The 455,359-nt window shown below is 68.5% G+C and carries 449 protein-coding genes, 11 tRNA genes, 1 other RNA gene, 4 pseudogenes and 3 riboswitches (2 of these 468 cut by a window edge); of the genes and pseudogenes, 202 read left to right on the top strand and 263 right to left on the bottom strand.

Annotation, left to right across the window (positions count from 1 at the left end):
- Positions 1-706, top strand: partial view of a polyprenol monophosphomannose synthase gene (locus ABC337_RS16945; RefSeq protein ID WP_412882975.1) — the 3' portion only. It extends 32 nt beyond the left edge of the window; 706 of the gene's 738 nt are visible here — the last part of the coding sequence; the start codon falls outside the window, past its left edge; it ends in the stop codon at positions 704-706.
- 100 nt (positions 707-806) lie between these two features.
- Here ABC337_RS16945 and ABC337_RS16940 read toward each other — a convergent pair whose 3' ends face one another.
- From ABC337_RS16940 to ABC337_RS16925, 4 genes are all read right to left on the bottom strand, one after another.
- Positions 807-1,154 (bottom strand): RNA polymerase-binding protein RbpA, encoded by a 348-nt coding sequence (locus tag ABC337_RS16940; protein ID WP_290257831.1) that lies wholly within the window; start codon positions 1,152-1,154, stop codon positions 807-809.
- Between the two features lie 348 nt (positions 1,155-1,502).
- A complete protein-coding gene (locus ABC337_RS16935; RefSeq protein ID WP_290257830.1) occupies positions 1,503-2,483 on the bottom strand; it encodes an SPFH domain-containing protein in 981 nt (326 codons plus the stop codon).
- Positions 2,484-2,561: 78 nt separating this feature from the next.
- Positions 2,562-3,062, bottom strand: a complete 501-nt coding sequence (locus tag ABC337_RS16930; RefSeq protein WP_412882976.1) for an NfeD family protein — start codon at positions 3,060-3,062, stop codon at positions 2,562-2,564.
- Between the two features lie 128 nt (positions 3,063-3,190).
- Entirely contained in the window at positions 3,191-4,126 is a 936-nt protein-coding gene (locus ABC337_RS16925) for a methyltransferase domain-containing protein (RefSeq protein ID WP_412882977.1), read from the bottom strand.
- Positions 4,127-4,279: 153 nt separating this feature from the next.
- Here ABC337_RS16925 and ABC337_RS16920 point away from each other — a divergent pair, with 153 nt between their 5' ends.
- Entirely contained in the window at positions 4,280-6,331 is a 2,052-nt protein-coding gene (locus ABC337_RS16920) for a S9 family peptidase (RefSeq protein WP_412882978.1), read from the top strand.
- A 23-nt stretch (positions 6,332-6,354) separates the two neighbouring features.
- Here ABC337_RS16920 and ABC337_RS16915 read toward each other — a convergent pair whose 3' ends face one another.
- On the bottom strand, positions 6,355-7,068 hold the full coding sequence (locus ABC337_RS16915; protein ID WP_412882979.1) for a peptide deformylase: 714 nt from the start codon (positions 7,066-7,068) through the stop codon (positions 6,355-6,357).
- Positions 7,069-7,077: 9 nt separating this feature from the next.
- Positions 7,078-8,142 carry a hypothetical protein gene (locus tag ABC337_RS16910; protein ID WP_412882980.1) on the bottom strand — a complete coding sequence of 355 codons (1,065 nt, stop codon included), beginning with the start codon at positions 8,140-8,142 and terminating at the stop codon, positions 7,078-7,080.
- 95 nt (positions 8,143-8,237) lie between these two features.
- On the opposite strand from ABC337_RS16910, the gene ABC337_RS16905 reads away from it, so the two are divergent.
- Positions 8,238-8,642: a nuclear transport factor 2 family protein gene (locus tag ABC337_RS16905; protein WP_412882981.1), complete on the top strand. Its 405-nt coding sequence runs from the start codon at positions 8,238-8,240 to the stop codon at positions 8,640-8,642.
- Between the two features lie 34 nt (positions 8,643-8,676).
- On the opposite strand, the gene ABC337_RS16900 is transcribed toward ABC337_RS16905, so the two are convergent.
- From ABC337_RS16900 to ABC337_RS16890, 3 genes are read right to left on the bottom strand one after another with little or no spacing between them, the layout of a single operon-like run.
- Complete coding sequence (locus ABC337_RS16900) at positions 8,677-9,840, bottom strand: FAD-dependent oxidoreductase (protein WP_412882982.1); 1,164 nt, start codon at positions 9,838-9,840, stop codon at positions 8,677-8,679.
- Positions 9,837-10,604, bottom strand: coding sequence for a methyltransferase domain-containing protein (locus ABC337_RS16895; RefSeq protein ID WP_412883265.1), 768 nt, complete (start codon positions 10,602-10,604; stop codon positions 9,837-9,839). The genes ABC337_RS16900 and ABC337_RS16895 overlap by 4 nt, the downstream gene beginning before the upstream one ends.
- An 11-nt stretch (positions 10,605-10,615) precedes the next feature.
- Positions 10,616-11,830, bottom strand: a complete 1,215-nt coding sequence (locus ABC337_RS16890; protein WP_412882983.1) for a type III polyketide synthase — start codon at positions 11,828-11,830, stop codon at positions 10,616-10,618.
- Between the two features lie 140 nt (positions 11,831-11,970).
- Between ABC337_RS16890 and ABC337_RS16885 the strand changes: the two genes are divergently transcribed.
- The 4 genes and pseudogenes from ABC337_RS16885 to ABC337_RS16870 all read left to right on the top strand — a co-directional run bounded on the left by ABC337_RS16885 (position 11,971) and on the right by ABC337_RS16870 (position 15,841).
- The gene (locus ABC337_RS16885) at positions 11,971-14,358 is read left to right on the top strand and encodes an ATP-binding cassette domain-containing protein (protein WP_412882984.1); all 2,388 of its coding nucleotides are present in this window, start codon (positions 11,971-11,973) and stop codon (positions 14,356-14,358) included.
- A gap of 53 nt (positions 14,359-14,411) precedes the next feature.
- A complete protein-coding gene (locus ABC337_RS16880; RefSeq protein ID WP_412882985.1) occupies positions 14,412-14,564 on the top strand; it encodes a RidA family protein in 153 nt (50 codons plus the stop codon).
- Positions 14,565-14,576: 12 nt separating this feature from the next.
- A pseudogene (locus ABC337_RS16875) lies at positions 14,577-14,801 on the top strand (RidA family protein); the annotation flags it as partial.
- A gap of 140 nt (positions 14,802-14,941) precedes the next feature.
- Positions 14,942-15,841 carry a class I SAM-dependent methyltransferase gene (locus ABC337_RS16870; protein ID WP_412893294.1) on the top strand — a complete coding sequence of 300 codons (900 nt, stop codon included), beginning with the start codon at positions 14,942-14,944 and terminating at the stop codon, positions 15,839-15,841.
- Here the strand turns inward: ABC337_RS16870 and arr are convergent.
- On the bottom strand, positions 15,809-16,234 hold the full coding sequence (arr, locus tag ABC337_RS16865; RefSeq protein ID WP_377970489.1) for an NAD(+)--rifampin ADP-ribosyltransferase: 426 nt from the start codon (positions 16,232-16,234) through the stop codon (positions 15,809-15,811). The two genes, ABC337_RS16870 and arr, sit on opposite strands and share 33 nt — an antisense overlap.
- A gap of 160 nt (positions 16,235-16,394) precedes the next feature.
- Here arr and ABC337_RS16860 point away from each other — a divergent pair, with 160 nt between their 5' ends.
- From ABC337_RS16860 to ABC337_RS16850, 3 genes are all read left to right on the top strand, one after another.
- Positions 16,395-16,733: a sigma-70 family RNA polymerase sigma factor gene (locus tag ABC337_RS16860; RefSeq protein ID WP_412882987.1), complete on the top strand. Its 339-nt coding sequence runs from the start codon at positions 16,395-16,397 to the stop codon at positions 16,731-16,733.
- Between the two features lie 20 nt (positions 16,734-16,753).
- Positions 16,754-17,263: a DUF427 domain-containing protein gene (locus ABC337_RS16855; protein WP_412882988.1), complete on the top strand. Its 510-nt coding sequence runs from the start codon at positions 16,754-16,756 to the stop codon at positions 17,261-17,263.
- A 204-nt stretch (positions 17,264-17,467) separates the two neighbouring features.
- Entirely contained in the window at positions 17,468-18,091 is a 624-nt protein-coding gene (locus ABC337_RS16850; protein ID WP_412882989.1) for a hypothetical protein, read from the top strand.
- A 54-nt stretch (positions 18,092-18,145) separates the two neighbouring features.
- Here ABC337_RS16850 and ABC337_RS16845 read toward each other — a convergent pair whose 3' ends face one another.
- Complete coding sequence (locus ABC337_RS16845; protein ID WP_412882990.1) at positions 18,146-18,436, bottom strand: hypothetical protein; 291 nt, start codon at positions 18,434-18,436, stop codon at positions 18,146-18,148.
- Between the two features lie 150 nt (positions 18,437-18,586).
- On the opposite strand from ABC337_RS16845, the gene ABC337_RS16840 reads away from it, so the two are divergent.
- From ABC337_RS16840 to ABC337_RS16820, 5 genes and pseudogenes are all read left to right on the top strand, one after another.
- Positions 18,587-19,009, top strand: coding sequence for an ASCH domain-containing protein (locus tag ABC337_RS16840; RefSeq protein ID WP_412882991.1), 423 nt, complete (start codon positions 18,587-18,589; stop codon positions 19,007-19,009).
- Between the two features lie 25 nt (positions 19,010-19,034).
- The gene (locus tag ABC337_RS16835) at positions 19,035-19,571 is read left to right on the top strand and encodes an SRPBCC domain-containing protein (RefSeq protein ID WP_412882992.1); all 537 of its coding nucleotides are present in this window, start codon (positions 19,035-19,037) and stop codon (positions 19,569-19,571) included.
- 154 nt (positions 19,572-19,725) lie between these two features.
- A pseudogene (locus tag ABC337_RS16830) lies at positions 19,726-20,862 on the top strand (glycogen debranching protein); the annotation flags it as partial.
- A gap of 148 nt (positions 20,863-21,010) precedes the next feature.
- Positions 21,011-21,454, top strand: a complete 444-nt coding sequence (locus ABC337_RS16825) for a DUF3054 domain-containing protein (RefSeq protein ID WP_412882993.1) — start codon at positions 21,011-21,013, stop codon at positions 21,452-21,454.
- Positions 21,455-21,552: 98 nt separating this feature from the next.
- The gene (locus tag ABC337_RS16820) at positions 21,553-21,834 is read left to right on the top strand and encodes an Lrp/AsnC family transcriptional regulator (protein ID WP_290257806.1); all 282 of its coding nucleotides are present in this window, start codon (positions 21,553-21,555) and stop codon (positions 21,832-21,834) included.
- Positions 21,835-21,919: 85 nt separating this feature from the next.
- Here ABC337_RS16820 and trpD read toward each other — a convergent pair whose 3' ends face one another.
- Positions 21,920-22,978 carry an anthranilate phosphoribosyltransferase gene (trpD, locus tag ABC337_RS16815; RefSeq protein WP_412882994.1) on the bottom strand — a complete coding sequence of 353 codons (1,059 nt, stop codon included), beginning with the start codon at positions 22,976-22,978 and terminating at the stop codon, positions 21,920-21,922.
- 147 nt (positions 22,979-23,125) lie between these two features.
- On the opposite strand from trpD, the gene ctaE reads away from it, so the two are divergent.
- The 4 genes from ctaE to qcrB all read left to right on the top strand — a co-directional run bounded on the left by ctaE (position 23,126) and on the right by qcrB (position 27,464).
- On the top strand, positions 23,126-23,764 hold the full coding sequence (ctaE, locus tag ABC337_RS16810; RefSeq protein ID WP_459562707.1) for an aa3-type cytochrome oxidase subunit III: 639 nt from the start codon (positions 23,126-23,128) through the stop codon (positions 23,762-23,764).
- An 87-nt stretch (positions 23,765-23,851) separates the two neighbouring features.
- Positions 23,852-24,640, top strand: a complete 789-nt coding sequence (qcrC, locus tag ABC337_RS16805; RefSeq protein WP_290257803.1) for a cytochrome bc1 complex diheme cytochrome c subunit — start codon at positions 23,852-23,854, stop codon at positions 24,638-24,640.
- Between the two features lie 96 nt (positions 24,641-24,736).
- Entirely contained in the window at positions 24,737-25,807 is a 1,071-nt protein-coding gene (qcrA, locus tag ABC337_RS16800) for a cytochrome bc1 complex Rieske iron-sulfur subunit (protein ID WP_290257802.1), read from the top strand.
- Positions 25,785-27,464, top strand: a complete 1,680-nt coding sequence (gene qcrB / locus ABC337_RS16795) for a cytochrome bc1 complex cytochrome b subunit (protein ID WP_290257801.1) — start codon at positions 25,785-25,787, stop codon at positions 27,462-27,464. The genes qcrA and qcrB overlap by 23 nt, the downstream gene beginning before the upstream one ends.
- A gap of 101 nt (positions 27,465-27,565) precedes the next feature.
- On the opposite strand, the gene ABC337_RS16790 is transcribed toward qcrB, so the two are convergent.
- Positions 27,566-28,333 carry a GntR family transcriptional regulator gene (locus ABC337_RS16790; RefSeq protein WP_412883266.1) on the bottom strand — a complete coding sequence of 256 codons (768 nt, stop codon included), beginning with the start codon at positions 28,331-28,333 and terminating at the stop codon, positions 27,566-27,568.
- A gap of 170 nt (positions 28,334-28,503) precedes the next feature.
- Here ABC337_RS16790 and ABC337_RS16785 point away from each other — a divergent pair, with 170 nt between their 5' ends.
- Positions 28,504-28,788 carry an HPr family phosphocarrier protein gene (locus ABC337_RS16785; protein ID WP_412882995.1) on the top strand — a complete coding sequence of 95 codons (285 nt, stop codon included), beginning with the start codon at positions 28,504-28,506 and terminating at the stop codon, positions 28,786-28,788.
- Positions 28,789-28,999: 211 nt separating this feature from the next.
- Here the strand turns inward: ABC337_RS16785 and ABC337_RS16780 are convergent, their stop codons facing one another.
- From ABC337_RS16780 to ABC337_RS16760, 5 genes are all read right to left on the bottom strand, one after another.
- A complete protein-coding gene (locus tag ABC337_RS16780; protein WP_290257799.1) occupies positions 29,000-29,401 on the bottom strand; it encodes a cytochrome c oxidase subunit 4 in 402 nt (133 codons plus the stop codon).
- A 2-nt stretch (positions 29,402-29,403) separates the two neighbouring features.
- Positions 29,404-31,122 (bottom strand): aa3-type cytochrome oxidase subunit I, encoded by a 1,719-nt coding sequence (gene ctaD / locus ABC337_RS16775; RefSeq protein ID WP_412882996.1) that lies wholly within the window; start codon positions 31,120-31,122, stop codon positions 29,404-29,406.
- Between the two features lie 12 nt (positions 31,123-31,134).
- Complete coding sequence (gene ctaC, locus ABC337_RS16770) at positions 31,135-32,007, bottom strand: aa3-type cytochrome oxidase subunit II (protein ID WP_377970454.1); 873 nt, start codon at positions 32,005-32,007, stop codon at positions 31,135-31,137.
- Positions 32,008-32,212: 205 nt separating this feature from the next.
- Positions 32,213-32,602 carry a HesB/IscA family protein gene (locus ABC337_RS16765; RefSeq protein ID WP_290257796.1) on the bottom strand — a complete coding sequence of 130 codons (390 nt, stop codon included), beginning with the start codon at positions 32,600-32,602 and terminating at the stop codon, positions 32,213-32,215.
- A gap of 159 nt (positions 32,603-32,761) precedes the next feature.
- The gene (locus tag ABC337_RS16760) at positions 32,762-34,195 is read right to left on the bottom strand and encodes a dipeptidase (RefSeq protein ID WP_412882998.1); all 1,434 of its coding nucleotides are present in this window, start codon (positions 34,193-34,195) and stop codon (positions 32,762-32,764) included.
- Between the two features lie 153 nt (positions 34,196-34,348).
- Here ABC337_RS16760 and ABC337_RS16755 point away from each other — a divergent pair, with 153 nt between their 5' ends.
- A complete protein-coding gene (locus tag ABC337_RS16755) occupies positions 34,349-34,942 on the top strand; it encodes a DUF3043 domain-containing protein (RefSeq protein WP_412882999.1) in 594 nt (197 codons plus the stop codon).
- 132 nt (positions 34,943-35,074) lie between these two features.
- On the opposite strand, the gene ABC337_RS16750 is transcribed toward ABC337_RS16755, so the two are convergent.
- Entirely contained in the window at positions 35,075-36,145 is a 1,071-nt protein-coding gene (locus tag ABC337_RS16750; RefSeq protein WP_412883000.1) for a quinone-dependent dihydroorotate dehydrogenase, read from the bottom strand.
- A gap of 79 nt (positions 36,146-36,224) precedes the next feature.
- On the opposite strand from ABC337_RS16750, the gene ABC337_RS16745 reads away from it, so the two are divergent.
- Positions 36,225-37,931: an FAD-binding dehydrogenase gene (locus ABC337_RS16745; protein WP_412883001.1), complete on the top strand. Its 1,707-nt coding sequence runs from the start codon at positions 36,225-36,227 to the stop codon at positions 37,929-37,931.
- A 40-nt stretch (positions 37,932-37,971) separates the two neighbouring features.
- Positions 37,972-38,952 carry an alpha/beta hydrolase gene (locus tag ABC337_RS16740; protein ID WP_412883267.1) on the top strand — a complete coding sequence of 327 codons (981 nt, stop codon included), beginning with the start codon at positions 37,972-37,974 and terminating at the stop codon, positions 38,950-38,952.
- On the opposite strand, the gene ABC337_RS16735 is transcribed toward ABC337_RS16740, so the two are convergent.
- From ABC337_RS16735 to leuA, 3 genes are all read right to left on the bottom strand, one after another.
- On the bottom strand, positions 38,922-39,764 hold the full coding sequence (locus ABC337_RS16735; RefSeq protein ID WP_412883002.1) for an isoprenyl transferase: 843 nt from the start codon (positions 39,762-39,764) through the stop codon (positions 38,922-38,924). The genes ABC337_RS16740 and ABC337_RS16735 overlap by 31 nt on opposite strands.
- A 2-nt stretch (positions 39,765-39,766) precedes the next feature.
- Complete coding sequence (gene recO / locus ABC337_RS16730) at positions 39,767-40,522, bottom strand: DNA repair protein RecO (RefSeq protein WP_412883003.1); 756 nt, start codon at positions 40,520-40,522, stop codon at positions 39,767-39,769.
- A gap of 120 nt (positions 40,523-40,642) precedes the next feature.
- Complete coding sequence (leuA, locus tag ABC337_RS16725; RefSeq protein WP_412883004.1) at positions 40,643-42,382, bottom strand: 2-isopropylmalate synthase; 1,740 nt, start codon at positions 42,380-42,382, stop codon at positions 40,643-40,645.
- 254 nt (positions 42,383-42,636) lie between these two features.
- Here leuA and ABC337_RS16720 point away from each other — a divergent pair, with 254 nt between their 5' ends.
- Entirely contained in the window at positions 42,637-44,589 is a 1,953-nt protein-coding gene (locus ABC337_RS16720; RefSeq protein ID WP_412883005.1) for a M13 family metallopeptidase, read from the top strand.
- A 78-nt stretch (positions 44,590-44,667) separates the two neighbouring features.
- Here ABC337_RS16720 and ABC337_RS16715 read toward each other — a convergent pair whose 3' ends face one another.
- The 5 genes from ABC337_RS16715 to ABC337_RS16695 all read right to left on the bottom strand — a co-directional run bounded on the left by ABC337_RS16715 (position 44,668) and on the right by ABC337_RS16695 (position 50,190).
- Positions 44,668-46,254, bottom strand: a complete 1,587-nt coding sequence (locus ABC337_RS16715; RefSeq protein ID WP_412883006.1) for an LCP family protein — start codon at positions 46,252-46,254, stop codon at positions 44,668-44,670.
- A 106-nt stretch (positions 46,255-46,360) separates the two neighbouring features.
- Complete coding sequence (gene era / locus ABC337_RS16710) at positions 46,361-47,320, bottom strand: GTPase Era (RefSeq protein ID WP_377970444.1); 960 nt, start codon at positions 47,318-47,320, stop codon at positions 46,361-46,363.
- The gene (locus ABC337_RS16705) at positions 47,304-48,635 is read right to left on the bottom strand and encodes a hemolysin family protein (protein ID WP_412883007.1); all 1,332 of its coding nucleotides are present in this window, start codon (positions 48,633-48,635) and stop codon (positions 47,304-47,306) included. The genes era and ABC337_RS16705 overlap by 17 nt, the downstream gene beginning before the upstream one ends.
- Positions 48,632-49,105: an rRNA maturation RNase YbeY gene (gene ybeY, locus ABC337_RS16700; protein ID WP_290257784.1), complete on the bottom strand. Its 474-nt coding sequence runs from the start codon at positions 49,103-49,105 to the stop codon at positions 48,632-48,634. The genes ABC337_RS16705 and ybeY overlap by 4 nt, the downstream gene beginning before the upstream one ends.
- On the bottom strand, positions 49,102-50,190 hold the full coding sequence (locus tag ABC337_RS16695) for a PhoH family protein (RefSeq protein ID WP_412883008.1): 1,089 nt from the start codon (positions 50,188-50,190) through the stop codon (positions 49,102-49,104). Before ABC337_RS16695 ends, ybeY begins: the two co-directional genes overlap by 4 nt.
- A gap of 491 nt (positions 50,191-50,681) precedes the next feature.
- Between ABC337_RS16695 and ABC337_RS16690 the strand changes: the two genes are divergently transcribed.
- Positions 50,682-51,590, top strand: coding sequence for a GerMN domain-containing protein (locus ABC337_RS16690; protein WP_412883009.1), 909 nt, complete (start codon positions 50,682-50,684; stop codon positions 51,588-51,590).
- Positions 51,591-51,655: 65 nt separating this feature from the next.
- Here the strand turns inward: ABC337_RS16690 and ABC337_RS16685 are convergent, their stop codons facing one another.
- The 3 genes from ABC337_RS16685 to hrcA all read right to left on the bottom strand — a co-directional run bounded on the left by ABC337_RS16685 (position 51,656) and on the right by hrcA (position 54,660).
- Entirely contained in the window at positions 51,656-52,447 is a 792-nt protein-coding gene (locus ABC337_RS16685; protein WP_412883010.1) for a 16S rRNA (uracil(1498)-N(3))-methyltransferase, read from the bottom strand.
- A gap of 2 nt (positions 52,448-52,449) precedes the next feature.
- On the bottom strand, positions 52,450-53,580 hold the full coding sequence (gene dnaJ, locus ABC337_RS16680) for a molecular chaperone DnaJ (RefSeq protein WP_377970439.1): 1,131 nt from the start codon (positions 53,578-53,580) through the stop codon (positions 52,450-52,452).
- 66 nt (positions 53,581-53,646) lie between these two features.
- Positions 53,647-54,660: a heat-inducible transcriptional repressor HrcA gene (gene hrcA, locus ABC337_RS16675; protein ID WP_364135582.1), complete on the bottom strand. Its 1,014-nt coding sequence runs from the start codon at positions 54,658-54,660 to the stop codon at positions 53,647-53,649.
- 242 nt (positions 54,661-54,902) lie between these two features.
- Here hrcA and ABC337_RS16670 point away from each other — a divergent pair, with 242 nt between their 5' ends.
- Both ABC337_RS16670 and ABC337_RS16665 read left to right on the top strand, forming a co-directional pair.
- Positions 54,903-55,760, top strand: coding sequence for a DUF3097 domain-containing protein (locus ABC337_RS16670; RefSeq protein ID WP_412883011.1), 858 nt, complete (start codon positions 54,903-54,905; stop codon positions 55,758-55,760).
- 127 nt (positions 55,761-55,887) lie between these two features.
- On the top strand, positions 55,888-56,307 hold the full coding sequence (locus tag ABC337_RS16665) for a DUF4870 domain-containing protein (RefSeq protein WP_412883012.1): 420 nt from the start codon (positions 55,888-55,890) through the stop codon (positions 56,305-56,307).
- Positions 56,308-56,395: 88 nt separating this feature from the next.
- Here ABC337_RS16665 and hemW read toward each other — a convergent pair whose 3' ends face one another.
- Both hemW and lepA read right to left on the bottom strand, forming a co-directional pair.
- The gene (hemW, locus tag ABC337_RS16660; RefSeq protein WP_412883013.1) at positions 56,396-57,634 is read right to left on the bottom strand and encodes a radical SAM family heme chaperone HemW; all 1,239 of its coding nucleotides are present in this window, start codon (positions 57,632-57,634) and stop codon (positions 56,396-56,398) included.
- 2 nt (positions 57,635-57,636) lie between these two features.
- Entirely contained in the window at positions 57,637-59,490 is a 1,854-nt protein-coding gene (gene lepA / locus ABC337_RS16655; RefSeq protein ID WP_290257776.1) for a translation elongation factor 4, read from the bottom strand.
- 170 nt (positions 59,491-59,660) lie between these two features.
- Here lepA and ABC337_RS16650 point away from each other — a divergent pair, with 170 nt between their 5' ends.
- Entirely contained in the window at positions 59,661-60,206 is a 546-nt protein-coding gene (locus ABC337_RS16650) for a type II toxin-antitoxin system PemK/MazF family toxin (protein WP_412883014.1), read from the top strand.
- A 185-nt stretch (positions 60,207-60,391) separates the two neighbouring features.
- Positions 60,392-60,652 (top strand): 30S ribosomal protein S20, encoded by a 261-nt coding sequence (rpsT, locus tag ABC337_RS16645; protein ID WP_290257774.1) that lies wholly within the window; start codon positions 60,392-60,394, stop codon positions 60,650-60,652.
- Between the two features lie 115 nt (positions 60,653-60,767).
- Here rpsT and holA read toward each other — a convergent pair whose 3' ends face one another.
- The 8 genes from holA to ABC337_RS16605 all read right to left on the bottom strand — a co-directional run bounded on the left by holA (position 60,768) and on the right by ABC337_RS16605 (position 72,932).
- Positions 60,768-61,781, bottom strand: coding sequence for a DNA polymerase III subunit delta (gene holA / locus ABC337_RS16640; RefSeq protein ID WP_412883015.1), 1,014 nt, complete (start codon positions 61,779-61,781; stop codon positions 60,768-60,770).
- Positions 61,715-63,751, bottom strand: a complete 2,037-nt coding sequence (locus ABC337_RS16635) for a ComEC/Rec2 family competence protein (RefSeq protein WP_412883016.1) — start codon at positions 63,749-63,751, stop codon at positions 61,715-61,717. Before ABC337_RS16635 ends, holA begins: the two co-directional genes overlap by 67 nt.
- 1 nt (position 63,752) lies before the next feature.
- Positions 63,753-64,622, bottom strand: a complete 870-nt coding sequence (locus tag ABC337_RS16630) for a ComEA family DNA-binding protein (RefSeq protein ID WP_412883017.1) — start codon at positions 64,620-64,622, stop codon at positions 63,753-63,755.
- Positions 64,623-64,692: 70 nt separating this feature from the next.
- Positions 64,693-65,718, bottom strand: coding sequence for a DegV family protein (locus tag ABC337_RS16625; RefSeq protein WP_412883018.1), 1,026 nt, complete (start codon positions 65,716-65,718; stop codon positions 64,693-64,695).
- Positions 65,719-65,792: 74 nt separating this feature from the next.
- Positions 65,793-68,321 carry a leucine--tRNA ligase gene (gene leuS / locus ABC337_RS16620; RefSeq protein ID WP_412883019.1) on the bottom strand — a complete coding sequence of 843 codons (2,529 nt, stop codon included), beginning with the start codon at positions 68,319-68,321 and terminating at the stop codon, positions 65,793-65,795.
- A gap of 361 nt (positions 68,322-68,682) precedes the next feature.
- On the bottom strand, positions 68,683-70,197 hold the full coding sequence (gene glpK, locus ABC337_RS16615; protein ID WP_290257768.1) for a glycerol kinase GlpK: 1,515 nt from the start codon (positions 70,195-70,197) through the stop codon (positions 68,683-68,685).
- 60 nt (positions 70,198-70,257) lie between these two features.
- Positions 70,258-71,010, bottom strand: coding sequence for an MIP/aquaporin family protein (locus ABC337_RS16610; RefSeq protein WP_290257767.1), 753 nt, complete (start codon positions 71,008-71,010; stop codon positions 70,258-70,260).
- A gap of 158 nt (positions 71,011-71,168) precedes the next feature.
- The gene (locus ABC337_RS16605; protein WP_412893311.1) at positions 71,169-72,932 is read right to left on the bottom strand and encodes a glycerol-3-phosphate dehydrogenase/oxidase; all 1,764 of its coding nucleotides are present in this window, start codon (positions 72,930-72,932) and stop codon (positions 71,169-71,171) included.
- Positions 72,933-73,055: 123 nt separating this feature from the next.
- On the opposite strand from ABC337_RS16605, the gene ABC337_RS16600 reads away from it, so the two are divergent.
- From ABC337_RS16600 to ABC337_RS16585, 4 genes are read left to right on the top strand one after another with little or no spacing between them, the layout of a single operon-like run.
- A complete protein-coding gene (locus tag ABC337_RS16600) occupies positions 73,056-74,018 on the top strand; it encodes a sugar-binding transcriptional regulator (RefSeq protein ID WP_412883020.1) in 963 nt (320 codons plus the stop codon).
- A gap of 48 nt (positions 74,019-74,066) precedes the next feature.
- Positions 74,067-74,936 (top strand): aldo/keto reductase, encoded by an 870-nt coding sequence (locus tag ABC337_RS16595; protein ID WP_412883021.1) that lies wholly within the window; start codon positions 74,067-74,069, stop codon positions 74,934-74,936.
- A gap of 44 nt (positions 74,937-74,980) precedes the next feature.
- Positions 74,981-75,910: an alpha/beta fold hydrolase gene (locus tag ABC337_RS16590; protein WP_412883022.1), complete on the top strand. Its 930-nt coding sequence runs from the start codon at positions 74,981-74,983 to the stop codon at positions 75,908-75,910.
- Positions 75,907-76,998 (top strand): glycosyltransferase family 4 protein, encoded by a 1,092-nt coding sequence (locus ABC337_RS16585; RefSeq protein ID WP_412883023.1) that lies wholly within the window; start codon positions 75,907-75,909, stop codon positions 76,996-76,998. Before ABC337_RS16590 ends, ABC337_RS16585 begins: the two co-directional genes overlap by 4 nt.
- 36 nt (positions 76,999-77,034) lie before the next feature.
- Here ABC337_RS16585 and ABC337_RS16580 read toward each other — a convergent pair whose 3' ends face one another.
- The 36 genes from ABC337_RS16580 to ABC337_RS16405 form a co-directional block, all read right to left on the bottom strand.
- Positions 77,035-77,508: a DUF2975 domain-containing protein gene (locus ABC337_RS16580; protein ID WP_412883024.1), complete on the bottom strand. Its 474-nt coding sequence runs from the start codon at positions 77,506-77,508 to the stop codon at positions 77,035-77,037.
- Between the two features lie 236 nt (positions 77,509-77,744).
- Positions 77,745-78,356, bottom strand: coding sequence for a GrpB family protein (locus ABC337_RS16575; RefSeq protein ID WP_412883025.1), 612 nt, complete (start codon positions 78,354-78,356; stop codon positions 77,745-77,747).
- 60 nt (positions 78,357-78,416) lie between these two features.
- Positions 78,417-78,914: a GNAT family N-acetyltransferase gene (locus tag ABC337_RS16570; RefSeq protein WP_412883026.1), complete on the bottom strand. Its 498-nt coding sequence runs from the start codon at positions 78,912-78,914 to the stop codon at positions 78,417-78,419.
- A 48-nt stretch (positions 78,915-78,962) separates the two neighbouring features.
- On the bottom strand, positions 78,963-81,194 hold the full coding sequence (locus tag ABC337_RS16565) for an FtsX-like permease family protein (protein ID WP_412883027.1): 2,232 nt from the start codon (positions 81,192-81,194) through the stop codon (positions 78,963-78,965).
- A complete protein-coding gene (locus tag ABC337_RS16560; protein WP_412883028.1) occupies positions 81,191-81,904 on the bottom strand; it encodes an ABC transporter ATP-binding protein in 714 nt (237 codons plus the stop codon). Before ABC337_RS16560 ends, ABC337_RS16565 begins: the two co-directional genes overlap by 4 nt.
- Positions 81,901-82,428: a helix-turn-helix transcriptional regulator gene (locus ABC337_RS16555; protein WP_412883029.1), complete on the bottom strand. Its 528-nt coding sequence runs from the start codon at positions 82,426-82,428 to the stop codon at positions 81,901-81,903. The genes ABC337_RS16560 and ABC337_RS16555 overlap by 4 nt, the downstream gene beginning before the upstream one ends.
- A gap of 130 nt (positions 82,429-82,558) precedes the next feature.
- Positions 82,559-82,711, bottom strand: coding sequence for a hypothetical protein (locus ABC337_RS16550; protein ID WP_412883030.1), 153 nt, complete (start codon positions 82,709-82,711; stop codon positions 82,559-82,561).
- 208 nt (positions 82,712-82,919) lie between these two features.
- Positions 82,920-83,699, bottom strand: a complete 780-nt coding sequence (locus ABC337_RS16545) for an alpha/beta fold hydrolase (RefSeq protein WP_400158982.1) — start codon at positions 83,697-83,699, stop codon at positions 82,920-82,922.
- A gap of 128 nt (positions 83,700-83,827) precedes the next feature.
- Positions 83,828-84,352, bottom strand: coding sequence for an NUDIX domain-containing protein (locus ABC337_RS16540; RefSeq protein WP_412883031.1), 525 nt, complete (start codon positions 84,350-84,352; stop codon positions 83,828-83,830).
- A complete protein-coding gene (locus tag ABC337_RS16535) occupies positions 84,353-86,572 on the bottom strand; it encodes a primosomal protein N' family DNA-binding protein (RefSeq protein WP_412883032.1) in 2,220 nt (739 codons plus the stop codon).
- 147 nt (positions 86,573-86,719) lie between these two features.
- A complete protein-coding gene (gene metK / locus ABC337_RS16530; protein ID WP_290257755.1) occupies positions 86,720-87,955 on the bottom strand; it encodes a methionine adenosyltransferase in 1,236 nt (411 codons plus the stop codon).
- A gap of 78 nt (positions 87,956-88,033) precedes the next feature.
- Positions 88,034-89,320 (bottom strand): bifunctional phosphopantothenoylcysteine decarboxylase/phosphopantothenate synthase, encoded by a 1,287-nt coding sequence (locus ABC337_RS16525; RefSeq protein WP_412883033.1) that lies wholly within the window; start codon positions 89,318-89,320, stop codon positions 88,034-88,036.
- Positions 89,321-89,346: 26 nt separating this feature from the next.
- Positions 89,347-89,610 carry a DNA-directed RNA polymerase subunit omega gene (gene rpoZ, locus ABC337_RS16520; RefSeq protein WP_138769242.1) on the bottom strand — a complete coding sequence of 88 codons (264 nt, stop codon included), beginning with the start codon at positions 89,608-89,610 and terminating at the stop codon, positions 89,347-89,349.
- 44 nt (positions 89,611-89,654) lie between these two features.
- Positions 89,655-90,224: a guanylate kinase gene (gene gmk, locus ABC337_RS16515; RefSeq protein ID WP_290257752.1), complete on the bottom strand. Its 570-nt coding sequence runs from the start codon at positions 90,222-90,224 to the stop codon at positions 89,655-89,657.
- Positions 90,225-90,243: 19 nt separating this feature from the next.
- Positions 90,244-90,576 carry an integration host factor, actinobacterial type gene (mihF, locus tag ABC337_RS16510; protein WP_290257751.1) on the bottom strand — a complete coding sequence of 111 codons (333 nt, stop codon included), beginning with the start codon at positions 90,574-90,576 and terminating at the stop codon, positions 90,244-90,246.
- 114 nt (positions 90,577-90,690) lie between these two features.
- Entirely contained in the window at positions 90,691-91,557 is an 867-nt protein-coding gene (gene pyrF / locus ABC337_RS16505) for an orotidine-5'-phosphate decarboxylase (RefSeq protein WP_412883034.1), read from the bottom strand.
- Complete coding sequence (gene carB / locus ABC337_RS16500) at positions 91,550-94,873, bottom strand: carbamoyl-phosphate synthase large subunit (protein WP_412883035.1); 3,324 nt, start codon at positions 94,871-94,873, stop codon at positions 91,550-91,552. Before carB ends, pyrF begins: the two co-directional genes overlap by 8 nt.
- Complete coding sequence (gene carA, locus ABC337_RS16495; RefSeq protein WP_412883268.1) at positions 94,873-96,132, bottom strand: glutamine-hydrolyzing carbamoyl-phosphate synthase small subunit; 1,260 nt, start codon at positions 96,130-96,132, stop codon at positions 94,873-94,875. Before carA ends, carB begins: the two co-directional genes overlap by 1 nt.
- Positions 96,133-96,148: 16 nt before the next feature.
- A complete protein-coding gene (locus ABC337_RS16490) occupies positions 96,149-96,667 on the bottom strand; it encodes a PH-like domain-containing protein (RefSeq protein ID WP_412883036.1) in 519 nt (172 codons plus the stop codon).
- A complete protein-coding gene (locus tag ABC337_RS16485) occupies positions 96,667-98,016 on the bottom strand; it encodes a dihydroorotase (RefSeq protein WP_412883037.1) in 1,350 nt (449 codons plus the stop codon). Before ABC337_RS16485 ends, ABC337_RS16490 begins: the two co-directional genes overlap by 1 nt.
- A complete protein-coding gene (locus ABC337_RS16480; protein ID WP_412883038.1) occupies positions 98,016-99,014 on the bottom strand; it encodes an aspartate carbamoyltransferase catalytic subunit in 999 nt (332 codons plus the stop codon). The genes ABC337_RS16485 and ABC337_RS16480 overlap by 1 nt, the downstream gene beginning before the upstream one ends.
- Positions 99,011-99,622 carry a bifunctional pyr operon transcriptional regulator/uracil phosphoribosyltransferase PyrR gene (pyrR, locus tag ABC337_RS16475; protein ID WP_412883039.1) on the bottom strand — a complete coding sequence of 204 codons (612 nt, stop codon included), beginning with the start codon at positions 99,620-99,622 and terminating at the stop codon, positions 99,011-99,013. The genes ABC337_RS16480 and pyrR overlap by 4 nt, the downstream gene beginning before the upstream one ends.
- 221 nt (positions 99,623-99,843) lie before the next feature.
- The gene (gene nusB, locus ABC337_RS16470; protein WP_290257744.1) at positions 99,844-100,254 is read right to left on the bottom strand and encodes a transcription antitermination factor NusB; all 411 of its coding nucleotides are present in this window, start codon (positions 100,252-100,254) and stop codon (positions 99,844-99,846) included.
- Positions 100,254-100,817 (bottom strand): elongation factor P, encoded by a 564-nt coding sequence (gene efp, locus ABC337_RS16465; RefSeq protein WP_056739180.1) that lies wholly within the window; start codon positions 100,815-100,817, stop codon positions 100,254-100,256. The genes nusB and efp overlap by 1 nt, the downstream gene beginning before the upstream one ends.
- 147 nt (positions 100,818-100,964) lie before the next feature.
- Positions 100,965-101,483 (bottom strand): tetratricopeptide repeat protein, encoded by a 519-nt coding sequence (locus tag ABC337_RS16460; protein ID WP_412883040.1) that lies wholly within the window; start codon positions 101,481-101,483, stop codon positions 100,965-100,967.
- Complete coding sequence (gene aroB, locus ABC337_RS16455) at positions 101,483-102,574, bottom strand: 3-dehydroquinate synthase (protein WP_412883041.1); 1,092 nt, start codon at positions 102,572-102,574, stop codon at positions 101,483-101,485. The genes ABC337_RS16460 and aroB overlap by 1 nt, the downstream gene beginning before the upstream one ends.
- Positions 102,571-103,167 (bottom strand): shikimate kinase, encoded by a 597-nt coding sequence (locus ABC337_RS16450; protein WP_412883042.1) that lies wholly within the window; start codon positions 103,165-103,167, stop codon positions 102,571-102,573. Before ABC337_RS16450 ends, aroB begins: the two co-directional genes overlap by 4 nt.
- Entirely contained in the window at positions 103,167-104,366 is a 1,200-nt protein-coding gene (aroC, locus tag ABC337_RS16445; RefSeq protein WP_412893293.1) for a chorismate synthase, read from the bottom strand. The genes ABC337_RS16450 and aroC overlap by 1 nt, the downstream gene beginning before the upstream one ends.
- A 26-nt stretch (positions 104,367-104,392) precedes the next feature.
- Positions 104,393-105,253 carry a shikimate dehydrogenase gene (locus tag ABC337_RS16440; RefSeq protein ID WP_412883044.1) on the bottom strand — a complete coding sequence of 287 codons (861 nt, stop codon included), beginning with the start codon at positions 105,251-105,253 and terminating at the stop codon, positions 104,393-104,395.
- Positions 105,250-107,010: an endolytic transglycosylase MltG gene (gene mltG, locus ABC337_RS16435; protein ID WP_412883045.1), complete on the bottom strand. Its 1,761-nt coding sequence runs from the start codon at positions 107,008-107,010 to the stop codon at positions 105,250-105,252. The genes ABC337_RS16440 and mltG overlap by 4 nt, the downstream gene beginning before the upstream one ends.
- Positions 106,991-107,605: a Holliday junction resolvase RuvX gene (gene ruvX, locus ABC337_RS16430; RefSeq protein ID WP_412883046.1), complete on the bottom strand. Its 615-nt coding sequence runs from the start codon at positions 107,603-107,605 to the stop codon at positions 106,991-106,993. The genes mltG and ruvX overlap by 20 nt, the downstream gene beginning before the upstream one ends.
- A gap of 9 nt (positions 107,606-107,614) precedes the next feature.
- Positions 107,615-110,293 (bottom strand): alanine--tRNA ligase, encoded by a 2,679-nt coding sequence (gene alaS, locus ABC337_RS16425; protein ID WP_412883047.1) that lies wholly within the window; start codon positions 110,291-110,293, stop codon positions 107,615-107,617.
- An 87-nt stretch (positions 110,294-110,380) separates the two neighbouring features.
- A complete protein-coding gene (locus tag ABC337_RS16420) occupies positions 110,381-110,626 on the bottom strand; it encodes a DUF6167 family protein (protein WP_290257736.1) in 246 nt (81 codons plus the stop codon).
- 30 nt (positions 110,627-110,656) lie between these two features.
- Positions 110,657-111,031: a DUF948 domain-containing protein gene (locus ABC337_RS16415; protein WP_290257735.1), complete on the bottom strand. Its 375-nt coding sequence runs from the start codon at positions 111,029-111,031 to the stop codon at positions 110,657-110,659.
- 142 nt (positions 111,032-111,173) lie between these two features.
- The gene (gene rpsD, locus ABC337_RS16410; RefSeq protein WP_290257734.1) at positions 111,174-111,800 is read right to left on the bottom strand and encodes a 30S ribosomal protein S4; all 627 of its coding nucleotides are present in this window, start codon (positions 111,798-111,800) and stop codon (positions 111,174-111,176) included.
- A 188-nt stretch (positions 111,801-111,988) separates the two neighbouring features.
- The gene (locus ABC337_RS16405) at positions 111,989-113,455 is read right to left on the bottom strand and encodes a replication-associated recombination protein A (RefSeq protein WP_412883048.1); all 1,467 of its coding nucleotides are present in this window, start codon (positions 113,453-113,455) and stop codon (positions 111,989-111,991) included.
- 91 nt (positions 113,456-113,546) lie between these two features.
- On the opposite strand from ABC337_RS16405, the gene ABC337_RS16400 reads away from it, so the two are divergent.
- Positions 113,547-114,194 carry an acVLRF1 family peptidyl-tRNA hydrolase gene (locus ABC337_RS16400; protein WP_412883049.1) on the top strand — a complete coding sequence of 216 codons (648 nt, stop codon included), beginning with the start codon at positions 113,547-113,549 and terminating at the stop codon, positions 114,192-114,194.
- On the opposite strand, the gene ABC337_RS16395 is transcribed toward ABC337_RS16400, so the two are convergent.
- The 3 genes from ABC337_RS16395 to aspS all read right to left on the bottom strand — a co-directional run bounded on the left by ABC337_RS16395 (position 114,175) and on the right by aspS (position 118,669).
- Positions 114,175-115,803, bottom strand: a complete 1,629-nt coding sequence (locus ABC337_RS16395) for an HNH endonuclease signature motif containing protein (RefSeq protein ID WP_412883050.1) — start codon at positions 115,801-115,803, stop codon at positions 114,175-114,177. The genes ABC337_RS16400 and ABC337_RS16395 overlap by 20 nt on opposite strands.
- Positions 115,804-115,951: 148 nt before the next feature.
- Positions 115,952-116,767, bottom strand: a complete 816-nt coding sequence (locus tag ABC337_RS16390) for a GNAT family N-acetyltransferase (protein ID WP_412883051.1) — start codon at positions 116,765-116,767, stop codon at positions 115,952-115,954.
- A 105-nt stretch (positions 116,768-116,872) separates the two neighbouring features.
- The gene (gene aspS, locus ABC337_RS16385) at positions 116,873-118,669 is read right to left on the bottom strand and encodes an aspartate--tRNA ligase (protein ID WP_412883052.1); all 1,797 of its coding nucleotides are present in this window, start codon (positions 118,667-118,669) and stop codon (positions 116,873-116,875) included.
- Between the two features lie 96 nt (positions 118,670-118,765).
- Here aspS and ABC337_RS16380 point away from each other — a divergent pair, with 96 nt between their 5' ends.
- Positions 118,766-120,049, top strand: a complete 1,284-nt coding sequence (locus ABC337_RS16380) for an APC family permease (RefSeq protein WP_412883053.1) — start codon at positions 118,766-118,768, stop codon at positions 120,047-120,049.
- Between the two features lie 26 nt (positions 120,050-120,075).
- Here ABC337_RS16380 and hisS read toward each other — a convergent pair whose 3' ends face one another.
- Positions 120,076-121,428, bottom strand: a complete 1,353-nt coding sequence (gene hisS, locus ABC337_RS16375) for a histidine--tRNA ligase (protein WP_412883054.1) — start codon at positions 121,426-121,428, stop codon at positions 120,076-120,078.
- 150 nt (positions 121,429-121,578) lie between these two features.
- Between hisS and ABC337_RS16370 the strand changes: the two genes are divergently transcribed.
- The 3 genes from ABC337_RS16370 to ABC337_RS16360 all read left to right on the top strand — a co-directional run bounded on the left by ABC337_RS16370 (position 121,579) and on the right by ABC337_RS16360 (position 124,657).
- Positions 121,579-122,379: a peptidylprolyl isomerase gene (locus tag ABC337_RS16370; protein WP_412883055.1), complete on the top strand. Its 801-nt coding sequence runs from the start codon at positions 121,579-121,581 to the stop codon at positions 122,377-122,379.
- 60 nt (positions 122,380-122,439) lie between these two features.
- Positions 122,440-123,927, top strand: coding sequence for a DUF349 domain-containing protein (locus ABC337_RS16365; RefSeq protein ID WP_412883056.1), 1,488 nt, complete (start codon positions 122,440-122,442; stop codon positions 123,925-123,927).
- Between the two features lie 109 nt (positions 123,928-124,036).
- Positions 124,037-124,657, top strand: coding sequence for a type IV toxin-antitoxin system AbiEi family antitoxin (locus ABC337_RS16360; protein WP_412883057.1), 621 nt, complete (start codon positions 124,037-124,039; stop codon positions 124,655-124,657).
- A 9-nt stretch (positions 124,658-124,666) separates the two neighbouring features.
- Here the strand turns inward: ABC337_RS16360 and ABC337_RS16355 are convergent, their stop codons facing one another.
- The 9 genes from ABC337_RS16355 to pdxT all read right to left on the bottom strand — a co-directional run bounded on the left by ABC337_RS16355 (position 124,667) and on the right by pdxT (position 134,567).
- Positions 124,667-127,060 (bottom strand): RelA/SpoT family protein, encoded by a 2,394-nt coding sequence (locus ABC337_RS16355; protein WP_412883058.1) that lies wholly within the window; start codon positions 127,058-127,060, stop codon positions 124,667-124,669.
- Between the two features lie 142 nt (positions 127,061-127,202).
- On the bottom strand, positions 127,203-128,210 hold the full coding sequence (gene secF, locus ABC337_RS16350; protein WP_290257724.1) for a protein translocase subunit SecF: 1,008 nt from the start codon (positions 128,208-128,210) through the stop codon (positions 127,203-127,205).
- Entirely contained in the window at positions 128,211-129,974 is a 1,764-nt protein-coding gene (gene secD, locus ABC337_RS16345) for a protein translocase subunit SecD (RefSeq protein ID WP_412883059.1), read from the bottom strand.
- Positions 129,975-130,080: 106 nt separating this feature from the next.
- Positions 130,081-130,509, bottom strand: a complete 429-nt coding sequence (gene yajC, locus ABC337_RS16340) for a preprotein translocase subunit YajC (protein WP_412883060.1) — start codon at positions 130,507-130,509, stop codon at positions 130,081-130,083.
- 211 nt (positions 130,510-130,720) lie between these two features.
- Complete coding sequence (gene ruvB / locus ABC337_RS16335; RefSeq protein ID WP_290257721.1) at positions 130,721-131,797, bottom strand: Holliday junction branch migration DNA helicase RuvB; 1,077 nt, start codon at positions 131,795-131,797, stop codon at positions 130,721-130,723.
- Positions 131,790-132,434, bottom strand: coding sequence for a Holliday junction branch migration protein RuvA (gene ruvA, locus ABC337_RS16330; RefSeq protein WP_412883061.1), 645 nt, complete (start codon positions 132,432-132,434; stop codon positions 131,790-131,792). Before ruvA ends, ruvB begins: the two co-directional genes overlap by 8 nt.
- A 67-nt stretch (positions 132,435-132,501) precedes the next feature.
- Entirely contained in the window at positions 132,502-133,110 is a 609-nt protein-coding gene (ruvC, locus tag ABC337_RS16325; RefSeq protein WP_412883062.1) for a crossover junction endodeoxyribonuclease RuvC, read from the bottom strand.
- A complete protein-coding gene (locus tag ABC337_RS16320; RefSeq protein ID WP_290257718.1) occupies positions 133,107-133,862 on the bottom strand; it encodes a YebC/PmpR family DNA-binding transcriptional regulator in 756 nt (251 codons plus the stop codon). Before ABC337_RS16320 ends, ruvC begins: the two co-directional genes overlap by 4 nt.
- 3 nt (positions 133,863-133,865) lie before the next feature.
- Positions 133,866-134,567, bottom strand: a complete 702-nt coding sequence (gene pdxT / locus ABC337_RS16315; RefSeq protein WP_412883063.1) for a pyridoxal 5'-phosphate synthase glutaminase subunit PdxT — start codon at positions 134,565-134,567, stop codon at positions 133,866-133,868.
- A 92-nt stretch (positions 134,568-134,659) separates the two neighbouring features.
- Between pdxT and ABC337_RS16310 the strand changes: the two genes are divergently transcribed.
- The 3 genes from ABC337_RS16310 (at position 134,660) to ABC337_RS16300 (ending at position 137,243) form a co-directional block, all read left to right on the top strand.
- On the top strand, positions 134,660-135,964 hold the full coding sequence (locus ABC337_RS16310) for a Mur ligase family protein (protein ID WP_412883064.1): 1,305 nt from the start codon (positions 134,660-134,662) through the stop codon (positions 135,962-135,964).
- A gap of 83 nt (positions 135,965-136,047) precedes the next feature.
- Positions 136,048-136,755, top strand: coding sequence for a type 1 glutamine amidotransferase (locus ABC337_RS16305; RefSeq protein ID WP_412883269.1), 708 nt, complete (start codon positions 136,048-136,050; stop codon positions 136,753-136,755).
- 20 nt (positions 136,756-136,775) lie between these two features.
- Positions 136,776-137,243: a GNAT family N-acetyltransferase gene (locus tag ABC337_RS16300; protein WP_412883065.1), complete on the top strand. Its 468-nt coding sequence runs from the start codon at positions 136,776-136,778 to the stop codon at positions 137,241-137,243.
- Here the strand turns inward: ABC337_RS16300 and ABC337_RS16295 are convergent.
- Both ABC337_RS16295 and ABC337_RS16290 read right to left on the bottom strand, forming a co-directional pair.
- Complete coding sequence (locus ABC337_RS16295; RefSeq protein WP_412893292.1) at positions 137,240-138,145, bottom strand: alpha/beta fold hydrolase; 906 nt, start codon at positions 138,143-138,145, stop codon at positions 137,240-137,242. The genes ABC337_RS16300 and ABC337_RS16295 overlap by 4 nt on opposite strands.
- 2 nt (positions 138,146-138,147) lie before the next feature.
- Complete coding sequence (locus tag ABC337_RS16290) at positions 138,148-139,416, bottom strand: CapA family protein (RefSeq protein WP_412883067.1); 1,269 nt, start codon at positions 139,414-139,416, stop codon at positions 138,148-138,150.
- Positions 139,417-139,497: 81 nt separating this feature from the next.
- Here ABC337_RS16290 and ABC337_RS16285 point away from each other — a divergent pair, with 81 nt between their 5' ends.
- The 4 genes from ABC337_RS16285 to ABC337_RS16270 all read left to right on the top strand — a co-directional run bounded on the left by ABC337_RS16285 (position 139,498) and on the right by ABC337_RS16270 (position 143,640).
- Positions 139,498-141,510, top strand: coding sequence for a M3 family metallopeptidase (locus ABC337_RS16285; protein WP_412883068.1), 2,013 nt, complete (start codon positions 139,498-139,500; stop codon positions 141,508-141,510).
- A 799-nt stretch (positions 141,511-142,309) separates the two neighbouring features.
- Positions 142,310-142,615 carry a hypothetical protein gene (locus ABC337_RS16280; RefSeq protein WP_412883069.1) on the top strand — a complete coding sequence of 102 codons (306 nt, stop codon included), beginning with the start codon at positions 142,310-142,312 and terminating at the stop codon, positions 142,613-142,615.
- 54 nt (positions 142,616-142,669) lie between these two features.
- Positions 142,670-143,155: a helix-turn-helix domain-containing protein gene (locus tag ABC337_RS16275; protein WP_412883070.1), complete on the top strand. Its 486-nt coding sequence runs from the start codon at positions 142,670-142,672 to the stop codon at positions 143,153-143,155.
- A complete protein-coding gene (locus tag ABC337_RS16270; protein WP_412883071.1) occupies positions 143,152-143,640 on the top strand; it encodes a hypothetical protein in 489 nt (162 codons plus the stop codon). Before ABC337_RS16275 ends, ABC337_RS16270 begins: the two co-directional genes overlap by 4 nt.
- Before the next feature lie 750 nt (positions 143,641-144,390).
- On the opposite strand, the gene pdxS is transcribed toward ABC337_RS16270, so the two are convergent.
- The 6 genes from pdxS to ABC337_RS16240 all read right to left on the bottom strand — a co-directional run bounded on the left by pdxS (position 144,391) and on the right by ABC337_RS16240 (position 152,792).
- Positions 144,391-145,317 carry a pyridoxal 5'-phosphate synthase lyase subunit PdxS gene (gene pdxS / locus ABC337_RS16265; RefSeq protein WP_412883072.1) on the bottom strand — a complete coding sequence of 309 codons (927 nt, stop codon included), beginning with the start codon at positions 145,315-145,317 and terminating at the stop codon, positions 144,391-144,393.
- 193 nt (positions 145,318-145,510) lie between these two features.
- Positions 145,511-146,149, bottom strand: coding sequence for a phosphatidylinositol phosphate synthase (pgsA, locus tag ABC337_RS16260; RefSeq protein ID WP_412883073.1), 639 nt, complete (start codon positions 146,147-146,149; stop codon positions 145,511-145,513).
- On the bottom strand, positions 146,139-146,759 hold the full coding sequence (locus tag ABC337_RS16255) for an HIT family protein (protein WP_412883074.1): 621 nt from the start codon (positions 146,757-146,759) through the stop codon (positions 146,139-146,141). Before ABC337_RS16255 ends, pgsA begins: the two co-directional genes overlap by 11 nt.
- 14 nt (positions 146,760-146,773) lie before the next feature.
- On the bottom strand, positions 146,774-148,780 hold the full coding sequence (thrS, locus tag ABC337_RS16250; protein WP_412893291.1) for a threonine--tRNA ligase: 2,007 nt from the start codon (positions 148,778-148,780) through the stop codon (positions 146,774-146,776).
- Between the two features lie 140 nt (positions 148,781-148,920).
- Positions 148,921-152,466, bottom strand: coding sequence for a DNA polymerase III subunit alpha (locus ABC337_RS16245; RefSeq protein ID WP_412883076.1), 3,546 nt, complete (start codon positions 152,464-152,466; stop codon positions 148,921-148,923).
- Entirely contained in the window at positions 152,463-152,792 is a 330-nt protein-coding gene (locus ABC337_RS16240; protein WP_290257706.1) for a DUF6504 family protein, read from the bottom strand. The genes ABC337_RS16245 and ABC337_RS16240 overlap by 4 nt, the downstream gene beginning before the upstream one ends.
- Before the next feature lie 211 nt (positions 152,793-153,003).
- Between ABC337_RS16240 and ABC337_RS16235 the strand changes: the two genes are divergently transcribed.
- The gene (locus ABC337_RS16235) at positions 153,004-153,390 is read left to right on the top strand and encodes a hypothetical protein (protein WP_412883077.1); all 387 of its coding nucleotides are present in this window, start codon (positions 153,004-153,006) and stop codon (positions 153,388-153,390) included.
- On the opposite strand, the gene ABC337_RS16230 is transcribed toward ABC337_RS16235, so the two are convergent.
- A complete protein-coding gene (locus tag ABC337_RS16230) occupies positions 153,391-153,717 on the bottom strand; it encodes a chorismate mutase (protein WP_290257704.1) in 327 nt (108 codons plus the stop codon). It lies immediately after the preceding gene.
- Between the two features lie 14 nt (positions 153,718-153,731).
- Here ABC337_RS16230 and ABC337_RS16225 point away from each other — a divergent pair, with 14 nt between their 5' ends.
- Positions 153,732-154,154, top strand: coding sequence for a VOC family protein (locus ABC337_RS16225; protein WP_412883078.1), 423 nt, complete (start codon positions 153,732-153,734; stop codon positions 154,152-154,154).
- Between the two features lie 13 nt (positions 154,155-154,167).
- Here the strand turns inward: ABC337_RS16225 and ABC337_RS16220 are convergent, their stop codons facing one another.
- Positions 154,168-154,920, bottom strand: coding sequence for an SOS response-associated peptidase (locus ABC337_RS16220; RefSeq protein WP_412883079.1), 753 nt, complete (start codon positions 154,918-154,920; stop codon positions 154,168-154,170).
- 166 nt (positions 154,921-155,086) lie between these two features.
- Here ABC337_RS16220 and ABC337_RS16215 point away from each other — a divergent pair, with 166 nt between their 5' ends.
- From ABC337_RS16215 to ABC337_RS16200, 4 genes are all read left to right on the top strand, one after another.
- The gene (locus tag ABC337_RS16215; RefSeq protein WP_290257701.1) at positions 155,087-155,344 is read left to right on the top strand and encodes a mycoredoxin; all 258 of its coding nucleotides are present in this window, start codon (positions 155,087-155,089) and stop codon (positions 155,342-155,344) included.
- 119 nt (positions 155,345-155,463) lie between these two features.
- Positions 155,464-156,549, top strand: coding sequence for an S-(hydroxymethyl)mycothiol dehydrogenase (locus tag ABC337_RS16210; protein ID WP_412883080.1), 1,086 nt, complete (start codon positions 155,464-155,466; stop codon positions 156,547-156,549).
- Complete coding sequence (locus ABC337_RS16205) at positions 156,546-157,190, top strand: MBL fold metallo-hydrolase (RefSeq protein WP_412883081.1); 645 nt, start codon at positions 156,546-156,548, stop codon at positions 157,188-157,190. The genes ABC337_RS16210 and ABC337_RS16205 overlap by 4 nt, the downstream gene beginning before the upstream one ends.
- An 84-nt stretch (positions 157,191-157,274) precedes the next feature.
- Positions 157,275-157,778 carry a DinB family protein gene (locus tag ABC337_RS16200; RefSeq protein WP_412883082.1) on the top strand — a complete coding sequence of 168 codons (504 nt, stop codon included), beginning with the start codon at positions 157,275-157,277 and terminating at the stop codon, positions 157,776-157,778.
- 16 nt (positions 157,779-157,794) lie between these two features.
- Here the strand turns inward: ABC337_RS16200 and ABC337_RS16195 are convergent, their stop codons facing one another.
- Positions 157,795-158,541 (bottom strand): lipoate--protein ligase family protein, encoded by a 747-nt coding sequence (locus tag ABC337_RS16195; protein WP_412883083.1) that lies wholly within the window; start codon positions 158,539-158,541, stop codon positions 157,795-157,797.
- Positions 158,542-158,557: 16 nt separating this feature from the next.
- Here ABC337_RS16195 and ABC337_RS16190 point away from each other — a divergent pair, with 16 nt between their 5' ends.
- Positions 158,558-158,941 carry a DUF2177 family protein gene (locus tag ABC337_RS16190; protein WP_412883084.1) on the top strand — a complete coding sequence of 128 codons (384 nt, stop codon included), beginning with the start codon at positions 158,558-158,560 and terminating at the stop codon, positions 158,939-158,941.
- On the opposite strand, the gene ABC337_RS16185 is transcribed toward ABC337_RS16190, so the two are convergent.
- A complete protein-coding gene (locus ABC337_RS16185; RefSeq protein ID WP_290257695.1) occupies positions 158,938-159,741 on the bottom strand; it encodes a thioesterase family protein in 804 nt (267 codons plus the stop codon). The two genes, ABC337_RS16190 and ABC337_RS16185, sit on opposite strands and share 4 nt — an antisense overlap.
- A gap of 125 nt (positions 159,742-159,866) precedes the next feature.
- Here ABC337_RS16185 and ABC337_RS16180 point away from each other — a divergent pair, with 125 nt between their 5' ends.
- Positions 159,867-160,547, top strand: a complete 681-nt coding sequence (locus ABC337_RS16180; RefSeq protein ID WP_412883270.1) for an endonuclease/exonuclease/phosphatase family protein — start codon at positions 159,867-159,869, stop codon at positions 160,545-160,547.
- 64 nt (positions 160,548-160,611) lie between these two features.
- Here ABC337_RS16180 and ABC337_RS16175 read toward each other — a convergent pair whose 3' ends face one another.
- The gene (locus tag ABC337_RS16175) at positions 160,612-161,136 is read right to left on the bottom strand and encodes a hemerythrin domain-containing protein (protein WP_412883085.1); all 525 of its coding nucleotides are present in this window, start codon (positions 161,134-161,136) and stop codon (positions 160,612-160,614) included.
- Between ABC337_RS16175 and ABC337_RS16170 the strand changes: the two are divergent.
- Together ABC337_RS16170 and ABC337_RS16165 are read left to right on the top strand one after the other, a co-directional pair.
- A pseudogene (locus tag ABC337_RS16170) lies at positions 161,101-162,837 on the top strand (alkaline phosphatase family protein). The gene ABC337_RS16175 and the pseudogene ABC337_RS16170 overlap by 36 nt on opposite strands.
- A complete protein-coding gene (locus ABC337_RS16165) occupies positions 162,834-164,042 on the top strand; it encodes an alkaline phosphatase family protein (RefSeq protein WP_412883086.1) in 1,209 nt (402 codons plus the stop codon). The pseudogene ABC337_RS16170 and the gene ABC337_RS16165 overlap by 4 nt, the downstream one beginning before the upstream one ends.
- A gap of 58 nt (positions 164,043-164,100) precedes the next feature.
- Here ABC337_RS16165 and ABC337_RS16160 read toward each other — a convergent pair whose 3' ends face one another.
- Positions 164,101-164,775: a DUF1345 domain-containing protein gene (locus tag ABC337_RS16160; protein WP_412883087.1), complete on the bottom strand. Its 675-nt coding sequence runs from the start codon at positions 164,773-164,775 to the stop codon at positions 164,101-164,103.
- A 146-nt stretch (positions 164,776-164,921) separates the two neighbouring features.
- Between ABC337_RS16160 and gad the strand changes: the two genes are divergently transcribed.
- From gad to ABC337_RS16135, 5 genes are all read left to right on the top strand, one after another.
- On the top strand, positions 164,922-166,322 hold the full coding sequence (gene gad / locus ABC337_RS16155; protein ID WP_412883088.1) for a glutamate decarboxylase: 1,401 nt from the start codon (positions 164,922-164,924) through the stop codon (positions 166,320-166,322).
- A gap of 86 nt (positions 166,323-166,408) precedes the next feature.
- The gene (locus ABC337_RS16150; protein ID WP_412883089.1) at positions 166,409-167,179 is read left to right on the top strand and encodes a phosphatase PAP2 family protein; all 771 of its coding nucleotides are present in this window, start codon (positions 166,409-166,411) and stop codon (positions 167,177-167,179) included.
- A 12-nt stretch (positions 167,180-167,191) separates the two neighbouring features.
- Positions 167,192-167,974, top strand: a complete 783-nt coding sequence (locus ABC337_RS16145; protein WP_412883090.1) for a DedA family protein — start codon at positions 167,192-167,194, stop codon at positions 167,972-167,974.
- 4 nt (positions 167,975-167,978) lie between these two features.
- Positions 167,979-168,641, top strand: coding sequence for a response regulator transcription factor (locus tag ABC337_RS16140; protein WP_412883091.1), 663 nt, complete (start codon positions 167,979-167,981; stop codon positions 168,639-168,641).
- A 36-nt stretch (positions 168,642-168,677) separates the two neighbouring features.
- On the top strand, positions 168,678-169,676 hold the full coding sequence (locus ABC337_RS16135) for a sensor histidine kinase (RefSeq protein ID WP_412883092.1): 999 nt from the start codon (positions 168,678-168,680) through the stop codon (positions 169,674-169,676).
- A 57-nt stretch (positions 169,677-169,733) separates the two neighbouring features.
- On the opposite strand, the gene ABC337_RS16130 is transcribed toward ABC337_RS16135, so the two are convergent.
- Positions 169,734-170,132 carry a hypothetical protein gene (locus ABC337_RS16130; RefSeq protein WP_412883093.1) on the bottom strand — a complete coding sequence of 133 codons (399 nt, stop codon included), beginning with the start codon at positions 170,130-170,132 and terminating at the stop codon, positions 169,734-169,736.
- 189 nt (positions 170,133-170,321) lie between these two features.
- Here ABC337_RS16130 and ABC337_RS16125 point away from each other — a divergent pair, with 189 nt between their 5' ends.
- Positions 170,322-171,473: a cation:proton antiporter gene (locus ABC337_RS16125; RefSeq protein ID WP_412883094.1), complete on the top strand. Its 1,152-nt coding sequence runs from the start codon at positions 170,322-170,324 to the stop codon at positions 171,471-171,473.
- A gap of 13 nt (positions 171,474-171,486) precedes the next feature.
- On the opposite strand, the gene ABC337_RS16120 is transcribed toward ABC337_RS16125, so the two are convergent.
- Positions 171,487-173,235, bottom strand: a complete 1,749-nt coding sequence (locus ABC337_RS16120) for a DUF5671 domain-containing protein (protein WP_412883095.1) — start codon at positions 173,233-173,235, stop codon at positions 171,487-171,489.
- Positions 173,232-173,687 carry an LpqB family beta-propeller domain-containing protein gene (locus tag ABC337_RS16115; protein WP_412883096.1) on the bottom strand — a complete coding sequence of 152 codons (456 nt, stop codon included), beginning with the start codon at positions 173,685-173,687 and terminating at the stop codon, positions 173,232-173,234. The genes ABC337_RS16120 and ABC337_RS16115 overlap by 4 nt, the downstream gene beginning before the upstream one ends.
- Before the next feature lie 112 nt (positions 173,688-173,799).
- On the opposite strand from ABC337_RS16115, the gene ABC337_RS16110 reads away from it, so the two are divergent.
- From ABC337_RS16110 to ABC337_RS16100, 3 genes are all read left to right on the top strand, one after another.
- A complete protein-coding gene (locus ABC337_RS16110) occupies positions 173,800-175,320 on the top strand; it encodes a DUF5129 domain-containing protein (protein ID WP_412883097.1) in 1,521 nt (506 codons plus the stop codon).
- Positions 175,321-175,404: 84 nt separating this feature from the next.
- The gene (locus ABC337_RS16105; protein ID WP_412883098.1) at positions 175,405-175,782 is read left to right on the top strand and encodes a cupin domain-containing protein; all 378 of its coding nucleotides are present in this window, start codon (positions 175,405-175,407) and stop codon (positions 175,780-175,782) included.
- A 9-nt stretch (positions 175,783-175,791) separates the two neighbouring features.
- A complete protein-coding gene (locus tag ABC337_RS16100; RefSeq protein WP_412883099.1) occupies positions 175,792-176,421 on the top strand; it encodes a dihydrofolate reductase family protein in 630 nt (209 codons plus the stop codon).
- 40 nt (positions 176,422-176,461) lie between these two features.
- Here ABC337_RS16100 and ABC337_RS16095 read toward each other — a convergent pair.
- A pseudogene (locus ABC337_RS16095) lies at positions 176,462-177,230 on the bottom strand (NlpC/P60 family protein).
- Positions 177,231-177,232: 2 nt separating this feature from the next.
- Positions 177,233-177,427, bottom strand: a riboswitch (cyclic di-AMP (ydaO/yuaA leader).
- A gap of 133 nt (positions 177,428-177,560) precedes the next feature.
- Between ABC337_RS16095 and ABC337_RS16090 the strand changes: the two are divergent.
- Positions 177,561-177,812 carry a hypothetical protein gene (locus ABC337_RS16090; protein ID WP_412883100.1) on the top strand — a complete coding sequence of 84 codons (252 nt, stop codon included), beginning with the start codon at positions 177,561-177,563 and terminating at the stop codon, positions 177,810-177,812.
- A 28-nt stretch (positions 177,813-177,840) separates the two neighbouring features.
- On the opposite strand, the gene ABC337_RS16085 is transcribed toward ABC337_RS16090, so the two are convergent.
- From ABC337_RS16085 to arsB, 5 genes are read right to left on the bottom strand one after another with little or no spacing between them, the layout of a single operon-like run.
- A complete protein-coding gene (locus tag ABC337_RS16085) occupies positions 177,841-178,473 on the bottom strand; it encodes a DNA alkylation repair protein (protein WP_412883101.1) in 633 nt (210 codons plus the stop codon).
- Between the two features lie 39 nt (positions 178,474-178,512).
- Positions 178,513-179,028, bottom strand: coding sequence for a GNAT family N-acetyltransferase (locus tag ABC337_RS16080; RefSeq protein WP_412883102.1), 516 nt, complete (start codon positions 179,026-179,028; stop codon positions 178,513-178,515).
- Positions 179,025-180,419: an FAD-dependent oxidoreductase gene (locus ABC337_RS16075; RefSeq protein ID WP_412883103.1), complete on the bottom strand. Its 1,395-nt coding sequence runs from the start codon at positions 180,417-180,419 to the stop codon at positions 179,025-179,027. Before ABC337_RS16075 ends, ABC337_RS16080 begins: the two co-directional genes overlap by 4 nt.
- 2 nt (positions 180,420-180,421) lie before the next feature.
- Positions 180,422-180,838 carry an arsenate reductase ArsC gene (locus ABC337_RS16070; protein ID WP_412893290.1) on the bottom strand — a complete coding sequence of 139 codons (417 nt, stop codon included), beginning with the start codon at positions 180,836-180,838 and terminating at the stop codon, positions 180,422-180,424.
- Between the two features lie 24 nt (positions 180,839-180,862).
- On the bottom strand, positions 180,863-181,960 hold the full coding sequence (gene arsB, locus ABC337_RS16065; RefSeq protein ID WP_412883105.1) for an ACR3 family arsenite efflux transporter: 1,098 nt from the start codon (positions 181,958-181,960) through the stop codon (positions 180,863-180,865).
- Between the two features lie 105 nt (positions 181,961-182,065).
- On the opposite strand from arsB, the gene ABC337_RS16060 reads away from it, so the two are divergent.
- The 3 genes from ABC337_RS16060 (at position 182,066) to ABC337_RS16050 (ending at position 185,004) form a co-directional block, all read left to right on the top strand.
- Positions 182,066-182,416, top strand: a complete 351-nt coding sequence (locus ABC337_RS16060; RefSeq protein WP_412883106.1) for an ArsR/SmtB family transcription factor — start codon at positions 182,066-182,068, stop codon at positions 182,414-182,416.
- Between the two features lie 240 nt (positions 182,417-182,656).
- Positions 182,657-183,919: an MFS transporter gene (locus ABC337_RS16055; RefSeq protein WP_412883107.1), complete on the top strand. Its 1,263-nt coding sequence runs from the start codon at positions 182,657-182,659 to the stop codon at positions 183,917-183,919.
- Positions 183,920-183,969: 50 nt separating this feature from the next.
- A complete protein-coding gene (locus tag ABC337_RS16050; protein WP_412883108.1) occupies positions 183,970-185,004 on the top strand; it encodes a Gfo/Idh/MocA family protein in 1,035 nt (344 codons plus the stop codon).
- A 65-nt stretch (positions 185,005-185,069) separates the two neighbouring features.
- Here ABC337_RS16050 and ABC337_RS16045 read toward each other — a convergent pair whose 3' ends face one another.
- From ABC337_RS16045 to ABC337_RS16020, 6 genes are all read right to left on the bottom strand, one after another.
- Positions 185,070-185,948, bottom strand: coding sequence for an anti-sigma factor (locus ABC337_RS16045; RefSeq protein WP_412883109.1), 879 nt, complete (start codon positions 185,946-185,948; stop codon positions 185,070-185,072).
- Positions 185,935-186,504 (bottom strand): RNA polymerase sigma factor, encoded by a 570-nt coding sequence (locus ABC337_RS16040; RefSeq protein ID WP_412883110.1) that lies wholly within the window; start codon positions 186,502-186,504, stop codon positions 185,935-185,937. The genes ABC337_RS16045 and ABC337_RS16040 overlap by 14 nt, the downstream gene beginning before the upstream one ends.
- Positions 186,505-186,629: 125 nt before the next feature.
- On the bottom strand, positions 186,630-187,328 hold the full coding sequence (locus ABC337_RS16035) for a DUF4397 domain-containing protein (RefSeq protein ID WP_412883111.1): 699 nt from the start codon (positions 187,326-187,328) through the stop codon (positions 186,630-186,632).
- Between the two features lie 189 nt (positions 187,329-187,517).
- A complete protein-coding gene (locus tag ABC337_RS16030) occupies positions 187,518-187,739 on the bottom strand; it encodes a hypothetical protein (protein ID WP_290257666.1) in 222 nt (73 codons plus the stop codon).
- 52 nt (positions 187,740-187,791) lie between these two features.
- Positions 187,792-188,199, bottom strand: coding sequence for a large conductance mechanosensitive channel protein MscL (gene mscL / locus ABC337_RS16025; RefSeq protein ID WP_290257665.1), 408 nt, complete (start codon positions 188,197-188,199; stop codon positions 187,792-187,794).
- Positions 188,200-188,280: 81 nt separating this feature from the next.
- Complete coding sequence (locus ABC337_RS16020; protein ID WP_412883112.1) at positions 188,281-188,700, bottom strand: hypothetical protein; 420 nt, start codon at positions 188,698-188,700, stop codon at positions 188,281-188,283.
- 211 nt (positions 188,701-188,911) lie between these two features.
- Between ABC337_RS16020 and ABC337_RS16015 the strand changes: the two genes are divergently transcribed.
- Complete coding sequence (locus ABC337_RS16015) at positions 188,912-189,349, top strand: universal stress protein (protein WP_412883113.1); 438 nt, start codon at positions 188,912-188,914, stop codon at positions 189,347-189,349.
- A gap of 53 nt (positions 189,350-189,402) precedes the next feature.
- The gene (locus tag ABC337_RS16010; protein WP_412883114.1) at positions 189,403-189,819 is read left to right on the top strand and encodes a VOC family protein; all 417 of its coding nucleotides are present in this window, start codon (positions 189,403-189,405) and stop codon (positions 189,817-189,819) included.
- Between the two features lie 33 nt (positions 189,820-189,852).
- On the opposite strand, the gene ABC337_RS16005 is transcribed toward ABC337_RS16010, so the two are convergent.
- Together ABC337_RS16005 and ABC337_RS16000 are read right to left on the bottom strand one after the other, a co-directional pair.
- Complete coding sequence (locus tag ABC337_RS16005; protein ID WP_412883115.1) at positions 189,853-190,707, bottom strand: 3-hydroxyacyl-CoA dehydrogenase; 855 nt, start codon at positions 190,705-190,707, stop codon at positions 189,853-189,855.
- A 23-nt stretch (positions 190,708-190,730) separates the two neighbouring features.
- A complete protein-coding gene (locus ABC337_RS16000; protein ID WP_412883116.1) occupies positions 190,731-191,360 on the bottom strand; it encodes a TetR/AcrR family transcriptional regulator in 630 nt (209 codons plus the stop codon).
- Positions 191,361-191,429: 69 nt separating this feature from the next.
- Between ABC337_RS16000 and ABC337_RS15995 the strand changes: the two genes are divergently transcribed.
- Entirely contained in the window at positions 191,430-193,889 is a 2,460-nt protein-coding gene (locus ABC337_RS15995) for an alpha/beta fold hydrolase (protein ID WP_412883117.1), read from the top strand.
- On the opposite strand, the gene ABC337_RS15990 is transcribed toward ABC337_RS15995, so the two are convergent.
- Positions 193,886-194,683, bottom strand: coding sequence for a dioxygenase family protein (locus ABC337_RS15990; protein ID WP_412883118.1), 798 nt, complete (start codon positions 194,681-194,683; stop codon positions 193,886-193,888). The genes ABC337_RS15995 and ABC337_RS15990 overlap by 4 nt on opposite strands.
- Before the next feature lie 70 nt (positions 194,684-194,753).
- On the opposite strand from ABC337_RS15990, the gene ABC337_RS15985 reads away from it, so the two are divergent.
- A complete protein-coding gene (locus ABC337_RS15985; RefSeq protein WP_459562708.1) occupies positions 194,754-195,827 on the top strand; it encodes a DNA polymerase IV in 1,074 nt (357 codons plus the stop codon).
- Positions 195,828-195,957: 130 nt separating this feature from the next.
- Positions 195,958-196,716, top strand: a complete 759-nt coding sequence (locus ABC337_RS15980; protein WP_412883119.1) for a polysaccharide deacetylase family protein — start codon at positions 195,958-195,960, stop codon at positions 196,714-196,716.
- Here ABC337_RS15980 and ABC337_RS15975 read toward each other — a convergent pair.
- Positions 196,713-197,261, bottom strand: coding sequence for a P-loop nucleotide/nucleoside kinase family protein (locus tag ABC337_RS15975; protein ID WP_412883120.1), 549 nt, complete (start codon positions 197,259-197,261; stop codon positions 196,713-196,715). The genes ABC337_RS15980 and ABC337_RS15975 overlap by 4 nt on opposite strands.
- A gap of 3 nt (positions 197,262-197,264) precedes the next feature.
- Complete coding sequence (locus ABC337_RS15970; RefSeq protein ID WP_412883121.1) at positions 197,265-198,002, bottom strand: hypothetical protein; 738 nt, start codon at positions 198,000-198,002, stop codon at positions 197,265-197,267.
- A gap of 81 nt (positions 198,003-198,083) precedes the next feature.
- Between ABC337_RS15970 and ABC337_RS15965 the strand changes: the two genes are divergently transcribed.
- From ABC337_RS15965 to ABC337_RS15955, 3 genes are all read left to right on the top strand, one after another.
- The gene (locus ABC337_RS15965; protein WP_412883122.1) at positions 198,084-198,788 is read left to right on the top strand and encodes a class I SAM-dependent methyltransferase; all 705 of its coding nucleotides are present in this window, start codon (positions 198,084-198,086) and stop codon (positions 198,786-198,788) included.
- An 11-nt stretch (positions 198,789-198,799) separates the two neighbouring features.
- A complete protein-coding gene (locus ABC337_RS15960) occupies positions 198,800-199,213 on the top strand; it encodes a RidA family protein (protein WP_412883123.1) in 414 nt (137 codons plus the stop codon).
- Between the two features lie 205 nt (positions 199,214-199,418).
- Entirely contained in the window at positions 199,419-200,081 is a 663-nt protein-coding gene (locus ABC337_RS15955) for a ScbR family autoregulator-binding transcription factor (protein WP_412883124.1), read from the top strand.
- Positions 200,082-200,282: 201 nt separating this feature from the next.
- Here ABC337_RS15955 and ABC337_RS15950 read toward each other — a convergent pair whose 3' ends face one another.
- Positions 200,283-200,501 (bottom strand): three-helix bundle dimerization domain-containing protein, encoded by a 219-nt coding sequence (locus ABC337_RS15950; protein WP_412883125.1) that lies wholly within the window; start codon positions 200,499-200,501, stop codon positions 200,283-200,285.
- 138 nt (positions 200,502-200,639) lie between these two features.
- On the opposite strand from ABC337_RS15950, the gene ABC337_RS15945 reads away from it, so the two are divergent.
- The 11 genes from ABC337_RS15945 (at position 200,640) to ABC337_RS15895 (ending at position 211,396) form a co-directional block, all read left to right on the top strand.
- The gene (locus tag ABC337_RS15945; protein ID WP_412883126.1) at positions 200,640-201,263 is read left to right on the top strand and encodes a GNAT family N-acetyltransferase; all 624 of its coding nucleotides are present in this window, start codon (positions 200,640-200,642) and stop codon (positions 201,261-201,263) included.
- A 107-nt stretch (positions 201,264-201,370) separates the two neighbouring features.
- Positions 201,371-201,760, top strand: coding sequence for a DUF7793 family protein (locus ABC337_RS15940; protein WP_412883127.1), 390 nt, complete (start codon positions 201,371-201,373; stop codon positions 201,758-201,760).
- Entirely contained in the window at positions 201,757-203,295 is a 1,539-nt protein-coding gene (locus tag ABC337_RS15935) for a putative bifunctional diguanylate cyclase/phosphodiesterase (protein ID WP_412883128.1), read from the top strand. The genes ABC337_RS15940 and ABC337_RS15935 overlap by 4 nt, the downstream gene beginning before the upstream one ends.
- Before the next feature lie 9 nt (positions 203,296-203,304).
- On the top strand, positions 203,305-204,093 hold the full coding sequence (locus ABC337_RS15930) for a class I SAM-dependent methyltransferase (protein ID WP_412883129.1): 789 nt from the start codon (positions 203,305-203,307) through the stop codon (positions 204,091-204,093).
- Positions 204,094-204,098: 5 nt separating this feature from the next.
- Positions 204,099-204,767 (top strand): alpha/beta fold hydrolase, encoded by a 669-nt coding sequence (locus ABC337_RS15925; RefSeq protein ID WP_412883130.1) that lies wholly within the window; start codon positions 204,099-204,101, stop codon positions 204,765-204,767.
- A gap of 95 nt (positions 204,768-204,862) precedes the next feature.
- The gene (locus tag ABC337_RS15920; RefSeq protein WP_412883131.1) at positions 204,863-205,837 is read left to right on the top strand and encodes an aldo/keto reductase; all 975 of its coding nucleotides are present in this window, start codon (positions 204,863-204,865) and stop codon (positions 205,835-205,837) included.
- A gap of 115 nt (positions 205,838-205,952) precedes the next feature.
- The gene (rlmN, locus tag ABC337_RS15915; RefSeq protein ID WP_412883132.1) at positions 205,953-207,197 is read left to right on the top strand and encodes a dual-specificity RNA methyltransferase RlmN; all 1,245 of its coding nucleotides are present in this window, start codon (positions 205,953-205,955) and stop codon (positions 207,195-207,197) included.
- Positions 207,198-207,257: 60 nt separating this feature from the next.
- A complete protein-coding gene (locus tag ABC337_RS15910) occupies positions 207,258-208,742 on the top strand; it encodes an HNH endonuclease signature motif containing protein (protein ID WP_412883133.1) in 1,485 nt (494 codons plus the stop codon).
- Positions 208,743-208,831: 89 nt separating this feature from the next.
- Entirely contained in the window at positions 208,832-209,344 is a 513-nt protein-coding gene (locus ABC337_RS15905; protein WP_412883134.1) for a hypothetical protein, read from the top strand.
- A 193-nt stretch (positions 209,345-209,537) separates the two neighbouring features.
- Complete coding sequence (locus ABC337_RS15900) at positions 209,538-210,665, top strand: EcsC family protein (protein WP_412883135.1); 1,128 nt, start codon at positions 209,538-209,540, stop codon at positions 210,663-210,665.
- Positions 210,666-210,694: 29 nt separating this feature from the next.
- The gene (locus tag ABC337_RS15895; RefSeq protein WP_412883136.1) at positions 210,695-211,396 is read left to right on the top strand and encodes a DUF4230 domain-containing protein; all 702 of its coding nucleotides are present in this window, start codon (positions 210,695-210,697) and stop codon (positions 211,394-211,396) included.
- A 517-nt stretch (positions 211,397-211,913) separates the two neighbouring features.
- Here ABC337_RS15895 and ABC337_RS15890 read toward each other — a convergent pair.
- From ABC337_RS15890 to ABC337_RS15815, 16 genes are all read right to left on the bottom strand, one after another.
- The gene (locus tag ABC337_RS15890) at positions 211,914-212,591 is read right to left on the bottom strand and encodes a DUF6308 family protein (RefSeq protein WP_412883137.1); all 678 of its coding nucleotides are present in this window, start codon (positions 212,589-212,591) and stop codon (positions 211,914-211,916) included.
- A gap of 252 nt (positions 212,592-212,843) precedes the next feature.
- Positions 212,844-213,587 carry a hypothetical protein gene (locus ABC337_RS15885; RefSeq protein WP_412883138.1) on the bottom strand — a complete coding sequence of 248 codons (744 nt, stop codon included), beginning with the start codon at positions 213,585-213,587 and terminating at the stop codon, positions 212,844-212,846.
- Between the two features lie 50 nt (positions 213,588-213,637).
- Complete coding sequence (locus ABC337_RS15880) at positions 213,638-217,063, bottom strand: DEAD/DEAH box helicase family protein (RefSeq protein WP_412883139.1); 3,426 nt, start codon at positions 217,061-217,063, stop codon at positions 213,638-213,640.
- A 119-nt stretch (positions 217,064-217,182) separates the two neighbouring features.
- Entirely contained in the window at positions 217,183-218,118 is a 936-nt protein-coding gene (locus ABC337_RS15875) for a restriction endonuclease (protein WP_412883140.1), read from the bottom strand.
- The gene (locus ABC337_RS15870; protein ID WP_412893310.1) at positions 218,118-219,293 is read right to left on the bottom strand and encodes a restriction endonuclease subunit S; all 1,176 of its coding nucleotides are present in this window, start codon (positions 219,291-219,293) and stop codon (positions 218,118-218,120) included. The genes ABC337_RS15875 and ABC337_RS15870 overlap by 1 nt, the downstream gene beginning before the upstream one ends.
- Positions 219,294-219,343: 50 nt before the next feature.
- Positions 219,344-220,813: a type I restriction-modification system subunit M gene (locus tag ABC337_RS15865; RefSeq protein ID WP_412883142.1), complete on the bottom strand. Its 1,470-nt coding sequence runs from the start codon at positions 220,811-220,813 to the stop codon at positions 219,344-219,346.
- A gap of 170 nt (positions 220,814-220,983) precedes the next feature.
- Positions 220,984-222,324 carry an SMODS domain-containing nucleotidyltransferase gene (locus tag ABC337_RS15860; RefSeq protein ID WP_412883143.1) on the bottom strand — a complete coding sequence of 447 codons (1,341 nt, stop codon included), beginning with the start codon at positions 222,322-222,324 and terminating at the stop codon, positions 220,984-220,986.
- Positions 222,325-222,381: 57 nt separating this feature from the next.
- Positions 222,382-223,188 (bottom strand): SMODS-associated NUDIX domain-containing protein, encoded by an 807-nt coding sequence (locus ABC337_RS15855; RefSeq protein ID WP_412883144.1) that lies wholly within the window; start codon positions 223,186-223,188, stop codon positions 222,382-222,384.
- Between the two features lie 371 nt (positions 223,189-223,559).
- Positions 223,560-224,534 carry a class 1b ribonucleoside-diphosphate reductase subunit beta gene (gene nrdF / locus ABC337_RS15850; RefSeq protein WP_290257638.1) on the bottom strand — a complete coding sequence of 325 codons (975 nt, stop codon included), beginning with the start codon at positions 224,532-224,534 and terminating at the stop codon, positions 223,560-223,562.
- Positions 224,535-224,626: 92 nt separating this feature from the next.
- Positions 224,627-226,747: a class 1b ribonucleoside-diphosphate reductase subunit alpha gene (gene nrdE, locus ABC337_RS15845; protein WP_412893309.1), complete on the bottom strand. Its 2,121-nt coding sequence runs from the start codon at positions 226,745-226,747 to the stop codon at positions 224,627-224,629.
- 50 nt (positions 226,748-226,797) lie between these two features.
- Positions 226,798-227,295 carry a class Ib ribonucleoside-diphosphate reductase assembly flavoprotein NrdI gene (gene nrdI / locus ABC337_RS15840; protein WP_412883145.1) on the bottom strand — a complete coding sequence of 166 codons (498 nt, stop codon included), beginning with the start codon at positions 227,293-227,295 and terminating at the stop codon, positions 226,798-226,800.
- Between the two features lie 40 nt (positions 227,296-227,335).
- Complete coding sequence (nrdH, locus tag ABC337_RS15835; RefSeq protein ID WP_120949950.1) at positions 227,336-227,581, bottom strand: glutaredoxin-like protein NrdH; 246 nt, start codon at positions 227,579-227,581, stop codon at positions 227,336-227,338.
- A 544-nt stretch (positions 227,582-228,125) separates the two neighbouring features.
- Positions 228,126-229,373: a class I SAM-dependent methyltransferase gene (locus ABC337_RS15830; RefSeq protein ID WP_412883146.1), complete on the bottom strand. Its 1,248-nt coding sequence runs from the start codon at positions 229,371-229,373 to the stop codon at positions 228,126-228,128.
- Positions 229,370-230,785 carry a class I SAM-dependent methyltransferase gene (locus ABC337_RS15825; protein WP_412883147.1) on the bottom strand — a complete coding sequence of 472 codons (1,416 nt, stop codon included), beginning with the start codon at positions 230,783-230,785 and terminating at the stop codon, positions 229,370-229,372. Before ABC337_RS15825 ends, ABC337_RS15830 begins: the two co-directional genes overlap by 4 nt.
- Complete coding sequence (locus tag ABC337_RS15820) at positions 230,782-231,513, bottom strand: DUF1365 domain-containing protein (RefSeq protein WP_412883148.1); 732 nt, start codon at positions 231,511-231,513, stop codon at positions 230,782-230,784. Before ABC337_RS15820 ends, ABC337_RS15825 begins: the two co-directional genes overlap by 4 nt.
- Positions 231,514-231,524: 11 nt before the next feature.
- Positions 231,525-232,901, bottom strand: a complete 1,377-nt coding sequence (locus tag ABC337_RS15815; RefSeq protein ID WP_412883149.1) for an NAD(P)/FAD-dependent oxidoreductase — start codon at positions 232,899-232,901, stop codon at positions 231,525-231,527.
- Positions 232,902-233,073: 172 nt separating this feature from the next.
- Here ABC337_RS15815 and ABC337_RS15810 point away from each other — a divergent pair, with 172 nt between their 5' ends.
- Positions 233,074-233,994, top strand: coding sequence for a LysR family transcriptional regulator (locus ABC337_RS15810; protein ID WP_412883150.1), 921 nt, complete (start codon positions 233,074-233,076; stop codon positions 233,992-233,994).
- Positions 233,995-234,021: 27 nt separating this feature from the next.
- Here the strand turns inward: ABC337_RS15810 and ABC337_RS15805 are convergent, their stop codons facing one another.
- Entirely contained in the window at positions 234,022-235,428 is a 1,407-nt protein-coding gene (locus ABC337_RS15805) for an aldehyde dehydrogenase family protein (protein WP_412883151.1), read from the bottom strand.
- 108 nt (positions 235,429-235,536) lie between these two features.
- On the opposite strand from ABC337_RS15805, the gene ABC337_RS15800 reads away from it, so the two are divergent.
- Both ABC337_RS15800 and ABC337_RS15795 read left to right on the top strand, forming a co-directional pair.
- Positions 235,537-236,043 carry a DUF2004 domain-containing protein gene (locus ABC337_RS15800; protein WP_290257632.1) on the top strand — a complete coding sequence of 169 codons (507 nt, stop codon included), beginning with the start codon at positions 235,537-235,539 and terminating at the stop codon, positions 236,041-236,043.
- Positions 236,044-236,166: 123 nt separating this feature from the next.
- Positions 236,167-236,364: a hypothetical protein gene (locus ABC337_RS15795; protein ID WP_412883152.1), complete on the top strand. Its 198-nt coding sequence runs from the start codon at positions 236,167-236,169 to the stop codon at positions 236,362-236,364.
- A gap of 33 nt (positions 236,365-236,397) precedes the next feature.
- On the opposite strand, the gene ABC337_RS15790 is transcribed toward ABC337_RS15795, so the two are convergent.
- From ABC337_RS15790 to ABC337_RS15720, 15 genes are all read right to left on the bottom strand, one after another.
- Positions 236,398-237,600 carry an ROK family transcriptional regulator gene (locus ABC337_RS15790; RefSeq protein WP_412883153.1) on the bottom strand — a complete coding sequence of 401 codons (1,203 nt, stop codon included), beginning with the start codon at positions 237,598-237,600 and terminating at the stop codon, positions 236,398-236,400.
- A 150-nt stretch (positions 237,601-237,750) separates the two neighbouring features.
- A complete protein-coding gene (locus tag ABC337_RS15785; protein WP_412883154.1) occupies positions 237,751-238,899 on the bottom strand; it encodes a class I SAM-dependent methyltransferase in 1,149 nt (382 codons plus the stop codon).
- A 90-nt stretch (positions 238,900-238,989) separates the two neighbouring features.
- Positions 238,990-239,062, bottom strand: a tRNA-Ala gene (locus ABC337_RS15780).
- A gap of 196 nt (positions 239,063-239,258) precedes the next feature.
- Positions 239,259-239,331: transfer RNA gene (locus ABC337_RS15775), tRNA-Ala, on the bottom strand.
- Between the two features lie 117 nt (positions 239,332-239,448).
- Positions 239,449-239,850: a ribosome silencing factor gene (rsfS, locus tag ABC337_RS15770; protein WP_412883155.1), complete on the bottom strand. Its 402-nt coding sequence runs from the start codon at positions 239,848-239,850 to the stop codon at positions 239,449-239,451.
- A gap of 109 nt (positions 239,851-239,959) precedes the next feature.
- Positions 239,960-241,297 (bottom strand): hypothetical protein, encoded by a 1,338-nt coding sequence (locus ABC337_RS15765; protein ID WP_412883156.1) that lies wholly within the window; start codon positions 241,295-241,297, stop codon positions 239,960-239,962.
- A gap of 7 nt (positions 241,298-241,304) precedes the next feature.
- Positions 241,305-241,976 carry a nicotinate-nucleotide adenylyltransferase gene (gene nadD / locus ABC337_RS15760; RefSeq protein ID WP_412883157.1) on the bottom strand — a complete coding sequence of 224 codons (672 nt, stop codon included), beginning with the start codon at positions 241,974-241,976 and terminating at the stop codon, positions 241,305-241,307.
- A gap of 13 nt (positions 241,977-241,989) precedes the next feature.
- Positions 241,990-242,223, bottom strand: coding sequence for a hypothetical protein (locus ABC337_RS15755; RefSeq protein ID WP_412883158.1), 234 nt, complete (start codon positions 242,221-242,223; stop codon positions 241,990-241,992).
- A gap of 80 nt (positions 242,224-242,303) precedes the next feature.
- A complete protein-coding gene (locus ABC337_RS15750) occupies positions 242,304-243,635 on the bottom strand; it encodes a glutamate-5-semialdehyde dehydrogenase (protein WP_412883159.1) in 1,332 nt (443 codons plus the stop codon).
- Between the two features lie 26 nt (positions 243,636-243,661).
- Positions 243,662-244,819: a glutamate 5-kinase gene (proB, locus tag ABC337_RS15745; protein WP_412883160.1), complete on the bottom strand. Its 1,158-nt coding sequence runs from the start codon at positions 244,817-244,819 to the stop codon at positions 243,662-243,664.
- The gene (gene obgE, locus ABC337_RS15740; RefSeq protein ID WP_364135206.1) at positions 244,809-246,398 is read right to left on the bottom strand and encodes a GTPase ObgE; all 1,590 of its coding nucleotides are present in this window, start codon (positions 246,396-246,398) and stop codon (positions 244,809-244,811) included. The genes proB and obgE overlap by 11 nt, the downstream gene beginning before the upstream one ends.
- Before the next feature lie 114 nt (positions 246,399-246,512).
- Entirely contained in the window at positions 246,513-246,776 is a 264-nt protein-coding gene (gene rpmA / locus ABC337_RS15735; RefSeq protein WP_009372867.1) for a 50S ribosomal protein L27, read from the bottom strand.
- A 61-nt stretch (positions 246,777-246,837) separates the two neighbouring features.
- Positions 246,838-247,146 carry a 50S ribosomal protein L21 gene (gene rplU, locus ABC337_RS15730; RefSeq protein WP_290257883.1) on the bottom strand — a complete coding sequence of 103 codons (309 nt, stop codon included), beginning with the start codon at positions 247,144-247,146 and terminating at the stop codon, positions 246,838-246,840.
- Positions 247,147-247,511: 365 nt separating this feature from the next.
- Positions 247,512-249,038, bottom strand: a complete 1,527-nt coding sequence (locus tag ABC337_RS15725; protein ID WP_412883273.1) for a bifunctional hydroxymethylpyrimidine kinase/phosphomethylpyrimidine kinase — start codon at positions 249,036-249,038, stop codon at positions 247,512-247,514.
- Positions 249,039-249,186: 148 nt separating this feature from the next.
- Positions 249,187-249,284: riboswitch (TPP riboswitch) on the bottom strand.
- Positions 249,285-249,452: 168 nt separating this feature from the next.
- Complete coding sequence (locus ABC337_RS15720) at positions 249,453-252,929, bottom strand: Rne/Rng family ribonuclease (protein WP_412883161.1); 3,477 nt, start codon at positions 252,927-252,929, stop codon at positions 249,453-249,455.
- A gap of 559 nt (positions 252,930-253,488) precedes the next feature.
- Here ABC337_RS15720 and ABC337_RS15715 point away from each other — a divergent pair.
- The gene (locus ABC337_RS15715; protein WP_412883162.1) at positions 253,489-254,160 is read left to right on the top strand and encodes a vitamin K epoxide reductase family protein; all 672 of its coding nucleotides are present in this window, start codon (positions 253,489-253,491) and stop codon (positions 254,158-254,160) included.
- A gap of 85 nt (positions 254,161-254,245) precedes the next feature.
- On the opposite strand, the gene ndk is transcribed toward ABC337_RS15715, so the two are convergent.
- The 4 genes from ndk to ileS are packed head-to-tail and all read right to left on the bottom strand — an operon-like array spanning position 254,246 to position 259,862.
- On the bottom strand, positions 254,246-254,659 hold the full coding sequence (gene ndk, locus ABC337_RS15710) for a nucleoside-diphosphate kinase (RefSeq protein ID WP_290257619.1): 414 nt from the start codon (positions 254,657-254,659) through the stop codon (positions 254,246-254,248).
- 37 nt (positions 254,660-254,696) lie between these two features.
- On the bottom strand, positions 254,697-255,140 hold the full coding sequence (locus tag ABC337_RS15705; RefSeq protein WP_364135196.1) for a DUF4233 domain-containing protein: 444 nt from the start codon (positions 255,138-255,140) through the stop codon (positions 254,697-254,699).
- Between the two features lie 3 nt (positions 255,141-255,143).
- The gene (locus ABC337_RS15700; protein ID WP_412883163.1) at positions 255,144-256,502 is read right to left on the bottom strand and encodes a bifunctional folylpolyglutamate synthase/dihydrofolate synthase; all 1,359 of its coding nucleotides are present in this window, start codon (positions 256,500-256,502) and stop codon (positions 255,144-255,146) included.
- A gap of 3 nt (positions 256,503-256,505) precedes the next feature.
- The gene (gene ileS, locus ABC337_RS15695) at positions 256,506-259,862 is read right to left on the bottom strand and encodes an isoleucine--tRNA ligase (RefSeq protein ID WP_412883164.1); all 3,357 of its coding nucleotides are present in this window, start codon (positions 259,860-259,862) and stop codon (positions 256,506-256,508) included.
- A 402-nt stretch (positions 259,863-260,264) separates the two neighbouring features.
- Between ileS and ABC337_RS15690 the strand changes: the two genes are divergently transcribed.
- Positions 260,265-261,341, top strand: coding sequence for an endonuclease/exonuclease/phosphatase family protein (locus tag ABC337_RS15690; RefSeq protein ID WP_412883165.1), 1,077 nt, complete (start codon positions 260,265-260,267; stop codon positions 261,339-261,341).
- 65 nt (positions 261,342-261,406) lie between these two features.
- On the opposite strand, the gene ABC337_RS15685 is transcribed toward ABC337_RS15690, so the two are convergent.
- Together ABC337_RS15685 and ABC337_RS15680 are read right to left on the bottom strand one after the other, a co-directional pair.
- Positions 261,407-262,177, bottom strand: a complete 771-nt coding sequence (locus ABC337_RS15685) for an SDR family oxidoreductase (protein ID WP_412883166.1) — start codon at positions 262,175-262,177, stop codon at positions 261,407-261,409.
- Between the two features lie 30 nt (positions 262,178-262,207).
- Complete coding sequence (locus ABC337_RS15680; RefSeq protein WP_412883167.1) at positions 262,208-262,585, bottom strand: DUF488 domain-containing protein; 378 nt, start codon at positions 262,583-262,585, stop codon at positions 262,208-262,210.
- Positions 262,586-262,638: 53 nt separating this feature from the next.
- Here ABC337_RS15680 and valS point away from each other — a divergent pair, with 53 nt between their 5' ends.
- Positions 262,639-265,326, top strand: a complete 2,688-nt coding sequence (gene valS, locus ABC337_RS15675) for a valine--tRNA ligase (RefSeq protein ID WP_412883168.1) — start codon at positions 262,639-262,641, stop codon at positions 265,324-265,326.
- Between the two features lie 74 nt (positions 265,327-265,400).
- Here valS and ABC337_RS15670 read toward each other — a convergent pair whose 3' ends face one another.
- From ABC337_RS15670 to ABC337_RS15635, 8 genes are all read right to left on the bottom strand, one after another.
- On the bottom strand, positions 265,401-265,697 hold the full coding sequence (locus ABC337_RS15670; RefSeq protein WP_364135176.1) for a putative quinol monooxygenase: 297 nt from the start codon (positions 265,695-265,697) through the stop codon (positions 265,401-265,403).
- Positions 265,698-265,754: 57 nt separating this feature from the next.
- The gene (locus ABC337_RS15665; protein WP_412883169.1) at positions 265,755-267,617 is read right to left on the bottom strand and encodes a glycoside hydrolase family 15 protein; all 1,863 of its coding nucleotides are present in this window, start codon (positions 267,615-267,617) and stop codon (positions 265,755-265,757) included.
- 399 nt (positions 267,618-268,016) lie between these two features.
- On the bottom strand, positions 268,017-268,637 hold the full coding sequence (locus ABC337_RS15660) for a mycothiol-dependent nitroreductase Rv2466c family protein (RefSeq protein WP_412883170.1): 621 nt from the start codon (positions 268,635-268,637) through the stop codon (positions 268,017-268,019).
- Positions 268,638-268,731: 94 nt separating this feature from the next.
- On the bottom strand, positions 268,732-270,012 hold the full coding sequence (gene clpX / locus ABC337_RS15655) for an ATP-dependent Clp protease ATP-binding subunit ClpX (protein ID WP_290257608.1): 1,281 nt from the start codon (positions 270,010-270,012) through the stop codon (positions 268,732-268,734).
- A 209-nt stretch (positions 270,013-270,221) separates the two neighbouring features.
- Positions 270,222-270,881, bottom strand: a complete 660-nt coding sequence (locus ABC337_RS15650) for an ATP-dependent Clp protease proteolytic subunit (RefSeq protein WP_056738346.1) — start codon at positions 270,879-270,881, stop codon at positions 270,222-270,224.
- A gap of 38 nt (positions 270,882-270,919) precedes the next feature.
- Entirely contained in the window at positions 270,920-271,525 is a 606-nt protein-coding gene (locus tag ABC337_RS15645; protein WP_290257881.1) for an ATP-dependent Clp protease proteolytic subunit, read from the bottom strand.
- A gap of 244 nt (positions 271,526-271,769) precedes the next feature.
- Positions 271,770-273,161: a trigger factor gene (gene tig / locus ABC337_RS15640; protein WP_412883171.1), complete on the bottom strand. Its 1,392-nt coding sequence runs from the start codon at positions 273,159-273,161 to the stop codon at positions 271,770-271,772.
- Positions 273,162-273,229: 68 nt separating this feature from the next.
- Positions 273,230-273,304 (bottom strand) — tRNA-Pro (locus ABC337_RS15635).
- A 131-nt stretch (positions 273,305-273,435) separates the two neighbouring features.
- On the opposite strand from ABC337_RS15635, the gene ABC337_RS15630 reads away from it, so the two are divergent.
- Positions 273,436-273,506: transfer RNA gene (locus ABC337_RS15630), tRNA-Gly, on the top strand.
- Positions 273,507-273,578: 72 nt separating this feature from the next.
- Here ABC337_RS15630 and ABC337_RS15625 read toward each other — a convergent pair.
- From ABC337_RS15625 to ABC337_RS15615, 3 genes are all read right to left on the bottom strand, one after another.
- Positions 273,579-274,508 carry an Fpg/Nei family DNA glycosylase gene (locus ABC337_RS15625; protein ID WP_412883172.1) on the bottom strand — a complete coding sequence of 310 codons (930 nt, stop codon included), beginning with the start codon at positions 274,506-274,508 and terminating at the stop codon, positions 273,579-273,581.
- Positions 274,508-275,002: a ribose-5-phosphate isomerase gene (locus tag ABC337_RS15620; protein WP_412883173.1), complete on the bottom strand. Its 495-nt coding sequence runs from the start codon at positions 275,000-275,002 to the stop codon at positions 274,508-274,510. The genes ABC337_RS15625 and ABC337_RS15620 overlap by 1 nt, the downstream gene beginning before the upstream one ends.
- Before the next feature lie 64 nt (positions 275,003-275,066).
- Complete coding sequence (locus ABC337_RS15615) at positions 275,067-276,068, bottom strand: hypothetical protein (RefSeq protein WP_412883174.1); 1,002 nt, start codon at positions 276,066-276,068, stop codon at positions 275,067-275,069.
- 141 nt (positions 276,069-276,209) lie between these two features.
- Between ABC337_RS15615 and pepN the strand changes: the two genes are divergently transcribed.
- Both pepN and ABC337_RS15605 read left to right on the top strand, forming a co-directional pair.
- Positions 276,210-278,765, top strand: a complete 2,556-nt coding sequence (pepN, locus tag ABC337_RS15610) for an aminopeptidase N (protein WP_412883175.1) — start codon at positions 276,210-276,212, stop codon at positions 278,763-278,765.
- A gap of 110 nt (positions 278,766-278,875) precedes the next feature.
- On the top strand, positions 278,876-279,343 hold the full coding sequence (locus tag ABC337_RS15605) for an OsmC family protein (protein WP_412883176.1): 468 nt from the start codon (positions 278,876-278,878) through the stop codon (positions 279,341-279,343).
- A gap of 30 nt (positions 279,344-279,373) precedes the next feature.
- Here ABC337_RS15605 and ABC337_RS15600 read toward each other — a convergent pair whose 3' ends face one another.
- Positions 279,374-280,408: an NAD-dependent epimerase/dehydratase family protein gene (locus tag ABC337_RS15600; RefSeq protein WP_412883177.1), complete on the bottom strand. Its 1,035-nt coding sequence runs from the start codon at positions 280,406-280,408 to the stop codon at positions 279,374-279,376.
- Between the two features lie 88 nt (positions 280,409-280,496).
- On the opposite strand from ABC337_RS15600, the gene ABC337_RS15595 reads away from it, so the two are divergent.
- Together ABC337_RS15595 and ABC337_RS15590 are read left to right on the top strand one after the other, a co-directional pair.
- The gene (locus ABC337_RS15595) at positions 280,497-281,165 is read left to right on the top strand and encodes a mechanosensitive ion channel family protein (protein ID WP_412883274.1); all 669 of its coding nucleotides are present in this window, start codon (positions 280,497-280,499) and stop codon (positions 281,163-281,165) included.
- Positions 281,165-281,623, top strand: coding sequence for a globin (locus tag ABC337_RS15590; protein WP_364135146.1), 459 nt, complete (start codon positions 281,165-281,167; stop codon positions 281,621-281,623). The genes ABC337_RS15595 and ABC337_RS15590 overlap by 1 nt, the downstream gene beginning before the upstream one ends.
- Here ABC337_RS15590 and ABC337_RS15585 read toward each other — a convergent pair.
- Complete coding sequence (locus tag ABC337_RS15585; RefSeq protein WP_412883178.1) at positions 281,620-282,357, bottom strand: Pr6Pr family membrane protein; 738 nt, start codon at positions 282,355-282,357, stop codon at positions 281,620-281,622. The two genes, ABC337_RS15590 and ABC337_RS15585, sit on opposite strands and share 4 nt — an antisense overlap.
- A gap of 172 nt (positions 282,358-282,529) precedes the next feature.
- Between ABC337_RS15585 and ABC337_RS15580 the strand changes: the two genes are divergently transcribed.
- Together ABC337_RS15580 and ABC337_RS15575 are read left to right on the top strand one after the other, a co-directional pair.
- Entirely contained in the window at positions 282,530-282,985 is a 456-nt protein-coding gene (locus tag ABC337_RS15580; RefSeq protein ID WP_412883179.1) for a GNAT family N-acetyltransferase, read from the top strand.
- Between the two features lie 79 nt (positions 282,986-283,064).
- A complete protein-coding gene (locus ABC337_RS15575) occupies positions 283,065-283,691 on the top strand; it encodes a CG0192-related protein (protein ID WP_412883180.1) in 627 nt (208 codons plus the stop codon).
- 19 nt (positions 283,692-283,710) lie between these two features.
- Here ABC337_RS15575 and ABC337_RS15570 read toward each other — a convergent pair whose 3' ends face one another.
- Positions 283,711-284,370 (bottom strand): DUF8185 domain-containing protein, encoded by a 660-nt coding sequence (locus ABC337_RS15570; RefSeq protein WP_412883181.1) that lies wholly within the window; start codon positions 284,368-284,370, stop codon positions 283,711-283,713.
- Between the two features lie 63 nt (positions 284,371-284,433).
- Here ABC337_RS15570 and tesB point away from each other — a divergent pair, with 63 nt between their 5' ends.
- Complete coding sequence (gene tesB, locus ABC337_RS15565; protein WP_412883182.1) at positions 284,434-285,360, top strand: acyl-CoA thioesterase II; 927 nt, start codon at positions 284,434-284,436, stop codon at positions 285,358-285,360.
- An 84-nt stretch (positions 285,361-285,444) separates the two neighbouring features.
- On the opposite strand, the gene ettA is transcribed toward tesB, so the two are convergent.
- The 3 genes from ettA to ABC337_RS15550 all read right to left on the bottom strand — a co-directional run bounded on the left by ettA (position 285,445) and on the right by ABC337_RS15550 (position 288,366).
- Positions 285,445-287,127, bottom strand: a complete 1,683-nt coding sequence (gene ettA, locus ABC337_RS15560) for an energy-dependent translational throttle protein EttA (RefSeq protein ID WP_412883183.1) — start codon at positions 287,125-287,127, stop codon at positions 285,445-285,447.
- A 79-nt stretch (positions 287,128-287,206) separates the two neighbouring features.
- Entirely contained in the window at positions 287,207-287,740 is a 534-nt protein-coding gene (locus tag ABC337_RS15555; RefSeq protein WP_412883184.1) for a DUF6993 domain-containing protein, read from the bottom strand.
- Between the two features lie 119 nt (positions 287,741-287,859).
- Complete coding sequence (locus ABC337_RS15550) at positions 287,860-288,366, bottom strand: single-stranded DNA-binding protein (RefSeq protein WP_412883185.1); 507 nt, start codon at positions 288,364-288,366, stop codon at positions 287,860-287,862.
- Positions 288,367-288,525: 159 nt separating this feature from the next.
- Between ABC337_RS15550 and ABC337_RS15545 the strand changes: the two genes are divergently transcribed.
- The 3 genes from ABC337_RS15545 to ABC337_RS15535 all read left to right on the top strand — a co-directional run bounded on the left by ABC337_RS15545 (position 288,526) and on the right by ABC337_RS15535 (position 290,022).
- Positions 288,526-288,598, top strand: a tRNA-Arg gene (locus ABC337_RS15545).
- A gap of 182 nt (positions 288,599-288,780) precedes the next feature.
- The gene (locus tag ABC337_RS15540) at positions 288,781-289,248 is read left to right on the top strand and encodes a LapA family protein (protein WP_412883186.1); all 468 of its coding nucleotides are present in this window, start codon (positions 288,781-288,783) and stop codon (positions 289,246-289,248) included.
- Positions 289,249-289,317: 69 nt separating this feature from the next.
- Positions 289,318-290,022: a DNA alkylation repair protein gene (locus tag ABC337_RS15535; protein ID WP_412883187.1), complete on the top strand. Its 705-nt coding sequence runs from the start codon at positions 289,318-289,320 to the stop codon at positions 290,020-290,022.
- Between the two features lie 10 nt (positions 290,023-290,032).
- Here the strand turns inward: ABC337_RS15535 and mptB are convergent, their stop codons facing one another.
- The gene (gene mptB, locus ABC337_RS15530) at positions 290,033-291,610 is read right to left on the bottom strand and encodes a polyprenol phosphomannose-dependent alpha 1,6 mannosyltransferase MptB (protein ID WP_412883188.1); all 1,578 of its coding nucleotides are present in this window, start codon (positions 291,608-291,610) and stop codon (positions 290,033-290,035) included.
- A gap of 155 nt (positions 291,611-291,765) precedes the next feature.
- Here mptB and orn point away from each other — a divergent pair, with 155 nt between their 5' ends.
- The 5 genes from orn to ABC337_RS15505 all read left to right on the top strand — a co-directional run bounded on the left by orn (position 291,766) and on the right by ABC337_RS15505 (position 295,577).
- The gene (gene orn / locus ABC337_RS15525; protein ID WP_412883189.1) at positions 291,766-292,470 is read left to right on the top strand and encodes an oligoribonuclease; all 705 of its coding nucleotides are present in this window, start codon (positions 291,766-291,768) and stop codon (positions 292,468-292,470) included.
- A gap of 130 nt (positions 292,471-292,600) precedes the next feature.
- Positions 292,601-292,673, top strand: a tRNA-His gene (locus ABC337_RS15520).
- Positions 292,674-292,774: 101 nt separating this feature from the next.
- Positions 292,775-293,929 (top strand): acyl-CoA dehydrogenase family protein, encoded by a 1,155-nt coding sequence (locus ABC337_RS15515; protein ID WP_412883190.1) that lies wholly within the window; start codon positions 292,775-292,777, stop codon positions 293,927-293,929.
- 55 nt (positions 293,930-293,984) lie between these two features.
- On the top strand, positions 293,985-294,557 hold the full coding sequence (gene def / locus ABC337_RS15510; protein WP_412883191.1) for a peptide deformylase: 573 nt from the start codon (positions 293,985-293,987) through the stop codon (positions 294,555-294,557).
- A gap of 48 nt (positions 294,558-294,605) precedes the next feature.
- Positions 294,606-295,577, top strand: a complete 972-nt coding sequence (locus ABC337_RS15505) for a 1-phosphofructokinase family hexose kinase (RefSeq protein ID WP_412883192.1) — start codon at positions 294,606-294,608, stop codon at positions 295,575-295,577.
- Here ABC337_RS15505 and ABC337_RS15500 read toward each other — a convergent pair.
- The 3 genes from ABC337_RS15500 to ABC337_RS15490 form a co-directional block, all read right to left on the bottom strand.
- Positions 295,564-296,391 (bottom strand): HNH endonuclease family protein, encoded by an 828-nt coding sequence (locus tag ABC337_RS15500; protein WP_412883193.1) that lies wholly within the window; start codon positions 296,389-296,391, stop codon positions 295,564-295,566. The genes ABC337_RS15505 and ABC337_RS15500 overlap by 14 nt on opposite strands.
- A gap of 124 nt (positions 296,392-296,515) precedes the next feature.
- Complete coding sequence (locus ABC337_RS15495) at positions 296,516-296,725, bottom strand: hypothetical protein (RefSeq protein ID WP_290257583.1); 210 nt, start codon at positions 296,723-296,725, stop codon at positions 296,516-296,518.
- Between the two features lie 71 nt (positions 296,726-296,796).
- Entirely contained in the window at positions 296,797-298,290 is a 1,494-nt protein-coding gene (locus ABC337_RS15490) for a glyceraldehyde-3-phosphate dehydrogenase (protein WP_412883194.1), read from the bottom strand.
- Between the two features lie 279 nt (positions 298,291-298,569).
- On the opposite strand from ABC337_RS15490, the gene ABC337_RS15485 reads away from it, so the two are divergent.
- Complete coding sequence (locus ABC337_RS15485) at positions 298,570-298,716, top strand: hypothetical protein (protein WP_290257580.1); 147 nt, start codon at positions 298,570-298,572, stop codon at positions 298,714-298,716.
- Positions 298,717-298,837: 121 nt separating this feature from the next.
- Here the strand turns inward: ABC337_RS15485 and ABC337_RS15480 are convergent, their stop codons facing one another.
- The 6 genes from ABC337_RS15480 to ABC337_RS15455 all read right to left on the bottom strand — a co-directional run bounded on the left by ABC337_RS15480 (position 298,838) and on the right by ABC337_RS15455 (position 302,369).
- Positions 298,838-299,977 (bottom strand): tyrosine-type recombinase/integrase, encoded by a 1,140-nt coding sequence (locus ABC337_RS15480; RefSeq protein WP_412883195.1) that lies wholly within the window; start codon positions 299,975-299,977, stop codon positions 298,838-298,840.
- Complete coding sequence (locus tag ABC337_RS15475; protein WP_412883196.1) at positions 299,977-300,222, bottom strand: DUF3263 domain-containing protein; 246 nt, start codon at positions 300,220-300,222, stop codon at positions 299,977-299,979. The genes ABC337_RS15480 and ABC337_RS15475 overlap by 1 nt, the downstream gene beginning before the upstream one ends.
- The gene (locus ABC337_RS15470) at positions 300,197-300,580 is read right to left on the bottom strand and encodes an ImmA/IrrE family metallo-endopeptidase (protein WP_412893308.1); all 384 of its coding nucleotides are present in this window, start codon (positions 300,578-300,580) and stop codon (positions 300,197-300,199) included. The genes ABC337_RS15475 and ABC337_RS15470 overlap by 26 nt, the downstream gene beginning before the upstream one ends.
- 60 nt (positions 300,581-300,640) lie before the next feature.
- Entirely contained in the window at positions 300,641-301,003 is a 363-nt protein-coding gene (locus tag ABC337_RS15465) for a hypothetical protein (protein ID WP_412883198.1), read from the bottom strand.
- A gap of 105 nt (positions 301,004-301,108) precedes the next feature.
- Positions 301,109-301,717 carry a hypothetical protein gene (locus ABC337_RS15460; protein WP_412883199.1) on the bottom strand — a complete coding sequence of 203 codons (609 nt, stop codon included), beginning with the start codon at positions 301,715-301,717 and terminating at the stop codon, positions 301,109-301,111.
- A 121-nt stretch (positions 301,718-301,838) separates the two neighbouring features.
- A complete protein-coding gene (locus ABC337_RS15455; RefSeq protein WP_412883200.1) occupies positions 301,839-302,369 on the bottom strand; it encodes a helix-turn-helix domain-containing protein in 531 nt (176 codons plus the stop codon).
- Between the two features lie 60 nt (positions 302,370-302,429).
- Here ABC337_RS15455 and ABC337_RS15450 point away from each other — a divergent pair, with 60 nt between their 5' ends.
- From ABC337_RS15450 to ABC337_RS15290, 33 genes are all read left to right on the top strand, one after another.
- Positions 302,430-302,663, top strand: a complete 234-nt coding sequence (locus ABC337_RS15450; protein WP_412883201.1) for a helix-turn-helix domain-containing protein — start codon at positions 302,430-302,432, stop codon at positions 302,661-302,663.
- Positions 302,664-302,669: 6 nt separating this feature from the next.
- The gene (locus ABC337_RS15445) at positions 302,670-302,849 is read left to right on the top strand and encodes a hypothetical protein (protein ID WP_412883202.1); all 180 of its coding nucleotides are present in this window, start codon (positions 302,670-302,672) and stop codon (positions 302,847-302,849) included.
- A gap of 3 nt (positions 302,850-302,852) precedes the next feature.
- The gene (locus tag ABC337_RS15440; protein ID WP_412883203.1) at positions 302,853-303,620 is read left to right on the top strand and encodes a phage antirepressor; all 768 of its coding nucleotides are present in this window, start codon (positions 302,853-302,855) and stop codon (positions 303,618-303,620) included.
- Positions 303,607-303,825, top strand: coding sequence for a helix-turn-helix domain-containing protein (locus ABC337_RS15435; RefSeq protein ID WP_412883204.1), 219 nt, complete (start codon positions 303,607-303,609; stop codon positions 303,823-303,825). The genes ABC337_RS15440 and ABC337_RS15435 overlap by 14 nt, the downstream gene beginning before the upstream one ends.
- Positions 303,822-304,040 (top strand): hypothetical protein, encoded by a 219-nt coding sequence (locus ABC337_RS15430; RefSeq protein ID WP_412883205.1) that lies wholly within the window; start codon positions 303,822-303,824, stop codon positions 304,038-304,040. The genes ABC337_RS15435 and ABC337_RS15430 overlap by 4 nt, the downstream gene beginning before the upstream one ends.
- A gap of 120 nt (positions 304,041-304,160) precedes the next feature.
- A complete protein-coding gene (locus tag ABC337_RS15425) occupies positions 304,161-304,511 on the top strand; it encodes a hypothetical protein (RefSeq protein ID WP_412883206.1) in 351 nt (116 codons plus the stop codon).
- A complete protein-coding gene (locus ABC337_RS15420) occupies positions 304,508-304,633 on the top strand; it encodes a hypothetical protein (protein ID WP_412883207.1) in 126 nt (41 codons plus the stop codon). Before ABC337_RS15425 ends, ABC337_RS15420 begins: the two co-directional genes overlap by 4 nt.
- A gap of 10 nt (positions 304,634-304,643) precedes the next feature.
- On the top strand, positions 304,644-305,849 hold the full coding sequence (locus tag ABC337_RS15415) for an OLD family protein (RefSeq protein ID WP_412883208.1): 1,206 nt from the start codon (positions 304,644-304,646) through the stop codon (positions 305,847-305,849).
- A gap of 100 nt (positions 305,850-305,949) precedes the next feature.
- Positions 305,950-306,810 (top strand): hypothetical protein, encoded by an 861-nt coding sequence (locus tag ABC337_RS15410; RefSeq protein ID WP_412883209.1) that lies wholly within the window; start codon positions 305,950-305,952, stop codon positions 306,808-306,810.
- A complete protein-coding gene (locus tag ABC337_RS15405) occupies positions 306,807-307,778 on the top strand; it encodes a hypothetical protein (protein ID WP_412893289.1) in 972 nt (323 codons plus the stop codon). Before ABC337_RS15410 ends, ABC337_RS15405 begins: the two co-directional genes overlap by 4 nt.
- A gap of 8 nt (positions 307,779-307,786) precedes the next feature.
- A complete protein-coding gene (locus ABC337_RS15400; RefSeq protein WP_412883211.1) occupies positions 307,787-308,152 on the top strand; it encodes a hypothetical protein in 366 nt (121 codons plus the stop codon).
- A 2-nt stretch (positions 308,153-308,154) separates the two neighbouring features.
- Entirely contained in the window at positions 308,155-308,700 is a 546-nt protein-coding gene (locus tag ABC337_RS15395) for a single-stranded DNA-binding protein (protein ID WP_412883212.1), read from the top strand.
- Positions 308,701-308,778: 78 nt separating this feature from the next.
- Complete coding sequence (locus ABC337_RS15390) at positions 308,779-309,081, top strand: glutaredoxin family protein (RefSeq protein ID WP_412883213.1); 303 nt, start codon at positions 308,779-308,781, stop codon at positions 309,079-309,081.
- A 90-nt stretch (positions 309,082-309,171) separates the two neighbouring features.
- Complete coding sequence (gene dnaN, locus ABC337_RS15385) at positions 309,172-310,248, top strand: DNA polymerase III subunit beta (protein ID WP_412883214.1); 1,077 nt, start codon at positions 309,172-309,174, stop codon at positions 310,246-310,248.
- Positions 310,249-310,274: 26 nt separating this feature from the next.
- Complete coding sequence (locus ABC337_RS15380; RefSeq protein WP_412893209.1) at positions 310,275-310,670, top strand: hypothetical protein; 396 nt, start codon at positions 310,275-310,277, stop codon at positions 310,668-310,670.
- Positions 310,667-312,292 (top strand): DNA cytosine methyltransferase, encoded by a 1,626-nt coding sequence (locus tag ABC337_RS15375; protein ID WP_412893288.1) that lies wholly within the window; start codon positions 310,667-310,669, stop codon positions 312,290-312,292. Before ABC337_RS15380 ends, ABC337_RS15375 begins: the two co-directional genes overlap by 4 nt.
- Positions 312,289-314,823 carry a DNA methyltransferase gene (locus ABC337_RS15370; protein ID WP_412893287.1) on the top strand — a complete coding sequence of 845 codons (2,535 nt, stop codon included), beginning with the start codon at positions 312,289-312,291 and terminating at the stop codon, positions 314,821-314,823. Before ABC337_RS15375 ends, ABC337_RS15370 begins: the two co-directional genes overlap by 4 nt.
- 78 nt (positions 314,824-314,901) lie before the next feature.
- A complete protein-coding gene (locus ABC337_RS15365; protein WP_412893286.1) occupies positions 314,902-315,309 on the top strand; it encodes a hypothetical protein in 408 nt (135 codons plus the stop codon).
- Between the two features lie 168 nt (positions 315,310-315,477).
- Positions 315,478-315,888 (top strand): hypothetical protein, encoded by a 411-nt coding sequence (locus tag ABC337_RS15360; protein WP_412893285.1) that lies wholly within the window; start codon positions 315,478-315,480, stop codon positions 315,886-315,888.
- Entirely contained in the window at positions 315,885-316,169 is a 285-nt protein-coding gene (locus tag ABC337_RS15355; protein WP_412893284.1) for a hypothetical protein, read from the top strand. Before ABC337_RS15360 ends, ABC337_RS15355 begins: the two co-directional genes overlap by 4 nt.
- A gap of 214 nt (positions 316,170-316,383) precedes the next feature.
- On the top strand, positions 316,384-316,590 hold the full coding sequence (locus ABC337_RS15350) for a hypothetical protein (RefSeq protein WP_412893283.1): 207 nt from the start codon (positions 316,384-316,386) through the stop codon (positions 316,588-316,590).
- Positions 316,591-316,665: 75 nt separating this feature from the next.
- Positions 316,666-316,890: a hypothetical protein gene (locus tag ABC337_RS15345; protein WP_412893282.1), complete on the top strand. Its 225-nt coding sequence runs from the start codon at positions 316,666-316,668 to the stop codon at positions 316,888-316,890.
- Between the two features lie 112 nt (positions 316,891-317,002).
- The gene (locus ABC337_RS15340) at positions 317,003-317,152 is read left to right on the top strand and encodes a hypothetical protein (protein ID WP_412893281.1); all 150 of its coding nucleotides are present in this window, start codon (positions 317,003-317,005) and stop codon (positions 317,150-317,152) included.
- Positions 317,153-317,312: 160 nt separating this feature from the next.
- On the top strand, positions 317,313-317,627 hold the full coding sequence (locus tag ABC337_RS15335; RefSeq protein ID WP_412893280.1) for a hypothetical protein: 315 nt from the start codon (positions 317,313-317,315) through the stop codon (positions 317,625-317,627).
- Positions 317,624-317,806: a hypothetical protein gene (locus tag ABC337_RS15330; protein ID WP_412893279.1), complete on the top strand. Its 183-nt coding sequence runs from the start codon at positions 317,624-317,626 to the stop codon at positions 317,804-317,806. Before ABC337_RS15335 ends, ABC337_RS15330 begins: the two co-directional genes overlap by 4 nt.
- Entirely contained in the window at positions 317,803-318,033 is a 231-nt protein-coding gene (locus tag ABC337_RS15325) for a hypothetical protein (protein ID WP_412893278.1), read from the top strand. Before ABC337_RS15330 ends, ABC337_RS15325 begins: the two co-directional genes overlap by 4 nt.
- Positions 318,030-318,455 (top strand): hypothetical protein, encoded by a 426-nt coding sequence (locus tag ABC337_RS15320; protein ID WP_412893277.1) that lies wholly within the window; start codon positions 318,030-318,032, stop codon positions 318,453-318,455. The genes ABC337_RS15325 and ABC337_RS15320 overlap by 4 nt, the downstream gene beginning before the upstream one ends.
- The gene (locus tag ABC337_RS15315) at positions 318,455-318,631 is read left to right on the top strand and encodes a hypothetical protein (RefSeq protein ID WP_412893276.1); all 177 of its coding nucleotides are present in this window, start codon (positions 318,455-318,457) and stop codon (positions 318,629-318,631) included. Before ABC337_RS15320 ends, ABC337_RS15315 begins: the two co-directional genes overlap by 1 nt.
- Entirely contained in the window at positions 318,628-318,933 is a 306-nt protein-coding gene (locus tag ABC337_RS15310) for a hypothetical protein (protein ID WP_412893275.1), read from the top strand. The genes ABC337_RS15315 and ABC337_RS15310 overlap by 4 nt, the downstream gene beginning before the upstream one ends.
- A complete protein-coding gene (locus ABC337_RS15305; protein WP_412893274.1) occupies positions 318,930-319,100 on the top strand; it encodes a hypothetical protein in 171 nt (56 codons plus the stop codon). The genes ABC337_RS15310 and ABC337_RS15305 overlap by 4 nt, the downstream gene beginning before the upstream one ends.
- 372 nt (positions 319,101-319,472) lie before the next feature.
- Positions 319,473-319,784: a hypothetical protein gene (locus ABC337_RS15300; RefSeq protein ID WP_412893273.1), complete on the top strand. Its 312-nt coding sequence runs from the start codon at positions 319,473-319,475 to the stop codon at positions 319,782-319,784.
- Positions 319,774-320,424: a hypothetical protein gene (locus tag ABC337_RS15295; protein ID WP_412893272.1), complete on the top strand. Its 651-nt coding sequence runs from the start codon at positions 319,774-319,776 to the stop codon at positions 320,422-320,424. The genes ABC337_RS15300 and ABC337_RS15295 overlap by 11 nt, the downstream gene beginning before the upstream one ends.
- 155 nt (positions 320,425-320,579) lie before the next feature.
- On the top strand, positions 320,580-321,299 hold the full coding sequence (locus ABC337_RS15290) for a hypothetical protein (protein ID WP_412893271.1): 720 nt from the start codon (positions 320,580-320,582) through the stop codon (positions 321,297-321,299).
- Between the two features lie 467 nt (positions 321,300-321,766).
- On the opposite strand, the gene ABC337_RS15285 is transcribed toward ABC337_RS15290, so the two are convergent.
- A complete protein-coding gene (locus ABC337_RS15285; protein WP_412893270.1) occupies positions 321,767-321,997 on the bottom strand; it encodes a hypothetical protein in 231 nt (76 codons plus the stop codon).
- 86 nt (positions 321,998-322,083) lie between these two features.
- Here ABC337_RS15285 and terL point away from each other — a divergent pair, with 86 nt between their 5' ends.
- The 24 genes from terL to ABC337_RS15165 all read left to right on the top strand — a co-directional run bounded on the left by terL (position 322,084) and on the right by ABC337_RS15165 (position 342,512).
- Positions 322,084-323,580: a phage terminase large subunit gene (gene terL, locus ABC337_RS15280; RefSeq protein ID WP_412893269.1), complete on the top strand. Its 1,497-nt coding sequence runs from the start codon at positions 322,084-322,086 to the stop codon at positions 323,578-323,580.
- Between the two features lie 9 nt (positions 323,581-323,589).
- On the top strand, positions 323,590-325,119 hold the full coding sequence (locus ABC337_RS15275) for a hypothetical protein (protein ID WP_412893268.1): 1,530 nt from the start codon (positions 323,590-323,592) through the stop codon (positions 325,117-325,119).
- A gap of 9 nt (positions 325,120-325,128) precedes the next feature.
- Entirely contained in the window at positions 325,129-326,181 is a 1,053-nt protein-coding gene (locus tag ABC337_RS15270) for a phage minor head protein (protein ID WP_412893267.1), read from the top strand.
- Between the two features lie 187 nt (positions 326,182-326,368).
- On the top strand, positions 326,369-327,592 hold the full coding sequence (locus tag ABC337_RS15265) for a hypothetical protein (protein ID WP_412893266.1): 1,224 nt from the start codon (positions 326,369-326,371) through the stop codon (positions 327,590-327,592).
- A gap of 2 nt (positions 327,593-327,594) precedes the next feature.
- The gene (locus tag ABC337_RS15260; RefSeq protein WP_412893265.1) at positions 327,595-327,945 is read left to right on the top strand and encodes a DUF2190 family protein; all 351 of its coding nucleotides are present in this window, start codon (positions 327,595-327,597) and stop codon (positions 327,943-327,945) included.
- 11 nt (positions 327,946-327,956) lie between these two features.
- Positions 327,957-329,051 (top strand): phage major capsid protein, encoded by a 1,095-nt coding sequence (locus ABC337_RS15255; protein WP_412893264.1) that lies wholly within the window; start codon positions 327,957-327,959, stop codon positions 329,049-329,051.
- An 83-nt stretch (positions 329,052-329,134) separates the two neighbouring features.
- Positions 329,135-329,485, top strand: coding sequence for a hypothetical protein (locus tag ABC337_RS15250; protein ID WP_412893263.1), 351 nt, complete (start codon positions 329,135-329,137; stop codon positions 329,483-329,485).
- Entirely contained in the window at positions 329,479-329,892 is a 414-nt protein-coding gene (locus ABC337_RS15245) for a DUF6093 family protein (RefSeq protein WP_412893262.1), read from the top strand. The genes ABC337_RS15250 and ABC337_RS15245 overlap by 7 nt, the downstream gene beginning before the upstream one ends.
- The gene (locus ABC337_RS15240) at positions 329,892-330,260 is read left to right on the top strand and encodes an HK97-gp10 family putative phage morphogenesis protein (RefSeq protein WP_412893261.1); all 369 of its coding nucleotides are present in this window, start codon (positions 329,892-329,894) and stop codon (positions 330,258-330,260) included. Before ABC337_RS15245 ends, ABC337_RS15240 begins: the two co-directional genes overlap by 1 nt.
- Positions 330,253-330,669, top strand: coding sequence for a hypothetical protein (locus ABC337_RS15235; RefSeq protein WP_412893260.1), 417 nt, complete (start codon positions 330,253-330,255; stop codon positions 330,667-330,669). Before ABC337_RS15240 ends, ABC337_RS15235 begins: the two co-directional genes overlap by 8 nt.
- Positions 330,670-330,678: 9 nt before the next feature.
- Entirely contained in the window at positions 330,679-330,873 is a 195-nt protein-coding gene (locus ABC337_RS15230; RefSeq protein ID WP_412893259.1) for a hypothetical protein, read from the top strand.
- Entirely contained in the window at positions 330,870-331,385 is a 516-nt protein-coding gene (locus ABC337_RS15225) for a phage tail tube protein (RefSeq protein ID WP_412893258.1), read from the top strand. Before ABC337_RS15230 ends, ABC337_RS15225 begins: the two co-directional genes overlap by 4 nt.
- 95 nt (positions 331,386-331,480) lie before the next feature.
- Positions 331,481-332,062, top strand: a complete 582-nt coding sequence (locus ABC337_RS15220; RefSeq protein ID WP_412893257.1) for a hypothetical protein — start codon at positions 331,481-331,483, stop codon at positions 332,060-332,062.
- Positions 332,063-332,442: 380 nt separating this feature from the next.
- Positions 332,443-335,412 (top strand): phage tail tape measure protein, encoded by a 2,970-nt coding sequence (locus ABC337_RS15215; RefSeq protein WP_412893256.1) that lies wholly within the window; start codon positions 332,443-332,445, stop codon positions 335,410-335,412.
- Positions 335,412-336,290: a hypothetical protein gene (locus tag ABC337_RS15210; protein WP_412893255.1), complete on the top strand. Its 879-nt coding sequence runs from the start codon at positions 335,412-335,414 to the stop codon at positions 336,288-336,290. The genes ABC337_RS15215 and ABC337_RS15210 overlap by 1 nt, the downstream gene beginning before the upstream one ends.
- Positions 336,291-336,293: 3 nt before the next feature.
- Positions 336,294-337,340: a hypothetical protein gene (locus ABC337_RS15205; RefSeq protein WP_412893254.1), complete on the top strand. Its 1,047-nt coding sequence runs from the start codon at positions 336,294-336,296 to the stop codon at positions 337,338-337,340.
- 9 nt (positions 337,341-337,349) lie between these two features.
- On the top strand, positions 337,350-338,435 hold the full coding sequence (locus ABC337_RS15200) for a hypothetical protein (RefSeq protein ID WP_412893253.1): 1,086 nt from the start codon (positions 337,350-337,352) through the stop codon (positions 338,433-338,435).
- Entirely contained in the window at positions 338,435-339,712 is a 1,278-nt protein-coding gene (locus tag ABC337_RS15195; RefSeq protein ID WP_412893252.1) for a hypothetical protein, read from the top strand. Before ABC337_RS15200 ends, ABC337_RS15195 begins: the two co-directional genes overlap by 1 nt.
- Positions 339,713-339,724: 12 nt before the next feature.
- On the top strand, positions 339,725-339,874 hold the full coding sequence (locus ABC337_RS15190) for a hypothetical protein (RefSeq protein WP_412883275.1): 150 nt from the start codon (positions 339,725-339,727) through the stop codon (positions 339,872-339,874).
- A gap of 21 nt (positions 339,875-339,895) precedes the next feature.
- Positions 339,896-340,171, top strand: a complete 276-nt coding sequence (locus tag ABC337_RS15185) for a hypothetical protein (RefSeq protein ID WP_412883276.1) — start codon at positions 339,896-339,898, stop codon at positions 340,169-340,171.
- Positions 340,168-340,818 carry a hypothetical protein gene (locus ABC337_RS15180; RefSeq protein WP_412883277.1) on the top strand — a complete coding sequence of 217 codons (651 nt, stop codon included), beginning with the start codon at positions 340,168-340,170 and terminating at the stop codon, positions 340,816-340,818. Before ABC337_RS15185 ends, ABC337_RS15180 begins: the two co-directional genes overlap by 4 nt.
- A complete protein-coding gene (locus ABC337_RS15175; RefSeq protein ID WP_412883278.1) occupies positions 340,815-341,702 on the top strand; it encodes a M23 family metallopeptidase in 888 nt (295 codons plus the stop codon). The genes ABC337_RS15180 and ABC337_RS15175 overlap by 4 nt, the downstream gene beginning before the upstream one ends.
- On the top strand, positions 341,702-342,022 hold the full coding sequence (locus ABC337_RS15170; RefSeq protein WP_412883279.1) for a hypothetical protein: 321 nt from the start codon (positions 341,702-341,704) through the stop codon (positions 342,020-342,022). Before ABC337_RS15175 ends, ABC337_RS15170 begins: the two co-directional genes overlap by 1 nt.
- A gap of 139 nt (positions 342,023-342,161) precedes the next feature.
- Positions 342,162-342,512, top strand: a complete 351-nt coding sequence (locus ABC337_RS15165) for a hypothetical protein (protein WP_412883280.1) — start codon at positions 342,162-342,164, stop codon at positions 342,510-342,512.
- Positions 342,513-342,648: 136 nt separating this feature from the next.
- Here the strand turns inward: ABC337_RS15165 and rnpB are convergent.
- Positions 342,649-343,042: RNase P RNA component class A (rnpB, locus tag ABC337_RS15160), an RNA gene on the bottom strand.
- Positions 343,043-343,150: 108 nt separating this feature from the next.
- On the opposite strand from rnpB, the gene ABC337_RS15155 reads away from it, so the two are divergent.
- Together ABC337_RS15155 and ABC337_RS15150 are read left to right on the top strand one after the other, a co-directional pair.
- Positions 343,151-344,014, top strand: coding sequence for a slipin family protein (locus ABC337_RS15155; protein ID WP_412883281.1), 864 nt, complete (start codon positions 343,151-343,153; stop codon positions 344,012-344,014).
- Positions 344,015-344,036: 22 nt separating this feature from the next.
- Complete coding sequence (locus ABC337_RS15150) at positions 344,037-344,801, top strand: YaaA family protein (RefSeq protein WP_412883282.1); 765 nt, start codon at positions 344,037-344,039, stop codon at positions 344,799-344,801.
- A gap of 59 nt (positions 344,802-344,860) precedes the next feature.
- Here ABC337_RS15150 and ABC337_RS15145 read toward each other — a convergent pair whose 3' ends face one another.
- Together ABC337_RS15145 and ABC337_RS15140 are read right to left on the bottom strand one after the other, a co-directional pair.
- Entirely contained in the window at positions 344,861-345,598 is a 738-nt protein-coding gene (locus tag ABC337_RS15145; RefSeq protein WP_290257578.1) for a zinc ribbon domain-containing protein, read from the bottom strand.
- Positions 345,599-345,730: 132 nt separating this feature from the next.
- Entirely contained in the window at positions 345,731-346,720 is a 990-nt protein-coding gene (locus ABC337_RS15140; protein WP_412883283.1) for a Nif3-like dinuclear metal center hexameric protein, read from the bottom strand.
- Between the two features lie 119 nt (positions 346,721-346,839).
- Here ABC337_RS15140 and msrA point away from each other — a divergent pair, with 119 nt between their 5' ends.
- From msrA to epsC, 3 genes are all read left to right on the top strand, one after another.
- Positions 346,840-347,421, top strand: a complete 582-nt coding sequence (gene msrA / locus ABC337_RS15135) for a peptide-methionine (S)-S-oxide reductase MsrA (protein ID WP_412883284.1) — start codon at positions 346,840-346,842, stop codon at positions 347,419-347,421.
- Between the two features lie 67 nt (positions 347,422-347,488).
- Positions 347,489-348,424, top strand: a complete 936-nt coding sequence (cysK, locus tag ABC337_RS15130; RefSeq protein WP_364135082.1) for a cysteine synthase A — start codon at positions 347,489-347,491, stop codon at positions 348,422-348,424.
- 33 nt (positions 348,425-348,457) lie between these two features.
- On the top strand, positions 348,458-349,042 hold the full coding sequence (gene epsC / locus ABC337_RS15125; RefSeq protein WP_412883285.1) for a serine O-acetyltransferase EpsC: 585 nt from the start codon (positions 348,458-348,460) through the stop codon (positions 349,040-349,042).
- A 61-nt stretch (positions 349,043-349,103) separates the two neighbouring features.
- Here the strand turns inward: epsC and gndA are convergent, their stop codons facing one another.
- Positions 349,104-350,540: an NADP-dependent phosphogluconate dehydrogenase gene (gndA, locus tag ABC337_RS15120; protein ID WP_412883286.1), complete on the bottom strand. Its 1,437-nt coding sequence runs from the start codon at positions 350,538-350,540 to the stop codon at positions 349,104-349,106.
- 136 nt (positions 350,541-350,676) lie between these two features.
- On the opposite strand from gndA, the gene ABC337_RS15115 reads away from it, so the two are divergent.
- Entirely contained in the window at positions 350,677-351,405 is a 729-nt protein-coding gene (locus ABC337_RS15115) for a FadR/GntR family transcriptional regulator (RefSeq protein ID WP_412883287.1), read from the top strand.
- Between the two features lie 176 nt (positions 351,406-351,581).
- Here the strand turns inward: ABC337_RS15115 and ABC337_RS15110 are convergent, their stop codons facing one another.
- The 5 genes from ABC337_RS15110 to ABC337_RS15090 form a co-directional block, all read right to left on the bottom strand.
- Positions 351,582-351,872 (bottom strand): hypothetical protein, encoded by a 291-nt coding sequence (locus ABC337_RS15110; RefSeq protein WP_412883288.1) that lies wholly within the window; start codon positions 351,870-351,872, stop codon positions 351,582-351,584.
- Positions 351,873-352,022: 150 nt separating this feature from the next.
- Positions 352,023-352,098 (bottom strand) — tRNA-Val (locus ABC337_RS15105).
- Between the two features lie 100 nt (positions 352,099-352,198).
- Positions 352,199-353,119 (bottom strand): NAD-dependent protein deacetylase, encoded by a 921-nt coding sequence (locus ABC337_RS15100; protein WP_412883289.1) that lies wholly within the window; start codon positions 353,117-353,119, stop codon positions 352,199-352,201.
- Entirely contained in the window at positions 353,116-353,676 is a 561-nt protein-coding gene (locus ABC337_RS15095; RefSeq protein ID WP_412883290.1) for a peroxiredoxin, read from the bottom strand. The genes ABC337_RS15100 and ABC337_RS15095 overlap by 4 nt, the downstream gene beginning before the upstream one ends.
- Entirely contained in the window at positions 353,673-354,092 is a 420-nt protein-coding gene (locus ABC337_RS15090; RefSeq protein ID WP_412883291.1) for a DUF3052 domain-containing protein, read from the bottom strand. Before ABC337_RS15090 ends, ABC337_RS15095 begins: the two co-directional genes overlap by 4 nt.
- Before the next feature lie 406 nt (positions 354,093-354,498).
- Here ABC337_RS15090 and aceE point away from each other — a divergent pair, with 406 nt between their 5' ends.
- The 6 genes from aceE (at position 354,499) to fabF (ending at position 362,527) form a co-directional block, all read left to right on the top strand.
- Positions 354,499-357,252, top strand: coding sequence for a pyruvate dehydrogenase (acetyl-transferring), homodimeric type (aceE, locus tag ABC337_RS15085; RefSeq protein WP_412883292.1), 2,754 nt, complete (start codon positions 354,499-354,501; stop codon positions 357,250-357,252).
- Positions 357,253-357,416: 164 nt separating this feature from the next.
- On the top strand, positions 357,417-358,661 hold the full coding sequence (locus ABC337_RS15080) for a PucR family transcriptional regulator (protein ID WP_290257563.1): 1,245 nt from the start codon (positions 357,417-357,419) through the stop codon (positions 358,659-358,661).
- A gap of 87 nt (positions 358,662-358,748) precedes the next feature.
- Positions 358,749-359,678 carry an ACP S-malonyltransferase gene (locus ABC337_RS15075; protein WP_412883293.1) on the top strand — a complete coding sequence of 310 codons (930 nt, stop codon included), beginning with the start codon at positions 358,749-358,751 and terminating at the stop codon, positions 359,676-359,678.
- Positions 359,675-360,727 (top strand): beta-ketoacyl-ACP synthase III, encoded by a 1,053-nt coding sequence (locus ABC337_RS15070; protein ID WP_412883294.1) that lies wholly within the window; start codon positions 359,675-359,677, stop codon positions 360,725-360,727. Before ABC337_RS15075 ends, ABC337_RS15070 begins: the two co-directional genes overlap by 4 nt.
- A gap of 138 nt (positions 360,728-360,865) precedes the next feature.
- Positions 360,866-361,111, top strand: a complete 246-nt coding sequence (locus ABC337_RS15065) for an acyl carrier protein (protein WP_290257560.1) — start codon at positions 360,866-360,868, stop codon at positions 361,109-361,111.
- Positions 361,112-361,291: 180 nt separating this feature from the next.
- On the top strand, positions 361,292-362,527 hold the full coding sequence (gene fabF / locus ABC337_RS15060; RefSeq protein WP_412883295.1) for a beta-ketoacyl-ACP synthase II: 1,236 nt from the start codon (positions 361,292-361,294) through the stop codon (positions 362,525-362,527).
- Positions 362,528-362,611: 84 nt separating this feature from the next.
- Here the strand turns inward: fabF and ABC337_RS15055 are convergent, their stop codons facing one another.
- Positions 362,612-363,568 (bottom strand): ABC transporter substrate-binding protein, encoded by a 957-nt coding sequence (locus ABC337_RS15055; RefSeq protein WP_412883296.1) that lies wholly within the window; start codon positions 363,566-363,568, stop codon positions 362,612-362,614.
- Between the two features lie 52 nt (positions 363,569-363,620).
- Positions 363,621-364,856, bottom strand: coding sequence for a M20 metallopeptidase family protein (locus tag ABC337_RS15050; protein WP_412883297.1), 1,236 nt, complete (start codon positions 364,854-364,856; stop codon positions 363,621-363,623).
- 72 nt (positions 364,857-364,928) lie between these two features.
- Between ABC337_RS15050 and ABC337_RS15045 the strand changes: the two genes are divergently transcribed.
- Complete coding sequence (locus ABC337_RS15045; protein ID WP_412883298.1) at positions 364,929-365,990, top strand: Lrp/AsnC family transcriptional regulator; 1,062 nt, start codon at positions 364,929-364,931, stop codon at positions 365,988-365,990.
- Between the two features lie 90 nt (positions 365,991-366,080).
- Here ABC337_RS15045 and ABC337_RS15040 read toward each other — a convergent pair whose 3' ends face one another.
- The 17 genes from ABC337_RS15040 to ABC337_RS14960 all read right to left on the bottom strand — a co-directional run bounded on the left by ABC337_RS15040 (position 366,081) and on the right by ABC337_RS14960 (position 379,684).
- Positions 366,081-366,584, bottom strand: a complete 504-nt coding sequence (locus tag ABC337_RS15040; RefSeq protein ID WP_412883299.1) for a DUF3145 domain-containing protein — start codon at positions 366,582-366,584, stop codon at positions 366,081-366,083.
- A gap of 314 nt (positions 366,585-366,898) precedes the next feature.
- Positions 366,899-367,825, bottom strand: a complete 927-nt coding sequence (locus tag ABC337_RS15035; protein WP_412883300.1) for a tyrosine recombinase XerC — start codon at positions 367,823-367,825, stop codon at positions 366,899-366,901.
- Between the two features lie 127 nt (positions 367,826-367,952).
- Positions 367,953-369,137 (bottom strand): DNA-processing protein DprA, encoded by a 1,185-nt coding sequence (dprA, locus tag ABC337_RS15030; RefSeq protein WP_412883301.1) that lies wholly within the window; start codon positions 369,135-369,137, stop codon positions 367,953-367,955.
- Between the two features lie 31 nt (positions 369,138-369,168).
- Positions 369,169-370,713 carry a YifB family Mg chelatase-like AAA ATPase gene (locus tag ABC337_RS15025; RefSeq protein ID WP_412883302.1) on the bottom strand — a complete coding sequence of 515 codons (1,545 nt, stop codon included), beginning with the start codon at positions 370,711-370,713 and terminating at the stop codon, positions 369,169-369,171.
- Positions 370,714-371,070, bottom strand: coding sequence for a YraN family protein (locus ABC337_RS15020; protein ID WP_290257549.1), 357 nt, complete (start codon positions 371,068-371,070; stop codon positions 370,714-370,716).
- A 109-nt stretch (positions 371,071-371,179) separates the two neighbouring features.
- Positions 371,180-371,506: a DUF2469 domain-containing protein gene (locus ABC337_RS15015; protein ID WP_290257548.1), complete on the bottom strand. Its 327-nt coding sequence runs from the start codon at positions 371,504-371,506 to the stop codon at positions 371,180-371,182.
- Between the two features lie 92 nt (positions 371,507-371,598).
- Positions 371,599-372,270 (bottom strand): ribonuclease HII, encoded by a 672-nt coding sequence (locus ABC337_RS15010; protein WP_412883303.1) that lies wholly within the window; start codon positions 372,268-372,270, stop codon positions 371,599-371,601.
- 10 nt (positions 372,271-372,280) lie between these two features.
- Positions 372,281-373,300: a signal peptidase I gene (gene lepB / locus ABC337_RS15005; protein ID WP_412883304.1), complete on the bottom strand. Its 1,020-nt coding sequence runs from the start codon at positions 373,298-373,300 to the stop codon at positions 372,281-372,283.
- Complete coding sequence (lepB, locus tag ABC337_RS15000) at positions 373,301-373,978, bottom strand: signal peptidase I (RefSeq protein WP_412883305.1); 678 nt, start codon at positions 373,976-373,978, stop codon at positions 373,301-373,303.
- Positions 373,979-374,077: 99 nt separating this feature from the next.
- Positions 374,078-374,437, bottom strand: a complete 360-nt coding sequence (gene rplS, locus ABC337_RS14995) for a 50S ribosomal protein L19 (RefSeq protein ID WP_056738299.1) — start codon at positions 374,435-374,437, stop codon at positions 374,078-374,080.
- A 280-nt stretch (positions 374,438-374,717) separates the two neighbouring features.
- Complete coding sequence (gene trmD / locus ABC337_RS14990; protein WP_412883306.1) at positions 374,718-375,524, bottom strand: tRNA (guanosine(37)-N1)-methyltransferase TrmD; 807 nt, start codon at positions 375,522-375,524, stop codon at positions 374,718-374,720.
- A 1-nt stretch (position 375,525) separates the two neighbouring features.
- The gene (gene rimM / locus ABC337_RS14985) at positions 375,526-376,110 is read right to left on the bottom strand and encodes a ribosome maturation factor RimM (RefSeq protein ID WP_412893251.1); all 585 of its coding nucleotides are present in this window, start codon (positions 376,108-376,110) and stop codon (positions 375,526-375,528) included.
- Between the two features lie 126 nt (positions 376,111-376,236).
- Positions 376,237-376,479 (bottom strand): RNA-binding protein, encoded by a 243-nt coding sequence (locus ABC337_RS14980; protein ID WP_290257539.1) that lies wholly within the window; start codon positions 376,477-376,479, stop codon positions 376,237-376,239.
- A gap of 1 nt (position 376,480) precedes the next feature.
- Entirely contained in the window at positions 376,481-376,903 is a 423-nt protein-coding gene (gene rpsP, locus ABC337_RS14975) for a 30S ribosomal protein S16 (RefSeq protein ID WP_412883308.1), read from the bottom strand.
- A gap of 209 nt (positions 376,904-377,112) precedes the next feature.
- Complete coding sequence (locus tag ABC337_RS14970; protein WP_412883309.1) at positions 377,113-377,550, bottom strand: hypothetical protein; 438 nt, start codon at positions 377,548-377,550, stop codon at positions 377,113-377,115.
- Positions 377,551-377,635: 85 nt separating this feature from the next.
- Positions 377,636-378,511, bottom strand: coding sequence for a VOC family protein (locus tag ABC337_RS14965; RefSeq protein WP_412883310.1), 876 nt, complete (start codon positions 378,509-378,511; stop codon positions 377,636-377,638).
- Between the two features lie 75 nt (positions 378,512-378,586).
- Complete coding sequence (locus tag ABC337_RS14960) at positions 378,587-379,684, bottom strand: amidohydrolase family protein (RefSeq protein WP_412883311.1); 1,098 nt, start codon at positions 379,682-379,684, stop codon at positions 378,587-378,589.
- A 66-nt stretch (positions 379,685-379,750) separates the two neighbouring features.
- Positions 379,751-379,858, top strand: a riboswitch (TPP riboswitch).
- Between ABC337_RS14960 and thiC the strand changes: the two genes are divergently transcribed.
- Positions 379,853-381,613: a phosphomethylpyrimidine synthase ThiC gene (gene thiC, locus ABC337_RS14955; RefSeq protein WP_412883312.1), complete on the top strand. Its 1,761-nt coding sequence runs from the start codon at positions 379,853-379,855 to the stop codon at positions 381,611-381,613. (Overlaps the previous riboswitch by 6 nt.)
- A gap of 26 nt (positions 381,614-381,639) precedes the next feature.
- Here the strand turns inward: thiC and ABC337_RS14950 are convergent, their stop codons facing one another.
- Entirely contained in the window at positions 381,640-382,389 is a 750-nt protein-coding gene (locus ABC337_RS14950) for an alpha/beta fold hydrolase (RefSeq protein WP_412883313.1), read from the bottom strand.
- Between the two features lie 69 nt (positions 382,390-382,458).
- A complete protein-coding gene (gene ffh, locus ABC337_RS14945) occupies positions 382,459-384,039 on the bottom strand; it encodes a signal recognition particle protein (RefSeq protein ID WP_412883314.1) in 1,581 nt (526 codons plus the stop codon).
- Between the two features lie 150 nt (positions 384,040-384,189).
- On the opposite strand from ffh, the gene ABC337_RS14940 reads away from it, so the two are divergent.
- Positions 384,190-385,578 (top strand): glucose-6-phosphate dehydrogenase, encoded by a 1,389-nt coding sequence (locus tag ABC337_RS14940; protein ID WP_412883315.1) that lies wholly within the window; start codon positions 384,190-384,192, stop codon positions 385,576-385,578.
- Positions 385,579-385,710: 132 nt separating this feature from the next.
- Here ABC337_RS14940 and ABC337_RS14935 read toward each other — a convergent pair whose 3' ends face one another.
- Together ABC337_RS14935 and ABC337_RS14930 are read right to left on the bottom strand one after the other, a co-directional pair.
- Positions 385,711-386,049 carry a P-II family nitrogen regulator gene (locus tag ABC337_RS14935; RefSeq protein ID WP_136322366.1) on the bottom strand — a complete coding sequence of 113 codons (339 nt, stop codon included), beginning with the start codon at positions 386,047-386,049 and terminating at the stop codon, positions 385,711-385,713.
- Positions 386,046-387,422 (bottom strand): ammonium transporter, encoded by a 1,377-nt coding sequence (locus tag ABC337_RS14930; protein ID WP_412883316.1) that lies wholly within the window; start codon positions 387,420-387,422, stop codon positions 386,046-386,048. Before ABC337_RS14930 ends, ABC337_RS14935 begins: the two co-directional genes overlap by 4 nt.
- 228 nt (positions 387,423-387,650) lie before the next feature.
- Between ABC337_RS14930 and ABC337_RS14925 the strand changes: the two genes are divergently transcribed.
- Positions 387,651-388,901 carry an MFS transporter gene (locus tag ABC337_RS14925; RefSeq protein WP_412883317.1) on the top strand — a complete coding sequence of 417 codons (1,251 nt, stop codon included), beginning with the start codon at positions 387,651-387,653 and terminating at the stop codon, positions 388,899-388,901.
- A 9-nt stretch (positions 388,902-388,910) separates the two neighbouring features.
- On the opposite strand, the gene ftsY is transcribed toward ABC337_RS14925, so the two are convergent.
- Together ftsY and smc are read right to left on the bottom strand one after the other, a co-directional pair.
- A complete protein-coding gene (gene ftsY, locus ABC337_RS14920) occupies positions 388,911-390,107 on the bottom strand; it encodes a signal recognition particle-docking protein FtsY (protein WP_412883318.1) in 1,197 nt (398 codons plus the stop codon).
- A 57-nt stretch (positions 390,108-390,164) separates the two neighbouring features.
- Positions 390,165-393,773, bottom strand: coding sequence for a chromosome segregation protein SMC (gene smc, locus ABC337_RS14915; RefSeq protein ID WP_412883319.1), 3,609 nt, complete (start codon positions 393,771-393,773; stop codon positions 390,165-390,167).
- A gap of 307 nt (positions 393,774-394,080) precedes the next feature.
- Here smc and ABC337_RS14910 point away from each other — a divergent pair, with 307 nt between their 5' ends.
- The 3 genes from ABC337_RS14910 to ABC337_RS14900 are packed head-to-tail and all read left to right on the top strand — an operon-like array spanning position 394,081 to position 398,809.
- The gene (locus tag ABC337_RS14910) at positions 394,081-395,103 is read left to right on the top strand and encodes a 3-oxoacyl-ACP synthase III (RefSeq protein WP_412893250.1); all 1,023 of its coding nucleotides are present in this window, start codon (positions 394,081-394,083) and stop codon (positions 395,101-395,103) included.
- The gene (locus ABC337_RS14905) at positions 395,097-397,784 is read left to right on the top strand and encodes an alpha/beta fold hydrolase (protein WP_412883321.1); all 2,688 of its coding nucleotides are present in this window, start codon (positions 395,097-395,099) and stop codon (positions 397,782-397,784) included. Before ABC337_RS14910 ends, ABC337_RS14905 begins: the two co-directional genes overlap by 7 nt.
- On the top strand, positions 397,781-398,809 hold the full coding sequence (locus ABC337_RS14900; RefSeq protein ID WP_412883322.1) for an NAD-dependent epimerase/dehydratase family protein: 1,029 nt from the start codon (positions 397,781-397,783) through the stop codon (positions 398,807-398,809). Before ABC337_RS14905 ends, ABC337_RS14900 begins: the two co-directional genes overlap by 4 nt.
- On the opposite strand, the gene mutM is transcribed toward ABC337_RS14900, so the two are convergent.
- The 5 genes from mutM to coaD all read right to left on the bottom strand — a co-directional run bounded on the left by mutM (position 398,745) and on the right by coaD (position 401,823).
- The gene (mutM, locus tag ABC337_RS14895; protein ID WP_412883323.1) at positions 398,745-399,716 is read right to left on the bottom strand and encodes a bifunctional DNA-formamidopyrimidine glycosylase/DNA-(apurinic or apyrimidinic site) lyase; all 972 of its coding nucleotides are present in this window, start codon (positions 399,714-399,716) and stop codon (positions 398,745-398,747) included. The two genes, ABC337_RS14900 and mutM, sit on opposite strands and share 65 nt — an antisense overlap.
- A gap of 8 nt (positions 399,717-399,724) precedes the next feature.
- Positions 399,725-400,474, bottom strand: coding sequence for a ribonuclease III (rnc, locus tag ABC337_RS14890; RefSeq protein WP_412883324.1), 750 nt, complete (start codon positions 400,472-400,474; stop codon positions 399,725-399,727).
- Positions 400,475-400,495: 21 nt separating this feature from the next.
- Positions 400,496-400,699 (bottom strand): 50S ribosomal protein L32, encoded by a 204-nt coding sequence (rpmF, locus tag ABC337_RS14885; protein ID WP_056738282.1) that lies wholly within the window; start codon positions 400,697-400,699, stop codon positions 400,496-400,498.
- A gap of 36 nt (positions 400,700-400,735) precedes the next feature.
- A complete protein-coding gene (locus tag ABC337_RS14880; protein ID WP_412884906.1) occupies positions 400,736-401,260 on the bottom strand; it encodes a YceD family protein in 525 nt (174 codons plus the stop codon).
- An 83-nt stretch (positions 401,261-401,343) separates the two neighbouring features.
- Positions 401,344-401,823, bottom strand: a complete 480-nt coding sequence (gene coaD / locus ABC337_RS14875) for a pantetheine-phosphate adenylyltransferase (RefSeq protein ID WP_290257515.1) — start codon at positions 401,821-401,823, stop codon at positions 401,344-401,346.
- 48 nt (positions 401,824-401,871) lie between these two features.
- Here coaD and ABC337_RS14870 point away from each other — a divergent pair, with 48 nt between their 5' ends.
- The 3 genes from ABC337_RS14870 to ABC337_RS14860 are packed head-to-tail and all read left to right on the top strand — an operon-like array spanning position 401,872 to position 404,809.
- On the top strand, positions 401,872-402,816 hold the full coding sequence (locus tag ABC337_RS14870; RefSeq protein ID WP_412883325.1) for an SDR family NAD(P)-dependent oxidoreductase: 945 nt from the start codon (positions 401,872-401,874) through the stop codon (positions 402,814-402,816).
- On the top strand, positions 402,813-404,024 hold the full coding sequence (locus ABC337_RS14865) for an aminotransferase class I/II-fold pyridoxal phosphate-dependent enzyme (protein WP_412883326.1): 1,212 nt from the start codon (positions 402,813-402,815) through the stop codon (positions 404,022-404,024). Before ABC337_RS14870 ends, ABC337_RS14865 begins: the two co-directional genes overlap by 4 nt.
- Positions 404,021-404,809: a spermidine synthase gene (locus ABC337_RS14860; protein ID WP_412893249.1), complete on the top strand. Its 789-nt coding sequence runs from the start codon at positions 404,021-404,023 to the stop codon at positions 404,807-404,809. The genes ABC337_RS14865 and ABC337_RS14860 overlap by 4 nt, the downstream gene beginning before the upstream one ends.
- Before the next feature lie 29 nt (positions 404,810-404,838).
- Here the strand turns inward: ABC337_RS14860 and ABC337_RS14855 are convergent, their stop codons facing one another.
- Positions 404,839-405,324 carry a MarR family winged helix-turn-helix transcriptional regulator gene (locus ABC337_RS14855; protein WP_412883328.1) on the bottom strand — a complete coding sequence of 162 codons (486 nt, stop codon included), beginning with the start codon at positions 405,322-405,324 and terminating at the stop codon, positions 404,839-404,841.
- Between the two features lie 230 nt (positions 405,325-405,554).
- On the opposite strand from ABC337_RS14855, the gene ABC337_RS14850 reads away from it, so the two are divergent.
- Complete coding sequence (locus tag ABC337_RS14850) at positions 405,555-406,532, top strand: ABC transporter substrate-binding protein (RefSeq protein ID WP_412883329.1); 978 nt, start codon at positions 405,555-405,557, stop codon at positions 406,530-406,532.
- A 3-nt stretch (positions 406,533-406,535) separates the two neighbouring features.
- Here ABC337_RS14850 and rsmD read toward each other — a convergent pair whose 3' ends face one another.
- The 4 genes from rsmD to ABC337_RS14830 are packed head-to-tail and all read right to left on the bottom strand — an operon-like array spanning position 406,536 to position 411,529.
- Positions 406,536-407,138 (bottom strand): 16S rRNA (guanine(966)-N(2))-methyltransferase RsmD, encoded by a 603-nt coding sequence (gene rsmD, locus ABC337_RS14845; RefSeq protein ID WP_412883330.1) that lies wholly within the window; start codon positions 407,136-407,138, stop codon positions 406,536-406,538.
- Positions 407,139-407,156: 18 nt separating this feature from the next.
- Positions 407,157-409,418, bottom strand: coding sequence for an ATP-dependent DNA helicase RecG (locus ABC337_RS14840; protein ID WP_412893248.1), 2,262 nt, complete (start codon positions 409,416-409,418; stop codon positions 407,157-407,159).
- Positions 409,408-410,475 (bottom strand): DAK2 domain-containing protein, encoded by a 1,068-nt coding sequence (locus ABC337_RS14835; protein WP_412884907.1) that lies wholly within the window; start codon positions 410,473-410,475, stop codon positions 409,408-409,410. Before ABC337_RS14835 ends, ABC337_RS14840 begins: the two co-directional genes overlap by 11 nt.
- A gap of 22 nt (positions 410,476-410,497) precedes the next feature.
- A complete protein-coding gene (locus tag ABC337_RS14830; protein WP_412883332.1) occupies positions 410,498-411,529 on the bottom strand; it encodes a thiamine-phosphate kinase in 1,032 nt (343 codons plus the stop codon).
- 71 nt (positions 411,530-411,600) lie between these two features.
- Between ABC337_RS14830 and ABC337_RS14825 the strand changes: the two genes are divergently transcribed.
- Complete coding sequence (locus ABC337_RS14825; protein ID WP_412883333.1) at positions 411,601-412,104, top strand: DUF3515 domain-containing protein; 504 nt, start codon at positions 411,601-411,603, stop codon at positions 412,102-412,104.
- Positions 412,105-412,128: 24 nt separating this feature from the next.
- Here the strand turns inward: ABC337_RS14825 and ABC337_RS14820 are convergent, their stop codons facing one another.
- From ABC337_RS14820 to ABC337_RS14800, 5 genes are all read right to left on the bottom strand, one after another.
- Positions 412,129-413,277, bottom strand: coding sequence for a D-alanine--D-alanine ligase family protein (locus ABC337_RS14820; protein ID WP_412884908.1), 1,149 nt, complete (start codon positions 413,275-413,277; stop codon positions 412,129-412,131).
- A gap of 32 nt (positions 413,278-413,309) precedes the next feature.
- A complete protein-coding gene (locus ABC337_RS14815) occupies positions 413,310-414,368 on the bottom strand; it encodes an NAD(P)H-dependent glycerol-3-phosphate dehydrogenase (RefSeq protein ID WP_412883334.1) in 1,059 nt (352 codons plus the stop codon).
- Positions 414,365-415,189 carry a lysophospholipid acyltransferase family protein gene (locus ABC337_RS14810; protein ID WP_412883335.1) on the bottom strand — a complete coding sequence of 275 codons (825 nt, stop codon included), beginning with the start codon at positions 415,187-415,189 and terminating at the stop codon, positions 414,365-414,367. The genes ABC337_RS14815 and ABC337_RS14810 overlap by 4 nt, the downstream gene beginning before the upstream one ends.
- A gap of 8 nt (positions 415,190-415,197) precedes the next feature.
- The gene (murA, locus tag ABC337_RS14805; RefSeq protein ID WP_290257501.1) at positions 415,198-416,523 is read right to left on the bottom strand and encodes a UDP-N-acetylglucosamine 1-carboxyvinyltransferase; all 1,326 of its coding nucleotides are present in this window, start codon (positions 416,521-416,523) and stop codon (positions 415,198-415,200) included.
- Between the two features lie 135 nt (positions 416,524-416,658).
- Entirely contained in the window at positions 416,659-418,071 is a 1,413-nt protein-coding gene (locus tag ABC337_RS14800; RefSeq protein ID WP_412883336.1) for an aminotransferase-like domain-containing protein, read from the bottom strand.
- Here ABC337_RS14800 and ABC337_RS14795 point away from each other — a divergent pair.
- Together ABC337_RS14795 and ABC337_RS14790 are read left to right on the top strand one after the other, a co-directional pair.
- Positions 418,070-418,990 carry a DMT family transporter gene (locus ABC337_RS14795; protein WP_412883337.1) on the top strand — a complete coding sequence of 307 codons (921 nt, stop codon included), beginning with the start codon at positions 418,070-418,072 and terminating at the stop codon, positions 418,988-418,990. The genes ABC337_RS14800 and ABC337_RS14795 overlap by 2 nt on opposite strands.
- 159 nt (positions 418,991-419,149) lie before the next feature.
- Entirely contained in the window at positions 419,150-420,556 is a 1,407-nt protein-coding gene (locus ABC337_RS14790; protein ID WP_412883338.1) for an HNH endonuclease, read from the top strand.
- Positions 420,557-420,645: 89 nt separating this feature from the next.
- Here the strand turns inward: ABC337_RS14790 and leuD are convergent, their stop codons facing one another.
- Positions 420,646-421,248, bottom strand: coding sequence for a 3-isopropylmalate dehydratase small subunit (gene leuD / locus ABC337_RS14785; RefSeq protein ID WP_412883339.1), 603 nt, complete (start codon positions 421,246-421,248; stop codon positions 420,646-420,648).
- A 9-nt stretch (positions 421,249-421,257) separates the two neighbouring features.
- Positions 421,258-422,712: a 3-isopropylmalate dehydratase large subunit gene (gene leuC, locus ABC337_RS14780; protein WP_412883340.1), complete on the bottom strand. Its 1,455-nt coding sequence runs from the start codon at positions 422,710-422,712 to the stop codon at positions 421,258-421,260.
- Positions 422,713-422,858: 146 nt separating this feature from the next.
- On the opposite strand from leuC, the gene ABC337_RS14775 reads away from it, so the two are divergent.
- Complete coding sequence (locus ABC337_RS14775; RefSeq protein ID WP_412883341.1) at positions 422,859-423,578, top strand: IclR family transcriptional regulator; 720 nt, start codon at positions 422,859-422,861, stop codon at positions 423,576-423,578.
- 43 nt (positions 423,579-423,621) lie between these two features.
- Positions 423,622-424,173 carry a DUF1697 domain-containing protein gene (locus ABC337_RS14770; RefSeq protein ID WP_412883342.1) on the top strand — a complete coding sequence of 184 codons (552 nt, stop codon included), beginning with the start codon at positions 423,622-423,624 and terminating at the stop codon, positions 424,171-424,173.
- Here ABC337_RS14770 and ABC337_RS14765 read toward each other — a convergent pair.
- From ABC337_RS14765 to ABC337_RS14750, 4 genes are all read right to left on the bottom strand, one after another.
- Positions 424,170-425,786: a GTPase gene (locus tag ABC337_RS14765; protein WP_412883343.1), complete on the bottom strand. Its 1,617-nt coding sequence runs from the start codon at positions 425,784-425,786 to the stop codon at positions 424,170-424,172. The two genes, ABC337_RS14770 and ABC337_RS14765, sit on opposite strands and share 4 nt — an antisense overlap.
- Entirely contained in the window at positions 425,783-427,576 is a 1,794-nt protein-coding gene (locus tag ABC337_RS14760; RefSeq protein ID WP_412883344.1) for a dynamin family protein, read from the bottom strand. The genes ABC337_RS14765 and ABC337_RS14760 overlap by 4 nt, the downstream gene beginning before the upstream one ends.
- A 109-nt stretch (positions 427,577-427,685) precedes the next feature.
- Positions 427,686-427,758 (bottom strand) — tRNA-Glu (locus tag ABC337_RS14755).
- Positions 427,759-427,866: 108 nt separating this feature from the next.
- Positions 427,867-427,938, bottom strand: a tRNA-Gln gene (locus tag ABC337_RS14750).
- A gap of 344 nt (positions 427,939-428,282) precedes the next feature.
- Between ABC337_RS14750 and ABC337_RS14745 the strand changes: the two genes are divergently transcribed.
- Complete coding sequence (locus ABC337_RS14745; RefSeq protein ID WP_412883345.1) at positions 428,283-429,713, top strand: hypothetical protein; 1,431 nt, start codon at positions 428,283-428,285, stop codon at positions 429,711-429,713.
- A gap of 44 nt (positions 429,714-429,757) precedes the next feature.
- Here the strand turns inward: ABC337_RS14745 and ABC337_RS14740 are convergent, their stop codons facing one another.
- From ABC337_RS14740 to ABC337_RS14670, 15 genes are all read right to left on the bottom strand, one after another.
- A complete protein-coding gene (locus tag ABC337_RS14740; RefSeq protein ID WP_412884909.1) occupies positions 429,758-430,504 on the bottom strand; it encodes an HAD family hydrolase in 747 nt (248 codons plus the stop codon).
- Positions 430,505-430,506: 2 nt separating this feature from the next.
- A complete protein-coding gene (gene gltX, locus ABC337_RS14735) occupies positions 430,507-432,054 on the bottom strand; it encodes a glutamate--tRNA ligase (RefSeq protein WP_412883346.1) in 1,548 nt (515 codons plus the stop codon).
- 33 nt (positions 432,055-432,087) lie between these two features.
- Complete coding sequence (locus ABC337_RS14730) at positions 432,088-432,864, bottom strand: fumarylacetoacetate hydrolase family protein (protein WP_290257489.1); 777 nt, start codon at positions 432,862-432,864, stop codon at positions 432,088-432,090.
- Between the two features lie 10 nt (positions 432,865-432,874).
- Positions 432,875-433,660, bottom strand: coding sequence for an MBL fold metallo-hydrolase (locus tag ABC337_RS14725; RefSeq protein ID WP_412893247.1), 786 nt, complete (start codon positions 433,658-433,660; stop codon positions 432,875-432,877).
- A gap of 47 nt (positions 433,661-433,707) precedes the next feature.
- The gene (locus tag ABC337_RS14720; RefSeq protein WP_412883348.1) at positions 433,708-434,820 is read right to left on the bottom strand and encodes a branched-chain amino acid aminotransferase; all 1,113 of its coding nucleotides are present in this window, start codon (positions 434,818-434,820) and stop codon (positions 433,708-433,710) included.
- 96 nt (positions 434,821-434,916) lie between these two features.
- Positions 434,917-435,969 (bottom strand): 3-isopropylmalate dehydrogenase, encoded by a 1,053-nt coding sequence (locus ABC337_RS14715; RefSeq protein WP_412883349.1) that lies wholly within the window; start codon positions 435,967-435,969, stop codon positions 434,917-434,919.
- A 103-nt stretch (positions 435,970-436,072) separates the two neighbouring features.
- Complete coding sequence (metG, locus tag ABC337_RS14710) at positions 436,073-437,632, bottom strand: methionine--tRNA ligase (protein ID WP_412883350.1); 1,560 nt, start codon at positions 437,630-437,632, stop codon at positions 436,073-436,075.
- 9 nt (positions 437,633-437,641) lie between these two features.
- On the bottom strand, positions 437,642-438,412 hold the full coding sequence (locus ABC337_RS14705; RefSeq protein ID WP_377970056.1) for an ABC transporter ATP-binding protein: 771 nt from the start codon (positions 438,410-438,412) through the stop codon (positions 437,642-437,644).
- Positions 438,409-441,198, bottom strand: coding sequence for an ABC transporter permease (locus tag ABC337_RS14700; RefSeq protein ID WP_412883351.1), 2,790 nt, complete (start codon positions 441,196-441,198; stop codon positions 438,409-438,411). The genes ABC337_RS14705 and ABC337_RS14700 overlap by 4 nt, the downstream gene beginning before the upstream one ends.
- 216 nt (positions 441,199-441,414) lie before the next feature.
- Entirely contained in the window at positions 441,415-443,010 is a 1,596-nt protein-coding gene (serA, locus tag ABC337_RS14695; protein WP_364134893.1) for a phosphoglycerate dehydrogenase, read from the bottom strand.
- A 137-nt stretch (positions 443,011-443,147) separates the two neighbouring features.
- Positions 443,148-444,173 carry a ketol-acid reductoisomerase gene (gene ilvC, locus ABC337_RS14690; protein WP_290257480.1) on the bottom strand — a complete coding sequence of 342 codons (1,026 nt, stop codon included), beginning with the start codon at positions 444,171-444,173 and terminating at the stop codon, positions 443,148-443,150.
- A 79-nt stretch (positions 444,174-444,252) separates the two neighbouring features.
- Positions 444,253-444,765, bottom strand: a complete 513-nt coding sequence (ilvN, locus tag ABC337_RS14685) for an acetolactate synthase small subunit (protein ID WP_290257479.1) — start codon at positions 444,763-444,765, stop codon at positions 444,253-444,255.
- A 2-nt stretch (positions 444,766-444,767) separates the two neighbouring features.
- Positions 444,768-446,669, bottom strand: a complete 1,902-nt coding sequence (locus tag ABC337_RS14680; RefSeq protein WP_412883352.1) for an acetolactate synthase large subunit — start codon at positions 446,667-446,669, stop codon at positions 444,768-444,770.
- A 344-nt stretch (positions 446,670-447,013) separates the two neighbouring features.
- The gene (gene ilvD / locus ABC337_RS14675; RefSeq protein ID WP_412883353.1) at positions 447,014-448,732 is read right to left on the bottom strand and encodes a dihydroxy-acid dehydratase; all 1,719 of its coding nucleotides are present in this window, start codon (positions 448,730-448,732) and stop codon (positions 447,014-447,016) included.
- Between the two features lie 101 nt (positions 448,733-448,833).
- Positions 448,834-449,802: a LysR family transcriptional regulator gene (locus ABC337_RS14670; protein ID WP_412883354.1), complete on the bottom strand. Its 969-nt coding sequence runs from the start codon at positions 449,800-449,802 to the stop codon at positions 448,834-448,836.
- 105 nt (positions 449,803-449,907) lie between these two features.
- Between ABC337_RS14670 and ABC337_RS14665 the strand changes: the two genes are divergently transcribed.
- Together ABC337_RS14665 and ABC337_RS14660 are read left to right on the top strand one after the other, a co-directional pair.
- A complete protein-coding gene (locus ABC337_RS14665) occupies positions 449,908-450,771 on the top strand; it encodes a sunset domain-containing protein (protein ID WP_412883355.1) in 864 nt (287 codons plus the stop codon).
- 257 nt (positions 450,772-451,028) lie between these two features.
- A tRNA-Lys gene (locus ABC337_RS14660) sits at positions 451,029-451,101 on the top strand.
- 144 nt (positions 451,102-451,245) lie between these two features.
- Here the strand turns inward: ABC337_RS14660 and ABC337_RS14655 are convergent.
- The 3 genes from ABC337_RS14655 to ABC337_RS14645 all read right to left on the bottom strand — a co-directional run bounded on the left by ABC337_RS14655 (position 451,246) and on the right by ABC337_RS14645 (position 452,599).
- Positions 451,246-451,593, bottom strand: coding sequence for a hypothetical protein (locus tag ABC337_RS14655; RefSeq protein ID WP_412883356.1), 348 nt, complete (start codon positions 451,591-451,593; stop codon positions 451,246-451,248).
- 274 nt (positions 451,594-451,867) lie between these two features.
- Entirely contained in the window at positions 451,868-452,002 is a 135-nt protein-coding gene (locus tag ABC337_RS14650; RefSeq protein WP_412883357.1) for a hypothetical protein, read from the bottom strand.
- Positions 452,003-452,104: 102 nt separating this feature from the next.
- Positions 452,105-452,599 (bottom strand): MarR family winged helix-turn-helix transcriptional regulator, encoded by a 495-nt coding sequence (locus ABC337_RS14645; RefSeq protein WP_412883358.1) that lies wholly within the window; start codon positions 452,597-452,599, stop codon positions 452,105-452,107.
- A gap of 108 nt (positions 452,600-452,707) precedes the next feature.
- Here ABC337_RS14645 and bcp point away from each other — a divergent pair, with 108 nt between their 5' ends.
- The 4 genes from bcp to ABC337_RS14625 form a co-directional block, all read left to right on the top strand.
- Entirely contained in the window at positions 452,708-453,181 is a 474-nt protein-coding gene (bcp, locus tag ABC337_RS14640; protein WP_412883359.1) for a thioredoxin-dependent thiol peroxidase, read from the top strand.
- Positions 453,182-453,237: 56 nt separating this feature from the next.
- Positions 453,238-453,322 (top strand) — tRNA-Leu (locus ABC337_RS14635).
- Positions 453,323-453,517: 195 nt separating this feature from the next.
- Positions 453,518-454,213, top strand: a complete 696-nt coding sequence (locus tag ABC337_RS14630) for a fasciclin domain-containing protein (protein WP_364134872.1) — start codon at positions 453,518-453,520, stop codon at positions 454,211-454,213.
- 266 nt (positions 454,214-454,479) lie between these two features.
- Positions 454,480-455,359: the 5' portion of an ABC transporter substrate-binding protein gene (locus ABC337_RS14625; protein ID WP_412883360.1), read on the top strand. It continues 767 nt past the right edge of the window; only the first 880 of its 1,647 coding nucleotides appear in the window; its start codon is at positions 454,480-454,482; its stop codon lies off the right edge, out of view.

The raw sequence follows: 455,359 nt of genomic DNA, 5'->3' as shown, positions 1-455,359 counted from the left end.
CGAGCTGGAATCGTTGCCCAAGACCCTTGGACGCCTGCGCACCGCCGTGCCCGCCTCCGACGTGCTGGTGGTCGATGACAACAGCCCCGACGGTACCGGCGCGCTGGCCGACCGGATGGCGGCTGAGGACAGCCAGGTCCACGTGCTGCACCGGGCGGGCAAGGCCGGCCTGGGTGCCGCCTACATCGCGGGCTTCAAGTGGGGCCTCGACGCCGGCTACGACATCCTCGTGGAGATGGACGCCGACGGTTCGCACAAGCCCGAGCAGCTGCCGCAGCTGATCGAGGCCGTGGAGCAGGGCGCCGACCTGGCGATGGGTTCCCGCTGGGTTCCCGGCGGCAGCGTGGTCAACTGGCCGCTGTACCGCCAGGCGATTTCCCGCGTCGGCAGCACCTACGCCCGCATCATGCTCGGCGTGAACATCAAGGACGTCACCGGCGGCTTCCGCGCGTTCCGCCGCAGCACCCTGGAGGAGCTGAACCTGGATTCGGTCGATTCGGTGGGCTACGGCTTCCAGGTGGACCTGGCCTGGCGCGTCGCCCGGCTGGGCCTGACCATCGTCGAACGCCCCATCACCTTCGTCGAGCGTGAGCTGGGCGCCTCCAAGATGAGCGGCAACATCGTGGTGGAAGCCATGATCAACGTCACCAAGTGGGGCCTGACCGCCCGCTGGAACACCCTGAGCCACAAGCTCGGCCCCAAGTAGCCAGGGGCCGACCGGCACAACGGCGCAGGCAAAGCAGACAAACAAAAAGCCGGGCTGGAACCCCTGAGGGGTTCCAGCCCGGCTTTCTTTGTGTCATGACCTAGGCGGAGCGGCGTTCCCCGCGGCGTTCGCGGAGGATGGTGAGCCGGTCCTCGAGGATCTGCTCCAGCTCCGGCAGGGAGCGGCGTTCCAGAAGCATGTCCCAGTGCGTGCGGACAGCTTTTTCGTTGCCGTTGACCGGACGCTCGCCGTCAACCAGGAGCGCTTCCTTTCCGGTCTTGGAAACCCATACGGGGGGAATCTCGGCCTCGGAGGAGAAGGTGACGAATACCTGCTCGCCGTCCGCGCAACGATATTCGACCCGCTGGCGCGGAGCGGGCTCGACGCCGGATTCGGTCTCCATGCTCTGTGCGCCCAGGCGCATACCCCGCAGGCTGCGATCGCTCATTTTTTCTCCCTCATGATCGGTTCGCAGGGCCGGAACCCTGCGCTAGTCCGTGGGCTGAACCCGCCGGACTACTGTGTGCATTGCGTTCTCCGGTGAACCCGTTGCAGGCGGCGCGGCCGGTCGGAGGACCTGCCGTTGTGCCGCGGTGTTCTGCCACCGGATATAACGCTCAGCGAAGCCTATTTGTTCCAGCAGTGTGAACCGGCCGGACAAATACTCCACTATACTCTGCCGGAGGCCACCAGGCAAAGGGGAACGCGGCAAAGGGGACGCGGTAAAGGCAAAGCGGCAAAGAGAACGCCGGGCCGCTGCCGGCCCGGCGCTCCCAAGATTTCGCAGGGAGTGCGGTCAGTGCTCCGCGGCGCCCGCTGCAGTGCCCGTCGACGACGTAGCTGCCGGGACTGCCGGCGTCGTCGGTGCCCCACCCGCAGCCGGCGCACCGGCCGGAGGTTCGGGGGAGAGGCCACCCAGGGCGCCGCCGATGCCCTTGAGGGCCTCGCCCACCTCGCTGGGGATGATCCAGAGCTTGTTCGAGCTGCCCTCGGCCAGCTTGGGCAGCGTCTGCAGGTACTGGTAGGCCAGCAGCTTCTGGTCCGGGTTGCCCTGGTGGATCGCCTCAAAGACCTTCTGGATGGCCTGGGCCTCGCCGTCGGCCCGCAGGATGGCCGCCTGGGCGTCGCCCTCGGCCTTGAGGATGGAGGACTGCCGCTGGCCTTCGGCGGTGAGGATCGCGGACTGCTTGGTGCCCTCGGCGGTGAGGATCGCGGCGCGGCGGTCACGCTCGGCGCGCATCTGCTTCTCCATCGAGTCCTGGATGGAGTGGGGCGGATCGATGGCCTTGAGCTCCACCCGGGACACCCGGATGCCCCACCGGCCGGTGGCCTCGTCCAGCACGCCGCGGAGCTGGCCGTTGATCTGGTCGCGGGAGGTCAGTGCCTCCTCCAGGTTCAGGCCACCCACCACGTTGCGCAGCGTGGTGGTGGTGAGCTGTTCCACGGCCTGGATGTAGTTGGCAATCTCGTAGGTGGCGGCGCGGGCGTCGGTGACCTGGAAGTAGACCACGGTGTCGATGGAGACCACCAGGTTGTCCTCGGTGATCACCGGCTGCGGCGGGAAGGAGACCACCTGTTCGCGCAGGTCCAGCAGCGGCAGGAGCCGGTCAACGAAGGGGATCAGGATGGTCAGCCCGGGGTTCAGCGTCCGCTGGTACTTACCGAGCCGTTCCACCACGCCGGCCCGGGCCTGCGGGATGATCCGCACCGACCTGACCAACACGATTATCACGAACGCCACGAGTACCAGCAGTACAACTGCGACTGCGATATCCATACATCACCTTTTCCCCAGATATGTGGTTTTGCTGTGCGGCGGGTCCGCCGCGGGATCTCACGTTGTGTGCTTGCGGGCCTAGGCGCCGGAGTCGGGGGCGCCCGGGTCCAGTGTCCGGTCCAGGACTTCAGCGCCTCCACGCGGGACGACGACGGCGGTGGCGCCGTCGATGGCGCTGACGGTGGCGGTCTGGCCGGGTTCGAGGACGCCGGAGTCCAGCCGGGCGGTCCAGACGTCGCCGCCGATCTTGACCAGGCCGCCGGAGGAGCTGACCTGCTCCAGGACGACGGCGGGTTCGCCGATGAGGCGTTCGATGTTGCTGCGCTGGTCCGCGGGACTGCTGCGCAGGTGCTTCAGGGCGACGGGGCGGACGAAGCCGACCATCAGGAGGGACACGACGCTGAAGATGACGATCTGCAGCCAGAGGTCCGCTCCGCCGAGGGAGGCGGCCAGGCCCGCGAGTGCGCCGCCGCCGAGCATGATGAAGAACAGGTCGAGCGTCAGCATCTCCACCACGGCGAACACCAGGAACACCGTGAGCCACAGCGCCCACCAGTTGTCGGCCAGCCATTCAAACATCGTTTCCCCCTGGATGTTCTCTTGGTACGGTGCCGCAGACGCGGCCCCGTAACGTCTTCCCATCGTAGGCGGGATGCGGGGCCCGTTGGGGTTCCGGTGCGGGAGCAGCCGGGAACGTAGTGAAGTCGTTACCCGCCGGCGGGGCGCGGTTCCGGCCGCTGCTCCCTCTCCAGCGGCGTGAAGACGCTGATCCGGAACCGGGCCGTCACCGCGGTGCGGGCGGCCAGGCGAGACCGGGTCTCCTGGAGGGATGCCCGGTCCAGGTGATGCCCGGCGGGGCCCATCAGGGCGAGCTTCACGACGTCGTCGGGCGTGAGGTCCAGGGCGATGTCCACGTCGCGTCCGGGCAACGCCGTGAAATGCCCGGCCAGACCCGCCGCCAGCCGTTCCTCCTTGGCCGGTTCGATGGCCAGCATGCCCGTGGTGCCTGCGACCTCCGTTAGGTGTCCTGGGCGCGGGGTCACCACGATCAGCCTCCCGCCGGGGCGCAGGACGCGGGCGAATTCGGCGGCGTTGCGGGGCGCGAATACCACCATGACCACGTCGACGGCGGCATCCCGGACGGGCAGCGGCTGCCAGATATCGGCGACGAGGTTCGCCGCGACGGGGTTCAGCCGGGCCGCGCGGCGCAGGGCGAACTTCGAGATATCCAGCCCGACGGCGGCGGCGGGAACCCGGTCCAGGACGGCGCGGAGGTAGTGACCGGTGCCGGTGCCGGCGTCCAGGATGGCCGGTCCGGCTTCCGGAGCGCCTTCAGCGGTGCTGGCTTCCCCCGCCGCCCCGCCTCCGGCGCCCGTCAGCGCAGCCGCGGCGAACTCCGCGAGGGCGTCGGCCAGCGGCCGGTAGTGGCCGGCGGACAGGAAGTCGTGCCGGGCCGCCACCATGTCAGCCGAGTCCGATTCGAACACGGTGCCCTTGCCGGTCAGGAGGTTGATGTAGCCCTGTTTGGCGGCGTCGAATGAATGCCCGGCGTCGCAGACCAGGCCGCCGCCGTCGGCCGCCCCGGGAAGGAAGCCTCCCCGGCACAGCGGGCAGGCGAGGAGGGCGCGGGAGGCGGAAAGCATAGTCTCCATCGTAGGGCCGGCCGCCTCCGGCCGGAGGAGCCCGCGGAACTCCCGGAGAACTCCCTCGCCTCCCGCCGCGGCTGGGCGACGCCGGCGCAACGCCGGACTGTGAGGTATTTCACCTGCCGCCGGGACGGGGCTAGGCTCGCACTCGTGAAACCCCAACATGTGACCCTGCTCAAGTCTGTCTCCGCGCCCGCCGTCCACCCCGACGGAACCCACGCCGTCGTGTCCGTGGTGCGCCCCGATTTCGACGCCGATTCCTACGTGGGCCAGCTGTGGTCCGTCTCCGCGGACGCGGACCGGGCACCGCGCCGGCTGACCCGCGGCTTCCGCGACACCGCGCCCGCCATCTCCCCGGACGGGCAGGTCCTGGCCTTCATCCGCGCCGCGGCGGGCGGGAAGCCGCAACTGCACATCGTGGAGGCCGGCGGCGGCGAACCCGTTGCCGTCACCGACGCACCGCTCGGAGTGGGCGCCTTCGCCTGGTCCCCGGATTCCCGCAGCATCGTTTTCGCCGCCCGCACCCCGGAGGACGGCCGCTACGGCACGGTTGACGGCGTCTCCGCAGGCGGCGAGGACGCCCGGCTGATCACCGACTACCAGTACCGGATGAACGGCGTGGGCTACACGGCCGACAAGCCCCAGCAGCTCTTCCTGCTGGATGTCCCGGCGCTCACCGACGAACCCTGGGTGGCACCGGCCGGCCGGGCCCTCAAGGACGCGTCCAAGGACGCCGAGGACACGAAGTCCTCCGGCAAACTGCCGGAAGCCCACCAGCTGACCCACGCGGCAACCGACCATGACGGCGCAGTCTTCAGCGCCGACGGCAGCCACGTCTACTTCACCGCCGCCCTGCACGAGGGACATGACCGGGACCTGGTCACCGGGATCTACCGTGTCCCGGTCGGCGCCGCTGCCAACGCCGACGAGGCCCCCGCCCCGGAAGAGGTCCGGCCCGCTGCCGCCGGCACTGGCACCCTGTCCATCGGTGCCGTCCGGGAGAGCCGCGACGGCCGCCACCTCTACTTCTTGGCCCAGGACCTCGGTCCGGAGGGACTGGACTTCGTGGCCCGCAACACCGCCCTCTACGTGATGCCCCCGGCAGGCGGGGACGCGGTCCGGCTCAGCGACCCGGAAACCCAGGACATCGCGGGCCCGCTGGAACCGGCCGGGACGGATGGCGTGCTGGTGATGAACAATGCGCGCGGTGCCGTTGAGCTGCTCCGCGTCGGCCCCGACGGCAGCAGCACCGCACTGACCACCGGTCCGCGCGTGGTCACCGGCGCCGCGGAAGCAGCCGGAACCGTCTGGATCAGTTTCACCGACGCCGGGACCTCCGGCGACCTCGCCGTGCTCAGCCGGGGCGAGCCCCGGACGCTCACCGACTTCTCGGCTCCGCTGCGGGAGGAGGCCGGCGTGCTGGTGCCGCAGGAGCTCACCTTTGCCTCACCGGACGGCTACCCGGTGCACGGCTGGCTGGTCATGCCCGAGGGCAGCGGCCCGCACCCGGTGCTGCTGAACATCCACGGCGGCCCCTTCGCGCAGTTCACCGGGGCGCTCTTCGACGAGGCGCAGGTCTACGCCGGTGCCGGGTACGCGGTGCTGATGTGCAACCCGCGCGGCTCTGCCGGCTACGGCCAGGAGCACGGGCGCAGCATCAAGGAGCGGATGGGCACCGTGGACATGCAGGACGTCCTGGCCTTCCTCGACGGTGCGTTGGAGAAGTTCGAGGAGCTCGACGGCGGCGCGCTGGGCATCATGGGTGGCTCCTACGGCGGCTACCTGACGGCCTGGACCATCAGCCACGACCACCGCTTCAAGGGCGCAATCGTCGAACGCGGCTTCCTGGACCCCGTAAGCTTCACCGGCTCGGCCGACATCGGCTGGTTCTTCGGCGGCGAGTACACCGGCCGCTCGGCGGAGCAGATGGAAGCCCAGAGCCCTATGGCCCGGATCGGCGAGGTGCGCACTCCCACCCTGGTGATCCACAGCGAGGAGGACCTGCGCTGCCCGGTGGAACAGGGCCAGCGCTACTTCACGGCACTGAAGCAGCAGGGCGTGGAGACGGCCTTCCTGGTTTTCCCGGGCGAGAACCACGAGCTGTCCCGCTCGGGCACGCCGCATCACCGCCGGCAGCGGTTCGAGCAGATCCTGCAGTGGTGGGGCCGGTATCTGCCGACGGCCACTAACGCAGTGTCCTAAGCCCCGAGCCCTAGGCCCGCGAGTCACCCAAGGCCCGGCAGGAATCCCAGTTCCTGCCGGGCCTTTGTGATGTCCGGCTGCGCCCAGCGGGCGGCGTATTCGGTGTTCGTGGTCAGGGACCGCAGTTCTGCCCTGTCCAGATACAGCACGCCGTTGACGTGGTCCGTCTCGTGCTGGACGATCCGGGCCTGCCAGCCGGTGAACTCCCGCGTTGTCACCTCGCCGTCGGGGTCGGTGAAGGTTAGGCGCACCGATTCGGGGCGCAGGACGGCGGCCTGCAGTCCGTTGACGGACAGGCACCCCTCGTAGAAAGCCTTTCGCTCTGTGCCGAGGGGTTCGTAGCGGGGGTTGAGCATGGCGAAGAACTCCAGCGGCTGCCGACCCCGGACGGCAGCGACCTCCGGGTCGACGTCGAACGTGTCCTCCAGCACGGCCAGCCGAAGCGGGATGCCCAGCTGCGGGGCGGCCAAACCCACCCCCGGCGCTTTGTGCATTGCCCGGCGCATCATGTCGATCAGGGCGGACAGGGTGGGGGCGTCCAGCTGCCCCGTGAACGGGGCCGCGCTCTGCCGGAGCACCGGGTGGCCGGCCTGCACGATCGGCGGCAGCACCCCGGCCTCGAGGATCCGGTGGACGGTTTCCCGGATCCGGTCGTCGGGGGAGAGAGTCCCGGCGGAATCGGTGTCCGCGCTGGTCGGATCGGTGTCTGGACTGAGGTTGCTGGCGTCTGCTGGCATGGCTCCAGACTACTGGCGACCGCACGCGGCGGTGACGAAATCGTAGATCCTGCCGCGCAGCGCCGGCCCGGCAGCGATCTTGAGTGTGCCTGCCCGGCCGGCCACGGTGACATGGAGCGGTATCAGCGTGCCCACCTTGTCCTCGGCGACGGCGTGCGGGTCGCACCGTGCCGGCCGCAGCCCCAGCGGGACCTCGCGTTCGGGCTGGTCGGCGGTGATCTGCAGTCCGTGCGGCCACGGTGCCGCGGCATCTTCCTCCAGCAGCGTGGTGCCGCCGACGCCATCGATGGTGAGCGTTTGCTTCACCGTCGAATCTCCGGCGATTCGCGGAGTGATGACGAGGTCGACGACGGCGGCGCGGCCGTCTGCGGTGGGCCGCAGGTCCGGGGCGAACCGGAAACCCGCGACGGCATTCGCCGCCTGCGCCACGCACTGCTCAACGTTGTTCCGGGTCAGCACCCCGAAGGGGTCGGTGACGGCAACCGTGACCTGGCTGACCGCCCCGGTGGCGTCACGGAGCCGCAGGGTGGCCTCGCCGGCCTTCGCTTCGCTGCCGGATGCCGCACCCGTGGCCTCGGTGCCGGCATTGCCGGACGCTTCGCCGGCCGCCGGGCAGGCTGGGGCCGGGAGCGGGGCTGGGAGGCTCTTGGCTTGGCCCGGCGGCAGTTCGGTCCCGCCGCCCGGAGCCGTCCAGCCGATGGCACCGGCGAACAGAGCGGTGGTCACGTCGGCCGCCTCGACGGTGAGGGCGGCAGAGGTGGTGTTGGTCAGCTGGATTTCGACGATCTGCTTGCTGTAATTGTCCCGGAACTGGTTCATCGCCGCGGTCACGGGTGCAGCGGACGGGGTGCCGGTCGGGGCAGACGCGGTGCCGGGGACGGAGGACCCGGGCGTTGGTGCGGCCGGCGACGACGTCCCCGTGGTGGAGGGGCCCGTGGGACCGGTGCAGGCCACGGCCAGAAACACGGACACCAGCAGCGGCGCGAGTGTCAGCGCGGCGCGGGCCCGACGTGGCTGATTCTGTGCCGTCCGCCGTTCCGGCGGTGGCCTGCGGCGGATCGGAGCGCTGCCCATGCGGCCAGTGTAGGCCCAGGTGCCGCACCACGGCAGGCGCCGGCACGGGGAGATGCCGGGTCTGGGGCGATTGGTCACTCGGTTAGTCTCAAGGTATGACTGACGCCGCGCCCCTGGACCGTGTGCTGGGCCTGCTCCGTGCCATCGAGTCCGGCACCGGGTCCGCCGCATTGGAGCAATTTCTCGCCGAGGACTATGTCCTGACGGAGGCGCCCCACCTGCTGGCCCCCGCCGGGAGCACCCGGACCCGGGACCAGGTGCTCGCCGCCGCAGACCGCAGCGGAGAGGTCGTGACCGGGCAGCACTTCGACGTCCGCCGGACCACCTGCCAGGAGAACCGCGTGGTGGTGGAGGCGGAATGGTCGGCCGTCCTGCAGCTGGACCTGCCACTGTGGGACAAGGGTGAGACCATCCGCGCCCGGACCGCCTCGGTCTTCGAACTCCGCGACGGCCTGATCATCAGCCAGCACAGCTACGACTGCTACTACACCCCCGAGTAGGCGCCGCCCGCACGTCAGCGCCCAGTGAAGAGGCTCAGTGCATGGAGAAGCGGCGGGCCGTCCACCGGTTCAGCGCCGGAATTGACGCAGCCGCCGCGATTGCCCCGTTCCGGGCCGCGAGGACACCCGCCGGCAACGGCCGTCCCAAGGCCATGTTGATCTCGGACTGCCGCACCGCACGGGCCGCGGCCCTGAGCCTGCGGTGCTCGAACGCCCGCACCCCGGGCGCCATGGACGGGTCAGTGGACCGCCCGGTGGCCAGTAACGAGGGAATGAGGCCGGCCAGCTCGACGGCGTCCAGCCAGCCGAGGTTCATTCCCTGACCGCCGATCGGGCTGATCTCGTGGGCGGCGTCCCCGATAAGGACGCAGCGCCCCGCGGCCATCCGCCGGACCAGCCGCGAGCGCACACCGAAGGTGCTCAGCATGGTGTTGCTGCCGGCGTCGATACTGACGCCGGTGCGCCGTCGTACCTCCCCGGCCAGCCCGTGAGCCCCGTCGCCTGGGAGGGTGCGCCCGTTGAGGCGCACCACCCAGCGCCGCTGCCGGCCCGGCAACGGGAAGGACTCCACGATCCCGTCGGCGGCGAGGAAGAGGGCCGCGTCGGGGCCGAGGTCGGTGCCGTCGTCGAAGTCGCCCATCAGGTACCAGTCCGGGTAGTCCCTGCCGTGTGTCTTGAGACCCGCGCCGGAGCGCACCGTGGAACGGACGCCGTCGGCGCCGACCACCAGGGACGCCTCGAACTCCTCCTCGTGGCCGGCGCTGTCGGTGCGCACCCGCACCGGGCCGCCCTCCCGCCCCCTACCCGCAAGGCCCGTCACCCGTACCCCGCAGCGGAGCTCCCCGGGGTCCAGGCCGCGCAGCCTGGCCGCCAGGACCTCTTCCGTGCTGTTCTGCGGCAGGGACAGCACGAACGGGTAAGGCCCGGGCACGGCGTCGAAACTCATGCCGGCCAGGGTCCGGCCCTCGTTGACGGCCACTCCGCGCCGGATCGGGACGCCCCGGCGGATCAGCTCCTGGTCCACCCCGGCGCGCGACAGGGCGCTCAGGGCCGGCGGGTGGATGCCGATGGCGCGGGAGTGCCCGCCGGTCCCGGCGGTCCGGCGCTCCAGGACAGTCACGGAAACTCCGCGCTGCACGAGTAACGTCGCCAGGAACAGGCCGACGGGCCCGCCGCCGACGATCGCGACGTCGATCACGGGCGACGGCCCGGCGTCGCGGAATCGCCCGATGCACCCTGAGGGTTCCCGGTGCCGCGAGGGACCTCACTGGCGGGGCGCTCCAGCAGCAGGAGGTTGCGGAACGGAAAGCCGGGCCGCACCCTCCAGCCCGGGGGAGCGGCGGCGCGCAGTTCGGCGGCCGTGTAGCTGCGGCGGATGGACGTCAGCCCGTCGGCCCGGATGAAGGATCCCCGGAACGGCAGGGCGGCGCCGGAGAACAGCCCGTAGGCAAACGCGCTGCGCCGCAGGTCGTTGTGCAGGACCAGCCGGCCGGCCAGCGCCGCCGACTCGGCCAGGAACCCGGGCAGATGGTCGTCCGGGAGGTGGTGCAGGACGTGGTTGGAGACCACGACGTCGAACCGCTCCCCGGCGGCCAGGAGCCCGGTGGTGTCCTGCCTCCGGAAGCTGACTCCTGGGGCCTTTCGCGCGGCAGCCCGGGCCTTGGCGAAGGCGGCGGCCCGCGGGTCCGGGTCCACGGCCGTGACCCGCAGCGGAAGCCGGTCGCGGGCGGCCCAGCGGGCCAGCCGGACGGCGACGTCTCCGCCGCCGCAGCCGACGTCCAGCAGGGACACCGGCATCCCCGAGGCCAGCAGTGGCCTGAGGTGCTGCCGGTAGATCCCCTGCCAGCCAGAGAAGGCGCGGTTCACCAGGTCAAACTGCGCGTAGGTGCGCTCCAGCCGCCCGGGATCGCAGTCGTCCCGGTCCATTTCCTCGACGGCATCGGCCGCACGGACACGCAACAGCACGGAAGATCTCAGGCCAGGGCGGACGCGGCTGCCGCAGCGGCCCGCTCGGATGCGCGTGGCGAATCCTCCCGCGCCCCGGTGATCTTGGTGAACAACGCGGTCTCCACGGTCAGCCCCGGACCGAACGCCATCGAGCAGATCCGCTCGCCGCGCCCGTCGCCGTCGTCCGCTCGCGGATCGGCGGGAAGGTCCAGGATGTGCCGGAGGACGAAAAGCACCGTGGCGCTGCTCATGTTCCCGTAGTTGCGCAGCGTTTCCCGGGCCGGCCGCAGTTGCTCCTCGCTGAGGCCCAGCCGGGTCTCGACCTTGTCAAGGATGCTGCGGCCGCCCGGGTGGATGGCCCAGTGCCGGATGTCGCCGTACGCGGCGCCGGTCAGCGAGGGGTCACGGGCCAGGAGGGGTTCCAGGGCGCCGACGATGTGTTCGTCGATGATGTGCGGGACGTAGGTGCCAAGCACCATTTCGAAGCCGGCGTCGCCAATGTTCCAGGCCATGGCCTCCTCGCCCACGGGGGTGAGCACGGTTTCGAAGTGGTCCAGGGTCATCAGCGCCGGCGCGTCCGGAACGTCCCGGGCCGTAATGACGGCGGCGGCCGCCCCGTCGGCGAAGAGGGCCGAGCCCATGATGGTGTCCGGGTCGTTCGACGTGCGCACGTGCAGCGAACAGAGCTCGGCGCAGACCACCAGCACCACGGCGTCCGGATCCGCCTCGCAGAAGGAGGCGGCGGCCCGCAGCGCCGGGAACGCGGCGTAGCAGCCCATGAACCCGAGGTGGTACCGCCGGACGGAGGGTTTGAGGCCCAGGCCGCGGACGATCTTGTAGTCGGGTCCGGGGTTGAAGAACCCGGTGCAGGAGACGGTGACCAGGTGGGTGATGTCCTCACGGGCGATGCCGGCGCAGGCGTCGACGGCCTTTTCCGCGGCCTTGACGAAGAGTTTGCTGGCCTCGACGGCGAAGATGTCGTTGCGGGTCTTGGTGCCCGGGCTGAGCAGCATCCCGGTCGCGGCGTCGAAGAATTGCGGGTCGGCGGCGGTGCTGCGCGTGGTCAGTTCATCGACGGCGGTGTACCGCGTATCGATCGCGGCGCCGTCGAAACACGTGGCCACCAGGCGTGCGCCGAGCCTGCTGAGGCCAGGCTGGGCGGCGAAAACGTCACGGGCTTCGGACTGGATCAGGACAGTGGGCGGGACAGCAGTTTCCAGGGACCTCAGGTAGACCGTCATGGTTCATTCTGTGGGAGCCCGGGGGATTAGACAATGGCGCCCCGGATCCGGCCGCCGCCCGCCGCCGTCGTTCCCGCCCAATAACGCCACCGACTGTTCTAAGCTGGCCCTGCACGCCCAATGGAAGGAGACGCGGCAGCATGACACCAGCAGGGGAGCCGGCCCCGGCGGCGGCCCACGTCGCGGACACCCATGACCTGATCCGGGTGCAGGGGGCACGGGAGAACAACCTCAAAGACGTTAGCGTCGAGATCCCGAAGCGCCGCCTGACCGCATTCACCGGCGTCTCCGGCTCCGGCAAGAGCTCGCTGGTGTTCGCGACCATCGCGGCCGAGTCCCAGCGCATGATCAACGAGACCTACAGCGCCTTCGTGCAGGGCTTCATGCCCACCCTGGCGCGCCCCGACGTCGACCTCCTCGAGGGGCTGACGACGGCGATCATCGTGGACCAGGAGCGGATGGGCGCCAACCCCCGGTCCACGGTGGGCACCGCCACGGACGCGAACGCGATGCTCCGGATCCTCTTCAGCCGGATCGGCACCCCTCACGTCGGGCCGCCCACGGCATTCTCCTTCAACGTCCCCACCCGCAAGGCCAGCGGTGTCATGAGCACCGAGAGGTCCGGCCGGGTGGAGAAGAATGTGGTGCAGAACGTCGTCTACCTGGGCGGCATGTGCCCTCGGTGCGAGGGCATGGGGTCCGTGTCCGACATCGACCTGACCGCCCTGTATGACGAGACCAAGTCGCTGGCCGGCGGGGCGCTGACCATTCCCGGCTACAGCATGGACGGCTGGTACGGCCGGATCTTCAGCGGCTCCGGGTTCTTCGACATGGACAAGCCGATCAGCAAGTTCACCAAGAAGCAGCTGGATGACCTGCTGTACCGCGAACCGACCAAGATCAAGGTCGAGGGTATCAACCTCACATACGAGGGCCTGATCCCCAGGATGCAGAAGTCCATGCTGTCCAAGGATCCGGAGGCGATGCAGCCGCACATCCGCGCCTTCGTGGAGCGGGCGGTCACATTCCAGTCCTGCCCGGAGTGCGACGGGACCCGGCTCAGCAAGGAGGCCCGGTCCGCGCGGATCAACGGCAAGAACATCGCCGAACTCTGCGCCATGCAGATCACCGACCTGGCCGGCTGGATCCGGGAGCTCCGGGAATCGTCCGTGGCGCCGCTGCTGGGCGGCCTGCAGCACCTGCTGGATTCCTTCGCGGAGATCGGCCTGGGGTACTTGTCCCTGGACCGGCCGGCCGGGACGCTGTCCGGGGGAGAGGCGCAGCGGACCAAGATGATCCGCCACCTGGGATCCTCGCTGACGGACATCACCTACGTCTTCGATGAGCCCTCGATCGGCCTGCATCCGCACGACATCGAACGAATGAACGGGCTCCTGCTGCAGCTGCGGGACAAGGGCAACACGGTGCTGGTGGTAGAGCATAAACCCGAGACCATCGGCATCGCGGACCACGTCATCGACCTGGGGCCCGGCGCCGGAGCGGGCGGCGGTGAGGTGGTCTACCAGGGCACCGTGGCGGGGCTGCGGGGGAGCGGCACCGTTACCGGCCGGCACCTGGATGACCGGGCCGCGGTCAAGGACCCGGTGCGGACACCGGTGGGGGTATTGGAGGTCCGCGGCGCGTCCACGCACAACCTCAAGGACGTCGACGTCGACCTGCCGTTGGGCGTTCTGTGCGTGTTGACCGGTGTCGCCGGCTCCGGGAAGAGTTCGCTGGTCAACGGATCGGTGGTCGGGCGCGACGGCGTGGTGGTGATCGACCAGGCCGCCATCAAGGGTTCGCGGCGCAGCAACCCGGCGACCTACAGCGGGCTGCTGGAGCCCATCCGGAAGGCGTTCGCCAAGGCCAACGGCGTCAAGCCGGCGCTGTTCAGCTCCAATTCGGAGGGCGCCTGCCCGGCCTGCAACGGCGCGGGCGTGATCTACACGGACCTGGGCGTCATGGCCACGGTGGAATCCACGTGCGAGGAATGCGACGGCAAACGCTTCCAGGCCTCCGTCCTGGAGTACACGCTGGGCGGCCGGAATATCGCCGAGGTGCTGGCGATGTCCGTGGCCGAGGCGAAGGACTTTTTCGGCGGGGGAGGGGCAGCCACCCCCGCCGCCCATAAGGTCCTGGACCGGCTCGCCGACGTGGGACTGGGTTACCTGAGCCTGGGCCAGCCGCTGACGACCCTGTCCGGCGGCGAGCGTCAGCGGCTCAAACTGGCGGCCCAAATGGCCGAAAAGGGCGACATTTACATCCTCGACGAGCCGACCACCGGACTGCACCTGGCCGACGTCGCGAACCTTCTAGCGCTGCTGGACCGGCTGGTGGACTCGGGCAAGTCGGTGATCGTCATCGAGCACCATCAGGCGGTCATGGCGCACGCGGACTGGATCGTCGACCTGGGTCCGGGTGCCGGGCACGACGGCGGCAGGATCGTTTTCGAGGGCACACCGGCTGAGCTGGTAGCCGCACGGTCCACGCTGACGGGCCAACATCTGGCCACCTATGTGGGCCACTAGACCGCAGACAACTAAACCCTTGAAAGTTCACCGCAGGAAAGGAACTGGTGTCCATGACCCGGCAGAGTGTTCTCGCATCGACGGCACCGAAGCCCATTGGACCGTATTCACAGGCCGCCACGGCACCCGGACTGGGTGTGCTGTTCCTGTCCGGTCAGACGCCCATCGGTGCGTCCACCGGCGAACTGGTGGACGGCGACGCTTAAGCACAGACCCGGCGGGTTTTTCATAATCTGGAGCAGGTTCTGACCGAAGCCGGCCCGGGCTGGGACGACGTCGTCAAGGTCAACGTGTACCTGACGTCGATGGCTGACTTTGCGGCGATGAACTCGGTGTACCGTGACATCTTCAATGAGCCGTTTCCGGCGCGCACCACGGTGGCTGTCGCTGAACTTCCGCTCAACGCGCGCGTGGAAATCGAACTGACAGCGGCACTGCGCTAAGCCCCTCCCGGGTTCCCGGCCGTAACGCCGATAATCAACATTATGTAAAGTAAAGCTGAATTGCCCCTCTCCGCCCACCGCCTTCCCGGGCGCCGCGTACCGCGTCGTCACCGTTTCGCCCCGCACGTGGACCACACTGGATGCCGGGAAGACATCATCGACCAGGGGAATTCGTGGCAGCAGCAGGAACCGATCAAAATAGCGCAGATGCCTGGTCCGGCGTCGGGCCTTCGTACGCGCAAAGTTTCGCCCACCTGTGCGCGGGTGCCATCGCGCCGCTGCTTGAGGCAACAGCCGGGATCCTTGGCCCGTTGTCCGGTCGCAGGCTGGCAGACGTCGGGTGCGGAAACGGAAACCTCGCCGCCGTGGCGATCGAACTGGGCGCCGACGTCACCGGCGTGGACCCGGATGCCGGGATGCTCTCCATGGCCCGCGGCGCGGCACCCCAGGCCGACCTGCTCCCGGGCGGTTTGCCTGACCTGCCACTCCCCTCGTCCGATTTCGACGCCGTCCTCGCCAATTTCGTCGTCAACCATGTTGGGGATCCCCGGGCCGCCGTCGCCGAACTCATCCGGATATGCCGCCCGCTGGGCGCGGTCGGCGTCACCATCTGGCCCTCCGAGCTTTCGGCCATCAACACCCTGTGGGCGGACGTGGTGAATGCCAGCGGGGTAACGGCAGCCGGCCAGGAGAGACTTCCGGTGGACAAGGATTTTGATCGGACCGAGCCGGGCGTGCGGGAGCTGCTCCAACGCGCGGGCCTGGAAGCCGTGCAGACGAGGACCCTCTCCTGGGAGTTCATGATCGACGCCGAAGACCTGTGGGCCGGTCCGGCTGGCGGCGTCGGGGGAATCGGCAAGATTGTTCGCAGCCAGGCCCCGTCCGTTCAGGCCGCCATGCACCGGGAGTACCTGAGGCTGGTCTCCCCCATCACCACGAACGGAAAAGTCGTGCTGCCGGCGGTTGCGCTGCTCGGCGTGGGACAGGTTCCTCACAAGAAAGAGCTGCTAGTTGATGATCTCGCCGTGGCCGTCGGATAACAGAACCGAAAGCCGTTCGCGCCACATCTGCAGCTGCTCGGGCGTAAGACGGGTCCACTCAAAGATCTCCCCGGTGATCAGCAGCGGCTCAGCGCTCCGATACGACCGGGTGGGGTTGCCCGGAAACTTTTTGTCCGTCACGTTCGGGTCGTCCTCAAACGCCCCGATGGGTTCGACGACGTAAACACGGGGGCGCAACGCGCCGTCGGACAACTCCGCAGCGATTTCCGCCGCCAACCCGGCGCCATCGACGAGGGCCGTGAAGTAGATGTGGTTCATCACGACCTCGGGACGGTAATTCGACCGTCGGCCCGCAGTCAGCAGGTCCCCCACCCGCAGATCCGCGACCGTGCCATGGAAGAAGGGACCATTCTCACTGGATGCTCCGGACACCCTGTTCCTCCCCTGCCTGGGCCGACGTCGACGCCACTCCCCTACGTTAGCCCGCATTCCTATCATCCCCCGCCATTCGCGCGGCCTCGTTGTGGACAACATGCTAAGTAGGCGTAATAGTAGACAAACTAGTAAAGATGTTTGAGAGTCTGGAGTGACCGTGACGGCTACCATCTCTGCCGGGCCTGGGGCGCCCGAGGTCGATGTTCGCAATGCTGACCTTATCCGCCTCATCGCCGGGGTGGCTGCCGCCGACAAGCCGTCGTTGGAGGGGTTCTACGCCCTCACCTCGGCCCGGTGCTACGGCCTCATTCGGCAAGTCGTGCCCGAGGCCCCCGCCGCCCAGGCAGTCCTTGAGAACGTGTACGCCTCGGTGTGGAAAAGGGCACGGACGTACAAGCCTGCCGACGGCACCCCGATCGCCTGGGCACTGTCCCTCGCCTATGGGCATGCGATGCAGGCGCGCGCTCACCACGGCCTCAGCGCCACAGGCGCCTGACGCAGGACCGGAGCACCCCAATGAACCTCTTCTCCCGGCATCCCCGTCCCATTCCCCCGGCCCCCGGGCAGGAATCCGTCTGGGACTATCCCCGGCCCCCTCGCGTCGAACACCGCAGCGAACGCGTGGTGGTGCGCTTCGGCGGGCAGGTCATCGCCGACACCACCGATTCGGTCCGTGTCCTGGAAACCAGCCATCCCCCGGTGTACTACCTGCCTATCGAGGCCTTCCCGGCCCGGGCGCTGCGGCCGGCGGAGGGGTCCAGCTTCTGCGAATTCAAGGGCGAGGCCCGGTACTTCGACGTCGTCTCCGGGTCAGCGACGGCACATCGGGCCGGCTGGACGTACCCGGAGCCGGCTGAGGGCTTCGAATCCCTGCGTGGCCGGGTGGCGCTCTATCCCGGCCTGATGGACGCCTGCGAGATCGACGGCGAACGGGTCACCCCGCAGGAGGGCGGCTTCTACGGCGGCTGGATCACCGCCAACATCGTGGGCCCGTTCAAGGGCGCACCCGGCACCGGCGGCTGGTAACCGGGCGCGGTCGAATGTACCAACGCCGTAAAGATCCGGCGTCCCCCGGAAACCTTCATTTCACACGGACAAATGTCCGACGCAACTGAAATGGGGACGAAGATGTTGAATCACCGAAAAGGGCTGCTGCCCGTTGTCATGGCCGCCGGTCTGGGCCTTGGGTTCGCGCTCACAGCGTGCGGACCCTACCCAGGTAACGCCGGCATGAGCTCCGCCGGGTCTCCGGTGGTGCGGGACACCGCCGAGTTGACGTCGACGTCGTCCGTTAAAGCAACGACCAAGGCCTCCGTCCCTCCGCACACTGCGAAGGGCCGCGACGCCGGCGACACGAAGGTCTACACCTTTCCGGACGGCGGAATGAGCTTCGCCTACCCTGCCGACTGGACCGTGCAAACCTCGACGCCCCCAGCAGGGCTGCCCGGCGTGGAGGCCCTGGTCACGGACCAGAACGGCAAGGAACGGGTCCTACTGGCCCGGGGTGTTACGGCCGGTTGCGCCGGCGGCCCCGTCTCCCGCACGGTCTTGGACCGCGCCGCCGCTCCCGGCATTCCCACAGCCGACGGCGGACAGGCAGCGTTCGGCTTTGTCAGCGAAGTCTCCCCCGGCGGCGAGACCTACTCCATGGGCCTCACGGATCCCCGCTCCCTGCAGGAGGGCGACGGCGTCTCCTCCTGGTGCGGTCTGGTAGGTTCCGGCGGGGACGGGCTTTTTACGCGGGTGATTTTCGCCGACCCGGCGTTTCCCAGCCAAGGGGCTGCCAAGGCATGGATGAAGACCAAAGACTATGACCGCCTCAAGGACTTGCTGGTCAGCGTTACCGTCCGGTGAGCCCGGGGTGTGGGATGCCTGCGGTAGGGCATCCCACACCTGCGCCCGGCCGCGTCAGTGGAGAGGCGGAATGGCTCCGTAGGACTTCGGCAGTGCATAGGGGTTGGCCGGCCGGTCCTCGTCGAGGGATGTCGGCTCCTTCGTCGCGTAGGTGCGCGGCGTGCGCAGGTTGCGGGACCGGCGTCGAAGTCCCGTCACCAGGAGCCCCAGCCCTGCGAGCAGGAATACGATACCGGCGATGAGGGCCACCCCCGGCCCGCTCCGGCCCGAAAGCGCATCGAACAGGGGCAACGGCATCATGATGAGCGCTACCGCCAGAAGGGCCACTCCGGAGCCGATGAACAACGTTCCTTTTGATCCCACAATCTCCCCCTTAGAGGTCCACGGACGGACCCTACTGTCAGTCAACCCGATCCTGCGCGTCGGGGGAAGCGCCCGCAGGCAACCATCTTCGCCGTTTCGCCTGAAGCGTCCAGCCATGGAGGATGGGGAGCTATGAGTACCGATGAGGACCTGCCGCACGCCGAGTTCGCCTTTCCCGGACCATTGAGGGACGCACTCGTGGGTGCCATCCTGGATGGCCGGAAGACATCGACGACGTCGCTCGCCGTGGAGTACGCGCTCGCCGACGAGCCATTACCGATAGTCGGGGCGCGGCAGCAGGTCCTGGATTCGGAAGGCCGTGCCGCTGCGGTCATCGAGACCACGGGTGTGCGCCGGGTGCCGCTGGCCGACGTGGATCTTGACCACGCACGGGACGAGGGCGAAGGCTACGAAACGGTGGCCGAGTGGCGCGCCGGACATGAGAACTTCTGGCACAGCGACCAGATGCGGGCGGCACTGGGTGACCCGGGCTTCACGGTCCGCGAGGATACCCTGCTGGTCCTCGAACAGTTCCGCCTGGTTCGTCGACTGTAGGACGGAAGCGGGCTAGGCTCGGCCCATGACCGACTCCGAAACTGACACACCGCGACTGCTGGGGACCCTGCACTCCGCAGGCACGTCGGGGTTCATCCGCATCGAGGAACACCTGGATGCGCCCGTCGGTACCGTATGGAAGGCGCTGACCGGGCTTCGGGAACTGGGCGCCTGGCTCGGCGAGCTGGCAGAGATGTCGGGAGAGCCGCTGACGGCAGCCCCCGGCGTAGGGAGCGAATACCGTGCCCGCTACTTTGCCAGCGGCTGGGAGGGCACCTGCCGCATCGCGGCCTGCGACCAGGGCAGGGGCATCCGGATCGCCACCTCGTCGGAGGATGAACCCGACGGACTAATGGAGATTACACTGGCACCGGACGGCACCGGGACCCTGCTGGTGTTCGAGGACCACGGCCTGCCACTGGCGAACCTGGCCGCCTACGCCGCCGGGGACCAGATCCACGTTGAGGACCTGAGGGCCCACCTCGCGGGTAAAGGCCGGTGCGACGCACGGCGGCTCTGGCAGGAACTGCACCCGCTGTATCTCCAGATGCCCACGCACTGACCAGCGTAGGCATCACCGCCCAACACGGACCCGTCCCGGTGGAGACCTGAGCGATACCCCACTGCACTGTGACATCCCGCCGTCGCGGTTCAAGCTTTCGTCAGCATGCTTACTATACTGGGGGCTAACACTTTCGTAGAGAAACGAGCATCGCATGACTTCGGCATCCGCCACGCGTTCCCTCCCCTATCCCCTGGGCGTCACGCTGCGTGAGGGCGGCGCCAATGTGGCGATCTACTCACAGACGGCCGACGCCGTCGACTTCTGCGTCTTCGACGGGGACGGCAACGAGACCCGGACCGCGCTCGCCGAACGCACCGGCCACGTCTTCCACGCCGTCGTTCCCGGCGTCGAGGTGGGCACCCGCTACGGAATCCGCGTCGACGGCGCCTGGAACCCGGACGCCGGCCTGCGGCACAACGTGAACAAGCTGCTGCTGGACCCGCACGCCACCGCCGTCGAGGGCAGCTACGACTGGGGCCAGGCCGTCTTCTCCCACGACCTAAACGATCCGACTGCCTTCGACGAGTCCGATTCGGCCGATTCGACGCCCCGCTGCGTCGTGACCGACCCGTCCTTCGACTGGGATGCCGGCTCCCCCGACGTCGCACCCCGCACTCCCCTGGCCGAGACCGTGGTCTACGAGGTCCACGTCAAGGGCTTCACCCAGCAGCACCCGGACGTCCCCGAGGACATCCGCGGCACCTACGCCGGACTGGCGCACCCGGCCGCCATCAAGCACCTTACGGACCTGGGCATCACCGCCGTCGAACTGCTCCCCGTCCACCAGTTTGTCCAGGACAGCCACCTCGAGGAGAAGGGCCTCCGGAACTACTGGGGCTACAACAGCATCGGCTTCTTCGCCCCGCACGGCGACTACAGCTCCGCGGGCGACGGCGGCGGCCAGGTCGCCGAGTTCAAAGCCATGGTCAAGGCGCTCCACGCGGCCGGCCTCGAGGTCATACTCGACGTCGTCTACAACCACACCGCCGAGGGAAACCACATGGGCCCCACCCTGTCCTTCAAGGGCATCGACAACGCGGCCTACTACCGCCTCGTCGAGGGCGAGGAGTCGGCTTACTTCGACACGACCGGCACGGGCAACAGCCTCAACGTCGGCCACCCCGCTGCGCTGGGCCTGATCATGGACTCGCTCCGCTACTGGGTGACGGAGATGCACGTCGACGGGTTCCGCTTCGACCTGGCCACCACGCTGACCCGCCAGGACGGCAGCGCCGAACTGCACAGCGCCTTCCTGACCCTGATCGAGCAGGATCCGGTCCTTGCCCCCCCCTTCGTGCTGTTTCTGCCGGTGTCATGAGTCGCGCCCATGCTAGCTGCGCGGGGCCACGAAATCCACGGTCCGGAGAACCGGGCGGGGTTCGGTCGAGCCTCCGGGCACAGGAATCCGGTCCTGCCTATCCCGGTAAACTTGGGGTATGCCCCTTAGCGCCCCCGCCCCGCAACAGAACCAGTCCCTCGACGGGCGCCGCCCCGCGGCCGCCTCGCCGCGCACCGCGATCCTGGCGGCCGCCGCGGACGCGTTCCTGATCCTGCTCTTCGCCGCCATTGGCCGCGACGCCCACCAGCGCGGGGAAATCGTCACCGGCGTGCTGGCCACCGCGTGGCCGTTCCTGGCCGGCGCCGCGGCGGGTTGGCTGGTGTTCCGTCTCTGGCGCCGCCCGCTGGCGGCGTGGCCGTCCGGCGTCGTCGTCTGGCTCGCCACCGTGGCGGTCGGCATGCTGCTTCGGGCCCTCACCGGCCAGGTGGTGGTGCTCCCATTCGTGATTGTCGCCCTGATTGCCGTCGCCGTTTTCCTGCTCGGCTGGCGCCTCCTGGCCGCGGGCGTGAGGCGGCTGCGCTCCCGCCGCAGCGCGGACTGATGGACTAGGCTTGCAACCATCCGGGCCCGCCCGCGCCGGCGGCTTCGGTCCCGCTACGGCACTCCGGCAATGATGCACCCGCTCCGAAAGGTCCCCACGTGATCACCGCTTTCGTCCTGATCAAGACTGACGCTTCCGCCATCCCGGAGACGGCCGAGAAAATTTCGTCGATCCCGGGCATCAGCGAGGTCTACTCCGTCACCGGCGAGTGGGACCTGATCGCGATCGCCCGGGTGGCCAAGCATGAGGACCTGGCGGACGTCATCGCGGACAAGCTTTCCAAAGTTCCGGCCGTGGTGCACACCACCACGCACATCGCCTTCCGCGCTTACTCCCAGCACGACCTCGACGCGGCCTTCGCCCTCGGCTTCGAGCAGTAAGCGCCTCACGCAGTAAAGGCTCAGGCACTAAAGGTTCGAGCACTCAAGTCTCAAGCCCTACTCGCCGCGCGCGGACGGCGACGGTTTAGTCGCGGGACAGTGCCACCCAGCGGTCCAGGACGGCGGCGGCGGCACCCGAGTGCACCGCTTCCTCCGCCCGCTTCATCGCCGCGGCCATCCGCTCGGTCAGCGGTCCGGCGGCATCCAGGTCGAAGGCCACCAGTCCCGCCGCGGCATTGAGCAGGGCCGCGTCCAGCGCCGGTCCGGGATCCCCGGCCAGCACGGACCGGACGACGGCGGCGTTCGCCGCGGCGTCGCCCCCGCGCAGTTCCGCCACCGTCGCCTGACGGATGCCCAGCTCGCGCGGGTCAAATGTCTGCTCGGCGACGTCGCCGTCGCGGATCTCCCAGATGCGGGAGGGGCCGGTGGTGGTCAGTTCATCGAGGCCGTCGCCGCCGCGGAACACCAGGCCGCGGCTGCCGCGGCGGGCCAGCACCCCGGCCACCAGCGGCGCCATCCGCTCGTTGGCCACCCCCACCGCCGAGGCCTGGACGTGCGCCGGGTTGGTCATCGGCCCCAGGAAGTTGAAGGCCGTCGGAACGCCGAGGTCGCGCCGGGCGACGGCGGCATGCCGCATGGAGGGGTGGAAGACCTGGGCGAAGCAGAAGGTGATGCCCGCTTCTTCCGCGTTGCGGGCCACGCGCGGGATCGGCAGGTCCAGCCGGACGCCGAGCGCCTCGAGAACGTCCGCTGAGCCGGACGCTGACGACGCCGCCCGACCGCCGTGCTTGACCACCTTGGCGCCGGCGCCGGCGGAGATGAGCGCGGCCATGGTGGAGATGTTCACGGTGTTCAGCTGGTCCCCGCCGGTGCCGACGATGTCCAGCTTCTCCCCGGCGATCTCCAGCGGGTTCGCGGAGTTGATCATCGACTCGACCAAACCTGTGAGTTCGGCCACCGTCTCGCCCTTGGCGCGCAGCGATACAAGGAACCCGGCCACCTGTGCCGGCGAGGCCTCACCGGACATGATCGAGGCCATGGCCCAGGCGGTGTCGCCGGCGGTGAGGTCCTCACCCTTGATCAGGGCGCCGATAAGGCGCGGCCAGGTCCTGCTTGCCGCCGGTGTAGATGCCTGGGAAGTCACGGTCCGATGCTATCGAGCCGGGAGCCGCAATGCCCAATGCGAAGGCCCGCGGAACTTTTCCGCGCGATTTCGCGTCTTTGTAGAAAAAGTGCCCTCAAAAGGCGGTTCGCGTTGGGCACACAGGACTTTTACAGACATAATGTCTATGTGACATCTGCGACCCATGCCCCCAGTACCCCGGCGCACCCCACGCTGAACCGCCCGAACATGGTTTCCGTTGGAACCGTTGTCTGGCTCTCCAGTGAGTTGATGTTCTTCGCCGGTCTCTTTGCCATGTACTTCACACTCCGTTCGACCTCCGGACAGATGTGGGCTGAAGAGACAGCCAAGCTCAACTTCCCCTTTGCGCTCGTTAACACGATCGTCCTCGTGGCAAGTTCCTTCACTTGCCAGATGGGCGTCTTCGCCGCGGAACGGCTTCAGCCGCGCCGCCTTGGCGGTCCGCTGAGCTTCTCCCGCTGGGGAATGAATGAGTGGTTCACGCTCACATTCATCATGGGTGCGTTCTTCGTGGCCGGCCAGTCGACCGAGTACGCCATGCTCGTCTCCGAGCACGTCTCGCTCTCCTCCAACGCTTACGGCTCGGCGTTCTACATGACCACCGGCTTCCACGGCCTCCACGTCATCGGCGGCCTCATCGCGTTCCTGCTCATCATGGGACGCTCCTTCGCGGCCAAGAAGTTCGGACACTTCGAGGCAACTTCCGCGATCGTCACCTCGTACTACTGGCACTTCGTTGACGTCGTGTGGATCGGCCTCTTCCTGGTCATCTACGTCCTCAAGTAGCCACCCCTTGTCTCTCTTTCTACAAGAGATAGAATTTCAAGAAGCGGCTCCCGGAGCCAACGCAGCATCGAAAAAAGGAACCACCACGTGAAGGCACTCTCGCAGAAGCGACGTCACCCACTGGCAGCAGTTGCACTGTTGCTGATGGGCCTCCTCATCACTGGTGGGCTGTACGCCGTCGCCACCACCGTCAACCAGGCCAAGGCCGACACCACGAGCTTCAGCGCAAGCGACGCGGAGGAGGGCGGCAAGCTGTTCGCCGCCAACTGCGCCACCTGCCATGGCATGGGTGCCAGCGGATCGCAGGCGGGCCCGTCGCTCGTCGGCGTCGGCGCCGCCGCGGTTGACTTCCAGGTGGGAACCGGCCGTATGCCCATGCAGATGAACGGTCCGCAGGCTTACAAGAAGCCCGCCCAGTTCAACGAGGAGCAGACCCACCAGCTGGCTGCCTATGTAGCCTCCCTGGGCCCCGGCCCCTCCATCCCGGAAGCCGGCGTCCTCGACGAGAAGGGCGACGCCGCCAAGGGTGGCGAGCTGTTCCGCACCAACTGCGCCATGTGCCACAACGCCGCCGCTGCCGGTGGCGCGCTGACCAAGGGCAAGTTCGCCCCGGCCCTGGCCGACGTGTCCGGCAAGCACATCTACGAGGCCATGGTCACCGGCCCGCAGAACATGCCGGTCTTCTCCGACGCCAACGTCTCCCCCGAGGGCAAGCGCGACATCATCACCTTCCTCAAGCAGATCGAATCCAACGGCTCCCCGGGCGGCAACGACCTCGGCGCCCTCGGCCCGGTCTCCGAAGGCTTGTTTGTCTGGATCGCCGGCCTGGGCGTCATCATCGCCTTCACCATCTGGCTGACCTCGCGGACCTCCTAGGCTCCGCACCCCGTAAGAATTTCTGCCGGCCCGCCGGCAGGTTGAATTGAAATCTAACCCGGTGAGAGCCGGGACGAGAGAAGGATGAGGCGAATTATGGGCAACCATAGTGACGGCAGTCCGAACCACTCGGGCACCGTAGCTACGGCTGGTCAGAGCGAGGTGGAGAAGTTCCAGGATCCTGGAATTCCCCCGCACCGTTTGCGCCTGGCTGACACGGACCCGAAGGCCGCAAAGCGAGCGGAACGGCAAGTGGCCCTCCTGTTCGGCGTATCCGTCGTTGGTACCCTGATATTCCTGGTGGCGTACTTCGCCATCGATCTTGGAAACGATTCCTCGATCGCCACCATCCGGCTGCAGAACACCCTGCTGGGCATCGGCACCGCGTTCGCGATGCTGGGCATCGGCACGGGCATCGTGCACTGGGCCAAGGCCCTCATGCCGGACCACGAAGTGTCGGAAGAGCGTCACGCCATCCGCACCGAAGAGGACCGCCAGGCCGCCGTCCGGATCGTCGACGACATCGTCGAGGAAACCGGCATCAAGCGCCGCCCGCTGATCCGCAACACCCTGCTCGGCGCCGTCGCCCTCGCCCCGCTGCCGGCCCTGGCCGTCTTCGGCGACCTCGGTCCCCGTCCGGACGACAAGCTGGCCCACACCATGTGGGCACCGGTCAACGGCAAGACCAAGCGCCTCACCCGCGACCCTGATGGCACCCCCATCAAGGCCTCGGACGTCACCATCGGCTCCGCCTTCCACGTCATCCCGGAAGGCCTGAACGAGCTGGAGTCGGGCAAGCTGAACGAGAAGGCCAAGTCGGTCGTCCTGCTCATGCGCCTGAACCCGGAATCCCTCAACCCCTCCCCGGGGCGCGAGGACTGGGGCTACAACGGCATCGTTGCCTACTCCAAGATCTGCACCCACGTCGGTTGCCCTGTCGCTCTCTACGAGCAGCAGACGCACCACCTGCTGTGCCCGTGCCACCAGTCGACCTTCGACCTGACCCAGGAATGCAAGGTCATCTTCGGCCCCGCCAGCCGGCCGCTCCCGCAGCTGCCCATCGCCGTCGACGATGAGGGTTACCTCTACGCCACGAGCGACTTCAAAGAACCTGTTGGACCTAGCTACTGGGAGCGTGATGAGCATGAGCGCAACATCAACAGCTGACACCCCCACCTTCGTCGCCAAGACCAAGGGCGGCCGCATCACCGACTTCGTCGACCAGCGCGTCGGCGGATCGGGCATCCTCCGCGAATTCGGCCGGAAGGTCTTCCCCGACCACTGGTCCTTCATGTTCGGCGAGGTGGCGCTGTACTCCTTCGTCATCCTGCTGCTCTCCGGCACCTTCCTGACCTTCTTCTTCGATCCGTCGATGGCTGAGACCCACTACCAGGGTTCCTACATGCCGCTGAAGAACGTCGAGATGTCCGTGGCGTACAACTCCTCCCTGAACATCTCCTTCGATGTCCGCGGCGGCCTGTTCATGCGCCAGGTGCACCACTGGTCGGCACTGCTGTTCGTTGCCTCCGTGGCCGTGCACATGCTCCGCGTGTTCTTCACCGGCGCCTTCCGCAAGCCCCGCGAGATGAACTGGGTCATCGGCTCCGTCCTGTTGATCCTGGCCATGGCCGCCGGCTTCACCGGTTACTCCCTCCCCGATGACCTGCTCTCCGGTAACGGCCTGCGCATCATTGACGGCGTGATCAAGTCCATCCCCGTGATCGGCACCTACATCTCGTTCTTCCTCTTCGGCGGCGAGTTCCCGGGCACGGCCATCATCGGCCGCCTGTATGTGCTGCACATCCTGCTGGTTCCGGCCCTGATCCTCCTGATGATCGCCGCTCACCTGTTCATGGTCGTCGTGCACAAGCACACCCAGTACCCCGGCCCGGGACGCAACGACGGCAACGTCGTCGGCTACCCCCTCGGCCCGGTCTACGCGGCCAAGGCCGGCGGCTTCTTCTTCATCGTGTTCGGTGTCATCGCCCTCATGGCCGGTTTCTTTACCATCAACCCGATCTGGAACTACGGTCCCTACGACCCCTCCCCCGTCTCGGCAGGCACCCAGCCTGACTGGTACATCGGATTCGTCGACGGCGCCCTCCGCCTGATGCCCGGCACGTTCGGCAACTGGCACGTGGAGCAGATCTTCTTCGGCCACGTCTTCACCTTCAACGTCCTGCTGCCGGCCCTGGTCCCGGCGGGCATCCTCTTCACCGTGATGTTCACCTACCCGTGGATCGAGCGTTGGATCACCAAGGATGACCGCGAGCACCACGTCCTGGACCGCCCGCGCAACGCCCCGACCCGTACCGCCATCGGCATGGCCGGCTTCGTCTGGTACTGCGTGATGTGGGCAGCGGCTGGTTCCGACCTCATTGCGACGCACTTCCACGTGGCTCTGAACGACGTGACCTACTGGCTGCGGGCACTGTTCTTCATCGGCCCGGTCATCGCGTTCATCGTGACCAAGCGCGTCGCCCTGGCGCTGCAGCGCAAGGACCGCGAGATCGCCCTGCACGGCCGCGAAACCGGCCGCATCGTGCGCCTGCCGCACGGTGAGTTCATCGAGGTTCACGCCCCGCTGGACGAGTACAAGCGCTACAAGCTGGTCGGCTTCGAGTCTCCGAAGCCGCTCCCGGCCCAGCCGAACGAGAAGGGCGTGGTGGACCGCAAGGAAAACCGTCGCGCCAAGCTCTCCCGCTGGTTCTTCGAGGACCGGGTTGCACCGGTCACGCCCACGGAGCTCGCGGCGGCCCACAGCCACCACGGCGCCCACGAGGCTGTCGAGGCGAACGCCGAGCAGAAGACGCTCAGCCACTAGTCTCCCGTCGTAAGACACAGAAGAGGCCCGGTCCTAATGGACCGGGCCTCTTCTGTGTCTGCGTGGGCTTCGTGGGCACTGGCCTGGTGCCACCGTGGCGCCTAGGGCCGGTAGCCGCTGACGTAGTTCCTAGTGGGACGCACGCCGGGCCGCTGCAACGGGACCCAGAGCTTGTACCGGTCTGCCCGGTAGTAGGAGACGGAGTAGTCCACCATGGCGCGGGCCACGAAGGCATGCCGTTGGATCTTCAGCAGCGGAGAGCCAACCTCGACGTTGAGCAGCCGGGCGGTCGACGGCGAGGCGGCGGTGGCCTCGATCATGTCCTCGCCCCACTCCATCACCAGGCCGTAGCGTTCGCTGAGGACGTTGTAGAGCGACGTCGGCGGCTCACCGTCGAGCAGGCCCGGTACCCGGTGTGCGGGAATGAAGTTCTCGTCCACGCTCATGGGCTCGTTGTCCGCCAGCAGGAGCCGCCGGAAGCGGACCACGGGAGTGCCCTCCTCCAGCTGGAGTTCGCGGGCCAGGAACGCGCTGGCGCCGATCTGTTCAAAGCTGAGGACCTTGGCCGCCGGGACCATCCCGCGGCGTTGCATTTCCTCGCTGTAGGAGGTCAGCTTCACCTGGAGGTCCAGCTTCGGTTTCCGGACGAAGGTCCCCAGCCCCACAACCCGCTCGATGACCTCCTCACCGACGAGGGCGTCGATGGCCTGCCGGACGGTCATGCGCGCCAGGCCGAACCGCTCTGAGAGCTCCCGCTCCGACGGCAGGGCCGAGCCCGGCGGGCAGGAGGTGGCGATGTGGGCCCGCAGGATTTCCCGCAGCTGGACGTAGATGGGAACCCCGCTGGACCGGTCGATCTCGCCGGCCATCCGGGCGGCGTTACTTCCCACGGCCGGGCCTCGTGCAAGCTGTCATGAATTAAGCGTAGGGCACCCACGCCACAGGTCTAGACCAATCCGGGAACGCGGTTTCCCGGCTATCCGCTCCCCCGGCTAGGCTTGAGGCTGCATCTTTCGCTTGACCCCATCAGGAGCCTCCCTTGCCCGTACACAAGGCCGTCATCCACGCCGAGATCGGACTGCACGCCCGGCCGGCGGCAGAGTTTGTCCGGGCCGTCACTGCCACCGGGTTGCCCGTCACGATCGCCCGGCCCGGCCAGCGCGGCGTGGACGCCCGGTCCCTGCTGGAAGTCATGACGGAGGACTTCGAACGCGGCTGCGAGGTGGAGCTGGCCGTCGACGCCGCCAGGATACCGGCGGGCCGCAGCGCCGAGGACGCGCAGGCAGCCCTCAATAACCTTGGCACCCTGCTGGCAGAGCAGTAGGCCGCACTCCCCCGCCCAGCCGGCCCAGTGCGACGTCCCCGCCCGGCACCGCGGGACGGAGAGGCCGGCCAGGCCCTACCAGCCGGCATGACAGAGCCGGTACCTAACACCCGCCACCTAACACCCGGTAGACACAAAAACGACGGGGACCCCACCGGATGGTGGGGTCCCCGTCGTCGTTAGCGGTGCCGGGCGAAAGCCCGTGCGGCGCCTAGTGCGCGTGGTCTCCGCGGCTGTACTCGTAGACCCAGCCGATCAGCGCCACGATGGCCAGGCCACCGGCGATGAAGGTGATCCAGAAACCGACCGCGATGCCCAGGAAGCCTCCTGCGCAGGCGAGGCCGAGGACCAGCGGCCACCAGCTCCATGGGCTGAAGTGGCCCTGTTCGCCGGAACCCTCGTGGATCTCGGCGTCGCTGCGGTCCTCGGGACGCAGGCCGACGCGCTTGCCGGTGAAGCCCAGGTAGGCGCCGATCATGCCAGCCAGGCCGGCGACCAGCAGGATGCCCAGGATGCCGACCCACTCGCTCCAGTTCGTCATGAAGCCGTAGACGATGGCGACCGGGATGAAGAAGAAGACACCGAGTCCAAAAATCCTAGATTCGATTTTCACAGTTAGGCGTCCTTCTGGTCGGCGTTACCGAGCGCCGCTGCTGCCGGGGCAGGAGAGTCGACGGTGTAGTTCTGGGAAAGCTCGGGGTGGTGCAGGTCCAGGGCAGGACGCTCCGAGCGGATCCGCGGAAGCGAGGTGAAGTTGTGCCGCGGCGGCGGGCAGGACGTCGCCCATTCGAGCGAGGCGCCGAAGCCCCACGGGTCATCGACCATTACCTTTTCGTTGCTGCGCCAGGTGATATACACGTTCCAGAAGAACGGGACCAGCGAGGCACCCAAAAGGAAGGAACCGTAGGTCGAGAACTGGTTCATCCACGTGAAATTGTCCTGCGGCATGTAGTCCGCGTAGCGGCGGGGCATCCCTGACACACCCAGCCAGTGCTGGATCAGGAAGGTAGCGTGGAAACCCAGGAAGAGCATCCAGAAGTGGATCTTGCCAAGGCGCTCGTTGAGCATCTTGCCGGTCCACTTCGGCCACCAGAAGTAGAAGCCGGCGAACATCGCGAAGACGACAGTGCCGAAAACCACATAGTGGAAGTGTGCAACAACAAAATAGGTGTCCGAGACGTTGAAGTCCAGTGGCGGCGAGGCCAAGATGATGCCCGTCAATCCACCGAAAAGGAACGTCACCAGGAAGCCGATGCTCCACAACATGGGGGTTTCAAACGTTATCGAGCCCCGCCACATTGTGCCGATCCAGTTGAAGAATTTTACGCCGGTCGGAACAGCGATCAGCATCGTCATGAAGGAGAAGAACGGCAGCAGGACCGAGCCAGTGACGTACATGTGGTGTGCCCACACAGTCACGGAGAGGGCGGCGATGGAAATCGTTGCGTAGACCAGGCCCTTGTAGCCGAAGATTGGCTTGCGGCTGAAGACCGGGATGATCTCAGAAACGATCCCGAAGAACGGCAGCGCGATGATGTATACCTCGGGGTGGCCGAAGAACCAGAACAGGTGCTGCCAGAGAATGGCGCCTCCGTTTTCCGGATCGAAAATGTGGGCACCGAAGCGGCGGTCCGCGCCGAGAGCGAACAGGGCGGCAGCCAACGGTGGAAACGCCATGAGCACCAGGATGGCGGTGACCAAGGTGTTCCAGGTAAAGATCGGCATCCGCCACATGGTCATGCCGGGGGCGCGCATGCAGATGATCGTCGTGATGAAGTTGACCGCGCCGAGGATGGTGCCGAAGCCGGAGAGCGCCAGGCCGAAGACCCACAGGTCCCCGCCCACCCCGGGACTGAAGGTCGTGTTGGACAGCGGAGCGTACGCGAACCAGCCGAACGAGGCGGCCCCCTGCGGGGTGATGAAGCCTGAGACGGCGATCGTGGAACCGAACAGGAAGAACCAGAAGGCCAGCGCGTTGAGCCGCGGAAAGGCGACGTCGGGGGCGCCGATCTGCAGCGGCATGATGACGTTGGCGAAGCCGGCGAACAGCGGGGTCGCGAACATCAGGAGCATCACCGTGCCGTGCATGGTGAAGAGCTGGTTGTACTGTTCCTTGGTCTGCAGGATCTGCATGCCGGGTTCGAACAGTTCGGCGCGGATCAGCAGCGCCATGACGCCGCCGAAGCAGAAGAACACGAAGGACGCGATCAGGTACATGTACCCGATGGTCTTGTGGTCCGTGGAGGTGATCCAGTTGACGACGATGCGCCCCTTGGATTTGGGTACTACGGGAGCCTCAAGGATCCCATAGGGCTGAGAGTAGGTTGTTGCCACTTCGCGCTCCCCTTACTTGTTCTCGGTCGGGGCCGGGTTGCGATCGTACTCTTCGCCGAGCAGGCCGGTGTTGCCGTCCTGGCGGAGCTGGTTCATGTGGGCGGCGAACTCCGACTCGGAGACGACCTTCACGCGGAACAGCATTTCGGAGTGGTACTCACCACAGAGTTCGGCACACTTGCCGTCGTAGGTTCCCTCTTTGGTGGGAGTGAACCGGATGTAGTTGGTCTTGCCGGGGATCATGTCGCGCTTCTGCAGGAAGGCGGGAACCCAGAAGGAGTGGATGACGTCGCGGGAGTTCAGCTCCAGGTCAACGGACTTGTTGACGGGCAGGTACAGCGTCGGCAGCTTTTCCTTGTCGACGTCGTTGCCGGTCAGGTGCGCCTGGACGCCGGCCTCGTGGAGGTCCTCGGTGACGACGTCACCCTTCTTGTAGTTGAAGTCCCAGGCCCACTGCTTGCCGCGGACGTCGACGACGACGTCGGCAGGCTGGCTGCGGTCGTCGATGGCCTTCTGGTCGCTGTCGGTGAAGTAGAAGAACACCAGGACCATGAAGAGCGGGATCGTCAGGTAGAAGACCTCGAGCGGGAGGTTGAAGCTGTTCTGGCGGGGGAACCCGACGGTGCCCTTGCGCCGCCGGTACGCGACGATGCACCAGATCATCAGGCCCCAGGTGATGATGCCAACGACCAGGGCTGCAATCCATGAGTTGACCCAGAGGTCCATGATGCGGTCAGTGTGGTTGGTGGTGCCGCGCTCGGTCGGCAGCCACCCTTTCTGTACCTCTGGTGAACATCCAGTCAAAGCCAACGCGCCGGCTAGTGCCAAGCCAGTGATCGAAGTGATCTGTTTGCGTCGGCTGCCGGTTCGGTTCTGCGAACTCACAGACGGCCCTTCCTACTTGTTGCTGTCGCCCGGCCGCATAGAACGATCCGGGCACACTAAAAGTTTTACTACTCGGTGTAGAGCTTACCGCTCCCTGGGAGTTTTCGCCCACATGTCCGCGCCGTGGTCCGGCACCTTTTTCGGGGTTTCTGCGTTAGGGTCCCCGGACGGAACAATGGCCGGGCTGAAAGCCCGGCCATTGACCTTAGTGGAAGGAGTCTCCGCAGGCGCAGGAGCCGCCGGCGTTGGGGTTATCGATCGTGAAGCCCTGCTTCGAGATGGTGTCTTCGAAGTCGATGCTCGCACCGCTGAGGTAGGGCACGCTCATCTTGTCCACGACGACCTCGACGCCGTCGTAGTCGCGGACGGCGTCGCCCTCGAGGAGGCGCTCGTCGAAGTAGAGCTGGTAGATCAGGCCGGAGCAGCCGCCCGGCTGCACGGCGACGCGGAGGCGCAGGTCGGTGCGGCCTTCCTGTTCCAGCAGGCTGCGGACCTTGCCGGCAGCGACGTCGGTCAGCTGCACCTCGTGGCTGGCCAGTTCCTGGCTCTCCTGGACTGCGGTGTCGGTGCTGGTTTCATTGGTTGTAGTGCTCATGGCCTACCTTCTGACGACGGTCGGAGCGGCGCCGCCCGGCGGCGCCGGCCCCTGCTTTAACGGTATGGGCTATAGCTACATGCTACGTCGATCAGTGCTGTAGCTCTAACTCCTGGGATAACCGTCTTCGTCCGCCGGATGTTCCCCGGAAGCCCGGTATCAGGCCAGTCCCTCGGCGTTCAGCCGGGCAAGCAGCAGCGCCTCGGCGATGATCGCGTTGCGGAAGTCCTCCAGGTGCAGGGACTCGTTGGCGCTGTGGGCGCGTGAGTCCGGGTCCTCCACGCCGGTGACCAGGATCTGGACGTCCGGGTACAGCTCGGTGAGGTCGGCGATGAAAGGGATGGAACCCCCGATGCCGGTCTCGACGGCCGGGACGCCCCATGCCTCGCCGAGTGCCCACATCGCCAGCCGGGCCGCCGGGGAGGAGGTGTCGGTCATGAAGGCGCTGCCGGTCTCCCCCGGGGTGAAGACCACCTGGGCGCCGAACGGGGCGTTGGCCTCGACGTGTCGGCGGACCGCTTCCATGGCCTCGTCCGGGTTCTGGCCCGGGGCCAGGCGGAGGCTGAACTTGGCCTTGGCGCGCGGCAGCAAGGTGTTGGAGGCGACGTTCACGGCGGGCGCGTCGATGCCAATGATGGAGAGCGCGGGCTTGGTCCACATGCGCGAGGCGATGCTTCCGGTGCCGGCGAGCTTGACGCCGTCGAGCACGGACGCGTCCTTGCGGTATTCCTCCTCGGTCAGGTCCACGGCGGCGTCGTCCCGGCCCACCAGCCCCTCGATGGCGACGCTGCCGTCGTCGTCGTGCAGGGTGGCGATCAGGCGGGAGAGCAGGGTGGGGGCGTCGAGCACGGGGCCGCCGAACATGCCCGAGTGCACCGCGTGGTCAAGCACCTTGACCTCGATGGTGCCGTCCACGAGGCCGCGGAGGCTGGTGGTCAGGGCGGGGATGCCGACCTTCCAGTTGGAGGAGTCGGCCACGACGATCACGTCGGAGCGCAGCAGTTCCTGGTGGGTCTCGAGGAATGCGCGGAAGGTCGGCGAGCCGGCCTCCTCCTCGCCCTCGAAGAAGAAGGTGACGCCGAGGCCCAGGTCCTCCCCCAGCACCCGGCTGACCGCGGAGTAGGCGGCGACGTGCGCCAGGATGCCGGCCTTGTCGTCCGCGGCGCCGCGGCCGTAGAGTCGTCCGTCGCGCTCGACGGCGGTGAACGGTTCGGTCTCCCAGAGCGAGAGGTCGCCGGTGGGCTGGACGTCATGGTGGGCGTAGAGCAGGATGGTCGGCTTACCGTCCGCGGCGGGACGGCGCGCGACGACGGCGGGTCCGCCCGCGGTGCCGTCCTCCTTGTCGCAGCGCAGGATGCGGACATCATCGAAGCCGCTGCCGCGGACCAGCTCGGCCACCGCGTCGGCGCTGGCATCCAAGGGAGCGGGATCGAAGCTGGGCCAGGCGATGCCGGGGATCGCGACGAGCGCCTTGAGCTGCTCGACGGTGGCGTCAAAGGCCTCGGTGACGGCCTGGCGGAGGGCTGCGGTGTCGACGGTCTGGGTGGTGCCGCCTGCTGAATGCTGCGGGGAGCCCGCGGGTGATGAAGTCATGGCCAAAACACTACCCGTGTCCCCGATCACCTCAAACAGCGCCACAGACCCCGCCGCAGGCACTGAGACAGTCACCGGCACGCGCTCCGGCGCCCGCGTCCGCCGCCGCGTCATCGGGCCGGGAGCGGCACCCCTGCAGGGTAGTCTGTAGGGGTGTTTGGACGGAAAAAGGAAGCGCCCTCGGCGCAGGATGTAGTTGACCAGCAGGTGGCCGCGGCTCGGACCCCCACCGCCGGCAAGGGCGCGCCCACCCCGAAGCGCAGCGCCCAGGAAGCGGCCCGCAAGCGGCCCCTGGTGCCGCAGGACCGCAAGGCCTCGCGCGCAGCGGAGCGCACCGCGGTGGCCGAGCAGCGGCTGAAGATGCGCCAGGCCATGGATACCGGAGACGAGAAGTTCCTCCCGCTCCGGGACAAGGGCCCGCAGAAGCGCTTCGCCCGTGACTACGTGGACGCCCGCTACAGCCTGGGCGAATACCTGATGTTCGGTGCCCTGGTCTTCGTGGTCATCTCCCTGCTGGTGCCCGCCAGCAGCGAGCAGATGATCTACGTCCTGGGTGCCTTCTGGGTGATGTTCCTGGCCGTCTTCGTCGACGTCTTCTTCCTGTCCCGGAAGCTCAAGAAGCGCCTCACCGAGAAGTTCGGCGTCGTCGAACGCGGCACGGTCTGGTACGGCTCGATGCGTTCGCTGCAGTTCCGCCGCCTGCGCATGCCCAAGCCCCAGGTCGGCCGCGGCGAGTACCCGGCCTGACCACACCACCCGCCCACTAAAAACCCCCGGCAGCCTCGCTGCCGGGGGTTTTCGCATCTGCGCGCGCTGCCTGGAGTCCCGCGCGGGATATCGAGTGCGATGTCCTGCGCAGCGTCCCGCGGGGCCCTTCGCCTAGCGGACGGGATGCTTGTCCAGGTACCGGTTGATCCGCGCCGCCCAGAACGGGCCCTCGTAGAGGAATCCGGTGTACCCCTGGACCAGGGTGGCGCCCGCCTCGAGCCGGGCACGGACGTCCTCTCCCGTTTCCACCCCGCCCACCGAGACGAGGGTCAGCGCGCCGCCGGTCGCCGCCTTCAGCCGGGCCAGGACTTCCAGGGACCGCTTCTTCAGCGGCGCGCCGGAGAGACCCCCGGCCCCGCAGGCCTCCACGGCATCCGGGCAGGAGGCCAGCCCCGTGCGCCCGATGGTGGTGTTGGTGGCGATGATGCCGTCGAGCTTGAGGTCCAGCGCCAGCCGGGCGACGTCGTCGATGTCCTCGTCGCTGAGGTCCGGGGCGATCTTGACCAGCAGCGGGACGTGCCGTCCGGCGGCGGCGTCGGCCGCCTCCCCCACGGCGGTCAGTAGCGGGCGCAGGGTCTCGACGTCCTGCAGGAGCCGCAGGCCGGGGGTGTTGGGGGAACTGACGTTGACCACCAGGTAGTCCGCGGCCGGCGCCAGGCTGCGCGCGCTGATCAGGTAGTCCGCGACCGCGTCCTCGAGTTCCACCACCTTGCTCTTGCCGATGTTGATGCCGATCACCGGCCGCACGGTCCGGTAGCGGTGCTGCAGTGCGGCGCGTGCGGCACGGAGCCGGGGAGCGACGGCGGCGGCGCCGTCGTTGTTGAAGCCCATCCGGTTGATCACGGCGCGGTCCTCGATCAGGCGGAACAGCCGCGGCGCCGGGTTCCCGGGCTGGGCCTGGCCGGTAATGGTGCCCACCTCGATGTGGCCGAAGCCCAGGTCCGTGAGGGCCTCGATGCCGTGGCCCTCCTTGTCGAAGCCGGCGGCCAGGCCGAACGGTGACGGAAAGGTCAGGCCGAACGCCTCGGTCCGCAGCGACGGCGCCGGTGCCGTGAGCCGCTGCAGCACCCGGCCCGCACCGCAGCGGTGGGCGAGGCGGATGCCCTGGAAGCCGATCTTATGGGCACGCTCGGCGTCCATCCAGGAGAAGGCAAGCCGGAAGAAGGTGGGATAAAGGCGCATGCTCCTAGTTTTCCGGGTCCGGCGCGACAAATCCAAACGGCGCGGGCGGCCGTCACGGGCCGGGCGCTAGCATGATGCCATGACCCGCGATGAAGCAGTCCCCGCCCCCTCCCCGGGCTCCCCCTCCCCCTCCCCCGCCCGGATTGAGGCGGACGTGCTGGTGGTGGGCGCCGGCCTGGCCGGGCTGGTTGCCGCGGCCCAGGCCTACGCGGCGGGACGCCGGGTGGCGGTGCTGGACCAGGAACCCGAGGCCTCCGCCGGCGGCCAGGCCCACTGGTCCTTCGGCGGCCTCTTCCTGATCAACACCCCGGAACAACGCCGCCTGGGCGTCCGGGACAGCGCCGAACTGGCCCTCGCCGACTGGTTCGCGTCCGCCGGCTTCGACCGCGAGGAGGACGCCTCCGCCCGGCAGTGGGCCGAGGCGTACGTGGACTTCGCCGCCGGTGAGAAGCGCTCCTGGCTGGCCTCCCTCGGCGTCGGACTGTTCCCGCTCGTGCAGTGGGCCGAACGCGGCGGCTACGGACCAGACGGCCACGGCAACACGGTGCCCCGCTTCCACGTCGCCTGGGGTACCGGCCCCGCGATCGTGGCACCATTCCTGGCCAAGCTCCGGGAGGGCCAGGCCGCCGGGCGGGTGAGCTTCCATTTCCGGCACCGTGCCACCGGGCTGACGACGACGGCGGGCCGCGTCACCGGGGTGCACGGCGCCGTACTCGCACCGAGCACCGCCGCCCGCGGCGAACAGTCCTCCCGGGAAGAGGCGGGCAGCTTCGAGGCCTCCGCGGCGGCGGTGATCGTCACCAGCGGCGGAATCGGCGGCAACCACTCGGCCGTACGCGCCCAGTGGCCGGGCGGAAACGCCCCGGCGGAGATGCTCTCCGGGGTGCCGGCCTCCGTGGACGGAGAGTTCCTGGGGGCGGTGTCGCGGGCCGGCGGAACCCTGGTCAACGGCGACCGGATGTGGCATTACCCCGAGGGCATCCACAACCACTCCCCCGTCTGGCCCCGGCACGGCATCCGCATCCTGCCCGGCCCCTCGGCGCTCTGGCTCGATGCGACCGGACGGACGCTGCCGGCTCCGCTGTTCCCCGGTTTCGACTCCCTGGGCGCGCTCCGGCACATCCTGGGCACCGGGCACACCCACTCCTGGTTCGTGCTGAACCGCAGCATCGCGCTGAAGGAATTCGCCCTCTCCGGCTCGGAACAAAACCCGGACCTCACCGGCAAGGACCTGCGCCTGCTGGCCACCCGGCGGCGGCCCTCCCCGGACAACCCGCTGCAGCGGTTCCTGGACCGCGGGGTCGACTTCCTCCAGGCCGGAACCCCGCGCGAACTGGCCGGCCGGATGAATGAGCTGGCCGGCGGCGACCTGATCGACGCGGACGACCTGGAGCGCACCATCCGGGCCCGGGACCGCCAGTTCGCCAGCGGCCTGGGCAAGGACCCTCAGCTGGCCGCCATCCGCGCCGCGCGCCGCTTCGCCACGGACAAGCTCATGCGCGTGGCACACCCGCACCCGCTGCTCGACCCCCGGCATGGTCCGCTGCTGGCCGTCCGGCTCTCGGTCCTGACCCGCAAGAGCCTGGGCGGGATCAGGACCGACCTGCAGTCCCGGGTACTCGACGCGTCCGGCGACCCGGTGGACGGCCTGTACGCCGCCGGCGAGGCGGCCGGTTTCGGCGGCGGCGGCATCCACGGCTACCGGGCCCTGGAGGGAACCTTCCTGGGCGGGTGCCTGTTCTCCGGCAGAGCCGCCGGGCGCGCCGCCGCAGCGGCCGTGGCCTAGGCAGACAGCGCAGGGAGGACGGACGGTGGCCGACAAGGGGCTGCGGTGGCAGCAGGACATCCTGGGCGAGGACTTCGCCGCGTGCACCTTCGCCGCTGCCGGGCCGGACGGCGTCGAACGCGAAGCCACGCTGGTCCGCCACGTCCCTTCGCTGGGAGCCGGCCGGCGGCCACGCCGGGCGGTGCTGTTCCTGCACGGCTGGAGCGACTACTTCTTCAACGAGGAGCTCGCGGAATTCTGGACCGGGCACGGCTTCGACTTTTTCGCCCTGGACATGCACAACCACGGACGCAGCCTGCGGCCGGGGACCCACGGCGGCTACGTGGCGGACCTGGCCGACTACGACGCCGAGATCACCACGGCGATCGGGATCGTCCGGTCCATGGGGGCGGGCGGACGGTACCCGGTCACGCTGATGGGACACTCCACCGGCGGGTTGGTCGCCGCGCTCTGGGCCAGCCGGCACCCGGGCAGCGCCGCCCAGCTGGTCCTCGACAGTCCCTGGCTGGAGATGCACGGCAGCCCGGCCGTCCGCCGCGCGGCCCGGACCATGGTGGAGCCGCTGGCCCGCTTCCGCCCCGAGTCGGTGATCCGGCTGCCGGAGCGCCCGTTCTACTGGCGCAGCATCAGCAGCGCCGCCGAGGGCGAGTGGCTGCTCGATGACACCTACCGGCCGCCGCACGCTTTCCCGGTTCGGGCGGGCTGGCTCAGCGCCGTGCTGGCCGGGCAGACGCGGGTGGCGCGGGGCCTGAACATCGACGTGCCCATCCTGGTACTGATCTCAGGGGCCAGCGCCAACGGCATGTTCTGGAAGGAATCCATGCGCCGCACGGACGCCGTGCTGGACGTCAACACCATCGCCCTGCGCGCCCTCAGCCTGGGCCGCACCGTCACGCTGGAGCGGATCGACGGCGCGCTGCACGACGTGTTTCTCTCCGCGCCCAGCGTCCGGGCAGACGCCTACGCCCGGCTGGCCCGCTGGATTACGGCCTACGCCCCGGAGGAGGGCGAAGCCGGCTGAGCCGCGGCATCCACGGCCCCGCCGTAGCGGCGGTCCCGCCGAGCGTAGATCTCCACGGCCTCCCACAGGGTCCGGCGGTCCACGTCGGGCCAGAGCGTGTCCAGGAAGACAAACTCGGCGTAGGCGGACTGCCAGAGCAGGAAGTTGGAGAGCCGCTGCTCACCGGAGCTGCGCAGGAACAGGTCGACGTCCGGCAGGTCCGGCTCGTCCAAGTACTTCTGGATGGTCTTCTCGGAGATCGCCGAGGGCTTCAGCCGCCCGGCGGCCACCTCCTCCGCGATCGCCGAGACGGCATCGGCAATCTCCGCGCGGCCGCCGTAATTAACACACATGTTCAGGGTGCAGGTGCTGTTGCCGCGGGTGAACTCCTCGGCCTCCTCGAGCTCCTTGATGACCGATCCCCACAGGCGCGGCCGCCGGCCGGACCAGCGGATCCGCACGCCCCATTCATCGAGCTGGTTCCGCTGGCGACGCAGCACATCCTTGTTAAATCCCATCAGGAAGCGCACCTCCTCCGGGGAACGCCGCCAGTTCTCGGTGGAGAAGGCGTACACGCTGACGTGCTTGATGCCGAGCTCGATCGCCCCGGCCACCACGTCCAGCAGCGCCGGCTCCCCGGCCTTGTGCCCCTCGATCCGCGGCAATCCGCGCTGGTTGGCCCAGCGGCCGTTGCCGTCCATGACAATCGCGACGTGCTGCGGCACCAGCTCGGCCGGAATGGCCGGCGGCACCGCACCGGAGGGGTGCGGGTACGGGGCCACCACGGGGGTGGTGCGCTGACGGGTGGGGGTTTTCTTCTTGCCGAGGGCCACGGTCAGGTTCGCTCCACATGCTTGAGGGATTTGAGGACACGCTCCAGGTGCCACTGCAGGTAACTGGCCACCAGGCCTGCCGCTTCACGGCGGTGGAGGGCCACGGACGCGTCCGCGGCGGCCCAGTTTCCGGTCAGCAGGGCACCGAGGAGGACGACGGTTTCCGGCGCCGGCGCGGGCGATCCGGGCGGACGGCAGGCCGGGCAGACCATCCCGCCCAGGGGTGCCGAGAAAGCCGTGTGCGGCCCCGGCGCACCGCAGCGGGCACAGTCGGTGAAGCTGGGGGCCCAGCCGCCGGTGGACAGCGCGCGGAGCAGGTAGGAATCGAGGATCAGTTCCGGGGCGTGGTCGCCGCGGCTCAGCGACGCCAGCGCCCCGACCAGCAGGTTGTACTGCGCGGTGCCGGCCTCGCCGTCGACGTCGGTGAGCTTCTCGGCCGTTTCCGTCATCGCCGCGGCCACCGTGTACCGGCCGTAGTCAGCCGCGATGCCAGTCCCGTAGGCGCCCTTCGCGACGGCCTGGGTGACCACGTCCAGGGTACGGCCCGAGATCAGCTGCAGGTCCGCCACCATGAAGGGTTCCAGCCGGGCGCCGAAGCGGCTGCTGGTGCGGCGGACCCCCTTGGCGACGGCGCGGACCTGGCCGTGGTGCTTGGTCAGCAGCGTGATGATCCGGTCGGCCTCGCCGAGCTTATGGGTGCGCAGGACGACGGCGTCGTCCCGGTAGGCGCGCGCGGCGTAAGAGGATGGTTGGGCCACAGTTTTATCTTCGCACTGACTTCGCGTAATCGCCGCCACGGGCCGTCCGCTCCGCGGAAACAACGCTGCGCCGCCGGAGTCTCCGACGGCGCAGCGGCAGGGCTGGCGGGTTGGCGCGGTTTAGCCGCGGGCGTCCCGGATGGCGCGGTTGACGGCGGAGATGACGGCCTTCAGCGAGGCCATCGAGGTGTTGGCGTCGATGCCGACGCCCCAGAGGACCCGCTCGCCGACGGCGCATTCGACATACGCGGCGGCCTGGGCGCTGCCGCCCTCGGACAAGGCGTGCTCGCTGTAGTCCAGGACGCGAACGTCGACGCCGTCCTCGCGGAGGATGCTCAGCAGCGCCGCGATCGGGCCGTTGCCGGTGCCGGTGCGGCGCAGCGGTTTCCCGTCGACCTTCAGCGCGGCGGTGAGGGTCATGGTGCCGTCCTCGTCCGACTCGGTGCTGACCGCGCCGAGCGCGTAGCGGCCCCACTGGCCTTCGGCGGCCGAGGAAGGCAAGTACTCATCCTGGAACACCTGCCACAGCTGGGCGCCGCTGACCTCCCCGCCCACGGCGTCGGTGCGGCGCTGGATGACGCCGGAGAACTCGATCTGGGCCCGGCGCGGCAGGTCCAGGTTGTGCTCGTTCTTCAGCAGGTAGGCCACGCCGCCCTTGCCGGACTGCGAGTTCACCCGGATCACGGCCTCGTAGCTGCGGCCCAGGTCCTTGGGGTCGACCGGCAGGTACGGGACCTGCCATTCGTAGTCGGCCACGTCCTTGCCGGCGGCGGCGGCGTCGCGCTCCAGGGCCTCCAGGCCCTTCTTGATGGCATCCTGGTGGGAACCGGAGAAGGCCGTGAAGACCAGGTCCCCGCCGTACGGGGTGCGCTCGGCCACCGGCAGCTGGTTGCAGTATTCGACCGTGCGGCGGACCTCGTCGATGTCGGAGAAGTCGATCATCGGGTCGATGCCCTGGACGAACATGTTCAGGCCCAGGGTCACCAGGTCCACGTTTCCGGTCCGCTCGCCGTTGCCGAAGAGGCAGCCCTCGATCCGGTCCGCGCCGGCCAGGTAGCCCAGTTCAGCGGCTGCGACGCCGGTGCCGCGGTCGTTGTGCGGGTGCAGGGAGAGGATGATCCCCTCGCGCGGGTGCAGGTGGCGGCTCATCCACTCGATCGAGTCTGCGTAGACGTTGGGGGTGGCCATCTCCACGGTCGCGGGCAGGTTGATGATCACCTGGCGGTCCGCGGAGGCTTCGAAGACGTCGGCGACGGCGTTGCAGACGCGCACGGCGTACTCCAGCTCGGTGCCGGTGAAGGATTCGGGCGAGTACTCGTAGGTGATGTGCGTGTCGTCGAGGGTTTCCTCGTACTTCTTGCACAGCCGCGCACCCTGCAGGGCGATGTCCAGGATGCCGTCCTCGTCCTGGTTGAACACCACGCGGCGCTGCAGGACCGACGTCGAGTTGTAGAGGTGGACGATTGCCTGCTTGGCGCCGACCAGGGATTCGTAGGTCCGCTCGATCAGGTGCTCGCGGGCCTGGGTCAGGACCTGGATGGTGACATCGTCGGGGATGTGGTTGCCTTCGATGAGCTGGCGGACGAAGTCGAAGTCCGTCTGCGAGGCGGACGGGAAGCCGACCTCGATTTCCTTGTAGCCCATCCGGACCAGCAGGTCGAACATCTTCATCTTGCGCGCCGGGCTCATGGGATCGATCAGGGCCTGGTTGCCGTCGCGGAGATCAACGGCGCACCAGCGCGGGGCCTTGGTGATGACCTTATCCGGCCAGGTCCGGTCCGGCAGTTCGACCGTGATCAGATCCTGGAACGGGACGTAGCGGTGGACCGGCATACCTGAGGACTGCTGTGCGTTTCGCATTACTTATCGGGGCCTTTTCTGTGATTCCTGATGAAAGGGTGGCCGGGCAACACAAACTCCGCAGCGAGGTTTGGCCTTGCGCTAGATCGCGTCTGAGGCCCCGCCGCGGCAGCTAAGAAGAAGCAGTTCTGCACGCACATTTTCACGATAACACGGTGCGTAAGATGAAGGAGCGATACCCCCAGCAACGTCCACCATGCAGACGCCGGCCCGGTCATCACGCCCGAGGCGGCGCCTGAACAGAAGGAGCCGCAGTGCCGCTTTCCGGGATTGACCAGTCCACCATCGATGATGCCGTCCGGCCGCAGGATGACCTGTACCGCCACTTCAACGGCGGCTGGCTGAAGTCCGCCGCCATCCCCGATGACCGGCCGCTGGACGGGGCCTTCACGGCGCTGCGGGACGGCGCGGAGCTCGCGGTGCAGGAAATCATCCTGGCCGCCGGCAGCCGCGGCGGGGACGCCGGCGGCATAGAACGCAAGATCGGGGACCTGTACAACAGCTTCATGGACGAGGACGCCGCCGAGGTCAAGGGCGCGGAACCGATCCGGGAGCGGCTGGCCGAGGTGGCCGCCACCGGGTCCGTCGCCGAGCTGCTGCGGCTGGCCGGCCGCCTGTTCCGGGCCGACGTGTCCGGACTGTTCTACATCTACCCGGCCCCCGACGCCGGGAACCCGGACCGGATCCTGCTGTACACCGGTCAGGCGGGCCTGGGCCTGCCGGATGAGTCGTACTATCGGGAGGAACAGTTCGCCGCCACGGTCACGGCCTACCGGGAGCACGTGCGCACCATGCTGCAGCTGGCCGGCGTCGCGGACGCGGAGGCCGCCGCAGGGCGCGTGGCGGAACTGGAAACGGCCCTGGCCTCCCACCACTGGGACAAGGTGTCCCTGCGCGATCCGCAGAAGACCTACAACCTCAAGACCGCCGACGAGGTGGCCGGGCTCTTCCCGCTCATGAACGACTGGTTCGACGCCGCCGGCATCGACGCGGACAAGCGCGCCGAACTGGTGGTCAGCACCCCGGACTTCTTCACCGGCGCGGCGTCACTGCTGGAGACGGTGCCGCTGGGCACATGGCAGGAGTGGCTGGCGATGCGCGTCGTCAGCGCCGCGGCCCCGTACCTGTCCTCGGCATTCGTGGACGCCAACTTCGCGTTCTATGGCACCACTCTCAGCGGCACCCCGCGGAACCGGGACCGCTGGAAGCGCGGCGTCGCCGTCGTCGAGGCCGCCCTGGGTGAGGCCGTGGGACAGATCTACGTGGCCCGGCACTTCCCGGAGTCACATAAGGAACGCATGCGGGTCCTCGTGGGGAACCTGATCGAGGCCTACCGCGAGTCCATCACCGGCCTGGCCTGGATGGGCGAGGACACCAAGCAGGAGGCGCTGAAGAAGCTGGACGCCTTCCGGCCCAAAATCGGCTACCCGGAGAAGTGGATCGACTACTCCGCCGTCGTGATCGACAAGGACGACCTGCTCGGCAACGTGGAGCGCGCACACAACGCCGACGTCGACCGGCACCTGGACGAGGTGGGCAAGCCCGTGGACCGGGAGAAATGGCTGATGACCCCGCAGACGGTCAACGCCTACTACCACCCGCTGCTGAACGAGATCGTCTTCCCGGCCGCGATCCTGCAGCCGCCGTTCTTCACCGCGGACGCGGACGACGCCGTCAACTACGGCGGCATCGGCGCGGTCATCGGGCACGAAATCGGCCACGGCTTCGACGACCAGGGCTCCCAGTACGACGGCGCCGGCCTGCTGCGCAACTGGTGGACCGAGGCGGACCGCGGCGCGTTCGAGGCCCTCACCTCGAAGCTGGTGGCCCAGTTCGACGCCCTCTCCCCCGCCGAGGCCTCCGGCCGGCACGTCAACGGCAAGCTGACCCTCGGCGAGAACATCGGCGACCTCGGCGGCCTGACCATCGCCTACAAGGCCTACCTGATCAGCCTCGGCGGCCGGGAGGCCCCCGTACTGGACGGCCTGACCGGGGAGCAGCGGTTCTTCGCATCCTGGGCGGCGGTCTGGCGTCAAGTGATCCGCAGCGAGGAGGCCATCAAGCGGCTCGCGACGGACCCGCACTCCCCCAACGAGTTCCGCACCAACGAGATCGCCCGGAACCTGGACGCCTTCCACGAGGCGTTCGGGACCACGGAACGGGACGGCATGTGGCTCGCCCCCGCGGAGCGCGTCAGCATCTGGTGATCTGACAGGCACGTATATACAGGCGGAGGCCCGGGCGTTGACGCCCGGGCCTCCTCCGTACCTGCCGTGTCCGTCCGGTCAGCGGACGATCATGGCGGGGTTGACCTGCTGGCAGACCGTGTCGCCGGCCGTCTGGTTCACGATGTCCGGCGGCAGCTGCGGGGACGCGGAGGTGGATGGCTGCGCGCTGGCCGCGTAGTCGGCCCCGAGGTAGGCCTGGACGCCGGTGACGTTCGCCGCGGGCATGACCTTGGAGGACGGGACCCCCAGCAGGGCGGCGACGTCCGCGGCGACGTCCGCGAAGTTCCCGCCGTAGTAGACGGCGGTGGATGCGACGGCGGGCGCGGTGAACTGCGCGGTCTGGGTGAAACCGGCGGCGTTGAGGGCGGCAACCGCCTTCTCGGCGTTGGCCGCATTAGAGCTGCCGTTGGCGACCGTGACCGGTTGCGCGGCCTTGTTGTAGGCGGCGGCGCTCGTGGCGGCCGCGGCGGGAGCGGACGACGCCGCGTCGGTGGCCCCCGCGGTGGGGGCGGCCGAGGCCGGGGCCTTCGGGTCGGTCAGGTCGACGTCGCTGCGGAGGGCGGCGAAGAGCTGGGAGGCCGCGGGTTCGGCAAGTTGCAGCCGGTTGGGATCCGAGACGGCCGGTTCGGTGGGGGTGGCGACGAAGGCGACCTTGCCGATGTCGATGTTCTTCAACCGGTTGCCGACGGTGAGCAGCGTGGGCACGGAGGCCAGGCCATCGTCCACCGTGAGGTTCTTGGTGATGGCATCGGCGATGCCGAGCATACGGCCCGGGTTCGTCAGGGTGCCGTCGTCCTTGATTTTGCGGACCAGGGAGGACAGGAAGCCCTGCTGGGCCTTGATCCGGCCGAGGTCGCCGCCGTCGCCGAACGCGTGCCGGGTCCGGACGAAGGAGAGGGCCTGCTCGCCCTGGACCTTGGAGGTGCCCTTGGGCAGCCGCAAGCCGGAATCGGGGTCATAGACGGCGTCGCTGACGCAGACATCCACACCGCCGACGGTGTTGGAGAGTTCCTTGACGGAGTTGAAGTCGGCCATCATGAAGTGGTCGATCTCGAGGCCGGTGAGCTTGTTGACGGTGTCCACCGCGCAGCCGATGCCGGCCTCGGACATCGCCGAGTTGATCATGGCCTGACGCTGGGCCGGGTATTCCTTCTTGGTCTTCTGGTCCACGCACTTGGGGATGTCCACCAGGAGGTCGCGCGGGAAGCTGATGACGCTGACGCGCTTGTTGTCCGCTGAGATGTCCATCATCATCATCACGTCGGAGTGGCCGTAGCCGGCGGAGTCCTCGGCGCTGCCGTACTCGGAGTTCTTACCGTCACGGGTGTCCGAGCCCAGGATCAGGATCTGCATCCGGTCCGTCGCCTCGTTAACGGCCTCCTCGGTGCGGCCGTTGCCGGCGCCGAGGGCCTGTTTGCTGATGTTCCCCTGCAACCGGATGAACCAGTAGGACCCGAACGCGATCACGCCCACCAGGAGCACGGAGATCACGATGGTGGTGGCCTTCAGCCAGGTGGGGGTCCGGTGCGTTGCGCCCAGGTGCCGGGCGGGCCCGACGGAGGGGTCATCCGCGTGCCGGGCAGCGGCGCCTGACCGGGCCGGTGGAAAGGTCCCGTCTGAACGGTTGTCACGGGGTCGAACCACGGATGGTGCCTTCCTTCGCGGAGTGGGTCTACCCATTTTAGTGCCCCGCGGCGGAAAAGCTGTGACCGGCCCCCGCCCTCCGCGGGTTGGGGCCGGCCGGGGAGGGTCAGAAGCCCAGCTTCACCAGCTGCTTCGGGTCCCGCTGCCAGTCCTTGGCTACCTTCACGTGCAGGTCCAGGTAGATCCGGGCGCCCAGCAGCGCCTCGATGCCCTTGCGCGCGTTGGTGCCGACTTCCCGGAGCCGGGCGCCGCCCTTGCCGATGATGATGGCCTTCTGCGAGGGCCGTTCGACGTACAGGTTGACCCGGACGTCCAGGAAGGGCCGGTCCTCGGGACGGTCCTCGCGCGGCACGATTTCCTCCACGACGACGGCCAGGGAGTGCGGCAGCTCGTCGCGGACGCCCTCGAGCGCAGCCTCGCGGATCAGTTCGGCGATCATCACGGCTTCGGGCTCGTCCGTGAGGTGGCCGTCCGGGTAGAGCGGGGGCGACGGCGGCATGTGGCTGATCAGCACGTCGGCGACCGTGTCCACCTGGAAACCGTCGGCGGCGGAGACGGGGACGATGTCCTTCCAGCCCTCCTCCCCGAGGACCTCGCGGCCCAGGGCGGCAACGGCGAGCAGCTGCTCGGTGAGGGCCTGCCGGTCCACGGTGTCCGCCTTCGTGACCAGCGCGATCACGGGTTTGCGGCCGAGGGCGGCCAGCTGGGCGGCGATGAATTTGTCGCCGGGGCCGATCTTCTCGTTCGCCGGGAGGCAGAAGCCGATCGCATCGACCTCGGCCAGGGTGTCCGCCACGAGTTCGTTCAGGCGCTTGCCGAGCAGGGTGCGGGGCCGGTGCAGGCCCGGGGTGTCCACCAGGACCAACTGCGAGTCCTCGCGGTGCACGATCCCGCGGATTGTGTGGCGGGTGGTCTGCGGCTTAGCCGAGGTGATGGCCACCTTCTGGCCCACCAGGGCGTTGGTCAGGGTGGACTTTCCGGCGTTGGGGCGTCCCACCAGCACCGCGAACCCGGCCCGGTACCCGCCGTAGGGCGCTCCGCCGTCGGACTTATTCTGCTTGCTCACGTGGAACTCCCTGTTGCATTGTGTCGGCCTCGTCGAGTAGCTCTCCAAGGTCAGTGTCTTCCTTTGGCGCGGCCGCCGCAATGACGTGGCTGACGCGGTTCCGACGGCCCTCGAGCCGGTCGGCGCGGAGGGTTACGCCGTCGACAGTGACGGTGCTTCCCACGATCGGGACGCGGCCCAGGGCCTTCGCGAGCAGGCCGCCCACGGTGTCCACCTCGTCGTCGTCGAGCTCCAGGTCGAAGAGCTCGCCCAGGTCGTCGATGCTCATCTTGGCGCTCACCCGGTAGGTGCCGTCGCCCAGCTCCACGGCCTCGGCGGACTCCGTGTCGTACTCGTCCACGATCTCGCCGACGAGTTCCTCGATCAGGTCCTCCAGGGTGACCAGGCCGGCCGTGCCGCCGTATTCGTCGATGACGATGGCCACGTGGGTGGACTCCTTCTGCAGCTCGCGCAGCAGTTCGCTCACGGGCTTGGAGTCGGGGACGTAGCGCACCTCGCGGGCCAGGGCGTCCACCGCGGGCGGTTCGACGCCGGGTTGCAGGTTGTGGATCACGGCGGCGACGTCCTTGAGGTAGACGATGCCGAGGACCTGGTCGGTGCTCTCGCCAATCACAGGGATCCGCGAATAGCCGGAGCGGAGGAACAGGGACATGGCGCGGTGCAGGCTGGAGCCGGAATCGATGGTGAGGATGTCCGTGCGGGGCACCATCACGGCGCGGACCAGGGTGTCGCCGAAGTCGAAGACGGACTGGATCAGTTCCGCCTCGTCGTTCTCGATTACCTCGGATTCGCTGGCGCGTTCCACGAGTTCGCGGAACTCCTCCTCGCTGAAGAACGCCTCGTTGTCCGCCGGGGCGCCGGGGGCGACCGCGCTGCCCAGGGTGACCAGCCAGCCCGGGATGGGGCCGAGCACCCAGCAGAGCCAGCGGATCAGCGGCGCGGAGAAGCGCACCAGCCCGGCGGAGTGCACCCGGCCCAGTTGGCGCGGGGACACACCCACGATCACGAAGCCGAGAATCGCCATGATGCCGGTGGCGATCAGGCCGGCCAGCCAGACGTTGTCCAGCACGCTGTGCAGCAGCACGGTCACGGCCACGGCGGAGGCCATCTCGAACCAGATCCGCCAGAACCGCAGGGCGCGCATGTGCGCCACCGGCTGGGCAAGGATCCGTTTGAGGGCCGTGCCGCGGCTGTTCAGCACCGCCGCCTCGGCGTCGTGCCGTGGAAGGTAGTTGAAGGCTGCCTCGGCCGCGGTCAGGAGTGCGGCAAAAGTCAGGAAGACCAGCGACATGCCGGCCAGGATCAGTGGGGTCACTGAATCGTCTCTGCCGGGGCTTCCCGGCCGGTGAAGCCGGACAGGAGTTCGCGCTGCAGGCCGAACATCTCTTCCTTCTCCTCCGGCTCGGCGTGGTCGAAGCCGAGCAGGTGCAGGATGCCGTGCGTGGTGAGCAGCAGCATCTCGTCCTGGGTGGAGTGGCCGGCGTTCTGGGCCTGGATCTCGGCGACCTGCGGGCAGATGGCGATGTCACCGAGCATGCCCTGCGGGGTGGGCTTGTCCGGGGTGCCGGGGGTCAGTTCGTCCATCGGGACGGAGAGGACGTCGGTGGAACCCGGCTCGTCCATCAGCTCGATGTGAAGCTTTTCCATCGCGGGCTCGTCCACCAGCAGGATGGAAAGCTCCGCCTGCGGGTGGATAAAGAGGCGTTCGAAGACGTACCGGGCCAGCGCCACCAGCTCGGCCTCGTCGACGGCGATGCCGGATTCGTTGTTGACCTCGATGCTCATGCGTGTTCTCCCCGCTTGTCCCGGGCAACTGAGTGCTTGACCCGGTTTCGTTGTGCTTCGTCCCAGACGCTGTAGGCGTTGACGATGTCGCCCACCAGCCGGTGCCGGACGACGTCGGCGGCGTCCAGGACGGAAAAGTTGACGTCCTCGATGCCCTGCAGGATATCCTCGACGATCCGCAGGCCGGACCGGGTGCCGAACGGCAGGTCCACCTGGGTGATGTCGCCGGTGACCACCATCTTGGAGCCGAAGCCCAGGCGGGTGAGGAACATCTTCATCTGCTCCGGCGTCGTGTTCTGGGCCTCGTCGAGGATGATGAAGGCGTCGTTCAGGGTCCGGCCGCGCATGTAGGCCAGCGGCGCCACCTCGATGGTGCCGGCGGCCATCAGGCGCGGGATGGACTCCGGGTCCATCATGTCGTGCAGCGCGTCGTAGAGCGGCCGCAGGTAGGGATCGATCTTGTCGCTCAGCGTTCCGGGCAGGAAGCCGAGCCGCTCGCCGGCCTCGACGGCGGGGCGGGTGAGGATGATCCTGCTGACCTCCTTCTGCTGCAGCGCCTGCACGGCCTTGGCCATGGCCAGGTAGGTCTTGCCGGTGCCGGCGGGGCCGATGCCGAAGATCACGGTGTTCGCGTCGATGGCGTCCACGTATTTCTTCTGGTTCAGCGTCTTGGGCCGGATGGTCTTGCCTCGGCTGGAGAGGATGTTGGTGGTCAGCACCTCCACCGGGTTCTGCAGCGACTGGCTGCGGAGCATGGAGACGAGCTGCTGCAGGACGGCCGGGGTTATCACCGTGCCGCGGGCCACCAGCCCGCGCACCTCGTTCAGGAGCCGCATGATCCGGGGCACGTCCGCCGGCGGGCCGCTGATGGAGAGCTCATTGCCGCGGACGTGGAAGTCGACGCCGGGGTACTGGGATTCGATGAAGCGCAGCGCCTCGTCGTGGCTGCCCAGCGACTGCACCATCTGGCCCGAGTTCTCGAAGACCACGACCTCCGTCCGCACGCCTGGGATGGAGTGGGGAAATTCCCCGGTGGTGCGTTCGCCCGCGGTGGTCCGGGCCTTGCCGTTGGCTGCTTCAGTCATGGTGATGGCCCGCGGGCCTCTGGTTCCCTCCAGCTCGGATATGCTTCGTCGCCGCCGCTCCCGTCTGGCCGCCGTGAGGTGCGGCGTCGCCGGGTCCGGCGGTCCTCCCATCTTACGTCAGGAGACCGCCGCCGTGCCGCGCTCCCGGCCCGGCCGGACGGGCCACCCCAGGGCCGGGCCGCCGTCGTCGTCGACCGCTTCCGAAGAGCCTTTTCGACGCATCTTCGACGGCCCTTTCGACGCCTCCGGGGGTGCGGTTAGCGGGCTTTAGGTATCAACTTCATATCGGCCTCATATCGTTCCCGTTGCAGTTTGTTCGGGCGCCCCGCTTCCCCGCCGGCGGAAACCTCCCCTGTGCCATGCTGGATTGGGCCTATCGGTCACGACCGGCAACGACCCGCACATCAACGACCTCAGGGAGAGGGAGCACCGCAATCGGCAACAAGGGCGCCAGCAGTCAGGGCACGAGGACCGCGACGGCGGCACGGCGCATGCGCCGCGGCCTGCTGCTGTTCGTGCTGCCCGCGTCCCTGGTGCTCTCCGGTTGCGTCGCCAACCCCCGGCAGGACATCACCGACGCCGGCTCCCCCACGCAGACGGTGCCGGGACCCGCGGACGGGACCACCGCCACGAGCGCCCCGCTGGAATCCGCGCAGGCCTCCAACAAGGCCCCGGTGTACTGGATCGGCCGCAGCAACAACAACGTCTTCCTCTACCGCGAATTCCGCGACGTCTCCGAGGACGACAACCCCGTGACCCGCGCGTTGCGGGTGATGATGTCCCAGAAGCCCCTGGACCCTGACTTCTTCACCCCGTGGCAGAACCCCCGCAAGCTCGCCACCTCGATCTCCGGCAAGAACACCATCACGGTGGACGTGTCCTCCGACGCGTTCAACAGCAACCTCGACGCCGACATGGCCGAGCGCGCCATCCAGCAGCTGGTCTACACGGCCACCGCCGCCGCTGCCAGCGCCGGCCTCACGGACTCCGGGCAGCAGATCCAGGTGGTCATCCTGGTGGACGGCCACACCGACTATGTCGCGTTCAACCGGGTCCGGCTGGGCGCGCCCACCTCCCGCAGCGCCGGCATGGTGGCGCCGGTGTGGATCATCGACCCGCAGGAGGGCACCACCGTGGCCGACGGCGCGGTGAAGATCTCCGGCCGCAGCACATCACCGGGCGGGAAGCTCCGCTGGGAGATCCAGAAGGTCGACGGCACCGCCAAGACCCCGTACCAGAGCGGCATGATGACCGCGGCCGCGGATGCCCAGCAGTCGGGCCTGTTCAGCTTCACCCTCAACTTGGGGCCGGGCAGCTACGAGGCGCGGGTCGCGCAGGTGGACGCGAACGGCAAGGCCACCGACCTCAACGTCGACACCCGCGGCTTCACGGTTAAATAGCCGGGTAAATAGCCCCGTCAAATAGCACGGTCAAATAGACCGCTAAGCCGCCAGCCGGGTAGCCGCTACCAGCGGCCCAGGACGTCGCTAGCCAGCACGGTCGCCGCGGGCCCGGCGGTGGAGGACCGCAGCACGTGGTGCCCCAGCAGCGCGGTCACGGCCCCCGCATCACAGAGCCGGGTAACCTCCCGCGGGCTGATCCCGCCCTCCGGTCCGACAATCATCAGCACCTCGCGCGGCGCCGCGGCGTCGTCCGCGCTACCAACGCTCTCCTGCCAGTCGGCCAGCACACGGCGCAGGGGCCGGACGGCGTCCTCGTGCAGGATCACTGCCAGCCCGGCGGATGCCACCGTGTCGGCCACGGCCGCCTGCAGCGAGCCGCCGTCCACCGCGGCGCGGACCTCGGGGATCCAGGCCCGGCGGGCCTGCTTCGCCGCCGCCGTCACCACGGACTGCCACTTGGCGTGCGCCTTCGCGGCACGCTCGGGCTTCCAGCGGACGATCGACCGTTCGGCCTGCCACGGGACGACGGCGTCGATCCCCAGCTCGGTCGCGGTCTCGGCCGCGAGTTCATCCCGGTCGCCCTTCGCCAGGGCTTGCACCAGAATGAGCCGCACCGCCGGGCGCGGCTCATCGTTGACCGCGGCGCACTCGAGCGTCAGCTCCTGGGGCCCGGCGGCGGTGACCGTGCCGGTGATCCGGCGGCCGGCGCCGTCGGCGATGTCGACCTGCTCCCCCGCCGTGAGGCGTTTGACCGTGACGGCGTGCCGCGCCTCGGCGCCGTCCAGCACGAAGGTGGAGCCGGGGGCCTGGTGGTCCAGGGTTCCGGCGGGGGTGAAGAAGACCGGGTTGCTCACCGCTACAGGTTACCGAGGCGGTCCCGCAGCTTGGCGAAGACCCCGCCGCTGGCGGCCAGCTTGCCCTCGGTGAACTGTTCGCCGCGGAGCTTGGCCAGCTGGCGCATCAGGTCTTCCTGGGCGGCGTCGAGCTTGGCGGGGGTCTCGACCTGGAGGTGGACCTTGAGGTCCCCGCGGCCGTAGCCGCGCAGGTGGGTGACGCCGAGGCCGCGCAGGGTGATGACCTCGCCGGACTGGGTGCCGCTCTTGACGTCGATTTCCTGCTGGCCGTCGAAGGTGTCCAGGGTCAGCTCGGTGCCGAGGGCAGCGGCCGTCATCGGAATGGTGAGGCTGGCGTGCAGGTCGTCGCCCTCGCGGACGAATGTCGCGTCGTTGTTGACCCGGATCTCCACGTACAGGTCGCCCGAGGGGCCGCCCGCCGGGCCGGCCTCGCCCTGGCCGGAGAGCTGAATCCGGGTGCCGGTGGCGACGCCGGCGGGGACCTTGACGGTCAGGGACCGGCGGCTGCGGATCCGGCCCTGGCCGGCGCACTCGTTGCAGGGATCCTTGATGACGGTGCCGAAGCCCTCGCAGCTGCCGCAGGGGGCGGTGGTCATGACCTGGCCCAGGATGGAGCGGACCGGGCGCTGGACCTGGCCGCTGCCGCCGCAGATGTCGCAGCGTTCCGGGTGGCTGCCCTCGCGGCAGCAGGAGCCCTCACAAGTGGGGCAGGTGACGGCGGTGTCCACCTCGAGCTTCTTGTTGACGCCGAAGACGGCGTCGCGCAGCTCGATCCGGACGCTGATCAGCGCGTCCTGGCCGCGGCGGACGCGGGAGGCCGGGCCGCCGGCTCCGGCGGCGCCGCCGAAGAAGGTCTCAAAGATGTCTTGGAACGCGAAGCCCTGGCCGGCGTAGCTGCCGCCGCCGAAGCCGTTGTCCGTGCCGTTCTCGTTGCCGGTGGTGTCGTAGACGCGGCGCTTCTGCGGGTCGGAGAGCACCTCGTAGGCGTGGGTGACCGCCTTGAAGCGCTCGGACGCGTCCTCGCCCGGGTTAACGTCCGGGTGCAGGGTCCGCGCGAGTTTGCGGTAGGCCTTCTTGATTTCCTCGCCGGTTGCTTCGCGGGAGACTCCAAGAACGTCGTAGTGGCTGCTCAAAGTGTGTATCTCTTCCTTTTTGTACTGCCGGTGCTGGGCGACAAGACTGGTGGTGGATCCGGCCGGTCAGGGGCCGAGGATCCGTGAAAGGTAGCGGGCCACCGCGCGGACGGCGGCCATGGTGGTGGGGTAATCCATCCGGGTGGGGCCGAGGATGCCCACCTTGGCGGTGGCGTCCGGGCCGTACCCGGTGGCCACCACGGAGGCCTCGGAGAGCCCGTCATAGGGGTTCTCCCGACCAATGCTGACGGTCACGCCGCGGGGGTCCTCCGCCATGTCCGAGAGCAGCCGGAGCATGACCACCTGCTCCTCGAGGGCCTCGAGGACGGGGCCGATGCTCAGCGGAAAGTCAACGTTGGAGCGGGCCAGGTTGGCCGTGCCGGCCATGACCATCCGCTCCTCGCGGCTGCTGGCGGCCAGCGCCTCAAGTCCGCGGGCCAGCGCCTGGGCGGCGCCGCGGCGGGCGGGGGCGGTGCTGTCGACGACGTCGGGCAGGGTCTGCGGGAGCAGGCTCAACGGAGTGCCGCCGAGACGGCCGAGGAAGACGCCCCGCAGTTCGGCGAGGGTCTCGTCGCCAAGGTCTTGGCCGACGTCGATGACGCGCTGTTCGACCTTGCCGGTGTCCGCGATGAGCACTGTCAGCACTTTCCGCGGTGCCAGCAGCACGAACTCGATGTGCCGCACCCGGGCCCGGCTGAGCAGCGGGTACTGCACCACGGCCACCTGGTTGGTCAGTTGCGCCAGCAGGCGCACCGTCCGGTCCAGGACGTCGTCGAGGTCTTCGGAGCCCTCCAACAGAGCCTGGATGGCCCGCCGCTCCGCCGGGGACAGCGGCTTGACCGCGGATATGCGGTCAACGAAGAGCCGGTAGCCCTTGTCCGTGGGGATTCGGCCGGCGCTGGTGTGCGGGGCGGTGATCAGCCCCTCGTCCTCCAGCGCGGCCATGTCGTTGCGGATCGTGGCGCTGGAAACGCCCAGGTGGTGGCGTTCCACCAGCGCCTTGGAGCCCACGGGTTCACGGGAATGGACGTAGTCCTCCACGATGGCGCGCAGCACTTCGAGTTTGCGTGGTTCGCTCACGCCGCACCTCCAATCGAGCCTCAACCGTCAACCGGCGCCCGCCGCCCGGAAGAACCCGGGGGTTAGCACTCGGCATGCCTCAGTGCTAACCAGTCTAATATGTCCGGCCGCGTTGTTAGCATTGGATTCGCTCCGGGCGTGACCGTGGCAACCCGGGCGGCTGCCCGGCGCGGCCGGCCACCTACCCGGCCTCATGCAGTTCCCGTTGCAGTTCCGCCCCGATGCAAAGCAGTGTGTAACCGATGTCCTATCAGAACTGGGGCCCGCAGGACCTCACCGCCCCCGCCCCCTCCCAGCTGCCCGAGGTTCCGGTGCAGCGCGGCATGGTCCTCGAGGACGTGCAGTCCGGCTGGGTGGGTGCCGTCACGCGGGTGGAGAAGTCCGGCGGCATGCACGTCGTGGCCCTCGAGGACCGGCGCGGGAAGTCCCGGACCTTCCGCCTCGGCTACGGCTTTCTCCTGGAGGGCCGGCCCATCCGGCTGATGCCGCCGGCACCCCGGGCGGCCGCAGGGCCTGCGGCCGGGGCCCGCACTGCGTCCGGCTCGGTGCGGGTTGAGGGCCAGCGGGCGCAGGTGGCCAAGGCCAGCCGGATCTGGGTTGAGGGCAAGCACGACGCCGAACTGGTCGAGAAGGTCTGGGGCGACGATCTCCGGGTCGAGGGCATCGTCGTCGAGCCCCTGCACGGCATCGACGATCTCGCCGCCGCGGTCAAGGACTTCCGCCCGGGTCCCGGCCGCCGCCTCGGCGTCCTGGTGGACCACCTGGTGGCCGACTCCAAGGAATCCCGGATCGCCGAGGCCGTCATGGCCTCCCCCGGCGCCCGCGGCAACGTCCTGATTGTCGGCCACCCCTACATCGACGTCTGGCAGGCCATCCGGCCGTCCGTGCTGGGCATCGAACGCTGGCCGGTGATCCCCCGGGGCGTGGACTGGAAGACCGGCATCCTGACTGCCTTCGGCTGGCCGCACAGCACCAAGGAGGACATCGGTTTGGGCTGGCAGAAACTCCTCGGCGCCGTCCGCAGCTACGCCGACCTGGAACCCTCGCTGCTGGGCCGGGTGGAGGAGGTCATCGACTTCCTCACCGCCCCGGGACAGTAGGGTCCGCCCGGCGAGGTGGCGGGCGACGGCGCCCAAGCAAGTATTCTTGATACGGTGGCCGCCGCGTTTTGGCGGTGGCCGCGCCCGCACAGGTACCAACGCTCCACCGCAATCCAAAGGACGAAACGTGGCAGAAGACGCACGCGAACACACGGACCCCCAGGCCGGTCACGGCCAGTCGCAGTACCATGGCGTTCCCGCAAATGCGCTTCCCCTGACCGCCAGCGAGGACCGTCAGTGGGCCACCCTGTCGCACTTCGGCGGCATCCTCGGCTGCATCCCGTCACTGCTGATCTACCTGATCTTCAAGGACCGCGGACCGTTCACCGCCCAGGAGTCCAAGGAAGCGCTGAACTTCACCCTGCCGCCGACGATCGCGGCCGTGGTCGCCAACCTCCTGGTGTTCATCCCCGTGGTGGGCAACTTGTTCGCGGTCCTGGCCACGGTCATCTGGATCGCACTGGCCTGCTTCTCCGTGGCTGCCGGTATCCACGTCAACCGCGGCCAGCCGCACCGCTACGAGTTCAACCTGCGCTGGATCAAGTAGCGCCGGTTCCCACGCTGACGGGCACCCCGGGATTTCTCCCCGGGTGCCCGTTTTTGTCTAATGTGTGCGGTTCGTTGGCCCGGCGGGGTCAGTCCGGCAGCAGCCGGCGGACGACGGCGTCGGCCAGAAGGCGGCCCTTCAGCGTGAGGACCAGCCGGCCGCGGAAGGCCTGCGCCGGCTCCACGAGCCCGTCGGCGATCAATCCCGCGACCGCGTGCCGGCCGGTTTCCTCCAGTCCGCCCAGGCTGGGGATGTCCAGGCCCGACACCAGCCGTGCCTCGAGCATGATGCGCTCGATATTGCGGGTCTCCGGGTCCAGGGTTTCCCGCCCGGCCGCCGGGGAGGCGCCGGAGTCCAGCCGCGCCGCGTAGGCGACGGGGTGCTTGACGTTCCACCAGCGGACTCCGCCGACGTGCGAGTGGGCCCCCGGCCCGATCCCCCACCAGTCGTCGCCACGCCAGTAGGCGAGGTTGTGGCGGCAGGCCTGCTCCGGCGTCGCCGCCCAGTTGCTGACCTCGTACCAGCCCAGCCCGGCAGCGGAAATGAGCTCGTCGGCGAGTTCGTACTTGGCCGCATGGTCGTCGTCGTCGATTCCCGGGACCTCGCCGCGGCGGATCTGGGCGGCGAGCTTGGTGCCCTCCTCGACGATCAGGGCGTAGGCGCTGATGTGGTCCGGGCGGTAGGAAAGGGCCGTCTCCAGCGAGTGGCGCCAGTCCTCCAGCGACTCGCCGGGCGTGCCGTAGATCAGGTCGAGGCTGACGGCCAGCCCGGCCTCCCTGGCCCACTCGACCACCAGAGGCACCCGGCTGGGTGTGTGGGTCCGGTCCAGGACCTTGAGCACGTGGGGCACGGCGGACTGCATCCCGAAGGACACCCGCGTGAAACCGGCGTCGGCCAGCAGCTGCAGGGACTCGCGGGTCACCGAGTCCGGGTTCGCCTCGGTGGTTACCTCGGCGCCGGGTGCAAGGCCCCAGGAGTCGACGGCGGCGCGCAGGATGCGGGCCAGGTCTTCCGCGGGAAGGAGGGTGGGGGTGCCACCGCCGAAGAAGACGGTGCTCAGCGGACGCTCCGGCAGCCCGGAGGCGGCCAGGGCGCGGGCCGCGAATCCGACCTCCGCCACGGCGGTGTCGGCGTAGGCATCCTGGGACGCCCCGCCGCCGAGTTCCGTGGCGGTGTAGGTGTTGAAGTCGCAGTAGCCGCAGCGGACCGCGCAGAACGGGATGTGGACGTAGAGCCCGAAGGCCCGGCCCCCGGCGCCCTCCAGCGCCTGGGCGGGCAACAGCCCGTCCGAAGGCGCGGGGTCGCCGAGGGGTAGTGCGCTTGGCATGGTTACTTCTTGGCCTTGTCCTTGGATTCTTCCGTGGTCAGGGCGGCGATGAACGCCTCCTGCGGCACCTCGACGCGGCCCACCATCTTCATGCGCTTCTTGCCTTCCTTCTGCTTCTCGAGCAGTTTGCGCTTTCGGGTGATGTCACCGCCGTAGCACTTGGCGAGCACGTCCTTGCGGATGGCGCGAATGCTCTCGCGGGCGATGATGCGGGAGCCGATGGCGGCCTGGATCGGCACCTCGAACTGCTGCCGCGGGATCAGTTCGCGCAGCTTGCCGGTCATCATCACGCCGTAGGCGTAGGCCTTGTCCCGGTGGGTGATGGCGCTGAATGCATCCACCTGCTCGCCCTGGAGCATGATGTCGACCTTGACCAGGTCGGCGACCTGGTCGCCGTCGGCCTTCCAGTCCAGCGAGCCGTAGCCGCGGGTGCGGGACTTGAGGATGTCGAAGAAGTCGAAGACGATCTCGGCCAGCGGGAGCCGGTAGCGGATTTCGACGCGGTCCTCGGAGAGGTAGTCCATGCCGCCCATGACGCCGCGGCGGCTCTGGCAGAGCTCCATGATGGCGCCGACAAACTCGTTCGGCGCGAGGATGGTGGCGGAGACCATCGGTTCGCGGACCTCGGCGACCTTGCCCGTGGGGTACTCGCTGGGGTTGGTCACGTGGATGACCTTCTTGTCCTCCAGCGTGACCTCGTACTCGACGTTCGGGGCGGTGGAGATCAGGTCCAGGTTGTATTCGCGTTCCAGCCGTTCCCGGGTGATTTCCAGGTGCAGCAGGCCCAGGAAGCCCACGCGGAAGCCGAAGCCCAGGGCGGCGGAGGTCTCCGGTTCGTAGACCAGCGCGGCGTCGTTGAGCATCAACTTCTCCAGCGCATCGCGCAGCACCGGGTAGTCGGTGCCGTCCAGCGGGTAAAGACCGGAGAAAACCATCGGCTTGGCATCCGCGTAGCCGGCCAGCGACTGTGTGGCGGGCTTGGCCATGTTGGTGACGGTGTCGCCCACCTTGGACTGGCGGACATCCTTCACGCCGGTGATCAGGTAGCCCACCTCGCCGACGCCCAGGCCCTTGGACGGCGTGGGCTCCGGGGAGCTGACACCGATCTCCAGGAGTTCGTGGGTGGCGCGGGTGGACATCATCTGGATGCGTTCGCGGGGGTGGAGCATGCCGTCGACGACGCGGACGTAGGTCACCACGCCGCGGTAGGTGTCATAGACCGAGTCGAAGATCATGGCCCGGGCGGGGGCATCGGGATCGCCGACGGGGGCGGGCAGGTCGCGGACAATCTTGTCCAGGAGGGCCTCAACGCCGGCGCCGGTCTTGCCTGAGACCCGCAGCACGTCCTCCGGGTCACCGCCGATCAGGTTGGCGAGCTCCTCGGCATACTTCTCCGGCTGGGCGGCCGGCAGGTCGATCTTGTTCAGGACCGGAATGATGGTGAGGTTGTTCTCCATCGCCAGGTAGAGGTTGGCGAGGGTCTGCGCCTCAATGCCCTGCGCGGCGTCGACCAGCAGCACGGCGCCCTCGCAGGCGGCCAGGGACCGGGACACCTCGTAGGTGAAGTCGACGTGGCCGGGGGTGTCGATCATGTTCAGCGCGTAGCTGGTGCCCTCGAGCTCCCACGGCATCCGGACGGCCTGCGACTTGATGGTGATTCCGCGCTCACGTTCGATGTCCATGCGGTCCAGGTACTGGGCCTTCATGTCACGGGACTGAACGATGCCGGTGAACTGGAGCATCCGGTCGGCCAGCGTGGACTTGCCGTGGTCAATGTGCGCAATGATGCAGAAGTTCCGGATGAGGGCCGGATCTGTTGCGGCAGGCACCGGGGCGGTGCGGGCCATGGGAGACACGCAGGGTCCTAACTCTTGGCTGAACTGGTGAAGGTTTTGTCCGCGGGCTGAACAGCCGGCGTTGCGCCGGGCTGCGGAAGGCCGCAATTCTCGTCCCCTTAGTCTCCCACGTCCCGGCGCGTGGGTCTGCATTCCGGCCCGCCCCGCCCCGGCGCCGGTAGGGTTTGCCCATGGCATTGAACCTTCGCTCCCTCGGCAAGGCCGTCCGCGGCACACTCCGTTTCCTGGGCATCGGCGGCGCGCCTGCCGCTCCCCCGGCGCGGCGACGCCCGGCCGGGGCACCTGCCGGCCCGCGCCGCGGCGGACCCGTTGCCGGTACCTATCCCGGTGACTTCCGCGGCAAGGCCACGGTCAGGTACGCGCCGAACGCCAACGGGGTCCCCGAGCCCGGCGAGATCGTGTGGACCTGGGTGCCGTTCGAGGAGGACCACAGCCAGGGCAAGGACCGCCCAGTGCTGCTGGTGGGAACCAAGGGACGCTACCTCCTTGGCCTGATGCTCACCAGCAAGGACCACGACGGCGACCCGCGGCGGGCCGCAAACTACGTGGACATCGGCACCGGGCCGTGGGACCGGCAGTGGCGGCCCAGCGAGGCGCGGCTGGACCGGGTCCTGCAGATCGACCCCGCGGCCGTCCGCCGGGAGGGTGCCATTCTGGACGCCGGCAGGTTCCGCGGAGTGGCCACGGCGCTCCGCGACCGGCAGGGCTGGTCCTGACGGCAATCTGGCCGCTGTGCATTTCGTCATCGAACAGCCGTTTCTGCTACTATTGACAGCTGTGTGTCCGTGCAGGTCGACGGCCACAGATGGTTGGTCGCCATAGGTATCCCCACGCCGCTCAGTCAATGGCCAATCTGAAAGCCCTCTAGACCATTTTCCGCATTGAAAAAGAGAGTTCACACGTGGCTAATATCAAGTCCCAGAAGAAGCGCATCCTGACCAACGAAAAGGCTCGCCTGCGCAACAACGCAGTCAAGTCCGAGCTGAAGACGGCCATCCGCGCCGTCAACACCGCCGTTGCGTCCGACGACAAGGATGCCGCGTCTGCTGCACTGGTTTCCGCCAGCCGGAAGCTCGACAAGGCTGTCAGCAAGGGTGTTCTGCACAAGAACAACGCTGCAAACCGCAAGTCGGCGATCTCCAAGAAGGTCAACGCACTCTAAGGTTTTCCAGTTCAGCTGAACTGATGATTGTGGCCGGCACCGTAAAGGTGCCGGCCACAGCCAGTTAACGCGGCTTTCGTGACGCTCCGGCACCGTAGCGACGTACTGCCCGGCCCTAGCGGCGGACGGAACCGGCGATGACCGTGACGGCGTGTTCGACGGCGTAGACCGGGTCCCGGGACAGGCCCTTGACCTGCGCGTCCGCCTCGGCGGTGACCTGGATGGAGCGCACCAGCCCCTCCGGGGTCCACCGGCGGACGTCCCGCTGCGCCTGCTCGACCAGCCAGGGCTGCATGCCCAACTGCTTGGCGATCTGGGACGACGAGCCCTGAGCCCCGGCAACCTTTGCGAGGGACCGGAGCTTGGCCGCCAGTGCGGCGACGATCGGCACCGGGTCCGCCCCGGTATCCAGCGCATGGCGCAGCGTGGAAAGAGCGAGCGGCGCGTTGCCCGCCATGGCCGCGTCGGCGACCTTGAACCCGGAGGCCTCGACCCGGCCGCCGTAGTAGCGGTCCACCATGTCGGCGTCGACGGCGGTGGTAGCGTCGGCGATCAGCTGGCTGCAGGCGGCGGCCAGCTCGGCCATGCTCGCCCCGACGGCGTTGATCAGGGCCTGAACGGCATCGGGCTCGATCCGGCGCGAGGCGGCCTTGAACTCGGTCATGACGAAGGAAATCTTGTCGGCGTCCTTTTTCAGCGGCTGGCAGTCGACCACGGGCCAGCCCCCGGCCTTGATAGCGTCCAGCAGCTTTTTGCCGCGGACTCCCCCGCCGTGCCGCATCACCATAACGGCGTCCGCTTCCGGTTGCGCCAGGTACTTCAGGGCGTCGGCCAGGAAGGCGTCGTTCATCGACTCCAGCGCCTCGACCTCGATCAGCTTCTGCTCGCCGAACAGGGACGGGCTGACGTTCATGGCCAGCGCGCCGGGTTCGTAGGCGGCGGCGCTCATGCGGGTCACCTCGACATCGGGGGCTGCCGCACGGACCAGTTGCCGCAGGCGGTCCATCGCGCGGGACGCCAGGTAATCCTCGGGGCCGCCTACCAGCACCACGGGAGCAGGCGTCACGTCCCGCCAGGTGGCGGTGTTCGTGGCCGCGGCCTTGGTGCGTGGGTTTTGGGCAGCAGCCACTGGTGATTCCTCCGGAGGGTTGGTGTGCAGACTCTAAGCGTCCCACGGCGTCGGCGGACCGCCAAGCCGTGCAGAGGCCGCCCGCGCCCGTCCAGCACCAGTGCCAGCACCCGCACCGTCCCGCCGTGCATCGCGAGCATGAGGCGTCCGGCCCGCACCGGGTGGCAGAGCAGCCACACGGCGCCGAGGGTGAGGACGGACAGCAGCACCATGGTCGAGGCTCCCACCGCGCCCTCCGGCCACGCCAGCGCGGCTCCCGGAAGCCCGGCAAAAAACCGCGCGACGGCACCGACACCGGCGGCGAAGATCCCGGCAAGGGCCATCGGCACAGACGCAAGGGCCGGTGACACCGCGAGCAACAGAACGGCGGCCGTGCCCAGCAGCGTCACCGGTGCCACCAGGACGGCGGCAGCAAGGTTCGCCGCGAGGGCATAGGTCGAAAAGCTCGGCTGTAGCAGGACGATCACCGGGCCGCAGAACAACTGGGCGGAGAACGGCACGGCGACACCGGCAGCGACGGCGCGGGGCACCGCGGGCGGAAACCACGCCATCACGGGCCGTCCCGCCACAATGATGCCGAGGGTCGCGAGGACCGACAGCAGGAACCCGAAGTCACCCGCCAGCCCTGGGTCGAACAGAAGCAGCACGATCACCGCCGTGCACAACAGGCTCAGCGCCTGCCCGGACCGGCCTGCCGCGACGGCGGCCAGCCCGATGGCACCCATGCAGGCGGCGCGCAGGACACTGGCGTCCGGTCCCACCAGCGCCACGAACAGCGTTAGCCCGGCCAGGGCCAAGCCCGCGGCCGCGGGCCGGGGAAGCCGCAGGCTCCGGGCACCGAGGAGGAGCGCTCCCAGCACCAGGCTGCAGTTGGCCCCGCTCACGGCGGTCAGGTGGGTCATGCCGACGGTCTTCATCGCTGCGGCCACCCCGGGGTCCAGGGCGGAGGTGTCGCCCGTGACCATGCCGGGAAGGAGTCCGCGGGCGTCGCCGGGCAGTGTCCGGGCCGCCGCCGTGTAGCGGGCGCGCAGCCGGGACAGCGCCGCCTCCGGACCACCCCCGGTGGCGTCCGTCCTGGCCAGCGGTACCGGGGACGTACTGGCGGAGAGCGTCCCCGCCTCGCTGCGCCCGGCCTCGACGGCCCTGAGGTTTCCCGTGGCGCGAATCTGCTGGCCGGGTTCCACGCCGGCCCAGTCCTCTCCGCCGAGGACGGTCATGGGTGTGGCCGTCCCGATGCGCTGGCCATCGTGGATGAGGGTGCGGAGGGTAGCTTCGACGGACCACCGCGCGGAGGCACCTCGGCCCGGCGACGCGGAGAGGCGTTCCGGAGCGGCGGTGATGTCCAGCTCGGCCACCACCGACGCGCGGGCGGCGAAGGCTTCAGCCACGGCGCCCTGCTGCCGTTCGGTGGCGGCGGCTCCCGCATGCGATCCGGCCGCGGCGGCGAGGGCTAGCCCCACGGCCAAGGTCGCCCTTACGCTTCTCCGGGCGTGGCGTTTCTTGCACCGTGCGCGCGTCAATCTGCGGGCGAGCAGGAATCCGATACCGGCGAGGAACACGGCGCAAATCAGCGCCTGATCCAGCGGCCGGATCCACGCCCCCGCCAGGGAGCTGGCCCAGACCAGCAGCGCGGCCGGCACGAGGCGGAGGTCGCTCCGCCGCCGGGCTCCGCTGTCGGGAGGACCGTTCCGCCGGGCAGACACGGAACTCGATTGGCGGGAATGCGGCGTACCGGTGAGGAGGCCGGACAGCGTCTTGCCAAGGCGTGCCTCCAGCCGCCTCCTGACACTGCCGTCCCGCAAGGACGGTGCCTGCCCGTCTGACTTCTTTCGCTTGCGCTTGTCCGTCAGGGCACCTGAAGTGTCCGTCGGCTCCGGCTGCGGCGCCAGGCTGAAGACCGCGGCGTCCCGGTAGGCTTGCCAGGGACGGTGCTGGTGCCCGTGTTCCGGCTGCCGGAGCTCGCGTGGCATGTCAGACCCGCACCAACGGCAGCAGGGCCTCGAGGAGTTTAGGCCCGACGCCGTCCACGGCGTCGAGCTCCTCGACCCGGGTGAACCGGCCGTGTTGTTTGCGCCAGTCCACAATCCGCTGGGCGAGCACCGGCCCCACCCGCGGAAGCGTGGCGAGTTCCTCCGCGTCGGCGGTGTTGAGGTTGACCTTCGCGGTCCCGCTCCCGGGTGCCCCGGTCCCGCTTCCACTGCCACCACCTGTCCCGCCGGTCCCGCTTTCGCTGCTAGCGGCGGACCCGCCTCCCTCCCCCGACGCCCCGCCCTGCGGATCCTGCGCCTCTGGGCTGCCCCGTTCGGGCACGACGATCTTTTGGCCGTCCTCCACGGCCGCGGCCAGGTTCAGCCGGTCCAGGTCCGCGGTGGGCGTGGCCCCGCCGGCGGCGGCGATTGCCTCATGGAGCCGGCTGCCCGCCGCCAGTGTGAGCACCCCGGGCCGGATGACGGCACCCGTGACGTGTACGACGACCCGCTCGACCGGTGCGGCGGGCGCAGTCTCCACGGCCGCGGCAGTTGTTGACGTCTCACTCAGGGGCTCCACCCGCGGAGCGGAGCCGGCGGCCCGCCACCAGAACCAGCCTCCGAGCAGCACCGCAACCACAGCAAGCAGGACGGCGGCCCCGCGGGCCGTTCGCCAGCGCACCAGTGGCGGCGCAAACTCCGGCATCTCGTCGTCCGGCCGGGCGTCAGGGGACGAATCGAAGGAATCCAGCAGGGGCGCATCGTCTGCGGACCCCTCAACAGACGTGTCCCCGGGCGATCCGAGGCTGGCCGCCCAACGGTGCCGGGCCGCGCGGGGACCCGCAAGGGTCGAAGTCGGGGAGCGGCGCGGCATGCGTCCACGCTAGGTGCCCACGCAGCACTGCTGGCAGGTCCCGGTAGGCCTATGTGGACAGCTCGCCCTGCTAAGGCCCGGCCGGCGGACCGCTCGGAGCGGAAGACGGCGTCGGAGATGGGACGGGGGTGCTGCTCTCCCCCACCACGACGGCCAGCACCCCCAGCCCGGCGTGGGCCGCGAGGACGGCCGGCAGCGAGCTGATCTGCGCGGGTGGGCAGCCGGGCAGCTGGTCCGCCAACCGGGCCGCCAGCTGTTCGGCCTCGGCTGGGTTCCCGAAGTGGTGCACGGCGATTCGAGCTTCACCGGCGGGACGGGACAGGGCGTCGTCGGCCGAGATTTCCTCCAAGCGCGCCACCGCCCGGGCCGCGGACCGGACGCGTTCCAACGGGACGATCCTGCCGTCGTCGACCGCCAGGATGGGCTTGATCGAGAGCATGGTTCCCCAGAGGGACGCGGCCGCTCCGATCCGTCCGCCGCGGCGCAGCTGCTCCAGGCTGGGGACATAGAAGTACACCTTGGTGCGGGCCAGCCGGGCCTCGGCGAAGCCGCGCACGGCCGCGGCGTCCAGCCCGTCGGCCGCGGCCACGACGGCGCTCTGGACGCCCATGCCTTCGGCCATGCCGGCGGTACGGGAGTCCAGCACCTCCACCGGGATATCCACCCGGGCGGCCGCCAGCCGGGCCGAGTCCGCGGTGCCCGAGAGCTCGGCGGAGAGATGGACGGACAGCACGGCTTCGAACCCGCGGGCGGCGGCCTCGCGGTAGGCGCGTTCGAACTGGCCCGGCGACGGACGCGAAGTCCGGACCACCACACCGCCGGCCAGGGCCACGGCGATGGTATCGGCGATGTCGTCCTCGCCCTCACCGTAGATTTCCTCTCCCACCATGACCGGCATGGGCACCACGGTAAGGCGGCCGTCGGAGGTGAAGTCGCGCACCCAGTCGGCGGGGAGGGCCGCGGCGGAATCGGTCACCACCGCGGTCCGGACGACGGGGACCACGGCGAGCTCGGCGGCATCCGGCCGGGTGGCGCGGCGCAGCCGAAGCAGGCGCTCCCGCAGCCAGGGCCAGCCCGGCGGCTCACGGTCAGGCACGAAACACCCCTTGGAATGTGGACCGGCCGCCGGCGAAAACGCCGACGGCCGGTGACAGCATAACTCCGGTCCGGCTAGGCCGGAACGATGTTGACCAGTTTGGGTGCCCGCACGATCACGGTGCGGATCCCCCGGCCGTCCATGGCGCGCTGGACGTTCTCCGAGGCCAGCGCCAGTTCGCGCAACTCATCCTCGGAGATCTCCGGGGAGACCTCCAGCCGGTCGCGGACCTTGCCCTGCACCTGGACGACGGCGGTGACCGTGTCCTGGACCAGCAGGGCCGGGTCGTGGGCCGGCCAGCCCGCGTTGGCAACGGAAGCCGGGTGTCCCAGGACGTTCCACAGGTCTTCGGCCGTGTACGGGGCGAAGAGGCTGAGGATCACCGCGACGGCCTCGACGGCCTCACGGACGGCGGGGTCCGCGCCGCCCGCACCGGCATCGATGGTCTTGCGGGTGGCGTTGACCAGTTCCATCAGCTTTGCCACGACGACGTTGAACTTGTTCGCGTCCAGGAGCGCCTGGGCGTCGGCGATGGTGCGGTGCGTGACGGCACGCAGCGCCCGGTCACCGGCGGCGAAGTCGACGCCGGGCTCGCTGGTGACGTCCTGGCCGAGCCGCCAGGCGCGGGCCAGGAACTTCGCGGAGCCCGAGGGCGAGACGTCCGCCCAGTCGACATCGTCCTCCGGCGGGGAGGCGAAGATCATGGTCAGGCGGACGGCGTCGACGCCGTACTTGTCCAGCTGTTCGCCCAGGTCAACGCCGTTGCCGAGGGACTTGCTCATGGCCTTGCCGCCGTTGAGGACCTGGCCCTGGTTCAGCAGCGCCCGGAAGGGCTCGTCGGCCTCGATCAGACCCATGTCGTGGATGACCTTGGTGAAGAAGCGTGCGTAGAGCAGGTGCAGAATGGCGTGCTCGACGCCGCCGACGTACTGGCCCACGGGCATCCAGTCGTTGATCTTCGCGGGATCGAACGGCCCCTCGGTGTAATCCGGGGAGACGAACCGCAGGAAGTACCAGGAAGAGTCCACGAAGGTGTCCATGGTGTCCGTGTCGCGCTTTGCCGGGCCGTGGCAGGAGGGGCAGTCCACGTTGACCCAGGCCTCGGCGGCGGCCAGCGGGGAGGTGCCCTTCGGGGACAGGTCCTCGCCGCGGAGGTCATCGGGCAGGGTGACCGGCAGCTGGTCGTCCGGGACCGGGACCTCGCCGCAGTCGGGGCAGTGAATGATCGGGATGGGGGCGCCCCAGAACCGCTGACGGCTCAGCAGCCAGTCACGCAGGCGGAAGTTCACGAACTTCTCGCCGGTTCCCAGCTTCTCCAGAATCGTGATGGCGGCGGGAATGGCCTCGGCCTTGGGCAGGCCATTCAGCTCGCCGGAGTTGATCAGGGTGCCCTCGCCGGCGGTGGCGGTGCCGGAGACGGCGGGGTCATCCTCGCCGGTGTCCAGGACGGCCCGGACCGGCAGGTCGAAGGTCTTCGCGAAGTCCAGGTCGCGCTGGTCGTGGGCGGGCACGGCCATGATGGCGCCGGTGCCGTAGTCGGCCAGCACATAGTCGGCAGCCCAGACCGGCAGCTTCTCCCCGTTCAGCGGGTTGATGGCGTAGCGGCCGGTGAAGACACCGGTCTTTTCGCGTTCGGTGGACTGGCGTTCGATCTCGGAGAGTGCCTTGACCTGTTCGCGGTAGGCGTCCAGGGCCGCGGCGTGCTCGTCGGTGACCAGTTCGACGGCGATCGGCGCGTCTGCGGCGACCACGAAGAACGTGGCGCCGTAGAGCGTGTCCGGGCGGGTGGTGAAGACGGTGACGTCCTTGGCGGGCTTGCCGCCGTCGGCCTCGACGACGAAGGTGACGTGGGCACCCTCGGAGCGGCCGATCCAGTTCTTCTGCATGGCCAGGACCCGCTCGGGCCAGTGGCCGCGCAGTTCCTCCATGTCGTCCAGCAGCCGGTCCGCGTAGTCGGTGATCTTGAAGTACCACTGGTTCAGGGACTTCTTGGTCACGGCGGTACCGCAGCGTTCACAGGCGCCGTTGACCACCTGTTCGTTGGCCAGCACGGTCTGATCCTTGGGGCACCAGTTCACCGGGGAGTTCTTGCGGTACGCCAGGCCGCGCTCGTAGAAGCGCTTGAACAGCCACTGGGTCCAGCGGTAGTACTCCGGGTCGGAGGTGTGCAGCCGGCGGGACCAGTCGGCGGAGATCGCGTAACGCTTGAAGGACGCCGCCTGGGTGTCGATGTTGGCGTAGGTCCACTCACTCGGGTGGGCGTTGCGCTTGATGGCGGCGTTCTCGGCGGGCAGACCGAAGGAGTCCCAGCCGATCGGGTGCAGCACGTCGAAGCCCTGCTGGCGCAGGTAGCGGGCGACGACGTCGCCCATCGCGAACGCTTCGGCGTGGCCCATGTGCAGGTCGCCGGAGGGGTAGGGGAACATGTCCAGCACGTAGCGGCGTTCCTTGGAGCCGTCGTCGAGCGGGGTGAAGACCTTGAGGTCCTCCCAGACCTGCGGCCATTTCGCCTCCATGGCGGCGAAATTGTAGGTGCCCTCCTCGGGGGCGGCACCTGCGACGGCTGCTGCTGTTCCGGTCTCTGTCTCCGGCTGAACGCTCACTGCTGGCCTCTTCTATTCTTTTCGATCTTGTCCGATCAGGACGGGTCGCGCCTGATCCTTCGGTCCCCTGCTCCGGGCCCGCACTTCGTCCCGGACACACAAAAGCCCCTCACACGGAGGGGCTGCCGCTCGACAATCCGGAGGTCTCACCGGGATGCCGGGCGGCTAGCTAAGCAGGAGGATCGCACGCATACGACTACTTTAGCGCACCCGCACCCCACCCCACCCGAGCCACGTCGATCCGAGCGGCTGAATGAGTCCTGCCCGGAAATGCCGAACTGTTGAGGGGGCCCGGGAGCGGCTTCGGGCGTCCGCGAAGCGGGCGGGGCCCCCTCAACAGTGAAGGCATCGTCGCTGGGACTTACTTCACGTCCTCGTCGACCCAGTCCATGGACTTGGTGACGGCCTTCTTCCAGAGGCGCATCTGGCGGTCGCGCTCGGCGTCGTCCATCTGCGGCTCCCAGCGCTTGTCCTCGGACCAGTTGGCCGAGCACTCGCCCAGGTCTTTCCAGAAGCCGACGGCGAGGCCGGCCGCGTAGGCTGCGCCCAGCGACGTGGTCTCGACGACCTTCGGTCGGATCACCGGCACGCCGAGGATGTCGGCTTGGAACTGCATCAGCGCGTCGTTGGCGACCATGCCGCCGTCGACCTTGAGCTCGCTCAGCGGCACGCCGGAGTCGGCGTTGACGGCGTCGAGCACCTCGCGGGTCTGGAAGGCGGTGGCCTCCAGGGCGGCCCGGGCGATGTGGTTCTTGTTCACGTACCGGGTCAGGCCGACGATCGCGCCGCGGGCGTCGGAGCGCCAGTACGGAGCGAAGAGGCCGGAGAACGCCGGGACGATGTAGACCCCGCCGTTGTCCTCAACCGCGGCAGCCAGGGTCTCGACCTCGGGGGCGCTGCTGATCATGCCCAGGTTGTCGCGCAGCCACTGGACCAGCGAACCGGTCACGGCGATCGAGCCTTCCAGGGCGTAGTGCGGCTTGGCGTCGCCAAGCTTGTAGCCCACGGTGGTCAGCAGGCCGTTCTTGGAGTGGACGATCTCCTCACCGGTGTTGAAGATAAGGAAGCAGCCGGTGCCGTAGGTGTTCTTGGCCTCGCCGGCGTCGAACGCCGCCTGGCCGAACGTGGCGGCCTGCTGATCGCCCAGGATGCCGGCGACCGGAACCTCGCGCAGCAGCTGGGAGGTGTGGACCGTGCCGTAGACCTCGGAGGAGGACTTGATGGCGGGCATCATGGACGCCGGGACGCCAAAGGCATCCAAGATTTCCTGGTCCCAGGAGAGGGTCTCGAGGTCCATGAACATGGTCCGGGAGGCGTTGGTCACGTCGGTGACGTGCACGCCGCCGTCGGTGCCGCCGGTGAGGTTCCAGAGCACCCAGCTGTCGGTGTTGCCAAAGACCAGGTCGCCGGCCTCGGCCTTGGCGCGGGCGCCGTCGACGTTGTCCAGGATCCACTTGATCTTGGTGCCGGAGAAGTAGGTCGCCAGCGGCAGGCCCACCTTCTGCTTGAAGCGGTCCGGGCCGCCGTCCTTGGCCAGCTCGTCCACGATCGACTGGGTGCGGGTGTCCTGCCAGACGATCGCGTTGTAGACCGCCTTGCCGGTGGTCTTGTCCCAGACGACGGCGGTTTCGCGCTGGTTGGTGATGCCGACGGCGGCGATGTCGTGGCGGGTCAGGTTGGCCTTGGAGAGGGCGGAGGCGATGACCTCGCGGGTGTTGTTCCAGATCTCCGCGGGGTCGTGTTCCACCCAACCGGCCTGCGGGAAGATCTGCTCGTGCTCCATCTGGCCGGTGGAGACGATGTTGCCGCTGTGGTCGAACACGATGGCGCGGGTGCTGGTGGTTCCCTGGTCAATGGCGATTACGTACTGGTTCACGTTGACGTCCTTGTCTGTATTGCCTGGCGGTTGAAGGTAATGCGTACGGGGGTGTTCGGGTTAGGAAGCGGCGGCGGTGGCGATGATCGGCACAATGGCCGCCACGATGCCGGCGAGGCCGCCGCCGACCAGCGGACCCACGACCGGGATCCAGGAGTAGCTCCAGTCCGAGGAGCCCTTGCCCTTGATCGGGAGCAGCGCGTGGGCGATGCGGGGGCCGAGGTCACGGGCGGGGTTGATGGCGTAGCCGGTGGGGCCGCCGAGGGAGACGCCGATGCCGACCACCAGGAGGGCGACGGCCAGCGGGCCGAGGCCGGAGGGGGTTCCGCCGAAGGTCAGGATGACGAAGACCAGGACGAAGGTGCCGATGATCTCGGTGATCAGGTTCCACGGGGTGGAGCGGATGGCGGGGCCGGTGGAGAACACACCCAGCTTGCTGGCGGGTTCGGGCTCGGCGTCGAAGTGCTGCTTGTGGGCCAGCCACATGACGACGGCGCCCAGGAAGGCGCCGAGCAGCTCGCCACCGAAGTAGGTCAGGGTTGAGCCGAAGTCGACGGCGACGCCGGGTGCGTACTCCTTCTTGCCGTTGAGCAGCAGTCCGAAGGTCACGGCCGGGTTCAGGTGCGCGCCGGACTTGACGGCCACGAAGACACCGGCGAAGACGGCAATACCCCAGCCCCAGGTGACCATCAGGAACCCGCCGTTGTTGCCCTTGGTGCCTTTGAGCGCGACGTTGGCCACAACGCCGCAACCCAGCAGGGTCAGCATTGCGGTACCGAATACTTCGGACAGGAAAACTATTCCAAGAGACATCTTTGACTCCTCTATTTTCTGTTGTCGTCCCTCGCGGGTGGAGGGGACGTGTGGCCGGCAGCGGTTTCACGCTGCCGGCCGGCAACTGCCTTCGGGCCCGTCGGGCCCTGGTGGCAGCCTTCGCGGCCGGGGGAAAAGTGCCCCCGGCCGCTCAAGTGTTAGGCAACCAGGCTGTGGACCTGGACGCCGTGGAAGCGTTCCAGCACCTCCTGGGCGTGGGTGATTTCGGCGCTGCGGGTGGCGGCGTCCCAGCCCAGCGGGCCGGACAGGACGTCGGCGACCTCGTTGAGCAGTTCGCCGGTGACCAGGCCGCGGAACGCCAGCGAGGTGCGGCGGATCAGCACGTCGATCAGGTGGCCGATCTGCTCGTTGCGGGCCATGAACTCCAGCTCGCGGACGCTCAGCTCACGCGTGGAGCGCAGCATCCGGTCCTCACCGGCGTCGAGGAACTCCATGACGGCCTCGGCGCGGGTGCCGTAGCGGGTGAGCAGGCCGGCGGTCCGGTCCGCGTCGCGGCCGGAGGCCATGTGGGCCTTGATCCAGCGCTGCACGCCTTCCTCGGACTCGGGGAAGCCGGCGCCGCCGCCGATCGCCATCTTGGCGGTGGAGACCTTGCGGCTGCGGCCCAGTTCGGCCAGCACGTCGTTGCTGAGGTGTTCGGCGAGGGCGCGGAACGTGGTCCACTTGCCGCCGACGAGGCTCAGCACCACCGGGCTGCCGTTGCCGCCGCGGCGTTCGATGCGGTAGTCGCGGCTGACGAAGCCGGGCTGGGTTTCGTCGTGGCGCGGCAGCGGGCGGACGCCGGAGAAGGTGTAGACGATCTGCTCGCGGCTGACCGGCAGGTCCGGGAAGACGTGGCCGATCAGGTCGAAGAAGTAGTCGATCTCGGCGTCGGTGCAGACGGCGTCCTTGGCCATGTCGGCGTCGATGTCGGTGGTGCCGACCAGGACGCGGTCACCCATCGGGTAGATCAGCACGATGCGGCCGTCGGTGTGCTCGAAGAAGATCTCGCGGCCCTGGCAGGCTTCGAGCAGTTCCGGGTGGTCCAGCACGATGTGCGAGCCCTTGGTGCCGCCCATGAACTTCGACGCGGCGCCCATGGCCTCGTTGGTGAGGTCCACCCAAGCACCGGTGGTGTTGACCACGACGTCGGCGGTGAAGTCGAAGACCTCGCCGGTCAGTTCGTCACGCAGCTGCACGGAGCCGGACTTGCCGTCGGCCGCGGTGCCCATGGAGACGAGGGAGAGGTAGTTGCTGGCGCGGGCGCCGTTGCCGCCCGCCTCGCCGGCCTTCTCGCCGTCCTGGAGCACGTCCAGGGTGAGGCGCTCCGGGTTGTGCACAGAGGCGTCGAAGTAGGTCGCGGCGTACTTGATGCCGGGGTGGAGGCGGGGCAGCTCGGCCAGGGCGTTCTTCCGGCCGCGGAACTGGTGCCGGGGCACGGTGCCGCCGTCGCGGGAGAAGAAGTCGTACATGGTCAGGCCGGCCTTGATCAGGAAGGCGCCGCGCTCGGTGTGCTTGCCCTGCTTGTGGGTGAGGAACCGCAGCGGTGCGGCGAGGATGCCGGAGAAGGTGCTGAAGATCGGGATGGTGGTCTGCAGCGGCTTGACGTAGTGCGGGGCGATCCGCAGCAGGCGGTTGCGTTCGACCACGGACTCCTGCACCAGGCGGAACTCGCCGTTTTCGAGGTAGCGGATGCCGCCGTGGATCATGTGCGAGGAGGCGCCGCTGGCCCCCTGGCAGAAGTCGCCGCGCTCGACGAGGGCGACGTCGACGCCCTGGAGCGCCAGGTCCCGGAACGTCCCGACTCCGTTGATGCCCCCGCCGATGATGAGTACCTGTGCGTGCGGACGGTCCCGCAGTTGCTGCACCGATGTGCGCTGCTGACCGGGGGCCGGATGACCGGAACTGACCTTGTTTCCCAACACTGCTCCTTGGGGCTTGACGCTGCGCGGCGCGCCTCTGGCACGACGCCGTTCATGACTATTCTTTGGAGTAATGGAAAATGGAGTCAAGCACTATGCACAAACGTGCAGAAGGGAGCCGCAATGTCGCCGACGCGCCAGTCGGACGCCCTCCGGGCGGCCCAGTTGTACTACCTCCAGGACCTGACCATGGACGCGATCGCACGGGAGCTTCGGACCTCGCGTTCGACCGTCTCGCGGTTGCTCTCCGCGGCCCGGGAATCGGGCCTGGTGCAGATCCAGATCCGCAGCCCGTTGGACACCGGACCGGAGCTCGCCAGCCGGATCAAGGCCGAATACAAGGTGGACGTCCACGTGGTTCCGGTGGTGGACACCCTGAACGAGGCGGAAACCCTTGACCGGGTGGCCATGCAGGCCGCGCGGACCATCGGCCCGCTGGTTGATTCGAACGCCATCATCGGTGTCGCGTGGGGATCCACGCTGAGCGCGGTCAGCCGTCACCTGACCCGGAAGATTACGCACGACAGCATCATCGTCCAGCTCAACGGCGCCGGAAACATGCAGACCACGGGCATCACCTACGCCTCGGACATCATGCGCCGCTTCGGCAGCGCCTACGGCGCGCGGGTGGAACAGTTCCCGGTGCCCGCGTTCTTCGACCACGCCGCCACCAAGCAGGCCATGTGGAATGAGCGCAGCGTGCAGCGCATCCTCCAACTGCAGGCGCGGATGAGCATCGCCATTTTCGGTGTCGGATCGGTCGACGCCGACTACCCCAGCCACGTCTATGCCGGCGGCTACCTCGACGAGGACGACCTCAGCATCCTGGCCGGGTCCGACGTCGTGGGCGACGTAGCGACCGTGTTCTTCCGCGCGGACGGCTCCTCCGACGGCATCACCCTGAACGAACGCTCCACCGGGCCGGACCTGGCGCAGCTGCGTCAGGTCCGGCGGCGGATCTGCGTGGTCTCCGGCGCCTCCAAGATCAATGGACTGCGCGGCGCCCTGGCCGCGGGGCTGGCGACGGACCTGATCCTGGACGAGGCCAGTGCCCGGCGGCTGGTAAGCACCGAGGGGCTCGGCTGAGGCGGAGAGAACGCCGGAGAGGCCGGGGTACTAGGTAGAGTCGTTGCTATGAGAATGACGCCGCGGGTGACGCTGAACAACGGTGTGCTGATGGACCGCCTGGGATACGGGATGTACAAGGTGCCGCCGGCCGACGCCGCCGGGCTGGTGACCATGGCCCTGGAGGCCGGCTACCGGCACTTCGACACCGCCGCGATGTACCGCAACGAGACCGGCGTCGGCAAGGCGATTGGTGCGCTGGCAGCGTTCGACGGCGCCACCGGCGGCTCCGGGGAGCGGCACCCCCGGCTGACGCGTGAGGACCTCTTCGTCACCACCAAGCTGTGGAATGACGATCAGGGCTACGACGCGACGCTGCGGGCTTTCGACACCTCGATGGCCAAGCTGGGCCTCGAGTACCTCGACCTTTACCTGATCCACTGGCCCTGCCCCGGGCGTGGCCTCTACACGGACAGCTACCGGGCGCTGGAGACCCTCTACCGGGAGGGACGGGTCCGCGCGATCGGCGTGTCCAACTTCCAGCCGGCGCACCTTGACCGGCTGCTGCAGGGCGCCGAGGTGGTCCCCGCGGTGAACCAGATCGAGCTGCACCCGTGGCTGCAGCAGGCCGAACTGCGCGAACTTCACTCCTCCCTGGGGATCGTGACGGAAGCCTGGAGCCCGCTGGGTCGCGGCCAGGTCCTCGAGGACCCGGTGGTGACGGAGATCGCCGCCGCCCACCGCCGCTCCCCCGCGCAGGTCATCATCCGGTGGCACCTGCAACTGGGCAATGTGGTCATCCCGAAGGCCAGCTCCTACGCCCGGATCCACGAAAACCACGACGTCTTCGGGTTCGAGCTGACGACGGCTGACCTGGACGCCCTCGCCGGGCTGGAGCGAGGCTTCCGCTCCGGGTCAAATCCGGACAACGTCAACTGACGCCCCGCCGCCTGCACCCCACCACAGGCCCCCCACCACAACGAATGGAACTCGTGGCGACCCAGCCCCCTCCCCCGCAACCGCTCCTCAGCGCCGCCCTGCAGAACCGCGCCACCGCCTCCACCGTGGACCTTAACGGGACCCGGGTGGCGTACTGGACGTATGAACCCGTGCAGGAAACCCTGGACACCCGCACCATCCTGGTGATCCACGGCTTCCGCGGCGACCACCACGGCCTGCTCCGGGTGGCGGACCAGCTCCCCGAGATGCGCCTGGTCATGCCCGACCTGCCGGGCTTCGGCGTCTCCGGTGCCCTTGCCGCCGGTGCGCACAGCGTGGAGGGCTACGGGCGGTTCGTGGCCGACTTCATGGCCGCCCTGGGGCTGGGACCGGAAACGGTGCTGCTGGGCCACTCGTTCGGCTCGATCATCACCAGCCACTTCGTCGCCCATCACCCGGACGCGGTGTCCGAACTGATCCTCATCAACCCGATCGCGGCGCCGGCCCTGGAGGGCCCGAAGGGACTGATGACCAAGGCCGCGGTGCTCTACTACGAGGCCGCGGCGCGGCTCCCCCGCCGGCTGGGGAACGCCCTGCTGCGCAACCAGCTGATCGTGCGGGTGATGAGCGAGACCATGGCCAAGACCAGGGACAAGCGCCTGCGGCAGTTCGTCCACGCCCAGCACACCGCCTACTTCTCCGCCTTCGCGGACCGGGACAGCCTGCTGGAGGCCTTCAAGGCCTCGGTGGGAAACAACGTGGCCGAGGTCGCCGAGCGTCTGACGCTGCCGGTGTTGCTGATCGCCGGGGAGAAGGATGAGATTGCCGCCCTGCCGGACCAGCACAAACTGCTCCCCCGCCTTCCCGACGGCACCCTGGACGTGATCCCCGGCGTCGGACACCTGATCCACTACGAGACCCCCGAACCCGCCGCCGGTTTCATCCGCCGCTTCCTGAAGGACCACGCCGCGTGAAAATTCTCATCGACGCCCGCTTCACCCGGCTGGACCACCACGACGGCATCAGCCGCTACGGTTCCAGCCTGATCGCGGCCGCCGCCAAGGTGGCCGACGTGTCCATGCTGATCAGCGACACCCGCCAGCTCGCGCTGCTGCCGGACGTGCCCTACACGCTGATCAACAGCCCGCTCTCCCCGGCCGAGCTGTTCGTCGCCCGGAAGGTCAACACGCTGGGGGCCGACGTCGTCGTCTGCCCGATGCAGACCATGGGCAGCTGGGGGCGGAAGTACGCGCTAATCCTGACCCTCCACGACCTGATCTATTACGAGCACCCGGCTCCCCCCGGCTTCCTGCCGGCGCCCGTCCGGGTGCTGTGGAGGCTGTACCACAAGGCGTTCTGGCCGCAACGGGTGCTGCTCAACCGGGCCGATGTCGTGGCCACCATCAGCGCCACCACCGAGGCGCTGATGGCCAAGTACCGGCTGACCAGGCGCCCGGTGCGGATCGTCGGGAACGCACCCCAGCCGGGGCTGACCCCTCGTGATCCCGGCGCCGGGGCCGAGAAGACGCTGCTGTACATGGGCTCGTTCATGCCCTACAAAAACGTTGAGACAATGGTCCGCGGCATGGCGGAGCTGCCGGAGATGACGCTCCACCTGCTGAGCCGGATTACGCCCGAGCGCCGTGCCGAGCTGGAGGCACTGGTGCCCGCGGGCGCCAACGTGGTGTTCCACAACGGGGTCACGGACGAGGAGTACGTAGCCCTCCTGGCCCGGACCACCGCGCTGGTAAGCCTGTCCAAAGCAGAGGGCTACGGGCTGCCGCTGGTGGAGGCGATGTCACATGGGACGCCGGTGATCGCCAGCGACATCCCAATTTTCCGCGAGGTGGGTTCGGACGTGGTCAGCTACGTGGATCCATCCTCGCCGGCCGACTTCGCGGCCGCCGTCCGCGATCTGGAGGATCCGGCGCTGTGGAAGGACCGGTCCGTGCGGTCCGTGCGCCGGGCCGCGGAGTTCAGCTGGGACGAATCTGCCCGCCGGCTCCTCGCCGCGGCGGAGGAGGCGGTGGCGCTGCGGGAGCAGGGCCGACGACGGCGGTAGGGCCTCGGTTGGTGGCGTTGCCGGGCGCGGGCTGATCTAGCGGCGGATCGCTACGCGAAGTGAGGGACCGCTTGCCAGGAACAAAGCCAGGGCCGCAGCCGCGATCAGGCTGATGAACCCGCTCGCTATAAGTCCGAGTATCAGCCCTGGAGGGGTGAAGCCTGCTTCATTCAGCCGGGTGAGGGCCAATCCATCGAGGACTACGAACGCCAGCAGGCAGCCGATGACTCCGAAGACCCATCGGCGCGTCGACGCCTCTGCTTGCGGCCTGCGAGGAAGGTGGACGAGCCGCAACCCTCCCACGGCTACAGCCTGCCAGCAGGCAATGGCGCAAACGCCCCAGACAAGTGCGGGGGCGGCGAGCGGAACTGCTTCCGGAAAGAGGGCAACGGCCCTCGCCACCGCCGCCGGCAAGTGCCATACCTGAACCAGCATCAATGCGCCCAGTACTGCCGAGAGCCCTACGTTGACGGCCAGCAGAGTGCCGGGATGCCGGCCGCCGTCGTCCACTTCACTCGTCCGCATCGATGTCACCGCCCTTTAACTTTTCCCGGTTACCCGCATCAGCGCGGATAAAGTTCACGTATATGGCTGATTCCGGCGCTCCGGGAGCGAACCGAAGCCGACTGCGTTGCTCTCCGAAGTGTGAGCGACTCTACGCCCGCCGTCGCTGGGTGTCATGACCCCATCCTTGCACGAGGGCGGCGCAACGGGGACGAGCGTACCGATCGAGCAGGAGCCTGCGCTCATGAGTCCAGCAGTCCCGTGGCAACGAAAGCCCGGTGGTAGATCTCCCTCATGACCTTTTGTTTGCGTGCGTTGTACTGCATCGAATGCTCGCCCGAGGAAAAGGCCTCCGCTGCCGCTTGTTGTTTGGCTGCCGCGTAGAGATCACGTTCATCGGGATTGGCGCGCAGCCAGTCGCGGAAGATCCGGTGCTTCACCGTTTCTGGGCTGTCGTAACCGAAAACGTGCAGATGGCAGGCGGGCTCACCGTGCCGAAGTACTCGATGACCAAACCACCAAGGTTCCCGGATGCGCAGCTCGAAACCCCCATCCAGGAGGGCCGGGACGTACGCCCGCTCATTATTGGGGTCCGCAACGACAAGATCGATGTCGATAATGGCCTTCGCCGGGAGCATTGGAACAGCGGTTGAACCGACGTGCTCCAGTTCCAGGACGCGCCAGCCCAGCGCCCGTCGGACTCGGTCCTCAAGGTGGCGGAACTGGTCGGGCCAGATCGCCTTCGACTCGACGACATCGACGTCAGGCGAAGGGCCGGCGTCGCCCACATAGGGCGACTGTCCCTCGGGGACGGGGGGATCGTGGAAAGTAACGATGTCATGGGTGGAGGGCATCCGGCCATTATTGCGCGGCCCCGATTCCGCGGGATGGACCGAGACCGATCATGTTGTGCGTTAGCGGACCATGCGGGCATCGGTAATTTTCGGCGCGCCCGGATCTTGCTGCTCCACGCCGTCGAACTCGAAGCCGTTGCGACGGTAGAAGGCCACCGCACGTGGATTGTCCTTTGCGACCCACAGCATGGTCGGAGCGTTTCCTGCGGTGGTGTCAAGCAGTGCCTGTCCAACCCCAGTGCCGTGATGGGCCGCGGCCACATAGAGGCAGAACAATTGGCGGTCGCGGGGAAGTTCCTGATCACCGGGGCCAAAACTGGGCCCCGTCATCGCGAACCCTATGATCTGCTGTTGGTCGCCCTCGGCGATCCGGACGCACCGATCCCCGCCGGGGTTTCCGAGAATGTGTTCCCACATCCGCTGGCGCCCCTGGACATGCCGTTCCGTAAAGAAGACCTCAGAAAGCAGATGCGAGTACGTCTCCCGCCACGTCTCCACGTGCAATACGGCGATGCGGTCAGAGTCGGAGAGAGTGGGCTGGCGCAACGAGAACGACATCACCACATAATGCCAGAGCATCCCTGCGAAACAGACGCAGCCCGGGTGTCACTCAAAACGTGTGGACGGCAGCGCGGAGCTTCTGCCGGTCAGACCGAACGTCGCGACGACGGCCCCGAGGGCCAGAACCAGGCTGAGTCCCAGCATGACGAAATACTCCGGCGCCGGCCAGGTGAGCCGATACGAGTCATCGAGGTACGTAACCATCAGCCAAGCGACGACGCAGCCAAGAGTTACAGAGATTAAGACAACGGTCAGGAGAGGGACGGCGGCTTCCCGGGCGATCACACGGCGCAGGACTGACGCAGGCATCCCCATCAACCGCATGAGCCCGAGTACCCTCCGCCGGTCCAGCATGGCTGAGGCCGTGGCGACTGCCAGCGAGATCCCAGCAATGACGATCGAAAAGAACATACCGAGATAGGCGAGAGCTGCCAGGCCCTGAATCAGGCGTCCCGACGACCGCAGCGTGATATCCGACGGGGACTCTGCCGGCGCGGCCGTCACGCCGGAAGTGTTCAAGACTGTCCTGGCTCGGTCCACCGCTGCGGGGGTGCCGTCGGTAGCGATCACGACGACGACAGGAACCAGGCCATCCAGCGTGCCGGTGGGTGCCGCGGTCAATTCGAGGGGCTGCACCGACCAAGAATAGAAGAACGACCCATCGACGGCGACCGTGTCCACAGCCGGGAATTCTCTGAATCCGAGCGCCGCCGCGGCCCCCGCAGGAAAGTAGATCTCGCGGGCGGCACCCCTCTCGGAGAGGGCCGCCGGCCCGTAGCCGATGACAGCACTCCTGATCCCGGAGGTTTCTTCGGCCCGCCGAACGGTTTCAACGACCTGGTCAGGCTTCGCTCCGGTGGCGATCGTGGCGCTGAGGCTGCTGGGCTGCATCAGGCCCGGTGTGGCCGGTGGCGTCTTAGGCGAGGCGACGACACTGGCGCCGCCGGCAAAGACCGAGACGACGAAGACGGCAACCACCAGACCGGACACCGAGCGGAAGGTCGCAACCGGGGTCCGTTGGATCCGGCCAGCGGCAATCACTCCGTCCGCGGTCCGCGCCCCCTTCAACGCCAGCCCGCTCACCAGCCGGGTCAGCCAGGGACCAATGGCGACGATGCCGACCAGGACAAGGAGAAAGCCGGCGATGAGAAGCAGTGAGGACACCCGCATCAGAACCGCCTCACCACTCCGGTCTGCGAGGATGGCCGCGGCCAGGGCAGCAAGACCGGCCGCGGCAGGCACGGCCCGCCACACGGCGGGCCTTTTTTCATGCGCCGCCCTTGTCACACCCAGGGGTCCGATCCCGGCACGAAGGGTGCGGTGCCCGGCAACGAAGGCCGAGGCCACAACGACAACGACAACGACGACGACTGCTGCCATCCACCCGGTGCTTAGATCGGTGACGAACATTCTGCTGCCGTTGACGGGTATGAGCGCTGCGGCGGGCCGCAACGCTACCGCCAATACCGTTCCCACAGCGGCCCCGATCAGACTCGGGACCGCGGTCTCAACCGCAGCGATCGTGGCAACGACGCGCGGCGACGCGCCGATGACGCGCAGGCTCGCGTAACGCTCCCTCCGTTGGGCGGCGCCGAGACCGGTAACGATGCTGATCAAGAGCAGCACGGGGAAGAGCACAGCCAGTGCGCCCACGCAGAGCACGGTGTTGTAAGCCGCTGCGCTCCCGCCGTAGGGATTCCTGGTGAAGTCCGAGATTAGGACGGCCCTGCCGTTCTGGCGGAGTTCGGCTTCCGTCGCTCCCCTGACGACGACCAGGGAGTCTGGACCAGGAAGAGCAGAATCGTCAATGACCCCTGCGAACTTCCCGAAACGGCTGCCCAGCTCGTCGCCCGGTGTTATGTCGATGAGGTGCTGCAGCGCCGGAGACGCAACATAATCGCCCGGTTCCGGCGGTTTGCCCACACCCGGGATGCCAACAGTGGTGCCGGCGAGAGCAGCGACGTCTCTCCGCTCAATCAGGTGGTCCCGAAAGATTTCACTCCCGTTGGGTTCAACAAGAACCGTGCCGGCGGTCAGCTGCACCGGCACCGGCGGGCTGGGAGAGCTGGTGTCACCGCTTGGCCCGGCTACCGCGGACGGTTGGCCGGTCTCGCGCAGCCAGGCGCCGCGGTCGTCGCGCGCGGTCAAGCCGTTGGCGCCACCCCACAGTAGGAGGAGAAGGCATACCCCGACGGCGGTTCCGCCGACGATTCCGGCCAGCCGACCGAAGGAGGACCGGCTGCCGAGGCTGGCCATCCTGAGCACCGCGTAGTTCATGCGGTCACCCGATAGCCGGTGCCTACGACGCCGTCGCGCACCACCACTTCCCGGTCTGCATACGCCGCGGTGCGCGCGTCATGGGTGATGAGGACCACCGTGGTGCCGGCTTCCCGGACCAACTCAAGCATCAGCGCCAGCACGTTTTCGGAGGCTAGGGAATCCAGGGCCCCGGTTGGCTCATCGGCAAAGAGTACGGCGGGGGAGGTCACCAGCGCACGTGCGACGGCGACGCGCTGGGCCTGCCCTCCGGAAAGTTCCCCTGGCAGCTTGGCGCCCAGGCCCTGTAGACCGAGACGATCCAGGAGTTCCGTGGACTTGTGCAGGGCTTCCCTGCGTTTGGTACCGGAGAGGAGCAGGGGCAGGCTGACGTTGTCCGCCGCGGAGAGCTCCGGCAGCAACTGGCCGAACTGGAAGACGAAACCGAAGTCCGTCAGCCGCAACCGTGAACGGTTTGATTCGCTCAGAGAACTAATGACCAGCGGCTGTCCGTCGGCGGGACGATAGGTGACCGTCCCGGCGTCGGGTGTCAACACCCCTGCGAGGCAGTGCAGGAGCGTGGACTTTCCGGATCCAGACGGACCCATGATCGCCAGCACCTCGCCCGCTTTGATGTCCAGGTCGATCCCGCGCAGGGCCTCCGTTTGGCCGAAGGAGTGCCGCAGGCTTCGGGCACTGAGGATGATGTCCACATTCCTAAGGGTGCTCATGCGCTGTGAAGCTCCTTCTTGAGTCGGGTTAGGCGGGCGCTCGTGTGATCGATCCAGCGCAGGTCGGCCTCGATATGAAACAGGCCGTGGTCGCAGACCAGAACGTGCAAGAGGTCCGCATCCTGTTTCATGCGGGTCAGTTCGCGCATGCGGGACATGTGCTCCCGTCGCTGCACATCGAGCAATCGGTCGGCGTCGTCGTCGAGCAGCAAAGCAATGACGGTCTTGGCAAAGAGTTCACTCTGGAGCGACCCTGACGGTACATCCGGCGTGAAGAGCCACTCCCGAACCTTGTTTTGGCCGGCCAGGGTGATTTCATACTTTTTGCGGTCCGGACCGCCTCCGGTTTCTTCGCCGAGGGCCCGGATGAGCTCGTCCCTGACCATGCGGGAAAGCGTCGAATAGACCTGGCCGAAAGCAAGCGCCTTGCCGGAGCCGAAATAGCGGTCATAGGAGTGCTTGAGGTCGTATCCGTAGCTCGGTTCACGACTGAGTAAGCCCAGCAAGGTCAGCGAATTATTCACGCCTCTATCTATACACCGAGTGTATAGAGCTTGCGGGGACATCAGGGGACCGTGTCGGTCGGGGAAGCAACCATGGGTGCGGAACACGTGGCGTTCCCGGCACGCAGGTCGACAGCGAACCAACCAATCCTCACGACGGCAGCACCTGCACCGGCTTGAAACGAAACGGTCGGCCGCAGCCCGGACCGTGGGGGTGCTCCCCCGTCGGCTCGCTCTCGATCTTCAGTTCACTAGCGCCACCGAGGCCGGAGGAATCGACGGCCTTCACAACGATAGAGTCCACGCCGGCCGCCGTCCGCGCCCTGGAAGATCCGGCGCCGAGGAAGGACCGGTCCGTGCGCCGTGCCGCGGAGTTCAGCTGGGACGAATCGGCGCGCCGGCTGCTCGCCGCGGCCGAGGAAGCGGTGGCGCTGCGGGAGCAGGGCCGACGACGGCGGTAGGACCTCGGTTGGTGGAGTTGCCGGGCGCGGGCTGATCTAGCGGCGGATCGCTCAGCCGGTGCTGTCCAGGATCAGTCGCACCGTCTCCCGGGGCTGGTCCCAGTGCGGGAAATGACCGCAGTCGTCGAACCAGTGGAGAGTTGCATCCGGGAAAAGGTCCATAGCCCGGGCCGCCTCGCCCGGAACAGTCACCTTGTCCTTTCGCCCCCATCCAATGACCACTCTGCCCTTGAGTGAACCCGCCGGAGCGCCTTCCTGGCGGGGGCCGTGAATCAGCGCGTCGAGGGCCGGGTCCAGGCTGGTTGACGTCTTGAAACCGCGAAGCTCATGCAGCACCAGGTCCTGCGGCAGCCTCCAGGGATGCGCGGAGAACTGAGCCAACAGGGCCGTGCGGCCCACGGGGTTTCCCGTGAGGAAAGGAAGCACCGGCTGGATGCGGCGCACCAGCGCGACGGACGCCTTGATGCTGGCACCAAAGATCGCGGCCTGGCGGTCACTCCAAAAACCTCCAGGGTCGAGCGCGACCGTGGTCCCGGCGTGCCCCCGCCGCGCCATTTCCAAGGCCATGCGTGCCCCCATGGAGCTGCCGACCAGATCAATGTCGCCCAGTTCCGCTTCGCCGATGAAGGCTTCGACGGCATCGGTCAGCGTCGCGATGGTCGTCTCGCCGGTCAGGGGGGCGGATTCCCCGCACCCGGGCAGATCGACGGCGATGACATCTCGTTCAGCAGCCAGCGCCGGGACTATCGGGTTCCAGTTTCCTGCACTGGATCCGAGACCATGGACCAGGAGGAGCGGCTTACCGGAGCCCTGCCGGGTTGAGTGCAACATGGCTTCACTCTACTGTGCGGGCCGCCACGATCACGGGAGCACTCCAGTTCGGAACTGCAAGCTCCTCACCAACGTGGGCGCGGTCATCGCCTCAGCGTTCCTCTGGGAACAGCAGCCGAGGCGTCTGCCTAAAGGTCTCGCCGTTCGCGGCGCTTCCGTTCCGCAAATCCCGAGATCACCTGCGCGTCGTCGGCGTGGTAAGTCCTCCAAGCGCTGCCGACGTCAACCCACAGGGCGGGTTGGTCCGCCTCCGGAACGAGGCGGGCCGTCCCAGGGCTGGCGATCGACCAGTAGGAGAGGTTCAGCGTCGGCGGCAAGTCGTCCCGGTAGGACCGGACAGCAGCGAAGGCCGGGACCGCGGCGACCTCCAGGACGAGCCCGGTCTCCTCGGCCAGCTCCCGTACGGCGCCCTCACGGGAGGTCTCCCCCGGTTCCACCTTCCCGCCCGGCGGTACCAGCCCTCGCCAGGGATGATCCACCACGAGGATGCTCAGGTAGTCGGGCGAAAAAACCCACACGTCTGCCGCCAGGGGGTGCTGCTCCGCCATCCACACGCTTCGGAACCAACGCTCCGCCCCGTCCTCAACCTTCTCGGCCGCGGCAAGGTCACGCAGCGCCGCGGCAACGGCGTCCGGGCCATGGATCGGCGCCATCTACAGCACGTCCACGCCGTCGAGCCGGACCTGCACCGGGTCGTCGCTTCGCTTGGCCGCGGCGGCCGCCTTAACGGCCCGCAGCGCCTTAGTCACTTCGGCTGCCTGGGCGTACGGAATGAACAGCAGCGTCCGGACGTCTTCGCCGCGGGACGCGCCGCCGGCCTGGACACCCAGCCCACCGGCACCCGGAATCCCCGCACCCGGCACGCCCGGCGCCGGAAACCCGGAGCCGGGAAGCGGCGCCGGTCCGGCGGTCCGCAGCGTGATGCCCCGCGACGCGAGGCCGGCCTCGACGGCGGAGGTGAAATGCCCGACCGCCGTCCTCGGCCCGGTCAGGGACGCGACCCGCACCGCCGGGGGCAGCGACAGTTCCTGCCGGAGTCCGAGTTCCCGGCCGGCATAACCGGCGGGATCCCAACGCAGCAGCGCACCCACGCCCGCGGCGTCGTCGGCGGTGATCACCACCAGGCCGCCATCGGCGGCGGGCCGGACCAGGGCGGCGGCATTGAACCAGCGGCGCACGGCGTCCTCGCCCGCCCTAAGGTTCTCGCGGCGCAGCAGGGAATCTCCGTCCAGCAGCAGCGCGGCGGCGTATCCGCCCGCCGCCACGGGCTCGGCTCCCACGGTGGCGACCACGAGGGCCTTGGTGTCCGGGACGGTGGCCAGGACCCGGTCACCGGACGAGTTCACCACGGGTTTGCCGGGGAAAGCGCGGCCCAGTTCCTCCGCGGTCCGGAGCGCCCCGGTGGCGCCCCGGCGGAGCTGAGTGCCGTTGCAGGTGGCACACCGCCAATGACCCGCCGCGGTGCAGCACCAGCGGCAGACCGGGACGGCGCCGCTGCCGGCGGGTCCGTTGATGGCCAGCGGGCCGTTGCAGGCGGTGCAGCGGGCCGGTTCGCGGCAGCGCTCACACGCCAGCGACGGCGCATACCCGGCGCGGGCCACCTGCACCAGTACCGGTCCGCGTTCCAGGCCCTCCTTCGCCGCACGCCATGCCGCGCCGGGGAGACGGGCGATCCGGGCCAGCGGGTCGCGCTCCTGCTCGAAGCTGTCCGCGGTATTCACCACACGCGGCACGGTCCGGCGCACCACGGTGCGGTCCGCTTCGACGGGAAGTGCCCAGCCGGACTCCACCAGCCGCTGGGTCTCCGTGCTACGGGCGTGCCCGGCGAGTAGGCAGGCCGCCCCTTCGTGCACCGCCCGCAGCAGGAGCACCTCGCGCGCATGGGCGTACGGCGCCCGTTGTTCGATGTGCAGGTCGTCCCCGTCGTCCCAGCAGATCACCAGTCCGAGGCGGTGCACCGGGGCGTAGGCGGCCGACCGCGTCCCGACCACGACGCCTGCCGCCCCGCTGAGCACCCGCAGGAAGTTCCGGTAGCGCGGGGTGGGCCCGTCGTCGGCGGTCAGCCGCGCCACGTCCGCGGCGGGCAGCAGCTCCAGGAGCGCCGCCTCCACCCGGTCCAGGTCCCGGTAGTCGGGAACGACGACGACGGCGCCCCGGCCAGAGCGGCGCACGGCCGCGACGGCTTCGGCGATCAGCCGGGGCCACGCCGCGGGGCCGAAGCCTTGCAGCGCCGAGAGCACCGCACGGGGCGACTCCCCCGCGCCCAGGTGCTGCAGGAACGCACCGCCGTTGCGGTAGGCGGACCAGCCCGAGGGCGGCAGAACTGCCGCCGGTGCCGCCTTGTCCGGCGGGAGTGCCTCAGTCCCGGCATCCTCGGGCACGGGTTCGGTAAACAGAGCCGGGTCCAGGTCACCGCCGGGGGCGAATTCCTTCTCCAGCCTCGCCATCCGCGGCGGCACGGCAACGCGCAGGACGTCACTGACGGTGCCGGCGTAGCGGGCCGCGACGCGCTCCGCCAGCGCTGCCACCCCGGGAGTCAGCACGGGCACCGGGGAAACCACCTTGTGCAGCGGCACCATCTCATGCCCGGCGTCGGAGGCGGCTACGCGTTCCAGCAGGAAGCCGCCAAGCTCCTGCCCGCCAAACTTGACCTTCACCCGAACGCCGGGCCGGGCCGCAGCGTCCAGGTCCGCGGGCACGCTGTAGTCAAAGGGCCGGTCCAGGTGCGGCAGGAAGCTCTCCAACTGCACCCGTGCCACGGGAAGTTCGGCGGCCAGGGCGGGACCCGCCGCGGCGGCGGAGGCCGGGAAGCCCTGCAGGAGGGAGAGCTGGAAGGGTTCCTCCGGCGCGGCGGCGCGGCGTGACTCGCTCACGGGTCTCTCCTTTCCCAGGTGCTTCGGGCCGGCACAACGGCATTCAAAAGGCTGCGGGCCCGGCCGAAAGGGCGGGTTAAAGCATGTAGCCAGGCCGCCGGTTGGCGGCCTGGCTACAGCACATCACAGAGCACTGACAATGTGGAATCAGGCGTTGAAGAAGGCCTTCAGCGCGTCCACGCGGTCCAGCCGCTCCCAAGTGAAGTCCGGTTCGTCGCGGCCGAAGTGGCCGTGCGCGGCGGTCTTGGCGTAGATCGGGCGCTTGAGGTCGAGGGCATCGATGATGGCGCGCGGGCGCAGGTCGAAGATCTCGGAGATCGCCTCGCTGATGCGCGCCGGGTCCACGGTCTCGGTGCCGAAGGTTTCGACGTAGGTGCCCACGGGGCGGGCCTGGCCGATGGCGTAGGCGATCTGGATCTCGGCACGGCGGGCCAGGCCGGCGGCAACCACGTTCTTCGCCACCCAGCGCATGGCGTAAGCCGCCGAGCGGTCCACCTTCGACGGATCCTTGCCGGAGAAGGCGCCGCCGCCGTGGCGGGCCATGCCGCCGTAGGTGTCGACGATGATCTTGCGGCCGGTCAGGCCGGCGTCGCCCACCGGGCCGCCGATCACGAAGGCGCCGGCGGGGTTGAGGATGTTGCGCGAGCGGGAGGTGTCCAGGTTGGACATGGCCATCACCGGGTTCACCACCTGCTCGGCGAGGTCGGCCCGGAGCTGGTCAAGGCTGGCGCCCTCGGCGTGCTGGCTGGAGATCACGACGGTTTCAAGCGAGACCGGGCGATCGCCGTCGTAGCCCACGGTGACCTGGGTCTTGCCGTCGGGGCGCAGGTAGTCCAGCTGGCCGGACTTGCGGACCTCGGTGAGGCGTTCGGAGAGCCGGTGCGCGAGCCAGATCGGGACCGGCATGTAGGAGGGGGTTTCGTCGCTGGCGTAGCCGAACATGAGGCCCTGGTCGCCGGCGCCCTGGAGGTCGTAGTCGTCCTCCTGGCGGCCTTCGCGGGCCTCGATGGAGTTGAAGACGCCGCCGGCTATGTCGTTGGACTGCTGGCCAATGGAGACGGACACGCCGCAGCGGGCGCCGTCGAAACCGTTGGCGGAGGAGTCGTAGCCGATGCCCAGGATCGTCTCGCGGACGATCTGCGGGATCTCGACGTAAGCGTCGGTGGTCACCTCGCCGGCAACGTGGACCAGGCCGGTGGTGGCGAGGGTTTCGACGGCGACCCGGGACTCAGGGTCCTTGGCCAGCAGGGCGTCGAGGATGGCATCGCTGATCTGGTCACAGATCTTGTCCGGGTGTCCCTCCGTCACGGACTCGGAGGTGAAGAGCCGGAGCGAGGCGGGCGTGGACCCGTGGAAGTCTGGGATGTGCAGCGGTAAAGTCACTCAACTACCTTACTGGTTGGGAACGGGCATACAGCGGCGCGTGACCTCCGGTGAGGGAGACCTTGCTAACGCCGGGTGTCAGGCGGGCGGTTGCACCCGGCTCAGCTCGGCGCTGACGCGGTCGATCACGGCAGCAGCGACATCGGACTTGCTGCCCGACGCCTCTTGGGGTTCGGAGCCGGAGCGGGCAAGGATGACTACGGAATTGGTGTCCTGGCCGAAGACCTCATCGCGGCCCACCTGGTTGACCACCAGGAGGTCGCAGCCCTTGCGCCGCAACTTGGCCTCGGCGTACTCGAGGACCCCGCCGTCGGCGTCGCCGGTCTCGGCGGCGAAGCCCACAATCAGCTGGTTGCGGGAAGCGGTGTCGCGGACCTCCACCAGTTCCTTGAGGATGTCCGGGTTGCGGACCAGGGTGATGACCGGGTCGGCGGTGTCGTCGCGCTTCTTGATCTTGGTCCCGGAGGTTTCGGCCGGGCGGAAATCGGCGACGGCGGCGGCCATGATGATGACGTCCGACTCGGCGGAGGCGCGCAGGGCGGCCTGCCGGAGTTCCAGCGCGGTTTCTACGCGGACGACGTCGACCCCCTCGGGCGCGGGGACGTCCATGTGCGCGGCGAGCAGCCGGACCTTCGCGCCGGCGTCGCGGGCGGCGGCGGCGAGAGCCACGCCCTGCTTCCCGGAGGAGCGGTTGCCAAGGAATCGGACCGGGTCCAGTGGTTCACGGGTGCCGCCGGCGCTGATGGTGACCCTGGTGCCGGACAGCGGGCCGGGGCCGGCAGCCGTGGGGCCGACAGGGCCGGGGGCCGCAGCACACTCCGGGGCGTCGGGGATGCCGGAGGATTCGGCCAGCGCCATGGCTGCGGCGAAGATCGCGGCGGGTTCGGGCAGCCGGCCGGGGCCGGAGTCGGCGCCGGTGAGGCGACCGGAGTCGGGATCCAGAACGGTGATGCCCCGGGTGCGCAGGGTCTCGACGTTCGCCTGCGTGGCCTGGTGGCGCCACATCTCGGTGTGCATGGCGGGGGCCATCAGGACCGGCCCGCCGGCCATCAGCAGCGTGTTGGTGAGCAGGTCGTTGGCCTGCCCCGTGGCCGCGCGGGCCAGCAGGTCCGCCGTCGCCGGCGCCACCACGATCAGTTCCGCCTCGTGGCCGAGCCGGACGTGGTTGACGGTGTGCACGTCGTCGAAGACGCTGTTGCTCACCGGGTGCCCGGAGAGGGCCTCCCAGGTGGCAACCCCCACGAACCGGGTGGAGGCGTCGGTGGGGATGACGGTGACGTCATGACCGGCTTCAGTAAAAAGCCGGAGGAGCGATGCCGCCTTGTAGGCGGCAATCCCTCCCCCGACTCCGAGGACTATGCGCACGTGACCTCCGTCAGGCAGCAGAGCAATTACTCTGCGGCGGCCTCGATCGGCGTGGAAACGAGCTTGCCTTCGTTGATCTCGCGCAGGGCGATGGACAGCGACTTCTCGTTCAGCTTGGTGTCGACCAGCGGGCCGACGTACTCGAAAAGGCCCTCGTGCAGCTGAGCGTAGTAGGCGTTGATCTGGCGGGCACGCTTGGCACCGAAGATCACCAGGCCGTACTTCGAGTCGGCTGCCTTCAGCAGTTCGTCGATCGGCGGGTTGATGATGCCTTCAAGGTTCGTGGACACGAATTCTCCAAATTCTTACGGGCCGATACGTCCCGCGGCCGAGGTTACGGGTTCGGGGTCAGCCCCATGAGTGAAACAAGCTCGTCAGCTGCACGGCGAACGTCGTCGTTGACCACGGTGTGGTCAAACTCCGGTTCAGCAGCAAGTTCTAGTTTAGCGGTTTCCAGCCTTTGCTGCTGTTCTTCCGCGGATTCCGTGCCGCGGCCCACCAGGCGGCGGACCATTTCGTCCCAGCTCGGCGGGGCCAGGAACACGAACTGAGCGTCCGGGACGGCCTGCTTGACCTGGCGCGCGCCCTGCAGGTCGATCTCCAGGAGGACGGAGCGTCCCTCGGCGATGGCGGCGTCGACGGTGGAGCGGAGGGTGCCGTAGCGGTTGCGGCCGTGCACCACGGCCCATTCCAGCAGTTCGCCCTTCGCCACCAGTTCGTCGAACTCGTCGGCGGTCTTGAAGAAGTAGTGCACGCCGTCCTGCTCGCCCGGCCGCGGTTCGCGGGTGGTGGCGGAGACCGAGAGCCAGACGCCGGGGTAGTTGTCCCGGATGTAGGTGGACACGGTGCCTTTGCCGACGGCGGTCGGTCCGGCGAGGACTGTCAGTCCGGGTTTCTTGCTCACATATTCCTTTAGCGGTGCTTTATTTCGAACGGGGCTGCTTCTCGTCTATAAAATCTACCAGCGCGGCGCGTTGGTGGATTCCCAGCCCCCGCACCCGGCGGGAGGCCGCGATGCCGAGCCGCTCCATGATCGCCGCGGCACGGACCTGGCCGATGCCGGGCAGGGCCTCGAGCAGTTCCACCACCCGCATGCGGGCCACCGCCTCGTCCGTTTCCGCGGCGCCGAGCAGTTCGGTGATGGACAGCCGGCCCGACTTCAGCCGCTCCTTGGCCTCGGCCCGGGTGACCCGGGCGGCGGCAGCCTTGCGCAGGGCATCGGCACGCTCCTGCGGCGTGAGGGGTCGCAAACTCACTGGGGTCCTCCCTGCGTAGCTGTTCCCGAACCTACCCTTTGGCAGCGTCGGAACGCAATGGAGGACCCCGGCCTCACCGCCCCCTGAAGCCGCGCGGAGCGGTTCAGCCCCGTGTCAGGCGGTCCGCAGCCCGTCGAGGGTGCGCTGGGCCGCGGCCCGCAGGCCGGCGCTGTCCGGACCCGCGGCCAGGATGTCCCGGCTCGAGGTGCCGAGGACCTGGCCGTAGGCGGCCCCGAAGGTCCGCTTGAGGTCGGCGGGAGTGGCACCCTGGGCGCCCAGGCCGGGGGCCAGGATGGGGCCGCGGACGGCCTCCAGGTCCAGGCCGAGGTCGAACAGGGCCGAGCCGACGGTGGCGCCGACGACGAGGCCCACCGAGCCCATGGCGCCGTCGTAGCGCCGGTTCTCCCCGGCCGCGGCGGTGACGATCCGCCGGGCCACGGAATCCGCCCCGCCCACGTGCTGCACGGAGGCGCCCTCCGGGTTGGAGGTCAGGGCCAGGACGAAGACGCCGCGGCCGGCCTCAGCCGCGAGGTCCAGAGCCGGGCGCAGCGATTCGAAGCCCAGGTAGGGGCTGAGGGTGACGGAGTCGGCGGCCAGGGCCGAGCCGTCCCGCAGCCACGCGTCGGCGTAGGCGGCCATGGTGGAGCCGATGTCGCCGCGTTTGGCGTCGGCGATGCTGAGCACTCCCCCGGCGGTGCACTCGGCGAGGGTGCGTTCCAGCACGGCCATGCCGGCGGAGCCGTGCCGTTCGTAGAGCGCAACCTGCGGCTTCACCGCGGCGGCGAGCGGACCCACGGCCTCGAGCACTGTGAGCGAGAAGCGTTCGACGCCGGCGGCGTCGTCGTTCAGGCCCCAGGCGCTCAGCAGCGCCGGATGCGGGTCAATACCGACGCAGAGCGGGCCGCGCACGGCCATGGCCCGGCCCAGCCGGGAGCCGAAGGACTCCCGGCCGGCCGTGGTGTCCGTGCCCTGCTCAGGCATGCTGCGCCGCGGTCTGGGCGGCTTCCTGCGATTCGGCGAGGGCCGCGGCGTGCTCCTGCAGGCTGGTGACCGACCATTCGTAGGTCCGCATCGCCTCGATCGCCTGCACCGCGGCATTGAACTCGGCCACGGTCGTGATGCAGGGGATGCCGATGGACGTCGCGGCGGCGCGGATCTCGTAGCCGTCGCTGCGGGCCTCGCCACCGGAGGGGGTGTTGAAGACCATGTCGATCTCGCCCGCGACGATCAGGTCCGCGATGGTCCCTTCGCCCTCGGCGCTGCTGCCCTCGGCGACCTTGCGGACCGGGGTGGCCTGCAGGCCGTTGCGGCGCAGCACGTCGGCCGTGCCGCCGGTGGAGACGATCTCGAAGCCGAGGTCGGAGAGGCGCTTGACCGCCATGATGACGGCGCGCTTGTCCCGGTTGGCGACGGAGACGAACACCTTGCCCTCGGTGGGAAGGGCGTTGTTGGCCCCGGCCTGGCTCTTGGCGAAGGCGGTGTCGAAGTGCTTGTCGATGCCCATGACCTCGCCGGTGGAGCGCATTTCCGGGCCGAGCAGGGAGTCGACCACCTTGCCCTCCGGGGTCCGGAACCGGCTGAACGGCAGCACGGCTTCCTTGACGGCCACGGGGGCATCCAGCGGCAGGGTGGAGCCGTCACCGGACTCCGGCAGCATCTTGTAGGCGCTGCGGAGCTGGTTGATGGTGACGCCGGCGCCGATCAGCGCGGCCGCCTTGGCCATCTGCACCCCGGTGGCCTTGGAGACGAACGGCACGGTGCGGGACGCACGCGGGTTCGCCTCGAGCACGTAGAGCACGTCGGAGGCCAGCGCGAACTGGATGTTGATCAGGCCGCGGACGCCCACGCCCTCGGCGATGGCCCGGGTGGCGGTCCGGACCCGGTCGATCACGTTGTTGCCCAGGGTGATCGGGGGCAGCACACAGGCGGAGTCACCGGAGTGGATGCCGGCCTCTTCGATGTGCTCCATGATGCCGCCGAGGTACAGGTCCTTGCCGTCGAAGAGGGCGTCGACGTCGATCTCGACCGCGTCCTCGAGGAACCGGTCGATCAGCACCGGGTGGTCCGGGGTGATCTCGGTGGCATTGGCGATGTAGCGGGAGAGGTTGGCCTCGTCGTAGACGATCTCCATGCCGCGGCCGCCCAGGACGTAGGACGGGCGGACCAGGACCGGGTAGCCGATCTCGTCGGCGATCTTCTTGGCGTCCTCGAAGGACACGGCGGTGCCGTTCTTCGGGGCGATCAGGCCGGCCTCGTCGAGGACGCGGGAGAAGGCGCCGCGGTGCTCGGCCAGGTCGATCGCCTCCGGGGAGGTGCCGAGGATCGGCACGCCGGCGTCAGCGAGCTGCTGGGCGAGCTTGAGCGGGGTCTGGCCGCCGAGCTGGACGAAGACGCCCATGACGCCGCCGGTGCGTTCCTCGGCTGCGATGACTTCGAGGACGTCCTCGAGGGTCAGCGGTTCGAAGTAGAGCCGGGTGGAGATGTCGTAGTCGGTGGACACGGTCTCCGGGTTGCAGTTGACCATGACGGTCTCGTAGCCGGCCTTGCGCAGCGCCATCGAGGCGTGGACGCAGGAGTAGTCGAACTCGATGCCCTGGCCGATCCGGTTCGGACCGGAGCCGAGGATGATGATGGACGGCTTGGCGTGCAGCGCAACCTCGTCTTCCTCGTCGTAGGAGGAGTAGTGGTACGGAGTGTACGCGGCGAATTCGGCGGCGCAGGTGTCCACGGTCTTGTACACCGGGCGGATGTCCAGGGCCTGCCGGACGCCGCGGACCACGGCCTCCGGGTTGTGCGTCAGGGCGCCGATCTGGGCGTCGGAGAAGCCGTGCCGCTTGGCGCGCTGCAGCATCTCCTTGGTCAGGGCGGTGGACTGGCGGATCTCGAGGGAGATCTCGTTGAGCAGCTGCAGCTGGTCCAGGTACCACGGGTCGATCTTGGTGGCCTCGAAGAGCTGCTCCACCGTGGCGCCGCCCAGCAGGGCGCGCTGGACCTGGTGCAGGCGGTCGGTGGTGGGGCGCTTGGCCTTTTCGACCAGTTCCGCAACCTCCCACTCCGGGACCGGGGTGAAGTCCAGCTGCGAACCCTTCTGCTCCAGGGAGCGGAGGGCCTTCTGCAGGGCCTCGGTGAAGTTGCGGCCCATCGCCATGGCCTCGCCCACGGACTTCATGGTGGTGGTCAGGGTGGGGTCCGCAGCCGGGAACTTCTCGAACGCGAAGCGCGGGACCTTGACGACGACGTAGTCCAGAGTCGGCTCGAAGGACGCCGGGGTCTTCTGCGTGATGTCGTTCGGGATCTCGTCCAGGGTGTAGCCGAGCGAGAGCTTGGTGGCGATCTTGGCGATCGCGAAGCCGGTGGCCTTGGAGGCCAGGGCCGAGGAGCGGGAGACGCGCGGGTTCATCTCGATGACGACGACGCGGCCGGTGTCGGGTTCGACGGCGAACTGGATGTTGCAGCCGCCGGTGTCGACGCCGACCTCGCGGATGACGGCGATCGCGATGTCGCGCAGCCGCTGGTACTCGCGGTCGGTCAGGGTCAGGGCCGGGGCGACGGTGATGGAGTCGCCGGTGTGGACGCCCACCGGGTCGAAGTTCTCGATCGAGCAGACCACCACGACGTTGTCGTTCTTGTCGCGCATCATCTCGAGCTCGTACTCCTTCCAGCCGAGGATGCTCTCTTCGAGGAGCACCTCGGTGGTGGGGCTGTACTGCAGGCCCTGGCCGACGATGCGGCGCAGGTCGCCCTCGTCGTAGGCGAGGCCGGAGCCGAGGCCGCCCATGGTGAAGGAGGGCCGGACCACCATCGGATAGCCCAGGTCTTCGGCGGCGGTGAGCGCCTCATCGATGGTGTGGATGATGTGGCTGCGGGCTGATTCGGCGCCGCAGCGCTCCACGACGCCCTTGAACTTTTCCCGGTCCTCGCCGAGTTCGATCGCGGCGATGTTGGCGCCGATCAGTTCGACGTTGTACGTCTCCAGGACGCCGTTCTTGTCCAGGGCGATCGCGGTGTTCAGCGCGGTCTGGCCGCCCAGGGTGGGCAGGACGGCGTCGGGACGTTCCTTGGCGATGATCTTCTCGACCACCTCGGGGGTGATCGGTTCGATGTAGGTGGCGTCGGCGAACTCCGGGTCGGTCATGATGGTGGCCGGGTTGGAGTTGACGAGGATGACGCGCAGGCCTTCGTCCTTGAGGACGCGCAGTGCCTGGGTGCCGGAGTAGTCGAATTCGGCCGCCTGGCCGATCACGATCGGGCCGGAACCGATGACCAGGACGCTCTTCAGGTCAGTTCTCTTGGGCATTACTTCTTGTCCTCAGTCTTGGAGTCGGTGGAGGTCGTGGTGCCGGCGTTCGCGGCCGCGGTCTTCGTGCTCTCCATCAGGTCGATGAAGCGGTCGAAGAGGTAGGCGGCGTCGTGCGGGCCGGACGCCGCCTCGGGGTGGTACTGGACCGAGAAGGCGGGGATGTCCAGGCAGTTCAGGCCCTCGACGACGTCGTCGTTGAGGCTGACGTGGCTGACCTGGACGCGGCCGAAGCGCTCCTCGGGGGCCACCGTGTCGCCCGCCAGCGGGGCGTCGACGGCGAAGCCGTGGTTCTGCGAGGTGATCTCGACCTTGCCGGTGGCGCGGTCCATGACCGGCTGGTTGATCCCGCGGTGGCCGTAGCGCAGCTTGTACGTGCCGAAGCCCAGCGCACGGCCGAGGATCTGGTTGCCGAAGCAGATGCCGAAGTAGGGCAGCTTGGCGTCCAGCACGGAGCGGAGCAGGCCCACCTGGGTGTCGGCGGTGGCGGGGTCGCCGGGGCCGTTGGACATAAAGACGCCGTCGGGGTTGACGGCCTTGACGTCCTCGAGGGTGGCGGTGGCCGGCAGGACGTGGACCCGGACGCCGCGCTCGGCGAACCGGATGGGGGTCATGCGCTTGATGCCAAGGTCGATCGCGGCGATGCTGAACCGCGGCTCACCTTCCCAGCCCCAGTCGGCGGGCTCGACCGTGTAGGCCTCGTCGACGCTGACCTCTTCGGCCAGGCGGGAGCCTTCCATGGGCGTGATGGCGAGGACGGCGTCGACCAGTTCCTTGTCCGTGGCGCGGGCGGCGTCGCCGGAGAAGATGCCGGCGCGCATGGTCTTGTGTTCGCGCAGGTGGCGGGTGATGGCGCGGGTGTCCACGCCCTGGATGCCGACGACGCCCTGCTCGGTGAGCTCCTCGTCCAGGCTCCGCTCGGAGCGCCAGTTGGAGGGGCGGCGGGCGGCGTCGCGGACGACGTAGCCGGCCACCCAGATGCGGCGGGACTCGGCGTCGTCCTTGTTGACGCCCGTGTTGCCGATGTGCGGCGCGGTCTGGACCACGAGCTGGCGGGCGTAGGAGGGGTCCGTGATGGTCTCCTGGTATCCGGTCATGCCGGTGGCGAAGACGGCCTCGCCGAGGGCGGTGCCGGTGGCGCCGTAGCTGCGGCCGCGGAAGATGCGGCCGTCCTCGAGGACCAGCACGGCGGGCTCCGGCGCGGCGGGGACGCCGGCGGCGGTCCCGGACTCGGACTTGTCTTGCTCTGTTGCGATCACTGGTTGCGTCACGTCGTTACTTTCCACTTTCGGCTTCTGCCTGGGGGGCAGCGGAGATCAAATCATTGAGAACGGTCAGGAGGGCGGTCTTGTCCTCGGCGCGGCGGCTGCGGAATCCGGTGTCCAGCTCGCGGGTCCCGAGCATCCAGCTCAGGACCAGGAGCCCGTCCTGTTCCACGAACTTGCCGGCCATGCCGCTTTCCTGGCGGACGCCGGTGAGGCGTTCCACGGGGATGAAGAGCGGGCCCGCGCCGGCGCGGTCGAACAGGACGCCTTCGCGGTGCACGGAGAGGCCGGCGTTGGTGCGCAGGCCCAGCCCGTGGACGGCGATGCGGTCCAGCCAGTCCCCCGCGGTGGTGGTGGCCACGTACTGGCCCTCGGCCTCGGCCAGGGCGGGGCCAAGCGCGACGGGGGCCTCGGGCAGCGCCGGGATGTCCGCCTGGCGTCGGAGCCGGTTGCGCCAGCCCAGCCCGATCAGCACCAGCGCGACGGCCACGAGGACCAGCACCAGGAGCAGGGAGAGTTCCTTGACCATCAGGGGCGCCCCGCCGTGTCCGCGGCGTCCCAGCGGAAGGGGGTGTTCAGCGCGCCGTCGAGGACGGTCGGGTGGCCGTGCAGGAAGGTGGCCATCACCTTGCCCGGGAGTTCCCGGCCGGCGAATGGAGAGTTGCGGCCCATGGTTGCCATCTTAGAAGGGTCAACGCTCCAGCGCGCAGCCGCGTCCACCAGGATGACGTTCGCGGGTTCCCCAGCCTCCAGCGGCCGGCCCTGGTCTTCCACCCGGCCGATCGCGGCGGGCGTGGTGGACGTCACGCGGGCGAAGTCGGCCCAGTCCATCAGGCCGGTTTCGATCATGGTGTGTTGGACGACGGAAAGGGCGGTTTCCAGGCCGGTCATGCCCATGGCCGCCTGCGCCCACTCGCACTCCTTGTGCTCGCTGGGGTGCGGGGCGTGGTCGGTGCCGATCACGTCGATGGTGCCGTCGGCGAGGGCGGCGCGCAGGGCCTGGACGTCGTCGTCGGTGCGCAGCGGCGGGTTGACCTTGTAGACGGGGTCGTAGCTGCGGACCAGTTCGTCGGTGAGCCATAGGTGGTGCGGGGTGACCTCGGCGGTGACGTTGATGCCGCGGGACTTGGCCCAGCGGATGATCTCAACCGACCCGGCGGTGGAGACGTGGCAGACGTGCAGGCGGGAGCCGACGTGCTGGGCGAGGAGGACGTCGCGGGCGATGATGCTTTCCTCGGCCACGGCGGGCCAGCCGGCGAGGCCTAGGACGGCGGAGACGGCGCCCTCGTTCATCTGGGCGCCGGCGGTGAGCCGGGGTTCCTGCGCGTGCTGGGCGACGACGCCGTCGAACGCCTTGACGTATTCGAGGGCGCGGCGCATCAGGACGGGGTCGCTGACGCAGATGCCGTCGTCGGAGAAGACCCGGACCCGGGCGCGGGAGTCGGCCATGGCGCCGAGTTCGGCGAGCTGCTCGCCGGCCAGGCCGACGGTGACGGCGCCGACCGGGCGGACGTCGGCCCAACCGGCGGTGCGGCCCAGGCTGAAGACCTGCTCGACGACGCCGGCGGTGTCAGCGACGGGGTTGCTGTTGGCCATGGCGTGGACGGCGGTGTAGCCGCCCAGGGCGGCGGCGCGGGTGCCGGTTTCGACCGTTTCGGCGTCCTCGCGGCCGGGTTCGCGCAGGTGCGTGTGGATGTCCACCATGCCCGGCAGCGCAACGAGGCCGTGCGCATCGATCACGGTGGCGCCATCCTCGGTGGCGAGGTCGGTGCCGCGGGCGGCGATGACGCCGTCGCGGATGAGAAGATCTTCGGCCGGTCCGCCGAGGATCGAGGCGCCACGGATGAGGTAGCTGCCGGTCTGGTGCTGCGGTGCCATCAGTGGCTCTCCTTGGAGTGGGTGGGGACTGACTCGCGGGTGTCGCCGGAGAGCAGCAGGTACAGGGCGGCCATCCGGACGGACACGCCGTTGCGGACCTGGGCCAGGACGGTGGACCGCGGCGAATCTGCGGCGGCGGAGGAGATCTCCAGGCCGCGGTTCATCGGGCCGGGGTGCATGATGATGGTGTCCTTCAGGCCCAGGGTGTCCAGGGCGCGGAGGCGGTTGTCATCAAAACCCCAGCGGCGGGAGTACTCCCGGGTGGTGGGGAAGAACGAGGCGTTCATCCGCTCCCCCTGGACCCGGAGCATCATCATCGCGTCGACGCCGCCGGCGAGGGTCTGGTCCAGGTCATAGCTGACGGTGCAAGGCCAGTGTTCGACGCCGATGGGCAGCAGCGTGGGCGGCGCGACGAGGGTGACCTGGGCGCCGAGGGTGCGCAGCAGCCAGACGTTGGAGCGGGCCACCCGGGAGTGCAGGACGTCGCCGGCGATCGCGACGCGCATGCCGGTCAGGTCCGCCCCGGTGGAGGGGATGCCGGCGAGCTTCGACCAATGCCGGCGCATGGTGAAGGCGTCCAGCAGGGCCTGGGTGGGGTGTTCGTGGGTGCCGTCGCCGGCATTGATGACGCCGGCGTCGATCCAGTCGGTGGCGGCGAGCCGGTGCGGGGCACCCGAGGCCCAGTGCCGGATGACGACGGCGTCCGCGCCCATCGCGGCGAGGGTCTGGGCGGTGTCCTTGAGCGATTCGCCCTTGGAAACCGAAGAGCCCTTGGCGGCGAAGTTGATCACGTCCGCGGAGAGCCGCTTGGCGGCGGCCTCGAAGGAGATGCGGGTGCGGGTGGAGTCCTCGAAGAAGAGGTTGACCACGGTGCGTCCGCGGAGGGCCGGGAGCTTCTTGACCTCGCGGTCGCCAACGGCGGACATTTCCTCGGCGGTATCGAGGATGCGGATCGCGTCGGCGCGGCTGAGGTCCCCGGTGGAGAGCAGGTGCCTCATGCGGTGGCCTCGACGGCTGCCTCGATGACGACCTCGTTGACGGGCCGGCCGTCCGCACTGTCGGTTTCCTCGAGCCGGACCCGGACCTTCTCCGCGGAGGAGGTGGGCAGGTTCTTGCCGACGTGGTCGGCGCGGATCGGCAGTTCGCGGTGGCCCCGGTCGATCAGGACGGCCAGGCGGACAATCCGGGGCCGGCCCAGGTCCACGAGGGCGTCGAGGGCGGCGCGGATAGTGCGGCCGGAGTAGAGGACGTCGTCGAAGAGGACGACGACCTTGTTGTCGATGCCGGTGCGCGGGAGCTGCGTGGGGTACGGGGGCCGCGTGGGCTGGTGGGAGAGATCGTCACGGAACATGGTGACATCGAGTTGGCCGACGATGGCGGCGGGATCCACGGAGGGATCGGCAGCGGCGATTTTCGCGGCGAGCCGGACGGCCAGAGGGTAGCCGCGGCGCGGGATGCCCAGCAGGACCAGGTCCTGGGAGCCCTTGTTGGACTCGAGAATTTCGTGGGCTATACGAGTGAGTGCCCGGTCGATGTCGGCCTGGCTGAGCACGACGCGGCTCAGCTGAACCGTCGCCGGTACCGGTGATTCCGGAACAGAAGTCATCGCTCGTCTCCCCTTTCCCCGCCTCACGGGACGGAATTAAAAAAGGAACATTTGCTCTCCCAAATTACCACACGGGCCCCGGCGCTTCGGGCCTCCGGGACGCGGTGTGCATCACACCGGGGAGACGCGAAAGGGCCGGTGCCCGCCGTGATGGCGGGCACCGGCCCGGAGTTTTCGCCGCAGAGTCCCCCGTCATGGAGGGCGCTTCGGTGCCGGCCGGATCAGGCCAGCAGCGAGGGCTTCAGCTGCTGCAGCCGGCCCAGCAGGCCGTTGATGAAGGACGGGGACTCGTCCGTCGAGAGCGTCTTGGCCAGCGCCACCGCCTCGCTCACCGCGACACCGTCGGGGACGTCGTCGTTGTACAGGAGCTCCCAGGTGCCCACGCGCAGGATGATGCGGTCCACGGACGGCATCCGCTCCAGCGACCAGCCCTGCGAGTAGGTTTCGAGGAACTCGTCGATGGCAGCCTGGTGGGAGACCACGCCCTCGACGATTTCCAGGGTGTAGGGGTTGATGACCTGATCCGTCTGTTCACGACGGGAGCGCAGCACATCGAATGCGGAGACGGAACGCTGTTCTGCCTCGAAAAGAACATCCAGGGCCCTGCTGCGGGCCTTACCGCGGGCGCTCACTAGTCGTTGACCCGGCCAAGGTAGCTGCCGTCGCGGGTGTCGACCTTGACCTTGGTGTTGTTCTCGACGAACAGCGGCACCTGGATCTCGTAGCCGGTTTCCAGGGTGGCAGGCTTGGTGCCGGCGGAGGAGCGGTCGCCCTGGAGGCCCGGCTCGGTGTAGGTGATTTCCAGCACGACGCTCGGCGGCAGTTCGATGTAGAGCGGGTTGCCCTCGTGGATGGCGATGTTGACCATCTGGTTCTCGAGCATGAAGTTGGTGGCGTCGCCCACGGTGGCGGCCGGGACGGTCAGCTGGTCGAAGTCCGAGGTGTCCATGAAGACGAAGTCGGCGCCGTCCTGGTACAGGTACTGGTAGTCGCGGCGGTCCACGGTGGCGGTCTCGATTTTGAGGCCGGCGTTGAAGGTCTTGTCGACAACCTTGCCGGACATGACGTTACGCATCTTGGTGCGGACGAAGGCGCCGCCCTTGCCGGGCTTGACGTGCTGGAATTCGATAATGTTCCAGAGCTGGCCTTCCAGCTTCAGCACGGTTCCGTTCTTGATGTCGTTGGTCGTTGCCACAGTATCCTCAGGTTTCGTCAATGGCCGGTCTAAGCCGCCAGCCGTGTATGCCATGCGGGCGCGCCCAAAGGGCGGTTCCGCGCGTGTTTTTCAAAAATCCAAGATCCATTCTACCGGCTTTGCGGCAGCGGTGCCGGACGGGGTCCCTCAGGAGGCCAGGTCCAGCACATCCCGGGCGCGCTGCAGCGCCACGGTCGAGGAGTAGATCAGGGCCGCGTCGGCGGCGCCGGCCACCCGGAGATCCAGGGCCTTGGCAAAGGATTCGACGGCGGCGGCGTTGTTGCCGGCGGCGAAGTACGAGCGGCCCAGGTGCTGCCGGACGGAGGCCTCCTCGGGGGTGCCCTGTGCCTCGGCCAGCAGCTGCCGGTAGAGTTCGACGGCGCGGTCGGAGCGGTGCGAGACCCGCAGCACCTCCGCCTCGAACATCCGGAGCCGGAAGGAGTCGGGGTCCTTGTACCGGGCCTCGGCGAGCAGCTCGGCCGCCTCCCCGGGGTGGCCCTCGACGAGCCGGACGAAGATCAGGTCGGTGGGGTCCTGCGACGCGGCGAGGGCGTCGGCGCAGGCCTCCTCGTTGACCAGTTCCGGCATGAGCGTGCGCGGGTTGATCCGGATGCCGGGGAAGCCGGCATCCGGCCACTCGCTCGTGCCGCCGTTGTCGCTGATCATCAGGAGGCAATCTCCTGGTAGGCGGCGAAGAGCAGCGAGGTGTCCGGGACATCGAGGATTCCCGGGCGTCCGACGCCGTCGAGCACCACGAAGCGCAGCAGGTCGCCGCGGGACTTCTTGTCCCGGCGCATGCCGTCCAGCAGTGCCTGCCAGCGGTCGCGACGGTAGGTGGTGGGAAGGCCCAGGCTCTCCAGGATGGCCCGGTGCCGGTCGAAGTCGGCGTCGCTGAGCCGGCCGACGCTGCGGGCAAGTTCCGCGGCGAACATCATGCCGACGGAGACGGCGGCGCCGTGCCGCCAGGAGTAGCGTTCGGCGAGTTCGATCGCGTGGCCCAGGGTGTGGCCGTAATTCAGGATTTCGCGCTGTCCGGTTTCCTTGAGGTCCTCGGAGACCACGCGAGCCTTGACCGTGATGGCGCGTTCGATGAGTTCGCGCAGAACCTCCGAGCGAGGGTCGGTGGCGGCCGCGGGGTCCTTCTCAATCAGGTCGAGGATGGCCGGGTCGGCGATGAAGCCGCACTTGATGACCTCGGCGAGGCCGGAGATGATCTCGTTCTTCGGCAGCGTGTCCAGGGTGTCCAGGTCGGCCAGGACGCCGGCGGGCGGGTGGAACGCGCCCACCAGGTTCTTGCCCTCGGCGGTGTTGATCCCGGTCTTGCCTCCGACGGCGGCGTCCACCATGCCGAGCAGGCTGGTGGGCATGTGGACCACCTTGATGCCGCGCAGCCAGGTGGCGGCGACGAAGCCGGCGAGGTCGGTCACCGCTCCCCCGCCGACGGCGACGATCGCGTCGGAGCGGGTGAAGTCGTTTTGGCCGAGGACCTGCCAGCAGAAGGAGGCGACCTCGATGTGCTTGCCCTCTTCGGCGTCGGGGATTTCCGCGGTCAGGGCGGTGAAGCCGGCGGTGCCGAGTTCCTCGCGGACGGTGTCGCCGGTGAGCCGCAGGGCGCGCGGGTGGATGACGAGGACGCGCTTGACCCGCTCCCCCAGCAGCGCCGGGAGGCCGGCGAGCAGGCCGCGGCCGACGACGACGTCGTAGTTCTCCGACGCCGACTGGCCGGTGACGGGGATGGTGGTTGATTCGTTGCTCACAGTTCCACTTTCTTTGTTGCCGCCGGGGCCGCCGCGGCGGTGCCGGCGGGGCGCCGGAGCGCATCTTCAAGTCGGTGTGCCAGGTCCGCTACGGATCCGTGGCGGACGTCCAGGACGATGTCGGCGAGGCGTTCATAGACCGGTTGGCGGGTGGCGAAGAGGGTCCGCCAGCGTTCCATGGCGTCCCCGGCCAGCAGCGGCCGGCCGGAGTTCCGGGCAATCCGGTCCGCCACGGTGCCGGCGTCGCATTCGAGGTAAACCACGGTGCAGCCGGCGAGCAGCTGCTGGGTGCCGGAGTCCAGCACGGCGCCGCCGCCGAGGGAGATGACGGTGGGCGAGTCGGCGGCGTCCTCCACGGCACGGGACACTGCCCGGGCTTCCATCTCACGGAAGGCGCACTCGCCGCGGCTGGCGAAGATGTCCGCGATGGCGCCGTGCTGACTGACCACCTCGGCGTCGGTGTCGATGAACCGGGCGCCGAGGTGCTGGGCCAGCTGCTGGCCAATGGCGGACTTGCCGACGGCCATCGGCCCGATCAGGACGATCGGGCGCCGGCTGCCGGCCTGCCGGCGCGGCGTTTCACTGGCAGGCACTAGTGGCCGATCGAGTCCAGGGACGCCGGGATGTTGTCCAGGTAGCCCTTGAGGTTGCGGGCGGTCTCGGCAACCGAGTCACCGCCGAACTTTTCGGCCACGGCCTCCGCCAGGACCAGCGCCACCATGGCCTCGGCGACGACGCCGGCGGCCGGGACCGCACAGACGTCGGAGCGCTGGTGGTGGGCCTTGGCGGCCTCGCCCGTGGCGACGTCGACGGTCTTGAGCGCCCGGGGCACGGTGGCGATCGGTTTCATGGCCGCGCGTACGCGCAGGACGTCGCCGATGCTCATGCCGCCCTCGATCCCGCCGGCGCGGTTGGAGGTGCGGATGATCCGGCCCTCGGAGTCCTTGACGATCTCGTCGTGGGCGGCCGAGCCGCGCCGCGAGGCGGTGAGGAAGCCGTCGCCGACCTCCACGCCCTTGATCGCCTGGATGCCCATCAGGGCGGCGGCCAGGCGGGAGTCCAGCCGGCGGTCCCAGTGGACGTAGCTGCCCAGTCCCGGCGGCAGGCCGTAGGCGAGGACCTCGACGACGCCGCCGAGGGTTTCGCCCTCCTTGTGGGCGGCGTCGACCTCGGCGACCATGGCGTCGGAGGTTTCGCGGTCGAAGCAGCGCAGCGGGTCCGAGTCGAGGGCCAGTACGTCCGAGGGCACCGGCAGGGGCTTGCCCTCCGGGACGGAGACGGTGGCGATGGAAACGGTATGGGAGACCAGCTCGATGCCGAGCTGGGAGAGGTAGGCCGCGGCCACCGAGCCGAGGGCCACGCGGGTGGCGGTCTCGCGGGCGCTGGCGCGTTCCAGCACGGGGCGGGCCTCGTCGAAGCCGTATTTCTGCATGCCGGTGAAGTCGGCGTGGCCGGGACGGGGCCGGGTCAGCGGTGCGTTGCGGGCCTGGTCCGCGAGGGTCTCCGGGTCCACCGGGTCCGCGGACATGATCTGTTCCCACTTGGGCCATTCGGTGTTGCCCACCTGGATGGCGACGGGGCCGCCCTGGGTCAGGCCGTGGCGGACACCGCCGAGGATGCTGACCTCGTCCTGTTCGAACTTCATCCGGGCGCCGCGGCCGTAGCCGAGCCGGCGACGGGCAAGGGCCTCGACGATCCGGGGACTGCTGAGTTCGACGCCGGCGGGGACGCCTTCAATAATTCCGACCAGTGCCGGGCCATGGGATTCACCGGCGGTCAACCAACGCAACATAGCTTCCATCCTGCCATGTGCGGCACTTAGAACACCCGTCGAGGTGCCCCGACTGCGTCACACATCACATCTATGACTTCGGCGGGCATCGGCCCGTCGACGGCGGCGAAAAGCCGGACCTGCTCGATTGCCTGGTAGAGCAGCATTTCCAGGCCGGGGACCACCGTTCCGCCGCCCGCGGTCCATGCCGCGGCGATCCGGCTGGGCCACGGGTCGTACGCCGCATCTAGCAGGATGCCCGGCGTCGCGGCGCCGGCGGCGGCAAGGTCCGCCCCGGTTCCGTCCGCGGCCCGCGGGGGCAGGGTGGAGACCACGACGTCGAAGCCGGGGAGTTCACGGGCGGCCTCGGTGAGGGGCCGGAACTGCAGGTCGATGCCGACGCCGGCGGCGGCGGCGCGGACCTCGGCGGCCCGGCCGGCGTCGCGGACGTAAACGGTGGCGGAGGCGGTGCCGAGCTCGCGGAGGGCGGCGACGGCGGCCGCGGCCGTTCCACCCCCGCCCAGCACGGCGGCCGACGGCGCGTCCCGGGCGCCGGCGTAGCGGAGGGCGTTGACGATGCCGGCGACGTCGGTGTTGTACCCGACGAGGCGCGGACCTGCGGGCCCGGGCTCGAATGCGACGGTGTTGACCACGCCGAGGGTCTCCCCCACGCCGCGGACCTCGTCCACGGCCGCGGCCATGGCGGCCTTCAGCGGCATGGTCACGGACAGGCCGCGCCAGCTGTCATCGGCGCGGACCGTCGTCAGGAACCCGGGCAGGGCGTCGACGGTGACGTCGATCGCCTCGTAGCCGATGTCCGCGCCGAGCGCCGCGTAGGCTGCCCAGTGCAGGGCCGGGGACTTCGAATGCCCGATGGGGTGGCCGAGGACGGCCGCCCGTCCGGTCACACGCAACGGTTCGGGTTGGCGCTGCACCAGGCGTTGTACTTGGCCACGTTGACGTTGTGCTCCGCCAGTGTCTTGGCGAACAGGGTCTCCTTGGTGTCCAGGTTGACCGTCACCCAGTAGAGGTAGTCGTTCGTCTTCGGCTTGGCGGCGGCGTCGATGGCGGTCTTGCCCGGTGAGCCGATCGGACCGGCGGGCAGGCCCTGGTTGGCGTAGGTGTTGTACGGGTTGGACTTGTCCGCCTTCTGCGCCTCGTCGATGTGGAAGCTGCGGATACCCAGACCGTAGGTGACGGTGGCGTCGGACTGGATCAGGCCGCCGGTCTCGGTGTTGTTCGGCTTGAGGCGGTTGTAGATGGCACCGGCGACGTCACCGTACTCGGCCTGGCCGCCCTCGGCCTGGACGATGCTGGCGACAGTCAGGACGTCGTACTGCTTGGCCGGGTCGGTGATGCCCTGGGCCTTCAGCTCGTCCAGGGTGCTGCCGACCAGCTTGGTCAGGACGTCCTTGGCGGAGGTGCCCAGCGGGAACCGGTATTCGCCGGGGAACAGGAAGCCCTCAAGATTCTTGGCCTTCGCGGGAACCCCGAACTGTGCCGGGGAGTCGCTGAGCGCCTTGAGTTCCGGGACCGGCACGCCGGTGCCCTCGGAGATGGCCTGCAGGGATTCGTTGATGCGCATGCCGGCGCTGAGGGCGAAGTACATGACCTTGCCGCTGCCCTTGTTCAGCAGGATGTTGACGGCATCGGTGTTGTTCATTTCCTTGCGCATGCTGAAGGTGCCCGGGGTGAGGGCGCCGCCGGCAGCGACGAAGGCTTTGACGAAGTTGTCCGGGTTGGCGATGACCTGCTTGGCCTGCAGGTCCGCGGCCACGGACTTGGGGCCTGCGCCGGCGGGCACGGTGATGGTGACCTCGCCGGTGCCGGGGCCCGGGTAGTCCGCCACGGTGTTGCCGCCGAGCAGCGGCTTGATGAACTGGGCGCCGACGACGATTGCGACGACGAAGACGGCGAGGGTCAGGACCAGGGCCAGGAAGCGGCGGCGGCGCCGGACCTTCTTGGACGGGCCCTTGGCGACGGGGATGCTCGCGGCGCCGATCAGATCGCGGCCGTGCTCCTCTTCGTCGTGGTGGTCTTCGAGGGGGTGTTCGGCGTAGGCCGCGTCCTCGTGGTGATCGTCGTAGTAGGCGCCGCTCTCGGCGGCGTGGCCGTATTGCAGGGCGTCGGCGCGGCGGAGGGTTTCCTCGCGGGAGAGGCCCCCGGCGTATTCGTGGACTGGCTCGTGGGCCGCGTCGTCGTGCAGCTCCTGGGCCGGCTCCTCGTGGGCGGCCTCTGCGAAGGCGGGAGCCGCGTAGCCGGCCTCGTGGTGCGCCTCTTCGGCGGGCACGGGCTCGACATGGACGGGCTGCTGGGCCGGTTCGTGCACGGGCACCTGGTCGGTGTGCGCGTCGTGGACCGGCGCTTCGTGGACCGGTTTCTCAGGCACGGGCTCGGCGTGGACCGGCTCCTGCTGCACGGGCTCGGCGTATACGGGCTCCTGGTGCACGGGCTCCTGGACAGGTTCGTGCACGGGCTCCTGGCGGGACGGCGCCTCGGGGGCGTCCTGCTCCTCCTGGCCCGTGACATAGGCCTGCGGCGGGACGACTTCGTGGTTCTGGGTCGCCAGGAACTTCTCCTGGGCCCGAATTTCCTTGCGCGTCAGCGGGCGGTCTGCGCCGCCAGTGGCAAAACCAGAGGACTCGTCATTGTTGACCGGGCTCACTGTAGCCTTCCATTTCGGGCAGAATGCGTTGTGCAGAATGCGCGTCTAAGTCCGGGGCGGCCTGAGCGCCGCCACCGGTCGGCCCCGGCTGCGGGTCCGCGCTGACGCGGCGACCCACTTCCGTCCCCCTGGCCTTTTGCATATCGATTGCGTGTTGCAGTATCCCTGCGGCCGCAACCTGATCAACCACTTTACGGTGGTCGCGGCTGCTCATGCCAGCTTGGTGCAGGTCCCGGTGCGCTGAAACGGTGCTCAGACGCTCGTCAACCAGCCATACGGGAATGTCGGCGTCGGCCGCCCGCAGGGTACTGACCAGTAGCTTTGCATAGTCGGAGGCCATTGTCGCGGAGGCGTGCTCCTCCCCCTTCATGGTGCGGGGCAGGCCGACAAAAATTTCCACGACATCGCGCTCGAGCGCCTCCCGGACCAGGATCCTGACGTCCGAGGCCTTCTTGGCGTCACGCTTGAGCGTCCGGAGCGGGGTGGCCAGGATGCCGTCAGGGTCACACACGGCCACTCCCACGCGGACGGTGCCGACGTCTACCCCGAGCTTCACGCCCCGGAGGTAGCCGCCGGGCACCATAGCTTCAACCATCCGCGGCCTTTAGCGCTTGGTGATGGCGTCGACGACGGCGGTCAGGGCAGCCCCCACCTTGCTGGCGTCGGTGCCGCCGCCCTGGGCGACGTCGTCCTTGCCGCCGCCGCCACCGCCGAGAATGCCGGCGGCCAGGCGGACCAGCGCGCCGGCCTTGACCCCGGCCTCACGGGCGGCCTCATTAGTGGCCACCAAGATCACCGGGCGGTCGTTGCTAACTCCGGCCACCGCGACGGCCGCGGCGTCGGAGCCGAGCCGGGTGCGCAGGTCCAGGGCCAGGCCGCGCAGGTCTTCCGCGCCGCCGATCTGTCCGGCGTCGTGGGCGATGACCTTCACGCCCGAGGCGTCCTTGGCGGTGCCCACCAGCTGCGCGGCGGCAGCGGTGAGCTGCTCCTTGCGGAGCCGCTCAAGTTCCTTTTCGGTGGCCTTGAGCTTGGCGAGGGTGCCGGCGATGCGCTCGGTGAGCAGGCCGGAGGGCACCTTGAGCATGTCGGTGAGCTCGGTAACCAGGGCGCGTTCGGCGGCGAGGTGCCGGAAGGCGTCCATGCCGACGAAGGCTTCGACGCGGCGGTTGCCCGAGCCGACGGACTGCTCACCCAGCAGCGACAGGCTGCCGATGAGTGAGGTGTTGGACACGTGAGTGCCGCCGCAGAGCTCGCGGGACCAGGCGCCGTCGATCTCCACGACCCGGACCTCGTTGCCGTAGTTCTCGCCGAAGAGCGCCATGGCGCCGAGGGCCTTCGCCTCGGCCAGGCCCATGATCTTGGTCTCAACCTCGTAGTTGTTGCGGATCGCGATGTTTGCGACCTCCTCGATCTCCGAGCGGGTGGCCGTGCTCAGGCCTTCGCCCCAGGAGAAGTCGAAGCGGAGGTAGCCGGCCTTGTTGAAGGAGCCGCGCTGCAGCGCCTCCGGCCCGAGGATCTGGTGCAGGGCGGCGTGCACGATGTGCGTGCCCGTGTGTGCCTGCTCGGCGGCGTGCCGGCGTTCGCGGTCGACGGCGGCGAGGACGCGGGCGTCGGCGCCGATTTCACCCTCGCGGACGATCGCCTTGTGGACGCTGAGCCCCTTGATGGGGCGCTGCACGTCCAGGACCTCGACGACGAAGCCGTCGCCGGTGATCAGGCCGGTGTCGGCGGCCTGGCCGCCGGCCTCGGCGTAGAACGGGGTCTCGGCGAGGACGAGTTCGATCTCCTCGCCGGTGGCGGCGTGGCCCACCTTGCGGCCGTTGGCGAGGATGCCGCGGACCGTGGACTCACCGGCGAGCTCGGTGTAGCCGGTGAAGACGGTCTCGCCTGCGGTCAGGAGCTCCTGGAAGGCGCTCATGTCCGCGTGGGCACCCTTCTTGCCCTTGGCGTCGGCCTGGGCGCGCTGGCGCTGTTCCAGCATGAGCTTGCGGAACTCGGGCTCGTCGACCTTAAGGCCGGCTTCCTCGGCCATTTCGAGGGTCAGGTCGATCGGGAAGCCGTAGGTGTCGTGCAGCGCGAAGGCGTCGGCGCCGGAGAGCGGGCGGCCGGCGGACTTGGATTCCTTGACCGCGTCCTCAAGCCGGGCGGTGCCGGAGGCGATGGTGCGCAGGAACGCCTTCTCCTCGGCGTAGGCGATCCGGCTGATCCGGTCAAAGTCGGTCTCCACGATCGGGTAGACACCCTTCATGGCATCCCGGGAGGCCGGGAGCAGCTCCGGCAGGCAGGCCTTCTCTACGCCGAGCAGGCGCATGGAGCGGACGGCGCGGCGGATCAGGCGGCGCAGCACGTAGCCGCGGCCTTCGTTGGAGGGAGTGACGCCGTCGGCGATCAGCATCAGGGCCGAGCGGATGTGGTCGGCGACGACGCGCATGCGGACGTCGTCGGTGTGGTGCGGGTCCTCGGGGGTCTCGGCGGAGGTGTAGGCCTTGCCGGAGAGCTCGGCGGCCTTGTCGATCACGGGGCGGACCTGGTCCGTCTCGTACATGTTCTCGACGCCCTGCAGGATCATCGCGAGGCGTTCCATGCCGAGGCCGGTGTCGATGTTCTTCTTGGGCAGTTCGCCGGTGATGTCGAAGTCCACCTTGGAGCGGACATTGTCGATCTGGTACTGCATGAACACGAGGTTCCAGATCTCGATGTACCGGGTCTCGTCGGCCAGCGGGCCGCCCTCGATGCCGTAGGCGGGGCCACGGTCGTAGTAGATCTCGGAGCAGGGGCCGGCGGGGCCGGGCTGGCCGGTGGACCAGTAGTTGTCCGACTTGCCCATCCGCTGGATGCGCTCGGCCGGGACGCCGGTGTTCTTCAGCCAGAGTTCCTTGGCCTCGTCGTCCTCTTCGTAGACGGTGACCCAGAGGCGCTCCGGCGGCAGTCCGTAGCCGCCGTCGTCAACGCTGGTGGTCAGCAGCTCCCAGGCGAACTTGATGGCGTCTTCCTTGAAGTAATCGCCGAAGGAGAAGTTGCCGCACATCTGGAAGAAGGTTCCGTGGCGGGCGGTCTTGCCCACCTCTTCGATGTCGCCGGTGCGGATGCACTTCTGGATGCTGGTGGCACGCGAGTAGGGCGGCTCCTCACGGGCGGTGAGGTACGGGATGAACGGGACCATGCCAGCCACCGTGAACAGCAGGGAGGGGTCGCTGGAGACCAGGGAGGCGGAGGGCACGGCAGTGTGTCCCTTGCTGACAAAAAAATCGATCCAGCGCTTGGTGATCTCCTGCGACTTCATAACCTGGTTACTAACCCTTCAATAATTCTTTACAACGTAGGTGGCGACGCACCGGTGGCATCGGGTGGTTCGGTGGTGGCGGGTGGCCTAGCGGCGCAGCGCGTCCCGGGCGGGGGCGGCGGCGTCGTCGACTCCCAGCGCCGAGCGCAGTTCGCTCTCGCGGTCGCGCATGCCGGTTCGGACGGCGTCGGCGAAGTCGTAGACGCTGTCGGCCAGGCGGCCCACGGCGCGATTCATGCCTTCGGGGCCCAGCGCGGTCTGCGCCTGGGTGATTTTGCGGAACGCGATGACGCCGACGGCGACGCCGATGCCCATCCAGAGAATCCTGTTCATGTCAGCTTCTTTCAGCGGGAGCGGGCCGGGTCAACGGCTGCGGCGGCCGGAGGAGGGCTTTTTGCGCGCGGAGAACGCCGAGCGCACGCCGTAGCTGAAGGCGGCGACCTTGATCAGCGGCGATCCCACGGTGGCCGCGACCAGGGAGGACAGGGCGGAGAGGTTCGCGGAGGCGTCGGAGACGTTGGCAGCGATCCCGTCAACCTTCTTCAGCTGCTGGTTGGTGGTGGAGACGGTGGCGGTGACCTCATCCATGAGCGGGGTGGCGCCGTCGCTGAGCGAGCGGATGGTGCTGCGCACCTCGTCGAACACTCCCCCGAGCTTCAGGATCGGCACGGCGAGCAGCAGGACCAGGAGTGCAAACACCCCGGCCGCGATCAGGCCGGCAATATCGCCACCAGTCATAGACGTTCATCTCCTTGAAACTCCGTGGATTACTGCGGGGCCGCCCCGCCATAATGCGTGGCGGCGGACTCCCTCAAGTACCTTACCTACAAAGAAGCCCGCGGCGCTTGCCACGGGCTTCTTTGTAGGTCTCGCGTTGGATCTAGCGTGCGTAGAATTCCACGACGAGCTGCTCTTCGCAGGTCACGGGGATTTCGGAGCGCTTCGGGCGGCGAACCAGGCGTGCCTGCAGGGACTCGAGCTTGACGTCCAGGTAGGCGGGAACCATCGGCAGGACATCGCGGTGCGCGCCTGCTGCTGCCACCTGGAACGGAGGCATGGTTTCGCTGCGGCTGTGGACGTGGACCAGCTGGCCCTCGCCGACGCGGAACGACGGGCGGTCAACGCGGACGCCGTCAACCATGATGTGGCGGTGCACAACCATCTGGCGGGCCTGGGCGATCGTGCGGGCGAAGCCGGCACGCAGCACGAGGGCGTCGAGACGCATTTCGAGCAGTTCGATCAGGTTTTCACCGGTCAGGCCCTTGGTGCGGCGTGCTTCTTCGAAGGCACGGGTCATCTGGGCTTCACGGATGCCATACTGGGCGCGCAGACGCTGCTTTTCACGCAGACGAACGGCGTAGTCGGAGTCCTGCTTCTTGCGGGCACGGCCATGCTCACCGGGGCCGTACGGGCGGCGCTCCATGTACTTGGCGGCCTTGGGGGTCAGAGCAATGCCGAGTGCGCGCGAGAGGCGTGCGGTACGGCGAGCACGAGTGTTGTTAGCCACTTGTGTCCTTCCAATATCTGCGGTGTGTCAGTGTTACTGGCCTCCACGATGGAGAGCATCGGCCAACCGCTGCCTTTTGCTACTGGGCGCAGAGCCAACCCGCAGAGCATCGTGACAGCCGAAACTGCCGCGAGTTCAGAGGATTATGCGTCCGTGCCTTGCCAGACAACGTTCAAGACTATCACGGCTCAGCTGCCGCGGATGATCTTCCGCAGCCGCTCCAGCCGGGTGGAGATGTCCCGTTCGGCGCCGTTAGCGGTGGGCTGGTAGTAGTTGCGGCCCACCAGGTCATCCGGCGGGTACTGCTGGGTGGCGACGGCGTGCGGGGCGTCGTGGGCGTACTTGTACCCCTTGCCGTGGCCCAGCTGCTTGGAGCCCGGGTAATGGGCGTCGCGCAGGTGCGCGGGGATGCCGTTGCCCATCCCGGCCCGCACATCGGCAATCGCCTGGTTGATGCCGAGGTAGGCGGCGTTGGACTTCGGCGCGGTGGCCAGGTGCACCACGGCCTCGGCGAGGATGATCCGCCCCTCCGGCATGCCGATCAGCTGCACCGCCTGCGCGGCGGCGACGGCGGTCTGCAGGGCGGTGGGGTCGGCCATGCCCACGTCTTCGGCGGCGGAGATCACGATGCGGCGCGCCACGAACCGCGGGTCCTCGCCGGCCTCCAGCATCCGGGCCAGATAGTGCAGGGACGCATCCACGTCGGAGCCGCGGATGGATTTGATGAAGGCGCTGGCGACGTCGTAGTGCTGGTCTCCGGCGCGGTCGTAGCGGACCGAGGCGACGTCCAGGGCGCGTTCGGTGTGCTTGAGCTCGATGCTGACGGGCGCGCCGTCGGCCGGGGCGCCGTCGACGTCGTCCGCGTCGCCGAACGCGACGCCGGCGGCCGCCTCGAGCGCGGTCAGGGCGCGGCGCGCGTCGCCGCCGGAGAGCCGGACGAGATGCGCCAGGGCCTCCCCCTCCAGGGATACCGAGCCGCCCAGGCCGCGGGGGTCCTCGACGGCGCGCAGCAGCAGGCCCTCGATGTCCGCGTCGGTGAGGGGCTTGAGGGTCAGCAGCAGGGAGCGCGAGAGCAGCGGGGAGACCACCGAGAAGGACGGGTTCTCCGTGGTGGCGGCCACCAGGACCACCCAGCGGTTTTCGACGCCGGGCAGCAGCGCGTCCTGCTGGGCCTTGTTGAAGCGGTGGATCTCGTCCAGGAACAGGACCGTGGTGGTCTTGTAGAGGTCCCGCGCGGTCAGAGCCTCGTCCATCACGCGGCGGACGTCCTTGACCCCGGCGGTGATCGCCGAGAGCTCCACGAATTTCCGCCCCGGGCCCTTGGCGATCACGTGGGCCAGGGTGGTCTTGCCGGTGCCGGGAGGGCCCCAGAGGATCAGTGAGCTGGGGCCGGCCGGTCCGGTGGCGTTGCTGCCGGCGGCGAGCTGCCGCAGCGGGGAGCCGTGGCCCAGGAGGTGCTGCTGGCCTACGACGTCATCCAGGGTCCGCGGACGCATGCGGACGGCCAGAGGACTGCGCGGGGCGGCTCGGCCGGAGCCGTGGGACGAGTGGCCGCGGGCGGAGTCGCCGTCGCCTGACTCATCGCCGAAGTCGTCGGCGTCGGAGTCGTTGTTCGCGGACGCCTTGTCCTGCCCTGCACCAAAGAGATCATCCACATAGATAGGCTACTTCTAGTTCCGGACGGTCCCCGCACGGCCGCCGACCGCCCTCACGCTTCCCGCCCGCCCATTCCAAGGGAGATCCGCTATGCCCAGCCCCGAGTCACGTGTGGCCCGCGTCCCCGGGGAGCGGCTGGCCGGCTGGGTGGAGCGCTTTGCGGCCAGTCACGGAAGCCTGGAGGAGTCCGACACCGACGACGGGTTGCTCCTGCGCGCCGCCGACGGTGCCGAGGCGCTCCTGCAGGCACCCTGGCCCGCGGACGGGCGTCCGGGCCGCGGCGACGACGCGATCACCCGGCTGGCCGGTCTGGCCGCGCAGCCCCGGCCGCTGGGCCTGGTGCTGGTGCGCCGCGGCGGTTATTCGGTGGCCGTCGTGACGGAGGGACGGGTGCTGGCCTCGAAGACCGGCACCCGGCACGTGCAATCGCGCACGGCCGCCGGCGGCTGGTCGCAGCAGCGCTTCGCCCGGCGCCGGTCCAACCAGGCCGACGCCCTGGTGGAGGCAGTCGCGGCGCACGCGGCCCGGATCTTCGCCGAGCACCGCATCGAGTACCTGGTGCCCGGCGGGGACCGGACTCTGGCGGACCTGGTGCTCGCCGAACCGGTCCTGAAGCGTTACGCGCCGCTGGCCCGGCTGGCTTTCCTGGATGTCCCGGATCCGCGGGCGGCCGTGTTGAAGAAGGCCGCCGCCGACGCGTGTGCCGTGCGCATCCAGGTCACCGACCCGCCACGCTAAGCGGGCAGTCTGAGTGGGTCTCTGTCGTCCCGGAGAAAACGCTCTGGGAATCCAACCAGGGCGCATCGTCCGGTTCACCAGGCGGCCACTTGTCCCATTCCGGAAAAGGGTCTTCCAACAACCCTTGCAGCAGATTTACTCCGTGTTTTGGCCAAGGGTCCTGTGGAGCGCTCGCTTCGGCCTCCCACCCGTCCGCTTGGGAGCTGCGCCACTCCACAGCCACGGCGGCCGGTGGCCACTGGGGTGGTTCCCAGTCCTGGTATTCGCTGGCGTACGTCCGGCCGGCGGGTGATGTCCACCCGGGCGGGTGGTTTGCCCCGGCGGCAGTCGGTGCCCAGGCGGTGGTGTGCTTCAAGCGATGGTGTTTGCGACAGGGCTGACCCAGGTTTCTGACGCCGGTGCCGCCGCCGTCGGCCCAGGCCAATAGGTGGTCGGCGTCGTTGTCCAGGGAAGCGTTGCTGCAGCCCGGAAATGGACACTTACCGTCGCGGAGTCTGAGCCACTGACGCATTGCCTTAGGAACGCGGTAGCTGGTCCGCCCGATCTCCAACGGGGCACCGTCGCGCGGATCGGTCAAGACCCGGCGAAACGAGTCGGCACCGTCCGCTATTAGTCGGCGGGCCATCGACGGTGGGACCGGCCCGTGTCCATCGAGAATGGCCGGTTCCTCGGTGGCGCCGAGCAGGGCCATCACGGGGACGGTTATCAGGACCTGCGCCCGCGGCGCCGGAACCTCCCCGGAGGGCGGGGCGCCGGGTGCTCCATCCTCGGCAGTTCCTGGGCCGGTACCGCTGCTGAGCAGCCAGGTCGCTGCAACGTCAGCCCGGAGCTGCCCCAACGTCCGTTGCTCGTCCGGCGCCTGGAGGGTGCGGGCTGCAGCGGTGGTCCGCTCCCAGATGCCCGAAGCGGTGTCGGCGGGAAGGTAAGCCGACAGCCAGGCCATGCCGTCCCGGTCCGGGCAATATTCAACACGCCGGTTCTCGACGCCTTTGGCATGGCGGGTTTCGATGCTGACCGGGTGGTGGCGTTCGCGCCAGCTGCGTGCCTTGGCCCGGAACCGTCCCGGGACGAGTTCTCCGGCGGGACAACCGCGGGCGGGAGTGGGTGCATCCGGGTCCAGGAAATGGGCTTCCAGCGCCGCCGCGCCGGCCTGGTCAATGTTCGCGGTTTCGTCGACCATGATCCGTGCATGCTGCCAGGAAATCGTCCCGGCCCGCAGGGCGGCCAGGGTCAGTGGCAGCGCCGCTGTCAGCGCCCGGGCCTCAGAGATCAGGGCACCGGCGGCTCGCTCGCTGACGGTCAGGACGCAGGCGATCTCGGCAACAGTAGACATTTCCCGCGCCGTGCATTCCTGAGGGGACCGTGCCGGCGGCGCCAGAGCCTCGGCCGCTCGAGTGTAGTCCGCGATCAGCCGCACCTTCAGCGCCGCCATCCGGGCTTCCCACCGGGCAGACTCGGCCAGGGCGTTCAGACAGTCGTCGGCCAAGTTCCGCAGCGGGTCTGCGGAATCGACGCCGCCATCCAAACCCGCCGCCACCGCGTCGGCGGACCCGATGAGGGCCGTCAGGGCCTCACGGGTTTCAGCCGACAACGCTGTTGCGCCTTCCATAAGCCCACATTAGGTCCAGGCACTGACATTAAACGGCGGGCCAGGACGGCTGTCCGTTGGGTGCGAGAACCGGCGGCTGTCGGACGCGAGGACACGGAGGCAAGGCCAAATAACCCCCTGCAGACTGACCGTGGTCAGCGGTTAGTCGTCAGCAGCCGGTCAGGGCGCGGCGCGGGCGGTCCTGCCGGTAGAGGTAGCGGCCGGCCAGGGGGAACCCCTCCCGGGCGTAGAGTTCCCGCGCACCGGCGTTGGCCGCCGTCACCAACAGCCAGCAGTCCCGTCGGCCCCGGGCCTCCGCCTCGCACAGGAGGGTCCGCAACACCCGCCCGGCATAGCCGTTGCGCCGGGCATCCGGCCGGGTGGCCATCCCGTAGATCCCGGCCGCTGTAGCAGCGGCCGCGTCGGCGTCGTCTACGGGGAGGGCCAGGCGTCCGACGGCGGCGGGCTCCCCGTGCTCGTCCCGCACCAGCGCGTACAGCGACGGGCAGCCCTCCAAAACGGTTCGGGCCACCGGCAGGTTCTCCGGGCCGCCCCGGCCGTCGACGCTCCACCAAAGCCGCAGCCATTCCTCCGAGGGGTGGTCCAGCACCTCCATATCCGACTCCGGAGCAGCCTCCGCGACTCCTTCCGCCGCATTGCCACTAACCTGGCGGGTCAGGATCAGCGTCTCGGACTGCCGGGTGAAGCCCTCGGCGTCCAGGAAGGCGTTCAGCGTCGCATGGCCGGGCCCCTCGAACACCTGGAAGATCAGCGGCAGGCGGCGGTCGCGGTACCAGCGCCGAGCCTCGGCCAGGGTCCTGCGCAGCGCCTCCGGGTCCTCCCACGGCTCACGCGGCCAAACGGAATTGGCACGCTGGGTCACGCCGGAGGCGGCGCGCAACACCCAGCCGCCGGCCCCGGACCGCTCAGATGCCGGCCACGCGGCGTCCATCAGCCACTCCAGCCGCGGCACAAGCTCCGGCATCAACGGTCTCCTCCCGGCGGCATCGCTGCCAGCCATCAGTCCACTGAAAAAGCAGCAGCGGCTCCCCGGTGTCCCGGGGAACCGCTGCTGCCAGCATCCAAAAAGCTACTTGGCGCCGTCGTTCTTCGGGGCCTCGGCCTTCTTGGCCTCGGGCTTGAAGTCGACCCCGGCCTCCTTGCGCTGCTGGGCCGTGATGGGCGCCGGCGCGGCGGTCAGCGGATCGTAGCCGTTGCCGGTCTTCGGGAAGGCGATGACGTCGCGGATGGACTCGACGCCGGAGAGCAGAGCCACCACGCGGTCCCAGCCGAACGCGATGCCGCCGTGCGGGGGCGCGCCGAACTTGAAGCCCTCGAGCAGGAAGCCGAACTTCTCCTGCGCGTCCTCGTGGGAGAGGCCCATCACCTTGAAGACGCGCTCCTGCACGTCGCCCTGGTGGATACGGATGGAGCCGCCGCCGATTTCGTTGCCGTTGCAGACGATGTCGTAGGCGTAGGCCAGCGCCGTCTCCGGGTCGGTGTCAAAGGTGTCCATGAATTCGGGCTTGGGCGAGGTGAACGCGTGGTGCACCGCGGTCCACTGGCCGCCACCCACGGCGACGTCACCGGAGGCGACGGCGGCCGCGGCCGGCTCGAACATGGGGGCGTCGACCACCCAGCAGAAGGCCCAATCGGCCGGGTTGATCAGGCCGGTGCGGTGGCCGATTTCCACGCGGGCCGCGCCGAGCAGGGCCCGGGACGGGGTCTTCTCGCCGGCGGCGAAGAAGATGCAGTCGCCCGGCTTGGCGCCGACGGCGTCGGCCAGGCCGGCGCGCTCGGTCTCGTTGAGGTTCTTGGCCACCGGGCCGGCGAGCTCGCCGTCTTCCTTGAAGAGGACGTAGGCCAGGCCCTTGGCGCCGCGCTGCTTGGCCCATTCCTGCCAGCCGTCCAGGGTGCGGCGCGGCTGGGAGGCCCCGCCGGGCATGACGACGGCGCCGACGTAGGGGGCCTTGAAGACGCCGAAGCTAGTGTCCTTGAAGAACTCGGTCAGTTCGGTCAGCTCCTGGCCGAAGCGCAGGTCCGGCTTGTCCGAGCCGTAGCGGGCCATCGCGTCGTTGTAGGTGATGCGCTGGATGGGCGTCGGGATCTCGACGTCGATGAGCTTCCAGAGCGCCTTCACGATGCCCTCGCCGAGGCTGATGATGTCTTCCTGCTCGACGAAGCTGGCCTCGATGTCCAGCTGGGTGAACTCCGGCTGGCGGTCCGCGCGGAAGTCCTCGTCACGGTAGCAGCGGGCAATCTGGTAGTACTTCTCGAAGCCACCGACCTGGAGCAGCTGCTTGAACAGCTGCGGCGACTGCGGCAGCGCGTACCAGGAGCCGGGGGCCAGGCGCGCGGGGACCACGAAGTCGCGGGCACCTTCCGGCGTCGAACGGGTCAGCGTCGGGGTTTCGATCTCGACGAAGCCTTCGCCGTGCAGCAGCTCGCGGGCCACCCGGTTCGCCTCGGAACGCAGGCGCAGGTTCCGGGCGGGGCCGGGGCGGCGCAGGTCAAGGTAGCGGTGCTTCAGGCGGGCTTCCTCGCCGACCTCGACGTGCTCATCGATCTGGAACGGCAGCGGCTCGGAAGTGTTCAGGACCGTGACCGTCTCGGCGATGACCTCGATCTCGCCGGTGGCCAGCGCCGGGTTCTCGTTGCCCTCGGGACGCTGGGAGACGGTGCCCGTGACCTGCAGGACGTACTCGTTGCGCAGGCCGTGGAAGACCTCTTCCTCACGGACGACGACCTGGGCGACGCCGGACGCGTCGCGCAGGTCCACGAATGCGACACCACCGTGGTCACGACGCCGGCCGACCCAGCCGGCGAGGGTTACGGTTTGTCCAATGTGCTCGGAGCGAAGGGATCCGAGGTCGTGTGTGCGCAGCACAGCTCGCCTTTCAGAAGGAAAACAGGGTGGTATTAAATGGGACCGCTACGGGAACGGTCCCGTCCGAGTTTACCCGTTGGAGAGGCCACGCCCGCCATGGCGCAAGCAATCCCCGAACCCGCCCGGCTGCAGCGCCGCCTGGGCGTGGTCGATTCGACGGCGATCGGGCTGGGGTCCATGCTCGGCGCCGGCGTTTTCGTCGTCGTCTCCCCCGCCGCGGCCCTGGCCGGTCCCTGGCTGCTCGTAGCGGTGGCGGTAGCCGGCGTGGTGGCGTACTGCAATGCGGTGGCGTCGGCCCAGCTGGCGGCCCGGTACCCGTCCAGCGGCGGTACCTATGTGTACGGCCGGCAGCGGCTGGGTGAGTGGCCGGGCTTCCTGGCCGGCTGGGGTTTCGTGACCGGGAAGACGGCGTCCTGCGCGGCGATGGCCCTGACCTTCGGGCACTACGTGGCGCCGGGACTCGCGACGCCGCTGGCGGTGGCCGCCGTCGTCGTCCTGACCGGCGTGAACCTGATGGGCATCACCCGCACCGCGCTGGTGACCAAGATCCTGCTGGCCGTGGTGCTGGCCACCCTGGCGCTGGTGGCCGCCGCGGCGGCCGCCGGGCCGCACGCCGGCGGCTTTACGGGCATCGACGCCGGCGGGGGCCTCGGGGACGGCTCCGCCTGGGGCGTGCTGCCCGCGGCGGGGCTGATCTTCTTCGCGTTCGCCGGGTACGCCCGGATCGCGACCCTGGGCGAGGAGGTCAAGGATCCCGCCACGACCATTCCGCGCGCGATCCTTGGCGCGCTGGGCGGGGCGTTCGTGATCTACCTCGGCCTCGCCGCGCTGCTGCAGTGGCAGCTTCCGGCCGGGCAACTGGCCCGCTCGACGGCGCCGCTGCTGGACGCCGTCGCCGCCTCGCCGCTGCACGGGTTCGCCATGGTGGTGCAGTTCGGCTCAGCCGCGGCATGCTTGGGCGCGCTGCTGGCCCTGATCACCGGCGTCGGCCGGACCACCCTGGCAATGGCACGCGAACGGGACCTGCCGACGGTGCTGGCGCGGGTGGGCGGCGGCCACGCGGTCCCGTTCGTCGCCGAACTGACGGTCGCGGCGGCGGTGATCGTGCTGCTGCTGACCTCGAACGTGCTGACCGTCGTCGGGTTCTCCAGCTTCGGTGTGCTGGTCTACTACGCGGTGACCAACGCGGCCGCCTTCACGCTTCCCGAACGTGCCTGGCACGCGCCGCGCTGGCTGAACGTGCTGGGCTTCGCCGGCTGCCTGGTGCTGGCAGCCACCCTGCCCGCGGCGTCCGTGTCCGTCATGGCGGCCCTGTTGGCCGCCGGCGTCGTGGTCCGGCTGCTGGTCCTGCGCCGCCGGGGGCGCGCCGCCAGGGCCTAGGCCCCGGCAGTCCTCATCGGGAGGGCCTAGGCGCGGCTGACCGTCACGTGCAGGTCCTCGTCCGCGGGGGTCCAGGTGGCGGGGTCCGCGTCGACCTGCTCGCCGCTGCGGATGTCCTTGACCTGGTGCTTGCCGTCGTCGTCGGTGAACCAGACGAACGGGATGCCGCGGCGGTCGGCGAACTTGATCTGCTTGCCGAACTTCTCGGCCTTGGCGGCGACCTCCGTGGCGATGCCGCGGGTGCGCAGTTGGGCGGCAATGTCCTGCGCGGCGCCCCAGCTCTCGTCCGTGTTCAGCGCCACCAGCACGGCGGTGGGCACGGAGCGGGATGCCTTCGCGAGGTCCTGGCTGAGGATCCGCGAGACCAGGCGGGTGACGCCGATGGAGAGGCCGACGCCGGGGAACGTCCGGTTGCCCTTGCTGGCGAGGGCGTCGTAGCGCCCGCCAGAGCAGATGGAGCCAAGCTGTTCGTGTCCCACCAGGACGGTCTCGACGACGGTGCCGGTGTAGTAATCCAGGCCGCGGGCGATGCTGAGGTCCGCGACCACCTTGCCGGGAGCGCGCAGCACGGCGGCTGAGATGACCTGTTCCAGTTCGCTCAGGCCCTCCTCGAGGAGGTCGTTGCTGACGCCGAGGGCACGGACCTGCTCCACGAAACCGGTGTCGGGGGTGCGGATCGAGGCCAGGGCCAGGGCGGCGCGGGCCTGCTCCTCGGTGGCGCCCAGCTCGGTCTTCAGCAGTTCGGCGACCTTGTCGGATCCGATCTTTTCCAGCTTGTCGATGCTGCGCAGCACGCCGGCGGTGTCGGTCAGGCCGATGCCGGTGTAGAAGCCCTCGGCGAGCTTGCGGTTGTTGATCCGGAGCAGGAAGTCGGGGATCGGCAGGGCGCTGAGGGCCTCGGCGATGACCAGCGCGATTTCGACGTCGTAGCGGAACGGCAGCGTCCCGTCACCGACGATGTCGATGTCGGCCTGGGTGAACTCGCGGGCGCGGCCCTCCTGCGGACGCTCACCGCGCCAGACCTTCTGGATCTGGTAGCGGCGGAACGGGAAGGCGAGGTACCCGGCGTTCTCCACCACGTAGCGGGCGAAGGGGACGGTCAGGTCGAAGTGCAGGGCCAGGGCGTTGGGGTCGGTCTTCGCCGTCGCCGCGGAGGCCGGGTCGGCGTCGTCGTCCTGCAGGCGGCTGAGGCCGTAGACCTCCTTGTCGATCTCACCCTTGCGCAGCAGCTGCCCCACGGTCTCCACGGCCCGCGTCTCGATCGAGGAGAAGCCGTGCAGCTCGAAGGTCTTCCGGAGCGTGTCCAGGACATGGAGTTCCACCAACCGCTCCTCGGGAAGCCACTCGGGGAATCCGGACAGGGAGGCGGTGCGTGCCATGGTGGAATTTTCTCCTCTGGTGACGACGGCGGACCCGGCTGCCGCGGCGTCGCCCGCGGACCGGCCAGTCGTGCATAAACTGTGTGCGGCAGTCAGTTTATGCTTTTTCCCGCACGTATCCGTACTTGCGGGCCGACCCCAGGAGGACTTTTGGCGGCGAGTTCACGCAGTGCCCGCGAGGCAAAGCGGCGCGTCCATCAGATGGAGGCCAAGCGCGAGCTGCGCCGGCACCAGGACAAGCGCCGGAAGCGTGACAACATCATCGCCGGCGCCGCCGGTGGCGCCGCGCTGGTGCTGGCCCTGGTCCTGCAGCTGACCGTCTTCGCCAGCAACCCCACCGAGGATGAGTTCAAGGCCGCCGAGGCCGGCCTGAGCACCCCGTCGGCCACGCCCACCCCGGCCACCAACAACGGCGAAAACATCCCCAAGCCGGAGACCGCCGCGGGGAAGACCTTCACCGGTGACCTCAAGCTGAACCGCGGCACCCTGGGCGTGGAACTGGACGGGACCAAGGCCCCGCAGGCCGCCGCGGTGTTCAAATCCCTGGCGGACCAGAACTTCTACGCCGGCGTCAGCTGCCACCGCCTGACCACGGCCGACTCCTTCGGCGTGCTCCAGTGCGGGTCCAAGACCGGCGACGGCGCCAGCGATCCCGCCTACACGTGGGGCCCCCTGGAGAACACCCCCGCGGACAACAAGTACCCGGCCGGAACCATCGCGGTGGCCCGCACCGGTAACAACGCCTACGGCAACGGGACACAGTTCTTCATCGTCTACAAGGACACCGTGATTCCCGCCGACTCGGCCGGCGGCTACACCGTGGTGGGCAAGGTGACCTCGGGCCTGGATGTGGTCTCGGGGATCGCTGCGGCCGGCATCAAGCCCGGCACCAGCGCCACGGACGGCGCGCCGGTGGAACCAGTCACGATAGACTCGTTCTCTCTGAAGTAACCAGCCGTGCTCCCGGAGCATCGGTCCCGGTATTTCCCTCCAAGCGAAAGACTTCTAGCGGTGACAGACAGTCAGAAATCCGACGAAACAGTGGCAGCAGCTGCCAGCGAGACCGAATCCGGCGCGCCGGTGACGGAACAGGCCCCGGCGGCGGAGGCCCCCGCGGCTCCGGCTCCGGCGGCCGCTCCCCGGCCGGCCCCGCGCCCTGCTCCCTCCCCCGCCGCCTTCGCGGCACGGCCCAAGGCAGCGCCGTCGCCGGCAGCTCCCGCCGTCGCCGCAGCCGCCCCGAGCACCTCGGCCGCCGAGGCCGCCCGCTGGGGCCGGGTGGAGGGTGACGGCCACGTCTTCCTCACCATCGACGGCGCCGAGCACCCGGTGGGCCAGTACCCCGGTGTGAGCGACGACGAGGCGCTGGCGTACTTCGCCCGCAAGTACGACGACGTCGTGGCCCAGATCGTCCTGCTGGAACAGCGCGTCGCGTCCAAGGCTCCCGCCGCGGACATGCAGAAGACCGTGACCCACCTGCGCGACCAGCTGGCGGAGCGGAACATGGTGGGCGACCTGCGCGCCGCCGAGGGCCGCCTGGACACCCTCTCCGGCCAGATCACCGAGCTGGAGAAGTCCGAGAAGGCCGAGCACGACGCCGTCCGCGCCGCCGAGCTCGCCGCCCGCGAGGCGATCGTCGCCGAGGCCGAGCAGATCTCCGCGCAGGATCCGTCCCAGGTGCAGTGGAAGACCTCCAGCGCCCGGATGAACGAGCTGTTCGAGAACTGGAAGACCGCCCAGAAGAGCGGCGTCCGGCTCGGCCGCAGCAACGAGGACGCCCTGTGGAAGCGGTTCCGCGCCGCGCGCACCGTCTTCGACCGGCACCGCCGCGCCTACTTCTCCCAGCTGGACAGCAACAACTCCGCCGCCAAGGCCGCGAAGGAGAAGCTGATCGTCGAGGCCGAGGCGCTCTCCTCCTCGACCGACTGGGGCTACGCCGCCGGCGAGTACCGCCGCCTGATGGACCAGTGGAAGGCCGCCCCGCGCGCCAGCCGCAAGGACGACGACGCCCTCTGGGCACGCTTCCGCGCCGCCCAGGACGTGTTCTTCACGAACCGGCAGGCCGCCAACGAAGAAATCGACCAGGAATACGGTGCGAATCTCGTGGTGAAGGAGGCGCTCCTGGCCGAGGCCAACGAGCTGCTGCCGATCACGGACCTCGCCGCCGCCAAGAAGGCACTGCAGTCGATCCGTGACCGCTGGGAGGAAGCCGGCAAGGTTCCCCGCGCCGACATGGGCCGCATCGAGGCCGGTCTCCGCAAGGTCGAGGACGCCGTCCGGCACGCCGAAGACGAGAACTGGAAGCGCTCCAACCCGGAGACCAAGGCCCGCACCAACAGCGCGCTCTCGCAGCTGGAATCGGCCATCGCCGGTCTGAAGGAGGACCTCGCCAAGGCCGAAAAGGCCGGGGACGAACGGAAGATCAAGGACGCCCGGGAGGCCCTCGAGGCCCGCCAGGCGTGGCTGGAACAGCTGGAGCGCTCCGCGAGCGAACTCTCCTAATACCCCGGGCCGAGCGGCCCGAACAGGTGTTGCCCAGGCCCCGGCCCCGTTATCCACATGACGGGACCGGGGCCTGTTCCATGTCCGGGGACCGCGGCACGATGGCTCAATGACCCTTCCGCCGGTCCCCTCCGTCCCCTCGGGGCTCGACCCGCCCGTGCTGTACTCGCCGGGGCCGCTCTTCTCGTGGGCGGAGCTGCAGGCCATGGCGGCCGACGGCGTGCTGGCGCGGATCTCCCAGCGCGGCTTCCTGGCGCCCGGGGCCACGGCCACCCCGCAGCTCCGCGCACGGGCCGCGGCGGCGCTGATCCCGGCCGCCATCCGGCAGCGGGTGGTGGCCGGCCGGATGACCGCGGCCTGGATCTACGGCTGCGCCCGGGAGCCGGACCGGCTGGCGCTCCTGGTGGACGCCAACCGGCGGATCTCCAGCCTCCGCGGTGCCCGGGGCTGCAGCTTCCACGAGACTCGGCTCGGGACCATGGATGTGGTGAGCCTGGGCGGGCTGATGGTCTCCAGCCCGCTGCGCACCGCCGTCGACATCGCCCTGCACGTCAGGCCCGAACACGCCGTTCCCGCGCTCACCGCACTGCTGGCCGCTCCGGAACTGCCCGTACGCCTGAACCTGCTGGTCCGGGCGGTCGAGGCCGTGCCGCGGCTGCCGTACAAGAACTCGGCCCTTGCGGTGCTGGAAAGGGTGCGGGAGGGCAGTGGGGCAGCTGGTGAGGGCTAGCTTCCGGGGCTAGCTGCGGCGGCGGTTGCCGGTGGTGCGGTAGACATCGAAGACCCCGTCGATCCGGCGGACGGCGCTGAGCACGTGGCTCAGGTACTTCGGATCGCCCATCTCGAAGGCGAACTTGGAGATCGCCACCCGGTCGGTTGAGGTGTGGACGCTGGCGGCGAGGATGTTCACGTGGTTCTCCGAGAGCACCCGGGTGACGTCGGAGAGCAGCGACTTGCGGTCCAGCGCCTCCACCTGGATCTCCACGAGGAACACGCTGGACTGGGTGGGTGCCCACTCGACCTCGACGATCCGGTCCGGCTGGTCCATCAACCCGGAGACGTTGGTGCAGTCCGTGCGGTGGACAGAGACACCGGAGCCGCGCGTGACGAAGCCCAGGATCGGGTCCGGCGGCACCGGGGTGCAGCAGCGGGCCAGCTTGACCCAGACGTCGTCCACGCCGCGGACCACGACGCCGGAATCGGAGTACCGCGTCTTGGAAACCTGGGCCGGAATGGAGACCTCGGTGAGGTCGTCCTCGGGCGTGTCGTTGCCGCCCAGGCTCTCGACGAGGCGTTCCATCACCGACTGGGCGGAGGTGTGTCCGTCGCCCACGCCGGCGTAGAGACCGGAGATGTCCGTGTACTTGAAGTCCTCGGCGATCGCGGCGAGGGCGTCGTGGGTCATCAGGCGCTGCAGCGGCAGGTTCTGCTTGCGCATCGCCTTGGTGAGCAGGTCCTTGCCGCGGTCGATTGCCTCTTCGCGGCGTTCCTTACTGAACCACTGGCGGATCTTGTTCCGGGCCCGGGCGCTCTTGACGAAGTGCTGCCAGTCCTGGCTGGGGCCGGCGCCTTCAGCCTTGGAGGTGAAGATTTCCACCCAGTCGCCGTGGTTGAGTTCGCTGTTGAGCGGGACGAGCTTGCCGTTGACGCGGGCGCCGATCGTCCGGTGGCCCACCTCGGTGTGCACGGCGTAGGCGAAGTCCACCGGGGTGGATCCGGCGGGCAGGGCCATGACCTCACCCTTGGGGGTGAAGACGAAGACCTCGCGGGCGTTGATCTCGAAGCGCAGGGAGTCCAGGAACTCGCCCGGATCAGAGGTTTCCTGCTGCCAGTCCACGAGGGAACGCAGCCAGCCCATGTCGCCGTCGCGCGGGCTTCCGGGGCCGGCCGCCGTGCGGTTGGGCTGGTCCTTGTACTTCCAGTGTGCGGCGACACCATACTCGGCCCGGCGGTGCATCTCGTGCGTGCGGATCTGGATTTCCACCGGCTTGCCGCCGGGGCCGATCACCGTAGTGTGCAGCGACTGGTACATGTTGAACTTCGGCATCGCGATGTAGTCCTTGAACCGGCCGGGCAGCGGGTTCCAGCGGGAGTGCATCGCACCCAGGGCGGCGTAGCAGTCGCGGACCGAGTCGACCAGGACGCGGACGCCCATGAGGTCGTTGATGTCGTCGAAGTCCTTATCGCGGACGATCATCTTCTGGTAGATCGAGTAGTAGTGCTTGGGCCGTCCGGTAATGGTGGCCTTGATCTTGGCCGCGCGCAGGTCATCGGTGATCTGGTTGCGGATGACCGCCAGGTTCTTCTCGCGTTCGGGGGTGCGCTCCCCCACCATGCGGACGATCTCTTCGTACACCTTGGGGTAGAGCGCCGCGAAGGAGAGGTCCTCAAGTTCCCACTTGATGGTGTTCATGCCGAGTCGGTGGGCCAGCGGTGCGAAGATTTCCAGGGTCTCTCGGGCCTTTTTGGCCGAGGATTCGGCGGAGACAAACCGCCAGGTGCGGGCGTTGTGCAGCCGGTCCGCGAGCTTGATCATGAGGACGCGGATGTCCTTGGCCATGGCCACGACCATCTTGCGGACGGTCTCGGACTGTGCGGCCTCGCCGAAGCTGACCTTGTCCAGCTTGGTGACGCCGTCCACCAGCATGGCCACCTCGGGCCCGAACTCGCCCTTGAGGTCATCGAGGGTGTAGGAGGTGTCCTCCACCGTGTCGTGCAGCAGGGCAGCAGCGAGGGTGGTGCCGTTCATGCCGAGTTCGGCCAGGATGGTCGCCACCGCCACGGGGTGGGTAATGTACGGGTCGCCACTCTTGCGCTTCTGGCCGCGATGGCAACGTTCGGCCACCACGAAGGCACGCTGGATCAGTTCGAAGTCGTCCTTGGGGTTGTTGGCGCGGACGGTGCGCAGCAACGGCTCCAGGATCGGCGAGTAGGCGGGGGTGCCGCGGCCGGTGAGGCGGGCCAGGCGTGAGCGGGTACGTTCGCGCCGGCCGGGGAAAGTGGGACGGGTGCCGGTGTTGTCGACGGGCACGGCCGCGTCGGGGCGTCCGGGAGCGGCCACGCCAGTCTGTGAACCCTGGCCGTGGGCCTCTTCCGCCGGTACTGCAGGCGCCGACGTCGAACGTTCTTCCAAGAAAGCAACCTCTTCCAACCCGTTAATTACTCAAGTGTATTCCCGCGGCGAGACAGTTCGATAACCGGCGCGAACGGCCGACGGGCCGGAGAGCGTCTTGGACGTTCTCCGGCCCGTCGGGCGGTGCTGCTGTGGTGGCCTGTCAGGCGGTCGCAGCGGCGGTCTTGGCGGCGTTGTCCGCCCGGCGCTGCTGCACCCGCTTGGCCTGCTTGACCAGCTCCGGCTCACCCTGGCGCAGCCACGCGTACAGCGGGGCGGCGACGAAGATGGTAGCGGCGGTGCCGATCAGGATGCCCACGAAGAGGGCGAGCGACAGGTCGCGCAGGGTGCCGGCGCCGAGGAGCCCGGCGCCGATGAAGAGGATCGCGCCGACCGGCAGGATCGCCACCATCATGGTGTTGATGGAGCGGACCAGGGTCTGGTTGACGGCCAGGTTGACCTCTTCGGCGAAGGTCCGCCGGGTGGAGGCCTGCAGGTCCGCGGTGTTCTCGCGGATCTTGTCGAAGACCACCACGGTGTCGTACAGCGAGTAGCTGAGGACGGTGAGGAAGCCGATGATCGCGGACGGGGTGACCTCGAAGTCGCTGAGCGAGTACACGCCGGCGGTGATGAACATCGTCGCCGCCATGCCGGCCAGGGCGGAGAGGGACATCTTCCAGGTCCGGAAGTACAGCGCCATCAGCACCGCGGCGAGACCGACGAAGACGGCCAGGCCGAGCAGGGCCTGCTGGGTCACGTCAGCACCCCAGGTGGGGCCGACGAAGGTGGAGGTCACCTCGTTGTCGGTCACGCCGTAGGCCTTGGTCAGGCCGTCCTTGATCTTCAGCGTCTCGTCGTCGGTGAGCTTGTCGGTCTGGATCCGCATGGTGTTGCCGGCGACGTTGGCCACCCGCGGCAGGCTGCCGGAGACGACATCCTGCACCGCCTTCTCGCCGAGGCCCGGGTCGCGGTCCTTGACGTTGGAGACGGTGAACTCGGAGCCACCGCGGAACTCGATGCCGAGGTTGAAGCCGCCCTTGACCACCGGGAGGAGGATCGAGAGCGCAACGGCGGCCGCGGCGATCAGGAACCAGATCTTCTTGGACCCGACGAAGTCGTAGGAGCGCTTGCCGGTGTAGAGCTCGTTACCGAATGTAGCGAAGCTGGCCATTTACTTGCCCTCCTTGGACGAGTTCTTGCCGGAGCCGGCGAGCTGGCTTTGGTCCGCCTGCCCCTGCCGTTCCGCGAGACGCCGTTCTGCGATCGTCATGCGCCGTTCCGCTTCGGCCGCGGCCTTGGTGTTCTTGGCGCGTACGACGGCGACCGGCTTGTCCTCTGGGGTCCGGATCCGGCCCGCGCCGCGGTACAGCGGCACCGCGCCGAGGCGCTTGGGGTCCAGGCCGGAGAAGGTGTGTCCTTCGCCGAAGAACTTGGTCCGGGCGAGGAGCTGCAGCGTCGGGTGGGTGAACATGAAGACGACGATAAGGTCGGCGATCGCGGTCAGGCCCAGGGTGAAGGCGAAGCCGCGGACGTTGCCGACGGCGACGAAGTAGAGCACCAGGGCGGCCAGCAGGTTCACGGCCTTGGAGGCCAGGACGGTCCGCTTGGCGCGCTTCCAGCCGTTCTCCACGGCCGAGACCAGGCCGCGGCCCTCACGCAGTTCGTCGCGGATGCGTTCGAAGTAGACGATGAAGGAGTCGGCGGTCTGGCCGATGGCCACGATGATGCCGGCCACGCCGGCCAGGGACAACCGGTAGTTCTCCGTCCAGCCCAGGATCGCGATGGCGAGGTAGGTCAGCGCACCCGCGACGACGAGCGAGGCGACGGTGACGAAGCCGAGGGCCCGGTACTGGAACAGCGAGTACACGACCACCAGCAGCAGGCCGATGAGGCCGGCGAGCATGCCCATGCGCAGCTGCTCGCCGCCGAGGGTGGCGGAGATCTGCTGCTCGCTCTGGATGTCGAAGCTGATCGGCAGGGCGCCGAAGCGCAGCTGGTCCGAGAGGGCCTTGGCGGACTGTTCGGTGAAGCCGCCGGTGATCTGCGGGCGTCCGTCGGTGATGACGGCCTGCGACCGCGGGGCGGAGATGACCTGGTCGTCAAGGACGATGGCGAACTGGGACTTCGGGTCCGAGCCGGTGGCGCCGCCGGCGGCGACGTAGAACTGGTTCAGCCGCTCGGTGACGGTCTTGAACTTGGCGGTGCCCTGGTCGTTGAACTGGATGTCGACGGCCCACTCGTTGGTGACGGCGCCCTGGGCGCCGCGTTGGAGCTGGAAGGACGAGGTCTTGATGTCCGAGCCCTTCACCTCCACCGGGCCGAGGATGTACTTCACCGCGGGCTTGCCGTCCGCGGCGGGCTCGCAGGTGACCAGCGGCTTGGCCGGGTCGGAGCGTTCCTGCTTGTCCTGGGACGGGTTGTCGCAGTCGAGCGCCTCGAACTTCTTGTAGACGTCGGCGGTGACCCAGTTCTCGTCACTGCTGTTCGCGGGAGCGGCGGTGGGCTTGGGCAGCTTGTCGTCGGGGGTGCGCTGGGCTTCGGGCACTGCCGCGCCCGCGCCGGCCTGGATGACCGGGCGGAAGTTCATGTCCGCGGAGGCCTGGATCAGGGCCCGGGTTTCCTTGGAGGGGGTACCCGGGAGGCTGACGACGACGTTGCGTCCGGACTGGGTGGAGATTTCGGCCTCGGCGACACCGGAGCCGTCCACGCGCTGGCGGATGATCGCCACGGCCTGGTTGAGCTGGTCTTCGTTGATGCCCGTGTTGCCCTCGACCTTGGGCGCCAGGATCATCTGGGTACCGCCTTCGAGGTCCAGGGCGAGCTTGGGAGCCCAGCTGGCCTGTCCGGCCATGGTGCCGCCGGTCAGGGCGACGAGGATAACGCCAAGCCAGACCAGCACCCTGCGGGCTGAGTTTTTAGGGCCAGTTCGTGCCATTGTCGATCTTTCTATTGTTTACGGAAGAACCGCCGGCGCAGACCTCTCAGGCCCGCACCGGCGGATGCCCGCGCACCGTGGTTCCGCGGGTAGCTCAGGAGGCAGACTAGCTGTCTTTCCTGTTCTCATCGTTCAGGCGGCGCAGGGTTTCCTCCGGCGTTTCGGCGCGCGGGGCCTCAGCGGCAGGGGCTGCACCGGTGACGCCGGCGTCGTGGGTGTCGGCCTTGCCGAGGGTGAGCGAGGAGGCGTCGTCGGGAACCACGGTGGACTCCTCGGCGGCGGCGACCGGCTCGACGATCTTGGTCACGGCCTGGCGGTGGACCGTGGCGGTGTTGCCCGGGGACAGTTCCAGGACAACCTTGTTCTCGGCGTCGTCGATGGAGACGATGCGGCCGAACAGGCCGAAGCTGGTCATCACGTCAACGCCGGGTCCGAACTTCGACTGGAGCTGTGCCTGCTGCTGCTGCGTCTTCTTATTGCGGCGGAACATCATGAAGACGAACACGCCGAGCATGACGAACAGGAGAATTGTCATTGGATCCAAGGGGAAAGTTCCGTTCTGTACTTGCAAGCTGGTTTCACAGCACCGTCAGCTTCGTCCCTGGCCACGCGGCGCACGGCCCGGCAGCAAACCCATGCCGGCCAGCGGCGGCTGGCGGGAGCCGCCCTGCGGAAACGAAGGCCCGAACGTGCCGAGCGTCATACCAGTCTAAAGGGAAAACGCCCCGGGCGAGTGCTATTGCCGGTTACGGATGGGTTGCGGCCGGCTCCCCGCCGGCGCCGTCTTCCTCGAAGAGGTCCAGCGGTTCCTGGCCGAAGACCCCGGCTGGAACCGCGAAGCCCAGGTGGGTCCAGGCGGGGGCGAGGGCGATCCGCCCGCGTGGGGTGCGGCCCAGCAGGCCCTCCCGGACCAGGTAGGGCTCGGCGACGGTTTCGACGGTCTCGGTTTCCTCGCCGACGGCGATCGCCAGCGTGGACAGGCCCACGGGGCCGCCGCCGAACTTGGTGATCAGCGCTTCCAGGACGGCGCGGTCCAGCCGGTCCAGGCCGCGCTTGTCCACCTCGTACATGTCCAGGGCGGCGGAGGCGCTGCGGGCGTCGATCTGCTCCACGCCGTGCACCAGCGCCCAGTCGCGCACCCGGCGCAGCAGCCGGTTGGCGATGCGGGGTGTGCCGCGGGAGCGTCCGGCGATCTCGCTGAACCCGGCCGAGTTGACCTTCAGGTCCAGCAGGCCGGCGGAGCGGCGGAGCACCAGTTCCAGTTCCTCGACGGCGTAAAACTCGAGGTGCCCGGTGAAGCCGAAGCGGTCACGCAGCGGACCGGGCAGCAGGCCGGCTCGGGTGGTGGCTCCGACCAGGGTGAACGGCGGCAGTTCCAGCGGGATGGCGGTGGCGCCGGCCCCCTTGCCGACGACGATGTCGACGCGGAAGTCCTCCATGGCCATGTACAGCATTTCCTCGGCAGGACGGGACATGCGGTGGATCTCGTCCAGGAACAGCACCTCGCCCTCGGAGAGCGAGGACAGGATGGCGGCGAGGTCGCCGGCGTGCTGGATGGCGGGGCCGCTGCTGATCCGCAGCGGGGCGTTCATTTCCGCGGCGATGATCATGGAGAGGGTGGTCTTGCCCAGGCCTGGAGGGCCGGAGAGGAGCACATGGTCGGCGCTGCGGCCCCGGATCCGGGAGGCCTCGAGGACCAGGGAGAGCTGTTTGCGGACCCGGTGTTGGCCGACGAAGTCGTGGAGGTTCTTGGGCCGGAGCGCCGCCTCGATGGCGCGTTCCTCGGGTTCCTCTCCCCCGGCGACGAGGGACGGCTCAGCCACGGGTGCCTACCCGGTTCCCGGCGCGGGCGCCGTCCTGGCCCAGCCAGCGCAGCGTGGCGCGGAGGATCTCGGCGACGTTGCCGCGCTCGGCCAGTTCCGGGGAGTCGGCCAAAGACTTGTCGATGCTGCTCGTGGCGTCCTTCTCGGACCAGCCGAGGCTGGTCATGGCCGCGACAACCTGCGGCTTCCAGACGGCCTCGACCGAATAGACCGGGGCGGCGGCGTCGGCGGTGCCGTGCGGGACCAGCTTGCCGGCGAGTTCGAGGACGATGCGGCCGGCGACTTTGGGGCCGATGCCGGGGACCTTGGTGAACGCCTTGCCGTCGCCGGAGTGCGCGGCGACGCGGATGGCCTCGGGGTCGTGGACGGCGAGGACCGCCAGCGCCAGCCGGGGCCCGACGCCGCTGACGCTGAGCAGGATGTCGAAGACCTCACGCTCGTCGTCGCTGGCGAAGCCGAAGAGGGTGAGCGAGTCTTCCCGGACGATGAGGGACGTGAAGACCTTGCCCTCCTCGCCGACGTGGAGCTTGCTGAGGGTCTGCGGCGTGGCGTAGACGCTCATGCCGGCACCGTTGAGGTCGATCACCGCCGAGGAGAGGCCGACGTGCGCAACGGTTCCGCGGAGAAAACTGATCAAGGCCTGGCTCCTGAGTTATCCGAACATATCTACGAATACCGTACCAAGCGGGCGGAGGTTTGGCCCGCTACTTGGCGGCACGGCGCGCTTTGAGCTCCGCGTCGGCCCAGGCACGCTGCGCCGGGGTGAGCGCCGAGCGGGACGCGGCGGCCGCCGTCGGGATCCGTGCGGTGGCGGCACCGGCCGCGGCGACTCCCCCGCCGGAACGCCAGGCATGCGTGATGGCCAGGGCCAGGGCGTCGGCGGCGTCGGCCGGTCGCGGCGGGGCGTCCAGGCGCAGGATCTTGGTGACCAGCTTGGTCACGGCGTCCTTGTTGGACGTTCCGCTGCCGGTCACGGCCGCCTTGACCTCCGAGGGGGTGTGCAGGGCGACGGGGATGCCGCGCCGGGCCGCGGCGGCGATGACGACGCCGGACGCCTGGGCGACGCCCATCACGGTGCTGACGTTGAGCTGGGAGAAGACCCGCTCAACGGCCAGGACCTGCGGCTGGTACTTGTCCAGCCACTCGTCGATGGCGGTGGCGATCACCAGCAGCCGCTGGTCCAGGCTTTCCTCGGGTGAGGTGCCGACGACGCCGAAGTCCACCATGGTGGCGCGCCGGTTCCGTTCGACGTCCACGACGCCGATCCCGCAGCGGGTGAGGCCGGGGTCGACGCCGAGGACGCGAAGGGTCACTCGGCTTCCAGGGCGGCCTGTACTTCGTCGCTGAGGTCGGCGTTGCTGTAGACGTTCTGGACGTCGTCGAGGTCCTCGAGGGCGTCGACGAGCTTCATGAACTTCTTGGCCGCCTCGAGGTCCAGCGGGACCTGCATGGAGGGAACGAACTCGGCCTCGTCGGTGTCGTATTCGATCCCGGCTTCCTTGAGCGCATCGCGGATGGCCTGCAGGTCGGTCGGCTCGGAGTGGATCTCGAAGCTCTCGCCGTTGTCCTTGACCTCTTCGGCGCCGGCGTCGAGGACGGCCATCAGCACGTCGTCCTCGGTGAGGCCGTTCTTGGGCAGGGACACGACGCCCTTGCGGGTGAAGAGGTAGCTGACGGAGCCGGGGTCGGCGATGGTGCCGCCGTTGCGGGAGATGGCCAGGCGGACCTCGGAGGCGGCACGGTTCTTGTTGTCCGTGAGGCACTCGATCAGCAGGGCGGAACCCTGCGGGCCGCGGCATTCGTACATGATCTCGGTGTAGTCCACGACCTCGCCGGTGAGGCCGGCGCCGCGCTTGATGGCGCGGTCGATGTTGTCGTTGGGGACCGAGGTCTTCTTGGCCTTGGTGACGGCCAGTTCCAGGCCGGGGTTGCCGGCGAGGTCCGGCCCGCCCATCCGGGCGGCGACTTCGATGTTCTTGATCAGCTTGGCGAACGACTTGGCCCGTCGGCTATCGATGATGGCCTTTTTGTGCTTGGTCGTCGCCCATTTGGAGTGGCCTGACATGCTTTACGCTTCTCCTCTGATCATTCGAATAAACAGTTCATGCACGCGCTTTTCCCCTGTCACTTCCGGGTGGAAGGAGGTGGCCAGCAGCTTGCCGGAACGCACTGCAACAATTCTAGCGGCCCCGTCCAGCACGCCGGAGGCTCCGGCGCCGGCGGGTTCCACCCGGGCGAGGACCTCGACGCCGGGTCCCACGCGTTCCACCCATGGGCCGCGGATGAACACGGCATGCACGGGGGCGACGCCGGCGTCCCCGGCGCTGAACTCCAGTCCCCTGAACTCCAGGTCCGTTTCAAAGGATTCCCGCTGCCGGCCGAAAGCGTTCCGCCGGACGGTCATGTCCAGGCCGCCGAAGGTCTGCTGCGGGTTCCCGGCGAGGTCGGTGGCCGGGTCGGTGAGGTCGTCCGCCAGCAGGATCATGCCGGCGCAGGAGCCGTAGACCGGCAGGCCGTCGCGGATCCGGCCGACGAGGGGCTCGCGGAGTTCGAAGGCACGGGAGAGCTTGTCGATGGTGGTCGATTCGCCGCCGGGAATGATGAGTCCGTCCAGGCCGTCGAGTTCGGCGGGCCGGCGCACGCCAACGCCTGTGGCGCCGGCGGCTTCCACCGCGCGCAGGTGCTCGCGGAAGTCGCCCTGGAGCGCCAGGACACCGATGCGCAGGCCCGAGCCCACGCTGGAGCCGGGCGGGAAGAGTGGGGAGGTCATCCTGCCAGCATAGTGCTGCCGTCCGCCGCGGGCCGCACCGGGCCGGGCCCCCGGGCCGGGTTCTATGCCGCGGCTGGGATATATTACAAGGCATGCTCTACTTCAGCGTCCCGCTCGGCAAGCTCGTCCGCCGGGTCTCCCGGCTCAGGGGTGGAGGCTCCGCCCTTCCCGGCCTGGTGGTCGAGAAAATCGACCCCGGTTTCATGCAGAGAACCCTGGCCACGCTGCCGCTCGGCGTCGCCGTCGTCAGCGGAACCAACGGCAAGACCACGACCACCAAGATGGTCGTGGAGCTGCTCGAAAGCCAGGGCCTGAAGGTCTTCACCAACCGCACCGGCAGCAACTTCACCCGCGGCGTCGCCGCCGCCCTGCTCGGCGAGGTGGACTGGCGCGGCAGGCTCGACGCCGACATCGCGGTGCTGGAGCTCGACGAAGCCCACGCCGTTCACTTCGTCAACAAGGTCCCGCCGCGCTACTGCCTGCTGCTGAACGTCCTCCGTGACCAGCTGGACCGATTCGGCGAGATCGACAAGACCGCGGACCTGTTGCAGCACATCGCCTCGAAGACCACCGGGACCGTCGTGTTGAACCGCGAGGATCCGCGGGTGGCCCGGATTGCCGCCAGCCTCGCCGCCCCGGCCGCGGGCGGGCCGGAGGTCCGCTACTTCGGGCTGGACGACTCGCTTCTGAGCACCTTCCCCAACGACGACGACATGCGCTCCGCCCCGGGCAGCCCGGTCCCGGACGCCCCCGCGAAGCCGGCCGCCGACGTCGTCCTCCGCCGCGTGGGCCCGGCCGACGCCGACTTCGACTACGACGGCGCCACCGTTTCGACGCCGATGAAACTGCGCGGCGTCTACAACATCTTCAACGCCGCCGCGGCCCTGACCCTGGCCCGCGCCATCGCCGCCGCCCGCGGCACCGCCACGGACCACGCCGGCCTGCTCAAGGCCCTGGGCAACGTCGCGCCGGCGTTCGGCCGCGGCGAGAGCCTGGTGGTGGACGGCCTGCCGCTGGACCTGGTGCTCGTCAAGAACCCGAGCGGCTTCCGGCTGGGGCTCAAGTCCTTCCCGGCCGCGGGCTACGCAACGATGATCGCGATCAACGACAACTACGCGGACGGCCGCGACATGTCCTGGCTCTGGGACGTCGAGTTCGACACCCTCCGCGAGGGCGGCGTGGACCAGCTGACCGGCTCCCGCGCCTACGACATGGCCCTGCGCCTGCAGTACGACGACGTCGCCATCGGTGCCGTCGACACGGAGATCGCTCCGGCCCTGGCCGCGTTCATCCGCGGCGCCAAGGACCGGCCGAAGCGGATCTTCTGCACCTACACAGCCATGCTGGCCATCCGCCGCGAACTGTCCAAAATCACCACAGTGGAGGTGGTCTCGTGACCCCGGAAACCGGTCCGCAGCACGAACTCTCCCACGGCCACGAGCTTCCCCCGGAAGAACCCGCCGCCCCCAGCAAGGGCACCATCCGGGTTCTCCAGCTCTACCCGCGGGACATGAACATCTATGGGGACTGGGGCAACGCCCTGGTCCTGGCACAGCGGCTGCGCTGGCACGGCTACACCCCCGAACTGCTCGAATACAACGTGGGCGACGACTTCCCGGCGAACGTGGACCTGATCGTCGGCGGCGGCGGCCAGGACAGCGGCCAGCTGGTGATCCAGGACGACCTGCTGTCCCGGGAAACGGTGCTGCGCGAACTCGCCGAGGACGGCACGCCCATGCTGGTCATCTGCGGCCTCTACCAGTTGTTCGGCAAGTTCTTCCGGACCCGGACCGGCTCGGTCATCCCCGGGATCGGCATCCTGGACGTCGAGACCAACGGCACGGATGAGCGGCTGATCGGCAACGTCAGCGTCTCCTCCCCCGAGTTCGGGACCGTGCTGGGCTACGAGAACCACAGCGGCCAGACCACCCTGGGTCCCGGCGTCGAACCCCTGGGCACCACCGCCAAGGGCACCGGCAACAACAGCGGCGACGGCCATGAGGGCGCCCGTTACCGGAACATCGTGGCGAGCTACCTCCACGGTTCCCTGCTCCCGAAGAACCCGGCGCTGGCGGACTTCCTGATCAAGACCGCGGTGGAACGCAAGTACGGCAGCTTCACGCCGGGCACCCCGGACGACCGGTACGCCGTCCTGGCCCGCGAGCACGCCGCCCGCCGGCCGCGCTAGGCATCATCCCGGAACCGGCCATGATCAGTTACGCCCCGGACGCGCCGGACCGCGCGGACGTCCGGACCCTGCTCCAGGAACACCTGGCGGACATGTTCGCGACGTCGCCGGCCGAGAGCGTCCACGCGCTCGACGTCGGCGCCCTCGCCGGACCCGCGATCAGCTTCTGGACCGCCCGCGAGGACGGTATGCTCCTTGGCTGCGGTGCCCTCAAGGACCTCGGCGCGGGCGGTGCCGAGATCAAGTCGATGCGGACCGCCCGGGACGCCCGCGGACGCGGCGTCGCCGGCGGCCTGCTGGGGCGGCTCCTCGCCGAGGCGCGGGAGCGGGGCTTCGGCCGGGTCAGCCTGGAAACCGGTTCCCAGGAGTACTTCGCGGCGGCACGCAGGCTTTACCTGCGGCACGGTTTCGCGGTCTGTCCGCCGTTCGCCGACTACAGCGCCGACCCGAACAGCGTGTTCATGACCCTGGAGCTGTCGGAGGGCTAAGCCTCATGCTCCCCGTCGCGAAGCAGGCGCGCGAACTCGGCCGGGCGGCTGGCGGGCCACCAGTGGCCGCCGTCGACCCGGACGACCGTGAGCTCATCGATCCAGCCGTCGAGGTCCTCGGCCAGGTGGGGCGAGAGGTAGGCGTCGCGCAGAGGCACCACCACCTGCACCGGGATGTGCACCCGCCGGGTTGCCCCCGGCTGCCGGCCGGTGCGGGCGCCGCGGCCGAAGAGATTACTCCGGTAGAGGGCCAGGCCGCGCACGGGGTTGTCCCCCAGCGGCCGGTGCGCGGCCTGCTCGAAGCGGCGGGTGAGCACCAGCCGCCATGCCGCCTCCGGCAGGACGGGCAGTTGGAACGCCAGCAGGTACCAGCTGCGGAGCAGCTGCCCGCCTAGCTTGCCCCACTCACGCGGACGCCGGATCCTGGCTTTGATCCAGCGGGCGAAGTGGTCCATGTCGGGTCCCGAGATGCTGGTGTAGCGGCCGATGACCCCGGCGGCGCGCGGATCCCTGACCACGGCCCAGCCCTGGATGGAACCCCAGTCGTGGCCCACCAGGTGGACGTTCCCGACGCCAACGGCGGCGAGGACGGCGAACGCATCGTCCACCAGCGCGGCCACCGAATAGCCGGCGCCGTCCCCAGCGTCCACGCGGGACTCCCCCGCGTTGCGGGTGTCATAGGCGATCAGGTGATGCGTCCCGGCAAGCTCGGCGATCACGGGCAGGAACACCTCATGGTCGTCGGGATAGCCGTGGATCAGCAACAGGCTCGGCACGCCCGGCCCCGGCTCCCGGCCGTACTCAAAGACAGCCAGCCGCGCGGCGCCCTGCCCGACCTCCCGCCGTCGTCCCTGCGGCGTTCCCTGCTCCGCCGGCAGGAATCCGGCCCCTTCGTCGGTCATCGCTACTTCTCCTTGGTGATCAGCAGTTCGTGGGCGCCGGCCGTCGCCGCTCCCATTGATTCGACCACCGTCTTCGTGCGCTGGCGGGTCGCGGCGTCGGCGGCGGGACCGGCGCAGGGGCCCTGCGGGGCGTCGGCGGCCACAGAGCACCAGCGGTACGGGCCGCGGACGATCACCGACGGCGCCCAGGCCAGGTCCGAGGCCGTCCACTTTCCCGCCGTGTCCTGGCTGAACTGCGCCCGCACCAGGAGGCCCTCGTTGTTCACGACGTACGTTGGCGACAGTTCCGTGATGCCGTTGCCCAGCCCGTAGACGATCCATGTGCCTTTGTATTGTTCGATGGGCAGCACCGAGTGGGTGTGGTGGCCGTAGATCATGGTGAACTGGCCGCTGTCCACCAGCGCGTGGGCGGCCTCGCGCTGTTCGGCGTTCGGGGCGCTGGCGTACTCCTCGCCGGCGTGCGTCACTCCCAGCACGATGTCTGCCCCCTGGGCGCGGGCCTTCTTCGCCTTGGCGATCATGGCGGCCGGATCCAGCATGTCCACCTGCCAGGCGTAGTCGGGGGTCTGGCCGTTGAGGCCGTAGGCCCCCTCGATGACGGCGATCTTCGCAGCGGCGGTCTGCAGGATGAGCACGCCCTGCGAGTCAGCCTCGGTGCGGTAGGACCCGGTGTGCTGCAGGCCGGCCGCGTCGAGGGCGTCCAGGGTGCGGACCAGGCCGGCCGTGCCCCGGTCGATCGTGTGGTTGCTGGCCGTGGTGCAGGCCTGGTAGCCGACCTGCTGGGCGGCGGTGATGATCTGCGGCGGGACGTTGAAGGACGGGTAGGCGGAGAAGGGGCCGGTGGGCCCGGCCACCGGGGTTTCCTGGTGGCAGATAGCCAGGTCCGCCTTCGCGATGTAGCGGCGCTGGCCCTCGAGCAGCGGGCCGAAGTCCAGGCCCTTGGCCCCGGCGGCCAGGGCGTCGGCGCGGGCCTGGTCCCAAAGCTGGGCGTGGACCAGCATGTCGCCGGTGACCAGCACGGAGGTGCACCGGACGGCGGCGCAGGCGGGGCCCTTCCCGGGTGTCGGGGTGGGGGTCGGCGTCGGGCTGGGCGGCGGCGACGACGGCGCGCCCGGCGACTGCGCGGATGCTGTGGCGCCGGCGTTCGCGGTCCCGGCGGCGTCCCCGTCCGGTCGGGCCAGCACCCCGCAGGAGCTCAGCGTGGCAGCGACGACGAACGAGAGCAGGGCGGCGGCGACGCGGGCCGGGCGCGAAAGATGTGGAGTCCCCATGGCCACATCGTACGGGCCGGACCGTCCCAACACGCGCCGCGGACCATTGAGAACCGCCACCAAACATGAAAGTGTCGTTTCATGACTAACCCCCTCCTGAGCCCCAGCACCCTGCCGTACGGACTGCCGCCCTTCGCGGACATCAGCGCCAGCCACTTCGCCGACGCCGTCGAGGCCGGCCTGGCCGAACACCTCGCGGAGATTCAGGCGATCGTCGACACGCCGGAGCCCGCCAGCTTTGAGAACACCGCCGTCGCCATGGAGCGCTCCGGCGCCCTGCTGCAGCGGGCGGCGGCGTCCTTCTTCACACTGGTGTCCGCCGACGCCACGGACGAGATCCGCGACCTGGAGACCCGCCTCTCCCCCGCGTTCTCCGCCGACGAGGACGCCATCTACCTCAACCGCGGCCTCTACGAACGGTTCGCCGCAATCCCCACGGACGGGCTCGACGCCGAATCCGCCCGTCTGGTGGAGGAGTATCTGAAGGCTTTCCGGCAGTCCGGGATCCAGCTCGACGCCGCCGGCCAGGACCGGCTCCGGGCCATCAACGCCGAGCTCTCCACCCTGGGCACAGAGTTCGGCCAGCGGGTCAAGGAGGGCATGAAGTCCGCGTCGCTTCTGCTGGACGACGCCGCGGACCTGGCCGGGCTGCCGGCCGACGACATCGCCAGCGCCGCCGAGGCCGCCCGCACCGCCGGGGCCGAAGGCAAGTTCCTGCTGACCCTGATCCAGCCCAGCAACCAGCCGGCCATGGCCGCGTTGGAGAACCGCGAGGTCCGCCGCCGGCTCTACGAGGCATCGATCGGCCGGGGCAGCAGCGGCGGGACACTGGACGTGCGGGATCTGGTCAAGGACATGGTCCGCCTGCGCGCCGAGAAGGCGACGCTGCTGGGCTTTGCCAACTTTGCCGAGCTCAGCGTGGACCAGCAGACCGCCCCCGACTTCGCCGCTGTGCAGGCGATGCTGGGCCGGTTGGCCCCGGCCGCCGTGCGGAACGCCGACGCCGAGGCCGAGGCCCTCGCCGAGGTCGCCGGACACCCGCTGGAGGCGTGGGACTGGGCGTACTACTCCGCCCGGGTCAAGCGCGAACGCTACTCCGTGGACGAGCAGGCCCTGCGCCCCTACTTTGAGCTGGACCGGGTCCTGAAGGACGGGGTTTTCTTCGCGGCGAACGCCCTCTACGGCATCACGTTCCACGAGCGGACCGACCTGGCCGGCTACCACCCCGACGTCCGGGTCTGGGAAGTCAAGGACGCCGACGGCGCGGGCTTGGGCCTCTTCCTGGGCGACTACTACACCCGCGAATCGAAGCGGGGCGGCGCCTGGATGAACTCGCTGGTGGAGCAGTCGGACCTGCTGGGGACCCGTCCCGTGGTGATCAACAACCTGAACGTCTCCAAGCCGCCGGCCGGTGAACCCACGCTCCTGACCCTGGACGAGCTGCGGACCACCTTCCACGAGTTCGGCCACGCCCTGCACGGGCTCTTCTCCGCCGTGACCTACCCGCGGTTCTCCGGCACCTCGGTGCCGCGCGACTTCGTCGAGTACCCGTCCCAGGTCAACGAAATGTGGATCATGTGGCCGGAGGTGCTGGCCAACTACGCCCGGCACCACGTCACGGGCGAGCCGCTGCCGCAGGAAACCGTGGACAAGCTCGACGCCGCCGCGCTCTGGGGCGAGGGCTTCGGCACCACCGAGTATCTGGGCGCCGCCCTGCTGGACCTGGCCTGGCACGTCCTGGAAGAATCCGAGGTCCCAGACGACGTCCTGGAATTCGAGGCGAAGGCCCTCGCCGCCGCCGGCGTCGCCCACAGCCTCATCCCGCCCCGCTACCGGACCGGGTACTTCCAGCACATATTCGCCGGCGGCTGGTACGCCGCGGGCTACTACTCCTACATCTGGAGCGAGGTACTCGACGCCGAGACGGTCGAATGGTTCGAGGAGAACGGCGGCCTGTCCCGGGTCAACGGGGACTTCTTCCGCACCGAACTGCTCTCCCGCGGCAACAGCCGCGACCCGCTGGAGTCCTTCAGGGCCTTCCGCGGCCGGGACGCCCGGCTCGAACCGCTGCTCAAGCGCCGCGGCCTCGACTGAGGCCCACTAAACAAACGACGGCGGCCGGCCACCCGAAAGGGTGACCGGCCGCCGCCGTACTATCTCAGAAGCGCAAGGCGCCGGGCGGTGTGATCCGGCAGCGTGCGTAAAAGGGGCCCCGCGCCCCGGGCAGCCGCGTGCCATCCTCGGCTAGCGGAGTCAAATTGCCTCGGCCGCGTCGTCTCTGCGCCGGTTGCAGCCACGACTCCCAGATACGAAACCTGGCCCGACGTTGGGTGCAGTGGATGTGAATGACATTCGCATGGATGCTCCGCTACTCAGGCGAGTAAGAGACGGTAAGACAGAACCTGGGACTGCTAGCTCTGGGCTACAAACATGTTGTAAATCTAGGGGGTTGTCAGGACAGCAAGGTGGGCGGTACCGATCGAGGGATTCACATACTCCTTGACCAGACCGAATGGCCGAACGGCTGAAGCACTAAGATGTCAGCGGGGGCGCGGTGTCTTCCCAATCTATTAAGTCAGGAGAACACGTGCCGGAAGCAGCCTCAACGCCGAAACCCGGGCCTCGGCCGCATACTCCCCTTACTTTTGTATATCGACGTGGTGCGAGCCAAGAGCTCGCAACCCTCTCTCGGTGTTGCCAGCATGCCAATTCTCCGTATCAGTGGCATGCGTACTACCCAAAAGAGAGCTCTGAGCTCGCCAGGTTAAGGGCCTGGTATAGAGAGCTTCCTCCCGTTCCGAAGGACACGATATTCGGAGTACTGGAGGACCTCTTCGAGTCCGCCGCGCATGGCCTCGCAAGTCCGTACGATGACGGTGAACCGATCAAAATCATGAGGGGTGCCGCCAATTTTTACGAACTCCGAGCCCTGCTTGATCCCGATGTCCCAAATACCGAAGGCGAGCAGTTCCGCCACTACCACTACGAGCCCGACGAACCGTGGCAAAATGTGCTCGTAGCCTTGCACGCGCATCTTAAAAACTTGCAAGGGACTTCCGAACAGGTTTCTGATGACCAAGACGCTCAGATGAAATTTGCTTACCGGCGCTGCGATCTCGGCAGGCGGGCAGAATGGAACCTGCCTTCCAACACCGAAGACTTGGTTATGGACCTGCTCGATCTGTCCGATGAACCGTAGAGGGATTTCCGCTCAGCTTTGCACAAGGCACAGCTTGTATGGGAGCATGGGCGCATGCCAACCGATCACGACCGAAGCATCGGAACGAAGAGCGCGCGACGTCGCGCTAAGTACCTCTCCCGCCAAAACCGCGAGTTAGTCGCGCAGCTGGTGCAGATTCGCAAAGAGGCTGGGCTCAGGCAAGATGAAGTTGCAAAGCTCTTGGGCCACAGCCAACAGGCCGTTTCAGAGTTCGAGCGAATGGTCACACCCGCTTCCCTCAGCAGGATTTCCAACTATGCACAGGCAGTCGGCGCTCTAGTCACTCATCACGTGGCCAAGGACACGGGGCAGCTCGAAGTTCACGGCGACCGCTGGATACAGTTCGTGGAGCTGCCAGTTGCCTTGCACGAGGCCGCTTCCGCTGAGACACCGCTTCCGCTTGAATACAAGCGCAACTTCAGTGAGGATGTGCCCTCGACCTACACAATAGGATTCTCGGGCATTGCTGTTTCCACGGCGGCAATCAGCCGCCGCACAGACTTCGCCCTGAGTGCATGAAAGAGCTGTCGAGGCCTCGAAGAATCGAGGACGTTAGGGAACTCGTCCAGATTCTTCAGCTGCGGGCAGTCAACGAGGACTCATTCTCGGCCCGCCGAGGAGAACCGAATACAGGCCAAAATCTCGGCCAAGGTGTCCGATTCGAGGTCGGCGTCACTGAAGATGACATGCTCGCAACCCAGTTCGGTTTTCAGTTCGTTGCCGGAGACTGTTCGATCGAAAGCAGCTTTATCGCCATCTGGTCGGCCAGTGAAGCAATCACAGTCTCCGGTGCCGCAATGGGTGAGTTCCTCGAACGGGTCGCCATGATGGCTGTGTACCCGTTCCAACGTGAAGCACTCGCTACTTATGCAACACGTCTCCGAGTTCCCGTCCCGACCCTTGGGCTGGTTCGACAAGGAGAAATTGACCTTAAGATCGATCCTGACTCTCTGGACCGCTTCCTCCAGGACAAGGTCTTCTTGTATTCAGACGAAAAGACCTAGACGCAAAGGCCCCTGCTTCTTGGCTCTGTGTGGAGCACTCGTCTCTAGGGCAGAGCCCATTCGCGTTTGAGACTGCATTCATATTGCGCAGGCCGCAGACCCCGGCCGTAGCCTTTCGAACATTTAACGTCGGCACGCTGGGTAACCGGCTCCTACTAAGCCTCCCCTTCGATGACCACGCTCTTAGTGTTCGAGGGGTAGCACATTCACCGGTTTACAGCGCATTTTCGAAGCATCTGAGCGTTTCAGCAGTAGCAATCGTGGGTCGGACGAAGTGAGATGTGGAGAGGCAAGACGTTTCGTAAGTCATCTTCGAGCGTCCCCACAAAAATGCGCTGCGCCGACCGACAGCTGTCGCTCGAGCCGTACAGCGGATTGTTGAACAGATTGTCGAGCCCAATGCGAGCCCGGAACTTGAGCGAGCTCAGCCGTGTGGAAGGCAGCTATCTCTCTTACGGTCTGCCTCTCGCATCCGGTGCCGCGGTCGTCCAAGACGGCACAGCCAAAAGCCCCCGGCGCCGCCCAAGTGGTTAGCAGCAGGAATGGTTACGAGGCAAAAAACGGCCCCTATCGCCCACTGGTCGAATACCAGCCAACGACGGCGGCCGGCCACCCAAAAGGGTGACCGGCCGCCGTCGTCGTGCGGGCTTGGTGCGAAGCGCGCCTAACTCTCTTGGCTTAATAAGAGAGGGCGCAGAGGCTCAATGGCCGGGGCGCCCGGCGCCCCTGCCATTGAGAAGCGCCCGAATGTTACCAGCCGCGCTCGGCTAGGCGGTGCGGCTGCGGGATCTCGTCGACGTTGATGCCGACCATGGCCTCGCCCAGGCCGCGGGAGGCCTTGGCGATGACGTCCGGGTCGTCGAAGAAGGTGGTGGCCTTCACGACGGCGGCGGCACGCTGGGCCGGGTTGCCGGACTTGAAGATGCCGGAGCCGACGAAGACGCCGTCGGCGCCGAGCTGCATCATCATGGCGGCGTCGGCCGGGGTGGCGATGCCGCCGGCGGTGAAGAGGACCACGGGGAGCTTGCCGGCAGCGGCAACTTCCTTGACCAGTTCGTACGGGGCCTGCAGTTCCTTGGCCGCGACGTACAGCTCGTCCTCGGGCAGGGCGGCGAGCTTGGCGATCTCGGAGCGGATCTTGCGCATGTGCCCGGTGGCGTTGGAGACGTCGCCGGTGCCGGCCTCGCCCTTGGAGCGGATCATGGCCGCGCCCTCGTTGATGCGGCGCAGCGCCTCACCGAGGTTGGTGGCGCCACAGACGAAGGGAACCTTGAAGTTCCACTTGTCGATGTGGTTGACGTAGTCGGCCGGGGTGAGGACCTCGGACTCGTCGATGTAGTCGACGCCGAGGGACTGCAGGACCTGGGCCTCCACGAAGTGGCCGATGCGGGCCTTCGCCATGACGGGGATGGAGACCGCGTCGATGATCTGGTCGATCATGTCCGGGTCGGACATGCGGGACACGCCGCCCTGGGCGCGGATGTCAGCGGGAACGCGTTCCAGCGCCATCACGGCCACGGCACCGGCATCTTCGGCAATGCGGGCCTGCTCGACGTTGACGACGTCCATGATGACGCCGCCCTTGAGCATCTCCGCCATGCCGCGCTTGACGCGGCTGCTGCCCGTGATGTTCTGGGCGGACGCGCCGGCTTCGCTGCTTACATCAGGTGTAGACACAAAAACCCCTATGGGTAGATAGATGACCTCGCCCGGTGCGGACGGCACACGGGTACCGTGTGCGTTCACCCCGGATTACCGGAAACCATTGGCCGGTAAGGGTAATACTAGTCCCCCGCCGCGGGCCGGTTGAACTCGGGTTACGCCCCCTGAACCGGGGCGGGGACAGGGTTACACCTGCCTCCGGCGCGGCTCAGGCGGCGTGGTCGCTGGTGGTGCCGCGGGCTTCCTCCAGCGACTGCCGGCGGACGGCGCCGACCCGCTGGATGATCGTCACGAAACTGGCCAGCGCGAGCAGGCAGAGGGTGGCGAGCAGGACCACCGGCGGTAGGCCGATGCCGGTGAAGCCGGTGACCACCAGCACGGAGACCAGCCGTTCGGCACGCTCTGCGATGCCGACGTTGGCGTGGAAACCCAGCGCCTCGGCCTTGGCCCTGGCGTAGGAGACCACCATGCCGAGGACCAGGCAGAGCAGGGCGGCGACGGCGATGGCCGGGTTGGCCCCGCCGGTGAAGAACCAGACGGCGACTCCGGCGAACAGGGCGCCGTCGGCCACCCGGTCCAGGGTGGAGTCCAGGAAGTTGCCCCACCGGCCGCCGCGTTCCTGCAGCCGCGCCATGATCCCGTCGATGACGTCGGAGAAGATGAACGCGGTGATGAAGATGGTTCCCCACCAGAGCTGGCCCAGCGGGTAGAAGACGAGGGCGCCGACGACGACGCCGGCGGTTCCGACGATCGTCACGGCGTCCGGGGAGACGCCCATCCGCAGCAGCCAGCGGGCCAGCGGGGTGAACAGCGCGGTGAAGAACCCGCGGGCGTGCTTATTCAGCATTCGGTGTTCCCGCCGTGGGCTCCGTGGCCGCGGACGCGGGCCACGCCTCCGAGACCTGCCGGCGGACCTCGCCGAGGGTCTGGGTCATCGCCTTGGTCTGGGCGATGATCGGGAAGAAATTGCCGTCCCCGCCCCAGCGCGGCACCACGTGCTGGTGGAGGTGGCCCGCGACGCCGGCGCCGCCGGTGACGCCCTGGTTCATGCCCAGGTTGAAGCCGGTGGGGTTCGAGACCTTCCGCAGTACGCGCATGGCGGTCTGGGTCAGGTCGGCGAACTCGGCGGTCTCCTCGACGGTCAGGTCCGTGTAGTCAGGGATGTGACGGTACGGGCAGACCAGCAGGTGTCCGGGGTTGTACGGGTACAGGTTCAGCACCACGTAGCAGGTCCGGCCGCGGTAGACGATCAGCGATTCCTCGTCCTTGCGTTCCGGCGCGACGCAGAACGGGCAGTCGTCTTGGTTCTTGAACTGGTGCTGGCCGCCCTTGATGTACGCCATGCGGTGCGGAGTCCACAGGCGCTGGAACGAGTCCGGCACGCCGGCCAGGCCAAAGTCATCGGTCACGCCGTCGTCGCCCGGGTAGCCCTGGCCGGCGCCTGTGGATTCCTGCACGTGCTGCTCCCCCGCTAGCTGGTCCGCTCGCGGACGGCGTCCACGATGCGTCGGACGGCCTCGGCCACCGGCACGCCGTTGTCCTGGCTGCCGTCCCGGAACCGGAAGGACACCGCCCCGGCCTCGGCGTCGTCGCCGCCGGCGATTAGCACGAACGGGATCTTGTCCTTGCTGGCGGTGCGGATCTTCTTCGGGAACCGGTCCGAGGAGATGTCCACCTCGGCGCGGATGCCCGCGGCCTTGAGCTGGTCGACGACGTCGAACATGTAGTCGTTGAACGCCTCCGCCACCGGGATGCCAACCACCTGGACGGGGGCAAGCCAGGCCGGGAACGCGCCGGCGTAGTGTTCGGTGAGGACGCCCATGAACCGTTCGATCGAGCCGAACAGTGCACGGTGGATCATGACCGGGCGCTGGCGGGTGCCGTCGGAGGCCTGGAATTCCAGTTCGAAGCGCTCCGGCAGGTTGAAGTCCAGCTGGATGGTGGACATCTGCCAGGTCCGGCCGATGGCGTCACGGGCCTGAACGGAGATCTTCGGGCCGTAGAACGCCGCTCCGCCCGGATCCGGGACCAGCTCGAGGCCGGATTCGGTCGCGACTTCCTCGAGGGTGCGGGTGGCTTCCTCCCAGACCTCGTCCGCGCCGACGAACTTCTCCGGGTCCTTGGTGGAGAGCTCCAGGTAGAAGTCCTGCAGGCCGTAGTCCTTGAGCAGGCCCAGTACGAAGTTCAGGGTCTTGGTCAGCTCGTCCTTCATCTGCTCGCGGGTGCAGTAGATGTGGGCGTCGTCCTGGGTCATGCCCCGGACGCGGGTCAGGCCGTGCACCACGCCGGACTTCTCGTAGCGGTAGACCGAGCCGAATTCGAAGAGCCGCAGCGGCAGTTCACGGTAGGAGCGGCCGCGCGAGCGGAAGATCAGGTTGTGCATGGGGCAGTTCATCGGCTTCAGGTAGTAGTCCTGGCCGGGCTTGCGGACGGTGCCGTCCTCGTTCAGTTCCGCGTCGATGTGCATCGGGGGGAACATGCCGTCCCGGTACCAGTCCAGGTGCCCGGAGACCTCGTAGAGGTGGCCCTTGGTGATGTGCGGGGTGTAGACGAACTCGTAGCCGGCGTCGACGTGACGCTGCCGGGAGTAGTCCTCCATGGCCTTGCGGATGATGCCGCCCTTGGGGTGGAACACCGGCAGGCCGGAACCCAGCTCGTCCGGGAAGGAGAACAGGTCCAGTTCGGCGCCGAGCTTACGGTGGTCGCGGCGTTCGGCCTCGGCGATGCGCTCCTGGTAGGCCTTGAGGGCTTCCTTGGTGGGCCAGGCGGTGCCGTAGATGCGCTGGAGCTGCTTATTCTTCTCGCTGCCGCGCCAGTAGGCCGCGGAGGAGCGGGTCAGGGCGAAGGCGTTGGAGATCAGCTTGGTGTTGGGCAGGTGCGGGCCGCGGCACAGGTCGCACCAGACCGCGGTGCCTTCCTTGCGCTCGACGTTGTCGTAGATGCTCAGTTCGCCGCCGCCGACCTCCACGCTGGAGCCGTCCTCGTCGCTGCCTGCGCCCTTGAGGCCGATCAGTTCGAGCTTGTACGGCTCGTCCTTCATCGCCTCGCGGGCCTCGTCCTCGGTCACCACGCGGCGGACGAACTTCTGGTTCTGGTTGACGATCTTCAGCATCATTTTCTCGAGCTGGCGAAGGTCCTCCGGGGTGAAGGGTTCCTCGACGTCGAAATCGAAGTAGAAGCCGTCGGTGATGTAGGGGCCGATGCCCAGCTTGGCGTCGGGCCGCAGCTGCTGTACGGCCTGGGCCATGACGTGGGCGGTGGAGTGGCGCAGCACGTTCAGGCCGTCCGGGGAGCCGATGGTGACGCCTTCGACGTCGGCGCCGGCCGGCAGGGGCTGGTCCAGGTCTTTCAGTTCGCCGTTGACGCGGGCCACTACGACGTCGCGGCGCTCGAAGAAGAGTTCCGCGCCGGTGGTCCCGGTAGTCACCTGGGTCTCTTCGCCATCGACGAGAAGGGTGATCTGCTGGGCATCTGACACGGGTGTCTCCTATTCACGGTTTTAAGGCTTCGTAGCTTGTGGCGTACGGGGACCACAGCCAGCCTCGTCCATGCTATCGGTATTTCCGGACGCCCAACCAACGCGCTCCGGCTCATACGCCGCCGCGTCCGGACCCGCTCTCAACCGCTGAACCCCGTGATCGCGAGGGTCCGCCGGATGCCGTCCAGCGCCCCCGGCGCCATGTCCAGCGGCGGGCCCTCGGGCGCGTCGCCGCCTGTGCCCGTGCCGGTGCCTGCGCCGGAAGCCGCGCCTGTGCCTGCGGCGGGGAAGGGCAGGGTGTCGGTGCGGCTGAGGTCCCAGGCCATCGAGGCGCTGATGCTGATGCCGCGGGGCCCGGTCCGGCGGGTGGTGCCGCGGATCAGCAGCAGCCGGGTGCTGAAGAGCAGCGGCCCGGCCTGCTCCTGGGCCTCGTGGAAGAAGACCGAGTCCACGCAGCCGGTCCCGTCGTCGATGCTGATGAAGACCACCCGCCGGCCGCCGCGCATCGGCGGGGTCTGGGTAGCCACCCGCACCCCGGCCACCAGCACCTCGGTACCGTTGCGCAGCTTCAGGAGCTGGTCCGCCGTGGTGACGCCCAGCCGGTCCAGCATCGGCCGGTGGCTGTCCACCAGGTGGGCGCTGACGTCCACGGCCATCAGGTCCAGCTCGGCCCGGACGGTGTCCACCAGGGTGGGGGCGGGCCGGCCGCCCTTGAGATTGGTCAGTTCCACGTCGCCCAGCGGCAGGGCCAGCTGGCCCTCGATCACCTCGGCTCCCTTGCGCTGCGTCCTGGTCTGCAACTGCTGCAGGTGGTGGACCAGGTCGGCCCGGTTGGTGTTGCCGCCGGCGGCCCGGTGCAGGGAGTCGAAGGCCCCCAGCTGGGCGAGCCGCTGGATGCTGGGTTTGCTGATCCTGGTCCGGGCCCGCAGGTCTGCGAGGGAGTCGTAGGGCTGGCCGGCGACGATGCGTGTGAGTTCCGCGCCGGAGAGACCGAAGATCCCCTTCAGACTCAACCGGATCCCCAGTTTCCCCCGGTCCGGGCCGTCCACGACCGGTTCCACCCGGTATTCGGCCTGGCTCCGGTTGATGTCCAGGGGCAGGATGGGGATGCCCATGCGGCGGGCCTCGGCCACCAGGAGGCGTTTAGGGTACATGCCGGGGTCGTGTTCCCAGATCCCGGCGAGGAACGCCTCCGGGTGGTGGGTTTTCAGCCACGCCGACTGGTAGGTGGGCACGGCAAAGGCTGCCCCGTGGGCCTTGCAGAAGCCGAAGCTGCCGAAGGCCTTCAGGGTTCCCCAGACCTTGTCCACCACCGCCGGGGAATAGTCGCGCCGTTTGGCCTCGCGGCGGAAGAATTCCTCCACCTGGTTCTCCAGCACCTCGTTGCCGAGGGCGCGCCGGAACTCATCGGCGCGGGCCAGACCACAGCCGGTCATCACGTCGAAGGTCTTCAGGATCTGTTCGTGGAAAACGGTGACGCCATGGGTTTCCTGCAGCACCGGTTTGAGGTCCGGGTGCGGGAACACCTCCGGGGCGAAGCCGTGCCGGTGCTCCAGGAAGGGCCGGACCATGTCCGACTTCATCGGCCCGGGCCGGAAGAGGGAGATGTCGATGATGAGGTCGTTGAATTCCCGGGGAGCCAGCTTGCCGATCAGTTCGCGCTGCCCCGGGGATTCGATCTGGAAGCAGCCCAGGGTGTGGGTGCTGCGGATCAGGTCGAAGGTAGGCTCATCGTCCAGCGGCACGGCGTTCAGGTCGATGGTGCCGTCCTCGGCAATGTAGTCCGGCCCGCTGCCGTCCGGCCCGGGCTGGTGGTTCCCGGCGGCCACCACGTCCGCCTTCGAAGGGTGCAGCCGGATGACCTCACGGACGGCGAAGGCCATGGCGGACTGCATCCGGACGCCCAGGACGTCGAGTTTCAGCATGCCCATGGGGTCCATGTCGTGCTTGTCGAACTGGCTCATCGGAAGGCCCAGGCCGCTGGGCTGGACCGGGGTGCGGTCCAGCAGCGTGGCATCGCCCAGGATGACCCCGCACGGGTGCATGGAGATGTGCCGGGGCAGCCGGTCCAGCCGTTCGGTCAGGTCCACCAGCAGGTCCAGCTGCTGGTTGCCGGTGTAGTCCCGCTGCTCCACCCGCCCGGCGAACTCCTTCAGCTCCGGCTTCTCCACCAGCGCCTCGCGGAAGTTCCGGGCGGAGAACCGCCACAGCTGCTTGGCGATCTCGTCGATGTCGCCGCCCTCCATGCCAAGGGCCAGCCCGGCGTCGCGCACGGCGCCCCGGGCGCGGTACCCGTTCTGCATGCTCATCAGGGTCACCCGCTCGGCGCCGAACCGGTCGAAGATCTTCCGGTAGACGTTGTGCCGTTCGGCGCTTTCGACGTCGATGTCGATGTCCGGCAGCGTGGCCCGGTCCCGGGAGAGGAACCGTTCGAAGATCAGGTCGTGCTGCAGCGGGTTCACCTGGCTGACGCCGATGAGGTAGTTGACCAGGCTGGAGGCCCCGGAGCCGCGGGCCGCGGCGCGCACGCCCATGTCCGTGATCATCCGGGACACCTCGGCCACGGTGAGGAAGTAGGAGGCGAACCCCAGGCTGTCGATGATCCTCAGCTCGTGCTCCAGCCTGGCCCGCAGCTCCCCGGCGCGGTTGCCGGAGAGGCCCGGGAACCGGCGGGTGATGCCGGCCTCGCAGCGGGCCGCCAGCTCGGCCAGCGGGTCCCCCTCGATCCCGATCACGGCCGCCTCCGGAACCACCGGCTGCTTCCAGCCCATGTCTGCGGTCGGGTCCATCCGGCAGCGGTCCGCGAGCGCCTCGGTATGGGCCAGCAGGCTCTTGAGGTCGGCCGCGCCGAATCCCGCGGCGTGGATGATTTCCTTGCCCAGCTCCAGCATCTGCGCGGCGCTTTTGAGCCAGGCCTGTCCGTTGGGTTGGAGCAGGGGCTCTCCGGCCAGTTCGGGCAGCGATTTCAGGGTCCGGGCGGAGTCCAGCACGTCCGCCGTGGCGGCACCGTCCTCGGCGACATAGCGCACGGCGTTGCTGAGCACTGCGGGAACGCCGTGTTCGGCGGCCAGCTTGAGCATCCGTACGGCGTGGGCGGTACTGAGGTGCTCCCCCGGGGCGCTCAGCTGGGAGACCACCTCGGCGGTGACTGTTCCCGCCGGCATGGCATCGAGCCATTGCTTGAACAGGGTGCGCGGCCGCAGGTAACGCCGCCCGCCCATGGAGCGGCCGACGTCGGAGTCCGGTCCGAGCAGGACCGTCAGCACCGGTTCGAGCGTCTGCGGGTCCAGCGCCCGTGACGCCAGCTCGGCCCGGGTCACGGCGGCGGGGACCGTACCGCCGGCCCGGCCCGTTGTGCGGGCGTGGGCGTCGGAGATCAGCCGGCACAGGGCGCGGTACCCGGCCCCGGCGTTTCCCCCGTGGGCCAAGACGACGACGCGGCCGCCCACCTGGGTGCGGAGGTCGCCGTCGTCGGCAAAGACCGCCAGGTCCACCCCCACGATGGGATCAAGCCCCGCGGCCATGCAGGCCTTGAGGTGCTTGATGCTGCCGTAGAGGCCGTCCCGGTCGGTGCAGGCGAGCGCCGTCGCCCCGTCGGCTGCGGCCGCCGCGGCCAGTTCCTCCGGCCAGGACACGCCATAGTGGGCGCTGAAGGCGGTGGAGACGTGCAGGTGGGTGAAGCTCATGCCGACGCGGGCCTCCGCTGCCCGGCCAGGGCGTCGTGGAGCCTCAGCAGACGCCAGCGCCCGCTGCGCAGGTGGCGGCTGAGGTCGAGGGTGAGGCTTTGGTCCGGGGCCGAGGCGTCCCGGACCTCGAGCCGCCAGATCTCCGAGTCCACCAGGCCGGGGCCGCTGCCCAGCGGTGCGCGCTGCTCTTCGGCCCACCACTCACGCCGTTCGAACCAGCGCACCGGCTCGGCGCACAGCTCATAGCTGCGTCCCGCCCAGACAAGGGACTCGGGCCGGCCTTCCGGGGTGCAGGCCACCTCCACGGATTCGCTGAACATCCCCATGATGCCTCCCGGGCGCAGTGTTGTTGACGAACGGGCTGGACGGCCGCCGGGCAGGTGCGCCGGAAGGTGCAGGTGCCACGGGCGGGAGGCCAGACGGGTTTCCTCGTGAATTATTCGAACATATCTTCGAATAGAACAAGTCTACGACGGGGCCGGGACAAAACCTAGATCAGGGGTGGACGGAGCCAACGTCCGGGGGCAGGATTGGCCTATGAGCTCGCACAACGCACTCCTGAAGCACGTCAGCATCGCCGCCAAGGATTCAACGTTGGTGGCGACCTTCGATATAGACGGCAATATTCCGGCCTCGGGCGCCTACGTGGTGGGGCTTGTCGCGGCGACGCCGGATCATTCACATCAACGGCGGCTGGAGATCGAATTCCTCAATGGCGAGGCCGTGTCCTTCTTCTGCTTCAGCCATGACGGCACGGAGGAGAACTTCGACATCAAGGGCGTTCAGCATTCCGGGAACACCATCACGGGTAACTTCCCGCTTAGCACGGTACTGGGCCTGCCCAAGGGGCACCTGATGACGGCCTACAGCGACTGTGACGGGCGGGACTACCAGGCCAACGTCCCGGTGGAGGAATCCCTGTAGCTAGCTGCCGGCCTTGTAGACCTCGAGCTCCAGGCGGATGAAGGCATCGATCATGGCCTTGTAGGTCTCTCCGACGATGTCCGTGTCGATGTCGTTGCGTTCGGCCGTTGCCTTCACGTGTTCCAGAACGCGCTCTACCCTGCCCGGGGCGCGGACTTCGGCACTGTCGGCCTTGAGCGTCCCGGCAATCCGGATCAATCGCTCCCGGCGTCCGATCAGCGCGACGATCTGCTCGTCAACCTCGTCCACGGCCACCCGCACGGCGGCGAGCTGGTCCTTATCGGCCTGGGCTGCTTTATCCTCTGCGTGATTTGTCGACATCTGCATGACAGTATCGAACGATGCAACCACGAGTCGACTTCATCTCCCTTGGCGTCCGCAGCGTGGAAGCCTCCCGCCGGTTCTATGTGACGGGCCTGGGCTGGCCCGTCCACCGCGAAGTCCCCGGTGAAGTGCTCTTCCTGCAGATCAACCAAGGGCTCATCCTCTCGCTCTGGGAAGCGGGCCAGATGCGGGCCGAAGCCGGGACGGACTCCCCCGCCGGCATCCCTCCGATCACCCTGAGCCACAACGTGCACAGCGCCGACGCGGTCGACAGGGTGCTGGGCGAGGCGGCGGCAGCCGGGGCCACGATCGTCGCGGCTGCCAAAACCCAGCCATGGGGCGGCTACACCGGCTACTTCGCGGACCCGGACGGCTTCCGCTGGGAGGTCGCGTTCAACCCGACCTGGACTGTCGACGCGGCCGGCCGGGTCACGGTCTAACCCCGCAACAGGCCTAGAACAGGCTGCCGACCGGTTCGATCAGTTCCGGGGAGTCGTTGCGGACGTTCCCGACGGCGGTGCCGACGGCGTCGATCCGCCAGCCCTCGGCGACGTCGTGGGCGTTGGCGCGGACGATGCCGACCAGTTCCGCGGCGTCCTCGGCCCGGGGGTCAAGCCAGGCCTCCATGGTGGCTCGGTCCATCGGCAGCGGCACCCGGTCGTGCAGGGCCGTCAGTTCCGCCAGCATCCCGTCGGCGTAACCCTCGGGCGGCGAATCGGTGGTCAGGATCGTCGTCGAGAGCAGCCAGCGGCCGGAGTCCCCCTCGGCCTTCGACGGATCCTTCCACCACTCGTACAGCCCGGCGAACGCCACCGGCGAGCCGTCCTTCGGATGCACGTAGTAGGGCTGCTTTCCCTTGCCCTGGCCCTTCCACTCGTAATAGCCGTCGGCCGGGACGGCACAGCGCCGGGACCGCGTGGCCTTCCGGAACGCCGGCTTCTCCAGCACGCTCTCGCTGCGGGCGTTGATCATCTTCGACCCGATGCCGGGGTCCTTGGCCCAGGACGGGACCAGTCCCCAGCGGGCGATGTGGAGCTGCCGCGCCGGGTGCTCCGCCCCCTCGACCAGCCGTTCAAGGATGATCGGCACGTCCGCCGTCGGCGCGACGTTCCACGACGGCGGCACGGCGATCTCCTCCTCGAGCCCGGCGTCGAACTCGGCCAGCAGGTCCCCGACGGCCCGGGCCATCACATAGCGTCCACACATGCCCCCAGCATGCCACCGGCCGGCCGGGCCTGCACAGGTGCAGCATCGGGGCCAGCACCCGGCCGGTCCCTCCCTGCGGGAATACCGTCCCGCAGGATACGGTTATTCCAGAGACGTCCGATTGACCGTCCCGGCACGCACCGGCAACCCACCTGAGGAGAATTTCGTGGACTTCACCCCCGAATCCGGCACCATCACCATGTTCTCGACCACGTGGTGCGGCTACTGCAACCGGCTGAAGAAGCAGCTGGACGCGCAGGGCATCGGGTACACCGAGATCAACATCGAGGAAGTCGAAGGCACGGCCGAACTGGTCGAGCAGCTCAACGGCGGCAACCGTACCGTCCCCACCGTGCTGTTCCCGGACGGCACCGCCGCCACCAACCCCTCCGCGGCAGAGGTCAAGAGCCGCCTCGCGGCCTAACCCGCCAGCACCAGAGAACACCCACACCAGACACGACGCGGACTCCGGCTTACCCGGGGCCCGCGTCGCGCCGTATCCGGCACCCCGCGCCGGGCGGCGGCATCGAAAGGAGCTCTCCCATGGTCCACAAGGTCAAGGGCGCAATCGTCCGGTCCAAGAACGCCCCCGTCACCCTGGAAACCATCCTGGTGCCCGATCCCGGCCCCGGCGAGGCGCTGGTGGACATCCTCACCTGCGGCGTCTGCCACACCGACCTGCACTACAAGCAGGGCGCCATCAACGACGACTTCCCGTTCCTGCTCGGCCACGAGGCCACCGGCGTGGTCAGCGCCGTCGGCCCCGATGTCACCTCGGTGGCCCCCGGGGACCGCGTGGTGCTGAACTGGCGCGCCGTCTGCGGCGAATGCCGGGCCTGCCGCCGCGGCGAGCCGCAGTACTGCTTCAACACGCACAACGCCGCCCAGAAGATGTCCCTGGAAGACGGCACGGAGCTGACCGCCGCACTGGGCATCGGCGCCTTCGCCGAGAAGACGCTCGTAGCCGCCGGCCAGTGCACCAAGGTGGACCCCGAGGCCGACCCGGCCGCCGTCGGCCTTCTTGGCTGTGGCGTCATGGCGGGCCTCGGCGCCGCGATCAACACCGGCAACGTCGGCCGCGGCGACTCGGTGGCCGTGATCGGCTGCGGCGGGGTGGGCGTGGCGGCCATCGCCGGCGCCGCGCTCGCGGGAGCCACCACGGTGATCGCCGTCGACATCGACCCCAACAAGCTCGAGCGGGCCAAGGACCTGGGCGCCACCCACACCGTGGATTCCTCCGCCGTGGACCCGGTGGAAGCCATCCGGGAGCTGACCGGCGGTTTCGGCGCCGACGTCGTGATCGACGCCGTGGGCCGTCCCGAGACGTACAAGCAGGCCTTCTACGCCCGCGACCTGGCCGGCACCTTGGTGCTGGTTGGCGTCCCCAGCCCGGAGATGACCCTGGAACTGCCGCTGCTGGATGTGTTTGGCCGCGGCGGTTCGCTGAAGTCCTCCTGGTACGGCGACTGCCTGCCCTCCCGCGACTTCCCGATGCTGATCGACCTGTACCGGCAGGGACGGCTGGACCTGGACGCCTTCGTCACCGAGCGCATCGCCATCGACCAGATCGAGGAAGCCTTCGAGAAGATGCACTCCGGCGCCGTCCTGCGTTCAGTGGTGGAGCTGTGAGCAGCGGCGTGGAGGGCCTCCGGATCGACCGGCTGGTCACCTCGGGGACCTTCTCGCTCGACGGCGGCACCTGGGACGTGGAGAACAACGTCTGGATCGTGGGCGACGACGCCGAGTGCGTCGTGATCGACCCGGCCCACGACGCCGCCGCGATCGCCGCAGCCGTCGGCCACCGCAAGGTCACCGCCATCCTGCTCACGCACGGCCATGACGACCACATCGCCGCCGTGGGCGAGTTCCGGAAACTGACCGGCGCCCCCGTGTACCTGCACCGGGACGACTGGATGCTCTGGGACCGGGTGTTCCCCGGCACCGAACCGGACCACGCGATCGCCGACGGCGACACGTTCGACGTCGCCGGCGCCCGCCTGGTGGCGCTCCACACGCCCGGCCACTCGCCCGGGTCGGTCAGCTTCCGGCTCGAAAGCGAAGGCACCGTCTTCACCGGCGACACCCTGTTCCGGGGCGGACCGGGTGCCACCGGCCGGTCCTTCAGCGACTTTCCGACCATCATCGAGTCCATCTCCTCCCGGCTGCTGAGCCTGCCGGCGGAGACGGTGGTGCGGACCGGGCATGGGGACCAGACCACCATCGGCGCCGAGGCCCCGCACCTGCAGGAATGGATCGACCGGGGCCACTGACGCCACGGGAGGAATACCACCCAGCAGCCACACCTCTTGGGCCCCGTCCGGTTTTCCGGGCGGGGCCCATTAGGCTGTGGGCTCATGAGCACCAATCCCAGCATGGAACCGGACCTGTTCGCCGCGGATCTCCGGACCCAGTTCGAGGCGTTCCTCGACGATCACCGGGCCGATCTGGAGGCCAGCCTCGACGGACTCAGCGAGGAGGAGGCACGGGCTGCCCTGGTACCCTCGCGCACCACGCTCCTGGGGCTGCACAAGCACGCGGCCTTTGTCGAGAAGGTCTGGTTCGACGAGGCCATCACCTGCCGCAGCCGCGCCGAGATCGGCATCCCGGCCACGCCGGACGAGTCGTTTGTGCTGAACCCGAAGGACACCATCGCCTCGGTGCGGGCCGCCTACCGCGAGGCCTGCGCCGGCTCCCGGGCCCGCACCGCGGCGCTGGGGCCCGATGACCTGGTCCGCGGCAACCGGCGGGGACCGCTGCCGCTGCGGTGGGTGTACCTGCACATGCTGCGCGAACTGGCCCAGCATTGCGGGCACGCGGACATCCTGCGCGAACAAATCCTGGCCGCCCGGGCCCAATGATGGGTTAGAGGAACCGCTAGGAGGCGGTAAGGGTCCGGAAGTCGCCGTCCTCCAGCGCCGCGTACCGTCCATAGGCGCGAAGAACTGCCGCTTCCACGGCGTCGACATCGAGGCCCGGCACCAGGTCATCCGCGGCGCCGGCCGTCGCCGGGTCCCAGTCGAGGCCGAGCGCCGCGTAGCTGGCCTCCAGCACGGCCCGGATGGGCGCCGAGTCCGAGACGATTACCGCCGAGCTGAACAGCCAGCCGCCGGAGACCACTCGCTGGGCCGTGCCCACCAGCTTGATCCGGTGCGTCGGGTCCCGGGGGTCGGTGCCGTGGACGCTGAATTCGCCCGGGCAGTACTCGCCCGAGATCTCGCCGACCGTGGCGTCCACGCCGGCGTCCCGGAGTGCCTCCGCCAGCAGGCCACCGAAAAGCGCGAACCGGGCCTTGGCGCCGGCGATCGCGTCGGCGTCGGGCTCCAGGTGGTCGATCACCAGGCTGCCCGGGTGGTAGGCGGCGGCGCGTCCCCCGGCCTTCCGGACGAGGGGTTCGAAGCCGAGGTCCCGGCAGGCCTGCGCCGCGGCGTCGAAACCGGGCAGATTGGCGTCCCGTTGCCCGAACGCCAGGGTGGGCACGGGCCGGTAGAGCCGCAGCAGCGGGCCCGCATCCCCGGTCTTGACCCGCCGCAGCAGTTCGAGGGCGAAATCGAGGTCTTCCGCGGCACCGAGGGAGGAGGGCTGACGGAACACGGTGAGGCTCCGGGGTCCGGCCTGCTGCATGTGGTTATGCTCCCTTATGGTCTTTCTGCAATTCCTGGTGGTGGCCGCCGCGTTCGCCGTCATCGACGCCGTCTGGCTGAAGTCGACGAGCAGGTTCTACCGCCGCCACCTGGGCCACCTGATGGCGGACAAGCCCCATCTAGGCTACGCCGTTGTGTTCTACGTGCTGTACATCGCAGGGATCGTCTTCTTTGCCCTGCGCCCCGCGCTCGACGGCGGCGGCTGGGCCGCAGCGTTCGGTTATGGCGCGGCGCTGGGCGGCTTCGCCTACGCCACCTACGATCTGACGAACGCCGCGACCCTCAAGAAGTGGCCGCTGGTGATTGTGCTGGTGGACATCGCCTGGGGCGTGGTCCTCACCGGCCTGGCCACGACGGTGGGCTGGCTGGTCTTCCACTAGCTCTTGCGCAGCGTCAGGATCTGCTCGGCCCGGCCGAACGGACCCTGCAGGTCGTGCAGCACCGTGGAGGTCAGCCCGATGCCGTCCGTACCGAAGGACACCTCGTTGTCCAGGCCCAGCCACTGTCCCTCCGGCAACCGGTACATGTGGATCTGCAGGTCCAGGTTGGGAAAAACGTAACTGCCCTTGCCCGGCGGGACCCGGGCCGCGATGCCGTTGGCGGTGTCCACCAGGCCGATCAGGCGGGCCAGGTCACCGCTGTCGTTCCGGTCGGTCAGCGGGTGGTCGGTGTGCAGCCAGACGGTGCCGGACCCTGCCCGGTGCCCCTCGGCGATGCGCATGCTCAGCGAGGCGATGTACCCGCCGGGCCAGACCTGCGCGGCGTCGTACGGCTCGCAGTCCTCCGGGGCCGGGATCCGCGGGTCCTCGAAGGCGGCGATCGCGGTGGTGTCCGAGGTGATGATCCGCCAGGCGGTGGCCCGGATGGCGACACGGCCGCCGGCGGTCAGTTCCGCCTGGAGCAGTTCGATGGTGCGGCCCGGGCGCAGCGTGGTGGTGGTGACCTCGAACTCGCCGCCCGGGATCAGTCCGAGGATTTCGTAGCTGATCCGGGCCATCCGCATGTCCGGCCGGGGGTCGTGCCGGGAGAGCGCGTCGGCCATGATGCCGGAGGCCGGAGCCATGTGCTGCTCGTGGACGTTCCAGGCACCCTGGGCGTGGATGGTCGAGCGGTAGCGGCCTCCGCCGAGGACCTCGTAGTAGAAGTCGCCCTCGGCCAACTCAGGCATTTCAGCAGTCAACGGTGACCCTTTCGCAGCAACGTAATCAGAGAATTCCACCACCCTATCGCCTCGTCACCGTGCCGGACTGGGTAGACTCGGGGGCAGGTTAACCCCGACTATGCTGCGAAGAGGTGCTCCCCCTGATCCGAGTTATCAGCTATAACCTCCGCAAACACAAGGCCAGCGGCGAACTTGAGGCGCTGGCCCGCGACTACAACGTGGACGCCTTGTGCCTGCAGGAGTGCGACACCGAAGACCTTCCCGAAAGCATTGGAAACCTGCGCCTGGCCGACGCCACGCGTGGCAACCGGCTGGGCCTGGCGATCTACTACAGCACGGACCGGTTCACCGCCGGCGACACCAAGACCTTCTCATTGAAGAAGTCCGTGCACGACCGCGTCCTGGCGCCGGCGCATGAGCGGCTGATCGGCACCCGGATGGTGGACAACCAGACCAACCATTCGCTGGTCATCGCCTCGTTCCACGCGGCCCCGCTGACGGCGTCGAATTCGCTGCGCCGCAACCAGATCCACGCCGCCCACGGCGAGCTGCTCAGCATGGGCGGCGGCCTGATGACGCTCATGGTGGGCGACTTCAACTACCCGTTTTTCACGAAGTACCTGACGGAGCAGATGAAGGACGCCGGTTACGAGCTCTCGCTCAGCGACCGGCGCACCTACACCCGCTACAAGGTCTTCAAGGGCCACTTCGACTTCGCCACCTCGCAGGGGCTGGTGATCGAGAAGGTGGAGACGCTGCCCCGCGGCGCGTCCGACCACTTGCCCATCCTGATCTCGGCCGAATACGGCCAGAACCCCGAATAGCGGCCGTATAAGTCGGTAGCGGAACGGCCGGGCCATCCAGGCCCGGCCGTTGGCAGTCGGGCCGCTAGTGTGAGCCCGGCTCGTTCCGCTCTACGTACTCGTCGGGGTCCACGTCGTGGGCCTTGATGCCGCCGGCGTGGGCTGCCTCGAAGGCGTAAAAGGACACGGCCAGCTTGTGCCGCAGGTCCAGGTCCGCGTGCAGGCGGAAGTCGGTGAGGCCCTCGCGTTCCTCCTCGCCCATGTGCTCGCTGTTCGCCTCGTTCACCTTCGCGACGGCGGCCCACCATTCGTCGGAGCCGGCGTCGTGCCGCCCGACGTCGGCGATCGCGTCACGGATCTCGTTGTGGTCGTGGATGGCGTCGGTGGTCTCGTCCTCCGGTGAGTCCTTGCCGCCCTCCCCCGTGCCCAGCGCCAGCAGCTCCGGATAGAACAGTTCCTCCTCGGCCTTGGCGTGGACTTCCAGCAGGATCTGCAGGCGACCCCAGACGGCGGCCAGGTCCGCGGGGGCGGCGCCGCGCATCTCCTCCAAAATCGCGAACATGCGGCGCTGGTCGTGGTGGTCGTTGAGAATGACGTCGGTGATGTCCATGCGTGCTCCTGCGGGGATTTCGGCCGTGTCCCGGCCGCGCTGCGGCGGAGGGATCGGCGGCGTGTGCCGGCGGCGGGATGCCGTTGCTCCGATGCTAGTGCAGGCGCCCCGGGAGGTGCTGCCCGGCCGGGAACGTTCCGGCGCTTCAGGCAAACATCGCGTGAACAAGCACGGACGGACGTGAAAAACCGGCAGTTCCGTAACCTTCCCGTGATCTACTTTTGGGCGTCATCCTGCGGCCCGGGCACTGCCCGGGGGCCGGCGGGATGTGGCAGGCCGAGGCCTTCGACGGGACCGTCAGGAATCCGGCTGCCTCCGGGGCGGGGACCCCTGGACCGTAACTTTTCCGTCGCTTCCAGCGATTACCCCTGCGCAGGACCGGCTGACGACAGCAGCCAGAATGTCCGGCCCGATAACGAAGGAAATGATCACGTGACTTTTTCCAGACGGAGTTTTCTCGGAGTGGCGGGAGCGACGGCGGCTACCGCCCTTGCGACCACCGGCACGGTCCGTGCCGCGACCGCCGCCGCCCCGACCCTGCCCGCGCCCGACGCCTCCGGCATCGAGCACATCATCGTGGTGATGATGGAGAACCGTTCCTTCGACCACTTCCTCGGCTGGCTGCCCGGTGCCGACGGCCACCAGTCCGGGCTGAGTTTCAGGGACCGCTACGGCATCCCGCATTCGACGTACCACCTGACCGATTTCCAGGGCTGCGGCCACCCGGACCCGGACCACTCCTACGAGGGTGGCCGGATCCAGTTCAACAACGGCAAGAACGACGGCTGGCTCCGGGCCGGCGAGAACGACGAATTCGCGGTGGGCTACTACGACGCCCCGGACCTGGACTTCTGGCGCCAGGCCGGACCCGACTGGACCGTCTGCGACCGCTACTTCGCCGCGACGATGGCCGAGACGTACCCCAACCGCTTTTACCAGCACGCCGCCGCCACGGACCGGATCCACAACTCCACCGTGACCTCCACGCTCCCCACCATCTGGGACCGGCTGGCCGCCGCCGGCGTGGCCGGGAAGTACTACTAAGGCGACATCCCCTTCACCGCGCTGTGGGGCACCAAGTACCAGCCCATCTCCCACCCCTACGCGGACTTCCTGACGGACTGTTCGGCCGGGACCCTTCCGGCCGTGTCCTTCGTAGACCCGCGCTTCACCGACGAGGGGTCCGGGACCTCGGGGGACGACCACCCGCACGCCGACATCCGCTCCGGCGAGGCATTCCTGGCCGAGGTCTACAACGCGGTCACCTCCGGCCCCGGCTGGGCCAACACCCTGTTGGTGGTCAACTACGACGAATGGGGCGGCTTCTACGACCACGTCGCCCCGGCCACGGCCCCCGACACCGCGGACACCACGGCCCTTCGCGGCTTCCGGGTCCCCTCCCTGGTGGTCTCCCCGCGTGCCCGCCGCCGCTACGTCGCCCACGACGTCTACGACCACACCTCGGTCCTCAAGGCCATCGAGTGGCGCTGGAACCTGCCGCCCCTGACGCCCCGCGACCAGGCCGCCCGGAACATTGCCGAGGTCCTGGACTTCGGCACCCCCGCCAACCTCGCCGCCCCGAGCTACCTCGTGCCGCCCTTCGTGGCCGGCCCCGCCTGCACCCCGGTGGGACCCCCACCGGAAGAGGAGTGGTCCGGACTGAAACAGAAAGCCCTCGCCGACGGATGGAAACTGCCATGAACACCACCACCAGCACCCAGGCCGCCCCGCACCGCGGCCGCCGGATCCTGAAGCGGTTCGCCGCCGCCTCCGCGCTCGTCCTCGCCGCCGCGGGCATCGGCTACGGCTCGGCGTCAGCCACCGCGGGCGCCCCCGCCGCCGCACCACAGCAGGCCGGCACCGCCGTCCCCGCCGCCCCCGCCGCCACCCAGACCGGCGGCTACCTTCCCGGAGCCAAGCACGTCTTCGTCATCAACCTCGAAAACAAGGGCTACGACGAGACCTGGGGTCCGGCGTCGGCCGCCCCGTACCTGTCCCAGACGCTCCGCAGCCAGGGCGTGCTGCTGAACCAGTACTTCGGCACCGCCCACAACTCCCAGCCCAACTACGTCGCGCAAATCTCCGGCCAGGGGCCCAACGCCCAGATGCAGTCCGACTGCCAGACCTACTCGCCGTTCGTTGGCACCGGCACCGCCAGCCCGGGCCAGGCCGTCGGCGACGGCTGCGTCTTCCCTGCCAGCGTCCCCACCGTCGCCGGGCAGCTCAAGGATGCCGGGAAGACCTGGAAGGGCTACATGGAGGACATGGGCACCCCCTGCCGGCACCCCGCCCTCGGTGCCGTCGACGACACCCAGAAGGCCCGGGTCGGCGACCAGTACGCGGCCCGCCACAACCCGTTCGTCTACTTCGCCGGGATCACCGGTTCGCCCGACTGCGCCGCGAACGACGTCGACCTCTCCAACCTGAGCACCGACCTCGCTTCCACCGCCACGACGCCGAACCTGTCGATGATCACGCCCAACCTCTGCCACGACGGCCACGACTCCCCCTGCGTGGACGGGCAGCCCGGCGGCCTGGCCAGCGCCGACGCCTGGCTCAAGCAGTGGGTCCCGGTCATCACCGGCTCCCCGGCGTTCAAGCAGGACGGCGTCCTGGTCATCACCTTCGACGAGTCCGACGGCCCCCAGTCCGACGCCAGCGCCTGCTGCGGTGAGGGCCCCGGACCGAACGCGGCCCTGCCCGGCATCACGGGCATGGGCGGCGGCCGGGTCGGCGCCCTGGTGCTCTCCCCGTTCACCAAGGGCGGCACCTGGTCCACCACCCCGTACAACCACTACAGCCTGCTGGCCAGCATCGAGGACACCTTCGGGCTGCCCTACCTCGGCTACGCCGGGACCCCGGGCCTGAATCGGTTCGGACTCGACGTCTACAACGCCGGCGTCTAAGGTCGGCGCCAGAGGCCGGGCCTCTGAGGCCGGCGGCCTGAAAACCCGCGGTGGCCGGTCAGTGAATGAGGCCGGCCACCAGGTTGATGGTGGTGGCGAGCACGATCGTGCCCAGCAGGTAGGACAGGAGCGCCTGCCGCAGGACGGTGGTGCGGATGGCGTCGGACTTGAGGTCCGTGTCCGAGACCTGGAAGGTCATGCCGACGGTGAAGGCCAGGTACGCGAAGTCCAGGTAGCGGGGCAGCTTGTCCTCGTTGAAGTCGACGCCGGTCTTGTCCCGGTAGTAGATGGAGGCGTACCGGAGCGTGTACAGCGTGTGCACCAGGAACCAGGACAGTGCCACGCTTCCCACGGCCATGGCGATGATGGCCGCCTTGGTGCCGCCCTGGGCGTTGGAGGCATCGAGCAGGATCAGGGCGACGCCGCCGAAGCTCGCCACGGTGGCCACCAGCACCAGCCCGTCGGCCAGGCCGCGGCTGGGGTCTTCGCGGCGGGCGTGCGCCGCCGTCGCCTGCGGCTGCAGGCCGCCGATCACGGACCACACCCAGACCAGGTAGGTCAGGGACGCCGCCGCCCAGCCCAGCGCGGGCGCGTACGCCCAGGACATCAGGGAGCCGACGGCGACGGCGGTGACCGCGCCTACCAGGACCATCACGAGCACCCTGAGCCGGGAGTGGTGGGCGCGGCTGTTGAAATTGTGGCCGCCGTGGCCGTTCGCTGCCTCTGCGTTCATGCGCCGATCTTCCCAGTTGAGCCGCCGACGCCCAGCGCACGGCGGGGCGTGTCGGCGCCGTTACCTTCCAAGGCCCCGGCCCGGCGGGTAGCGTGGGCGGGGCAGGCCGCGGCCCCGCCGCGGCTTCCCCCTGCCGAAGGAGTGCCATGCCCAGGTCCCACAGATCCCCCCAGCACGAGCCGGACACCGATGTAGAGCTCAACCCGCTCTTCAGCAGGCCGGGCGAGGCCACCACGTTTCCCAAGTTCCGGCTTCCCGACGGCGAGTCCCTCCCCGCCACCGCGTACCAGGTGGTCCATGACGAGGCGATGCTGGACGGCAATGCCCGCCTCAACCTAGCCACCTTCGTGGGCACGTGGATGGAGACCGAGGCCGCGAAGCTCTACGCCGAGACTTTCGACAAGAACATGATCGACAAGGATGAGTACCCGCAGACCGCCCTGATCGAGACCCGCTGCTGGCGGATGCTCGCCGACCTCTGGAATGCCCCGGACCCGGAGTCCGCCGTCGGGACCTCCACCATCGGCTCCTCCGAGGCCTGCATGCTGGGCGGCCTGGCCCTGAAGCGGCGCTGGCAGAACGCCCGCCGCGCCGCCGGGAAACCCACCGACAAGCCCAACCTGGTCCTGAGCTCCGCCGTCCAGGTCTGCTGGGAGAAGTTCTGCAACTACTGGGAGGTCGAGGCCCGCTACGTCCCCGTCTCCGCCGAACACCCGGTCCTGGACGGCTCAGACCTGGAGCACTACGTCGATGAGAACACCATCGGCGTCGTGGCCATCATGGGCGTCACCTACACCGGCCGCTACGAGGACATCGCCGGGATCTCGGCCGCGCTGGACGCCATCGAGGACAAGCACGGCCACGACGTCCCCATCCACGTCGACGGCGCCTCCGGGGCCATGATCGCCCCGTTCCTGCAGCCGGACACGGTGTGGGACTTCCGCCTCCCCCGTGTCGCCTCGATCAACACCTCCGGCCACAAATACGGCCTGGTCTACCCCGGCCTCGGCTGGGTGATCTGGCGGGACAAGGACGCCCTGCCGGAGGAACTGGTGTTCCACGTCAGCTACCTCGGCGGGGACATGCCCACGTTCGCCCTGAACTTCTCCCGCCCCGGCGCCCAGGTGCTCCTGCAGTACTACCTCTTCCTCCGCCTCGGCTTCGAAGGCTACGCCTCCGTCCAGTCCGCCTGCCGCGACGTGGCCACCTACCTCTCCGCGGAGATCGGCGCGATGAAGGCTTTCACCCTCTGGAGCGACGGCTCGGACATCCCGGTCTTCGCATGGCAGCTGGCCGACGGCCACACCCGGAACTGGAACCTCCACCACCTGTCGGAGCGGCTGCGGATGAGCGGCTGGATTGTTCCCGCATACCCGCTCCCGGACGGCCTCGGCGACATCACGGTGCAGCGGGTGGTGGTGCGGAACGGCTTCACGAAGGACCTTGCGGCGAGTTTCCTGGCCGACCTGAAGAAGGAGGTCGAGTATCTGGACTCCCTTGATGCCCCGATGCCGTCCCAGGGGCAGAGCCCGGCCTTCCACCACTGAGGATTCTTAAGCGATTCTTAACCGGTGCCGGGGACACTGGAAGAGGCGCGCCACCGCGTGCCAGCGCCCCCGAAACGGAGGATTCCATGACAGGACCCGCCCCACTCGATCGATCAGCCGAGCGCCACGGTTCTTCCGGCACAGGTTCGTTCGGCACCGGCCCTGCCGCCGGCCGGTTCTGGCCACTGCCCCGGCAGCGCCACTGGCTGCTGCTGGCGGTACTTCTCTCCGCCGTCGTGATCGCCCTCGGCGTCACGGTAAAGCTGCTGCCCGGCGACACCGCGGCCGAGCTGGGCATCGACCAGAACCTCAGCCAGCACCACATTGCCGTGCTGACCGCCGTCGCCATGGCCATCAACCTGGTCTTCGGCCCGGTGGTGGGACTCGCCGTCGTCGCCGTCATCGCGCTGGTGATCTGGCTGGTCCGGGGCGACCTGGTCAAGGCGGTGGCCTTCGGGCTGGTGGCCTGCTCCGGCTGGGTGGCCAGTGAGGCGTTCAAGCTCCTGATCGCCCGGCAGCGCCCGGACCAGGGCCTGCTGGTGGACCCCCTCTCCCCCGAGACCGGCTCCAACAGCTTCCCCAGCGGGCACGTGTCCTTTGCCGTGGCGCTGGCGTTCGCGCTGTTCTTCCTGGTCCGCGGCACCCGCTGGGCCCGCCCCGTCGCGATACTCGGCGCCGTGGTGGCCGTGATCGTGGCCTGGTCCCGCCTCTACGTCGGCGTGCACTACCCCACCGACGTCACCGCCTCGTTCCTGGCCGCCAGCGCCGCCGTCGTGGTGGTCACCGGCCTCTGGAACCGGTTCGGCCCGGCCCTGGCGGATCGGATCCCCGCCGCCCTCCGCTCTCCCCGACGCTAAAGGAACCCGCCCGTGCATAGCATCGTCCACGCCACCGCCCTGGCCCCCGGCCTCGTCGCCGGCGCCCCCTCCCTGCTGGACCCCGCGACCATGCTCTCCGGGTTGGGACCGGCGGCCCTCGGCGTCATCGCCGCCATGGTGTTCATCGAATCGGGGGTGCTGTTTCCGTTCCTGCCGGGCGATTCGCTACTTTTCACGGCGGGTCTCCTGCACCGGGAACTGGAGCTGGGCCTGCCGGTGCTGATCGGGGTGATCACGGCCGCTGCGATCGCCGGGGACCAGGTGGGCTACTTCCTCGGCCGGACCTTCGGCCGCCGCTGGTTCAAGGATGACGCGCGGATCCTCAAGACCGCCCGCCTTACCGCCACAGAGGACTTCTTCCGGCGGCACGGGGGCGCCGCCGTCGTCCTGGCCCGCTTCGTCCCGATGGTCCGCACCTTCGCGCCGCTAACCGCCGGGATCGGCCGCTACAGCTACCGCTCCTTCACCCTTTGGAACATCGTCGGGGCCCTCGCCTGGGCCACTTCGGTGACGCTCCTGGGCACCTGGCTGGGCCACTACGCGATCATCGCGAACAACATCGACATCATCGCCATCGCCATGGTCCTGGTCTCCGTGCTGCCCTGGCTGGTCCAGTTGCTCCGGCGGCGCCGCAGCGGCTCCCGTGGTTCGTCGGGCACAGACGCGTCCGGCACGCCCGCGGACGACGGCGCGGACAGGGACGGCGCGGACGACGGCGGCTCCCGGGATCGCGTGTCCGAGGACGGGGTGCGCACCGCGGCGGTGGAAGACTAGCCCCATGCCGATGCCCGCCCTGCTGCTGGTCGAGGACGATCCCGTCCTCGGCCCGCTGATCGCCGAACTCCTGGAACCCGACTACCGGGTGGTCCTTGCCGCCAGCGGACAGGAGGGCCTGCACCGTGGGCTGACCGGGGCCTGGGACGTGATGGTGATCGACCGCGGCCTCCCGGGCCTGGACGGCATCGGCCTGATTGGTGCGCTGCGCGCCAAGGGCATCGCGACGCCGATCCTGATCCTGACGGCGCTCGGCGACCCTGACGAGAAGGTCCGGGGCCTGGACGCCGGCGCCAACGACTACGTCACCAAACCCTTCGACGCCCGCGAACTCGCCGCCCGGCTCCGGGCCCTTACCCGCACGTTCGCCCCGCCGCCTGCCACGGTCCCCATCGGCGGCTGGGAGCTGGATCCCGGGGCGCGCTTGGTCCGCTCCCTCTACGGCCAGACCGTCACCCTAACGGCAAAGGAGGCCGAACTGCTGGCCGCCCTCGCCACCGAACCGGGCCGCGTGTTCACCCGGGACGAGCTGTTGTCCCGGTACTTTTCCCCAACGGACCAGCCGGGTGTGATCGACACCTATGTCCACCACCTCCGCCGGAAGATCTCCAAGTCAGTGGTCCGCACCGTCCACGGGCTCGGCTACCAGATCGGCGAGCCCGAATGAGCAGGTTGATGACCATGTTTCCACGGGCGGGTGTCCATGAGTAAGGCAACAGTGGCCGGGCCGAGCCCGGACGAGACCACGCTTCGCCGTGCGGCGCTGAAGGTGGCCGTGCGGATCAGCGCCGTCAGCGCCGTGCTGGTGCTGGCGCTCCTGGCGGTGGCCACCGCGTATCTGGTGCACAAGCTGTCCCAGCCCACCCAGCTGCCGGCCACGGGTGCCGGAACAACGTACGCCTATGTGGACTCGCGCGACATCCTCGAGGCCATGACCATCGCGGGCGTGGCAGGAATCGCCCTGGCCGGACTGGTGGGGTGGCTGAGCGCACGCAGCGCCATCCGTCCCCTCGGCGAGGCCCTGGCGCTGCAGCGCCGCTTCGTCCAGGACGCCAGCCACGAACTGCGGACCCCGCTGGCGATCCTGGACACCCGCATCCAGCTGGCCCAGCGGGACGCCGAGGGAGATCCGACGGCGCTGCGCAATCTGGCCAGGATCCGCGCGGATACGGCCACGCTGACCGGGATCGTGAACGAGCTATTGCTGGCTGCGACGGCGGCGGCCCCGGACCCTTCCGCTCCCCCGGTGGAGCTGGCCGGCGTCGCCGAGTCCGTCGCGGAGAGCCTGCGGCAGTTGGCCGATGGCAAGGGCATCGTGCTCGGCTTCGAGGCCAATGGCCGCCCCCGGGCGCGGATCGAGGCCAATGCCCTGCGGCGGGCGGTGCTGGCCCTGGCGGACAACGCGCTGGCGCACACCCCGTCAGGCGGCCAGGTCCTGATTAGGGCCTCGGAGGAGGACGGGTCCGCCGTCATCACCGTCTCCGACACAGGCCCGGGCATCACCGGGGTGGATCAGGACCGGATCTTTGACCGGTTTGTCCACACCGCCCGGCCCGCGGGCTCCGACGGCGGACGCGGCTTCGGGATCGGACTGTCGCTGGTGCGCGAGATCGCCATGGCCGCCGGTGGCACGGTTTCGGTGGCCGGAACCGGTCCGGAGGGCACGGTGCTGCGGATCGAGCTACCGGCCGCGACCGACTAGGCGGCGCACCGCAGGGCTGAAGCGGCCTGGCCGGCTGGTTGGCCTGGGTGCCGCAGCCTACAGCGCGGCGCTGGTCTCCACGCGGTTCGCCGGGCTGGTCCCCGCCCGGTTCGCCGCCTGGTTCCCAGCACAGTCACAGGCCGGAGCGTCGGCGGGTTCCACGTTGGTCCGGGCCAGGAGGGCCTCCACCACTTCGGCCACCAGGTCTTCCTTGTCGCGGCGCCTGGCGTCCTCCATCTGCGCCACCTCTACCCGGGCAGCCTGCCACGCGGACCAGTGCCCGGATACCAGTGCCCAGAGGGAGAGGGCCGAAACGTAAACCACCGAGTCCAGCCAGCCCATCATCAGCGAGATCGGGATCATCAGGATCCAGATGATCGCCAGCCAGCCGTTCACGCGCCGCATGAAGACAGGGTCGCCCTGGACCATCGCCCAGAGACTCTTGATCGGGCCCACGCATCCTCCTTGGTGATAACACGGCGGAGCGGACCGCCTCCGGGACCTTATCCACGCAGGCTGGGAGATTGCTGGCAATTTCCCAGCCTGGAAAGCGGAGCTCAGCGGGACCGCAAAGGCCCGGCGGGACTACTCTCAGTCCATGCTGAGATATCCCGGCGCTGCGGGACCCGGGGAGGACCGGGCCGCGTGAGCTTCCTGACCCTGGCGCTGATCGCCGTCGTCGCACTGGCCGGGCCGTTGCTGGCCTTGCCGGTCCGCTGGCATTTGCCGGTGGTGCTCGGGGAACTGCTGGCCGGCATCCTGATCGGAAGGACCGGGCTGGCCCTGGTGGACCCCGGTGACCCCACCTTCAGCCTGCTCGCCAACATCGGGTTCGCCCTGATGATGTTCGTCGCTGGTACCCACGTCCCGGTCCGGGACCCGGTGATCCGGCCGGCCCTGGGGCGCGGGGCGGGCCGGGCGGTGCTGGCCGCCGCGGCAGCCGCGGCCGCAGGCACAGGCCTGGGCCTGCTCTTCGGCACGGGTCACGCCCCGCTCTACGTGGTGCTGCTGGCCTCCTCCTCCGCCGCCCTGGTGCTGCCGATCGTTGACTCGCTGCGGCTGGGCGGCCCGCACGTGGTGGCGATGATGGCGCAGGTTGCCATCGCCGACATCGCCTGCATCGTCGCGTTGCCGCTGGCCCTGGACCCGCCCAACGCGGCCCGCGGCGCCCTGGGCGCACTCGCCGTGGCCGCGGCCGCCGTCGTCCTCTTCTTTGGCCTGCGCACCCTGGAGCGCCGGGGCACCCGGCAGCGCGTGCACCGGCTATCCGAACAGCGGAAGTTTGCCCTGGAACTGCGGATCCAGCTGGCGCTGCTCTTCGCCCTCGCCGGCATCGCGAACCTGGGCCGGGTGTCGGTGATGCTGGCGGGCTTCTCCTTCGGACTGGTGGTCGCGGCCGTCGGGGAACCGCGGCGCCTGGCCCGCCAGCTTTTCGCCGTCAGCGACGGGTTCCTGGGTCCAGTGTTCTTCGTCTGGCTGGGCGCCACCCTGAACCTGCGCGACCTGGCCGGCCGGCCACAGATGGTGGCGCTCGGCCTGGCCTTGGGGTTGGGGACCGTCGCGCTGCACGCCGGGCTCAGGGCGGTGGGCCTGCCGCTGCCGCTGGGGGTCATGTCCGCGGCGCAACTGGGCATCCCGGTGGCGGCGGCCAGCATCGGCACCCAGCTGAATGTCCTGCTTCCGGGCGAGGACGCGGCCCTGCTGCTGGGCGCGCTGGTCACGATCGTGGCGAGCGCGGTGGCCGGGTCCCGGGCTGCGCGGACGTTCGGCCCGCCGCCCGGGGCCGATTCCCGGTAGGCGTGCGACGCCGTCAGTCGCGGAGGGCGATGACCTGGGCGGCGTCCGGGGTATCGGCGATGACCATCACCCGCGGCGCGCTGATCCCGTCGAGCGCCCCGGCGAGCGCCCGCGGGGAGGCATCGTCTGCGAGCGGGGCGGCATCAGCGGCGGCGGTATCAGGCGTCGCGACGCCGGACGGGAAGGCGTTGGTCGGGACGGCATTGGACGGGAGGACGCTTGCCCGGTGCCACACGGTGACCGGCGCACCGGTCTGTTCCTCGAGGATACGACGGAGCGGTTCAGGGTCGGCGGCGGTGACCAGGATGATCCTTCCGATGCTGGGACGGGCCGCGGGTGCGGTGAACTCCTTGAGGGTCCTGTCCTGCCGCCAGACGGAGAAGTGGTAACCGGAGGCCAGCCCCGCGGCCACCAGCCAGCCCAGCGGGGCGCGGATCCGGTCCACCACACTGCCGCCGGTGACGTCCGCGAGCGCCAACTCGAAGAGCCGGTAGCCAATGACCAGCAGGGCCACCAGCGCCACCGCCGCACTGAGCCCGAAGACGGTCACCAGGTAGACCCGCCGGCCGGGCGTCACGCCCTGCGTTCCGTGTTGCTCCCGGGGCCGCCACGTCCGCCACCAGACCAGGCCGCCCACGGCGAGCGAACTGATCCCGCCCAGCAGCAGGGTCAGGGCACTCCCGCCGCCGGGACCCTCGCCCCGTGGCGTCTCCGCCAACGGGGACACCGCCAGGGAGAGCGCGGCGTTGAGCACCACGCCGATCCCCGATGAGGCGGCCGCCAGCGCCACCCCCGACGTGATCAGGGTGCCCGCCTGCCTAACCCGGAGCGAACGGCCGCGCGCCGCCGCCCGGTGGTAACGCCAGACCAGGGCGCCGACGGCGGTGGCGGCGAGCGCCGCGCCGAGGGGAGACAGCAGGCCGGTCAGCGCCTCGGTCCGGTCGAACGCGAGCCGCAGCAGCACGAACAGCACCGTCCCGGCACCCCCGAGCGCCAGCAGCCCGGCGGCGAGGACGCCCGCCAGCAGCAGGGCCACGTCGGCGAAGCCGCGCCTGAGCTTGCGGGCTCCGCCGCGGAACCAGTGCCACCACCACACCAGCGCTCCCCCGGCGGCCCACACCGTGTTCCCCAGGACGGCCCGCCACCACGGGTCCGCGGCGCCGGTCAGTTCCATCGAGCCGCGCAGGGCGACGTCGAACAGCCCGGAGAGGGCCGCCACCCCCGCGCCCGCCCCGATCGCCAGCCCCGCCGTCGTTCCGATGACCCCCGGTACCTGCGCGAGCGCCAGCGGCCCTTTGGCCGGGTGCCGCCACATCCATCGGTGCCACACCCACACCAGGAACCAGACGATCCCCACAGCGAGGGGCGGGCGCCACTGCGGCTGGGGCTCCGTGACCAGCGACGACGCCGCGGCCAGGAGGGAGGTGGTGGAGATCAGCAGCGACAGCGTATAGAGGGCGCTCACATAGAGACCCCACGACGCCGCCGCACGTTCGTCATCTGCGCCCAGGCGGCCCCACACCAGCCACCAGAGCAACGCAGCCAGCGGCCCGCTCACGAGTGCGAACGCCAGGGACAGCGCCAGCCCGGCGACCCCCTCGCCGGCCAGGACCTGCCCGGCGGTCAGTGCGCGTTCAAGCAGGCCGCCGGCCCCGTTGGCGGCGATCACCACCAGGGCCGCCAGCAGCACGTACACCACCAGCCGGCGTACCTTGGCCTGGGCGGTACCTCCGGCGGGAACCCGGACCGGCGTCGTGGTCATTTGACCGGTGTCCCGCCGGTGCAGGCCTGCAGGCTGTAGGGAAGGTCGTCGATGGACCAGCCCGTGCCGGAGCGCACCAACACGAACACCCCGTCCTCCGTAAATTCGGACGGACCGAAGGGACCCTCCCCGGCGGTATGGACGATGGAGACCCGCACGGTGGCGGTGGGCCCCCGTTCGGTGTAGCCCACTAGCACCACCCGGGCGGCCTGGACCGTCCCGAAGTAGCCCGTGCACCGGTTCTTGGCGGTCTCGGTCAGGTAGCCCTGCGCCGCCGCCAGGTCGCCCTCCACCACGGCCTTGCTGTATTGCTGGACCACGCCGGCGGGAGTGCCCGGGTCCAGCGGACGCAGCTGCCCGCGCAGCAGAACGGCCACCAGGGCCGCGACGATCAGCAGCACGACGGCCGCGGCGATGCCCACGAGGACCCGGCCCGGCTTCGGCTGGCTCATGCCGACAGTATGCAAGGACCACCCGCACCGGTCATGGTGTCTTTGGACCCTTTCAGACGGGCCGGTCCGCCGTGAGTCTGGGACAACACTCCCTCTGCAGATGGTGGGACCGATGGGGACCTTTACCGCCGCCAGGTTTGCCACGTTCCTGGCGCTCGCCGCCGTCGCCGTAGCGCTCGTCCTGGGACCTCCCGCGACCGGAGCGGCGGCGGCACCGATTGCGGCGATCGCCACGGGCACCACCACCGCCGTAGTCCGCACCGGCACCACGCCTACCGACGTCGTCGTCGTGGACCGGGCAGGCGTCCTGGACCTCGCCACGCTCCTGCCGGCGGTCCGGGGAATCGAGTTCTACCAGCCCACCAAGGTCGCGGTGTACACCTACAACGGCACCGCCTCGGACAACCTGAACGAGGAGGTGCTGCGCTACGCCCGGGCGGAACACCCGGACTGGATCAGCCCCGACGGACAGAAGTGGGCGGACGGGCTGTTCATCTTCGCGCTCGACCCGGTGGGCCGCCACGTCGGCACCTACATGGGTGAGGACCGGAAGGTCTCCCCCGGAGCGCGGACGGACATCCAGGACGCCTCCAAGGACCTGCTCCGCGACGCGCAGTGGACGGACGGGACCATCGCCGGGATCCGCCGTGGCGCGGAACTGATCAACCAGCCCTGGTACCGCAGCACCGCGTTCCTCGTCACGGCGTGGATCGGCGCGGGACTCGCCGCCGCCGGGGCCGCCGCCTGGCTCCTGGTCCGCTGGCGCACCCGGGTGGGGTGCCGCCGGGAGACCGCAAAGGGCGACGCCGCCTACGCCCGGGTGAGCATGGACCTGCCGGTCACCGAACTCAACGCCGGCACCATCCCCGCCTCCTCCCGCTACGGCGGCACGGTCCTGGAGAAGCACCGCAGTTTCCTCAGCCGGTACGACGCCGCGACGGCGCTCTCCACCCGGGTCCACGCCCTCACCCGACGGCAGCAGGGGAAACGCTCGTCCCTGGCGCTGGCCCGGCAGTTCGCGGACGCCGCCGCGGAACTGGACGCCCTGGATGACGTCATCTCGGACGCGAACGCGCTGCTGAACCGGAGCCCGCTCTGGCCCACCGCCTGGGACCGCCAACTCGCGCCCTTCAGGCGGGATCTGGCCGGCATCGAGGACCTCCTCCGCAAGAGCCACGGTGCGGGCGACTCGGCCACCGCCGCCGCGCTACGGTCCTTCCGCGACCGCAGCCAAAGCGACATGGAGGGCTGGACCGCGGACCTCGCGGGCGGCGCCCTCGGCCCAGAGGACGCGCTGGACAGGCTCCGGGACGCCCGCACGGAACTGACCGAACTGTTGAACCGGCACGCGGAGACCGTGATCGAAGGATTCGCCCGCACCGAACGGGAGGCGCGGCTGATGCGCCGGGAGATGGAGGAGGCACGGTCCGGCAGCGGCGGCAGGAAGCGGCCCGGCTACGAGCCCAGCATCCTCGGCACGGTCTACCCGTCCGCCTATTTCTTCTCGGTTCCCGCGTTCTCCTCCGGCTTCACCACCGGCGTGACCAGTATCAATTCGGCCCGGGGCGGGACCACGGGGTACGGCGTCGGCGGGGGCAGCTTTTCGGGCTCCGGCAGCTCGTCCGGCTTCTAGGAAAACCGTATCGACAACCCCTGCTCAAGCGAGGATCGTAGGCGTTGTCCGTAGTTTCCGTTCCAAACCGAAAGAGGCAGAGCAATGCCTGCTGTCGCTGTTTCCCAGTTGCAGGTGAAGTCCCACAACACACCGGACGAGAAGCGCCGCCCGGACAAGACCGAGGTGGATATCGTCACCCTCGACGACTACACGATCGGCCGTTTCACGTTCCAGCCCGGCTGGCGCTGGTCCGACTGCATCAAGCCGGTGGTCCACACCGAGATGTGCCAGCTCAGCCACGTCGGCTTCTGCGTCTCCGGCAGGCTCACCGTCGAGACCACCGACGGCAACCGGGTGGAGATCGCCGGCGGCCACTCCTACACCATCCCGCCGGGGCACGACGCGTGGGTCGAGGGCGGGGACGCGTTCGTGGGGATTGAATTCGTCAGTGCCGCGGGCTTTGCGAAGCCCGGCGGATAGGACGGATCCTTGCGGAAAATCATCCTGTCCTTCCAGGTCTCCCTCGACGGCTTCATGGAGGGCCCGCACGCGGACATCAGCTGGCACCGGGTGGATGCCGAACTGCATGAGCACTTCAACGACCAGCTGCGCACCATGGGCGCGTTCCTGGACGGCCGGGTCACCTATGAGCTGATGGCCGGGTACTGGCCGACGGCGGACCAGGACCCTGACTGCCCTCCCGCCGTCGCGGACTTCGCCGCCATCTGGCGGGAGATGCCCAAGTACGTCTACTCCCGCACGCTGCCGGAGGCCGGCTGGAACACCACGGTGGTGCGCGAGGTCGACGCCGGGCAGGTGCGGGCGCTCAAGGCCGCCCCCGGCGGCGACCTGGCCCTCGGCGGGGCGGAGCTGGCCGACTCCTTCCGCCGGCTCGGGCTGATCGACGAGTTCTGGATCTACGTCCACCCGGTGCTGGTGGGCCGCGGAACGCCGCTGTTCAAGGCCGCAGACTCCCCCACCGGCCTGACGCTGCTTGAGAGCCGGGCGTTCGGCAACGGCGTGGTCCTCCTGCGGTACGCGGCCGACAACGACGCGGCAGACAGCGTAACCGCAGACGACGAAACCTCAGACAACGAAACCGGCGCCCGGCAGCCGTGAGGGCTGCCGGACGCCGGTCCGGTACTGCTGAACGCGCGGGTTAGGCTCCGGCGCGGACGAAGGTCACGCTGCCGGTGGCGGTCAGCCAGGACAGCGGGTGCACGATCGTCTGGTTGGAGCCGTTCATGCCGCCGCTGATCGCCTGGCCGTTGCCGGCGTAGATGGCGACGTGGCCGGACTGGACGATCATGTCGCCCGGCTGCGGGTCGGAGACGACCTTGCCGTAGTTGAGGAACTGCTGCGGGCCGAGGTCGCCCACCGGGATGCCTGCGGCGCCGAGCGCCTTCTCCACCATCGCGGTGCAGTCCTGCGTGATGCCGATTTGGCTGTACGCGGCGGAAAGCATGGCGGCGTTGACGCCACCGGCGGGGGGCGGCGGCCGGAGCCGGCGCCGGGGCTGCGGCCTGGACGGTCACCTTCGCCACCGGGGCGGCCGGGGCCTGGGCCACGGGGGCCTTGGCCACCGCGGGCGCGGCGGCAGGGGCCGGAGCCGGAGCCGGGGCCTCGACGACGGGCGCCGGGGTGGTGGCGACGGCCGGGCGGTCGAAGCTGATCTGAACGGCAGAGTCGGCGGTCACCGGGGCGGAAACCTTGCCGGCGACGTCGGCGTGCGAGACGGGTGCGGATTCCCGTTCGGCGGGGACGTTGCCGGCGGCGTTGGCCGCCATGCCGCTGGTCAGGACCAGGCCGGAGGCGGCGAGGACGACGGCAGCCTGCCGGCCCACGGTGCCGGTCGCCGCGGCGAAGGCGGCACCCCGACCGGTGGTTGCGGTGGTGCCGGGGCGCGCGTCAGTAGAGCGTGAAGTCATAATGTACCTCTCCCAAAGCCTGCGAGGTGAGCTGTCGGATTCGGATGGGAGACACCCGGCCGCGGGTCCGTCTGGGCGGACACTGCGCGGCTTCACCCCAAGACCCGCCCGTGGGCAGGTCGCGATTGGTTTCCCCGTCTCTGCCAGCTGGTTGCGAGGATGCCCTGGACCGCGGCAGAGTTAGGCAATCGGTCCGGGGGCGCCCGTCTCGGAAACCAACGGGCACCTCTCCACGGTAACGGCCATCCTCCCGAATGTCACATTAAGGTAACGGCGGAGGCGTCCCGGCGGGGCTACGATGATCCCACCATGTCCCGAGCGGAGGGTCCGATGAATCTCCATTGTGTCGCGATCTGCCAGCTGAGCGATCAGCCGCAGGAAGACTTCGACGTGAACACCGAGCTGCTGGTTCTCGAGGGGAAGGAGATCCACGTCGCCACCTGGGACGCCGAGCCGCGCGACGGCGGTTTCGACCTGCACGTACTAAACGACAGGGTGGACGCGCTGGGCTTCATGGTGGTGACGGACTGGGAGTTCCTGGACGGCAAGGCCTACGCCGTCGTCGAGCGCCGGCCCGCCTGAGACCCGCCGCTTCGCGCGGCCACCATCCCTAGGTTTCGCCGCCCGCTTCCCGTTCGACGCGCTCGACGGCGGCCCTCACGATCTCCGCCGCCCCGCCGTCGGGGCCGCCATACGCAGTGCCGTTGGCCAGGGCCGCACGGCGCCGGAACCGCGCCCAGTCCCCCTCGCGCTTGCGGAGTTCCCGCAGCGGAGCCAGCAGGGCAGCGCGGCGCAGCCAGGGGTCGGGGTCGCGGAGCCACCGGTCCAGGACGGCCTCGGCGCGGGACCGGGCCTGCCCGTCGAGCCCGACGATGAGCGGCCCCACGACGTCAACCGCCAGCGGGTCCGCGAGGTCGGGCAGGTGCGCGCCGCGGAGGAAGCCCTCGATCCGGGTCAGGTCCGAATTGTCCAGGTGCCGCAGGGCCGACTGCAGGAGCACGACGGCGGCCAGGCGGCGCTCGAACACGGGCACGGCCCACAGTTCCGAACTGAGCGCGGTGAGACCGTCCCGGTCCAGCTCCCGATGCCGGCGGAGCGCGTCCCGGACGGTGCCCCGGACCGCGCCAACGGAGGCACCGTAAATCGAGAGCCCGAGCCCGAAGCGGTCCTGATCGGCCTCGGCGCGCTGCCAGGAACTCTCGCGCTGCAGGGTCGCGTCTATGAAGTCACCGGCCTCGCTCACCGTCCCATTCTTCCGCACCGGCCGTGAGCCCGCGTCCGGCTAGTGGTCCGGGCTGCGGTACTCCATCAGGACGGTGTCCCGCCACTGCCCGGCGAGCGGCCCGTAGGACATCAGGCCGATCCGGCGCCGGGTGCCCACCACGGTGAATCCCAGGCGTTCGTGCAGGGCCAGGGAGGCGGTGTTCTCCGGGAAGACGGTCGACTGGATGGTCCAGATGCCGGCCTCTTCGCAGCGGCCGATGAGCGACGCGAGGAGCCGCCCACCGTGGCCGCGGCCCCGGGCGGCGGCGGCGAGGTAGAGCGAGTGTTCCACCACGCCGCGGTAGACGGGACGGGTGGACACCGGGGAGACGGCGGCCCAGCCGAGCACGGCGCCGTCGTCCTCCAGCACCAGACGGACGTTCGGGAGGCGTCCGGCGTCGAAGCTCTCCCAGGACGGCGGCTCCGCCTCGAAGGTCGCGTGGCCGGTGGCGATGCCCTCGGCCCAGATATCCCGGACGGCGGGCCAGTCGGCGGGTGTCAGGTCCCTGATCCGGAGGGCCGCCCCGGCGCTCATCCGGCGTCCGCTTCGCCGCTGCGCCCGTGCAGCAATCCCGTGGGAAAACCGAGGAGGACCGGCTCCGGTGCGGTGCAGCAGCCGCCTCCTGCCCCGGCTGGCGCCGGAGTCCCGGCTGCGGCGGGCGTATCGCAGCTGCTGCCGATGTCCGTGGAGCAAACTCCGGTCTCCGGCAGCTCCAGGTGGACGGTGTCCGCCGCCTCCAGGTCACCTGCCAGCGCGGCGGCCACGGAACGCACCTGCTCGTAGCCGGTGGCGAGCAGGAAGGTCGGGGCGCGGCCATAGGACTTCATGCCCACGATGTAGAAGTCTTCCTCCGGGTGCGCCAGCATCCGCGCCCCGTGCGGTTCCACGGTGCCGCAGGAGTGAAACTCCGGGTCGATCAGCGGCGCGAGCTGCCGCGGCGCCTCCACGCCCGGGTCGAGGTCCAGCCGGAGCTCGCGCAGAATCTCAATGTCGGGCCGGAATCCGGTGGCGGGGACGACGACGTCGGCTGTCAGCGTGCGTCCGTCGGTGGCGGTGAGTGTGACCATGGTGCCGTCGGCGGAGATGGCGGCGGTCCCGAACCGGGTGTGCAACTGCACGGTCCCGTCCTTGACGAGCCCACGGAGCCGGCTGCCGAGCAGGCCCCGGGCGGCGAGTCCGTCGGCGTCGCCGCCGCCATAAACCTTGGCCGCGGAGGCGCCGCGGACGGCCCAGAGGATCCGGGTGCCGGGCTCTTGGGCCGCCAGGTCGGCAAGATTGATCAGGGTGTTGGCGGCGGAGTGTCCGGCCCCGACCACGACGGCGGTGCGGCCCGCGAAGGTTTCACGGTCGCGGCCCAGCACGTCCGGCAGCGGCGCGGAGATCCGGGCAGAGGCGGCCCCCTCGCCGCGGGCCGGCAGGCCGGAGGTACCCAGCGGATTGCGGGTACTCCATGTGCCGGAGGCATCGATAACGGCGGCGGCCCGCACCTCGCGGGTTCCGCCCCCGGCCTCCTCGACCCGGAGCAGGAACGGCGTTCCGGCGCGGTTCCGGCTGTGCGTCTTGTCCAGGCCCTCCCGGGTGACGGCGGTAACGCGGGAGCCGGTGTGCAGGCGGCCGGCGATCTCAGGCAGCGCGGCCAGCGGTTCCAGGTACCGCTCAATGAGGTCCCCGCCGGTGGGCAGGCCCGAGGGCTTCGGCGCCTCCCAGCCGGAGGCGGCGAGCAGCCGGGCGGCCGCGGCGTCGATGTTGTACTGCCACGGCGAGAACAGCCGAATGTGGCGCCACTGCCGGATGGCGTCCGCCGGGGCTTCGCCGGCCTCGAAAATCACGGGTTCGAGGCCGCGCTCCAGCAGGTGCGCCGCGGCGGCGAGTCCTACGGGACCGGCGCCAATGATGGCAACGGGAAGGGATCCGGTGGCGGCCATGGTCAGGCCTCCTTTAGGGACGCAATGAGTGCCTCGATGCGGGCCTTAATCTCGTCGCGGATAGGCCGGACCGACTCCACGCCCTTGCCGGCAGGGTCGGCGAGTTCCCAGTCCTCGTAACGCTTGCCGGGGAAGATCGGGCAGGTGTCGCCGCAGCCCATGGTGATGACGACGTCGGATTCCTTGACGGCCTCGGTGGTGAGGACCTTGGGGATCTCGGCCGACATGTCGATGCCGACCTCGGCCATGGCCTCGACGGCGGCGGGGTTGACCTTGTCCGCCGGCGCGGACCCGGCGGACCGGACCTCGATGGCGCCGTTGGAGAAGGTGGTGAGGAAGGCGGCCGCCATCTGCGAGCGGCCGGCGTTGTGTACGCAGACGAACAGGACGGAGGGTTTCTTGGCGGTTTCGGTGCTCATGGGATCTCCTGAAGATTCTTGAGGTCAGACGGAAGGCGTAGCGGGGGCGAAGAAGCGCTTGCGGGCCCAGAGGGCGGCGTAGACAAGTGCCACCAGGGCGGGAACTTCGATCAGGGGCCCGACGACGCCGGCCAGCGCCTGCCCGGACGTGACGCCGAAGGTCCCGATCGCCACGGCGATGGCGAGTTCGAAGTTGTTGCCCGCGGCGGTGAACGCCAAAGTGGTGGTTTTTGCGTAGCCCAGGCCGAGGCCCTTGCCGATGGCCATCCCGGCGCCGAATACCACCAGGAAGTAGACCAGCAGCGGCACGGCAATCCGGAGCACGTCCAGCGGCCGGGAGGTAATGGTGCCGCCCTGGAGGGCGAACAGCAGGGTGATGGTGAAGAGCAGGCCGTAGAGCGCCCAGGGGCCGAGCTTGGGCAGGAACGTCCCCTCGTACCAGTCACGGCCGCGGGCGCGTTCGCCGATGGTCCGGGTGAGGAACCCTGCCAGCAGCGGGATACCGAGGAACACCAGCACGGAACCGGTGATGGCCCAGAAGGAGAAGTCGGCGCTGGTGGTGGGCAGGCCCAGCCAGGACGGCAGGAGCTGGAGGTAGAACCAGCCCAGCGCGCCGAAGGCGATGACTTGGAAAACCGAGTTGATGGCCACCAGCACGGCCGCGGCTTCCCGGTCACCACAGGCGAGGTCGTTCCAGATCATCACCATGGCAATGCACCGGGCCAGGCCCACGATGATCAGGCCGGTACGGTATTCGGGCAGGTCCGGAATGAAGATCCAGGCCAAGGCGAACATGAACGCCGGCGCCAGGATCCAGTTGAGCACCAGGGACGTGACCATGAGCTTCCGATCGCCGATGACGCGGTGCGCCTGGTCGTAGCGGACCTTCGCCAGTACCGGGTACATCATCACCAGCAGGCCGACGGCGATCGGCAGCGAAACTTCACCGACCTTCACGGCGTCAAGCACGGTGTTCAGGCCCGGGATGGCGCTTCCCAGCAGCAGGCCCAGGGCCATCGCGGCGACGATCCACACGGGCAGGAACCTGTCCAGGGTGGAAAGCCTGCCGACGACGGCGGCCTCACCTTCGCGGGTGGGCGATGGGTCAGTCTGGGTGCTCACGGGGCTCCTGGTGAGTGAAGGGATGCGCGATAGAGATCGAAACTTGTCGATATGAAGTATCGGCGGCTATATCGACGAATGTCAATCTATGGGCATAATGAGGGCATGACCTCGCTGGACATTCTTGATCAGGCCTCCGCCGGGAGCTGCTGCACGCCCTCCGCCACGCCGGCCCTGGCGCCGGAGGAGGCCCGGCGCAGGGCATCGGTTTTCAAGGCGCTCGCCGATCCGAACCGGCTGCGGCTGCTTTCGATCGTCAAGGGCTCCGACGGGGGCGAAGCCTGCGTCTGCGACCTGACCGAACCGCTCGGCCTGAGCCAGCCCACCGTTTCCCACCACCTGAAAATCCTGGTCGATGCAGGCCTCCTGCACCGTGAGAAGCGGGGCACATGGGCCTATTATTCTCTTGTCCCGGGGGCGATCGCCGGAACCGCCGGACTCGTCGAATCCCTCTAGGGACACACCGCCGGGAGACCGGGCTTCGGAACCACCCGCCAGTCTTGTGAAAAATACCCCTAGGGGTATTATTGGAGGGCGGGTATCCGTCCGGAGCTCCGGCACCACAACTTTTGAGGAGAACACCATGTGCAGTCCCGTTCGATGCAACACCTGCGGAAAGATCACCTGGGCCGGCTGCGGCGAGCACGTCGACTCCGTGATGGCCAACGTTCCCGCTGAACAGCGCTGCACCTGCAAGTGACCACCCGGCCGGCACGGGAGCACCCTCCGCGGCAGGCGTCGCAGCGGAAGGTGCTCTCCGTGCTGGTGGGCGGCCAGGTCCTCGGCGGCATCGGCATGGGCGCCACCCTGTCCCTGGGATCGCTGCTCGCGCCCCAGCTGTCCGGGTCCCCGGCCTGGGCCGGCACTGCCGCGACCATGAGCACCCTCGGCGCCGCCCTGGCCGCCATCCCGCTCTCCCGTCTGGCCCTGGCGCGCGGCCGAAGGGTTTCCCTCTCCACCGGCGCCCTGATCGCCTGCCTCGGCGCCGCCACGGCCATCAGCTCCGCGGCACTCGGCATCTTCCCGCTGCTGTTGCTGGGCCTGATGCTGCTGGGCTCGGGCTCGGCCGTCAACCTCCAGGCCCGGTTCGCGGCCACCGACCTCGCCACCACGGGCACCCGCGCCCGCGACCTGTCCGTCGTCGTCTGGTCCACCACCGTCGGCGCCGTCCTCGGCCCCAACCTCTTCGGCCCCGGTGAGGCGGTGGGTGCCGCCCTCGGCCTGCCGCCCATGACCGGCGCCTTCGCCTTCTCCGTCGCCGGCCAGCTGGCAGCCGCGGCCGTCTACCTCACCGGGCTGCGGCCCGACCCGCTCCTGCAATCCCTCCGCGCCGGCGCCCGCTCCGAGGCTCCGGAGCCCCCGCAGACCGGGCGCCAGATCCTCCGACGGAACACCCGCGCCCGGTACGCCGTCGCCGTCGTCGCCCTCAGCCACGCCACCATGGTGGCGCTGATGTCCATGACGCCCATCCACCTCCGCGAGCACGGCGCCAGCCTGACCATTGTGGGCTTCACCATCAGCCTGCACATCGCCGGAATGTATGCACTCTCCCCCGTCTTCGGCTGGCTCGCGGATCGCGCCGGCCGCCTGCCCGTGGTCCTGGCGGGGCAGACGACCCTGCTGGCCTCGTTGCTGATCGCCGGCCTCTTCTCCGACTCGCAGGCCGGCGTCACGGTCAGCCTGATCCTGCTGGGCCTGGGCTGGTCCGCCTCCGTGGTGGCCGGCTCCGCGATGGTGGCCGAATCCGTGGCCGGCCAGGACCGGCCGGCTTTGCAGGGCATTTCGGACCTGAGCATGAACGCCGCCGGCGCCCTGGGCGGTGCGCTGGCCGGACCCGTCCTGACCGCGGCGGGTTACTCCGGCCTGGGCTTCCTGGCCATGGTGCTGGTGGCGATCGTTCTGGCCTGGACCGGGCTGAGGGCCCGCACGGACCGCACCGCTGCCCCGGCGGTGCGGTAGCGTCGTTCCCAGGCCAGCCGCAACCCGCGGCCGCACGCAAGGGAGCACCGATGCCAGACGCCACCACCCCTCCGCAGCGCTCCGGCCCCGCCGGCAGCGCCCGACCCGTCCGCTGGGGCATCCTCGGGACCGGCCTCATCGCCGGGCTGCAGACCTCGGACCTGGTCGAACACGGCTTCAGCGTCCAGGCCGTCGGCTCCCGCGCCGCGGATACCGCCCGGGAGTTCGCGGACCGCTTCGGCCTGGCCACGGCGCACTCCAGCTACGAGGCGCTGGCCAGCGACCCCGAGGTCGACGTCGTCTACGTCTCCTCGCCGCACCCGTTCCACTACGAGCACGCGATGCTGGCCCTCGATGCCGGCAAGCACGTCCTGGTCGAAAAGCCGTTCGCCATGAACGCCCGGCAGGCCCGGCACCTCACCGAGGCGGCGGCGTCCAAGGGGCTGGTGGCGCTGGAGGCGATGTGGACGCGCTATCTGCCGCACATGGTCCGGATCCGGGACCTGATCGGCTCCGGCGCGCTCGGGGAGGTCCGGACCCTGCTTGCGGACCACACCCAGAACCTGCCCAAGGATCCGGCCCACCGGCTCAACGACCCTGCCCTCGGCGGCGGGGCCCTGCTGGACCTGGGGATCTACCCGGTGTCCTTTGCCTTCGACGTGCTGGGGGTGCCGGAGCGGATCCAGGCCTCGGCCAGCATGACCGCAACCGGGGTAGACCGGCAGACCGCCATGATCTTCGACTATGACCGGGGGCAGCAGGCCGTCCTGCACTGCGCCCTGGACACCGCGGGGCCCAACCGCGCCGCGGTCCTGGGCACTGGCGGCCGGATCGAGGTCGACCCGGTCTGGTACACGCCCACGGGCTTTAGCCGCTACGACGACGCCGGCACGCTGGTGGAGCGCTTCGAGGAACCGGTCACGGGGCGGGGCATGCAGTACCAGGCGTGGGAGATGGAGCGCCTGATCGCTGCCGGCGCTACCGGAAACGAGATCCTCCCGCCGGTGGAAACCGTGGGCATCATGGCGGCCCTGGACTCGGTGCGGGAGCGGATCGGCCTCCGTTACGCCGCCGACGGCGACTAGGACCGGGTCACCCCGCGGGCGGACGCGGCCTCGGAGCCGGTTGCAGGAACCGCCGGGGCCGCCGGTCAGCCCCGGAGGGAGAGCTTCCCCCGGGCCAGGCTGTCCGCGGAGTGGGCCGGATCGCCGTCGTAGGGTTCGTCGGAAACATCCAGCACCGGGTACGCCGTCAGGTCCAGCCCGCCGGGAACGACGAAGGCCTGGCTCCCCTGCCCTAGGACGCCCAGGCTGACCATCCTGGACAGGTCCGCGGAGCCCAGCCATACCTCGCGGTAACCCGTGAGCTGCTGCTGCGGGAGGGTGACCACCACCTGCCGGGTACCGTCCGGCAACTGCTCCACCAGGGCACGGCCGCGGGCGGAGTGTCCGCCCAGCGGCGTCAGGACGGCCTCACCGATCACGGCCGCCGCGGGTCCGGTGCCCGGCGCCGGAGCAGTGCTGGGAACGGGACCGGCGGCCGGCGGGGTGGACTGGCCGAGGACACTCCAGGCTGTCCACGCACCGGCGGCACCGAGCAGGATCCCGGCCGCCGCGCCAAGGAGCCATGGGGAACGGCGGGGCAGCCGGCCAGCGGACCCGGTCCGCGGCGGATCCTCAGGTGGCGTCGCCACGGGCCGCCGACCCCCTGACGGCCGCAACGGCGCCGGGTCGTCGTCCGGCCGGTCGTCGGTCATCGGGTCGGCCGCCAGCGGGTCGGGGGCGAGCGGGTCGGGGGCGAGCGCCGGCGCCAGGCCCAGCGTCGCGCGGATCGCGGTCCAGTTGTGTCCGCCCGGTGCCACCAGCTCCGCCCCCGCGGGGTCCACCCTCGCCGCGGCGACGGTCCGCCGGAACCCCTCCAGGAGGTCCCGGCATTCCCCGCAGCCGGCCAGGTGGCTGGTTCCAGCAGCGGTAGTGTCGCGCTCGCCAAGAGCCAGCAGGGCCAGAACATCCTCGTCACAATGCGCCATGTTCCACCTCCAGCCGGGAACGCAGGCGGGCCAGGCTGCGGCGGATGTGGCTCTTGACCGTGCCGAGCGGAAGATTCAGCCGGGACGAGATCTGGTCGTGGGTCAGGTCCTCGTAGAAAGCCAGGCGCATGATCCGGGCCTGCGGGTCGCCCAGGCGGTCCAGTTCATCCTCCAGCGTGAGCCGGTCCGCGAGCGCCTCAGCCGTGGGCTTGCCGGCGGCATCGGCCGGTACCGGCACCAGGTGCAGGGCTGCCTGTTCGAGGTCGCGGCGGTGGGCCCGGGCCGAGAGCGCGTCGTAAATCTTGTTCCGCGTAATCCCAACCAGCCAGGCAGGCAACCGGGCAGTCTCGGGGCGGTAGCTGGTCCTGGACTTCCACGCGCGGATGAAAACCTCCTGGGTGACGTCGTCTGCGGCGCCGTGCTCGCACAGTGCCCTGAGCGCGAGCGTGTGGATCAGGGGTGCGAGCAGGCGGTAGGCCTCGGCCAGGGCCCACTCCTCCCCCTGCGCGAAGGCATGGTCGATGCTGGCGTCCCATTCGCGTACGACAGCCTCCACCGTGTGCCTTTCGAGCGACAGTGAGACCGTGGAACGTCATTATTCCCACTCGGCGGAGGCGCTGCAATGGTCTAAGGTCCGGGCGGACCGCAGCATGCGGCCGCCCGGACCCGGACGGGCCGCGCCTATTCGTGGTTCTGGGACTTCACCACCTGGACCGCCAGGGCAAGGTTCTTGTCCGCCAGGCTTCCCCAGGCATAGACGATGGTGTTCTCACCGGCGGTGACCGTGACGGGCGCCGGTCCAATCAGCGCCTCGGTGCTGCCGGCGGCGGCCACGGACGCCTCCACCGTTCCGGCATCAAGGGTGAGCTTCTTCTGATCGGGGTTCTCAAGGCCCTCGATCACGGCGGCTCCCCCGGCCAGAACGTCGACGGCCGGCGCCGCGGCCACGTGCCGGACCGTCAGCTTGCCCTTGCCCTCCGGAGCGGGTTTCGTATCGTTGCGGAACAGCGTGGCCGTAGGCTCGCCGTCGGCGTTCAGGTGGGCGACGGCGGTGTAGTCGCGGCCGGCCTTGAGGTCGACCTTGACCGGACCGATCACGGGATTGTCCGCACTGGTGGCATCCGCTCCCGTGATCGCGATCTTATGGTCGCCCGCTTTCACATCCAGCGGCCCTGCCAGCGTGCCGGGGGTGAAATTATCCAGCGTGAGCTTGCCGTCCACCCAGACGTCCACGGTCAGGCCCGGGACCCCGTGAAGGACCGAGAGCTTAGCCGTGCCGGGATCGGGGCAATAGCCGCCCGCCTGGGCAGGTGCGGCGAAGGCAAGGCTCCCCAGCAGAGCCACGGCACCGACTGCTGCGGAGAGTGATTTCTTATACATGTGGAGCTCCTCATTGAGGCCCGGGGTCGGGCGGGTGATGCGCTGACACCCTTACTACCGGCCGAGGGAGCCGCCCGGATGCACCCGCAGCGGACTTTTTTCCGCACGTGGGGCCCAAACGCGGCACGGCCCGGCGGATGAGACCGCCGGGCCGCGCCGGGAGGATTCGAGATACCTCTCGGCGGAGGGTCAGCCCACCTTGCCGGAGAGGGCCACCAGCACGCCCGCCGTGGCGAAGTATTTATTGCTGCCCAGATCCTTGAGCGTCTTGATGCCCATGCCGGCCAGCAGTTCGTCGTGCTTTTCCGTCAGGCCGGCGAGGGCCGACGGCGGTGCCGCCAAAACTTCATCCAGCGTGGCATTCTCGTATGCCTTATCGAGGGCCTTGCCCAATTCGATGGAAACTGCCATGGTCATTTCCTTTCATCGGTGGAGTGGAAAAATCGGTGGGAACTGCGCCGCGTCAGGGCCGGCGGTCGGCCTGCAACGCGTCGCGGATTTCGGTGAGCAGGGCGATTTGCGGGTCTTCGGCCGCCTCGTCCTTAACGTCCGGGTGAATGCCGAGGCGCCGGTTGCGGCGTTCGATCATCTTGTTCATGGGGACGACGATGATGAAGTAGATAGCGGCCGCCACCAGGAGGAAATTCACGATGGCGGTGAGGAGGACGCCAAATTTAATGTCGTTGCCGTTGAGGGTGACGACGGCGAAACTATCGAAATTCGGCGAGCCAACGAGGGCCGCGATGAAGGGCATCAGGACGCTTTGGACGAGGGCAGTGACCACCGCGCCAAAGGCTGCGCCAATCACGACCGCGACGGCAAGGTCCACGACATTGCCCTTGAGAATGAAATTCTTGAATCCGGTCAACATGTTTACCAACATACTCTCCGGAAATACACCTGCGGATACCTTGAGGTAAATTTCCGGAGTTATTTTTAACCGGAGCGGAAATCACCGCTTGGGTGCACGGACCCGCTTCCGGTCGAGAATCAGCGACGCCGCGATACCCAGCATCCAGATGTCCTTGGCCAGACCGGTGCCCTGCTGCGTGGGCCGGATCCCGTCCGCCTCGGTCATCCCCGGCGTCTTCAGGTACATGGTGAAGAGGGAACCGGAGAAGGCGGCCAGGCCCAGGCCCGCCAGCCGGCTCGGGATGAACGGGGCCAGCAACGCCGCACCGAGCGACATCTCCGCGTAGCTCAGCATCTTCCCGAACGTCACCGGGTCCATGCTGGCGACGGGGGGAAGCGCCCGGGCGGCCATGGCCTGGACGCCGGCGGCGCTCTCGGCGTCGAGGTTCCGTTTACCCCAGCCCGAGTTGAGGATGAAGGCTCCGGTGGTCAGGCGCAGTGGAAGATGACTCAGTCTCATGGCGGTCCCCTTGGCTGTGTGGTGGTGGGTGGTGCCGGATACGCACGAGCCTAGTGACCCCCGGCCCGCCACCGCCAGACCCCGGCGCTGATCGCTGGGCCGGGTGCCCCTCCCCTCCCGCGCCGTGTTCTGTCAGCATGGGAGCGGCACCGGGGCCCGCGGCCCCGGAACCGCGCATTCGGCGGTCCATCCAATCAAGAGCGGAGGAAGCATGGCAGGAGACGGAAACTTCAGAATCGTGGTGGGGGTGGACGGCTCCCCTCAGTCGCAGGCGGCGCTGGACTGGGCCGTCGAGGAGGCCGGCCTGCGCTCGGGAGAGGTGCTGGCGATCGCCGCCTGGCACTATCCCTACGTCAGCGACGCGCTCGGTCAGGCCTGGGATTACGAGGTGTTCCAGCGCGACGCCGAGACCATCCTGGAGTCGGAACTGGCCCGGGCCGGGAACCGGGGCGTGGCGTTGACCGGCCGGGCGGTGCAGGGCAACCCTGCGTCCGCCCTCATCGAAGCCTCCCGGGACGCCGACCTCGTGGCCGTCGGGTCCCGCGGGCACGGCGGATTCACCGGAATGCTGCTGGGCTCGGTGTCCTCGCAGACGGTCCACCACGCCCACTGCCCGGTACTGGTGATCCGCGAACCCGGCGCCAATTAGGACCCCGGGTTAGGCTCGAAACCGCCGTCGAGGGCATGGTTTAGGGTGGTGCCATGCCCAGCCGCATCGCAGGAATAGCGCTCGACGCCGCCAACCCCGGACTCCTCGCCGCCTTCTGGTGCGCCGTGCTGGACTGGGAGGTGGTGCCCGAGGACAGCGACGGCGACGAGCTGGTGAGCATCGCCGCGCGGGACCGCACCGGACCCAGCATGGACATCATCGCCGTGCCGGAATCCAAGGCCGGCAAGAACCGGCTGCACCTGGACCTGCGCGCGGACGTCTCCGCCACCGCCACGGAACTGCGGCGCCTCCTCGATCTCGGCGCCACCCGTGCCGACGTCGGCCAGGGTCCGGACGTCAGCTGGGTGGTCCTGGCCGACCCGGAGGGCAACGAATTCTGCCTGCTCTCCCGCACGGTGCAGGACGTCCTGCGGGACGACGAGCAGGCCCGGCAGCAGACGCAGTCCTAGCCGCGTCCACCACCGGGCACCGCCGGCTCCACCTCAGTAGCGGTAGAAGCCCTCGCCCGTTGCGACGCCCAGCTTGCCGTGGTCGATGTAGTTCTCCTTCAGGTAGCGGGCGAAGGCCTGCGACCCGGCGTCGGGCGCGTGCGAGGAGATGTTGTACGCCGTCGTGAGGCCGACGACGTCGAAGATCTGGAAGGGCCCGCTGGGGGCGCCGGTGGCGATCCGCCACGTCTTGTCGATGGTCTGCGGGTCCGCGACGCCCTGCAGCAGGAGGCCAGCGGCGGCGTTTAGCAGCGGCACCAGCAGCGAGTTCAGTACATACCCGGCCTTCTCCTTCCGGATTTCCACCGGCTCCAGGCCGCTCTCCCGCGCGAAGGCGACGACGGCGTCGAACGACTCGGGGCTGGTCTCCGCGGTGCCCATGACCTCGGCGATGTTCTGCGCCCAGATGTTGTTGGCATAGTGCAGGGCCAGGAAGCGGTCCGGCCGGCCGGTGGCTTCCTTGAGGTCGCTCGGCAGCAGGGTGGAGGAGTTGGTGGCGAAGATGGTCCGCTCCGGGGCCAGGGTCGCGAGGGAGCGGTACACCTCCCGTTTGAGGTCCAGCACCTCGGGCACCGCCTCGATCACCAGGTCCGCGTCGGCTGCGGCCTCGCCCAGGTCCGAGGTGAGCCGCAGCCGGGTGAGGGCCTCTTCAGCCTTCCCGTCAGCGGCGCCGGGCACCTGGCTGCGGTAGATCGCGGCGAGTCGGTCGAAGCGCCCGCGTGCCGTGGCGAGGGTGTCGTCGTCGACGTCGTAGGCGGTGACGGCGAACCCGTGGAAGGCGGCCTGGTAGGCGATCTGTGAGCCGAGCACGCCGGTGCCGAGGACCGTCAGGTTGTGGATCGGGGCCATGCGGGTACTTCCTTTCCGTCCGGCTACGCGCCGGGGTTGGTGGTGCCGTAGATACTGCGGATCCAGATGGTGGACAGGACATCCAGGGCGCGGGACTCCTCGAGTGCCGGGGTTTCCCGGTTGAGCACGGCGGTGATGACCCGCTCGTTCATCAGGTTGAGGCTGACGGCCAGGTCGTGGGGATCGGCTCCGCCCGGCGCCGCGCCGCGGGCCTGTTCGGCGGCGATGACGTCGCTGGAGAAGTCCACCCAGGACTGCATGGACCGGGACCAGAGCGCGCGGACCTCCTCGTTCCGTGCGCGGGCGGCGATGGCGGCCGTGGCGACGCCGCGGTGGGCGGTGAACACGTCGACGAAGACGCCGATCGAGCGGGTCCAGGCGGCCACCGCGTCCCGGCCGAAGTCCCGCGGCAGGGCCCCCACCCGGTGCTCCACCTCGGTGATGACCCGGTCCAGGAGCGCCAGCAGCACGGCGTCCTTGGAGGGGAAATAGAAGTAGAAGGTGGGCCGGGAGATGCCGGCGCCGCGGGCCAGGTCCTCAATGGAGACGTCGTCGAAGGACCGCTCGGCGAGCAGCGCCTCGGCGGTGATGAGGATTGCGTCCTGGCGCTCGTCACCCGAAATCCTGGCGCTTCGCCTGCCTCGTTCAGCCATGCGCCCATCGTAGCGCCTCTTCTCAACACGCTGTTGACTCATTCGACACCGAGTCGATAACTTGGCCGTATGAGCGAACACGTGGATGTGTTGATTGTTGGAGCGGGCCTGAGCGGCATCGGTTTTGCCAGCCGGTTGAAGCGCGAGCTGCCGGGGAAGAGTTTCGCGGTGCTGGAGTCCCGCGGGGCGGTCGGGGGGACCTGGGATCTCTTCCGCTACCCGGGCATCCGCTCGGACAGCGACATGTACACCCTCGGCTACTCGTTCCGCCCCTGGGAGGGCGCCAAGGCGATCGCGGACGGGGATTCCATCCGCGACTACATTCGGTCCACGGTTGCCGAGGAGGGGCTTGAGCCGGCGATCCGGCTCAACACCCGGGTGGTCTCCGCCGACTGGTCCAGTGAGACCGCGCAGTGGACGGTCACCGTGGTCCGGACCGGCGACGGCGAATACCGGCACGGCGCGGCGGCGCAGGAAGAAAACGACGGCTCCCCGGACGAGGGCGCCGGGCGGCAGACCCTGACGTGTTCTTTCCTCTCGGTCTGCTCCGGCTACTACCGCTACGACGAGGGTTTCAGCCCGGCCATCGAGGGCGCGGAAGACTTCGCCGGCACCATCGTGCACCCGCAGCACTGGCCCGCAGACCTGGACTACACCGGCAAGCAGGTGGTGGTGGTCGGGAGCGGCGCCACGGCCGTGACCCTGGTGCCGTCCATGGCGAAGACGGCAGCACGGGTCACCATGCTGCAGCGCTCCCCCACCTACATTGCCCCGGTTCCGGCCCGGGACCACCTGGCCGACCGGCTGCGCGGCAAGCTGCCCGCCCAGCTGGCCTACGACGTCGTGCGCGTGAAAAACATCCTGTTCTCGATGTTCACCTACCAGCTGAGCCGGCGGCGCCCGGAGACCATGAAGGCCATCCTGCGGAAGTCGGCGGTGGCCAAGCTGCCGTCCGGGTTCGCCGTGGACACGCACCTGGCGCCGACGTACCAGCCGTGGGACCAGCGGGTCTGCGCCATCCCCAATGGCGACCTGTACCGCGCCATCAGCGCCGGCACCGCTGATATCGTCACGGACCGGATCGCCCGGATCACCGCGGAGGGCATCGAGCTGGGATCCGGCGGTTTCCTGCCGGCAGACGTGATCGTCACGGCCACCGGGCTGAACCTGCTGGTGATCGGCGGCATGTCGCTGACGGTCGACGGGGAGCCCGTGGACGTGGGCCGGACGCTGACCTATAAGGGCATGATGCTCGACGGCGTTCCCAACTTTGCACTGACCATCGGCTACACCAACGCCTCCTGGACCCTGAAGGCGGACCTGGTGGCCGGCTACGTGGTCCGGCTGCTAAAGCACATGGACCGGCGGGGCCGGCAGTGGGTCGCTCCGGCCGCCCCGGCCGAGGTTTCCCAGGGTGAGCTGACGTCGCTGATCGATCTGAAGGCCGGGTACATCTTCCGCGGCGCGGACCTGTTGCCGCGCCAGGGTGCCGGCTCGCCGTGGCGGCTGCACCAGAATTACTTCCGCGACTTCGCCCTGCTGCGCGCCGGCCGGTTGACCGACCGGGTCCGCTTCGGACGCCGCGGCCAGCGTGTCCGCACCGGGGCGCCGGCCGCCCCGGCGCGCAAGGATCCGCTGGAACTGCCGGGCACCGGCTACGTCCAGGTGGGCGGCACGCGGCTGCGCTACCGGAAGACCGGCAGCGGCAGCCCGGTGCTGCTGCTGCACGGGATCGGGCAGAGCCTGGAGGACTGGAACGAACAGCATGAACTGCTGGCCGGACGGCACACCGTGTACAGCATCGACCTGCCGGGCTTCGCCTACTCGGAGCGGCTGCCCGGCACGGCGACGCTGGCCCGGCTCGCCGACATCCTGCCCGGCTTCCTCGACGCCGTCGGGGTGCGGGAGCCGCTGCCGGTCATGGGCAACTCACTCGGGGGCGCCGTCGCCATGAAACTGGCGGCGGACCACCCGGAGCGGGTCTCGGCCCTGGTGCTGGCCAACAGTGCCGGGTTTGGCAAGGAGGTCACCCTGGTGCTGCGGCTGCTGGCGCTGCGGCCCGTGGCCGCACTGCTGATGCGCCCGGCGGAAGCGGCCTCCCTACGGACGGTGCAGTCGCTGTTCTACGACAAGTCGCTGGTGACGCGGGACCGGGTGGCGCACGCCCTGGCCCTGTCCCGGCGCGCCTCGCACCGAAAGACACTGGTGGATGTCGCCCGGGACCTCGGGACCATCGCCGGCGTCCGCGCGGAGTGGCGGAGCGAGCTGCTCGCCGCCCTGGGGCACCGGGACGTTCCGGCGCTGGTGGTCTGGGGCGACCACGACCACATCCTGCCTTTCAACCACCTGGAGGCGGCGCTCGCGGCCCTCCCGGGGGCGGAATCGCACATCTTCACCAACACCGGCCACATGCCCCAGATCGAGCGGCCGGACGAATTCGCCGCCGTGGTGGAGGACTTCCTCGACCGACGCGCCGGGACCGCCCCCGCAACGGAGGCGGAGGCGGAACTGCAGGCGGACCCCGCCTAGGTCAGGGTCCAGGACCGCTTCGACAGCCCGAACCAGAAGCCGTCGATCGCGGTCTTCGCGTTGAGGTCACCGGATTCGTAGGCGGCACCCAGCGCCACGTAGAGCGGTGCCCAGTGCTCGCTGCGCGGGTGCGCCTCGCGGGCCGCCGGGGCCTTGTGCAGGAAGTCCAGGATGGAGTCGACGTCGCCCCGGGCCATGGCCTCCTCGGCCCAGTGGTCGAATTCGCGGGAGACCGACGGCGGCGTGCTGTCGGGGCCGCCGGCGGGGTTGAACCAGCGCAGGTTGTGGGTGGTGAACCCGGAGCCGACAATCAGGGTGCCGCGGTCGCGCAGCGGGGCCAGGGACCGGCCCAGGGTGAACAGGCCTTCCGGATCCAGGGTGGGCATGGACATCTGCACCACCGGGACGTCCGCCTCGGGGAACATCTCCTTCAGCGGCACGTACGCGCCGTGGTCGAGGCCGCGGCTCTCGTCCCGGTCCACGTGGTGGCCGTGGTCCGCCACCAGCTTGGCCACCTCGGCGGCCAGCTCCGGGGCCTGCGGCGCGTCGTAGGTGACCTCGTAGTACTTCTGGGCGAACCCGCCGAAGTCGTAGACCAGGCCAGGGTTGCGGGTGGTGGCACTGAGCGTGACCGGGGCATTCTCCCAATGAGCGGAAATCATCAGGACGTCCTTGGGCTTCGCGAAGGTGCCGGACCAGTCACTGAGTTCCCGGGTCCAGGTGGCGTCATCCGCGAGCGGCGGGGCGCCGTGACTGAGGAAGAGGACGGGTGCGCGGTCAGCTGTCGATGTCATGCCTCCAGTTTATGAGTTTTTAGTTGAAGTTTCAAGTGTTGTTTAGAATCCTTTGCGGCAGACTGGTCGCGTGACCGGAAACCCCTGGGTGCTGCACGTAGACCTGGACCAGTTCATCGCCGCCGTCGAGGTCCTGCGGCGGCCCGAGTTGGCCGGCAGGCCGGTGATCGTCGGCGGCCGCGGCGACCCCGCCGAGCGCGCGGTGGTCTCCACGGCGTCCTACGAGGCCCGCGTCTTCGGCGTCGGCTCCGGGATGCCGCTGCGGGTCGCCGCCCGCAAGGTGCCCGACGCCGTCATCCTCCCCGTCGACAAGGACGTCTACCTGGCAGCCTCCGAAACGGTGATGGCGGTGGTGCGGGACCAGCCCGGCGCCACCGTGCAGGTTCTCGGCTGGGACGAGGCATTCGTCGGCATCACGACGGCCGACCCGGAGGCCTACGCCCGGGGAATCCAGGCCGCGGTGCTGGCGGAAACCCGGCTGCACTGCAGCGTGGGCATCGGCGACACGCTGGTCCGGGCCAAGGTGGCCACCGGCTTCGGCAAACCGGCGGGCATCTTCCGGCTCACCGCGGAGAACTGGCTGGAGGTCATGGGTGCCAGGCCCACCCGGGAGCTGTGGGGCATCGGCGCCAAGGTCTCCGCCCGGCTGGCCGCGCCGGGCATCACCACCGTGTCCGAACTGGCCGCGGCGGACCCCGCCGCCCTGGTCCCGGAGTTCGGACCCAAGATGGGCCCCTGGTATGCGGAGCTTGGCCGCGGCGACGGGTCCGCCACCGTGGACAGCACCCCCTGGGTAGCGCGCGGGCACAGCCGGGAGACCACCTTCCAGCAGGACCTCACCAGCCCCAGCCAGGTCGAATCCGCGCTGCGGGAGCTGGTGACCCAGGTCCTGGGCGACGTCGCCGCCGAGGGCCGGCCCGTCGTCGGACTCGCTCTCAAGGTCCGCTACGCGCCGTTCACCACCAAAACCCTGGCCCGCAAGATTCCCCAGACCTCCGACGGCGCGGACATCCTGGCCCGCACTCTGGCCATCGCCGCGGAAATCGACCCCGGGCGGCCCATCCGGCTGCTGGGGTTGCGGGCCGAGATGACCATGCCCGACGATGCGCGGCAGGGACACACTCCTACCCGCGGAGGCTGGTGAGGACGGCCGGCGCGGTACCTGCTTTTGCCACGGCACTGCTTGGAAATTACGTGTTTACAGCCCACGGAGGCGGCCGTAGGGTGCTCGGTTAACAAGGGTTTAGACAACCTTGGGAAGGGAACGATGCACCATGCAAACCACCCGAAACACCACAAGAAAGAGCATTCTCATCAAGGCGCTGGTCACCGCGGGTCTGGTGGTGGCGGCGCTCCTGGGCGGCCCTGCGGCTGTCGCCCGAGCGGAGGACAAACCCCTGATCGGCCTGACCTTCGACGACGGGCCCTCACCGCAGCGGACGGCTTTCGTCCTCGACGTCCTCAAGCAGAAGGGCGTGAAGGCGACCTTCTTCCTGCAGGGCGTCAACGCCCAGCAGTACCCGGACCTGGTCCGGCGCATCAAGGCCGAGGGGCACGTGATCGGCAACCACTCCTGGAACCACCCCAATTTCCCGGAGCTGAGCAACGCCCAGCAGAAGGACCAGATCGACAGCACCAACGCCGCCATCTCGGCCGCTACCGGATCCACCCCGAAACTGCTGCGCTTCCCGTTCGGCAACAGCACCACCTATGCGACCGGCTACCTCAAGACCCTCGGCATGAGCGGCGGGGTCCTCTGGCACTGGGACGTCGGTAATCCCGGCGATTTCGAGTGCCCCGGCGCCACGGGCGTACAGAACTACGTCATGGCAGAGGCCGCCCCCGGAGCGATCATCCTGCTCCACGACGCCGAAGACGTCCTGTACTGCCCGGCGTCGCAGTGGACCTACCTGTCGTCCACCATCGACGCCCTGCGCGCCGAGGGCTACGACTTCGGGGTGGTGGCACCCTCGTCGTCCGCCAACCCGGTGAACCAGGGTTCGCCCGCAGTCGTCGTGGCACCCGCCGGTTAGCCTGCACCGACCGATTCGGGCCGCTCCACGGCGGCCCGGATCAGGTCCGCCAGGCCCGCCAGGTCCACGGCCGCCTCAGTGTCCACCCGGACGGTCGTCCCCAAGTCCAGCGGGGCGGCGTGCTCTGACCAGTCCGCCCAGGTCGCGTCGACCGTCGCCGCGTCCATCGTGTGGATGGGGTGGCGCACCCGCCGCTCATAGCGCGCCCGGGCCGTCTCCGCGCGGACGTCGCACCAGATCTCGGTGATGGCGGGGGCGCCGGACAGGGCGGCCCCTCGACGAGCGTGCTCCAGGTCGCGGGGCCGGTACCACCAGGATTCGACGACGGCTGCACCGGGCACCGCGGCCGCCAGCTGCCACATGGTGTCGGAGGCGATCTGCCCCAGCCGGCCCCCGGAAACGCAGCCGCCGGTGGAGTCCGCGAGCGCCTCCTTGAGCACGTCCTTGGAGATGACGGGGAGCTGCAGGATGTCGCCGAGCTGTCGGCTGAGGGTGGTCTTACCGGAGCCGGGCAGCCCGTTGACCAGAATCAGGAATGAAGCCATGGATCAGGACCCTCCCTTTGCGTGGGTGTCCCGGCGGCCGCGCACGTGCCCCTCCTGCAGCGCTCCCCCGACACTGTCCAGCACGGCCGATGCCACGCGGCACAACTCGTCGCCGGAGCGTTCGGCGGACTCCGCCCACCCGATGAGGTCCGTGGCCTCGGGGCGGTCGAGGCTGCCCAGCCGTCGGACCAGCCACTTGCCGGTGCCGAGCCAGCCGTTGTTGGCGAACAGGAGCAGTTCCGCGCTGCGGACGAAGACGTCGGCCATGACGGCCAGCGCCTCCTCCGGGGCCGGGTTGCCCCGGAGATCGTCGATGGCGGCCGTGAGACCGTACCGCAGGTCATCCCTCTGGTACGGATCCAGGGGCGCGGGGCCGGCGTCCAGGATGGCCCCGGCCTTGTCCCTAAGCTGATCCGCAACGTCCTCGCCCATCAGGGGAAGTCCGGTCGCCCACATGTCGAGCGCCACCGGCCGACGCAGCCCGGCTTCCTTGGCAAACCACTCCTCGATGCCCCCCGGACCATAGACGAACGATTCCACCAGCCATCCGTCGTAGCACAGCGTCTCCGCGTAATTCACGGTCCGGTCGGCGTAGTAGACGACCACGTCGAGATCGGAGGTATCGGTCCCGCGGCCCGCGGGGATGCTGCCCGCCAGTGACGCCGCGGCCGCTTCCGGATGGACCTCGCTGACGAAAGCCCGGGCCGAAGCCACCGCTCGGTCAAGAATTGTCGGTGTCATGGCTGCACTCTAACCCGGGCCCCTTGCTAGGATCGGCCGGACCGTCCCAGGCAGCAGTGACATCCACGAAGGCGAGGATCCATGAAGGCAGCACTCTACGACGGCTTTGCCGCCAGGTACGCCGCGGAGAACGAGTCCAGTCTCCTCAACGCGCACTACGAGCGGCCCGCGATGCTGGAGCTGGCCGGCGACGTCCGGGGCAGGCGGATCCTGGACGCCGGCTGCGGGTCCGGCCCGCTGGCGGAGGCGCTGCTGGCCAAGGGCGCCTCGGTGACCGGGATCGATGTCAGCCCGGCCATGGTCGACCTCGCGCGACGCCGTCTGGGTCCGGACGCTGACCTCCACATCGCGGACCTTGGCGAAGCGCTGCCGTTCCCCGACGACACCTTCGACGATGTCGTCTGCTCGCTGGCCCTTCATTACCTTGAGGACTGGTCGGCACCCCTGGCCGAGCGTCGCCGCGTCCTGGTCCCGGGCGGCCGGCTGTTGTTGTCGGTGAACCATCCGACGGTCAGTGTCGTCAACTATCCCGGCGAGGACTACTTCGCGACCCGGGAGTACTCCGAAGAGTACGAGTTCGACGGCGAGCCTGCAGTGCTCACCTTCTGGCACCGGCCGCTGCACGCCATGTTCGAGGCGTTTTCCGGGGCCGGCTTCCGGGTGGTCCGGGTCGCTGAACCGGCCCCGTCCCCGCACACACCATCGGAACTGCTCCCACCCCGCATCGCCGCGGGTGAGCGCTCCGCGTTCCTCTCGTTCATCTTCTTCGTCCTCGACGCCGGCTGAAGACTCTGACGATGCACCGAAGGCCGACGGTCACCCTCCTTCACCCCGAAGCGCTGAGCAACGCGGCCCAGTATGCCTACGCAGCGTCCGTCGCTCCCGGGGCACGCATGATCTTTCTGGCGGGAGCATGCCCCCTGAATATGGACGGGACGACGGCGGCGGTGGGGGATGTCACCGGCCAAGCGCGGAAGGCGCTCGAGAACATGCTCGTGGCCCTGGAGGCGGCCGGGGCGGGGATTACGGACGTCGTCTTCACGCGGGTTCTCGTGGCGTCCAGCGACCGCGCCGATCTTCTGAAAGCGTGGAGGGTGGTCCGGGAGGCTTTCGGAGATCACGACGTGCCAAGCACCCTGCTGGGCGTCACGGTTCTCGGGTACGCTAACCAGCTTGTCGAAATCGAGGCCGTCGCCGCGGTGGCACCCTGACACGTCTAAGCAGCAGCCAGCTCCGCCGCTGAGCGTCCGCTGAACACAGTGTGTGCTCCCGGCGCATGGCAGCTGGTGGTGCGCCGTGCGCCGTCGTCCGGCCCTCCCTTGTTACGATCGAGGGGTCCGCGGAAACCGCGGGGACCTGCGGCGCACCCTGCGGCGCACGGCCCGACGTGCACGTCCACCAGTCTGAGGTTGATAGATGGTCCTTCAGGATCGCGCAAAAGCTACCCGAGCGGCGGTCATCGCCGGTGCCGCAGCGGTTTTCGAGGAACACGGCTACGGCAGCACCAGCCTGACGCAGGTGGCGGAGCGGGCCCAGGTGACCAAGGGCGCCATGTACTTCCACTACCCCTCCAAGGAAGACCTCGCCCGGGCGGTGATTGCCGAGCAGCACCGCATGGCGGAGGCCGAGGGCCAGCGGGTCCTCGCCAAGGGGCTGACACCCCTCGAATCGATGATCCTGATCTGTGCCACGTTCGGCCTCCAACTGGTGGAGGAACCCGTGGTCCGTGCCGGCATCCGCCTGACCTTTGAGGCCACCTCGTTCGGTCCGCCGGTCCGGGAGCCGTATGTGGACTGGATCGCCACGATCGAGGAATTGGCGGCGCGGGCCAAGGCCGACCGCCAGCTGCGTTCCTCCGTCGACGCCGAAGCCTTCGCCCGGTACCTGGTGGCCTCCTTCACCGGGGTGCAAATGGTCTCCTGTGTCCTGACCGAACGCCAGGATGTCATGCAGCGCATCGAGCAAATGTGGGACATCATGCTGCCGGGAATCCTGCACGAAGGCCTGCTGGGACAAGCCAAAAAGCTGTCGGCGATCATTCCCGGGGCAGTCCTGGAACCCGCCCCGGTAACGGATTAGACAAAAACCGGACGCCCGTCTTGTTTATGGGACTTCTGTGCCCTAGAGTTGTGACACATCCATTAGGAACCGCACTTTTGCGGTAGCTGTGTCGGCGCACAAGTTTTTGGGGGGCGCCGACACGGCTTTTCCGTTTCCGGACGTTCGCACGCATTTGAGCGGCTCAGGCCCACGCCACAGCGGACGGAAGGAGCAGGGCGGCTACTCGCCGTCGTCCGGGCGGCCCGCCTCGCGGTGCAGCCGGGAACGGGCGCTGTTTTCAACCAGGGTGGGGACGTAGATCCTGATCCGGCCCGTGTCCAGGGAGTGGTATTCCTCCCCCACGATGCTCTCGATGCGGTGCCGGGGCTCATCAGGAAAGCGGGCCGCGAGGCGCTCGGTAACCTGGCTGATGGTCGATTCCTGCTCAGCGTCGCTCATCCTGTCATTGTGAGCCAGCGGATATTCGCCGTCAATGAATCCACTGCCGTTCCGGGCGGCGTCACCCGGCATTCATCTTCCTGCCGCACAGTTTCCTCCAACCCCGCATCCCCGGGGCGTTGTTGAGGAAAGGTCACCATGGTGCGTCTTCCCCGCCGGCTGCCCGTTCTCGTGACCCATAGCGGCCGGTTTGTCCTTTCGCCCTTCGCCGCTGCCGACGTCGACCCCTTGGCCCGCCTGCTGACGCACGACGCGGTGTGGTCGCAGGGCTACGGCGACGGCGGCCCCCGGCCCGCCACTTACGGTCAACTCATCGAGTTCATCCACCGGCGCTACGACGGACTGGCGGTCTTCGCCATCCACCATCACAGGATGCCCGGATCGCCGCTGTTCGCCGGCACCACCGGTATCACCGGCGCCTCGGACGGCAGGGTCAGGGTGGGCCGCACAGTGATCGACCCTGCACTGTGGGGAACGGGCGCCAACCACGAGGCGAAGGTCGCCGTCTTCGATTGGCTGTTCGCGGCTGGGGCCGACGGGATCGAGTGCGACGTGGATCCGCGCAACGTCCGCTCGCTGAAGTCGCTGACCACCCTGGGGTTCGCCGTCGAGGGCTTCCGCAGGATCCCGTCGCCCGCCACGGACTCCGGCTGGCGGGACATGGCCGTCCTCGTCCTCCCCGCGGAAGCCTGGCCCGAAGCCCGGGCACGAGCGGTGCGGACGATCGATGCCGGACGGCGCACCCTAGGGGCACCCGCTTAGCGCTGCCGGGTCGAATATTTGCGTGTTTTGCCGGGCGGCGCGCCGCCCCGGGGTACCTTTAGGGAGTTGCCGAACATTTCGGCTTGGCTCTTGGAAGGTAAGGGGACATGGCACGGGTTATTGTCGACGGCGGCAAGGGCAGCGTTGAGCTCGACGACGGCGGTTACGTGCACCTGCGCTGGCTTCCCAAGGTAGACATCCAGGTCGAGGACGCCCGGGCCGCGATGGCCACCGTGAACGACGTCTGCCAGGACCAGCCCCACCCCATGCTCGTGGACATGGCCTCGGTCGCGTCGGTGAGCCGTGAGGCGCGGGCCATCTGGTCCATCCCCTGCAGCGCCTCGCGCATCGCGCTGCTGGGCCGCTCGCCCGTGGACCGCGTCCTGGCGAACTTCTTCCTCGGCGTGCACATCCCGCCGTGCCCCACCCGGTTCTTCACCTCCCGTGACGACGCCCTGGCGTGGCTCAATACCGGACAAGCTGGTCCGACGGCGTGAGCCCTGACGGGGAGACCGCCGATCCTCGGCTTCAGGAACTCGTCGAAGGAATTGTCCGCCTGGCCGCCGGCGACCTTGAGGCACGGCTCGTTGCCTCCGAGAACGGTGACGAGATCGATGCGGTGATCACGGGCATCAACCTGCTGGCGGAGGAACTCGGCCACATCCACGCGGAACTCGAGGAGCGCGTGGCCGCCCGGACGGCCATGCTGCGCCGGACGCAGGTGGAGCTGGAACTGATGGCCAAGACGGATGCCCTCACCGGCCTGGCCAACCGGCACCTGCTCAGCGAACGGATCCGCGACGCCATCGCGGCCGCCCCCGACGCCGCCAGGGTCCCGGCCGTGCTGGTGCTGGACCTCGACTCCTTCAAGGCCATCAATGACACCCTCGGCCACAGTGCCGGCGACGCGGTGCTGGTGGAGGTCTCCCGGCGCCTGCTCTCGGTGGTGCGGGCCGAGGACACCGTCGCGCGCCTCGGCGGCGACGAGTTCGCCGTCCTCATCGACGGGGCCACGGAGGAAGAGACCCTCGCCATCGCACAGCGCGCCCGCGACGCGCTGCAGGAAAGCGTGAAGATCGGCTCCGAGACGGTCTGGACGACGGCCAGCATCGGCGTCTGCATCCAGCGCCCCGGCTACTCGCCCGAGGACCTCATCCGCGACGCGGACATCGCCATGTACCAGGCCAAGTCCGAGGGCCGGAACAAGGTCCGCCGTTTCCATCCGGACATGCTCGACGCCGTCCTGGAGCGGTCGCGGATCACCTCCGAGCTGCGCAGCGCCGCCGCCGGCGGGGAACTCGCCCTGCTGTACCAGCCGGTGGTGGAGCTCGCCACCGGGAGGATCGCCGGCGTCGAGGCACTGGTCCGGTGGCACCACCCCGTCCACGGGACCATCATGCCGGACCTGTTCATCGGCATCGCCGAGGAGACCGGGCTGATCCTGGAACTGGGCCGGTGGGTGCTCCAGGAGGGCATCGCCCAGTTGGGCCGCTGGAAGGCCGAGGCCCCGGAACTGGCCGGCTTCGGCCTCCATGTGAACCTCTCCGCCGCGGAACTCCTGCGCAACGACCTGGTCGACGATGTCCGGGAAACCCTGTCTCGCCACGGCGTGGAGCCCCGCCGGCTGGTCCTCGAGATCACCGAGACCGTCCTCATGTCCCGCGGCGCCGGTGAGGAGCAAATCCTGCACCGGCTGCGGGACCTCGGCGTCGGACTGCAGATCGACGATTTCGGAACCGGGTACTCATCGATCAGCTACCTGCGCTCCCTCCCGGCGGATACCGTTAAGGTGGACCAGTCCCTGATCCGGAACCTCGAATCGGACCCCCGGCAGCACAAGTTCGTCGCCGCCGTGCTGCAGCTGATCTCGGCCGCCGAGCTGAACGCCATTGTCGAGGGCATCGAAACCGAGGGCCAGGCGTCCCGGCTGCAGGCCATGGGCTGCCAGTACGGCCAGGGCTACCTGTACGGGCGCCCGGTCGACGCCGCGCAAGTGCTCGAACGGCTCCGCGGCGCGGTCCAGCCCCGGTAGAGTAAGCGGATGTCCAAGCTCTGGCAGCAGCTGCTCCTTGTCCCGACGGTGGTGCGCCTGACCTCCAAGGCCCCACGGGACCCGCACACGGCGTGGGACCGGTATTGGACCGGAGTCCGCGCGACCGGCAGCGACGGCGATGTCCTCTGGGATTCGGATTCCGTGGCGGAACACGCCCAGTATGCCAGCATCCTCCTGGACGCCTTCGATCCGGACCTGCCCGTCATCGACGTCGGCTGCGGCAACGGCACGCACACGCGCTGGCTGGCCGGGCTCTTCCCGCAGGTCCTCGGCATCGACGTCTCCCCCGGGGCCGTCGCCCGCGCTGCCCACGAGGCGCGGAACATCGCCAACGCCGACTTCCTGGCCGTGGACGCCACCGGCGAGGGCGCCGGCGCGCAGCTCCTGGACCGGCTCGGGCCGGCGAACGTCTTTGTCAGGGGCGTCTTCCACGTGTTGGATCCCGCGCATCAGGCCGCACTGGCCGCGAACCTTCGGACGCTTGTGGCCGGCCAGGGCCAAGTGTTCCTCGCCGAAACCAACTTCCCCGGATCGAGCCTGGACTACCTCACCGCGCTCGGCGCCAGCCACCACCACGTCCCCCGGCAACTGGAGCGCGCCCTCCAGCACCTCCCCCGGCCGGGACGGTTCGGCGGGGCGGAACGGCAGCGCGCCTTCCCGGCCTCTGACTGGGAGCTCCGTTCCGAGGGGCCGGTCAACATCGAGGTCGTTCCGATGAAGCCGGAGGGGCTCCCCCAACAGGTCCCCGGCTACTTCGCCCTGCTCAAGGGAGTGTAGGGCCGGTGCCGGCGCGTGCCGAGGTGGTCCTGGTCCACGGCCTGTGGCACCAGCCCCGGCACTTCACCACGCTCGCTGAGGCGCTGCGCTCCCGCGGCCTGACAGCCCATGCGCCGCACCTGCACCGCGGCTCGCTTGCCGCCGACACGGACGCCGTCCAATCCGTCGTCGATTCCTGCGCGTCCCCGCCGCTGGTCCTGGGTCACTCCTATGGCGGGTCCGTTATCACCGGGCTTGAGCGGATCAGCCACCTCCTCTACGTTGCCGCATTCGTCCCGGCAGCCGGAGAAAGCGGTGCCTCCCTCGGCGGACCGTCAGCCCCGATCAACAGCATCGTCCAGCACCACGACGGCGGGACTTCAAGCCTGCAACCGGAGTTAGCGGGAGGCCTCCTCTATGCCGACTGCAGCCAGGCAGACCGCGCCCGGGCCACGGCCCTGCTCGTTCCCCAACGGGCGGGGCACGGCCGCGGCGTCCCGGCCCGGGCCGCCTGGCTGACGACGCCGAGCACGTACATCGTCTGCCGGCAGGACAAAGCCCTCGACCCCGCACTTCAATCGCGGATGGCCCGCCGGTGCACCACGTCGCAGGCCCTGGATTCGGGCCACTCCCCGTTCCTCAGCCAGCCCGACGTCGTCGCGGACGCCGTCGTTCGCATTCTGTCCTCCCACTAAGACTGCGTTCCTCGCAATTTGTCAGACTCGTCACCTAACGTTGGGCGAAGGCCGCACCGCACCGGCGGCCGTGGGATTTTCGACGGAAGGCAGACGTGGAATACATCAAACTCGGCAACACCGGCATGGACATCTCACCCCTGGCGCTGGGATGCATGACGTACGGGGACCCGGAGCGCGGCCCGCACCCGTGGACCCTGCCCGAGGAGGAGAGCCGGCCGCTAATCCGGCAGGCCGTGGACGCGGGAATCAACTTCTTCGACACGGCGAACGTCTACTCCAACGGCTCCAGCGAGGAGATCTTGGGCCGCGCCCTGGCGGAGTTCACCCGCCGCGAGGACACCGTCATCGCCACGAAGGTCCACGGCGTCATGCGCCCCGGCCCGAACGGGCGCGGACTCTCGCGCAAGGCCATCGTCGCGGAACTGGACGCAAGCCTCACCCGGCTGGGCACCGACTACATCGACCTCTACCAGATCCACCGCTGGGACCCTTCGACGCCGATCGAGGAGACGCTCGAGGCCCTGCACGACGTCGTCAAGGCCGGCAAGGTCCGCTACATCGGCGCGTCCTCGATGGCGGCCTGGCAGTTCAGCAAGGCGCTCTACCTGCAACAGCTCAACGGCTGGACCCGATTCGTCACCATGCAGGACCACTACAACCTGGTCTACCGCGAGGAGGAACGCGAGATGTTCCCGCTCTGCGCGGACCAGAAGATCGGCGTCCTGCCCTGGAGCCCGCTGGCCCGCGGCAAGCTCACCCGGGACTGGGATGAGAAGACCAATCGCTCGGAAAAGGATGAGTTCGGCAAGACCCTCTACAGCGCCGAGAGCAGCGACCGGGCCGTGGCCGACGCCGTGCGCACCATCGCCGAGCGCCGCGGCGTGCCCCGCGCCCAGGTGGCCCTGGCGTGGGTACGCGCCAACAGCGTGGTCAGCGCCCCGATTGTGGGCGCCAGCAAGGCCCAGCACCTGGAGGACGCCATCGCTTCACTGGAGCTGACGCTGACGCCGGAGGAAATGGCTGAGCTGGAGAGCCCCTACGTCCCGCACGAGGTCGCGGGCTACTAGGGATCGTCCGCGACGCACCGGGCGCGGCACAGGGCGCGGCCTGCCGGTGCCGCACCCGGCCGCCGGGCATCCCCGCGCTTAGCGTGTGGTACGCCGGCGTGGGACAATGGGAAGGATGACTTCCTCAACTTCCCCCTCCGACGCCCCCGACCGAACCCGCGCGAAGGGCGGCGACGCCGTCGGCAGCGCCCGCCCGCAGGTCCGCCCCACGGCGGAAGGCTGGGAGCAGGCACGCACCTCGGAGGGCCGGCCGGTCCTCCAGTTTGCCTCGCCGCGGGTGAAGCAGCCGCCGACGCACCTCGCTGACCTGACCTTGGATGAGCGCGCCGAGAAGCTCAAGGAGAAGGGCGTGCCCGCGTTCCGCGCGAAGCAGCTCTCCACGCACTATTTCCAGCACTGGACCACGGATCCGGAAGCGATGAGCGATCTGCCCAAGGCCGGCCGCGAGGAGCTCGTGGCCGAGATGTTCCCGCCGCTGCTGACCGAGGTCCGCCGCCTCCGCACCGACAACGGGGACACCATCAAGTTCCTCTGGCGGCTGTTCGACGGCGCCCTGGTCGAGTCCGTGCTGATGCGCTACCCCGGCCGGATCACGCTCTGCGTGTCCTCGCAGGCCGGTTGCGGCATGAACTGCCCGTTCTGCGCCACCGGGCAGGCGGGGCTGACCCGCAACATGTCCACCGCGGAGATCGTGGATCAGGTGGTCGCCGCCAACCGGGCCATCGCGGCGGGCGAGCTGGGTCCCAAGGAGCACGACGACGAGCGCGTCACCAACATCGTCTTCATGGGCATGGGCGAGCCGCTGGCCAACTACAAACGCGTCATGGCGGCCCTGCACCGCTTCGTGGACCCGTCCCCCGAGGGTTTGGGCATGTCCGCCCGCAACATCACCGTCTCCACCGTCGGCCTGGTCCCGGCCATCCGCAAGCTGGCGGACGAGGACATTCCGGTCACCTTTGCGCTGTCGCTGCACGCGCCCGACGACGAGCTCCGCGACGAGCTGATCCCGGTGAACAACCGGTGGAAGGTCGATGAGGCGATCGACGCCGCGTACGAGTACTACCGCAAGACCGGCCGCCGCGTCAGCATCGAGTATGCGCTGATCAAGGACATGAACGACCACCCGTGGCGTGCCGACCTGCTGGCGAAGAAGCTGAACCAGCGCGGCCGCGGCTGGGTGCACGTCAACCCGATCCCGCTGAATCCCACCCCGGGTTCCATCTGGACGGCCTCGGAGAAGCCGGTGGCCCAGGAATTCATCGCCCGGCTCCGCGCCGCCGGGGTGCCCTGCACGCTCCGAGACACCCGCGGCAAGGAAATCGACGGAGCCTGCGGCCAGCTCGCCGCCGCTGACGACTAGTCCCCTTCGGGCGGTTCGCCGCCAAGCAATAATGTCAGAGGTCCGCTCTAGTGTTTTTGTATGGAGAGCGGAGAGGCTTTCATCGCAGACACCAGCGCGGGCATCAGGGCGGCAGTAGCGGCCCTGACGGAGTCCGCCGCCGCGCTTGAGCGGCTGCTCTCCTGCCCCGTGGCCGGCCCTGCGCTTGGGCCCGAGGCCGATCCCGCCCGGCTGCTCGCCGACACCTGCCTGGATGGACTCGCGGAAGTTGCGCGCCTGGAATCCCGCACCGCGGCGCTGAAGGTGCACCTGGCCGGCGAGTACGTTCGGCTCACGGATGTGCTCGCCGGACCTGCCGCGACGCCTCAGGAATGCACCGCACGGGAGATGGGCACCGTCGCGGAAATTGCCGGCGTCCTCACAGTCAGTGAACGGTCTGCCGCGGCGCTGATCTCCGAAGCTTCGGCCCTGACGTCGTCACTTCCCCTGACGCTGGGCGCGCTGAGTGCCGGTGAGGTTTCCTGGCAGCACGCCCGGATCATGGTGGACGAAGCCTCAAGTCTCTCCCCCGCCGGTGCCACGGCTCTGGAGAGTCACTTCCTCGACCGGGACGACTCCTCACCGGCCCGCGGCTGTTACGCAGGTGACCTCGTCCCCGGGCGGTTCCGGGCAAAGGCCAAGACCTGGCGCGAGCGGCATCATCCGGACAGCATAGAGGCACGGCACATCCGCGGCGCGGCCGACCGGCGGGTGGAGTTCCATCCCGACCGCGACGGCATGGCCTGGCTCAATGCGCATTTGCCAGCGGTGGAAGCGGCCGGAATCTTCGACCGGCTCACCTCCGCCTCCCGTGCCCTGCAGGGACCGGACGAGCAGCGAACCCTGGCACAGCTCCGTGCGGATGTGGTCGCTACTCTGCTGCTGGCCGACCGTTCCGGCGACCCTGCCGTTGCCGGACCTGGTCTTGAGGGGACCGCCTCGACGTCCACGATAGACCGGGCACCGGTCCCGCGGGCGCAGGTGCTGGTCACCGTCCCGGTGCTGTCGCTGCTGGGCCAGACCGAAGAACCCGCAATGCTGGATGGCTTCGGACCGATCCCACCCTCGATTGCCCGGAGGTTGGTGGCGGACGGGGCGGACTCGTTCTACCGGGTGCTGGTGGATCCCCTGGACGGTGCGCCGTTGGAAATCGGCCGCACCAGCTACCGGATACCCAAGGCGATGCGGCAATGGCTTCGGCTGCGCGACGCCAAGTGCTCCTTCCCAGGCTGTAACAACTTTTCCCTCGATACTGAAGCAGACCACCTGCTGTCGTGGGCTAAGGGCGGCACCACGGGGATCAACAACCTCGGCCAGCCGTGCCGGAAACATCACCGGCTCAGACACACCACGGCGTGGCATCCGACTCCCGCCACGCCCCAGAAACCGCCTCAATGGGTCTCCCCCACAGGACGCCGCTACCGGAGCGAGCAGCAGGACTGGGAACCGCCGCTCTGGCCGAATTCCCTGACACTACTGGGTGCCTCCTCCGGCTCTCCGCTCCTCGGGGACGCTGCCGGCTTCTGAACATTTTCGCTATTCCAATCCCTCCGCGACGGGAGCAAACTTCCACTGCGCGGACCTGCGCCTCAACCAGCAATCAGGAGGGCATTCCAATGTCCAGCATCGAATCCTTCAGCGGAATCGGCGTCTACGAGATGCAAAGCGCGGCGGCCAGGGAGGTGAAGCGCATCATGGCCGAGGCCAAAGGCGACCGCCTGAAGGCCGACAAGATCGTGCTCAGCAAACTGCACGAGCTGAACTTCATCACCGAGGCGGAACTGCCAGTCCTGAACCACATCTGCGAGCTCGGCCACAAGGCCACCGGAGGCAAGCACGACGCCTCCAAGGCCTACCACGAGGTCAAGAAGGCGTACGAGGAACTCATGATGAAGGGCAATGCCAGCCCGGTCGCCCTGGCCTATGCTTCCGGGGCCGTCGGATCCTACGTCTCCGAGGGCGGCGGCGGAGGTTCAACCACGGTGGTCTACAAGAAGTCCGGAGGTAACTGGCAGGGCACCCTGGCCGGTGCGGGTGGAGTGATCGGAGGTTACTTCGGTGGCGCTGGCGGGGCGGCCCTGGGTGCCGCCGTCGGCAGCGTGGTCGGAAAGATCATCGACGAGTGCTGACCCGACGCGGATATCCCCCGGTACCCCGCCCCCAATACAGAACGGCCCCGCACAAAGATGCGGGGCCGTTCTGCATCCCGTAGGGGTGGGAGCGGCGTTAGATCCGTCTGGCCCTCGAGCTACTTTGACTCACAATGCTCGGGCAGAGCGGGTCTGGACGTTAGCGCAGCTGACGGTGCGGCATACTTGCGGCATGACAGAACCATCGGAGTATGAAATCGAGGCTTGGCGCAATGTTCAAGCCTTCAAAGGGCGCCCTCTTTCGCAAATCGCACGAAACGCAGGCGAAAAGGCAGCCGCAGGTGTTGAAGAACTCGGTCAGCGGGCCAGCAGGTATCTGGAAGACCATCCGACCGCGGAATCCGTTGTCGCCCGGAGCCAAACCCTAGTGGCGAAAGGTGCTCAAAAGATTAGCGTGGGGGCGCGTAAAGCGAAAGACGCTATTCCAGATGGAATCGGCGACTGGGGTAACTCGGCGTTCGGCGCGATGAGGCAGACTGCTGGGCGGGTGTCGCGGGTCGGGCTCTCGCCGAAGCAGGTAGTTGCCAAGCATAAAAAGCGCGGGCACGAAGTCTCGCGACTCATGGATCTCCGAAAACTTGATCTTGAACAAATCGATGCCGTCCGGGGACGGGCGATGAGCTGGGCCTATCCGCTTGCCGCAGCCCTGTCCGGCGCTTCGGCGGGGCTAGTGATTTCCGGCGGAGAGCTTGCCATCCCTGTGACGGCCGGTGCCTCCGCGGCCCCTTCGGCAGGAGTGATAGCCGCTGCGGTGGTTGGGGATGCAGCGGTTGTTCTTGGACTCGCTTCACGCTCCGTCGGACATGTGTCGCTGCTTTACGGCTACGATCCGGAAGAACCAGCTGAAAAGCTTTTCGTCATGTCTGTCGTTAACGCGGGGACGGCCCTATCGTCCAGCGCGAAAACTGCTGCGATGGCGGACGTCTCGCGGCTCACCCAATCGCTTGCCCGTGGGAAGTCCTGGGCTGTGCTTCTTGACGGCTCTGTAGTTGCAAATGTGTCGAAAAAGTTCGCAGAAAAGTTCACGGTTCGGCTTACTAAGCAAGGTCTCGGAAAAGTGGTGCCAGCCGCCGGAATCGTCCTCGGTGGTACCTTCAACTGGGCCACATTGGAATCTATAGTCGATGTCGCCGACATCGAATACAGGAAGCGATTCCTATTGGAGAAGTATCCCCACTTAGCTGAAACGGTGGCGGAGGCCGCACAGGGTAACTATGCCGGCGCTTCCCCGAGTGGCTCCGACGAGGACATTAGTGTGATGGATGAACTGGCAGCGGCTGGCGGTCCGGACCTCCGCTGACCTCCCGAAATATCGGCGTGCAACCCGCAATGCACGCCAATCAGTACGATGAAAATGGAAAAATGGGAAATCAAGAATCAATGGTGTCACACGACGTGGCGCCACAAAGTCAACGGCGCCGAGGCAGGCCGATCAAAGGCATTTTGCTGCTCGTCCTTGGCGCACTGACCACACTCGCTGTGGTCGCGGCACTAAGTTTTTGGGGGCTACTTCCTTTTCAAGCCCGCACAATCGATCGCAGCCAACCGACGCTCCTCCAATCTATTCAGGAGGTCAGTCGGCTGGAGGGGGCCGTTGGAAACTTCGAGAAAGTGATTGACATCGAAGAAGGCACGACCGGGATGCCCAGCATCCTGGCAGGACGGCGAACACTGTTCGTTGCAGCCGGAACCGTCGACGCCTACGTAGATCTATCCTCTGTCTCCGAGGGAGACCTTTACATCTCTCCGGATGGTAAAGCCGTGACACTCCACTTGCCGGAAGCTCAACTCGACAAACCCAACGTCAATTTTGACCGGTCGTACACCTATAGGCAGGACCGGGGACTGTTCGACGTGGTCGCCGATTCGTTTACGGCTCCGGATCAGGCCAAGCTCTACAAACTGGCTGAGACCAAGTTTGCGGAAGCCGCCGCGGAGTCCGACCTCCGAGGGAAAGCTACAGAGCAGGCAAGGGCGTTCCTCTCCAGCTTGGGCGGCCGTCTCGGAGTCGAGGTTAGTTTCCGCAAGTAGCAGGGCGGTAGGTGAACACCTAGCGCCCAGGGTCGAGCCGATGGATTCACGTGATCGGCTGTCCCTCACAGATTGACCCCGCAAGGCTCACACCTTGCGGGGTCGATTTACGTTGCAGCCGAATTCTCTATGAGGAGCCAGACGACCCCGGTGTCGGATTTGCTTATGGAATCTGAATCCTTGCGCCCGTACGTCCGTTGGCGTCCTTAGCCGAAACGTACAGGGGGTTAGCGCTGGTCTTTCCGGCTTCGGTTGACCATAGGGCATCAAGGATCAGGTAAGTGCCGTTCTTCGGCGGGATGTGCTCACTAGCTTCGCCCAGAGGCGAATGAGCCATCGTCGCGGACTCCCAAGACCCAGCCCTTTGCCGCGCAGGTCCTCGGCTTTGACTCGCAGCGATAATGGCCCTTTTGCAGTGCATTGTCACGTGGCAGCGTGCAGGGATCCGTCAAATAAGTGATTCCGCCCGAGGAAGCGGTCGGCATCGCCTGTGCAGTCCCCAGCAAGATCCGCTCGGCTAACTATCGGATTCCACTGCGGCGTCCTTCCGAAACCCTTGCTGGCCGGCCCGCCATGCGACGATGTCCAACGCCCTCAAGGCTGAGATCTTCTCGCCGGGAGCGATTGCCGCCAGAGCTTGCCAATGGTCCAACTGGCCGGTGAGGTCTTTCTGGACGGCTTGAAGCCAAGACCGGCTGTATGATTCCCAGCTCCGCCCCTTCACCGGTGGGACCGGGGCATCCGCGCAGTCCGTGTAGCAGTAAGACACGTACTTGTCATAGATCGGGATGAGTCCAGGCCGCTTCCTTGCGAGCACCTTGGCGACCTTCGTCATCCTGACCCATTTCGGACGCTTGGGGTCGAGGACACTGAAAAGCTTTGCGACGGCGTCCAAGGTGTCCGAGCCCGCCTCCTCCAGCGGCAGGTCGAATTCGATGCCCTCGAGGTGCTCGTTCAGCTTTGGTATGAGGGCTTCAAGGGCATAGTACGTAGGTATCGGGTTCCTAGAGACATTCAGCAAAGCGATTGCCAAGAGGTCCGCCTGCCCGACGTCGATCCTTTCCTTCCCGGCCCCCTCATATGTGTCGTAGGCGGGGTATCCGGAACCGCCCGGATGGTTCACCAGATAGTCCGTGGCCCAGTTCTCGGCCTGCTCATAAGGGACGGTGAGACCGCCAACTCGAAGTGTCGTCATAGGGCCACGGTAACGGGCGCCTGAGCCGCCGGAGTTTCGGCTCGCCGCTTTGGGCCTTGAGGAGCGCCGAGGCGCAACTCTGTCTCGACACTTGCAGGGCAACACCGTGCACACACCGGACGTTAGCCGACCCGGAGACGCCGAAGCAGGAATTCACGCTGATTTCGACCTGGTGGCGCACGGGGAGACAATCTCCCCGGTAGATACCGTCACCGCCGTTGGCGTGTATGGTCCCGTGGACTCCGCAGCCATTTACGCGTGCCAGGCAATCGACGAGCGTAGGGATTTAGCCAGGCGCTGGACGGAAGCATTCACGGACGGCTCGGTCGTCGAGAAGCCGGCAGCCTGGCGGCCGATCACGGCCGACAGTTCCGACCAGGTAATCCAGCAGAAGACATCGTGGATCCGTTCAACCAGCCCTTCCAACGCCAGCTGCTCGTTGTTAGCGCGCAGTAGTACTGACTCAAGTTCGGCGGAAATGGCGTCTTCGAGGCTCATTCGGCCACGGCCTCGAACCAGAACCGGAGGTTCCGCACCCAGCAGCAGAATCAAAGGAGTGCGCGTCCCGGCGTGCGCCATCGTTGCCACATATTCCCTGGCCAGCTGCTCCGGCTGGAATGAACTCGTTCGAACGCGTTTGGCCTCAACGAGGACAAACGAGCCCAGAGAAGTGATGAGAGCGTCTGGCTGCACCACGAGCTGGTCAGTGCCTGGCCGGTTCGGGGCGAGCGTCATATCCCCTGGCAGGAATCGAAGTTCGGCTTCTTCGATCTCTTTGGCCAGGACATTCCTGGCGTGGTCTGCGCCCTGGGCGGCACGAATTGCCGCACCGAGGAAGCGGTCGCGGGGAAGGAAATCGAGCGCCATCATGACTTCTGCGCTCAGCACGTTCTCCCGGCCCCGGCCGCCCTGACGGTAACTGGTCGCGTGTTCCCACGAGACTTCCTCAAGCAGCTTTCCGACCATCGACATGGCAATACCCGGCACGGCTTCCACACAGATTCCTTTTCAACTCGTCGATTGCAGACCTGACCGTGACCGCCGGCTTACCCCACCATCGCCGAAACGCGTACTCGATTCAGCGCCTCAGCCAGCAGATCCACATCCGCCTCCGGGAACAAGCTTTCCGGCCCCGAAGGCGCAGCGTCGCTGTAGGGAGACTCGTATAGAGCGCCGACGTCCACGACGCCGTTCTCGGTGAGTTGCTGGACGATCATGTTAACGAAGTGCAGCTGGTTGGCGTTGAGGGTTTTGTCCCCCACGAACTCGGACAGGGAATCCAACGCCGCCTGACGGTCCATCCCCACCAGGGACCTGACAAACAGCCCCAGACCCTCAGCCTGCTCAGTGGCCGCTTCAAGTTCCTCAGGCGAACCCGCACCGCTCTCAATCAGCATGCGCTCAAGTTCAGCCAGATCAGTCTCCGTCAGAGGCAGCCCGCGGCGCAGGCGATGGATGGCCATGTGGTCCAGGAAGCCCTGGAGGTACATCCGGGCCTTCTCGCGGTACCGGGTCAGATCTACGGATCCGGTCAGGGTCCCCTTCAGCTCGCCTTCCACGATCTCGCCGAGGGTGTCTTCGAAGTTCGTGTAGACCACCTTGCGGCGCTTCTTCTCGATCAGGTGCACCAGCCCCCGGAGCCGCACGCGGATCAGCTCAAGCCACTGCGGCGAGACCTGGCCCCATTCCCCTCCCTCCAGAATCGACTGGATCAGAAGCATCTGGGCGGCGATGGCGGGGATGTTCGGCTGATCCTGCAGGGCGGAGGCAATCTCGACAATCTTCTTGCGGTACGGCTCGACGGCGGCCGCAGAGGTCAGAGAAGCCAACTGCGCCTGATACATCAGCAGGTCGAAGCGTTTGGCTTCCTCCGTATCGGCAGCGGAAGCCAGCGTCGCCAAGGGGGCCAGCTTGGTCTGCAGGTCCGTCAGATCCTGCGTGCCAATGGTGCCCCACGAGGCGGGCGACGAGAACTTCTCCACCCACTGCAACTGCGGGCGTACCAGGAAGTTTTCCCGAGGCATCCCCGCCACCTGCCCCACCAGGCCGGCTTGAAGTGCCGGCACGAAGTCGCCGTCGAGTCCGGCCGTGCGGGCTTCGGCCAGGAGCTGTGCCCGGACGGCGAAGCTGCGGTGCGCCAAAGACTGGCCTAGGGACCCTTCAGACCCCGGCAGCTCGGTGTTGAAGTATTCAATGTTCTGGCAAACGTCGAAAATGAAGAAGTCCTGCTTGTCCTCGCCGGGTCCGTACAGCTCAGGCCTGAGCCGGGTACCCCTGCCCACCATCTGCCAAAACTTTGTCTTGGAACGCACCACCTTGAAAAAGAGCAGGTTGACCACTTCGGGCACGTCAATCCCGGTATCCAGCATGTCCACGGACACGGCGATGTGCGGACTGTCCTCGGAACGGGCGAAGGCATCGATCAGGGTAGAGACGTAGTTGACGCTATGGGTGATGACCTTCGCGAAAGTTCCCCCGTACTGGGGGAAGTTGATGTTGAACCGCTCGGCGATGAATTCGGCATGCTTCATGTTCTTGGCGAAGATGATCGTCTTGCCGAGCCGGTCCCCCCCGGCGACCTTGTGCCCTCGGGTCATCAGCACCTCGAGAGCCTTGTCCACAGTGTTGGCGTTGAACAGCCAGGTGTTCAGGATGGCCGGATCCACGGCGTCGGGGATCTCCCCGTCCTCATCCCATTCAGCGGAGTCCCACTCCTCCTTTTCCTCCTCCGAGAGTTCCTCGTAGCGGATTCCTTCGACCGGGAACTTCAGCGGAATGGAAACGGTCCGGGGCGGGACGAGGTAGCCGTCGGAGATGGCCTCCGTCAACTCGTAAGCGAACGTGGGGACGTGGTCCTCGATGTCGAACAGGGAGTAAGTGTTGCGGTCCACCTCGGACTGCGGCGTGGCTGTCAGGCCCACCAGATACGCATCAAAGTACTCAAAGATGGCCCGGTATTTCTGGTACACGGAACGGTGGGCCTCATCGATGATGATCAGGTCATAGTGGCCGATCCCGAACCGCTGCTTCAGGACTGTGCCGTCATCCGTCCGTTCGTTGATCAGGTTCATCATCGTCGGATAGGTGGCGATGTGGATGCGGCTGTCCGCCTCCACATCGCGGCCCAGCACCACCGGGGACGATCCGGGGAGATTGGTCTTGAAGGCGCGGGCTGCCTGGTCGACCAGGGCGACGCGGTCGGCCAGGAACAGGACGCGTTTGGCCCAGTTAGCCTGCATCAGCAGGCTGGAGAGCGCGACAACAGTGCGCGTCTTGCCGGAGCCGGTCGCCATCACCAGCAGCGCCTTGCGTTCCTTGTCCGTTTCCAAGGCGTCGGTGACGGCGCGAATGGCGGCCTGCTGGTAGCTGCGGCCTGCGATCTCGGTGTTGATTGGCGCCGTCGCCAGGGGTTTCCGGGTAGTGCGGCGGTCGACCATGAGCTGGAGCTGGTCCCGGGTGTGGAAGCCCTGGACAGGACGGGGCGGATACCCTGAGGCGTCGTCCCAGATCCAGTATTCGTAGCCGTTGCTGTAGTAAATGACCGGGCGCTGGCCCTTCTCCGTCTCCAGCGCGTCGGCGTAGAGCTTGGCCTGCTGCTGGCCCTCGTACGGTGACTTAGATGACCGTTTGGCTTCGACGACGGCCAGTGGCTTGCCGTCGGCTCCCCAAAGGACGTAGTCCACGAACCCGGTTCCGGTGGCGGGGCCGGCGTGGGTGGGCATGTGGTGGACTTCGAATTCGCGGTCCTCGGCCTTGTCCAGTGCCCATCCGGCTTCGCCCAGGTACAGGTCGATGTATACCCGGGTTTCCGCTTCGGAGTAGTCGTGGCCGTCCGGGAGCTTCTGGTTTTCCTCCTTCGCCCGGGCGATCTGTGCGCGCAGGGCCTCAAGCTGGGCGTGCAGTTGCTCGTTGTCCTGCTTCTGGGCGGCCAGCGCCGCGTCCTTGACCGCCAGTTCTTCGGCGAGTTTGGCCGTCTGGTCCGCAGTGCGGGGCTTCTCAACAGGCACCGGAACGCCCGGCTTCGGGATCGGGCTGAGGAACTGTCCGTTGAATGAAACAGTTGGGGGCGGGCGGTTGGCAGGATCCCGGGTGTAGCGAAGCGCCAGCCAGATGCAGACGTGGAAGAGTTCCCGAAGAGTCTGCTCAGAATGCTGAACGGTGATGGCAGCGTTGGTGTGGATGGCGCTGTTCGCCACCTTGCGGATGAGGTGGAACTTGCTGAGGATCGTCTCGCCCGCGAGCCGCTTGAACGTCGGCTCCGACATCAGGCCGTTGAGATCGCTCTTGTAGGGCAACGTCAGGGAGTCATCAGCGTCGTACAGCCAGGCTAGTAGCGCTTCGACGGACCGCCGCGCGTACAGCAGTGAAGACCGAGGGTCCTTCCGCGCGTATAGCTCGGCCAGCCGCGCTTCTTTCGCTATACCCGGCCACTCGGCCTGCAGTACAGCGAAGTTGCTGTTTACATCCCCCAATGCCACTCCTCTGTTGTTCTTCTCTCTGGAGCCTAGATGGTGCTGCCCGGCCGATGGCCGGGCGACACCGGTTCCAACTCAAATCCGCGGCAACGCGAGACGGGTTCCATGGGATGGAACTACTCAAAGAAGTCCTCGTCGAGCTCGACAATGTCGTAGCTCTGCTTCACTTGGACTCCCACCCGGTACTTGATCATCAGCCCCACGAGTCGGGCGCCGTCGATCAGGATGACCCGCGACGGAACCGCATTTACGTAATCCCGTGCGCCGGACGTGAAAGCGCTGGTGGTGATGAAAACGCCGCGCGAGGCGCCGACGCCGTGGAGCGCCCCGACGAAGGCCTGAATAGCTTCACGGCCCACAGTGTTGCCATCGGCGTACCGCTTGGCCTGCACGTAGATGCGGTCGAGGCCCAGCGCGTCCTGGTCGATGACCCCGTCGACGCCGCCGTCATTGCTGCCTCCGATACGCTTTCCACGCTGCTCGGCTCCGCCGTAGCCCATCTTGAGGAGCAGATCGACAACGGCTTGTTCGAAGAAATCGGGGTGACTCTCCCGCAGACGTGTGAGGAGTGCGTCACCGACGTCGGAGTGGATGCGGTTGATTCCGGATTCGATCTGTTCGATCGGGTCAATATCCGCCACGAGAGTCTCGTCAACGACGGACATCATCGGCTTTCGGGCATCGGACTGTGGCCAGAAGGGTGAGAACAGCGTCCGTGCCGTGGAAAAGTCGCTGATCCCTTCGGGGTGGCTGGAAAGCCACTCCCGACCTGCCTCAGTGATGCGGTAGTTGGCCCGTACAGGCCGCTCGATCCACCCGGCTTTGAGGAGATTACTGATAGCCCAGCCGAGGCGCTGCTCGGATCGAAGGCCACCGGTGTTCAGCGTCTCGAAACGAGCTGCCTCCGACAGGCCCGCCGAGTCAATAGCGCGGCTAACGATGTCGCGGCGGTGCAGCGTTTCGCCGGTGTTCAGAACTCCGAGTACATGGGATACGAATAGCGGCCAGATCGGAACCTCTGAGTCCAGAACGTCAGAGTTGGCTTCAATCATCAGAGTTCCCCTCGGAAGGCACGATCCTGCAGAGACGCAAAGAGAGTATCAAGTTCAGCCAGTTGTCTTCGACCGGAGTTCTGGAGACGCGTGGTGGTTTCGACTCGGTTGCCGAAGGCTAATTGAAGTTCGAATGGTGGCATTCCAGTGTGGATGCTGAATAGTTTCGGCTTGGAGATGTTTTTCATTGAACCGCTGGATCCGGAGGCGAGGGCGGAGATCTTGGCTCGGAAAGTCTTATGTTGGAAGAGTGCCTCGACGAAACGAGGATCCGTCGGCATTTTCCGGTCAGGCTCCAGACGCCAGATCTTGTCGGGCAGCGAAACCCTCTCAGGCGCTTCACGGACCAACGCGGTCGCGCCAACAAGCTCAGTCGTGTTGGCGCGGCTGAACAGCAGGTCGCCCTTGCGGAGAAGGTGCTGATCCGGCGGGACATATCCTGCTGGCAATGGCTTCGTCTCAGCGGGATTAAACCGAAGCGACGTAACTGCGCTGATCTTCAGAACGCGATACCCGCCCTCTTCATCGGCTGATCCGACGATGTTCTTCCCACCCGTAGCATCAGAAATGAAGTCGGAAACGGGGTGCCAGTCCCAGCCTTGCTCATTCTGCACGGGGTCGCCGAACATCGAATCGAAGATGGATTGCGTCAGAGTGTCAAGGTCGGCCAAGGCTTTCCGTCGTTTGGTGCGGAGCTCATCGGCCTTGTCCAGGATGGCCGCAATCCGCCGCTGCTCATCCAGGCTAGGAAGGGGGATTAATAGGCGAGAGACGATGGCCTTGGAAACTTCTTTGAACGTCGCCCCGACACCCATGTTTTGAAGCCTTGCCCGGTTCGCTTCGAGCCACCGGTAGAGGTAGCGGCTGTCCAGTCTTTCTGGGTCCGGGACAAAGCTCTTGAAGCCCTGATTTGTGGCCATGGGAGTTGTGTTGATAGCAAGAAGGCCAATAGGCGCCCGCGAACTAAAAAGAACTGAGTTCTCGGGGAGTAACTCAGCGCTACTGTTTCGTAGTCCGGCTTCCGTGATTAACCGGGGGGTGGAACGAATTTCCACAGACTCCAGACCACTGAGGTCTTTGGGTGTCGCCCATGGAACGTCGCCGTTCCAGAAACTGGCTTCCCCGGTTTTCGGTGTGCCCCCGGAAACGATGCGCGCGACCGAACTGAGCATCACATGCTCTACCTCGCCCGAGGCGACGGACCGAAGAGCTTCGCTTAGCGTCGTCACTTCAGGAGTTCTTTCAGTTCTGCCAGACCCTGAGCGATCTCGGATTCAATGGATTCCAAGGTCGCGATGATCTCGGCCGGCTCCTTGTGGACGATCCCTTCGTGCTGAACTTCTTTGTACCTGTTGAGTGAGAGGTCGTAGCCGTTCTCGGCAATCTCAGCCTTGGGGACGAGGAAAGACTGGTCGGTGCGCGCTCGGTCGGCCTCCGTCGTCGCACGCTGCTGCCAGCGGGCCAGAACGTCGTCGAGGTCTGATGCTTCCAGCGGGGTGCGCTTGTCGTCGAGACTGAACCCGTCTGAGGTTACGTCGTAGAACCAGACATTGTCGGTCCCGCCGGAGTTGGTCTTGGTGAAGAACAGGATCGCGGTGGAAACCCCGGCATATGGCTTGAAAACACCGGAGGGGAGTTTGACCACGCCGTCGAGCTTGTGGTCCTCGATCAGCATCTTCCGCAGCGCCTTGTGCGCCGTGGACGAGCCGAACATCACACCGTCGGGCACGATCACCGCAGCCCGGCCGCCAGGCTTGAGCAGCCTCAAGAACAGGGCTAGGAAGAGCAGCTCGGTCTTTTTGGTCTTGACCAGGGAGAGCAGGTCCTTGGCGACGTTCTCGTAGTCCAGGCTCCCGGCGAAGGGCGGGTTGGCGAGGATGACGTCGTATTTTTCCTCCTCGGTCCCGTGCAGGTCGGCCAGAGAATCACGGTAGGTGATGTCCGGGTTTTCCACCCCGTGGAGGAGCATGTTCATCGAGCCGATGCGCAGCATGGTGCTATCAAAGTCGTAGCCGTGGAACTGGCTGTGGTGGAAGAACCGGCTCAGCTCCGGACTGGTCAGCAGGTTCGGGTTCTGCTGCCGGAGGTACTCACCTGCCTGGACCAGGAACCCGGCGGTGCCAGCGGCCGGGTCGCAGATTGCCTCGAGTGGCTGGGGTGCGCTCATCTTCACCATCAGATCGATGATGTGGCGGGGCGTGCGGAACTGGCCGTTGGTGCCGGCGGAGGCGATTTTGCCGAGCATATATTCGTAGAGGTCGCCCTTGGTGTCGCGCTCGTCCATGGGGATTTCATCGATGATGTCGACGACTTTTTCCAACAGCCCGGCGTTGGGGATGGTGAAGCGGGCGTCCTTCATGTGCTGGGCGTAGGAGGACTCCTCGCCATTGGCCTGCTGGACCAGCCCCGTGCGCAGGAATGGGAAGATGTGCTCGGCGAAGACCGTGTACATCTCATCACGGGAGAAGTTCTTGAACTTGCTCCAGCGGAAGTCCTGGTAGGAGCGGCCCTTTTCATCCAGACCCGCGGGGAAGACAGCGTTTTCGACAGGCTTGCCCGTGCGATTGGCCTTGTTCTCGGCGCGGGTCTGGTTCTCGTCGAGCCGCTTGAGGAAGAGCAGATACGTGATCTGCTCGATGACCTCCAACGGGTTGGAGATTCCGCCGGTCCAGAACGCGTTCCAGACCTTGTCCACTTGAGATTTGATTTCGCCGGTTATCACCGTTCGAGTTTAGTCGGCCCTGGCGAAGAGCCCGACAACCCGGGGCGTCCGCGTGGAGGCGATCCGTGCCGCGGCACCTGCTAACCAGCTTTACGCGGGTTAGCGCATTGGATCTCAGCGCTGACAATACCGGCGGTTCGTGCTCAGGCGACAATGACATTCTGGCGACTCTTTGCGACGCAAGTGCCGTTCTTGACGATCATTGCTTCGACATAGTGGTACCCCGTATAGGAGGTCGTCTCGTTCCAACTACGCGCGCCGCTGTCCTTCTGGATGTCCCCTCTCAGAGAGTTGGCCCTCTCCGCTTCCTCGCCGTAGTTCCGAATCTTCCAGTACACGTCATATGGCTCAGGTATGTTCGATTTTTCAATCTTGAACCTCAAGGATCGGCGCTTCCCGACCCTGTCACCTCGCCGCGGCAACGGGCCGTCCCGGAAGCCCCTCCCGGGGACAACGTAGCCGACGGTTTTGAAGCGATAGGCCGGGTTGAGTGCTTCAGGGATGTCGAAATCTCGGTCCAGGAAACGCTCAGATGCCGGCACTAGCGACCTACTGGAGGCCCCCGCCGTAAGGCTGGCGGACTCAGCGATCGCGCCGAAGTTACATCCGAACAGATCTTGCCAGATTTTCACTGCCTTGCTGTAGTCGTACTCATCGCAGGCGTCACCGATTTTTTCAGCATATGAAGCGAATCGGGTCCGGAAGGTCCGGTAGTTGTGGCTTTGCCACCGATCAGCCAGATTCCGACCAGTGCCGGGATCGATGATGCAGGGGGCGTCGTCGGGGTACCCGGCGAGTTGGGTAGCCAAGGCCGCGGAAAGTGTTCGGAGCGTATTAGCGACGTTTCTGTACGCGTCCGCGTCGATGATTCTCGTACTCTCGCTGACGTGGTGAGCCAGCGCGGCTGTCAGCGTGACCGACGGGATCGCGAAGCGGGTTTTGTGGTCGCGTAGGTACTTCAGGAGTCGGACGACTTTGACAAGGTTCCCGTTGGTAATTCTGTTCTTTCCCTCTAGCCACTCGGTGAATTCGTCAGGGGCAGCCGGTTCGAACTGGTCGGTGTTCCTATTGGTGACGTAGGCCGTGCCGTACCGGTTCACAAATGGGACCACGTCGACATGAAAGTCGCCTGCATAGTCAATTGTCACGCAGCGCTTCTTGCGCGAACGCATTGACTTGTAAGATGCGCTGCGCCCAAACGCCTCGTACAACTTCTGCACGTAGTCGCTGGGATTCCAGCCTTCGACTGCATCCATCGGGACTAACACGTCTGCGTCGAATTCTTTGTTACCCACAGGCTTGATGATGGTGCCGTGCCCGTAGGAGCCTTGCGGGATCACTTCATTTACATACTCACCAAAGACCTCATCGTGCGATAGGAAATTTTCGATGGCCGTCACGCGTTGAGACAGCAGGTTTAACCTGCTTTGGTTCAAATTGACCTTGTCCTTGAGAAACACTTTGAAATCACTGGACTGACTCATGTTTTTGTCCTCCTGGAGAAGTTCAGAGGCCCAGTAGCCAAGTACAGCCCGTTGACTTCAGACAGCGGCATCAATAGTCCACTCTGCCGTCTGGGCTATCTGGGTTGTCTGGCTGGCTGCGCCGTCTGCTGCTCCCCTTCGTCGGATTTGGTCTTCTTCAGCCCAGAGAATCCGAGAGTCTGAAGTGCTCTTCAGCTGACGTAGCGCAGCCAGCTGGTCAGGCGTTGGGAGGAGCTCGACAACATCGGCGATCAGCAGTTCTTGGCTCTTTGCCTGGGGGCTGTACTTCATCGGGCGGTAGAGACGTTCGATTCGGTCGTATTTGATGAGCCGAAATAGCTCTTGGGGCAAAATGCCAGTAGCAACGAGTTCCTCGTGGAACTCGCGCCAGCAGTCGGTCTCACGTCCGCGTTCTGCTTCGAACCACCGTACGAACGAAACTAGATGTTTGCCCGGGACGCGCACCCGCAGGTCGCCCTCACTTACCGCGTCTGGGACCAACAACTTGTCGTTCAGGACGTTCATGTCCCGTAGTTTGCCTGACGATGACGTATGGGTCTTGTAGACACCCCCGACGGGCTGATACTGGTCGAACCTATGTCCCTTTACGAGTAAGTAGTCGCCATCAACGTTAATGCGATAGAGGTAGGACGCAGAGATACGGACACGGTCTTTCCAGGTGCGGAGGGCGTACCAAGCGACCTTCAGAAATCGAAAGTTGGTAATGCTGGCGTCCAACAACGGTATTGCGAAGCCGATCGCGAGGCCGCTTGAAACTGCAAAGAATCCTTTGTCCGGATCGGAATTCAACATCCAGATTGTCGAAACTACCAAACCGATAAAATAGGCAAACAGGCGAGCCACGCTAAGACTCCTCAAAAGCAGTAGTCGATAAGTTGATGGGCCGTTTCGATGGGACGTAGCTTCATCCGATCAACGGCGGTTCCAGCGTGAAGGTGGCAAATGGGGGTCCAGCACCGATCGGAGCCGAAGACCGCTCGGCCTCAGTTGCACGTCCAGCAACTAAGGCCGAGCGCTCGTATCGGCAAAATACCGAGGCTTCACCAAGTGCTTTGGGCCGTTCCGCCGTCTAGCCGGCAACCGTCAACAAGCTCCGGCGATCGTACGTAGACTCAAGCACGAACTGAGCAATGCTCAGATACGAGGATGTTTTTGCTCAGATGCTGCAAAATTGCTCAGTTAGATCGGAGTCTCACATCTAAAAACGAGGGACCCTAGAAGTCCCAGTCCTCATCCTCGGTATTAACAGCCTTGCCAATGACGTACGACGAACCCGACCCGGAGAAGAAGTCGTGGTTCTCGTCGGCGTTCGGCGACAGGGCCGAGAGGATTGCCGGGTTCACGTCCGTGACGGAAGCCGGGAACATGGCCTCGTAGCCGAGGTTCATCAGGGCCTTGTTGGCGTTGTAGTGCAGGAACTTCTTGACGTCCTCGGCCAGGCCGACGCCGTCGTACAGGTCGTGCGTGTACTGGACCTCGTTCTCGTACAGCTCGAACAGCAGCTCGAAGGTGTAATCCTTGATCTCCTGGCGCTTCTCCTCGGAGACCTTCTCCAGGCCCTTCTGGAACTTGTAGCCGATGTAGTAACCGTGGACGGCCTCGTCGCGGATGATCAGGCGGATCAGGTCGGCCGTGTTCGTCAGCTTGGCCCGCGAGGACCAGTACATCGGCAGGTAGAAGCCGGAGTAGAACAGGAAGCTCTCCAGCAGGGTGGAGGCCACCTTGCGCTTCAGCGGGTCGTCGCCCTGGTAGTAGTCCATGACGATCTGGGCCTTCTTCTGAAGGTTCTCGTTCTCGGTGGACCAGCGGAACGCCTCGTCGATCTCCTTGGTGGAGGCCAGCGTGGAGAAGATCGAGGAGTAGCTCTTGGCGTGCACGGACTCCATGAACGCGATGTTCGTGTAGACGGCTTCCTCGTGCGGGGTGACCGCGTCCGGGATCAGCGAGACGGCGCCGACGGTGCCCTGAATGGTGTCCAGCAGGGTCAGGCCGGTGAACACCCGCATGGTGAGCTGCTGCTCGGCCGGCGTCAGGGTGTTCCACGACTGGACGTCGTTGGACAGCGGCACCTTCTCCGGCAGCCAGAAGTTGTTGACCAGGCGGTTCCAGACATCCACGTCCTTGTCGTCCTGGATACGGTTCCAGTTGATCGCCTCGACGTGGCTCAGCAGCTTGACCTTCTCGGTCATGTCATCCCCTCAATGTTGGGTTGGTTCTCTAAGTTAAAGCGTACGACGGCGGGCGGGCGCCCGCCGTCGTACTCGCATGTCTCAGCCGGAGGCTAGAGCATGCAGGAGACGCAGCCCTCTACCTCGGTCCCTTCCAGCGCGAGCTGGCGGAGACGGATGTAGTAGATGGTCTTGATGCCCTTCTTCCAGGCGTAGATCTGGGCCTTGTTGATGTCACGCGTGGTGGCGGTGTCCTTGAAGAACAGCGTCAGGGACAGGCCCTGGTCCACGTGCTGCGTGGCGGCGGCGTAGGTGTCGATGACCTTCTCGTAGCCGATCTCGTACGCGTCCTGGTAGTACTCCAGGTTGTCGTTCGTCAGGTACGGCGCCGGGTAGTACACGCGGCCCAGCTTGCCTTCCTTGCGGATCTCAATCTTGGACGCCACCGGGTGGATCGAGGAGGTGGAGTTGTTGATGTAGGAGATCGAACCGGTCGGCGGGACGGCCTGCAGGTTCTGGTTGTAGATGCCGTGCTCCATGACGGAAGCCTTCAGCTCGCGCCAGTCATCCTGGGTGGGGATGTGGATGTTCTGGAACAGCTCCGCAACCTTCGCCGTCTCCGGGACCCACTCGCGGTTGATGTACTTCTCGAAGAACTCGCCCGAGGCGTACTTGGACTTCTCGAAGCCGCCGAAGGTCTGGCCGGTCTGGATGGACAGCTTGTTGGAGGCGCGGACCGCGTGGAACAGCACCGTGTAGAAGTAGATGTTCGTGAAGTCCAGGCCCTCTTCGGAGCCGTAGTGGACCCGCTCGCGGGCCAGGTAGCCGTGCAGGTTCATCTGGCCGAGGCCGATCGCGTGGCTCTGGTCGTTGCCGCGGGCGATCGAGGGCACCGAGGTGATGTTGGACATGTCGGAGACCGCGGAGAGGGACCGGATGGCCGTCTCGATGGTCAGGCCGAAGTCCGGCGAGTCCATGGTCTTCGCGATGTTCAGCGAGCCCAGGTTGCAGGAAATGTCCTTGCCGGTGGTGTCGTAGGACAGGTCATCGTGGTACGTCGTGGGCTGGGAGACCTGGAGGATCTCGGAGCACAGGTTGGACATGATGATCTTGCCGTCGATCGGGTTTTCCCGGTTCACGGTGTCCTCGAACATGATGTACGGGTAGCCGGATTCGAACTGGATCTCGGCGAGGGTCTGGAAGAACTCGCGCGCCTTGATCTTGGTCTTCTTGATCCGGGAGTCGTCCACCATCTCGTAGTACTTCTCGGTGACCGAGACGTCCGAGAACGGCATGCCGTAGACCTTTTCGACGTCGTACGGGGAGAACAGGTACATGTCCTCGTCCCGCTTGGCGAGCTCGAAGGTGATATCCGGGATCACGACGCCGAGGGAGAGGGTCTTGATGCGGATCTTCTCGTCGGCGTTCTCGCGCTTGGTGTCGAGGAAGCGGTAGATGTCCGGGTGGTGCGCGTGCAGGTACACGGCACCGGCACCCTGGCGGGCACCGAGCTGGTTGGCGTAGGAGAAGCTGTCTTCGAGGAGCTTCATCACGGGGATGACGCCGGAGGACTGGTTCTCGATCTGCTTGATCGGGGCGCCCACCTCGCGGATGTTGGTGAGGGCGAACGCCACGCCGCCGCCGCGCTTGGACAGCTGCAGTGCGGAGTTGATGGAGCGGCCGATCGACTCCATGTTGTCCTCGATGCGGAGCAGGAAGCAGGAGACCAGCTCGCCACGCTGCTTCTTGCCGGCGTTCAGGAACGTCGGGGTGGCCGGCTGGAAGCGGCCCTCGATGATTTCGTCGACCATCTGGGTGGCCAGCTGCTCGTCGCCGCGGGCCAGGTGCAGGGCCACCATGCAGACGCGGTCCTCGTAGCGCTCCAGGAAACGCTTTCCGTCGAACGTCTTCAGCGTGTAGGAGGTGTAGAACTTGAACGCGCCGAGGAAGGTCTCGAAGCGGAACTTCTTCTTGTAGGCGCGGTTGAACAGGTCGCGGATGAAGTTCATCGTGTACTGGTCGAGGGTTTCCCGCTCGTAGTACTCGTTCTTCACCAGGTAGTCGAGCTTTTCCTCAAGGTCGTGGAAGAACACGGTGTTGTTGTTCACGTGCTGCAGGAAGTACTGGTGGGCGGCCTCGCGGTCGGCTTCGAACTGGATCTCGCCGTTCGGGCCGTAGAGGTTCAGCATGGCGTTGAGCTCGTGGTAGCCCAGGCCCTGGTAGGCGGCCGGCAGCGCCGGCTTCTCGCCCGCCACGGTGTGCTTTTCGACGGCGTGAGCCCCGGTCACTTCGTCTGCGACAGTCGTGTCCAAAATTCTTCCAATCCTTGTTGTACTCGGCCGACGTCTTCCGGCGTCCCCATGAGTTCGAATCGATATAGGTGCGGGACGTTGCATTTGGCGGCGATGATGTCGCCGGCCATGCAGTAGTTGTCCCCGAAATTCGTGTTGCCCGCCCCGATCACTCCACGGAGCTGTTGCCGGTTCCTCGGGTCGTTCAGAAAGCGGATGACCTGCTTCGGAACGGATCCTTCTCCCCCGGTCCCGCCGTAGGTGGGAACCACCAGGACATAGGGCTCGGTGGCCACGAGCGCCGGTTCCCTCGCCAGGAGCGGAATGCGGGCGGCGTCGAGGCCGAGCTTCCGGACGAAGCGGCGGGTGTTTTCCGAAGTGGAGGAGAAGTAGATGAGGTGGCTGCCGGTGGTCCGTACCGGCTTTGCGTCCGTGGCTGAGTCCACGGTCGCCGCTGCCAGCGGCGGCCCGGCGGTTGCCGGTGCGGCCATGGTCGTCACCTCATCCGATGGTGCTGCTGTGGGAAGGCTTTTAGGCAACCGCGACGGCGGAGGCCTGGGCCAGTTCCTCGATCTTGTCCGGACGGAAGCCGGACCAGTGGTCCTGGTCGGTCACGACGACCGGGGCCTGCATGTAGCCCAGGGACTTGAGTCGCTCGAGGGCCTCAGCATCCTGGGAGATGTCGACGCTCTGGTAGGCGATGCCCTTCTTATCGAGCGCGCGGTAGGTTGCGTTGCACTGCACGCAGGCCGGCTTCGTGTAAACCGTAACGGTCATGTCCTGGTCCCCTTAGTTGAAGTCTGTGGTTCGGGTCCGGTGGGGCCTGCCCGGGACTGCTTTCGCGTCCCGGAACCCGCCTCGCCTCGCGGCCTGTAACCGCTCCGCTCGAACTGTATGTCGATACTACATGTAGTGCAAGAGCCCGGCGCGGACCCCAAGATGATGTATTACAAGTATGTCATTTAACCCACCGTTAATCCACAAGCGGAGGGTCTCAAAATGTCCGGATTCGCGGGTTTTTCTGCGGTCCCGTCCACACCCTGTGGACTAGTTAGCCACAATTAACCACCCCGCGTGTCGCACATTTACGGCGTGTCGCGGGGCGCGGCTTTGGTGGCCCTGAGTGGGCGGCGGCACAACATGTAGTGCTCCGCGGCACGGGCACGTGTGGGTGACGGCACGCGCTCCTGTGGGCGGGGCCACGGGCTCCCGTGTGGGACGGCACGTCCCGGAGTGGGTGACGGCACGCCCCTGGGTGGCAGACACGACAGAAGGCGGCCACCCTCCGGTGACCGCCTTCTGTGTTTCGTGTGGAGCGCCCCTACTCGGGGCGGCTGCTGAGGATCTGGTCCACGCCCATCCGGCCCTCGGCAAAGCTGCGCAGCGCGCCCACCAGGTAGAGCCGCCAGACGCGGACGATCTCCTCGCCCATCATGGCGACGGCGGCGTCGTGGTTCTCCTCGAACCGCGCGTACCAGGCCTCCAGGGTGTAGACGTAGTGCCGGCGCATGCCCTGGACGCCCTCGATCTCCAGGCCGGCGTCCTCCAGGAAGCCCAGCGTCTCCCCCACCGGCCGCATGTGCATGTCCGGGGCAATGAAAGATTCGATGAAGGGGCCGCCGCCGGGGTGCTTGCCGTGGCGGGACATCTGCTGGATCAGGACCTTGCCGCCGGGCTTGACGTTGTTGAACAGCGCGGCCGCGTAGACCGGGTAGTTCTTCTGGCCCACGTGCTCGCCCATTTCCAGGGAGGCGACGGCGTCGAACGGGCCGTCCGGGATTTCCCGGTAGTCCTGGACGCGGATGTCGACGCGACCCTCGAGCCCGCGCTCCTTGATCCGGCGGTCGATGAACGCCTTCTGCTCCACGGAGAGGGTGACGCCCACGACGTCGACGCCGTAGTGCTGGGCCGCGTGCAGGCTCAGCGAACCCCAGCCGCAGCCGATGTCCAGCATCCGCATGCCGGGCTTGAGGCCGATCTTGCGGCAGACCAGGTCCAGCTTGTCCCGCTGCGCGTCCTCCAGCCCGTAGCCCTCGGCGGCGTGGCTGTCCTCAAGGTGGTTGGTCCAGTACCCGCTGGAGTAGGCCATCTGCGGGTCGAGGATCAGCTCGTAGTAGTCGTTGCTGAGGTCGTAGTGGTGGCTGATGGCGGCGCGGTCCCGGAGCAGGCTGTGCAGCCGGCCCTTGACCTTGGCCTGGCTGGCCGGCGGCTCGGGCGGGGTGCCGAGGGCGCCGGCTTCCTTGGCGATCCTGGCCACGCCGGCCAGCAGGGCCGGGGTGGGGCGGATGCCGGCGAGGTTGCGGTCCCGGACCACTTTCCAGATGTGGGCAAGGGCCGAGTTGAGGTCGCCATCGAGGTCGAGTTCGCCGGTGACGTAGGCCTGCGCGGCGCCCAGCTCCCCGGGCGCCCAGAGCAGGCGCCTGATCGCGGCGGGCGAGTTCAGCCGCACCGTCGGGGCGCCGGCCGGACCGGCCTCGCTGCCGTCCCAGACGACCAGCCGGACGGGCAGTTCGCCGCCCACCACCGGTCGCAGGACCTCGGCGATGGTACCCGCGAGTCCCCCGCTCACTTGGTGCCCCGCTCGTTAGCAGAGGCCTGGGTGGCGGCGGCCTTGGCGGAGGCCCGGGTGGAGACCTTGTCCAGCACGATCTGCTGCACGTTCAGGTATCCCGTCTCGAAGCCGGCCCGCGAGTAGCAGAGGTAGAACAGCCACATCCGCTGGAAGATCTCGTCGAAGCCCAGAGCGCGGACGTCGCCGCCGCGGGCCATGAACCGCTCCTCCCAGAGGCGCAGGGTCTGCGCGTAGTGCTCGCCCATGGCGAGGCGTTCCCGGACCCGGAGGCCGGTCTGCTTCTCGGTGATCTCCTCGATGGCGCGGACCGACGGGATCACGCCGCCCGGGAAGATGTACTTGTGCACCCAGGTGTAGCTGGTGCGGGTGGCGATCAGCCGGTCGTGGCCGATGGTGATGGCCTGGATGGCCACCTTGCCGCCGGGCGCCAGGACCCGTTCGATGGTCTTGAAGTAGGTTGCCCAGTACTCGTAGCCCACGGCCTCGATCATCTCGACGGAGACAATCGCGTCGTACTGCCCCTGCACGGCGCGGTAGTCCTTGAGGTCGATGGTGACGGCGTCGGCGTACCCGGCCTCGGCGACCCGTTTGCGGGCCAGTTCCTGCTGTTCGCTGGAGAGCGTGACGGAGTAGACGGTGGCGCCCCGGGCGGCCGCGCGCAGGGCCAGTTCACCCCAGCCGGTGCCGATCTCCAGGACCCGGGTGCCGGCGGTGACGCCGGCTTTGTCCAGCAGCCGGTCGATCTTGGCATTCTGTGCCGCGGCGAGATCCTCCCAGACCACGGCGCGCAGCGCGTCGCCGCTTTCGGGGAACAGCGCACTGGAGTAGGTCATGGTGCTGTCCAGGAAGGTGGCGAACAGGTCGTTCGAGAGGTCGTAGTGCCGGGAGATGTTCGAGCGGGTGTTCTGCTCGGTGTTCTTCTCGGTCCGGGGCGTGCGGGGCAGGTAGAGTCCTCGCAGTTTCTGCAGCGGTTCGGGCACCAGCTTTCCGACGCGGGCGGCGAAGACCTCCATCACGGCGGTGAGGTCATCGGCGTCCCAGTCGCCGGCCATGTAGGACTCGCCCAGGCCGATCAGTCCGCCGTCGCCCAGGCGGGCCGCGAAGTCGTCGGGGCGGTGCATGGTCATCACCGGGTGACCCTGGCCGGCCTCGCCCAGGACGGTGCCGTCCGGGTAGCGGACCTCCAGGGGGAGCCGCTGCACGGCGGTCCGGAAGATGGCGTCGGCCACGCGGCCGGCCACCTTGGCCTTGATCCCGGCAGGGACTGTGGCGATGCTCGGCCAGATGGCGGCGTCGACGGCGGCGGGTGCCTGGGGCACGGTGTACGGCACCGGGGATCCGGCGGGGGCCGGAGCGAAGTCGCGTTCCTGGGATCCCTGCGGGGATCCGGTCGCTTCGGTCATGGTCACTGGACTGCCTCCTGTGAGGGGTGGTGTGGTCTTTTGATGATGGGCAGGCGTCGTGCCCAAAGTTTGATGCCCTGCCAGCGGATCTGCGCCGCGACCCGCAACGGGGCCAGCGGGACGGCGATCGCCGCGGCGAGGATGTTGGCGGTGGTGGCCGGGCTGCGGGTGCCGTCCATGGTGGCGATGAAGGGCTTCTGCCCCTCACGTTCCAGGACGATCGAGACCGCCAGCCGGTCGCCGGGTTCGGGGACCTTCATCCGGTACCGGCCGTCGACGTCGTTGAACGGTGAGACGTAGAACGCCTTCGGCACGGTGGCCCGGCCGGCGCCGTCGGTCTCCAGCAGGTAGCAGTGCCGCTCCCCGTAGGTGTTGTGCACCTCGGCGACGACGCAGCGCAGCTCCCCGGCGGCGTCGTGGCACCAGAACAGGCTCAGGGGGTTGAACACGTGGCCGAAGACGCGGGCACTGGCCAGCATGGTGATCCGGCCGCCGCCCAGGTCGATGCCCTGGGTGGCGAGGTAGCGTTCGACGTTGCCGCGCAGCGTCCCGTCCGGATCACCCAGGTGGTCCGCGGCGGTGAAACCCGCCAGCGGCCGGAGCGGCCGGGGCAGCACCGGGAGGGCATCGACGTCGACGTACCAGCTGTAGCTTCGATAGGTGAAGGCGTTGTGCAGCGGGGTGCGCCGGACGTGCGAAATGGACGTCCGGTAGATGGCGGCGCCGCTGTTCACAGGACCCCGGTTCACAGGCCCTCCGCGGCCGGGGACAGTTCGGCGTTGCGGGCGCCCTGCCCGCCGGTTTCCCAGTCGCGGCCCAGCCGGGCGGCGGCCCGGACGCCGGAGAGCGCGCCGTCCTCGTGAAAACCCCAGCCATGGTAGGCGCCCGCAAACGCCAGCCGGTCATCGCCCAGACCCAGGATGCGTTCCTGCGCCCGGAGCGAGTCCGGCGTGTACTGCGGGTGTTCGTAGACCATCTGCTCCAGCACCGTGCCGTCCCCGATCAGTTCGGATTCGCCCAGGCTGACAATGTAGCGCTTGCCGTCCACCGGCTCCAGCCGCTGCAGACGGGTCATGTCATAGCTGACCAGCACCCGGTCCGGCCGGGCGTCGCAGGCCGGCAGCCGGTAGTTCCAGGAAGCCTTGGCGTTGTCGCTGGCCGGGAGCACGGCGTCGTCGCGGTGGAAAACGGTCTGGTTGACCGAGTAGGGCATGCCGCCCAGGGCGGCGCGTTCCTCGTCCGTGGCGTCGGCCAGCATGGCCAGGGCCTGCGCCGGGTGCGTGGCGATGACGACGGCGTCGAAGTTCTCCGCGGTCTCGGCGCCGGCGGCGTCGCGGGTGGTGACCTCCAGGCCGCCGGGGTGGCGCCGGACCCGCAGGACCGGGCTGCCGGTGCGGACGTCCGGCAGGACCGCGGCGACCTTGTCCACGTAGCTGCGGGAGCCGCCGGTGACCGTGCGCCACTGCGGGGATCCCTTGATGCCGAGCAGGCCGTGGTGGCCCAAAAAGGTGAAGAGGTAGCGCGCCGGGTAGGCCAGGGCGGTCGAAGGGTCGCAGGACCAAACGGCGCTGACCACGGGGGTCATGAAGTGGGCGATGAAGTAATCGCTGAATTTCTCCCGGGCCAGGAACTCACCGAGGGTCAGTTCGGGGGCGCCCCCGTGGGTGGTCTCCGCCTCCGCCAGCAGGGCACGGGCACGACGGTAGAAGCGGGTGACCTCCAGCAGCATCCGCAGGTAGCGTCCGCGCAGCAGGGTGGAAGGCTTGGGGATGATTCCGCGGGCACCGCCCCGGGCCCCCGCGTACTCCAGGCCACAGCCGTCGCAGCGGATGGACATGCTCATCTCGGAGTCCTGGGTCTGGACGCCGAGTTCGCGGAAGAGCCGCAGCAGGGTGGGGTAGGTCCGCTCGTTGTGGACGATGAAGCCCGTGTCGATGCCCAGCACGGAGCCGTCCGTCTGGCGCACGTCGTGGGTGTGGGCGTGGCCGCCGAGCCGGGCGTCGGCCTCGAAGAGCGTCACCTGGTCGCGCTGGTTCAGCACGTAGGCCGCCGTCAGGCCGGCCACGCCGCTGCCGATCACGGCAACCCGGCGTCCGTCCGGAATGCTTACTGCTTGCTGCACTGGTTGCTCCTGTTGCTTCGCCTGAATCGTCCTGGTGGAACTTGCTAAGGGCAATTCGTCACCGCGAGGCAGCCGGATGAGTCTGACTTTTCCAGCGGGCGCCTACGACCAATGTGCCAGAATGAAGCGGGGTTTCGCTCCCGCCCCACCGCAAACACCGAAGGGCATTTCTGTGATCAACCCCGTTCACCTCAGGACGCTCGTCGAAGTGGTCCGGTTGGGGTCCTTCGCGGCGGCGGCCACCCGGCTTGGGTACACCGCCTCGGCGGTCTCCCAGCAGATGTCCGCCCTGGAGCGGGACACCGGGGTGGAGCTGTTCCAACGGTCGGCCCGGAGCATCCAGCCCACCGACGCGGCCGTCACTATGACCCGGCACGCGGCGAAGGTCCTCACGGATATCGATGCCCTCATGGCGGCCGCGGCCCGCACCAACGAAAGCCCCCACCAGGAGCTCCGGCTGGGCATCTTCCCCTCCCTGGCCACCTATGTGCTGCCCCGGATCCTGCAGAATCCGGCGTGGAAGAAGCTGGGCATCGAACTCCGGGTCTCCGTCGCCGAACCCGGGCAGACCATCCAGGGCCTGCGCACCGGCGGCGAACTCGACGTCGCCCTGGTCTACCAGGTGGGCCAGTCCGGCCTGGCCTGGCCGCACACGGTCAATCGGCAGTGGATCGGCGACGACGACTTCCGCGTGGTGCTGCCCGCCGGCTGGGGAATCGGCCCGGAATCAAAGGTCGCCGCGGACCACCTCTCGGACATGCCGTGGATCATGCACCACCCGGGTACCTCGGACGCCACCGTGATCGAGCGGTTGTTCGCCAGCTGCAACCTGCACCCCCGGGTGGTGGCCTACAGCGACGACTTCCACGCCAGCCTGGAGATGGCCGCCGCGGGCCTGGGCGCGGCGCTGGTCCCGGAACTGGCCCTGCTGCACCGCCCCGACGGCGTCGTGGTCCTGGACGTCCCCGAGATCAGGCTGGCACGCAACGTCTTCGCGCTGCTGCCTAAGGAAAAGCAGACCGCCCAGGTGCAGCTGTTCGTGGAGCTGCTGGCCGACACCCTGCAGAAACTGGGCACCACGCGCCGCGACTAGTCCGCCACCGCGGTCTTGGCCCCCGGGCTACCTGCCTTGTTTCCCGCCCGGATTCTTTCCCGCCGGGGACACGAAACTGCTGATCACCCGGTGCTTGAGGCGGGTGTAGGGCGGGAAGATCAGGCCCAGGGTCTCCGGCCACAGCGGCTTGGACAGGCTTGCCCGCTCGTGCGAGAAAGTCTTCAGGGAGTGTTCACCGTGGTAGGCGCCCATCCCGCTGCCGCCCACGCCGCCGAACGGCAGGCCGGGAACGGTCAGGTGCGCCACGGGGACGTCGAAGCACAGCGCCCCGGAGGAAGTCTGCTCGGAAAACGCCCGGCGGGTGCCGGCGTCGTCGCTGAAAACGTAGAGCGCCAGGGGCTTGGGCCGGGCGTTGATGGCGCTGATTGCCTCGCCTGGGCCGCTGACCTCCAGCAGCGGCAGCAGCGGACCGAAGATCTCCTCCCCCATCACCGCGTCCCCGGGCGCGGGTCGGAGCAGTGTCGGTTCGAAGTAGCGGGTGGCCGCGTCCCGGGCCCCGCCGTGCACCACGGTGCTGCCGTCCGCGAGGGCGGCGAGCCGGTCGAAGTGCCGGTCGTTGATGATCCGGCCGTAGGAGTCGCTCGCGGCCGCGTCCTTGCCGAACAGGGCGGTGACCGCCGTGGCCAGTTCCCGCTGCAGCGGCTCGATCACCTCGGCGGTGGCCAGCACATAGTCGGGGGCCACGCAGGTCTGGCCGGCGTTCATGAACCGGCCCCAGGCCAGCCGCCGGGCCGCCTTGGCCAGGTCGGTGGTGGCGTCCACGTAGGCCGGGGACTTCCCGCCGAGTTCCAGGGTGACCGGAGTCAGGTGCTCCGCCGCGGCGCGCAGCACGGCCTTGGCCGCCACCTCCCCGCCGGTAAAGAAGATGTGGTCGAAGGGGACGGCTAGCAGTTCCGTGGTTTCCGGGATCCCTCCCTCCACCACCTGCACCGCGCCGGCCAGGTACTCCGGGACCCACCGGGCCAGGGCCGCGGAGGTGGCTGGCGCGTGCTCGCTGGGCTTGAGGATCACCGTGTTGCCGGCGGCGAGGGCGCCGGCCAGCGGGGCGAGCAGCAGCTGCAGCGCGTAGTTCCACGGCCCGATCACCAGCACCACCCCCAGCGGGGTCAGCTCGGTCCAGGCCTTGGCCGGCTGCACGGAGAGCGGGACGGGGACCGGGCGCGGGCGCAGCCAGGCTGCGAGGTGTTTTTCCAGGTGCGCGGCTTCGGCGGTGACGAAGCCGATCTCGGTCATCTGCGATTCGGTCTCGTGCTTGCCCAGGTCGGCGGAGAGGGCCTGCGCGAACTCGGTCCGGCGTTCCACCAGCATGCGGCGCAAGGCGGCGAGCTGCTGGAGCCGCCACTGCAACGGCCGGGTCACCCCGCTGTCGAACTCTTCACGGGCACGGGCGACGGCGGCGGCTACGGTCTGCATCCGATCAATGTACCGTCACCGCAGCCGCTCCGGACTGCGGTTTCAGGTAAATTCCGGTAAATCCCGGTGATGCTGGAACAGCCACCGGTTCAGGACTATGTTGAAGACATGAGCAAGGTATCCAGCCGGCATTTTGGAGAAATCGAGCTCAACCACGGGCGCGACCATAACTTCGCCGCCACCCATGAACTGGCCGGCCACCCGCTGGAACTGGACCTGAACGTCAACGCCCATGACCACTTCGACGAGGCGGCCCTGCACAAGGTGGACTACCGGTTGCGCTTCCTGCCCGAGGTGGTGGACCAGGTGCGGGAGATGATCGCCGAGGAGCTGGACCAGGAAGGCAGCAGCCCGCAGGAGTACCTGCGCTTCCACTGCAACGCCCTCAAGCCCGAACATCTGCGGCAGGTCTTCGGGGTCGAGGACAAGTCCCAGCTCACCAACCAGGTGTTCCTCAAGGCCCTCAAGCTCGGCCACGTGGGCATCTACCCCGGCCAGCCCGAACGCTACTTCGTCCTCGACTTCACCCTGGGCGCGCACTTCACGGACGAGGTGCTCGTCGCCTCCACGGACGAGGACGGCGTCGTCGACGACGAGATCCTCTGGGAGTCCTGAGCGCTCCCCCTCTGAAGAACCGGGCCCTGCAAACCCGCTAAGGAAAGCCGCCCCGGCGCCACTGCTTCGCGCCCCGGCCGGAAGCCCCTCCCCCACAGCCGCTGCGGGGACTATCATGCTGGCATGATCCAGCTTCCAGCCAGTTACCAGGAGTACCTCGCAGGCAAAAGCGAGGGCATTGTGAACGCCGTCCGGCCCGTCCTCATGCAGTCTGCTGCAGACCAGTCACACGGGGTGCGGGTAGTGGTCCACCCGCACGACCATCAGGCCCACATCGACGAGACCCTGCCGTTCGGCACCGTCCTGGAGGACATTGACTGATGCCGATCACCGGCGGCAGGTGTTGAGCGGGCTTTAGCCGTCCAGGAGCAGCCGCTGGGAGCGCGGCGCGAGCATGTGCTCCAGCACCAGGCAGGCGGCCCCGACGGCGCCGACGTCGTCGCCCACGCCCGTGCTGACCACCTCCACGCCGTGGATCTTGCCCGTGTCGCTGTTGCCTGCCACGAGGCCGGGGACCAGCTCCAGATAGGCCGGGGCGAGGCAGGTCCAGAACGGGCCGCCGAAGACGACGCGGTCCACGTCCAGGGCGTTAATGACCGCGGCCACGGCGCGGCTGACCAGCACGGCCGAGTCCCGGAGGATGCCGACGGCGCCGTCGTGGCCGCCGTAGGCCATGGCGCACAGCTCGGCGAACCGCTCCTGGATGGCGGGGGCGCTGTGGCCCTCCTCGGGGCCGTCCAGCACGCCGGTGGCGACGGCCTTGGCCACCAGCACCTGCGGGATGGCGGAGGACTTCACGCAGCCGCGCTGGCCGCAGTCGCACTCGGGCCCGTCCGGGTCCACGATCACGTGGCCGATCTCGCCCGCGTTGCCGGAGACTCCGCGGACCACTTCGCCGTTGAGGACCAGGCCGCAGCCGATGCCGGTGCCCATGTACATGAAGAGGAAGCTGCCGGCGCCGCTGGGTCCGCCGGCCCAGGTCTCGGCTACGGCGGCGCTGGTGACGTCCTTGTCCAGGATGGTGGAGAGGCCGGTGGCCTCGGCCAGGGCGTCGCGGAGGTTCACGCGGTCCCAGCCCGGCAGCAGCGGCGGGTCCACGACGGCGCCGGCCACCAGGTCGATGGGTCCGGGAGAAGCGACGCCCAGTCCGGCGATCTTGGCCCGGTCCACGCCCGAATCGTCGATCAGCTGTTTGATCTCGGCGGCGATGGTGTCGATGATGGCGCCGGGTTCGCTGCCGTCCGGCGTCGGGATCCGGGTGTGCCGGACGACGTCGCCCACGAGGTCCAGCAGGACGAACGTGAGGACGGCTGGGTCCACGTGCACGCCGACGGCGTACATGCCGGCCGGGTTCAGCCGCAGCATGGTGCGCGGCTTCCCGGGGCCGGTGCCCTCCTTACCGGCCTCAACGATCAGGCTCTGGTCCAGGAGGCGGCGGGAGATGTTGGAGATGGTCTGCGGGGACAGCCCCACGATCTGGGCCAGCTCCACCCGGCTCAGTCCCGTCGGGGAGCGGCGGATCGCGTCCAGGATGACGGTGAGGTTGAAGTCGCCCATCCGTGGGAGATTCGTTCCCCGCCGCGGCGAGGGGGTGCGGCTCTCAGTCACTGGTACCTCTCAACGTCATCGGTCAAGTACTGCTGATGTGGGAAATGCTACGTCACCGGCCTTACGCCGCCACACAGGCGGCCGTCACGTTTGCGCGGATTAAGCCTGGCTGCGGCTGCTGGCGGTGACGGTGAACTTCGGGTTCCGGCCCGCCTCGCGGGTGGGACCCACCAGGCGCTCCAGCGAGGGCCGGTACTGCAGGTGGCTGTTGTAGACGGTCCAGAGCTCTCCCCCGGGCGTCAGCACCCGGGCGGCGGCCTCGATCAGCTTGAGTCCGGCACCGGCGTGCACGGCCGAGCCCAGGTGGAAGGGCGGGTTGAGCAGCACCAGGTCCACCGAGGCGTCCGGCAGGGTGCTCAGGGCGTCGTCCTGCAGACCCGTGACGCTCGTGATCCCGTTGGCGCGGGCGGTGGCCAGGGCGGAGTCGACGGCGGCGGCGGAGCGGTCCGTGGCGGTCACGCGGGCCTCCGGATGGCTCCGGGCATAGAGGGCGGCCAGGATGCCGGTGCCGCAACCGAGGTCCACGGCGTGCCGGGCGTCGGGCATCTGCGGCAGGAAGTCCAGGAGGAAACGGGTGCCGATGTCCAGCCCCGTACCGGCGAATACCGCACCGCGGGCGCAGACCGTGAGGTCCAGGCCGGGGTGGAGCTTTGACACCGGGTACGGAGGCTCCCCCACGGCCGGCTTCGGGCCGCGGGCCACCAGCACGCGGGACTTCTGCCGCGCGAGCTGGGGCTGGACCTCCGCGAAGGAGCGGGCCAGGACTGCGTTCATGCCCAGGCTCATGTGCTTGACCCGGCCACCGGCCAGCAGGACCGCGCCTGGGGCGGCGTAGCGGGCGACGGCGTCGGCGATCTCTTCGAGCTCGGCGAGGGAACGGGGCAGCTGCAGCAGCACCAGGGAAGCACCGTCGACGGCGTCGGACAAGGTGGTCTGGATGAAACCGCCGGTGAGGCCCGCGGCTTCGGCGTTGCGCCGCAGGGCGCGTTCGCCGGTGATGAGGTCCTGGTGGACCCGGATCGCCGACGCTGCCGGCCCGCCGGCGCCGGTGATCCCCGGCGTGAGGAGGCCGAGGGTGAGCGCGCCGTAGTTGTCGCCGGTGACCGCCACCGGTCCGCCGTCGTGCAAGCCGGCAGCCGTTTCCAGCAGCAGCCGGTCCGTGGCGTCCCAGGCCTGGAGGTTGGGGGCCTCCACGTCCGGGAAGCGCCGCAGTCCGGCGAAGATCTGGTCGAGGTGATGGTCCGACACGTCCGGTTTCCGCCGTTTCGTCAGGGGTGGGTGGGGTGGCCGAAGGGTTAAAGCGGTGAGGCCCCGCTCAATGAGCGGGGCCTCGTTCGGTGGAGCTGAGGGGACTCGAACCCCTGACCCCCTGCATGCCATGCAGGTGCGCTACCAGCTGCGCCACAGCCCCGAACCGTTTCCTGCCGGTCCGGTTTTTATGCCGTTCCGATCAAGCAACCTGATTAGAGTAATGCACTTTTGCCCGGGATGCTAATCGGCGTCCTGCGGGCGTGTCCCGGCTGCTTTCCGGGGGCTTCGCGGGGCTTCGGGACGCATCCGGGCAATAAAAAAATCCGCCGGAACCTGATGGTTCCGGCGGATTACGGTGGAGCTGAGGGGACTCGAACCCCTGACCCCCTGCATGCCATGCAGGTGCGCTACCAGCTGCGCCACAGCCCCGTATTCTCGCCGCTTCGACCTCGTTCCCGCCAAAGCAACTCAAATATCTTAGAACACCACTTCCGAAAATTCCAAATCGGGAATATTCACGGTGCGCCCGCCCCGGAGGGCGTGCGGCTACTCCGCGTCGGTGCCGGCCGCGGCCTTTGCGGATGCGTCGTCGCCGAGCTGCAGGTCGACCACGGGGCAGTCCTTCCAGAGGCGCTCGAGGGCGTAGAAGACCCGGTCCTCTTCGTGCTGGACGTGGATGACGACGTCGGCGTAGTCCAGCAGCACCCAGCGGCCGCCCGAGCGGCCCTCACGGCGGACGGGCTTGAGGTCGTGCTTGGACAGTTCGTCCTCGATGCCGTCGACGATCGCGTTGACCTGGCGCTCGGACGGGGCCGAGGCGATGAGGAAGACGTCGGCCAGGGCGAGGCGTTCGCTGACGTCGAGCGCCACGATATCTTCGGCCAGCTTGTCCGCGGCCGCATGGGCGGCGTGGCGGGCGATGGTGATGGCTGAATCGGTTGCAGTCACGGGACTCCTTGTTGGTGATGAAACTTTGGTGAAACTCGGTGAATAGGGTGCCGGCCCGGGGCCGGACGCTGAAAGCTAGTGACGAGGGCGGTCCGCGGCGGTGGCCGCGTCAGTGGCCCATGCCGGTGATGATCAGGATGACGCCGGCCACAAGGGCCAGCACGCCGAGGGCCAGGACGCTGAGCTGCAGCAGGTGCAGCCGCCGGGCCCTGCCGAGTCCGGCGGTGGCCGCGTCCAGCGGGTCCAGTCCGTAGGCGGCGTTGGCGGCGACCGGCGGACGGGCGGCCAGGTCTTCCTGCGCCTGCGCGTCCTGGACCTGGTCGCCTGCTGCGGGACTCCGACCGGCCTTGGCCGCGGCTTCGGCCCGGGCCAGGACTCCGGTGCGGCCGGCGTCGCGCTGCTGCTTGGCCGGACGGCGGCCCGTGCGGGGCTGGACCTTCGGACCCTGGTTGGTCACGAGCGGCACGTAGGAGGTCGCCGGGCGCTTCATCACCGGGCGTTCCATGCCGGGCACCTCGACGAATTCCAGCGGGGTGACCATGGCCAGGTTGCTGGCCGTGGAGGGCCCGTTGTCAGCGGTACCGGGCTTAGGGGCGACGCCCTCGGCGCCCGTCTCCGGGATGCCGGCCGTGGTCCGGGGGGCCTGCTGGTTGTTCTGCTCGGCGAGCTTCTGCTTGGCCGCGGCGCGCCGGTTCAGGACGGCGGCCCGCTCGGCCAGGGCGATCTGCTGCGCCAGGACCTCGGGGTCAACGGCGTCGGGGTCGGTGGCGGCGATGTGCTCCATCTTCGCCACCTGGTTGCGGGCCTGGGCGGCCAGGAGTTCCCGGGCGGCAAGGGCCTGCTCGACGCTCATGCCCTCCGGTGCGGCGGGGGCTTCCGGAGCGGCGCGGGTTTCCGGAGCGGCCGACGTTTCGGGAGCCTGCTGCGGAGCCGCTTCGGGTGCGGCGTCCCGCTTCGGAGCCACCACCGGGTGCCGCTGCGTCCGCGGCGAGGGCATCGGCACGATCGGGTTGGCCGATGTGGCCGGGGCCGTTTCCTCGGCCAGCTGCTGGAGGCGCAGCTGCCGGCGGGTGGGCGGGCCGCCCGGGGAGAGCTGGCCCTCCTTCTCGGCAAGTTCCTTGATGGTGCGCAGCGCGGCCCGGTCACGGGCACGGATCTGGGAGGACCGCTCGGCAGGCGTCTCGCGGCGCACGGTGTCCACCGGGCCGGGGATCCGGCGGCGGCCGGTGGTCTCGGCCTCGGTGGGTTCCACAGGCCGGGACTGCCGTGGCGCCGCGGCGTTTTCCGGGGAGCCGGAACCGGCGCCGGTACTCCCGGGGTTCCCGGGGGTATCGGCGCTCCCGGAGTTATCGGCATTTCCCGTGACTCCGGGGGTCGCTGCCTGCTGTTCATCCCTGGCACGGCGCAGTTCGCGTCGGCTGCGGATGGGAGGCTGTTCCTGACTCATGGGAGGCTCACTCGGTACTGGCGGTTAGGTGTGGTTGGAGGACGGGTCGGACCTGGTGGACGTCCAGATCGTTTTCCGGCTGGCCATCGTAAAGTCCGTACTTGGCGATGTACTGCACCACGCCGTCCGGCACCAGGTACCAGACGGGGTTGCCGGCGGCCACGCGGGCGCGGCAGTCCGTGGACGAGATCGCCATCGCAGGGATCTCCAGGAGCGTGACGTCGTCGCGGCCCATGCCGTCCAGGACGTGACCGGGACGCGTCACCCCGACGAAGTGCGCCAGCGACCAGAGCTCGTTGATGTCCTTCCAGGAGAGGATCTGCGCGAGGGCATCCGCTCCGGTGATGAAGAACAGGTCAGCGTCGGGACGCTGCGTGTGCAGGTCCCGCAGGGTGTCGATGGTGTACGTGGGACCCGGCCGGTCGATGTCCACGCGGCTGACCGTGAAGCGCGGATTGGACGCCGTCGCAATGACGGTCATCAGGTACCGGTGCTCGGCCTGGGTGACCTTCTTGCTGCTCTTCTGCCACGGCTGCCCGGTGGGGACGAACACCACCTCGTCGAGGCCGAACTTGGCCGCGACCTCGCTGGCGGCCACCAGGTGCCCATGGTGGATCGGATCGAACGTGCCGCCCATCACACCCAGGCGCAGGCGGCGTGTTGCGCCGTGCGGCTTCATGATGGCGGAAATATTAGTGGCCCTGGCCGTGGCCGTGCTTGTTCGGGTGCTGGCGGTGCGGGTCAGCGTGCTCTTCAACGGCGGAGTGGCGCTTGCCCAGGTTGCCGTAGGAGAGGGTGATGAACATCAGGACCAGGAGGAGCAGGAACATCGAGCCACCGATCACGTATGGCGGCGCGATGAGCGGAGCGGGTTCTTCGTGCGCCACTGCTGCGGCAACGGACGTGGCGATCTGCTGAAACAGCATGTTCTCCCCTAGTGAGTTCTACAAATGGACGACGGCGGAGGATCCCGCCGTTCCTGGCTTTAGTCCATGGTACCGCGTGACTAGGCCCGGACCTGGCCCTCGCCCTGCACGATCCACTTGGTGGTGGTGAGTTCGGTCAAGCCCATCGGGCCGCGGGCGTGCAGCTTCTGCGTGGAGATCCCCACCTCGGCGCCCAGCCCCAGCTCGCCGCCGTCGGTGAACCGGGTGGAGGCGTTGACGATCACCGCTGCAGAATCAATCTCTGCGATGAACCGTTCGGCGTTGGCGAGGTCGTTGGTGACGATCGCCTCGGTGTGGCCGGTGGACCAGGAGCGGATGTGGGACAGCGCCTCGTCCATGCTGTCGACCATGGCCACGGCGAGGTCCAGTTCCATGTACTCGGTGGCCCAATCCACGTCCGTGGCGGGCACGGTCTCCACCGAGGGCAGCGCCGCGGTGACGCGGGCGTCGGCGTGCAGGGTGACGCCGGCGGCCCGGAGGGCGGCGGCGACGGCGGGCAGCACGGTGGACTCCGAGTGCACGAGGAGGGTTTCCACCGTGTTGCAGACGCTGGGCCGCTGGGTCTTGGCGTTGAGGAGGATCTCCACGGCCATCTTCTCGTCCGCGGAGGCGTCGAGGAAGATGTGCACGTTGCCCTCGCCGGTCTCAATGACGGGGACAGCGGAGTTGGTCACGACGGTCTGGATCAGGTCCCGGCCGCCGCGGGGAATCAGGACGTCCACGCGGCCGCGGGCCCGCATCAGCACGTTGGCGCCCTCACGGCCGTATTCGTCGACGCTCTGGACGGCGTCCGCGGGCAGTCCGACGGAGACCAGGGCGTCGCGGAGGACGTTGATCAGGGCGACGTTGGTTTCGGCTGCGGCGCTGCCGCCGCGCAGGATCACGGCGTTGCCGCTCTTGAGAGCCAGCCCGGCGATGTCCACGGTGACGTTGGGGCGGGCCTCGTAAATGGCGGCGATGACGCCCATGGGCACGTTGACCTGCCGCAGGCGCAGCCCGTTCGGCAGGGTCTGGCCGCGCACCACGTTGCCCACGGGATCGGGCAGGCCGGCGAGGTTCTCCAGCGCCGCAGCGAGGGCTTCGATCCGGGTGTCGTTCAGCGTCAGCCGGTCCAGCAGCGCGGCGGAGGTGCCGTTGGCACGGCCGGCGGCGACGTCCTTGGCGTTGGCGGCGAGGATGGTGCCCCGGTGCTCCAGAAGGGCGGCGCCGATGGCGCGCAGGCCGCGGTCCTTCCAGGCCCGGTTGGCGCGGGCCATCTCGCGTGAGGCGGCGCGGGACCGGTCGGCGATCGCGTGGACCGCGGCTTCGACACCCGGGGCCGCCGGCGGCAGGCCTGCGGCAGGCGTGTCGTTCAGGGGCAGGTCGGGGTGCGAAGTCAGGGCCTCAGTCATGCTCCAAGTTTAGGCGAGCGGGTGGGTCAGACCAGCACCAGGTCGTCAACATGAACAACTTCGCGCTCGTAGCCGGGGCCCAGGCTGCGGCCCAGGTCCATGGTGGAGCGGCCGAGCATCTGCGGCAGCTCCCCGGCGCCGTAGTTGACCAGCCCGCGGGCGATCACGGTGCCGTCGGTGCCGACCATCTCCACCGGGTCGCCGCTCTCGAAGTCCCCGTGCACGGCGGTAATACCGGCGGGCAGCAGGGAGGTGTGGCGTTCCCGGACGGCGCGCACCGCGCCGTCGTCGAGCACCAGCCGGCCCCGGACGGACGCGAGGTGCGCCAGCCAGAGCAACCGGATGGGCTTGCGGGCGCCGTTGACAGAGAACCAGGTGCCCACGTCCTCCCCCGCCAGCGCGGCGGCGGCATTCGGGGTTGAGGTGACCAGGGCGTGGATGCCGGAGCCCGCGGCGATCGAGGCGGCCTCCACCTTGGTGACCATTCCGCCGGTCCCCACACCGGCCTTGCCGGTGCTGCCGATCGAGACGCCGTCGAGGTCGCGGGGGCCCGCGACGTGCGGGATCCTGCGGGCACCGCGCGCGGGCGGCCCGTCGTAGAGGGAGTCGACGTCGGAGAGCAGTACCAGCGCGTCGGCGCGGACCAGGTGGGCTACCAGGGCGGCGAGCCGGTCGTTGTCGCCGAAGCGGATCTCGTGGGTGGCGACGGTGTCGTTCTCGTTGACCACGGGCACGACCCCGAGGTTCAGCAGCCGGTCCAGGGCGCGGAAGGCGTTGGTGTGCTGGCTGCGGCGCATGAAGTCGTCTGCGGTCAGCAGTACCTGGCTGACGGTGACCCCGTGCGCGCCGAAGGCGTGGGTGTAGCGGGCCATGAGCAGACCCTGCCCCACGCTCGCCGCGGCCTGCTGGGTGGCGAGGTCGCGCGGGCGCTTCTCCAGGCCCAGCGGTGCCAGGCCGGCGGCGATCGCGCCGGAGGAGACCAGGATGATCTCGGTGCCGGCGTTGCGCTTATGCGCGAGGGCGTCGGCCAGGCCGGTCAGGGCCTCCTCGTCGATGCCGCCCTTGATGGACGTCAGCGAGGAGGAGCCGACCTTGACGACGATCCGGCGTGCGTCGGCCAGGAGGGTCCGGCCGGGAAATACTGCCGGCGTCACGTCGCCGGCCTGGGTGGCGTTACTGGTCATCGGCGTCGCCGAGTCCACTCTCCTTGAGCGGCTGCTGGGCGCGGCGGCCGCTGACCGATTCGGTCCAGATGCCGGCCTTGCGTTCGGCTTCGAGCTCGGCGCGGGCGGCGGCCTTGGCGTCGCGGCGTTCCTGCTGTTCCTCGCGCTTCTGGCCGCGGGTGGGCCGGTCGCCGATGTCCGCGAAGCGGATGTCGGTGCCACGCGGGGAGGCCAGCAGTTCCGCGCCGGCCATCATGGTGGGTTCCCAGTCGAAGACGACGCCGTCGTCCTCGCCGATCACCACGGCGTCGCCGGGCTTCGCGCCCTGCTTGAACAGCTCGGTTTCGACGCCCAGCTTGGCCAGCCGGTCCGCGAGGTAGCCGATGGCTTCCTCGTTGGTGAAGTCGGTCTGCTTGACCCAGCGGACCGGCTTCTCGCCCAGGACGCGGAACAGCGGCTCCATGCCGCGTTCCTCGCGCCGGATGGTGAAGCCGGATTCGTTGACGGCACGGGGGCGCAGCACCGGGGCCGCGACCTTCGGCGGGGTTGCGGCGACGGCGTCGCGGGCGGCCTTGACGATCTCGGCCATCGCGAAGCCCAGCTGGCGCAGGCCCTCGTGGCTGGTGGCGGAAATTTCGAAGACGCGGTAGCCGCGCTTCTCCAGCTCGGGGCGGACGAACTCGGCCATGTCCTTGCCGTCGGGGAGGTCCACCTTGTTCAGGGCGACCAGCCGCGGGCGGTGGTTCAGGGGAACAACCTCGCCGTCGGTGCCGGCGTAGCTCATGTCGACGGCGTACTTCTCCAGCTCGGCCTCGATCACGGCCAGGTCGGAAAGAGGGTCGCGGTCCGATTCGAGCGTGCCGCAGTCCAGGACGTGGACCAGGGCGGCGCAGCGTTCAACGTGGCGCAGGAAGTGGTGGCCGAGGCCCTTGCCCTCGCTGGCGCCCTCGATCAGGCCGGGCACGTCGGCGATGGTGAAGCGGACGTCGCCGGCCTGGACGACGCCGAGGTTCGGGATCAGGGTGGTGAACGGGTAGTCCGCGATCTTGGGCCGCGCGGCGGACATGGCCGCGATCAGGCTGGACTTGCCGGCGGACGGGAAGCCGACCAGGGCGATGTCCGCGATGGACTTCAGTTCCAGGACGATGTCGCTGGATTCGCCCTCGATGCCGAGCAGCGCGAAGCCGGGGGCGCGGCGCTTCTGCGAGGACAGGGCCGCGTTGCCGAGGCCGCCGAGGCCGCCGGCGGCGGCGATGTATTCGGTGCCCTCCCCCACCATGTCGGCCAGGACGGTGCCGTCCTTGCTCTTGACGACGGTGCCTTCGGGGACGGGCAGGACCAGGGTCTCGCCGTTCTTGCCGCCGCGCCAGTCACCCATGCCGGGGCCGCCGTTGGTGGCGTGCCGGTGGGGGGCGTGATGGTAGTCCAGGAGGGTGGTGGTCTGGGGGTCGACGCGGAGGATCACGTCGCCGCCGTTGCCGCCGTTGCCGCCGTCGGGCCCGCCGAGGGGCTTGAACTTCTCACGGTGGACGGAGACACACCCGTGACCGCCGGTACCGCCGGATACGTGCAGTACTACCCGGTCTACAAAGCTGGCCACGTGGATCTCCTCAGTGCTGTTCCCGGTCCGCAAGGTCACGGAATGATTGTAATGCGGTTAAACACCGGTGGAGCGGACCCATTGGCCCGCCCCACCGATTGTGAAACGTAGGTGTTACTCTGCGGCTGCAGCAGCCACGATGTTCACGACGCGACGGCCACGACGGGTGCCGAACTCGACGGCGCCGGGGGTCAGAGCGAACAGGGTGTCGTCGCCGCCACGGCCAACGCCGGCGCCCGGGTGGAAGTGGGTGCCACGCTGGCGGACGATGATCTCGCCGGCGGAAACAACCTGGCCGCCGAAGCGCTTCACGCCGAGGTACTGGGCGTTGGAGTCACGACCGTTGCGAGTGGAGCTCGCGCCTTTTTTATGTGCCATTTGGAATGCCTGCCTTCAAAAAATTCTGGGAAACTGCGGGAACCTGATCAGTAACGGAAAGTTACTTGATACCGGTGATCTTGACCTTGGTCAGTTCCTGACGGTGACCCTGGCGCTTCTTGTAACCGGTCTTGTTCTTGTACTTCTGGATGACGATCTTGGGACCACGGAGGTCTTCCAGGATCTCAGCCGTAACCGTTACCTTAGCCAGGTCCGCTGCGGCGGACGTGACCTTGTCACCGTCCACCAGGAGCAGTGCGGGCAGCTCAAAGGTGCTGCCGGCTCCACCGGGGACGCGGTTCAGGGTAACGAAGTCTCCAACAGAAACCTTCTCTTGGCGGCCGCCTGCGCGGACAATCGCGTACACCACTGGGGAACTCACTTCTCTCGACGTTTATTACTAGATTTGCGTGCGGAACCTGGCCCCGAACTACCGGAGCGGCTCACGCTGTGCCTCAACGCCGGCAGGTTCCCCGGGGGAACCCATGAGCTATCCCGTGGATCATCCGTCCCGCGTGGGGTGGACAGCTCCTCAAGGTCATAACCCAAGTGTTGGCGTAAGCACCGAAGATCAAGACTACGCTAATTTCGCCTTCGGCCGCAAACGAGGCAGGCCCCGGAGAGTCGGGCGTGACCGGTGCCACAGTGCCGTTTTCCAAGGAACCGGACCGGGCGCCGCAGCCGCTTTCGGGAACCGCGCCCCACCACCTTACCGGCAGCGGCTCCCGTTCCGGGTCAGGCGTGCAGCCTCGGCGCGTCGAAGAAGTCCACCTCGAAGCGCACGGAGTGGACGAAGGCCTCGGTCATGGCGCCCCGTTCGGCGGCGGAACCGCGGCGGGCGGCGGCGTCCGTGTAGCGGATCGCCTGCCGGGTCGACGCGGCGAAGGCCTCGTCCGCGTATGTCCGCAGCCAGGCCGCGTAGGGGTGGCCTTCGTCCGCGCCCGCGGCGAGGAACTGCGCGTGCAGCGCGGCGCCCACCTCGGCATAGAGCCAAAAGCAGGGTAGCGCCGCGGCCACGAGGACCCCGTAGCTGCCGGCCAGGGACGCAGCGTGCAGGTGGTCCACGTAGGACTTGGTGACCGGACCCTGCCGCCGCGGGGTGCCCGCACGCCCGGCCAGCCAGCTCCGGTGCAGTTCCGACTCAACCTCCAGGCACTGGGCGGCCGAGCGTGACCAGAACAGCTGCTCTGCCTCCGTCGGGGCAAGCGCTGCGGCGCGGGACAGCACCCGGGAGTAGCCGTTGAGGTAGAGCGCGTCCTGGCCGAGGTAGTAGGCGAACTCATGCTCCGGCAAGGTTCCGTCCGCCAGACCCCGGATGAAGTCCAGGGCATAGATTTCCGTCAGGCCCTCCGCGGCGAGGGGCTCGAGGCCGGTGGCGAAGTCGCCGGGTTCCTTGAGGTGTTCCGTGAACTGTTCCGTGCCGGGCCCGGGCGCCGGTTCCGTGGGCTGGGCGAGGTGGTGGAAGTGGTGGACGGGTCCGTTGCCGGAGCCGACGTCGAGCCGTCCGGCCTCGCGCAGCGCCCCCAGCAGCCAGGGCTTGACGCGGCGCAGCGCGGTTTCCCAGTCCCCGCCGGCGGCGTAGGCCGTGGCAAGGGCCGAGGACAGCGAGCACCCGGTGCCGTGGCTGTTGCGGGTGTCGACCCGCTCCCCCGGCACCACCACGGTTTCGCTGCCGAGCAGTCCGGCGCTGTTGACCAGCGCGTCCGGGCATCCGCCGTCGGCGTCCTCCTCGAGGTGGCCGCCCTTGACCAGGACCGTGGTTCCGGCCAGCGCGGAGAGGCGTTTGCCCTGCTCCAGCGCCTCCGCCCAGCCGGCGGCGACCGGTTCGTCCAGCAGGAGGGCGAGTTCGGCCAGGTTGGGGGTGACCAGGTCGGCGAGCGGCAGCAGGGTGTGCAGCGCCGCCACCGCCGATTCCTGCAGCAGCCGGTCACCGCTGGTGGCGACCATGACGGGGTCCAGGACGACGACGGCGGGCCGGGTGCGTTCCAGCCACGCCCGTACCGCGTCGATGACGCCGGCGTCGCCGAGCATGCCGATCTTCACGGCATCGATGGTGATGTCCTCGGCGATGGCGTCCAGCTGCTCGGTCAGGAAGGCGGCGGGCGGCACGTGCACGGACCGGACGCCGCGGGTGTTCTGGGCGGTCAGGGCCGTGATGGCGGCCATGCCGTAGCCACCCATGGCCGCGATGCTCTTCAGGTCCGCCTGGATTCCGGCACCGCCGGTAGGGTCGGACCCCGCGATGGCGAGGACCCTCGCCACCGGGGCCTGCCCGGTGGCGTCGTCGGCCGTGCCGGCCGACGCATCGGGTCCGGCGGCGTCGTCGGCAGCCTGCTCTGCCGGGAACACCGTCTGCAGGAAGGTGGCGCCGGGGACGGTTGACAGTGCCGCGGGTGCTGCCGCGGGTTGGGTCGAAGACAAGAGACATCCCTTCGCCGGTGCTAACCGGACAGGTTCAACGGGTGTGGATCTCAGCCGGCCCGATGCGCGGCACCCCGTGTCGCGTTCCAGCGTAGCGCCCCTCCCCGGGTTCTCCCGTTCCTGTCCGCCCCTCCGGCCGGTCTCCCCCTTAACCGGCTCTCGGGTACCGCCCGGAGTCGACGCTTCGAAACGTCGAGTCCGGGAGATACCCGCGAGTGGTACGGAGCGGTACCGAGTGGTGCGGCGGCGGAGCGGTTACAGCTCCGAGGCCGGTACGCCGACGCCGAGGATGATCGGGCCGCCGTTGTCCTTGACCACGGGCTTGACCGTTTCCGGTGCCTTGGCCTCGTGGACCGAGCCCTGGCCGGACGCGCTCGAGGCCTGCCGGTGCTGCTCGACGGCGGTCTCGTTGGCCGCCCCCTGGGCACGGCTGGCGCTGCGGTGCCGCCGCGGACGGCGCTGACCGGTGACCGGTTCCGCAGCCGCGGGGGTGCGGGCGGCGACGGGGGCCGCCACCGGTGCGGCCGTCTTCGGAGCCTCCTGCTGCCGGGTGTCCTGCTTGGGAGCCTGCTGCGGGGCGGGTTCCCGGCGCGCTTCGGGCTCGGCCGCGCGGTTGCGGGCGTTCGGCGGCTGGATCCGGGCCGTGCGGGCACGTCCCCGGCCCCGGGTTGCCCGGGACTGGTCAGCAGACCGACCGGCGGCCGGAGCCTCGGCGGGTACCTCAGCCTCCGGGGCAGGGGCTTCCACGGACCGTGCCTCCACAGCCGGCGCTTCCACGGACGGGGCGGCCTCGCGGGCCGCGGTCTCCGTGGTCCCGGACTGGCGGTTCCGCGAGTCCGAGTCGCCCAGGTTGGCGAACGCCTCGGTCAGCAGGTCCAGGGTCAGGGCCGGCTGCGGCGCCTGCTCGGCGTGCTCGACGAAGGGCAGGGCCACCTGCTCGCCGCCGAAGGTCAGCACGGCGGCGGGACGGCCGGCTGCTTCCTCGGTGGAGGCCAGCTCGACGGCGGCGTCAAGGGCCGCCTGCCGGGTCTCGGCGTCGGGCGCTGAGGTGGCGTCGCCGTCGTGCAGGTGGGCCGCGTGGGCCGCCGCCGCGATGTTTGCCAGCGCGGCCCGGGTAGCTTCTGCCTTGGCGTGCCGCTCGGCCTCGGTGGGCTCGTGGTGTCCGGCAGCCGGTGCCTGCTGCTGGACCTCGGTGCCCTGGCCGCCCTTGCCGCGGCGGCGCTTGCGCTCGTTGCGGGCGGCGGGCTGCTGCTCGGTGCGCGGAACGTGGTGTTCCGCGGCGACGGTGTTGGCGCGGCGGTGCTCGACCGGCTCGTCGTGCGTGACGACGCCTCGGCCGGCGCAGGCCTCGCACTGCTCGCCGAAGACTTCCAGCAGGCCGGTGCCCATCCGCTTGCGGGTCATCTGCACCAGGCCCAGCGAGGTAACCTCGGCGACCTGGTGCTTGGTCCGGTCCCGGCCCAGGCACTCCACCATGCGGCGCAGCACGAGGTCGCGGTTGGATTCCAGCACCATGTCGATGAAGTCGATCACGATGATGCCGCCGATGTCGCGGAGGCGCAGCTGGCGGACGACTTCCTCGGCCGCTTCCAGGTTGTTCTTGGTGACGGTTTCCTCGAGGTTGCCGCCGCTGCCGGTGAACTTGCCGGTGTTGACGTCCACCACGGTCATGGCCTCGGTGCGGTCGATCACGAGGGAGCCGCCGGAAGGCAGGAAGACCTTGCGCTCCAGAGCCTTGTGGATCTGCTCATCGATGCGCCAGGCGGAGAAGATGTCCGTGTCCTTGGTCCACTTCTCGAGCCTGCCCACCAGGTCCGGCGCCACGTAAGTGACGTAGGCCTCGATGGTGTCCCAGGCCTCCTCTCCGGAGACGATCAGCTTGGAGAAGTCCTCGTTGAACACGTCGCGGACCACCTTGATGGTCAGGTCAGGTTCGCCATAGAGGAGCTCCGGGGCGAGGATCTTGGTGGACGTGGCCTGGCTTTCGATGCCTTCCCACTGGGCGCGCAGACGGTTGATGTCATGCGTCAGTTCCTCTTCCGAGGCTCCCTCGGCCGCGGTGCGGACGATCACGCCGGCGTCTTCCGGCAAGCGGTCCTTGAGGATGCGCTTGAGGCGGTTGCGTTCGACGTCGGGCAGCTTGCGGGAGATGCCGGTCATGGAGCCGCCGGGCACGTACACGAGGTAGCGGCCGGGCAGGGAGATCTGGCTGGTCAGCCGGGCGCCCTTGTGGCCCACGGGGTCCTTGGTGACCTGGACCAAAACGGAGTCGCCGGACTTGAGCGCGTTCTCGATCCGGCGCTGCTTGCCCTCGAGGTTGACGGCGTCCCAGTTGACCTCGCCGGCGTACAGCACGGCGTTGCGGCCGCGTCCGATGTCGACGAAGGCCGCCTCCATGGAGGGCAGCACGTTCTGGACACGGCCCAGATAGACGTTGCCAATCAGGGAGTCCTGCTGGGTCTTGGACACGAAGTGCTCGGCCAGGACGCCGTCTTCGAGGACGCCGATCTGGATTCTGTCATCGCGCTGGCGCACGATCATCTGCCGGTCAACGGATTCGCGGCGGGCCAGGAACTCCGCCTCGGTGATGACGGTGCGGCGGCGGCCGGTGTCGCGGGACTCGCGGCGGCGCTGCTTCTTCGCCTCCAGCCGGGTGGAGCCCTTAACCGAGGTGACGCGGTTGCTGACGGGCGCGTCGCTGACGGTGCGCGGGGCACGGACCCGGGTGACGGTGTTGGGCGGGTCGTCGTCGCTGCCGCCGGTCAGTTCGAGGTCCTGGTCACCGCGACGGCGCCGACGGCGGCGGCGGGACGTCACGCCGTCCTCCAGTGCGGCTTCGCGGCCCTCCTCGGCGTCCTCGTCGCCAGGCTCGGCGTCGGTGTCGGCCTCGGCGACCCGGCTGCGGCCACGGCGGCCTCGGCTGCGGCGACGGCGGCGGTTGCCCTGCTCGTCGTCCTCGTCGTCTTCATCGGTGTCAGCGTCCTCGGCAGCGGCAGCAACCGGGGCGGGGGCCGGACGGACGACGGCGGTGAGGTCCGGGGCCTGGAAGAGCATTGAGGTGACGGCGCCGGGGGCGAGGAACAGCGACGGCGTTTCGGTTTCCTGAGCTTCCTCCGCGGGGGCCTCCGCTGCCGGGGCCGCCTCGGCGGGGGTTTCGGTGGCGACGGCGGGAGCGTCCTGGGCGGCAACGGCATGATCGGCCGTGGGCGCCTCGTCGGTGGCGCCGGCCTCCGGTGCGGTTTCTGCAGGCACCTCGGCGGGGGCTGCCTTGGCGCGGCTGGCCCGGCGGCGGACCGGCTTGCGCGGGACATCGGTCTCGGCCTCGGCCGGCACGTCGGCGGGCGCCACGGCCTCGGAGACGGTGAGGAGGGCGGGGGCTTCGTCCGCGGCGTCAGCCTCGGGTGCGGCGGCTGCCTTCGGGGCGGCCTGGCGACGGGTACGGGTCCGGCGCGCCGGGGCCTTCTCCGCTACCGGATCCCCGGCAGCCGCGGCCACGGCCGTGACGCTGTTGTCTGCATCGGCAGCGGCTGCTTCGGCGTCCGCGGCGGGGGCCGCGGCGTCGGCGGCGTCGCCGACCGGTGCGGCCGCTTCGGCCTTGGGGGCCGCCTTCTTGCGGGTGCGCGGGGCCCGTTTGGGCTTCTCCGGCACCTCGGTGGCGGTTACGCCGTCGGTCATGGGGGCGTCGGAAACCGTTGCTTCGTCGTTGCCCGTTTCCAGCTGTTCATTATCCATATGTGGCCACGCTCCTGCCCCTGATGCGCCGCCACATCCGGCGCCCTGGGGGCATATATTTGTCAACACCCGCAGGCATTGACAGAAGTCAATTGAATACCCTCAGGTTCGCACCGGCATTGGGGTGCGGCAGCCCTGGAGGGCCGGCGGCTTCGCTGCGAACCCGTTGATCGATGCATCACAACCAGGTGCCGTCCAATGGCATTGCGGGAAAACCGGATCATCAGACCCGGGAAGATCCCTGCTCCTCATTGGCGGTCTTGAATTCAAAGTCGCCGGACTGAAGCGCGAATGTGGTTCACGTCCCAGCCAGCTTCATTGTCTCACAGCAGTCGGAAATGCTGGCTTAGGCCGCACATCCCGGACGCACATGACACCGAACCACCGGTAAGCGGGAGGCGATCGGACCCGGAACCCGGGATTCGTCCAGCCTCCGGCGATAGAATCTGCCGTAGCACGCCGTTCCGCAGCCAGAGCTGCGCGCACGGCGGACCTGAGCACCGAGAACCTGACTTTCGAAGACCCAGCACAGAGAACCGACGCAAAGGACGAACGATCCATGCCCAGCATCTCCCACGCCCCTGACGACGTGGCCACCCCGGCACGGGACAACGGACCGGCCGAAGCGGACCGGCAGGTTCCGTCGATGACCCGGCCGCGGCCGTTTGGCTGGCTGCTGGTGATCACCGGCGTCGTCGGCTGGCTCGCCTCCGGCGCCCTGGTGCTGGAGAAGCTCGCCGTCCTCAAGGACCCCAGCCACGTCACCGTCTGCGACGTCAACCCCTGGATTTCCTGCGGCCAGGTGATGCAGACCTGGCAGAGCTCACTCTTCGGATTCCCGAACATGTTCATCGGCATCGTGGCGTTCGCCGTGATCATCACCACCGGCATGGGGCTCCTGTCCGGCGCCCGCTTCGCCCGCTGGTACTGGCTCGGGCTGCAGACCGGCGTGACGCTGGGCTTCGCCTTCGTGGTGTGGCTGTGGTCGCAGGCGCTGTACTCGATCCACATCCTCTGCCCGTTCTGCATGATCGTCTGGGCGGCCATGATTCCGCTCTTCGTCTGGGTGACCGTCCGCAACATCACCCACGGCGTCATTCCGATGCCCGCCGGCGCCACCCGCATCCTGGGCGAGTCCGGCTGGATCCTGACCGCCCTGCTCTACATCGCCGTCGTCGCCACGATCTTCTTCGCCTTCATCCAGGTCTTCGTCGGCACGTCCGGCTACTAAGCTGGCGCAACGCGAAAAGCCGGGGCCGGTGTTCGATAGCGAACACCGGCCCCGGCTTTTTAACGCCCCCACGGGGGCGGAGAGCCTAGAACCAGATCTTGATCTCGCGCTCGGCGGACTCCACCGAGTCGGAGCCGTGGACCAGGTTCTGCTGGACCTTGACGCCCCAGTCGCGGCCGAAGTCGCCACGGATGGTTCCCGGAGCCGCCGTCGTCGGGTCGGTGGTGCCTGCGAGCGAACGGAAGCCCTCGATCACGCGGTGGCCCTCGAAAATCGCCGCGACCACGGGGCCGCTGAGCATGAATTCGACCAGCGGCTCGTAGAAGGGCTTGCCGACGTGCTCTTCGTAGTGCTGCTCGAGGAGTTCGCGGGTGGCGTTGACCTTCTTCAGCTCGGCCAGGGTGTAGCCCTTGGCTTCGATCCGGGCGATGATGCTGCCCGTCAGGTTGCGGGCGACGCCGTCGGGCTTGACCAGGACTAGGGTGCGCTCGATGCTCACAGCTGCTCCAATGTGTTGGGGTGGGTTTGGGACAAGTCTAGTTGCTCGGGGTCTCCGGGTTGGCGGCCTCCCAGGCCGCCTGCTCCCGGTCCCGCTGGGCCGCCTCGCGGTCGATCCGGATACCGGTGCGGATGCCGTACCACCAGGTGAGGGCGAACAGGGCGCCCACCACGAACATGGTCGGTTCCACGAAACCGGTGAGGATCAGCACCAGCTGCAGCACCCAGCCCAGGGCCACACCCCACGGCTTGGTCAGCACCGCGCAGGTCAGCGCCAGCACCAGTGCCAGGCCGATGCCGAGCCCGAAGACCAGCGCGGGAGGAAATTCCCCGCGCCGCAGGCCGAACACCGCCAGGGTCCCGAAGAGCGCCACGAAGGCCTCCAGCAGGAGGACGGTGGAGGCGAACATGACCTTGGTGGAACGCCGCTTCTTCGGCATGCCCGGGCGCCACTCGCGCTGGGCCTTGGTGAGTTTCGCCATCGGTTACGCCTCGGACTTTCCGAGCAGGATCCGGGCCTCGGCCACGAGCGTGATGGAGCCGGTCACCAGGACGCCGCCGGCCAGGTCGTCGTTGGACTCGGCCCGCTCCACCGCCCATTCGAGGGCGTCGTCGAGCTTCTCCGCGGTGTGCAGGATGTCCTCGCCGAAGCCCAGGTCCAGGGCCAGCTCGCCGAGTTCTTCCGCGGGGATGGCCCGCGGCGAGTTGGATTGCGTGAAGCAGAACTCGGCCGGGACGTCCTCGAGGGAGTCCTTGAGCTGGCGGAGGATTTCCTCGGCGTCCTTTTCCTGCAGGATGCCCAGAACCACCACCAGCTTGCTGAAGCTGAAGGCCTCCTGGAGCGCCTCGGCGGAGACCCGGATGCCCTCCGGGTTGTGTGCGGCGTCCACCACGATGGTCGGGGCGGTGCGCAGCACCTCCAGCCGGCCCGGGGAGGTGACGGCGGCGAAGGCCTCCTGCAGCACCTCGGGGTTCAGCGGCTTGTCCGCCCCGAAGAACGCCTCCAGGGCGGCGACGGCGACGGCGGCGTTCTCGGCCTGGTGGGCGCCGTGCAGCGGCACCAGCAGGTCCTCGTACCGGTCCGCGAGCCCCTGGATGGTGACCATCTGGCCGCCCACGGCCACGGTGCGGGACTCGACGCCGAACTCGACGCCCTCGAAGCGGAACGGCACGCCCACCTCTTTGGCCTTCTCCAGGAGCACCTGGGCGGCGTCCACCGGCTGGGCGGCGCTGACCAGGAAGCCGCCGGGCTTGATGATTCCGGCCTTCTCGTGCGCGATGTCCTCGGTGGTGTCGCCCAGGAGGTCCGTGTGGTCCAGGGAGATCGGGGTGATGACGGAGACGAGGCCGTCGCCGACGTTGGTGGCGTCGGTGATGCCGCCCAGGCCCACCTCGATCACGGCCACGTTCACCGGCTGGTCCGCGAAGACCGCGAAGCCCAGGATGGTGAGGCATTCGAAGTAGGTCAGCCGGGGCTGGCCCTCCGCGGTGAGTTCGTTGTCCACGATCTCCAGATACGGCCGGATCTCATCCCAGATCCGGACGAAGGTCTCATCGGAGACCGGTTCGCCGTCGATGCTGATCCGCTCGGTGACCTTGGACAGGTGCGGGCTGGTGTACCGGCCGGTGCTCAGGCCGTGGGCCCGCAGCCCCGCCTCGATCATCCGTGCCGTGGAGGTCTTACCGTTGGTGCCGGTGACGTGGATGATCGGAAAGGCCTTGTTCGGCTCCCCCAGGATGTCCATCGCCCGGCGCAGCGGCGCCAGCCGGGGTTCCATCTTGTTCTCCGGCGCCCGGCCCAGCAGTTCGGCGTAGACGCTCTCGACCGAAAATTCGTCGCTCATGGATTATGCCCCTGCTTCAACGGTGACTTTTTCGACGCTGACCTGCGGTTCCTTGACGTCTGCGGGGACGGTGTCCAGGTCCACGCTGAGCGTCTCGGTCTTGACCAGGCCGGCGTGCGCCTGCAGCGCCTCGACGACGGCCGCGGGCGCGGTGACGGTGGTGCGGATGCGGTCGCTGACGTTCAGCCCAGCGTCCTTGCGGGCCTGCTGGATGGCGCGGACCAGGTCGCGGGCGGTGCCCTCGGCCTCCAGTTCGGGCGTGACCTCGGTGTTGAGGACCACGAAGCCGCCGCCGGGCAGGACGGCCGCCGCCCGTGATCCCTCCCCGGCCGCGGCCTCGGCCACGACGGTTTCCAGGGTGTATTCATGCGGCTCGAGTTCGAGGCCGCCGGCGGTGACCACGCCGGCGTCGTTCACGGACCAGTCGCCGGACTTGGAGCCCTTGATGGCCTGCTGGACGTTCTTGCCGAGGCGCGGACCGGCGGCGCGGGCGTTGACCACCAGCTTCTGTTCGATGCCGAACTCCTCCGGGGAGGCGGCGTCGGCGTCGAGCACGCGGACGGAGCGCAGGTTCAGCTCGTCGGCAACGACGGCGGCGAAGCCCGCCAGGGTGTCCGCCCCGGGGGCGACGACGGTGAGTTCCTGTAGCGGCAGGCGTACCCGCAGGTTCGCGGCCTTGCGCAGCGAGGAGCCGGTGGAGCAGATCTGCTGCACGCGGTCCATTGCCTCCACGAGTCCGGCGTTGGCGGGGAACAGGCCCGCGTCCGGCCAGTCGGCCAAGTGCACGGAGCGCCCGCCGGTGAGGCCGCGCCAGATCTCCTCGGAGATCAGCGGCAGCAGTGGTGCGGCGACGCGGCAGACGGTCTCCAGCGCGGTGTAGAGCGCGTCGAAGGCGTCGGTGTTCTCGTCGAAGAACCGCGTGCGGCTGCGCCGGACGTACCAGTTGGTGAGCATGTCCAGGTAGCCGCGCAGTTCGTCGCAGGCGCCGGAAATGTCGTAGCTGTCCAGCTGTTCGGTCATGCTGCGGACCAGGTCGCCGGTGTTGGCCATCAGGTATTGGTCCAGGGTGTCGGCGTAGCCGGCGTAGCGGAGTTTCGCGTCGTAGCCTGCAGCTGTTCCATCCACTGCGTTCGAAGCGTTCGTGTACAGGGTGAAGAAGCTGTACACGTTCCACAGCGGCAGGATGACCTGGCGGACGCCGTCGCGGATGCCCTGTTCGGTGACCACCAGGTTGCCGCCGCGCAGGATGGGGCTGGACATCAGGAACCAGCGCATCGCGTCGGAGCCGTCGCGGTCCAGGACCTCGGAGACATCCGGGTAGTTGCGCAGGCTCTTGGACATCTTCTGCCCGTCGGAGCCGAGGACGATGCCGTGGCTGATGACGTTGCGGAAAGCCGGGCGGTCGAACAGCGCGGTGGAGAGGATGTGCAGCATGTAGAACCAGCCGCGGGTCTGGCCGATGTACTCGACGATGAAGTCCGCCGGGTTGTGGGTGTCGAACCATTCCTCGTTCTGGAACGGGTAGTGCACCTGGCCGTAGGGCATGGAGCCGGAGTCGAACCAGACGTCCAGGACGTCCTCGACGCGGCGCATCACGGACTGGCCCTCTTCGGGGGTGCGCGGGTCGTCCGGGTTCGGGCGGGTCAGCTCGTCGATGAACGGACGGTGCAGGTCCACCTGGCCGTCGTTGTTCAGCGGCAGCCGGCCGAAATCGGCCTCGATCTCGGCGAGTGAGCCGTAGACGTCGGTGCGCGGGTAGTCCGGGTCGCTGGACTGCCAGACCGGGATGGGGCTGCCCCAGTAGCGGTTGCGGCTGATCGACCAGTCGCGGGCGTTGGCCAGCCACTTGCCGAACTGGCCGTCCTTGACGTTGCCCGGGATCCAGTTGATCTCCTGGTTCAGCTCGGACATGCGGTCCTTGAACTTTGTGACCTCGACGTACCAGGAGGAGACGGCGCGGTAGATCAGCGGGTTCCGGCAGCGCCAGCAGTGCGGGTAGGAGTGCTCGTAGCTGGCCTGGCGGACCAGGCGGCCCTCGGCGCGGAGCACCTGGGTGATGGGCTTGTTGGCCTCGAAGACCTGCAGCCCGGCGATCGCGGCGAGGGGTCCGTGGCCGAAGAGGGGCAGGAACTTCGCGCCTTCGTCGACGGAGAGGACCACGGGGATGCCGGCCTCTTCACAGACCTTCTGGTCGTCTTCACCGTAGGCCGGGGCCTGGTGGACGATGCCGGTGCCGTCGGTGGTGGTGACGTAGTCGGCCACGAGGAAACGCCAGCCGTTCTCGGTGCCGTACTTCTCGGCGTCGGCGAAGTAGTCCCAGAGCGGCTCGTACGTCAGGCCCTCGAGTTCGGTGCCGAGGTGGCGGGAGACGACGGCGGCCTCGGCCGCGGCGGCCCCCTCGGCGCCGTCGCCGTAGCCCAGGTCCTTGGCGTAGGCGCCGAGGAGGTCTGCAGCGAGCAGGAAGGATCCGGTGACGGGGGCGTCGTCGGAGGCAGCCTTGATCCCGTGCGGACCGGCGGGCAGCACCACGTAGGTGATGGCGGGTCCGACGGCGAGCGCCAGGTTGGTGGGCAGGGTCCAGGGCGTGGTGGTCCAGGCGAGCGCCTGGACGCCGGCGAGCTGCTTCGAGAGCTCCGACTCCCCCGCCGTGATCGGGAAGGTCACGGTGACGGTCTGGTCCTGGCGGTTCTTGTAGACGTCGTCGTCCATCCGCAGCTCGTGGTTGGACAGCGGCGTCTCGTCCTTCCAGCAGTACGGCAGGACCCGGTAGCCGTTGTAGGTCAGGCCCTTCTCGTGCAGCTGCTTGAAGGCCCAGAGGACGGACTCCATGTATTCGACGTTGAGCGTCTTGTAGTCGTTCTCGAAGTCCACCCAGCGCGCCTGGCGGGTGACGTAGCTCTTCCACTCGTCGGCGTACTTCATCACCGAGGCGCGGCAGGCGTCGTTGAACTTGTCGATGCCCATGGCCTCGATCTGGGTCTTGTCCGTCATGCCCAGCTGCTTCATCGCTTCGAGCTCGGCGGGCAGGCCGTGGGTGTCCCAGCCGAAGCGGCGCTCGACGCGGCGGCCGCGCTGGGTCTGGTAGCGGCCCACCAGGTCCTTGGCGTACCCGGTCAGCAGGTGGCCGTAGTGCGGGAGGCCGTTGGCGAAGGGAGGGCCGTCGTAGAAGACGAATTCGTTGGAGCCGTCCTTACCCGCGTCCCGCTGGTCGATGCTCGCCTGGAACGTGCCGTCCTGGTCCCAGTACTTGAGGATGCGCTCCTCGATCTCCGGGAACTTCACGGAGGCGGACACGCCTGCGGCGTTGGAAGCCGTGCCGGCGTCGGAGGGTGCGGCTGAGGCCTTGGGGTAATGGGTCATCTCGACATCCTGGGTTGAGCTGTGAACAACGGGATTCATTCAGGATGCGAGGACGGCTCCTGTGCTGTCGGAACAACACCGGCACCGCGGTACCACCTCACTTACCGGCTCCGGGCCCGGACCACCCCGCGGGGGTGGAACGCGCACCGCTGCCGGCCGCTCGTTGACTGCTGTGACGGGCTTACCCGTCCGGTTCTACTGGCACCGCGCGGACCGTGGGGTCCGCGCCGGAGTGTTCTTCCGGAAGCTCACCGGTGATGGCCGGGTCGACGCTGTTAGTTCGATGGTACCGGAAAGGGGCCGGTGTCCGCCGCGCCCGGACGGGCCGACGGCCCGGGATACAAACGGATCCCGTCCTGCTGAACCCTCGCCCCGGGCCCCGGGCCTGCTTACACTCGGGGAATGGGCCTCCCTCACGGCGTTGCCGACCGGTTGTCCGGGACTGCCCGGGCCGCGGTGGTGCCGCGCCGGCGCTCGCTGGCTGCGGCGGGACTGCTGGGGTTACCGGTGGCGGGGCTGTCCGTGTGCCGCGCCGTGGATCTGCCGTGGCCGGAAACGGTGGTGCAGCTGCTGTCCTTCACGCCCTGGCTGGTGGTTCCGGCCGGCTTCTCGGTGCTCTGTGCGGTGGCGGCACGCCGTCCGATGGCGGCCGGCGCGGCCGCGGCGCTCCTGGCCTTGCAGGCGGCGTGGCTGGTCCCGACCGGCCACGCCCGTCCGTTGCCGCCAGCGGAGGGCACGGGAGCGGAGCTGGTGACGATGAGCGTCAACGCGAAGCTGGGCCGGGCCGACGCCGGGGAGATCGTCCGGCTGGTCCGGGACCACGGCGTGGGGCTGCTGGCGCTCCAGGAGTACACCCCCGCCCTGGAACAGCGGCTGGAGGCAGCGGGCATCACCGGCGAGCTGCCCTACCGGATCAGCGCCCCCGCCAAGGACGCCTCCGGCGCGGCGCTGTACTCCCGCGTCCCGCTGCAATCCAGCGGAACCCTTGCCGGGACCCGGTTCCCCATGGTCTCGGCGAGGCTGGAGCTTCCTGCCCCGGACGGCGGCGCCGCCGTCCTGGAGGTAACGAACGTGCATACCCGGGCGCCGGTGGACGGCGGGCTGGGCCAGTGGCGCAAAGAGCTGGCGGCCCTCGGCAGGCTGCCCGAGTCCGCTGCCGGAGCAGATGCGGCAGCCTCCGGCGCCGGCGGGCAGCAAGCACCGCTGCTTCTGCTGGGCGACTTCAACGCAGGGTACGACCACGCGGAGTTCCGGCACTTGGTCTCCGCCGCCGCAGCGCACCCGTTGGTGGACGTGGCAACCGCCCAGGGTGCTCGTCTGATACCCACCTGGCCGATGGATCTGCCGCTGCCGGGCACCACGCTGGACCATCTACTGACGGGCCCCTCGATTGGCAGCAGGGATTACGGGGTGCACCGGGTGCCCGGGACGGATCACGCGGCCGTGATGGCCACGCTCACCGTCCCGGCGTCGGGCTAAGCCGCCGGACTGGGTTGCCAGGCTAAAAGGCGGGCTGGGTCGCCGGACCGGCCAAGAGCAGCCGGTCAGCCCTTGCGGATCACCTTGAAGTTGGACGCCTGCGCCACCGGCCGGATGATGATCTGGTCCAGGTTCACGTGGTGCGGGGCGGTCACCGCGTAGCGGACCACGTCGGCGACGTCGTCGGCCGTCAGCGGCTTCTCGACCCCGGCGTAGACCTTGTCCGCGGCACCCTTGTCTCCGAGCCGGTTAAGGGAGAACTCCTCCGTCTGCACCATGCCGGGGGCCACCTCGATCACGCGGAGGTTGTGTTCCGCCTCCTCCAGGCGGAGCGCCCCGGTGAGGGCGTGCTGGCCGAACTTGGCCGCGTTGTACCCGCCGCCGCCCTCATAGGCGGAGAGCCCGGCGGTGGAAGTCAGGTTCAGGACGGTGCCTTCGCCGCAGGCGCGGAGCATCGGCAGGAAGGCGCGGGTCAGCTTGAGGGTGCCGAGGACGTTGACCTCGTACATCCACTGCCAGTCCTCGGTCTTGCCGTCGGCAATCCTGTCCGCCCCGCGGGCTCCGCCGGCGACGTTGATGAGGGTGTCAATGCCGCCTCCGCGGGTGACCTCCTCGACCAGGCGGGCGACGGCGTCGTCGTCGGTCACGTCCGCGACCAGCGCGACGGCGCCGGTTTCCGCCGCGAGGGCGTCCAGGCGGTCGGCGCGGCGGGCGACGGCGAACACGGTCCACCCTTCCCGGCGGAGCGCACGGACCGTGGCCTGCCCGATTCCGGTGCTGGCGCCGGTGACGACGGCGGCTTTGGCTGCTGCTGTGTTGGTGGTTCCCTCAGTCATGGCACCACCCTAATCGGAATCGGGCGGCGGTTAGCGGCCACCGCGCTGGAGGAACTCCAACAGCACCCGGGCGTGGTTGGTTTCCACATCCCTTGCCCCGAACAGCAGGGTCACGCGGGCGTGGTCGGTCCCGATCCGGCGCAGGGTCTCCACCGCCGGGTTCTCCGCAAGCTCCACCTCGTAGGCGGACCGGAAGTCCTCGAAGCGTTCCTGCATGTGCGCGAACCCGGTACGCAGCGGCCCCGACGGGGCCACGTCCTTGAGCCACAGGTCCAGCTGCGCCCGCTCCTTGCTGACGCCGCGCGGCCAGAGCCGGTCCACCAGGACCCGGTAGCCGTCCTCGTCCCCGGGCGGGTCATAGATGCGTTTGGTGACAAAGGTTCCGGCGGTTTCCTCCACACGGTGCATGCTACTGGGGCCTTCCTGCCGGGTCCGGAGCAAAAAGATGGAAGAATTGCCCCATGGCTGAAGACACGCAGGGTACAGACACGCCCACCACCGCCCCCACCAACGTTCCGGACAAGCCCGCCCTCGAGGGGCTGGAGGCGTCGCTCACCCGGCGCTGGCTCGATGAAGGAACCTACAAGTTCAACCCGGACACCACCCGGGAGCAGGTCTACTCGATCGACACTCCCCCGCCCACCGCGTCGGGTTCGCTGCACGTGGGACACATGTTCTCCTACACGCAGACCGACGTCCTGGCCCGCTACCAGCGGATGACCGGCAAGAACGTCTTCTACCCGATGGGCTGGGACGACAATGGCCTGCCCACCGAGCGGCGCGTGCAGAACTACTATGGCGTGCGCTGCGATCCGGCCATCCCCTACGACGCCAACTACCGTCCCCCGGCCGAGCCGGCCAAGAACCAGCGCGACTTCGACGTCGTCTCGCGCCGGAACTTCATCGAGCTCTGCGAGGAACTCGCCGTCGAGGACGAGAAGGTATTTGAGAACCTCTTCCAGACCCTGGGCCTGTCCGTCGACTGGGACCTGACCTACCGGACCATTGACGATAAGTCCCGTGCCATCTCCCAGCGGGCGTTCCTGGCCAACCTGGCCGCCGGCGACGCGTACATGGCCGAAGCCCCCACCCTGTGGGACGTCACCTTCCGCACCGCGGTGGCCCAGGCCGAACTGGAGGACCGCGAGGTCGCCGGCGCCTACTACCGCTACCCGTTCTTCACCGAATCCGGCGAGAAGATCTACATCGAAACCACCCGCCCCGAACTGCTGGCCGCCTGCGCCGCACTGGTGGCGAACCCCGACGACGAGCGCTACCAGCCGCTTTTCGGCACCAAGGTCACCTCCCCCGTCTTCGGCGTCGAGGTGGAGGTCAAGGCCCACCCGCTGGCCAAGGCGGACAAGGGCTCCGGCATCGCCATGGTCTGCACCTTCGGTGACCTCACCGACGTCACCTGGTGGCGTGAGCTGCAGCTGCCCACGCGTGCAATCGTGGGCCGCGACGGCCGCATTGTGGGCGAGACCCCGGACTGGATCACCACCGAGGAGGGCCGCGAGGCGTTCGCCGCGATCGCCGGCAAGACCGTCTTCAGCGCCAAGGAGGGCGTGGTGGAGTTGCTGGCCGCCGCGGACCTGCTCGACGGCGAACCGAAGAAGATCATGCACCCGGTCAACTTCTTCGAAAAGGGCGACAAGCCCCTCGAGGTCGTCACCTCCCGCCAGTGGTACATCCGCAACGGCGGGCGCGCCGAGGACCGCCGCGAACGCCTGATTGGCCGCGGCAAGGAGATCGACTTCCACCCCGCGTTCATGCGCTCCCGGTACGAGAACTGGATCACCGGCCTGAACGGTGACTGGCTGGTCTCCCGCCAGCGCTTCTTCGGCGTGCCGGTGCCGGTCTGGTACCCGCTGGACGCCGACGGCAACCCGGACTACGACGCTCCGATCCTGCCCGCCGATGAGCAGCTCTCGGTGGACCCCGCCGCGGATGCCGCTCCCGGCTTCGAGGAAGCCCAGCGCGACGTTCCGGGCGGTTTCACCGGCGACGCCGATGTCCTGGACACCTGGGCCACGTCATCGCTGACCCCGCAGATCGTGGGCGGGTGGAGCACCGACGAGGCGCTCTTCTCGAAGGTCTTCCCGTTCGACGTGCGCCCGCAGGGCCACGACATCATCCGGACCTGGCTGTTCTCCTCCGCGGTCCGTGCCGACGCCCTGCAGGGCGTGGCGCCGTGGAAGCACGCCGCGATTTCCGGCTGGATCCTGGACCCGGACCGGAAGAAGATGTCCAAGTCCAAGGGCAACGTGATTGTTCCGACCGATGTGCTCAACGAGTACGGCTCGGACGCGGTCCGCTACTGGGCCGCCTCGGCCAAGCTCGGCGCGGATACCGCCTACGAGATCGCGCAGATGAAGATCGGCCGCCGCCTGGCGATCAAGCTGCTCAACGCCTCCAAGTTCGTCCTGAACCTCGGTGCCACCGAGGACTCGGTGCTTTCCGGGGACCTGTCCGTCCTGACGAACCCCGGGATTGATCGACCCAACGCGGAAAAAACGCCCGCGTCGGGCCCCTTGATCAATCCCTTGGACCGCGGCGTGCTGGCGCAGCTGGCCGACGTGGTGGCCCAGGCGACGAAGGCCTTCGAGGCCTACGACTACGCCCGTGCCCTGCAGATCACCGAGAGCTTCTTCTGGCACTTCACCGACGACTACGTGGAACTGATCAAGGACCGCGCCTACGGTGCCGCCGGGGCGGAGCAGCAGGCCTCCGTGCTGGCCGCCCTCGCCACCAGCCTGGACACCTTGCTGCGGCTCTTCGCCCCGTTCCTGCCCTTCGCCACGGAGGAAGTCTGGAGCTGGTGGCGGAAGGACTCCGTGCACCGGGCGCAGTGGCCCGCCGCCGTGGAGGTCGACGGCGACACCACGTTGCTGTCCACCGTCGGCGCGGCCCTGGGCGGCATCCGCAAGGCCAAGTCCGAGGCGAAGGTCAAGCAGCGCACCGAGGTGCTCTCCGCGGCCATCACCGGCTCGGAATCCCTGGTCCAGCAGCTCCGTGCCGGACTGGGCGACCTGAAGGCCGCCGCGAACGCCCGTGAGCTGACGCTGGTGGCCGGCGACGGCGAACTGGCGGTCAGCGACGTCGTCCTGGCCCCGGCGGACGCTCCCGTGGAAGCGCCCACCCAGGCGTAGTCCCGCTGCGCCTCACGACTAGGGCCCCCGCCCGGCAGATGCCGGAAGGGGGCCCTTGTGGTTGCGTGAAGCGCTCAGGCCTCGAACGAGGTCTCGAAGTGCGTCAGCGTCGGCGGGGCGGCCAGCAGGGCGCCGAGGCCGCTGGCGCCTTCCTCGGTGGCGCGCCAGGCACGGTAGGCGGCGTCCTGTTCCATGGAGGCCCAGCGTTCGACGACGAGGACGTGCGTGGGATTTTCCCGCTCGACCAGGACGTCGACGCCGAGGCAGCCGTCGAAGGCGCGGGTGTCGGCCAGCGTCTCGCGCAGGACGTCGGGGGCGGTGTCGAGGACTTCGGTCTTCAGGGTCAGGTCCAGATGTGCGGTGATAGCCAATGTCGCTCCAATGGTCGCGGGACATCCCGGGGGATGCTGTCATAGGGGCCAACCGCATCAGCGCGGCGCTTGTTCCCCGCCGTCGCCTCCCCCGGCATTCTCCTCCCGGCTCCGCCGCTCAGCCTCGCCGATGGCCCAGGCAGCATTCACCAGTCCGATGTGGCTGAAGGCCTGCGGAAAGTTGCCCAGCAGTTCCGGGCCGTCCGGGGCTACCTCCTCCGCCATCAGCCCCAGGTCGGTGGCGAAGCCGGCGGCGCGCTCGAAGACCTCCCGGGCGCGCTCCGTCCGCCCGGCCAGGGCCAGTGCGTGGGCCAGCCAAAAGGTGCAGAGCAGGAATGCGCCCTCGCCGCCGGGGAGGCCGTCGTCGGCGCGGTAGCGGTAGACCAGCCCGCGGGAATCGGTGAGACGTTGCTCCACAGCCTCCACGGTCGACAGGAACCGCGGGTCCGTCCCCTCCAGGAAACCCACGATGCCCAGCATCAGCGCGGAGGCATCCAGCTCCGCTGCGCCGTAGGACTGCGTGTACGCGCCGGCCGCCTCATTCCAGCCGTGGGTGCAGATCGATTCCCTGATCTCCTCCCGGGCCGCCGTCCAGCCCGGCACCCGGTCCGTGGCCCGCAGCAGGGCGGCCAGGCCGATGGCGCGGTCCACTGCCACCCAGCACATCAGCTTCGAATACAGGAAGTGCCGTGGTTCGCCCCGGACTTCCCAGATGCCCTGGTCCGGGCTCCGCCACCGGGCCGCGGCGACGTCGGCGGCGTCGGCCAGGAAGCGAAGGGTCTCCGGTGCCAGTTCCGCCACGGAATCCCGCATCGTGGCGGCCGCGTCCGGCAGCTCCCCGTAAACGTCCAGCTGCCGCTGGTCCCACGCGCCGTTGCCCACCCGGACGGGTACGCTGCCACGCCAGCCGGGCAGGTGGCTGAGCTCCCGTTCCGGGAGTTCCCGTTCGCCGCCGATGCCGTACATGATGTGGAGGTCTTCCCCTGCGGCCAGCTGCCGGGCGGCGGCGGTGGCCAGGAACTGGAAGAACGTACCGGCCTCGTCCGGGCAGGCGGCCACCCACAGCGCCTGGAGCGTCATGCTGGCGTCCCGCACCCAGGTGTAGCGGTAGTCCCAGTTCCGGGTGCCCCCGGCAACCTCCGGCAGCGAGGTGGTGGGCGCCGCCACGATCGCTCCCGACGGGTAGTAGCTCAGCGCCTGCAGCACCCTCCCGCTGCCGGCCACCAGGTCCTGCCAGGGCCCTCGGTAGTTCTGGTGGATACCGGACCAACTGGTCCAGCCCTCGAGGGTGTCCGCGAGCCTGCGGTCCATCTCCGCCTGGTCCCAGAACACGGGGTCCTCCCCGCCGGTTGTCGCTTGGTGCAGGGCGAACGCCACGCTCTCGCCGGCCCGCAGCCGGAACGTGGCGGACGCCGTCCCGCCGTCGTGCTCCAGCGCCACCGGGGAGGACAGCGTGAACGCCTCGCCGCCAGCAGTAATCAGCAGGCCGCCGGGCACGCCGCGCAGGACCGGTTCGAGGAGGCCGTAGCCGGGCCGCGGCGCGCACTCGAACTCCACGTCCACGCTCCCCCGCGTGCAGGCCAGGCTCCGCAGCAGGGTGCCGGGCGAGCCGTCGCCAAGGTCGTGGCCGCGGCGGCCGCTACCCAGGACAAGGGCGTCGGTGACGGTCAGGTCGCCGTCATCGGTCCGGTGCCGGGTCTCCATGACCATCGACGGTCCCAGGTACCGCCGGGAACTCCCGCGCACGCCCCCGGCACGCACCGACCAGTGACCGGCGCTCTCTCCGAGAATCCGGCCGAAGACGGAGGGACTGTCAAAGCGCGGAAAGCACAGCCAGTCCACGGAACCGGCGGCACTGACCAGGGCCGCGGACCGGCAGTCGGAGAGCAGCGCGTAGTCGGCGATGGGCTGGTTGCTCATGTCCCGGTCTGTCCTCCGGTGAGGCGGGAGTTTTTAGGCTGTTTTTGGGCAAAGCTGTTTTTGGGCAAAGCTGCTTTTGGGCAAAGGGGAAGCCCCATCAGCTTTTTGCGGTTGGTGGGGCTTCGACTTTTTTCGATCACCACGTGACGTCTTAGGCAATCTGGCGGGATCCTTGGAGTTTCAGGTCTTCCTACCTCGTCACTGGTAGCCATCATCTGACTATGCCGAAGGCTGCGTCGGATGAGTGTCACTGAATCTTTGGTTCCTGCGTCCCTCCCCTTGCGGGGTGGGTATTAATCATTGTTCTCCCGTCCCCGGGGATGCACAAGGGCGCCGCGGGAACTACAGCGTGGTAGTTCCGGCGGCGCCCTGTGGTCCCGCCGTGGCGGGGTCCGGTGCCTAGTCGAAGACGGGGCTTTCGGTGCGGCTGCGCTTGAGTTCGAAGAAGTACGGGTAAGAGGCCAGGCCCACGGAGGCGTCCCAGAGCTTGCCGGCGTCCTCGCCGCGGGGAATGCGGGTCAGGACCGGACCGAAGAACGCGGTGCCGTTGATGGCGACCACCGGGGTGCCGACGTCCTGGCCCACCAGGGAGATCCCGGACTCGTGGCTGGCCCGGAGTTCGGCGTCGAACTCGTCGCTGTCGCCGGCCGCGGCGAGCTCAGCCGGGAGGCCGACCTCGGACAGGGACTTCGCAATGACCTCGGCGATGTCCTTGTTGCCCTCGTTGTGGATCTTGGTGCCCATGGCATCGTAGAGCGGCTTGATGTACTGCTCGCCGTGCTTCTGCGCCGCGGCCACGATCACCCGGACCGGGGCCCATGCCTTGGTCAGGAATTCCTTGTACTCGGCAGGCAGTTCGTCCCGGCCCTCGTTCAGGACGGCGAGGCTCATGACGTGCCACTCGGTCGAGATGCTCCGGACGGTTTCCACCTCGGAAATCCAGCGGGAGGTGACCCAGGCGAAGGGGCACATCGGGTCAAACCAGAAGTCGGCCTTGTTCGTGGCGGTGTTCTCAGGCACGTGAATTCTCCTTGTTGGGAAGCTGACAGGCGTCTCAGGGCACAGCAGAGAGAGGCGCGGATTTATTCCGGGTTCTTGCCGTTACGGCAAGGAATCAGGCGGACTTACGACGCTTCACGTCGTGCGGAATCATCGTGGGTTCGGCCTTCTTGGCCACGACGTCCTCGGTGATCACCACGGTGGCGACGTCGTCGCGGCTGGGCAGGTCGAACATCACCGGCAGGAGGACTTCCTCCATGATGGCGCGCAGGCCGCGGGCGCCGGTGCCGCGTTCCAAAGCCTGGTCCGCGATCATGTCCAGTGCTTCGTCCTCGAAGACCAGTTCCACGCCGTCGAGCTGGAACATCTTCTGGTACTGCTTGACCAGGGCGTTCTTGGGCGTGGACAGGATCTGGATCAGGGCCGGGCGGTCCAGGTTGGAGACCGTGGTGATGACCGGGAGGCGGCCGATGAATTCGGGGATCAGGCCGAACTTGAGGAGATCCTCCGGCATGACCTCGCCGTAGGAGTCGGCGTTGTCCTTGACCTCGTTCAGCGGGGCTCCGAAGCCGATGCCCTTCCGGCCGGACCGGGACCCGATGATCTCCTCGAGGCCGGCGAAGGCGCCGGCGACGATGAAGAGCACGTTGGTGGTGTCGATCTGGATGAATTCCTGGTGCGGGTGCTTGCGGCCGCCCTGCGGGGGGACGGAGGCTACCGTGCCTTCGAGGATCTTCAGCAGCGCCTGCTGGACGCCTTCGCCGGAGACGTCCCGGGTGATGGAGGGGTTCTCGCTCTTGCGCGAGATCTTGTCGATCTCGTCGATGTAGATGATGCCCTGTTCGGCCTTCTTGACGTCATAGTCCGCAGCCTGGATCAGCTTGAGCAGGATGTTCTCGACGTCCTCACCGACGTAGCCGGCCTCGGTCAGGGCGGTGGCGTCGGCGACGGCGAACGGGACGTTCAGGCGCCGGGCCAGGGTCTGGGCCAGGTAGGTCTTGCCGCAGCCGGTGGGGCCAATCAGCAGGATGTTGGACTTGGCGATCTCCACGTCGTCGTGGTGGCCGCCCTCGGCCAGGGCGCCGCTCTTAGGGGCGTGGCCTGCCTGGATGCGCTTGTAGTGGTTGTAGACCGCGACGGCGAGGGAACGCTTGGCGGGTTCCTGGCCGATGACGTATTCCTGCAGGAAGTCAAAGATTTCCCGGGGCTTGGGCAGTTCAAAGCTGCCCAGGTCGGCGACTTCGGCGAGTTCTTCTTCGATGATCTCGTTGCAGAGTTCGATGCACTCGTCGCAGATGTAGACGCCGGGCCCGGCAATGAGCTTGCGGACCTGCTTCTGGCTCTTTCCGCAGAACGAGCACTTCAGCAGATCGGTGCTCTCGCCAATCCGAGCCATATGTGAACCCCTTTGTATCTTGCTGCCGGCCGGGTCATGCCTCCGTGCAGCGTGGCACCCATTTTGAAATCACCGCCGGCCCGGAACGGGACGGCCGTGACATATTCCACTGTAGGTCACTTTGGGCCTGTTGGGTGGAAAGAAGACGCCGGTTCACCCCGTTTCCACGGGCCGAACCGGCGTCGTCTACTGCTGTGAAGCTGCCAAGGTTACTTGGTCAGCGCCTGCGGCTTGATCTTGCGCGAGTCGAGGACCTGGTCGATCAGGCCGTAGCTCATGGCCTCGGCGGCCGTGAGGATCTTGTCGCGCTCGATGTCGTTGTTGACCTGCTCGGAGGTCCGGCCCGAGTGCTTGGCCAGCGTGTCCTCCAGCCAGGAGCGCATGCGCATGACCTCGGCGGCCTGGATCTCCAGGTCGGAGGCCTGTCCGCCCTGGCCGCCGGAAAGCGCCGGCTGGTGGATCAGCACGCGGGCGTTCGGCAGTGCCAGGCGCTTGCCCGGCGTACCGGCGGCCAGCAGCACCGCGGCGGCGCTGGCGGCCTGGCCGAGGCAGACCGTCTGGATCTCCGGGCGGATGTACTGCATGGTGTCGTAGATCGCCGTCATGGCGGTAAAGGAACCGCCCGGGGAGTTGATGTAGAGGGTGATGTCGCGGTCCGGGTCCGTCGACTCGAGGACCAGCAGCTGGGCCATGATGTCGTCGGCCGAGGCGTCGTCCACCTGGACACCGAGGAAGATGATGCGGTCCTCGAAGAGCTTGGTGTACGGGTCCTGGCGCTTGAAGCCGTAAGGGGTGCGCTCCTCAAACTGCGGCAGCACGTAGCGGCTGCTGGGCAGGTTTCCGGCAGTCGATCCGAAGTTGTAGTTCATGTTCATTGCTCCTGGAGTCGGTTCTGTCTGCGTGCCGGTTACTTGCCGCTGTCGGCGTTGGTTCCGCCGCCGCCGGCCACGGACCCGGCGTGGGCCGCGATCTTGTCGAAGAAGCCGTATTCGAGGGCCTCGGTCGCCGTGAACCACTTGTCACGGTCGTTGTCCTTGAGGATGGTCTCCACGGTCTGGCCGGTCTGCTCGGCCGTCAGTTCGGCCATGACCTTCTTCATGTGCAGGATCAGTTCGGCCTGGATCTTGATGTCCGAGGCGGTGCCGCCGATGCCGCCGGAGGGCTGGTGCATCAGGATGCGGGCGTTCGGGGTGGCGTAGCGCTTGCCCTTGGTGCCGGAGCTGAGCAGGAACTGGCCCATCGAGGCGGCGAGGCCGGTGGCCACGGTGACGACGTCGTTCGGGATGAACTGCATGGTGTCGTAGATGGCCATGCCTGCGGTGACGGAGCCGCCGGGAGAGTTGATGTAAAGGTAGATGTCCTTTTCGGGGTTCTCCGCCGAGAGGAGCAGCAGCTGGGAGCAGATCGCGTTGGCGTTCTCGTCGCGGACCTCGGAGCCGAGCCAGATGATGCGCTCTTTCAGCAGGCGGTTGTAAATGTAGTTATCCTGGGCCGCGGGATCGACGGTAGCCATCCGGGGTGCCCCTGCTTGCTGTGACATGTGTACTTACCTCTCGCTGGCGACGGTGGTGCCGTGGGGTGGCTCCACTGAACTTTCCTACATGGACACTAACCGTTTTCCCTGCCGCATTGTGCCGGCGTGGCGGGCTGTTCGCTGACGGCGCACGATTGGGCCGCCGGGTTCGTCTGCGGCTTAAAAGCCGCACCCCCGGATCGGTGATCCGGGGGTGCGGGCACTGCTCAGGGTGCCGGGCGGGCTAGAACTTCACTGCCGCCGGGTCGTCATTCTTGGGAGCATCGGTGGCTTCCTCGGAGGACGCTTCCTCGGCCGGAGCTTCCTCGAAGGAGGACTCTTCGCCGCCGGGGCGGACGAACTCGCTCAGGTCAACCTTGTTGCCCTCGGAATCGGTGACCTCGGCCTGGCCCAGCACGACGGCCAGGGCCTTGCGGCGGCGGACCTCGGAGACCATCATCGGGACCTGGCCGCTCTGATCGATGATCTGGGCGAACTGGTTCGGGTCCATGCCGTACTGGCTGGCCGTGGTGACGATGTAGTCGATCAGCTCGTTCTGAGTGACGTTGACCTCTTCCTTTTCGGCGATGGCGTCAAGGATGATCTCGTTCTGGAAGGCACGCTCGGTGTTGGCCTTGACCTCGGCGCGGTGCTCCTCGGTGTCGTGCTCGCCTTCACCGTGGTTGTTCTCGGCGCTGAAGTGCTGCTCGAGCTGCTCTTCGACGACGGACTCGGGAACCGGGACCTCGATCATTTCGACGAGCTTGTCCAGGACCTTGTCGCGGGCCTCGACGCCCTGCTCGACGGTCTTGGAGTCGGCGGCCTGCTTGGCGAGGTCCTCGCGGAGCTCGGCCAGGGTGTCGAACTCGGAGGCCAGCTGGGCGAAGTCGTCGTTGGCCTCGGGGAGCTCGCGCTCCTTGACGGCCTTCACGACGACCTTCACCTGGGCGGCTTCGCCGGCGTGGTCGCCACCCACCAGGGTGGTGTCGAAGATGGCGTCTTCGTCGGCACTGAGGCCGGTGACAGCCTCGTCCAGGCCCTCGAGCATGGTGCCGGCGCCAACCTGGTAGGACAGGCCGGAGGCCGAATCAACCTCGGAACCCTCGATGCTGGCGGTGATGTCGATGGTCAGGAAGTCGCCGTCGGCGGCCGGGCGGTCAACACTCTTCAGCGTGCCGAAGCGGCCGCGCAGCTCGTCCAGGGCCTTGTCGACGTCGGCCTCGGAGGACTCGGCGGCGGCAACCTCGACCTTGATGCCGGCGTAGTCCGGCAGCTCGATCTCGGGACGGATGTCAACCTCGGCGTGGAACTTCAGCTCGCCGTCGGTGGCGGATGGGTCCGGCACCTCGGTGATCTCGACCTCGGGACGGCTCAGCGGGCGGATACCGGTCTCCTGGACGGCGGCCTGGTACCAGCCGTTGAGGCCCTCGTTGATGGCGGTTTCCAGGACGTAGCCGCGGCCGACGCGCTGGTCGATCAGCTTGGAAGGGACCTTGCCCTTGCGGAAGCCGGGTACCTGAATCTGGGAAGCAACGCTCTTGTACGCCTCGGCGATGCTGGGCTGCAGTTCCTCAAACGGGACCTCAACATTGAGCTTGACCCGCGTAGGGGTGAGGTTCTCGACGGCGCTCTTCACAGTCTAAGTACTCCTGGTTTTGGGGGATTGTGGGTCTGCAACGCCGATGACCGGCAGTTGCTGCAGAGTCGGGGTGACAGGATTTGAACCTGCGACTTCCTGCTCCCAAAGCAGGCGCTCTAGCCAAGCTGAGCTACACCCCGTAAGTGCACAGAACAGTCTAAGGTCATCGTGTGGCCATTTGCACATTTGACACTGTGGGGCTGCATTGGGTTTAGTTGTATCCGGCTTGAACAGCCGACCGGAAGTTCTGCTGGAATTCCAGCATAGTCCCGGGGACGTAGCTTAATGGTAAAGCCTCAGTCTTCCAAACTGATTACGCGGGTTCGATTCCCGTCGTCCCCTCTCCAAAAACATCACGAAGGGCCCCTCCAGCGGAGGGGCCCTTCGTGTGTCTGCGGGCCTCGCGTCACGGTTTTAGCTTTGCTGGCAGACCGTGCACCAGTACAGCTTGCGGGCCGCGTGTTCCACGAGCGAGACGGGGGTGCCGCAGACTCGGCAGTCCAGGCCCTGCCGCCGGTAGACGAAGTGCGCCTCCCCCGGGGCGGGAAGGGCAGCACCCTCTCCGCCGGAGGACTCTCCCCCGGCGCTCCAGTACCGGGGCGCGGTGGTGATGATCCGGCCGTCGCGCACGCCGTTGGCCATGACGGCGGCCGTGTCGTCCCAGAGCAGCCCGGCGTCCACGGCCGGGAGCCCGGCACCGGGCAGCCAGGGGTCCAGGCGCTGCCGGAACAGCAGCTCGGCGCGGTAGACGTTCCCGACTCCGGCAATCACCTTCTGGTCCATGAGCAGGGTGGCCAGCGGGGTCTTCCGCCGGCCCAGCGTTGCGACAAAGGCCTCCCGGTCCCCCGGCAGGTTCCGCAGCGGGTCCGGGCCCAGCCGAGCTATCACGGCGTCGGTTTCCGCCCCGGTGAGGGTCTCGCAGGTGGTCGCCCCGCGCAGGTCCGCCCAGCCGTGGCTGCCGGCGAGCCGGACGCGGACGGCGCCCACCGGGGCGGGCGGCCCGGCGTAGGCGGCGTCGTCACTCACGCCATCGGTGCCGGCGTCGCGGTCCTCCCGCTCCCCGACCCTGCGTGGCGCGCCGATGCTGGAGGCGCCCCGGAAGGTGCTGTCGCCGCCGAAGTTCCAAGCCCCGTAGAGGCCCAGGTGGACATGCAGCGACAGCCCGTGCTCGAAGCCGAGGAACAGGTGCTTGCCGTGCGCGGTCGAGCCGGTGAGGACGTGCCCGTCCAGCAGGGCGGCGCCGCCGGCGAAGCGTCCCTGCGGACTGGAGACGGACAGCCGCTCGCCCGTGAAGACGTCCGCGAACTGGCGGGCGAGCCGGTGGATCGAGTGGCCCTCGGGCACTACTCGACGACCTCGCCGGTGGCCTCGTAGCGCGCGATCTTGCCGATGCGGCGGACGTGGCGCTCGTCGTGGCTGAACGGCTCAGTCAGGAACGCCTCGATGATTTCGGTGGCCTCCTCGACGCTGTGCTGCCGGCCGCCGACGGCGACGACGTTGGCGTCGTTGTGCTCGCGGGCCAACTTCGCGGTTGGCAGGCTCCACGCCAGGGCCGCGCGGACGCCCTTGACCTTGTTGGCGGCGATCTGCTCGCCGTTGCCGGACCCGCCCAGGACAATCCCCAGGGCGTGGACGCCGGTTTCCTGGTCCGCGACGACGGCGAGCGCGGCGTTGATGCAGAAGGACGGGTAGTCATCGAGCGCGTCGTAGACCTTCGGCCCGTGATCCACCACCTCATAGCCCTTGGCGCTGAGGTGCTCCACCAGGTGGGCGCTGAGCTCCATGCCGGCGTGGTCGGTGGCGATGTGGACGCGCGGGAGGTCCTGGGCGGTGGTCACAGTCGGATCCATTCTGTGGTCGCCGGAGGGCATCCGGCGTGGTGATCGGGGTGGCTCCAGCCTACTAGGGACGGGGCGGCGCGCCGTCGCCGCGGGCCCGGGAAGCCACGCGGATCAGGGTCTGCGCGACGTTGTCCGCCGTGGTGGGGCCGCCGGCGCTGACCGTCACGGTGCCGCCGTCCCGGCGCCGCACCACGACGGCGGGCCCGTTGGCCACCAGCATGCTGGAGTCCCGACCGTGGCGGCGGAAGCCCCAGCCGCCACGCTCCGCCGCGCGCACCAGCTCCGGGGTGGCCGAATCAATCTCGGCGGCGGGGAGCGTCAGCACGGGCAGCAGTCCGGCGGCGAGGACGTGGAGCCCCGCCCGGTCCACCCTGACCCGGGCGAAGAGGAACAGGGTTGCCACGAGCGCCGCGGCCGCCAGGACGGCCGCGAGCCAGGGCAGGGCCAGGCTGAGCAGCGCCGCCGGGAACAGCGTGGAGATTCCGAGCATCACGAAGATCGAGCTGCGGGCGTGGACCCAGAGGCGGACGTCGTCCCTGGCCAGGTCCGGGTCGCGGATGTGTTCGAGCGCCTCGCGGGCGGCACGTTCGTCGTCGACGGACCAGCGCTCATCGGCCTTGAAAACGAAGCCCATCACCACGCCCAGGCCCAGGGCGGCGCCGCTGCCCATCGCCAGGATGGTGACGTCCACGTGCGAGGCGCGGGCGTCGGAGAGTCCGATCTGCCCGACCAGGACAGCGGCCAGCACGGCGGTGACGAACAGGCTGAGGCCCAGCCCGGCGCCCATCATGATCCGCCGCATCACGGCGGGCCGGGTCAGCGGGGCGGCCTGAAGCAGCACCGCCCAGCCCGTCAGGACGATCATGGCGGCGCCCACGCCCACCACGGCGGCGAAGGGGGCGAAGTTTTCTGCACCGTCCGCGGACCACCGCACGGCCAGCGGCTCGGGCAGCCGGGACCGGATCAGGAGCGCGCACACCGTGAAGGCGGCGGCCAGCACCATGGGGAAGCCGATGGCGAAGCGCACGGCCCTGGTGTCGACGGAGTCCCGGAAGGTTTCCATGCCGTCAACGCTACCCCCGTCCGCGCCACCGGCGGCCGGGCTGTGACGGGGGCAACTTGCCAAGGCCGCAAGGCGTGAAAGAATAATTTCACAGTATCCCCATCTCCCGTTCCCGCATTCCTGGAGGCCCCCTTGCCCGGTATGAACCTCACACGCGCCGAAGCCCGCGAGCGCGCCGCCCTGATCGCCGTCGACTCCTACGACGTGACCCTGGACCTGACCCGGGGCGACACCGTCTTCGGCTCCACCACCCGCGTGCGCTTCACCGCGACGCCGGGCTCCTCGACGTTCATCGACGCGGTCACCCGGACCGTGCACAGCGTGACCCTCAACGGCCGCGAGCTGGACCCCGCCGAGGTCTCCGACGGCATCCGCATCCAGCTCCCCGAGCTGGCTGCGGATAACGAGCTGGTGGTGGTCGCGGACGCCCCCTACATGAACACCGGCGAGGGCCTGCACCGTTTCGTGGACCCGGTCGACGGCGAGGTCTATCTCTACACCCAGTTCGAGGTCCCCGACTCCCGGCGGATGTTCGCCGTCTTCGAACAGCCGGACCTCAAGGCCACGTTCACGTTCACCGTCACCGCGCCGTCGCACTGGGACGTGGTGTCCAACTCCCCCACGCCGGCACCGTCCGAGACCAGCCCGGGTGAGGACGGCGGCGCGCGCTCGGTCTGGGCCTTCGCGCCCACCCCGCGCCTGTCCTCCTATGTCACCGCGCTGATCGCCGGCCCGTACCAGAGCGTCCGCAGCGAGGTGGTTTCCGCCACCGGCAAGGTCACCCCGCTGGGAGTCTTCGCCCGCAAGTCCCTCATGCAGTACCTGGACGCGGACAACATCTTCGAACTCACCCGCCAGGGCTTCGAGTTCTTCGAGGCGCAGTTCGGCTGCCCCTACCCGTTCGAGAAGTACGACCAGCTCTTCGTGCCGGAGTTCAACGCCGGCGCCATGGAGAACGCTGGCGCAGTGACCATCCTGGAGGGCTACGTCTTCCGCAGCAAGGTCACCGGGGCCCAGGTGGAGCGGCGGGCCATCACCGTCCTGCACGAACTGGCCCACATGTGGTTCGGCGACCTGGTGACGATGCGCTGGTGGAACGACCTCTGGCTGAACGAGTCCTTCGCCGAGTACATGTCCCACCTCGCTGCCGTCGAGAACACCAAATTCGACGCCGCGTGGACCACCTTCGCCTCGGTGGAGAAGTCCTGGGCCTACCGCCAGGACCAGCTGCCCACCACGCACCCGATCTTCGCCGAGATCAACGACCTGCAGGACGTCGAGGTCAACTTCGACGGCATCACCTACGCCAAGGGTGCCTCGGTGCTGCGGCAGCTGGTGGCCTGGGTGGGCCCGGAGGAGTTCATGGCCGGCGTCCGCGAGTACTTCCGCAAGCACTCGTGGAAGAACACCGAGCTGGCCGACCTGATGGTGGAGCTGGAGCAGGCCAGCGGCCGCGACCTGGACCAGTGGGGCAAGCTCTGGCTGGAGACCGCCGGCGTGAACACGCTGAAGCCGGAACTGTCCGTCGGCGAGGACGGGACCATCACCTCCTTCGCGATCCTGCAGTCCGCCACCGAGGCGCAGCCGACCATCCGCCCGCACCGGCTCGCCGTGGGCTTCTACAACCTCGACGGCGCCGGCAAGCTGGAGCGCGTGCACCGCGAGGAGCTCGACGTCGACGGCGCGCGAACCGAGGTCCCGACCCTGGCCGGCCTGGCGCGGCCGGACCTGATCCTGCTCAACGACGACGACCTGGCCTACGCGAAGGTCCGGCTTGATCCGCAGTCGTGGGCCACCGCCACGGCGCACCTGAAGGACTTCGGCCGCAGCCTGCCGCGGACCCTGGTCTGGGGCTCGGCCTGGGACGCGGCGCGCGACGGCGAAACCCCGGCGCGCGGCTACGTGGAGCTGATCCTGGCCAACATCGCCGAGGAGACGGACTCCTCGGTGATCCTCGTGCAGCTGCGCCAGCTGGCCACCACGCTGAACTTCTACGTCGCCGCCGCGCACAAGGACGCCACGGCGGCCGCGGCCGCGGACCGGCTCTGGGAGCTCGCCTCCCGCGTCGCCGCCGGCTCCGACGCCCAGCTGCAGTTCGTGAAGTCCTACGCGCTGCTGGCCCGCACCGGTGCGCAGTTCGACACGGTCGCCGGGCTGCTGGACGGCTCCCGCGAGCTGCCGGGCCTCACCGTGGACCAGGACCTGCGCTGGGAGCTGATCACCTCCCTCGTGGTCGGCGGCCGGGCCGGCAAGGCGGAGATCGACGCCGAGCTCGAGCACGACAACACCGCCACCGGCCAGAACGCGGCCGCCCAGGCCACGGCCGCCATCCCCACCCCGGAGGCCAAGGCCGCCGCCTGGGAGTCGATTGTGGTCACGGGCGAGCTGTCCAACGCGCTGCAGGGCTCCGCCGTCGCCGGCTTCACCCGGGTGCTGGACACCGCGCTGCTGGAGCCCTACGCGGAGAAGTACTTCGAGGCCGTCCCCGGGATCGTCCGGGACCGCACCCACGCCCTGGCCCAGCAGATCGTCGTCGGGCTCTACCCGGCGCAGCTCACCACCCAGGCCACCGTGGACCGCACGGACCAGTTCCTCGCCTCGCTGCCGGCGGACAGCGCCGCGCTGCGCCGGATGATGCTGGAGAACCGCGACGGCGTGGCCCGCGCCCTGCGCGCCCGCGCGGCGGACGTCGGTTAGGCAGGAAGCCCCCACCCCGCCCAACTAGCTCGCAGCTAAGGCCGTTTTGGATGCTCAGAACGGCCCCTGCTGCCAGCCAGTTGGGCGGGGACGTGTCCTAGACTGGCCGCATGAGCCTGGACGAGCACCACTACGCCCTGACGGTCACCTGGACGGGCAACCTCGGCGAGGGGACGTCCGGCTACCGGGCGTACAGCCGCGACCACGACATCGAGATTCCGGGCTTGCCGGTCCTCAAGGGCTCGGCGGACCCGACCTTCCGCGGCGACCCTGGCCGGTACAACCCCGAGCAGCTGCTCCTGGCCGCGCTGAGCCAGTGCCACATGCTCTCCTTCCTGCACGTGGCGGTGAAGCACGGCGTGGTGGTCACCGGCTATCGGGACCGGGCCGAGGGGCTGATGCGGACCAACCGGGACGGCAGCGGCCAGTTCGAGTCGGTCACGTTGCGCCCGGTGGTGGCCACGAAGGACCCGGTGGCGCCGGAAACGATGGCGGAGATGCACCACGAGGCCAACTCGCTCTGCTTCATCGCCCGCAGCGTCAACTTTCCGGTCCGGCACGAGCTCCCGGCAGGCTGACGGTACCTGCCGCCTAGCCTGGGGCACTAACTAGCCTGCGGCGGCAACCGGGCTCGGCACGCTCGTAACGGCCGTGGCCCGCCATTCCCCCAGCAGCCTGCGCTCGGTTTCCGGGCTGAGTCCGGCCCTGCGTTCCCGGTCCAGCCCCCGGCGCCGCTCGTCGTCGAGACTGTCAGCCAGCGTCCGGGTCCACGGCCGCAACCGGAGTCCGGCCGCAACCGCGGCGGCGTTGCTGCGGGTCGTGAATCCCTCGTGGCCCGGCGGCAGCCACAGCGGCAGGGAGTCCGGACCCGCCCAATAGTTCACCCCGCGCGCGGCGAGCCAGTCGGGCGGCGCGGCCACGGCCTCCGCGGCTCCCCCGCCGAGACGCCGTGATTCATCGAGGTACTCGGCGAACGGCACGGGATCGCCGACCGCGTTCAGCGGCCCGGTCACGCCCCGTTCCGCCGCGGTCAGCACCCAGGCGGCCAGGTCCCGGACGTCGATGATCTGGGTCAGTGCCGCCGGGGTGTCCGGGACGAGGACGGGTCCCGGGTCGCGGGCGAAGCGGGCCGGCCAGTACCCGTAGCGGTCCGATTCGTCCCCGGGTCCGCCGATCAGGCCCGGCCGGCACAGGTGCGCCGTGTCCCCGGCCAGTTTCAGGGTCAGGTGTTCAATCGCGGACTTCGCGGCGCCGTAGTTCTCCATCGTCGCCGGCGTCCCGGCCGGCAGCGGCTCCAGCACGGCGGCGTCCTCCGCCGTGCCGGGGACCGAGGGGTCCGCGTAGACCGAACAGCTGGAGACGAAGGTCCAGTGCCGGGCACGGCCGGCGAGCGCCGCGAGGGCATCCTCCGCCTGCCCGGGGTCGCGGGCGACGTCGACGACGGCGTCCCACTCCCCCGCGTGGACGGCCCCGGCGTAGGCGGCCGGGCCCTGTGAGCGGTCCGCCTGGAGCCAGCTGGCACCCTCCGGCGGCGCGGTCCGGGATCCACGGGCCAGGCACATGACGTCGTGGCCGGCGGCGACTGCCTGCCGGGTGATTTCGGCAGACAGGAATGCAGTGCCACCGAGGACGAGGATGCGCATGGGGCCACGCTACGGCGCTAGTCTGGACAGTGAACAGAGTCTTATGCGGCCGGCGAACGCGGGCGTGCCGAAGGAGCAGTACCACTTGATCTTGAGCTTCACCACCCCCGAACCCCTGACCCCGCTCGACGTCTCCGCCATCAACGTGCCCGGAGCCCTGATCAGCATCGGGGTGGGCGTCCTTATCTGGCTGGTGGCGTCCTTCGTGATTTCCGGAATCACCAAGCGCGTCGCCGCGGGCAGCACGTTCTTCAAGAAGCCGCGGTTCCGCTGGGTGGCACCTGCCCTGCGAGCCCTGGACCACCAGCGCAGGGAGCAGCGGGCCCGCACCATCGGCGCGCTGCTGACCAGCGTGGTGAGCGTCCTCGTCGTCGTCATCACCGCGATGTACGTGCTGCAGTACCTCGACGTCAATATCGCGCCGCTGCTGACCAGCGTCGGCATCTTGGGTGTCGCGATCGGCTTCGGCGCCCAGCAGCTCATCCGCGACTTCCTGGCCGGGATCTTCATCACCATCGAGGACCAGTATGGCATCGGCGACATCATCGAAACCTCCGAGGTGGTGGGCACGGTGGAGTCGATGGGCCTGCGCATCACGCGTGTCCGCGCCGACGACGGCACCATCTGGTACCTGCGCAACGGCGAAATCCTCCGCGTGGGCAACCGCTCCCAGGGCACCTACACCCCGCCCGCCGACGACGAGTCCGGCCCGGCCGGCGTCGCCGACGCGGCACCCCAGCAGAAAGCCGGAGAGTAATGACCATCCCCCTCGGCGGAGATCCCCGCCAGCCCCGGCAGCTGATGCAGAACGACCCGTTCAGCAAGCCCGGCTACACCGACAACTTCTACGACGCCGTCGGCGGGCACGAGACGTTCGTCAAGCTCATCGACGTGTTCTACGACGGCGTCGCCACCGACCCGTTGCTGCGGCCCATGTACCCGGAGGAGGACCTCGCGCCGGCGAAGCGCCGCTTCCTCATGTTCCTTGAGCAGTACTGGGGCGGTCCGACCACCTACGGCGAGGAACGCGGCCACCCCCGGCTCCGGATGCGGCACCAGCCGTTCCGCGTGACCCCGGAGGCCAAGGACGCCTGGCTCCGGCACATGCGCACCGCCGTCGATGCCCTGGAGCTCCCGCCGCTCTACGAGGGAACCCTGTGGGACTACATGGAGCGGGCCGCCCTCTCCATGGTCAACAGCCCGTCCGGAGCCTAGGCGCGGGCGGCCCGGCCACCACTCCGGGGCGCTCGTCCGGGCTCAGTTGCAAGGCCGGCCCGGGCATTGCCGGCGACGTGCAGCAGGACCGCGGCCACGAGGAACGCCGCCAGGACCTCAGCTGTCGTCGTCAGCGCCGCCGCCCAGCCGCCCTCAAGCGTCGGGTCCAGAAAGTCGTAGACATACCAGCCGTCAAGAGCGCCACGCACCCAGGAAAAGATGAGGAACGCTGCCGGATAAATCAGCCAGACGAGCGGCCGCCACCACCGGCCGTGCCGGGTCCTGGTCACCAGCAGCCAGTCGAGGGCCGCGAACATCGGCGCAATGCGGCGGTGTATCAGCTGCGGCCAGTACAAATCCAGGCTCCACCACGGCTCGCCCGGCGGCGCCACCAGGACCACGTAGATGACGCCCGTCATCACCAAGTACAGCGCCAGCGCCCCGGCCAGGCGATCCCACCATCGCGGCAACCTTTCCCGCGGAAGAGCGGCGGACGCCAGGAGCACCACAGCCAAGGCCAGGTTCGACTGGACCGTGAACTCCGAGAAAAGCTGCGCGACGTCCACATCGTTGCCCGGTAGGGTCGCGTCAACTGTCTTCCGGACGAGCGCGGCCAGCACCAGCACACCGACGACGAGGCGGGCCAGGCGGATCCAGGGACGGTCCGGGTGCAGCGCAGCGTTCAGACCGGGATGCCGCCCGACGGGCGGCGTCAAGGCTGACAGGCCAACCATGCGCCCAGTATGGCAGTCCCGGCCGGCCACGGCACGCCCTGCAGCCTGCAGCCTGCAGAGACATGGAAAGACCCCGGAGGCACTTGGGGGGATGCCTCCGGGGTCTTTCTGAAAATAACAATACCCACCCGGGTATGACCTTGCAAGGGGGTTCCCCGCCTAGGCTGGAGCCATGATCACCATTCGCGAAACGGTCGACGGCGACCTGCCCGCCCTGGCCACGCTACGCGCCATCTGGGCTGCCGAACAGGCACCGGCCGCCGACGGCACGACCGTTGACCCGCAGCAGTTCGTCGCCGTGCTCAAGAACTGGCTGGAGGCCAATCCGCGGACCTTCTTCCTCGCCGAGGACGACGGCGTTCCCGTGGGCATGCTGAACCTCATGGTGTTCGAACGCATGCCCAAGCCCGGCAAGGACATCTCGCGCTGGGTGTACCTCGGCAACGTCTACGTGCTTCCGGACCGCAGGAACGCCGGCATCGGTGCGCAGCTGGTGGAGGCCGCCCTGGCCTATTCGCGGGAGATCAACGCGGTCCGCATGCTCCTGTCCCCGTCGTCGGAGTCCCGAAACTTTTACGCTCGGCTGGGGTTTGTGCCGGCGGAGGAACTGAATGTATTGACCTTCTGAGCTGATTCGCTGCCCGTACCGGGCCCGATTTCGAGCCTTCCGAGCACTCCCCGGCGTGCCCGGGTCTAGGCTGGCGGTCATGGCGATCATTCATCAAGCAACGTTGACCCCCTCCAAAATGGAACTCCTCGAACGCTGGCTCCCCGGCCGGTCCTGGTTCCCGGAGACGGGGTCCGCCCCGGAGAAGGTCGGCCACTTCCGCTTTGACGACCCGGAGGGAGAGGTGGGCCTCGAGACCATCCTGGTACGTTCCGGCGGCGCCGTGTTCCAGGTGCCGCTCAGCTACCGGAGCGCTCCCCTGCCCGGCGCCGATGACCACTTGGTCGGCACCATGGAACACTCCGTCCTGGGCAGCCGCTGGGTCTACGACGCGTGTGCGGACCCGGCCTACGTCCGTGCGCTGGCCGGTGCCATCCTGGCCGGCACGCCGCAGGCACAGCATGTCCTGCAGGTCGACGGCGGGGAGAAGGTGCTCCCCGAATCGGTCACCGTGCACGGCACGGGATCCGCGGGTACATCGGTTCCGGAGGTCGGCGACGTCACTGCCAGCGACGCCGCTGAAGGGACCGTAGTCCGCTCCGGTGCGCTGGAAATTCTGGTCCACCGGCAGCTCGACCCCGCAGCCCCGCCGGCAGCCCGCTCCCTGGTCGGATCCTGGGAGGGTCAGGACGCGCCGGTGGCCCTCGCGGCCGTCACGGACGGCTAGGGCGTCGTCGCGGGGTCCGCTAGAGGCCGGACCCCGCGCGGACCAGCACGTGGCCGCGGGGGCTGCTGAGCCGGAACCACGTGTCAGCGCGGAAGACGGACTGCTCCCCCTCGGCCAGGAACCCCAGGGTCAGCGCCGCAAAGGCCGCCCCGGCGGGCACCCCAGGAGCCGCCGGCAACGGCCGGCCCCAGACGGTGGCGCGGGCGTTGTTGACGATCAGGGCACCGGGCTTGTCCGGGATGATGCCGGCGATCTCCCTGATCCCGTCCTCCGCGGCCCGCCGCAGTTCGGCGTCGGGGACGGTGCCGGCAGGTTCCCAGCCACCGCGGGGTGCTCCGACGCCGGCCCAGGATTCCCACAGGGTCATCGGCGGGACGGGAAGGTCGACGTCGTCGGGCCCCGACCGGGCCAGCCGGTCCAGCACCGCCGAGAGCGGCACCGTCACGTCCAGCCGGGCCGGCACGGCCAGAGCCATGGTGCGCAGGCCCAGGATGGTCGGCGTTCCCTCGCCCAGCAACCGCGGCCGCAGGAGGCAGACGTAGGCGGCCAGGACGGTGCCGTCGGCGCTGAGGCGGATGCCGCCGTCGTCCACCGCCTTGGCCCTGGTGGCGAAGGTGCGCAGGTCGGCAAGGTCGCGGGGATCGGAGAACTGCAGGGACTCGGTGAGGACATCAGACACATTCCCGACTTTACCGGCTGAGCCTCTTTGGAGCCCGGCCGAGCCGCCGTCTAAAGTCAAACCATGACTGAAGCCGAAGCCGCAGTGCAGGCCGCACCCGCACCCCCGGAGGACCCGACCACCTCGCTCATCCACCTTCTGGACCTGGGCGAACTTCAGGGTGCCCGGACGGACGAGGACATTTTCCTGGGCCCGTCGCAGAAGCAGCCCCGGCAGCGGGTGTTCGGCGGCCAGGTGCTGGCCCAGTCGCTGGTGGCCGGCAGCCGGACCGTTCCCGAGGGCCGGGGCGTGCACTCGATGCACGGCTATTTCTTGCGGCCGGGCGACGCGAACCAGCCCATCACCTTCGGCGTCCAGCGGCTCCGCGACGGGCGCTCCTTCTCGGCCCGCCGGGTCCACGCGTACCAGGACGGCAAGCCGATCCTGTCGATGATCGCCTCCTTCCAGGACGAGGATGAGGGCATCGAGCACCAGACACAGATGCCGGAGGGAATCCCGGACCCGGAGTCGCTACCGAGCACGGCCGACCTGCTGGGCAAGTTCGACCACCCGGTGGCCCGGCACTGGGCCTATGAGCGGCCCTTCGACATCCGGCACGTGGACCCGGCCCTGTATGTCTCGGCCGAGGGGCCCAAGGAGGCCCGCAACGCCGTGTGGATGCGGACCTTCGGCCCGATGCCGGACGATCCCGGCCTGCACCGTGCCGCGCTGGCCTACGCCAGCGACTACACCCTCCTGGAGTCGGTGCTGCGCCGGCACGGTATGAGCTGGATTACGCCGGGGATGTCCGTGGCGAGCCTGGACCACGCCATGTGGTGGCACCGTCCGGTGCGTGTGGACGAGTGGCTGCTGTACGTGCAGGAGTCCCCCAGCGCCCAGGGCGCCCGGGGCCTGGCCACCGGGAAGATCTTCAGCCGCGACGGCCGGCATGTCGCTACCGTGGCGCAGGAGGGCATGATCCGGGTGCCCACCGAACCGACGCCGCAGTAACTGCGAACGCCTCTAACGCAAAAGCCCTGCGCACCCCCTCTCGGGGATGCGCAGGGCTTTTGCGTTGGCGGGCCGGCCGCGGAACTAGTCGCGGGTCAGGCGGCGGTGGGTGACCCGGTGCGGCTTGGCCGCGTCGGGGCCGAGGCGCTCCACCTTGTTCTCCTCGTAGGATTCGAAGTTGCCCTCGAACCAGTACCACTTGGAGGGGTTCTCCTCGTCACCTTCGTAGGCGAGGATGTGGGTGGCCACCCGGTCGAGGAACCAGCGGTCGTGCGAGACGACGACGGCGCAGCCGGGGAATTCCAGCAGGGCGTTCTCGAGGCTGCTGAGGGTTTCGACGTCGAGGTCGTTGGTCGGTTCGTCGAGGAGCAGCAGGTTTCCGCCCTGCTTGAGGGTCAGCGCGAGGTTCAGGCGGTTGCGCTCACCGCCGGAGAGGACGCCAGCCTTCTTCTGCTGGTCCGGGCCCTTGAAGCCGAAGGCGGCGACGTAGGCGCGGGACGGCATTTCGACCTGGCCGACCTGGATGAAGTCGAGTCCGTCGGAGACGACCTCCCAGAGGGTCTTGTTCGGGTCGATGCCGCCGCGGCTCTGGTCCGCGTAGGAGATCTTCACCGAGTCGCCGACCTTGAGTTCGCCGCCGTCGAGCGGCTCCAGGCCGACGATGGTCTTGAACAGGGTGGTCTTGCCGACGCCGTTGGGGCCGATGACGCCGACGATGCCGTTGCGCGGCAGCGAGAACGACAGGCCGGCGATCAGCATCCGGTCCTCGAACCCCTTCTGCAGGTTCTTCGCCTCCAGGACCAGTCCGCCCAGGCGCGGTCCCGGCGGGATCTGGATCTCTTCGAAGTCGAGCTTGCGGGTCCGGTCCGCCTCGGCGGCCATTTCCTCGTAGCGGGCCAGACGGGCCTTGGACTTGGTCTGGCGGCCCTTGGCGTTGGAGCGCACCCAGTCGAGTTCCTCGGCGAGGCGCTTGGCCTGCTTGGCGTCCTTCTTGCCCTGGATTTCCAGGCGGGCGCGCTTCTTCTCGAGGTAGGTGGAGTAGTTGCCCTCGTACGGGTAGAGGTGGCCGCGGTCCACTTCGGCGATCCATTCGGCCACGTGGTCCAGGAAGTACCGGTCGTGGGTGACGGCCAGGACGGCGCCGGGGTACGAGGAGAGGTGCTGTTCGAGCCAGAGCACGCTCTCGGCGTCGAGGTGGTTGGTGGGCTCGTCGAGGAGCAGCAGGTCGGGCTTCTGCAGCAGGAGCTTGCAGAGGGCGACGCGGCGGCGCTCACCACCGGAGAGCACGGTGACGTCGGCGTCGGCCGGCGGGCAGCGCAGGGCGTCCATGGCCTGCTCCAGCTGGGAGTCGAGGTCCCAGGCGTCGGCGGCGTCGATCGCTTCCTGCAGCTGGCCCATCTCTTCGAGCAGGGCGTCGTAGTCGGCGTCCGGGTTGGCCATCTCTTCGGAGATCTCGTTGAAGCGCTGGATCTTGCCGTAGATCTCGCCCACGCCCTCCTGGACGTTGCCGAGGACGGTCTTTTCCTCGTTCAGCGGCGGCTCCTGCAGCAGGATGCCGACGGTGTAGCCGGGGCTCAGCCGGGCCTCGCCGTTCGAGGGAGTGTCCAGGCCGGCCATGATCTTGAGGATGGTGGACTTACCGGCACCGTTCGGGCCGACAACACCGATCTTGGCACCGGGGAAGAAGGACATACTCACGTCGTCGAGGATGAGTTTTTCGCCAACGGCCTTACGGGCCTTGGTCATTGTGTAGATAAATTCCGCCATACTCTCAAATCTAGTGGTTCGGCGCTGATAACTCACATTCCGAGGCGCAGGTTCCGCGCTGCCGTCGCCGGGGGACCGGTCAGGCTGCCGGGCCGGCGAGGCAGCGGCCGTCGGCGAGGGCCGGCAGGACCGCAGCGATGACGGACCGCCCCCGGATCTGGGCGACGACGCAGCCCGCGCCCTGCCGGACGGAGGCTTCCACAGCGTCGGCGTCCAGGCCCGTCGGGGTCCGGCTGGCGGTGACCTCGATGGCACCGGGAGCGTAGCCGGCCCGGACCAGTGCCGCCCGCACGCTGTCCGTCCCAGGCACAGTCCCACCGGCGAGGCCTGCGAGCGCGTCTCGCACCTTGGCCGCATCTACCGTTGGCGCAGTGGCGGAGCCGCTCGCCGTCGAGGGGGCAGACGGCGCGGCAGTCGAGGGAGCGGTGGGCGTGGGCGTCGAGGGGGCTTTGGGCCTGGTGGTCGCTGTCGCGACGGAGCTGGACGCTTCCGCCGCGGGGGCGACCGTATCGCCCGACCCGGAACATCCGGCGACGGCTACTGCCACAACAATGCCGGCCAGGGTGGCGGACGTCGGGAACAGCGCGCGGGGAAGGAGTCTGGGCCGGGTCACCCGGCCATTCTGCCACCGGCACCGGTCCTGTCATCGCCGCCACCGCCGCCCACGCTCTTAGCCGAGCCTCCGGGCCTCCGGGCCGGCCGCCTGCTGGCACTGCCGGGAAAATGAAGCCCTCAGGCGGCGTCCTCCTTCACCTCCCCGGTTTCCTCATCGAAGTCGGGCAAGTCCTCCGCGGCGTCGACTCCGCCGCTGCTGCCGCTCCCCTGCCCGGCCGTTCCCGGAGCCCCGCCCTGGTCCGCCCCGTCCGGCTGCTGTTGCTGCCCGCCGGTGTTGCGGGTGAAGTTGGCGGCACCCCACGACAGGTCGTGCCCGATGGCATCGGCATCGATGTCCACGGCATGGTGGATGCGGCTCTCCGACTCCCAGGTGCGGATCTTGAGCCTCCCTGTAACGATGACGGGCTGCCCCTTCCGGATACTGCAGGCCATGTTGCCGGCCAGCTGGCGGTAGCCCTGCACGGTGAACCAGTTGGTGGTCCCGTCGACCCAGGCGTTGGCCGCCCGGTCGAAGCGCCGCCCGGTGGAGCCCAGCCGGAAGGATGCGGTGGCGACGCCGCCGGGCGTGGTCGAACTCTTGATCTCCGTGGCGACGAAGCCCCGGATGGTGATGCTGTCATTCATTGCTATGTCCTGTCTTGTGGGAAGGCGGTCTGGTCCTTTCCACTCTGCGACCGGGGTCCGCAACGCGGCAGTCGACACCGGGGCTATGTGGAAAACGCGACGCGGTGGCACGGTAAACTTCTTGAGGCGTGCCCGGCTCCGGTCGATGGGCACGCGAGTGCCCCAGTAGCTCAGGGGATAGAGCAGCGGCCTTCTAATCCGCCGGTCGGGGGTTCGATTCCCTCCTGGGGCGCCTGCACGGCCCCGGTCACGGTCGTTCCGTGACCGGGGCCGTTCCGTTTAAGCTCCCCAGCTTCCTTGGCTGCCCGGCTCGGCTACCGGAGCGGCGCCTCCCGCCGGGGCCATAAGCAGGCTTAGTATTGAGTCTAGAGCTGGAGGCGGTGCCCCCGGCCCATAACCGAAAGTAAGGCAGCCATGACGCAGACACCCCGCGGATTCGACTCCTACGACCAGGCCGACACCCCGCCGGAGCACGCAAGCACCGGACTCCCCCGGGAGGAAGTTCCGGGGGCCACCTCCTCCCCCGCGCGGACGCCCGCAGAGGCTCCCACGCCGGAGCCCGCCCCCGCCACCCCGGCAGCACCCGCGCCAACGCACGAGTCCCGCCGCGTGACCCGCGCCGGGATGGTGTGGACCGCCGTCGCGGTCGCGCTGGCGGTGCTGATCCTGCTGATCGTCTTCATCCTGCAGAACCAGGACTACGTCCAGGTCAAGTTCTTCGGCCTGGCGGGCGCCGTGCCGCTGGGTGTGGCGCTGTTCATCGCTGCCGTCGGCGGCGGCGTGCTGGTGGCCATTGCCGGGGCCGCCCGCATCATTCAGCTCCGGCTGACTGCGCACCGCCAGCGCGCCCGTCTGGCCGGCCAGGGCACCCGCGACCGCTAAGCCGGAGGAACCGCTGCGCCGGAGGAACGGCAGGAGCGCAGAAGGGCCGGCCTGCCCTACAGTTGCCGCATGTCCGAAGGCCTCGTCACCACCATCCGCACTGCCCTGCACGCCGCGGCAGACCCGGTTCGCGGCGCGGCTGCCCAGCGGTACCTGAAGTCGGAGATGCCGTCCCTGGGCGTTCGGGTCCCGGAGGTCCGGGCGATCGTCAGGAGTGCCGCCCGGCGATTGCCGCCGCGGTCGCTGTCCGAGCTCACCGCTGCCGTGACCAGGCTGTGGCGCGAGGCCCGCTGGCGGGAGGAACGGCTCGCGGCCATCGAACTCACCGGCTTACGGCTGGCCCGGGAGGAACTCGCCATGCTTCCCCTGTACGAGGAGATCATCCGCGACGGTGCCTGGTGGGACCTGGTTGATGCCCTGGCGCGCCGTCTGGGCAGCCTGCTGCTGGCCCATCCCGCCACGATGGCCTCGTTGTTGCGCCGGTGGAGCAGGGACCCGGACCTCTGGGTCCGCCGTGCTTCCATCACCGCCCAGCTGGGAGCCAAGGGCGCCACGGACCGGGAGTCGCTGGCTGACGTGATCACGGCCAACCTCGGCGACCGTGAATTCTTCATCCGCAAGGCCATCGGCTGGGCGTTGCGGGACTTCGCCACTACGGATCCGGACTGGGTCCGGGACTTCGTCGACCGCGCCGGGGACGGTTTGAGCCCGCTCTCCCGCCGCGAGGCGCTGAGGAAGCTGGGACCCGCCGCACCCTTGGATGACCGCCCTTAAGTGACCGGCCTCAGATAACGGGCCGACTGGTGACCGGTTCGTCCGGTTTGCTGAACAGCTGCTTGGTCTTGGGGTCCAGGAAGATCAAATAGAGGGCGAACAGCAGGGCAATGATCGCTGCGGCGTTGCGGGCCAGGGCCAACGCCAGGCCCAGGTCCTGGCTCTGCAGGTACGGGAAGACCTCCAGCTGGTCGGAGATCGCGTAGACCATGAAGAACGAGACCATGAAGTACAGGGCCTTGACCTGCCAGTCGTCGCGGATACCGGTGACGGCGAAGAGCGGGATCAGCCACACCACGTACCAGGACTGGATCATCGGGGCGAGGAACACGACGGCGGCGAAGGCCAGGGTCAGGCGGCGCATCAGCCGGTCGTAGTCGCCGCGGAAAATCTGCCAGGCCACGATCCCCAGCGCCAGGACCTTGCCGGCGTCGTACACGTACTTCGCCAGGCCCCAGCCGTCAAGGCCGAAGGCGTTGGAAATGGAGGCGACGATCAGGCCAACCAGACCCACCGGGGCGTACCAGATCCAGATGCTGCCCGGGGCGGACAGGCCGTTGATCCAGCCGAAGCCGAAGCCGTTGACGGCGCTCATGGCGTAAAGCAGGCCCACACTGATCCCGGCCGTCAGGGCCCAGAACACGAACTTCCGCGGCCACCCGGCGTTCTTGCCGGCCCACAGCAGACCAATGAAGGGCAGGAACACGATCGTGATCGGCTTGACCGCGATCGAGAGTGTCACCAGGACCAGGCCCACCAGCACCCGCTTGGTGGCGCAGTAGTAGAGGCCGGCGAGGGCCAGGCCGATCATCAGCGCATCGTTGTGGACGCTGGCGATGAAGTTGGTCAGGAACAGCGGGTTGGCGGCGGTCAGCCAGAGGGCGCGGTGCGGGTTGACCCCGTGCAGTTCCGCGAGCTTCGGGACGTAGATGATGCAGAGCACGATCCCCACGAGGGCGGCCAACCGGAACAGCATGATGCTGGCCTCGGGCTGGACGTTCGTGGACCACACGACGAACTGCTCGATCCAGAGGAACAGCTGGCCGTAGGGCACCGGCGCCTCGGTCCACATCTTGTCCGCGCCGAGCTGGAAGTAGTTGGACAGCGCGGAGATGCCGTTCTCGTAGGGGTTGAAGCCCTCGACCATCAGCCGGCCCTGGCCGATGTAGGCATAGACGTCGCGGCTGAAGAGCGGCACGGAGAACATCATCGGCAGGCCCCAGGCGACGACGGCGGTCATGGTCGCCTTCCGCGCGCCCGCGCCCCAGTGCCGGACCCGCTGGCCCAGCCGCAGCCACGCCCGCACCAGCAGCATCCCGCCGACCGCCAGCAGCACGATGCACATGCCGACGCCCACGGCCTCGGTGCGCATCCAGATGAAGAGCGGCAGACGGCGCAGTTCGGAGACCGGTGCCAGCCAGCCGACGCCGAGGGAACCGACGAACATGAACAGCGAGCCCAGGAATCCGGAGAGGATGGGTGAGCGTGCGTTGTCGACGTCGTTCGAGGCCGCCGTGGACGGTGCCTCGGAGGATGCCCGTGGCGTACCGGCAGCCGTCTTTCCCGCCGCAGGTACAGGCGCCGTCATCTCAGGGGTGTCCAATCTGTCGAGTGCTGGTGGAGCCCACTCGTGGCCTGAAAGCCGGTCAGGGGCACGCCGCACGGAGGAAAAATTCCGACGGCCGCGTTGCCAAAATCGTAGCACCGGGCCCCTCCGGGGCGGCGGAACGGTAGGCTGGGCGCGTGCCTATATCTAATGAACGCATCGTGTGGATCGACTGCGAAATGACCGGCCTGGACACCAAGAATGACGCCCTGATTGAGGTGGCTGCCCTGGTGACCGACTCGGAACTGAATATCCTCGGCGACGGCGTCGACGTCGTCATCAAACCGGACGACGCCGCCCTGGCCCAGATGAACGACTTCGTGCGCGATATGCACACCCGGTCCGGGCTGCTGGAGGAACTCCCCCGCGGCAAGACCATGGCCGAGGCGCAGGAGATGGTGCTGGCCTACATCAAGAAGTGGGTGCCGGACCCGAAGAAGGCTCCGCTCGGCGGCAACTCCGTGGGCACCGACCGCGTCTTCCTGGTCCGGGACATGCCGGAACTGGTCGAGCACCTGCACTACCGGGTGATCGACGTCAGCACCATCAAGGAACTCTCCCGCCGCTGGTATGCCCGCGCGTACTTCCAGTCCCCCGCCAAGCTCGGCGGCCACCGCGCCCTCGGCGACATCAAGGATTCCATCGACGAGCTCCGCTACTACCGGCAGGCCGTCTTCGTCCCGGCGCCCGGCCCGGACAGCTCCACCGCGCAGCGCATCGCCAAGGACGTCATGGCCACCTCGGGCGCCGCCCCCGGCAGCGCGCCGACTGACGCCGCGGACGACGCCGGGAACCCCGGAAGCGCCTCGGCCGAGTCCCCCGCGGGTGCTCGGGCAGAGTAATCTGCCTCACGTTTCTGCCTTTTTTCGATGAAATCGCCGAAACTGGCAAAAGCACCCCCGCGGAGCAGGTAAGCTATTTGTCGTTGCCTTTCCGGAAGGCCGGTCCGCCGGTTCGACTGACAGGCACATGGTGGGCGTAGCTCAGTTGGCAGAGCGCCTGGTTGTGGTCCAGGAGGTCGCGGGTTCAACCCCCGTCGCTCACCCTCACCGAGGACGGCACGATTGTCCGACCTTGCCAAAGGCCGCACCGGATATCCGGTGCGGCCTTTGTTGTTTGTCCCGAAAACGCATGGAAGGAACCGCGATGAGGCGCCAGCTCTTCGAAGAAGACCATGAGATGTTCCGCGAGATGGCGGCCGAGTTCAACGTCCGCGCCGTGGCCCCGCACTATGCACAGTGGGACCGGGACCACATGATGCCGCGGGAGCTGTGGACCGCGGCCGGGGAACAGGGCCTGCTGGGGCTCGCCGTTCCCGAGGAGTTCGGTGGCCTCGGCATGACCGACTACCGGTTCCGCGCCGTGCTGGATGAGGAATTCGCCAAGAGCAACCACCTCGCCGTCGGCCTGGCCTTCCACCTGCACGACGACATGGTCCTGCCGTATCTGCTGGCCTACGGTTCGGAGGACCTGAAGCAGCGCTGGCTGCCCGGCATGGTCTCCGGCGAGACCGTCACGTCCGTGGCCTGGACCGAGCCCGGCGCGGGCTCCGACCTCCGCGGCGTCCGCACGAAGGCCGTCCGCGACGGCGATGACTGGCTGATCACCGGCCAGAAGACGTTCATCGGCAACGGCATCTCCGGCGACGCCGCCCTGGTCCTCGCCCGCACCGACGGCGGAAGCGGCCGCGGCGGCGCCGAGTCCTTCTCGCTCTTCATGGTCCGCAAGGGCGAGGGCTACACCACCGGCAACCAGCTGGACAAGATGGGCCTGAAGGCCTCCGACACCGCCGAGCTCTTCTTCGACAACGTCCGGGTCCCGCACGCCGACCTCGTCGGCGAGGAAGGCCAAGGGTTGCGCTACTGCGCCGGGCAGCTGCCGCAGGGCCGACTGGGCATCGCCGTCGCCGGTTCCGCCGTCGCCCGCGCCGTGTACGAGGCGACCGTGCGGTACACGAAGGACCGCAACGCCTTCGGCGAGCGGATCATCGACTTCCAGAACAGCCGCTTCGAACTCGCCGACATCCTCACCGAGGTCGAGGCCACCGAGTCGTACGTGGACCGGGCCATCACCGCGTTCAACGCCGGGGAACTCGACGCGTCCTCCGCCGCCAGGGTGAAGCTGTGGGCCTCCGAGCGGGCGAAGTCCGTGACCGACCGCTGCCTGCAGCTGCACGGCGGCTACGGCTACATCATGGAATACCCGGTGGCGCAGGCCTTCCTCGCCGCCCGCCTGCTGACCATCTTCGGCGGCACCAACGAGATCATGCGGGACGTCGTCGGCCGCGGCATCGCCGGCTGACGCGCCCCCTCCCCCCGCACCACTCCCTCCCCCGCAGCAAAGGAAGCCCCGCGCCATGACTGTCCTGCCCATCACCATCTGGGGCGAACCGGTACTGCACCGCCGGGCCGCCGAGGTCGAGGTCTTCGACGACGAGCTGCGGACCCTGATCGCGGACATGTTCGAGACCAACGACGCCGCCAACGGCGTCGGCCTGGCAGCCCCGCAGGTGGGGGTCGGCAAGCGTCTCTTCGTCTACAAGTACGAGAACGACGACGGCGCCCCGCCCTCCGGCGTCGTGGTCAACCCGGTCCTCACCCTCTCCAAGGTCTCCGGGGCGCTCCCCGATCCGGACGAGGAAGAGGAAGGCTGCCTGTCCTTCCCGGGCGGCCACTACCCGCTCAAGCGTGCCGAATGGGCCCGGGTGCAGGGCTTCGACGGCGAGGGCAACCAGATCGAGTTCGAGTCGACGGGCTGGTTTGCCCGTGTGATGCAGCACGAATACGACCACCTCGACGGCAAGCTGTACGTCAACCGGCTGATCGACCGGTACTCCCGCAAGGCGATGAAGCAGGCCAAGAAGAGCGGCTGGGGCGTCCCGGGCCTGACCTGGATGCCGGGCGTGGACCCGGACCCCTTCGGACACTAGCGGAGAGGACCCGGGACACCGGCGGCGGCCGCTCCTATGCTTGGCAGCATGGAAGCCACTCTGGCCGCCCCGGCGAAGCCCATCCTGACCCTCACCATCAACCCGGCCCTGGACGTCAGCACCACCACGGAGCACGTCACCAGCGGCCATAAGCTGCGCTGCGGCCCCAGCCGGCTGGATCCCGGCGGCGGGGGCATCAACGTGGCCCGCGTGGTCCAGCGCCTCGGCGGCCGGCCCCTGGCCATCTACACCGCCGGCGGGCCCACCGGCGAGGCGTACCGCCGCCTGGTCGAGGCCGAGCGGCTGCCTGCACTGGTTGTCCCGATCCAGGGCAGCACCCGGCAGGACTTCACGGTGGACGAGACCGGCACCGGCGAGCAATTCCGCTTCGTCCTCCAGGGCCCCGAGCTCAGCGAACCCGAATGGCGCCTCTGCCTGGGGCTGGTGGCCGACTCCATCCAGCCCGGCGGCTACGTGGTGGCCAGCGGCAGCCTGCCGCCGGGTGTGCCCGAAGATTTCTACGCCCGGATCGCCCGCCTCGCCCGGGAGCAGGGCGCCCGCTGCGTGGTGGACGCCTCGGGTCCCGCCCTGGCCGCGGCCCTGGCCGAGGGCGTCTTCCTGGTCAAACCCAGCCGGCGGGAGCTGGGCCTGCACTTCGGCACGACGCTGAAGGATGAACAGGCCGAACTCGACGCCGCCGCTGCTCTGGTGGCGGACGGCTCCTCCGAGAACGTAGCCCTGACCCTCGGTGGGGCCGGTGCTGTACTCGCCTCAGCGGCGGGCACGCTGCGCCTGGCCGTCCCGAAGGTGGAGGTCCGCAGCACCGTGGGTGCCGGCGACAGCTTCCTCGCCGCATTCGTCCTGAGGCTGGCGCAGGGCCTGGGCAGCACCACAGCGTTCCGCTCCGCCGTCGCGGCGGGCAGCGCCACCGTCACCACGCAAGCCACTGAGCTCTGCCACCGCGACGACGTCGAGCGGCTGGAAGCCGAACTGGCGCGGCAGGAATTCAGCCTGGCCTGATTGTGGGTTGGCCCCATTGTTGGTTTGGCCTGATGGTCGCTTGATCCGGGCAGCTTCCGAGCACCCGCCGCATGGCGTCCTTTTCCGCGGCCGTCACCCACAGGGCGTAGGCCGCCTTCACGGAGACCTGGCGGGCGACGTAGTGGCAGCGGAAGGCCTTGTTCGGCGGGAGCCAGCCGGCGGCGTCCGAGGAGCTCTTGTCCTGGTTGGCCGGCCCGTCCGCGGCCACCAGGTTCAGCGGGTCGTTGGCGAGGTGTGTGCGCTGGAGGGCCGTCAGCTGCTGCGCGCCGGTCTGCCAGGCGTCACCGAGCGCCACGACGTGGTCGATCTGGATGGCTTTGCTTGAGTCGGCCCCGCGCCGGAAGGCGGTCTGCCGGCCGGTGTAGGGCTCCCGGAAACTGCCGGACCCGATCCGGCAGCGGGACCCGTCCGTGAATCGGGCGTCGACGAGGTCCCGACGGAGGATGTCGTTGCGGGTGTCGCAGCCGTTCCGGTCGACGTCGAGCCACGCCTGTCCGAACGCCGCCCTGTCGTAGTTGGCGGCGGGATCACTGGCCCTGACCGGAAGCGATTCCAGCAGGTCCGCGGCCCGGCCCGCCGGCACCGCCCTCACGGCAGCGATGGGACTCATCCACGCCGCCAGCACCGGGGCGTCCGTGGGCCCGTCGGAGAACCCGCCGCCGAGGCGGAACTGGCCGTCGGCGAAGAACCAGACAAGCGTCAGGACGAGGGTCAGGGCCGCGGCCGCCAAGACGATCCACGCCTGGCGGGACCGCCGTCGTGCCCGCCGGTACTGCGCCCACGTGACGCTCACGCGGTCTCCGCGGCGTCCCGTGCAGGGTGCTGGTTCTCCATCACGGGAAAAGCCTAGGCCGCTCCCCGCCCAGGGCCGCGGTTATGCACAGTGTGGAGGCAAGGTCCCGTGCGGGGCCGCCGGGCTACTGTTCGCGGGTGACGCGGCGGAGGTCCTCCTCCGCGAGGTTCGACAGGGCCTCCAGCTGGGCGACCCGGGCGTCGTCGATCTCGCCGGCCTCACGTTTGGCGCGGGCGTCGTCGAGGAGCCGCTTGGCTTCCTTGGCATTGCGCCGGGCCACATCGAGGGCGTGTTCGAGGGTGGTTTCGTGCTCCGTAGCCTGGTTCTGTTCCATGGCTCCCATTGTGGTTCGCTTTCCCGGCCGTTTCCAGAGAACCGGCCGGGAAAGCGCTCCGTGTCGGTGACTCAGCCGACCTCGACGGGCAGGCCCGCGGCCTCGAGGGTGGCGACGGCGTCCTTGGCGGGGAAAGACGGCGGGTTGACCCCGGCCATCTCCTCCATGACCCGGACCACCTGGCAGCTGTAGCCGAACTCGTTGTCGTACCAGACATAGAGGACGAGGTTCTTGTCGTTGGAGATCGTGGCGAGGCCGTCCACGATGCCGGCGCGGCGGGAGCCGACGAAGTCGGTGGAGACCACCTCGGGCGAGTCGATGTAGTCGATCTGCTTGCGCAGCTCGGAGTGCAGCGACATCTCCCGCAGGTAGTCGTTGACCTCGTCCTTGGTGGTGCCGTTCTCGAGGTTGAGGTTCAGGATGGCCATCGAGACGTCCGGGGTGGGGACGCGGATGGCGTTGCCGGTGAGCTTGCCCTGGAGTTCGGGGAGGGCCTTGGCGACGGCCTTGGCGGCACCGGTTTCGGTGATGACCATGTTCAGCGCAGCGGAGCGTCCACGCCGGTCGCCCTTGTGGAAGTTGTCGATCAGGTTCTGGTCGTTGGTGAAGGAGTGGACGGTCTCCACGTGGCCGTGGATGACGCCGTAGCGGTCGTTGATGGCCTTCAGCACCGGGGTGATGGCGTTGGTGGTGCAGGACGCGGCGGTGACGATCCTGTCCTCATCGGTGATCGCGGAATGGTTGATGCCGTGCACGATGTTCTTCAGGTCGCCCTTGCCCGGGGCGGTGAGCAGGACCCGGGAGACGCCCTTGCTCTGCAGGTGCTGGGAGAGCCCCTCGGCGTCGCGCCAGCGGCCGGTGTTGTCGACCACCAGTGCATCGTGGATGCCGTAGGCGGTGTAGTCGACGGTGGCGGGGTTGTCCGAGTAGATGACCTGGATCTGCACGCCGTTGGCGGTGATGGTGTCGTTCTCGAGGTCCACCTTGATGGTGCCCTCGAAGGAGCCGTGGACGGAGTCGCGGCGCAGCAGGCTGGCGCGCTTGGCGAGGTCATTGTCCGAGCCGCGGCGCACGACGATCGCACGCAGCCGCAGGCCGTGGCCGCCGCCGGCCTTTTCGATCAGGAGGCGGGCCAGGAGGCGTCCGATGCGGCCAAAGCCGTAGAGCACGACGTCGGTGCTGGTGCGGTCATCGCCGCCGCGCTTGCCGACAACTTCGGCGAGTTCTTCGCGGAGGAACTCGTCCAGGCTGACCCCGTCGCCCTCGGCGCGGTACTTCTCGGTCAGGCGGGCGATGTCGATGGCCGCGGCGCCGAGGTCCAGCTTAGTGAGCGCGTCCAGCAGCGGAGCGGTCTCCTCGAGGCGGAGTTCCTCTTTGCTCATCCGGCGGGCGAAGCGGTGCGCCTTCAGAATGTTCATGGTGGACTTGTTGATCAGGCTCCGGCCGTGAATGGAGGTCACCACGTTGTTTTCGCGGTACAGCCGGCCGATCACCGGAATCATGGCCTCGGCGAGCGCCTCCCGGCCCATCCACGTATCAAGACAAGAATCTGACGTCTGGCTCACAGAACTACCTTCCTAAAATCCACCGCATACGTCCTCGTGTGCGGAAGTCGGCCGCCGGCGGGTCTCCGGAACCTTCTCGCTGCGGGGATTCGGTCCACCCCGGCGAGCGCGTGACCGCAAAGAAAAAGCCACCGGCTGCGAACGCAGACCCGATGGCTGAACCTCTACGTTCACGCTCCATTCTAGGGCGGACCCCCTCCCCCTACCGGCCGGTACAGGGTGAAATCACTCACATCGGATTGCCGGGGTTTCCCGGCACCGCTGGCCTAGGATGGCGGCATGGGACTCATCGTTGCACTTCTTGTCATCTGGCTCATCCTCTCGATCCTTGGCTTCGTGGTGAAGGGCCTGCTGTGGCTGGCCATCATCGGCCTGGTCCTCCTGGTCGCCACCGCCGTGTGGGGCTGGATCAAACGCAAGGCCTGACCCGCACGTCCACCAACGGCTGAGGGTCGGCACCGTTCTTGGTGCCGGCCCTCAGCCGTTTTTCGTGCTCAAGAGTCGTGGGATGGGTTGACCGATACGCCGGGTTACCGGCGAAACCGCGTCACTCCGTGGGAGTTGCGGTGTCTATGCGCGATTCATGCGCGATCAGCTTCACCAGACCATCCGTCAGGGTCGCGGCGCGGGTGTCGTCGTCAGGCCACAGGTGACCGTACGTCTTCAGCGTTTCCGTAGCGTCCTTGTGCCCCAGCCTATGCGCCACAGCCACCGGGGACATGCCCCCGGAGATGAGCTGGGATGCGTGGTAGTGGCGGAGCTCATGCCAGCCCTTGCCCACGGCCGGTGTCGACTCACGGACGTGCCGCCACGCCTCCCCCGCAGTGTGTCGAGTGATGGCCCGGCCGCTCGAGTGGAAGACCAGACCGCCAGGTCCGTGCTCCTTCTGGCTCAGGTCCCGTAGAACCTGCAGGGTCGCGGCGCCGACATGGATCCGCCGGCGACTCGATGCCGTCTTCGGCGGCCCCCACTCCGGCGCCTTCGAGCTTTCCCCAATCAGCTGCCGGTCGATGCTGATCATGGACGCCTTGAAGTCGACCCGGTCCCATGTGAGCCCGCGCAGCTCGGATGAGCGCAGACCGGTCGCAGCGCACACCACCACCATGGGCTGATACGGCCGCCACACGGAGTTGGCCAGCTCCTGCACAGTCGCGGTCGTCAGCGGCACGATCGTGGGCTGCTCCACCTTCGGTAGTTTGATCCCCACGCACGGCGTCTTGGCCACAACGCCATCAAGGACCGCGGCCTTGAACATGGCGGCCAGGTACCCGTATGCGACTTTCACCGTCGATGGGGCGAGAGTCTTGGCCCACTCCCCAACGGCGGCCTGCACGTCCGGCCTCTGGACACTGTCCATGGCCATCCCGCCGAGGCTCGGAATGATGTTGAGCCGGAACCGCGCCTCGATCTGCTCCCGGGACGAGGCCCGCTGATGCAGCTGATGCTCTTTCCACGTGACTGCGTATTCTGAGAGGAGGAGCTTCTTGCGGCTGGCCACGTAGACGCCGCGATTGATGTCGGAGACTTGGGCGGCGAGGAAGTCGGTGGCCGCGGCCTTGGTCGCGAACGTCTTGCTGGTCTTCGATCCGCCGGGCGGGGTCCACTCAGCCCGGTAGCGGAGTCCTTTCCCGTAGCCGGGACGGCGGGTCTTGTCTTTCCGGACCCAGAGGTCTTCGACGCGGGCCATTAGAGGATCCTCCGGACCGGTGGCCGGCGGCCGGGGCTGCGGCGCTGGTCCCTGAGCCGGGTTACGGTGTGCGGGTCCCAGGCGTGCGCGGCCGGCATGTCGATGACCCGGTTTACTTCCTGCCAGAACCGGGTGCCGGACAGGTCGAACTCTTCACGGGCTTGCCGTTCCCGGGCGGCCGGGTACTTGAACGGGGCCGCGGCGAGCCTGACCAGGTCTTTATCGCGTCCAGTCAACGTGTCCATTGATTTCCTTTCTGAAGTGCAGGAGTTCCTCGATGCTGAGGGATTGTTCGAAGTTGCGGACGTCTTCGGGCATAACGTTGAGGGCGTGCGCGATCGCCTGGAGATCGTCGGTGACCCGGGCGGCTTCGATGAAGGGCCGGGGGCGGATGAGGTGGCGGGCCGCCCACATGCGGGCTTGGCGTTCCTGCCGGGGCGTGCATCCGACGTGCCGGTAGTGGGCGTGGCCGAGTTCGTGCCAGGCGGTGGAGCGGAGCTGCACGTACCCCAGATCAGGCCTCAAAGTGATGCGGTGCCGGTCCGGGTCGTAGCTCCCCCACCAGCCGTGCGGAGGGTAACCGGACACGATCCGGACCCCCATTTCCTCCGCTTTCCGTTCAAACCCCATGGGGCAAGAACTTACTCGCGGGTGCTGACAGTTTTAGCGGGGAGCCTTCGCACGGTAGGCGGATTGCAGTTCGCGGGACATGTTCACGAGGATGTTCTGGGCGGAGTCAGGCAGGTCCCGGGCGCCGGCCAGGACGAGCGCGGACTCGTCGGGGCCACCCATGTTCAGGCCGAGGTCCTTGGCGCAGGCTCCCACGACTTCACCGACGGTGACGTTGAGGCCGCGGGCCAGACCGAGGATGGTTTCCGGGTCCGGGAAGAGCCGGATCGGGGCGGTGCTGATCTGCTGCAGGCGGGACTGTGTGGGGATGCCACCGCAGTCGCGGGACAGTTCGACGTTGTTCCGGTCACCACGGAGGTTCCGGATGAGGCTTCGGAGGGCTGTGCTTTCGGACATGTGGTGCGCCTTTCAGGAAAGAGTTGAAGTTGTTTCCCCGCCGGCGGGTCCGCGGCGGGTGGCCGGCGGTGCGCCGGGAGTGGTGGGAGTGGTGGGAGTGGTGGTTTAGCTCTTCTTGCCGAAGCTGAATCCGGCACCAGTTTTCAGCGCCGATTCGGATTGCGCTGGGCCTTCGCGGTACCCGACCTTCACGGCATAGGGGCCATCATTGGACGGGATGCCAGGAATTTCGTAGTGCATCGAGCAGGTCAGGCCATCTAGGGTGCTCAATACCAGCTTGCCCTCAAGCGAGACGCCTGATGCAGTCGTGACAGTCGAAACGCTGTCCGCGCTCATGTCCTTCATAAGACCATCGGGCTGAGGGAAGCACTCCAGCTTGGACCCCTTTAGAAGTCGCACCAAGTCACGCCCCTCCCTTACGGTCAGTTGCATTTCCACCTTGCCGGTGAAGAGTTGTGGAGCCTCGACAATCTGACCGCCCAGCTTGTCCTGCACCTTTCCCTCTGTGCCGTTCTTGGCCCAGACGATCCAGTTGGGCCCCTCAACGATCTTGGCGCCAGGTTTGGTTGGGTTCTTGGCCCGCACTTCCTTCTGCGTCTGGCCATTTGTGAAGACCCCGATCACTGCCTTGTCACCGCACGTGTCCTGATCCCAGCCGGCGGTAGCGGAGTTGCCGGCGCCCTTGCCGCACTCAATGTCGAGGACGGATGCCACTGCTTTCCCGAGCGACTCGACTGTCCCGTAGGACGCGTCACGTTCGATCGAGGCTCCGCAGCTGGTTAGAGCCAGGCCGGTTATCACTATTGCGCCAAGCGCTCGTGCTTTCATGTTCCCCCTATGTGTCTTCGGGCATCTGGTCGAGCCCGATATGTTCGTCCGGTTCGCGTGCTGCGAGACGGTAGTCATCCTGCTTCTGATCGAGCGGAGGGTGTACCCGGCCCTCTGTCTTGCGCCTTGCATCTGCCCGGGCCATTCTCCTGGCGACTTCTGCCAGCAGCTCCATATCCGTTACTGCTTCGAGCGTAGATGTCTGCGAGCTGCTCCCCTGTAGGTGAGCGGCCAGGATCCGCCGCAATAGGGGTTCGCGGTTTCTGGGGATACTCTCCCCCCGCTCCCAGTTCCCGACCGTGCGCAGGGTGACCCCTAGTTGGGTCGCCAGTTCCTGCTGTGTCATGCCGGCGGCGTCTCGTGCCGTCCGGATCTGCTCTCCGCTGATCATGGGATTACTCTCTGAGGAAATTTTAGGAAACACAAGCAAGCGTATCTGGGAAAGAGTGCCCAAAAAGTGGAAAACCACGCTTGTAATTCGGCGCATTTGCCCAGCACTGGCGCGGATTTCTTGTCTTTCCCACGTCTTGCTTGACATCTTTCCTATCGTTTCCTATGCTCTTCCTATAGCAACTTTCGACAGACGAAAAGGAAACTCATGAGGATGCGCATGGCCCACGGGCCGGCTATCAGAGCCATCAGGGAAGCCCTCGGTATCAAGCACGGCAAATTCGCCGTGGAATGCGGGATCTCCCCTGGATACCTGACCAACGTCGAAAAGGGCGTCAAGCAGCCCTCCGAGGCAGTCGTCTCATCCATCGCCGCCCGTCTCGGCGTCACGAAAGACGAAATCACCTACGTCATTACCGCTGAAGCCACCGCAGGAAAGTAGGACCCAATGCAGACCCTTATTGCCATCGCATCCGCTCCCGCCACCTCTCCCACACAGGAACTTCGCGACCTCATCGACCAGATGGGCGCCGGACTGGTCAGTGAACACGAAGTCCACAACGCTCTGCTCAAGCTCGAAGCCGATCTCGGCCTGCCGATGACCACCCCCACCGTATGGGAGGGCTGACGAATGGCAGCACTCGAACTCTTCGACTACAACGGGCAGCAGGTACGCACGGTCCTGATCGATGGCGAGCCGTACTTCGTCGCCAGAGACGTCCTTGCCGTCCTTGGCCTCCAGAACCCCACGGAGGCCATGCGAGGCCTGGATGAGGACGAGTTCACTACTACTGAAGTCGTCGATTCGATCGGCCGTTCCCAGGCCATGTTTGCCGTCGCTGAGGCTGGTATGTACTCACTGGTCCTCCGGTCCCGGAAGCCCGAGGCGAAGCTGTTCAAGCGTTGGATCACGCATGAGGTGCTTCCGGCCATTCGGAAGACCGGGGCCTACGCCGCCCCTCAGCCCCTGTCCGGTGCGGAGCTCATGGCTCAGGCGCTGATCGAGGCGCACTCGACGATGGCCACCTACCATGCTCGGGTGAGGGAGCTTGAGCCGATGGCTCAGTCTTGGGAGAAGCTGGCGTCCGCCTCGGGGGATTACTCGGTGCGGGACGCGGCGCAGGTCCTCTGCCGCGATGGTGGTATCCAGATCGGTCAGAACCGGCTCTTCCGCTACCTGCGAGAGGCCCCCCGCCCATGGCTGGACGGGAACAGCCGACCGTACCAGTGGGCCGTGGATCAGGGTTTGGTGGCGGAGAAGATCAGCTCCTTCAAGTTCCACCGCACGAATGGTGAGGAGCAGCTCGCTGCCCCGCAGGTTCGGATCACGGCGAAGGGCTTGAATCGACTCCACCGGGATCTGGGAACCGCCAAGGAGGTCGCACATGCCGGCGTTTAGCAAATCAGCCACGACGACGCTCCCCCGCCGGGCGTACACGCTGCAGGAGGTGTCGGAGATGCTGGCCGAACCGGTGGACACGATCCGCCGGCACTGCCAGACACAGGCGCTCCGGGGTGCGTATAAGACGGGCGGGAAGACGAGCCCGTGGCGGATCCCGAACAAAGCAATTGAGCACTACCAGGCGACGAGGAGCAACCAGTGAGCAAGGATGAGGCGCTGCAGCGGTTGGCGGTTGCGCATGCTGACGCGGTGAAGGCTGAGACGGCGGCGTCGGTGGCGCAGGACCGGAAGCGGGCCGCGGTGCGGGAGGCGTTCAATTCGGGGTGCACGGCGCCGGATGTGGCAGCGATCCTGGGGTCTTCCGTGCAGTGGGCGTACCAGCTGCGGGATAAGCCGCCCCTCAACCTCGCGGTCTAAAAACAAGTGCCACTTGTTTTTGTCACCAGTAGCAGATAGAGTCATCACATCAACAAAAAGAGGCCCGCGGGCTGCAACCCACGGACCTCACGCCCACCGAACCACGAAAAGGATCACCCGATGGACAGCAACCAGCATATCAGCCACCCCTACTGGTTCACCAAGGACCAGGCCGTCAAAGTAGCCCGTGACCTCATCGTCACGCACCACGAAGGCAACGGCCCCGAAACCCAGGACGAAGAACGACTCGCCGTCCGAATCGCACACGTACTCGGCATCATGCCCAACACGTCTGCCGTCAACTCCGCTTTGGATTTGTTGGACGAACTAGCCGCAGTTGAACGCGGCAACCACAACATGCTCATCGACGACAACACCGAGGAAGTCATGGACTACTTCGAGGGCCAGCTGACCGACGCCATCGACGACGTCGTAGCCCGCTTCAAGGACCACATGGAACTCGCAGCATGATCTGCCGCCGCATCCACCTCACCGAGCGCGGGGAAGCAGTCTTCGGCTCCCTGGCCGGCATCGCGTTCATCTCCTCCACCGTCATCTTCTTCGCCGCCCTCGGCGACCTCCTCGGCATCTGAAAGGCTCCCAATGTCCAAGATCACCTCGGCCGAACTGGCCAAGTTCCAGCGCCTCAACTACGTCCAGCTCGCACCCTCCGGCTCCCTCGTCGCACTCGCCGGCAAGAACAAGCAGGGAAAGTCCAGCATCCTCGACGGAATCGAAGCCGCCTTCTGCGGCCACAACGGACGCGTCATCACCCGCCCGATCAACGACGGTGCCGACAAGGCCGCGATCACCATCGAGACCGACGACGGACTGCAAATCACCCGCACCTACAGCGCGGCCGGCTCCCGGCTGACGATCAAGGCGGCCGACGGTGCCAAGTACGGCCAGGCGAAGCTCGACTCGCTGATCGGTTCCCTCGGTATCGACGCCTCACAGTTCGCCAGCCTGAACGACAAGGACCAGCTCAAGACGCTGCTAGGCCTGGTGGACCTGCCCTTCGACCCGGCAAAGCTCGACGCCGAACGCGCCGAACTGTTCGCCAACCGCACCGACGTGAACCGCCGAGCTAAGGAACTGCAGGCGGCCGCGGCAGCGTTCCAGCCCCTCCCCGCCGACCTCCCCACAGAAGAGCTAAGCGTGTCCGCACTCGTGGCCGAGTACCGGAAGGGCGAGATGCTCAACCGGGAAATCACCCAGGCCCGGCAGGCAGCCGTAACGGCCGCCGAGGATGTAGAGCGCCTCAAAGCAGAGCTCAAGGAGGCCGAGGTCCGATTCGCCACCGCGACGGCTCGCGCCCAATCGGCGCCCGACATGGTGGACGTCGAAGCCCTCCAGAATCGGATCGACAATGCCGAAACCACCAACACCCAGATCCGGGCCGCAAAGGGCAAGGCCGACCTTGATGGCCGCTTGACGATTGCCTTGCAGGAAGCCTCCGCCCTCACGGACGCCATGGAGGAAATCGACATGCAGAAGGCCGCCGGGCTCGCCGCCGCGAAGTTCCCCGTCGACGGTCTGGGCTTCGACTCCGAAGGGGTCCTCTACAACGGGCGCCCGTTCAACCGGGCATCATCCGCGGAGAAGGTTCTCGTCTCCGCCGCCATGATGATCGCCCTCAACCCCGAACTGCGCGTGCTCATTGTCCGGAACGGGAACGACCTGGACACGGACAGCCTGACAGCTCTCGAGGAGATGGCCGCCGACGCCGACTTCCAGATCTTCATCGAGATCGTGAACGAGTCCGGCGACTTCGGAATCACGATCGAAGACGGCGAGGTCGCGGCGTGACCGGCTGCTACTGCCGCGGCCAGGCGATCTGCCCCACCTGCGGTGAACACACCTGCACCGACTGCTACTGCGAAGACACCAACCACGGAAAGGACGAGTCGTGAGCACCACCGCCCTCAAGACTAAGGCCCCGGCGAAGGGCCTCACCTTCACCCACAACGGGCACCGCTACCGGCTGGACGGCCTCCCCGTCACCGGCGTGACCACCATCCTCAACGGGGGCATCCCCAAGCCGGCTCTCATCTACTGGTCCGGGAAGACCGTCGCTGAGTACGTCGAAGCGAACCCCGCGGAGATCGAATCGCTGCGGAACCGTGACGACGTCGACATGGTCCGTGAACTCGCGTCCATACCGGCGAAGATCCGGGACGACGCCGGCGTCCGAGGCACCGCCGTCCACGACTTCGCCGAGGCCCTGGCCACCACCGGCACCGTCGAGGACGTCCCGGAAGAGCTGGCCGGCTACGTGGAGGGCTACGCGGACTTCCTCGACCGGTTCCAGATCACGCCGCTCCTCATGGAGCGGCCGGTCGCGTCCCGCAAGGACTGGTACGCGGGGAAGTTCGACATGATCGCCACCTCTCCCCTGCTCAACGACGGCAAGCCGGTGATGATCGACCTCAAGACCTCCAAGTACGTCTACGGGGAGACGGGACTGCAATGCGGGGCCTACTCGCTCGCTGAGTTCTACATCGACGCGGACGGCCAGGAGCACGAGCTCCCGGAGATTGCCGCCACGTATGTCGCCCATGTGACCCCCATGGACCGGGACGGCGAGAACGCCCGCTACGGTGACGCGCCTCTCGGAACGACCCTCTACCCGCTCGCGAAGAACCGGGACGAGATGCGCGGCCACTACGCCATGTTCCTGGCCGCGGCCTACACCCACAAGACCACCAAGCTCCGGGAAGCCATCGTTGGCGCCCCGGTCACCATCGAACAGAAAGCAGTAGCAGCATGAGCGAAGTAGCACTCTCCCAGCAGCAGGCCGGAGGTGTGGCCATCGCAGCCGCGCCCATCGACACGGCCGCAACCCTCAGCCTCGTTGGCTGGGCCTCCGAACTCGACGCAGCCTACAAGCTGGCGTCCATGGTCTGCCAGACCGCGTTCGTACCCCAGCACTTCCGGAACAAGCCGGAGGAGACCGCGGTGGCCATGCTCTACGGCCACACCCTCGAAATGCCGCCCATGGTCGCGGTGAAGTCCATCTACGTCGTCCACGGCACGCCGGCCCTGTACGCCCAGGCCATGTACGCGATCGCCCTGTCCAAGGGGCACGAGATCGAGCGTGTGGAAGCCACAGAGCAGCGCGTTGTGTTCCGGGCCCGGCGCCGCGGCGTGCAGGCCTGGCAGAAGGTCGAGTGGACCATTGAACGCGCCCGCCAGGCCGGCTACACGTCCAACCAGAAGTACAAAGAGAACCCGATCGGCATGCTCACCGAGAAGTGCAAGGCCGAAGCCGCGAAGCTCGTCGCCCCGGACGCCCTGGCCGGCATGTCCTCCGTTGAGGAGATCCAGCTCGGCGACTTCGACGACACCGACTACAGCGCGGCAGACGCCCCGGCGCCGGCGGCCGAGGCGAAGCCGAAGCGGACGGTCCAGCGGAAGCAGGCACCGGCCCCGGACCTGCCCGCGGTCGTCCATGACGCACCCCAGGACGAGCCGGAGGCCCCTGCTGAGCCGCTGGCCACGACCGCGCAGCTCACGAAGATCCACGTCATCCTCGGCAAACTGGGCGCCAGCGACCGCGAAGCCGGCCTCGCCGAGCTGTCCAACTTCACCGGCCGCACCATCGAATCCTCGAAGTCGCTCACCAAGGCCGAGGCATCCCGCTTCATCGAGGACGCCGAGACTCCCCCGGCCGACGCGGACGGGGTCCTCCCCGACGTCGACGCTGAGTGGGGCCTAAGCCAGGCGGCCGGGAACTGATGGCGGGCATGACGGTAACCCCCGCAGGGCTCACGGACTGGCTGATGTTCGGTGAGCGTGGAGTCTCTTCGGAAGCCATTGTCGGGCACCTCGTTTACGGGAAAGTGCGAGGCGGCTTCAACGACCCGGCGGACCCGGCCGACTTCCGCCGCTGCGAGCTGCTGCTTCGGCAGGTCCCGCTACTCCGGCTCGAGCTCCCCCGAATGGCCGAGGTATCGACCCGCTGGGCCGCCCTGTCGGCCAACTGGGACAAGATCGCCGCTCTCCTGGAAGAGGAAGTCCCCAACGTCTGGGAGCCGCTCGGCTACCGGCGCGGAGGCTCGGCACCACGCACTTACGACCTCATGAAGAACATCGAAAAGGAAGCAGCCTAACCATGGCAGGCGAAACCACGATCACCGTGATCGGCAATCTGACCAATGACCCTGAGCTCCGCTTCACCCCGTCCGGATCTCCGGTAGCGAACTTCACGATCGCGTCCACCCCGCGGACCTTCGACCGGCAGTCCAACGAGTGGAAGGACGGGGAAACCCTCTTCCTCCGGGCAAGCGTGTGGAAGGAGGCTGCGGAGAATGTGGCCGAGTCCCTGACCAAGGGCATGCGCGTAATCGTCTCCGGCCGGCTCAAGTCCCGCTCCTACGAGACCCAGGAAGGCGAGAAGCGGACCGTCATCGAGCTGGAAGTCGACGAGATCGGCCCCAGCCTCCGGTACGCCAACGCGAAGGTCAACCGCACCCAGCGCAGCGGCAACGGCGGCGGTTCTAGTCAGGGCGGCGGAAGCTGGAACGGCGGCGGCCAGAGTCAAGCGAACGCGAACGGCGGAGGCTTCGGCGGCGCCCAGCGGGACGACCCCTGGGCAACCCCGGGAGTCAGCAACGCTGGCGGCTGGGGTAACGGCCCCGACAGCGAACCACCCTTCTAACCACCACGATTCAGATCGCGGGCGCCTGCCCTGGGAAACCAGTCGCAGGCGTCCGCTACCAGTCCAACTAGGAGCACCATGAACACCCCAGACCTCACCGCAAGGATCCAAGCCCGGGACGGCGTCGCCGTCGTCATCTACACCAAGAACGAGTGCCGGCAGTGCGACCGCACGAAGATGATCCTCGACCGGGAAGGCGTCGTTTACACCTCGGTCAACGTCGAAGAGGACCAGGTCGCGTTCGACTACGTCACCAAGACACTGAACCGTCGAGAAATGCCCACCGTCGTCGCATCCACCACGGACGGCGACGTCGTCTGGTCCGGGCTACAGCCGGACAAGATCCGCGACCACATCACCCACCGGACGGCCGCCGCATGAGCGGCCAAGAACGCTGCCCGTCCTGCAACGGCGTCATCAACCCGCAAACGGCCGAGTGCCGCTGCTCCGACTAAAGAAAGTGACCACACCTTGAAATTCACCCTCACCGCGGACGCCCTCGCCGACGCAGCCGCATTCGCATCAAAGGGCATCAGCGCCCGCCCGCCCGTCCCCGTCCTCTCCGGCCTCCTGATTGAGGCGCAGCAGGGAGGGCTCCGCATCAGCGGATTCGACTACGAGAAGTCGGCCCGCACCCAGGTCGCCGCCGAGGTTGCCGTGCCTGGCACGGTCCTGCTGCAGGGCCGAATGTTCACGGACATCATCCGGAAGTTCGGGAAGAAAACCGTCACCGTGACCGTGGACGACCGCCGGGCGACCCTCACGGCCGGTTCCGCGGTGTTCACGATGGCCGCCATGCCGGTCTCCGAGTTCCCGCCCATGCCGGACCTCCCGCCCGTTGCGGGCAAGATCGACGGAGACGTGTTCGCGGCCGCCGTCGGCCAAGTCATCGGCGCAGCCTCCGGTGACGACTCGGTGCCCGTGCTCATGGGCGTGCAGCTGGTCTCTGAGGGCGACCAGCTCACCATGCGCACCACCGACCGGTACCGGCTTGCCGAGGTCACCATCCCCTGGCAGCCCGCCGGCGGCGACGTTGACCTGCTGGTCCGGGCGTCATGGCTCACCGACGTTGTGAAGACCCTTGCCGGGGAGGCGTCGTTCCTCGCTGACGGGAATCTCGTAGGCATCCGCACAGGAAACCGTGCCACGACCGCGATCATGCTCGACGGCGACTTCCCCAAGATCAAGACCCTCTTCCCTGACACAACCGCCACTGACGTCACCGTGGACCGTGCAGAGTTCGCCGAAGTCCTCGCCCGGGTCGCCCTCGTCGCCGAACGCAACACCCCCGTACGGCTCACCACCAAAGACGGCTCCATGACCGTGGACGCCGGCACCGGCGAGGACGCCACGGGCACCGAAACCATCCAGTGCGTCGTCTCCGGAGACGACGTCGAGGTTGCTTTCAACCCTCTGTACCTCGCATGGTCACTGGCCGTCACACCGGCCGCCGACGTCGTCCTCGGCTTCCAGGACAACACCAAGAAGCCCGCCCTCGTGGCAGGCCACGACGGACTCCGCCACCTCCTCATGCCGGTCCGGCTCTGATGGGGGCCGAGATCGTTGGTCAGGAAATGCTGCCCGCCGAGTTCCCGGCGCCAGTAATCACCGCGGACATTCTGATCCGCCGCAGCCTCGAAGAGGGGGTTGCACAGCTGGAGTACTTCACCACGGCCCTCAGCGACCGTCCCGGCGACGAGGACGAGGCGGCCAAGGAGCGCCGTATCCTCCGCGGCAACATGCACTGCTTCGCGTACCTCCTGGACGCCGTCATCGCTGACGTCCTCATCGAAGTGCAGGGCTATAACCGGGCATGGGCGGACACCATGGCCGACGCCCTCGAAGACAAGCTCGAAGGCGGCGACTACTACCCCGAAGTGCTGTGGCAGTGGGCCATTGAGCGCGGCCTCGACCCCGAAAAGATCGCCGCCGAGGCGAAGACCCGAATCGACCAGAAAGACACCAAATGAGCACTGCACTGCTTGAGCGGCAAGACATCCTGACCGAGCTGCAGCATCACATGCAGCAGGCGAACAACGAGCTAACCGCGACGGATATGTTCTGCGGCGCCGGCGGATCCTCAACCGGGGCGCTGGAGGTTCCTGGGGTCACGATCAAGACGGCCATGAACCACTGGGCCCGTGCCATCGAGACGCACAACGCGAATCACCCCGAAACGGATCACGTCTGTGCTGACATCCAGATTACGGACCCCCGCTACATCGCGACTTCGGACATCCTGTGGGCTTCCCCCGAGTGCACGAACCACTCAGTGGCGAAGGGCAAGAAGCGGATCACCAACCAGGCGGACCTCTTCGGGGACTCCATCGCGGACGAGGCGGCCGACCGCTCCCGGGCGACCATGTGGGACGTGCCCCGGTTCGCGGAGTGGCACAAGTACAAGCTCATCATCACGGAAAACGTCGTCGATGCGGCGAAGTGGGTCATGTTCGACGCCTGGCTGATGGCCATGGACGCCCTCGGCTACCACCACCACATCGTCTACATGAACTCGATGCACGCCCAGCTCGGCGGCCTCCCGGCTCCACAGTCCCGTGACCGGATGTACGTGATGTTCTGGCTCAAGGGAAACCCCAAGCCGAACTTCGACCTGCTCATGCCGCTGGCCCACTGCGCGACCTGCGACGAGACGGTGCGCTGCGTCCAGTCATGGAAGAACCCGAACTACCGGTGGGGCCGCTACAAAGCCCAGTACGTCTACCGCTGCCCGAACACGAAATGCCGCAACGCCATCATCGAACCGGGATGGCTGCCGGCTGCCTCCGCGATCGACTGGAAGCTTCGGGGTCAGCGCATCGGCGACCGTACCAGGCCGCTGGTTCCCAAGACCATGGCCAGGATCGCTGCCGGGCTCAAGCGCTACCACGGGAAAGCGGTGAGCATCGATGCCGTCCGCGGCGCCGAGATCATCAACCCCGTCCACTCGGAACCGTTCCAGACCCAGACGACCAGCTACACCCGGTCACTCCTCGTGCCAGTGGAAGGCCGGGACGGGAAGGTTGCGCAGCTGCCCAGCGATCCCATGCGGACGCAAACGACCCGCAACGAAACAGGCCTGCTCGCGCTGCCGCTGATCATGCGGAACAACTCGAGCCGCGGGTCCGGTGCGGAGATGTCCAAGCCCGCCACGGAGCCGATGGGCACCATCACGACGGCGGGGCACCAGTCGCTCATCGCGCCACCGGGCAGCCACATGCTCATGGAGTACTACGGCAACGGGCAGATGCACCCCACGTCGAAAGCTATCCCGACGATCACCACCCATGACCGGTTCGCGATGATCACCACCCTCCGCGGCACCAACGCACCCAAGGACGTCGGGCAGCCGCTCGACACGTTCGCCGCCAACGGGCTCCACCACGGTCTGGCCGAATGGAAAGTCCCCGACATCGACGACTGCGAGTTCCGGATGCTCGAACCCCACGAAATCAAGGCAGGCATGGCCTTCCCGAAGGAGTACATCATGCTCGGCAACAAGCGGGAGCAGGTCAAGATGGCGGGCAACGCCGTCACACCCCCGGCCGCCCGCGACCTCGTGGCCTGCATGGCGGAAACGCTGGTGGGAGCATGAGCGAGTACTTGGACTTCCTGAAGGCGAAGGCCGACTTCGAACGCGACTACGGCCAGCCCGTGGAGGCGACGGCCGTTAACCCGATCCTGAAGGACCACCAGCGCGACATCGTCCGCTGGGCAGTTGAGGGTGGGCGCCGGGCGATCTTCGCTGCGTTCGGCATGGGCAAGTCGATGATGCAGCTCGAGACGCTGCGGCTTACCCTGGGCCATGCTGGCGGCCGGGCCCTGATCGTCGCGCCCCTCGGGGTCCGTGGCGAGTTCATCCGCGACGGCCGCAAACTCGACATCACCGTCCGCTTCATCCGCCGCGCCGAAGACATCGACGGCGACGGCATCTACATCACCAACTACGAGACTGTGCGCGACGGGAAACTCGACGTCAACGAGTTCACCGCGGTAAGCCTGGACGAAGCCGGGGTGTTGCGGTCCTTCGGGTCCAAGACGTACCAGACGTTCCTGGCGCTCTTCGATAAGGTCCCCTACCGGTTCGTGGCCACCGCCACCCCGTCCCCGAACCGGTACAAGGAGCTCATCCACTACGCCGGGTTCCTTGGTGTGATGGACACCGGCCAGGCACTCACCCGCTGGTTCCAACGCGACTCCACCCAGGCGAACAACCTCACTCTCTACCCGCACAAGCGGGACGAGTTCTTCATGTGGCTGAACAGCTGGTCGATCTTCCTGCAGAAGCCCTCCGACCTCGGCTACTCCGACGAAGGCTACGACCTTCCGCCCTTGGCCATCGACTGGGTCGAGGTCCCCGTGGACCATTCCACGGCCGGGGTTGATAGGGACGGGCAGGCCCGGCTGTTCCGGGGCGGCGCCAAGGACCTGCAGGGCGTGGCCAAGGAGAAGCGTGACAGCCTCCCTGCCCGCATCGGCAAGCTCATGGAGCTGGTCACCGTGCACCATGCGAGGGAAGACGGCCAGATCATCCTCTGGTGCGACCTGAACGCCGAACAGGACGCCATCGAAGCGGCCCTCAAGGCGGCCGGCATCAGCTACTCCAGCGTCCACGGCTCCCTCGACACGGACGAGGCGGAGCGGCGCCTCGACCAGTGGCGGGACAAGGAAACCTACGCGCTCATCGGCAAGCCGGTGATGCTCGGCCAGGGCCTGAACCTGCAGCAGGCCAACGTCGCCGTCTTCGCCGGCGTCACCTACAAATTCAACGACACCATCCAGGCCTGCCACCGCATCCAACGCTTCGGCCAGACCCGCCCCTGCACCGTGCACCTCATCCACGCCGAATCCGAAGGCGAAGTCGTCACCGCCCTGAAGGACAAATGGGCGCAACACAGAGAGCTGACATCCACCATGACCGACATCATCAAAAAGTACGGACTCTCCCGGAACTCCATCACCGAAGCACTCACCCGCACCATGGGCGTCGAACGCATCGAAGCCTCCGGGGAAGGCTGGGCCCTCGCCAACAACGACTGCGTGGACGAAACCACCCACCACATGGCCGAAAACAGCGTCGACATGATCGTCACGTCCATCCCCTTCTCCAACCACTACGAGTACACGCCCGATTACAGCGACTTCGGGCACACCGACGACAACGACCACTTCTGGGCGCAAATGGACTTCCTCACCCCGCAGCTGCTCAAGGTGCTGAAGCCTGGCCGGATCTACGCCTGCCACGTCAAGGACCGCATCAACTTCGGCAACGTCACCGGCGCCGGCATCCCCACCGTCTCCCCATTCCACGCCGAGGCCCTCTTCCACGGCGTCAAGCACGGCTTCGACTACATGGGCATGATCACCGTCGTCACCGACGTCGTCCGCGAAAACAACCAGACCTACCGCCTCGGCTACACCGAGATGCGGAAGGACGGGACCAAGATGGGTGTCGGCTCCCCCGAATACATCCTGCTCTTCCACAAACCCCAGACCGACCGGTCCAAGGGCTACGCCGACGACCGGGTGGTCAAGGACAAGGACGACTACTCCCTGGCCCGCTGGCAGGTCGACGCACACGCGAACTGGCGCTCCAGCGGTGACCGGCACCTCACCCCTGACGAGCTCGCCGGCCTCCCGGTCGAGCAGCGCTCCAAGCTGTTCACCGAGCAGACCCTCACCGAGGTGTACGACTACGAGAGCCACGTCCGGATTGGGGAAGCGCTGCAGGGCAAGGGGGCGCTTCCGGCCACGTTCATGTCCCTCATGCCCGGATCCTGGGCGCCAGACGTGTGGCACGACATCAACCGGATGCTCACCCTCAACGGGGAACAGAAACGCCGCAACGTCCAAATGCACGTCTGCCCCCTCCAGTTCGACATCGTCGACAGGCTCATCCAGCGGTACACCAACCCCGGGGACACCGTGTTCGACCCGTTCGGCGGCCTCGGCACCGTGCCCCTCCGGGCCCTGAAACTCGGCCGGAAGGGCCGTAGCTCCGAACTGAACCCGGGGTACTTCCTCGACTCCGTCAAATACCTGGAGGCGGAGGAACGCAAACAGGACATGCCCACCCTGTTCGACCTGGCCACCGTGGAGGATGACACCCTCAAGGCCGCCGTCTAGCCATGCCCAGCGGAACCAGTCGTGCTTGTTGCAGAACAGGCACGACTGGTTGCCTAGGCGCCACCAGAAAGGATCATCGTGGAGAAGGCTGACAAAGACAAACGGCCCTACATCACGGTCACGAATGAGCTGTTCCGGCACCCGAAGTTCCGGCGTCTCTCGGACAAAGCAAAGCTCTACCTGCTCGAGCTGTGGGGGACGTGCAACGAGTTCCAGACGGACGGGTTGATCGAACACGCAGTACTCCACGCCCAAGGGAAGAAAGTCGCGGACGAACTGCTCAACGGCTGGGTGGAGGCCACCAAAACCAGCGGTGTCTACTACATGCACGACTACCTCGTGCACCAGAAGTCCAAGGTTGAGATCGAACTACACAAGGCGAAAAAATCCACCGCCGGCGCGATCGGGGCGCACACCAGGCACCACGAGAAAAAGGGCATCTTCGACATCAGTTGCGAGTACTGCCAAGCCACCCGAACCGGTTAGCACCTGCTAAAGCACCTGCCATAGCAAACCCTTAGCACCGGATTAGCACCATTAACCACTAACCACTCTTACTCACCTAAGAGACAACACTCACCACTGTTTTTACTCACCAGTTGAAGAAAGAAATCAGTCAATCGTCACCTAGGTGACGCGAGAGGACGTGAACACTTGACTGACCTCCAGCCCATCACGAAACCGCAGGCCGAGGCCCTCGCCGGGATCCTCCACCAGCTGAGGCCCGAATGGGGCATCCCGTCCATGGTCACCCTCATTGGCCGGAACAAAGACCACCCCGCAACGTTCGAATGCCTCACCATCGCCGCCGTCCACGCAGCAACCCGCACCAAGCCCGACGGCACCCCCGTAGCCGACACCCCCAAAGTCATCTACCAACCAGGCCGGCACTGGGACCACCCCATAGGCGAAACCCCAGCCACCCAACCACCCGGCCCCAACTGCGAAGACCATCCCACCTTCCAAGCCCACAACTGCCGCTGCTGCTGGGCAGACATCAAAGCCGGGCTACGACCCGAAACCGCACTCGGCAAACACCACGAAGAAAGCCAGGAAGCATCATGAACCAGACCCACCCCGTAGGGGCAACCACACACCACACAGAGCAGACCCTCAAGAACCGCTACCAGGAGGCCCTCGACATCTTGAAGGCGTTGGAGGATCGGGAGGCCGTGAGTGGTGGTTCGGCACTGGCTGCGGTTCTGGTGGAGAAGTCGGAGGCGTTGGATTGGGTGGAGCGGACGGCGAGGGATTTGCATGAGTTCCGCGCCGCCCATCGGGAGCGGGCCGCGGCGCCGGGCTGGGCGCGTCCGCACGGCCGGGGTGGGGTGATCGGGCATGGGTAGCATTTTGCGGCCCGGAGAAACGCGTACGGCGGCGCACAGCGGCGAGTGGGAGTTGTTCATCCCGGCGGCAGCAGATTGGATCAACGCAAACGACCGGTTGCACTGGCGACCCAAGGCGCGGTTGACGAAGGCGTGGCGGATGGCCGGCCACATCCACGCCCGGGTGAACGGCTTACCGCGAGGCCTGGGACGTGTCCGGGTCACAGTGCACGTAGTGAAAGCCACCGCCAGGGCCTATGACGCGCACAATCTGATGCCGACGGCGAAGGCGGTCATGGACGGTTTCGTGGACTACGGGCTGATCCCGGACGACACGAACAAGCACCTGGTCGGCCCGGACATCCGGGAGGGCGGGAAAGGCAAGCCGGGCCTGCGGATCGTCATCGAAACACTCGCGCCCGTCGTTGTGGAAACAAGTTGAACTTGTTAGACTTGCGAGTACGCACCATCCCGGAAACCGGAGCTGCAACTCCCCCGGTCCACGAAAAGGAAACCAATGAACACCAAGACCCAGGCCCCCGCCGGCGCAACCTTGCGCACGGTCGGCAGCTCTGACAGCGGCCACACCATCGCCCAGTGCGACGCCGCGGACTGCAGGGACATCAACGGCCGCCCGTGGCAGCAGATGTACTCCCGTCGTACCATCGAGGGCGCCCGCCTGGCCGCCCGGGACATGAACGATCACAACCGCACCCGCCACTCTGCCGAGGCCCAGGCATGACCGCCCCGGCCCAGCCCCGCCGCCGCTCCCCGTGGCGGTTCACCCGCCGCATCACCGACGCCCTCGGCGCCCAACTCGTGCCCGGCCGGCACTACCAGTTCCGAGGCGCCAAATGAGCGCGGTCAGGGTATGCGACGTCTGCGGCAAGGTCGGTGACTCGATGGCGTTCAAGGTCACTGAGAATGCGTCCGGTGAGGTCTGGGAGGCGTGCAACGTCACCTGCTACCTCAAGGGCCACAAGGACCGGGAGGCAGCGAAGTGAGCGCCCGGGCATGGCGGCACCGTAGAGCACGGCATTGGTACAGCATCCTCGGCGGATGGGCGGCCCTTCGTCGGCGGGAAGCAGCAAAGCGCCACGCTTCGAGGCCCGGCTACGGCATGGGCATGGGCGCGAACACCCTCATCCACAAGGGCGGCAAGCCATGAGCGGGCTCCAGCTGGGACAGCGCGTCCGCTTCTCCACCCACCTGCGTCGCAAGACCAAGATCGGAGAAGGCTACTACGCCGACATCACGAAGGTCTGGACCACCGAGGCGTACCCCGGCAAGCAGTACGACGGCGGGGAAGGCATCATCATCGGCAAGCGCACCCTGGCCAATGGCAAGAACCAGTACAACGGCTACGACGAGCCGATCATGTTCATCCCGAAGGAGCGGATCAGCGTCTGGCTGGTTGCCTTCGATATCAACCGCAAGCCCGTCCACGTTCTGCCCGAACACCTCGAGGTGATCCCGTGATCCCGGGCGCTTCGATCACTCCCCCGTTGGAGTCAGCGACCCGCTACCGGGCGTTGCTGAAAGCCCGCCGCGACGCAGCCGACGCCACTGCCCGCGCCGAACAGGCCTACCGCGAAGCCGAAACCGCCCGGGCCCGCCTCGCCACCCTCGAAACCCAACACGCACAGGAGACACGATGAGCAAGACCAGCACCCGGCTCGCCGGACACGAACTCCACTACGAGGGCGCACCGCACGACAAGCAGGGCCGCCCGATCAACTCGGTCTGGGGCGGCACGGCAGGTGTCGGCCGGGCCAAGTGCACCTGCGGGAAGCTGTCGCCCGAGCTCACGTCAGGCACGAAGCGCAAAGCCTGGCACCGCGACCACAAGGACGAGATCCGCAACGCATCGGAGGCCCGCGCATGACCCCGGAACAGCTCGACGCAATCCAGGCACGCGTTGACGCCGCCACAGAAGGACCATGGCGAGTCGAGCATGATAACGCTGACGACTATGAAGCCGGAATCAACTACGGCGACTACCCTTACGCGCTTCATGGCCCGAAGAACGCAAGCCTCACCACCGAGCAGTTGGAACGGCCATTCTTGCAGGACTACAAGAATCGCGTCTCTGAGATGTCAGAGATGACAGACGCCGACGCCGAGTTCATCGCCCACGCCCGCACGGATGTCCCGGCCCTTCTCGCCCTTGTCCGGTCCCAGCAAGCCCAGATCGAACGGGTCGAGGCGGCCATCAGGGATTGCAGTTTCGACTACGACTTCGACGCCCCGACGGTGGTCGACGTCGAAGCCATCCGTGCCGCGCTCACCGCAACGGAGGGGGCGTGATGGGGGCGGCGTTGTTCGACACGTTCACTGTGCACTGCTTCTTCCAGCGTTGGTGCAGCCACAAGGTGACCGGCATCGACCCGCAATCCAACCACGACGAGATGGAAGCCCACTACCGGGACAAGCACTACGGCGTCCACCTGGACATCGTGAATCGAGAGGTGAACGCACGATGAGCGGGATGGCGGAAGTGCTGGGCAGTAAGATCTTTGCCGGGCGCCAGTTGAACGAGCCGCAGATTGAGGCCATAGTCGCCGCGCTCGCCGCTGCGGGGTTCGGGCCGGTCAAGGAAGCCACGGCGAAAGCACTCGAAGACGCGGCGCAGGACTTCGAGGACAACATCGGCGTCGGAGAGTTTGACGAACTGGCCCGACGAGACGGCAGACGGTGGACTCACATCGACGACGCATGGGAATACCAAGGCCCGTACATGGACTGGCTCCGTGCCCGTGCCGCTGCTGCGCGGGGTGACTCATGACCGACCGCACCGTCAACTATGACGCACTGATCGCCCGGGAACGCATCGAGCCGGACGCCGAACCGGACGGGGCAGCATACGCCCGGGCCATCCTCTGCCGCCGGAAACGCAAATGCATCGCCGCCGGAGAACACACAGAAGGCGGCTGTGCCCGTTGCGGCCTCTAGGATGCACCTGCCCGCCCAGCACCTACGACCCGACCAGGGCAAGACCCACAGACCCGGAGTGCCGTGTGCACGGGAAACTAACCAAGGAGGACACATGCACGACGCGAGCTGCATCAGGCCGCGGGTAGTCCAGCCGCCGCCTAACATACGGTCGATCAGCGATCATGCCCAATGCTGGCGGCTCGATCATTCCGGCGCCATGACGTGGTGGGGTCAGCCCGGGGACGTGAAGCGCTGCCCGCACGGGAAGATCATGATCCGCTGCCAAGTCGGGCCACACGCCAGCGTCGCAGGCCCAGGCACTGACTACTGGAGGGACCTCTCCCCCATCCTCGACCCCATCAAATACCGGCGAGCACGAAAGGCACTGGCGTGAGCAAACCACAAACGGCTGATTCCGCAACATCAGCCGCACCCGGCTCGGACTGGCGGGACGTTGAGGAAGGCACCGAGTACACGGCGGAGCAGCTTGCCCGCCGGTTCCTCGACTCCAACTGGGATGATCAGGTGGCCATGGCCGAGAAAGCCCTCGACAACGCCGGCACCGCCACCGCCTGCCACATCCTCAACCACGAAGGCGCCCACATCTTCGCCACCGGGCACAGCTGCCAGGACCGGTACAACGAAGGCTGGACCGACGCCCTCAACGAACTCAGCAGACAGGTGAACGCCGATGGCCAGTGACCCGAAGTTCGCGGCGGGGCAGGTGCGGGACGGGCGCCTGATCTGCGGGGCGAAGAACAAGAAGGGCGAACCGTGCGGGCTCGGCCCCGTCCCCGGGGCGGGACGGTGCGGCCGGCACGGCGGGAAAGCCCCGCAGGTGAAGGCGGCGGCGGAGCGCCGTGTGGCGGAGGCCGCGGCCCGGGACACCATGACCAAAGCCGTCCGCACCCTCGGCCTGCCCATCGACGTCGACCCCGGCAAAGCCCTGCTGGATGAGATCCACATGACGGCTGGGCACTGTGCCTGGCTTCGGGAAAAGGTGCAGGAGCTTGAACCGGAGCAGTTGGTCTGGGGCAAGGAAAAGCACGAGGAAGGAATCGGACCCCAAGGCATGGTCGATGTGAGCACCGAGAAAGCCGGCCCTTCAGTCTGGTACGAGCTCTACCTCAAGGAACGGGAGCACCTCGCCAAGGTCTGTGCCCTCGCCCTCCGCGCCGGGATTGAAGAACGCCGAGTGAAGCTTGCCGAGAATCAGGGCCTCCTCGTCGCCGACGCCATCCGGCGGATCCTCGGCGCCCTCGGCCTCACCCCGGAACAACAGCAGCTGGTGCCGGTCATCGTCCCGCGGGAACTACGCGCCCTTGCGGCGGGAAACGCGTAGGACTTGCTAGAATAGCGAGTGGAAAGCAGGGGTCTCGGAGGGGGAGCTAAGTGGTCGAACAGGTGCAATGCACGGGCGGGCAACACCCAACCAACGCGCAAGGGGTGACCCTCTGCCACAACTGCACCACCCGACTCGAAGGCCTCCTCCGGGACGTGCGGGACGTGTGGGCGAACCTCATGGTCACCGCGGCCCGCCTCGACAAAGGCGCCGCCTCCATCGGTTCGAGCGGCCACTCCGCCCCGGCCGCGCCCTGCAACTTCGACGCCATCGAAGACGGGGACCAGCTCGCCGCCGTCCTCCGCGGATGGGCGGAGCAGCTCGCCGTTGTCAGCCCCCACTTCACCCCGCCCCGGGTCGCGGAGCGCCTACTGAACCAGGTCAAGCAGATCCGGCGGCGGGACTGGGCCGGCGACCTCCTCCACGAACTGCGGGACGCCTTGAACGCGGCACGCCGGGTCACGGACAGGGGCGCGGAACGGGTGTTCGCGGGGATGTGCCCGACCGAAACGGACGGGACCGAGTGCGGGGCGGCCGTGTTCACCGCTCCCGGCAAGCCTGTCGCTCGCTGCCACAAATGCCGGTCCGAATGGGATGTGACCGAGTGGCGGGGCCGGGCCATCAGCGCCGCCGGCATCCACCACGGCACCCCCGCGGAGCTGTCGCGCATGATCTCCGACCCCGCAACGGGTGAAGCGCTCCCCCAGGCGCGGATCCGGCAATGGGTGCGCCGCGGGAAACTCGCCCCCATCGGAAAGAACCGGGACGGCCGCCCCACCTATCAGGTGCGGAAGGTCCGGAACCTGTGGGCCAGGATGCAGGCCTCCGCGTACGGTAACCCGGCGAACAAGAAACAACTTGAACTCGCCGCCTAGGCGCTTGCAATTTGCAGACTTGTCACGTACGTTGGTCACATACTGCGAGAAGTGTCCTTGGAGACACCCGCAGGAAGAAGCCCGCCACTCCCCCAGCTGTGGCGGGCTTCTCGCATGCGAGGGGACGGGTCAACAACCGGCGCGTACCCGGGTGAAGGCCGGCCGGGGTTCTTTGAACCTTTCAACCCTGCCATGGACGGACCTGCCCACAGCTCCCCCGCAACAACTGAATAGCCCGCCGGCGCATCAGCCGGCAGGAGGCGCCAACACGACGGCCACAAGGCCGCGGCGATGCAGACCCGTTCGAGTCGGGCCGCCTCCACTGACGGTGACCGCCCCTGACCAACCCTTGCGAACAGCAGCGGAGCCAGTAACCGTCCACCCACCCCAGCGCGGCGGCTGGGCGAGACCGCCGCAAAGCCGGACCCCGCCACTGTGCACACGTGGCGGGGCCTGGCACCACGAGGCTACGCTTCGCCGTCCTGCAGTGAGGCGTGGACCTCTACGGCCTTCTCGTGCACGCCGGCCGGATCCGGAGTGAAGCCAGCGCTTTCAAGCTGCGCGGTCAGGATCTTCTCGATCTCCTCAACGGACGCATCCACCGGGATAGGGAACTTCCCCTCGGTTGCCGCCGCCCTTGCTTTGATCTCTGCCTCGAATGCTGCGATGGCGTCGTCGTTGAACTCAATGCCTGCCATGACTTCCTTTCCATACTGATCAGTTCCCCAGCCGACTGGCCAGTGGTGCCATTCTTGCCTATCGGCCCAAACGCCCGGAGGATGTCGTGACCGTGAACATGTGGGAAGCTGCTGCCCGCATGTTCGAGCCTATGCGGCACGACTGGGCCACCCCGGGCGACCTTGCGAGGGCGATCGAGCCGTCAACGGTGCAGACCCCGGCCCTAGACCTGATCGACGAGTACCTAGCGAGGGTCGAGTCCGGGGAGATTGACCGGCTCATCGTGAACCTGCCCCCGCAGGAGGGCAAATCCACCCGGGTCACGACGATCGGGCCGCTCTGGTTCCTCACCCGCAACCCGGACCGCCGCATCGCGATCATCTCCTACGCCTCCGAGCTCGCTGACGAGTTCGGGCGGAACATCCGCAACCACATCAGCGCGAACGACGGCAACGACGAAACACTCGACCTCGGTCTCCGGATCGCCCGCGACAACGGCGCGGCCAGGCGTTGGAAGCTCGACGGCCACCGCGGCGGCGTCGTGGCCCGCGGTATCCGGGCAGGCCTCACGGGCCGGCCCGTCGACGCACTGTTCATTGACGACCCGATCAGCAACCTCGAACAGGCGAACTCGAAAACGTACCGGGATCAGGCGTGGGGTTTCTGGCAGTCAGTGGCCAACACCCGTCTCGCCCCCGGTGCCCCCGTCATCCTCGTCCTTACCCGCTGGCACGCTGACGACCTAGCCGGCCGTCTCCTCGCCGCTGAGGACGCGCACAGGTGGACGGTCCTGAACATCCCCGCCGCCGCCGAGGAAAACGACCCGCTCGGCCGGAAACCCGGAGAATGGCTCGAATCGTCCCGGAAACGCACCGCCAAGCAGTGGGAGCAGATCAAGGTCGCTGTCGGCCCCAAAGTGTGGCAGTCCCTCTACCAAGGCAACCCCAGCCTCGACGAGGGCGGGGTTCTCCCCACCACGTGGACGCACTACGAGCAGCCGCTCTGGCTTGTCGACCACTCCGGCGCCCACACCGTGCCCGGTATCGGGCGGGACGATCACGAGCTCGTCCAGTCCTGGGACCTCACGTTCAAGGGCGGCGACAACTCCGACTTCGTGGTCGGTCAGGTGTGGTTGCGGGTCGGGAACACCGCCTACCTCCTTGACCAGGTGCGCCGGCGCATGAACTTCAACGAGACGTGCGAGGCGATCAAGGGGATGTCCGCGAAGTGGCCGCAAGCGGTGGCCAAGTTCGTGGAGGACAAAGCCAACGGGCCCGCGGTGATGAACGCGCTCAGCTCCACCGTGGTCGGGTTGATCCCGATCGAACCGGAGGGGTCCAAGTACGCCCGCATCAGCGCCGTCTCACCGCTGGCCTGGTCCGGGAACGTGCAGCTGCCGTCCACGAGGCTCGCCCCATGGGTGGAAACGTTCCTCCAAGAGGCCCTGTCCTTCCCCTCCGGGGCGAACGACGACCAATTGGACGCCTTCTCCCAGGCGATCAACCGGCTCCTCCTCATGCCGCTGCTCAACGAGGGCAACTTCATCGAACCCGACGTCTACGACGACTACAACGAACAGGGCTGGTCCATCAGCCCGGTCTAGGAGGCCGCCGTGGGTATGATCCGCCAGCTGCTCGGCCTGCAAGAGGCCGCGGACAAGTCAGAGGCGAACGTCCAGGAGGGTGTCTTCGAGACCCTGACGTACCGACTCGAGGAGTCCCTCGCCCAGCTGGAACTCTCCCGGGAGAACGCCGGCTGGATGCGCCTCTCCGAGCAGTACGCGCAGGAGTTCAGCCGTGACGGGCTCACGAAGGCCGCGGAGATGGGTCGGGTCTTCGGTATCGCGAACCCGATCATCAAACGCGGCCGCGAAATCCGGCACGCCTACGTGTGGGGTCAGGGCGTCACGATAAGCGCCCGCGACCAGGACGTCAACACAGTCCTCCAAGCGTTCATCGACGACGAGGGCAACAGGGAAGCGTTCTACGGGGCGCAGGCCCGGCAACAGTACGAGGGTGCCCTGTTCGATGAGGGCAACTTCTTCCTCGCCCACTTCACGAACCCGCTCACCGGCCGGGTGAAGGTGCGGTCCATCCCGTTCGACGAGGTCATGGACGTCATCACCGCCCCCGGTGACAAAGCCACCCCCTGGTTCTATCTTCGCCAGTGGGTGGAGGTCGGCACGGACGGGCAGAACGTCCAGATGAAGGCCTACTACCCGGCCCTCAAGTACCAGCCGCGCATGAAGACCATCCGCATCGACGGCGTCCCTGTCCTGTGGGACGCTCCGGTCCGGCACGTGAAGGTCAACGCCGGCAACGGGTGGAAGTTCGGTATCGGCGACTCGTACGCGGCGATCCCGTGGGCGCTCAGCCACAAGGGCTTCCTTGAGGACTGGGCGCTCCTGATGAAAGCCCTCGCGAAGATCGCTTTCACCACCTCGTCGAAGTCGACCGGGGTGGCGCAGGCGAAACGGGCGCAGATCCAGTCCCTCGGGAACATGCAGGCCGGTTCCACGGTGTCCATGTCGGATGATCAGAAGCTGGAGGCGGTCCCCAAGTCCGGGGCGACCATCGACTCCGAGTCTTCCCGGCCGCTGGCGACGATGGCCGCGTCCGCCATGGGCATCCCGGTCACGATTGTGCTGGCCGACCCGGGACAGACCGGGGCGCGGGCCACGGCCGAGACCCTGGACCTGCCCACCCGGCTGATCATGCAGGCACGGCAGGAGCTCCACACCGAGGTATTCAGGGACTCCATCGGCTACGCCATCGAACAGGCCGTCATCGCACCCCAGGGCGCGCTGAGGCGGCTCGGTACCGCGGTGAGGGACGAGGACCGGCTCACGGTCGAGTTCAAGGACGAGTCCGCGGCCACCGTCGAAGTCGTGTGGCCATCCCTCGACGAGGTCGACGTCAAGGTCCTGATCGACGCGATCGTGGCCGCCGACGGCCTGCCCGACATGCCGAAGCTGCCCCTCATCAAGCTGGCTTTGCAGGCGTTGAGGATCCGGGACGTGGACGAGTTGATCGACAAGATCACCGACGCGAACGGTGACCTCATCGTCACCGACACCACCGCCGGCGACGTGGCCGCCAACGCATTCCGCAACGGCCAAGACCCGGCGGCGGCTCTCAAGTAGGAGGCACGGATGGCGGTCACGGCCGAGACTCTCCGCATTGTTGACCGCCTCCGCGCCGATCTGGAACGCATGACCGACGCCCAGACCGTCGCCCTCACCCGGGCGTGGACTGAGGTGTGGGACGTCCTCCGGGCCGACTTCGAGGTCGCTCTCGTGGAACTGGTGGCCGGGGCCGTGGACGGCAAAGTGTCCCGGGCGACGGCCGCGAAGAACATCCGGCTCCGGGACGCCCTGCAGCAGACCCGGGCCATGCTGGATGAACTGGCCAGGACGACGAACGCGACGATCAGTAACGATGTCGGCCAAGCCGTCCTGGACGCCCTCGACGGGCACGCCGCCATGATCAGCTCCCAGCTGCCCCCGAACACCGCCGGCGCCGGGGTCACGTTCACCCGGACCTCCGCGGATGCCTTGGCCGCGATCGTGGAACGCACCACCCAGCAGATCCACTCCTCCACCCGGCCTCTCCCGGCCGATGTGGAACGGGTCATGAAGCGGGAGCTCATCCGGGGCATCGCCGTCGGGGACAACCCGAACCGGACAGCGGCCCGGATGCTGCAGCAAACCGAGTCAAGGTTCAACGGCGGCCTCACCCGGGCGCTCACGATCTCCCGCACCGAGACGCTCGACGCCCACCGTGCCGCCACCAAAGCGTCCGAGCAAGCGAACAAGGCGATCCTCGAAGAGTGGGAATGGCACGCCTCCCTGGGTGCCCGAACCTGCCCGTCTTGCTGGGCTAAGCACGGCACCCGGCACCCGCTCGACGAGGCAGGGCCCAACGACCACCCCAACGGCCGGTGCGCCCGTGTCACGGTCACCAAGTCGTGGAAGGACCTCGGCTTCAACATCGAGGAACCCCCCTCGGCCACACCGGACGCGCAAACCGTCTTCAACGGGCTCACCCCGGAAACGCAGCGGGACATCATGGGCGCTCAACGCCTCGAACTGCTGCAGTCCGGGAAAGTGTCGTGGGCTGACCTGTCCACGAAGAGGGAAACCGACGGGTGGCGGGACTCCTACACGGTCACACCGGTGAAGGACCTCACCGCGAAAGCGGCCTAAGTCCCGTCGCTGAGGGACGCCTCGTACTGCACGGCGCCGCACCATTTGCAGACTACCGACATGGACCCGCCCGTCGAGCGCAGGTACACCCCATGGACTTTCCAGTCGTGCCCCGGGCACTCCCCAGGCACGCCCGCCCCATCGTTCCGGTCATCAAGGCCCACACACCCATTCTAGGAGGCTGTCAATGGCCAAGCTCATCCACGAAGCCGGGACGCTAAGCACGGCGCCCGGGCCCGGTCGGCTGCTCATCCAGCTCATCACCCCCGGGTGGGGGTCTTCCGGCTACTACTCCCCCGCACTGCTGGAGCAGGCCGCCGCGGACAAGGTGTTCGCGAAGGGCACCCAGATGCACATCGACCACATGTCCAGTAGCGAGCGGCGGGAACAGCCGGCCGGGTCGGTGAAAACCCTGGCCGCGGTCCTCACCGAGGACGCCGTCTGGGACGGAGAACGCCTCGTCGCCGAGGCAATGCTCGGCTCCCAGTACCGGGACGTGATCACCGAGTTCGCCGACTACATCGGCACCTCAATCGCCGCCGGCGCCGACGTCACCATCGGCGAGGCCGAGGGCCGCAAGGGGGCGATCGTCGAGAAGCTCTACCCCGACGCCCTGAACCGGGTCGACTTCGTCACCGTCGCCGGCCGCGGCGGGAAAGTCGAGAAGGTCCTCGAATCCATTGCCGGCAGGGCCGAAGAGGCGACCGCCAACGAAACCCGCGCAGCCATCAACACCGCCGTCCGGGACGCCTACCAGGACGACGGCGTGTGGGTCTGGGTCCTCGACTACGACGACACCAACGTCTGGTTCGAACAGGAATCCGCTGACGCGTCCAAGACCTGGCAGCAGGCCTACACCCTGACCGGCGCGACCGCGGAGCTCACCGGCGACCTCATCGAGGTCCGGCGAGTCACCAGCTACGAACCCGTCACCCCACCCGCGGCCGAAGCCGCCCAGAATGTCCCGTCCAACCTGGCCGGGTCAACCGAAACCGAAGAATCTAAGGAGATTCCGATGGCAAAGATCGAAGTAGACGAGGCCGCTCACACGGCCGCCGTCGAAGCTTCCGGCCGGGTTCCCGCGCTCGAAGCCGAAAACGCTGACCTCAAGGCCAAGCTGGCCGAGGCCGCCAAGAAGGACAACGACGCGACCGCAGCCGCCGTCGTCGCCGAAGCCTTCGAAGGCATCAGCGCACCCGCCACGGTGAAGCTGCTCGCCAGCACCTACGCCCTGACCGCCGAAGGCGCCGTCGACACGGCCGCCCTCAAGGCCAAGGCCGAGGAAGCCGTCGCCGAGATCGCCGCATCGTTCGGCGCCGGCAAGGTCCGCGGCGTCGGACACTCCGCCGCCGTCACCGAGTCCGCCGACGTCGCCGACGCGGACGTCCTCACCGCCCTGAAGGGAGCCTAACCATGGCCAAGAACCAGCGCATGCCCAAGGCACTGCACATCAGCGTGCCCGCCCCCTACGACGTCGTCTCCGGCGCCCCCGTCCGGGTCGGCAACATCTGCGGTGTCGCCCAGATCGACGCGAAGTCCGGGGCAGACGTCACCGTCTGGCTCGACGGCTCCCACGACGTCAACGTCACCGGCGCCCTCGCCACCGTGGGCCTCCCGGTCTACATCACCGCCGCCGGCGCCCTGAACACCACGGCAACCGGCAACTACCTCTGGGGCATTGCCCTGGGCACCAAGGCAGCAGCCGCTGGCCCCGTCGAAGTAGCCCCCATCGGCTACACCACCCAGACCGCCGTCGGCGCGTAAGGAGACCAGACATGACCATCCTCAACACCGGCGACATCATCGCCCAGGAGGGCTACCGCATCGCACCCTCCGTGAAGGCCCGCATGCTCGAAGCTGCGAAGCTCTTCAACGAGGGCGCCCGCGGCGTCACCGCGGCGGCCGAGTACCGCCTCAAGGAGGCCTTCTCCACCTCGGACTTCCCGGTCCTGCTGGGTAAGGCCTTCGACATCGAGGTCCAGTCCACGTACAAGACCATCGACCCGGAGTGGTCGAAGATCGCCCGGGAGGCGAAGGTCAAGGACTTCCGCCCGAAGAAGATCATCGACCTCAACGGTGGTCAGGACACGTTCGATGACGTGGCCGAAGGCGAGGAGTACAAGGGCGCGTCCCTCTCCGAGTTCGAGTACGAGATCAGCGCCGGCAAGACCGGCCGCACCTACGGTCTCACCTTCGAGCTCCGGAAGAACAACGACTACTCCGAGCTGATGGACTTCCCGGGCCGGCTGGCCACGGCGGCCCGCAACACGGAGGACGCGAAGGTCTTCGGCGCGTTCGTCACCAAGGACGGCCCGAACACCGACTTCTTCAAGACCGCGAACGGGAACGCCCCCAAGGCACTGCCCCTGAACCGGGACAACGTCCAGGCCGCTGTGAAGGCGATCTGGAAGCGGAAGAACCGTGAAGGCGTCCCCTTCCGGGCGCTGGGCACCAAGCTCCTGCTCGTCACGGCACCGAGCCTGTCGTTCGAGGCCGAGATGGCGGTCGCCCCGACCATCGCGGACCCGAACGGCGGCCCGAACCCGATCGCCAACCCGCTCTACGGGAAGGTCGAAGCCGTGGTGTCCGAACGCCTCGGCATCATCGACCAGTCCGCGAAGGCGGACACCACCTGGTACATCATCCCGGATCCGCGCTCCGCGAACCCGGCGCTGTACAAGGCCACGATGCTGGGCGAGGAACAGCCCGATATCCGCGTGAAGCGCGACCAGGGCGAGCGTGTCGGCGGCGGCGCCGTCGCCATCGACGAAGGCAGCTTCGGCGACGACACGATCTGGTACCGCGGCCGGCACATCACCGGCGGCGCGGCCACGGACCCGATCGGGACTTACGTCTCCACCGGCTCCTAGTCGGAACCTGGTGCCGGGGTGACAAATAGGGCAAGTCAACCCCACCCCGGCACCACCCCACAACTTCACACAGGAGGCGGATCGTGGCCGAACTCACTGACGTCGAAATCGTCCGCCTCAACATCACCGACCTGGCCGACCCGCCCCTGTTCACTGACGAGCAGCTGGGCGCCTGGCTGAGCCAGTACGGCGGGTCGGTGAACCGGGCCACGTACCGGGCCCTGATCACGATCGCCACATCCGAGGTGCTGCTCGGGAAGAAGATCCGCACCCAGGACCTGCAAACGGACGGGCCGGCGGTTGCCGCCGAGCTACGCAACCTGGCCGCCACGTACAAGGCGGAGGCCGACGACGAGGACGCCAAGGCCGGGTCCTTCTTCGAGGTCGTGCCCCTGTACGAACCGAAACCGGAGGGGGCTGAGTACCGGTGGTAGGACTCCCGAATACGAAGGTCATCCCGGACGGCTGGGCCGGGCACCACCAGACCACGGTGGCGGAGACCCGCACCGCCCCTGGCACCATTCACCGCATCACCGCAGGTCCTGCACCTTTCCCGAAACCTGAGGGCTGGACGGGTACCGGGCAGGTTTACTCCGGCATGTTCCGTGTGCAGGAGCTCAACCGTGAGGGCGGTGGCACCCCGGGCGAGCAACCGACCCGGGAGCGCCAGTACCTGATCGTCGCCGGCCTAGACATCCCCGCCTTGCAGACCGGTGAGCGTGGCGACATCGTCCGGGTCGCCGGCCGCGAGTTCCGCGTCCAGCAGGTCCTCTTCGGTTCCCTCCTCTGGGAGATCGACCTGCTGTGCACGGACAACCTCACCCAGCAGAACCCGGTCTGATGGCTGACGGCGCAGAAGCACTCCGCAAACTCTCGGCGGACATCGCGAGGGCCGCGGCCACGACCGGCGCCCGGGCCCAGATCGTGGTCCGGAAGACCGCGTACGACATCGAACGCACGGCCAAGAACCTCGTCCCGGTGGACACGGGCAACCTGAAGGGCTCCATCGGGCACAGTGACGCCCGCTCCGTGGGCCGCTCCGGGACCCTGGCCATCGAGATCGGCCCGACCGCCAACTACGGCGGGTTCGTCGAGCAGGGAACCTCCAAGATGGCGCCGCAACCGTACATGGGCCCGGCCGCGGACACGCATGAGCCGGCGTTCACGCAGGCCATGCAGCAGCTCGGATTGGAGGGCCTGAATGGCTGACCCCGAAGCCTGCGCGGCCGCCGTCACGGCCGCCCTCGCCACCGTCGAAGGCATCACCAGCTACGACGGCTACGTCCCGGTCAAAGTCCCGGAGACGGGCGGGTACATCGACCCGTACGTCGTCCTCTGGGCCGGGACCGGTGACGAGCCCGGCGAACTCCCGGCGGACGGCCGCCAAGCCTCGGACACCCTCATCTGGGACTTCCAAACCACCGCCGTCGGGGCAACCCCGGCGATCTGCCGGGCCGTCGACAAAGCCGTGGCCACCGCCCTCACCAACCTGGCCATCGGCACTGGCCGGGTGCGGCGCAACCCGGACGGCTTCAACCAGCAAGCCCCCGTCCTAGACACCCAGACAACCCCATCCCGTCACTTCCTCCCCCGGCAGTGGCGGCTCATCACCAACTAAGGAGACCCCATGGCTGATGACGGATTCGTGACCGCGGTGGGCCCGGACGGCAAGAAACGCCGGGTCCCCCAGCACTACCTCGAAAACCCGAAGCTCGGGTACAAGCTCCCGCCCTCCAAGCAGGTCCGGGAACCGGCCAACCCGGCCACCACCACCGTTACTGAACCGGCCAAGCCGGGGACCAAGAAGGAGGCCCGCGGATGAAAGTCGCAGCGGACGGCAAGAAGAAGTTCACCCTACTGACCGTGGCCCCGGCCGCGGCCAACCGGATCCCGACCGTGACCGAGCTGAACGCCGGGCAGGACATCTCCTGCGCCGTCCTCGACTCGGACGCGAACTGGACCCACACCGCCTCGGACCGGTTCAACGAGAAACCCGCATGCACGAAGGGCAACTCGCAGGCGCTGGGCGCGTCGAACTACGACACCGCCCTCACCTTCCTGCGCGAGTACCTGGACGCCGGCGGCGCCGACGTGACCGGGGCCGACCTCGGCTACCAGGCGGTCAAGACCAAGGGCACCACGGTCTGGATCTACCTGCGCGAATCCGACAAGGATTCCGGCGCGGACTGGGCGGCGGAGGACGTCATCGACCTCGGCGGCGAAGTGGTGTCCGACGCCCCGATGCGGGTGAACAACGACGGCAACATCAAGCGCCGTATCGAGTTCCTGCCGCAGAACATGATCTCCGACGTCAAGGTCGGCGCCGCGGCGTAACCAAGCTGGCGGCCGGGTGGTTTTCCAAGGTTCCACCCGGCCGCCGTTCCACCCCAAACCTTGCCCCGAACATTCAAAGACCTTGGAGGTCCCCCATGTCCGAAACCATCACGCAGGATCCGGCCACCTTCGACGTCGAGGGCTGGTTGCAGGATGCGAAGCTCCCCGAAGAGTCGGCCACCGTGTACAAGCGGGCCGACGTCGTCGCTGAGCTCTCCGACCTGAAACGCCGCATCGAACTGGAGACCCGGGCCGCCGGCGCCGAGTACACGGCCGCGGACCCGGCCCTCACACCCCTGGAGCAGGAGTACCAGCGGCTGCTGGAGACGTTCGCCGCCTCGGCGCTCACCGTGTACGTGCGGGCCCTGACCGAGCAGGAACTCCGCGCCCTCCGCGCCGCCAGCGAGGCCGCCACCAAGGGCCTCACCCCGGACGAGCAGAACGAACACTTCGGCTACGGGATCCTCGCCAAGTCGATCACCGCGGTGAAGGCCGCCGGCGGCGAACGGCAGGCTGTCGACTTCACCCCGTCCAAGGTCAAGGCGCTCAAGGACGCGATCGGCACCGCCCAGATGACCGTGATTCTCAATGCCCGGCTCACCGCACAGAACGCCGTCCCCAATGTGGACGCCGATTTTTTGCACAAGCGCTCTGGCACGGAGCCTGGGGCCGAGTAGTCCAAGTCCTCCAAACCGCCAGGGCCGCCGGGAAACCCCCGTCCCACTGGTTCAGCCGCAACCGGGGCGACTGGCTCGACCGGGACTATGTCCTGACCCTCGCCCTCACCGTCTACGAGGACGGGCTCTGCAGCTGCGGCTACCCCGTCGTACTCGCCCACGACGAGCACTCCGACGGGTGGTTCGGGGCCAAGAAGGTCCAGTGCCACAGCTGCGCCGCCCGGGAACGGGCCACCGCAGGGAACGGCAAAGACCCGTACGTACCCCAGCCGGGCGAGAAGGTCTACACCACGTACGACGCTGAGGGCCGGCAGAAGTCAGAAGCCCGCAAGAATGCCTCCAGAAACCCCACCCTGCCGCTCTAACCACAGGAGGCCGCCTTGTCCGCACGCTCAGTCATCATCCGGCTCGAAGCCGAAGTAGCCGGGTATGTGGCCGGGATGGGCCGGGCAGGTCTCGCCACCGACAACGTGGCCCGGCAGGTTGTGCAGGCCCGCCGCTCGATCAGCGACAACGAGCAGGCCATGGACAAGGCCGGCAAGGTTGCGATGGCATTCGGGGCAGCCTCACTGGCTGCCCTGGGCGCCAGTGCCAAAGCCGCCATGGACTGGGAATCCGCGTGGGCTGGCGTCACGAAGACCGTGGACGGCACCCCGGACCAGATGAACGCCCTGGAGACCAGTCTCCGCGGCCTGGCCAAGACCCTCCCCACCACGCATGAGGAAATCGCTGCCGTGGCCGAGGCCGCCGGCCAGCTCGGCGTGAAGCGGGAAGACGTCGCCGGGTTCACGAAGACCATGATCGACCTCGGCGTCAGCACCAACCTGACCGCCGACGAGGCGGCCACCAACATCGCCCAGATCTCCAACGTCATGGGCACCATGGCCCGGGAAGGGTCCGAGGGCGTGTCCCGGTTCGGTGCCACCCTCGTCGCACTCGGCAACGACGGTGCATCCACGGAGAAGGAAATCCTCTCCATGGCGCAGCGCATCGCCGGCGCCGCGGCCACAGTCGGGGCCTCCGAGGTCGATGTGCTGGCCCTGTCCAACACTCTCGCCTCCATGGGTATCCGTGCCGAGCTCGGCGGCGGCGTCACCACCCGGGTGCTCCTGAAAATGTACTCCGCCGTGAAGGAAGGCGGCTCCGCCCTCGACACCTTCGCGAAGACCGCGGGTGTGAGCGCTGAGGAGTTCTCCAAGAAGTTCGGTTCCTCCCCTGTCGAAGCACTCGACATGGTCAACAAGGGCCTGAACCGGGTGAAGAACGAGGGCGGCAACGTCGTCTCCGTGATGAAGGACATGGGACTCAAGGGCACCGAGGAAACCCAGGTCATGCTGGCCCTAGCCGCCTCCGGCGACCTGCTCTCCGACAGCCTGAAACTGGGCAACAAGTCGTGGCAGGAGAACACTGCCCTCCTCAACGAGGCGACGAAGCGGTACGAGACGACCGAGTCGAAGGTCAAGATCGCTTGGAACAACATCAAGGACGCCGCTATCGACGCCGGCGCTGTGCTGCTCCCGGTGATCTCCGGACTGGCGGAATCGGTGTCCGGACTCGCACAGACCTTCGGGTCCCTGCCGGCACCGGTCCAGTCCGCGGTTGTGATCATTGGCGGCGTGGTTGGCGTTGCCGCCCTCGCCGGCGGGGCGCTCCTGACCCTGACCCCGAAGATCCTCGCCACTCGGGCTGCTTTCGCCGAACTGAACCGCGCCGGCAGCGGCGTGCCAGGCATGTTCGCCGGGGTGGCCAAGGGCGCCGGCGTGGCCCTTGGGGCCGTGATCGCTCTCGAAGGCATCAAGCAGCTGCACAACGCCATGCAGCCCGGCAACCAGTCAGTGCAGGACTTCACCCAAGGCCTGATCGGCATGGGCAAGCAGCAGGACAGCATCGACAACCTGTTCAAGAAGATCGAGTTCGGGACCGGCGACAAACTAACCGGCCAGATCAACAACGCAGGTGACGCCCTAAAGCACCTGATCAACCAGGACTTCAACGACGCCACGGCCAGCTTCGGTGCCACAGTGCTCGGCATCGACAACGGCATCTCCAAAATTGCCGACGCCGTAAAGAAGTCGGACCAGGCCATTGGCGCCGCCGCCTCAAGCGGCAACACGGAGCTGGCGGCGAAGAGCTTCAAGGCCATCGCGGACAGTGCCAAAGCCCAAGGCGTGGAGGTTTCGAAGACCGCTGAGCGGTTCCCGGCCTACAAGTCGGCCCTGCAGGAGCTCGCCAGCCAGGCGGGCGTGACGGTCACGGATCAGGAACTCCTGAACTGGATGATGGGCCAGACTCCCCCGGCCATGCTCGCCGCCCAGAGAGCTGCTGAGGGCGCGGCCGGTGGGATGAAGGGGGCTGGGGACGCGGCAGGCGGCGCCACGGCGCCCAGCAAGGAACTGTCCGACGCCCTCGCAGAGGTCGGGCTCTCCGCTGAGGGCACGGTCATCAACATCGTGAAGTTCACCGACGCGCTCATCAACGCTGGCCTGCTGAACCTCTCCGCACGGGACGCGGCCCGCGGCTTCCAAGAAGCCATCGACGCGGTCAGCGCCTCCGTGCAGAAGAACGGCACCAGCCTGGACATCAACTCCGAGCAGGGTCGCAATAACCAGGCCGCGCTGGACGCGATCGCCGGGGCCGGCTTCCGGGTCGTGCAGGCGAACGCGAAGGCCGGTGAGTCGGAGGAGACCCTGCAGGGGAACCTGTCGGAGACCTACAACAAGCTGGTTGCCGGTGCCGGCCAGTTCGGTATCACCGGTCAGGCAGCGGAGGACCTGGCCCGGGACATCCTCAAGGTCCCGCCGGGCGTCAGCATCGAGTCCTGGATGTCGTCCGCGGCCAAGGACATGGCGGAGCAGACTAAACGGGCCCTCGGGGAGATCGACGGCAAGACGGTGCACACGTACTCCATCGAGCACAAGATCACCTCCATCGAAACGCAGGTCAAGGGCGGCGGGTCCCCGGAGGACCCGTCGATGACGGCTCTCGTGCCGGGGCGTGCCGGCGGCGGCGACTTAGACATGGCCCCGGGCCCGAAGGGTGTCGATTCCCAGCTCTTCTTCGGCGCCAAGGGTGAGCACGTCTTCACCGCTCAAGAGGTCGACCTTATGGGCGGCCAGGACGCGGTCTATCGGTTCCGGGCACAGGTCCGTGCGGGCAATGTGCAGGGCTTGGCCGGAGGCGGGGCTGTTGGTTCTCAGATGATCGCATCGAGGATCCTCGTAGCCACAGCTCCGGCTCCGATCAGCGACCATGCCGCCCCGGGGACGAAGCACGTCGAGCAGCACTTCCACGGGGTAAGTGACCCGCGGGCACTGGCCTACTATTCAGCACGGCTGCAGGAGGGTTCGTAATGACAGACGGCAGCTGGGGTATCAGCCTCAACGGGCTGGACCTCACCGGTGTTGTCGGCCAAGCCACGTTCAAAGCATTGGATGTGGAGAACTGGGCCGCCGGCCCAGGCTCAACGGGTGACTCCATCCAGAACCAGTACGGTGACGGTGGTTGGGTCAACGAAGCCTTCGACACTGACAAGCGGCTGATCATCCCGGGCACCATCAAGGGCCCCGACCGGGAGTCAGTGCGGTCCGGGTTCGACCTGCTGAACAGCCTGATCCCCCGCAAGGATCTGCGCCCGCTGGTGGTTGACGAGGACGGGCTGGTCCGGCACACCCTCGTGCGCCTGGACCAGCCCCGGCCAGACTTCAAGTACCTGTCCGATCGGCTCGGTTCCTTCACCATCCAGCTGGTGGCACCGAGAGGCAGGAAGCTCGCCGGGGACGGATCGGGCCCGACCACATTGGCTGGCCCGGTTGGACTCCCGAAGGTTGAGGGCGGCCTCCGACTGGTGCCGCCTGGTGTCCGTTACGTCCCCGGGGGTGTGCGGATCGTCGCGACTGTCCGCTCCGGTCAGATCGTCCTTGGGACGGCCGGAAATGCGACCCCGCCGGTGCTTCTGCGCATCCGCGGCCCGATCCCGGACTTCACGATCACCGCGACCCTCGGCGACACGATCCAAGTCCAGCGTTACACGGAGGCTGTTCCGGCCGGGCAGTTCGTCGACATCGACCTGGACAAGCGTCTCGTCCGGATCAACGGAACCGTGAGCCGCCGGAACAAGCTCATCGGCCCTTGGATCACTCCCGCCGACGGGATGACCTTCAAATTCGAATCTTCCGCCCAAAACGACACAGCCTCGATGGAGCTCTTCGCATCGAGTGCTTGGAGGTAACCCATGCCTGTTGACGCCATCACCCCGACGTTCATCAATGCCCCCGATGCGGCCTCGGGGCCGGCTTACGACGCGGAGACGCAGCGGCGGGCGTTCGGCGGCCTGGTCGCTGGCGGCTCAGCGGTGGGGGTTGCCCGGTCCGGTGTACTGGACCCCCGGGCCCTCGTTCCTGCACTGTCTGGATTGACCGTGCAGGTCGGGCCGGGCCCGTGTGCTGTCGGCACCGCTAAGGGAGCGTACTTGTCCGGCGCCCCGACGGTGCTGAACGTCGACACGCTAACCCCGGCGGACTCCACCAACCCGCGGCGGGATCGGCTGGTGTTTGAGGTCCTGGACCCGGACAACGGCGGTTCCACCGCCCGGAAGGCGCGCTTCCGGCTCATCACCGGGCAGCCGTCACCGACGGCCCTCACGGGGGGCGGATACCCGGCAGACCCCGGAGCGGTGGACGGAGTCTCGGCCTTCTTCAATATCGCAGACATCGACATGCCGAAGAACGGTGGCGGCAACCCCACGATCACCGACCGGCGCCCGTTCACCGCGGCGGCCGGCGTGCCCGTGAAGGTGCGCAACCAGGCCGAGCGCGACATACTCACGCAGTGGGATGGCCTCGCGGTTGAGCGCATGGACAAGGGCGGCCTTGTCGAGCGGAGTTACGGCGGAGCATGGGTTGGGGCGGCTGAGTCCGTCCTGATGACGCCGGTCGACTCTGGCTGGACCGTGTCGGGCGGCTTTGTTCGCACCCGAACGACTGGCGGCCTGACCCTTGTGCAGTGCGTGGCACGAGTGACCCGTTCGGCATCGGGTGGAGCGTTCTCGATCAATGGCAGCTTCTCTAGCCTGCTCGTCAACACCGTCCCTGCCGGATGGCGTCCCGTCGTCCCCGTGGACTCGTTCTGCACTCTGAACGATGGCAACGCGGTCGGCAAGGCCGAACCCGTTGTGCGTGTCGGCACCGACGGGACCATGGCCTTCCGGATCCCGGGCGGTGCGACAATCACGGCCGGCGCCGGCTGGTACTTCACCCTGACCTCCAGCTGGTGGCAGTAAGGAGCAGGCATGCCTTACCGATTCAAAGTCTGCGAACTCGTCACCGGCGACTTCCTAGACGAATACCCCATGACCTTTGAGGGCGACCTGTCCCGCCTCTTGCAGGCCTACGGGGAGGGCACCCTGACGTTGCCGTTGTTCGACGGCCAGGGGAACCCGGTGTCATCGACATGGAAGCAGGACATCCTGCCGTGGCGCTCCCTGATCCTCGTCGTGGACGAGCAGGACCGGATCGTCTGGCACGGTGCCCCTTACCGCCGCCCCAAAACCATGGCCAACGCGGTCAGGTATCCCTGCCGGACCCTAGAGGCGTACCTCATCGAACGATACGTGCCCACAATGTCCTTCCGGCAGCAGGACCAAACCTCGGTGATCTTCCGCCAGCTGATCGCGGTGGCCGGCGACAGCATCGGCTTGGAGTACGACTGCCCACCATCGGGCCGGCTCCGCGACCACGACTACGCGGCGGACGAGAACGCACGCGTGTACGACCGGGTCAACGAGCTCGCGGCACTGATCGACGGCTTCAACTGGACCATCGACGTCGTTTGGGGCGACGACGACCACACCTACGTCCGGAAGGTAGTCCGCACCGGCTACCCGTTCCTTGGCAACCGCGACGCGAACCCGGCCCATTTCTTCGAACTGGGCCAGAACGTCGAGGACTTCGACCACGACGACGACTGGTCCTCCGGGAATGCTGCCACCCACGTCATCGCTATCGGCGAGGGCGAGGGCGATTCCAAGGTCATGTCCGCCCCGGTCATCGACACCGAGCGCGAGGCGGCCGGGTGGCCGCGCCTTGAGGTCCGCAAGTCGTTCTCGAACGTCAAGGAGCAGGCGACGATCGACTCGCATGCCATGGCTGTCGCCGCTCAACTCTTTGGCGGTCAGGAACTCATCGAGTTGAAGGCCCGCAACCCGGGCTTCGGGGAAGACTTCACCCGGCTCGGCGACTTCACCCTCGGCGACACCGCGCACATCCTCATCGACTGCCCGTCCCTGACCCTCGACAAGGTGTGGCCTGTCGTCGGGTGGTCGCTGTCGCCGCAGAGCGGAGTCTACAAGCCGGTCCTGGCAGAGATAGGAGCCTGATGGAGTCTTCCCTCATACCCCGCCCCTTCTCCCCCACTAATGCGAGACGCCGCTCCGAGGAGAACGCCCGTGAGGCCGAGCGCCGAACTAGCGCCCGCAACGCATCGAGCTCAACAATCGGCGCCGGCGGAAAGCTCGACCTCGCCGGCGACATAAACGTGATGGACGGCGGGGTGGTGCGGGTCATCGGCCAGGGCTTCGATGATTACACCGGCGTCCCTTACGAGGTCACCTCGCGGATGACCACCTACGAGAACGAAGGCAACTATGGGACCTACCAGTCCCCGGCGCTGGAGTTCTCGTCCGCCATCTTCGGGGAGAGCAAGGGCGGCGCCCGGATCTACTCCCGCAGCGGTAACGAGATCTGGATCGAGGGCACTACACCGGACAGCTACACCTCAGCACGGGTCGGCGGCGGCTTCTACGCCGGCTATAACTCCCGAGACACCGCCCTCGGGAAGGAGCGCCGTGAGGCCGCCCTGTCCGTCGATGACAGCCAAGGGCTGCGGGCGACCTTCACTGACACGCAGGCCGGAACCGAGGCCGGCCTGCACGTCCGCCGGTACAACGACCCCACGGCGACCTTGCACGTCGGTCACTTCACCTGGCGCGATACCCTCTTCGCCCGGCTGCGGACGAAGCTCGGCGGGAAGCTCTGGCTCGAGTCCAACAGCGACGCCGGGTCCGCGGCCGTCGTCATGGACGGCGCCGGGAACATCGACCTGCAAACCACCGGGAAGCTGACCAACAACGGGTCCGCGATCGGCGGGGCGGTCGCCTCGGTCGCCGGGAAGACCGGGGCAGTGACCCTCGTCCCGGCCGACGTCGGCGGCCTGCAAACAGCTCTCGATAGCAAGGGCCCGCGCATCCTCAAGCACTGGGAACGCTCCGGGTCCACGTCGACGCCCGACAGCACCGTGTGGGGGCCGGGCGTCATCACCGCGGACCCGAACGTCTCGACCGACGTCGGGCTCCTGACGATGCTCGGCCAGGACCTCGCCCAGATCCGCGACACCGGGACCTACGCGATCAGCGTCGGCATGCGGTTCCCCGCCGGCGTGACCGCGACCAATAACCGCTCTGCGATCAGCGTCGAGCCGATGTCCGGGCCGATGTTCTGCAAGGGTCCGGTGATCCAGACCGACGACCAGGGCGCGGGGTCGATCCCGAATATCCGCCTGCAGGCCGGGCAGCAGTTCCACATCTACATCGTCCAGATCAGCGGCGCTACCCGCGTCATGTCCTACACGATCCGCGTCACCAAAATCAGCGACTAACCAGGAGACTCTATGCCGCACATCAGCATCACGATCAGTAATCCCAACGGCACGCAGGTCACCGCGGCCGGGACAGCGCCCGACACCGCGGCCGTCGACATCGCCCGCCAGCTCGTCGACATCCTCGCCACCAGCGCCACAACCGAAGATGCCCCTGCCTAGCCGGAACCTGGAGGCCCGCGTGTGGACCCGCAGATCGTCGAGCTGGCCAAAGCTCTCACCGCCCCCTTCGTCGCCGCCGGCGGCGTCACAGGCTGGTATCTCCTCTACCGGCGATTCGACAAAGAACGCGCCGAGTCACTGCGGGCCGACATCGCCACGGCAAACGCCGAGCGGGAGGCGGCCCGGAAGGAGCTGCGCGAGGAACGCGCCGACCACAAACTCACCCGCGAGGAGCTGCGGGCCGCTGAGGAAACCATCGACCAGCTCCGCGACGAAGCCCGAGGCAGGACAGCATGAGCCAGCACACACACCGTAAACCCTTCCCGCCCCGGTGGGCCTTCTTCGTTCTCGCCATCGTCATCGCGCTGGGCGTCGGCTGGACCGCCTACAACCAGGTCTCGGCGATGGCGGAGCGCAACACCGCCCAGGCCAACAGCCAGACCCTCGCCCAGGACATCCAGACCGTCTGCGCCAGCCAGGGCCGGCTCCTGGTCAACGACCGGGACCTCTGCGCGAAGGCCGAGCAGGTCCAGCAGAACCCGACCGAGGCGATCCCCGGCCCCAAGGGTGATCCCGGGCCGCCCGGCCGCGACGGAGTTGATGGGGTCGATGGCCAATCAGTTGCCGGGCCAAAGGGCGACCCGGGCAAAGACTCAACGGTCCCCGGGCCGGCCGGTGCTGACTCGAAGGTCCCCGGGCCGCGGGGTGAGAAGGGTGCCGATTCGACCGTCCCGGGCCCGGCAGGACCACCCGGCCCTCCGGGCGCCGACTCCACAGTGCCAGGCCCACCGGGCCCGGCCGGCCAGCCGGGTCCGAGAGGCGAGCAAGGCCCCGCTGGCAGCGGCCCGTCCTCGTTCACGTTCACCTACCTCGGGATGCCCTACACCTGCGCCCCTAACCCGCCCGGCTCATCCACCTACACATGCTCAGGAGGCACGCCATGAGGCCGGTATCGGCGCAGTTCCCAATCAATCAGGCCTTCGCCTCGATGCGGACGGCCGGCGTCGTGGGCAACGTCAACGCAAGCCCGGACACTGTCGAATACTGGGTCGGACGCTACGGCAACTACCAGCCTGACGGGCATGCCGGGTGCGACTTCGCCTGCCCCGAAGGCACTCCCGTCTATGCGATGGCGGCCGGGACCGTCTTGTGGGCCGACTGGGGCACGAAACTCCCGGGCGATGAGTCGTGGGGGCCGAACGGTTACTTCCGGCGCTGGGCGCTCTACAAAGGCTTCCCCGGCATCGTGACCGTCATCCAACACCCGGGATGGATCGGCGTTTACGCGCACCTGTCCGATGCCCCACTCAACCCGGGCGACAAAGTCACCGAGGGGCAGCGGATCGCCACATCAGGCAGCACAGGCGGCGTTGACCCCCACCTGCACGTCGAAGCGCTCATCGACCTCAGCTACCCGACCGGCAACGGCCTAATCTACGGCCGCACGAACCCCGAACCGTTCTTCGGCTCTCAGGGAATCGCCGCACAAGCCGGAACCATCACCCCACTCCCCCAGGAGGACGAATTGTCTGCACAGTTTGAAACCGACGCCCGCGGCGAATTCGACGGGCTCCGAGGATTCCAGAAGGATGTCCGGGGCGCACTTCAGAACATCACCAATGAGACCGAGGGGCTCCATGCCCTCAACGTTGACCTTCGCGGTGACCTCGCCAAAAAGGGCCAGCAGATCAGCGCCCTCACAGCGACCGTGAACACCCTCGCCGGCCTTGTTGCCGAGAAGCAGGGCCTCGACGTGGACCAGATCAAACAAGCCGTAGCCGCTGCTATCGCGGACGGCATCACCGTCACCGTGAAAGCAGGGAACTAATGGCTGACCACCGCGCAACCACCACGCAGGCGATCAACCCGGGCCGCGCTACCCTCCGCACCGCGGTCCAGACGGCGATCCCGGCCTTCCTTGGCCTGCTGGTGATCGTGCCGCTCATCCTGCAGGAGATCGTCGCAGGCTTCGGCCAGCACCTCCCCGAGGGCATCCGGCTCTGGCTGGGCGGTGCGGCCGTCGTCATCACCGCGGCGGCGGCCACGATCACGCGCATTATGGCCATCCCCGGCGTCATTGAATGGACCCGGGCGTATTTGCCCTGGCTTGCACCGGACAGCCGCCCACAGGGTCCTAAGTCTGATTGACCATGGCGCACTGTCGCTCATAGTGTTGTCTTGGCAACCGGCTCAACCACTGAATTGCCACCCCAGAAACGCCCCCGCGCACCAGCCGCCCCCACGGCTAGCGCGGGGGCGTTTCGTCGTACCCGGCTAATCTGGTTGCATGCCCAGCTTCACCCTCGACAGCGTGACCCACTTCTACACGCAGGACCCCCCAGGGCGGCCGGAGAACACCCACTCATGGGAGTACGGCCGGTACCCGAAAGTCCGGGCCACGCTCCCTACCGAACCCACGCCTGTGACGGTCTACGCGTATGCGTCCCGCTGGAATGGAGATTCGATCCTCGTGGGGTGGGAGGGCGACGACCGCCGCAAACAGTGGATGTGGGTGAACGCCGCCGAAGTCGAGCGGGCGACGGCATCCGAATGGGACATCTGGGAATACCACCGCTGTCCGGAGAACCTGCGCGGGGTGCGCTGGGGTGACCGGCTCCCGGGCTTCCTACCGGCATGATTTCCATGCGCAATCTATGCGCAAATTGAGTGAGCAAATGGCTAAAAGTAGCTCAAAATAGCTCAAAGCAAGGAGCGTTGAAGGCCCCAGAAACAGCGGAATCCCCCGCTTTCACGGGGGATTCCGGCTAAGTCGTGGGATGGGTTGACCGATACGCCGGGTTCTGTGGTCCCGGGCCGTCGCCGGCACGGGAATAGCGGCCATCCATCTACGAACGCCGTTGCCGACGCCCTCCAGCAGCCTACCCGGACACTCGGGCGGGCAGCCCTCAAACGTGTCCTGTCTGGCCTTGCTCCGGGTGGGGTTTACCTAGCCTTCCCGGTCACCCGGGAAGCTGGTGGTCTCTTACACCACCGTTTCACCCTTACCCGGCCGCGGAACCGTGCAAACACGGCGCCGCCCCGGGCGGTCTGTTCTCTGTGGCACTGGCCTGCGGGTTACCCCGAGTGGGCGTTACCCACCACCCTGCCCTGCGGAGCCCGGACGTTCCTCGAGCCACTTGCGTGACGCGCGGCCGCCTGGTCAACCCATCCGCAGTTCATTCTACGGGCAGACAGGGGGCCTTTGTCCCGGAGCCTTTTGGCCGGGCCGGTGGGAGAATTGATACAGGCACCCCACCGTCCAAGGAAGCGATCCGGATGGACATCACCGCCGTCATTATCTGGCTGCTCGTCGCGGCCCTGCTGATCATCATTGCCCGCTCCTCCATCAGGATCGTCCGCCAGTACGAGCACGGCGTCCTCTTTCGCCTGGGCCGCGTGATCGGCGTGCGGATGCCGGGGCTGCGCTTCATCATCCCGGTCGTCGACCGGCTGCAGCTGGTCAGCCTGCGGATCGTGACCATGCCCATCCAGTCCCAAGGGATCATCACCCAGGACAACGTCAGCGTGGACATCTCCGCCGTCGCCTATTACCGCGTCATCGACGCCGTAAAGTCCGTCGTCGCGATCGAGAACGTCGCCGCCGCCATCAACCAGATCGCCCAGACCACGCTCCGAAAGGTGGTGGGCCGGCACAGCCTGGACCAGACCCTCTCCGAGACGGAACACATCAACAGCGATATCCGCGAAATTCTCGACGCCCTGACCCTGGAGTGGGGCGTCGAGGTGACGCTCGTGGAACTGAAGGACATCCAGCTGCCGGACAGCATGAAACGCGCCATGGCCAGGCAGGCCGAAGCGGAGCGGGAGAAGCGGGCCAAAATCATCGCCGCGGAGGGCGAATCCATTGCCGCTGCTGCCCTCGGTGAGGCCTCTGACATCATGATGGCGCACCCACTGGCCCTGCAGCTGCGGAACCTGCAGTCCCTCGTGGAAATCGCGGTGGACAAGAACTCCACCGTGGTCTTCCCGGCGCCACTAATGAGCACCATCGGGGAGCTCTCGGCGTTCCTCGCCCGGGAGAACCAGTCGGCCGCCACTGCCGCCGGCTCCGATGCCAGGCTGCCCGTCCCCGCCCCGGTCCCCGCCCCTGCCGCAGGCCCGCCGTCGAAAGCCGCGTGAGCCGCGCCGGTAGGATCGTACGGTGCTGATTCTGCTGCCGCCCTCCGAGGGCAAGACCCCCGCCAGCCACGGCGACGCCGTCGACCCCTCGTCGCTGAGTTTTCCCGCCCTGAACGAAGGCCGGGCGCAGGTGCTGGAGGCCCTCGGCACGGTCAGCGCGCACGAGGACGCCTTGTCGCTGCTGGGTGTGGGCGCCTCGCTGAGCGCCGACGTCGAACGCAACACCCGGCTGCACGCCGAGCCCGCCGCCCCCGCCCACCAGGTCTACTCCGGAGTGCTCTACGACGCCCTGGGCTACTCTTCCCTGACCCCGGCGCAGCGGAAGAAGGCGGACGCGTCCGTGCTGGTGGTCTCCGCGCTCTGGGGTGCCATCCGGTTCGGCGACCGGGTGCCGGCCTACCGGCTCTCGATGGGCACGGCACTCCCCTGGATCGGACGCCTGGCCTCCTTCTGGAAACCGCAGATCACAGCAGCTTTGGCCGGGGAGACCGACGGCGAGCTTCTGGTGGACTGCCGCTCCAGCACCTACGCGGCCGCCTGGGCCCCGCCGCCGGAGCGCACCGTCGCCGTAAACGTCTTCACCGAGGTCAACGGGGTGCGCAAGGTGGTCAGCCACTTCGCCAAGCACACCCGCGGCGAGCTGGCCCGGCACCTGCTGACCCGGCGCGGCAAGGCCCCGCAGACCCCGGCGCAGCTACAGAAGGCAGCGGCCGAGAAATGGCTGTCGGATCTGGTGCCCGGTACGGCCCGGAAGCCGCACACGCTCAACCTGATCCTGCCGAACTAGCTGGCAGCTCCGGCCGTTTTCAGGGCTGATAAGGGCCGGATGTGCCAGTCAGTTGGGAGTCAGGCCCATTCGGCGGAGCGGACCAGGATGCAGCCGGAGTCCGGGCAGAAGACGATGTCGTCCTCTGCGGCGGCCTTGATCTCGGCCAGGTCGCCGGGGCTCAGCTGCATGCCGGAGCCCTCCGAGGTGCCGTGGAACAGCCGGGCGGCGCCCACGCCGCGCTTGGCCAAAGTCTTTTCGTAGATCGCCAGCATGCCCTCGTCCAAGCCGGCCGCGAACTCTGCGCGCTGCCCGCGGACCACGGTGTGTTCCGCCGCGACCTCGGCGAGCTTCTCGTCGATCTCGGCGCGGATGCCGGCGAAGGAACCCTGGATGTCGTCGACGATCTGCTGCTGCTCCGCCTGGCGCAGGCGCAGCGCATCGAGCCGCTCCAGGACTTCGAGCTCCACGTCTTCCAGGTCCGAGCGGCGCTTGTTCAGGGACGCGATGTCCTTTTGCAGGGCCACCAGGTCCTTGGACAGGCCGGTCCCGCTGTTCAGCCGGGCCTCGTCGCGGGTGATCCGGGAGGCCACCTGCTCCACGTCGGCCTCGGCGCGCTTGAGCTCCAGTTCCGCGTCGGCCACGGCCACCTTCGCCGCGCCGAGTTCTCCGTTGGCCACGCCCAGGGCAGCTTCCAGGTCGGTGATGCGGGAGTCGCCCTCGAGGCTGCGGCGGCGGTTGGAGAGTGATTTCAGTTTCGCGTCGAGCGCCTGCAGCTCGAGTAACTTCATCTGTTCCGCCGGGGCTGCCTTGGCCACTGTTTCCTCCGAATGTCTGTCGTCCGGCCGTGCCGGGCGCCTGAACGGCGCTCCCTCGACTCTAGCGCGTGGCATGCCCTGCGCTCACCCGGGGTTCCCCGCATCCAGGGCGCCTTCCGGGCCCTGCCGGCCTCAGCCAGGTGTGAGGATGAAGTCCCACGGGTCGCTGTTGGTGGTGCTGACGCGGATCTCGACGTCGTGGCCCTGATCCGCCAGGACGTTGCCCAGCGCCTCGGCCGCCGCAGGGAGCCAGAGCCATTCGCTGGCGAAGTGCGAGACGTCGATCAGGTAGGGGCGGTCGTTGAGCGCGGCCTCACGGGCCTCGGAAGCAGGGTGGTGGCGCAGGTCTGCGGTGACATAGACGTCGGCGTTGCTGGCCCGCACCTGGTCGAAGAGCGAGTCGCCGGCGCCGCCGCAGACTGCCACCCGGCGCACCAGGCCGTCGCGGTCGCCGGAGACGCGGACACCGCCGGCGACGGCGGGGAGGATGCCGAAGACGCGGGCGGCGAAGTCACCCAGGGTCTCGACGTCGGCGAGGTCGCCGACCCGCCCGATGCCTTCCTCGGGGAGCCCGTTCGCCGCCTGGGTCAGGGGCTGGACGTCCTGCAGGCCGAGCGCGTCGGCCAGTACGTCGGAGACACCGCCCACGGCGGAGTCGCCGTTGGTGTGCACGGTCAGCAGCGCGGTACCCGTCTCGATCAGGCGGTGCACCGCCCGGCCCTTGGGCGTGTTGGCCGCCACGGAGGTCACGCCCTTGAGGAGCAGGGGGTGGTGGGTGATGAGCAGTTCCGCGCCCCATTCCACGGCTTCCTCGATCACCTCGAGGGTGGGGTCGACGGCGAAGAGCACGCGGCTGACGGGCGCGGACGGGTGTCCGGCCACCAGGCCCACCTCGTCCCAGCCTTCGGCCAGGGATTCGGGCCAGAGTTCTTCGACGGCCACCTGGACGGCGCCGAGGGTGGCGCCGGTGTCCCCGGCGTCGTCGGTCTCATCGGTGTCCGCGTCGCTGGGGGTTCCGCCGTCGGCGATCCCGGCGGTGTCAGGGGTCTTCTCCCCGGGCGCTGCACCATCCGGGGCGGGGCCGGCGGTCGGGGCTGAAGCGTCCGTATCCTCTGGTTCCATACCCACATTCTTACCCTATTGGCCGTCCGGGACGCCCCTGCGGGAATGATCCGGACGGTTCATCCATTGAACAAGGAGGATCCCGTACGGACGATCCCGCACGGGCCGAAAGGAACAGCATGCAGGAAACCAAGACAGGAGAACGCGTGGACACCGACGTCGTGAACGGCAGCAGCGAACGGACCTTTGTGCTGGGTGGCGGTTGCTTCTGGTGCCTGGACGCCGTGTACCAGAAGACCCGGGGCGTAACCTCGGTGGTCTCGGGCTACACCGGCGGTCACGACCGCAACCCCGACTACTACTCGGTCTGCTCCGGGACCACCGGCCACGCGGAAGTGGTGGCGGTCAGCTTCGACGAAGCCGTCATCCCGGCGGAGGTCATCCTCGACATGTTCTTCGCCCTGCACGATCCCACCACGCTGAACCGGCAGGGGTACGACGTCGGCACGCAGTACCGCTCGTCCATGTTCTACGAGACTACGGAGGAGAAGATCCTGTTCGAGGAGGCCATCGAGCGGAACCAGGAGCTGTGGGCCAACCCGATCGTCACCGAGGTCAGTCGGCTGCCGGTCTTCCACGTGGCGGAGGATTTCCATCAGGACTACTTCGCGAAGAACCCGGACCAGGGCTACTGCCAGGTGATTATCAACCCGAAGCTCGCGAAGGCAAGGAAATATTACTCCGCATGGCTTAATGCTTAGCCGGGCTTCTCGCGCCCTCAATAAGCTGACCCTAGAATTCCCTCCTCACAGATAGGCACATTTCCCCATGGCACGAATCTATGACGACGTAACCCAGCTTGTCGGCGGCACCCCGCTGGTCCGCCTGAACCGGCTGTCCGAGGGCTTGGACGCAACCGTGGCCGTGAAGCTGGAGTTCTACAACCCGGCCAACAGCGTCAAGGACCGGATCGGCGTCGCCATCATCGACGCCGCGGAGAAGTCCGGAGCCCTCAAGCCCGGCGGCACGATCGTCGAGGGCACCTCCGGCAACACCGGCATCGCCCTGGCCATGGTCGGCGCGGCCCGCGGCTACAAGGTCATCCTCACCATGCCGGAGACGATGTCCACCGAGCGCCGCGTTATGCTGCGCGCCTACGGTGCCGAGATCGTCCTGACCCCGGGTTCCGAGGGCATGCGCGGGGCCGTCGAGAAGGCGCAGGAGATCGTCGCCAACACCGAGAACTCCATCTGGGCCCAGCAGTTCGCCAATGAGGCCAACCCGGCCGTCCACCGCCGCACCACGGCCGAGGAGGTCTGGGAGGACACCGACGGTAAGGTGGACATCTTCGTCGCCGGCGTCGGCACCGGCGGAACCGTCACCGGCGTCGGCCAGGTCCTCAAGGAGCGCAAGCCCGGCGTGCAGATCGTGGCCGTCGAACCCAAGGACTCCCCCATCCTCAACGGCGGCGCCCCCGGCCCGCACAAGATCCAGGGCCTGGGCGCGAACTTCGTCCCCGAGATCCTCGACACCACCATCTACGACGAGGTCATCGATGCCTCCCTCGAAGACTCCGTCCGGGTGGCCCGGGACCTCGGCGTCAAGGAAGGCATCCTCGGCGGCATCTCCTCCGGCGCGATCGTCTGGGCCGCGCTGGAACTGGCCAAGCGGCCGGAGAACGCCGGTAAGCTGATCGTTGCCGTGGTCTGCGACTTCGGGGAGCGCTACATCTCCACCGTGCTGTACGACGACATCCGCGGCTGACCCTAACGCGGCCGCATTCTCAGAAAGAATTTTGTGGGCTTTTTCGCACGACTCAAGGAAGACCTCGACACCGCCCGGTCCCACGACCCGGCGGCGCGGGGCTCTTTCGAAAACTTCTTCGCCTACTCGGGGCTGCACGCGATCTGGGCCCACCGGCTCACCCACCGCCTGTGGCAGAACCCGTCGCTGCGGTTCCCGGCCCGGCTGATCTCCCAGCTGGCCCGGTTCATGACCGGCATCGAGATCCATCCGGGCGCCACAGTCGGCCGCCGGTTCTTCATTGACCACGGCATGGGCGTGGTCATTGGCGAAACGGCGGAAATCGGCGAAGACGTGATGATCTACCACGGCGTCACCCTCGGTGGACGGTCGCTGGCGAAGATCAAGCGTCACCCCACCATCGAGGACAGGGTGGTGATCGGAGCCGGCGCCAAGGTCCTGGGCCCCATCACCATCGGCCGGGACAGCGCCATAGGCGCGAACGCCGTCGTGGTCAAGGACGCCCCGGCCGAATCGATCCTGACCGGCGTGCCCGCCACCTGGCGGCACCGCGACGCCCAGCGCGAGACCAAGAAGGCCGTCGACCCGGCCGAGTACCTGATCGAATACCGCATCTAGGGTTAAACAGTTGCGGCCGCCGCCCCGGAAGTCCGGGACGGCGGCCGCAGCCGTTTAAGCGCTAGTGGGTGTCCACGGCCTCAACCTCGGACTTGTCCTCGCCCCAGAGGGTGTGGAACGTGCCCTCGGCGTCGACGCGGCCGTAGGTGTGGGCGCCGAACAGGTCGCGCTGGCCCTGGATCACGGCGGCCGGCAGGCGCTTGCGGCGCAGGCCGTCGTAGTAGGCCAGCGAGGAGGAGAACACCGGCACCGGGATGCCCAGCTGCACCGCGGTGGCCACCACGCGGCGCCACGCCGGCAGGGCGTCGGCGATCGCGGCGGTGAACGCGGGGGCGAAGAGCAGGTTGGCGGGCTTCTCCTCGGCGGAGTATGCCTTGGTGATGTCCTTGAGCAGTTCGGCGCGGATGATGCAGCCGCCCCGCCACAGGGAAGCGATCTCGTCCAGCTTCAGCTCCCAGCCGTATTCCTTCGCGGCGGAGGTGAGCATGTCCAGGCCCTGCGCGTAGGAGACCAGCTTGGAGGCGTAGAGCGCCTGGCGCACGTCCTCCACGAAGGTTTCGGGGACCTCGACGTCGGCCTCTCCCCCGGCCAGCAGCTCCTGCGCCAGCTTCCGCTGGCCGGCCTGCGAGGACAGCGCCCGGGCGAACACGGACTCGGCGATGCCGGAGACCGGGGAACCCAGCTCCAGGGCGGAGATGACGGTCCAGCGGCCGGTGCCCTTCTGGCCGGCGGCGTCCACGACGACGTCGACGAACGGCTTGCCCGTCTTCGCGTCGACGTGGCCCAGGACCTCGGCGGAGATTTCGATCAGGAAGGAGGCGAGGTCGCCCTTGTTCCATTCGGCGAAGATCTTTGACTGCTCGGCCGGCTCGATGCCCGCGCCGGAGCGGAGCAGGTCGAAGGCCTCGCCGATGACCTGCATGTCGGCGTACTCGATGCCGTTGTGGACCATCTTGACGAAGTGGCCGGCGCCGTCGGTGCCGATCCAGGCGCAGCAGGGCTGGCCGTCCACGTGGGCGGAGATCTTCTCCAGGAGCGGGCCGAGGGCCTCGTAGGACTCCTTGGAGCCGCCGGGCATGATCGAGGGGCCGTTCAGGGCACCCTCCTCGCCGCCGGAGACGCCGATGCCGACGAAGTGCAGGTCCTTCTTGGCGAGGGCGGCCTCGCGGCGGCGGGTGTCCTCGTAGTGGGAGTTGCCGGCGTCGATGATGATGTCGCCGGGCTCGAGCAGCGGCTCGAGCTGTTCGATGACGGAGTCGACCGGCTTGCCGGCCTTGACCATGATCAGGACGCGGCGGGGCTTCTCCAGCGAGTCTACGAGTTCCTGCAGTGTTTCGGTCCGGACGAAGTCGCCCTCGGAGCCGTGCTTCTCGAGGAGAGCGTCGGTCTTTTCCACCGAGCGGTTGTGGAGGGCGACCGTGAAGCCGTTACGGGCGAGGTTGCGGGCGAGGTTTGCCCCCATCACCGCAAGGCCGGTGACACCGATGTGTGCTGACATCAAATCTCCAATTCATTGGGTGCAACGAGTGCAGTTGGCTGGCCGAAGACGGCGCCTCCTAGACAGTCTATGATTTTCGGCCGTGACCGCGCCCGTTCGCGGCTCCTGTGACGGGCACGCCACTATGCTTACGACTATGTCGACCAGCCTCCACCATCAAGCCATCGAGCATCTGGGAACCCGGATCGTCAGGGGCGAGCTCCCGACCGGCCACGTGATGCTCGCCGAGCACTTGGAGGACGAACTCAAGGTCTCCCGCTCCGTGGTCCGCGAGGCCGTCCGGGTGCTTCAGTCCCTCGGCCTGGTCGAGACCATCAAGCGGGTGGGCATCCGGGTGCTGCCGGCCAACCGGTGGAACCCGTTCGACCCGTCCGTCATCCGGTGGCGCCTGGCCGGCGAGGGCCGGGGCGCCCAGCTCCGCTCGCTCGCGGAGCTGCGCACGGCGGTGGAACCCGTCGCGGCCGAGCTGGCCGCGGCCAACGCACCCGATGACATCCGCAGCGAGCTGGTGGAAATCTCCCACGCCATGCGGGAAGCCGGCGTGGCCGGGGACGTCCCGAGGTTCCTGGACCTCGACATCAGGTTCCACTCGTTGCTGCTCACCGGGTCCGGGAACGAGATGTTCGCCAACCTTGTGGGGCAGGTGGCGGAGACGCTCACCGGGCGGACGATGCACGGGCTGATGCCGGACCATCCGCAGACCTATGCGCTGCAGTGGCACGTCGACGTCGCGGAGGCCATCGCCACCGGCAACGGTCCGGCGGCGCGGGAGGCCTCCGACAAGATCATGCGCGAGACCATCGCGGACATGGAGCCGAGCTGGCGGGACCAGCCCCGGGTCTTCGTTCCCGTCCAGCCGGCCTGATCCGGCGACGGTTACCTGCCCCGGGAATTAGTCCCGACACTGGGCTAATTCAACCGCTTTCAGTTTCACATTTCGTCTCATTTCCGGTATCTTTTTCTCAAGCCCTCCACCGCGGCATCCCCCAATAGCCGCGCTGGAGGGCTTTTCCAATGCCCGGAAAACCACCCGGGCCGGGCTCACGCCGCGTCGGCCATCAGGCCCCTGAGCCGCCACCCGCCGCCGAGGCCGTCGCGGACCAGTTCCATGGTGGTCAGCGCCGATCCGGCATTGCGGCCCAGCCGCGCCTGGACCTGCCAGACCTCCACGTCCACCCGGCCCAGGCCCCGCGGCATCCGCCGCTCGGCCTCCCACCAGCTCACCCGCTCGAACCAGCGGACCGGGTCCGCGCCGATGATCCATTCCCGGGCGCCGCGGATTACGGTGTGGGGGCGCCCGTCCGGGCCGGCTGTGACGAGTACGTGTTCCATGCCGCTGACGGTAAGGCCGGGCACCGACATTTATCCGTCCCACGGCCGCCGTGGTTTCCGGCCTGACCTCCACCGGTCCCCCGGGCTGGGCCCAAAGCAAAGAAAAAACCCGCCGCGGTTGCCTTGCGGCTCCCGCGACGGGGTTAGTGATGGTGGGTCCTACCGGGATCGAACCGATGACATCCACGGTGTAAACGTGGCGCTCTACCAGCTGAGCTAAAGACCCGTCACGCCGGTTTCCGCGCCTCGGCACGTCAACCAACGAACATTGACCTTACCCGAAATGCGGGCTCCTGCGCCAATCGGCGCAGCAGCGGAACACAGGGTCAGAGGGCGGGGAGTTCGGCCTCGAGCCAGGTCAGCGACTCGCTGACGCCGGCCTCCAGCTTGATGGTCGCCAGGTCGTCGCCGCGGGTCTGGCCGCGGTTGATGATCACGACCTCCTTGCCCTGCTTGACGGCGTGGCGGACGAAGCGCAGCCCGCTCATCACGGTCAGCGAGGAACCGGCGACCAGGAGCGCGCCGGCGGAGTCCACCATGGCGTAGGAACGCTCCACCCGGTCCTTGGGCACGTTCTCGCCGAAGTAGACGAAGTCGGGTTTCAGGGTGCCGCCGCAGGCCGGGCAGTTCGCGACGACGAACTCGCTGATCAGCGCCTCGTCCTCCACGGTGGCGTCCGCGTCCGGGGCGGCCTCCACCACGCCGCCGGCGAGGGCGGCGTCGAGGAATCCGGGGTTGAGTTCTTCCAGCACCCCGGCCAGCAGGGTCCGGCTGTAGCTGCGGCCGCAGGCCAGGCACACCACCCGGTCGAAACGGCCGTGCAGGTCCACGACGTTCCGGCTGCCGGCGTCCTCGTGCAGCCGGTCCACGTTCTGGGTGATCAGGCCCGTGAGCAACCCGCGCTGTTCCATCCGGGCCACGGCCGTGTGGCCGTCGTTGGGGTCGGCACGGCGGAGGTGGGACCAGCCGATGTGGTTCCGGGCCCAATAGCGCTGCCGGTTATCCGGCGAGCCGATGAACTCCTGGTACGTCATGGGTGCACGCGGCGCCGCACCGGGGCCGCGGTAGTCGGGGATGCCCGAGTCGGTGCTGAGACCGGCGCCGGTGAGCAACGCGAAGCGTTTCCCGGCGAGGACTCCGTGGATCTCCTGCAGGACCTCAAGTTCATCGCGGGCCGGCTCCGCGGGTGTGACGGGGGGAAGGCTCGCGAAGCCCGTCATCCCTACCCCGGGCCGCCGCTGCCTCATACCGTTTCCGGTCCCCGGCTGGAGGACGGGTCCGTGGAGTCGGCGGAGGAATTGCCGGACAGTTCAGCGAGGGCCGCCCGGTAGCCGGCGAAGTCACGCGCCTGGCCCCGGGGGTTGACTACGACGTACCGGACGGTGCCGGCCGCGTCGATGATGAACGTCCCTCGCAGGGCCATGCCGCTCTCCGGGTCGAACACCCCGTACCGCTCCGCCACCTCTCCGTGCGGCCAGAAGTCCGCCAGCAGGTCGAAGCTGTAGCCTTCCTTCTCGGCGTAGGCGCGCTGGGCGAACTTGCTGTCCACCGAGATGCCCAGCACCACGGCGTCGGCGTCCTCGAAGACGGACAGGTTGTCCCGCAATTTGCACAGTTCGCCCGTGCAGATGCCCGAGAAGGCGAACGGGAAGAACACCAGCACAACCATGCGGCCCCGCAGCTCGGAGAGCCGGACGGGCTCACCGAACTGGTTGACCAGCTCAAAGTCCGGGGCCGGCTGCCCGACGGCGGGCACGGCGCCGGGCTGCCCGGCGGGAGCCTGCGCCGGCGCGGTACCGGTCACTTGTTCTTCCGGGTCACCAGCCGGGTGGCGCTCCAGTCCTGGGAGACCCCGGCGGAGGTGGTGCAGTGAAGGCCGGCGGTGGGCGCCGCTTCCTGCAGTTCCGAGGGCGAGACGTAGCCGGTGCGGCCATTCTTCGGGGTCAGAACCCAAACCACACCGCCGTCGGTCAGGGAGGTCAGGGAGTCCACCAGCGTGTCGACCAGGTCACCGTCACCGTCGCGCCACCAGAGGATGGCCGCGTCGACCACCTCGTGGTCGTCCTCATCGAAGATCTCGGACCCGGTGAGGTCCTCGATGTCATCACGCAAGTCGAAGTCGACGTCGTCGTCGTAACCGAACTCCTGAATCAGATCCCCGTTCTTGAAACCCAATTTTTCCGCCACATTTACCGAAGTGGCGGCGTCGGCCTCGCTCACGTGTTGCTCCTATGCTGTTGGTGCGTCTGTTGGTGCCTGCCGGCAGGATGCCCGCTGTGTCCGATAGTGACACATTCCATGGTGCTAGTGATTTCCATTACTCCAAGCCAACACCCTTTGTGCGTCCGCTTCAAGCTGTGGGCCCCGCGATCCGCCATATTCTGCGTCACACCGGGGCGGCGGCGGCTACGCATCCGCGGACGCGCAAGGCTAGAGTGGCTGATGACGACCATGCCTGCGCGGACAACCGACCGCTCCCACTGTCAGGCCTGGTTGTGATTGGACCAAGCCCGGCGTACAGGACCGGGCTGCTGTTACCGATATGTCGCACACGTCGCGTTCACGCCAGGCAGTCACCCTGCCGGAGCTGAGGGTGCCGGTGAATGCGCTCAAAGAGAGGTTGGACGTGGCTGCAGGAGAAGATACCTCCCATATCCTCAGCGGGTTGACTAACCAGCTGCCTGATCGTGATCCGGAAGAGACCGCCGAATGGCTGGAGTCCCTGGACACCCTGATTCAGGAACAGGGCACGGAGCGTGCCCAGTACATCATGCGAAGCCTGCTTCAGCGGGCCGGCGCCCAGAGCGTGGGCGTGCCGATGGTGACCACCACGGACTACGTCAACACCATCCCGGTGGACCAGGAAGCCCCGTTCCCCGGCGATGAAGAAATCGAACGCAAGTACCGCGCCTGGCTGCGTTGGAACGCCGCGATCATGGTGCACCGCTCGCAGCGGCCCGAAATCGGCGTCGGCGGCCACATTTCCACCTACGCCGGTGCCGCGACCCTCTACGAAGTCGGCTTCAACCACTTCTTCCGCGGCAAGGACCACCCGGGCGGCGGCGACCAGGTCTTCTTCCAGGGCCATGCCTCCCCCGGCATGTACGCCCGCGCCTTCCTCGAGGGCCGGCTGAGCGAGGAAGACCTCGACGGCTTCCGCCAGGAGAAGTCCAAGGAGGGCCACGCCCTCTCCAGCTACCCGCACCCGCGCCTGATGCCGGAGTTCTGGGAGTTCCCCACCGTCTCCATGGGCATCGGCCCGATGAACGCCATCTACCAGGCGCAGTCGAACCGCTACCTGCACAACCGCGGCATCAAGGACACCTCCGACCAGCAGGTCTGGGCGTTCCTGGGCGACGGCGAAATGGATGAGCCGGAATCCCGCGGCCTGCTCCAGCTCGCCGCAAACGACAAGCTGGACAACCTCAACTTCGTCATCAACTGCAACCTGCAGCGCCTCGACGGCCCGGTCCGCGGCAACGGCAAGATCATGCAGGAACTCGAGGCCTTCTTCCGCGGCGCCGGCTGGAACGTCATCAAGGTCGTCTGGGGCCGCGAGTGGGACAACCTGCTCGCCAAGGACGACGACGGCTCGCTCGTGAAGATCATGAACGAGACGGTCGACGGCGACTACCAGACCTACAAGGCCGAGTCCGGCGGATTCGTCCGCGAGCACTTCTTCGGCAAGACCCCGCAGACCAAGGACATGGTCGCGGACATGACGGACCAGGAGATCTGGAACCTCAAGCGCGGCGGCCACGACTACAACAAGGTCTACGCCGCGTACAAGGCCGCCACCGAGTTCAAGGGCAAGCCGACGGTCATCCTGGCCCACACGGTCAAGGGCTACGGCCTGGGCACCCACTTCGAGGGCCGCAACGCGACCCATCAGATGAAGAAGCTCACCCTGGCGGACCTGAAGGCCTTCCGCGACCACCTGCGCATCCCGATCACGGACGAGCAGCTCGAGGCCGACCCGTACCAGCCGCCGTACTACCACCCGGGTGCGGACTCTCCGGAGATCAAGTACCTGATGGAGCGCCGCCAGGCCCTGGGCGGTTTCGTGCCCGAGCGCCGGTCCAAGCACACCGACGTCACCCTGCCGGGCGACAAGGCGTACGAGGTCGCCAACCGCGGCTCCGGCAAGCAGCTGGCCGCCACCACCATGGCGTTCGTCCGGCTGCTCAAGGACCTGATGCGGGATAAGGAATTCGGTTCCCGGATCGTGCCGATCATCCCGGATGAGGCCCGCACCTTCGGCATCGACGCGTTCTTCCCGACCGCGAAGATCTACAACCCGAACGGCCAGAACTACCTGTCCGTGGACCGCGACCTGGTCCTCGCGTACAAGGAGTCGATCGCCGGCCAGATCGTGCACGCCGGCATCAACGAGGCCGGTTCGGTTGCGGCCTTCACCGCCGCAGGCACCTCCTACGCCACCCACGGCGAGCCGCTGATCCCGATCTACGTCTTCTACTCGATGTTCGGCTTCCAGCGCACCGGCGACTCCTTCTGGGCCGCCGCCGACCAGATGACCCGCGGGTTCATCATCGGCGCCACCGCCGGCCGCACCACGCTGACCGGCGAAGGCCTGCAGCACGCCGACGGCCACTCCCCGATCCTCGCCGCCACCAACCCGGCCGTCGTCACGTACGACCCGGCCTACGGCTACGAGATAGGCGTCATCATGCGTGACGGCCTGAACCGGATGTACGGCCCGGGCCCGGCGGACAACGACCCGTCGCGGAACGTTATGTACTACCTGACGGTCTACAACGAGCCGATCTCGCAGCCGGCGGCCCCCGCCGAACTCGACGTCGAGGGCATCGTCAAGGGCATCTACCTGCTGGCGCCGGCCAAGATCGACGGCCCCCGCACGCAGATCCTCGCCTCCGGCGTGTCCGTGCCGTGGGCCCTCGAGGCCCAGCGTGTGCTGGCCGAGGACTGGGGCGTTTCCGCCGACGTCTGGTCCGTCACGTCCTGGACCGAGCTGCGCCGCGACGCCATGGCCGCCGAGGAAGAGGCCTTCCTCAACCCGGGCCAGCCGGCCCGCGTGCCGTTCGTCACCGAACAGCTCGCCGGCGCCACCGGCCCGATCGTCGCGGTCTCGGACTACATGAAGGCCGTCCCGGACCAGATCCGGCAGTTCGTCCCGAACGAGTTCGCCTCGCTCGGCGCCGACGGCTTCGGCTTCTCCGACACCCGCGCCGCTGCACGCCGCTTCTTCAAGAACGATGTGCACTCGATCGTGGTCCGCTCGCTGCAGATGCTTGCCCGCCGCGGCGAGGTCGACGCGCAGGCCCCGGCCCAGGCGATCGAGAAGTACCGGCTGCTCAACGTCAACGCCGGCACCACCGGTAACGCGGGCGGCGACTCCTAGGAGTCACCCGGCCGGACCGGAAAACACGACGACGGCGGTCCCCACGGTGTGGGAGCCGCCGTCGGGCTTTAACCACGGCGGGCCCGCCGTGTGATCCAGCGCAAAGCAAGTTGTAGCCTTCGCACAAATGGAGCTTGTCAGGCGGGCGCCGTATGCTCGTTGTCATGGCAGAGCCCACCCCCACCCCCGCGCAGCGCAAATCCGCCGCCCGGACCCTGTCCCCGGAGAAGGCCGAGACGCTGAAGAAGCTGCGCTCCAGCGTCGGCCAGCTCTCCACCACCACGCTGCGGCGGCTGGAATCCTCGCTGCCCTGGTACAGCCGGTTGAACTCCGACGAACGCTCCGCGCTGGGCATGGTGGCCCAGAACGGCATTGCCGCCTTCGTCACCTGGTTCGAACGGCCCAGCTCGCCGTCGTGGATCCTCTCCGACGTCTTCGGCACCGCCCCCACCGAACTGACCCGCTCCATCAGCCTGCAGAAGGCGCTCCAGCTGATCAGGATCGTGGTGGAGGTGGTTGAGGAGCAGGTCCCGATCATCGCCCCCGAGGCCGATCAGGCCGCCCTGCGCGAGGCGGTGCTCCGCTATTCGCGCGAGGTCGCCTTCGCCGCCGCCGACGTCTACGCCCGCGCCGCGGAGACCCGCGGCTCCTGGGACACCCGGCTGGAGGCCCTGATCGTCGACGCCATCCTGCGTGGCGAGAACACCGATGCCCTGCGGTCCCGGATCGCGGCCCTGGGCTGGAAGGCGCAGGAACGTTTCACCGTCATGGTGGGCAATTCGCCCTCGGAACCCAGCGCCAGCTACGTCAGCGAGCTGCGCCGCACCGCCGGCCGGTTCGCCGAGGACGCCCTGGTGGGAATCCAAGGCGACCGGCTGATCCTGATCCTCGGCGGCGTGCAGGACCGGGAGACCGCCTGTCAGAAGCTCAGCGAACTCTTCGCCCCCGGTCCCGTCGTGTACGGCGCCGAGGCAGCCTCCCTGCCGGAGGCCAGCAGCTCCGCCCAGTCCGCCTTCGCCGGCCTCACCGCCGCCCGCGCCTGGCCCTCGGCCCCGCGCCCGGTGGCCGCGGACGACCTGCTGCCGGAGCGGGTCATCTCCGGCGACGACGCGGCCCGCCGGTCCCTGGTGAAGAACATCTACCGGCCCCTCCTGGCCGCCTCGAACGGGCTGGTGGAGACCCTGGGGACCTACCTCGAACTGGGTCATTCGCTCGAAGCCACGGCCCGGGAATTGTTCGTCCACGCCAACACGGTCCGTTACCGGCTCAAGCGCGTCTGCGACGTGACCGGCTGGGATCCACTGATCCCGCGGGAGGCGTTCGTGCTCCAGGCGGCCCTCGTGGTGGGGCGTCTCTCCACCCCGCCGAAGCCCGCCGTGGAGCGGCAGCCATCCCGCAACGGCGGCTGAGAGGTTGTAGACTTCCTACAAACTGACCCAGTGAGCTTGGTGCATGAAAGTACCGATGAATCACGCGGCATTTGGAAAGCTGGTTACGTGCTTGCAATCGTCTGCCCTGGACAGGGCTCCCAGACCTCCGGTTTTCTGGCCCCCTGGCTGGAACTGCCCTCCGTCCCAGGCCACCTGGCCTCCCTGAGCGAAATAGCAGGTATCGACCTCACCGCCCACGGCACCACCTCCGATGAGGAGACCATCAAGGACACCGCCGTCGCGCAGCCGCTGATCGTCGCGGCCGGACTCGTCGCCGCGAAGGCGCTGTTCGACGTCGAACTCGAAACCCTCCCCGTCATCCTCGCCGGCCACTCGGTGGGCGAAATCACCGCCTCCGCGCTGGCCGGTGTCCTCACCAAGACCGAGGCCATGACCTTCGTCCGGGAACGCGCCAACGGCATGGCCGCCGCGGCCGCCGCCACCCCGACCGGCATGAGCGCCGTCGTCGGCGGCGACCCCGCCGAGGTCCTGGCCGCCATCGAGGCCGCCGGGCTGACCCCCGCGAACGTCAACGGCGCCGGACAGACCGTCGCCGCCGGCACCCTCGAGCAGCTCAAGGCCCTCGCGGACAAGCCGCCGGCCAAGGCCCGGGTCATCCCGCTCAAGGTCGCCGGTGCGTTCCACACCTCACACATGTCTCCCGCCGTCGCCGCACTTCAGGCGCTGCGCCCCACGCTTCACCCCCGCAACCCGCAGGTTCCGCTGCTCTCGAACTTCGACGGCGCGCAGGTCACCGACGGCGGCGCCGCGGTAGACAGCCTCATCGCCCAGGTCTCCCGCCCGGTCCGCTGGGACCGCTGCATGGAGACCCTGGTGGAGCGCGGCGTCACCGGCCTGATCGAGCTGGCCCCGGCAGGCACCCTCGCCGGCCTGGCCAAGCGCGGCATTCCCGGCGTGAAGACTGTTACCGTCAAGACACCGGACGATCTGTCCGATGCCTTGGCACTATTCGCAGAACTTGAGGGAGGAAAATGAGCACTCCTACGCTGAAGCAGGCCCCCCTGCAGAACGGCACCCGTGTGCTGGGCGTCGGTGCGTACCGTCCCGACGTCATCGTCACCAACGAGGACGTCTGCCAGTGGATCGACTCCTCCGATGAGTGGATCCGCCAGCGCACCGGGATCGTCACCCGGCACCGCGCCCCCGCAGACGTCAGCGTGATCGACATGGCCGAGGGCGCCGCCCGCGAGGCCCTCGAACGCGCCGGCGTCGATCCCTCCGAGCTCGGTGCCGTGATCGTCTCTACGGTCACCCACCCCTACGCCACGCCATCCGCGGCCGCGAGCCTGACCGACCGCCTGGGTGCCACGCCGGCCCCGGCCTTCGACATCTCGGCCGCGTGTGCCGGGTACTGCTACGGCATCGCCCAGGCCGACGCCCTGGTCCGCTCCGGTGCCGCCAAGTACGTGCTGGTGGTCGGCGCCGAGAAGCTCTCCGACGTCATCGACAACACCGAGCGCACCATCTCGTTCCTGCTCGGCGACGGCGCGGGCGCCGTCGTCATCGGCCCTTCCGACACCCCGGGCATCGGCCCGTCGGTCTGGGGCTCGGACGGCAGCAAGTGGGACGCCATCGGCATGACCCACTCGATGCTGGACATCCGCGACCACGCCGCCGGCAAGGGCGCCCTCAGCGAGGGCGAAGCCGCCGTCACCGAGGCCGCGCTCTGGCCCACGCTGCGCCAGGACGGCCAGACGGTGTTCCGCTGGGCGGTCTGGGAAATGGCCAAGGTGGCCCAGCAGGCCCTCGACGCCGCGGGCGTCAAGGCCGAGGACCTCGCCGCCTTCATCCCGCACCAGGCCAACATGCGGATCATCGACGAGATGGCCAAGCAGCTCAAGCTGCCGGAATCGGTCATCGTCGCCCGGGACATCGCCGAGGCGGGCAACACCTCGGCGGCGTCCATTCCGCTGGCCACGCACCGGCTGTTGCAGGACTACCCCGGCCTCAGCGGCGGACTCGCCCTGCAGATCGGTTTCGGCGCCGGGCTGGTCTTCGGCGCCCAGGTGATCGTGCTGCCGTAGTCCACCGCGACTTCCCGGGTGCCGGCACGGCAGGCAGCCCGGATTCCCCCACCGGACCGAACCCTCGGCCCGAACCACTCCGCCCAACGCTCCGGACCCGTCCGGCGGCCGATGGCACCAACAAAAGAAGGAGCCACCATGGCTAACAACGAAGAGATCCTGGCCGGCCTGGCCGAAATCGTGAACGAAGAGACCGGCCTGGCCCCCGAGGCCGTCGAAATGGACAAGTCCTTCACCGAGGACCTCGACATCGACTCCATCTCGATGATGACCATCGTGGTCAACGCCGAGGAAAAGTTCGGCGTACGCATCCCGGACGAAGAGGTCAAGAACCTCAAGACCGTCGGCGACGCCGTCAACTTCATCGCCAACGCCCAGGCCTAATTCCGCCTGCTCCCTGGCGCCGTCCCCCACGGGGGCGGTACCGCGGGCCGCCGGGGGCCGCTGACACAGCGGCTCCCGGCGCTCCCCCGATTCACTGACTGACCACCGAGTTTCCTACGCAGGCCCCGGCGCCCTGGCTGGCACCGATAGCGGCACGCGCACCGACGAAAGAGTGATCCCATGGCACGCAAAGTAGTCATCACCGGTCTGGGTGCCACCACACCCATCGGCGGCGATGTCCCCACAATGTGGAAGAACGCGCTCAAGGGCGTCTCCGGCGCGCACACGCTCGAAGACGACTGGGTTGCCAAGTACGAGCTGCCCGTCCACTTCGCCGCACGCGCCTCCACCCCCGCCCTCGAGGTCCTGAGCCGGGTCGAAGCCAAGCGCATGGACCCGTCCACCCAGTTCGGCGTGATCGCGGCCCGTGAGGCCTGGGCCGACGCCAACATCGACGGCATCGATCACGACCGCCTGGCCGTGGCCTTCGCCACCGGCATCGGCGGCGTCTGGACCCTGCTGGACGCCTGGGACACCCTGCGCGAAAAGGGCCCCCGCCGTGTCCTGCCGATGACCGTTCCGATGCTGATGCCCAACGGTGTCGCCGCCGCGGTCAGCCTGGACCTGGGAGCCCGCGCCGGCGCCCACACACCCGTCTCCGCCTGCGCCTCCGGCACCGAAGCCGTGCACATGGGACTGGAGCTGATCCGCTCCGGGAAGGCCGACGTCGTCGTCTGCGGCGGCGCCGAAGCCGCCATCCACCCGATGCCGATCGCCGCGTTCTCCTCGATGCAGGCCCTCTCCCGCCGCAACGACGATCCCGAGCACGCCTCCCGCCCGTACGACCGCGACCGTGACGGCTTCGTCATGGGCGAGGGCGCCGGCGCACTGGTCCTCGAGGCCGAGGAGCACGCCCTGGCCCGCGGCGCCCGGATCTACGCTGAACTGGCCGGCACCTCGGTAACCGCGGACGCTTACCACATCACTGCCCCGGACCCCGAGGGCCTGGGCGCCACCCGAGCACTGAAGGCGGCCATGTTCGACGGCCGCATCCAGGCCGAGGACGTGGTGCACGTCAACGCGCACGCCACCTCCACCCCGGTCGGTGACAAGCCCGAGTACACCGCCCTCAAGGCCGCCCTCGGCAACCACGTGGACAACGTGGCGGTCTCCGCCACCAAGTCCCAGATGGGCCACCTGCTGGGCGCCTCCGGTGCCGTGGAAGCGGTCCTGACGGTCCTCGCCGTGCACGAACGCAAGGCTCCCGTCACCATCAATCTGGAGAACCAGGACCCGGAGATCCCGCTGGACGTCGTGACCTCCGAGCGGGCGCTCCCGGCCGGCAACATCGTCGCGCTGAGCAACTCCTTCGGCTTCGGCGGCCACAACGCCGTGATCGCGGTGCGCAGCATCTAGCGTCCACCGCACGCAGCACGAACGACGGCGGCCAGGTTCCCTTCGCGGGGAACCTGGCCGCCGTCGTTTGCGTTGGCCCGTCCGCTACTTGTTGACCATGGGGTTGACCTCGGCCTTGGCGATGGCGCCGCCGTCGGTGCCCCACGCCGCCAGGATCTTCTTGTAGGTCCCGTCCTGGATCAGCTTGTTGGTGGCCCCGGCCACCGCGTCGGCGAGGGCGGTGTCCGACTTGGCGACGGCGATGCCCACCGGCGAGGCGCCATAGACGTCGCCCAGGGTCTGCAGCTTCCCGTCGGACTGGGTGATGGCGTAGGCCACCGTGATGGACCCGGCAGCCATGGCGTCCATGCCGCCGGCCACCAGGCGCGTGGTGACGTCGGTCTGGTTCTTGAGGGAGACGACGTCGATCGCGGGCTTGCCGGCCGCGACGCACTGGGCGCTCCGACCGGAGATGTCCGGGTTCTCCTGGAAGGTTCCGGTCTGCACCCCGACGGTCTTGCCGCACAGGTCGTCCAGGGAGATGTTCTTCGGGTTGCCCTTCTGCACCGCCCACTGCGTTCCGGCCTGGAAGTAGCTAACGAAGTTGGCGGCCTTGCTGCGCTCCTTCGTGATGAAGAACGAGGACACGCCCAGGTCATACTTCGGGCCGAGCGAGGGGAGTATGCCCTCGAACGGGGAGGTCTGCACCTCCACCTTCAAGCCCAGGGTGGCGCCGATCGCCTTGGCCAGGTCGACGTCGTATCCCACCGGGGTCTGTCCGTCGGAGGCCGCGAGGAACTCCGCCGGGGCGTAAGTGGTGTCCGAGCCGACCGTCAGCTTCCCCTTGGACCGGACCTGGTCCGGCACCTTGGCGGCCAGGGCGTCGTCCTTGGCGACGGTTCCCGGGTCGAACTTCGCCGTCGCCTGCCCGCTGCCGCCGGTGCCCGATCCTGCCCCGGAGCCGGAGCCCGCCTCGGAGGCGTTCGTGCAGGCGCTCAGGGCGACGAGGACGGCCGCTGCGGCCGCCGCCGTCCGGAGGCCCTGCCCATTCAGTACGTTCATGCTGTTACTACCTTTCCTGGTGCCCTCCCACGCGGTGGTCGGGCGGGCTGTCCTAGGCTCCCTGGTTGATCCGGCGCAGCGCCACCTCGGCCAGCCAGGCGGCGGCATCGGGGAGCACGGCATCGTCGAAGAGCGCGTGGGGTGAGTGGTTGGAGCCGGCATCGGCGGGGTCCCCATGGGCGCAGGCGCTCAGGAACAGGTAGGCGCTGGGAACCTCATTGCCGACGAACGAGAAGTCTTCGGCGCCTGGCATCGGGTTTGCCATGGGCTCATAGCGGTCCTCGCCGAAGAGATCCACGATGGTGCGGCGGGCCAGCTCGTACTCGTCCGGGGCGTTCTCCGTGACCGGGTAGAGCTCGTGGTAGTTCACGGCTGCCTCCAGGCCGTGGGAGGCGGCGATGCCCTTGAGCAGCCGCACGCTGCGCTCCTTGATGGCGGCCCGTGATTCGGCGCTGAAGCTGCGGACGGTCGCGTCGAATTCGGCGTGCTCGGGAATGATGTTTTCCCTAGTGCCGCCGGCGATCCGTCCCACGGTAAGGACCACCGGGTCGAAGACGTCGAAGGCCCGGGTCACCATGGTCTGCAGGGCGGTGACCGCCTCGCAGAGGGCCGGGATGGGGTCATTTGCGTGGTGCGGCTGGGAGCCGTGGCCGCCGGATCCGATGAACCGGACGTGGAGGTCGTCGACGGCGGCCATCTGGGGGCCGGGGCGGCCGAACCAGACGCCGCGCGGGTGGGCCGCGGAGAAGACGTGCAGGCCGAAGGCCGCGTCGACGCGGCGTCCGGCGGCCTCGAGGACGCCCTCCTCGATCATCGGCAGCGCTCCCCCGGGGCCCTCCTCACCCGGCTGGAACATGAACACGACGTCGCCAGCCAGCTCGTCCTTCAGCGAGGACAAGATCCGGGCCGCGCCCACCAGGCCCGCGACGTGCATGTCGTGGCCGCAAGCGTGCATCAGACCCTCGTGGGAGGAGCGGTACTCCAGCCCGTTGTCCTCGGTCACGGGCAGGGCGTCCATGTCGCCGCGGAGCAACACCACGGGCTTGGGTCCGCCGGCCGGCTCCGCGCCGCCGCGGAGGACCGCCGTCACAGAGCTCAGGCTCCGCCCCAGCGTGATCTCAAGGCCGAGGTCCTCCAGTTCGGCGAGGAGCCGGCGCTGGGTCAGCGGCAGGTCGTTACCCAGCTCCGGGATCCGGTGCAACTCCCGCCGGAACGAGACGAGTCCGTCGGCGAGCTCCGCCGCCAGTTCCTGCGTGCGGATGGGTTTCCTGGTGTCTGAGATCGTCACGGTCTCCATGCTTTCGGTAGTCGGGCGGTCACGGGGACCGGGTCAACCCCTCCACCGTGTGATACTTGGCCCATGCAGAAGCCCAAATTGACGGAAACGGACTCCAGTGACCGTAATCTGCAGGATTCGGTCACGCTGGGTGAGCTGGACCTGGCGCTGGTGAACGCCCTGCAGCTGCGTCCGCGGGCCAGCTGGGCGGAGCTGGCCGGTCCGCTGGGCACGACGGCGACGACGCTGGCCCGCCGGTGGGACCGGATGACCGCCGCGGGCCTGGCCTGGATCACAGCCTCCTTCGGCCGGGAATTCAGCCGCAGCCGCTGCATCTCCTACGTCATGATCCGCGCGGACCCGGGCACCCGGACGGGACTGGTGGAGCGGCTCTCCACGTGTCCTGAGGTTGCCACGATCGAGGTGGCCACGGGCAGCCACGATATCAACTGTGATGTGCTGACCCGTGACCTGCGCGAGCTGGACGTCTTCCTGACCACCAAGGTCTACGGGGTGCCGGGGGTGGTGTCCGTGTCCGTGCTGCTGACCACATCCCTGTACCTGGAAGGGAGCCGCTGGCGGCTCCGGTCGCTGGACCCGAGCCAGCTCAATGTCCTCAACCGGAGCACCATGTCCGTGGGGCAAGGCACCTACGCCATGGTCCTGGACGACCTGGACCGGTCCCTGCTGGAGCACCTTTCCCTGGACGGGCGGCTCGGATGGGCGGAGCTGGCCTCCCTGACGGGCGCGAGCACGGCCACGGCAAGGCGCCGGGTGAACCGCCTGATCTCCTCGGGGATCATGACCTTCCGCTGCGAGATCGCCCATCCGCTGGCCGGCTGGCCGATCCAGGCCTCGCTGCTGGGCGTCGCGCCGGGTCAGGACCTGGACCGGATCGGCCGGGAGCTGGCCGCATGGCCGGAGTGCCGGTTCGTGGCGGCGGTAACGGGGACGGCCAACCTCTACGCCACGTTCTGGGTCAGGGACCTCGGCGAGTTGCAGCGGGTGGAGGCGCGGACGAGCGCCGTGTTCCCGTCGCTTGGCGTGCTTGACCGGATGGTGGCGCTGAGCACGCCCAAGAGGATGGGGCACCTGTGCGACACCGAGGGCCGGCGCATCGGGACGGTGCCGATTTCGCCCTGGTAGGCAAGACGGTCCCCGGTCAGCTCCCTCCCGCTGGCTCTGTGCGCCGCCATGGAGGAAGCGGCGCCGGAGCCTGCCGGGGAGTCGTGGGGGCTAGCCGACCTGGTGGAGCCAGCGCACGGGAGCGCCCTCGGCGGCGTGCCGGAAGGGCTCCAGCTCTTCGTCCCAGGCCTCGCCGAGGGCGAGGGAGAGCTCGTGGTAGACGGCGGAGGGGTCACCCGCGCCGGATTCGTAGGCGTAGCGGATGCGGTCCTCGGAGACCATGATGTTGCCGTGCACGTCGGTGACGGCGTGGAAGATGCCGAGCTCGGGGGTGTGGGACCAGCGGCCGCCGTCGACGCCCTGGCTGGGCTCTTCCGTCACCTCGTAGCGCAGGTGGGCCCAGCCGCGGAGTGCCGACGCCAAAGAAGCTCCCGTCCCCGGCGTACCGGTCCACGAGAGCTCGGCCCGGAACATTCCGGGCGCGGCGGGCTGCGGGGTCCACTCAAGGTCCGTGCGCTTGTCCACGACCGATCCAATTGCCCACTCAACGTGGGGGCACAGGGCGGTCGGGGCCGAGTGAACGAACAGGACACCACGGGTTAGTGCAACAGACATTCCATCCTCCATAGCTATAGGTACGTCTTCCCCAACGACCTCTGCCAGGATGTCCGTCTGCCGCGGTTGCCCGCGTGCGGGGCTGTTGCCCCAGCCAGACTATTCAGTTGTGTTGCGACTCAAATTGTTTGTAACGCACGGTGACTCGACATAAATCACGTCCGGATCCGTGGTGGCCGGGAAACTCGGAAGCTTCGCGTGACCACGTGGTGGATGCCGGGCGTGAACCCCATTGTGCCGTACCCCACCCTAATAAGCCAGTGCCGCGCAGCGCGCCGTCACCGCCGGGTTTTCGGCGTGTCGCGGATGCGGTTTCAGGCGCGCGGGTGGGCCTGTTGATAGCTGCTGCGGAGCCGGTCCACGGAGACGTGGGTGTAGATCTGGGTGGTCGCGAGGCTGCTGTGGCCGAGGATCTCCTGGACGGCCCGGAGGTCGGCGCCGCCGTCGAGCAGGTGGGTGGCAGCCGAGTGCCGCAGCGCGTGCGGGCCGGTGGCGGAGGTGTCCCCGAGGCCCTCCAACTGGTCTTTGACGACGCTGCGGACCTGCCGCTGGTCCACCCGGTTACCCCGGGCGCCGAGGAAAAGTGCGGGCCCGGAGCCGTCCGCCACCAAGGCGGGTCTGCCGCGCCGGAGCCAGTCGTCGACGGCGAGCGCGGCCGGCACACCGTACGGCACTGTCCGTTCCTTGTTGCCCTTGCCGAGCACCCGCAGGGTGCGGCGGTCCGGGTCGAGGTCGTCGATGTCGAGGCAGGTCAGTTCGCCGACGCGGATGCCGGTGGCGTAGAGCAGTTCCAGCATGGCCCGGTTCCGTAGCGCCATGGGTCCGCCGTCCGCCGCGGCCGCCTCGGCGCCGGCGACCAGGCGCTGCACCTGGCCTTGCTGGAGGACGCCAGGCAGGGACTTCTCGCGCTTGGGGGCCCGCAGCCGGAGGGCCGGGTCAGCGGCCAGGAGTTCCTCGCGGACGGCCCAGGCGGTGAAGGCCCGAGCGGTGGCGGCGCGGCGGGCCAGCGTGGCGCGGGCCATGCCGGCCTCGCTCTGTGCACCCAGCCAACGGCGCAGGGTCCCGAGTTCGAGGTCGCCCAGTCCGGTGGCACCCTCGGACGCGGCGTGGCCGAGGAGGCTCTCGACATCGGCCAGGTACGCCCGCACGGTATGGGCGGAGCGGCCGCGTTCGGCGTCGAGGTACCGGCCGAAGGCGGCGGCGGCCTCGGCGAGCGCGGGAGGGATGGCTGGTGCTGGCACCCTTCCACTCTCCCAGCCCCGTCCCGCTTCCCGGCGGAGCCCGACGGCGCGCCGTCTCCTTCCTGCTCGACCGGGCTTGCCACGGCGCCGAGAGCTCCTTGCGACGGGGGGGTGCACGGCACCACCCCTAAACCGCCGCCGCCGAGCGTTTCCAGCCACCGTGGCGGGACTCGGCCAGGCCCACCAGGCCAAGCCGTCCCAGGCCGGCCCGGACGGACTCGGGGCTCAGCCCGGCGACGACCGCCAGCTTCTCCACGGTGCTGGTGACCCGCAATGGCAGCGCATCCAACAGGATCAGGTCCTCCAGGGTCAGCCCGTCTTGGACCTCCGACCGTCCCGCCGCCTGGTCTGGGAGGGAGTCGCCGCTGGGCGAGACGAGTTCGGCGATCTCCGCGGCATCTGTGACGCACACCGCCCCTCCCTCCCGGAGCAGCCGGTGGCAGCCGGCGGAGTTGGCGCTGTGGACCGATCCGGGGACGGCGCCGACCGCACGGCCGAGGGTTTCGGCGTGGTGGGCGGTGTTGAGGGCACCGGAGCGCCAGCGCGCCTCCACCACCACGGTGGCCCCGGCCAGGGCGGCGATGATCCGGTTGCGCTGCAGGAAGCGGTACCTGGTGGGCGCCGAGCCGGGAGGCACCTCGGCCAGCACCGCGCCCTGGTTGGCCACCGTGCGGAGCAGGTCCTCGTTCCCGGACGGATAGAAGCGGTCCACTCCCCCGGCCATCACGGCGATCGTCGGCAGACCGGTCGCCCCGGCGAGAGCGGCCCGGTGGGCGTGGGCGTCGATGCCGTAGGCCCCGCCGGAGACGATGGTGAAACTGCGCTGCGCCAGTGCGTAGGCCAGGTCGGCGGTGACGGAAGAGCCATAGGAGGTGCTGTCCCGTGACCCGACGAGGGCGACAGCCTTCGCTGGAGGGGGCAGTTCCTGCTCCTGGCCCCGCCACCACAGGCAGAGCGGCTCCTGCAGCCCCAGGTCCGCCAGTTGCGCCGGCCACAGCCCGTCGGTGGGGATGAGCAGCCGTCCGCCTAGTCGCTGCATGGTGGTCAGGTCCCGTGCCGGGGCGAGGTCCGGGACGCGGGGTGCCCAGCGTTTGAGCGCCATGCCCAGGCCCGACCAGCCGCCTCCGGCACCGGCTTCCGCCAGCAGCCCGGTGATCTCCTGTTCCAAGGATGGACCGGGCTTCAGCTGGCCGGTGGCGATCCGGAGGGCGTCCTCCGCACCGGCGGCCTGCACCAGGGCCAGGCCCGCGGCGTCCTGCGGTTCCATCAGCCGGGACAGGGCGGCCCGGGCGGTGCGTTCGTTGGCGGTCATGCTGTTCTCCTCCTCGGGGTGGGGCACGCTGTCATGGGGTTGCTCCGCCGGACTGCCGCAGGGCCAGGGCCTGGCCGACGTCGTCGGCGTCGGGGCTGCCGCGTCCGGCGAGATCGGCAACCGTCCAGGCCAGGCGCAGTACCCGGTCGTAGCCCCGGGCGGTGAGGGAGCCGCGTTCCAGGGCCCGGTCCAGGATGCCGGTGTGGTGGGCGCCCAGTCGAAGCCCGCCGCGAAGCACCCGGCCGGGGACCTGCGCGTTCGTCTCGAGGCCGAGCGGCCGCAGCCGGTCCAGCTGGGTGTCCCTCGCTGCCCTGACCCGGGCGGCAATGGCGGCGGACGTTTCTTCCGCCCGGGGTGCCCCGAAGTCGGCGAGGGCCACCCGTTCGACGTCCAGCTGGATGTCGACCCGGTCCAGCAACGGCCCGGACAGCCGGGCGAAGTAGCGTCGGCGCATCGTCGGGGTGCAGGTGCAGTCCACGCCTTTCCCCGAGGCTTTGCCGCACGGGCAGGGGTTGGCGGCGAGGACCAGCTGGAAGCGTGCCGGGTAGGCGGCGGTGCCGGCGGCGCGGTGGAGGATCAGCTCGCCGCTTTCCAGCGGCTGCCGCAGGGCGTCCAGGACGCGGCGTTCGTACTCGGGCGCTTCGTCCAGGAACAGCACGCCGCGGTGGGCCCGGGACGCGGCGCCGGGCCGGGGAAGACCCGAGCCGCCGCCGATGATGGCCGCCGCGGTGGCGGTGTGATGCGGGCTCTCGTAGGGCGGCCTGCGCCGGAGGGTTATCGCCGACGTCGTCAGGGAGCTGAGCGAGTGGATGGCGGTGACCTCCATCGCCTCCTGATCGCCGAGGTCCGGCAGCAGCCCGGGCAGGCGTTCGGCCAGCATGGTCTTGCCGGCCCCCGGCGGCCCGGTCAGCAGGACGTGGTGGGCCCCCGCGGCCGCCACCTCAAGGGCACGCCGTCCCTCGGCCTGGCCCGACACGTCGGCCATATCCGGCACCATCGCCGGCTCCGGGTGCCCGTCGCCGTCGTCGGGTTCCTCCCCCAGATCGGCATCAAGGGCGAGGTCCTGCGGATCGGCGCCGAAGTCGAAGGCCAGCCGGGCCAGGGTGGTGTAGGCGCGGACCCTGGCACCGGGGACCAGTTCGGCCTCGGCTGCGTTGGCCTGCGCCACGACCACGTCCGGGTAGCCGGCCCGGACGGCTGCCATGACGGCGGGGAGGATCCCGCGGACGGGGCGGAGCCGGCCGTCCAGGCCCAGTTCGGCGAGGAAAACGTGCCGGCCGGTGGACCGGATGTCGTTGGCCGCCAGGAGCGCGGCCATGGCGATGGCCAGGTCGAACCCGGAGCCGCGTTTGGGCAGCGACGCCGGAATCAGGTTGGCGGTGATCTTTCGCCGGCTCAGCGGGATGCCGGAGTTCTGCGCGGCAGAGCGGATCCGCTCCCTGGCCTCGTTCAGCGACGCGTCGGGCAGGCCGAGGATCACAAACGCCGGCAGCGTCTGCCCAATGTCCGCCTCGACCTCGACGATGTACCCGTTGAGGCCCACCAGGGCCACGGCATAGGTCCGGCCCAGCGCCATCTACCCCACCCCTTTGAGGTGTTCGATGGCGGCCTCGCCAGTGCCGTCGTCGAGCACGGCAATGACATCGACCCGGCGCAGCGGCATCCGCAGCTCGTGCTCCCGGCACCAGGCGGATCCGAGCCGGTGCAACCGGGCAAGCTTCTCGGCGCCGACGGCCTCGAAAGGGTGCCCGAACGCCAGCGAGCGGCGGGTCTTGACCTCGGCAATGACCAGGGCGTCGCCATCGAGCGCGACGATGTCGATCTCACCGGCGGGACAGCGCCAGTTCCGGTCCACCACCCGGATCCCCTGGTCCTCCAGGAAACCGGCCGCCAGGTCCTCGCCGCGGCGGCCCAAAACGTCTTTGGCTCTCATCCCTCCAGCGTGGACGGCGTTGAGAGACTGCAATACCCGCAGGTCACGCTATGTGGGTAACTCCGGTCAGGGGCCCAGCAAGAGGGGCGACGCGGGGTGCAACGGGTGACTAGTTGCCGAGGTCCTCGACCTTGGGCAGGGCGAGTTCCTCGTTGCGAGGGAGTTCCTCGACGTTGACGTCCTTGAAGGTGATGACGCGGACGCTCTTGACGAAGCGGGCGGAGCGGTAGACGTCCCAGACCCAGGCGTCCTGAAGGGTCAGGTCGAAGTAGACCTCGCCGTCGGCGCTGCGGGCCTGCAGGTCAACGTGGTTGGCCAGGTAGAAGCGCCGTTCGGTCTCGACGACGTAGCTGAAGAGCCCGACGACGTCGCGGTATTCGCGGTAGAGCTGCAGCTCCATGTCGGTTTCATAGTTTTCCAGGTCTTCGGCACTCATGGTTCCATCTTGCACCATCGGGCGGAGGCCGCGCGCCACGGGGCGGCCAACCGCCGGCGGCCCGGGGCAGGTGCCGGCCAGGATGCAGGGCCTCAGTCGCCCAGCAGCTGCCAGCTCACCCGGTGGTAGGGGCTGGGCCCCGCGGTGCGCAGGGCGTCCTTGTGCGCGGCGGTGCCGTAGCCCTTGTTCTCGTTCCAGCCGAAGGCCGGGAATTCCTCGTGCAGCGCGGCCATCTGACGGTCGCGTTCGACCTTGGCCAGCACGGACGCCGCGGCGACGGAGAGGCACTGCATGTCCGCCTTCACCAGGGTGTGAACCGGGGCGTCGCAGCCGGGCTCCGCCGGCCCCTCATCAAACAGGGACGCCTGCGCCGGGGTCGTGAGCCAGTTGTGGCTACCGTCCAGCAGCACCACCTCCGGGGTCACGCCGGCCGTGAGCACGGCGGCCCAGGCCCGGTTACCGGCGAGCCGGAGCGCGGCGATGATGCCGAGGGCATCGATCTCCGCGGCCGAGGCGTGGCCGACGGCGGAGGCCACGCTCCAGGCGCGGACCAGCGGCTCCAGGCGTTCGCGTTCGGAAACCTTCAGCAACTTGCTGTCCCGCACGTCGGCGAGCGGTTTCTGCTGCTGCAGGTCGATGACCGCGATCCCCACGCTGACCGGGCCGGCCAGCGCCCCGCGGCCGACCTCGTCGATCCCTGCGAGCAACCGTGCGCCCGAGGCCTTGAAGCGGCGCTCGTAATCCAGGGTTGGTGCGACGGACACTGCTCTTGCCTTACTTTCCTGCCGGGGCGCTGTTGGGGGTGCTGGACGGGGCGGGGACGCCGTTGAAGACGTCCGGGTAGTTATCCAGTGCCTTGACGCGGTTCAACGGCCACGCAATCACGGCGGCCTGGCCCTCGATGTCGGCCATGTCGATGAAGCCGCCATTGGTTTCCATGTGGGCGCGGGAGTCGGCCGAGTGGTTGCGGTTGTCGCCCATCACCCAGACCTTGCCGGCGGGGACGACCACGTCGAACGCCCGCACCTGGGGGATTTCGGCGCTGTTGACGTACTTCTCGTCCAAGGCCTTGCCGTTGACCGTCAGGCGGCCGCTGCCGTCGCAGCAGATGACGTGGTCGCCCGGGAGCCCGATGACGCGCTTGACCAGGTGCTGCTCCGAATTGTCCGGCAGCAGTCCCACGAACGTCAGCGCGTCCTGCACCCCGGTCATGGGACCTACCGGCTTGGGCGCCGCGGGGGCCAGCCAGTTCTTCGTGTCACGGAAGACGATCACGTCGCCGCGCTGCAGCGCGATCGGCTGGGGCACCAGCAGGTTCACGAAGATCCGGTCATTGACGTCCAGAGTGTTCATCATCGACTCGGACGGGATGTAGAAGGCCCGGAACAGGAAGGTTTTGATCAAAAAGGACAGCACGACGGCGATGACCACCACGGTGGCGATCTCCCGGAGCCAGACCAGCACCGGGTTGCGGCCCTCGCGGGCCAGCGCCCGGCGCGCCCGGACCGACGTCGGGCCCGCATGGGAGGGACCGTCCTGCGCGACGCCCGCGGCCCGCTCGGGGACACGCGGCGCTTCCCGCCGGGGAGCCTCCGCCGACGTCCCGCGGACGGGCGTCTCCTGGGCCAGCGTCTCGTGGGACAGCGTCTCCGGCGCAGGCGTCTCGCGGGCGGGCTTCTCCGGCACGGCCGGGAACTGCGTCGTCGGGTGTTCGCCGTCGGGAATGGGCGCGGACGTCACCCGGGGTTCGGCCTGGCCGTGGGGCTCAGGGGTCCGGGGTCCGGTCTCGGGCATCTACTGTCCGTTCTGTGTCGTCGTGGCGGCCGCGTCGGGCCGCGGTAGTGCAGCAAATCTATCAAGCGGCCAGATGATCATCACCGGCCGGCCGATCACCCGGTCCAGCGGCACCATGCCGCCGCCGGGAGCCCCCAGCAGCCCCCTGGAATCGGCCGACTTGGAACGGTGGTCCCCCATCAGCCAGAGCCGTCCTGCGGGGACGATCGCGTCGAATTTCAGGGTGCTGGGCTCATCGCCGGGATATATATACGGTTCACTATGTTGCTGGCCGTTGACTGTGAGCTTGCCGGACCCGTCGCAGCAGACCACCCGGTCCCCCGGCAGCCCGATGACCCGTTTGACGTAGGTGGTGTCGCTGCCGGTGATGCCCAGCCAGTGCCCCGCCCCGGCCACGAGCTCCGCGGCCGGGCCGGCGCCGCTGTTCAGCGGCGCGAAGGACCCGCGCCCGTCGAAGACCACCACGTCGCCGCGGCGGATGGGGTCGGTGGCGAAGTCGGTGCGGGAGACCAGGATCCGGTCCCCGTCGCGCAGCAACGGCTCCATCGAGGCGGACGGGATGAAGTACACGTCCAGCCACAGGGACCTGACCAGGCCGCTGATGGCGATGGCCAGCACGAGTCCCAGAAGCACAAAACGCCAGCCCAGTTTCCTGGGCCGGCGTTTTGGCTGTTCCATGGTCCACATCCCCTGACGCGTGAAGTGCTTGATCGGCGCAGTGGCGCTGGCCCGGGGTGAGCCGGGCCGGCCGTGGATCCGCGGGGTAAGTCCGGGGACTTACTTGGCGGTCTGGAAGTCGCGCTTTTCCTTGATCTTCGCAGCCTTACCGCGCAGTGCACGCATGTAGTAAAGCTTGGCGCGGCGCACGTCACCCTTGGAGACGAGCTCGATCTTGTCGATGATCGGGGAGTGCACCGGGAAGGTACGCTCCACGCCGACACCGAAGGAAACCTTGCGGACGGTGAAGGTTTCGCGGACGCCGTCGCCCTGGCGGCCCAGGACGAAGCCCTGGAAGACCTGGACACGGGAGTTCTTGCCTTCGATGATGTTCACGTGCACCTTGATGGTGTCACCCGCGCGGAACTCGGGAACATCGTTGCGCAGCGAGGCTGCGTCGACGGAATCGAGGATATGCATTGATCCACTCCTGGTGAACGCCACAGGTCATTCACGTTGGGTCACGGCGGCCAAGCCCGGGGCGGAAGCGCCCGGAAATCACCGCCGAAAATGTGTCGTTCCGGTCCAGGCAGGTATTGACCGGGCCGGGGTGCCGCGCTGTTGGTGACGCTCCCCCTGTGGCAGGTTCGCACCCAGCAGGCACAAGGACTTATTTTGCCACAGAATGGCGGGTTTTGCTGAATCCGCGGAGTCCGCCGGACGCACGACGGCGGCGGGAAAGTCCGGTGTCAGGCTGTGCTCAGGCGTCGGCGCGGCGGCGAAGCCGGCCGTCCTCGATGGTGTACCCGAGGTCCGCGAAGGCGGTCCGGTCCGCGCGCGGCAGCGTCCCGGCGTCGAACGCCTCGAGCAGGTCGGGGCGGCGCTCCGCGGTCCGGCGGTACTGTTCGTGCCGGCGCCACTGGGCGATCTTGCCGTGGTTGCCGCTGAGCAGCACTGCGGGAACGTCCCGGCCGCGCCAGCTGGAGGGCTTGGTGTAGACCGGGTACTCCAGCAGCCCGTCGGAGTGCGATTCCTCCACGAGGGATTCGGGGTTGCCGACGACGCCGGGCAGCAGCCGCCCGATCGCCTCGACCATCGCCAGGACCGCCACCTCGCCGCCGTTGAGCACGTAGTCGCCCAAGCTCATGGGGCGGACGGTGAAGTGGTCCGCCGCCCATTCGAAGACGCGTTCGTCGATGCCCTCGTACCGGCCGCAGGCGAAGACCAGCTGCTCCTCCTCGGCGAGCTCGTGCGCGATGGCCTGGGTGAAGCGCTCCCCCGCGGGCGACGGGACGATCAGCACGGGCTTCCGGGCCTCGTTCTCCCCCGCCGCTGCCGCCGTGCCCGCGACGGCGCCGAGTGCCTGCGCCCACGGCTCGGGCTTCATGACCATGCCGGCGCCGCCGCCGTACGGGGTGTCGTCGACGGTGCGGTGCCGGTCGGTGGTGAAATCCCGGAGGTCGTGGACGATGAACTTCAGCAGTCCGTCCTGCCGGGCCTTCCCGATCAGGGACAGCTCCAGCGGGGCGAGGTACTCGGGGAAAATACTGACGACGTCGATCCGCATCTTAGGCGCGATCCCCGTCTGCACCCTCGGCGGCGCTCTCGGCGGCGGAGTCGCCGTCGTCGGGGGTCGCGGCGGTGTCCGTGTTGACCTCGAATAGGCCCGCCGGCGGGGTGACGAGCACGTACTTTTCGGCGACGTTGACCTCGGGGACGATCTGCTCCACGAACGGGATCAGGATTTCCTTGCCGGCGCGGTCCTTGACCACGAGCAGGTCCTGGACGGGCATGGTGTGCAGCGCGGAGACCGTGCCCACCACCTCGTCACCCACCCGGACGTCCAGGCCGATGAGTTCGTGCTCGTACCAGCCCTCGTCGTCGTCCTCGTCGAGTTCCTCGGTTTCGATGAAGAGCTTGGCGCCGCGCAGGGCCTCCGCGTCGTTGCGGGTCTCCACCTCCTCGAATGCCAGCAGCAGGATGTCCTTGTTCCAGCGGGCGCTCTCGACCGTGAGCGGCCCGGCGGACGCGGGCTCCACGACGAACTGGGTGCCCGGGACGAACCGGTCACCGGGGGCGTCGGTCAGCACCTGGACGGTGACCTTGCCGCGGATGCCGTGGGGTTTGCCGATTCGTGCCACCTGAAGCTGCATGCTGTCCTCTTGTTCGGGGATGGGAAGGATGGGTCGTTGTGGGGGCGCAGTGTGCGCAAAACAGTCCGGCCCCTCCACCAATGCTGGTGGAGGGGCCGGACAGAGATCAAGCGTGTGCTGGCTGCGCTACCGGCGGCGGTCGGTGTCGACGACGTCGACCCGCACCGGCTCACCGTCTGCCAGCGCCGCGACCACAGTGCGCAGTGCGCGTGCGGTCCGGCCCTGGCGGCCAATCACCCGGCCAAGGTCGTCCTGGTGAACGCGCACCTCAAGGGTGTCCCCCCGGCGGTTGTTCTTGGCACTGACCTTGACGTCCTCGGGGCTGTCTACAATCCCGCGGACCAGGTGTTCGAGCGCGTCTGCCAGCAAGTTACTCAGCCTCGGTGGTCTCTGCTTCGGCGTCGGCCGGGGCCTCGGCTGCGTCGTCCTTCTTGGCCTTCTTGGTGATGGCTTCCGGAATGATGACGGAACCCTTCTCCGGGGCTACGAAGCCTTCCTTGGCAGCTTTGGTCTTCAAGGTGCCTTCCTGGCCGGGCAGACCCTTGAACTTCTGCCAGTCACCGGTGATCTTCAGGATCGCGGCAACCTGCTCGGACGGCTGAGCGCCGACGCCGAGCCAGTACTGGGCGCGGTCCGAGTCGACCTCCATGTACGAGGGCTCTTCGGTCGGGTGGTACTTGCCGATCTCCTCGATGGCACGGCCGTCACGCTTGGAGCGTGAGTCCATGACGACGATGCGGTAGTACGGGGCGCGCATCTTGCCGAAGCGCTTAAGGCGAATCTTAACGGCCACTTTTGTGGTCACTCCTGTTTCTGAAACGGGGTCGAACCCGGCGTTCTGCACCCGTGGGGCGGGCCATACTAGGGGGTTCTAAAAGGACAAGATCCAGACGCGGAGAGAGGGGCCACGCAGATCAAGTACCTGATCATTGTGCCAGATCACCGCGCCGATTTCGACTTGACACCCGCGGCGGGCCGCCGCGGGTGGCGCCGTCGTCGGGCTCAGGCTGTCCAAACGTACAGTTCGGTGCGGGCTGCGGGGTCGACGGCGGAGGCGAGCTCCGCGATCCGGCGGGTGTGGCCCAGGGCCTCGGCGGCACCGAAGGGCATGTCCTCCTCGGCCGCCCACTGCCCGGCGACATCGGCCAAGACGCTCTCGCCCTCGTCGGTCTCGTAGCTGAGCAGCTCGGCGAGGGTTCGGACCATGGCGGCGGGCACGCCGAGCAGTGCGTCGCTGGAGACGTCGACCATCGCGAGTTCATAGTCGGCGCCGGCGGCGTGGACGGCGGTGCCGGCGAGGTCGCCCAGCCGTTCGATCTCGTAGTCGCTGATGCCTTCGATCCGGACGGCGTCCGGACCGGCGGGGGCGCCCCCGGCGAGTGCGGCGGCCCGCTTGAGCGCGGCGTCATGGGTGGCGACGAAGACTTCGGTAAATCCCACGGGGCTCATCCTTGGATTTCGGGCGGCGCGGGGGCCGCGGCGTGTGGCGTGCTCCCAGCCTATCGGCTGGCGGCCCGGAGGCCGGTCAGCGGACGGCGACCCGGATCCGGTTGCGCCAGGGGTCATCGAACCGGAGCTCGGCGCCGGTGTGGTGGGACGCGACGCCGGCGACCTTCAACCGGTCTGCGAGGGCGCCGACGTCATCCCCGGAGGGCACCTCGATCAGCACCTCGCCCAGGCCCAGCGTGTCGCGCCGGGGGCCGGCGCCGCGGCTGTTCCAGACGTTCATGGCCATGTGGTGGTGGTACCCGCCCGCCGAGACGAAGAGGGCCTGGCCGTGCCAGCCTGCGGTCTTTTCGAAGCCCAGGGTCCCGACGTAGAAGTCGTGCGCCGACTGCACGTCGCCGACCTGGAGGTGCACGTGCCCGACGCCGGCGCCGGTTTCGCGCTGGCCGGCGAGCGACGCCTCGGTCAGGTGCTGCTCCAGGTAGCGCTGCGGCGGCAGGGCCAGGCTGTCCATGACAACATTCGCCCCGTCCCACGACCATTCGTCGCGCGGCCGGTCCCAGTACAGCTCGATCCCGTTACCCTCCGGGTCGCTGAAGTAGAAGGCCTCGCTGACCAGATGGTCCGCGCTGCCGGTGAAGAACCGGGGATCGTACTGGGCGGCGGTGGCGACGGTGGCGGCCAGCGCCGCCTGGTCCTCGAACAGGAGGGCGGTGTGGAAGAGCCCGGCCTCGCCCCGGGAGGGGAGGTTCAGTCCCGGGGCCGGGGCGATGTGCACCAGCGGCGTGCGGCCGCGTCCGAGGTAGAGGCCGCCGTCCTGCTCGGCCACCACCTCCAGGCCGAGGGCGCGCTGGTAGTAGTCGGTCATCATTGCCAGGTCGCCGACCTTGAGCATCACGGTGCCCATCGAGAGGTCGGCCGGCAAGAGATCCTGGGTGGCGGCGCTGGTGGTCATTGCATCACTCCGGTGTTGGGGGGGTTTGCCGTCATTCGGCGGCTCTCACCAGATAAAATTACTTGAAGCTTCAATTTATTCCGCGGATGCCGCGCCGATGACGTCCCCGCGGAGGATGACGGCGCGCAGGTTCCGCAACGCGGAGAGATCCCGCCGCGGGTCAGCGGCGCAGGCCAGGACGTCGGCGGGGGCACCCTCGGCGATTCCGGCGGCGCCCAGCCAGGCCCGGGAGGACCAGGCGCCGGCGTCAAGGGCAGCGGCCGGGCCCAGTCCGGCCGCCTGCAGCGCCTCCAGTTCGTCGACGATCCGCCCGTGGGCAATGACGCTCCCGGCGTCGGTGCCCGCGTAGATGGCCACCCCGGCCTCATAGGCCTCGAGGACCCGCTCGGCCCGGCGTTCCCAGAGCGCGCGCATGTGGGCGGCGTAGCGCGGGAACTTGGGCTCGGCCTGCGCGGCGATGTCCGGGAAGGTGGCGATGTTGATCAGGGTGGGGACAATCGGCACGCCCTGGTCGACGAAACGCGGAAGATGGCGGGGCAGCAGCCCGGTCGCGTGTTCAATGCAGTCAATGCCTGCGTCGAGCATGTCATCGAGGGTGTCCTCGGCGAAGCAGTGCGCGGTGACCCGGGCGCCCTCGTCGTGCGCGGCGCTGACGGCGTCCCTGACGGTGCGGGCGGGGAAGCTTGCGGCAAGGTCCCCGGCGTCGCGGTCGATCCAGTCCCCCACGAGCTTGACCCAGCCGTCCCCCGCCCGCGCCTGCTTCCGGACCTCCTCGACCAGGTCACCGGGTTCAACCTCGACGGCGAGGCCGCGCAGGTAGCGACGGCTCCGGGCGATGTGCCGGCCCGCACGGATGATCCGGGGCAGGTCCCGCCGCTGCTGGATCCAGCGCGTGTCATGCACCGCCCCGGCGTCGCGGACCAGCAGGGTCCCGGCGTCACGGTCCGTGCGCGCCTGCGCTTCGGCGACGCCGGCGTCGACGTCACCGCCGGGCCCGAGCCCGATGTGGCAGTGGGCGTCGACCAATCCCGGGATTACCCACCCGTCGATGACTTGGTCCGGGGCCGCCTCCGGACGGTCGAAGGTCAGCACCCCGTCCACAGACCACAGGCCGCGCCGCTCCCGGTTCACGGAGGTGAGGACGGGCCCGGTGAATTCGATGATGCCGCTCATGAGTCCCAGCCTAATCGCGGGAGACGGAACCTTGGAGCCGCGATCGGGGCCCTGTGATAGCTTCGTCTACGACCACACGGGAGCCCTTGCAGGGGCTGAGATCGGGCTGAGGCAGCCTGCGACCGTTGAACCTGTCCGGGTAATGCCGGCGAAGGAAGTGAGTAACCCTTGAGCACCACAAATTCCCAGCACAGCCCTGCCCTCGCGTCGCACACGCTGGCCTACATCGAAGGCGACGGCCTGCGGGTCCCGGTGACCGACATCGCCCTGGAACCCTCCCCCGGCGGCACCCCGAATCCCCCGTTCCGGGCCTACCGCACGGCGGGGCCGGGCAGCGACCCGGTGGCGGGCCTGCCGCCCCTTCGGGCCGACTGGATTGCCGGACGCGGGGACACCGAGCCCTACTCGGGACGGGAACGCAGCCTCCTCGACGACGGCAAGTCCGCGGTCCGCCGCGGGGCCGCCTCGGCGGAGTGGCGCAACGCTCCCCCGGCACCGCGCCGGGCCCTCCCCGGCCGGACCGTCACCCAGATGCATTACGCGCGGCAGGGCGTAGCGACCCCCGAGATGCGTTTCGTCGCCCTGCGCGAGAACTGCGACGTCGAACTGGTCCGCAGCGAACTCGCCGCCGGCCGGGCCATCATCCCGGCGAATATCAACCACCCCGAGTCCGAACCGATGATCATCGGAAAGGCCTTCCTGGTGAAGATCAACGCCAATATCGGTAACTCGGCGGTCACCAGCTCCATCGAGGAGGAGGTGGACAAGCTCCAGTGGGCCACCCAGTGGGGCGCCGACACCGTCATGGATCTCTCCACCGGCGACGACATCCACACCACCCGCGAGTGGATCATCCGCAACTCCCCGGTCCCGATCGGCACCGTCCCGATCTACCAGGCCCTGGAGAAGGTCAACGGCGAGGCGAACGCGCTAACCTGGGAAATCTTCCGGGACACCGTGATCGAGCAGTGCGAGCAGGGCGTGGACTACATGACCATCCACGCAGGGGTGCCGCTCCGGTATGTGCCGTTGACCGCCAACCGGGTCACCGGGATCGTGTCCCGCGGCGGCTCCATCATGGCCGGCTGGTGCCTGGCACACCACCGGGAGAACTTCCTGTACACCCACTTCGACGAGCTCCGCGACATCTTCGCCCGCTACGACGTCGCCTTTTCCCTCGGTGACGGGCTGCGGCCGGGATCGACGGCGGACGCCAACGACGCCGCTCAGTTCGCCGAACTGGACACCCTTGCCGAGCTCACGCAGCGGGCCTGGGAATTCGACGTCCAGGTGATGGTGGAGGGCCCTGGCCATGTCCCGTTCCATCTTGTCCGGGAAAACGTCGAACGCCAGCAGGAGCTGTGCAAGGGGGCGCCGTTCTACACCCTGGGACCGCTGGTGACCGACATCGCGCCCGGCTACGACCACATCACCTCCGCCATCGGCGCCACCGAGATCGCCCGGTACGGGACGGCCATGCTCTGCTACGTCACACCCAAGGAACACCTGGGCCTGCCGAACCGGGACGACGTGAAGACCGGCGTGATCACCTACAAGATCGCCGCCCACGCCGCTGACCTTGCGAAGGGCCACCCCGGCGCGCACGAGCGGGACGACGCCCTGTCCAAGGCCCGCTTCCAGTTCCGCTGGCGGGACCAGTTCGCCCTGTCCCTGGACCCGGTCACCGCCGAGGCCTTCCACGACGAGACGCTGCCCGCCGAGCCGGCCAAGACGGCGCACTTCTGTTCCATGTGCGGGCCGAAGTTCTGCTCGATGCGGATCAGCCAGGACATCCGGAATGAGTTTGGTTCCGCCGAGGCGCAGGCGGCCCGGGCCGACGCGGGCATGCGGGAGAAGAGCGAGGAGTTCCTCGCCTCCGGCGGCAAGGTCTACCTGCCGGATCCGGGTGTGGGGGCTGGCCGGGACTAGGGGGCCCGGGACTAGAAGGCGCGAGGTTAGGAGGCGCGGGCGTGCCGGCTGCGGACGACGTCGGCGATGAAGGAGCGGATCGCCCGGTCCCCCTCCGGTGAGTCCTGCGGCCGGTGCCCGCCCGGGGCGGTTCGGTGCCGGGCGCCGGTCTCCACCAGGTAGCCGGCGATCTCCTCATACAGCGGTTCCCAGCCGCCGGTGAGGACCAGGGTGGGGACGCCCGGGACAATGTGCAGCGGAGCCTCCCAAGCCGGGGCCTGCAGCCGGAGCCGCCGCGCCTCCCGGGCGTTGTCCGCCGCGACTTCCCCGGCGGCCCCGTGCAGCGGGGCGTGCGCGGCGAAGACGCGGCGGACGAATTCGCGGTGGAAGTCCTCGTCGCCCAGGCTGTGCCGGACGTCGAAGAGCGGTTCCATCAGGGCCCGGTGCGCGGCGGTGGCCGGCAGTTCCGCCGTCAGGGAGAGGCAGGCCGGTTCCACCAGCGTGAGGGACTGGACCCGGTCGGGCCGTTCGACGGCGGCCATCATCGCGGCGATGGCACCCTGGGAGTGGGCGACGACGTGGCCACCGGCGGCCCCGCGGCCGTCGTCGGCCAGGGCGCCCAGGACGATCCCGGCGTCCGCCGCGAAGTCGGTTTCCATCGGCTCGGCCGCCGGGTCGAAGCCGTGCCTGCGGAGGAAGAGCGCGTCATAGGCCAGCGCCATGCCGTGCTGTTTCGGCCACGCCGCGGCACCAAAACTGCCGGCCCCGTGGACGAAAACTACGCGCTCCTTGAACATGCTCCAAGCCTATTCCACGGGTCCGTCAACGGGGCCGCGACATACGCCGCGGCCCGCCGCGGAGTGTCGCTACTTGCTGCCGCCGAGGAACTTGTCGAAGCCCTTGGGCAGGTTCAGCTGGGAGGGGTCGAAGTCGCCCTGCTGGCCGAAGGAGGCGCCGGTGGGGACAGCCTTGGCGCCGGCGGCGCGCCGTGCCTCCGCGTCCTTGAGCTCCTGCGCGGCCTTGGCCGGGTTGCCGGAGCGGGCCTTCTTCTTCGGCGCGGGCTTGTTGCCCTTGCGGGCCCCGCCGCCCATCCCCGGCATCCCGGGCATCCCCGGAATGCCGCCGCCGGAGGCCATCTTCTTCATCATCTTCTGCGCCTGGGCGAACCGTTCCAGCAGGCCGTTGACCTCGGAGACGTGCACGCCGGAGCCGCGGGCGATGCGGGCCCGGCGGGAACCGTTGATGATCTTCGGCGCGACCCGCTCGTGCGGGGTCATGGATCGGACGATCGCCTCGACCCGGTCGATTTCGCGCTCGTCGAACTGCTCGAGCTGCTGCCGGATGTTCTGCGCACCGGGCATCATCATGAGCATCTTCTTCATCGAGCCCATGTTGCGGATCTGCTGCATCTGGGCGAGGAAGTCCTCGAGGGTGAAGTCTTCCTGGTCGGCGAACTTCTTCGCCATCCGGGCTGCTTCGTCCTTATCCCAGGACTTCTCGGCCTGCTCGATCAGGGTAAGCACGTCGCCCATGTCGAGGATGCGGGAGGCCATCCGGTCCGGGTGGAAGAGCTCGAAGTCGTCCAGGCCTTCGCCGGTGGAGGCGAACATGACCGGCTTGCCGGTGACCGACGCGACCGAGAGCGCGGCACCGCCGCGGGCGTCGCCGTCGAGCTTGGAGAGCACGATGCCGGTGAAGTTGACGCCCTCGTCGAAGGCCATGGCGGTGTTGACCGCGTCCTGGCCGATCATCGAGTCGATGACGAACAGGACCTCGTTCGGGACGATGGCCCGGCGGATCTGGCGCGCCTGTTCCATCATGTCCGCGTCCACGCCGAGGCGGCCGGCGGTGTCCACGATCACGACGTCGTGCAGGGTGCGCTTGGCTTCCTCGACGCCGGCGCGGGCGACGGCGACCGGGTCGCCGGCCGGGTGGTCCAGTTCGGTGGAGGTGGCGCCGGGGTGCGGGGCGAACACGGGCACGCCGGCGCGCTGGCCGACGACCTGGAGCTGGGTGACGGCGTTGGGGCGCTGCAGGTCACAGGCCACCAGCATGGGGCTGTGGCCCTGGGACTTCAGGTGCTTGGAGAGCTTGCCGGCGAGGGTGGTCTTACCGGCACCCTGGAGGCCGGCGAGCATGATGATGGTGGGGCCGGTCTTGGCCAGCCGGATCCGGCGGGTCTCGCCGCCGAGGATCTCGACGAGTTCCTCGTTGACGATCTTCACGATCTGCTGGCTGGGGTTCAACGCACCGGAGACCTCGGCGCCGAGAGCACGTTCGCGCACGCGGGAGGTGAATTCGCGGACCACCGGCACGGCGACGTCGGCGTCAAGCAGGGCACGGCGGATCTCCCGGACCGTGGCGTCGACGTCGGCCTCGGTCAGGCGGCCCTTGCCGCGAAGGTTCTTGAAGGTTGCTGTCAACCGGTCAGAGAGTGAATTGAACACGCGCCGTGCACTTCTTTCAGTGGATCTGCAGCTGGCGGCCGGAACGGCGCGCCAGTGTCGGAACTGTCTCGCCGGAACGAACCGGCCCGACAACGGGACTCGACTATCTAGGGTACCAAGACCCGGCTCTGAGGTGGCATGCTGGCGTAGGTGACCAGTGAATCGACGGTAAAGACCCTGCTCATCCTCGGCGCGTCCGGCGACCTGACCGGCCGGCTGCTGCTTCCGGGCCTGGCCCGGCTGGTGGCCCGCGGCCACGCCGCCGGCCTGACCCTGGTGGGCGCCGGCTCCGACGACTGGAGCCAGGAGCAATGGCTGGAGCGGCTGGACACCGCCTTCGCGGACGCGAACTCGCAGGCCACCACGGACGGCAAACGCGAGCTCAAGCGCATCCGCACCTCCACGAGCTACCACCGCTTGGACGTCACCTCGGGCGGCGAGCTGGCGTCCCTGCTGGCCGGGCTGGAGGGCCCGGTGGCGGTGTATTTCGCGCTGCCGCCGAAAATCAGCCAGCTCGCCTGCGAGGCGTTGACCCCGGAGGAAGTCCCCGCCGGCACCCGGCTGGTGATGGAGAAGCCCTTCGGCTCCAGCGAGGAATCGGCCCGGCATCTGAACAAGACACTGGCGGCCCTGGTCCCCGAGGACCACATCCACCGGGTGGACCACTTCCTGGGCAAGGCGACGGTCCTGAACATCCTGGGCCTTCGCTTCGCGAACACGTTCCTGGAGCCGGTCTGGAACCGTGAGCACATCGAGAAGGTGGAAATCATCTTCGACGAGGACCTTGCCCTCGAGGGCCGCGCCCGATACTACGACGGCGCCGGGGCGCTGCGGGACATGATCCAGAGCCACCTGCTGCAGATCATGGCGTTGATGGCGATCGAACCGCCGGCCTCCGTGGACGAACGGGACCTGCGCGACGCCGTCGCCACCCTCCTGCGGGCCAGCAGCATCAAGGCCCCCTACGCAAAGAACACCCGCCGCGCCCGCTATTCCGCCGGCTCGATCGATGGCCGCAAGGTCCCGGACTACGCAAAGGAAAAGGGCGTCGACCCGTCGCGGAACACCGAGACCCTCGCCGAGGTCCGGGTGGACATCGACAACTGGCGCTGGCAGGGCGTGCCGTTCATGCTCCGGTCCGGGAAGGCACTCGGATCGATGCGCAAGGAGGCCATCGTGACGTTCCGCCCGGTGCCGCACCTGCCCAAGGGGTTCACCGGCGTCGACTCCCCCAACCAGCTGCGGATCGGCTTCGGCCCCGACACCCTGCAGTTCGACGTCGACGTCAACGGCCCCGGGAACGTGCTCAGCCTGGACCGGGCCACCCTGAAGGCGGAGCTGAGCGCCTCGGACCTGCTCCCCTACGGCGAAGTCCTCGAGGGTGTCCTCAGTGGGGACCCGTTGCTCTCGGTTAGGGGCGACACCGCCGAGGACTGCTGGCGGATCGTGGAGCCGGTCATCAAAGCCTGGGCCAGGGACAGCGTGCCGCTGGAGGAATACCCCGCCGGCACCCCGGGCCCCGAGGGGTGGCCCACCTAGGGCGCACATAACCTCCGGGCACACACAAGCGCACACACAAGCGGGCCGGGCACCTTTCCAGGTGCCCGGCCCGTTGTTCGCTAGCCCTCATTCGCGTTGCGCTGAGTCGGTCCGCGGCTGGAGGGTTTGCCGCTAGATGGCGGCCGCGCCGCGTTCTCCGGTACGGACCCGGACTGCCTCGAAGACGTCCATGGTCCAGACCTTGCCGTCGCCGGCCCGGCCGGTGTTGGAGCTGGCGATGATGACGTCGAGGATGTCATCGGCCTGCTCGTCGGTGGCCAGCACCTCCACCCGGATCTTCGGCAGCAGGTCCACGTTGTACTCGGCGCCGCGGTAAACCTCGGTGTAGCCCCGCTGCCGGCCGTAGCCGCTGGCCGCGCTGACCGTCAGGCCCTGCACCCCGTAGGCTTCCAGGCCCTCGCGGATGGCGTCGAGTTTTTCCGGTCGGACGATGGCGGTGATCAGTTTCATGCTTCCACGCTTTCTTTGCCTGCTGCGGTCTGCTTGCCGTGCTGCGGGACGCCTGCGATGTCCTCCGCCGGGAGCTGGACGGCCTCGCCGCCGAGCGACTTGCCGGTGATGATCTCGTGCAGCGGCTGGAAGCTTCCGCCCCGGCCGCTGAGGCCGAATTCGTAGGCGGTCTCAGCGTGCAGGCTGAGGTCCACGCCCACGACTTCCTGCTCCTGGGAGACCCGGAAGCCCATCAGCTTGTGGATCGGGAAGGCGATGATGAAGGTCATCACGGCGGTGAAGACGATCGAGAACAGGGCGGCCAGGATCTGGGCGACCAACTGGGTGCTGCCGCCGCCGTAGAAGAGGCCGGCGGTGCCCTGGGACGGGGTGGCCAGGAAGCCGATGGCCACGGTGCCGACGACGCCGGAGACCAGGTGGACGCCGACGACGTCGAGCGAGTCGTCGTAGCCGAACTTGAACTTCAGGCCGACGGCCAGAGCGGAGGCTACACCGGCGACGACACCCAGGATGATGGCGCCCAGCGGGGAGACGTTGGCGCAGGCCGGGGTGATGGCGACGAGGCCGGCGACCACACCGGAGGCGGCACCGAGGGAGGTCGGGTGGCCGTCACGGAAGCGCTCCACGGCGAGCCAGCCGAGCATGGCGGCGGCGGGGGCGGCGAGGGTGTTGACCCAGATCAGGCCGGCCTGCTCGACCGTGGCGGCTGCGCCGGCGTTGAAGCCGAACCAGCCGAACCAGAGGATGGCGGCACCGAGCATGACGAACGGGATGTTGTGCGGGCGGTGGTTCGGGTCCTTGCCGAAGCCCTTGCGGTTGCCGATGACCAGCACCAGGATCAGGCCCGCGATACCCGCGTTGATGTGGACCACGGTGCCGCCGGCGAAGTCGATCACGGGGACGAACGTCTGGCCGAACCAGCCGTCCTTGGAGAAGAGGCCGCCGCCCCAGACCATGAAGGCCATGGGGGCGTAGACGAGGGTGGCCCAGATCGGGGTGAAGATGACCCAGGCGGAGAACTTGGCGCGGTCGGCCACGGCACCGGAGATCAGGGCCACGGTGATGATCGCGAAGGTTGCGGCGTATCCGACTTTCAGCAGGTCCGCCGGATCGGTGAAGTTGTGCAGCCCGAAGTGCGAGAACGGGTTGGCGAAGATCTGGAAGAAGTTGTCTTCGTTGCTGGTGGCCATGGAGGCGCCCCACAGAACCCAGACAATGCCGACAGTGCCGATGGCGACGAAGCTCATCATCATCATGTTCAAGGCTGACTTGGCGCGCGTCATGCCGCCGTAGAAAAATGCCAGGCCCGGGGTCATGAACAGCACGAGCGCTGCTGCGACCAGGAGCCAAACGAGACCCGCGGTGAGTTCCATGGTCTGCGTCCTCTCTTGCTCTTAGGTGCGGATCCAGTCCGCAAGTTCAACGCATTTTGCGTTCTAAGAAGAGTCTGCTGGCGTAGTGTTTCACCGGCTCGGGATTTAGATTGCCGGGCTGTTACAAGAACCTCCCGGAAGTAAATGGTGCATCTCGCGCTTGTTACGGTTGTGTTTCACGCGGACCCATCCCCCCACCGGCCTTCTCCCGGCCTCGAAAGCAGCACCATGAGCAAAACAGCCCGTCCCGCCAGGGATTCCAGCCTTCTCTCCGCCCTGCGCCCGTCCCGCGGTCCGCGGCTTCCCCGCGACATCAAGGTGATGTTGGCTGCGGCCTTCCTGATCGCGCTGGGCTTCGGGCTGGTGGCGCCGGTGCTCCCCCAGTTCGCGACGACGTTTGATGTCGGGGCGACGGCGGCGGCGGTGATCGTGAGCATCTTCGCGTTCATGCGGCTGGTGTTCGCCCCGGCCGGCGGTGCGCTGATCGTGCGGCTGGGCGAAAGGCCCGTGTACGTCGCCGGGCTGCTGATCGTGGCGGCGTCGACGGCGGCGTGCGCTTTCGCCCAGAATTACTGGCAACTGCTGGTGTTCCGAGGCCTCGGCGGTGCCGGCTCGGTGATGTTCACGGTGGCGTCGATGGCCCTGGTGGTCCGGCTGGCCCCGCCGGAGAGCCGCGGCCGGGTTTCCGGCGCGTACGCCTCGGCCTTCCTGATCGGCAACGTCTGCGGCCCGATCGTCGGCGGCCTGCTGGCAGGCTTCGGCCTGCGGGTGCCGTTCCTGGCTTACGCCGCCGCGCTGGTGCTGGCCGCCGCCGTCGTCCAGACCCAGCTCACGCACGTTCCTTCGGGGTCCCGGGAGGCTGGCACGGCCGCCCCGGCCATGCTGCTGCGCGACGCGGTGCGGGATAGCGCCTACCGGGCCGGCCTGGCCTCCAGTTTCGCTAACGGCTGGGCTACGTTCGGGGTGCGGATGGCGACGGTGCCGCTGTTCGCCGTCGCGGCCCTCGGCGCCGGGGCGTCCTCCGCCGGCTGGGCGCTGGCGGTGTTCGCCGCCGGCAACGCCGTGGCGCTGACGTTCTCGGGACGGCTCGCGGACTCCGCCGGCCGGAAACCGATGATGCTGGCGGGCCTGGTGGTCACCGGCCTGGCCACCGCCTCGATCGGCCTGACGCACGATCTGCCGCTGTTCCTGCTGGCCTCCACGGTGGCCGGCATCGGCTCCGGCCTGCTGGGCCCGGCGCAGCAGGCTACGATCGCGGACGTGATCGGCAACGAACGCTCCGGCGGCAAGGTGCTGGCGGTGTTCCAGATGACCCAGGACAGCGGCGCGATCGTGGGGCCGGTGATCGCCGGCCTGCTGGCGGACCGGCTGGGTTACGGCTGGGCCTTCGGCGTCACCGGCGGCGTGCTGCTGGCCGCGGCCGCCGGATGGCTGCTGGCGCGGGAAACGTTCCGGCCCGCAGCCCCGGCGGCCGCGTAAGGCAACCGCCTAGTTCAGGATCGCGTCCACGAAGCTGTCGGCGTCGAACGGGGCCAGGTCGTCGGCCCCTTCGCCCAGGCCCACGAGCTTGACCGGGACGCCCAGTGCCTTCTGGATCGCGACGACGATGCCGCCCTTGGCGGTGCCGTCCAGCTTGGTGAGCACGATGCCGGTGATGTTGACGACCTCGGCGAAGACCCGGGCCTGATTCAGGCCGTTCTGGCCGGTGGTGGCGTCCAGGACCAGCAGCACCTCGTCGACCTCGGCGAGCTTCTCGACGACGCGCTTGACCTTGCCGAGTTCGTCCATCAGGCCGACCTTGTTCTGCAGGCGTCCGGCGGTGTCGATCATGACGACGTCGACTTCCTGGTCGATGCCGGCCTTGACCGCCTCGTAGGCGACGGAGGCGGGGTCCGCGCCGTCGATGTCCGACTTGACCGTCGGGACGCCGACGCGCTGGCCCCACGTGGCCAGCTGTTCGGCGGCGGCGGCGCGGAAGGTGTCCGCCGCGCCGAGCAGGACGTCCTTGTCTTCGGCAACCAGCACGCGGGCCAGCTTGCCGACGGTGGTGGTCTTGCCGACGCCGTTGACGCCGACGACCATCATGACGGCCGGCTTGTCAGCGTGGCGCTGGACATTCAGGCTGCGGTCCATGGTCGGGTCGACGAGCTTGAGCAGTTCCTCGCGCAGCAGCGCCTTGACTTCTTCCGGGGAGCGGGTGCCCAGGACCTTGACGCGGGCGCGGAGGGCGTCCACCAACTGCATCGTCGGCTCGGTGCCCAGGTCCGCGAGCAGCAGGGTCTCCTCGACCTCGTCCCAGACGTTCTCGTCGATCTTGTCGGAGGACAGGAGGGCCAGCAGGCCCTTGCCGAGAACGTTGTTGGACTTGGCCAGGCGTTCGCGCAGCCGGGTCAGGCGGCCTGCGACGGGCAGCGGCGTCTCGACCGGGACGGTCTCCAGGCCGGCGGCGTCGTCCGGCACTTCCACGGTCTCAAGGTCTTCGAGGCCTTCGGTGTCCCGGGCGGGGGCGCCGGTCCGGTCCTCCAGCAGGGTCCCGCCGCCGGTGCCCTGGACGGGGTCGTTGGCGTCACGCTGCGTGGGGTAGTTGGTGATGTTCCTCCGGGTCCGCACGAGCACCGGAATGAGGGCACCGATGACCACCAGGGCAACGATAATGGGCAGGATGATAGGGAGGATGTCGTTCACTCCCCTAGCTTCTCATAACCGCTAAAGCCGCCGGTCAGCGGCCCGATCGGCCCCGGCTCAGAACTCGGCGCCGAGCCGCTGGCTGATCACGGTGGAGACGCCGTCGCCACGCATGGTGACGCCGTAGAGGGCGTCGGCGACCTCCATGGTGCGCTTCTGGTGGGTGATCACGATCAGCTGGCTCGATTCGCGGAGCTCCTCGAAGATGGTGATGAGCCGGCCCAGGTTGGTGTCGTCGAGGGCCGCCTCCACCTCGTCCATGACGTAGAACGGCGAGGGCCGGGCCTTGAAGATGGCCACGAGCAGCGCCACGGCCGTCAGGGACCGCTCGCCGCCGGAGAGCAGCGAGAGGCGCTTGATCTTCTTCCCCGCGGGACGGGCCTCCACCTCGATGCCGGTGGTCAACATGTCGCCGGGGTCGGTCAGGACCAGGCGTCCCTCGCCGCCCGGGAAGAGCCGGGCGAAGACCCGGACGAACTGCCGGGCGGTGTCCTCGAAGGCCTCCGCGAAGACCTTCTGGACCCGGTCGTCGACGTCCTTGATGATGTCCAGCAGGTCCTTGCGGCTGGCCTTGAGATCCTCGAGCTGGGTGCTGAGGAACTGGTGGCGTTCCTCCAGCGCGGCGAATTCCTCCAGGGCGAGCGGGTTGACCCGGCCCAGGGCGGCGAGGTCCCGTTCGGCCTTCCGCAGCCGTTTCTCCTGTTCCTCCCGCACGAAGGGCTTGCCCTCGAGAATGGCGCGGCCGTCCTCGTCCACGGGCGCACGCAGGGCCGCCCATTTGTCCCCGGTCTCCTCCGCCGGGACCGGGACGGGCTGGTCCGGGCCGAAGTTCTCGATGAGCTGGTCCGGGCTGAGACCGAGTTCCTCGACGCTACGCAGCTCAAGGGCCTCGATTTTCAGGCGCTGTTGCGCCCGGGCCAGCTCGTCCCGGTGCACGGAGTCGGTCAGTTCCGCCAGTTCGCGGGCCAAGGCGTCGTTGCCGGTCCGAACCTCCGCCAGTTCCTGGTCCAGCCGGGTGCGGCGTTCCTCGGCAAGGTCGCGGTCCACGCGGGCCAGCTCGACCGACACGTCCAGGAAGCGGGCCACCTGGGCGACGGCGGCGGAGACGGCGGCGGCGCGGCGGGCCTGCAGGGCGCGGCGGCGGGCGCGTTCGGCTGCCTCGGCGCGGGCCTGCCGCTCCGTGGCGGCGGCCCGTTCCAGCGAGGAAGCACGGTTGCTGATGGCGGTGAGCTGTTCCTCGGCGCTGCGCAGGCCCAGCCGGGCCTCCATCTCGGCTGCGCGGGCTGCGGCGGCGGCCTGGGCGAGGGCGTCCCGTTGGTCTTGCGAGGGTTCCTCCTCCGCGGGGGCCTCCTGCGCGGCGGCCAGCCGGGCGGCCACCGTTTCCAAGGCAACATGCTCGACCGTGACGGCGGCCTCGGCGCGGGCCAGGGAGGCGGCCAGGCGTTCGCTCTCCCCCATGGCGCTGCGGAGCACGGAATTCAGGTGCCCGAGGCGTTCGGCTACGGCGGCAAGCCGGGCGTCGGACTCGTGGAGCTTGTCCAGGGCCGAGTCGGCGCGCTCCTGCGCCTCCGCCCGCCGGGGCGCCGCGGCGGCGAGGGCGAAGCGGGTGCGTTCCAGCTCGGCGGTCACGGCGGCAAGCCGGGCGGCGGCGTCGTCGACGGCGGCCTGTACCTCCAGCAGCGACGGGGCCGAGGCCGAGCCGCCGCGGACGGCGAGCGCGGTGAAGACATCCCCCGCCCGGGTGACGGCGGTCAGCTCCGGGTGGTCGGCCAGCAGGGACGCGGCGGCGTCGTCGTCCTCGACGATGGCGGTGCCGGCCAGCAACCTGTCGAGCAGCCCGCGCACGGGCACGGTGTCCGCCGCGTCGGCCGCGGGTGCAACCAGTCCGGCCGCCGGGCGTGCCCCGGCAGGGAGAGCCACTGTCCCGGGCTCGTTGTCCCTGTTCCCGGCTCCGGCCGCGGCGAGCAGCAGCGCCGCACGGCCGGCGTCCTCTTCCCGGAGCAGGCCGAGCGCGGCCGTGGCCGCGGCCAGGTCGGCCACCACGACTGCGTCGGAGCAGTGGCCGAGCGCCGCGGCGATGGCGGTCTCGTAGCCGGGTTCGACGGCCAGCATCGAGGCCAGCGGGCCGAGGATGCCGTCGAGGCCGGAGGAGGCAACGTGGCCGGAGCCGTCCTTGCGGTTCAGGCCGAGCTGCAGGGCCTCGTGACGGGCCGCGAGTGCACCGCGTTCCCGGTCGGCGTCGCGTTCGGCGGCCTTCAGTGCGTCGATCTCGGCGGTGACGGCGTCGAGTGCCTCGCTGGCGGCCTCGTACTCGGCGTCGAGGCTCTCTTCCCCGTCCTCGACTCCGGCCACCTGGGCCTCCAGCGCGGTGAATTCGGTCTGGACCTGACGCCGGCGTTCCTCGCCAGCGGTCAGTGATTCGCGCAGCCTGCCCACCTCGGCCTGCGCGGATTCGACCCGGGAGCGGGCCGCGCCGACCTGCCCGGCCAGGCGGGCCAAGCCCTCGCGCCGGTCAGCGGCGGCCCGCAGCAGGGCATCGAGGCGTTTGGATTCGGCGGATGAGGCAGCTTCGGCCTCCTGCTTGGCGGTGGTGGCGTCCGCGAGCGCGTCCCGCCGCTGCCGGATCTGCCCTTCCAACCCGGCTTGCTCGGCCCGCACGCGGGCGGCCTGCTGGTCCAGGTGGTCGGGGTCCCGGCCGGTCGCGGGTCCCGGGTCCGCGGCGCCGAGCAGCCGCCTGCGTTCTTGGGCGAGCGAGCCGAGGGAGCGGAGCCGTTCACGTCCGGAGGAGAGCCGGTACCAGTTGTCACGGGCGGCGTTGAGGGCGGGCGTAGCCTCGGCGGCCTGCTGCTCCAGTTCGGCCTGGCGGCGCCGGCCCAGGTCCAGGTCCCGTTCGACGACGGAGCGCCGGGCCTTGAGCGCCGATTCGTCCGCGACGTCCCGGGCGAGCGTGGACTGCAGCTGGACCAGGTCGTCGGCGAGGAGCCGTGAGCGCGCGTCGCGGACCTCGAACTGGACGGTCTGCGCGCGGCGTGCGACGGCGGCCTGCTTGCCCAGCGGCGTCAACTGCCGCCGGATCTCCGCCGTCAGGTCACCGAGCCGGGCCAGGTTGGCCTGCATGGCCTCCAGCTTCCGGACCGTCTTTTCCTTCCGGCGCCGGTGCTTGAGGATACCGGCGGCCTCCTCGATGAAGCCTCGCCGGTCCTCGGGGGTCGCGTGCAGGACCTTGTCCAGCTGGCCCTGGCCGACGATCACGTGCATCTCGCGGCCGAGGCCGGAGTCGGAGAGCAATTCCTGGATATCCAGCAGGCGGCAGGGGGCCCCGTTGATGGCGTACTCGGATCCGCCGGTGCGGAACAGGGTGCGCGCGATGGTGACTTCGCTGTACTCGATCGGGAGGGCGCCGTCGCTGTTGTCGATGGTGAGTGACACGTGCGCCCGGCCCAGCGGGGGCCGGCCGGATGTGCCGGCGAAGATGACGTCCTCCATCTTGCCGCCGCGCAGGGTCTTGGCGCCCTGTTCGCCCATTACCCAGGACAGGGCGTCCACCACGTTGGACTTGCCGGAGCCGTTGGGGCCCACCACGGCGGTGACGCCGGGTTCGAACTCAAAGGTCGTCGCGGACGCGAATGACTTGAATCCGCGGACGGTCAGGCTTTTGAGGTGCACGGTGGTTCCGGTCTCCTGCTGTGGGTAGGTGAAGCTGGGGTCGGTGAAGCTGGGTTGATGGAGCGGGGAGGTTGGCAGATCGGGAGTGGCAGCCGCCTCCGGCTACATACAATCTACTGCGGGGCACCGACAGATCCCGCGTCATCGCGGTTCCGGCGGCGCGCTGGGCCCCTCCGTCCCCGCCGTCGATGCCGTGGACTGCATATGCAGGAATGGATGTGCAACGGGCATAGTTAAGCACTTGGGCTTGTGCTTGACGGCGCAGTGAGCCGCAGGAGCGCAGGACAGATACGAACAGAGGCTTGATTTGATAGGCAATGCCACCTTCCGGCACACCAACACCGCGTTGCTTTCGGTGAGCAGCGTCGAGGCGCCCACGATCGTGAGTTCCCACGACTTCGACCAGGCCCTGGCTGGGACGCTGCGCCGGTTGAAGTTCCCGCCGCGGCTGCTGGAGCGGGTCGCCGGGATCACGCACCGTCGCTGGTGGGCCCCCGGGACAGCGTTCGACGACGCCGCCGTGGAGGCCGGCGCCAAGGCCCTCGCCGAGTCCGGAATCGCGGCCTCCGACGTCGGGCTCCTGATCAACACCTCGGTCACCCGCCGGAACCTTGAACCGTCAGTCGCGGTCAAGATCCACCACGGGCTGGGGCTGCCCTCCTCCGCCATGAACTTCGACCTGGCCAACGCCTGCCTTGGCTTCGTCAACGGCATGACCCTGGCCGCCACCATGATCGACTCCGGCCAGATCAAGTACGCCGTGATCGTCAACGGCGAGGACGCCCAGGCCACCCAGGAGGCCACCCTGGCCCGGCTGCAGCGTCCCGAGACCACCCGCGAGGACTTCAACCGCGAATTCGCCACCCTCACCCTCGGCTCCGGCGCCGCGGCCGCCGTCCTGGGCCCCGCGGACCAGCACCCGGGCGCGCACCGCGTCGTCGGCGGCGTTGTCCGCGCCGGCACCGAACACCACGAACTCTGCGTCGGCGGCATCGACGGCATGGCCACGGACACCAAGGGACTGCTCGACGGCGGCCTGCAACTGGTGGTGGACGCCTGGCGCGAAGCCCAGCCCGAGTGGGACTGGGCCTCGATGGACCGGTACGTCACCCACCAGGTCAGCAACGCCTACACCCAGGCCATCATCGACGCGATTGACCTGGACCCGGGCAAGGTGCCGATCACGTTCCCGCACTGGGGCAACGTGGGCCCCGCGTCCCTGCCGATGACCCTCGCCGCCGAGGCGCAGACCCTCACCAGCGGCGACCGCGTCCTGTGCATGGGCGTCGGTTCCGGCCTGAACACCGCAATGGTGGAAATCGCTTGGTAGCCGCCACTTGGCCCGGCGTCGATCCCGCCTGGTGCCGCGAGGTCGACGTGCCCGCCACCTCCGGCGCCGAGAGCGCGCCGGGCCCTGACAAGCACGGCACAACGCGTCGCTGGCACATCCTGGATAACGCGGCCCAGCTGGCCGAGCGCGGCCTCACCCCCGCCGGGACCCTGCTCTGCGTCCACGGCAACCCCACCTGGTCCTACCTCTGGCGGACCCTGCTGGCCGCCGGGACCGACCCCGCCCACCCCTGGCGGGTGGTGGCCGTGGACCAGCTGGACATGGGATTCTCCGAACGGACCGGCACCTTCCGCCGGCTGCAGGACCGGATCGATGACCTTGGCAACCTCACCGACGAACTCGGCCTGACGGGGCCTGTCGTCACGGTCGGCCACGACTGGGGCGGTGTCATCAGCCTCGGCTGGGCACTGGCCCACCAGGACCGGCTCGCCGGCGTCGTCCTCACCAACACTGCCGTCCACCAGCCCGCCGGGGTGCCCATCCCCGCGGCGCTGCGGCTCGCCCTGCATCCGGCCGTGCACCGCTGGGGCACAACGACGTCGGACGCCTTCCTGCGCGTGACCCACGCCCTGGCGCACCCCGCGCTGGACCCCGCGGTCCGCGCGGCGTTCATGGCCCCGTACCGCAACGCCCGCCGCCGCGCCGGGGTAGGCAACTTCGTGGCCGACATCCCGGCCGACGCCTCCCACCCCAGCTACCCGGCCCTGACCGCCGTCGCCGAGGGGGTTCACGGACTCAGCGTCCCGGCGCTGATGCTGTGGGGACCCCGGGACCCGATCTTCTCCGACCGGTACCTCAAGGACCTGGTCGGCCGGCTGCCGCACGCCCAGGTGCACCGCTTCGAGGGTGCCGGCCACCTGGTGGCCGAGGACCGGAACATCGCGGACCCCATCTTCACCTGGCTCGCCGAACACGTTTCCGACGCACCCACGGCCGAACCCGCGGCACCGGCCGCCGCAGAGGCCACCGGTGCCGAACCGCTCTGGGCGCCCCTGACCGCCCTTGCCTCGGGCCCGGACGCGGACCTGACCGCCGTGGCCGAGATGGCACCCCACGGGGGCGTGTCCCGCTCGCTCAGCTGGCGCGAACTGGACCGGCGCATCACCGACCTGGCCCGCGGACTCGGCGGCGCCGGCGTCACCGCCGGGACCCGGGTCAGCCTCATGGTTCCGCCAGGCGTCGACCTCACCGTCGTCCTCTACGCCTGCCTCCGCGTGGGCGCCGTCGTGGTCGTGGCCGACGCCGGGCTCGGGCTCCGCGGCCTGAGCCGCGCCGTGCGGGGAGCCACCCCGGACGTGCTGATCGGCATCGACAAGGCCCTCGCCGCGGCTGCCGCCCTCGGCTGGGAGGCCCGGCGCTTCAGCGTCCGCGACCTCCCGGCGGCCCGCCGCCGGATCCTGGGCGTGGAGATCTCCCTCGAACGCCTCGGTGACACCGGCGCCGGCAATGGCGCGGCGGACGACGCCGGCCTGCCGCCGGTCCCGGCGGCCGACTCCCCCGCAGCCGTGCTCTTCACCTCCGGGTCCACCGGGCCGGCCAAGGGCGTCCAGTACACGCACCGGCAACTCGCCGCCATGCGGGACACCCTCGCCGCCACCCTGGAGCTCCGCCCCGGCGCCCGCCTGGTGGCCGGTTTCGCACCGTTCGCCCTGCTGGGCCCCGCCCTCGGCGCCGTATCTGTCACCCCGGACATGGACGTGACCCGGCCACGCACCCTGACCGCCAGCGCACTGGCCGACGCGGCCGCAGCGATCGGCGCCACGGTGGTCTTCGCCTCCCCCGCCGCGCTGCGCAACGTCCTGGCCACCCGGGACGCCCTCAGCCCGGAGGGCCGGCAGGCACTCGCCGCCGTGGAGCTGCTGCTCTCCGCCGGGGCCCCGGTACCGCAAAGCCTGCTCGAGGACCTCCAGGACCTGGTCCCCGCGGCCGAACTCCACACCCCCTACGGGATGACCGAGGCCCTTCCGGTGACGGACATCAACCTGGCGCAGATCCGGGAGGCCGCGGCCGACGCCCCCTCCGGGACGGTGCCCGGCGCCGGAAACGGCATCTGCGTGGGCCGGGCCGTGCACGGGGCCGAGCTGGCGGTGGCCCCGCTCGCCGCGGACGGCACCGCACCGGACTCCGCACCCGTCACGGAACCGGGTGTGACCGGGGAAATCCTGGTCCGCGCCGCGCACGTCAAGGACTCCTACGACCGGCTGTGGCTGACCCAGCGCGAGAGCGCCCGGACAGCGGGCTGGCACCGCACCGGCGACGTCGGGCACCTCGACGCCGCCGGCCGGCTCTGGGTGGAAGGACGGCTGGCGCACGTGGTCACCGCCCCGGGCGGCGTGGTCACCCCCGTCGGGGCCGAACAGGCCATTGAGGCACTGCCGGAGGTCGGGCTCGCCGCGGTCGTCGGCGTCGGCCCCGCCGGTACCCAGGCGGTCGCCGCGGTCGTCGAGACCGTCCCAGCCGTGCGCAAGGCGGGACCGGCCGAGCCAGGGCTCGCCGGCCGGGTCCGCGCAGCCGCCCGGCAGGCCGGCGTCGAGGTCTCCGCCGTCCTGGCCGTCCCCGCCCAGCCCACCGACATCCGGCACAACGCCAAGATCGACCGGACACGGCTGGCCCGCTGGGCCGGCTCTGTGCTGGCCGGCGGCCGGCCCGGCACGCCGTGAGGGTCCTGGTCACCGGCGCCAGCGGGCTGCTCGGCGGCGCCGTCGCCCGGCTGCTGGTGGCGCAGGGCCACGAAATCACCACCTTCCAGCGCCGGCCCTCCGGGGTTCCGGGAGCTGCTGACCTGCCCGGGTCCGTGACGGACGACGCCGCCGTGCGCGGCGCCGTCGCCGGCATGGACGGCGTCATTCACCTCGCCGCTAAAGTCTCCTTCACCGGCCGTCCCGAGGAGTTCGACGCGGTCAACATCGCCGGCACCGCCCGGCTGCTGGCCGCCGCCCGTGACGCCGGCGTGCGGGACCTGGTGTTCGTCTCCTCCCCGTCGGTGGCCAACTCCGGACAGGCGATCGCGGGCCTCGACGCCGAACCGGCGGATCCCGCCCGGGCACACGGGGACTACTCCCGCACGAAGGCCGCCGCCGAACTGCTGGCCCTCGCCGCGGACGCACCCGGCTTCCGGGTCACCGCCGTGCGGCCGCACATCGTCTGGGGACCCGGCGACACCCAGCTGGTCGAACGGGTCCTGGAGCGCGCAGCCCAGGGCAGGCTGCCGCTGCTGGACTCCGGCGGCGCCCTGATCGACACCACGTACATCGACAACGCGGCGGCCGCCATCGTCGCCGCGCTGCACCACATGGACAGGGTCCACGGGCTGGCACTCGTGGTGAGCAACGGCGAGCCGCGCCCGGTGGGTGAGCTGCTGGCCGGTATCTGCGCCGCCGGCGGCGTGCCCGCGCCGGCATGGTCAGTGCCGGGACGCGTGGCCAGGGCCGTGGGGTCACTGGTGGAGAGGGCCTGGCTCCGGTCCGGCCGAGTGGAGGAGCCGCCGATGACCCGGTTCCTGGCCGAGCAGCTGTCCACGGCGCACTGGTTCGACCAGCGCCGGACCCGCGAGCTTCTGAACTGGACCCCCGAGGTCAGCCTGGACGAGGGGCTGGCCCGGCTGGCAGCGCACTACGGTGCTACCAGCGACCGTTCCGCGGACGCGGCTGGCACACCGGACAGGTGTGCGCCGAGCGGTTCATGAACTGCTCGCGCTTGATCAGGCTGACGATCCCGTCGGCGGCGCAGCGCCGGCACTCCTGGCCCTCCCTGCCGTAGGCGTTCAGGGACCGTTCGAAGTAGCCGGAGGAACCGTTGACGTTCACATAGAGGGAATCGAAGCTGGTGCCGCCGGCGGCCAGGGCGTCGGTCATGACCTGACGGGCGGCGTCGAGGACGCGTTCGGCGTCGGCGCGGCGCATCCGGTCGGTGGCGCGGGCGTAGTGCAGCTTGGCCAGCCACAGCGCCTCGTCCGCGTAGATGTTCCCGATGCCGGAGACCAGGCCCTGGTCCAGCAGGGCGCGCTTCAGGCCCGTCCGGCGTGCCCGGAGGCGGCGGTAGAACAGGTCGAAGGAAAAGTGCGGGTCCAGCGGATCGCGGGCGATGTGCGAGGCTTCCTCGGCGATGAGCGGCAGCGGGGTCTCGGCCAGGCCGCCCGGGCCTCCGTCCGCCGTGGGGATCAGCGAGGTGAGGAACAGTCCGCCGAAGATCCGCTGGTCCACGAACCTGAGCTGCTCCGGCATGCCCGCGGCCGGGCTGAGCCGCAGCCGGATCTTCAGGTGCTTCTCGTCCGGAACCTCGGCGTCCTGCATCAGGAGCTGCCCGGACATGCCCAGGTGCGCCATCAGGGCGACGTTCGCGGCTCCGTCGGAGGCGTCCGCATCTCCGGCCGCGTCCGGAGATGCGTCGGCGAGAGGCAGCCAGAGGAATTTTCCGCGGCGGACCACGTCCAGCACGCGGGCGCCCTGCAGGTTGCCGATGAAGTCAGCGGGGCCGAGGGCATGCCGGCGCAGGGACCGCGGGTCCAGCACCTCGACGCCGGTGATGGTCCGGCCGCGGACCCAGCTCACCAGGCCGCGCCGGACCACCTCAACCTCGGGCAACTCGGGCAAGGGCGTTCCTAGCTGCCGGCCGGGGCGGCGGCGGAATCCCGGCGGCCCTCACGGTCAGCGGCGTCGCCGTCGGACTCAGCGGGGGCGGACAGGCGGCGCCAGGCGTCGGCGGCGGCTTCCTGTTCCGCTTCCTTCTTGGAGTTCCCGGTACCGGAGCCGTAGTCGGTGCCGCCGATGCGCAGCACGGCCTCGAAGGTCCGGGCATGGTCCGGGCCGGAGCCCTCCACCGCGTAGTTGATGGTGCCGAGCTGCCGGCTGGCGGCGAGCTCCTGGATGCTGGTCTTCCAGTCGGTGCCGGCGCCCAGGGCGGCGGCGTCCTGAAGCAGCGGACCCACCAGGCGCATGACCAGCTGTCGGGCCGTCTCCAGGTCGTTGGAGAGGTAGGTGGCGCCGATCAGCGCCTCCATGGTGTCAGCGAGGATGGAGGCCTTGTTCTTGCCCTGGGTGAGCTTCTCGCCCTGGCCCAGGTAGATGTAGTCGCCCAGGTTGATGCTTCGGCCGATGCCGGCCAGCGCACGGGTGCTGACGACGGCGGAGCGCCGCTTGGCCAGGTCACCTTCGGGAAGGTCCGGGTTGTCACGGTAGAGCGCGTCCGTGACCGAGAACCCCAGGATCGAGTCGCCCAGGAATTCGAGCCGCTCGTTGGTGGGGATGCCGCCGTTTTCGTAGGCGTAGGAACGGTGGGTCAGAGCAAGACGAAGCGTCCCGGCGTCAATAGAGACACCGAGACGCTTCAGAAGCTCTTCAGTTGAAGACATCTTAGTCAGCCTGTTGGCGGATTAGACGTCTGCGACCTTGCGGCCCTTGTACTCAAGGAACAGCGCGGTGCCAGCCGAGTCGGTAACGACCTTTGCCTGGTGCGGCAGGCTGTAAACAACCTGGCCGTTTTCCACGGTCTTCACCAGGTGGGGGGCGGTTGCCTTCCACTGGGAGCGGCGGGCGCGGGTATTCGAGCGAGACATTTTCCGCTTGGGAACAGCCACGGCTAACTCATTTCTCTCTAGTCCAACACTTACAAATCAGTTTTGCCGGTCAGGCTTAGCCAGGTCGGCTAGGGCAGCCCAGCGAGGATCCAGGACCTCGTGGTGGTGCCCCGGCTCGTCTTCCAGGCGAACTCCGCATTCGGAGCAGAGGCCCTGGCAGTCTTCCCGGCACACCGGCTGGAACGGCAGCATGGTGACAACTGCGTCCCGCAACACCGGTTCAAGATCGATTAGATCGTGCTCGACTCGACGTTGCTCTTCTTCGTCTTCTCCGTCCGAGAATTCAGCATCCTCGTAGAAGAAAAGTTCTTGCACATTGACCTCTTGGTCATACGCAAGGGGATCCAGGCATCGACCGCATTCGCCGGTTACTTCGACGAACGCGGTGCCCGATACCAGAATTCCTTCGTGTACGGCCTCCAGGCGCAGATCCAGCTCGACATCCGAGCCTTGCTGCACACCAATGAGCGCCACGCCGAGATCACCCGGCGCGGGTACATGTTCTTTCAGTGTCCGCATGCTTCCCGGACTACGTCCGAGGTCCTTGACGTCGAACGCCAGGGGCGAACTTGCATCTCGCTTAATGAGAACTCCTGTAGAACATATGACCGACGTACTATCTTAGCCTGATTCTTCGAGCGGACTCAAACTGCCCCGCCGGACCCCAGGCGCCGCAGAACCGACTTCGGCACGAACTCCGAGACGTCGCCGCCAAGGGTGTGGACTTCCTTGATCAGGGTGGAGGACAGGTGCAGGTAGTGCCCCTCGGCGGGAAGGAAGACGGTCTCGACGCCGGTGAGCTGGCGGTTCATGGTGGCCATGGGCAGCTCGTAGTCGAAGTCGGAGGAGGAGCGCAGGCCTTTGACGATCGCGGAGGCACCCCGCCGGCGGCAGTACTCGGCCAGCAGCCCCTCCCCCACGGGCTCGACCACGATTCCGCGCAGCGAAGCCAGCGTCTCGCGGGCCATGCCGATCCGTTCCTCGAGGGTGAAGCGGTACTTCTTGGCGTAGTTGGTGGAGACCGCGACGATGACCTCGTCGAACAGGCTCGCGGCCCGGGCAATGACCTCCAGGTGGCCGTTGTGGATGGGGTCGAAGGAGCCTGGGCACACCGCGCGTCTCATCCTCCGAACCTACCGCATGGGGCTTGCGGGCCGGGATAGCATGGCGGCATGTCAGCATCGAAGAGTTCTTCTGCCGCGCCCGTGTCCGCGCCGTTCAGCGTTTCGGGAGGGACCGTCCTGGTGACCGGTGCCGCGATGGGCATGGGCCGGCTGTACGCCCTGCGCGCAGCCCGGGAGGGTGCCGCCGTCGTCATCCTCTGGGACGTCGACGCCGCGGGCCTGGCCTCGACCGCCGCGGAGATCACCGCCCTGGGTGCGCGCGCCGTCGTCCGCCAGGTGGACCTGGCCAGTCGGGAGGCGATCGCCGACGCCGCCGCCGAGGCCGCCGCGGAGGGGCCCCTGACCCTGCTGGTCAACAATGCCGGGATTGTCCGCGGCGCCCTGTTCTGGGAGCACGACCCGGCGCGGGACATTGCCCTGACCATGGACATCAACGCCCTCGCCCCGATGTACGTCGCCCACGCGTTCCTGCCCGCGATGATGTCCGACGCCGGCCGTCCGCGCCGCATCCTGAACATCGCCTCCGCGGCCGGAACCGTCTCCAACCCGCGGATGAGCGTCTACGCGGCCTCCAAGTGGGCGGTGATCGGCTGGAGCGATTCGCTGCGGCTCGAACTCGAGCAGCAGGGCTTCGACCACCTCAAGGTCACCACGTTCTGCCCCAGCTACATCTCCACCGGCATGTTCGCCGGCGCCCGCGGACCGCTGTTCACGCCCCTGATGACGCCCGAGGACGCCATCAACCGCGCCTGGAATGCCATGCAGGAGGGCCGGCCGCAGCTGATCGCCCCGGCGACTGCGCAGCTGGGCAAGGTGCTGCGCGGGCTGCTGCCGGTGCGCGCCTGGGACTTCGTGGGCGGCAGGATCTTCGGCATCTACACCACGATGGACAAGTTCACCGGCCGAACCGGCACGCCCTCCGGCACTCCAGCCGGCGCTCCCTCCGGCCAGTCGGCGAACCAGTCGCCGGACACGACGGCGGGCACACCGTGACGCAGGTCCCGAATCCGGCACCCTGGCAGCGGACGGCCACCGGAGCGAACCTGCTCGGCGCCGACGGGACGCTGGGCGTCACCATCTTCGAGGAAATGACCACCCTGGCGCTGTCCACCGGCGCCATCAACCTGGGCCAGGGCTTCCCGGACGAGGACGGCCCGGCCGAGATCAAGGACGCCGCGCAGGCAGCCATCGCCGCCGGCGCCAACCAGTATGCCCCGGGCAAGGGGATCATCGAGCTCCGCGAGGCCATCTCGCTGCATCAGGAGCGTTTCTACGGCCTGACCCCGAACCCGCAGACCGAGGTGATCGTCACCACGGGCGCCACGGAGGCGATCGCCGCCGCGCTGCTGGCCCTGGTGGGCCCGGGCGACGAGGTGCTCACCTTCGAACCGTTTTACGACTCCTACGGCGCGATCATCGGCCTCGCCGGCGCCACGCATGTCACCGCGCCGCTGCTGGCCCCGGATTTCATGCCGGACCTCGACGCCCTGGAGGCCGCCTTCAGCGACCGGACCAAGGTGGTGCTGGTGAACAACCCGCACAACCCCACCGGGGCGGTCCTTCCCCGGGAAGTGCTGGAGCGCGTCGTCGCCCTCGCCCGCCGGCACGACGCCGTGATCGTCACCGACGAGGTCTACGAACACCTCACCTTCGGCCCCGCGCACCTTCCCATCGCCGGGTTGCCCGGCGCTGCGGACCGCACCCTGACCATTTCCTCCGCCGGCAAGACCTTCTCCTTTACCGGCTGGAAGATCGGCTGGATCTCCGGCCCGGAGCAGCTGATCTCGGCCGTGCGCACGGTCAAGCAGTTCCTCAGCTACAGCTCCGGCACCCCGTTCCAGAGCGCGATCGCCCTGGGGCTCGGCCTGCCGGACGAGTTCTACGCCGGCATCGCGGACACCTTGCGGCTGAAGCGGGACATCCTCAGCGAGGGCCTGCGGGCCGCCGGCTTCGACGTCTTCACCCCTCAGGGCACCTATTTCGTCAACGTGGACACCGCACCGCTGGGCATCACGGACGCCCTGGACCTGGCCCGGCGGCTGCCGGAGCTGGTGGGCGTCGCCGCGATCCCGGTCCCGGTGTTCTGCCACGCCGAGGGCGCCGAACGGACCCGCAGCCTGCTCCGCTTCGCCTTCTGCAAGCGGACGTCGGTGCTCGCCGAGGCCGCGGAGCGCCTGGCGACCCTCCGGGACCGGCTGTGAGCGATACTTCCCCGGAAGGCTCGCGGTTCCTGCGCACCACCGGCCAGCACGCCGCGATCGAACGGGACGAGTTCACCGACGGCGGCTACATCCTCAGCATCGGCGGCGCAGAACAGTCGCACGTCAACCTGTCCGAACCGGACGACATCTTCTACGAGTACCTGCGGCGGATCGGGCATATCGTGGACCTCGCCGCGCCGTGGGGCGAGCCCGTCACGGCCCTGCACCTGGGCGCCGGTGCCCTCACCCTGGCCCGCTACATCCAGGCGACCCGGCCCGGCTCGGTGCAGTACGCGGTGGAGCTCGAACGTGAGCTGCTGGACTTCGTACTGGAGCGGCTGCCGATGCCGGAGGGCACGGAACTGCACACGGTCATCGGCGACGCCCGGGAGTCCCTGGCGACACTGCCGCCGGAGCTGCGGTTCGACGTCGTGATCCTGGACATCTTCTCCGGTCCCGAGGCGCCCGCCCATATCGCCTGCACGGAGTTCTACCGCGAGGCAGCCGCCCGGCTCACTCCGCGCGGGGTGCTGGTGGTCAACGTCGGCGACGAGCCGGGCCTGACCCTGGTCCGCAGCCAGGTGGCCGCGCTGCGCCGGGCCGTGGCGGACGTGGCCGCGTTCGCCGAGTCCGGCCTGTTCTCCGGCCGCTACCCCGGCAACATCATCCTCGCCGGCACGCAGGGCCCCTGGCCGGCGCCGTGGACGGCCGCGCTCACGGCCCGCGGACCGCACCCGGCGAAGGTGCTCACCGGCGTCGAGCTCGACGCGATCGCGGAAAAGTAGGCCCGGGAGCGAAGTACTTCTCGGAAAACTCAGCCGAAGGCGACCTTCCGCAGCAGTTCCCTCAGCTGGTCCCGCTCGGTGCCGTTGAGGGCTGCCAGGGACGTGTCCTCGGCGTCCCTGACCGCCGCGGCGGCCCGGGCGAACAGGTCCCGGCCGGCGGCGGTGGCCCGGATGACCTTGGAGCGCCGGTCGCGGGGGTCGGCGGCGCGTTCCACCAGACCCCGGGCCTCCAGCGCATCCACCAGCGAGACAATCTGGCTGGGGTCCAGGCGCAGGAAGCCGGAGAGCTCCCGCTGTGAGGGATCGGTGCCGCTGCAGGCCAGGGCCAGCACCGAGTAGGACCGCACCTTCAGCTCCAGCGGCGCCAGCAGCGCGTTGGCGTGGCCGATGCCCACCGATCGGGCGCGGGCGGCCAGGAACTCGATCTCGCCGGCCAGGTCGCTGGCCAGCAGGCGGTCCGGAACGGCGACGGAGCCTTCCCCCTGTTCCGGGTCCGGCGTGAGTGTTGCGGCCACAAATCCTCGCAGTTCTTGGCGGGTGCGCGGGGCGCATGACAGCAGCAACATTACCCGCGGCCCCTGCCCGGCACGGCGGGCGGCGCGCACACGGATCGTTGAAAAAATAATGATTGACTTTGTCAATTATGTGGGTTGTCATTTATGTAATCCGGGGCCCGCCGGAAACGCCGTTCGCGGCCACCCGGGCTCCGAAGGCCGGATAACTTACCCCAAGGAAGTGGACTGTTATGAAGAGACTGACCTTTGCCGCCGTCGGCGTTGCCGCCGCGGTGCTCCTGACGGCCTGCGGCGGAGGCTCCCCGTCCGGCACCGGCTCCGCGGCTCCGGCCGCAGGGGCGGACGGTCTCCGCAGCATCAGCGTCGGCGTGATCTCGATTGCGCCGTCCGCCGCCGTACAGATGGGCATCGACGAGGGCATCTTCGCCAAGCACAAGCTCAAGGTCGAGCTGCAGAGCGGGCAGGGCGGCGCGGCCATGCTTCCCGCCGTGTCCACCGGCACCATGAACTTCTCCGTCGGCAACCCGCTGTCCGTGCTCCTGGCCAAGAACAAGGGCCTGGACATGAAGATCGTCAGCGGATACTCCAACTCCCTGGCCACCGGCGAGGACATCAACGGCGTGGTCGCGAAGGCCAATTCGGGCATCACCTCCGCCAAGGACCTCGCCGGGAAGAAGGTCGCCGTCAACACCATCAACGCCCAGGGCGACCTGACCATCAAGGAGGTCGTCTCCCAGCAGGGCGGCGATCCGAACTCGGTGCAGTTCCTCGAACTGCCCTTCCAGGACATGGGCGCGCAGCTGGCGCAGGGCAACGTGGACGCCGTCTGGGTCCCAGAGCCGTTCCTGTCCAAGCTCCTGGCGGACGGCAACAAGCTGGTCACCTACAACAACCAGGCCGCGCTGCCCGGGCTCCCCACCATGGTGACGTTCACCAGCGGCAACTACGCCCAGCAGAACCCCGAGGTGGTCAAGGACTTCAAGGACGCCATGACGGAGACGCTCAGCGTGGCCCAGAGCAACCCCGACAAGGTCCGGGCGCTGCTGCCGGCGTTCATGAAGATGCCGGAAAACGTCGCCAAGACCCTGCGCCTGGAGAAGTTCGACGGCGCCGTGGACGAGCCGACGCTGACCAAGCTCGGCGCGCTGATGGCCAAGTACAAGATCGTTCCCTCGGAGCCGGACGTCTCCGGCACCATCCTGAAGTAGCGGCTACTCCCCGGCGTCGCCGGCGGTCTCCTCCGCCGGCACGCCGGGCTCGGCGAACCAGAGCCTGGTCTCGCCGTATTTCTTCTCCGCGAACCGTTCCAGCCCCTCGGGCCAGGACGGTTCCGGCGTGCGGGCGGAGCGTTCGACCACGACGACGGCGCCCTCGGCCAGGTGCGGCAGGAGCTTGGCCAGCACGGCGGCCAGGGCGTCCTCCTCCAGCGGGTAGGGCGGGTCCAGGAACACCAGGTCCCAGCGGGTTCCCTCCCCCGCCCGTTCCAGGAACGATTCGGCCTTGGAGCGGTGCACCGAGACCACCTTGCGCCGCAGCACGGTGTTGATCAGGTCCGCGTTGCGCTGGCAGACCTCGGAGGCCTTGGCGGCGAACTCCACCAGGTCCACGCCGGCGGCCCCGCGGCTGGCGCTTTCGACCCCGAGGGAACCCGAGCCGGCGTAGAGGTCCAGCACGCGGGCGTCCGAGATTACTTCGAAGGCGTCCAGGCGTGAGAACAGGGCCTCCTTGACCCGGTCCGTGGTTGGTCTGGTCAGGGAGCCCGGGACCCCTGCCAGGGTGGTGCCGCCGGCCGCGCCGGCGATGATCCGGCTCACGGGCGGGGCTCCTCAGTACTATCCGCGTTCAAGGAACGCCTCCTTCTCGGGATTCAAATAATCGTCGATGGCGGCGGCCAGCGCCGCGTGGCGGGTCAGTCCGGGGTCCCCGCCGATGATCGCCTGCGCGTCCTGCCGGGCCCGGGCGATGACGTCCTCGTGCTCGAGGACCCTCAGCAGCTTCAGGGTGGACCGGCCGCCGGACTGGGACGCGCCCAGGATGTCACCCTCGCGGCGGAGCTTGAGGTCCTCCTGGGAGAGTTCGAACCCGTCGGTGGTGGACGCCACGGCCTCGAGGCGCCGACGACTGGGATGGCCCGGCTCCAGCGTGGTCACCAGCAGGCAGGTCCCGGGCAGCCCGCCGCGGCCCACCCGGCCGCGGAGCTGGTGCAGCTGGGAGATGCCGAAGCGGTCCGCGTCCAGGATCACCATGAGGGTGGCGTTGTGCACGTCCACGCCCACCTCGATCACGGTGGTGGAGACCAGCAGTTTGGTCCGGTTGGCGGTGAACGCGGCCATGGTGTCGGACTTCAGCACCGGATCCTGCCGACCGTGCAGCGGCGCCACCGGCACCCCCGCGAGGGCCGGTTCGTCCTGCAGCAGTTCGACGACGCCGGTGACGGACGCGAGCTCTCGGGCGCCGCCGCCGGCCAGGTCCGCGTCGGTGGGTTCGGCCTCGCCGGGGCTGAAGTCGCCGTCGTCGTCATCGCCGATCTTGGGGCAGACCACGTAGACCTGGTGCCCGGCGTCGATCTCCTCGCGGGACCGGGACCAGATCCGCTGCGCCCAGGCCGGGTGTTCGGCCAGTCCCACCACGTGGGTGGAGATCGGGGCGCGGCCGGCCGGCAGCTCATCCAGCACCGAGGTCTCGAGATCGCCGAACACGGTCATGGCGACGGTACGCGGGATAGGCGTGGCGGTCATGACCAGCAGGTGCGGGGGTTTGCTGGCCTTGGAGCGGAGCACGTCGCGTTGTTCGACGCCGAAGCGGTGCTGTTCGTCCACCACGATCAGGCCGAGGTCGTAGAAGGAGACGTTCTCGCTCAGCAGCGCGTGGGTGCCGATCACGATGCCGGCGGTGCCGGAGGCGGCGTCCAGCATCGCCTGCCGGCGGGCGGCGGTGGGCATGGAGCCGGTCAGCAGCGTCACCTGCACCGAGTCGGGGCCGAAGCCGCCGAGCAGCCCGTCGCGCGAGAGCGGGCCCAGGGTCCGCCGGATCGACTCGAAGTGCTGGGCGGCGAGGACCTCGGTGGGGGCCAGCAGCGCGGCCTGGCCGCCGGCGTCGACCACCTGCAGCATGGCGCGCAGGGCAACGATCGTCTTTCCGGAGCCCACCTCGCCCTGCAGCAGCCGGTTCATCGGCGAGTCACCGGCCAGTTCTGCGGCGAGGGTCTTCCCGACGGCGGCCTGGCCGGCGGTCAGGGTGAACGGCAGCTGCCGGTCGAAAGCAGTTAGAAGACCCTCGGCCACGGGACGGCGGGCGGTGGCCTCCTCGGCGGCCAGTTGGGAGCGGCGCCGGGCCAGGGCGGACTGCAGGACCAGGGCCTCCTGGTAACGGAAGCGGTCCCGGGCGCGGCGCCAGTCGGCGTGGACCTCCGGGGCGTGGATCAGCCGGTAGGCCTCGGCGACCGGCAGGAACTTTTCCCGGGTGGAGATCCCGGCGGGCAGCGGGTCCGGCAGCTCGGCCAGGTCAGCGGTCTCCAGCAGCGTGGCGATGACCTTCTGGATGGACCAGCTGGTCAGCTTTGCCGTGGCCGGGTACACCGGGATGGGCATGGCGGCTAGCTTCTCCGGGTCCATGCCCGGCACGTCCGGGTCCTCGTCCAGGAGCTGGAAGTCGGGGTTGGTCAGGCCCAGGCTCCCGCCGTAGCGGGTGATCTTGCCGGAGAAGAGCGCCCGGACACCCGGCTGCAGTTCCGCCCGGGCCCGGAAGCCGTTGAAGAAGCTGACCTTGAGCGTTCCCGGCTGCGCGGTTCCGGTTCGCGGTGCGGCACCGTTCGTACTCCCCGAGCCGGCGTCGTCGGAGATCACGACGTCGGTGATGGAGCCGCGGCGGGCGCGCATCTGCCGGGTGCTGTTGGAGAGCACCCGAGCGATGAGCGTGACTTCCTCATCGAGCGGGACCTCGCTGATGGGGGTCAGTTCGCCGCGGGTGACGTAGCGGCGCGGGAAGTAGTTCAGCAGGCCGCCGACGGTGGTGATGCCGAGGTGCTTCTCGATGACGGCGGCGGACCGCTTCCCGATCCGGCGGTCCAGGGCGAGGTTCAGCTCAGCGGACATGTCCGTCGGGGTCCGTGCTGCCGGCGGCGCCGGGGACGGCCGCCTCCGCGGGGTCGCGCGGGACGGCGAGGTCGCTGATGCTGGTCTCGGTGGGCTCGCCGAGGGAACGGATGAGCGCGACGGCGGGGGCCGCGTCGGGGACGTGCACGTGGACCCGCCAGCGGTAGGCGCCCTCGGCGTCGGCGTCCTTGCCCACCTGGCTCATGATCACCGACTCGCCGATCTCGTCCAGCCGCTGCCGCATGGTGGCCGCGTCCAGCGGGGAGAGCGAGATGGTGCACATGACCTCGACGCCCTCGTCCCTTGGCATGTCGGCGTGGATGTGCGGGTCCTGCACGTCGTAGCCGTGCAGTCCGTCCAGCAGGGCCTCCTGGAGTTCCTCCCCCAGCACGGCCGAGCGGAGGCAGTCAAGGACCAGGAGCATGCCGACGCCGCCTGCGTCCACCACCTTCGCGGCGTGCAGTGCCTCGAGTTGATCCTCGGTGCGAACGACGGCGCCCAGCGCGGCTTCGACGGCGGCATCCAGGGCCAGGCCCAGGGTGTGGTTGCTGTCGTCCCCGCCGTGTTCGGCGTCGACGGCGGCCACGGCGCGGGCGGCGGCCTCCATGACCGAGAGCATGGTTCCGGGGACGGGGTCGCTCAGCGCGGACCAGGCCCGGAGCTGGGCGCGGTCCAGGGCGGCGGCCAGCAGCGGGGAGCTCATCCGGGGGTGGCCGGCCAGTGGCTCGGCGACGGCGCAGAGGAAGACGGCAAACAGGGTCCCGGAGTTGCCGCGGGCCTGCTCGATGGCGGCCTGGCCGGCGCGGGCCAGGAGCGCCCCGACGTCGTGCTGGGCCGGATCCGGGGCGGGCACAGCGAACGGCTGGCCGCCGGCGGGCAGTTGCGGGAGGGCGGAGGTGTCCGTGGCGACGTCCTGCAGCGCACGGGCGGCGGCCCGGACCGTGAGGTAGAGGTTGGTGCCGGTGTCGCCGTCGGCCACCGGGAAGATGTTGATGGCGTTCAGGCGGTCGCTGTGGTTTCCGAGCGTCGTTTCTGCCTTGCCCAACCACCGCTTCATCGCTTGCGCGTTGGCGGCAATCTTAGTCTGCAAAGTGATCCCATCCCACAGTGTCAGCGGGCTTGCCCGCTATGGTCACGGCCGGGCCGTCATTCGTTGCCCGGGCCTTTACCGAGCCTATCGCAGTGAAACCGGGAGGCAGCTGAACGTCGGCGGGAAAGGCCGCCAGCAGCCCGTGGTCCTCCCCGCCGCCCAGGACCCAGTCCAGCGGGTCCGTCCCCAGCAGCGCGGCGGCGTCCTGGAGCGGGGCGGCGAGGTGTTTGAGCGCGGCGGGGTCCAGGTCGAGGACGGCGCCGCTGGCGTCGGCCAGCCTGCCGCCGTCCCGGACCAGGCCGTCGGAAATGTCCATCAGGGCGGTGGCCCCGGCGTCGCGAGCGGAGGGTCCTGCGGCGAGCGGGGGCCGGGGCCGGCACTGGGTGTCCAGCAGGGCGCGCTGTTCCCGGGTCAGGCGGTCCACCGGGACCTCCGATTCGAGCAGGGCGAGGCCGGCGGCGGCGTGCCCGACGGTGCCGGCGAGGGCGAGCGTGTCCCCGGGCCGGGCGCCGGAGCGCAGCACGGGGGCGCGGCCGTCGAGGCTGCCGAGGATGGCGACGGAGACGGAGAGTTCGCGGCCGCGGCCCAAGTCCCCGCCGGCGACGGCGCAGCCGCCGGCGCCGAGACCGCTGATGCCGGCGCTGATGCCGTCCGCGAAGTCCTCCACCCAGCCCACGGTGGTTTCCGGGGGCATCGTCAGGCTGACCACCAGGGAGGTGGCGCGGGCGCCCATGGCGTTGATGTCGCTGAGGTTCTGGGCCGCGGCCTTCCAGCCGACGTCGTAGCCGGTGGTCCGGTAGCCGTTGTTCCACTGCAGCCGGAAGTCCTGGTCCGCCACCTGGGTGTCGATGCTGATCACGGTGCGGCCGTCCGGGGCGGCGACGATCGCGGCGTCGTCCCCTGGACCGAGCAGCAGGACGTTGCCGTCGCCGGCGTTGAGGCTTGGAAAGATCCGCTGCAGCAGCTGGGACTCGGAGAGATCGGCCACGGTCAGCGGGGTGGTGTTCACGATGTCAGGCACGTTCCTACGCTACCGTCCGGGTCCGACAGTGACGGTCCGGGCGCCCGCTCCGGCCGGGATAGGCTGGATGGATGCAGCAGCACCGCCAGTCCGGATCCCGTCGCCCCCTCCGCTTCCTGGCCACCGCCGCCGCTGCCGGGCTGGCCTTGAGCGCCTGCTCCCCCGCCGTCGACGTCGCCCCCGCCAAGGACGCGGCCAACCCGGCGTGCGCGCCCATGATGGTGGCGCTGCCGGATTCGATCGGCGACGCGAAGCTGCGCAAGACCAACAGCCAGGGCACCGCCGCGTGGGGGGATCCGTCCCTGCTGGTGCTGCGCTGCGGCGTGAACGTCCCCGGCCCCACCACGGACCGCTGCGTGACCGTCAACGGCGTGGACTGGGTCATCAAGGAGGGCGATCCCGTGTGGACGCTGACCACGTTCGGCCGCGAACCCGCCACGGAAATCCTGATGGACCCGAACAAGATCAGCTCCGCCACGGTCCTCGCGGAGCTGGCGAACGCCGCGGGCAAGGTGAAGTCCACCCGCAACTGCGTCGGCCAGCAGGACCTGCAAAACCTGCCCACCGGAAAGTAGCGGCGGGCAGGCCTTGCGGGGCTCTTAACGAAGGCCGGTCTTGCGGTGCAGGGCCAGGTAGATGAGCTCGTCGATCAGTTCCGCGTAGTCCAGCCCGGAGGCCTTCCACATCTGCGGGTACATGCTCTTGGGCGTGAAGCCGGGCATGGTGTTGATCTCGTTGATGATCAGCTCGCCCTCGGGGGTGTAGAAGAAGTCCACCCGGCTCAGGCCCTCGGCGCCGACGGCGTCGAACGCCACGGCGGCGAGCTCGCGCACCCGGGCGATGTCCTCTTCCGGCAGGTCCGCCGGGCAGCTCAGCGACGCGGCGTCGTCCTCGACGTACTTGGCGTTGAAGTCGTAGAAGTCATGGCCGCCGCCGGCCACGGAGATCTCACCCGGCATGGAGGTGCGCGGGGCGTCCGTTCCCCGGCCTTCGAGCACGGCGCACTCGATCTCGCGGCCCACGATGCCGGCCTCGATCACCAGTTTGGGGTCGTGCTCGCGGGCGGTCTCGATCGCGGCATCCAGGCCGTCCAGGGAGTCGACCTTGGAGATGCCCATCGAGGAACCCGCGCGGGCAGGCTTGACGAAGACCGGGAAGCCGAGGGCGTCCACGCGCTTGCGGACGCTCTCCGGGTCGGTCAGCCACTGCCGGTCCGTGACCGTGATGTACGGTCCCACGCGCAGGCCAGCGGACTCGAAGACCACCTTCATGTAGTGCTTGTCCATGCCGACGGCGGAGGCCAGTACCCCGGCGCCCACGTAGCGGGTGTCCGAGAGCTCCAGCAGCCCCTGAATGGTGCCGTCCTCGCCGAACGGGCCGTGCAGCAGCGGGAAGACCACATCCACGGAGCCAAGTTCCTGCGGAACCTGGTTCGGGGCGGCCACGATCAGCTGGTGCTCGCCGCCGATCTCGGCCAGCGTCACGGTCTGCTCCGACGGCGCCACCTCCGGCAGGGAGGACGCGGAGAGGGACCAGTCCCGGGTGTCCCCGGGGGCCAGGACCCACTGGCCGGTCTTGGCGATGCCGATCGGGATGACCTCGTACTTGGCCTTGTCGATCGCGCCCAGGACGCCGGCGGCCGTGACGCAGCTGACGGCGTGTTCGCTGGAGCGGCCGCCGAAGAGCACGGCCACGCGGGGCCGCGCTGCGCCGGTCGGGGCTTCCGAGGCCTGGGCCTCAGAGGTCAGGGATTCAGGGGTCGGGGTGTTTTCCGGCACTGTCAGTAATCGCCTTCGGGTTTCAGGTCCCGGGACAGCAGCAGCGGTCCCAGTTGGTCTACGTGGAGTTTTCCGGCCAGCACGGCGACGACGGCGGCGGTGATGGGCATCTCGACGCCCAGTTTCCCGGCGAGCTCGTGGACGGCCTGGGCGGACTTGATGCCCTCGGCGGTCTGCGTCATCTCCGCGGTGACCTGGTCCAGGGTGAGTCCGGTGCCCAGCAGCCGGCCGGCTGTGTGGTTGCGGGACAGGGCCGAGGAGCAGGTGGCCACCAGGTCGCCCAACCCGGCGAGCCCGGCCATGGTGCGGGCCTCCCCGCCCAGGGCCAGGGTCAAGCGGGAGGTCTCGGCCAAGCCGCGGGTAATGACGGAGGCCTTGGTGTTGTCGCCCATCTGCTTGCCCTCGCAGATGCCGACGGCCAGGGCGATGATGTTCTTGACGATGCCGCCGATTTCGACGCCGACCACGTCCGAGGTGGTGTAGGGCCGGAAGTAGGGTGCGGTGCAGCTGCGTGCCATCCACCCGGCCGGGGCGGATTCGGTGCAGGCGACGACGGACGCGGTGGGTTCCTCCCGGGCGATTTCCATCGCCAGGTTGGGGCCGGAGACGACGGCGACGCGGCCGGCGGGCAGGTCGAGTTCCTCGCGAATAACCTCGCTCATCCGCGAATCGGTGTGCAGCTCCAGTCCCTTCATCAGGGAGACCACCAGCGCATCGGACCCGATCAGGGGCTTCCAGTCGCGCAGCTGCGGGCGCAGGGTCTGCGCCGGTACGGCCAAGATCACCAGGTCGGCGCCGTCCAGGACCTCGGCGACGTCGGTGGAGGCGGTGATGCTGTGCGGCAAAACGATGCCTTTGAGGTACTGCTCGTTGCGGTGCTCGGCGTTGATCTGGTTGACGACGTCGGCCCGACGGCCCCAGATCCGGATGGTCCGGTCCACGCCCGAGGCCGTTGCCGCGTCGGCGACGACCTTGGCGAAGGTGGTCCCCCAAGAACCTGCGCCGAGGACGGCGACCCGCCGGGCCGAACCTTCCCAGCTACGCGCGTGCTCCGCCGTCACGCGGTGCCGCCGTCGTTAGCAGTTCCCGGGGCGCCGTCGTCGTTCGCGGTCGCGGAGGGGCCCGTAGTGGAGGGACCTGTGCCGCCGCGCTCCACGAACCGGCCGTGGGTGCTCTGGTTGTGCGCCGAGGGGTCCCAGCGGACCAGGGGCGGCTGGCCACCGCGCAGGGTGGCCAGGAGTTCCGTGATGGCGTCCATGATGACCTCGGTCGCCTCATTCAGGGTGGCGCGGTCCAGCGGCCGGCCCGCGAAGGCGCTGAGGTCCACGGGGTCGCCGACCAGGACGCGCGAGGTCTTGCGCGGGAAGACGTGGAACCGCTTGGCGTAGCGGGGAAAAACCTCGTGGGCGCCCCAGTGGGCCATGGGGACCACCGGGATGCCGGACTCGAGGGCCATCCGGGCGGCTCCGGTGTGTCCCTTCATCGGCCACAGCTCCGGGTCACGGGTGAGCGTGCCCTCGGGGTAGATGATGATGGCGCCGCCCTCGTTGACCACTTCCCGGGCCACCTGGAGGGACTGGTTGGCGCCCGCCGTCGAGCGTTCGACCGGGATCTGCTTGGTGTTGCGGAGCACCGCGCCCACCACCGGAACCTTGAACAGGCTGCCCTTGGCCAGGAAGTGCGGCATGCGCTTCTGGTTGTAGAGCATGTGCCCGATCACCAGCGGATCGATCTCGGTGCAGTGGTTGGGCGCCGCGATAAAGCCGCCAGCGGGCAGTTTGTCCAGCCCGTCCCACTTCTTACGCATCAGCAGGTTCATGATCGGCCGGACGATCCCGGCGACGATCACGAAGGTGGTCTGGCTCTTGGCCGTCTCTTTCATCGGGTCCGCTACCCGGCCGAGGTGATATCGAAATCGGCGCCCAGGCCGGCGAGCTTTTCGGTGAAGCGCTCGTAGCCGCGGTTGATGATGTCGATGCCGGTGACGCGGGAGGTGCCGGTGGCGGCCAGTGCCGCGATCAGGTGGCTGAAGCCGCCGCGCAGGTCGGGAACGTCGATGTCGGTGCCCTTGAGTTGCGTGGGGCCGGAGATGACGGCGGAGTGCAGGAAGTTGCGCTGGCCGAAGCGGCACGGGACGCTGCCTAGGCATTCGCGGTGCACCTGGATGTTGGCGCCCATGCGGACCAGGGCCTCGGTGAAGCCGAAGCGGTTCTCGTAGACGGTTTCGTGCACGATCGAGACGCCCTCGGCCTGGGTGAGCGCGACGATCAGCGGCTGCTGCCAGTCGGTCATGAAGCCGGGGTGGACGTCGGTCTCGAGGACCAGCGGGCTGAGCTTGCCGCCCGGGTGGTAGAAGCGGATGCCGTCGTCGCCGATGTCCATGCCGCCGCCCACCTTGCGGTAGGTGTTCAGGAAGGTCATCATGTCGCGCTGGGTGGCGCCCTCGACGAAGATGTCGCCGCGGGTGACGAGGGCCGCGGAGGCCCAGGAGGCGGATTCGTTGCGGTCGGAGAGGGCGCGGTGGTTGTAGCCGCCGAGGTCCTGGACACCCTCAATTCGGATGGTGCGGTCCGTCTGGACGCTGATGATGGCGCCCATCTTCTGCAGCACGGCGATCAGGTCCACGATTTCCGGTTCGGTGGCCGCGCCGGAGAGTTCGGTGATGCCCTCGGCGCGGGTGGCGCTGAGCAGGACTTGTTCGGTGGCGCCGACGGACGGGTAAGGCAGCGCGATCTTGGCGCCCTTGAGGCCGTTGGGGGCGGAGATGTGGATGCCGCCCGGGCGCTTCTCGACGACGGCGCCGAACTGGCGGAGCACGTTCAGGTGGTAGTCGATCGGGCGGTCGCCGATCTTGCAGCCGCCCAGGTCCGGGATGAAGGCCTCGCCGATCGCGTGGATCAGCGGTCCGCAGAGCAGGATCGGGATGCGCGAGTCGCCGGCGTGGGCGTCGATGGCGGTGTGCGAGGCCGTCTTGGCGTTGGTCGGGTCCAGGGTCAGGTCCCCCGTGACCGGGTCCTTGTCCACGGTGACGCCGTGCAGCTGGAGCAGGCTGGTGACAACCTCAACGTCCTTGATCTCAGGGACGTTGCGCAGCACGGACGGCTCGTTGCCCAGCAGGGCGGCCACCATCGCCTTGGGGACAAGATTCTTGGCCCCACGGACGGTGACGCGGCCGGTCAGCGGGACGCCTCCGCGGATTGTCAGAACACTACTCATTTACCAGTTTCCTCACGACTACTCGCCCCCAAATCCTTACAAAGGCTCCCGCTAAGTGTAGGAGGTCGCGTTACCGATCTGAAATACGGCACGGTTCGGCGGCGCCGCGTCCCGGCCCGATGGGCAGTTGGCTGACTATCGGCCGTCGCGCTCCAGCGCCTCCCCCAGCACCCGGGCGGCCCGGGGGAACGCAGCCGGGTTAGGGCCGGCATAGTTGAGCCGCAGGAACGGGCCGGAGGCCTCGGCAGGGAACCACCCGGCGCCGTCGGCGATCACCACGCCGCCGGCCTCGCAGTCCCGGATCAGGCCGTCCATATCGGTGCCGTCAGGGAGCCGGGCCCAGAGGTTCAGTCCACCCGCCGGGACGTGTGCCACGTGCGCCGCCGGCGCGTGCTCGCGGAGGCTGTCGAGCAGCCGGTCGCGGCGCGATTTCAGCTGGCTTTTGAGGGCGCGCAGGTGCGACTGCCATCCGGGCTGGGTGACGACGTCGACGGCGGCGGCCTGGAGCAGGCCGCTGACGTACATGGACTCCGCCAAACGGTCGGCGAGGATCCGTTCCCGGGCGGGTCCGCGGGCGATGACGGCGGCCACCCGGAGTGCCGGGGACAGGCTCTTGGTCAGTGAGCGGAGATAGACGACATGGCCGGATCCGTCGCGGGCGGCGAGCGGTGCAGGGTCCGAGGTGATGCCGAAGTCGTGGGCCCAGTCGTCCTCAATGAGGAAGGCACCGCGCTGGCGCACCACGTCCAGGACCCGGTCGCCTTGTTTATGTGTCCAGTGCGCGCCGGTGGGGTTGGCGAACGTCGGTTGGGCGTAAAAGGCACGGGCGCCGGTTTCCTCGAAGGCACGGGCAAGTTCCCCGACGTCTGGGCCGCCCGGTCCGCTCGGGATGGGGATGATGCGCACGCCGGCGCTTGCGGCGGCCAGAATGGCGCCCCAGTAGGTGGGCGACTCCATGAGCAGCGGCTGGCCGGCGCCCACCAAGGCGCGGAAGAGGGAGCTGAGTCCGCTCTGGGATCCCGGGAGGATCACGACGTCGGCCGCGACGGGCGGCGGCACGTCCGGCAACGATGATGCGCCGAGTTCCTGCGCGAACCACGCCTGGAGTTCCGGCAACCCGGCCACAGGCGGGCGCGCGACGGCGGCATCGCTCCGGGCGGCTCGGGTCAGGGCAGCACGCACCATCCGGCCGGGCAGCAGCTCCCGGTCCGGATAGCCGGCGTTGAAGGCGGTGACGTCGTTTGGCACGTCCCGCATGGCGGCGGGATTGGGCCGAAGCGCGCCCGGCGCGGGACCCAGGGCCGCTGACTGCCACCCGTAGTCGGAGGGTCGGACCTGGCCGCGGGGACGGACGAACGTGCCCACGCCGGGCCGGCTCTCGATCAGGCCCTGTGCGGCCAGGAGACGGAGCGCGGACTGCACCGTGACGGGGCTGACCTGATATTCGGCCACGAGCGCCCGCGTGGACGGCAGCCGGGTCCCCGGCGCGGTGGCCGACACCCAGGCCCGGAGGCCGTCGGCGATCCGTGAACTGCTATTGTCAGACATGAAAGACAATAGTAGCGCTACTGTAAATATTTCCTCTCCGCTATCGACCGTGCCGGCCACGGGATACGGGTGGGGGCTCCTGGGCGTGGCGGCATTTTCGCTGACCGTCCCGATGACCCGGCTGGCGGTGGGCGGCATGTCTCCGCTGTTTATCGGGGCCGGGCGGGCGGTGGTGGCCGCGGTCCTCGCCGGGGTGGTCCTGGCTGCTACCGGGCAGCGTTTCCCCTCCCGGCGGCAGTGGCTCCGCCTCGCCGTCGTTGCCGGAGGGATCGTGATCGGCTTCCCGCTGCTGACGTCCTTTGCCCTCCACACCGCAGCCGCCAGCCACGGCGCCGTGGTGATCGCGCTTCTGCCGGCCGCCACTGCCGCCGCCGTCGTGATCCGCACCCGTGCCCGGCCCGGGACGCGGTTCTGGGCGGCCACCGCGGCCGGGGCACTGGCCGCCGTCGCATTCGGCCTGCTGCAGTCCGGCGGGATCGAGGGACCGCGCTGGGCAGATTTGTTGCTGCTGGGCGCCGTGGTCTCGGCCGCCGTCGGTTACGCGGAGGGCGGGCTGCTGGCCCGTGAACTGGGCTCCTGGCAGACGGTGTCCTGGGCGCTGGTGGCAGCCTTCCCGGTCATGGCAGGCCTCACTGTTGTGGCTGTTGTTGCGCAGCCGTTTGCCGCCGACCCCGGCCAGTGGGCAGCATTCGGGTACCTGGCGGTGGTCAGCATGTTCCTCGGCTTCTTCGCCTGGTACCGCGGGCTGGCGCTGGGGCCGATGGCAAAGGTCAGCCAGATCCAGCTGGTCCAGCCGGTGCTGAGCATCGGCTGGGCGGCGCTGCTCCTCGGCGAGCCGGTGGGCTGGCTGACCGCCGCGGGCGGCCTTGCGGTCATCCTCTGCGCGGCGCTTGCCGTCCGTGCGAGGGTGGGGGCGTAATTGTCCTGCACGGGTGGATACCGGGTCCCCGCGCCACGAACCCGTCATCCTGCCCTCCTTCTCCTAGGGCACCCGGTCGGCTGCACCCCAGCACCCCATTCTTTTATGCGCCCACGGCTCCGATCCTTAAATGTCAGACCCCTCCGATTGAATGGGTTCATGGAAGGCAGTCGGAAGCTTTTCGATTCAGTCGGCGCGGTCCCGGTGGCGGGGGACGCGGCGGCGATCATTGATGAGCTCCGTGCGCTGGAGGACAGTAAGTCGGCGATCTCGGCCCGGCAGGCCAGGCTGGCCGTGGCGCTCGACCTGGTCCGGCGTCGTGAACAAGCCGCTCTTGGCTTGCCCGCTGACCAGCTCGGCGCAGGGGTCGGGGCGGAGGTTGCGTTGGCTCGGCGGGAATCCCCGGCCAAAGGCTCACGGTTGCTGGGGCTTGCCCGGGCGCTCGTGACGGAGATGCCGCACACCCTCGCCGCCCTCGACACCGGACGGCTGAACGAATGGCGTGCCACACTTCTCGTCCGCGAGACTGCCTGCCTGGACGCCGACGACCGGGCCGCCGTGGACGAGGAACTCGCCGCCGACACCGGCACCTTCGACGGCGCCGGAGACCGGGCCATCATCTCCGCAGCCAAGACCGCCGCCTACCGGCACGACCCACGCTCCGTCACCCAACGCGCCGCCCACGCCGAGACCGAACGCAGTGTCAGTCTCCGCCCGGCACCGGACACCATGTGCTACCTCACCGCCTTGCTACCCGTTGCCGCAGGAGTGGCCGCCTTCGCCGCGTTGACCCGGCACGCCGACACCGCCCGCGCCACCGGAGACGCACGATCCCGCGGCCAGGTCATGGCCGATGCTCTGGTCGAACGGATCACCGGGACACCTGGCGGGATCACCGGCATCGAGGTCCAACTCGTCATGACCGACCGGACCCTCCTCGCCGGCGATAACGAACCGGCCCGCCTCGCCGGCTACGGTATCGTCCCCGCCGAATGGGCCAGGAAACTCCTAGCCGACAAGCGTGACAACCCAGAGCTCACAACCTGGATCCGCCGGCTCTACACCGCGCCCGGCACCGGCGAACTCATCGGCATGGACTCACGGGCCCGGCTCTTCCCCTCCGGTCTGCGCCGCTTCATCGAAGCCCGCGACAACACCTGCCGGACCCCCTACTGCGACGCACCCATCCGACACCTCGACCACATCGTTCCCTGGTACCGGGGCGGAGCAACCACAACAGCCAACGGCGCCGGACTCTGCGAAGCCTGCAACCACACCAAAGAAACCCCAGGCTGGACCGCCCGGCCCCTCGACAGAGCAGAGCCGTTGAACAGGGCAGTACCCGGCGCCAGACCGCCCAGCGGCCGTCATTCCTTCGAACTGACGACACCCACCGGCCACGTCTATCTCTCTGTCGCGCCGCCACTGCCGGGGGCAAGCAGCGACGGGCCTCGGAGATCGCATGCGGAGGTTCTCCAAGGCGAACTCGTTCTCTGTGGCTCACAAACGCAAACCCACCGCCGCAAGGGACGCCGTCCCAGGCAGCGTGCCCGGTTGCCGGCCTAGCGGGTCACCCGCGAGCCCCTTTAAACCACGTCGCCGCCGGGCAAAAGCCCGGCGGCGATGGAAGCGGCAGCACGCTGCCCGCGACAGAATCAGCCCAGCTTGGCCGGCAGCGTCGTGGGCTTGAATGCAGGCCGCGTTGCCTCGTAGGCGGTGATGTCTTCCTCGTGCTGGAGGGTCAGCCCAATGTCGTCCAGGCCTTCCAGGAGGCGCCAGCGGGTGTAGTCGTCGATCTCGAACGGAGCCACGACGTTGCCGCACTCGACCGTCTTGGAGACCAGATCAACCCGGACCTCGGTGCCCGGAGCGTTTTCCAGCACCTTCCAGATCAGTTCGATGTCGTCCTGCGACAGCTCGGCGGCCAGCAGCCCCTGCTTGCCCGAGTTGCCGCGGAAGATGTCGGCGAACCGGGAGGACAGCACCGCCTTGAAGCCGTAGTCCTTGAGCGCCCACACTGCGTGCTCACGCGAAGACCCGGTCCCGAAGTCCGGCCCGGCCACCAGCACCGATCCGGCAGAGAACGGTTCCTGGTTCAGGATGAAGGACTGGTCCTTGCGCCAGGCGGAGAACAGGGCGTCCTCGAAGCCGGTCCGCGTGATCCGCTTGAGGTAGACGGCGGGGATGATCTGGTCCGTGTCGACGTTGCTCTGCCGCAGCGGGACGCCGATGCCGGTGTGGGTGGTGAACTTTTCCATCGTCTCTCCTTAGGCTGCGCTGGAGCGGTGTCCGGCGGACACGGGCTCGGGGTCAAGGTCCGACGGCGAACTCAGGGTGCCGCGCACCGCCGTCGCCGCCGCCACAACGGGCGAGACCAGGTGGGTGCGGCCACCCTTGCCCTGGCGGCCCTCAAAGTTGCGGTTCGAGGTGGACGCGCAGCGCTCCCCCACTTCCAGCTGGTCCGGGTTCATGCCCAGGCACATCGAGCAGCCGGCGAACCGCCACTCGGCGCCGAAGTCCTTGAAGACCTTGTCCAGCCCCTCCGCCTCGGCTTCCAGCCGGACGCGGGCGGAACCGGGGACCACCAGCATGCGAATGTTCGGGTCCTTGGTGCGCCCCCGGATGATGTCCGCCGCGGCCCGCAGGTCCTCCATCCGGGAGTTGGTGCAGGAGCCCAGGAAGACGGTGTCCACCCGGATGTCCTTCATCGGCGTGCCCGCCTCGAGGCCCATGTACTGCAGGGCGCGTTCCGCGGCTGCCTTGGCGTTCTCGTCGCCGAAGTCCCCTGGCGAAGGCACCTTGTCCGACAGGGAGACGCCCTGGCCGGGGTTGGTCCCCCACGTCACGAAGGGCTCCAGCGTGTCGGCGTCGAGGTCCACCTGGGCGTCGAAGACGGCGTCGTCGTCCGTCCGCAGCGTGTTCCAATACTCGATCGCTGCGTCCCAGTCAGCGCCCTCGGGGGCGTGCGGACGGCCCTGCATGTAGTCGTACGTCGTCCGGTCCGGGGCCACCATGCCGGCGCGGGCCCCGGCCTCGATCGACATGTTGCAGATCGTCATCCGGGCTTCCATGGACAGCGCGCGGATCGCCGAGCCGCGGTACTCCAGCACATAGCCCTGGCCGCCGCCGGTGCCGATCTTCGCGATGACCGCCAGGATGATGTCCTTGGCCGTTACGCCAGGGCGCAACGTGCCCTCGACGTTGATGGCCATGGTCTTGAACGGCTTGAGCGAGAGCGTCTGGGTGGCCATGACGTGCTCAACCTCGGAGGTGCCGATGCCCATCGCGAGCGCACCGAAGGCGCCGTGGGTGGAGGTGTGCGAATCGCCGCAGACCACCGTCATACCCGGCTGGGTCAGTCCAAGCTGCGGGCCCACCACGTGGACGATTCCCTGTTCGGCGTCGCCCAGGGAGTGCAGGCGCACCCCGAACTCCTTGCAGTTGTTCCGCAAGGTCTCGATCTGCGTGCGGCTGGTCAGGTCGGCGATAGGCTTGTCGATCGCGAGGGTTGGCGTGTTGTGATCCTCGGTGGCGATCGTCAGGTCCGGCCGGCGGAGTTGGCGGCCGGCCAGGCGCAGCCCCTCGAACGCCTGCGGGGAGGTCACCTCGTGCAAGAGGTGAAGGTCGATGAAGAGGAGGTCAGGCTGGGCGTTGGCGCCTTCGCCGTCCCCCTTGCGCACCACGTGCGCGTCCCAGACTTTCTCGGCCAATGTCTTTCCCACGGCCTGCTCCCTCCACTGCTTTCGCTGCTGCCAGTGCCACCGGGATCCGCCCGGCGGCGTTGATGCTATCCACTGAATCAGCCCGCTGACCGAATAAGCCAGCGCAATGATTTGCATCTCAGATATTGAGACGGCAATATCATTACATGGACAACTCTAGTGGCGTTGGCGTCATCGATAAAGCGGCACACGTACTCGACGCCCTCGAGGCCGGGCCCACCACCCTGGCCCAGCTGGTCGCGGCCACCGGGCTGGCCCGCCCCACCGTGCACCGGTTGGCGCTGGCCTTGGTCCATCACCGGTTGGTCAGCCGCGACATCCAGGGCCGCTTCGTCCTCGGCAGCCGCCTGGTGGAACTGGCCTCCGCCGCCGGCGAGGACCGGTTGATCGCCTCCGCCGGCCCGGTCCTGATGCAGTTGCGCGACGCCACGGGCGAGAGCGCCCAGATCTTCCGCCGCCAGGGCGACTGGCGCGTCTGCGTCGCCTCCGCCGAACGCCCCATCGGCCTGCGCGACACCATCCCGGTCGGCACCCAGTTGTCCATGAAGGCAGGCTCGGCCGCACAGGTGCTCCTGGCCTGGGAGGACCACGACCGCCTGCTTGAGGGCCTGCAGGCCGCGCGCTTTACGCCCACCGTCCTGGCCGGAGTACGACGCCGGGGCTGGGCCCAGAGCCTCGGCGAACGTGAGCCCGGGGTGGCCTCCGTCTCTGCCCCCGTGCGCGGCCCGTCCGGGCGCGTCATCGCGGCGGTCTCGATCTCGGGACCCATCGAACGCCTGACCCGCCAGCCGGGCCGCCTGCACGCCGAGGTGGTCTGCAACGCCTCCCGTACGCTGACCGAGGCGCTGCGCAAAACCAACGACTGATCCTCCCTCCCCCGGTGTCAGCGGCCGGCGCTAGGCTGTGCGGATGAACAGCTATGCGGTCTTCCTGCGCGGGGTCAATGTCGGCGGCATCACCATCAAAATGGCCGAGCTCAAGGACGCCCTGAAGCAGCGGCCCTTCGGCTCCGTGAAAACGCTGCTGGCCAGCGGGAACGTGGTCCTGACCAGCGACCTGCCCGCCGCCGGGGTGAAGGCCGAGTTCGAGGAGTGCCTGCGCGAGGGTTTCGGCTACGACGCCTGGGTGGTGGTGCTGCCCGCCGAACGCCTGGCGAAACTGGTGGCCGCGTGCCCCTATCCGCCGGACGACGCCGGCACGCACAGCTACGTCACGCTGTCCTCCGACGCCGGGGTCCTCGCCGAACTGTACGACGCCGGCACCGCATTGGACGGCGTGGAGCTTACCCTGCTGGGTCCGGAGGCGGTGGCGTGGCTTGCCCCGGCCGGCGGCACCCTGGACAGCCCGTTCAGCAAGCTCTCCTCGAAGCCGAAGTACAAGTCCTCCACCACCACGCGCAACCTGCGCACCCTGATCAAGGTCCGCGACGCCTCCGCGGACCTGCAGGGAGGGCGCGGCTAGCCCGCCGCCACCTTTAGGGCGCCGTTGAATGCGGTGAGCCGGCCGGCTTCGAGCTCGACGGGCGCCACCACGACGTCACGGGCGACGGCGTCGACCGCCGCTTCCAGCCGGCGGCGCGCGGCCCGGGCCCGCGCCCTGGCAGCGATCCCGGCAAGGGCCCGCGCCGCCAGGGCCAACACCAATCCGAGCAGCACTCCCCCGGCCACCAGCACCGTGGGCACCGGCCAGCCCTCGACGCGGGGAACCTCCGGAACCGGCAACTGGAAGTAGCCCAGCGCCGCCAGTACCCCCAGCCAGCCCAGCCCTGCAACCGCGGCCGCCAGCCCCAGCCACTGCAGGACGTTGAAGAGCCGCCACCACCAGGAGCCCCGCCCCGCGGACAGGTCGGTCCCGGCGATCGCCTGGTCAAGCGCGTCCGGGAGCTGGTCCCGTCCCTCCCGGGCGGCGGTGCGGATCGCAGCCCGCCACGGCCCGGGCGCGCCGTCGGAAGCGGTGTCGGCGAAGTTCCGGACCGCTGCGTCGGTCCTCGCACGCTCCGGCGCGCCGGCGGGCGGCAGCGAGGTCCGGTTCAGCTGCGGCGGTTCTCCGGTCCGGCGAAGGTTCAGCCTGCGCAGGGGGTCCGGCCGGAGCCGGGCGAGCCAGCGGGTCACCGGCCAGCCGGTCCGGCGCGTCGCCTCCAGCCGGTAGGAGGCGGCAACGGCATCCACCACCAGCGGCACGTTGGCGGCCGTGGCCAGTTCCCGGGACAGGCGTTCCCGGTTGCCGGGCCGGACGCCGGCGGCCTCGCCGGTCCCGGATGCCTCGGCCAATAGGTGGGCCGCGTGGTCGACGTCGGCCGTGAGCCGCTGGGACAGTGCGCGCCGCTGCATGGCCACCTGGCGGATCGCGGCGCGGACCTTGTCCACCCCGGTTCCCACGAGGGCCGAGGCTCCGAGGACCTGCACGGAACCCAGTCCGTCGCGGTGGAGCAGGGACTGGAGGGATTCCAGGACCGGCCGCACGTCGTGTTCCGGCAGCCGGTCCACCTGATTGAGGACCACCAGCGTCACGGCGGCGTGGGTGGCGAGCGGGGCGAGGAACTCGTTATGCACCGCCGCGTCAGCGTATTTCTGCGGGTCCAGCACCCAGACCAGGACGTCCACCAGCCCGGCCAGGCGCTCCGCGATGGCCCTGTTTTCGGCGCGGGTTGAGTCAATGTCCGGAAGGTCCAGCAGGATCAGTCCGGTGGAGTCGTCTGCGAAGCCGGGTACGGCCGCGGCAACGTGCCGGTGACGGACGTCCAGCCAGTCCAGGAGCTCCCCGCTGCCCTCCGCGCCCCAGATCCCGGCGAGCGGTTCCGACGTCGTTGGGCGGCGGGCTGCCGCCGTCGCGATGGCCGCGCCGCCCACCGCATTGAACAGCGACGACTTTCCGCTGCCGGTGGCCCCGAAGAAGCCCACCACGGTGTGTTCGGCGGAGAGGGAACGCCGCGAGCTGGCTCGCTCCAGGACCTGCAGGACCCCGTCCAAGGTCTCGTCCGGCAGCACGCCGGCCGCCAGTTGCCGCGCGTCATCCAGTGCTTCCAGCCGGCGGTCCAGGCGCGACGCCTCCCGGGCCGAAGCGTGGCGGTTCATGCGGCCGCCAGAGCTGTCAGGGCGGTGGCCCGCGCCCGCAAATCCTCGGCCGGGACGGCGTCCGGCGCCGCGGCCTCGAGGCGGTCCAGGAACCGCTGCCGCTCGTCGTCGAGGAGGCGCTGGCAGCGTTCCTGCAGGTCGGTGCGGGCGGTCCTGGCCAGCCGGCGCACGGCGTCCTCGCCGAAGACCGCCTCCAGGACGCGTTGGCCGATCACGGCCGTCCCGCCGGCGACGCCGATCTCCAGACCGGTGAGACCGGCGGTCATGGAGAAGACAACGATCATCAGCGCCGCACCGAGGCCGTTGATTCCGAAGGACAGCCAGCGCGCCTGGCTGCGCTTGCCCTGGCCTTCGGTCCGGATCAGCTCCATCAGGCTTCCTTGCCAGGCCCGGATCTCGGCCGCGACGGCGTCCGCGAAGCCCGGCGAGGTGCCGGACAGGTCGTCGGTGCCCAGCAGGAGGCGGCCGGCCGGGTCGGAGCGCCAACGCCGGTCCGTCTCCTCGGCAGCGTTGGCCGCTTCGTCGAGGATCACCGCCTGCAGGCCGGTTTCGATGGCCGTTTCAACGCGGACCGCCGGGGCCGGTTCGCCCCGGAAGAACGCCCCGACGCGGTCCCGCATCCGGCCGATGTTCTGTTCCATGACGCGGAAGAACTCCCCAGTGCCGACAAAGTCCTGCCACCGGGCGAGGACCTCTCCCCGCAACAGGGCGCCGTCGCGGGTGGCCTCCTGGATGCGGCCGGCGGCGTCCCGGTAGGCGCTCATGGCGTCCTGCTCCAGTTGCCGGGCCGCTTCCTGCTGCGCCGCCACGGCGCCTGCGGCGGCGGTGAACCTGGCGGCCAGGCCCCTGATGGCGCCGTTAAGGGTCCGCCGGGCGATTGCGGACCTGCCGGCGGCGTCCGCCGCGATCCCGCGCAGCCAGGCAAGCAGCGGCGCCACCGTGGCCGGCGGCAGCATGCCCTCACGGTCCAGAGGCACCTCCGGGACGATGAACAGCCGCGCCGAGGCCAGGCCTTGGCGCTCAAGCATTGTCCGCAGGTCGGCGGCCACTTCGTCCTCGGCCGCCGGCGGCACGCGGTCCAGCACCACGGCCACGGTGATGTCGCGGGCGGCGGCGTCCAGCAACAGCCGCCAGGGCACGGCGTCGGCGTAGCGGTTGGCCGTCGTCACGAAGATCCAGAGATCCGCCGCGGCGAGCAGCTGTCCGGCGAGCCGGCGGTTCTCAGCGGAGACGGAGTCGACGTCGGGGGCATCCAGGAGGGCGACGCCGGCCGGGACCGCCGGGTCGCCTGCGAGGACCAGCGAGGTCACTGCGGCAGCGTCTTCCCCTGCGCCGGGGACCGACGCGGGTTGCGCCAAGGTCGGCCCGGCGAGGACCGTGCCGCGGATCCTGCTGAGCGTGGGCAGCACGCGCTGGTCCTCGAACCAGCCGGCGTCGCCCGGGTGGTGCAGGAGGATGGGCTGGCGGGTGGTGGGGCGGATCGCCCCGGCGCGGGTGACGGGGTGGCCCACCAGGGCGTTGACCAGCGTGGACTTGCCGGCGCCGGTGGAACCGCCGACGACGGCGAGCAGGGGCGCGTCGAGGCTGCGGTAGCGGGGCAGGATGTAGTCATCCAGTTGGGCGGCGGCGTTGCGGACGTCGCGGCGGGCGTCCTCCACGCCGGGGAGGTCCAACGGCAGGATCACGGTGCCCAGCTCGCGGCGGGCGGACTCCAGCAGCTCCACCGCGTTCGCCTGGCGTGCGGCGGCCTGCCCTGCACGGGCGGGAATGGTGCTCTCGTGGTCGCTCACAGCTTCATCATGGCAGGTCAGCGGTCCGGGACGCCCGGGCTACGGCGCTCCAGGCATAAAAAGGGAATAGAAAAATCCCCCGGAGACCGTGGTCTCCGGGGGAAATTTGTGACCCCAGCGGGATTCGAACCCGCGTTACCGCCGTGAGAGGGCAGCGTACTAGGCCGCTATACGATGGGGCCTTGCACTTTTCCAGCTCGAAGATTGTTTCACATCTTCAGCCATTCTCCAAATCGGTCGGACCAACTCGGAGACTCCGATTTTCCGCGGAAATCCGCGGATTTTCAGAGCTGGGATACCAGGACTCGAACCTAGAATGACGGTACCAGAAACCGTAGTGTTGCCAATTACACCATATCCCATTGTGACTTTCGGACCGGTTCCGCAGGCCTAAACCCGCGCTCCCGGCGCCTCAGCACGAGTAATTACTTTACCCGAGACTTTTGTCCGGCACAAATCGGCCCGAAGTCCCCGCGGGAACGCCCCGAAAGGCGCCCCGGGCGGCATGCGCCACCCGCCAATCTGCAAAAAACCGTTGCCAATCCGCCGTCGATAAGTTTACTCTCGGTAAGTTACCAACGAGTAACCCAACCCTCCCCCAATCGAACAGCAGCATCCCCACGGCCTAAGACGGCTGTTAGCTGCATCACACTGGCGGGGCCGGCAGCGAAGCCGTTGCCGGCGAGATCGTCGAGAGGAACAAGAAGTGCCACAGAGTCGTGTCGCCATCGCTCCGCCCCGCAACCGGGCCCAACAAATCGCCATTGCCGTCCTGGCCCTGCTGCTGATCGCGTTGCTGGGCTTCTACACCTTGGTCACGGGTCGGATCACCGACGGGTCCGCCCGCCTCAATGACGGTGCCGGCCAGGCCGCCGCCGGGGCCCAACAGCTCAAGGATGGCGCGGGGAAGCTCGCCGACGGCGCGGGCCAGGCCGATACCGGCTCGGGCAAGCTCTCGGACGGCGCGGAGAAGATCCACCAAGGCATCGCAAGCAAGCTCGCCCCGGGCGCGGACCAGCTGCAGCAGGGCGCCACCCAGCTCTCCGAGGGCGCGGTCAAGATCCAGACCGACGTGGATAACAAGCTCGCCCCCGGCGTCTACCAGGTGGACGACGGCGCCCAGAAGCTGGCGGCCGGCGCGGTCCAGCTCTCCGCCGCACTGACCCCCACGGCCGCCGGCAACGCGGAGAACAACCTGGCCGACGGCGCTACCCAGCTCAACGCCGGAGCCGGCCAGCTGGCCGCCGGCACGGGCCAACTGGCCGCCGGCACGGACCAGCTCGCCGCCGGCACCGACCAGCTCAAGGGCTACCGGGGCGCCAACAACAACCCCGAGGCCGGAACCGGAACGGCTGCCCTGGCCCAGGCGCTGGAGCAGCTGAACGCCGCCGCCAATGATTTGGTCCAGGGAGCAGTGCCGCTGGCCGTGGTCAAGGACAAGATCGCCAAGATCCTCGACGGCGCCCACCGGCTGGACGCCGGCGCCTCGCGGCTGCAGGCCGGGGCTGGGCAGCTCCGCACCGGCGCCGCCCAGCTGAACACCGGCGCCGGGCAGCTGCACGCCGGAACCGGGAAGCTCACCGCCGGCTTCGCCACCCTGGCGGCCAAGCTCAACAGCCAGGACCCCAACAACCCCGGCGTCGTCCTGGGCACCCGCCTGCTGGCCGACGGCACCTCAAAAATCCGGGTGGGCATGGACGGCGTACCCGGCGATCCGGAGCACCCGGGCCTGCTGAAGGCCACGGCCAAGATGACCGACGGCACCTCCCGGCTCGCGGACGGAACCCTGGCACTGAACACGGGCATCAAGGGCGATCCCGCCGACCCGGCAAACCCGGGCCTGCTGAACGGGTCCACCGCACTGGCCACCGGCGCCTCCGACCTCCACACCGGCAACAGCAAACTCGCCGCGGGCTCCACGCAGCTCGCGAGCGGCGCCGACAAGCTGGCCGACGGCAACGCGCAGATCGCCGCCGGAACCGGCACGCTCTTCTCCAGCGCCTCCGCGGTGTCCCCGTCGAGCATGATCAAGAACGACGTCGCCGTGGCCCTGGGACTTGTGACCCTGCTGGCGCTCGGCGCCGTGGGCGCCTACCTGGCGCTGCGGAACCGGCGGCTCGCCCAGGCTCCGGCCTAACGGACCAGCCCGGCCGGCCCGCCAGCCCGTCCAGGGACATCAGCTCAGGCGAGCAGGTCCAGCAGCGAGGAGACCTCGCGTCCGGTGAACTCCGGCGCGGGGTCTCCTCCGCGGTTAAGCCACACGCCCAGCAGGCCGGCCGCCGTCGCGCCGTCCGCGTCGAGCAGCCGGTTGTCGCCGACGTAGAGCGTCTCTGCCCGGCCGGTGCCGAGCTGGCGCACACCCTCGAGGTAGATGGCGGGGTCCGGCTTCGGGACGCCCACGGTGTCGGTGCCGACCAGCACGCCGATCCGCTCCAGCCCGGCGGCGTCGAGCTTCACCCGCTGGTAGTCGTGGACGTTATTGCTCACCGCACCGTACGGAATCCCCGCGGCGTCCAGGGCGTCCAGCAGCGGAACCACGTCATCAAAGGCGCGGATATAGCTGTGCTGCAGGCTCGCGTAGGAGCTGACCCAGTGATGGGCCTGCTCCCCCTCGGCCAGTTCGACGCCGAAGTGCCCCAGTGCGGCGCGGCCGCGGAGCAGGCGCTGCTCGTTGAAGGTCAGCTCACCTGCCAGGTAGCGATCGTAGTAGTGCGTGGTTTCCTTCGTGAAGATGCGCCCGAACTTCTCCCAGGAGGCCTCGTCCAGGCCCGGGAGCAGGTGCTCGCTGACGCCGCGCAGGGCCGCCGTCATGGCGAACTCCAGGTCCACCAGCGTGTCGTCAATATCGAAGAGCACGCCGGTGACGGCGGTGAGACCGGGCGCCAGCACGCCGGCCGCCCGGTCCCCGCCCCGCGTGGCGGCATCCATCATCAGCCGCGGAAGGCGCGCAGGCGGGCCAGGGACGAGTCCCGGCCCAGGATGACCATGGACTCGAACAGCGGCGGGGAGATCCGGCGGCCGGAGATGGCCGTGCGGACCGGGCCGAACGCCAGCCGGGGCTTGACGCCGAGGCCCTCGACCAGCGACTCCTTCAGGGCTGCCTGGATGCTCTCCGCGGTCCAATCCTGCAGCGGTTCCAGCGAGACCAGGGCGGCGTCGAGCACCTCGGTGAGGTTCTCCGGGAGTCCCTTGCGGGCGTCGTCGGCCACGTCCACCGCGTCGTCGGCTTTGAAGAGGAAGGCAAGCATCTCGGGCGCTTCGCCGAGGAGCGAGATGCGCTCCTGGATCAGCGGCGCAGCCTCCGCGAGGATCTCCTCTTCGCGCGCGGTGAGCGTCTCCCCCACCAAGCCGGCGGCCTGCAGGTACGGGACCAGCCGGCCGCGGAAGTCCTCGGCGTCGAGCATGCGGATGTGCGTGCCGTTGATGGCCTCGGCCTTCTTGAGGTCGAAGCGGGCCGGGTTGGCCAACACGTCGTGGACGTCGAAGTTCTCGATCAGCTGCTCCACGGTGAAGATGTCCTCGTCCGCGGAGAGGCTCCAGCCCAGCAGGGAGAGGTAGTTCAGCAGGCCTTCGGGGATGAAGCCGCGGTCGCGCAGCAGGAAGAGGTTGGACTGCGGGTCGCGCTTGGAGAGCTTCTTGTTGCCCTCGCCCATGACGTAGGGCAGGTGGCCGAACTCCGGCAGGTAGCTGGCGACGCCGATCTCCATCAGCGCACGGAACAGCACCACCTGGCGGGGCGTGGAGGAGAGCAGGTCCTCACCACGGAGGACGTGGGTGATGCCCATCAGCGCGTCGTCCACCGGGTTGACCAGGGTGTAGAGCGGCGAACCGTCGGCGCGGACGATCACGTAGTCCGGGATGCTGCCGGCCTTGAAGGTGATCTCGCCGCGGACCATGTCGGTGAAGGTGACGTCCTCGTCGGGCATCCGCATCCGCAACACCGGCTGCCGGCCCTCGGCCTGGAACGCGGCGAGCTGTTCCTCGGAGAGGTTCCGGTCGAAGTTGTCGTAGCCCAGCTTCGGGTCGCGGCCGGCGGCACGGTGGCGTGCCTCGACCTCCTCCGGGGACGAGTAGCACTCGTAGGCGTAACCGCCGGCGACCAGCTTGGCCACCACGTCCTTGTAGAGGTCCAGGCGCTGCGACTGGCGGTACGGCTCGTGCGGGCCGCCCACCTCGACGCCCTCTTCCCAGCTGATGCCGAGCCACTTCAGCGCCTCCAGCAGCTGCTGGTAGCTCTCCTCCGAGTCGCGCGCCGCGTCCGTGTCCTCGATGCGGAAGACGAACGTGCCCTTGGTGTGCTTCGCGTGGGCCCAGTTGAACAGGGCGGTGCGGATCAGGCCGACGTGCGGGGTTCCGGTGGGCGAGGGGCAGAACCGGACCCGGACCGGGGTGTCCGCGGTGACTTCGCGGGAGGCTTCACGGTTCGGGTCCGTGGTGGCAGAGCTGGAGACGGCGTCGGGCGCGGTGGGAGTAGTCATAGTGGTACCAACTTTACCGCGTGCCCCAACTGGCTAGCGGCGGACGATCGGGTTGGAAAGGCGTCCGATGCCCTCGATCTCCACCTCGTAGCGGTCCCCGGCCTGAACGAGGCCGACGCCGGCGGGGGTACCGGTCATGATGACGTCGCCGGGCAGCAGGGTGAAGGCGTGCGAGACGATCGAGACCAGCTCGCGGACGCCGCGGATCATCTGGTTGGTATTGCCGTCCTGGCGCAGTTCGCCGTTCAGGCGGCCCTGGATCTGCAGGTCCTCGGTGTCCAGTTCGGTTTCGATCCAGGGGCCCAGCGGGGCGGAGGTATCGAAGCCCTTGGCGCGGGCCCATTGCAGGTCGGTCTTCTGGACGTCCCGGGCGGTGAGGTCGTTGCCGCAGGTGTAGCCGAAGACGACGTCGTCCACGCGCTCCTCGGGGACGTCCTTGCAGATCCGGCCGATCACGACGCACAGTTCGGCTTCGAAGGAGATCTCCTCGGAGAACTCGGGCAGAACCACGGGATCGTTCGGGCCAACCACGGAGGTGTTGGGCTTGAGGAACAGCAGCGGCTGGGCGGGCACCTCGTTGCCGAGTTCGTGGGCGTGTTCCACGAAGTTGCGGCCGACGCCGACGACCTTGCTGCGCGGGATGATCGGCGCGAGCAGGCGGACGTCCTCCAGCTGGTGCTTCACGGAGGTCCGTTCGACGCCGTTGAAGAAGGGGTCGCCGTGGATGACAGTGATGACCTCACTGCCGGGCTCGCCTTCGACGATGCCGTAAAGGGGATCAGAATCAACTACAAACCGGGCGATACGCATGCGCCCTAGCCTACCGTCCGCGCAGGTAGTCCAGCTGCGCGGCGACGGACAGTTCGGCGGCTGGCCGGACGGAGGGGTCGACGGCGGCGTAGACCGCGTCGGCCACCTCCACGACGCCGGCGTCCCCGCCGAGCTCGGCCAGGGCGGAGCGGATCTGCGAGAGCCGGTCCTGGCGGTGGTCGCGGTACGCCCGCACGATCGTGTCCAGCGCGGGGAGGACGGGCCCGTGGGCCGGCAGGACCGTCGCCGGGCCGATCCGCTCCAGCCGGTCCAGCGAGTCGAGGTAGTCCCCCAGCCGGCCGTCCGGGTAGTCCAGCACCGTGGTCCCGACGCCAAGGACGGTGTCGCCGGTGAGGACAGAACCGTGCTCGCCGTCGCCGGGCAGGTGGAAGCAGACGGAGTCGGAGGTGTGGCCCGGCGTCGCCAGCACACGGATCTCGACGCCGGCGGCGTGCAACACCTCGCCGTCGGCCAGCGGCTCGGCGCCGTGGCAGTGCGCGGGGTCGGCGGCCCGCACGGGGGCGCCGGTCAACTCAGCGAATCGGGCGGCCGCTGCCGTGTGGTCGGCGTGGCGGTGGGTGATCAGGATCAGCTCCACCGTCCCGGCCCGGCCGAGCGCGGCCAGGTGGTCCTCATCCAGCGGGCCCGGGTCCACCACCACGACGGCGGAGGCCCCCGGGGCCGAGAGCACGTACGAGTTGGTCCCGTGCAGGCTCATCGGCCCCGGGTTGGGCGCCAGATGGAAGGCGGTCAGGTCGGTGCTCCGGACCGGGGCCCGGACGTCGTCGTGGATCACAGTCCCATCTTCCCACCGCGCCCGCCGGGAGGGCAGGGCCGGAGTGCTTACGCCAGGCGGGTCAGCCAGCCGTGGGTGTCCTCGACCGTGCCGGTCTGGATGCCGAGCAGCTGTTCGCGGATGGCCATGGTGGTCCCGCCGGCCTTGGCGTCCTCGGAGCCGATGAACTCGGTGGTGTCCTTGAGCACGCCGATCGGGGTGATCACGGCGGCGGTGCCGCAGGCGAAGACCTCGGCGATCTCACCGGAGGCCACGCCGTCGCGCCATTCGTCCAGGGTGATCTTCCGTTCGGTGACCTCGCGGCCCATGTCGCGGGCCACCTGGATGACCGAGGAGCGGGTGACGCCCTCGAGGATGGTGCCGGAGAGCGCCGGGGTGACCAGGGAGCCGTCCTTCATCACGAAGAAGACGTTCATGCCGCCGAGCTCCTCGACGGCGTTGTCGTTGAACTGGTCCAGGAAGAGCACCTGCTTGCAGCCGTTGGCCTCGGCCTCCTGCTGGGCGATCAGCGACGCGGCGTAGTTGCCGCCGCACTTGGCGGCACCGGTACCGCCGCGGCCGGCGCGGGCGTATTCGCGGGAGATCCAGATGGAGACGGGCTTGAGCTCGCCGCCGAAGTAGTTGCCGGCCGGGGAGGCGATGACGCGGAAGGAGACCTCGCGGGCGGCCCGGACGCCCAGGAAGGCCTCGGTGGCGATCATGAACGGCCGCAGGTAGAGGGCTTCGCCGTCGCCGCTGGGGACCCAGTCACGGTCGACGGAAACCAGCTCGCGGATGGCGGCGAGGAAGTATTCCTCGGGCAGTTCCGGCAGGGCGAGCCGGCGGGCGGACTTGTTCAGCCGGGCGGCGTTGGCCTCGGGCCGGAACGTCCAGACGGAGCCGTCGGCGTGGCGGTAGGCCTTGAGGCCCTCGAAGATCTCCTGGCCGTAGTGCAGGACCGCGGCGGAGGGGTCCAGCATGATCGGACCGTAGGGTTCGATGCGGGCGTCGTGCCAGCCGCCCTTGCCCTCGGCGTCGACGCTGTAGTCGACGATCGCGGTGTGGTCGGTGAAGTAGTCGCCGAATCCCGGGTTCGCCAGGATGGCTGCGCGCTCTTCCGCGGACTTCGGGGTCGCCGAGAGCCGCTGCGCGAATTCGACGCCATGGGCAGTCTGGGTCATGGTTCCTCCATGGTCGGCTGCCTGGCGGTGTGAACGTGGTTCATCCTCGGACCACGGCAGCAAATTGGTGAGTCGAAACTAGCTTACGCCCGGGCGTCAGAGGGCGGCCGCGATGGCGTCGCCGATCGCCGCCGTGCTGCGGAAGCTCCCGTCGCGGGCCTCGACGTCGGCGGTCACGGCCGCCTCGATCCGCCGCGCGGCCGCGCCGTAGCCGAGGTGGTCCAGCAGCAGGGCGGCGGAGAGGATCGCGGCGCTCGGGTCGGCCTTCTGCTGGCCGGCGATGTCCGGGGCGGAGCCGTGGACGGGTTCGAACATCGACGGCGCGGTGCGGTCCATGTTGATGTTGCCGGACGCGGCCAGGCCGATGCCGCCGGTGATGGCCGCGGCGAGGTCGGTGAGGATGTCGCCGAAGAGGTTGTCCGTGACGATCACGTCGAAGCGGGCCGGGTCCGTAACCATGAAGATGGTGGCGGCGTCCACGTGCAGGTAGTCGTGGCTGACCTCGGGGAACTCCTGGGCGACGGCCTCCACGGTGCGCTTCCAGAGGTGGCCTGCGTAGACCAGCACGTTGTGCTTGTGCACCAGGGTCAGCTTCTTGCGCGGGCGCTCGTTGGCGCGGCGGAAGGCGTCACGGACCACGCGCTCGACACCGTGGGCGGTGTTCAGCGAGACCTCGGTGGCGACCTCGTGCGGGGTGCCGCTACGCAGGGTGCCGCCGTTGCCGACGTAGGGGCCCTCGGTGCCCTCGCGGACCACGATGAAGTCGACCTCGCCGGGGTTGGCCAGCGGGCTGCCGACGCCGGCGTACAGCTTGGAGGGGCGCAGGTTCACATAGTGGTCCAGGCTGAAGCGGAGCTTAAGCAACAGTTCGCGCTCGATGATGCCGGAGGGAATCCGGGTGTCCCCGGGTGCGGCGCCGACGGCGCCGAAGAGGATGGCGTCGCGGCCGCGCAGGTCGGCCAGCGTCTCCTCGGGCAGGGTCTCCCCCGTGGCCAGCCAGTGCGCGGCGCCCAACTCGTAGTGGGTCTGCTGCAACACGATGCCCTCGGCCGCGGCGGCCTTCTCGAGCACCTTGAGGGCTTCGGCTACGACCTCGGGGCCGATGCCATCGCCGGGGATAACGGCCAGGTCGATCGTGGATTCGCTCATACCTTCAGGGTAGTGAGGGCATCCGCATGCTGGTCAATCCGTCTCAAAATACGAACACCCCCGGCGGCCTGCCGGGGTGTTCGTGGAGTTCGGGCCGGGTGGCTCAGGCCTCCGCAGGCTCCTCGTACTTCGGGAAGACCGGGGCCGGGGCGGGCAGGGCGGTGCCGGACTCGATCGGCGTGGCCAGCGCGGCGAAGCTGCGGGCCTCCCCCTCGGGCTGGCCGAGGCTGTCCAGGATGGCGCCGGCCGCCGTCGGCATCACCGGCTGCGCCAGGATGGCGACGTTCCGCAGCACCTCGAGGGTGACGTAGAGGACCGTGTTCATCCGTTCGACGTCGGTCTTCCGCAGCACCCACGGTGCCTGTTCGGCGAAGTAGGCGTTGGTGTCGCCGAGGACGTTCCAGATGGCCTCCAGCGCACGGCTGAACTCCTGCTTCTCGAACGCGGCGCGGGCAGCGTCGAGCAGGCCCCGGGCCTGTCCCAGCAGGGCGTCGTCGTCGGCGCTGAAGGCGGCCGGGACGGGGACCTTGCCCTCGCAGTTCTTGGCGACCATGGACAGGGACCGCTGGGCGAGGTTGCCGAAGTTGTTGGCCAGGTCCGCGTTCATCCGGCCCACGATCGCCTCGTGGTTGTAGTTGCCGTCGGCCCCGAAAGGGACCTCCCGCAGGAAGAAGTAACGCACCTGGTCGAGGCCGTACTGCGCGACGAAGTCCGCCGGCGCCACCACGTTGCCGAGCGACTTGGACATCTTGACGCCGTTGTTGTGCAGGAAGCCGTGGATCATGATGCGCTTGGGCAGCTCCAGCCCTGCGGACATCAGGAATGCCGGCCAGTAGATGGCGTGGAACCGGGAGATGTCCTTGCCGATCACGTGCACGTCGGCCGGCCAGTACTTCTTGAAGGAGTCGGAGTCGAGGTCCGGGTAGCCGACGCCGGTGAGGTAGTTGGTGAGCGCGTCCACCCACACGTACATGACGTGCCCGTCGCTGCCGGGGACGGGGACGCCCCAGTCGAAGGTGGTCCGGCTGATGGAGAGGTCCTCCAGGCCGCGCTTGACGAAGCTGATGACCTCGTTGAACCGTGACTGGGGTGCACCGAACTCGGGGTGCGCCTCGTACAGAGCCAGCAGCTTGTCCTGGTAGGCCGAGAGCCGGAAGAAGTAGCTCTCCTCGGCGGTCCAGGTGACCTCGGTGTCCGTCTCCCGCGAGTAGCGGAGGCCGTCGTCCTTGACCACGGTCTCGTCTTCGCCGTAGTAGGCCTCGTCGCGGACCGAATACCAGCCCTCGTAGTTGGACAGGTAGATGTCCCCGTTCGCTTCCATCGTCTTCCAGATGGCCTGCGATGCGGCGTAGTGGTCGGCGTCCGTGGTCCGGATGAAGCGGTCGTAGGAGATGTCGAGGGCCGCGTGGGCGGCCTGGTAGATCTCCGCGTTCCGGTCGACCAGTTCCTTGGGCGGGATGCCTTCCTTCTCGGCCGTCTGGGCGATCTTCATGCCGTGCTCGTCGGTCCCGGTGAGGAAGAAGACGTCGTAGCCGTCCAGTCGCTTGAAGCGTGCCATCGCATCGGTGGCGATGTATTCGTAGGCGTGGCCGATGTGCGGCACGCCGTTCGGGTAGGTGATGGCGGTGGTGATGTAGAACGGGGGCTTTTCGGAAGGCGTCACGGGTTAAACCTAAATCAGTTCGGTGAGGGTATCGCTCTGGCGGACAAGTTCGTGGTCATGTGAAGCGACCAGCACGGCGATGCCGTCCGAGGTGGTGTCCTTGAGGATGCTGATGATGCGGTTGGCCGAGGCCCGGTCCAGGCTGGCGGTGGGTTCGTCCACCACGAGCACGCGGGTGCCCAGGATCAGCGCACGGGCGATCGCCACGCGCTGGCGTTCACCGCCGGAGAGCTGGGCGGGGCGGTGGCGCATGCGCCGGCCCAGGCCCACCAGGTCCAGGAGGTCCTTGGCCATGTCGCGGCGCTGTTCGACCTCGCCGTCGGGGACGGCGGGCAGCAGCACGTTCTCCAGCGCGCTCATGCCGTCGATCAGGGCGCCGCCCTGGTCCACGTAGCCGATCAGGGCGCGGCGGCGGTCCGCGATCTCGTCGTCGCCCATGGTCTCCAGCGAGTCGCCCTCCCAGAACACCCGGCCCGACGTCGGCAGGGTCAGGCCCGCGCCGACGGTGAGGATGCTGGTCTTGCCGGAGCCGGAGCGGCCGGCGACGCAGTGCATCTCGCCGGCGTGCAGCGTCATGTTGAAGTCATCAACGACGTTGACGGCCTCGGCGCCGTTCTTGCCGCCGCCGTAGTGGATGGTGATGTTGCTCAGCTCCAACGGCGTGGCGTGGTCCGTTGGCCGCACGATCGTGTTGGCGCGGGTCTTCTGCGCCGCCGCACGGCGGGTGCTGGTGGTCATCCGGTCGTGTGCTTCCCGGTCAAGGTTCAGCTCGTTGGTCATTGGACTACTTTCGTTGCAATCGGGATCCAGCAGAGGACCGCGACCAGGCCGGCGACGGCGGCCCAGAGTGCGGCGTAGGGGGCAAGGATGAGTCCCACGCCCAGGGCACCGAGGACGCCCAGGGGCAGGGCGATGGTTCCCACCATGGCATTTTCGAAGAAGCGGACCTGGCCCAGCATGTCCGGGTTCCAGCCCATCGCCTGCAGCGTGCCCAGGTACTGGCGCTTGGCGGCGAGCTCGAACCGGCCGGTGACCATGGTCAGCAGCAGGCCCACCGCCACCCCGGAGATGCCCAGGATGATGCTGGGCAGGGCGATGCTGGCGGCGGCCACGCCGCTGAGGGCGCTGGCGCCGGCGGCGCGCGGGATGTCGATCAGCAGGGCGGCGAGGCCGCCCACCGCGGCGCCGAAGACGCCGACGGCGACCGCCAGGGAGCCGGTGTTGAACTTGTTGGTGCTCAGCTGCCGGCTGGCAAAGGTCAGCGGGGAGTCGACCGGGATGAGCCGCTCGTCATGCTGCGGTTCCTGGTCGATCACCTCGCGGTGGCGCAGCTGCTGGGCCGCGAAGAAGGCCGCGGCGCAGTAGAGCACCAGGACCGAGGCGGAGACGATCGCGGTGGCCGGGTTCCAGCTGACCAGGCTCAGGATGATCCCGGCGGCGGCCAGCGCCGCGGCGCCGACCCCGAACTCGGCCAGCACCCAGGTGCGGATCCGGCGCTGGGTCCAGCCCATGGCGCGCAGGGTTCCGGCCTCACGGCGGCGCTTGCGGACGTAGCTCACGGTGGAGGCACCGGTCAGCAAGGCGGCCCCGCAGAGGGTCAGGAACAGCAGGGTGAGGTTGGTGCCCGAGAGCGAGCCGGACACGGCGTCGGCCGCGTTCTGCCGCACCCATGACTGCGTGACGGTGCCCAGCGGGGATTCCTTGCCGGCGTCGTCCTTGGAGTAGCCGGGCACGAAGATGCTGGCGTCCTCGCGGGCGGAACCTGCCACCACGGTGGCTTCCAGGCCCATGTCGCGGATCTGGTTGGCGAGCTTCTCGACCTCGGGCTGCGCCTGCTTCCAGGTGCCGTCGACCTTGGCGCGGACCCGCACGGCGTCGATGACGGAGGCGTTCTTGTCGTAGCCGCGGGCGGCGGCCAGGCCGTAGTAGTCGGTGATGGCGCCGGCGGACTGACTGACCAGGCCCGTGGCGCTGAGCGAGGGCTTCAGCGCGGTGGGGGTGGTGTCCTTGCCGGAGGCGTCCTTGGTCAGGGTCATAGGCGTCGGGTCGTAGCCGCCCAGGGGGAGGCGGTTGACGTCGCCGGCGGCCTCCTGGACCTTGGCCGGGTCGAAGGTGCCGTAGACCATGGGCAGCGGCGTGGCCGGCTTCTTGCCGGTCTGCAGGTTCTCCCGGTAGGAGCGCTCGTCCACCGGGGTGCGCTGGGTCTGGTCGACGGCGGCACCGTTGGCGCCCTTCTCGGGGAGCCGGTTGACGGTGACCCATTCGCCGGGGACGGCGGACTTTTCGACGGCGCCGTTGCCGGCGGTCTGGCCGTCTTTGTACTTCGGCGCTGCGGCGAAGTCGGTGCTCCAGATGGCGGGGTTGTAGAGGCCCTGGCCGAAGCCGCCGGTGTCCCCCATCAGGGAGCTGAGGTCCTTGGAGCCGGGCCAGGCCAGGTCGAACGGGGCCTTCGAGACGAACGGCAGGTAGTCCTTGTCCAGCGACCGGGTGACGGTGCCGACGTCCTTGGTGACGTTGCCGGCGTTGTCGATTTCCTCGATCTTGACCGAGTACTTCAGGTCCAGGGAGGTGCCGGAGCGGACGATCAGCGGGATGGCCTGCGAGTCGGCGGTGAGCTGGCCGGCGTTCTTGGCCTGCTGGTACTGGGTCATCAGCGGCGCCCAGTACTTGAGCTTCACGCCCAGGAAGTCCGGGCCTTCCTTGAGCTGGTCCATGGTGATGCCGCTGGTGAAGAGGCTCTCGAAGTGGCGGCCGATCGCTCCGGCGTCGCGGGCGTCAGCGGGCGGGGCCTTCTCCAGGGGTGCCAGGAAGTCGCCGGCACCGCCCAGCAGGGCGCGCTCGGCGACGGGGTCGACGGCGACCACGGACTCGGTGACCTGCGGCGCCAGGGGCAGCGCCACGGAGAGGTTGAAGAGGGTGTGCTCGGAGCCGCCGGCCGGGGCCGGGAACTTGATACCGCTCTCCCCCGCCGGGCCCGCGATGCGGACGTTCTTGCCGCCGGCGACCTGTTCCTCGACCAGCTTGCCCTTGCCGAGGGTGCCCTCGGCGGTGGTCTTGAACAGCGTCTGCTCGCTGGAGCCGTTGGAGCTGACGGCACTGGCGGTCAGGCGGTACTTCTTAGGAGTGTCGCTGAGGACGGACTGCGCGGCGGGCCACTTGGAGGGATCCGTGGCGGTAGGGTCACCGGCGGTGCCGGCGAGGCCGGCGTTGTAGCCCAGGTAGTCGGTGGCGTCGAGGCGGGGAGCCTCCAGGTTCTGCGAGACCCGCGAGACCAGGCTGATCGGCGCGGCGACAGAAGTGCCGGAGAGCTTCCGAATGGCGTCCAGCTGGTCGAAGCCGATGCCGCCCTGGCCGGAGGCGATGTCCGGCTGCATCAGCGCCCCGGACGAGCTGGCCTTGGCCTGGACCAGGATGTCGTAGAGGCCGCGCGAGTTCTGGTCGACGGTGCGGTTGAGCGCCGCCTGGGACTGTCCCTGCACGAGGACGGACAGGCACATGGCGACGATCAAAATGGACGCGGTCAACAAAAGCACTCTGCTTCTGATGAACCTTTGGACGGCGTTCATTGGGCTCCTGAAAGCTGGATTGCGTGCACACGCCGCTGTTCGTTGTCCGCGGGTTCTCGGCGCGGATGAGAAGGCTTCCCCTGCCGGGCGTGCAAAAGTAAAGGCCGGTCTGCCGGCCACATCCTGGAATCGGACGTAGCTATTGTACGCAGACCGGCCGGTGGTTCCCGGACGCCTGCGGCGGACGCGCCGCCGCAGGCAAACCAGTAAGTGTGCTTAGTCCTCGAGGTCCACTTCGCGCACCATCTCGGCGCCGATGCCGGCCTTGATGGCGTCGAGAACCTGCTGCGGCACGGAGCTGTCGATGGTCAGCAGCGCGAGCACCTGGCCGCCCTCGGCCTGCCGGGCCACCTGCATGCCGGCGATGTTGATGTTGTTCATGCCGAGGATGTGGCCGATGGTGCCGATCACGCCGGGGCGGTCAGAATAGGCGACCACCACGAGGTGCTCGCTGATCGGGATTTCGACCTCGAAGCCGTTGATGCCGACCAGCTTCTCGATCTGCTTGGGCCCGGTCAGGGTGCCGGCCACGGAGATCTGGCTGCCGTCGCTGAGCGCCCCGCGCAGGGTCAGGACGTTGCGGTAGGACTCGGTGTCCGGGGTGGTGATCAGCCGGACGTTGATGCCGCGCTGCTCGGCGATCACCGGGGCGTTGACGTAGGAGACCTGCTCGGTCACGACGTCGGCGAAGATGCCCTTGAGCGCGGCGAGCTCGAGGACCTTGACGTCCAATTCGGAGATCTCGCCGGCGACCTCGACGTCGAACTGGGTCAGCGACGCGTGGGTCATGGCCGTGAAGATCCGGCCGAGCTTCTCGATCAGCGGGATGCCCGGGCGCACGTCGGGGGCGATCACGCCGCCGGCGACGTTCACGGCGTCCGGGACCAGCTCGCCGGCCAGGGCCTGGCGGACAGACTTGGCCACCGAGACGCCGGCCTTCTCCTGGGCCTCGTCGGTGGAGGCGCCCAGGTGCGGGGTGACCACCACGTTGTCGAGCTTGAAGAACGGCAGGTCGGTGCTGGGTTCCTTGACGAACACGTCGACGCCCGCGCCGGCGATCTCGCCGGACTCCAGCGCGGTGTAGAGGGCTTCCTCGTCCACCAGGCCGCCGCGGGCGACGTTGACGACGTACGCGGTGGGCTTCATCTTCCGGAACGCGTCGGCGCCAAGCATGCCGACTGTTTCCGGGGTCTTGGGCATGTGGATGGTGATGAAGTCGGACTGGGCCAGCAGCTCGTCCAGGGTCACCAGCTGCACGCCGAGCTGGGCGGCCCGGGCGGAGGTGATGTAGGGGTCGTAGGCGAGGATCTTGGTGTCGAAGCCCTTCAGCCGGGCCGCGACCAGGGCGCCGATGCGGCCGAGGCCGATGATGCCGATCTTCTTCTCGAACAGTTCGGTACCGGTGTACTTGGAGCGCTTCCACTCGCCGTTCTTGAGCGCCGCGGAGGCCTGTGGGATGTGCCGGGCCAGGCTCAGGATGTGGCCGACGGTCAGTTCCGCGGCGGAGACGATGTTCGACGTCGGGGCGTTGACCACCATGACGCCGGCCTGGGTGGCGGCCTTGATGTCCACATTGTCGAGTCCGACGCCGGCGCGGGCGATGACCTTGAGGTTCTTCGCCGCGGCGATGGCCTCAGCGTCGACCTGGGTGGCCGAGCGGATCAGGATCGCGTCCACGTCGGCGATCGCCGAGAGCAGCTGGGAACGGTCGGCGCCGTCGGTCTGGCGGATCTCGAAGTCCGGGCCGAGGGCCTCGACTGTGGCGGGCGAAAGTTCCTCGGCGAGGAGTACGACAGGTTTGGTGCTTGTCACCGGTGACCTCTTTAGCTCTCTTATTTTCAGGTGGGGATTTTGGTGAATCGATGGCGCGGGTAAACAGATGGTGCGGGTAAACACAGGGAAAGCCGGACCCCCGTCTGGGTGTCCGGCTCCCCCTGCCGGTCAGTTCCCTAGCGGGCGACTGATCCTTCGGTGTAGTCGTCTTCGTTCTTGATCCAGGAGAAGAGCTTGCGCAGTTCCCGGCCGGTGGCCTCGATCGGGTGGTCCTCACCCTTCTTGCGAAGGGCCTTGAACTCCGGTGCGCCGGCGTCCTGGTCGTCGATGAAGCGCTTGGCGAAGGTGCCGTCCTGGATGTCCTTGAGGACGGCCTTCATGTTCTCCTTCACCTCGGGGGTGATGACCCGCGGGCCGGAGACGTAGTCGCCGTACTCGGCGGTGTCGGAGACGCTCCAGCGCTGCTTGGCGATGCCGCCCTCGACCATCAGGTCGACGATCAGCTTGAGCTCGTGCAGCACCTCGAAGTAGGCGACCTCGGGCTTGTAGCCGGCCTCGGTCAGGGTCTCGAAGCCGTACATGATCAGCTGCGAGGCGCCGCCGCATAGGACCGCCTGCTCGCCGAAGAGGTCGGTTTCGGTCTCTTCGGTGAAGGTGGTCTCGATGACGCCGGCGCGGGTGCCGCCGATGGCCTTGGCGTAGGACAGGGCCAGTTCCTTGGCCTTGCCGGACGGGTTCTGCTCGACGGCGATCAGGTCCGGCACGCCGCGGCCGGCCTCGAATTCGCGGCGGACGATGTGGCCCGGGCCCTTGGGGGCGACCAGGGCGACGTCGACGTCGGCCGGCGGCTGGATGTAGCCGTAGCGGATGTTGAAGCCGTGGCCGAAGAACAGGGCGTCGCCGGCCTGCAGGTTCGGGGCAATGTCCTCGGCGTAGACGTGGCGCTGGACCTGGTCCGGGGTGAGGACCATGATCAGGTCGGCCTCGGCGACGGCGTCGGCGACGTTCAGGACGCGCAGGCCCTCCGCCTCGGCCTTGGCGCGGGACTTCGACCCTTCCTTGAGTCCGACGCGGACGTCAACACCGGAATCGCGCAGGCTGAGGGCGTGGGCGTGGCCCTGGGATCCGTAACCGATCACGGCGACGGTGCGGCCCTGGATGATCGACAGGTCGGCGTCGTCGTCGTAAAACATTTCAGTCACTGGGGTGTCTCCTTATTAATGGATTCGTGGGGTGTTGTCTGTGAATTCGTGTGGCGCCGTGCTGCAGGTGCGGCGCGGCCTACGCGGAGCGCAGGGCCCGGTCGCTCATCGAGCGGGACCCGCGGCCGACGGCCAGGGTGCCGGACTGCACGATTTCGCGGATGCCAAAGGGCTCCAGCACCGAGAGCAGTGCCGTGAGCTTGTCGGGGTGGCCGGTGGCCTCGATGACGACCGACTCTGTGGAGACGTCGACCACCGATGCGCGGAAGAGGTCGGCTGCCTGGGTTACCTGCAGCCGGGTTGCGGCGTCCGCCCGTACCTTGACCAGGATGTGGTCGCGCTGTACGGAAGATTCTGGGGTGAGCTCGACGATCTTGATCACGTTGACCAGCTTATTCAGCTGCTTGGTGACCTGCTCGATCAGCTCGCCGTCGGCGTCGACGACGACGGTCATCCGGGAGATGCCGGCGACCTCGGTCGGGCCGACGGCCAGGGAGTTGATGTTGAAGGCGCGCCGGGCGAAGAGGCTGGCCACGCGGGTCAGCACGCCGGGCTTGTCCTCGACCAGGACGGAGAGTGTGTGGCGGGTCATGATCAGTCCTCTTCTTCCCAGTCCGGGGTCATGTTCCGGGCAACCTGGATCTGGTCGTTGCTCACTCCGGCGGGCACCATCGGCCAGACCATGGAGTTGGGGCTGACGACGAAGTCGATCACCACGGGACGGTCGTTGATTTCGAGGGCCTTCTGGATGGTCGCGTCGATGTCCTCGTCGCGTTCGCATCGCAGGGCCGCGCAGCCGTAGGCGTCGGCGAGCTTGACGAAGTCCGGGATGCGGACGGTGTCGTGGCCGGTGTTGAGGTCCGTGTTGGAGTAGCGGCCCTCGTAGAACAGGGTCTGCCACTGGCGGACCATGCCCAGGGAGGAGTTGTTGATGACGGCGACCTTGATCGGGATGTTGTTGATCGCGCAGGTGGCCAGTTCCTGATTGGTCATCTGGAAGCAGCCGTCGCCGTCGATCGCCCAGACCACGCGGTCCGGGTTGCCCACCTTGGCGCCCATCGCCGCGGGCACGGCGTAGCCCATGGTGCCGGCGCCGCCGGAGTTCAGCCAGGCGTGCGGGCGCTCGTACTTGATGAACTGCGAGGCCCACATCTGGTGCTGGCCCACGCCGGCGACGTAGACGCCCTCGGGGCCGGTCAGGGCACCGATCCGCTCGATGACCCGCTGCGGGGCGGTCAGGCCGTCCTCGGGTTCGGTCCAGCCGAGCGGGTAGGTCTCCTTGAGGTTGTTCAGGAAGGCCCACCAGTTGGCCAGGTCCGGGGTGCCGCCGGCCTCGAACTGCAGCCGCAGTGCCTCGCTCAGTTCGGGGATGATCTCCTTGACCGAACCCACGATCGGCACGTCCGCAGCGCGGTTCTTGGAGATCTCCGCGGGGTCGATGTCCGCGTGGATCACCTTCGCGTGCGGCGCGAAGGAGGAGAGGATGCCGGTGACCCTGTCATCGAAGCGGGCACCGAGGGTGATCAGCAGATCCGACTGCTGCAGGGCCGTGACGGCCGAGACCGTGCCGTGCATGCCGGGCATGCCGACGTGCTGCGGGTGGGAGTCGGGGAAAACGCCGCGGGCCATCAGGGTGGTGACCACGGGGGCGCCGGAGAGCTCGGCCAGTTCCCGCAGCTCCGCAGAGGCGTGGGCCTTGACCACACCGCCGCCGACGTACAGGACCGGCTTCTTGGCGGCCGCGATCAGCCGGGCAGCCTCCCGGACCTGCTTGCTGTGGCCGCGGAGCACCGGGCGGTAGCCGGGCAGGTCGATCTTCGGCGGCCAGGAGAAGGTCATCTCGGACTGCTGGGCGTCCTTGGCCACGTCCACCAGGACCGGGCCGGGGCGGCCGGTCGAGGCGAGGTGGAACGCCTCCGCCATCACGTGCGGGATGTCGTTGGCGTCGGTGACCAGGAACGAGTGCTTGGTGATCGGCATGGTGATGCCGACAATGTCGGCTTCCTGGAAGGCATCGGTGCCGATGACTCCGCTGGAGACCTGGCCGGTGATGGCCACCATCGGCACGGAGTCCATGTGGGCATCCATGATGGCGGTGACGAGGTTGGTGGCACCGGGGCCGGAGGTGGCGATGCAGACGCCCACCCGTCCGGTGACCATGGCATAGCCTTGCGCGGCGTGGCCGGCTCCCTGTTCGTGACGGACCAGGACGTGATTCATCCTGGAGGCCATCAAGGGGTCATAGGTGGGCAGGATCGCGCCACCGGGCAAACCGAAAATGTCCTCGACGCCGAGTTCTTCGAGTGCGCGGACGATTGCTTGCGAGCCGGTCATCACCGTCGGGGGTACGACGTTGTTCGGCCCAAGGACGGGAGAGGCAGCAGCATGCTCGACGACGGCGGTGTCGGCCGGTCGTTCGACGCGTTCCGGAGCTTTGTGCGCTCCAGCGGACTTCGTAGCCATCAGCGAGGGGCTGATCGGCGATCCTTTGCTCATCGGACTCTTCCTTAGGTGGATCTTCGGGTGGATCTACAGTGATCGTGTGGTGCTGGCGGTACGGGTGGAGCGGAAATAAAAAAACCCCTCAGCCTGCCGGCTCTTCGAGGGGTTTGCGCGTGACGGTTCGTTACCAGTGGAGGCTATGAGGCCACGCGCTTGGTAAGGACGACGGATACACCTGCAGCAATGCCGACGGTAACGATTGCGGTCATGCGTTCAGTTTTCCCTCTGAGCGAGACTGGTGTCAACGAGGCCGCCCCCTGTCTCACTATTTGGACATCATTGTCCACCTGCTGAACGTGCCGGGTTCTCGGCGCCGCGCCGCGGCCCCGAAAGGGGTGCTAGCCGCAGTAAGCGCCGGTGGAGGCGCTGTGGACGAGCTTGGCGTATTTGGCCAGGACGCCCTTGGTGAACTTGGCCGGCAGCGGCTGCCAGCCTTCCTTGCGGGCTTCCAGCTCGGCGGGATCGACCAGCAGGTCGAACGAGCGGGAGGCGATGTCGACCCGGATGCGGTCGCCGTCCTTGACGAAGGCGATCGGGCCGCCGTCGACCGCTTCCGGGGCCACGTGGCCGATGCAGAGGCCGGTGGTGCCGCCGGAGAAGCGTCCGTCGGTCAGCAGGAGGACGTCCTTGCCGAGGCCGGCACCCTTGATGGCGCCGGTGATGGCGAGCATTTCGCGCATGCCCGGGCCGCCCTTGGGGCCCTCGTAGCGGATGACGACGACGTCGCCGGCCTTGATCTCACCCTGGTCCAGCGCGTCCAGGGCGCCCTGCTCGCGTTCGAAGACGCGGGCGGTGCCCTCGAAGACATCGGCGTCGAAGCCGGCGCTCTTGACAACGGCACCTTCCGGTGCCATCGAGCCGTGCAGGATGGTGATGCCGCCGGTCTTGTGGATCGGGTTGTCCAGGGCGCGGAGGATCTTGCCGTCGACGTCCGGCGGGTTGATGGCATCCAGGTTTTCCGCGACAGTCTTGCCCGTCACGGTGAGGCAGTCTCCGTGCAGCAGGCCGGCGTCGAGCAGCGCCTTCATGATCACCGGCACGCCGCCGATCCTGTCGACGTCGGTCATGACGTAGCGGCCGAAGGGCTTGAGGTCGCCCAGGTGCGGGATCTTGTCGCCGATGCGGTTGAAGTCGTCCAGGGTCAGTTCGACCTCGGCCTCGCGGGCAATCGCGAGCAGGTGCAGGACCGCGTTGGTGGAACCGCCGAAGGCCATGGTGACGGCGATGGCGTTCTCGAAGGCCTTCTTGGTCATGATGTCGCGGGCGGTGATGCCGAGGCGGAGCAGATTCACCACGGCCTCGCCGGACTTGCGGGCGAAGTCGTCGCGGCGGCGGTCGGCCGAGGGCGGGGCGGCGGAACCGGGGAGGGACATGCCCAGGGCCTCGCCGATGCAGGCCATGGTGTTGGCGGTGTACATGCCGCCGCAGGCGCCTTCGCCCGGGCAGATGGCCTTTTCGATGCGGGTGAGGTCCTCCATGCTCATCTTGCCGGCGGCGCAGGCGCCCACGGCCTCGAAGGCGTCGATGAGGGTGACTTCCTTTTCGGAGCCATCCTCGAGCTTGACCCAGCCGGGCATGATCGAGCCGGCGTAGAGGAAGACGCTGGAGAGGTCCAGGCGGGCCGCCGCCATCAGCATGCCCGGGAGGGACTTGTCGCAGCCGGCCAGCAGGACAGAGCCGTCGATCCGCTCGGCCTGCATGACGGTCTCGACCGAGTCGGCAATGACTTCACGGGAGACCAGGGAGAAGTGCATGCCTTCGTGGCCCATGGAGATGCCGTCGGAGACGGAGATGGTGCCGAACTGCATGGGGAAGCCGCCGCCGGCGTGGACGCCTTCCTTGGCGCCCTGGGCCAGCCGGTTCAGGGAGAGGTTGCAGGGGGTGATCTCGTTCCACGAGCTGGCGACGCCCACCTGCGGCTTGGCGAAGTCGTCGTCGCCCATGCCGACGGCGCGGAACATGCCGCGGGCGGGGGCTGCGTGGATGCCATCGGTGACGACGCGGCTGCGGGGCTTGATGTCCGGGGTGGCTGCTGCTGCTTCGGTGTCCTGGCTCATGGCTCAAAGTCTATGGGTCCGGCGATGATGCCAACGAGCCAGTGGGCCGGATTAAGCGGCAATTCCGGAATATTTCCGCGCCCTCACGGTGGGCGCACGTCTCACTCCGCGGAAGCTGCAGCTTGGACCGCGGGTTTCCCGTGATCTCCGCCACGGAGTTCCGGCGCCAGCGCCACCGCCCGCGCCTCTGCCTGCAACAGGGCGATCACTTCCTGGATGGTGGTGCGGGCCGCGGCCTCGGGGCGGGCCAGCACCACGATGCTGCGGCTCGCCTTCACGCCGCGGAGGGGGCGCAGCACGAAGCCGCGACCCTGGTTCTTCAGGGCCGTGTAGCGCGGCAGCAGGCTGAGCCCGTGCCCGGCACTGACCAGGGCCTCGAGGACGCGCAGGTCCGGGTAGAGCTGGGCGCGCAGCGCCGGGGAGTCCGCCTGCATTTCGATCTGGCGCAGCACGGTGTCGAAGGGGAAGCCGTCCGGCACACCCATCCACGGGCAGCCGATGACGTCCTGGGCGCTGAGGCTGGCCTTGGCCGCGAGCGGATGTCCCGCGGGGACAGCCACGTCCAGCGGCTCGTCGAGCAGCGGGACCACGTCCAGGCCCTGCCGGGCGAAGACCTCGGGGCCGTCCACGCTGTGCGCGAGGACGACGTCGTAGTCGGCGGCCAGGGCGGCGAAGCCGGCGACGCCGGGGTCCTCGAAGTGAGCCTCGAAGCGCAGGCCGTCGATCTCGCGGACCCGGTGCAGCAGTCCCGGCAGAAACATTTCCGCGGCGCTGGGGAAGAACGCCGCGCTCACCCGTGTCTGCCAGCCGCGGCGGTAGGTGTCGATGGTGGCCTCGGCCCGGGCCATTGCGGTGGACACCTCGGCCGCAGCGCCGGCCATCGCCAAGCCGGCCTCGGTCAGGCGGACGCCCCGCCCGGACTTTTCGACCAGCACCACCCCGAGTTCCTCCTGGAGCGTTTTCAGCTGCTGGGAGACGGCAGACGGGGTGACCTGCATGGCCTCCGCGGTGGCCCCCACCGTGCCGCGGTCCGCCAGTTCGCGGAGGATCCGCAGCCTCTTGAAATCCATGAGCCGAGGCTACACGGGCTGCCGGGGCGTTGCTGGACACCCGCGGGGGCCGGACGTAACGTCAAGCACACGGCAACCCTGCCGCCCGACCCGAAGGATCTGGCCATGGATTGGATTATCTGGCTCATTGTCATCGTGCTGATCGTCGCGGTGGTGTGGACCCTCCTGAACCGCAACAGCCGGCGCGGCGGCGGGACCCAGGCAACCGGCACCCAGGCCGCCGGTACACAGGCCACCGGCAGCACGCCGCGGGCCGCGGAGCGGGAGCCCGTTGCACCGGCAGCCGCTGCTCCTGCCCCCGTACCCGCGCCGGCCGCCGAGCCGGTTGCCGAATCTGCCACCGAAACGAGTGCCGAACCGGCTGCCGCTCAGGAACCCACCACCGAGCCGGCACCGGAACCCGCCGCCGACGCCGAGCCCGCCCCGGCCGCGGCTGAACCTGCAGCAACCCACGCTGCTCCGGTGCACCACCCGGAGTACACCGGAGCCCACGCGCCCACTCTTCCGGGAGCGGAGTCCGCGGCGGCCGAGGCCGCCGAGGCGGAGACCCTGCAAGCGGCAGCATCCTCCGCCGCCGTCGAGGGCTCGGCCAGCCACGCCGCTCCCCCGGCCCCGGAACCCTCAACCGCGTCCACGCACGAGCCGGCCGCCCCGGTGCACACGCCGGCCCCCGAGCAGATGCGCGAGCCTGCGCCCGAACCCGTCCGGGAGCCGATGCATGAACCCATGCCCGAGCCGGAGCCCGTCGGCCATCTCGCCGCCGATGAGCCCTACGGTCAGGGCTCCGCCGCACCTGCGGCCGATGGCAGCGGTCCGGCCGACTTCACCGTCAAGGGCGACGCGGAAACCATGACGTACTACGAAGAGACCAGCCAGGGCTACGACGAGGCCCGGGCCGGGGTGTGGTTCGAGTCGGCAGCGCATGCCGAGGCCGCCGGCTTCCGCCCGCCCCGCCGCGTCAGGCTCTGACACTCCCGCACTGTGGCTCACTTCACATTGGACGACGGGAGCCCGCCGCCTCTCCCGACCTCATTTCGGGAGCGGGCAGGCGGGCCCCGGAGGGCCTAAAATCCGCGGAATTGCGGGGTTGCCGCCCGTCACCCGGTCCGCGCGGAGCACCGCCCAGCCCCTGATTTCGCGCTCCGGCAAATCTCGTGTAGAGTTTCATGTCGTTGCGGAGAACACCGCGGGAAATAAACAGCCCGGGGGAAACGAAAACAACAGCTGCACCTCTAGCTCAACTGGCAGAGCAATTGACTCTTAATCAATGGGTTCCGGGTTCGAGTCCCGGGGGGTGCACAAGAAGAGAAGCCGCTCCAACACCGATGAAATTCGGAGTTGGAGCGGCTTTTTCGTGTCTGCGCGGGTTTCAGACTGCAGGCTGGGAAATCCAAAGGCAGGACCTCCCCATTGGAAGGGTCTGTCCGGGAAGGGTCTGTCTGGTCAGAGCAACCGGAGGCGGCGGGCGCGCAGTCCCAGGGCAGCTGATGCCGAGACCAGGACGCCGCCGCCGGCCAGCAGGGCGGCACCCAGCCCCACGGTGGCCCGCTCCCCCGGTTCCGGCTCTTCCTGTTCCGGCTCTTCCGGGGCCCCTCCGGCCGTGGAAGCGGTCGTCGGGAGGGTAGAGGCGGCGGGCTGCTGCGGAACGGAAGCGGAGGGCGTCCGGGCCGGGGACGCAGGGCTTGCGGGTGTGGCCGGCGCGGCGGTTGCCGGCGGCGCACTGGTGGCGGCCGTTGTGGCCCGGTCCGCCGGGGAGGCCGGCGCCGGTGCCGGCGCCGGTGCCGGCGCCACGGGAGCTGGAACGGCCGGGGCGGGAGCCGGCGCAACGGGAGCAGTGGTGGGGACGGGCGCCGGGCTGGCAGTCGCCGTAGGCCGTGGACTGGACGGAGCCGTCGGTTGGCAGGGCCCGAGGGGCAACACGATCACGGGCGCACATGTCTCTGCTCCGGCCGGGGCCGCCGGGATCGTGAGGGCCAGGACCGTTGCGGCCAGCGCCGCGGCAACGGCTCCCGGGGAGGGGCGGCGCATACAGCGGTAATCGGTCATGAGGGAATCCGGCGCGGACTCAGCCGCGGACGCGGAGCGCCGGGTGGAAAAGCAGGGGCAGGGCCAGCTGGACCGGGTCTGCGCCCACGGGCTCGTCGAGCAGCTCGTTGATCGAGGTCTGCCCTTCCAGCTCAGGCGGGTGCGACGTGTCCATGGCACACAACCCTATGCGAGGCGGACAGGCTCCCCGGGCCGTGACACGCAGTTCGCGGCGTGCTCGTGCGGGGAACGGCCGACGCCGGCCGGGAGGGACCGGTTAGGAGAGGGTGCTGAGGTCCGCCGACACCTGCGGCGCCGGGGCGTCAACGATGTTCTTCGCGTCCTCGGTGGAGGAAATGCGGTTCGCGAGTTCGCGCACCACGGCCTGCAGCTCGTGGCGAAGGGTGTCCGGGTCGATGGACGCGGCGGCGAGCACGGAGCGTTCCATGTCAGCGGCGGCGACGACCGCTTCCCGGCCGCGGTCGGTCAGCGTCACTACGTGGCTGCGGCGGTCGGAGACGCTGCGCTCACGGGAGATGTGGCCGTGCGCCTCGAGGCGGCTGAGGGTCTTGCCCATCGTCTGCGCCTGGACACGCACCAGCTGAGCCAGCTGCGCCTGGGTCATGGGGCCGTGGACGGAGAGCACTTCCATCGCGATGACCCCCGCGTGGGTAAGGCCGATTGCTCCCAGCTTTTCGTTCCAGGAGTGCTCAACCAGGCGTGCTGCCGTGGACAATAGGCGGCCAGTGGGCCAGCGATCCAAATCGGGCATAGTAAGCAGTATACCTAATCCCTGATTCGTCGTCGGTTCAGGCGCTCACTAAGCTGGGATTCCGTCCGTCACATCCGCTCTCCGGAGCGTCAAGAACAGGAGCCCACCGTGGCAGAACGACTCGTTCCCGGCGACACCGCACCCGTTTTCAGCCTCCAGGATTCCTCCGGCCGCACCGTTGGCCTGAAGGACTTCAAGGGCCGCAGCACCGTCGTCTACTTCTACCCGGCGGCGGCAACCCCCGGCTGCACCAAGCAGGCCTGCGACTTCAGGGACTCCCTCGCCTCGCTCTCCGCCGCCGGCTACGACGTCGTCGGCATCTCCCCCGACCCCGTCGCCAAGCTCGCCACATTCGCCGAAAACGAGGGCCTGACCTTCCCGCTGCTCTCCGACCCGGACCACACGGTCGCCGAGGCATACGCCGCCTGGGGCGAGAAGAAGAATTACGGCAAGACGTATGACGGGCTGATCCGATCCACCGTGGTGGTGGGACCGGACGGCAAGGTGACCCTGGCCCAATACAACGTGCGCGCCACGGGCCACGTGGCCAAACTGCGGCGGGACCTCAAGCTCGATCTGTAGAATGGTCCCTGGCGTCCGACGCCGGATCCCCCGGGATCCGCCGACGACGGCGCCGCGCGCGAGTGGTGAAATTGGCAGACACGCAGGATTTAGGTTCCTGTGCCTTCGGGCGTGGGGGTTCAAGTCCCCCCTTGCGCACCATGGAAAACCCCGGTCTTTGGCCGGGGTTCTCCTGTTTAAAAATATTTCTGCAATCCCACCCATCCCCCCGGCCCCACCCCCCGAATCTTCTGTGAGACACCAACCAAGGGTCGGTGCCCGCCAGTCGAAATAAAAGCAGCACCGGAAAAGCCGTCCGTTGCACGCACAACATCGGCACTACTAAGGAGATTCACAATGCAGACCATCAAGCGCACCACGCTCGCCGTTTCCGGCATCGCCGCCGTCGCCATGCTGAGCCTGACCGCCTGCGGCGGATCCACCACCGGTTCCTCCAGCTCGTCGGCCCCGGCTGCAGCCCCGTCCGCCTCGAGCATGGCCGCCTCCCCCTCCATGAGCGCCTCGCCGTCGATGAGCGCCTCCGCCGGCGCCATGGACCCGGCCGCCGACCTTGTCGGTTCCGGCTGCGCCGCCTACGCCGCCCAGGTCCCCAGCGGTGCGGGCTCCGTGTCCGGCATGGCCCTCGACCCGGTAGCCACCGCGGCCTCCAACAACCCGATCCTCACCACGCTGACCGCCGCCGTCTCCGGCAAGCTCAACCCCAAGGTCAACCTGGTGGACACCCTGAACGGCAGCGAATTCACTGTCTTCGCACCGACCGATGACGCCTTCAAGAAGATCGACGCCGCCACGATCGACAAGCTCAAGACGGACGACGCCCTGCTGAGCAAGATCCTGACCTACCACGTTGTCCCGGGCAAGATCTCCCCGGACCAGATTGTGGGCACCCACAAGACGGTTGAGGGCGGCTCGGTCACCGTGACCGGCAGCAAGGACTCCCTGATGGTCGACGGCGCCAACGTCGTCTGCGGTGGCGTCAAGACCGCCAACGCCACCGTGTACATGGTCGACTCGGTGCTGATGCCGAAGTAACCACCACCAACCTCCCTTTCCGGGTTCGGATTGACTCCCCGGACCCGACCGGAGAAAACGAAGGCCCGCACCATCGGTGCGGGCCTTCGCCGTGCCCGGGCCGCCTCATCACCGCCATGCCGGGGCCATGCCGGCGTTTGCGGCCGGGTTTGCGGCACGGCACCGTCCACTAGAATGGGGCTCACTCCGCAGCCGGCGGCCCCATCGTTTCCAGAGGTGATTCTTCAGTGCCCAGCAGGACCGCGCCCATCAGAGGACCGCGCAGCATGCGCCGCCTCGTTGCAGGCCTGGGCGCGCTGCTGCTCCTGGCCCCCCTCGCCGCCTGCACGGGCGCACCCGGGCCGGTCCCGTCGTCGTCGGCCGCCGCCGGCTCCGGGCCCACCGAAACCTTCACCTTCGGCACCGCGTCCCGCCCGCTGGGGCTGGACCCGGCGCTGGTCTCCGACGTCGACTCCTACCGTGTCACCCGGCAGATCCTCGAGGGCCTGGTGGGCGTTGACCAGAACAGCGGCAAGCCCACGCCGCTGCTGGCCACCGAGTGGAAAACCAGCGACGACGGCCGCACCTATACCTTTAAACTCCGCGACGGCGTGACTTTCCAGGACGGTACCCCGTTCGACGGTCCTGCGGTGTGCACGAACTTCAACCGCTGGTTCAACTTCTCCGAGGCGCTGCGGAAACAGGCCCCCGGGACCACGTTCAAGGGTGTCTTCAAGGCCAACGCCGACCAGGCCTCCCTCTCCATCTACAAGGGTTGCACTCCGCTCGCGGGCGGCAACGTCGAGATCGACCTGACCCAGCCTTTCACCGGTTTCCTGCAGGCGCTGACCCTGCCCGCCTTCGCCATGTCCTCGCCGAAGGCCCTCGCGGCGCAGTCCGCCGACGTGCTGAACCAGACGAGGGACGGCCAGCCTGTCTCCGCCTACGCGCTCAAGCCGGTGGGAACCGGGCCCTACGTCTTCACGTCCTGGGACAACGACACCGTCACGCTCTCCAGCAACAAGAACTACTGGGGCGACAAGGGCCAGATCGCCACGATCAACTTCGTCACCTATGACCACCCGCAGACCCGGATGCAGGCGCTGCTGGACGGCAAGATCGACGCCTACGACTCGGTTACCGTGGGCAACTTCGACCAGCTGGTCA

Origin of the sequence: Arthrobacter phoenicis (assembly GCF_047238215.1) — a bacterium.
Taxonomy (GTDB): domain Bacteria; phylum Actinomycetota; class Actinomycetes; order Actinomycetales; family Micrococcaceae; genus Arthrobacter.
This window is presented reverse-complemented; position numbering and strand designations above follow the sequence as displayed.

Coding starts and splice junctions, on each gene's coding strand:
- ABC337_RS16940 (WP_290257831.1), bottom strand. CDS start 1,154: ATGAGCGATCGCAGCCTGCGGGGTATGCGCCTGGGCGCACAGAGCATG.
- ABC337_RS16935 (WP_290257830.1), bottom strand. CDS start 2,483: ATGGATATCGCAGTCGCAGTTGTACTGCTGGTACTCGTGGCGTTCGTG.
- ABC337_RS16930 (WP_412882976.1), bottom strand. CDS start 3,062: ATGTTTGAATGGCTGGCCGACAACTGGTGGGCGCTGTGGCTCACGGTG.
- ABC337_RS16925 (WP_412882977.1), bottom strand. CDS start 4,126: ATGCTTTCCGCCTCCCGCGCCCTCCTCGCCTGCCCGCTGTGCCGGGGA.
- ABC337_RS16915 (WP_412882979.1), bottom strand. CDS start 7,068: ATGCCAGCAGACGCCAGCAACCTCAGTCCAGACACCGATCCGACCAGC.
- ABC337_RS16910 (WP_412882980.1), bottom strand. CDS start 8,142: ATGGGCAGCGCTCCGATCCGCCGCAGGCCACCGCCGGAACGGCGGACG.
- ABC337_RS16905 (WP_412882981.1), top strand. CDS start 8,238: ATGACTGACGCCGCGCCCCTGGACCGTGTGCTGGGCCTGCTCCGTGCC.
- ABC337_RS16890 (WP_412882983.1), bottom strand. CDS start 11,830: ATGACGGTCTACCTGAGGTCCCTGGAAACTGCTGTCCCGCCCACTGTC.
- ABC337_RS16885 (WP_412882984.1), top strand. CDS start 11,971: ATGACACCAGCAGGGGAGCCGGCCCCGGCGGCGGCCCACGTCGCGGAC.
- ABC337_RS16880 (WP_412882985.1), top strand. CDS start 14,412: ATGACCCGGCAGAGTGTTCTCGCATCGACGGCACCGAAGCCCATTGGA.
- ABC337_RS16870 (WP_412893294.1), top strand. CDS start 14,942: ATGCCGGGAAGACATCATCGACCAGGGGAATTCGTGGCAGCAGCAGGA.
- ABC337_RS16855 (WP_412882988.1), top strand. CDS start 16,754: ATGAACCTCTTCTCCCGGCATCCCCGTCCCATTCCCCCGGCCCCCGGG.
- ABC337_RS16850 (WP_412882989.1), top strand. CDS start 17,468: ATGAGCTCCGCCGGGTCTCCGGTGGTGCGGGACACCGCCGAGTTGACG.
- ABC337_RS16840 (WP_412882991.1), top strand. CDS start 18,587: ATGAGTACCGATGAGGACCTGCCGCACGCCGAGTTCGCCTTTCCCGGA.
- ABC337_RS16835 (WP_412882992.1), top strand. CDS start 19,035: ATGACCGACTCCGAAACTGACACACCGCGACTGCTGGGGACCCTGCAC.
- ABC337_RS16825 (WP_412882993.1), top strand. CDS start 21,011: ATGCCCCTTAGCGCCCCCGCCCCGCAACAGAACCAGTCCCTCGACGGG.
- qcrA (WP_290257802.1), top strand. CDS start 24,737: ATGGGCAACCATAGTGACGGCAGTCCGAACCACTCGGGCACCGTAGCT.
- qcrB (WP_290257801.1), top strand. CDS start 25,785: ATGAGCGCAACATCAACAGCTGACACCCCCACCTTCGTCGCCAAGACC.
- ABC337_RS16790 (WP_412883266.1), bottom strand. CDS start 28,333: ATGGCCGGCGAGATCGACCGGTCCAGCGGGGTTCCCATCTACGTCCAG.
- ABC337_RS16765 (WP_290257796.1), bottom strand. CDS start 32,602: ATGAGCACTACAACCAATGAAACCAGCACCGACACCGCAGTCCAGGAG.
- ABC337_RS16760 (WP_412882998.1), bottom strand. CDS start 34,195: ATGACTTCATCACCCGCGGGCTCCCCGCAGCATTCAGCAGGCGGCACC.
- ABC337_RS16750 (WP_412883000.1), bottom strand. CDS start 36,145: ATGCGCCTTTATCCCACCTTCTTCCGGCTTGCCTTCTCCTGGATGGAC.
- ABC337_RS16745 (WP_412883001.1), top strand. CDS start 36,225: ATGACCCGCGATGAAGCAGTCCCCGCCCCCTCCCCGGGCTCCCCCTCC.
- leuA (WP_412883004.1), bottom strand. CDS start 42,382: ATGCGAAACGCACAGCAGTCCTCAGGTATGCCGGTCCACCGCTACGTC.
- ybeY (WP_290257784.1), bottom strand. CDS start 49,105: ATGAGCATCGAGGTCAACAACGAATCCGGCATCGCCGTCGACGAGGCC.
- ABC337_RS16695 (WP_412883008.1), bottom strand. CDS start 50,190: ATGACTGAAGCAGCCAACGGCAAGGCCCGGACCACCGCGGGCGAACGC.
- ABC337_RS16690 (WP_412883009.1), top strand. CDS start 50,682: ATGCGCCGCGGCCTGCTGCTGTTCGTGCTGCCCGCGTCCCTGGTGCTC.
- ABC337_RS16670 (WP_412883011.1), top strand. CDS start 54,903: ATGTCCTATCAGAACTGGGGCCCGCAGGACCTCACCGCCCCCGCCCCC.
- hemW (WP_412883013.1), bottom strand. CDS start 57,634: ATGCCAAGCGCACTACCCCTCGGCGACCCCGCGCCTTCGGACGGGCTG.
- ABC337_RS16650 (WP_412883014.1), top strand. CDS start 59,661: ATGGCATTGAACCTTCGCTCCCTCGGCAAGGCCGTCCGCGGCACACTC.
- ABC337_RS16635 (WP_412883016.1), bottom strand. CDS start 63,751: ATGCCACGCGAGCTCCGGCAGCCGGAACACGGGCACCAGCACCGTCCC.
- ABC337_RS16630 (WP_412883017.1), bottom strand. CDS start 64,622: ATGCCGCGCCGCTCCCCGACTTCGACCCTTGCGGGTCCCCGCGCGGCC.
- ABC337_RS16610 (WP_290257767.1), bottom strand. CDS start 71,010: ATGTCTCTTGGAATAGTTTTCCTGTCCGAAGTATTCGGTACCGCAATG.
- ABC337_RS16600 (WP_412883020.1), top strand. CDS start 73,056: ATGTCGCCGACGCGCCAGTCGGACGCCCTCCGGGCGGCCCAGTTGTAC.
- ABC337_RS16595 (WP_412883021.1), top strand. CDS start 74,067: ATGAGAATGACGCCGCGGGTGACGCTGAACAACGGTGTGCTGATGGAC.
- ABC337_RS16590 (WP_412883022.1), top strand. CDS start 74,981: ATGGAACTCGTGGCGACCCAGCCCCCTCCCCCGCAACCGCTCCTCAGC.
- ABC337_RS16575 (WP_412883025.1), bottom strand. CDS start 78,356: ATGCCCTCCACCCATGACATCGTTACTTTCCACGATCCCCCCGTCCCC.
- ABC337_RS16570 (WP_412883026.1), bottom strand. CDS start 78,914: ATGTCGTTCTCGTTGCGCCAGCCCACTCTCTCCGACTCTGACCGCATC.
- ABC337_RS16565 (WP_412883027.1), bottom strand. CDS start 81,194: ATGAACTACGCGGTGCTCAGGATGGCCAGCCTCGGCAGCCGGTCCTCC.
- ABC337_RS16560 (WP_412883028.1), bottom strand. CDS start 81,904: ATGAGCACCCTTAGGAATGTGGACATCATCCTCAGTGCCCGAAGCCTG.
- ABC337_RS16545 (WP_400158982.1), bottom strand. CDS start 83,699: ATGTTGCACTCAACCCGGCAGGGCTCCGGTAAGCCGCTCCTCCTGGTC.
- ABC337_RS16540 (WP_412883031.1), bottom strand. CDS start 84,352: ATGGCGCCGATCCATGGCCCGGACGCCGTTGCCGCGGCGCTGCGTGAC.
- pyrF (WP_412883034.1), bottom strand. CDS start 91,557: ATGCCTGAGCAGGGCACGGACACCACGGCCGGCCGGGAGTCCTTCGGC.
- carB (WP_412883035.1), bottom strand. CDS start 94,873: ATGCCCAAGAGAACTGACCTGAAGAGCGTCCTGGTCATCGGTTCCGGC.
- ABC337_RS16490 (WP_412883036.1), bottom strand. CDS start 96,667: ATGGTCAAGGAACTCTCCCTGCTCCTGGTGCTGGTCCTCGTGGCCGTC.
- ABC337_RS16485 (WP_412883037.1), bottom strand. CDS start 98,016: ATGGCACCGCAGCACCAGACCGGCAGCTACCTCATCCGTGGCGCCTCG.
- ABC337_RS16480 (WP_412883038.1), bottom strand. CDS start 99,014: ATGAGGCACCTGCTCTCCACCGGGGACCTCAGCCGCGCCGACGCGATC.
- pyrR (WP_412883039.1), bottom strand. CDS start 99,622: ATGACTTCTGTTCCGGAATCACCGGTACCGGCGACGGTTCAGCTGAGC.
- ABC337_RS16460 (WP_412883040.1), bottom strand. CDS start 101,483: ATGATCAGCGACAACGGCGGCACGAGCGAGTGGCCGGATGCCGGCTTC.
- aroC (WP_412893293.1), bottom strand. CDS start 104,366: ATGTTGCGTTGGTTGACCGCCGGTGAATCCCATGGCCCGGCACTGGTC.
- ruvX (WP_412883046.1), bottom strand. CDS start 107,605: ATGGTTGAAGCTATGGTGCCCGGCGGCTACCTCCGGGGCGTGAAGCTC.
- alaS (WP_412883047.1), bottom strand. CDS start 110,293: ATGAAGTCGCAGGAGATCACCAAGCGCTGGATCGATTTTTTTGTCAGC.
- ABC337_RS16420 (WP_290257736.1), bottom strand. CDS start 110,626: ATGAACAGGATTCTCTGGATGGGCATCGGCGTCGCCGTCGGCGTCATC.
- ABC337_RS16415 (WP_290257735.1), bottom strand. CDS start 111,031: ATGACTGGTGGCGATATTGCCGGCCTGATCGCGGCCGGGGTGTTTGCA.
- ABC337_RS16400 (WP_412883049.1), top strand. CDS start 113,547: ATGCCCAGCCCCGAGTCACGTGTGGCCCGCGTCCCCGGGGAGCGGCTG.
- ABC337_RS16395 (WP_412883050.1), bottom strand. CDS start 115,803: ATGGAAGGCGCAACAGCGTTGTCGGCTGAAACCCGTGAGGCCCTGACG.
- ABC337_RS16390 (WP_412883051.1), bottom strand. CDS start 116,767: ATGCCGGAGCTTGTGCCGCGGCTGGAGTGGCTGATGGACGCCGCGTGG.
- ABC337_RS16380 (WP_412883053.1), top strand. CDS start 118,766: ATGGCGCAAGCAATCCCCGAACCCGCCCGGCTGCAGCGCCGCCTGGGC.
- hisS (WP_412883054.1), bottom strand. CDS start 121,428: ATGGCACGCACCGCCTCCCTGTCCGGATTCCCCGAGTGGCTTCCCGAG.
- ABC337_RS16360 (WP_412883057.1), top strand. CDS start 124,037: ATGACCCTTCCGCCGGTCCCCTCCGTCCCCTCGGGGCTCGACCCGCCC.
- secF (WP_290257724.1), bottom strand. CDS start 128,210: ATGGCCAGCTTCGCTACATTCGGTAACGAGCTCTACACCGGCAAGCGC.
- secD (WP_412883059.1), bottom strand. CDS start 129,974: ATGGCACGAACTGGCCCTAAAAACTCAGCCCGCAGGGTGCTGGTCTGG.
- yajC (WP_412883060.1), bottom strand. CDS start 130,509: ATGACAATTCTCCTGTTCGTCATGCTCGGCGTGTTCGTCTTCATGATG.
- ABC337_RS16320 (WP_290257718.1), bottom strand. CDS start 133,862: ATGTCAGGCCACTCCAAATGGGCGACGACCAAGCACAAAAAGGCCATC.
- pdxT (WP_412883063.1), bottom strand. CDS start 134,567: ATGACCTCCCCACTCTTCCCGCCCGGCTCCAGCGTGGGCTCGGGCCTG.
- ABC337_RS16310 (WP_412883064.1), top strand. CDS start 134,660: ATGCTCTACTTCAGCGTCCCGCTCGGCAAGCTCGTCCGCCGGGTCTCC.
- ABC337_RS16300 (WP_412883065.1), top strand. CDS start 136,776: ATGATCAGTTACGCCCCGGACGCGCCGGACCGCGCGGACGTCCGGACC.
- ABC337_RS16295 (WP_412893292.1), bottom strand. CDS start 138,145: ATGACCGACGAAGGGGCCGGATTCCTGCCGGCGGAGCAGGGAACGCCG.
- ABC337_RS16290 (WP_412883067.1), bottom strand. CDS start 139,416: ATGGGGACTCCACATCTTTCGCGCCCGGCCCGCGTCGCCGCCGCCCTG.
- ABC337_RS16285 (WP_412883068.1), top strand. CDS start 139,498: ATGACTAACCCCCTCCTGAGCCCCAGCACCCTGCCGTACGGACTGCCG.
- ABC337_RS16280 (WP_412883069.1), top strand. CDS start 142,310: ATGAGGGGTGCCGCCAATTTTTACGAACTCCGAGCCCTGCTTGATCCC.
- ABC337_RS16275 (WP_412883070.1), top strand. CDS start 142,670: ATGCCAACCGATCACGACCGAAGCATCGGAACGAAGAGCGCGCGACGT.
- ABC337_RS16270 (WP_412883071.1), top strand. CDS start 143,152: ATGAAAGAGCTGTCGAGGCCTCGAAGAATCGAGGACGTTAGGGAACTC.
- pgsA (WP_412883073.1), bottom strand. CDS start 146,149: ATGCTGAATAAGCACGCCCGCGGGTTCTTCACCGCGCTGTTCACCCCG.
- ABC337_RS16245 (WP_412883076.1), bottom strand. CDS start 152,466: ATGAGCTTCACCCACCTGCACGTCTCCACCGCCTTCAGCGCCCACTAT.
- ABC337_RS16240 (WP_290257706.1), bottom strand. CDS start 152,792: ATGGGGATGTTCAGCGAATCCGTGGAGGTGGCCTGCACCCCGGAAGGC.
- ABC337_RS16235 (WP_412883077.1), top strand. CDS start 153,004: ATGAGCTCGCACAACGCACTCCTGAAGCACGTCAGCATCGCCGCCAAG.
- ABC337_RS16230 (WP_290257704.1), bottom strand. CDS start 153,717: ATGCAGATGTCGACAAATCACGCAGAGGATAAAGCAGCCCAGGCCGAT.
- ABC337_RS16225 (WP_412883078.1), top strand. CDS start 153,732: ATGCAACCACGAGTCGACTTCATCTCCCTTGGCGTCCGCAGCGTGGAA.
- ABC337_RS16220 (WP_412883079.1), bottom strand. CDS start 154,920: ATGTGTGGACGCTATGTGATGGCCCGGGCCGTCGGGGACCTGCTGGCC.
- ABC337_RS16210 (WP_412883080.1), top strand. CDS start 155,464: ATGGTCCACAAGGTCAAGGGCGCAATCGTCCGGTCCAAGAACGCCCCC.
- ABC337_RS16200 (WP_412883082.1), top strand. CDS start 157,275: ATGAGCACCAATCCCAGCATGGAACCGGACCTGTTCGCCGCGGATCTC.
- ABC337_RS16195 (WP_412883083.1), bottom strand. CDS start 158,541: ATGCAGCAGGCCGGACCCCGGAGCCTCACCGTGTTCCGTCAGCCCTCC.
- ABC337_RS16190 (WP_412883084.1), top strand. CDS start 158,558: ATGGTCTTTCTGCAATTCCTGGTGGTGGCCGCCGCGTTCGCCGTCATC.
- ABC337_RS16175 (WP_412883085.1), bottom strand. CDS start 161,136: ATGGACATCACCGACGTCATTCTCAACGACCACCACGACCAGCGCCGC.
- ABC337_RS16165 (WP_412883086.1), top strand. CDS start 162,834: ATGAACACCACCACCAGCACCCAGGCCGCCCCGCACCGCGGCCGCCGG.
- ABC337_RS16160 (WP_412883087.1), bottom strand. CDS start 164,775: ATGAACGCAGAGGCAGCGAACGGCCACGGCGGCCACAATTTCAACAGC.
- gad (WP_412883088.1), top strand. CDS start 164,922: ATGCCCAGGTCCCACAGATCCCCCCAGCACGAGCCGGACACCGATGTA.
- ABC337_RS16150 (WP_412883089.1), top strand. CDS start 166,409: ATGACAGGACCCGCCCCACTCGATCGATCAGCCGAGCGCCACGGTTCT.
- ABC337_RS16140 (WP_412883091.1), top strand. CDS start 167,979: ATGCCGATGCCCGCCCTGCTGCTGGTCGAGGACGATCCCGTCCTCGGC.
- ABC337_RS16135 (WP_412883092.1), top strand. CDS start 168,678: ATGAGTAAGGCAACAGTGGCCGGGCCGAGCCCGGACGAGACCACGCTT.
- ABC337_RS16120 (WP_412883095.1), bottom strand. CDS start 173,235: ATGACCACGACGCCGGTCCGGGTTCCCGCCGGAGGTACCGCCCAGGCC.
- ABC337_RS16115 (WP_412883096.1), bottom strand. CDS start 173,687: ATGAGCCAGCCGAAGCCGGGCCGGGTCCTCGTGGGCATCGCCGCGGCC.
- ABC337_RS16110 (WP_412883097.1), top strand. CDS start 173,800: ATGGGGACCTTTACCGCCGCCAGGTTTGCCACGTTCCTGGCGCTCGCC.
- ABC337_RS16105 (WP_412883098.1), top strand. CDS start 175,405: ATGCCTGCTGTCGCTGTTTCCCAGTTGCAGGTGAAGTCCCACAACACA.
- ABC337_RS16090 (WP_412883100.1), top strand. CDS start 177,561: ATGAATCTCCATTGTGTCGCGATCTGCCAGCTGAGCGATCAGCCGCAG.
- ABC337_RS16080 (WP_412883102.1), bottom strand. CDS start 179,028: ATGAGCGCCGGGGCGGCCCTCCGGATCAGGGACCTGACACCCGCCGAC.
- ABC337_RS16075 (WP_412883103.1), bottom strand. CDS start 180,419: ATGGCCGCCACCGGATCCCTTCCCGTTGCCATCATTGGCGCCGGTCCC.
- ABC337_RS16070 (WP_412893290.1), bottom strand. CDS start 180,838: ATGAGCACCGAAACCGCCAAGAAACCCTCCGTCCTGTTCGTCTGCGTA.
- ABC337_RS16060 (WP_412883106.1), top strand. CDS start 182,066: ATGACCTCGCTGGACATTCTTGATCAGGCCTCCGCCGGGAGCTGCTGC.
- ABC337_RS16050 (WP_412883108.1), top strand. CDS start 183,970: ATGCCAGACGCCACCACCCCTCCGCAGCGCTCCGGCCCCGCCGGCAGC.
- ABC337_RS16045 (WP_412883109.1), bottom strand. CDS start 185,948: ATGGCGCATTGTGACGAGGATGTTCTGGCCCTGCTGGCTCTTGGCGAG.
- ABC337_RS16035 (WP_412883111.1), bottom strand. CDS start 187,328: ATGTATAAGAAATCACTCTCCGCAGCAGTCGGTGCCGTGGCTCTGCTG.
- ABC337_RS16030 (WP_290257666.1), bottom strand. CDS start 187,739: ATGGCAGTTTCCATCGAATTGGGCAAGGCCCTCGATAAGGCATACGAG.
- mscL (WP_290257665.1), bottom strand. CDS start 188,199: ATGTTGACCGGATTCAAGAATTTCATTCTCAAGGGCAATGTCGTGGAC.
- ABC337_RS16020 (WP_412883112.1), bottom strand. CDS start 188,700: ATGAGACTGAGTCATCTTCCACTGCGCCTGACCACCGGAGCCTTCATC.
- ABC337_RS16015 (WP_412883113.1), top strand. CDS start 188,912: ATGGCAGGAGACGGAAACTTCAGAATCGTGGTGGGGGTGGACGGCTCC.
- ABC337_RS16010 (WP_412883114.1), top strand. CDS start 189,403: ATGCCCAGCCGCATCGCAGGAATAGCGCTCGACGCCGCCAACCCCGGA.
- ABC337_RS16005 (WP_412883115.1), bottom strand. CDS start 190,707: ATGGCCCCGATCCACAACCTGACGGTCCTCGGCACCGGCGTGCTCGGC.
- ABC337_RS16000 (WP_412883116.1), bottom strand. CDS start 191,360: ATGGCTGAACGAGGCAGGCGAAGCGCCAGGATTTCGGGTGACGAGCGC.
- ABC337_RS15995 (WP_412883117.1), top strand. CDS start 191,430: ATGAGCGAACACGTGGATGTGTTGATTGTTGGAGCGGGCCTGAGCGGC.
- ABC337_RS15990 (WP_412883118.1), bottom strand. CDS start 194,683: ATGACATCGACAGCTGACCGCGCACCCGTCCTCTTCCTCAGTCACGGC.
- ABC337_RS15980 (WP_412883119.1), top strand. CDS start 195,958: ATGCAAACCACCCGAAACACCACAAGAAAGAGCATTCTCATCAAGGCG.
- ABC337_RS15975 (WP_412883120.1), bottom strand. CDS start 197,261: ATGGCTTCATTCCTGATTCTGGTCAACGGGCTGCCCGGCTCCGGTAAG.
- ABC337_RS15970 (WP_412883121.1), bottom strand. CDS start 198,002: ATGACACCGACAATTCTTGACCGAGCGGTGGCTTCGGCCCGGGCTTTC.
- ABC337_RS15965 (WP_412883122.1), top strand. CDS start 198,084: ATGAAGGCAGCACTCTACGACGGCTTTGCCGCCAGGTACGCCGCGGAG.
- ABC337_RS15960 (WP_412883123.1), top strand. CDS start 198,800: ATGCACCGAAGGCCGACGGTCACCCTCCTTCACCCCGAAGCGCTGAGC.
- ABC337_RS15955 (WP_412883124.1), top strand. CDS start 199,419: ATGGTCCTTCAGGATCGCGCAAAAGCTACCCGAGCGGCGGTCATCGCC.
- ABC337_RS15950 (WP_412883125.1), bottom strand. CDS start 200,501: ATGAGCGACGCTGAGCAGGAATCGACCATCAGCCAGGTTACCGAGCGC.
- ABC337_RS15945 (WP_412883126.1), top strand. CDS start 200,640: ATGGTGCGTCTTCCCCGCCGGCTGCCCGTTCTCGTGACCCATAGCGGC.
- ABC337_RS15940 (WP_412883127.1), top strand. CDS start 201,371: ATGGCACGGGTTATTGTCGACGGCGGCAAGGGCAGCGTTGAGCTCGAC.
- ABC337_RS15930 (WP_412883129.1), top strand. CDS start 203,305: ATGTCCAAGCTCTGGCAGCAGCTGCTCCTTGTCCCGACGGTGGTGCGC.
- rlmN (WP_412883132.1), top strand. CDS start 205,953: ATGACTTCCTCAACTTCCCCCTCCGACGCCCCCGACCGAACCCGCGCG.
- ABC337_RS15910 (WP_412883133.1), top strand. CDS start 207,258: ATGGAGAGCGGAGAGGCTTTCATCGCAGACACCAGCGCGGGCATCAGG.
- ABC337_RS15905 (WP_412883134.1), top strand. CDS start 208,832: ATGTCCAGCATCGAATCCTTCAGCGGAATCGGCGTCTACGAGATGCAA.
- ABC337_RS15900 (WP_412883135.1), top strand. CDS start 209,538: ATGACAGAACCATCGGAGTATGAAATCGAGGCTTGGCGCAATGTTCAA.
- ABC337_RS15895 (WP_412883136.1), top strand. CDS start 210,695: ATGCACGCCAATCAGTACGATGAAAATGGAAAAATGGGAAATCAAGAA.
- ABC337_RS15890 (WP_412883137.1), bottom strand. CDS start 212,591: ATGACGACACTTCGAGTTGGCGGTCTCACCGTCCCTTATGAGCAGGCC.
- ABC337_RS15875 (WP_412883140.1), bottom strand. CDS start 218,118: ATGATTGAAGCCAACTCTGACGTTCTGGACTCAGAGGTTCCGATCTGG.
- ABC337_RS15860 (WP_412883143.1), bottom strand. CDS start 222,324: ATGAGTCAGTCCAGTGATTTCAAAGTGTTTCTCAAGGACAAGGTCAAT.
- nrdF (WP_290257638.1), bottom strand. CDS start 224,534: ATGACCGAGAAGGTCAAGCTGCTGAGCCACGTCGAGGCGATCAACTGG.
- nrdI (WP_412883145.1), bottom strand. CDS start 227,295: ATGGCCGCACCGGCAACCGCCGGGCCGCCGCTGGCAGCGGCGACCGTG.
- nrdH (WP_120949950.1), bottom strand. CDS start 227,581: ATGACCGTTACGGTTTACACGAAGCCGGCCTGCGTGCAGTGCAACGCA.
- ABC337_RS15805 (WP_412883151.1), bottom strand. CDS start 235,428: ATGCAGACCGTAGCCGCCGCCGTCGCCCGTGCCCGTGAAGAGTTCGAC.
- ABC337_RS15800 (WP_290257632.1), top strand. CDS start 235,537: ATGAGCAAGGTATCCAGCCGGCATTTTGGAGAAATCGAGCTCAACCAC.
- ABC337_RS15795 (WP_412883152.1), top strand. CDS start 236,167: ATGATCCAGCTTCCAGCCAGTTACCAGGAGTACCTCGCAGGCAAAAGC.
- ABC337_RS15790 (WP_412883153.1), bottom strand. CDS start 237,600: ATGGGCGACTTCAACCTCACCGTCATCCTGGACGCGATCCGCCGCTCC.
- ABC337_RS15765 (WP_412883156.1), bottom strand. CDS start 241,297: ATGAGTCAGGAACAGCCTCCCATCCGCAGCCGACGCGAACTGCGCCGT.
- nadD (WP_412883157.1), bottom strand. CDS start 241,976: ATGAAGCCGCACGGCGCAACACGCCGCCTGCGCCTGGGTGTGATGGGC.
- ABC337_RS15755 (WP_412883158.1), bottom strand. CDS start 242,223: ATGCTGTTTCAGCAGATCGCCACGTCCGTTGCCGCAGCAGTGGCGCAC.
- ABC337_RS15750 (WP_412883159.1), bottom strand. CDS start 243,635: ATGACTGAGGCCCTGACTTCGCACCCCGACCTGCCCCTGAACGACACG.
- proB (WP_412883160.1), bottom strand. CDS start 244,819: ATGACCAGTAACGCCACCCAGGCCGGCGACGTGACGCCGGCAGTATTT.
- rpmA (WP_009372867.1), bottom strand. CDS start 246,776: ATGGCACATAAAAAAGGCGCGAGCTCCACTCGCAACGGTCGTGACTCC.
- ABC337_RS15720 (WP_412883161.1), bottom strand. CDS start 252,929: ATGGATAATGAACAGCTGGAAACGGGCAACGACGAAGCAACGGTTTCC.
- ABC337_RS15715 (WP_412883162.1), top strand. CDS start 253,489: ATGCCCAGCATCTCCCACGCCCCTGACGACGTGGCCACCCCGGCACGG.
- ABC337_RS15705 (WP_364135196.1), bottom strand. CDS start 255,140: ATGGCGAAACTCACCAAGGCCCAGCGCGAGTGGCGCCCGGGCATGCCG.
- ABC337_RS15700 (WP_412883163.1), bottom strand. CDS start 256,502: ATGAGCGACGAATTTTCGGTCGAGAGCGTCTACGCCGAACTGCTGGGC.
- ileS (WP_412883164.1), bottom strand. CDS start 259,862: ATGACCCATTACCCCAAGGCCTCAGCCGCACCCTCCGACGCCGGCACG.
- ABC337_RS15690 (WP_412883165.1), top strand. CDS start 260,265: ATGGGCCTCCCTCACGGCGTTGCCGACCGGTTGTCCGGGACTGCCCGG.
- ABC337_RS15685 (WP_412883166.1), bottom strand. CDS start 262,177: ATGACTGAGGGAACCACCAACACAGCAGCAGCCAAAGCCGCCGTCGTC.
- ABC337_RS15680 (WP_412883167.1), bottom strand. CDS start 262,585: ATGCACCGTGTGGAGGAAACCGCCGGAACCTTTGTCACCAAACGCATC.
- valS (WP_412883168.1), top strand. CDS start 262,639: ATGGCTGAAGACACGCAGGGTACAGACACGCCCACCACCGCCCCCACC.
- ABC337_RS15665 (WP_412883169.1), bottom strand. CDS start 267,617: ATGAGCAACCAGCCCATCGCCGACTACGCGCTGCTCTCCGACTGCCGG.
- clpX (WP_290257608.1), bottom strand. CDS start 270,012: ATGGCTCGGATTGGCGAGAGCACCGATCTGCTGAAGTGCTCGTTCTGC.
- ABC337_RS15650 (WP_056738346.1), bottom strand. CDS start 270,881: ATGAACTACAACTTCGGATCGACTGCCGGAAACCTGCCCAGCAGCCGC.
- ABC337_RS15645 (WP_290257881.1), bottom strand. CDS start 271,525: ATGGCTACCGTCGATCCCGCGGCCCAGGATAACTACATTTACAACCGC.
- ABC337_RS15615 (WP_412883174.1), bottom strand. CDS start 276,068: ATGGAAACCTTCCGGGACTCCGTCGACACCAGGGCCGTGCGCTTCGCC.
- pepN (WP_412883175.1), top strand. CDS start 276,210: ATGAACCTCACACGCGCCGAAGCCCGCGAGCGCGCCGCCCTGATCGCC.
- ABC337_RS15605 (WP_412883176.1), top strand. CDS start 278,876: ATGAGCCTGGACGAGCACCACTACGCCCTGACGGTCACCTGGACGGGC.
- ABC337_RS15600 (WP_412883177.1), bottom strand. CDS start 280,408: ATGCGCATCCTCGTCCTCGGTGGCACTGCATTCCTGTCTGCCGAAATC.
- ABC337_RS15590 (WP_364135146.1), top strand. CDS start 281,165: ATGACCATCCCCCTCGGCGGAGATCCCCGCCAGCCCCGGCAGCTGATG.
- ABC337_RS15585 (WP_412883178.1), bottom strand. CDS start 282,357: ATGGTTGGCCTGTCAGCCTTGACGCCGCCCGTCGGGCGGCATCCCGGT.
- ABC337_RS15580 (WP_412883179.1), top strand. CDS start 282,530: ATGATCACCATTCGCGAAACGGTCGACGGCGACCTGCCCGCCCTGGCC.
- ABC337_RS15575 (WP_412883180.1), top strand. CDS start 283,065: ATGGCGATCATTCATCAAGCAACGTTGACCCCCTCCAAAATGGAACTC.
- tesB (WP_412883182.1), top strand. CDS start 284,434: ATGACTGAAGCCGAAGCCGCAGTGCAGGCCGCACCCGCACCCCCGGAG.
- ettA (WP_412883183.1), bottom strand. CDS start 287,127: ATGGCGGAATTTATCTACACAATGACCAAGGCCCGTAAGGCCGTTGGC.
- ABC337_RS15550 (WP_412883185.1), bottom strand. CDS start 288,366: ATGAATGACAGCATCACCATCCGGGGCTTCGTCGCCACGGAGATCAAG.
- ABC337_RS15540 (WP_412883186.1), top strand. CDS start 288,781: ATGACGCAGACACCCCGCGGATTCGACTCCTACGACCAGGCCGACACC.
- ABC337_RS15535 (WP_412883187.1), top strand. CDS start 289,318: ATGTCCGAAGGCCTCGTCACCACCATCCGCACTGCCCTGCACGCCGCG.
- mptB (WP_412883188.1), bottom strand. CDS start 291,610: ATGACGGCGCCTGTACCTGCGGCGGGAAAGACGGCTGCCGGTACGCCA.
- ABC337_RS15515 (WP_412883190.1), top strand. CDS start 292,775: ATGAGGCGCCAGCTCTTCGAAGAAGACCATGAGATGTTCCGCGAGATG.
- def (WP_412883191.1), top strand. CDS start 293,985: ATGACTGTCCTGCCCATCACCATCTGGGGCGAACCGGTACTGCACCGC.
- ABC337_RS15505 (WP_412883192.1), top strand. CDS start 294,606: ATGGAAGCCACTCTGGCCGCCCCGGCGAAGCCCATCCTGACCCTCACC.
- ABC337_RS15495 (WP_290257583.1), bottom strand. CDS start 296,725: ATGGAACAGAACCAGGCTACGGAGCACGAAACCACCCTCGAACACGCC.
- ABC337_RS15485 (WP_290257580.1), top strand. CDS start 298,570: ATGGGACTCATCGTTGCACTTCTTGTCATCTGGCTCATCCTCTCGATC.
- ABC337_RS15480 (WP_412883195.1), bottom strand. CDS start 299,977: ATGGCCCGCGTCGAAGACCTCTGGGTCCGGAAAGACAAGACCCGCCGT.
- ABC337_RS15475 (WP_412883196.1), bottom strand. CDS start 300,222: ATGGACACGTTGACTGGACGCGATAAAGACCTGGTCAGGCTCGCCGCG.
- ABC337_RS15470 (WP_412893308.1), bottom strand. CDS start 300,580: ATGGGGGTCCGGATCGTGTCCGGTTACCCTCCGCACGGCTGGTGGGGG.
- ABC337_RS15465 (WP_412883198.1), bottom strand. CDS start 301,003: ATGTCCGAAAGCACAGCCCTCCGAAGCCTCATCCGGAACCTCCGTGGT.
- ABC337_RS15455 (WP_412883200.1), bottom strand. CDS start 302,369: ATGTCAAGCAAGACGTGGGAAAGACAAGAAATCCGCGCCAGTGCTGGG.
- ABC337_RS15450 (WP_412883201.1), top strand. CDS start 302,430: ATGAGGATGCGCATGGCCCACGGGCCGGCTATCAGAGCCATCAGGGAA.
- ABC337_RS15445 (WP_412883202.1), top strand. CDS start 302,670: ATGCAGACCCTTATTGCCATCGCATCCGCTCCCGCCACCTCTCCCACA.
- ABC337_RS15440 (WP_412883203.1), top strand. CDS start 302,853: ATGGCAGCACTCGAACTCTTCGACTACAACGGGCAGCAGGTACGCACG.
- ABC337_RS15435 (WP_412883204.1), top strand. CDS start 303,607: ATGCCGGCGTTTAGCAAATCAGCCACGACGACGCTCCCCCGCCGGGCG.
- ABC337_RS15425 (WP_412883206.1), top strand. CDS start 304,161: ATGGACAGCAACCAGCATATCAGCCACCCCTACTGGTTCACCAAGGAC.
- ABC337_RS15420 (WP_412883207.1), top strand. CDS start 304,508: ATGATCTGCCGCCGCATCCACCTCACCGAGCGCGGGGAAGCAGTCTTC.
- ABC337_RS15415 (WP_412883208.1), top strand. CDS start 304,644: ATGTCCAAGATCACCTCGGCCGAACTGGCCAAGTTCCAGCGCCTCAAC.
- ABC337_RS15405 (WP_412893289.1), top strand. CDS start 306,807: ATGAGCGAAGTAGCACTCTCCCAGCAGCAGGCCGGAGGTGTGGCCATC.
- ABC337_RS15400 (WP_412883211.1), top strand. CDS start 307,787: ATGACGGTAACCCCCGCAGGGCTCACGGACTGGCTGATGTTCGGTGAG.
- ABC337_RS15395 (WP_412883212.1), top strand. CDS start 308,155: ATGGCAGGCGAAACCACGATCACCGTGATCGGCAATCTGACCAATGAC.
- ABC337_RS15390 (WP_412883213.1), top strand. CDS start 308,779: ATGAACACCCCAGACCTCACCGCAAGGATCCAAGCCCGGGACGGCGTC.
- ABC337_RS15380 (WP_412893209.1), top strand. CDS start 310,275: ATGCTGCCCGCCGAGTTCCCGGCGCCAGTAATCACCGCGGACATTCTG.
- ABC337_RS15375 (WP_412893288.1), top strand. CDS start 310,667: ATGAGCACTGCACTGCTTGAGCGGCAAGACATCCTGACCGAGCTGCAG.
- ABC337_RS15370 (WP_412893287.1), top strand. CDS start 312,289: ATGAGCGAGTACTTGGACTTCCTGAAGGCGAAGGCCGACTTCGAACGC.
- ABC337_RS15355 (WP_412893284.1), top strand. CDS start 315,885: ATGAACCAGACCCACCCCGTAGGGGCAACCACACACCACACAGAGCAG.
- ABC337_RS15345 (WP_412893282.1), top strand. CDS start 316,666: ATGAACACCAAGACCCAGGCCCCCGCCGGCGCAACCTTGCGCACGGTC.
- ABC337_RS15340 (WP_412893281.1), top strand. CDS start 317,003: ATGAGCGCGGTCAGGGTATGCGACGTCTGCGGCAAGGTCGGTGACTCG.
- ABC337_RS15335 (WP_412893280.1), top strand. CDS start 317,313: ATGAGCGGGCTCCAGCTGGGACAGCGCGTCCGCTTCTCCACCCACCTG.
- ABC337_RS15325 (WP_412893278.1), top strand. CDS start 317,803: ATGAGCAAGACCAGCACCCGGCTCGCCGGACACGAACTCCACTACGAG.
- ABC337_RS15320 (WP_412893277.1), top strand. CDS start 318,030: ATGACCCCGGAACAGCTCGACGCAATCCAGGCACGCGTTGACGCCGCC.
- ABC337_RS15315 (WP_412893276.1), top strand. CDS start 318,455: ATGGGGGCGGCGTTGTTCGACACGTTCACTGTGCACTGCTTCTTCCAG.
- ABC337_RS15310 (WP_412893275.1), top strand. CDS start 318,628: ATGAGCGGGATGGCGGAAGTGCTGGGCAGTAAGATCTTTGCCGGGCGC.
- ABC337_RS15305 (WP_412893274.1), top strand. CDS start 318,930: ATGACCGACCGCACCGTCAACTATGACGCACTGATCGCCCGGGAACGC.
- ABC337_RS15295 (WP_412893272.1), top strand. CDS start 319,774: ATGGCCAGTGACCCGAAGTTCGCGGCGGGGCAGGTGCGGGACGGGCGC.
- ABC337_RS15285 (WP_412893270.1), bottom strand. CDS start 321,997: ATGGCAGGCATTGAGTTCAACGACGACGCCATCGCAGCATTCGAGGCA.
- ABC337_RS15270 (WP_412893267.1), top strand. CDS start 325,129: ATGGCGGTCACGGCCGAGACTCTCCGCATTGTTGACCGCCTCCGCGCC.
- ABC337_RS15265 (WP_412893266.1), top strand. CDS start 326,369: ATGGCCAAGCTCATCCACGAAGCCGGGACGCTAAGCACGGCGCCCGGG.
- ABC337_RS15260 (WP_412893265.1), top strand. CDS start 327,595: ATGGCCAAGAACCAGCGCATGCCCAAGGCACTGCACATCAGCGTGCCC.
- ABC337_RS15255 (WP_412893264.1), top strand. CDS start 327,957: ATGACCATCCTCAACACCGGCGACATCATCGCCCAGGAGGGCTACCGC.
- ABC337_RS15240 (WP_412893261.1), top strand. CDS start 329,892: ATGGCTGACGGCGCAGAAGCACTCCGCAAACTCTCGGCGGACATCGCG.
- ABC337_RS15235 (WP_412893260.1), top strand. CDS start 330,253: ATGGCTGACCCCGAAGCCTGCGCGGCCGCCGTCACGGCCGCCCTCGCC.
- ABC337_RS15230 (WP_412893259.1), top strand. CDS start 330,679: ATGGCTGATGACGGATTCGTGACCGCGGTGGGCCCGGACGGCAAGAAA.
- ABC337_RS15225 (WP_412893258.1), top strand. CDS start 330,870: ATGAAAGTCGCAGCGGACGGCAAGAAGAAGTTCACCCTACTGACCGTG.
- ABC337_RS15220 (WP_412893257.1), top strand. CDS start 331,481: ATGTCCGAAACCATCACGCAGGATCCGGCCACCTTCGACGTCGAGGGC.
- ABC337_RS15210 (WP_412893255.1), top strand. CDS start 335,412: ATGACAGACGGCAGCTGGGGTATCAGCCTCAACGGGCTGGACCTCACC.
- ABC337_RS15205 (WP_412893254.1), top strand. CDS start 336,294: ATGCCTGTTGACGCCATCACCCCGACGTTCATCAATGCCCCCGATGCG.
- ABC337_RS15200 (WP_412893253.1), top strand. CDS start 337,350: ATGCCTTACCGATTCAAAGTCTGCGAACTCGTCACCGGCGACTTCCTA.
- ABC337_RS15195 (WP_412893252.1), top strand. CDS start 338,435: ATGGAGTCTTCCCTCATACCCCGCCCCTTCTCCCCCACTAATGCGAGA.
- ABC337_RS15190 (WP_412883275.1), top strand. CDS start 339,725: ATGCCGCACATCAGCATCACGATCAGTAATCCCAACGGCACGCAGGTC.
- ABC337_RS15180 (WP_412883277.1), top strand. CDS start 340,168: ATGAGCCAGCACACACACCGTAAACCCTTCCCGCCCCGGTGGGCCTTC.
- ABC337_RS15175 (WP_412883278.1), top strand. CDS start 340,815: ATGAGGCCGGTATCGGCGCAGTTCCCAATCAATCAGGCCTTCGCCTCG.
- ABC337_RS15170 (WP_412883279.1), top strand. CDS start 341,702: ATGGCTGACCACCGCGCAACCACCACGCAGGCGATCAACCCGGGCCGC.
- ABC337_RS15165 (WP_412883280.1), top strand. CDS start 342,162: ATGCCCAGCTTCACCCTCGACAGCGTGACCCACTTCTACACGCAGGAC.
- ABC337_RS15155 (WP_412883281.1), top strand. CDS start 343,151: ATGGACATCACCGCCGTCATTATCTGGCTGCTCGTCGCGGCCCTGCTG.
- ABC337_RS15140 (WP_412883283.1), bottom strand. CDS start 346,720: ATGGAACCAGAGGATACGGACGCTTCAGCCCCGACCGCCGGCCCCGCC.
- msrA (WP_412883284.1), top strand. CDS start 346,840: ATGCAGGAAACCAAGACAGGAGAACGCGTGGACACCGACGTCGTGAAC.
- cysK (WP_364135082.1), top strand. CDS start 347,489: ATGGCACGAATCTATGACGACGTAACCCAGCTTGTCGGCGGCACCCCG.
- gndA (WP_412883286.1), bottom strand. CDS start 350,540: ATGTCAGCACACATCGGTGTCACCGGCCTTGCGGTGATGGGGGCAAAC.
- ABC337_RS15115 (WP_412883287.1), top strand. CDS start 350,677: ATGTCGACCAGCCTCCACCATCAAGCCATCGAGCATCTGGGAACCCGG.
- ABC337_RS15110 (WP_412883288.1), bottom strand. CDS start 351,872: ATGGAACACGTACTCGTCACAGCCGGCCCGGACGGGCGCCCCCACACC.
- ABC337_RS15100 (WP_412883289.1), bottom strand. CDS start 353,119: ATGAGGCAGCGGCGGCCCGGGGTAGGGATGACGGGCTTCGCGAGCCTT.
- ABC337_RS15080 (WP_290257563.1), top strand. CDS start 357,417: ATGGCAGAGCCCACCCCCACCCCCGCGCAGCGCAAATCCGCCGCCCGG.
- ABC337_RS15070 (WP_412883294.1), top strand. CDS start 359,675: ATGAGCACTCCTACGCTGAAGCAGGCCCCCCTGCAGAACGGCACCCGT.
- ABC337_RS15065 (WP_290257560.1), top strand. CDS start 360,866: ATGGCTAACAACGAAGAGATCCTGGCCGGCCTGGCCGAAATCGTGAAC.
- fabF (WP_412883295.1), top strand. CDS start 361,292: ATGGCACGCAAAGTAGTCATCACCGGTCTGGGTGCCACCACACCCATC.
- ABC337_RS15055 (WP_412883296.1), bottom strand. CDS start 363,568: ATGAACGTACTGAATGGGCAGGGCCTCCGGACGGCGGCGGCCGCAGCG.
- ABC337_RS15045 (WP_412883298.1), top strand. CDS start 364,929: ATGCAGAAGCCCAAATTGACGGAAACGGACTCCAGTGACCGTAATCTG.
- ABC337_RS15040 (WP_412883299.1), bottom strand. CDS start 366,584: ATGTCTGTTGCACTAACCCGTGGTGTCCTGTTCGTTCACTCGGCCCCG.
- dprA (WP_412883301.1), bottom strand. CDS start 369,137: ATGACCGCCAACGAACGCACCGCCCGGGCCGCCCTGTCCCGGCTGATG.
- ABC337_RS15025 (WP_412883302.1), bottom strand. CDS start 370,713: ATGGCGCTGGGCCGGACCTATGCCGTGGCCCTGGTGGGCCTCAACGGG.
- ABC337_RS15020 (WP_290257549.1), bottom strand. CDS start 371,070: ATGAGAGCCAAAGACGTTTTGGGCCGCCGCGGCGAGGACCTGGCGGCC.
- ABC337_RS15015 (WP_290257548.1), bottom strand. CDS start 371,506: ATGAGTGCCGAAGACCTGGAAAACTATGAAACCGACATGGAGCTGCAG.
- lepB (WP_412883304.1), bottom strand. CDS start 373,300: ATGCCCGAGACCGGACCCCGGACCCCTGAGCCCCACGGCCAGGCCGAA.
- lepB (WP_412883305.1), bottom strand. CDS start 373,978: ATGGAACAGCCAAAACGCCGGCCCAGGAAACTGGGCTGGCGTTTTGTG.
- rplS (WP_056738299.1), bottom strand. CDS start 374,437: ATGCATATCCTCGATTCCGTCGACGCAGCCTCGCTGCGCAACGATGTT.
- trmD (WP_412883306.1), bottom strand. CDS start 375,524: ATGCGGATCGACGTCGTCAGTATTTTCCCCGAGTACCTCGCCCCGCTG.
- rimM (WP_412893251.1), bottom strand. CDS start 376,110: ATGCAGCTTCAGGTGGCACGAATCGGCAAACCCCACGGCATCCGCGGC.
- ABC337_RS14965 (WP_412883310.1), bottom strand. CDS start 378,511: ATGACCACCAGCGCCGCCACCCAGGATCTCTTGCCGGCCGACCTCTCG.
- ABC337_RS14960 (WP_412883311.1), bottom strand. CDS start 379,684: ATGAGCGGCATCATCGAATTCACCGGGCCCGTCCTCACCTCCGTGAAC.
- ABC337_RS14950 (WP_412883313.1), bottom strand. CDS start 382,389: ATGTTCAAGGAGCGCGTAGTTTTCGTCCACGGGGCCGGCAGTTTTGGT.
- ABC337_RS14935 (WP_136322366.1), bottom strand. CDS start 386,049: ATGAAACTGATCACCGCCATCGTCCGACCGGAAAAACTCGACGCCATC.
- ABC337_RS14930 (WP_412883316.1), bottom strand. CDS start 387,422: ATGGAACTCACCGCGGGTCTCGTTTGGCTCCTGGTCGCAGCAGCGCTC.
- ABC337_RS14925 (WP_412883317.1), top strand. CDS start 387,651: ATGAGCAAAACAGCCCGTCCCGCCAGGGATTCCAGCCTTCTCTCCGCC.
- rnc (WP_412883324.1), bottom strand. CDS start 400,474: ATGTCTTCAACTGAAGAGCTTCTGAAGCGTCTCGGTGTCTCTATTGAC.
- coaD (WP_290257515.1), bottom strand. CDS start 401,823: ATGAGACGCGCGGTGTGCCCAGGCTCCTTCGACCCCATCCACAACGGC.
- ABC337_RS14870 (WP_412883325.1), top strand. CDS start 401,872: ATGTCAGCATCGAAGAGTTCTTCTGCCGCGCCCGTGTCCGCGCCGTTC.
- ABC337_RS14850 (WP_412883329.1), top strand. CDS start 405,555: ATGAAGAGACTGACCTTTGCCGCCGTCGGCGTTGCCGCCGCGGTGCTC.
- ABC337_RS14840 (WP_412893248.1), bottom strand. CDS start 409,418: ATGTCCGCTGAGCTGAACCTCGCCCTGGACCGCCGGATCGGGAAGCGG.
- ABC337_RS14835 (WP_412884907.1), bottom strand. CDS start 410,475: ATGAAGCGGTGGTTGGGCAAGGCAGAAACGACGCTCGGAAACCACAGC.
- ABC337_RS14825 (WP_412883333.1), top strand. CDS start 411,601: ATGCAGCAGCACCGCCAGTCCGGATCCCGTCGCCCCCTCCGCTTCCTG.
- ABC337_RS14810 (WP_412883335.1), bottom strand. CDS start 415,189: ATGAAAGAGACGGCCAAGAGCCAGACCACCTTCGTGATCGTCGCCGGG.
- murA (WP_290257501.1), bottom strand. CDS start 416,523: ATGAGTAGTGTTCTGACAATCCGCGGAGGCGTCCCGCTGACCGGCCGC.
- ABC337_RS14795 (WP_412883337.1), top strand. CDS start 418,070: ATGAAAGACAATAGTAGCGCTACTGTAAATATTTCCTCTCCGCTATCG.
- ABC337_RS14800 (WP_412883336.1), bottom strand. CDS start 418,071: ATGTCTGACAATAGCAGTTCACGGATCGCCGACGGCCTCCGGGCCTGG.
- ABC337_RS14790 (WP_412883338.1), top strand. CDS start 419,150: ATGGAAGGCAGTCGGAAGCTTTTCGATTCAGTCGGCGCGGTCCCGGTG.
- leuD (WP_412883339.1), bottom strand. CDS start 421,248: ATGGAAAAGTTCACCACCCACACCGGCATCGGCGTCCCGCTGCGGCAG.
- ABC337_RS14775 (WP_412883341.1), top strand. CDS start 422,859: ATGGACAACTCTAGTGGCGTTGGCGTCATCGATAAAGCGGCACACGTA.
- ABC337_RS14770 (WP_412883342.1), top strand. CDS start 423,622: ATGAACAGCTATGCGGTCTTCCTGCGCGGGGTCAATGTCGGCGGCATC.
- ABC337_RS14765 (WP_412883343.1), bottom strand. CDS start 425,786: ATGAACCGCCACGCTTCGGCCCGGGAGGCGTCGCGCCTGGACCGCCGG.
- ABC337_RS14740 (WP_412884909.1), bottom strand. CDS start 430,504: ATGGATGCCGCCACGCGGGGCGGGGACCGGGCGGCCGGCGTGCTGGCG.
- gltX (WP_412883346.1), bottom strand. CDS start 432,054: ATGACTACTCCCACCGCGCCCGACGCCGTCTCCAGCTCTGCCACCACG.
- ABC337_RS14730 (WP_290257489.1), bottom strand. CDS start 432,864: ATGCGTATCGCCCGGTTTGTAGTTGATTCTGATCCCCTTTACGGCATC.
- ABC337_RS14720 (WP_412883348.1), bottom strand. CDS start 434,820: ATGACCCAGACTGCCCATGGCGTCGAATTCGCGCAGCGGCTCTCGGCG.
- ABC337_RS14715 (WP_412883349.1), bottom strand. CDS start 435,969: ATGAGCGAATCCACGATCGACCTGGCCGTTATCCCCGGCGATGGCATC.
- ABC337_RS14705 (WP_377970056.1), bottom strand. CDS start 438,412: ATGACCAACGAGCTGAACCTTGACCGGGAAGCACACGACCGGATGACC.
- ABC337_RS14700 (WP_412883351.1), bottom strand. CDS start 441,198: ATGAACGCCGTCCAAAGGTTCATCAGAAGCAGAGTGCTTTTGTTGACC.
- ilvN (WP_290257479.1), bottom strand. CDS start 444,765: ATGACCCGCCACACACTCTCCGTCCTGGTCGAGGACAAGCCCGGCGTG.
- ABC337_RS14680 (WP_412883352.1), bottom strand. CDS start 446,669: ATGAGCAAAGGATCGCCGATCAGCCCCTCGCTGATGGCTACGAAGTCC.
- ilvD (WP_412883353.1), bottom strand. CDS start 448,732: ATGAGCCAGGACACCGAAGCAGCAGCAGCCACCCCGGACATCAAGCCC.
- ABC337_RS14670 (WP_412883354.1), bottom strand. CDS start 449,802: ATGGATTTCAAGAGGCTGCGGATCCTCCGCGAACTGGCGGACCGCGGC.
- ABC337_RS14665 (WP_412883355.1), top strand. CDS start 449,908: ATGGATTGGATTATCTGGCTCATTGTCATCGTGCTGATCGTCGCGGTG.
- ABC337_RS14650 (WP_412883357.1), bottom strand. CDS start 452,002: ATGGACACGTCGCACCCGCCTGAGCTGGAAGGGCAGACCTCGATCAAC.
- ABC337_RS14645 (WP_412883358.1), bottom strand. CDS start 452,599: ATGCCCGATTTGGATCGCTGGCCCACTGGCCGCCTATTGTCCACGGCA.
- ABC337_RS14630 (WP_364134872.1), top strand. CDS start 453,518: ATGCAGACCATCAAGCGCACCACGCTCGCCGTTTCCGGCATCGCCGCC.